394 protein-coding genes, 4 tRNA genes, 2 rRNA genes, 7 pseudogenes and 2 riboswitches (2 of these 409 cut by a window edge) are annotated in these 456,647 nt (G+C 63.2%); of the genes and pseudogenes, 202 read left to right on the top strand and 205 right to left on the bottom strand.

From position 1 onward, the window contains the following. The 6 genes from ACOKS3_RS03325 to aptA all read right to left on the bottom strand — a co-directional run. Positions 1-1,064, bottom strand: a 23S ribosomal RNA gene (locus tag ACOKS3_RS03325); it reaches 1,828 nt to the left of the window's first position. Positions 1,065-1,300: 236 nt separating this feature from the next. Then, a tRNA-Ala gene (locus ACOKS3_RS03320) sits at positions 1,301-1,376 on the bottom strand. A 6-nt stretch (positions 1,377-1,382) separates the two neighbouring features. Beyond that, a tRNA-Ile gene (locus ACOKS3_RS03315) sits at positions 1,383-1,459 on the bottom strand. A gap of 77 nt (positions 1,460-1,536) precedes the next feature. Next, positions 1,537-3,073, bottom strand: a 16S ribosomal RNA gene (locus ACOKS3_RS03310). The 16S and 23S rRNA genes sit together here with 2 tRNA genes alongside, the layout of an rRNA operon. Positions 3,074-3,631: 558 nt before the next feature. Continuing rightward, positions 3,632-5,125 carry a CoA-acylating methylmalonate-semialdehyde dehydrogenase gene (locus ACOKS3_RS03305; RefSeq protein ID WP_079229826.1) on the bottom strand — a complete coding sequence of 498 codons (1,494 nt, stop codon included), beginning with the start codon at positions 5,123-5,125 and terminating at the stop codon, positions 3,632-3,634. 73 nt (positions 5,126-5,198) lie between these two features. After that, a complete protein-coding gene (aptA, locus tag ACOKS3_RS03300) occupies positions 5,199-6,545 on the bottom strand; it encodes an omega-aminotransferase AptA (protein WP_103445791.1) in 1,347 nt (448 codons plus the stop codon). 118 nt (positions 6,546-6,663) lie between these two features. On the opposite strand from aptA, the gene ACOKS3_RS03295 reads away from it, so the two are divergent. From ACOKS3_RS03295 to ACOKS3_RS03275, 5 genes are all read left to right on the top strand, one after another. Continuing rightward, the gene (locus ACOKS3_RS03295) at positions 6,664-7,581 is read left to right on the top strand and encodes a LysR family transcriptional regulator (RefSeq protein ID WP_103445792.1); all 918 of its coding nucleotides are present in this window, start codon (positions 6,664-6,666) and stop codon (positions 7,579-7,581) included. A 90-nt stretch (positions 7,582-7,671) separates the two neighbouring features. Continuing rightward, complete coding sequence (locus ACOKS3_RS03290) at positions 7,672-8,334, top strand: TetR/AcrR family transcriptional regulator (protein WP_103445793.1); 663 nt, start codon at positions 7,672-7,674, stop codon at positions 8,332-8,334. 9 nt (positions 8,335-8,343) lie between these two features. Then, positions 8,344-8,928, top strand: a complete 585-nt coding sequence (locus ACOKS3_RS03285; protein WP_103445794.1) for an IMPACT family protein — start codon at positions 8,344-8,346, stop codon at positions 8,926-8,928. Between the two features lie 364 nt (positions 8,929-9,292). Then, positions 9,293-9,979 (top strand): SDR family oxidoreductase, encoded by a 687-nt coding sequence (locus ACOKS3_RS03280; protein ID WP_103445795.1) that lies wholly within the window; start codon positions 9,293-9,295, stop codon positions 9,977-9,979. Positions 9,980-10,063: 84 nt separating this feature from the next. Beyond that, complete coding sequence (locus ACOKS3_RS03275; RefSeq protein ID WP_103445796.1) at positions 10,064-11,011, top strand: adenosine deaminase; 948 nt, start codon at positions 10,064-10,066, stop codon at positions 11,009-11,011. A gap of 5 nt (positions 11,012-11,016) precedes the next feature. On the opposite strand, the gene ACOKS3_RS03270 is transcribed toward ACOKS3_RS03275, so the two are convergent. Further along, the gene (locus ACOKS3_RS03270) at positions 11,017-11,718 is read right to left on the bottom strand and encodes an ArsR/SmtB family transcription factor (protein ID WP_103445797.1); all 702 of its coding nucleotides are present in this window, start codon (positions 11,716-11,718) and stop codon (positions 11,017-11,019) included. 454 nt (positions 11,719-12,172) lie between these two features. On the opposite strand from ACOKS3_RS03270, the gene ACOKS3_RS03265 reads away from it, so the two are divergent. Then, entirely contained in the window at positions 12,173-12,370 is a 198-nt protein-coding gene (locus tag ACOKS3_RS03265; protein ID WP_082432304.1) for a hypothetical protein, read from the top strand. Here ACOKS3_RS03265 and ACOKS3_RS03260 read toward each other — a convergent pair. Both ACOKS3_RS03260 and ACOKS3_RS03255 read right to left on the bottom strand, forming a co-directional pair. Next, a complete protein-coding gene (locus tag ACOKS3_RS03260) occupies positions 12,321-13,502 on the bottom strand; it encodes a multidrug effflux MFS transporter (RefSeq protein WP_103445798.1) in 1,182 nt (393 codons plus the stop codon). The two genes, ACOKS3_RS03265 and ACOKS3_RS03260, sit on opposite strands and share 50 nt — an antisense overlap. Before the next feature lie 106 nt (positions 13,503-13,608). Continuing rightward, on the bottom strand, positions 13,609-13,806 hold the full coding sequence (locus tag ACOKS3_RS03255; protein WP_103445799.1) for a heavy-metal-associated domain-containing protein: 198 nt from the start codon (positions 13,804-13,806) through the stop codon (positions 13,609-13,611). Between the two features lie 146 nt (positions 13,807-13,952). Between ACOKS3_RS03255 and ACOKS3_RS03250 the strand changes: the two genes are divergently transcribed. The 5 genes and pseudogenes from ACOKS3_RS03250 to ACOKS3_RS03230 all read left to right on the top strand — a co-directional run bounded on the left by ACOKS3_RS03250 (position 13,953) and on the right by ACOKS3_RS03230 (position 19,330). Further along, on the top strand, positions 13,953-14,339 hold the full coding sequence (locus ACOKS3_RS03250) for a hypothetical protein (protein WP_103445800.1): 387 nt from the start codon (positions 13,953-13,955) through the stop codon (positions 14,337-14,339). 57 nt (positions 14,340-14,396) lie between these two features. Then, positions 14,397-16,796, top strand: a complete 2,400-nt coding sequence (locus ACOKS3_RS03245; protein ID WP_422764395.1) for a heavy metal translocating P-type ATPase — start codon at positions 14,397-14,399, stop codon at positions 16,794-16,796. Then, the gene (gene cueR, locus ACOKS3_RS03240; protein ID WP_103445802.1) at positions 16,793-17,197 is read left to right on the top strand and encodes a Cu(I)-responsive transcriptional regulator; all 405 of its coding nucleotides are present in this window, start codon (positions 16,793-16,795) and stop codon (positions 17,195-17,197) included. The genes ACOKS3_RS03245 and cueR overlap by 4 nt, the downstream gene beginning before the upstream one ends. A 189-nt stretch (positions 17,198-17,386) precedes the next feature. Continuing rightward, positions 17,387-18,472 (top strand): annotated as a pseudogene (locus ACOKS3_RS03235) (HAMP domain-containing protein); the annotation flags it as partial. 90 nt (positions 18,473-18,562) lie between these two features. Then, positions 18,563-19,330, top strand: coding sequence for a methyl-accepting chemotaxis protein (locus ACOKS3_RS03230; protein WP_371263267.1), 768 nt, complete (start codon positions 18,563-18,565; stop codon positions 19,328-19,330). 104 nt (positions 19,331-19,434) lie between these two features. Here the strand turns inward: ACOKS3_RS03230 and ACOKS3_RS03225 are convergent, their stop codons facing one another. Together ACOKS3_RS03225 and ACOKS3_RS03220 are read right to left on the bottom strand one after the other, a co-directional pair. Continuing rightward, entirely contained in the window at positions 19,435-20,214 is a 780-nt protein-coding gene (locus ACOKS3_RS03225) for an AraC family transcriptional regulator (RefSeq protein ID WP_103445804.1), read from the bottom strand. Positions 20,215-20,272: 58 nt separating this feature from the next. Further along, positions 20,273-21,550, bottom strand: coding sequence for an acetyl-CoA C-acetyltransferase (locus tag ACOKS3_RS03220; RefSeq protein ID WP_103445805.1), 1,278 nt, complete (start codon positions 21,548-21,550; stop codon positions 20,273-20,275). A 118-nt stretch (positions 21,551-21,668) separates the two neighbouring features. On the opposite strand from ACOKS3_RS03220, the gene ACOKS3_RS03215 reads away from it, so the two are divergent. The 8 genes from ACOKS3_RS03215 to ACOKS3_RS03180 all read left to right on the top strand — a co-directional run bounded on the left by ACOKS3_RS03215 (position 21,669) and on the right by ACOKS3_RS03180 (position 27,774). Then, positions 21,669-23,021, top strand: coding sequence for a 3-oxoacyl-ACP reductase (locus ACOKS3_RS03215; RefSeq protein ID WP_103445806.1), 1,353 nt, complete (start codon positions 21,669-21,671; stop codon positions 23,019-23,021). Positions 23,022-23,023: 2 nt separating this feature from the next. Continuing rightward, entirely contained in the window at positions 23,024-23,875 is an 852-nt protein-coding gene (locus tag ACOKS3_RS03210) for a MaoC family dehydratase (RefSeq protein WP_103445807.1), read from the top strand. Positions 23,876-23,939: 64 nt separating this feature from the next. Beyond that, on the top strand, positions 23,940-24,245 hold the full coding sequence (locus tag ACOKS3_RS03205) for a MazG-like family protein (protein WP_103445808.1): 306 nt from the start codon (positions 23,940-23,942) through the stop codon (positions 24,243-24,245). Further along, the gene (locus tag ACOKS3_RS03200) at positions 24,242-24,991 is read left to right on the top strand and encodes a methyltransferase (RefSeq protein WP_422764394.1); all 750 of its coding nucleotides are present in this window, start codon (positions 24,242-24,244) and stop codon (positions 24,989-24,991) included. The genes ACOKS3_RS03205 and ACOKS3_RS03200 overlap by 4 nt, the downstream gene beginning before the upstream one ends. Positions 24,992-25,014: 23 nt before the next feature. Continuing rightward, positions 25,015-25,650, top strand: coding sequence for a DUF4136 domain-containing protein (locus ACOKS3_RS03195; RefSeq protein ID WP_103445810.1), 636 nt, complete (start codon positions 25,015-25,017; stop codon positions 25,648-25,650). Positions 25,651-25,669: 19 nt separating this feature from the next. Beyond that, positions 25,670-26,239: a DUF4136 domain-containing protein gene (locus ACOKS3_RS03190; RefSeq protein WP_422764393.1), complete on the top strand. Its 570-nt coding sequence runs from the start codon at positions 25,670-25,672 to the stop codon at positions 26,237-26,239. Positions 26,240-26,404: 165 nt separating this feature from the next. After that, a complete protein-coding gene (locus ACOKS3_RS03185) occupies positions 26,405-26,875 on the top strand; it encodes an A24 family peptidase (RefSeq protein WP_103445812.1) in 471 nt (156 codons plus the stop codon). Positions 26,876-26,988: 113 nt separating this feature from the next. Beyond that, positions 26,989-27,774 carry a response regulator gene (locus tag ACOKS3_RS03180; RefSeq protein WP_422764392.1) on the top strand — a complete coding sequence of 262 codons (786 nt, stop codon included), beginning with the start codon at positions 26,989-26,991 and terminating at the stop codon, positions 27,772-27,774. A 40-nt stretch (positions 27,775-27,814) separates the two neighbouring features. Here the strand turns inward: ACOKS3_RS03180 and ACOKS3_RS03175 are convergent, their stop codons facing one another. Together ACOKS3_RS03175 and pbpC are read right to left on the bottom strand one after the other, a co-directional pair. Then, positions 27,815-29,476, bottom strand: a complete 1,662-nt coding sequence (locus ACOKS3_RS03175; protein WP_422764391.1) for a ShlB/FhaC/HecB family hemolysin secretion/activation protein — start codon at positions 29,474-29,476, stop codon at positions 27,815-27,817. A gap of 92 nt (positions 29,477-29,568) precedes the next feature. Further along, positions 29,569-31,923, bottom strand: a complete 2,355-nt coding sequence (gene pbpC, locus ACOKS3_RS03170) for a peptidoglycan glycosyltransferase PbpC (RefSeq protein WP_422764390.1) — start codon at positions 31,921-31,923, stop codon at positions 29,569-29,571. Between the two features lie 77 nt (positions 31,924-32,000). Between pbpC and ACOKS3_RS03165 the strand changes: the two genes are divergently transcribed. After that, positions 32,001-32,294: a hypothetical protein gene (locus ACOKS3_RS03165; RefSeq protein ID WP_422764389.1), complete on the top strand. Its 294-nt coding sequence runs from the start codon at positions 32,001-32,003 to the stop codon at positions 32,292-32,294. Between the two features lie 74 nt (positions 32,295-32,368). Here the strand turns inward: ACOKS3_RS03165 and ACOKS3_RS03160 are convergent, their stop codons facing one another. After that, entirely contained in the window at positions 32,369-37,270 is a 4,902-nt protein-coding gene (locus ACOKS3_RS03160) for an alpha-2-macroglobulin family protein (RefSeq protein WP_422764388.1), read from the bottom strand. Between the two features lie 180 nt (positions 37,271-37,450). Between ACOKS3_RS03160 and ACOKS3_RS03155 the strand changes: the two genes are divergently transcribed. Both ACOKS3_RS03155 and bla read left to right on the top strand, forming a co-directional pair. Then, positions 37,451-38,788 carry an MATE family efflux transporter gene (locus tag ACOKS3_RS03155; protein ID WP_103445817.1) on the top strand — a complete coding sequence of 446 codons (1,338 nt, stop codon included), beginning with the start codon at positions 37,451-37,453 and terminating at the stop codon, positions 38,786-38,788. Positions 38,789-38,936: 148 nt separating this feature from the next. Then, entirely contained in the window at positions 38,937-39,806 is an 870-nt protein-coding gene (bla, locus tag ACOKS3_RS03150) for a class A beta-lactamase (RefSeq protein ID WP_103445818.1), read from the top strand. 12 nt (positions 39,807-39,818) lie between these two features. Here the strand turns inward: bla and speA are convergent, their stop codons facing one another. The 4 genes from speA to ACOKS3_RS03130 form a co-directional block, all read right to left on the bottom strand. Further along, complete coding sequence (gene speA / locus ACOKS3_RS03145) at positions 39,819-41,732, bottom strand: arginine decarboxylase (RefSeq protein ID WP_422764387.1); 1,914 nt, start codon at positions 41,730-41,732, stop codon at positions 39,819-39,821. A gap of 152 nt (positions 41,733-41,884) precedes the next feature. Continuing rightward, positions 41,885-42,256 carry a translation initiation factor Sui1 gene (locus ACOKS3_RS03140; protein ID WP_103445820.1) on the bottom strand — a complete coding sequence of 124 codons (372 nt, stop codon included), beginning with the start codon at positions 42,254-42,256 and terminating at the stop codon, positions 41,885-41,887. Between the two features lie 217 nt (positions 42,257-42,473). Continuing rightward, positions 42,474-43,010 (bottom strand): NUDIX hydrolase, encoded by a 537-nt coding sequence (locus tag ACOKS3_RS03135; RefSeq protein WP_103445821.1) that lies wholly within the window; start codon positions 43,008-43,010, stop codon positions 42,474-42,476. A 2-nt stretch (positions 43,011-43,012) separates the two neighbouring features. Next, the gene (locus ACOKS3_RS03130) at positions 43,013-44,080 is read right to left on the bottom strand and encodes a DUF2333 family protein (RefSeq protein WP_103445822.1); all 1,068 of its coding nucleotides are present in this window, start codon (positions 44,078-44,080) and stop codon (positions 43,013-43,015) included. Positions 44,081-44,327: 247 nt separating this feature from the next. On the opposite strand from ACOKS3_RS03130, the gene ACOKS3_RS03125 reads away from it, so the two are divergent. The 6 genes from ACOKS3_RS03125 to accC all read left to right on the top strand — a co-directional run bounded on the left by ACOKS3_RS03125 (position 44,328) and on the right by accC (position 52,263). Further along, positions 44,328-45,707 (top strand): diguanylate cyclase, encoded by a 1,380-nt coding sequence (locus tag ACOKS3_RS03125; RefSeq protein WP_422764386.1) that lies wholly within the window; start codon positions 44,328-44,330, stop codon positions 45,705-45,707. A 105-nt stretch (positions 45,708-45,812) separates the two neighbouring features. Next, positions 45,813-47,774 carry a methyl-accepting chemotaxis protein gene (locus tag ACOKS3_RS03120; protein ID WP_103445824.1) on the top strand — a complete coding sequence of 654 codons (1,962 nt, stop codon included), beginning with the start codon at positions 45,813-45,815 and terminating at the stop codon, positions 47,772-47,774. Between the two features lie 143 nt (positions 47,775-47,917). Then, positions 47,918-49,696, top strand: coding sequence for a protein-disulfide reductase DsbD (locus tag ACOKS3_RS03115; protein WP_103445825.1), 1,779 nt, complete (start codon positions 47,918-47,920; stop codon positions 49,694-49,696). 179 nt (positions 49,697-49,875) lie between these two features. Further along, positions 49,876-50,328, top strand: a complete 453-nt coding sequence (gene aroQ, locus ACOKS3_RS03110) for a type II 3-dehydroquinate dehydratase (protein WP_008093086.1) — start codon at positions 49,876-49,878, stop codon at positions 50,326-50,328. A gap of 100 nt (positions 50,329-50,428) precedes the next feature. Next, positions 50,429-50,890: an acetyl-CoA carboxylase biotin carboxyl carrier protein gene (gene accB, locus ACOKS3_RS03105; RefSeq protein ID WP_103445826.1), complete on the top strand. Its 462-nt coding sequence runs from the start codon at positions 50,429-50,431 to the stop codon at positions 50,888-50,890. Positions 50,891-50,907: 17 nt separating this feature from the next. Next, the gene (gene accC, locus ACOKS3_RS03100) at positions 50,908-52,263 is read left to right on the top strand and encodes an acetyl-CoA carboxylase biotin carboxylase subunit (RefSeq protein ID WP_103445827.1); all 1,356 of its coding nucleotides are present in this window, start codon (positions 50,908-50,910) and stop codon (positions 52,261-52,263) included. Positions 52,264-52,598: 335 nt separating this feature from the next. Here accC and ACOKS3_RS03095 read toward each other — a convergent pair whose 3' ends face one another. After that, entirely contained in the window at positions 52,599-54,461 is a 1,863-nt protein-coding gene (locus ACOKS3_RS03095; protein WP_103445828.1) for a sigma-54-dependent Fis family transcriptional regulator, read from the bottom strand. Between the two features lie 279 nt (positions 54,462-54,740). Here ACOKS3_RS03095 and ACOKS3_RS03090 point away from each other — a divergent pair, with 279 nt between their 5' ends. The 12 genes from ACOKS3_RS03090 (at position 54,741) to ACOKS3_RS03035 (ending at position 69,647) form a co-directional block, all read left to right on the top strand. Continuing rightward, the gene (locus ACOKS3_RS03090; RefSeq protein WP_103445829.1) at positions 54,741-55,796 is read left to right on the top strand and encodes an NAD(+)/NADH kinase; all 1,056 of its coding nucleotides are present in this window, start codon (positions 54,741-54,743) and stop codon (positions 55,794-55,796) included. Between the two features lie 22 nt (positions 55,797-55,818). Further along, positions 55,819-56,796 (top strand): thiamine pyrophosphate-dependent dehydrogenase E1 component subunit alpha, encoded by a 978-nt coding sequence (locus tag ACOKS3_RS03085; protein WP_422764385.1) that lies wholly within the window; start codon positions 55,819-55,821, stop codon positions 56,794-56,796. Between the two features lie 32 nt (positions 56,797-56,828). Further along, a complete protein-coding gene (locus tag ACOKS3_RS03080) occupies positions 56,829-57,851 on the top strand; it encodes an alpha-ketoacid dehydrogenase subunit beta (protein WP_103445830.1) in 1,023 nt (340 codons plus the stop codon). Next, entirely contained in the window at positions 57,848-58,954 is a 1,107-nt protein-coding gene (locus tag ACOKS3_RS03075) for an acetoin dehydrogenase dihydrolipoyllysine-residue acetyltransferase subunit (RefSeq protein ID WP_103445831.1), read from the top strand. The genes ACOKS3_RS03080 and ACOKS3_RS03075 overlap by 4 nt, the downstream gene beginning before the upstream one ends. 218 nt (positions 58,955-59,172) lie before the next feature. Next, complete coding sequence (prmA, locus tag ACOKS3_RS03070; RefSeq protein ID WP_103445832.1) at positions 59,173-60,051, top strand: 50S ribosomal protein L11 methyltransferase; 879 nt, start codon at positions 59,173-59,175, stop codon at positions 60,049-60,051. Positions 60,052-60,093: 42 nt separating this feature from the next. After that, on the top strand, positions 60,094-61,410 hold the full coding sequence (locus ACOKS3_RS03065; RefSeq protein WP_422764384.1) for a DUF3426 domain-containing protein: 1,317 nt from the start codon (positions 60,094-60,096) through the stop codon (positions 61,408-61,410). Positions 61,411-61,586: 176 nt separating this feature from the next. Next, positions 61,587-62,600 (top strand): tRNA dihydrouridine synthase DusB, encoded by a 1,014-nt coding sequence (gene dusB / locus ACOKS3_RS03060; RefSeq protein ID WP_103445834.1) that lies wholly within the window; start codon positions 61,587-61,589, stop codon positions 62,598-62,600. Next, positions 62,597-62,917, top strand: a complete 321-nt coding sequence (fis, locus tag ACOKS3_RS03055) for a DNA-binding transcriptional regulator Fis (RefSeq protein ID WP_008093076.1) — start codon at positions 62,597-62,599, stop codon at positions 62,915-62,917. The genes dusB and fis overlap by 4 nt, the downstream gene beginning before the upstream one ends. Positions 62,918-62,997: 80 nt before the next feature. Next, entirely contained in the window at positions 62,998-64,605 is a 1,608-nt protein-coding gene (gene purH / locus ACOKS3_RS03050) for a bifunctional phosphoribosylaminoimidazolecarboxamide formyltransferase/IMP cyclohydrolase (protein WP_103445835.1), read from the top strand. A gap of 182 nt (positions 64,606-64,787) precedes the next feature. Further along, positions 64,788-66,083 carry a phosphoribosylamine--glycine ligase gene (gene purD / locus ACOKS3_RS03045; RefSeq protein ID WP_422764383.1) on the top strand — a complete coding sequence of 432 codons (1,296 nt, stop codon included), beginning with the start codon at positions 64,788-64,790 and terminating at the stop codon, positions 66,081-66,083. 144 nt (positions 66,084-66,227) lie between these two features. Continuing rightward, a complete protein-coding gene (locus ACOKS3_RS03040) occupies positions 66,228-68,999 on the top strand; it encodes a hybrid sensor histidine kinase/response regulator (protein WP_103445837.1) in 2,772 nt (923 codons plus the stop codon). A gap of 51 nt (positions 69,000-69,050) precedes the next feature. After that, on the top strand, positions 69,051-69,647 hold the full coding sequence (locus ACOKS3_RS03035; RefSeq protein WP_103445838.1) for a MarC family protein: 597 nt from the start codon (positions 69,051-69,053) through the stop codon (positions 69,645-69,647). Between the two features lie 9 nt (positions 69,648-69,656). Here the strand turns inward: ACOKS3_RS03035 and cobJ are convergent, their stop codons facing one another. From cobJ to cobG, 4 genes are read right to left on the bottom strand one after another with little or no spacing between them, the layout of a single operon-like run. Continuing rightward, positions 69,657-71,363: a precorrin-3B C(17)-methyltransferase gene (cobJ, locus tag ACOKS3_RS03030; protein ID WP_103445839.1), complete on the bottom strand. Its 1,707-nt coding sequence runs from the start codon at positions 71,361-71,363 to the stop codon at positions 69,657-69,659. After that, positions 71,351-72,079: a precorrin-2 C(20)-methyltransferase gene (locus tag ACOKS3_RS03025; RefSeq protein WP_103445840.1), complete on the bottom strand. Its 729-nt coding sequence runs from the start codon at positions 72,077-72,079 to the stop codon at positions 71,351-71,353. Before ACOKS3_RS03025 ends, cobJ begins: the two co-directional genes overlap by 13 nt. Then, positions 72,079-72,705 (bottom strand): precorrin-8X methylmutase, encoded by a 627-nt coding sequence (locus ACOKS3_RS03020; protein WP_103445841.1) that lies wholly within the window; start codon positions 72,703-72,705, stop codon positions 72,079-72,081. Before ACOKS3_RS03020 ends, ACOKS3_RS03025 begins: the two co-directional genes overlap by 1 nt. Continuing rightward, positions 72,698-74,029, bottom strand: coding sequence for a precorrin-3B synthase (gene cobG / locus ACOKS3_RS03015; RefSeq protein ID WP_422764382.1), 1,332 nt, complete (start codon positions 74,027-74,029; stop codon positions 72,698-72,700). Before cobG ends, ACOKS3_RS03020 begins: the two co-directional genes overlap by 8 nt. 144 nt (positions 74,030-74,173) lie before the next feature. On the opposite strand from cobG, the gene cbiE reads away from it, so the two are divergent. The 17 genes and pseudogenes from cbiE to ACOKS3_RS02930 all read left to right on the top strand — a co-directional run bounded on the left by cbiE (position 74,174) and on the right by ACOKS3_RS02930 (position 91,011). Continuing rightward, positions 74,174-75,385, top strand: coding sequence for a precorrin-6y C5,15-methyltransferase (decarboxylating) subunit CbiE (cbiE, locus tag ACOKS3_RS03010; protein ID WP_103445843.1), 1,212 nt, complete (start codon positions 74,174-74,176; stop codon positions 75,383-75,385). Next, positions 75,378-76,472 (top strand): cobalt-precorrin-5B (C(1))-methyltransferase, encoded by a 1,095-nt coding sequence (locus ACOKS3_RS03005; RefSeq protein ID WP_422764381.1) that lies wholly within the window; start codon positions 75,378-75,380, stop codon positions 76,470-76,472. The genes cbiE and ACOKS3_RS03005 overlap by 8 nt, the downstream gene beginning before the upstream one ends. Continuing rightward, positions 76,469-77,203 carry a cobalt-precorrin-6A reductase gene (locus ACOKS3_RS03000; RefSeq protein ID WP_422764380.1) on the top strand — a complete coding sequence of 245 codons (735 nt, stop codon included), beginning with the start codon at positions 76,469-76,471 and terminating at the stop codon, positions 77,201-77,203. Before ACOKS3_RS03005 ends, ACOKS3_RS03000 begins: the two co-directional genes overlap by 4 nt. Before the next feature lie 62 nt (positions 77,204-77,265). Then, a complete protein-coding gene (locus ACOKS3_RS02995; protein ID WP_422764379.1) occupies positions 77,266-77,703 on the top strand; it encodes an NfeD family protein in 438 nt (145 codons plus the stop codon). 27 nt (positions 77,704-77,730) lie between these two features. Next, a pseudogene (locus tag ACOKS3_RS02990) lies at positions 77,731-78,061 on the top strand (hypothetical protein). 121 nt (positions 78,062-78,182) lie between these two features. Beyond that, complete coding sequence (locus ACOKS3_RS02985) at positions 78,183-78,572, top strand: DUF2946 domain-containing protein (RefSeq protein ID WP_103445847.1); 390 nt, start codon at positions 78,183-78,185, stop codon at positions 78,570-78,572. A gap of 46 nt (positions 78,573-78,618) precedes the next feature. Next, complete coding sequence (locus ACOKS3_RS02980) at positions 78,619-79,104, top strand: copper chaperone PCu(A)C (RefSeq protein WP_103445848.1); 486 nt, start codon at positions 78,619-78,621, stop codon at positions 79,102-79,104. 25 nt (positions 79,105-79,129) lie between these two features. Continuing rightward, positions 79,130-79,579 carry a DUF2946 domain-containing protein gene (locus tag ACOKS3_RS02975; RefSeq protein ID WP_422764378.1) on the top strand — a complete coding sequence of 150 codons (450 nt, stop codon included), beginning with the start codon at positions 79,130-79,132 and terminating at the stop codon, positions 79,577-79,579. A 66-nt stretch (positions 79,580-79,645) separates the two neighbouring features. Continuing rightward, the gene (locus ACOKS3_RS02970; protein WP_422764377.1) at positions 79,646-81,703 is read left to right on the top strand and encodes a TonB-dependent copper receptor; all 2,058 of its coding nucleotides are present in this window, start codon (positions 79,646-79,648) and stop codon (positions 81,701-81,703) included. Positions 81,704-81,761: 58 nt separating this feature from the next. Continuing rightward, positions 81,762-83,129: a PepSY-associated TM helix domain-containing protein gene (locus tag ACOKS3_RS02965; RefSeq protein WP_103445851.1), complete on the top strand. Its 1,368-nt coding sequence runs from the start codon at positions 81,762-81,764 to the stop codon at positions 83,127-83,129. A 212-nt stretch (positions 83,130-83,341) separates the two neighbouring features. Further along, the gene (gene cycA, locus ACOKS3_RS02960; protein WP_103445852.1) at positions 83,342-84,748 is read left to right on the top strand and encodes a D-serine/D-alanine/glycine transporter; all 1,407 of its coding nucleotides are present in this window, start codon (positions 83,342-83,344) and stop codon (positions 84,746-84,748) included. 190 nt (positions 84,749-84,938) lie between these two features. Next, positions 84,939-86,204 carry an urea ABC transporter substrate-binding protein gene (gene urtA, locus ACOKS3_RS02955; RefSeq protein WP_346643802.1) on the top strand — a complete coding sequence of 422 codons (1,266 nt, stop codon included), beginning with the start codon at positions 84,939-84,941 and terminating at the stop codon, positions 86,202-86,204. 121 nt (positions 86,205-86,325) lie between these two features. Then, positions 86,326-87,813, top strand: a complete 1,488-nt coding sequence (gene urtB, locus ACOKS3_RS02950; protein WP_422764376.1) for an urea ABC transporter permease subunit UrtB — start codon at positions 86,326-86,328, stop codon at positions 87,811-87,813. Beyond that, the gene (gene urtC / locus ACOKS3_RS02945; protein WP_103445855.1) at positions 87,813-88,892 is read left to right on the top strand and encodes an urea ABC transporter permease subunit UrtC; all 1,080 of its coding nucleotides are present in this window, start codon (positions 87,813-87,815) and stop codon (positions 88,890-88,892) included. The genes urtB and urtC overlap by 1 nt, the downstream gene beginning before the upstream one ends. Continuing rightward, entirely contained in the window at positions 88,889-89,746 is an 858-nt protein-coding gene (gene urtD / locus ACOKS3_RS02940) for an urea ABC transporter ATP-binding protein UrtD (protein ID WP_422764375.1), read from the top strand. Before urtC ends, urtD begins: the two co-directional genes overlap by 4 nt. A gap of 19 nt (positions 89,747-89,765) precedes the next feature. Next, positions 89,766-90,464 carry an urea ABC transporter ATP-binding subunit UrtE gene (gene urtE / locus ACOKS3_RS02935; RefSeq protein WP_103445856.1) on the top strand — a complete coding sequence of 233 codons (699 nt, stop codon included), beginning with the start codon at positions 89,766-89,768 and terminating at the stop codon, positions 90,462-90,464. 31 nt (positions 90,465-90,495) lie between these two features. Further along, positions 90,496-91,011, top strand: coding sequence for a GNAT family N-acetyltransferase (locus tag ACOKS3_RS02930; RefSeq protein WP_422764374.1), 516 nt, complete (start codon positions 90,496-90,498; stop codon positions 91,009-91,011). 123 nt (positions 91,012-91,134) lie between these two features. On the opposite strand, the gene ACOKS3_RS02925 is transcribed toward ACOKS3_RS02930, so the two are convergent. Both ACOKS3_RS02925 and cbpA read right to left on the bottom strand, forming a co-directional pair. After that, a complete protein-coding gene (locus ACOKS3_RS02925) occupies positions 91,135-91,440 on the bottom strand; it encodes a chaperone modulator CbpM (RefSeq protein WP_103445858.1) in 306 nt (101 codons plus the stop codon). A gap of 2 nt (positions 91,441-91,442) precedes the next feature. Next, the gene (cbpA, locus tag ACOKS3_RS02920; RefSeq protein WP_103445859.1) at positions 91,443-92,411 is read right to left on the bottom strand and encodes a curved DNA-binding protein; all 969 of its coding nucleotides are present in this window, start codon (positions 92,409-92,411) and stop codon (positions 91,443-91,445) included. Between the two features lie 163 nt (positions 92,412-92,574). On the opposite strand from cbpA, the gene ACOKS3_RS02915 reads away from it, so the two are divergent. Then, complete coding sequence (locus ACOKS3_RS02915) at positions 92,575-93,846, top strand: Hsp70 family protein (RefSeq protein ID WP_103445860.1); 1,272 nt, start codon at positions 92,575-92,577, stop codon at positions 93,844-93,846. A gap of 127 nt (positions 93,847-93,973) precedes the next feature. On the opposite strand, the gene ACOKS3_RS02910 is transcribed toward ACOKS3_RS02915, so the two are convergent. The 3 genes from ACOKS3_RS02910 to ACOKS3_RS02900 form a co-directional block, all read right to left on the bottom strand. Continuing rightward, positions 93,974-94,981 carry an AI-2E family transporter gene (locus ACOKS3_RS02910; RefSeq protein WP_054887833.1) on the bottom strand — a complete coding sequence of 336 codons (1,008 nt, stop codon included), beginning with the start codon at positions 94,979-94,981 and terminating at the stop codon, positions 93,974-93,976. Positions 94,982-95,051: 70 nt separating this feature from the next. Further along, on the bottom strand, positions 95,052-95,339 hold the full coding sequence (locus tag ACOKS3_RS02905) for a PsiF family protein (protein ID WP_103445861.1): 288 nt from the start codon (positions 95,337-95,339) through the stop codon (positions 95,052-95,054). Between the two features lie 62 nt (positions 95,340-95,401). Continuing rightward, the gene (locus ACOKS3_RS02900) at positions 95,402-96,190 is read right to left on the bottom strand and encodes an AraC family transcriptional regulator (protein WP_103445862.1); all 789 of its coding nucleotides are present in this window, start codon (positions 96,188-96,190) and stop codon (positions 95,402-95,404) included. Positions 96,191-96,313: 123 nt separating this feature from the next. Between ACOKS3_RS02900 and ACOKS3_RS02895 the strand changes: the two genes are divergently transcribed. Further along, entirely contained in the window at positions 96,314-97,186 is an 873-nt protein-coding gene (locus ACOKS3_RS02895; protein WP_422764373.1) for a DMT family transporter, read from the top strand. On the opposite strand, the gene ACOKS3_RS02890 is transcribed toward ACOKS3_RS02895, so the two are convergent. Next, positions 97,183-98,073 carry an esterase/lipase family protein gene (locus ACOKS3_RS02890; RefSeq protein ID WP_103445864.1) on the bottom strand — a complete coding sequence of 297 codons (891 nt, stop codon included), beginning with the start codon at positions 98,071-98,073 and terminating at the stop codon, positions 97,183-97,185. The two genes, ACOKS3_RS02895 and ACOKS3_RS02890, sit on opposite strands and share 4 nt — an antisense overlap. Before the next feature lie 124 nt (positions 98,074-98,197). On the opposite strand from ACOKS3_RS02890, the gene osmE reads away from it, so the two are divergent. Next, the gene (gene osmE, locus ACOKS3_RS02885; protein WP_103445865.1) at positions 98,198-98,539 is read left to right on the top strand and encodes an osmotically-inducible lipoprotein OsmE; all 342 of its coding nucleotides are present in this window, start codon (positions 98,198-98,200) and stop codon (positions 98,537-98,539) included. A 47-nt stretch (positions 98,540-98,586) separates the two neighbouring features. Beyond that, on the top strand, positions 98,587-99,117 hold the full coding sequence (locus tag ACOKS3_RS02880) for a ferritin-like domain-containing protein (RefSeq protein WP_422764372.1): 531 nt from the start codon (positions 98,587-98,589) through the stop codon (positions 99,115-99,117). A gap of 112 nt (positions 99,118-99,229) precedes the next feature. Here ACOKS3_RS02880 and ACOKS3_RS02875 read toward each other — a convergent pair whose 3' ends face one another. Beyond that, positions 99,230-101,296 (bottom strand): AsmA family protein, encoded by a 2,067-nt coding sequence (locus ACOKS3_RS02875; RefSeq protein ID WP_422764371.1) that lies wholly within the window; start codon positions 101,294-101,296, stop codon positions 99,230-99,232. A 340-nt stretch (positions 101,297-101,636) separates the two neighbouring features. Here ACOKS3_RS02875 and ACOKS3_RS02870 point away from each other — a divergent pair, with 340 nt between their 5' ends. From ACOKS3_RS02870 to ACOKS3_RS02860, 3 genes are all read left to right on the top strand, one after another. Then, a complete protein-coding gene (locus tag ACOKS3_RS02870; RefSeq protein ID WP_463581466.1) occupies positions 101,637-102,134 on the top strand; it encodes a phage infection protein in 498 nt (165 codons plus the stop codon). Positions 102,135-102,256: 122 nt separating this feature from the next. Continuing rightward, the gene (locus ACOKS3_RS02865; RefSeq protein WP_103445869.1) at positions 102,257-102,892 is read left to right on the top strand and encodes a TetR family transcriptional regulator; all 636 of its coding nucleotides are present in this window, start codon (positions 102,257-102,259) and stop codon (positions 102,890-102,892) included. 43 nt (positions 102,893-102,935) lie between these two features. Continuing rightward, on the top strand, positions 102,936-104,033 hold the full coding sequence (locus ACOKS3_RS02860) for an AGE family epimerase/isomerase (protein ID WP_103445870.1): 1,098 nt from the start codon (positions 102,936-102,938) through the stop codon (positions 104,031-104,033). 34 nt (positions 104,034-104,067) lie between these two features. On the opposite strand, the gene ACOKS3_RS02855 is transcribed toward ACOKS3_RS02860, so the two are convergent. From ACOKS3_RS02855 to ACOKS3_RS02830, 6 genes are all read right to left on the bottom strand, one after another. Continuing rightward, positions 104,068-104,835, bottom strand: a complete 768-nt coding sequence (locus ACOKS3_RS02855) for an SDR family oxidoreductase (RefSeq protein ID WP_103445871.1) — start codon at positions 104,833-104,835, stop codon at positions 104,068-104,070. A gap of 596 nt (positions 104,836-105,431) precedes the next feature. Beyond that, positions 105,432-106,148, bottom strand: coding sequence for an ABC transporter ATP-binding protein (locus ACOKS3_RS02850; protein WP_103445872.1), 717 nt, complete (start codon positions 106,146-106,148; stop codon positions 105,432-105,434). Further along, positions 106,145-107,020 (bottom strand): ATP-binding cassette domain-containing protein, encoded by an 876-nt coding sequence (locus ACOKS3_RS02845; RefSeq protein WP_085676784.1) that lies wholly within the window; start codon positions 107,018-107,020, stop codon positions 106,145-106,147. The genes ACOKS3_RS02850 and ACOKS3_RS02845 overlap by 4 nt, the downstream gene beginning before the upstream one ends. After that, the gene (gene livM, locus ACOKS3_RS02840; protein ID WP_422763764.1) at positions 107,017-108,318 is read right to left on the bottom strand and encodes a high-affinity branched-chain amino acid ABC transporter permease LivM; all 1,302 of its coding nucleotides are present in this window, start codon (positions 108,316-108,318) and stop codon (positions 107,017-107,019) included. Before livM ends, ACOKS3_RS02845 begins: the two co-directional genes overlap by 4 nt. A gap of 2 nt (positions 108,319-108,320) precedes the next feature. Then, complete coding sequence (locus tag ACOKS3_RS02835) at positions 108,321-109,235, bottom strand: ABC transporter permease subunit (RefSeq protein WP_103445874.1); 915 nt, start codon at positions 109,233-109,235, stop codon at positions 108,321-108,323. 154 nt (positions 109,236-109,389) lie between these two features. After that, positions 109,390-110,526 carry an ABC transporter substrate-binding protein gene (locus tag ACOKS3_RS02830; RefSeq protein ID WP_103445875.1) on the bottom strand — a complete coding sequence of 379 codons (1,137 nt, stop codon included), beginning with the start codon at positions 110,524-110,526 and terminating at the stop codon, positions 109,390-109,392. A 469-nt stretch (positions 110,527-110,995) separates the two neighbouring features. Between ACOKS3_RS02830 and pncB the strand changes: the two genes are divergently transcribed. Both pncB and nadE read left to right on the top strand, forming a co-directional pair. Beyond that, positions 110,996-112,201 carry a nicotinate phosphoribosyltransferase gene (gene pncB / locus ACOKS3_RS02825; protein WP_103445877.1) on the top strand — a complete coding sequence of 402 codons (1,206 nt, stop codon included), beginning with the start codon at positions 110,996-110,998 and terminating at the stop codon, positions 112,199-112,201. Between the two features lie 3 nt (positions 112,202-112,204). Next, positions 112,205-113,032, top strand: coding sequence for an ammonia-dependent NAD(+) synthetase (nadE, locus tag ACOKS3_RS02820; protein WP_103445878.1), 828 nt, complete (start codon positions 112,205-112,207; stop codon positions 113,030-113,032). A gap of 99 nt (positions 113,033-113,131) precedes the next feature. Here the strand turns inward: nadE and azu are convergent, their stop codons facing one another. After that, complete coding sequence (azu, locus tag ACOKS3_RS02815) at positions 113,132-113,581, bottom strand: azurin (protein WP_103445879.1); 450 nt, start codon at positions 113,579-113,581, stop codon at positions 113,132-113,134. A gap of 348 nt (positions 113,582-113,929) precedes the next feature. Here azu and ACOKS3_RS02810 point away from each other — a divergent pair, with 348 nt between their 5' ends. Next, positions 113,930-114,517, top strand: coding sequence for an LOG family protein (locus ACOKS3_RS02810; RefSeq protein WP_422763765.1), 588 nt, complete (start codon positions 113,930-113,932; stop codon positions 114,515-114,517). 132 nt (positions 114,518-114,649) lie between these two features. Here the strand turns inward: ACOKS3_RS02810 and ACOKS3_RS02805 are convergent, their stop codons facing one another. From ACOKS3_RS02805 to rnr, 8 genes are all read right to left on the bottom strand, one after another. Beyond that, positions 114,650-116,953 (bottom strand): YgiQ family radical SAM protein, encoded by a 2,304-nt coding sequence (locus ACOKS3_RS02805; RefSeq protein ID WP_103445881.1) that lies wholly within the window; start codon positions 116,951-116,953, stop codon positions 114,650-114,652. 104 nt (positions 116,954-117,057) lie between these two features. Then, complete coding sequence (dnaB, locus tag ACOKS3_RS02800) at positions 117,058-118,455, bottom strand: replicative DNA helicase (RefSeq protein ID WP_103446235.1); 1,398 nt, start codon at positions 118,453-118,455, stop codon at positions 117,058-117,060. A 111-nt stretch (positions 118,456-118,566) separates the two neighbouring features. Next, positions 118,567-119,013: a 50S ribosomal protein L9 gene (gene rplI, locus ACOKS3_RS02795; RefSeq protein WP_008101037.1), complete on the bottom strand. Its 447-nt coding sequence runs from the start codon at positions 119,011-119,013 to the stop codon at positions 118,567-118,569. A gap of 20 nt (positions 119,014-119,033) precedes the next feature. Next, complete coding sequence (locus ACOKS3_RS02790) at positions 119,034-119,897, bottom strand: hypothetical protein (protein WP_103445882.1); 864 nt, start codon at positions 119,895-119,897, stop codon at positions 119,034-119,036. A gap of 33 nt (positions 119,898-119,930) precedes the next feature. Then, positions 119,931-120,161, bottom strand: coding sequence for a 30S ribosomal protein S18 (rpsR, locus tag ACOKS3_RS02785; protein WP_003249563.1), 231 nt, complete (start codon positions 120,159-120,161; stop codon positions 119,931-119,933). A gap of 28 nt (positions 120,162-120,189) precedes the next feature. Further along, entirely contained in the window at positions 120,190-120,615 is a 426-nt protein-coding gene (gene rpsF / locus ACOKS3_RS02780; protein ID WP_013974420.1) for a 30S ribosomal protein S6, read from the bottom strand. 282 nt (positions 120,616-120,897) lie between these two features. Beyond that, on the bottom strand, positions 120,898-121,644 hold the full coding sequence (gene rlmB, locus ACOKS3_RS02775) for a 23S rRNA (guanosine(2251)-2'-O)-methyltransferase RlmB (protein ID WP_027920757.1): 747 nt from the start codon (positions 121,642-121,644) through the stop codon (positions 120,898-120,900). Further along, positions 121,641-124,226 carry a ribonuclease R gene (gene rnr / locus ACOKS3_RS02770; RefSeq protein WP_422763766.1) on the bottom strand — a complete coding sequence of 862 codons (2,586 nt, stop codon included), beginning with the start codon at positions 124,224-124,226 and terminating at the stop codon, positions 121,641-121,643. Before rnr ends, rlmB begins: the two co-directional genes overlap by 4 nt. Positions 124,227-124,497: 271 nt before the next feature. On the opposite strand from rnr, the gene ACOKS3_RS02765 reads away from it, so the two are divergent. From ACOKS3_RS02765 to ACOKS3_RS02750, 4 genes are all read left to right on the top strand, one after another. Next, positions 124,498-124,584: transfer RNA gene (locus tag ACOKS3_RS02765), tRNA-Leu, on the top strand. 88 nt (positions 124,585-124,672) lie between these two features. Beyond that, positions 124,673-124,759, top strand: a tRNA-Leu gene (locus ACOKS3_RS02760). Positions 124,760-124,949: 190 nt separating this feature from the next. Further along, positions 124,950-125,963, top strand: a complete 1,014-nt coding sequence (locus tag ACOKS3_RS02755; RefSeq protein WP_103445884.1) for an extracellular solute-binding protein — start codon at positions 124,950-124,952, stop codon at positions 125,961-125,963. Beyond that, entirely contained in the window at positions 125,963-127,528 is a 1,566-nt protein-coding gene (locus ACOKS3_RS02750; RefSeq protein ID WP_422763767.1) for an ABC transporter permease, read from the top strand. The genes ACOKS3_RS02755 and ACOKS3_RS02750 overlap by 1 nt, the downstream gene beginning before the upstream one ends. A 52-nt stretch (positions 127,529-127,580) precedes the next feature. On the opposite strand, the gene ACOKS3_RS02745 is transcribed toward ACOKS3_RS02750, so the two are convergent. The 17 genes and pseudogenes from ACOKS3_RS02745 to ACOKS3_RS02665 all read right to left on the bottom strand — a co-directional run bounded on the left by ACOKS3_RS02745 (position 127,581) and on the right by ACOKS3_RS02665 (position 144,664). Further along, positions 127,581-127,955 (bottom strand): hypothetical protein, encoded by a 375-nt coding sequence (locus ACOKS3_RS02745; protein ID WP_103445886.1) that lies wholly within the window; start codon positions 127,953-127,955, stop codon positions 127,581-127,583. After that, positions 127,952-128,923: a hypothetical protein gene (locus tag ACOKS3_RS02740; RefSeq protein ID WP_103445887.1), complete on the bottom strand. Its 972-nt coding sequence runs from the start codon at positions 128,921-128,923 to the stop codon at positions 127,952-127,954. Before ACOKS3_RS02740 ends, ACOKS3_RS02745 begins: the two co-directional genes overlap by 4 nt. Before the next feature lie 9 nt (positions 128,924-128,932). After that, positions 128,933-129,421, bottom strand: a complete 489-nt coding sequence (locus tag ACOKS3_RS02735) for an Hcp family type VI secretion system effector (protein ID WP_159412320.1) — start codon at positions 129,419-129,421, stop codon at positions 128,933-128,935. A gap of 249 nt (positions 129,422-129,670) precedes the next feature. Further along, positions 129,671-130,123 (bottom strand): DUF2867 domain-containing protein, encoded by a 453-nt coding sequence (locus ACOKS3_RS02730; RefSeq protein WP_103445889.1) that lies wholly within the window; start codon positions 130,121-130,123, stop codon positions 129,671-129,673. A 143-nt stretch (positions 130,124-130,266) separates the two neighbouring features. Then, a pseudogene (locus ACOKS3_RS02725) lies at positions 130,267-130,782 on the bottom strand (methyl-accepting chemotaxis protein); the annotation flags it as partial. A 390-nt stretch (positions 130,783-131,172) separates the two neighbouring features. After that, positions 131,173-131,385: pseudogene (locus tag ACOKS3_RS02720) on the bottom strand (methyl-accepting chemotaxis protein); the annotation flags it as partial. A 1,004-nt stretch (positions 131,386-132,389) separates the two neighbouring features. Then, positions 132,390-133,682, bottom strand: a complete 1,293-nt coding sequence (locus tag ACOKS3_RS02715; RefSeq protein ID WP_003249542.1) for an adenylosuccinate synthase — start codon at positions 133,680-133,682, stop codon at positions 132,390-132,392. A gap of 56 nt (positions 133,683-133,738) precedes the next feature. Continuing rightward, positions 133,739-134,926 (bottom strand): ATP phosphoribosyltransferase regulatory subunit, encoded by a 1,188-nt coding sequence (locus tag ACOKS3_RS02710; RefSeq protein ID WP_103445891.1) that lies wholly within the window; start codon positions 134,924-134,926, stop codon positions 133,739-133,741. Between the two features lie 301 nt (positions 134,927-135,227). Beyond that, positions 135,228-136,097 (bottom strand): protease modulator HflC, encoded by an 870-nt coding sequence (gene hflC, locus ACOKS3_RS02705; protein ID WP_103445892.1) that lies wholly within the window; start codon positions 136,095-136,097, stop codon positions 135,228-135,230. Next, a complete protein-coding gene (hflK, locus tag ACOKS3_RS02700) occupies positions 136,097-137,275 on the bottom strand; it encodes an FtsH protease activity modulator HflK (protein WP_103445893.1) in 1,179 nt (392 codons plus the stop codon). The genes hflC and hflK overlap by 1 nt, the downstream gene beginning before the upstream one ends. A gap of 96 nt (positions 137,276-137,371) precedes the next feature. Beyond that, positions 137,372-138,673, bottom strand: coding sequence for a ribosome rescue GTPase HflX (gene hflX / locus ACOKS3_RS02695; protein ID WP_422763768.1), 1,302 nt, complete (start codon positions 138,671-138,673; stop codon positions 137,372-137,374). Positions 138,674-138,685: 12 nt separating this feature from the next. Next, positions 138,686-138,946, bottom strand: coding sequence for an RNA chaperone Hfq (gene hfq, locus ACOKS3_RS02690; protein WP_103445894.1), 261 nt, complete (start codon positions 138,944-138,946; stop codon positions 138,686-138,688). Positions 138,947-139,041: 95 nt separating this feature from the next. Continuing rightward, on the bottom strand, positions 139,042-140,013 hold the full coding sequence (gene miaA, locus ACOKS3_RS02685) for a tRNA (adenosine(37)-N6)-dimethylallyltransferase MiaA (RefSeq protein ID WP_422763769.1): 972 nt from the start codon (positions 140,011-140,013) through the stop codon (positions 139,042-139,044). 1 nt (position 140,014) lies between these two features. Further along, entirely contained in the window at positions 140,015-141,904 is a 1,890-nt protein-coding gene (mutL, locus tag ACOKS3_RS02680; RefSeq protein WP_103445896.1) for a DNA mismatch repair endonuclease MutL, read from the bottom strand. Next, positions 141,901-143,331, bottom strand: coding sequence for an N-acetylmuramoyl-L-alanine amidase (locus ACOKS3_RS02675; RefSeq protein ID WP_103445897.1), 1,431 nt, complete (start codon positions 143,329-143,331; stop codon positions 141,901-141,903). The genes mutL and ACOKS3_RS02675 overlap by 4 nt, the downstream gene beginning before the upstream one ends. Before the next feature lie 11 nt (positions 143,332-143,342). Continuing rightward, the gene (tsaE, locus tag ACOKS3_RS02670; protein WP_374755350.1) at positions 143,343-143,801 is read right to left on the bottom strand and encodes a tRNA (adenosine(37)-N6)-threonylcarbamoyltransferase complex ATPase subunit type 1 TsaE; all 459 of its coding nucleotides are present in this window, start codon (positions 143,799-143,801) and stop codon (positions 143,343-143,345) included. Between the two features lie 2 nt (positions 143,802-143,803). Further along, a complete protein-coding gene (locus tag ACOKS3_RS02665; protein WP_103445899.1) occupies positions 143,804-144,664 on the bottom strand; it encodes an NAD(P)H-hydrate dehydratase in 861 nt (286 codons plus the stop codon). Between the two features lie 64 nt (positions 144,665-144,728). On the opposite strand from ACOKS3_RS02665, the gene queG reads away from it, so the two are divergent. Further along, positions 144,729-145,793, top strand: coding sequence for a tRNA epoxyqueuosine(34) reductase QueG (queG, locus tag ACOKS3_RS02660; RefSeq protein WP_103445900.1), 1,065 nt, complete (start codon positions 144,729-144,731; stop codon positions 145,791-145,793). 39 nt (positions 145,794-145,832) lie between these two features. On the opposite strand, the gene ACOKS3_RS02655 is transcribed toward queG, so the two are convergent. Both ACOKS3_RS02655 and orn read right to left on the bottom strand, forming a co-directional pair. Next, positions 145,833-146,444, bottom strand: coding sequence for a trimeric intracellular cation channel family protein (locus ACOKS3_RS02655; protein WP_103445901.1), 612 nt, complete (start codon positions 146,442-146,444; stop codon positions 145,833-145,835). A gap of 91 nt (positions 146,445-146,535) precedes the next feature. Beyond that, positions 146,536-147,078, bottom strand: coding sequence for an oligoribonuclease (orn, locus tag ACOKS3_RS02650; protein ID WP_103445902.1), 543 nt, complete (start codon positions 147,076-147,078; stop codon positions 146,536-146,538). A gap of 141 nt (positions 147,079-147,219) precedes the next feature. Here orn and rsgA point away from each other — a divergent pair, with 141 nt between their 5' ends. Continuing rightward, positions 147,220-148,251, top strand: a complete 1,032-nt coding sequence (rsgA, locus tag ACOKS3_RS02645) for a small ribosomal subunit biogenesis GTPase RsgA (protein WP_103445903.1) — start codon at positions 147,220-147,222, stop codon at positions 148,249-148,251. A gap of 74 nt (positions 148,252-148,325) precedes the next feature. On the opposite strand, the gene motB is transcribed toward rsgA, so the two are convergent. Beyond that, entirely contained in the window at positions 148,326-149,360 is a 1,035-nt protein-coding gene (gene motB / locus ACOKS3_RS02640) for a flagellar motor protein MotB (protein WP_422763770.1), read from the bottom strand. A 3-nt stretch (positions 149,361-149,363) separates the two neighbouring features. Then, positions 149,364-150,215, bottom strand: coding sequence for a flagellar motor stator protein MotA (motA, locus tag ACOKS3_RS02635; RefSeq protein WP_103445905.1), 852 nt, complete (start codon positions 150,213-150,215; stop codon positions 149,364-149,366). Positions 150,216-150,345: 130 nt separating this feature from the next. Between motA and ACOKS3_RS02630 the strand changes: the two genes are divergently transcribed. The 3 genes from ACOKS3_RS02630 to asd are packed head-to-tail and all read left to right on the top strand — an operon-like array spanning position 150,346 to position 153,613. Continuing rightward, the gene (locus ACOKS3_RS02630) at positions 150,346-151,881 is read left to right on the top strand and encodes an HDOD domain-containing protein (RefSeq protein ID WP_422763771.1); all 1,536 of its coding nucleotides are present in this window, start codon (positions 150,346-150,348) and stop codon (positions 151,879-151,881) included. A gap of 44 nt (positions 151,882-151,925) precedes the next feature. Beyond that, complete coding sequence (locus ACOKS3_RS02625; RefSeq protein WP_103445907.1) at positions 151,926-152,753, top strand: rhodanese-like domain-containing protein; 828 nt, start codon at positions 151,926-151,928, stop codon at positions 152,751-152,753. Then, positions 152,750-153,613: an archaetidylserine decarboxylase gene (gene asd, locus ACOKS3_RS02620; RefSeq protein WP_103445908.1), complete on the top strand. Its 864-nt coding sequence runs from the start codon at positions 152,750-152,752 to the stop codon at positions 153,611-153,613. Before ACOKS3_RS02625 ends, asd begins: the two co-directional genes overlap by 4 nt. 56 nt (positions 153,614-153,669) lie before the next feature. Here asd and serB read toward each other — a convergent pair whose 3' ends face one another. Then, a complete protein-coding gene (gene serB, locus ACOKS3_RS02615) occupies positions 153,670-154,884 on the bottom strand; it encodes a phosphoserine phosphatase SerB (protein WP_181004441.1) in 1,215 nt (404 codons plus the stop codon). A gap of 135 nt (positions 154,885-155,019) precedes the next feature. On the opposite strand from serB, the gene ACOKS3_RS02610 reads away from it, so the two are divergent. Further along, positions 155,020-156,483 carry a histidine kinase gene (locus ACOKS3_RS02610; RefSeq protein ID WP_422763772.1) on the top strand — a complete coding sequence of 488 codons (1,464 nt, stop codon included), beginning with the start codon at positions 155,020-155,022 and terminating at the stop codon, positions 156,481-156,483. Between the two features lie 116 nt (positions 156,484-156,599). Here ACOKS3_RS02610 and ACOKS3_RS02605 read toward each other — a convergent pair whose 3' ends face one another. The 9 genes from ACOKS3_RS02605 to ACOKS3_RS02565 form a co-directional block, all read right to left on the bottom strand. After that, positions 156,600-157,310: a PqiC family protein gene (locus ACOKS3_RS02605; RefSeq protein ID WP_422763773.1), complete on the bottom strand. Its 711-nt coding sequence runs from the start codon at positions 157,308-157,310 to the stop codon at positions 156,600-156,602. A gap of 175 nt (positions 157,311-157,485) precedes the next feature. Then, positions 157,486-159,744, bottom strand: coding sequence for a DNA topoisomerase IV subunit A (gene parC / locus ACOKS3_RS02600; protein WP_103445912.1), 2,259 nt, complete (start codon positions 159,742-159,744; stop codon positions 157,486-157,488). Between the two features lie 10 nt (positions 159,745-159,754). After that, positions 159,755-160,273, bottom strand: a complete 519-nt coding sequence (locus ACOKS3_RS02595; RefSeq protein ID WP_422763774.1) for a retropepsin-like aspartic protease family protein — start codon at positions 160,271-160,273, stop codon at positions 159,755-159,757. Beyond that, entirely contained in the window at positions 160,270-161,256 is a 987-nt protein-coding gene (locus ACOKS3_RS02590) for an esterase-like activity of phytase family protein (protein WP_103445914.1), read from the bottom strand. Before ACOKS3_RS02590 ends, ACOKS3_RS02595 begins: the two co-directional genes overlap by 4 nt. Then, positions 161,253-163,157, bottom strand: coding sequence for a DNA topoisomerase IV subunit B (gene parE / locus ACOKS3_RS02585; protein ID WP_103445915.1), 1,905 nt, complete (start codon positions 163,155-163,157; stop codon positions 161,253-161,255). Before parE ends, ACOKS3_RS02590 begins: the two co-directional genes overlap by 4 nt. A gap of 35 nt (positions 163,158-163,192) precedes the next feature. After that, the gene (locus tag ACOKS3_RS02580; RefSeq protein ID WP_103445916.1) at positions 163,193-163,801 is read right to left on the bottom strand and encodes a YqiA/YcfP family alpha/beta fold hydrolase; all 609 of its coding nucleotides are present in this window, start codon (positions 163,799-163,801) and stop codon (positions 163,193-163,195) included. Between the two features lie 146 nt (positions 163,802-163,947). Further along, positions 163,948-164,751: a 3',5'-cyclic-AMP phosphodiesterase gene (gene cpdA / locus ACOKS3_RS02575; RefSeq protein ID WP_422763775.1), complete on the bottom strand. Its 804-nt coding sequence runs from the start codon at positions 164,749-164,751 to the stop codon at positions 163,948-163,950. 85 nt (positions 164,752-164,836) lie between these two features. Then, the gene (locus ACOKS3_RS02570; protein WP_103445918.1) at positions 164,837-165,289 is read right to left on the bottom strand and encodes a DUF1249 domain-containing protein; all 453 of its coding nucleotides are present in this window, start codon (positions 165,287-165,289) and stop codon (positions 164,837-164,839) included. Then, entirely contained in the window at positions 165,280-165,897 is a 618-nt protein-coding gene (locus ACOKS3_RS02565) for an NUDIX domain-containing protein (RefSeq protein WP_422763776.1), read from the bottom strand. Before ACOKS3_RS02565 ends, ACOKS3_RS02570 begins: the two co-directional genes overlap by 10 nt. Before the next feature lie 185 nt (positions 165,898-166,082). Between ACOKS3_RS02565 and ACOKS3_RS02560 the strand changes: the two genes are divergently transcribed. Continuing rightward, complete coding sequence (locus ACOKS3_RS02560; protein ID WP_103445920.1) at positions 166,083-166,829, top strand: RsiV family protein; 747 nt, start codon at positions 166,083-166,085, stop codon at positions 166,827-166,829. Here the strand turns inward: ACOKS3_RS02560 and cytX are convergent. Next, positions 166,798-168,081 (bottom strand): putative hydroxymethylpyrimidine transporter CytX, encoded by a 1,284-nt coding sequence (cytX, locus tag ACOKS3_RS02555; RefSeq protein WP_422763777.1) that lies wholly within the window; start codon positions 168,079-168,081, stop codon positions 166,798-166,800. The genes ACOKS3_RS02560 and cytX overlap by 32 nt on opposite strands. Before the next feature lie 91 nt (positions 168,082-168,172). Further along, entirely contained in the window at positions 168,173-170,053 is a 1,881-nt protein-coding gene (gene thiC / locus ACOKS3_RS02550; protein WP_103445922.1) for a phosphomethylpyrimidine synthase ThiC, read from the bottom strand. 154 nt (positions 170,054-170,207) lie between these two features. After that, positions 170,208-170,314: riboswitch (TPP riboswitch) on the bottom strand. Between the two features lie 161 nt (positions 170,315-170,475). Between thiC and ACOKS3_RS02545 the strand changes: the two genes are divergently transcribed. Then, the gene (locus tag ACOKS3_RS02545) at positions 170,476-171,912 is read left to right on the top strand and encodes a TolC family outer membrane protein (RefSeq protein WP_103445923.1); all 1,437 of its coding nucleotides are present in this window, start codon (positions 170,476-170,478) and stop codon (positions 171,910-171,912) included. A 50-nt stretch (positions 171,913-171,962) separates the two neighbouring features. On the opposite strand, the gene waaA is transcribed toward ACOKS3_RS02545, so the two are convergent. Together waaA and ACOKS3_RS02535 are read right to left on the bottom strand one after the other, a co-directional pair. After that, entirely contained in the window at positions 171,963-173,234 is a 1,272-nt protein-coding gene (waaA, locus tag ACOKS3_RS02540) for a lipid IV(A) 3-deoxy-D-manno-octulosonic acid transferase (protein ID WP_422763778.1), read from the bottom strand. An 11-nt stretch (positions 173,235-173,245) separates the two neighbouring features. Continuing rightward, positions 173,246-174,136 (bottom strand): LysR family transcriptional regulator, encoded by an 891-nt coding sequence (locus tag ACOKS3_RS02535; protein ID WP_103445925.1) that lies wholly within the window; start codon positions 174,134-174,136, stop codon positions 173,246-173,248. A gap of 87 nt (positions 174,137-174,223) precedes the next feature. On the opposite strand from ACOKS3_RS02535, the gene ACOKS3_RS02530 reads away from it, so the two are divergent. Genes ACOKS3_RS02530 through ACOKS3_RS02515 form a run of 4 tightly spaced genes read left to right on the top strand, consistent with a single transcriptional unit; the run spans position 174,224 to position 177,611 of the window. After that, entirely contained in the window at positions 174,224-174,556 is a 333-nt protein-coding gene (locus ACOKS3_RS02530; protein ID WP_054887895.1) for a DMT family transporter, read from the top strand. Between the two features lie 46 nt (positions 174,557-174,602). Continuing rightward, a complete protein-coding gene (locus ACOKS3_RS02525) occupies positions 174,603-175,778 on the top strand; it encodes an NAD(P)/FAD-dependent oxidoreductase (protein WP_103445926.1) in 1,176 nt (391 codons plus the stop codon). Then, positions 175,775-176,587, top strand: a complete 813-nt coding sequence (locus ACOKS3_RS02520; protein ID WP_103445927.1) for an aldo/keto reductase — start codon at positions 175,775-175,777, stop codon at positions 176,585-176,587. Before ACOKS3_RS02525 ends, ACOKS3_RS02520 begins: the two co-directional genes overlap by 4 nt. Before the next feature lie 55 nt (positions 176,588-176,642). Continuing rightward, positions 176,643-177,611: a metal ABC transporter ATPase gene (locus tag ACOKS3_RS02515; RefSeq protein WP_103445928.1), complete on the top strand. Its 969-nt coding sequence runs from the start codon at positions 176,643-176,645 to the stop codon at positions 177,609-177,611. Between the two features lie 34 nt (positions 177,612-177,645). Here the strand turns inward: ACOKS3_RS02515 and hldE are convergent, their stop codons facing one another. The 3 genes from hldE to ACOKS3_RS02500 form a co-directional block, all read right to left on the bottom strand. Then, positions 177,646-179,067 (bottom strand): bifunctional D-glycero-beta-D-manno-heptose-7-phosphate kinase/D-glycero-beta-D-manno-heptose 1-phosphate adenylyltransferase HldE, encoded by a 1,422-nt coding sequence (hldE, locus tag ACOKS3_RS02510; protein ID WP_103445929.1) that lies wholly within the window; start codon positions 179,065-179,067, stop codon positions 177,646-177,648. A 129-nt stretch (positions 179,068-179,196) separates the two neighbouring features. Next, entirely contained in the window at positions 179,197-181,005 is a 1,809-nt protein-coding gene (gene msbA / locus ACOKS3_RS02505) for a lipid A export permease/ATP-binding protein MsbA (protein ID WP_103446236.1), read from the bottom strand. A gap of 15 nt (positions 181,006-181,020) precedes the next feature. Then, the gene (locus ACOKS3_RS02500) at positions 181,021-182,196 is read right to left on the bottom strand and encodes an O-antigen ligase family protein (RefSeq protein ID WP_422763779.1); all 1,176 of its coding nucleotides are present in this window, start codon (positions 182,194-182,196) and stop codon (positions 181,021-181,023) included. Positions 182,197-182,297: 101 nt separating this feature from the next. On the opposite strand from ACOKS3_RS02500, the gene ACOKS3_RS02495 reads away from it, so the two are divergent. Then, positions 182,298-182,903 (top strand): BUD32 family EKC/KEOPS complex subunit, encoded by a 606-nt coding sequence (locus ACOKS3_RS02495; protein ID WP_103445931.1) that lies wholly within the window; start codon positions 182,298-182,300, stop codon positions 182,901-182,903. A 2-nt stretch (positions 182,904-182,905) separates the two neighbouring features. Here the strand turns inward: ACOKS3_RS02495 and ACOKS3_RS02490 are convergent, their stop codons facing one another. The 7 genes from ACOKS3_RS02490 to ACOKS3_RS02460 form a co-directional block, all read right to left on the bottom strand. Then, entirely contained in the window at positions 182,906-183,997 is a 1,092-nt protein-coding gene (locus ACOKS3_RS02490; RefSeq protein ID WP_422763780.1) for a glycosyltransferase, read from the bottom strand. Between the two features lie 168 nt (positions 183,998-184,165). Then, positions 184,166-185,122, bottom strand: coding sequence for a glycosyltransferase (locus ACOKS3_RS02485; RefSeq protein WP_103445933.1), 957 nt, complete (start codon positions 185,120-185,122; stop codon positions 184,166-184,168). Positions 185,123-185,159: 37 nt separating this feature from the next. Further along, positions 185,160-186,563, bottom strand: coding sequence for a PIG-L deacetylase family protein (locus tag ACOKS3_RS02480; RefSeq protein WP_422763808.1), 1,404 nt, complete (start codon positions 186,561-186,563; stop codon positions 185,160-185,162). Further along, positions 186,560-187,456, bottom strand: a complete 897-nt coding sequence (locus ACOKS3_RS02475) for an antimicrobial resistance protein Mig-14 (protein WP_103445935.1) — start codon at positions 187,454-187,456, stop codon at positions 186,560-186,562. The genes ACOKS3_RS02480 and ACOKS3_RS02475 overlap by 4 nt, the downstream gene beginning before the upstream one ends. Continuing rightward, positions 187,456-188,586, bottom strand: coding sequence for a glycosyltransferase (locus tag ACOKS3_RS02470; RefSeq protein ID WP_103445936.1), 1,131 nt, complete (start codon positions 188,584-188,586; stop codon positions 187,456-187,458). Before ACOKS3_RS02470 ends, ACOKS3_RS02475 begins: the two co-directional genes overlap by 1 nt. Next, entirely contained in the window at positions 188,570-190,327 is a 1,758-nt protein-coding gene (locus tag ACOKS3_RS02465) for a carbamoyltransferase family protein (protein ID WP_103445937.1), read from the bottom strand. Before ACOKS3_RS02465 ends, ACOKS3_RS02470 begins: the two co-directional genes overlap by 17 nt. A gap of 159 nt (positions 190,328-190,486) precedes the next feature. Further along, positions 190,487-191,323: a 23S rRNA (adenine(2030)-N(6))-methyltransferase RlmJ gene (locus tag ACOKS3_RS02460; protein ID WP_103445938.1), complete on the bottom strand. Its 837-nt coding sequence runs from the start codon at positions 191,321-191,323 to the stop codon at positions 190,487-190,489. Between the two features lie 182 nt (positions 191,324-191,505). On the opposite strand from ACOKS3_RS02460, the gene ACOKS3_RS02455 reads away from it, so the two are divergent. Next, the gene (locus ACOKS3_RS02455) at positions 191,506-191,763 is read left to right on the top strand and encodes a hypothetical protein (RefSeq protein WP_103445939.1); all 258 of its coding nucleotides are present in this window, start codon (positions 191,506-191,508) and stop codon (positions 191,761-191,763) included. 126 nt (positions 191,764-191,889) lie between these two features. Here the strand turns inward: ACOKS3_RS02455 and putP are convergent, their stop codons facing one another. After that, entirely contained in the window at positions 191,890-193,368 is a 1,479-nt protein-coding gene (putP, locus tag ACOKS3_RS02450) for a sodium/proline symporter PutP (protein ID WP_422763781.1), read from the bottom strand. Between the two features lie 357 nt (positions 193,369-193,725). Between putP and putA the strand changes: the two genes are divergently transcribed. Continuing rightward, on the top strand, positions 193,726-197,679 hold the full coding sequence (gene putA, locus ACOKS3_RS02445) for a trifunctional transcriptional regulator/proline dehydrogenase/L-glutamate gamma-semialdehyde dehydrogenase (RefSeq protein WP_463581465.1): 3,954 nt from the start codon (positions 193,726-193,728) through the stop codon (positions 197,677-197,679). Positions 197,680-198,356: 677 nt separating this feature from the next. Continuing rightward, positions 198,357-200,159 (top strand): acyl-CoA dehydrogenase, encoded by a 1,803-nt coding sequence (locus tag ACOKS3_RS02440; RefSeq protein ID WP_422763782.1) that lies wholly within the window; start codon positions 198,357-198,359, stop codon positions 200,157-200,159. Here ACOKS3_RS02440 and ACOKS3_RS02435 read toward each other — a convergent pair. The 3 genes from ACOKS3_RS02435 to ACOKS3_RS02425 are packed head-to-tail and all read right to left on the bottom strand — an operon-like array spanning position 200,156 to position 203,052. Further along, positions 200,156-201,088 carry a DMT family transporter gene (locus tag ACOKS3_RS02435; protein ID WP_103445943.1) on the bottom strand — a complete coding sequence of 311 codons (933 nt, stop codon included), beginning with the start codon at positions 201,086-201,088 and terminating at the stop codon, positions 200,156-200,158. The genes ACOKS3_RS02440 and ACOKS3_RS02435 overlap by 4 nt on opposite strands. A gap of 2 nt (positions 201,089-201,090) precedes the next feature. Beyond that, entirely contained in the window at positions 201,091-202,047 is a 957-nt protein-coding gene (locus ACOKS3_RS02430) for a 2OG-Fe(II) oxygenase family protein (protein WP_258035829.1), read from the bottom strand. A gap of 24 nt (positions 202,048-202,071) precedes the next feature. Further along, positions 202,072-203,052, bottom strand: a complete 981-nt coding sequence (locus ACOKS3_RS02425) for a hypothetical protein (RefSeq protein WP_103445945.1) — start codon at positions 203,050-203,052, stop codon at positions 202,072-202,074. A gap of 125 nt (positions 203,053-203,177) precedes the next feature. Between ACOKS3_RS02425 and ACOKS3_RS02420 the strand changes: the two genes are divergently transcribed. The 7 genes from ACOKS3_RS02420 to yccS all read left to right on the top strand — a co-directional run bounded on the left by ACOKS3_RS02420 (position 203,178) and on the right by yccS (position 213,526). After that, complete coding sequence (locus ACOKS3_RS02420; RefSeq protein ID WP_103445946.1) at positions 203,178-204,056, top strand: LysR family transcriptional regulator; 879 nt, start codon at positions 203,178-203,180, stop codon at positions 204,054-204,056. Between the two features lie 118 nt (positions 204,057-204,174). Continuing rightward, positions 204,175-205,617, top strand: coding sequence for a TldD/PmbA family protein (locus tag ACOKS3_RS02415; RefSeq protein ID WP_103445947.1), 1,443 nt, complete (start codon positions 204,175-204,177; stop codon positions 205,615-205,617). Then, positions 205,617-206,936, top strand: coding sequence for a TldD/PmbA family protein (locus tag ACOKS3_RS02410; RefSeq protein ID WP_422763783.1), 1,320 nt, complete (start codon positions 205,617-205,619; stop codon positions 206,934-206,936). The genes ACOKS3_RS02415 and ACOKS3_RS02410 overlap by 1 nt, the downstream gene beginning before the upstream one ends. Before the next feature lie 130 nt (positions 206,937-207,066). Next, positions 207,067-208,494, top strand: a complete 1,428-nt coding sequence (gene mdtD / locus ACOKS3_RS02405; protein WP_103445949.1) for a multidrug transporter subunit MdtD — start codon at positions 207,067-207,069, stop codon at positions 208,492-208,494. A gap of 112 nt (positions 208,495-208,606) precedes the next feature. Then, positions 208,607-209,941 (top strand): ATP-dependent RNA helicase DbpA, encoded by a 1,335-nt coding sequence (gene dbpA / locus ACOKS3_RS02400; protein ID WP_258035835.1) that lies wholly within the window; start codon positions 208,607-208,609, stop codon positions 209,939-209,941. A 136-nt stretch (positions 209,942-210,077) separates the two neighbouring features. Continuing rightward, the gene (locus ACOKS3_RS02395) at positions 210,078-211,259 is read left to right on the top strand and encodes a BaiN/RdsA family NAD(P)/FAD-dependent oxidoreductase (protein WP_422763784.1); all 1,182 of its coding nucleotides are present in this window, start codon (positions 210,078-210,080) and stop codon (positions 211,257-211,259) included. Positions 211,260-211,342: 83 nt separating this feature from the next. After that, on the top strand, positions 211,343-213,526 hold the full coding sequence (gene yccS, locus ACOKS3_RS02390; RefSeq protein ID WP_103445952.1) for a YccS family putative transporter: 2,184 nt from the start codon (positions 211,343-211,345) through the stop codon (positions 213,524-213,526). Positions 213,527-213,561: 35 nt separating this feature from the next. Here the strand turns inward: yccS and ACOKS3_RS02385 are convergent, their stop codons facing one another. Next, a complete protein-coding gene (locus ACOKS3_RS02385) occupies positions 213,562-214,299 on the bottom strand; it encodes a substrate-binding periplasmic protein (RefSeq protein WP_103445953.1) in 738 nt (245 codons plus the stop codon). A 166-nt stretch (positions 214,300-214,465) separates the two neighbouring features. Between ACOKS3_RS02385 and ACOKS3_RS02380 the strand changes: the two genes are divergently transcribed. Next, a complete protein-coding gene (locus ACOKS3_RS02380) occupies positions 214,466-214,939 on the top strand; it encodes a GNAT family N-acetyltransferase (protein ID WP_103445954.1) in 474 nt (157 codons plus the stop codon). On the opposite strand, the gene ACOKS3_RS02375 is transcribed toward ACOKS3_RS02380, so the two are convergent. The 9 genes from ACOKS3_RS02375 to tkt form a co-directional block, all read right to left on the bottom strand. Continuing rightward, positions 214,914-215,210, bottom strand: a complete 297-nt coding sequence (locus tag ACOKS3_RS02375; RefSeq protein WP_023378388.1) for a winged helix-turn-helix domain-containing protein — start codon at positions 215,208-215,210, stop codon at positions 214,914-214,916. The two genes, ACOKS3_RS02380 and ACOKS3_RS02375, sit on opposite strands and share 26 nt — an antisense overlap. Before the next feature lie 12 nt (positions 215,211-215,222). Then, positions 215,223-215,723, bottom strand: coding sequence for a M48 metallopeptidase family protein (locus ACOKS3_RS02370; RefSeq protein WP_103445955.1), 501 nt, complete (start codon positions 215,721-215,723; stop codon positions 215,223-215,225). A gap of 39 nt (positions 215,724-215,762) precedes the next feature. Next, positions 215,763-217,883: a putative bifunctional diguanylate cyclase/phosphodiesterase gene (locus tag ACOKS3_RS02365; RefSeq protein ID WP_422763785.1), complete on the bottom strand. Its 2,121-nt coding sequence runs from the start codon at positions 217,881-217,883 to the stop codon at positions 215,763-215,765. A gap of 198 nt (positions 217,884-218,081) precedes the next feature. Beyond that, entirely contained in the window at positions 218,082-219,146 is a 1,065-nt protein-coding gene (fba, locus tag ACOKS3_RS02360; protein ID WP_008093958.1) for a class II fructose-bisphosphate aldolase, read from the bottom strand. A gap of 100 nt (positions 219,147-219,246) precedes the next feature. Next, positions 219,247-219,576: an MliC family protein gene (locus tag ACOKS3_RS02355; RefSeq protein ID WP_422763786.1), complete on the bottom strand. Its 330-nt coding sequence runs from the start codon at positions 219,574-219,576 to the stop codon at positions 219,247-219,249. Positions 219,577-219,652: 76 nt separating this feature from the next. Further along, complete coding sequence (locus ACOKS3_RS02350) at positions 219,653-219,871, bottom strand: hypothetical protein (RefSeq protein ID WP_103446237.1); 219 nt, start codon at positions 219,869-219,871, stop codon at positions 219,653-219,655. Positions 219,872-219,903: 32 nt separating this feature from the next. Then, complete coding sequence (locus tag ACOKS3_RS02345; protein ID WP_422763787.1) at positions 219,904-221,067, bottom strand: phosphoglycerate kinase; 1,164 nt, start codon at positions 221,065-221,067, stop codon at positions 219,904-219,906. A gap of 12 nt (positions 221,068-221,079) precedes the next feature. After that, positions 221,080-222,141: an erythrose-4-phosphate dehydrogenase gene (gene epd / locus ACOKS3_RS02340; RefSeq protein ID WP_422763788.1), complete on the bottom strand. Its 1,062-nt coding sequence runs from the start codon at positions 222,139-222,141 to the stop codon at positions 221,080-221,082. A gap of 151 nt (positions 222,142-222,292) precedes the next feature. Beyond that, positions 222,293-224,290, bottom strand: a complete 1,998-nt coding sequence (gene tkt / locus ACOKS3_RS02335; RefSeq protein ID WP_103445960.1) for a transketolase — start codon at positions 224,288-224,290, stop codon at positions 222,293-222,295. A 226-nt stretch (positions 224,291-224,516) separates the two neighbouring features. Between tkt and ACOKS3_RS02330 the strand changes: the two genes are divergently transcribed. The 4 genes from ACOKS3_RS02330 (at position 224,517) to ACOKS3_RS02315 (ending at position 229,080) form a co-directional block, all read left to right on the top strand. Further along, positions 224,517-225,509 (top strand): ArsR/SmtB family transcription factor, encoded by a 993-nt coding sequence (locus tag ACOKS3_RS02330; RefSeq protein ID WP_103445961.1) that lies wholly within the window; start codon positions 224,517-224,519, stop codon positions 225,507-225,509. 19 nt (positions 225,510-225,528) lie between these two features. Beyond that, positions 225,529-226,719 (top strand): methionine adenosyltransferase, encoded by a 1,191-nt coding sequence (gene metK / locus ACOKS3_RS02325; RefSeq protein WP_103445962.1) that lies wholly within the window; start codon positions 225,529-225,531, stop codon positions 226,717-226,719. Positions 226,720-226,864: 145 nt separating this feature from the next. Beyond that, positions 226,865-228,556, top strand: a complete 1,692-nt coding sequence (gene ligB / locus ACOKS3_RS02320) for an NAD-dependent DNA ligase LigB (RefSeq protein WP_422763789.1) — start codon at positions 226,865-226,867, stop codon at positions 228,554-228,556. Between the two features lie 131 nt (positions 228,557-228,687). Continuing rightward, positions 228,688-229,080 (top strand): DUF1090 domain-containing protein, encoded by a 393-nt coding sequence (locus tag ACOKS3_RS02315; protein WP_103445964.1) that lies wholly within the window; start codon positions 228,688-228,690, stop codon positions 229,078-229,080. A gap of 30 nt (positions 229,081-229,110) precedes the next feature. Here ACOKS3_RS02315 and ACOKS3_RS02310 read toward each other — a convergent pair whose 3' ends face one another. Further along, the gene (locus ACOKS3_RS02310) at positions 229,111-229,557 is read right to left on the bottom strand and encodes a c-type cytochrome (RefSeq protein ID WP_103445965.1); all 447 of its coding nucleotides are present in this window, start codon (positions 229,555-229,557) and stop codon (positions 229,111-229,113) included. 119 nt (positions 229,558-229,676) lie between these two features. Here ACOKS3_RS02310 and mltA point away from each other — a divergent pair, with 119 nt between their 5' ends. Further along, entirely contained in the window at positions 229,677-230,828 is a 1,152-nt protein-coding gene (gene mltA / locus ACOKS3_RS02305; RefSeq protein ID WP_103445966.1) for a murein transglycosylase A, read from the top strand. Positions 230,829-230,943: 115 nt separating this feature from the next. Here the strand turns inward: mltA and ACOKS3_RS02300 are convergent, their stop codons facing one another. Together ACOKS3_RS02300 and ACOKS3_RS02295 are read right to left on the bottom strand one after the other, a co-directional pair. Then, positions 230,944-231,330, bottom strand: a complete 387-nt coding sequence (locus ACOKS3_RS02300) for an MAPEG family protein (RefSeq protein ID WP_422763790.1) — start codon at positions 231,328-231,330, stop codon at positions 230,944-230,946. 28 nt (positions 231,331-231,358) lie between these two features. Then, on the bottom strand, positions 231,359-232,192 hold the full coding sequence (locus tag ACOKS3_RS02295) for an EamA family transporter (RefSeq protein WP_422763791.1): 834 nt from the start codon (positions 232,190-232,192) through the stop codon (positions 231,359-231,361). 362 nt (positions 232,193-232,554) lie between these two features. On the opposite strand from ACOKS3_RS02295, the gene ACOKS3_RS02290 reads away from it, so the two are divergent. Together ACOKS3_RS02290 and ACOKS3_RS02285 are read left to right on the top strand one after the other, a co-directional pair. After that, on the top strand, positions 232,555-232,851 hold the full coding sequence (locus ACOKS3_RS02290) for a hypothetical protein (protein WP_422763792.1): 297 nt from the start codon (positions 232,555-232,557) through the stop codon (positions 232,849-232,851). A 384-nt stretch (positions 232,852-233,235) separates the two neighbouring features. Further along, positions 233,236-234,471, top strand: coding sequence for a cation:proton antiporter (locus ACOKS3_RS02285; RefSeq protein ID WP_103445969.1), 1,236 nt, complete (start codon positions 233,236-233,238; stop codon positions 234,469-234,471). A 32-nt stretch (positions 234,472-234,503) separates the two neighbouring features. On the opposite strand, the gene ACOKS3_RS02280 is transcribed toward ACOKS3_RS02285, so the two are convergent. After that, complete coding sequence (locus ACOKS3_RS02280) at positions 234,504-234,905, bottom strand: acyl-CoA thioesterase (protein ID WP_012274534.1); 402 nt, start codon at positions 234,903-234,905, stop codon at positions 234,504-234,506. 179 nt (positions 234,906-235,084) lie between these two features. After that, positions 235,085-235,181: riboswitch (S-adenosyl-L-homocysteine riboswitch) on the top strand. 20 nt (positions 235,182-235,201) lie between these two features. Between ACOKS3_RS02280 and ahcY the strand changes: the two genes are divergently transcribed. The 5 genes from ahcY to ACOKS3_RS02255 all read left to right on the top strand — a co-directional run bounded on the left by ahcY (position 235,202) and on the right by ACOKS3_RS02255 (position 241,726). Further along, the gene (ahcY, locus tag ACOKS3_RS02275; RefSeq protein ID WP_103445970.1) at positions 235,202-236,611 is read left to right on the top strand and encodes an adenosylhomocysteinase; all 1,410 of its coding nucleotides are present in this window, start codon (positions 235,202-235,204) and stop codon (positions 236,609-236,611) included. 126 nt (positions 236,612-236,737) lie between these two features. Beyond that, entirely contained in the window at positions 236,738-237,583 is an 846-nt protein-coding gene (gene metF, locus ACOKS3_RS02270) for a methylenetetrahydrofolate reductase [NAD(P)H] (RefSeq protein ID WP_103445971.1), read from the top strand. A gap of 94 nt (positions 237,584-237,677) precedes the next feature. After that, positions 237,678-238,754, top strand: coding sequence for a hypothetical protein (locus ACOKS3_RS02265; protein WP_422763794.1), 1,077 nt, complete (start codon positions 237,678-237,680; stop codon positions 238,752-238,754). 63 nt (positions 238,755-238,817) lie between these two features. Beyond that, positions 238,818-239,606 (top strand): substrate-binding periplasmic protein, encoded by a 789-nt coding sequence (locus ACOKS3_RS02260; protein ID WP_103445973.1) that lies wholly within the window; start codon positions 238,818-238,820, stop codon positions 239,604-239,606. A gap of 218 nt (positions 239,607-239,824) precedes the next feature. Continuing rightward, positions 239,825-241,726: a DEAD/DEAH box helicase gene (locus tag ACOKS3_RS02255; protein ID WP_103445974.1), complete on the top strand. Its 1,902-nt coding sequence runs from the start codon at positions 239,825-239,827 to the stop codon at positions 241,724-241,726. A gap of 61 nt (positions 241,727-241,787) precedes the next feature. Here the strand turns inward: ACOKS3_RS02255 and ACOKS3_RS02250 are convergent, their stop codons facing one another. The 3 genes from ACOKS3_RS02250 to ACOKS3_RS02240 all read right to left on the bottom strand — a co-directional run bounded on the left by ACOKS3_RS02250 (position 241,788) and on the right by ACOKS3_RS02240 (position 244,919). Beyond that, on the bottom strand, positions 241,788-242,366 hold the full coding sequence (locus ACOKS3_RS02250; protein WP_103445975.1) for a YceI family protein: 579 nt from the start codon (positions 242,364-242,366) through the stop codon (positions 241,788-241,790). Positions 242,367-242,400: 34 nt separating this feature from the next. Next, positions 242,401-242,952, bottom strand: a complete 552-nt coding sequence (locus ACOKS3_RS02245; protein ID WP_103445976.1) for a cytochrome b — start codon at positions 242,950-242,952, stop codon at positions 242,401-242,403. Between the two features lie 200 nt (positions 242,953-243,152). Continuing rightward, positions 243,153-244,919 (bottom strand): flavin monoamine oxidase family protein, encoded by a 1,767-nt coding sequence (locus tag ACOKS3_RS02240; RefSeq protein ID WP_422763795.1) that lies wholly within the window; start codon positions 244,917-244,919, stop codon positions 243,153-243,155. A 369-nt stretch (positions 244,920-245,288) separates the two neighbouring features. Between ACOKS3_RS02240 and ACOKS3_RS02235 the strand changes: the two genes are divergently transcribed. Together ACOKS3_RS02235 and ACOKS3_RS02230 are read left to right on the top strand one after the other, a co-directional pair. Then, positions 245,289-246,695: an adenosylmethionine--8-amino-7-oxononanoate transaminase gene (locus ACOKS3_RS02235; RefSeq protein WP_103445978.1), complete on the top strand. Its 1,407-nt coding sequence runs from the start codon at positions 245,289-245,291 to the stop codon at positions 246,693-246,695. 53 nt (positions 246,696-246,748) lie between these two features. Continuing rightward, complete coding sequence (locus tag ACOKS3_RS02230) at positions 246,749-247,471, top strand: 16S rRNA (uracil(1498)-N(3))-methyltransferase (protein ID WP_422763796.1); 723 nt, start codon at positions 246,749-246,751, stop codon at positions 247,469-247,471. A gap of 8 nt (positions 247,472-247,479) precedes the next feature. On the opposite strand, the gene trhA is transcribed toward ACOKS3_RS02230, so the two are convergent. From trhA to ACOKS3_RS02195, 7 genes are read right to left on the bottom strand one after another with little or no spacing between them, the layout of a single operon-like run. After that, complete coding sequence (gene trhA / locus ACOKS3_RS02225) at positions 247,480-248,097, bottom strand: PAQR family membrane homeostasis protein TrhA (protein ID WP_085676688.1); 618 nt, start codon at positions 248,095-248,097, stop codon at positions 247,480-247,482. Between the two features lie 59 nt (positions 248,098-248,156). Next, on the bottom strand, positions 248,157-248,630 hold the full coding sequence (locus tag ACOKS3_RS02220; RefSeq protein WP_103445980.1) for a chemotaxis protein CheW: 474 nt from the start codon (positions 248,628-248,630) through the stop codon (positions 248,157-248,159). Then, the gene (locus ACOKS3_RS02215) at positions 248,623-253,512 is read right to left on the bottom strand and encodes a hybrid sensor histidine kinase/response regulator (protein ID WP_422763797.1); all 4,890 of its coding nucleotides are present in this window, start codon (positions 253,510-253,512) and stop codon (positions 248,623-248,625) included. The genes ACOKS3_RS02220 and ACOKS3_RS02215 overlap by 8 nt, the downstream gene beginning before the upstream one ends. 9 nt (positions 253,513-253,521) lie before the next feature. Continuing rightward, on the bottom strand, positions 253,522-255,546 hold the full coding sequence (locus ACOKS3_RS02210; protein ID WP_258035836.1) for a methyl-accepting chemotaxis protein: 2,025 nt from the start codon (positions 255,544-255,546) through the stop codon (positions 253,522-253,524). Between the two features lie 47 nt (positions 255,547-255,593). Beyond that, the gene (locus ACOKS3_RS02205) at positions 255,594-256,148 is read right to left on the bottom strand and encodes a chemotaxis protein CheW (RefSeq protein ID WP_103445983.1); all 555 of its coding nucleotides are present in this window, start codon (positions 256,146-256,148) and stop codon (positions 255,594-255,596) included. Continuing rightward, positions 256,145-256,510, bottom strand: coding sequence for a twitching motility response regulator PilH (gene pilH, locus ACOKS3_RS02200; protein WP_103445984.1), 366 nt, complete (start codon positions 256,508-256,510; stop codon positions 256,145-256,147). The genes ACOKS3_RS02205 and pilH overlap by 4 nt, the downstream gene beginning before the upstream one ends. Before the next feature lie 46 nt (positions 256,511-256,556). Beyond that, complete coding sequence (locus ACOKS3_RS02195) at positions 256,557-256,958, bottom strand: response regulator (RefSeq protein WP_103445985.1); 402 nt, start codon at positions 256,956-256,958, stop codon at positions 256,557-256,559. 196 nt (positions 256,959-257,154) lie between these two features. Between ACOKS3_RS02195 and gshB the strand changes: the two genes are divergently transcribed. The 14 genes from gshB (at position 257,155) to ACOKS3_RS02125 (ending at position 271,118) form a co-directional block, all read left to right on the top strand. Then, on the top strand, positions 257,155-258,108 hold the full coding sequence (gene gshB / locus ACOKS3_RS02190; protein ID WP_422763798.1) for a glutathione synthase: 954 nt from the start codon (positions 257,155-257,157) through the stop codon (positions 258,106-258,108). A gap of 91 nt (positions 258,109-258,199) precedes the next feature. Beyond that, positions 258,200-259,099, top strand: coding sequence for an energy transducer TonB (locus tag ACOKS3_RS02185; RefSeq protein ID WP_103445987.1), 900 nt, complete (start codon positions 258,200-258,202; stop codon positions 259,097-259,099). Positions 259,100-259,231: 132 nt separating this feature from the next. Then, a complete protein-coding gene (locus tag ACOKS3_RS02180; RefSeq protein WP_103445988.1) occupies positions 259,232-259,801 on the top strand; it encodes a YqgE/AlgH family protein in 570 nt (189 codons plus the stop codon). Further along, a complete protein-coding gene (gene ruvX, locus ACOKS3_RS02175) occupies positions 259,801-260,226 on the top strand; it encodes a Holliday junction resolvase RuvX (protein WP_103445989.1) in 426 nt (141 codons plus the stop codon). The genes ACOKS3_RS02180 and ruvX overlap by 1 nt, the downstream gene beginning before the upstream one ends. 60 nt (positions 260,227-260,286) lie before the next feature. Then, on the top strand, positions 260,287-260,805 hold the full coding sequence (gene pyrR / locus ACOKS3_RS02170) for a bifunctional pyr operon transcriptional regulator/uracil phosphoribosyltransferase PyrR (protein WP_103445990.1): 519 nt from the start codon (positions 260,287-260,289) through the stop codon (positions 260,803-260,805). A gap of 13 nt (positions 260,806-260,818) precedes the next feature. After that, positions 260,819-261,823: an aspartate carbamoyltransferase catalytic subunit gene (locus ACOKS3_RS02165; protein ID WP_008099987.1), complete on the top strand. Its 1,005-nt coding sequence runs from the start codon at positions 260,819-260,821 to the stop codon at positions 261,821-261,823. Next, positions 261,820-263,091, top strand: a complete 1,272-nt coding sequence (locus ACOKS3_RS02160) for a dihydroorotase (protein WP_422763799.1) — start codon at positions 261,820-261,822, stop codon at positions 263,089-263,091. Before ACOKS3_RS02165 ends, ACOKS3_RS02160 begins: the two co-directional genes overlap by 4 nt. 212 nt (positions 263,092-263,303) lie before the next feature. Then, entirely contained in the window at positions 263,304-263,834 is a 531-nt protein-coding gene (gene hslV / locus ACOKS3_RS02155) for an ATP-dependent protease subunit HslV (protein ID WP_027920652.1), read from the top strand. Positions 263,835-263,910: 76 nt separating this feature from the next. Then, a complete protein-coding gene (gene hslU / locus ACOKS3_RS02150) occupies positions 263,911-265,254 on the top strand; it encodes an ATP-dependent protease ATPase subunit HslU (RefSeq protein ID WP_103445992.1) in 1,344 nt (447 codons plus the stop codon). Between the two features lie 159 nt (positions 265,255-265,413). Beyond that, the gene (locus ACOKS3_RS02145; protein ID WP_103445993.1) at positions 265,414-265,791 is read left to right on the top strand and encodes a gamma-butyrobetaine hydroxylase family protein; all 378 of its coding nucleotides are present in this window, start codon (positions 265,414-265,416) and stop codon (positions 265,789-265,791) included. 353 nt (positions 265,792-266,144) lie between these two features. Then, the gene (gene phaC / locus ACOKS3_RS02140; RefSeq protein WP_422763800.1) at positions 266,145-267,824 is read left to right on the top strand and encodes a class II poly(R)-hydroxyalkanoic acid synthase; all 1,680 of its coding nucleotides are present in this window, start codon (positions 266,145-266,147) and stop codon (positions 267,822-267,824) included. Between the two features lie 63 nt (positions 267,825-267,887). Further along, positions 267,888-268,739 carry a poly(3-hydroxyalkanoate) depolymerase gene (gene phaZ, locus ACOKS3_RS02135; RefSeq protein WP_103445995.1) on the top strand — a complete coding sequence of 284 codons (852 nt, stop codon included), beginning with the start codon at positions 267,888-267,890 and terminating at the stop codon, positions 268,737-268,739. A gap of 68 nt (positions 268,740-268,807) precedes the next feature. After that, positions 268,808-270,490: a class II poly(R)-hydroxyalkanoic acid synthase gene (gene phaC / locus ACOKS3_RS02130; RefSeq protein ID WP_422763801.1), complete on the top strand. Its 1,683-nt coding sequence runs from the start codon at positions 268,808-268,810 to the stop codon at positions 270,488-270,490. Between the two features lie 13 nt (positions 270,491-270,503). Beyond that, positions 270,504-271,118 (top strand): TetR/AcrR family transcriptional regulator, encoded by a 615-nt coding sequence (locus ACOKS3_RS02125; protein ID WP_103445997.1) that lies wholly within the window; start codon positions 270,504-270,506, stop codon positions 271,116-271,118. A gap of 67 nt (positions 271,119-271,185) precedes the next feature. On the opposite strand, the gene ACOKS3_RS02120 is transcribed toward ACOKS3_RS02125, so the two are convergent. Then, a complete protein-coding gene (locus tag ACOKS3_RS02120; protein WP_422763802.1) occupies positions 271,186-271,977 on the bottom strand; it encodes a phasin family protein in 792 nt (263 codons plus the stop codon). Between the two features lie 10 nt (positions 271,978-271,987). Continuing rightward, entirely contained in the window at positions 271,988-272,407 is a 420-nt protein-coding gene (locus ACOKS3_RS02115) for a phasin family protein (protein WP_103445999.1), read from the bottom strand. Between the two features lie 179 nt (positions 272,408-272,586). Here ACOKS3_RS02115 and ACOKS3_RS02110 point away from each other — a divergent pair, with 179 nt between their 5' ends. Both ACOKS3_RS02110 and ACOKS3_RS02105 read left to right on the top strand, forming a co-directional pair. Next, positions 272,587-276,552 carry a hypothetical protein gene (locus ACOKS3_RS02110; RefSeq protein ID WP_422763803.1) on the top strand — a complete coding sequence of 1,322 codons (3,966 nt, stop codon included), beginning with the start codon at positions 272,587-272,589 and terminating at the stop codon, positions 276,550-276,552. Next, positions 276,549-277,331, top strand: coding sequence for a hypothetical protein (locus ACOKS3_RS02105; RefSeq protein ID WP_422763804.1), 783 nt, complete (start codon positions 276,549-276,551; stop codon positions 277,329-277,331). The genes ACOKS3_RS02110 and ACOKS3_RS02105 overlap by 4 nt, the downstream gene beginning before the upstream one ends. A gap of 42 nt (positions 277,332-277,373) precedes the next feature. On the opposite strand, the gene ACOKS3_RS02100 is transcribed toward ACOKS3_RS02105, so the two are convergent. After that, on the bottom strand, positions 277,374-277,649 hold the full coding sequence (locus ACOKS3_RS02100) for a polyhydroxyalkanoic acid system family protein (protein ID WP_103446000.1): 276 nt from the start codon (positions 277,647-277,649) through the stop codon (positions 277,374-277,376). Between the two features lie 124 nt (positions 277,650-277,773). Here ACOKS3_RS02100 and ubiE point away from each other — a divergent pair, with 124 nt between their 5' ends. The 13 genes and pseudogenes from ubiE (at position 277,774) to ACOKS3_RS02035 (ending at position 287,852) form a co-directional block, all read left to right on the top strand. Continuing rightward, entirely contained in the window at positions 277,774-278,544 is a 771-nt protein-coding gene (ubiE, locus tag ACOKS3_RS02095) for a bifunctional demethylmenaquinone methyltransferase/2-methoxy-6-polyprenyl-1,4-benzoquinol methylase UbiE (RefSeq protein ID WP_103446001.1), read from the top strand. Continuing rightward, on the top strand, positions 278,544-279,167 hold the full coding sequence (locus ACOKS3_RS02090; RefSeq protein WP_422763805.1) for a ubiquinone biosynthesis accessory factor UbiJ: 624 nt from the start codon (positions 278,544-278,546) through the stop codon (positions 279,165-279,167). Before ubiE ends, ACOKS3_RS02090 begins: the two co-directional genes overlap by 1 nt. After that, positions 279,164-280,786, top strand: coding sequence for a ubiquinone biosynthesis regulatory protein kinase UbiB (gene ubiB / locus ACOKS3_RS02085; RefSeq protein WP_103446003.1), 1,623 nt, complete (start codon positions 279,164-279,166; stop codon positions 280,784-280,786). Before ACOKS3_RS02090 ends, ubiB begins: the two co-directional genes overlap by 4 nt. Before the next feature lie 72 nt (positions 280,787-280,858). Next, positions 280,859-281,251: a phosphoribosyl-AMP cyclohydrolase gene (gene hisI, locus ACOKS3_RS02080; RefSeq protein ID WP_027592414.1), complete on the top strand. Its 393-nt coding sequence runs from the start codon at positions 280,859-280,861 to the stop codon at positions 281,249-281,251. A 1-nt stretch (position 281,252) separates the two neighbouring features. Further along, the gene (locus ACOKS3_RS02075; protein WP_103446004.1) at positions 281,253-281,588 is read left to right on the top strand and encodes a phosphoribosyl-ATP diphosphatase; all 336 of its coding nucleotides are present in this window, start codon (positions 281,253-281,255) and stop codon (positions 281,586-281,588) included. 24 nt (positions 281,589-281,612) lie between these two features. Beyond that, entirely contained in the window at positions 281,613-281,885 is a 273-nt protein-coding gene (locus tag ACOKS3_RS02070) for a twin-arginine translocase TatA/TatE family subunit (protein ID WP_103446005.1), read from the top strand. 3 nt (positions 281,886-281,888) lie between these two features. Next, positions 281,889-282,266, top strand: coding sequence for a Sec-independent protein translocase protein TatB (gene tatB, locus ACOKS3_RS02065; protein ID WP_103446006.1), 378 nt, complete (start codon positions 281,889-281,891; stop codon positions 282,264-282,266). Further along, the gene (tatC, locus tag ACOKS3_RS02060) at positions 282,263-283,054 is read left to right on the top strand and encodes a twin-arginine translocase subunit TatC (protein WP_103446007.1); all 792 of its coding nucleotides are present in this window, start codon (positions 282,263-282,265) and stop codon (positions 283,052-283,054) included. Before tatB ends, tatC begins: the two co-directional genes overlap by 4 nt. Then, positions 283,051-283,758, top strand: a complete 708-nt coding sequence (locus ACOKS3_RS02055; protein ID WP_422763806.1) for a 16S rRNA (uracil(1498)-N(3))-methyltransferase — start codon at positions 283,051-283,053, stop codon at positions 283,756-283,758. The genes tatC and ACOKS3_RS02055 overlap by 4 nt, the downstream gene beginning before the upstream one ends. A 100-nt stretch (positions 283,759-283,858) precedes the next feature. Then, a pseudogene (locus ACOKS3_RS02050) lies at positions 283,859-284,920 on the top strand (methyl-accepting chemotaxis protein); the annotation flags it as partial. Next, complete coding sequence (locus tag ACOKS3_RS02045; protein WP_440776677.1) at positions 284,903-285,775, top strand: methyl-accepting chemotaxis protein; 873 nt, start codon at positions 284,903-284,905, stop codon at positions 285,773-285,775. The pseudogene ACOKS3_RS02050 and the gene ACOKS3_RS02045, both read left to right, overlap by 18 nt. Next, positions 285,657-286,997: pseudogene (locus ACOKS3_RS02040) on the top strand (methyl-accepting chemotaxis protein); the annotation flags it as partial. The gene ACOKS3_RS02045 and the pseudogene ACOKS3_RS02040, both read left to right, overlap by 119 nt. After that, on the top strand, positions 286,980-287,852 hold the full coding sequence (locus ACOKS3_RS02035; protein ID WP_463581489.1) for a methyl-accepting chemotaxis protein: 873 nt from the start codon (positions 286,980-286,982) through the stop codon (positions 287,850-287,852). The pseudogene ACOKS3_RS02040 and the gene ACOKS3_RS02035, both read left to right, overlap by 18 nt. Before the next feature lie 87 nt (positions 287,853-287,939). Here the strand turns inward: ACOKS3_RS02035 and ACOKS3_RS02030 are convergent. The 8 genes from ACOKS3_RS02030 to pip all read right to left on the bottom strand — a co-directional run bounded on the left by ACOKS3_RS02030 (position 287,940) and on the right by pip (position 298,157). Further along, positions 287,940-289,312, bottom strand: a protein-coding gene (locus ACOKS3_RS02030) for an IS3 family transposase (protein WP_422764683.1) whose coding sequence is annotated in 2 segments (ribosomal slippage) — positions 287,940-288,836 and positions 288,839-289,312 — 1,371 coding nt in all. Because the reading frame shifts where the segments join, the coding sequence is not laid out codon by codon here. A 105-nt stretch (positions 289,313-289,417) separates the two neighbouring features. After that, positions 289,418-290,152 carry an amino acid ABC transporter ATP-binding protein gene (locus ACOKS3_RS02025; protein WP_103446239.1) on the bottom strand — a complete coding sequence of 245 codons (735 nt, stop codon included), beginning with the start codon at positions 290,150-290,152 and terminating at the stop codon, positions 289,418-289,420. Then, positions 290,145-291,107: an amino acid ABC transporter permease gene (locus ACOKS3_RS02020; protein ID WP_422763426.1), complete on the bottom strand. Its 963-nt coding sequence runs from the start codon at positions 291,105-291,107 to the stop codon at positions 290,145-290,147. The genes ACOKS3_RS02025 and ACOKS3_RS02020 overlap by 8 nt, the downstream gene beginning before the upstream one ends. Before the next feature lie 79 nt (positions 291,108-291,186). Next, positions 291,187-291,984 carry a transporter substrate-binding domain-containing protein gene (locus ACOKS3_RS02015; protein WP_103446240.1) on the bottom strand — a complete coding sequence of 266 codons (798 nt, stop codon included), beginning with the start codon at positions 291,982-291,984 and terminating at the stop codon, positions 291,187-291,189. Positions 291,985-292,185: 201 nt separating this feature from the next. Beyond that, entirely contained in the window at positions 292,186-294,759 is a 2,574-nt protein-coding gene (gene mdoH, locus ACOKS3_RS02010; RefSeq protein ID WP_103446012.1) for a glucans biosynthesis glucosyltransferase MdoH, read from the bottom strand. After that, positions 294,752-296,488, bottom strand: a complete 1,737-nt coding sequence (locus ACOKS3_RS02005; RefSeq protein WP_422763425.1) for a glucan biosynthesis protein G — start codon at positions 296,486-296,488, stop codon at positions 294,752-294,754. The genes mdoH and ACOKS3_RS02005 overlap by 8 nt, the downstream gene beginning before the upstream one ends. Positions 296,489-296,751: 263 nt before the next feature. After that, positions 296,752-297,189, bottom strand: a complete 438-nt coding sequence (gene dtd / locus ACOKS3_RS02000; protein WP_422763424.1) for a D-aminoacyl-tRNA deacylase — start codon at positions 297,187-297,189, stop codon at positions 296,752-296,754. Continuing rightward, positions 297,186-298,157: a prolyl aminopeptidase gene (gene pip / locus ACOKS3_RS01995; protein WP_103446015.1), complete on the bottom strand. Its 972-nt coding sequence runs from the start codon at positions 298,155-298,157 to the stop codon at positions 297,186-297,188. Before pip ends, dtd begins: the two co-directional genes overlap by 4 nt. Before the next feature lie 258 nt (positions 298,158-298,415). On the opposite strand from pip, the gene ACOKS3_RS01990 reads away from it, so the two are divergent. After that, positions 298,416-303,833, top strand: coding sequence for a dermonecrotic toxin domain-containing protein (locus tag ACOKS3_RS01990; RefSeq protein ID WP_422763423.1), 5,418 nt, complete (start codon positions 298,416-298,418; stop codon positions 303,831-303,833). A gap of 15 nt (positions 303,834-303,848) precedes the next feature. Here the strand turns inward: ACOKS3_RS01990 and hutG are convergent, their stop codons facing one another. The 7 genes from hutG to hutC form a co-directional block, all read right to left on the bottom strand. Then, positions 303,849-304,652: an N-formylglutamate deformylase gene (gene hutG, locus ACOKS3_RS01985; protein ID WP_103446017.1), complete on the bottom strand. Its 804-nt coding sequence runs from the start codon at positions 304,650-304,652 to the stop codon at positions 303,849-303,851. 10 nt (positions 304,653-304,662) lie between these two features. Then, the gene (gene hutI, locus ACOKS3_RS01980) at positions 304,663-305,868 is read right to left on the bottom strand and encodes an imidazolonepropionase (RefSeq protein ID WP_103446018.1); all 1,206 of its coding nucleotides are present in this window, start codon (positions 305,866-305,868) and stop codon (positions 304,663-304,665) included. Positions 305,869-305,883: 15 nt separating this feature from the next. Beyond that, complete coding sequence (locus ACOKS3_RS01975) at positions 305,884-307,275, bottom strand: amino acid permease (RefSeq protein WP_422763422.1); 1,392 nt, start codon at positions 307,273-307,275, stop codon at positions 305,884-305,886. 153 nt (positions 307,276-307,428) lie between these two features. Then, the gene (hutH, locus tag ACOKS3_RS01970; protein WP_422763421.1) at positions 307,429-308,961 is read right to left on the bottom strand and encodes a histidine ammonia-lyase; all 1,533 of its coding nucleotides are present in this window, start codon (positions 308,959-308,961) and stop codon (positions 307,429-307,431) included. 70 nt (positions 308,962-309,031) lie between these two features. After that, entirely contained in the window at positions 309,032-310,705 is a 1,674-nt protein-coding gene (gene hutU / locus ACOKS3_RS01965; protein ID WP_103446021.1) for a urocanate hydratase, read from the bottom strand. A 393-nt stretch (positions 310,706-311,098) separates the two neighbouring features. Further along, a complete protein-coding gene (locus ACOKS3_RS01960; RefSeq protein ID WP_103446022.1) occupies positions 311,099-311,671 on the bottom strand; it encodes a HutD/Ves family protein in 573 nt (190 codons plus the stop codon). After that, positions 311,668-312,378, bottom strand: a complete 711-nt coding sequence (hutC, locus tag ACOKS3_RS01955) for a histidine utilization repressor (protein ID WP_178083372.1) — start codon at positions 312,376-312,378, stop codon at positions 311,668-311,670. Before hutC ends, ACOKS3_RS01960 begins: the two co-directional genes overlap by 4 nt. Positions 312,379-312,523: 145 nt before the next feature. Here hutC and ACOKS3_RS01950 point away from each other — a divergent pair, with 145 nt between their 5' ends. Beyond that, a complete protein-coding gene (locus ACOKS3_RS01950) occupies positions 312,524-313,888 on the top strand; it encodes a formimidoylglutamate deiminase (protein ID WP_422763420.1) in 1,365 nt (454 codons plus the stop codon). Positions 313,889-313,922: 34 nt separating this feature from the next. On the opposite strand, the gene ACOKS3_RS01945 is transcribed toward ACOKS3_RS01950, so the two are convergent. Further along, positions 313,923-314,495, bottom strand: coding sequence for a lipocalin family protein (locus tag ACOKS3_RS01945; protein WP_103446025.1), 573 nt, complete (start codon positions 314,493-314,495; stop codon positions 313,923-313,925). Beyond that, complete coding sequence (gene bamE, locus ACOKS3_RS01940; RefSeq protein ID WP_027921036.1) at positions 314,492-314,746, bottom strand: outer membrane protein assembly factor BamE domain-containing protein; 255 nt, start codon at positions 314,744-314,746, stop codon at positions 314,492-314,494. The genes ACOKS3_RS01945 and bamE overlap by 4 nt, the downstream gene beginning before the upstream one ends. A gap of 134 nt (positions 314,747-314,880) precedes the next feature. On the opposite strand from bamE, the pseudogene ACOKS3_RS01935 reads away from it, so the two are divergent. Continuing rightward, positions 314,881-316,008, top strand: a pseudogene (locus tag ACOKS3_RS01935) (HAMP domain-containing protein); the annotation flags it as partial. A gap of 24 nt (positions 316,009-316,032) precedes the next feature. Further along, positions 316,033-316,863, top strand: a complete 831-nt coding sequence (locus tag ACOKS3_RS01930) for a methyl-accepting chemotaxis protein (RefSeq protein WP_422763429.1) — start codon at positions 316,033-316,035, stop codon at positions 316,861-316,863. 116 nt (positions 316,864-316,979) lie between these two features. Here ACOKS3_RS01930 and ACOKS3_RS01925 read toward each other — a convergent pair whose 3' ends face one another. The 3 genes from ACOKS3_RS01925 to ACOKS3_RS01915 all read right to left on the bottom strand — a co-directional run bounded on the left by ACOKS3_RS01925 (position 316,980) and on the right by ACOKS3_RS01915 (position 321,189). Continuing rightward, complete coding sequence (locus tag ACOKS3_RS01925; RefSeq protein WP_103446027.1) at positions 316,980-317,576, bottom strand: DUF924 family protein; 597 nt, start codon at positions 317,574-317,576, stop codon at positions 316,980-316,982. Positions 317,577-317,579: 3 nt separating this feature from the next. After that, positions 317,580-318,590, bottom strand: a complete 1,011-nt coding sequence (locus ACOKS3_RS01920; protein WP_103446028.1) for a class 1 fructose-bisphosphatase — start codon at positions 318,588-318,590, stop codon at positions 317,580-317,582. Positions 318,591-318,738: 148 nt separating this feature from the next. After that, a complete protein-coding gene (locus ACOKS3_RS01915; protein WP_103446029.1) occupies positions 318,739-321,189 on the bottom strand; it encodes a glycogen/starch/alpha-glucan phosphorylase in 2,451 nt (816 codons plus the stop codon). Positions 321,190-321,374: 185 nt separating this feature from the next. Here ACOKS3_RS01915 and ACOKS3_RS01910 point away from each other — a divergent pair, with 185 nt between their 5' ends. The 3 genes from ACOKS3_RS01910 to ACOKS3_RS01900 all read left to right on the top strand — a co-directional run bounded on the left by ACOKS3_RS01910 (position 321,375) and on the right by ACOKS3_RS01900 (position 323,685). Continuing rightward, entirely contained in the window at positions 321,375-321,779 is a 405-nt protein-coding gene (locus ACOKS3_RS01910) for a YkgJ family cysteine cluster protein (protein WP_103446030.1), read from the top strand. Between the two features lie 1,294 nt (positions 321,780-323,073). Next, the gene (locus ACOKS3_RS01905) at positions 323,074-323,355 is read left to right on the top strand and encodes a hypothetical protein (protein ID WP_103446032.1); all 282 of its coding nucleotides are present in this window, start codon (positions 323,074-323,076) and stop codon (positions 323,353-323,355) included. A gap of 69 nt (positions 323,356-323,424) precedes the next feature. Beyond that, on the top strand, positions 323,425-323,685 hold the full coding sequence (locus tag ACOKS3_RS01900) for a DUF3077 domain-containing protein (protein ID WP_103446033.1): 261 nt from the start codon (positions 323,425-323,427) through the stop codon (positions 323,683-323,685). 9 nt (positions 323,686-323,694) lie between these two features. On the opposite strand, the gene ACOKS3_RS01895 is transcribed toward ACOKS3_RS01900, so the two are convergent. The 3 genes from ACOKS3_RS01895 to thiI all read right to left on the bottom strand — a co-directional run bounded on the left by ACOKS3_RS01895 (position 323,695) and on the right by thiI (position 328,706). Continuing rightward, entirely contained in the window at positions 323,695-325,119 is a 1,425-nt protein-coding gene (locus ACOKS3_RS01895) for a PhoPQ-activated pathogenicity-related family protein (RefSeq protein WP_422763419.1), read from the bottom strand. A gap of 183 nt (positions 325,120-325,302) precedes the next feature. Next, positions 325,303-327,123 (bottom strand): translational GTPase TypA, encoded by a 1,821-nt coding sequence (gene typA / locus ACOKS3_RS01890; RefSeq protein ID WP_027921032.1) that lies wholly within the window; start codon positions 327,121-327,123, stop codon positions 325,303-325,305. A 128-nt stretch (positions 327,124-327,251) separates the two neighbouring features. After that, a complete protein-coding gene (gene thiI, locus ACOKS3_RS01885; protein ID WP_422763418.1) occupies positions 327,252-328,706 on the bottom strand; it encodes a tRNA uracil 4-sulfurtransferase ThiI in 1,455 nt (484 codons plus the stop codon). A gap of 491 nt (positions 328,707-329,197) precedes the next feature. Between thiI and glnA the strand changes: the two genes are divergently transcribed. The 4 genes from glnA to ntrC all read left to right on the top strand — a co-directional run bounded on the left by glnA (position 329,198) and on the right by ntrC (position 334,077). Beyond that, positions 329,198-330,604, top strand: coding sequence for a type I glutamate--ammonia ligase (gene glnA / locus ACOKS3_RS01880; RefSeq protein ID WP_103446036.1), 1,407 nt, complete (start codon positions 329,198-329,200; stop codon positions 330,602-330,604). A 152-nt stretch (positions 330,605-330,756) separates the two neighbouring features. Then, complete coding sequence (locus tag ACOKS3_RS01875; protein WP_422763417.1) at positions 330,757-331,293, top strand: chorismate mutase; 537 nt, start codon at positions 330,757-330,759, stop codon at positions 331,291-331,293. Positions 331,294-331,558: 265 nt separating this feature from the next. Beyond that, the gene (glnL, locus tag ACOKS3_RS01870; RefSeq protein ID WP_103446038.1) at positions 331,559-332,644 is read left to right on the top strand and encodes a nitrogen regulation protein NR(II); all 1,086 of its coding nucleotides are present in this window, start codon (positions 331,559-331,561) and stop codon (positions 332,642-332,644) included. Continuing rightward, positions 332,641-334,077 carry a nitrogen regulation protein NR(I) gene (ntrC, locus tag ACOKS3_RS01865; RefSeq protein ID WP_060484298.1) on the top strand — a complete coding sequence of 479 codons (1,437 nt, stop codon included), beginning with the start codon at positions 332,641-332,643 and terminating at the stop codon, positions 334,075-334,077. Before glnL ends, ntrC begins: the two co-directional genes overlap by 4 nt. Positions 334,078-334,435: 358 nt before the next feature. Here ntrC and ACOKS3_RS01860 read toward each other — a convergent pair whose 3' ends face one another. Then, positions 334,436-334,873, bottom strand: a complete 438-nt coding sequence (locus ACOKS3_RS01860; protein ID WP_103446039.1) for a hypothetical protein — start codon at positions 334,871-334,873, stop codon at positions 334,436-334,438. Between ACOKS3_RS01860 and trmL the strand changes: the two genes are divergently transcribed. After that, complete coding sequence (trmL, locus tag ACOKS3_RS01855) at positions 334,872-335,333, top strand: tRNA (uridine(34)/cytosine(34)/5-carboxymethylaminomethyluridine(34)-2'-O)-methyltransferase TrmL (RefSeq protein ID WP_054884254.1); 462 nt, start codon at positions 334,872-334,874, stop codon at positions 335,331-335,333. The two genes, ACOKS3_RS01860 and trmL, sit on opposite strands and share 2 nt — an antisense overlap. A 74-nt stretch (positions 335,334-335,407) precedes the next feature. Here trmL and secB read toward each other — a convergent pair whose 3' ends face one another. The 3 genes from secB to ACOKS3_RS01840 are packed head-to-tail and all read right to left on the bottom strand — an operon-like array spanning position 335,408 to position 336,603. Beyond that, positions 335,408-335,893, bottom strand: a complete 486-nt coding sequence (gene secB, locus ACOKS3_RS01850) for a protein-export chaperone SecB (RefSeq protein ID WP_103446040.1) — start codon at positions 335,891-335,893, stop codon at positions 335,408-335,410. 40 nt (positions 335,894-335,933) lie between these two features. Continuing rightward, the gene (grxC, locus tag ACOKS3_RS01845; RefSeq protein WP_003249204.1) at positions 335,934-336,188 is read right to left on the bottom strand and encodes a glutaredoxin 3; all 255 of its coding nucleotides are present in this window, start codon (positions 336,186-336,188) and stop codon (positions 335,934-335,936) included. A 1-nt stretch (position 336,189) separates the two neighbouring features. Further along, entirely contained in the window at positions 336,190-336,603 is a 414-nt protein-coding gene (locus tag ACOKS3_RS01840) for a rhodanese-like domain-containing protein (protein ID WP_422763416.1), read from the bottom strand. A gap of 206 nt (positions 336,604-336,809) precedes the next feature. Between ACOKS3_RS01840 and gpmI the strand changes: the two genes are divergently transcribed. The 4 genes from gpmI to ACOKS3_RS01820 all read left to right on the top strand — a co-directional run bounded on the left by gpmI (position 336,810) and on the right by ACOKS3_RS01820 (position 341,975). Then, complete coding sequence (gene gpmI, locus ACOKS3_RS01835) at positions 336,810-338,345, top strand: 2,3-bisphosphoglycerate-independent phosphoglycerate mutase (RefSeq protein WP_103446042.1); 1,536 nt, start codon at positions 336,810-336,812, stop codon at positions 338,343-338,345. A gap of 141 nt (positions 338,346-338,486) precedes the next feature. After that, positions 338,487-339,782, top strand: coding sequence for a murein hydrolase activator EnvC family protein (locus ACOKS3_RS01830; RefSeq protein ID WP_103446043.1), 1,296 nt, complete (start codon positions 338,487-338,489; stop codon positions 339,780-339,782). Positions 339,783-339,861: 79 nt separating this feature from the next. Continuing rightward, positions 339,862-341,199 carry a S41 family peptidase gene (locus ACOKS3_RS01825; RefSeq protein ID WP_103446044.1) on the top strand — a complete coding sequence of 446 codons (1,338 nt, stop codon included), beginning with the start codon at positions 339,862-339,864 and terminating at the stop codon, positions 341,197-341,199. Between the two features lie 8 nt (positions 341,200-341,207). Further along, the gene (locus ACOKS3_RS01820; protein ID WP_103446045.1) at positions 341,208-341,975 is read left to right on the top strand and encodes a divergent polysaccharide deacetylase family protein; all 768 of its coding nucleotides are present in this window, start codon (positions 341,208-341,210) and stop codon (positions 341,973-341,975) included. Between the two features lie 94 nt (positions 341,976-342,069). On the opposite strand, the gene ACOKS3_RS01815 is transcribed toward ACOKS3_RS01820, so the two are convergent. Next, positions 342,070-344,016 (bottom strand): BCCT family transporter, encoded by a 1,947-nt coding sequence (locus tag ACOKS3_RS01815; protein ID WP_258035837.1) that lies wholly within the window; start codon positions 344,014-344,016, stop codon positions 342,070-342,072. A gap of 534 nt (positions 344,017-344,550) precedes the next feature. Between ACOKS3_RS01815 and betI the strand changes: the two genes are divergently transcribed. The 7 genes from betI to trxC all read left to right on the top strand — a co-directional run bounded on the left by betI (position 344,551) and on the right by trxC (position 355,739). Continuing rightward, the gene (betI, locus tag ACOKS3_RS01810; RefSeq protein ID WP_060509844.1) at positions 344,551-345,207 is read left to right on the top strand and encodes a transcriptional regulator BetI; all 657 of its coding nucleotides are present in this window, start codon (positions 344,551-344,553) and stop codon (positions 345,205-345,207) included. 37 nt (positions 345,208-345,244) lie between these two features. After that, positions 345,245-346,717: a betaine-aldehyde dehydrogenase gene (gene betB / locus ACOKS3_RS01805; RefSeq protein WP_103446047.1), complete on the top strand. Its 1,473-nt coding sequence runs from the start codon at positions 345,245-345,247 to the stop codon at positions 346,715-346,717. A 78-nt stretch (positions 346,718-346,795) separates the two neighbouring features. Then, positions 346,796-348,493, top strand: a complete 1,698-nt coding sequence (betA, locus tag ACOKS3_RS01800) for a choline dehydrogenase (RefSeq protein WP_103446048.1) — start codon at positions 346,796-346,798, stop codon at positions 348,491-348,493. Between the two features lie 202 nt (positions 348,494-348,695). After that, a complete protein-coding gene (locus ACOKS3_RS01795; protein ID WP_103446049.1) occupies positions 348,696-350,438 on the top strand; it encodes a potassium/proton antiporter in 1,743 nt (580 codons plus the stop codon). Positions 350,439-350,473: 35 nt separating this feature from the next. Further along, positions 350,474-353,782 carry a mechanosensitive channel MscK gene (gene mscK / locus ACOKS3_RS01790; protein WP_422763415.1) on the top strand — a complete coding sequence of 1,103 codons (3,309 nt, stop codon included), beginning with the start codon at positions 350,474-350,476 and terminating at the stop codon, positions 353,780-353,782. Positions 353,783-353,827: 45 nt separating this feature from the next. Beyond that, the gene (gene selO, locus ACOKS3_RS01785) at positions 353,828-355,288 is read left to right on the top strand and encodes a protein adenylyltransferase SelO (RefSeq protein ID WP_422763414.1); all 1,461 of its coding nucleotides are present in this window, start codon (positions 353,828-353,830) and stop codon (positions 355,286-355,288) included. 16 nt (positions 355,289-355,304) lie between these two features. After that, positions 355,305-355,739: a thioredoxin TrxC gene (trxC, locus tag ACOKS3_RS01780; RefSeq protein WP_103446052.1), complete on the top strand. Its 435-nt coding sequence runs from the start codon at positions 355,305-355,307 to the stop codon at positions 355,737-355,739. Here trxC and ACOKS3_RS01775 read toward each other — a convergent pair. Then, entirely contained in the window at positions 355,736-356,509 is a 774-nt protein-coding gene (locus tag ACOKS3_RS01775; RefSeq protein WP_103446053.1) for a ParA family protein, read from the bottom strand. The genes trxC and ACOKS3_RS01775 overlap by 4 nt on opposite strands. A 96-nt stretch (positions 356,510-356,605) precedes the next feature. Next, positions 356,606-357,505: a LysR family transcriptional regulator gene (locus ACOKS3_RS01770; protein ID WP_103446054.1), complete on the bottom strand. Its 900-nt coding sequence runs from the start codon at positions 357,503-357,505 to the stop codon at positions 356,606-356,608. A 164-nt stretch (positions 357,506-357,669) separates the two neighbouring features. Between ACOKS3_RS01770 and ACOKS3_RS01765 the strand changes: the two genes are divergently transcribed. Continuing rightward, complete coding sequence (locus ACOKS3_RS01765) at positions 357,670-358,857, top strand: MFS transporter (protein ID WP_258035838.1); 1,188 nt, start codon at positions 357,670-357,672, stop codon at positions 358,855-358,857. A gap of 12 nt (positions 358,858-358,869) precedes the next feature. Here ACOKS3_RS01765 and ACOKS3_RS01760 read toward each other — a convergent pair whose 3' ends face one another. The 13 genes from ACOKS3_RS01760 to pilM form a co-directional block, all read right to left on the bottom strand. Next, complete coding sequence (locus tag ACOKS3_RS01760) at positions 358,870-359,076, bottom strand: hypothetical protein (RefSeq protein WP_146049005.1); 207 nt, start codon at positions 359,074-359,076, stop codon at positions 358,870-358,872. Positions 359,077-359,172: 96 nt separating this feature from the next. Next, complete coding sequence (locus ACOKS3_RS01755) at positions 359,173-359,685, bottom strand: cytochrome b (protein WP_103446241.1); 513 nt, start codon at positions 359,683-359,685, stop codon at positions 359,173-359,175. Positions 359,686-359,742: 57 nt separating this feature from the next. Continuing rightward, positions 359,743-360,036 carry a hypothetical protein gene (locus tag ACOKS3_RS01750; RefSeq protein WP_422763413.1) on the bottom strand — a complete coding sequence of 98 codons (294 nt, stop codon included), beginning with the start codon at positions 360,034-360,036 and terminating at the stop codon, positions 359,743-359,745. Positions 360,037-360,247: 211 nt separating this feature from the next. Then, positions 360,248-361,312, bottom strand: a complete 1,065-nt coding sequence (gene hemE / locus ACOKS3_RS01745) for a uroporphyrinogen decarboxylase (RefSeq protein WP_103446058.1) — start codon at positions 361,310-361,312, stop codon at positions 360,248-360,250. Positions 361,313-361,462: 150 nt separating this feature from the next. Then, a complete protein-coding gene (locus ACOKS3_RS01740; RefSeq protein ID WP_103446059.1) occupies positions 361,463-362,881 on the bottom strand; it encodes an FAD-dependent oxidoreductase in 1,419 nt (472 codons plus the stop codon). Between the two features lie 123 nt (positions 362,882-363,004). Beyond that, complete coding sequence (gene gltB, locus ACOKS3_RS01735) at positions 363,005-367,450, bottom strand: glutamate synthase large subunit (protein WP_103446060.1); 4,446 nt, start codon at positions 367,448-367,450, stop codon at positions 363,005-363,007. A 375-nt stretch (positions 367,451-367,825) separates the two neighbouring features. Beyond that, a complete protein-coding gene (locus ACOKS3_RS01730) occupies positions 367,826-369,445 on the bottom strand; it encodes an AAA family ATPase (protein ID WP_103446061.1) in 1,620 nt (539 codons plus the stop codon). Between the two features lie 15 nt (positions 369,446-369,460). After that, positions 369,461-370,558: a 3-dehydroquinate synthase gene (gene aroB / locus ACOKS3_RS01725; protein ID WP_103446062.1), complete on the bottom strand. Its 1,098-nt coding sequence runs from the start codon at positions 370,556-370,558 to the stop codon at positions 369,461-369,463. 94 nt (positions 370,559-370,652) lie between these two features. Continuing rightward, positions 370,653-371,171 (bottom strand): shikimate kinase AroK, encoded by a 519-nt coding sequence (gene aroK / locus ACOKS3_RS01720; protein WP_060509908.1) that lies wholly within the window; start codon positions 371,169-371,171, stop codon positions 370,653-370,655. A 4-nt stretch (positions 371,172-371,175) separates the two neighbouring features. After that, on the bottom strand, positions 371,176-372,444 hold the full coding sequence (locus tag ACOKS3_RS01715; protein WP_103446063.1) for a type IV pilus secretin PilQ: 1,269 nt from the start codon (positions 372,442-372,444) through the stop codon (positions 371,176-371,178). Further along, positions 372,368-373,384 (bottom strand): pilus assembly protein PilP, encoded by a 1,017-nt coding sequence (locus tag ACOKS3_RS01710; protein WP_103446064.1) that lies wholly within the window; start codon positions 373,382-373,384, stop codon positions 372,368-372,370. The genes ACOKS3_RS01715 and ACOKS3_RS01710 overlap by 77 nt, the downstream gene beginning before the upstream one ends. Continuing rightward, complete coding sequence (locus tag ACOKS3_RS01705; RefSeq protein ID WP_103446065.1) at positions 373,381-373,917, bottom strand: PilN domain-containing protein; 537 nt, start codon at positions 373,915-373,917, stop codon at positions 373,381-373,383. The genes ACOKS3_RS01710 and ACOKS3_RS01705 overlap by 4 nt, the downstream gene beginning before the upstream one ends. Next, positions 373,917-374,768, bottom strand: coding sequence for a type IV pilus biogenesis protein PilM (pilM, locus tag ACOKS3_RS01700; protein ID WP_103446066.1), 852 nt, complete (start codon positions 374,766-374,768; stop codon positions 373,917-373,919). The genes ACOKS3_RS01705 and pilM overlap by 1 nt, the downstream gene beginning before the upstream one ends. A gap of 176 nt (positions 374,769-374,944) precedes the next feature. Between pilM and ACOKS3_RS01695 the strand changes: the two genes are divergently transcribed. Further along, a complete protein-coding gene (locus ACOKS3_RS01695; protein ID WP_422763412.1) occupies positions 374,945-377,398 on the top strand; it encodes a penicillin-binding protein 1A in 2,454 nt (817 codons plus the stop codon). Between the two features lie 106 nt (positions 377,399-377,504). On the opposite strand, the gene ACOKS3_RS01690 is transcribed toward ACOKS3_RS01695, so the two are convergent. The 3 genes from ACOKS3_RS01690 to rpmE form a co-directional block, all read right to left on the bottom strand. After that, positions 377,505-378,773, bottom strand: a complete 1,269-nt coding sequence (locus tag ACOKS3_RS01690; RefSeq protein WP_103446068.1) for a malic enzyme-like NAD(P)-binding protein — start codon at positions 378,771-378,773, stop codon at positions 377,505-377,507. A gap of 179 nt (positions 378,774-378,952) precedes the next feature. Beyond that, entirely contained in the window at positions 378,953-379,774 is an 822-nt protein-coding gene (locus ACOKS3_RS01685) for a thermonuclease family protein (RefSeq protein WP_422763411.1), read from the bottom strand. Between the two features lie 2 nt (positions 379,775-379,776). Further along, entirely contained in the window at positions 379,777-379,992 is a 216-nt protein-coding gene (rpmE, locus tag ACOKS3_RS01680) for a 50S ribosomal protein L31 (RefSeq protein ID WP_027920990.1), read from the bottom strand. Between the two features lie 167 nt (positions 379,993-380,159). Between rpmE and ACOKS3_RS01675 the strand changes: the two genes are divergently transcribed. The 3 genes from ACOKS3_RS01675 (at position 380,160) to ACOKS3_RS01665 (ending at position 384,927) form a co-directional block, all read left to right on the top strand. Next, on the top strand, positions 380,160-382,379 hold the full coding sequence (locus ACOKS3_RS01675) for a primosomal protein N' (RefSeq protein ID WP_103446072.1): 2,220 nt from the start codon (positions 380,160-380,162) through the stop codon (positions 382,377-382,379). A 108-nt stretch (positions 382,380-382,487) separates the two neighbouring features. Then, the gene (argS, locus tag ACOKS3_RS01670) at positions 382,488-384,224 is read left to right on the top strand and encodes an arginine--tRNA ligase (protein ID WP_103446074.1); all 1,737 of its coding nucleotides are present in this window, start codon (positions 382,488-382,490) and stop codon (positions 384,222-384,224) included. Position 384,225: 1 nt separating this feature from the next. Further along, positions 384,226-384,927, top strand: a complete 702-nt coding sequence (locus ACOKS3_RS01665) for an SPOR domain-containing protein (RefSeq protein WP_103446075.1) — start codon at positions 384,226-384,228, stop codon at positions 384,925-384,927. A gap of 56 nt (positions 384,928-384,983) precedes the next feature. Here ACOKS3_RS01665 and ACOKS3_RS01660 read toward each other — a convergent pair whose 3' ends face one another. Beyond that, complete coding sequence (locus ACOKS3_RS01660; RefSeq protein ID WP_103446076.1) at positions 384,984-385,403, bottom strand: NINE protein; 420 nt, start codon at positions 385,401-385,403, stop codon at positions 384,984-384,986. A gap of 168 nt (positions 385,404-385,571) precedes the next feature. On the opposite strand from ACOKS3_RS01660, the gene ACOKS3_RS01655 reads away from it, so the two are divergent. Beyond that, on the top strand, positions 385,572-386,201 hold the full coding sequence (locus ACOKS3_RS01655) for a C40 family peptidase (protein ID WP_103446078.1): 630 nt from the start codon (positions 385,572-385,574) through the stop codon (positions 386,199-386,201). 112 nt (positions 386,202-386,313) lie between these two features. Here the strand turns inward: ACOKS3_RS01655 and ACOKS3_RS01650 are convergent, their stop codons facing one another. Continuing rightward, positions 386,314-387,312, bottom strand: coding sequence for a type IV pilus twitching motility protein PilT (locus ACOKS3_RS01650; RefSeq protein ID WP_103446081.1), 999 nt, complete (start codon positions 387,310-387,312; stop codon positions 386,314-386,316). A gap of 66 nt (positions 387,313-387,378) precedes the next feature. Here ACOKS3_RS01650 and ACOKS3_RS01645 point away from each other — a divergent pair, with 66 nt between their 5' ends. The 9 genes from ACOKS3_RS01645 to ACOKS3_RS01605 all read left to right on the top strand — a co-directional run bounded on the left by ACOKS3_RS01645 (position 387,379) and on the right by ACOKS3_RS01605 (position 393,937). Next, a complete protein-coding gene (locus ACOKS3_RS01645; RefSeq protein ID WP_422763410.1) occupies positions 387,379-388,065 on the top strand; it encodes a YggS family pyridoxal phosphate-dependent enzyme in 687 nt (228 codons plus the stop codon). Between the two features lie 38 nt (positions 388,066-388,103). After that, positions 388,104-388,922, top strand: a complete 819-nt coding sequence (proC, locus tag ACOKS3_RS01640; RefSeq protein WP_103446085.1) for a pyrroline-5-carboxylate reductase — start codon at positions 388,104-388,106, stop codon at positions 388,920-388,922. Positions 388,923-388,932: 10 nt separating this feature from the next. After that, the gene (locus ACOKS3_RS01635; RefSeq protein ID WP_027920981.1) at positions 388,933-389,523 is read left to right on the top strand and encodes a YggT family protein; all 591 of its coding nucleotides are present in this window, start codon (positions 388,933-388,935) and stop codon (positions 389,521-389,523) included. Positions 389,524-389,611: 88 nt separating this feature from the next. After that, positions 389,612-390,751 carry a homoserine O-succinyltransferase MetX gene (metX, locus tag ACOKS3_RS01630; protein WP_103446087.1) on the top strand — a complete coding sequence of 380 codons (1,140 nt, stop codon included), beginning with the start codon at positions 389,612-389,614 and terminating at the stop codon, positions 390,749-390,751. Between the two features lie 7 nt (positions 390,752-390,758). After that, positions 390,759-391,379, top strand: coding sequence for a methionine biosynthesis protein MetW (gene metW / locus ACOKS3_RS01625; protein ID WP_015272149.1), 621 nt, complete (start codon positions 390,759-390,761; stop codon positions 391,377-391,379). 22 nt (positions 391,380-391,401) lie between these two features. Beyond that, positions 391,402-391,836, top strand: coding sequence for a DUF4426 domain-containing protein (locus ACOKS3_RS01620; RefSeq protein WP_103446091.1), 435 nt, complete (start codon positions 391,402-391,404; stop codon positions 391,834-391,836). Beyond that, positions 391,833-392,429, top strand: a complete 597-nt coding sequence (gene rdgB / locus ACOKS3_RS01615) for an RdgB/HAM1 family non-canonical purine NTP pyrophosphatase (RefSeq protein WP_103446092.1) — start codon at positions 391,833-391,835, stop codon at positions 392,427-392,429. The genes ACOKS3_RS01620 and rdgB overlap by 4 nt, the downstream gene beginning before the upstream one ends. After that, positions 392,426-393,601: a radical SAM family heme chaperone HemW gene (gene hemW / locus ACOKS3_RS01610; protein WP_103446093.1), complete on the top strand. Its 1,176-nt coding sequence runs from the start codon at positions 392,426-392,428 to the stop codon at positions 393,599-393,601. The genes rdgB and hemW overlap by 4 nt, the downstream gene beginning before the upstream one ends. Before the next feature lie 9 nt (positions 393,602-393,610). Further along, the gene (locus tag ACOKS3_RS01605; RefSeq protein WP_027920975.1) at positions 393,611-393,937 is read left to right on the top strand and encodes a DUF3392 family protein; all 327 of its coding nucleotides are present in this window, start codon (positions 393,611-393,613) and stop codon (positions 393,935-393,937) included. A 629-nt stretch (positions 393,938-394,566) separates the two neighbouring features. On the opposite strand, the gene trmB is transcribed toward ACOKS3_RS01605, so the two are convergent. The 4 genes from trmB to ACOKS3_RS01585 all read right to left on the bottom strand — a co-directional run bounded on the left by trmB (position 394,567) and on the right by ACOKS3_RS01585 (position 396,839). Beyond that, positions 394,567-395,289: a tRNA (guanosine(46)-N7)-methyltransferase TrmB gene (gene trmB / locus ACOKS3_RS01600; RefSeq protein ID WP_103446094.1), complete on the bottom strand. Its 723-nt coding sequence runs from the start codon at positions 395,287-395,289 to the stop codon at positions 394,567-394,569. Positions 395,290-395,298: 9 nt separating this feature from the next. Then, positions 395,299-396,111 (bottom strand): thiazole synthase, encoded by an 813-nt coding sequence (locus tag ACOKS3_RS01595; protein WP_027920973.1) that lies wholly within the window; start codon positions 396,109-396,111, stop codon positions 395,299-395,301. A 53-nt stretch (positions 396,112-396,164) separates the two neighbouring features. Then, a complete protein-coding gene (gene thiS / locus ACOKS3_RS01590; RefSeq protein ID WP_033696634.1) occupies positions 396,165-396,365 on the bottom strand; it encodes a sulfur carrier protein ThiS in 201 nt (66 codons plus the stop codon). 102 nt (positions 396,366-396,467) lie between these two features. Beyond that, positions 396,468-396,839 carry a DUF423 domain-containing protein gene (locus tag ACOKS3_RS01585; protein WP_060498067.1) on the bottom strand — a complete coding sequence of 124 codons (372 nt, stop codon included), beginning with the start codon at positions 396,837-396,839 and terminating at the stop codon, positions 396,468-396,470. A 64-nt stretch (positions 396,840-396,903) separates the two neighbouring features. Here ACOKS3_RS01585 and mtgA point away from each other — a divergent pair, with 64 nt between their 5' ends. Further along, positions 396,904-397,614 (top strand): monofunctional biosynthetic peptidoglycan transglycosylase, encoded by a 711-nt coding sequence (gene mtgA, locus ACOKS3_RS01580; RefSeq protein ID WP_103446242.1) that lies wholly within the window; start codon positions 396,904-396,906, stop codon positions 397,612-397,614. Positions 397,615-397,676: 62 nt separating this feature from the next. On the opposite strand, the gene rpoH is transcribed toward mtgA, so the two are convergent. From rpoH to ftsY, 4 genes are all read right to left on the bottom strand, one after another. Next, positions 397,677-398,531: an RNA polymerase sigma factor RpoH gene (rpoH, locus tag ACOKS3_RS01575; protein ID WP_079230062.1), complete on the bottom strand. Its 855-nt coding sequence runs from the start codon at positions 398,529-398,531 to the stop codon at positions 397,677-397,679. A gap of 111 nt (positions 398,532-398,642) precedes the next feature. Further along, positions 398,643-399,671, bottom strand: coding sequence for a permease-like cell division protein FtsX (gene ftsX / locus ACOKS3_RS01570; protein WP_079230063.1), 1,029 nt, complete (start codon positions 399,669-399,671; stop codon positions 398,643-398,645). Next, positions 399,668-400,339, bottom strand: coding sequence for a cell division ATP-binding protein FtsE (gene ftsE / locus ACOKS3_RS01565; protein WP_012274659.1), 672 nt, complete (start codon positions 400,337-400,339; stop codon positions 399,668-399,670). The genes ftsX and ftsE overlap by 4 nt, the downstream gene beginning before the upstream one ends. Positions 400,340-400,341: 2 nt before the next feature. After that, a complete protein-coding gene (gene ftsY, locus ACOKS3_RS01560; RefSeq protein WP_422763409.1) occupies positions 400,342-401,871 on the bottom strand; it encodes a signal recognition particle-docking protein FtsY in 1,530 nt (509 codons plus the stop codon). 232 nt (positions 401,872-402,103) lie between these two features. On the opposite strand from ftsY, the gene ACOKS3_RS01555 reads away from it, so the two are divergent. The 6 genes from ACOKS3_RS01555 (at position 402,104) to ACOKS3_RS01530 (ending at position 409,327) form a co-directional block, all read left to right on the top strand. Next, the gene (locus ACOKS3_RS01555) at positions 402,104-403,459 is read left to right on the top strand and encodes a M16 family metallopeptidase (RefSeq protein WP_103446097.1); all 1,356 of its coding nucleotides are present in this window, start codon (positions 402,104-402,106) and stop codon (positions 403,457-403,459) included. Then, positions 403,452-404,936: a M16 family metallopeptidase gene (locus ACOKS3_RS01550; protein WP_422763408.1), complete on the top strand. Its 1,485-nt coding sequence runs from the start codon at positions 403,452-403,454 to the stop codon at positions 404,934-404,936. Before ACOKS3_RS01555 ends, ACOKS3_RS01550 begins: the two co-directional genes overlap by 8 nt. After that, entirely contained in the window at positions 404,936-405,559 is a 624-nt protein-coding gene (gene rsmD, locus ACOKS3_RS01545) for a 16S rRNA (guanine(966)-N(2))-methyltransferase RsmD (RefSeq protein ID WP_422763407.1), read from the top strand. The genes ACOKS3_RS01550 and rsmD overlap by 1 nt, the downstream gene beginning before the upstream one ends. Before the next feature lie 65 nt (positions 405,560-405,624). Next, a complete protein-coding gene (locus ACOKS3_RS01540; RefSeq protein WP_103446100.1) occupies positions 405,625-406,926 on the top strand; it encodes a M16 family metallopeptidase in 1,302 nt (433 codons plus the stop codon). Continuing rightward, the gene (locus ACOKS3_RS01535) at positions 406,919-408,274 is read left to right on the top strand and encodes a M16 family metallopeptidase (protein WP_422763406.1); all 1,356 of its coding nucleotides are present in this window, start codon (positions 406,919-406,921) and stop codon (positions 408,272-408,274) included. The genes ACOKS3_RS01540 and ACOKS3_RS01535 overlap by 8 nt, the downstream gene beginning before the upstream one ends. A gap of 60 nt (positions 408,275-408,334) precedes the next feature. After that, positions 408,335-409,327: a hydrolase gene (locus ACOKS3_RS01530; RefSeq protein ID WP_103446103.1), complete on the top strand. Its 993-nt coding sequence runs from the start codon at positions 408,335-408,337 to the stop codon at positions 409,325-409,327. Here ACOKS3_RS01530 and ACOKS3_RS01525 read toward each other — a convergent pair whose 3' ends face one another. Both ACOKS3_RS01525 and ACOKS3_RS01520 read right to left on the bottom strand, forming a co-directional pair. Beyond that, positions 409,328-410,182, bottom strand: a complete 855-nt coding sequence (locus tag ACOKS3_RS01525) for a sulfurtransferase (protein WP_103446104.1) — start codon at positions 410,180-410,182, stop codon at positions 409,328-409,330. Between the two features lie 34 nt (positions 410,183-410,216). Next, on the bottom strand, positions 410,217-410,882 hold the full coding sequence (locus tag ACOKS3_RS01520) for a TetR/AcrR family transcriptional regulator (protein ID WP_103446106.1): 666 nt from the start codon (positions 410,880-410,882) through the stop codon (positions 410,217-410,219). Between the two features lie 151 nt (positions 410,883-411,033). Between ACOKS3_RS01520 and ACOKS3_RS01515 the strand changes: the two genes are divergently transcribed. The 5 genes from ACOKS3_RS01515 (at position 411,034) to ACOKS3_RS01495 (ending at position 415,516) form a co-directional block, all read left to right on the top strand. Next, positions 411,034-412,464 carry a coniferyl aldehyde dehydrogenase gene (locus tag ACOKS3_RS01515; protein WP_103446107.1) on the top strand — a complete coding sequence of 477 codons (1,431 nt, stop codon included), beginning with the start codon at positions 411,034-411,036 and terminating at the stop codon, positions 412,462-412,464. Beyond that, positions 412,464-412,949, top strand: a complete 486-nt coding sequence (locus ACOKS3_RS01510) for a twin-arginine translocation pathway signal protein (protein ID WP_103446108.1) — start codon at positions 412,464-412,466, stop codon at positions 412,947-412,949. The genes ACOKS3_RS01515 and ACOKS3_RS01510 overlap by 1 nt, the downstream gene beginning before the upstream one ends. Positions 412,950-412,966: 17 nt before the next feature. After that, positions 412,967-414,565, top strand: a complete 1,599-nt coding sequence (locus ACOKS3_RS01505) for a GMC family oxidoreductase (protein ID WP_103446109.1) — start codon at positions 412,967-412,969, stop codon at positions 414,563-414,565. Between the two features lie 111 nt (positions 414,566-414,676). Continuing rightward, positions 414,677-415,156 carry a pantetheine-phosphate adenylyltransferase gene (coaD, locus tag ACOKS3_RS01500; protein WP_103446111.1) on the top strand — a complete coding sequence of 160 codons (480 nt, stop codon included), beginning with the start codon at positions 414,677-414,679 and terminating at the stop codon, positions 415,154-415,156. 108 nt (positions 415,157-415,264) lie between these two features. Further along, positions 415,265-415,516, top strand: a complete 252-nt coding sequence (locus ACOKS3_RS01495) for a YfhL family 4Fe-4S dicluster ferredoxin (RefSeq protein ID WP_008095804.1) — start codon at positions 415,265-415,267, stop codon at positions 415,514-415,516. A 10-nt stretch (positions 415,517-415,526) separates the two neighbouring features. Here the strand turns inward: ACOKS3_RS01495 and mutM are convergent, their stop codons facing one another. Both mutM and ACOKS3_RS01485 read right to left on the bottom strand, forming a co-directional pair. Next, a complete protein-coding gene (gene mutM / locus ACOKS3_RS01490) occupies positions 415,527-416,339 on the bottom strand; it encodes a bifunctional DNA-formamidopyrimidine glycosylase/DNA-(apurinic or apyrimidinic site) lyase (protein WP_103446113.1) in 813 nt (270 codons plus the stop codon). A 3-nt stretch (positions 416,340-416,342) separates the two neighbouring features. Next, positions 416,343-417,161 carry an HDOD domain-containing protein gene (locus tag ACOKS3_RS01485; protein ID WP_181004453.1) on the bottom strand — a complete coding sequence of 273 codons (819 nt, stop codon included), beginning with the start codon at positions 417,159-417,161 and terminating at the stop codon, positions 416,343-416,345. A gap of 241 nt (positions 417,162-417,402) precedes the next feature. Here ACOKS3_RS01485 and ACOKS3_RS01480 point away from each other — a divergent pair, with 241 nt between their 5' ends. After that, positions 417,403-418,599, top strand: coding sequence for a class I SAM-dependent rRNA methyltransferase (locus tag ACOKS3_RS01480; protein WP_103446117.1), 1,197 nt, complete (start codon positions 417,403-417,405; stop codon positions 418,597-418,599). A 38-nt stretch (positions 418,600-418,637) separates the two neighbouring features. On the opposite strand, the gene ACOKS3_RS01475 is transcribed toward ACOKS3_RS01480, so the two are convergent. Next, positions 418,638-419,312 (bottom strand): magnesium transporter, encoded by a 675-nt coding sequence (locus ACOKS3_RS01475; RefSeq protein ID WP_422763405.1) that lies wholly within the window; start codon positions 419,310-419,312, stop codon positions 418,638-418,640. Between the two features lie 479 nt (positions 419,313-419,791). On the opposite strand from ACOKS3_RS01475, the gene ilvD reads away from it, so the two are divergent. Beyond that, positions 419,792-421,633, top strand: a complete 1,842-nt coding sequence (gene ilvD / locus ACOKS3_RS01470; RefSeq protein ID WP_103446120.1) for a dihydroxy-acid dehydratase — start codon at positions 419,792-419,794, stop codon at positions 421,631-421,633. A gap of 101 nt (positions 421,634-421,734) precedes the next feature. On the opposite strand, the gene ACOKS3_RS01465 is transcribed toward ilvD, so the two are convergent. After that, positions 421,735-422,790 (bottom strand): HAD family hydrolase, encoded by a 1,056-nt coding sequence (locus ACOKS3_RS01465; RefSeq protein WP_422763404.1) that lies wholly within the window; start codon positions 422,788-422,790, stop codon positions 421,735-421,737. Positions 422,791-423,032: 242 nt separating this feature from the next. Between ACOKS3_RS01465 and ACOKS3_RS01460 the strand changes: the two genes are divergently transcribed. Then, on the top strand, positions 423,033-424,424 hold the full coding sequence (locus tag ACOKS3_RS01460; RefSeq protein ID WP_103446122.1) for an L-cystine transporter: 1,392 nt from the start codon (positions 423,033-423,035) through the stop codon (positions 424,422-424,424). Between the two features lie 35 nt (positions 424,425-424,459). Here the strand turns inward: ACOKS3_RS01460 and ACOKS3_RS01455 are convergent, their stop codons facing one another. Next, positions 424,460-424,975, bottom strand: coding sequence for a dihydrofolate reductase (locus ACOKS3_RS01455; protein ID WP_103446123.1), 516 nt, complete (start codon positions 424,973-424,975; stop codon positions 424,460-424,462). 54 nt (positions 424,976-425,029) lie between these two features. Between ACOKS3_RS01455 and ACOKS3_RS01450 the strand changes: the two genes are divergently transcribed. Together ACOKS3_RS01450 and ACOKS3_RS01445 are read left to right on the top strand one after the other, a co-directional pair. Beyond that, the gene (locus ACOKS3_RS01450; RefSeq protein WP_422763403.1) at positions 425,030-426,421 is read left to right on the top strand and encodes a DUF2868 domain-containing protein; all 1,392 of its coding nucleotides are present in this window, start codon (positions 425,030-425,032) and stop codon (positions 426,419-426,421) included. After that, positions 426,414-427,778, top strand: coding sequence for a GTPase/DUF3482 domain-containing protein (locus tag ACOKS3_RS01445; RefSeq protein ID WP_103446125.1), 1,365 nt, complete (start codon positions 426,414-426,416; stop codon positions 427,776-427,778). The genes ACOKS3_RS01450 and ACOKS3_RS01445 overlap by 8 nt, the downstream gene beginning before the upstream one ends. Positions 427,779-427,835: 57 nt before the next feature. Here ACOKS3_RS01445 and ACOKS3_RS01440 read toward each other — a convergent pair whose 3' ends face one another. The 5 genes from ACOKS3_RS01440 to ACOKS3_RS01420 form a co-directional block, all read right to left on the bottom strand. Then, on the bottom strand, positions 427,836-428,861 hold the full coding sequence (locus ACOKS3_RS01440) for a putative 2-aminoethylphosphonate ABC transporter substrate-binding protein (protein ID WP_422763402.1): 1,026 nt from the start codon (positions 428,859-428,861) through the stop codon (positions 427,836-427,838). A gap of 30 nt (positions 428,862-428,891) precedes the next feature. Next, a complete protein-coding gene (locus ACOKS3_RS01435; RefSeq protein ID WP_422763401.1) occupies positions 428,892-430,616 on the bottom strand; it encodes a putative 2-aminoethylphosphonate ABC transporter permease subunit in 1,725 nt (574 codons plus the stop codon). A gap of 1 nt (position 430,617) precedes the next feature. Continuing rightward, the gene (locus ACOKS3_RS01430; RefSeq protein WP_103446128.1) at positions 430,618-431,676 is read right to left on the bottom strand and encodes a putative 2-aminoethylphosphonate ABC transporter ATP-binding protein; all 1,059 of its coding nucleotides are present in this window, start codon (positions 431,674-431,676) and stop codon (positions 430,618-430,620) included. Positions 431,677-431,788: 112 nt separating this feature from the next. After that, positions 431,789-432,658, bottom strand: a complete 870-nt coding sequence (locus tag ACOKS3_RS01425) for a LysR family transcriptional regulator (RefSeq protein ID WP_103446129.1) — start codon at positions 432,656-432,658, stop codon at positions 431,789-431,791. Positions 432,659-432,667: 9 nt separating this feature from the next. Further along, entirely contained in the window at positions 432,668-434,920 is a 2,253-nt protein-coding gene (locus ACOKS3_RS01420; RefSeq protein ID WP_422763400.1) for a heavy metal translocating P-type ATPase, read from the bottom strand. Between the two features lie 83 nt (positions 434,921-435,003). Here ACOKS3_RS01420 and cadR point away from each other — a divergent pair, with 83 nt between their 5' ends. Further along, positions 435,004-435,447: a cadmium resistance transcriptional regulator CadR gene (gene cadR / locus ACOKS3_RS01415; protein ID WP_103446131.1), complete on the top strand. Its 444-nt coding sequence runs from the start codon at positions 435,004-435,006 to the stop codon at positions 435,445-435,447. 40 nt (positions 435,448-435,487) lie between these two features. Here cadR and ACOKS3_RS01410 read toward each other — a convergent pair whose 3' ends face one another. From ACOKS3_RS01410 to ACOKS3_RS01400, 3 genes are read right to left on the bottom strand one after another with little or no spacing between them, the layout of a single operon-like run. Then, on the bottom strand, positions 435,488-436,459 hold the full coding sequence (locus tag ACOKS3_RS01410) for a thymidylate synthase (protein ID WP_422763399.1): 972 nt from the start codon (positions 436,457-436,459) through the stop codon (positions 435,488-435,490). Between the two features lie 51 nt (positions 436,460-436,510). Beyond that, on the bottom strand, positions 436,511-437,317 hold the full coding sequence (lgt, locus tag ACOKS3_RS01405) for a prolipoprotein diacylglyceryl transferase (RefSeq protein WP_422763398.1): 807 nt from the start codon (positions 437,315-437,317) through the stop codon (positions 436,511-436,513). A gap of 16 nt (positions 437,318-437,333) precedes the next feature. After that, entirely contained in the window at positions 437,334-438,116 is a 783-nt protein-coding gene (locus tag ACOKS3_RS01400; RefSeq protein ID WP_103446133.1) for a sulfite exporter TauE/SafE family protein, read from the bottom strand. Between the two features lie 129 nt (positions 438,117-438,245). Between ACOKS3_RS01400 and ACOKS3_RS01395 the strand changes: the two genes are divergently transcribed. After that, positions 438,246-438,992 carry an NRDE family protein gene (locus ACOKS3_RS01395; RefSeq protein ID WP_422763397.1) on the top strand — a complete coding sequence of 249 codons (747 nt, stop codon included), beginning with the start codon at positions 438,246-438,248 and terminating at the stop codon, positions 438,990-438,992. A 104-nt stretch (positions 438,993-439,096) separates the two neighbouring features. On the opposite strand, the gene ptsP is transcribed toward ACOKS3_RS01395, so the two are convergent. Together ptsP and ACOKS3_RS01385 are read right to left on the bottom strand one after the other, a co-directional pair. After that, positions 439,097-441,376 (bottom strand): phosphoenolpyruvate--protein phosphotransferase, encoded by a 2,280-nt coding sequence (gene ptsP, locus ACOKS3_RS01390; protein WP_103446135.1) that lies wholly within the window; start codon positions 441,374-441,376, stop codon positions 439,097-439,099. A gap of 22 nt (positions 441,377-441,398) precedes the next feature. Further along, positions 441,399-441,878 (bottom strand): RNA pyrophosphohydrolase, encoded by a 480-nt coding sequence (locus ACOKS3_RS01385; RefSeq protein ID WP_003249017.1) that lies wholly within the window; start codon positions 441,876-441,878, stop codon positions 441,399-441,401. A 141-nt stretch (positions 441,879-442,019) separates the two neighbouring features. On the opposite strand from ACOKS3_RS01385, the gene ACOKS3_RS01380 reads away from it, so the two are divergent. Further along, positions 442,020-442,676 (top strand): histidinol-phosphatase, encoded by a 657-nt coding sequence (locus ACOKS3_RS01380; RefSeq protein WP_103446136.1) that lies wholly within the window; start codon positions 442,020-442,022, stop codon positions 442,674-442,676. Positions 442,677-442,727: 51 nt separating this feature from the next. On the opposite strand, the gene ACOKS3_RS01375 is transcribed toward ACOKS3_RS01380, so the two are convergent. Together ACOKS3_RS01375 and ilvA are read right to left on the bottom strand one after the other, a co-directional pair. Continuing rightward, positions 442,728-443,153 carry a DUF2269 domain-containing protein gene (locus tag ACOKS3_RS01375; RefSeq protein WP_103446137.1) on the bottom strand — a complete coding sequence of 142 codons (426 nt, stop codon included), beginning with the start codon at positions 443,151-443,153 and terminating at the stop codon, positions 442,728-442,730. A 38-nt stretch (positions 443,154-443,191) separates the two neighbouring features. Beyond that, the gene (ilvA, locus tag ACOKS3_RS01370) at positions 443,192-444,706 is read right to left on the bottom strand and encodes a threonine ammonia-lyase, biosynthetic (RefSeq protein ID WP_103446138.1); all 1,515 of its coding nucleotides are present in this window, start codon (positions 444,704-444,706) and stop codon (positions 443,192-443,194) included. 134 nt (positions 444,707-444,840) lie between these two features. Here ilvA and rpiA point away from each other — a divergent pair, with 134 nt between their 5' ends. Next, complete coding sequence (rpiA, locus tag ACOKS3_RS01365; protein ID WP_103446139.1) at positions 444,841-445,515, top strand: ribose-5-phosphate isomerase RpiA; 675 nt, start codon at positions 444,841-444,843, stop codon at positions 445,513-445,515. Positions 445,516-445,538: 23 nt separating this feature from the next. Here rpiA and ACOKS3_RS01360 read toward each other — a convergent pair whose 3' ends face one another. The 4 genes from ACOKS3_RS01360 to ACOKS3_RS01345 form a co-directional block, all read right to left on the bottom strand. After that, the gene (locus ACOKS3_RS01360; RefSeq protein ID WP_422763396.1) at positions 445,539-446,447 is read right to left on the bottom strand and encodes an SdiA-regulated domain-containing protein; all 909 of its coding nucleotides are present in this window, start codon (positions 446,445-446,447) and stop codon (positions 445,539-445,541) included. An 81-nt stretch (positions 446,448-446,528) separates the two neighbouring features. Then, positions 446,529-447,452, bottom strand: a complete 924-nt coding sequence (locus ACOKS3_RS01355) for an SdiA-regulated domain-containing protein (RefSeq protein ID WP_422763395.1) — start codon at positions 447,450-447,452, stop codon at positions 446,529-446,531. A gap of 94 nt (positions 447,453-447,546) precedes the next feature. Continuing rightward, complete coding sequence (locus ACOKS3_RS01350) at positions 447,547-448,212, bottom strand: fumarylacetoacetate hydrolase family protein (protein WP_103446142.1); 666 nt, start codon at positions 448,210-448,212, stop codon at positions 447,547-447,549. A 15-nt stretch (positions 448,213-448,227) separates the two neighbouring features. Next, entirely contained in the window at positions 448,228-449,634 is a 1,407-nt protein-coding gene (locus tag ACOKS3_RS01345; protein WP_422763394.1) for an FAD-binding oxidoreductase, read from the bottom strand. Positions 449,635-449,805: 171 nt separating this feature from the next. Between ACOKS3_RS01345 and serA the strand changes: the two genes are divergently transcribed. Beyond that, positions 449,806-451,035, top strand: a complete 1,230-nt coding sequence (gene serA / locus ACOKS3_RS01340) for a phosphoglycerate dehydrogenase (protein WP_103446144.1) — start codon at positions 449,806-449,808, stop codon at positions 451,033-451,035. 46 nt (positions 451,036-451,081) lie between these two features. On the opposite strand, the gene ACOKS3_RS01335 is transcribed toward serA, so the two are convergent. After that, complete coding sequence (locus ACOKS3_RS01335) at positions 451,082-451,558, bottom strand: DUF4399 domain-containing protein (protein WP_103446145.1); 477 nt, start codon at positions 451,556-451,558, stop codon at positions 451,082-451,084. Positions 451,559-451,757: 199 nt separating this feature from the next. Here ACOKS3_RS01335 and ACOKS3_RS01330 point away from each other — a divergent pair, with 199 nt between their 5' ends. Continuing rightward, positions 451,758-452,273: a substrate-binding periplasmic protein gene (locus tag ACOKS3_RS01330; protein WP_103446146.1), complete on the top strand. Its 516-nt coding sequence runs from the start codon at positions 451,758-451,760 to the stop codon at positions 452,271-452,273. Here ACOKS3_RS01330 and ACOKS3_RS01325 read toward each other — a convergent pair. Next, positions 452,212-452,721, bottom strand: coding sequence for a 2-thiouracil desulfurase family protein (locus ACOKS3_RS01325; protein ID WP_103446147.1), 510 nt, complete (start codon positions 452,719-452,721; stop codon positions 452,212-452,214). The genes ACOKS3_RS01330 and ACOKS3_RS01325 overlap by 62 nt on opposite strands. Next, a complete protein-coding gene (locus tag ACOKS3_RS01320) occupies positions 452,708-453,340 on the bottom strand; it encodes a 2OG-Fe(II) oxygenase (protein WP_103446243.1) in 633 nt (210 codons plus the stop codon). The genes ACOKS3_RS01325 and ACOKS3_RS01320 overlap by 14 nt, the downstream gene beginning before the upstream one ends. Positions 453,341-453,453: 113 nt before the next feature. Here ACOKS3_RS01320 and ACOKS3_RS01315 point away from each other — a divergent pair, with 113 nt between their 5' ends. Next, a complete protein-coding gene (locus ACOKS3_RS01315; protein WP_422763393.1) occupies positions 453,454-454,206 on the top strand; it encodes a DUF2059 domain-containing protein in 753 nt (250 codons plus the stop codon). Here ACOKS3_RS01315 and bipL read toward each other — a convergent pair whose 3' ends face one another. After that, positions 454,207-455,133, bottom strand: a complete 927-nt coding sequence (bipL, locus tag ACOKS3_RS01310) for a phospholipase BipL (RefSeq protein WP_103446149.1) — start codon at positions 455,131-455,133, stop codon at positions 454,207-454,209. A gap of 117 nt (positions 455,134-455,250) precedes the next feature. On the opposite strand from bipL, the gene ACOKS3_RS01305 reads away from it, so the two are divergent. Next, positions 455,251-455,820, top strand: coding sequence for a DUF6436 domain-containing protein (locus tag ACOKS3_RS01305; protein WP_422763392.1), 570 nt, complete (start codon positions 455,251-455,253; stop codon positions 455,818-455,820). Here the strand turns inward: ACOKS3_RS01305 and ACOKS3_RS01300 are convergent. After that, complete coding sequence (locus tag ACOKS3_RS01300; protein ID WP_103446151.1) at positions 455,799-456,365, bottom strand: sugar O-acetyltransferase; 567 nt, start codon at positions 456,363-456,365, stop codon at positions 455,799-455,801. The genes ACOKS3_RS01305 and ACOKS3_RS01300 overlap by 22 nt on opposite strands. An 87-nt stretch (positions 456,366-456,452) precedes the next feature. Between ACOKS3_RS01300 and ACOKS3_RS01295 the strand changes: the two genes are divergently transcribed. Continuing rightward, positions 456,453-456,647, top strand: the beginning of a protein-coding gene (locus tag ACOKS3_RS01295; protein ID WP_422763391.1) for a penicillin acylase family protein. Its footprint extends 2,175 nt past the window's final position; only the first 195 of its 2,370 coding nucleotides appear in the window; its start codon is at positions 456,453-456,455; the stop codon falls past the right edge of the window.

The raw sequence follows: 456,647 nt of genomic DNA, 5'->3' as shown, positions 1-456,647 counted from the left end.
TGCTTCTAAGCCAACCTCCTAGCTGTCTAAGCCTTCCCACATCGTTTCCCACTTAACCATGACTTTGGGACCTTAGCTGACGGTCTGGGTTGTTTCCCTTTTCACGACGGACGTTAGCACCCGCCGTGTGTCTCCCATGCTCGGCACTTGTAGGTATTCGGAGTTTGCATCGGTTTGGTAAGTCGGGATGACCCCCTAGCCGAAACAGTGCTCTACCCCCTACAGTGATACATGAGGCGCTACCTAAATAGCTTTCGAGGAGAACCAGCTATCTCCGAGCTTGATTAGCCTTTCACTCCGATCCACAGGTCATCCGCTAACTTTTCAACGGTAGTCGGTTCGGTCCTCCAGTCAGTGTTACCTAACCTTCAACCTGCCCATGGATAGATCGCCCGGTTTCGGGTCTATACCCAGCGACTAAACGCCCTATTAAGACTCGCTTTCGCTACGCCTCCCCTATTCGGTTAAGCTCGCCACTGAATATAAGTCGCTGACCCATTATACAAAAGGTACGCAGTCACCTAACAAAGTAGGCTCCCACTGCTTGTACGCATACGGTTTCAGGTTCTATTTCACTCCCCTCTCCGGGGTTCTTTTCGCCTTTCCCTCACGGTACTGGTTCACTATCGGTCAGTCAGTAGTATTTAGCCTTGGAGGATGGTCCCCCCATGTTCAGACAAAGTTTCTCGTGCTCCGTCCTACTCGATTTCATTGATAAGAGATTTTCGTGTACGGGGCTATCACCCACTATGGCCGCACTTTCCAGAGCGTTCCACTAATCTCAAACCAACTTAAGGGCTGGTCCCCGTTCGCTCGCCACTACTAAGGGAATCTCGGTTGATTTCTTTTCCTCAGGGTACTTAGATGTTTCAGTTCCCCTGGTTCGCCTCTTGCACCTATGTATTCAGTACAAGATACTCAGCTTATGCTGAGTGGGTTCCCCCATTCAGAGATCTCTGGATCACAGTCTGTTTGCCGACTCCCCAAAGCTTATCGCAGGCTACCACGTCTTTCATCGCCTCTGACTGCCAAGGCATCCACCGTATGCGCTTCTTCACTTGACCATATAACCCCAAGCAATCTGGTTATACTGTGAAGACGACATTCGCCGAAAATTCGCATTTCGCTCAATTAAGAGCAGAACTCACAAATTTTACCTTAGCCTGATCCACCAGCAGTGAAACTGGTGTTCAGTCTATATCTATCACATATCCGAATTTTTAAAGAACGATCTGACAAAAGTCAGAAATCAACATTCAAACCGAATGCTCATTTCTAAGTTCTGAACAGTGATGCAAAGTGGTGGAGCCAAGCGGGATCGAACCGCTGACCTCCTGCGTGCAAGGCAGGCGCTCTCCCAGCTGAGCTATGGCCCCGCATATTGGTAGGTCTGGGCAGATTTGAACTGCCGACCTCACCCTTATCAGGGGTGCGCTCTAACCAACTGAGCTACAGACCTATATAGGGTCTTGATCGTCTTTTACAATGAATCAAGCAATTCGTGTGGGAGCTCATCAGCAGGCTGATGTCGTCGATTAAGGAGGTGATCCAGCCGCAGGTTCCCCTACGGCTACCTTGTTACGACTTCACCCCAGTCATGAATCACACCGTGGTAACCGTCCTCCCGAAGGTTAGACTAGCTACTTCTGGTGCAACCCACTCCCATGGTGTGACGGGCGGTGTGTACAAGGCCCGGGAACGTATTCACCGCGACATTCTGATTCGCGATTACTAGCGATTCCGACTTCACGCAGTCGAGTTGCAGACTGCGATCCGGACTACGATCGGTTTTGTGAGATTAGCTCCACCTCGCGGCTTGGCAACCCTCTGTACCGACCATTGTAGCACGTGTGTAGCCCAGGCCGTAAGGGCCATGATGACTTGACGTCATCCCCACCTTCCTCCGGTTTGTCACCGGCAGTCTCCTTAGAGTGCCCACCATAACGTGCTGGTAACTAAGGACAAGGGTTGCGCTCGTTACGGGACTTAACCCAACATCTCACGACACGAGCTGACGACAGCCATGCAGCACCTGTGTCAGAGTTCCCGAAGGCACCAATCCATCTCTGGAAAGTTCTCTGCATGTCAAGGCCTGGTAAGGTTCTTCGCGTTGCTTCGAATTAAACCACATGCTCCACCGCTTGTGCGGGCCCCCGTCAATTCATTTGAGTTTTAACCTTGCGGCCGTACTCCCCAGGCGGTCAACTTAATGCGTTAGCTGCGCCACTAAAATCTCAAGGATTCCAACGGCTAGTTGACATCGTTTACGGCGTGGACTACCAGGGTATCTAATCCTGTTTGCTCCCCACGCTTTCGCACCTCAGTGTCAGTATCAGTCCAGGTGGTCGCCTTCGCCACTGGTGTTCCTTCCTATATCTACGCATTTCACCGCTACACAGGAAATTCCACCACCCTCTACCGTACTCTAGCTTGCCAGTTTTGGATGCAGTTCCCAGGTTGAGCCCGGGGCTTTCACATCCAACTTAACAAACCACCTACGCGCGCTTTACGCCCAGTAATTCCGATTAACGCTTGCACCCTCTGTATTACCGCGGCTGCTGGCACAGAGTTAGCCGGTGCTTATTCTGTCGGTAACGTCAAAACAGCAAGGTATTAACTTACTGCCCTTCCTCCCAACTTAAAGTGCTTTACAATCCGAAGACCTTCTTCACACACGCGGCATGGCTGGATCAGGCTTTCGCCCATTGTCCAATATTCCCCACTGCTGCCTCCCGTAGGAGTCTGGACCGTGTCTCAGTTCCAGTGTGACTGATCATCCTCTCAGACCAGTTACGGATCGTCGCCTTGGTGAGCCATTACCCCACCAACTAGCTAATCCGACCTAGGCTCATCTGATAGCGCAAGGCCCGAAGGTCCCCTGCTTTCTCCCGTAGGACGTATGCGGTATTAGCGTTCCTTTCGAAACGTTGTCCCCCACTACCAGGCAGATTCCTAGGCATTACTCACCCGTCCGCCGCTGAATCAAGGAGCAAGCTCCCGTCATCCGCTCGACTTGCATGTGTTAGGCCTGCCGCCAGCGTTCAATCTGAGCCATGATCAAACTCTTCAGTTCAATACTGCTTGGGTTTTTAAGAAACCCTAAACTTGGCTCAGCAATCTCAAATGACTATGTGATTTCTCGCATGGCCACTTGTGATGCTGATAATCTTTGTGACTATCAGTCCGTACTCACAAGCACCCACACGAATTGCTTGATTCGATTTGTTAAAGAGCGTTTGGTTAAGAGCTTTTCGTCTCAACCGAGGCGCGCATTCTACGCTTTCCTCACTTACTGTCAAGCGTTTATTTTGAAGTTTTTTCCGAGAAACTCGTTTAGCTTCAAACACTTGACTCGCTGCGATCACTCGCTAGCGGGAGGCGAATAATACAGCGTTTAAAACCGCTGTCAACCTTCATCTCAACCGCTATCGATCTTTCGATCGAAGCCCCTCCAACATCACCTCAACTACTTAACTCATTGAATTCCAAGGAGTTTGTCGTTCCGATGTCGCTGGAAGTGGGGCGCATTATAAGGGGATTCGAAAGCGCGTCAACCTTTAATTTCAAGAAACTTCAATATCGCTGAAAAGAAGCGGGGAGGCCTGTCGGCCTCCCCGCTTCTTTTCATCCCTTACAAGCTAGGGAAGGCAAACTGCGACGCCTCATGGCTGGCGCGCTGCGGCCAACGCTGGGTGATTGCCTTGCGACGGGTATAGAAGCGCACACCGTCCGGGCCATAGGCATGCAGGTCGCCAAACAGCGAGCGCTTCCAGCCACCGAAGCTGTGGTAGGCCACCGGCACCGGCAGCGGTACGTTGACCCCGACCATGCCCACTTCGATCTCGTCGCAGAACAGGCGCGCCGCTTCACCGTCACGGGTGAAGATGCAGGTACCGTTGCCGTATTCGTGATCGTTGATCAGCTGCATGGCCTGCTCCAGGCTATTCACGCGCACCACGCACAGCACAGGGCCGAAGATCTCTTCCTTGTAGATGCGCATCTCCGGTGTGACGTTGTCGAACAGCGTGCCGCCAACGAAATAGCCATCTTCATTACCTGCCACGCGGAAACCTCGGCCATCCACCACCAGCTTGGCGCCAGCGGCAACGCCATCGTCGATGTAACCGACAACCTTGTCACGGGCTGCAGCAGTCACCAGCGGACCCATGTCCAGGCCACAGGACGTGCCGGCACCAATCTTCAGCGCCTTGATCTGAGGTTCCAGCTTGGCGATCAGTGCATCGGCAACCTGGTCGCCCACGCACACCGCCACCGAGATAGCCATGCAACGCTCGCCGCACGAGCCGTAGGCGGCGCCCATCAGCGCGCTGACCGCGTTATCCAGGTCGGCATCGGGCATCAGCACTGCGTGGTTCTTCGCACCACCCAGGGCCTGCACGCGCTTGCCGCGCTTGGTGCCTTCGGCATAGATGTATTCGGCAATCGGGGTCGAACCGACGAAGCTCAGTGCTTTCACTTCCGGCGCTTCGATCAGTGCATCGACCGCTTCCTTGTCACCGTGCACCACGTTGAGGATGCCCTTCGGCAGGCCAGCCTCCAGCAACAGCTGGGCGATGAACAGGGTCGAGCTCGGGTCACGCTCGGAGGGCTTGAGGATGAAGGCGTTACCGCAGGCGATGGCCAGCGGGTACATCCACAGCGGCACCATGGCCGGGAAGTTGAACGGGGTGATACCAGCGACCACACCCAGCGGTTGGAAGTCGGACCAGGCGTCGATGTTCGGGCCGACGTTGCGGCTGTACTCGCCTTTCAGCACTTCCGGCGCCGCGCAGGCGAACTCGACGTTCTCGATGCCACGCTTCAGTTCACCGGCAGCGTCTTCCAGGGTCTTGCCGTGCTCTTCGCTGATCATCTGCGAGATGCGGGCTTCGTTCTGCTCCAGCAGTTGCTTGAAGCGGAACATCACCTGGGCGCGCTTGGCTGGCGGGGTGTTGCGCCAAGCCGGGAAGGCAGCCTTGGCAGAATCGATAGCTTCCTGCACGGTCGCGCGGCTGGCCAGTTCAACCTTGCGTACCGCCTGGCCGGTGGAAGGGTTGAAGACATCGGCGGTGCGCTCGCCCTTTGTAACCAGTTCGCCGTGGATCAGGTGCTGAACAATGCTCATGCAAAACTCCAGATAAAGAAGGTTGAGGCAGGCGCGTGAGGGGTTCACGCGCCCTACGTCAAAAGCGGAAAAATCAGTCGATCTGGTTCAGGGCTTCGCCGACCGCGTCGAACAGGCGGTCCAGTTCCTGCGGCTGGGTATTGAAGGTTGGGCCGAACTGGAGGGTGTCGCCACCGAAACGCACATAGAAGCCGGCTTGCCACAGCTTCATGGCCGCCTCGTAAGGACGCACGATCGCATCACCGTCGCGGGCAGCGATCTGGATCGCGCCAGCCAGGCCGTAGTTACGGATATCGACAATGTTCTTGGTGCCCTTCACGCCATGCAGCAGCTTCTCGAAGTGTGGCGCCAGTTCGGCAGCCGACTGCACCAGGCTTTCCTTCTGCAGCAGGTCGAGCGCGGCGAGACCAGCGGCGCAGGCTACCGGGTGAGCCGAGTAGGTGTAGCCGTGGGGGAATTCCACCGCGTATTCCGGGGTCGGCTGATTCATGAAGGTCTGGTAGATCTCGCTGGTGGCGATGACCGCGCCCATCGGGATGGCACCGTTGGTGACCTGCTTGGCGATGCACATCAAGTCAGGGGTGACACCAAAGGCCTCGGAGCCCGTCATGGCGCCCATGCGGCCGAAGCCGGTGATCACTTCGTCGAAGATCAGCAGGATGTTGTGCTGGGTGCAGATTTCACGCAGACGCTTCAGGTAACCCTTTGGCGGCGGCAGCACACCGGCGGAACCCGCCAGCGGTTCGACGATCACCGCCGCGATGTTCGAAGCATCGTGCAGCTCGATCAGCTTGAGCATTTCATCTGCCAGGGCGATACCGCCTTCTTCCGGCATGCCCTTGGAGAAAGCGTTCGCCGGCAGCACGGTGTGAGGCAGGTGGTCGACGTCCAGCAGCTGGCCGAACATCTTGCGGTTGCCGTTGACGCCGCCCAGGCTGGTCCCGGCAATGTTCACCCCGTGGTAACCACGGGCACGGCCAATGATCTTGGTCTTGGTGGCCTGGCCTTTCAGGCGCCAATAGGCACGCACCATCTTCAGCGCGGTGTCGCAGCACTCCGAGCCGGAGTTGGTATAGAAGACGTGATTCAGGTCGCCCGGGGTCAGCTCGGCGATCTTCTCGGCCAGCTGGAACGACAGCGGGTGGCCGAACTGGAACGCCGGGGAGTAATCGAGGGTACCGACCTGGCGCGCGACCGCTTCAGTGATTTCCTTGCGGGTATGCCCAGCGCCACAGGTCCACAGGCCAGAGAGGGCGTCAAAGATCTTGCGCCCCTTGTCATCGACCAGGTAGTTGCCTTGGGCCGCCACGATCAGGCGTGGGTCGCGCTGGAAGTTACGGTTGGCGGTGTAGGGCATCCAGTGGGCGTCCAGCTTGAGCTGGCTGGCGATACCGGCGGTTGCGGTTTCGGGCATGTTCATCGGCGGTTCCTCGGAAGACGATTAGGCAACGATGGATGTTGTTGCAGCTAAATTCGCACGCGGATAAAGTCTGAAAAAGCCTACATTTCTAATCTTCAGGTAGCGCAATACTAAACTTATGAGCCGACGCCCCGACCCTCTCGCACAAGTCAGCGATTTTGACATCCGCCTGCTGAAAATCTACCGGAGCGTGGTTGAATGTGGCGGCTTCTCGGCTGCGGAAAACGTACTGGGGATCGGCCGCTCGGCCATCAGCCAGCAGATGAACGACCTCGAACAACGCCTGGGCTTGCGCCTGTGCCAGCGCGGCCGTGCCGGTTTCTCGCTGACCGAGGAAGGCCGCGAGGTCTATCACTCGGCACTGCAGTTGCTCAGTGCGCTGGAAACCTTCCGTACCGAGGTCAACGGTCTGCACCAGCACTTGCGCGGCGAGCTCAACATCGGCCTGACCGACAACCTGGTCACCCTGCCGCACATGCGCATCACCCATGCCCTGGCCGAGCTCAAGGACCGCGGTCCGGATGTACGCATCCAGATCCGCATGATCGCCCCAAGCCAGGTCGAGCAAGGGGTACTGGACGGCAGCCTGCACGTCGGCGTGGTACCGCAGACCAGCCCGCTGTCCGGCCTGGAGTACCAACCGCTGTACAGCGAACGGTCACAGCTCTATTGCGCGGTTGGCCACCCCTTGTTCTACGCCGACAACCAGCAGATCGACGATGACCGCCTCAACAGCCAGGAAGCCATTGCGCCAACCTTCCGCCTGCCTGCGGAAGTCCAGGCGCACTACCAGGCACTCAACTGCACCGCCAGTGCCTCGGACCGCGAAGGCATGGCGTTCCTGATCCTCACCGGCCGCTATATCGGCTACCTGCCCGACCACTACGCCACCTTCTGGGTCCAGCAGGGCCGCCTGCGTACACTCAAGCCTGCTCAGCGTTTCTATGACCTGAGCCTGAGCTGGGTCACGCGCAAGGGGCGGCGACCGAACCTGGTGCTGGAAAGCTTCCTGGAAAGCCTGGCTGCGACACGTTGATGCCCGCTTCTGACGCTAAGGCTTGTCACGCCAGCACAGGCAGGTAATCTTGTCCGACATTCGTTGCCACAGACCTGTCCGGAATCGTCCATGACCCTAGAAGTCCCTGCGCATCGCCTCGCCGCCTCGGGCAAGCCCGCCGGCCGCATCCGCCAGAAGAACGAACAGGCCATCATCCAGGCCGCCGAAGACGAATTCGCCCGCCATGGGTTCAAAGGCACCAGCATGAACACCATCGCGCTGAAGGCCGGCTTGCCCAAGGCCAACCTGCATTATTACTTCACCAACAAGCTCGGCCTGTACATCGCCGTGCTGAGCAACATCATCGAGCTGTGGGACAGTACCTTCAACGCCCTGAGTGTCGAGGACGACCCGGGCGAAGCGCTAAGCCACTACATCCGCACCAAGATGGAGTTCTCCAGGCGCAACCCGCAGGCTTCACGCATCTTCGCAATGGAAGTGATCAGCGGTGGCACCTGCCTGACCGAGTACTTCAGCGCCGACTACCGCGAGTGGTTCCGCGGCCGGGCCGCCGTGTTCCAGGCCTGGATGGAAGCCGGCAAGATGGACAAGGTCGACCCGGTGCACCTGATTTTCCTGCTCTGGGGCAGTACCCAGCACTATGCCGACTTTGCCACCCAGATCTGCCAGGTCACCGGCCGCAGCCGCCTGACCAAGCAAGACATGGAAGATGCCAGCAACAACCTTATCCACATCATTCTCAAGGGGTGCGGCATCAAGCCGGTTGCCTGACGTTCATCTATGCCTTCTACCCTGCTCGACCTCTGCGAATTTCGCGAGGAAATCCGCAAGAGCCGCTTCATTACCTTCGCCGGCCCGATCAACAGTGCCGCCGAGGCGATGAGCTTCATCGAACGCCACAGTGATCTGGCCGCAACCCACAATTGCTGGGCGTGGAAGATTGGCGGGCAATACCGCAGCAATGACGATGGCGAGCCAGGCGGTACCGCCGGGCGGCCAATCCTTGCGGCCATCGAAGCACAGGACTGCGACCAGGTGGTGGTGCTGGTGATTCGCTGGTACGGCGGCATCCAGCTGGGCACCGGCGGCTTGGCACGTGCCTACGGTGGCGGCGCCAACAAGTGCCTGCAGCAAGCGCCCAAGCGCCTGCTGGTCCAGCGCAGCCAGTTCTCCTGCAGTTGCACCTTCAGCGAATTGGCCTTGGTGAAACTGCGCCTGGCCGACGTGGATGGCCTGGTGCTGGACGAACACTTCACCGCCAATGGCGTCGACCTGCAGATTGCCGTGGGCGAAGCTCACCTACCCACATTGCAGCAGCAACTTGCAGACCTGAGCCGCGGCCGGATCATCCTCGAAGCACACTGAAGCTTGCCCACAACAACTGTGGGCTGGCCTGTGGATAAGCTTGGGGCACTCTGTTACAGCCCAGGCTTGGCAAGACCTTCAGAGCATTGAGCATATTTTGATCACTGTTTGATGACAGCCGTAAGCGACTGAACCCGGGTGACTTATCCCCAGTGTGTCAGGCGTATTACAACCTCTGGCGTTGCGCTTGCTCACATTTACTGTGGACCAAGCTGTGGATAACCCGTTAGCCAACAGGCCAAACCCCCGCTCGCCCACAGCCCCAAGCCACTGAACACTTTTTGTTCAACTTCAGTAAAGGCAGACGCGGGCCATCTGCATTATTCTCAACACCTTTCACTTCAACCGAACAAGGAGCGCTCACATGGCTAGCTCAAGAACCGCCCTCATCATCGGCGCCTCCCGCGGCCTTGGCCTGGGCCTGGTACAACGCCTGCACGAAGACGGCTGGAAAATCACCGCCACCGTGCGCAACCCACAACAGCCAGGCGCCCTTGCCGATGTACCCGGCGTACGCATCGAACAACTTGAGATGAACGACACTGCCCAGCTCGACGGCCTCACACAACGCCTGCAAGGCCAGGTGTTCGACCTGGTCTTCGTCAACGCCGGGGTCATGGGGCCCCTGCCGCAAGACCTGGAAACCGTACAGACCCAGGCCATCGGCGACCTGTTCATGACCAATGCCGTGGCCCCGATTCGCGTCGCCCGCCGCCTGGCCGGCCAAGTGCGGGAAGGCAGCGGCGTGCTGGCGTTCATGAGTTCGATCCTCGGCAGCGTGACCATCCCCGACGGTGGCGAGATCTGCCTGTACAAGGCCAGCAAGGCCGCGCTCAATTCGATGATCAACAGTTTCGTGGTCGAACTGCAGCGCCCCGACCTGTGCGTGCTGGCCATGCACCCGGGCTGGGTGAAGACCGACATGGGCGGCGAAAACGCCGAAATCGACGTGCTCACCAGCACCCGTGGCATGCTCGACCAGATCAAGACGCAAAGCGGCCACGGTGGCCTGCGCTTCATCAACTACAAAGGCGAACCACTCACTTGGTGAGGTGAATACCGCCGGCCGGGCGCAATGCCCGGCCAGGCCCTGTAGAATGGCGGCAACCGTACCTGATTCGAGACATTCCCCCTTATGTATGACTGGCTGAATGCCCTGCCCAAGGCAGAACTGCACCTGCACCTTGAAGGCTCGCTGGAACCCGAACTGCTGTTCGCCCTGGCCGAGCGCAACAAGATCGCCCTACCCTGGAACGACGTGGAAACCCTGCGCAGCGCCTACGCCTTCAACAACCTGCAGGAATTCCTCGACCTGTATTACCAGGGTGCAGACGTGCTGCGCACCGAACAGGACTTCTACGACCTGACCTGGGCCTACCTGCAACGCTGCAAGGCGCAGAACGTCATCCACACCGAACCGTTCTTCGACCCGCAGACCCACACCGACCGCGGCATCCCCTTTGAAGTCGTGCTTAATGGCATCAGCCAGGCACTAAAGGACGGCCGCGAGCAACTGGGCATCAGCAGTGGCCTGATCCTGAGCTTCCTGCGCCACCTCAGCGAAGACGAAGCGCAGAAGACCCTCGACCAAGCCCTGCCCTTCCGCGATGCGTTCATCGCCGTCGGCCTGGACAGCTCGGAAATGGGCCACCCGCCGAGCAAGTTCCAGCGCGTGTTCGACCGTGCCCGCAGCGAAGGCTTCGTGGCCGTGGCCCACGCCGGTGAGGAAGGCCCACCCGAGTACATCTGGGAAGCCCTCGACCTGCTGAAGATCAAGCGCATCGACCACGGTGTACGCGCCATCGAAGACGAACGCCTGATGCAGCGCATCATCGATGAACAGATCCCGCTCACCGTCTGCCCGTTGTCGAACACCAAACTCTGTGTGTTCGACCACATGAGCCAGCACAACATCCTCGACATGCTCGAGCGTGGCGTGAAGGTGACGGTTAACTCGGACGACCCGGCTTACTTCGGCGGTTACGTCACCGAGAACTTCCACGCCCTGCACACACACCTAGGCATGACCGAAGACCAGGCCCGCCGCCTGGCGCAAAACAGCCTGGACGCTCGACTGGTCTGAAGCCGTCAACCGACCTGCAAGGTCGTCGTGCGGGCTATACGGTTGATCTGCTGCACACCCTCTGCAGAAATCTGCAGTACCCGCGTGCCTTCAGGCTCGCGTATCCAGCCAGACTGCAAAAACAGTTTGAGCAATGCCTGACCAAGGCTGCCACCCAGGTGTGGCCCTTGGTCGCTCCACTCATCGCAATGGCAGATCACACAGTGCCGCCGCGATGCCAGCGCGTCGATGTAGACGCCGATGGCAGCCAGCTGGGTTCGCCCCTTTTCGCTGACCAACAGCTCCCGCCCGCTGACCTCCAGCCACCCTGCCACCACCAGTCGGTGATACAACTCACCCGCCAGCTCGCCGCCTAGGTGTTCACCACAACGGCGCGCCCTGCGCATCGACATCGGCAATTGCAGCACTTCTGTACGCAGCCCTCTTTCCGACACCAACTGGACGCTGGCCAGCGCTTCGACAGCTACTCCGACCTGCGGTGTAGCAAGCCTGAAGTAGCGTTTGCGGCCACGCGACTCAAGCCTGAGCAGGCCCGCCGAAGACAGCAACGACAGGTGGGCACAAGCCGATGACGAGGTCAGTCCGGTCATCATCGCCAGTTCATCGGTCGGCCGCGGAGTGCCATCGATTAGCGCCCACAACATCGCGCTACGCTTGGGGTCGGCCATCAGGCCGGCAATCTGACTGATACTGCTGACTGCATTCATGTCCCTGTATCTCCCCGCATGATCACGTCTGGTTTCCAGAGGCCAGCCTTGGCTGCGCTGGGCGCCTCTCAAGCAAACTGCCGAGGGCCAGTATAAGCCGCACCCGCGCCGCTCCCGGTAGCCCTGCACATGCTCAGACAGGCTCATTCGACGCTGGGTGGGGCAACCCTTACGCGTAGTCAACGTCGGCACAAGGTGGCGCAGAAAGGAAAATACAAGGCATGAGGAAGGATGGCCCTGCGTGGGCAGCGACTCTGCTGACAGCGCGCTTCCTTAAATAGCGCAAATCAAAGCGAAGCTTCCACATCAATTCAGGCATGTGCCTGGAATCGTCGGACAGGCCATTGGGAAAAGTGGCCAGACCGCCAGTCAGGACACCCACTCAGGTCATGGCGGCAGGTGCCTGCAGCGCTACACTTGACTCGCTCTCCCCCTGAATCGGAGGTATGCCACGATGAAGATTGTCGTCAGTGCGTCGAACCGCAACCCCAACTGCCCGTGGCAGGTGAGGCTCGACCAGCATGTGGTGAGTTTCCGCAGCGAGGCAGAGGCACGTGCCTTCGTCGCCACCCTGGAAACCCGCCTGCAGGCACCTCACCCACTCATGCTGGACGCGTGGCCTGCAAACGCCGGGTCAACAGCGCGACACTGACCACCAGCACCCCGCACAGGCTGATCACCAAGGCCATGGGCACTGCACTGCCGTCATGCAGCACGCCGACCAGCGACGCCGCACCGGCCGCGACGCTGAACTGTACGCAACCCATCAGTGCCGACGCGCTGCCTGCTCGCGCGCCCTGGCCACTCATGGCGCAGGCCGACGCGTTGGGGATGATGCAACCCAGGCTGGCAATGCAGACGAACAGCGGCACCAGCAATGGCCACAACTGTGTGGGACGCAGGACAGCCACACCCAGCAGTACCAGGCCGGCGGCCAGGTAGAGCCACACTGCCCTAACCAACAGGAATGCCGGGCCCCGCTTGGACAGCAGGCGCGCGTTGACCTGGGCAACCAGAATGAAGCCGGCCGCGTTGGTACCGAACAGCCAGCCATAGTGCTCCGCGGGTACGCCATAGAGCTTGATAAATACGAAAGGTGAACCAGCAATGTAGGCAAACATACCGGCAATAGCGATACCGCCGGTCAAGGCGTGGCCGATGAACACACGATCAGCCAACAACCGCAGGTACTGGCGCAATGCACCAGACAGCGGCTGGCGCGGCATGTTGGCCGGCAGGCTTTCCGGCAGGCCCAGGCTCACCGCCAGAAGGCTGGCAGCGCTGAACAGGCTCAGCGCCAGGAAGATCGACTGCCACCCCGCCACGTTCACCAGCACCCCGCCCAGCATCGGTGCAAGGATCGGCGCCAGGCCCATCACCAGCATCAACTGCGAGAACACCTTGGCCGATGCCACCGGGTCGCATTTGTCACTGACAATGGCCCGCGACAGCACCATGCCGGCGCAACCGCCCAGCGCCTGGACAAAGCGCGCCACGATCAAGGTGTCGAGGTTGGGGGCGTATGCACAGGCCAAGGAGGCCAGGGTGAACAGCGCCACACCGAACAGCAGCGGCTTGCGTCGGCCGAAGCGGTCAGCCACCGGCCCGTAGGCCAGTTGGCCGATCGACAGGCCAAGGAAATAGGCCGCCAGGGTGGCCTGTACATGTTTTTCATCGGTGGCGAACGCCTGCGCCATCGCCGGGAAGGCGGGCAGGTAGAAATCGATCGCCAAGGGCCCGAACGCACTCAATGCGCCCAGGATCAGCACCATTCGCAGGTTCATCAGGAATCCATAGCAGGCTAAGCAAGCCGCTAAGTCTACCTGCAGTGGCCACCCTCAGCATGAAAACATTTGCAACAAAACAGGGCCGCATTGCGGCCCCTGCGGTTCAGGCCACTTCAGCCTGGTAGCCTTCCTCACGAATAGCCGCCAACACCTGCTCAGCAGCCAGCGAGCTTTGCACGCGCACTTTCTGGCCAGGGAGATCGACTTCCACCGTGGCCTGCGCATCCTGCTCCTGTACCGCACGAGTCACTGCTTTCACACAATGGCCACAGGTCATGCCTTGAACATTGAACACTTGCATGGGTACTGCCTCCTTCAGGGTTTTACGCAGTTTCAAGCTTGCCATCGGGGCAAGGTCAAGTTCTGCATGAAACGGCCGGGCTGGAAATCCGCGCAGACCTCGGCCAAGCTGCGCCTTTGACGATTTGTGCAAGCAGGAGATTCTTCATGTTCAGGACAGCAGTGGGTGTTGTCGGGCTGTTGGCCGCGCTGGCCGCAGTGCCACCGGCCAGCGCCGAGGGCAACTCGGACTACAGCGTACTGATCATTTCCCGGGAACGCCTGGAAGTGGCCACCAGTTGCGAAATCGGCGTATACCTCAACGATCAGCTCTCCGGCCGCGTCTTCCAGGAACAGTCCACGTCCTTCAACCTGCCGCCCGGCCCGATCGACGTACGCCTGCGCCTGCTGCCCGGGCAGATGCCCGGCTGTGCCCCCGGCATCGAGGACCAGCGCAGCACGCGCCTCAACCTGCAAGCGGGCCAGATCACCAAGTACCGCATCGCCATGGGCCACAATGGCCTTGAATTGAAGCGAGCCGGCCTGGGCTATTGACCTTCCCTGCGTGGCAAGGTTGATGCTGATGCTCAAGCCCTGCCAAGGAGGAGCGTCATGCCCGCATCTACCACTTTCGATCTGCCGATTTCCGGCATGACCTGCGCCAGCTGTGCAGGCCGTGTCGAGCGCGCCCTGCGTAAAGTCAGCGGCGCTGATCAAGTCAGCGTCAACCTCGCCACCGAACAGGCCAGGGTCCAGGCCCCGGCCGACAGCCTGCCAGCCCTGGTTGAAGCCGTGCGCGGCGCCGGCTATGGCGTGCCGACCCGGACCGTGGAGCTGCAGATTGGCGGCATGACCTGCGCCAGCTGCGTCGGCCGCGTCGAGCGCGCTCTTGGCAAACTACCGGGGGTTGAGCAGGTCAGCGTCAACCTGGCCAGTGAACGTGCCCACCTTGAAGTGCTGCAGGCGCTCGATGACCAGCAACTGATTGCCACTGTCGAAAAAGCCGGCTACAGCGCCAGCCTGCCGCAAACGGCCAAGGATGATCAGCCGGATGCACAACGGCGCCTGCGCAATGAGCGCTTGGCCGTCGCTGCCGCGCTGCTGCTGGCCCTGCCCTTGGTGCTACCGATGCTGGTACAGCCGTTCGGCCTGCACTGGATGCTGCCCGCCTGGGCGCAGTTCGTGCTGGCTACCCCGGTGCAATTCATTCTGGCTGCGCGCTTCTATAAAGCCGCCTACAAAGCCGTGCGGGCCGGTGCCGGCAACATGGACCTGCTGGTCGCCCTGGGCACCAGCGCGGGTTATGGCCTGAGCCTGTACCAGTGGGCCAAGGCCCCAGCCGGAATGGCCCCCCACCTTTACTTCGAGGCTTCAGCAGTGGTCATCGCCCTGGTCTTGCTGGGCAAATACCTCGAAAGCCGGGCCAAGCGCCAGACCGCCAGCGCTATCCGCGCACTCGAAGCCCTGCGCCCGGAGCGTGCCGTGCGCGTCATCGGCGGCCGCGAAGAAGACGTGGCGATTGCCCAACTGCGCCTCGGCGACCTGGTACTGGTCAAGCCCGGCGAGCGCTTCCCGGTCGACGGCGCGGTAGAAGAAGGCAGCAGCCATGCTGACGAAGCACTGATCAGCGGCGAAAGCCTGCCGGTCCCCAAGCAACCCGGTGACAACGTCACCGGCGGTGCCATCAACGGCGAAGGCCGGCTGCTGGTGCGTACCCAGGCGCTGGGTACGGAGACCGTGCTGGCCCGTATCATCCGCCTGGTAGAGGATGCGCAAGCGGCCAAGGCACCGATCCAGAAACTGGTCGATCGCGTCAGCCAGGTATTCGTACCCACCGTGCTGGTGCTGGCACTGTTAACCTTGATTGGCTGGTGGCTGGCCGGTGCGCCGCTGGAGACTGCGCTGATCAACGCGGTCGCCGTGCTGGTCATCGCCTGCCCCTGCGCCCTGGGCCTGGCCACACCTGCAGCGATCATGGCCGGCACTGGCGTCGCCGCCCGCCACGGCATCCTGATCAAGGACGCCGAAGCGCTGGAGCGCGCCCATGCGGTCAACCGCGTGGTGTTCGATAAAACCGGCACCCTCACTTCCGGTAGCCCGCGCGTAGTCCACAGCCAGGCACTGGACGGCGACGGCGCCGACCTGCATCGTCTTGCCGGTGCCTTGCAGCGCGGCAGCGAACACCCACTGGCCAAGGCGGTGCTGGATGCCTGTGCCGAGCAAGGCCTGGAGATACCCGCCGTGACTGACAGCCAGTCACTCACTGGCCGCGGCATTGCAGGGCGCGTGGAAGGCCGCGAGCTGGCGTTGGGCAACCGCCGTCTGCTCGACGAAAGCAATCTGCAACCCGGCGAGCTGGCCGCCAAGGCTCAAGCCTGGGAGGCCGAAGGCCGCACCCTGTCGTGGCTGATCGAACGGGGTGCAACGCCTCGCGTGCTCGGCCTGTTCGCCTTCGGCGACAGCCTCAAGCCGGGCGCCGAGCAGGCCATCGCCGCCCTGCACGCCCGCCACATCAGCAGCCACCTGCTGACCGGTGACAACCGCGGCAGCGCCAAGGTGGTGGCCGATGCCCTCGGCATCGACGACGTGCACGCCGAAGTGCTGCCGGCCGACAAGGCCGCCACCGTGGCCGCCTTGAAAAAGGACGGTGTGGTGGCGATGGTCGGCGACGGCATCAACGACGCCCCGGCCCTGGCCGCTGCCGACATCGGCATCGCCATGGGCGGTGGCACCGATGTGGCCATGCAGGCTGCCGGCATCACCCTGATGCGCGGCGACCCACGCCTGGTACCCGCCGCGCTGGAAATCAGCCGCAAGACCTATGCAAAAATTCGTCAGAACCTGTTCTGGGCCTTCATCTATAACCTGATCGGCATTCCCCTGGCCGCACTGGGCTATCTCAACCCGGTATTGGCTGGCGCCGCCATGGCGCTATCCAGCGTCAGCGTGGTCAGCAATGCCCTATGGTTGAAGACCTGGAAACCCACCAGTACCTCGCAGGAGGCCCGATGAACATTGGCCAGGCCGCCCGCCGCAGCGGGCTCAGCACCAAGATGATCCGCTATTACGAATCCATCGGCCTGCTCAAGCCGGCCACCCGCAGCGACAGCGGCTACCGCTTGTACCAGGCCGAGGACTTGCACAGCCTGGCCTTTATCAAGCGCTCCCGTGACCTCGGGTTTTCCCTGGAAGAAGTGGGCAAGCTGCTGACGCTGTGGCAGGACCGCGGGCGTGCCAGCGCCGACGTCAAGGCCCTGGCCATGCAGCATATCGATGAGCTGAATCGGCGTATCGAGGAACTGGTGAGCCTGCGTGACACCCTGGGTGATCTGGTTGCCCACTGCCAAGGGGATGACCGCCCGGATTGCCCGATCCTGAAAGACCTGGCCAATGGCGCAGGGTGCTGCAATTGAGGGAGTGTGGCGTGCTGTCATCAGCACGCCACAGCACTTTGGTATGCCATATTAGCCAAAAGCCGACCGGATAGTCGCCAAATGCGACTTCACCCAATAAATACGGACACTTTCGCTAAAAAATCCCCGGACGCTGCCGATGTAGTTGATGCCTGCCTCGCGTGCAAAAAATAAATTCCGGGAGCGTCGATGAACATCAAACAGAAACTGACCTGGGCGTTCGCGATCATCGCGGGCTTGCCCATCGTCCTCGTGGCCACCTTGGTGGTGATCAACCTGCGCGGTGAAGCCCGCGACGGCTTCCTCGACAGCAGCAGCCGAGAGATCCGCCAGGTCAGCAACGCGATGAACATCTTCTTCCAGGGTATCGACCAGAACGTCGCCTACCTGGCGTCGCAACCGATGGTGGCGGCCACCGGCAACAACCTGAACAAGTTCATGAGCGCCACCCCATCCTACGAGCTGGGCGATCAGGACAAGCAACTGCTGGAATTCTTCACCCGCCTGGCAGACTCCCACCCAGGCTATGCCTACGTTGCCTACGGCGTGAATGATGGCGGCTACGTTGGCTGGCCGGCCGGGCAGAAGTTCGTCAACTATGACCCGCGCCCACGCCCTTGGTACCAGCTGGCCATGGCCAACCCTGGCAAGACCGTGCGCACCGGCGCCTATTACTGGGCCGCCGACGATGCCGTGCTGATCAGCACCGTGCGCGCCGTGGCCAACCAGCTCGGCAACCCCGGTGGCGTGGTCAACATCGACGTGTCGCTCAAGGGCCTGACCGAGATCGTCAAGCAGATCAAACTGGGCGAAAGCGGCTACCTGATGCTGGTGGAAAACAACGGCAACGTGATGGTCGACCCACGCGACGCCAGCCACAACTTCAAGCAGTTGGCCAGCTTCGGCGACGGTTACGCCGAACTGGCCAAGGCCGGCAAGGGCCTGGTCGAAGTCGAGATCAACGGCGAACGCTACATGGCCAACGTCTACCCCGACGAAAAACTCGGTTGGACCTTCATCGGCCTCATTCAGCAAGGCGAAGTGATGCAGACCACCACCCGCCTGACCTGGCTCATCGGCGCCATCGCGCTGGTGCTGGCCGCCCTGTTCGCCGTGGTCGGCACCGCATTCGCCAAACTCATTGTGCGCCCTATCAACAGCGTCACCAGCGGCCTGGAAGACATTGCCCAGGGCGAAGGCGACCTGACCCGCAACCTGGACGTGCGCGGGCGCGACGAAACCGCGCAACTGGCCAACTGGTTCAACCAGTTCCTGGGCGCCATCCGCAGCCTGATCCAGCATATAGGCTCGGCCGCCAGCAAGATCCTCAGCACCTCCAGCAGCTCCACCCGGGTCTCCAGCGACATGGCCGAGGCGGCCGGGCGCCAGCGTGAAGCGGTGGACATGGTCTCCACCGCGTTTCACGAAATGGTCGCCACCGCCAACGAAGTGGCCCGTTCCTGCAGCCAGGCCGCGCAATCGGCCGACAGCGGCCAGCAGCAGGCCCGCGAAGGCCAGCAGCAGATCGACGCAGCAGTCAGCAGCGTCGACCGCCTGAGCCAGGAGATCGAGCAGTCGGCCCAGTCGATCCAGCAACTGGAGCGCGACAGCAACGCCATCCAGTCGATCCTCGGCACCATCCGCTCGATTGCCGAGCAGACGAACCTGCTGGCACTCAACGCAGCGATCGAAGCGGCCCGGGCCGGGGAGCAGGGCCGTGGCTTTGCCGTGGTGGCCGACGAGGTACGGGCACTGGCCAAGCGCACGGCCGACTCCACGGCCGAAATCGATGGCTTGCTGGGCAACCTTGCCAGCCGCACCGCCGAAGTGGCCGAGCAGATGCATGCCAGCCTTGAAGTGTCGCAGCAGTCGGTCAGCCGCATTGGCCTGGCCCGCGACAGTTTCGGGCAGATTCGCGAGTCGGTGGACATCATCCGCGACATGAACACGCAGATCGCCACGGCGGCGGAAGAGCAGCACCAGGTGGCCGAGGACATCAACCGCCATATCAGCCAGATCCATGGCGATGCGCAGTTGGTGGCGGAACTGGCCCAGGCGGCGCGCCAGGACTCCGAGAGCCTGGCGGGGCTGTCCAATGAACTGGACTCGCTGGTGCGTCGCTTCCGCACTTGAGTCCTCCTGTAGAGGCCTCTTTGCGGGGCAAGCCAGCTCTTACAGGATTGACACCATCCCTGTAGGAGCGGGCTTGCCCCGCGAAGAGGCCGGAACAGGCAACATCAAAGTTTCAGTTCACCCGGAGTCGCCCCGAACAACTGCTTGAAGGCCGCGATGTAAGCCGAAGTCGAATCATACCCACAGCCCAGCGCCGCCTCGGTCACACTCTCCCCCGCCTCCAGCAACGTCAGCGACGACAGCAGCCGCATCCGCTGGCGCCAGTTACGAAAACTCAACCCGGTCTCGCGCTGGAACAGCCGCATCAAGGTCTTTTCCGAGCACCCCAACTGCACCGCCCACTGCTGCAACGTCTGCACCTGATCCGGCGCGGCGATCAGCCCATTGCACAGTGCCAACAACCCCGGATGGCGTGGTAGCGGCAGGGAAAACGCCACCTCGGGCAAGGTGCGCAACTGATCGAGCAGAACAGCCACCAGGCGGCCTTCGACACTGTCACCCTCGGCGTAATCAGCCGGGAACAGGCAGAACTGCTTGATCAGCTCCCGCGCCAGCGTTGTCACCTCCAGCACCCGGCATTGCGCCGACGCCCACGGGCAGGCATCACGGCGGATATACAGGCTGCGCATTTCGGCCTGCCCGGAGGTGACCACTTCATGTTCGGCACCGGCCGGTATCCACACGCCCCACTGCGGCGGGGCGAAGTAGCTGCCATCGTCGGTATACACCCCCAATACACCACTGATGGCGTAAGAGAACTGCACCCAATCGTGGCTATGGCGAGTGGTCCAGGAGCCGGCGCCGAGACTTTCGGCGCGGGCATACAAGGGCCTGGGCAACTGGTCCAGGGCAGGAATGGCACGGGGATGTCCGATTGTCTGCATAGCGAATTCTTGTAGTTCTGAGCAGACAAGCCTAACAGAGATCTCTACCGCCCTTGGTTCAGCGCTCGACGATCACCGTGACCCCTTGCCCACCCGCTGCGCAGATGGATATCAGGCCACGCCCTTTTCCGGCCTTGGCCAGCAATTTCGCCAAATTGGCCAGGATCCGCCCGCCGGTAGCCGCGAACGGGTGGCCCGCTGCCAGCGAACTGCCCTTGACGTTGAGCTTGCTGCGGTCGATGGCCCCAAGCGGTGCATCCAGCCCCAGCCGTTCACGGCAATACTCGGCATCCTCCCAGGCCTTGAGAGTGCACAACACCTGCGCGGCAAAGGCTTCGTGGATTTCGTAGTAATCAAAGTCCTGCAAGGTCAGGCCATTACGCGCCAACAGGCGCGGCACTGCGTACACCGGCGCCATCAGCAGCCCTTCGCGCCCGGTGACGAAATCCACGGCGGCGGTTTCGCCATCGACCAGGTAGGCCAGCACCGGCAGCCCCTGCTGCTGTGCCCATTGCTCGCTGCCAAGCAGTACCATGGAGGCGCCATCGGTGAGCGGCGTGGAATTGCCTGCCGTCAACGTGCCCAGGCCACTGCGATCGAATGACGGCTTGAGCCCGGCCAGTTGCTCCAGGGTCAGGTCCGTGCGCAGGTTGTTGTCACGGGTGAGGCCGAGGAAGGGCGTCAGCAGGTCATTCTGCCAGCCTTCGCTGTACGAGGCCGCCAGCTTCTGATGGCTGTGCAGCGTCAACGCGTCCTGCTCGGAGCGGCCAATCGCCCAGGTTTGCGCCATGCGTTCACAATGCTCACCCATCGACAGCCCGGTTCGGGGCTCGCCATTGCGCGGCAGTTCGGGTTTCAGGTGGCCTGGGCGCAGCTGCAGGAACGGCTTGAGCCGCTCAGCCAGTGTCTTCCCGCGATTGGCCTGCAAGAGGATACGCCGTAGCCCCTCGTTGACGCCGATGGGGGCATCGGACGTGGTGTCCACGCCACCGGCGATGCCACAGTCGATCTGCCCAAGGGCAATCTTGTTGGCCACCAGCAGCGCCGCTTCCAGGCCCGTTCCGCAAGCTTGTTGGATGTCGTAGGCCGGCGTCTGCGGTGACAGGCGCGAGCCAAGCACACATTCGCGTGTCAGGCTCATGTCCCGTGAGTGCTTGAGCACCGCCCCTGCCACCACTTCGCCCAGGCGCAGCCCGTGCAGGCGATAACGCTCGATCAAGCCTTCCAGGGCTGCGGTCAGCATCGCCTGGTTGCTGGCGCTGGCGTAGGCGCCGTTGGAGCGGGCGAAGGGAATACGGTTGCCGCCCAGGATCGCGACCCGGCATGTTGAACCCATGCGCTTGTTCCTCCTGAAACAATTTGATCCGTACAGCCTAGGTGTTTTTGCCGCATTCGAACGACCTTGCCACAAAGTTGGTCCACACTTGCAAGCTTGCCTTCAGGGAGACCCGCACATGAGCGATCGCTATCTCGGCTTTGCCAACTCCAACCTCGGGCGCCGCCTCGTCGATGCCCTTGGCCTGCCGCGCCCGGCACCGCTGGAGCGCTGGCAGGCGGGCCGCCTGCGTCCGGTGGAGGGCGCGCTGGTGCTGGGTGGCGGGCCACTGGCGAACCAGGTCGAGGCCATCGCCCCGCGCCTGACCGAAGCGCTGTTCAGTTTCAACGGCGACGGCCTGCAGGCGCCCGCCTGGGTCGCCGGCCTGGGGCCGAAGCTCAAGGCCGTGGTGTTCGACGCCAGCCATCTGTCCGACAGCGATCAGCTGAAGCAGCTGCGCGAATTCTTCCAGCCCTTGCTGCGCAGCCTCGCACCTTGTGCCCACGTAGTGATCCTGGGGCGTGCGCCGGAATCCCTCGACGACCCGCTGGCCAGCGTCGCCCAGCGCGCCCTGGAGGGCTTCAGCCGCTCGCTGGCCAAAGAGCTGCGCAACGGCGCAACCGCGCAGTTGTTGTATGTGGCACCGGGCGCAGACACGCAGCTCGAAGGCGCCTTGCGCTTCTTCCTGTCACCCAAAGGTGCCTTTGTTTCCGGCCAGGTCCTGCGCCTGCAGGCCTGTGCCACCCAGGTCGAAGACTGGACCCGCCCGCTCGGTGGCCGTCGCGCACTGGTCACAGGCGCCGCGCGCGGCATCGGCGCCGCCATAGCCGAAACACTGGCGCGTGATGGCGCCGAAGTGATGCTGCTCGACGTGCCACAGGCCCAGCAGGAACTCGATGCCCTTGCCGCTCGCCTCGGGGGCAAGGCCCTGGGCCTGGACATCTGCGCCAGCGATGCCGCCGCGAAACTGCTCGAAGCCCTGCCCGACGGCATCGACATCGTCGTGCACAACGCCGGCATCACCCGCGACAAAACCTTGGCCAACATGACCCCGGATTACTGGGATGCGGTACTGGCCGTCAACCTCAAGGCTCCGCAGGTGCTGACCCAAGCCCTGTACGAAGGGGGCGCGCTGGGCGACGACGCGCGTATTACCCTGCTGGCCTCGGTCAGCGGCATTGCCGGCAACCGCGGCCAGGCCAACTATGCCGCGAGCAAGGCCGGCCTGATTGGCTTCGCCGAAACCTGGGCGGCGAAGCTCGCAGAACGCGGCGGCAGCATCAATGCAGTGGCGCCCGGCTTCATCGAAACGCACATGACCGCCGCCATGCCCATCGGCCTGCGCGAGGCCGGTCGGCGCCTGAGCTCGCTGGGCCAGGGCGGGCGCCCGCAAGATGTCGCCGAGGCCATCGCCTGGCTCAGCCAGCCGGGCTCCGGGGCGGTCAATGGCCAGGTGCTGCGCGTCTGCGGCCAAGCCCTGATGGGGGCCTGACCATGAGCCGCCAATGGCAAGACCTGCACAGCCCGGACTCACGCGCCAGCCTGTACCTGCGCGCCGCCAGCAAACGCAAGATCAGCGGTGCCAGCCTGCCCGCAGCCGGTCTGCGCAGTTTCATCCGCGTGGAGCCCGGCAATCTCGCCGCCTACCGTCGGCTCTGCCACTTCACCGACGACGGCCGCTTGCCCGGCACCTACCCACATGTAATGGCCTTCACCCTGCAGTTGCAACTGCTGACCGCCCACGACTTCCCCTTCCCGTTGCTCGGACTGGTGCACTTGCACAACCGCATCGACGTGCTCCGCCCGCTGGGTGGCATCGACGGGCTGCGCTTTGCGGTCTACGCCGACAATCTGCAGGGGCACGCCAAGGGCGGCACCTTCGACCTGGTCACCGAAGCCGAGGATGGCCTTGGCCTGCTCTGGCGTGAAACCAGTCGCATGCTGGTGCGTGGCCTCAAGCTGGAGGGTCCGTCGGGCGATGGCGAGGAGACCGAGCCGGGCCCCCAGCCAGAGGTCACTCGCTGGTACGCCGACGGTGATATCGGCCGGCGCTACGCCAAGGTCTGTGGCGACTACAACCCGATTCACCTGAGTGCCGCCAGCGCACGCCTGTTCGGCTTCCCCAAGGCCATCGCCCACGGCATGTGGAGCAATGCCATGGCGTTGGCGGCCTTGCGTACGCACATGCCAAACAGTGGCTATCGCTTCGAGGTGGGGTTCCGCAAGCCGGTGCGCTTGCCGTCGGAGGTTGTCCTGAGTGCCAGCGAAGCAGGGCCGGCGGGTGAGCTCCGGCTGGACGGGCATGCTGGGCTGCTGCATATGGTCGGGCGCTGGGCCGTGCTCTAGCGCCCTGATTGCACTTGCTTTGCATCGGGCCTGCGCAGAAGCTATGCAGCATTAGGAGACCCCGATGAACCTGCAAGAACTCACCCAACGCCTGCACCAGATTCGCGACAACAACGATTGGCGCGGCTTCCACAGCCCGAAGAACCTGGCCATGGCCGCCAGCGTCGAGATGGCCGAGCTGGTGGAAATCTTCCAGTGGCTGAGCGAAGACCAATCGCGCCAGTTGCCCGCCGATCAGCTGGCCCATGCCGGCCAGGAAGTCGGCGACGTGGTCCTGTACCTGTTGCTGCTGTGCAGCGAGCTGGGCCTGGACATGGAGCAGGTTGTGCGCGCCAAGCTGGCCGACAGCGAGAGGCGTTTCGCACGATGAACGACCGTCACTTCGATGAACTGGCCACACGCTTCGCCGAGAAAATCTACGGCGGTGCCAAGGGCGCCATCCGCCTGGCTGTGCTCCAGGCCGACCTGGCCGATGCCCTGCCCGATCGACCGCTGCGGGTGCTCGACATCGGCGCCGGCCTGGGCCATATGGCCTTGTGGCTGGCCCAGCGCGGGCACCAGGTTACGCTGGCCGAACCCGCCGCACCGATGCTCGAGGGTGCCCGCGCGCGTTTCGCAGAAGCAGGTCAATCGGCAACCTTCATCCAGGCGCCCTGGCAAGAACTGCTTGGCCAGCTCACCGAGCCCTATGACCTGGTGCTGTGCCACGCCGTGCTGGAATGGCTGGCCGAACCGCAGAGCATCCTGCCGGTACTGCATCAGCTGGCTGCCCCTGGTGGCTGGCTGTCGCTGGCATTCTACAACCGCGACGCGCTGGTCTACCGCAACTTGCTCAAGGGCCATTTCCGCAAGCTGCGCAGCAACCGCCTAGAAGGCGAAAAGCAGAGCCTGACCCCGCAAAAACCGCTTGATCCCCGGGAGCTCAAGGCGCAACTTGAAGTGATGTGGCAAGTCGAAAGCGAGAGTGGCGTGCGCGTCTTCCATGACTACATGCCCAAGGAATTCCAGGACAAGGCCGAGCTGCTCGACCTGCTGGAAATGGAACTGGCCCACCGCCGTCACCCAAGCTTCGCCGGGCTCGGCCGCTACCTGCACTGGATGTGCCGCCCCCGCTGACTGCGCCCCTCCGGGAGGGATACATGCCGTACCGTCTGTTGTGCCTGGCCTTGCTGCCGCTGACCCTGGCCGCCTGCCAGGCCAGCAACCCGTATGTGGCCAGCAGCCGCCCGCTGCCGCCAGCCCCTCCGCAAGCGGCCAACACCTTCGACGCCAGTGCCTATCCGGCGGCGCCGCGTGACTACGGGCACTACCGGAGCTGGAGCTGGCGCGGCGGCCAGTTGCCAAGTGGCAATGCCGACGCCGACCCGGCACAGATTGCCGATGCCGTCAGCGGCGCCCTCGACCAGCATGGCCTGCGCCCTGCCCGGGGCACCACCGGCGACCTGCTGGTGAGCGCCGACATGCGCCTGGAGCGACGCCTGCGCCAGGTGCGTGACTATGACACTTACGACCCCTATTACGGCCCGTACCCCTACGGCGGCGTCGGCGTCGGCGGCTACCGCAACGGTTACGGCGCCTACGGCAGCGTGCCGATCGTACGCACCTACGAAGTGGAAGTGATGGTGGTGCGCATCGACCTGTTCGATGCCCGCAACGGCCAGCCGGTGTGGAGCGCCAGCGCTGAAAGCGGCAGCGACAAAAGCTCGCCGCGCGATCGCGAGACCGCCCTGCGCGAATCGGTTCATAAGGCGCTCAGCGGCTATCCTCCCAGTTAATGCCTAACGGAGAACCATCATGTTGCGCCGCCTCGTTCTACTGTCATTCGCGCTGCTGCTCGCGGCCTGTTCGAGCAACAACGTTCAGCAAGATTTCGACGCCAGCCGCGATTTTGCCGCCTATCGCAGCTGGGCATGGCAGGAACCGGGCCTGCAATACCGCCCGGATGATCCACGCATCAAGAGCGACCTGACCGAGCAGCGCATCCGCGCGGCGGTCGCCGACCAGCTCGACCAGCGCGGCCTGCGCCCCGTCCAGGGCAATGCCAGGCCTGACGTGACAATCCGCGCCTACCTGATCGTCGAACAACGCCAGCAACAGATCACCACCAACTATGGCGGCGCCTGGGGTGGGTACTGGAACGGTTACTGGGGCGGGCCGATGTACAACGAGACCCGCAGCGTCGACTACAAGGTGGCAACCATCCAGGTCGACATGTTCGATGGCCATGACGGCAAGCTGGTCTGGCGTGGCAGTGCCGAACAGATCATGAACAACTACCCACCTAGCCCCGATGAGCGTAACAGCGCGATCCAGAAGACCGTTGCCCAAGTGCTCGGCAACTACCCGCCTGGCCGGGTGAAATAAACCAATCGCCGTGGGCCGCTGTGCGGCCCATCGCGGGCAAGCGCGGCTCCCACGACGACCTTTTTGCCATCCTGCCATGGCCGTTCGTCAGATCGCGTCTACCCTGTTTAGGAAAGCTGACTGACCGGGTAGAAGTGTTCAACAAATGGGAAAGGCGGCCTGCCGATGCAAAGCATTGTTCTCCTGATGTGGCTTGCCTTGTGCACTGAACAAGATATTCGCGAGCGCCAGATCGCCAACATGCTGACCCTGGGTTTCGCCGCTGGCGCCCTGGTATGGCTGTTCGCCACTGGCCACACCTGGATTGGCGCCGATGCTAGTGACGCTGGCTGGGCCCTGGCCATCGTCATGCTGCTGACCCTGCCAGGCTACATGCTGGGCCGCTTCGGTGCCGACGACGTCAAGCTGATGGGCGCGCTGGCCCTGGCGACAAGCCCGCAATACGTGCTCGGCACCTTCATCGGAGCGGGCGTCAGCGTGGTGCTGTGGCTGCTGACCCGCAGGCGCCTGTGGACGCTGCTCAACCCCAAAGTGAAGAAGCGCCTGGCCACCCTGACCGAAGAAATGGGCGACAAGCAAGCCTTCGTGCCTTACGTATTGGCAGGCTTTCTTCTCACGGCTGTATGGATCCAATAGCCACCCCTGTTGTCCGAACACTTGTACAAACCTTGTACAGAACTGCGATGAGCGTCTACTTTTAAACTGCCAGAGCGTCTGGCCCGGGAGCAGGGCCGCTTACGAACAGGGAGTTGATCGTGAACAAGTCATTCAGTGACGTGAGGGTTCTGGTCGTAGATGACCAGCCGCTGATCGTCGAACAATTAAGTGAATACCTCGAAATCCAAGGCTACCGCTGTGTCGCGGCCCACTCCACCGACGAAGCCATCGAACGTTTCGTCGCAGATGAAGCCATCGGCCTGGTGCTGTGCGACTTGCACATGCCCGAACGCGATGGCATCGAGCTGCTCCGGGCACTGAAAGATATTGCCGGGCGCCAGCGCATGTTCCAGGCAATCATGCTCACCGGGCGTGCCGACAAGCAGGACGTGATCCGCGCCCTGCGTGAAGGTTTCGCCGATTACTACCAGAAGCCCATGGACTTCGATGAGCTGCTCGAAGGCGTGCGCCGCCAGGAACAAGTGCTGCTGGAGCGCAAGGCCAACCTTCGGGACCTGGGCAACCTCAATCAGCGCCTGCAGGACCTGGCCGGCTCCATCGATGAACTCTACCAGGACCTGGAGAAGGCCCGCGGCCAGGGCGTCCACCGCCGCGCCACCGATGTCGCCGAAGAGGTCGAAGGCGAGCTCCCGGCGGCGTTCGAGAAGCTGTCCCCACGGCAACTGGAAGTCGCCCGGCTGGTGAGCAAGGGCAAGACCAACTACCAGATTGCCTGTGAACTGGGGATCACCGAGAACACCGTGAAGCTGTATGTGTCGCAGGTGCTGCGCCTGACCCACATGCACAATCGAACACAGTTGGCGTTGGCGTTGACGCCGAGTTCGTCTCCTGTACACCAGCGGTTCACCACGCACTGAGTTCGTCTAAGGCGTTTCATGAGGCCGGTACAGCCGAGATTCACTCCAGCAGGTAGGTAAAGCTCACCCTCCAACGTGGGCTTCTGCTCATGCTATCCAACGCCACATCCGCCAATGGCTTGGCCACCTCCAGTGCCACATTGCCGTACCGCCCATCCCCAAACCGCACACCCAATGCCGCCGAACGCATCCTGGCATCTTCGAATGGCCCGCCGTTGTACCAGGCCTGCGCCGCATCCAGCAGCGCATACGGTTGCACCAGCCGCACCCAGCCAGCGCCAGGCTGGATGCTGTAGTTGAGCTCGTAGGCCACGCCCCAGCCTTTGTCCCCCGCCGCCTGGTCCTGGGGGTAGCCATGGCCGAAGTTCTGCCCGCCAAACACAGCACGCTCGCTGTCGGGCAGCCGGTCATCGGTCCAGTACAAGGCGCCTGACAGCACGCCCTGCCAGCGCTGAAACAACCTGTCGCTCTGCAACCCCGCCACGCGAAAGCGCAGGAAGTCCATGTCATAGTCCGTATCGCTGCGTGCGCCCAGGTAATCCAACCCCTGATACACACCGGCGCCGACCACGCGTAACCGCCCGGCCTCGACCTTGCGCCAATCGCCCTCGAACGACAGCGCACGCACATAGGTGTCGTTGCGCCCCAGGCCGCCGGTGAGATCTTTGTGATGGTCACTGACCGAGTAGACATGCCCGGTCACCGCCAGCCATTCATCCGCCGTGACGATCACCGGCTGGCCAAGCCCGATTGCATAACGCTCGCTTTCAATCCGCTGGAAAAAAATCGAACCATGCTCCAGCGGCACAGGTGTGCGCGGCTCGCTGCGGTAGCGAGCGGCCGAAAGCAGCAGCTGGCTGCCCTGTGCATCCAGGTGCTGGCTGTAATCAAGGCGCTGGTAATGGCTGTGGTCATCGCCCGGAGGCAGCAGGACGCTGGCCGTCAACTGCTCGGCAAAACGGGTCTGGGCATTGCTGGTTAGCTTGAATAGCCCCTGCGGGCCATCGCGGCTGCCATCACTGAACGCCATTGCCGCATCGAAGGGCTTGCGCAAGGCATGCACGGTAAGCTGCGCGGCACCCTCGCTGTGCTCAGCCTGGGTCAAGTCAGCCTGCAACGTCACCCCGGGGATGCGCTGGGCCAGGCCGATGAAGCGGTCGAGCGTCGCCTGGGTCAACGGGCGCTCCGCCCGCAAGCGTTCCAGCAGCTGGTCGAGGTAAGCGCCAGCGGGACCGATGTCTCCTTCACGCCGCACGTCGTGGACATACCCCTCGAGCAACACCACATGCACGCGGCCCTCGGCAAAATCCTGATCAGGCAGGTAGGCCAGCGACAGCAGGTAGCCGTCGCGCTGGTAGCGCCGGGTCAGGCGTTCGGTGAACTGCTGCAGCTCGGCGACGCTCACTTCATGACCAATCAAAGGCTGGTAATGCTCGCGCAAATCGCTCAACGGATAGACCGTACCGCCTTCGAAGCGCACCTTGTGCAACACGAAGCGAGTCGCCAGGGGAAGCGTGTCGGACACCGGGCTGGGCGGCGCCAGCTGCAGGCTCGGGGCAAGTGGGCGGTAGGCCTCGATCGGCAGGTTCGCGCTGGGCAGGCGGCGCTCGTATTCGTGGCCTTCGAGAAACACTGGCAAGGGCTCGGCGATCACCAGACTGGCCCAGGGCGACAGCAGCAGGGGCATCAGCAGAAGACGCATAGGACGCTCCACAATCCCTTGGGTACCGGGGCGTCGGCCGGCCTCACCCGTCACTTGCAAGCGTAGGTGCTGCCCCGCTAAACGTCGAACACCTACTCGTTGACTTGGAACGCTACCCGCGCTGTTTCTCCAGTTTCGTCCAGGGCACTGAGCTCGAACTGCCCGACCTGGTCAAAACGCACCAGCACGCTTTCCTGCCCTTCGCTTTCACCCAGCGGCTGACCATTGAGGAACCACCAGCGGCGCCCGCCACCACCCAAGGCAGAAACGCGCAACTGCAAGGGTTCGCTACTGGTGGCCGGGCGCCGCAGGTTGTCGTCGGGGCGCACCCCCACGATCGACAGCGGCGGCGCGCTGGCCGGGACCTGTGGCGGGCAGCTTGGGTCCACCGCCGGCAGCCGCGCCGCACGCCGCTCGACGCGTGGCAACCAAGGCTCCAGCGGTGCCGGCCACAAGGCGATGTCGAGTGCCTTGGCACCTGGGCAACTGCCGTCCACGCGCAGGCCTTGAGTATTGACCCAGATGCTCTCGCGCAGCCCCAGGCCGAGGGGCTGGTCAGCAGCCTGCAAAGTGGGAGGCGTCGTGCCATCGAGGGTCCAGGCAAAGCGCTGGCGCCGGCAATTCGGGTCCTGTCGGTTCATGGGCTGGCCCAGCGGCCAGCAGATGGCCGCCACGCCAACACTTTCCGGCACGCGCTCCACCGGCACCCGGATGCCCCGCTGGCTGTCACGGTTGCTCAGCAAGTCATGCACTTGCAGCATCAAGGGTGCCGCCGAAGCCAGGCCGAATTGCCCTGGCACCGGCGTGCCATCGGGGCGGCCGATCCACACCCCGATCAGGTAGCGCGGCCCTACGCCGATCGACCAGGCATCGCGAAAGCCATAGCTGGTACCGGTTTTCCAGGCCAATTTCGGGCGCTGTACCAGTTCGGCATGCGGGTCGCGGTCGGGCCGCGCCTGGCCACTGAGGATGCGCCGGATGATCCAGGCCGCGCCAGGCGACATTAGCCGCCGCTCCAGCAACGGATCCTGCGGTTGCAGGCGAACCTGCGCGCTGTTGCCGCCCCTGGCCAGTGCCGCATAGCCGCCAAGCAGGTCCTCCAGGCGGCTACCGGCGCCGCCAAGAATCAATGCCAGGTTGGGTTCGGCCAGAGGCGGGAGCGCCAGCGGCACGCCGGCCATGCGCAACTGCGCGGCGAAGCGCTTGGGCCCGTAGGCTTCGAGCAATTGCACCGCCGGCAGGTTGAGCGACAGCGCCAGTGCCGAGCTGGCCGACACCGGGCCGCTGAAGCCCATAGAGAAATTACCGGGGCGATAGTCGCCGTAGCGACGCGGTACATCCTGCAGCAGCGATTCGGAGTGGATCAGGCCATCATCCATGGCCAGGCCGTAGAGAAACGGCTTGAGCGTCGAGCCTGGCGAACGCAACGAGCGGACCATGTCGACATGGCCAAAACGGCGCTCGTCGCTCAAGTCGATCGAGCCCAGGTAAGCGCGTACTGCCATGGTCTGCGCCTCGACCACCAGGATCGCGGCCGAGGTACGCTCCGGCAGGCGTGCGCGCCAACCCAGCAGCAGGTCCTCCAGGCGCCGCTGCAGCGAGGCGTCGAGAGTGGTGCGAATCAACGTCGGGCTGTCAGGGGTATTCAGCCGCCGCGCCAGCAGGGGCGCCAGCGCGGGTTCCTGACGCGGGGCCAGCAACAAGGGCTCCTCGGCAGCCTCCTTGATCTGTCGGGCTGGCCACACCTGATACTCGTCCAGGCGCTGCAGCACCTTGTCACGGGCCCGTTGGGCACGGGCCGGGTGGCGGTCCGGGCGCAAGCGGCTCGGTGCCTGCGGCAGCACCGCCAGCAGTGCTGCCTCGGCGGGCGTGAGATGTTGCGGTGACTTGCCCAGATAAGCCCAACTGGCTGCAGCCACGCCCTGCAAGGTACCGCCGAACGGGGCACGGTTCAGGTAGATCTGCAGGATCTCGCGCTTGGACAGGTGCCACTCCAGCTGCGCGGTGCGCCACAGTTGCCGCAGTTTGCCGGCCAGGGTGCGATCATGCGGGTCGAGCAAGCGTGCAACCTGCATCGACAAGGTGCTGCCGCCAGACACCACCCGCCCACCCCGCAGGTTGAGCCAGGCCGCCCGCGCCAGAGCCAACGGGTTGACTCCCGGGTGGCGGTAGAACCAGCGGTCCTCGTAGGTCAGCAGGGCCTGCAGGTACAGCGGCGAAACCTCTTCCGGGCTGACCGGGTAGCGCCACACACCATCGGCATCGGCAAAGCGCCACAACGGTGTGCCGTCTTCGGCCAGCACCACCCGTGCCAGGTCATTGCCCGGCATTGGCAGCGGCCAGATGCGGTCGGCCAGCCACAACAGCCCGAGCAGCATCAACAGGCTGATCACGGCAGGACGCACAAGCCTTCCCGCTCGGGTACGTGGCCGCGCTAAGCTTGGCATCGGGAACCGGCCTGGCCAGCTAATGGCCTAAGGCTTGGGAGCGGCAACCGTGCCGATTCGTTCATCAGGAAGCAACTATGCATGTAGAAGTTTTTTTCGAGTGGCTTGGCCAGGCACTGGGTTCGTTGATCCGCTTTATCGTCGACATCATGAACGGCCTGTTCAACCTGCTGGCCAACGCCGGGGGCAATTTCATCGATGGCCTGGCACGCACGCTGGGCATGGACACCTCGCTGCTCAGCATACTCGCCCTGATAATCGGCCTGATGCTGCTGTATTCGGCAATCCGCGCCTTCATGCGCGCATCGATCATCCTCGGGATCATCTGGCTGGTGTTGGGGTTGTGGGTGATGAGCTGGGTCATTCACTGAAGAACAGCTGCAAGCCTTGAGCTACAAGCTGCAAGAAAGCCAATCTGCTTCACTTGCAGCTTGTAGCTTGCGCATCAGCGCGCCTTTACCGTCATCTCGCCTTGCCCATCCCCCACCGCCTGCAGGTTCGGTCGATACATCGACTCCACCTGCGGCGGCGGCACCCGGTAGGTGCCCGGGGTCACCGCTCGCGCCAGGTACAACAGGTGCGTGGTGCCATAGCCATCGAGCTTGAGGGCCGCCACGTAGCGGTCATCACGGTACTCCTGGTGCACCACGCTGGCGTTCTGCATCGACTCACGCCACTGCTTCACCGCACTGCTGGCGTTGTCCAGGCTGGCAGCGCTTTGGGCCAGGTTCTGGTTCTCCAGTTCCAGGCCTGCTGGCAGCAGATCGACCACCAGGGCATCCGGCACGCGATCGCTGGCCTTGAGCGCCAGGTGCACCAGCACCAGGTCGCCGCTGCGCAGGTTGTGCAGGTCCAGCGCCTGGCCGTTCATGCCCAGATACTCCCGGCGGATCTCCATGCCATTGCCACCCGCGACAGGCGCCTGACGTGGATAGCCCGACAGGGTCAGTTGCTGATAGAGCGTTTCGCTGCCCTCGTTCTGCACGCTAAGCGGCGAGGCCAGCAACGGCCCTTCGAGCTTCATGCCCGCTTCGACGTTGTTGAACTCACGCACTTCACCGGCACTGTCCAGACGTGCCTTCCACGGTGCCTCCGGCTTGCCCAGCAGGCCACGGCCGGCCAGATACAAGGCGTTGCGCTCCTGGGTCGACAACCAGCGATTGGCCGCCAGCTCGTCCGACAGGGCAAACAGACGCTGGTCGACCTGGTTGCTGGCCAGTTTGCTCTCCTGCAGCAGCGCCAGGATCAGTGCCTGGTCGCGCAAGCTGCTGCCATAGTCGGCCATCCAGCCCTTGCTACGGCTGATGCCCAGGCCCGCCTGCAGCGCTTGCTCGGCGCGCGGCTTGTCGCCCATGGCGTCCAGCGCGACCGCCAATTGCACCAGCGGCAGGCCGGAGCGGGCATCGGCACGGCGCTCGAACAGGCTGCGCAAGGCGCCCAGCGGTGCCTGCTGGCTGCGCGACAGCACCAGCGCGGCGTAGGCTTGCACGGCAAAGCGGGTGTGCTCGGCGTTTTCGCTGTAGTCGACTTCGATCAGGTTGCGTTCCTGCAAGTAGCGCAGCAGGCGCTCGTTGGCCTTCTTCAAGGCCTCGGCCGGCACGCCGTAGCCCTGATTGCGGGCACGCAGGAGGAAGTCGCTGACATAGGCCGTCAGCCAGTATTCCTCTTCACTGTCCGAACTCCACAGGCCGAAGCTGCCGTTGTAGCGCTGCATGCCGAGCAGGTGCTCGATGCCCATCTCGATCTTGCGCTTGCGCACCTCGGCCGGCTCACCCTTGATGCCCAGGCGCTTAAGGCTCTCGGCATCAGCGTACAGTGACGGATACAGGCCACTGGTGGTCTGCTCCAGGCAGCCGTAAGGGTAGGCTTCGAGGGCGCGGATCTGTTCGGCCAGGTTCAGTGGCGGGCGGCTCGACAGCGCCAGGCTGGCTTCCAACCCCGCTGGTTCAAAGGTGGCCAGGTCGCTTTCCGGCAAGGTCCATGGCTGGTCCTTGAGGGCCACGCGGTAATGTTTGAGCATCGCCGGATAGGCCGGGCGCACACCAAGGGTCCATTCGCGTTCGAAGGTGTTCGCCGGTTCGCCCGGCAGTTGCAAACCATTGACCCGCACCTGCACCTTGCCCTGCCCCAGACCGCCCAAGGCCTGCACCGGGATCAGCAGCGTGCTGCGCTGGCCTTCGGCCAGGGCGATAGTCTGCTGGGCGCTGGCCGTCAGGCTCAGCTGGCCTTCAGTGCGGATCTCGACACTCAACTGTTGCGCACGCCCCGACAGGTTGGCCAGGTCCAGCGCCAGGCTGGTGCGGTCACCGCCGGCCAGGAAGCGCGGCGCCGACAGTTCGGCGATCAGCGGCGCGGCTACCACCGTCTTGCCTTCGGCCATGCCGAAATGCTCGTCGGTCCAGACCTGGGCCATCAGCCGCAACTCGCCATTGAAGTCGGGAATATCGACGGTCGCCTCGCCCTCCCCCTGGTCGTTCAGGGTTACCGGCAGGCTTTGCTGGGCAACGATGGTCACCGTGGTGTTGGGCCGCTTGCCGCCCTTGGCCATCGCCGCGTCACCGCCGAAGGCCAGGCTGGCCAGGCGGCCTTGGCCGGCTTCGATCAGCTGGCCGTAGATGTCCAGCTGGTCGGCGCCATAGGCCTTGCGGCCGAACAGGCTGGCAAACGGGTCGGGGGTCTTGAAGTCGGTGATGTTGAGGATGCCGACATCGACTGCGGACAGCAGCACATGCACCTGCTTCGGCACGCTGCCGTCAGCATTGGCGGCCTTGATCTTCACCGTCAGCGGCTGCTTGGGCCGCATCTTCTCCGGTGCCTGCAGGCTGACCGCGAGCTTGCGCTCGGCACGTGCCAGCGGCAGGTGCAGCACGCCGACGGCGCGCTTGGGCGTGGCATTGGCCTTGCGCTCACCCGGACGGATCATCAGCGCGCTGATGTACAGGTCGTGGCGCGCCCACTGTTTGTCCAGCTGCACATCGAAGGTCTTGCCCTCAGCGGGCACCTCGATTTCCTGCCACCACAGCGGGCCATCACTGGATTCGACCATCAGGTAGCCGCTGCCAGCCGCAGGCGGGGTCACGGTGACCTTGGCGGTGGCGCCGTCGGCATAGGCCGGTTTGTCCAGCGCCAGCTTCACCTGGTCCGGCCGCACCGCGCCGCCTTCAGCGTTGTCCTGGGCACGGTAACCGGCCCAGAAGCGCTCGCTGGAAACCAGCCCGGTCTCAGGGTCTTCCACCTCGACGCGGTACGGGCCCCACTCCACCTGGAAGCTCAGCTTGGCGGTGGAGCCGGCCTTGACGCTGACCGTTTCCTCACTCTGGGTAAGGAATTTCTCGTTGTAGTTGTAGCTCCAGCCATCGCTCTGCGAGTAATTCCAGTAGTAGTCGCGACGCTCGCGGATCAGGCGCACCTTCAGGTCATTGGCGGCGAGCTTGTTACCTTCGCGGTCGGCCACGAGGAACTCGAATTCCACCGGGCCATCGCTGTCGGTTTCTTCACCGTCGAACAGGCCGCGCAGGCCTGGCAGGCGCTCGGCAGGCCAGATTGGCTGCTCCAGGCGGCGGGTGATCGGCCGGCCGCCAGACTCCTGCAGGCTGGCCTGCACGGTCAACTGCAGCGGCGAGCGTGCTTCGGCCCAGTGGCTCTCGATATCGACCACAGCCTTGCCAGCCTGGTCGAGGGTGACTTCGTCCAGCTCCAGATCCTGGGTCAGTTCGGTTTCAGTAACCGAGCCGAACTGGTAGCCCGGCAGTGCCGGCACGGCTTCGCGCAGTGGACGCACATAGGCTTGGCCGCTCAAGCGGTTGCCGGCAGCCGGCGCACCGTAGAGGTAGCGGCCATTGACCTGGATACGCGCATCTTCCTCGGGCGACAGCGGTGTATCGCTGCCCTTGAGTTCAAGTGCCAGGCGCTCGGGAAGGAAGTCTTCGACGAGGAACTCGTAGACCTGCTTGCGCCCGCCGCCCAGGTCAAGCAGCAATTGCCAGCGGCCGGTCGGGGCCTCGGTGGCCAGTTGCAGCTGGTACTGATACAGGCCATTGGCATCGGCCTCCCAGACGAACTTGCGGCTGACCTGCTCATCCGGCCGACGCACTTCCACGCTGACCGGCTGGGCCTTGACCGGCTTGCCATCCTGGTCGCGCAGCAAACCGTTGAGCAGCACCGTTTCACCCGGGCGATAAAGGTCGCGCGGGCCGAAGATGAAGAACTGCAGCGGGTTGGCCTGGGGGCCGGTGATGTCGAACTCGGCCAGGTCCAGGGCAGCGGTGTTCAGGCGAAGCAAGGTGGTGTGCACGCCCTGGGTGGCGATCAGGGTGTCGGCCTTGGCCGTGATCGGCAACTGGGCATGGCCGGCGCCGTCGGTCTTGGCCTGGGCCAGCAGCTTGCCCTTGTCGTCATGCAGCTCGAGGTTGACGTCCTTGAGTGCCTTGCCGCCTTCCAGGGCCTGGGCGAACACGTCCAGGCGGTCACGGTAGCGGTGGGCGGACACACCGATGTCGCTGAGGGTGAACAGCGTCGCCGGCTGCGAATAGTCATAGGTACCGGAGGCACGCATCACGGCCAGGTACACGCCTGGCTCCTGCAGCGGCTTGATCCCGGCAATCGGCAGCAGCACGGTTTCGCGGGTGTTGCGCGCCGGGTTCAGGTCGAAACGGCCGCTGTAGACCATCTCGGCCATGTCCAGGGTTTCCTTGGACTGGTAGTAGTACAGGCTGCTGTTGCGGCCCCAATTGGCCAGGAAGGTGGAGAGCATCTGCGGTTTGACCCGGAAGAACTCGACATCGACCTTGGGCACGTTCAGCGCGATCACCGGCAGGCCTTCGGCCAGGCGGGTGGGCAGCAACGAACCACGGCTGGCAAAGCCGACGGTGGGTTGCATGTCGCGGGTTTCCAGGCGGCTCACCGATTCGCTGTCGAGCTGCTTACCGTTGACCGCGAGCAAGCCCTTGTCGACGGTCAGCACCAGCTTGCGCTGCGGCTCGAGGTGGCGCAGGCGCAACTCCATCTGGTTGTCGGAAAGCTCCCAGGCACCGTCGACCTTGCCTTTGACCGTATCGACCAGGTGCACCTTGGCGGCGAAGTCCTGCTTGGCGTCCAGGGGTGCCGAGAAACTGATCGACAGGGTACTGGCGCCATCGAGTTGCACTTCCGACACATCCAGCACGCTGAGCTCGCGCCCTTCGTAGCGCTTGGCGAGGACAGCAGGGTCCTCGCGCTTGGGCGCCGGGGCCTCGACCGCAGCGCTCGCGGCCGGTTTTTCGGCGGCAGCGGGCTTGTCCGGCGTCGAGGAATCACAGGCACTGAGCAAGGCCAGCGCGCAGGCCAGCAACAATCCTTTGTTGAACATGGAGTGGGAACTCTTTGGCAGCGTGTACGTGAGGGCAGCAACTATAGCGCAACGGTGGACGTGAGACTTTCAACGATGCGGCAAGTGAGACCCTGTTCGGGCGAATTGGTTGCCTGGCCGGTACACTGTGTCCAGCCAAATACTGGGGACGCTTTGCGCCCCGCAGCTTCAGGAATAGCAATGTCGCAACTGTCCGCCGACTGGCAACACCGCCCCACCCACCTCAAGGTCTGGGCGCTGGCCGCGCCGATGATCCTCTCCAACATCTCGGTACCGCTGGTGGCGCTGGTCGACAGCACCGTGATCGGCCACCTGCCCCACGCCCACCAGCTCGGCGCCGTGGCCGTGGGGGCGACGCTGTTCACCTTCATGGTCGGCCTGATGGGTTTCCTGCGCATGGGCTCCACCGGTTTCGCCGCCCAGGCAGCCGGGCGTACAGACGGCGCTGCCCTGCGTCAGGTACTGGTCCAGGGCCTGCTGCTGGCCGTGGCCTTCGCCCTGCTCATTGGCCTGCTTGCCCTGCCCTTCAGCCAGTTGGCGCTGCACGCCATGCAACCAAGCGAGGCGTTGCAGCAATCCACCGAAGACTTCTTCCATACCCGGCTGCTCGGTCTGCCGGCCGCGCTGGCCAGCTATGCGCTGGTCGGCTGGTTCCTCGGCACACAGAACGCACGCGCGCCGTTGGCGATTCTGCTGACCACCAACCTGCTGAACATCGCCCTCAACCTGTGGTTCGTACTGGGTCTGAACTGGGGCGTGCTGGGTTCGGCACGGGCCTCGGTGATTGCCGAATGGAGCGCTGCTTTGCTCGGCCTGGCCCTGACCCGCCCGGCCCTGCGCGCCTACCCCGGGCAGATCGCCTGGGCTGCCCTCAAGCGTTGGCAGGCCTGGCGCCCGCTGCTGGCGGTGAACCGTGACATTTTCCTGCGCAGCCTGGCGCTGCAACTGGTGTTCCTGCTGATCACCGTGCAGGGTGCCCGCCTGGGCGAAGCCACGGTGGCGGCCAATGCCCTGCTGCTCAACGGGCTGCTGCTTACTGCCTACGCCCTCGATGGCCTGGCGCATGCCGTGGAGGCGCTGTGCGGGCATGCCATTGGTGCGCGGGATCGAGATACCTTGCGCCGGTCACTGGTGGTGGCCTGCGGTTGGTCGCTGATCACCAGCCTGGGGTTTGCCGGCTTGTTCCTGCTGGGCGGGCACCTGTTCATCGACCTGCAGACCAATATCGAGAGCGTGCGAGCGGCGGCTTATCCGTACTTGCCGTACCTGGCGCTGCTGCCGTTGATCGCGGTGTGGAGTTACCTGCTCGACGGGTTGTTCATCGGCGCAACCCGGGCGCGGGAAATGCGTAATGCGATGCTGTTGTCGGTCGTGATCGCACTACCGCTCGGCTGGCTGTCGACTGAACTTGGCAACCACGGACTGTGGCTGGCATTTCTCGGCTTCATGGTTCTACGGGCACTGACGCTGGGGGCGACAGGCCTGCATTTGTACCGGCAAGGCAAATGGGTCGAGTGATCCTCAGTCCCCCATGAGCAGTCATGATGGTGATTGCCCCTATGGTCAAAAGGGATCTTCCCTACACATCTAAACTCGGCATCCTACTTACAAAGAAGTACTGACCCATTAAGTTTCACAGCCTCTTCCATTAAGCAGGGAAAGGCCGATGCAACTCAGTGGAATCAGGCAGTGGATCAGCGGAGCTGCAGCAGTTGCCATCGTGGCGATGTCATCCAACGCATCTGCGGCGGACGACCCCATCCGGGAAACGGCACTTCGTTTGGAGAACGCGCTGGATGCGCGGATCGGCTATGCGATCCATGACACCGGCACAGGCCTGGGGTGGGAGCACCGGGCCGATGAGCGCTTCCCGATGGCGAGCACAGTGAAGCTGCTGGTGTGTTCGGCCTTGCTGCGGCAGGGCCAGGTGAGGATGAAAAAGGCATGGCAGATTCAACAGGAAAGCATCCTGCCTCACTCCCCCGTGACACAGAACCTGGTCGGTAAACAGGTAGCAGCCTCCGACCTGTGCGCTTTCACCCTGAAAACCAGTGACAATGCGGCCGCCAATGGTGTGCTGGAGGTATTGGGCGGCCCCGCAGCCGTAAACGCTTTCTTGCAGGAAATCGGTGATCAGACAACACGATCGGACCGCAATGAGCCAAGCTTGAACGAGGGACAACCTGGCGATCTGCGTGACACGACTACACCGAAGGCGATGGCAGGCACAATGAAGTCGCTGGTACTGGGCTCTGCACTGAAGGATGAGCCGAGAAGGCAGCTGACGGAGTGGCTGATGAGCAATCAGGTCGGCGGCCCACTGCTGCGGGCCGGCATCCCTGGTGACTGGCGGATCGCCGACAAGACCGGAAGTGGTGGCTTTGGCACACGGGGCGTCGTGGCGGTGATGTGGCCACCACAACGGGCTCCCATCGTCGCGGCCATCTACCTCACTGAAACCACTGCATCCATGGACGAGCGCAACGCTGCGATCGCTGAAATCGGCCGGGCCATGGTCAAGGCTGTCGCACCATAGCCCGGCTGCAGGTCACGAAGACAAGTAAGAGGAGCGGGTGAGGCCAAGGCGCAGCGCATCGAGGTACTGGGTCCGCTCACGCGCGCTGATCTTGGCGCTGGCCACCTTGTCACGGTAGTGAGTCATCAACTCCTCCGGCGACAGGTGCACGTAACGCAGCATGTCTTCGATGGTGTCGTGGGTCTCGATACCGGCGTGGTACACGCTGCCATCGGCATTCTGGTAGATGTTCACCGAGTCGGTGTCACCGAACAGGTTGTGCATGTCACCGAGGATTTCCTGGTAGGCGCCGACCAGGAACACGCCCAGCAGGTAGTCCTCGCCTTCGTTGACCGCATGCACAGGCATGCTGGTTTCGATGCTCTGCTCGTCGACGTACTGGTTGATCTTGCCGTCGGAGTCGCAGGTCAGGTCCTGCAGCACCGCACGCCGCATAGGTTCTTCGTCCAGGCGGTGCAGCGGGATGATCGGCAGTACCTGGCCGATGGCCCAGGTGTCCGGCAGGCTCTGGAACACCGAGAAGTTGCAGATGTACTTGTCGGCCAGCTTGTCGTTGAGCTCGTCCAGCACCTGGCGGTGCGAGCGCTGGCGGGCTTTCAGCGAGTTGTGCAGGCGGCGGCACACGGCGAAGTAGCACTGCTCGGCCAGGGCCTTCTCGGCCAGGCTGATCTTGCCATCGGCGTACTGCGCCGCCACGTCACCCATGTAGTGGGTGGCGCGCCAGTAGGTTTCGGTGACCATTTCGATGTCGGTCGGGCCCAGCAGGTCGACCAGCCATTGCACGGTTTCCGGCAGGGCCTCCTTGTTCTCGATGGTCGGCACGTCGTCGTTGTGCTTCTCGACGTCGGTCACCTGGATCACCAGCATCGCGTGGTGCGCGGTCAGCGAACGGCCGCTCTCGGAGAAGATATGCGGATGCGGCAAGCCCTGCGCGTCGCAGAACTCCTTGAGCATGCCCACCACCACGCCGGCGTAGTCGTCCATGTCGTAGTTGATCGAGCTGGCGTTACGCGAGTGGGTACCGTCGTAGTCCACACCCAGGCCACCACCGACGTCGATATGGTCGACTGGTAGCCCCAACGCACGCAGTTCGCCGTAGTAGCGAATGGCTTCCTTGAAACCGTGCTGGTAGTCGGCCAGGTTGGCGATCTGCGAGCCCATGTGGAAGTGCAGCAGGCGGATGCCTTGGTCCAGGCCGGCATCGCGGAAGCGCTGCACCACCGAGATCAGCTGGGCGGCGGACAAACCGAACTTGGACTTCTCGCCCCCGGTGTCGGCCCACTTGCTCGACGCCAGCGACGACAGGCGCACGCGCAGGCCGACCTGCGGCTTGACCTTGAGATCGGCAGCCTCGTCGATCACCAGGGCCACTTCCGACTCTTTCTCGATGACGATGAACACGTTGTGGCCGAGCTTCTGGCCCATCAGCGCCAGGCGGATGAACTCGCGGTCCTTGTAGCCGTTGCAGACGATGGTGCCGCCTTTCGGCGCCAGCGCCAGCACGGCCAGCAGCTCAGGCTTGGAGCCAGCTTCGAGGCCGATCGAGACGTTCTGCGTGGCGATGATGTTTTCCACCACCGCTTCCTGCTGGTTGACCTTGATCGGGTACAGCGCGGTGTACTGGCTCTGGTATTCCAGGCGCGCGATGTTGGCATCGAAAGCGCCGGTCAGCTGGCGTACGCGGTCCTGCAGGATGTCGGGGAAGCGCACCAGCAGCGGTAGTGACAAACCGCTCTGACGCAGCTCGTCGACCTGTTCGAACAGGTCGATCGGCGCGCTGCCGGGGCCGTTGGGGCGCACTTCGACGCGCCCGGCTTCATTGATGGCGAAATAACCAGCGCCCCAATGGCGGATGCCGTAAACACTGCGGCTGTCGGCCACGGTCCATTGGCTACCATCGTCTTTGCGTGTGCGTCGTACGGACATTCAAGTCCCCTATAGATAAGTCGAAGACACTGCCCCGCAAGGAGGCGGGCGCAGTGTAAAAGCCAAAAATGACGATTCGTCCGTGCCCTGGGGTAGACCCGGGTCACGGGAACGAGTTTAGAAAGCGTTGGGCAAAAAATCGCGGGGGCGCATCAGCCGCCGGACTTTTTCGCCTTGAAGCCCTGTTTGATCAGCTCGGCGATCAGCAGCTCGACGTGGTCGCCCTGGATCTCGATGACCCCATCCTTCAGCGCACCGCCGGTACCGCAACGGCGCTTGAGGGTGGTGGCCAGCTCCTTGAGCTGGTCGAGCGCCAGCGGCACGCCGGTGACGGTAGTCACGGTCTTGCCGCCACGGCCTTTGCTTTCACGACGCACACGGGCGATGCCATCACCTTCGGGGATGACTTGCTGCTTGCAGGTGCAGGCGTCCACCGGCTGGCCACAGTCGGGGCAATGCCGACCGGCATCGGTGGAGTAAACAAGACCGCCAAGGGCGGCGAAGGAAGAAGCTTTCTTGGCCACTTTTGTTCCTCTGTGCTGAGGACAAAAACTGGTCAGTCCCTGGGGCAGAGACCGACCGCGAAGCCCCACTCTGGCAGGGGCGGCGCTACTGCCGCAAGATCCTGCGGCAGCCCGAAAAGGGCGCGCAGTGTAACGATAAATCAGGCTGTTGCTAAGTACTGGAATGCGCCATTTTGCGAATGATTTGCGACCTTGGGGCTGCTCTGCAGCCCCAGCTCTATTTCAGGCTGGCCTTGTAGCGCTGCAACGCGGCCAGCGAGTCCGGGCAATACGGCTTTGTCAGGCTTTCCCGCTCGGCCTGCTCAAGGCTGATGAATGTCGCCTCGATCACCTCTTCCGGCTGCAACCGCAGTGGCGCATCCGACACCGCCGAATACACCGCGCACCACAGGTGGTTGTCCGGCATATCGAAATAGAACCGCTCATGGAAACGCAGCTCGACGCCTTCGATTCCTAGCTCCTCGGCCAGCTCGCGGGCAGCCGAGTCGTCATACGCTTCCCCTGCCGTCACCATGCCGCCGGCCGCCACGTCCCAATACCCCGGGTACAACGCCTTGCTCAGGGCCCGCCGATGCACACACAGCTCACCGGCACTGTTGAACAACAGGATGAACGTGCAGCGACCAATCAGGCCGCGCTCGCGCAGCTCGGCCCTGGGCAACGCCCCGAGCACCTGATCGGCGTCGTCCACCCAAGTAACCAGCTCACGGTCGGAAGCCGCCCGGTGGGCGGCCTCGTTGGCGCTGATGGCCATGCTCAACCCTGCGACAGCAACTGACGCAGGTCGATGACTGCGGCGTTGGCCCGGGAAATGTAGTTGGCCATGACCAGCGAGTGGTTGGCCCATATGCCGAAGCCGCTGCCGTTGAGCACCATCGGGCTCCACAGCGATTCCTGCGAGGCTTCCAGCTCACGAATGATCTGGCGCACGCTCACCGTGGCGTTCTTCTTCGCCAGCACATCGGCAAAGTCGACCTCGATGGCGCGCAACAGGTGCGACAGCGCCCACGCCTGGCCTCGGGCCTCGTAGAACACGTTGTCGATCTGCAGCCACGGGGTTTCCACCAGCTCTTCATCCACCTGCGGCGCCTGGCCGGCAACCACCGACTCGGTCTTCAGGGTAGTGTTGAGCTTGACCCGGCCAACACTGGCCGACAGGCGCTGCGACAGCGAACCCAGGCGGGTGGCGACGTCACCCAGCCAGTTGTTCAGGTTGTCGGCACGGGTATAGAAGGCGGCGCCCTTGTCGCCAGCGGCCAGGCGCGCCTGGTAGCGGCTCAGCGATTTGATGCCCTCTTCGAACTCCGATTCGCTCGACGGCAGGATCCAGCTCTTGTTGTCGAAGTTGAAGCGCGGCTCGGCCTTGGCCAGGTCGGCATCTTCGGTGGACTGCGATTGCGAACGGGCGAAGTCCTTGCGCAGGGCCCGGGACAGGTCACGCACCTGCACCAGCACGCCGTACTCCCAGCTCGGCATGTTGTCCATCCACAGGCCAGGCGGGAAGCGGTCGTTGGAAATGTAACCGCCCGGCTTGTTCAGCAGGGTGCCGGCCACGGTCTTGAGGGTTTCGATGGTGGTGTAGCCCACCACCATCTGCTGGCCGTTGCGCTCGGCGGCTGCCTGGGCATTCTGCTGCACCGGGAACAACGCCGGCTCCTCGCTCCAGTACCAGCCAAGGCCCAGACACACCAGCAGGTACAACCCGATCAGGGTCCCCAGGGCACGGCTCCAGAGCCCGCCAAAATAGCTACGGGCAGCGGCGCGGCGGCCATCGACACGCTCGCGGGGCTCGGCTTTGGCCTCGCGGTTTTTCCAGTCCAGCATGGCTTTGTCCTTAATCAGTCACGACGGTTCAAGGGCTTGGACCACAGGCCTGCGCCAGGGTGCCACGGCAAGCCCGCGTCGCAGCACTATAAAGCAGACACCGCCGTACGCATAAGCGACCAATGAGTCAGTAACTGAATATTCGTTCGCAAGCCTTTGTTGATGCGGCGCACATACGGGTGGAAAAAGTGGTGCTAGCATACAGCCATCATCGAACCTGCATAGCCCACTAACAAGTAGCCAGGACATGACCCAAGCCGCGGAGCCGAGCCAGGAGCGCCTTTCGCAGGAGCTCGAACAGCTGTTGCAGCGCCTGTCGCGTACGTGCCTGCGCCACGGCGACCTGCCCGACCAGCTGGAGCTGCCACCTGCGCGCAAAACGGTCTACCTGCTGCTGCACGACCATGAGCGCGCCGAGCGCCTCGCCCAGCAGCTGGAGTTCTTCGGCCTGAGCGCACAGCCGCAGCCGTGCGCCAGTGCGTTTCTGGCATCGCTGGCCGAGCAGCCTGCGGCCGCCATCGTCATGGATGTCGACTTCGCCGGCCCCGGTGCCGGCCTGCCGTTGGCGACGCTGGCACAGCGGGGCCAGGCGCAACCCATACCGCTGCTGTTCTTCAGCCTGCACGAGGCCGACACGCCGACACGCCTCGCTGCGGTACGCGCCGGGGGCCAGGCATTTCTGACCGGTACGCTGGAAGCCTCCAGCTTGCTGGAAAAGCTCGAAGCCATGACCAGCAACGCACAGCAAGACCCCTTGCGCGTGCTGATCATCGACGATTCACGTGCCCAGGCCTTGCATACCGAACGGGTACTGGCCAGTGCCGGGATGCTGACCCGCAGCCTGAACGACCCGATCCGCGCCATGGCAGAGCTGGCCGACTTCCAGCCCGACCTGATCATCCTCGACCTGTACATGCCGACGTGCTCGGGCCCGGAGCTGGCCAAGGTGATCCGTCACAACGACCGTTACGTCAGCGTGCCGATCATCTACCTGTCCGCCGAGGACGACCTGGACAAGCAGCTCGATGCCATGAGTGAAGGCGGCGATGATTTCCTGACCAAGCCGATCCGTTCGCGGCACCTGATCACCACCGTGCGCAACCGCGCCGCCCGCGCCCGCCACCTCAAGGCCCGCATGGTCCGCGACAGCCTGACCGGGCTGTACAACCACACCCACATCCTGCAACTGCTCGAAGACTGCAGCTACCGTGCCCGCCGCGAGCAGCAACCGCTGAGCTTCGCCATGCTCGACATCGACCATTTCAAGAAGATCAACGACCGCCACGGCCACCCCATGGGCGACCGGGTAATCAAGAGCCTGGCACTGTTCCTCAAGCAACGCCTGCGCAAGACCGACTTCATTGGCCGCTATGGTGGCGAGGAGTTTGCCATCGTCATGCCCAACACCCCGCTGAAAGCCGCGCACAAGGTACTGGACGAGATTCGTCGGCGCTTTGCCGAGATTCTCTACCCAGCGCAGCCGGAGGATCTGCAATGCACCTTCAGTGCCGGGGTGGTGCAACTGGACGATGAACTGGATGCGCTGAGCATGGCCAGTACGGCGGACGAGGCGTTGTACCGGGCCAAGCATGCCGGGCGTAACTGCGTGGTCAGGGTCGAGCCGTAACGGCCGAGCGCAATAGCTCAACGCCACCATCGTCATCACCTGGTAACAAATTCGCCATAAATTCAGGCGCTTATCTCTCGACTCCCCTGCAGGAAGTTCGCGGCTATGCGCCTGAAGTGGCTGACCAATTTCAACACCCTGTTGCTGGTGACTGTGTGTATCGCCCTGGGTGCGACCCTGTGGTGGTCGCAACGTGCCCTGGAGCGGCCCTATCAGTTGATGGAGCGCTACCTGGGCCTGTCGCAACAGTTCCAGAACCAGACGGCGCGCAACATCCAGGCCTACCTGGGCAGTGGCGATGCCTTGCGCCATGCTGCGGCCGTCGAGGCCAACAAGCAGCTCGAAGCCTCGCTGACCGACTGGCCGCCAGAACTCGCCGGCAAGCTGCGCCCGAGCCTGGACACCCTGCAGGCCTTCACCGCCAACGAACTGCTCGCCGCCGGCAAGCTGGCCGGCGACCCGCAAGCCTTGCTGCTGCAGGCCGAACGCGAGCTGGGGGCCAACTTCGAACAGTTGACCGCCTATGCCCGCGACAGCGGCAGCAGCGAAGCCAACCATTACCTGCTGCCATTGCTCGACGCCACCGTGCACCTGGGCCGGCTGTCGCTGGCCCGGGACAAACTGGTCAGCAGCGGCCGCGCTGAACTGGCCGACGAGGTCGAGCGCGAACTGCAGCTGATCCGCACCCAGGCCCAAGTCATCGACGGCCTGCCGCTGCTGGGCGTGACCCGGGCCGCCGAATCCAACGCCGACGACTTCGCCGCCATGATGGGCCTGGAGTCCCAGGCCAACGAACACCAGGAAGACGTGGCGGTCGGCCTCAAGCGCGAGCTGCAAAGCCTGCTCAACCGCTACCCCGCCGAGCTGCAACGCACCCGCGAGCAGATCGACCGCCGCACCGCCTTGGCCGCCAGCACCAACCAACGCCTGGAAGCTGTGCAACAGGCCATTGCCGGCCTGGAGCCGGAAGTGCGCGGCCAGCACGCGAAGATTGCTGGCGAAGTGCGCATCATCCAGGGGCTGATGATCGGCCTGATCCTGCTGATCGCCCTGCTCATCGACACCTTGCAGCGGCGCCTGGCCCGTACCCTGACCAGCCTGGCCCCGGCCCTGTCGCGCTGGGCCGAAGGCGACTTTGCCGCGCCTATCGCGCTGGGCAAGACCAACCGCGAACTGCACGATATCCAGGAGTCGCTCAACCGCTTGCGCCAGTATCTGGTGGAGCTGGTCGGCACCATTCGCCACAACGCCGAACAGGTCGCCGGCAGCAGCCACGCCCTGGCCGGCATGAGCGCGGCCTTGCACGACGGCGCAGAGCGCCAGGCCGGCGACACCGGGCAGATTCGCGATGCGCTGGGCGAGCTGGAAGCCACCATCCAGCAAGTGGCCGGCGACGCCAGCTCTGCCGCCGATGCCAGCCGCGATGCCGGCCGCGCGGTAGAACAGGGCCAGACGGTGATCGGCCAGAGCCTCTCAGGCCTTCGGGCGCTGGTCGACGAGGTGCAGGGCAACGCGCGCATGATCGAACAGCTGGCCGAGGAGTCGGCCACCATCGGCGGGGTGCTGACGGTGATTCGCTCCATCGCCGAACAGACCAACCTGCTGGCGTTGAATGCCGCCATCGAGGCCGCCCGTGCCGGTGAGATGGGCCGTGGCTTCGCGGTGGTGGCCGACGAGGTGCGCTCACTGGCGCAGCGTACTACCGGGGCTACCGGCGAAATCCAGGCGCTGATCGACCGCCTGCAGCAGGCGGCGCGAGAATCGGTGGCCGGGATGCGCACCCAGCTGGAACATGCCGAAGCCACCGCCAACCAGGCCCAGGCCGCCGATGGCGCGCTGGACGAGATTGTCAGCGCGATCCGCACGATTGCCGATACGGCGGTGCGCATTGCCGATGTCACCGCGCAGCAGAGTGGTGCAGTGAGTGAGATTCGCGATCACAGTGAGCGGATACATGAGCTGGGTGAAGACAACCTGCAGCGCATTGGCGAAGGGCGCGAACAAGGCGAACAGTTGCTGAGCCTGGGCGGGGAGCTAAGCAAGGCGGTGCGGGCCTTCAGGGTCTGAGCCCTTCTGTGCCGGCCTCTTCGCAGCTAAAGCCGCGAAGAGGCCGGCACAGGCAATACATAACTCGAGCCATGTGTCGCCGTCACTTTCAACCACCGCCAACTCCGTTATCATGCGGGCACGTTCCACCTCGCGAGTCCGCCATGCGCCGCCTGTTTTTCCTGCTGTTCCTGCTGCTGGCCAGCCCTGCTTTCGCCTCTGGCCTGCTCGACAACCGCCCCAGCGCCACCCTCGGCGCCGCTTCGCTGTCCAACAATGCCGACTTCCTGCCGGTGCACGAGGCCTTCAAGCTCAGCCTGGTTCAGGCCGACGCGCAGACCCTCAAGCTGCGCTTCGTCGCCACCGACGGCTACTACCTGTACCGCCACCGCTTCCACTTCCGCACGGAACCGGCCGACATCGCCCTGGGCCCGCCGAACATCCCAAAGGGCGAAGCCAAGCACGACGAGTTCTTCGGCGACGTGGAGGTGTACCACGGCGTGCTCGACATCGAGATCCCACGCACCGACGCCCGCGCCTTCACCCTGCTGGTGGGTTACCAGGGCTGCGCCGACAAGGGCCTGTGCTACCCGCCGGAAACCGAACGCCTGAGCATCGATGGCGAAGCGCCCGCTGCAGGTGCCGCCGTGCCTGCCAGCAACGAACAGGGCTGGAGCTGGAAGTCGCTGCTGCTGTTCTTCCTCGCCGGGGTCGGCCTGACCTTCACCCCTTGCGTGCTGCCGATGCTGCCAATCCTCTCCGGCGTGGTCCTGCGTGGCCAGGTCGGTGGCCTGCGCGGCCTGGCCCTGTCGCTGGCCTACGTGCTGCCGATGGCGGCCAGCTTCGCCGTGCTAGGCGCACTGATGGGCCTGTTCGGCGCCGGCCTGAACCTGCAGGCACGCCTGCAGTCGGCCTGGGTACTGGTGCCTTTCGCGCTGTTCTTCGTGGTGTTCGCCCTGGCCATGTTCGGCCTGTTCGAGCTCAAGTTGCCGCAAGCCCTGAGCAACCGCCTGAACAACGTCGCCAACCACACCCGCAGCGGCTCGCTGCTCGGTGCGGCAGTGCTCGGCGTGCTCTCCAGCCTGCTGGTCTCGCCCTGTGTGTCGGCGCCACTGGCCGGCGCCTTGCTGTACATCAGCGCCAGCGGCGATGCCGTGGGCGGTGCGCTCAAGCTGTTCGCCCTGGGCCTGGGCATGGGCGCACCTTTGCTGCTGATTGCCACGGGGGGCGCCGCCTGGTTGCCGAAGAGCGGCCCTTGGCTGAACACCGTGAAAAACGCCATCGGCGTATTGCTGCTGGGCCTGGCCATCGGCCTGCTCAGCCGCGTGCTGCCAGGGCCGGCGACCTTGCTGCTGGTCGGTTTCCTGGCGGCTGGCGTGGCGCTGTTCCTCGGCGCCCTGGAGTTCGTGGTCAAATCGCCACGCCAGCGCTTGGCACAATTGTTGGGCTTGGCGCTGCTGGTATATGCGCTGGCTTGCTGGTACGGCGCGCTCAGTGGCCAAGGTGACCCGCTGCGCCCACTGCCGCCCCCCGCCGCTGCAACCGTCAGCGGTGCAGTGGCCAAGGCAGATGCCTGGCAAACCGTCACCACCCCGGCCGCACTGGACGCCGCCCTGGCCCAAGCCAAGGCCGCCGGCCAACCGGTGCTGCTGGACTGGTACGCCGACTGGTGTATCAGTTGCAAGGTGATCGAACACGAAGTGCTCAATGCACCGCAGGTTCAAGGGCAGTTGAGGGCCTTCAAGCTGCTGCGATTCGACATCACCGAAAGCAGCGCCGAACAACGCACGCTGCTCGACCGCTACCAGCTGTTCGGGCCACCAGCGCTGTTGTTCTTTGCGGCGAACGGCAGCGAAATGACCACCGATCGGGTGATTGGCGAGATAAACGCCGGGGAATTTGCACAGATTCTGACGCGCGTGCGCGGCAAACTCGGTCTATAACTTCCCGCGTGCCGGGAAATTTCCCCCAATGAGTGACCAGATTTCATTATTTGGTCACATACTTCGCGCGAACCTCGGGCAACGTGCTGGCTATTGCCGGGAACTGGACACTTGCCGTCGCTTTGCGGCACACTCGCCGCGCTGTGTCGAATTGCCCTACAAATCCAAGGAATCCGCAGATGGCAACCCTACTGGTGCTTCACGGCCCCAACCTGAACCTGCTCGGGACTCGCGAACCGGGCCACTACGGCGCCGTGACCCTGGCCCAGATCAACCAGGACCTGGAGCAGCGCGCCCGCGCCGCCGGCCACCATCTGCAGTACCTGCAGAGCAATGCCGAGTACGAACTCATCGATCGTATTCATGCCGCACGCAACGAGGGTGTGGACTTCATCCTGATCAATCCGGCTGCTTTCACCCATACAAGCGTCGCATTACGTGACGCATTGCTCGCGGTGAGCATCCCATTCATCGAAGTGCACCTGTCCAACGTGCACAAACGCGAACCGTTCCGTCACCACTCCTACTTTTCCGATGTTGCCGTAGGAGTGATCTGCGGCCTGGGCGCCAGCGGTTATCGTCTGGCTCTGGAGTCTGCACTGGAACAACTGGCTGCCAACGCACAGCCCTGATAACGAAAACCCTGGCCTCAGTGGGCCGGGGTTAGAGAGAAACGTTCAGATACGTTTTTAAATTTCGCCCCCTGACCGAACCTTTGGGAGTTGATGATTAATGGATATCCGTAAAGTCAAGAAACTGATCGAGCTGCTGGAAGAGTCTGGCATCGACGAGCTGGAGATCAAGGAAGGCGAAGAGTCGGTCCGTATCAGCCGCCACAGCAAGACCCCGGCCGCCCAGCAGTTCTACGCACCGGCACCAATGGCTGCCGCGCCTGCCGCTGCTCCGGTTGCCGCTGCCGCTGCGCCAGCCGCCGAAGCCGCTGCTGCGCCAGCCCTGAAAGGCACCGTGATCCGTTCGCCAATGGTCGGTACCTTCTACCGCAAGCCTTCGCCGACCTCGCCGAACTTCGCTGAAGTTGGCCAGAGCGTGAAGAAAGGCGACACCCTGTGCATCGTCGAAGCCATGAAGATGATGAACCACATCGAAGCCGATGTTGGCGGTGTCATCGACGCCATCCTGGTGGAAGACGGCCAGCCGGTTGAGTTCGACCAGCCGCTGTTCACCATCGTTTGAATCGCGGAGAGCCAACGATGTCTGGGAAGCTCGAAAAAGTCCTGATCGCCAACCGTGGGGAAATTGCCCTGCGGATCCTGCGTGCCTGCAAAGAGCTGGGCATCAAGACCGTCGCCGTGCACTCCACTGCCGACCGTGAACTGATGCACCTGGGCCTGGCAGACGAGTCGGTCTGCATCGGCCCTGCATCGTCCAAGGATTCCTACCTGCACATCCCGGCGATCATCGCTGCCGCCGAAGTCACCGGCGCCACCGCGATCCACCCGGGTTACGGCTTCCTCGCGGAAAACGCCGATTTCGCCGAGCAGGTGGAAAAGTCCGGTTTCGCCTTCATCGGCCCGAAAGCCGACACCATTCGCCTGATGGGCGACAAGGTTTCGGCCAAGGACGCGATGATCAAGTCGGGCGTGCCAACCGTACCAGGCTCCGATGGCCCGCTGCCGGAAGACGAAGAGGTCGCCCTGGCGATCGCTCGTGACGTCGGCTACCCGGTGATCATCAAGGCCGCCGGTGGCGGTGGTGGTCGCGGCATGCGCGTGGTGCACAAGGAAGAGGACCTGATTTCCTCGGCCAAGCTCACCCGTACCGAAGCCGGTGCTGCCTTCGGCAACCCGATGGTCTACCTGGAGAAGTTCCTGACCAACCCACGTCACGTGGAAGTTCAGGTACTGTCCGACGGCCAGGGCAACGCCATCCACCTGGGCGACCGCGACTGCTCGCTGCAGCGCCGCCACCAGAAGGTGCTGGAAGAAGCCCCGGCCCCGGGCATCGACGAGAAGGCCCGCCAGGAAGTCTACAAGCGCTGCGTCGATGCGTGCATCGAGATCGGCTACCGTGGTGCAGGTACTTTCGAGTTCCTGTACGAGAACGGCCGCTTCTACTTCATCGAGATGAACACCCGCGTGCAGGTTGAGCACCCGGTGTCGGAGATGGTCACTGGCATCGACATCGTCAAGGAGATGCTGAGCATCGCCGCTGGCAACAAGCTGTCGTTCCGCCAGGAAGACGTGGTCATCCGTGGCCACTCGCTGGAGTGCCGGATCAACGCCGAAGACCCGAAGAAGTTCATTCCGAGCCCAGGCAAGGTGAAGCACTTCCACGCCCCGGGCGGCAACGGCGTACGCGTCGATTCGCACCTGTACAGCGGCTACTCGGTTCCGCCGAACTACGACTCGCTGATCGGCAAGCTGATCACCTACGGCAAGGACCGCGATGAAGCCATGGCGCGCATGCGCAATGCCCTGGACGAAATCGTCGTCGACGGCATCAAGACCAACATCCCGCTGCACCGCGACCTGGTGCGTGATGAAGGTTTCTGCAAAGGCGGCGTGAACATCCACTACCTCGAGCACAAACTGGCCAACCAGGAGTGATCGCGTTAGCGTGATGCACCAAAACCCCGGACTTGTTCCGGGGTTTTTTGTTGTCCGTCTTCAGGGATTTTGCGCCTGTGAGATCGAGCGCCGCCCGCGCGGCGCATCGCGAGCTGCTACGTCTGCTTTTGGCCAGTAACGCCTGTGGCAGATGCGCGCGACCGCCTCGTTGGTACGACGCGATAGTGTGCCGTGCACCAAGGCGTACGCGCGCAAATCCTCCAGGAATAATTGGCCCGAAACAAACGTAGGAGCGAGCGCAGCTCGCGATGCGCCGCGCGGGCGGCGCTCGGTCTCAAAGGCGCCGGAAATGTCGCGGCAAGCCCATGTCAGCCCTAACTCAATCCCCTCTTCATCCGCGGCATCTCGATCCGGTGCTCATGCACCCGCCGATACAAGGTCGCTCGCGATATCCCCAAAGCACGCGCCGCTTCCGCCGGTTTCCAGCGATGGCGGATCAGGGCATCGAGCAGCAACTGCCGAGCCGGGCTCGATACCCCGGCATCAGACACAGGTACGGCATCACCCCGCACCTCCTGCGGCAAGTTCTCCAGGCACACTTGCCCGCCCTCATTGACCGCACAGGCATACCGCAGCACCTGCCGCAGCTGGCGCAAATTCCCCGGCCAGCGGTACACCAGCAGTGCCTGTAACGCATCGTCGGCCAGCACCACCTCAACCCCGCAAGCCTCGGCCTCCTCAGCCAGCAACTGATGAATCAGACCTAATCGATCCTCCCGTTCCCTTAGCGGAGGCAACTCAAAGCGGGCATTGGCCAGACGGAAATACAGGTCCTCACGGAAACGCCCTTCCCTCACCATCCCCGCCAGGTCGCGGTGGGTCGCACAGATCACCTGGATATCCACCCGCTCCCGCCGCGCAGCGCCCAGCGGCGCCACTTCGCCTTCGGCCAGCACCCGCAGCAGGCGGGTCTGCAGGTGCAGCGGCATGTCACCGATTTCGTCGAGGAACAACGTGCCGCCATCAGCCTGCTGCAACAGCCCCTGCATGCCTTTGCTCGACGCACCGGTAAACGCCCCGGCGACATAGCCGAACAGCTCGCTCTCGATCAGGCTCTCGGGGATAGCTGCACAGTTCAGCGTGACGAACGGCCCTTCACGGCGCTGGCTCTGTTGGTGCAGCTGACGCGCGAAGACCTCCTTGCCGGCACCGGTCTCGCCCTGCACCAGCACTGCCAGGCTGCAATCCTTGACCCTTGTGGCCAACCGCAAGTGCTGTTCGATGCGCGCATCCTGCGCTTGCTGCAAAGGTTGCGTCCGGTTCCGCCACTGGGGCGCGCTGACTCGCCCATACAACCCGCCCCAACCCGGCAGGCGCTGGGCCGAGGCCTCGTTGGCGCGGCGCAGCTGGGCCATGTCGAACAGCTCACCGATGTGTTCGGGCAAACGTCCGTGCCTTGCCAGCAAGCGCTCGCGGGCCAGGCTGTTGATCGCCTTCAGGCGGCCATCGGCATCCCAGGCCAGCAGGTAGTCGGGCTGGCTCTCCACATAACCCGGCGTGCCATGGGCGCGCATCACCCAGTGGCCCTGGGCGCTATGCATGAAAAAGGCATTCTCGATCTCGCGCGCGGTCTGCTCCACCAGTTGCAGGATCAGGTGCTGGCTGCGGCGGTCGTCCGGTGATTGCAGGGCCGACACATCCAGCACGCCGAGCAGTTCGCCCTGTGGGTCGAATACCGGCGCCGCCGTGCAGGTCAGGCCGATGAAGGCGGCGCGAAAGTGATCGCGCTTGTGCACCGTGACCGGCGCCTTGCTGGTCAGTACCGCCGCCACGCCACAGGTGCCCTCTTCGCCCTCGGACCAGCAGGTACCCAGGTACAGGCCGGCCTTGCGGCAATCGTTGCGGATGGCCGATTCGACCCGGTAATCGATGGTGCGCCCCAAAGCATCGGTCAGCAGCACGCAATAGTCGGCGCCGCGCACCCGCGCATGCAGGCGAGCCACGGCATCGCTGGCAATGCGCAGGAACAGTTCGGCGCGTTCGCGGCATTCGTTGAGCAGGGTTTGGGACAGGATGCGCGGCCCCTGCTGGGACCCTGGGTCAAGACGGTACAGCTCCATGGAACGGCGCCATGAATCGAGGATCAGCGGCGGCACCGGCGCCTGGGGCAGGCGGTCGGCGTTCTTCAGCACCCGGCTGACGCAATCGACATGGGCTCGGGAGTTCGCGGCAAGCATGGGGCCTCCGGTTCCTGTTTGTTCTTGTCGTTGTGCGGCCATTAAGCGCTTGTCGGCATGCCCCGACAAGCGCTGTGTGATTACCGGTGAGCTTGAGACGCAACGTCTCAGCCTCCCGGCAAACGCCCGACGATGCTGGCACGCAGCGTCTCAGGCAATGGCCACCGCAGTCTTGCCGGATAGCCATTTAACCGCTCTGCAACGGCCCTTGCAGGGCACGCAAAGAAAACTGGCACCCACCTTGCTCAAGCCTAGGCAAACAAGAACACGAGGTGTGCCATGCCGCAGCCTGCCCCGACCATCGGGATCATTGCCAACCCTGCCTCCGGCCGCGACCTGCGTCGCCTGACCAGCAACGCCGGGCTCTACTCCAGCACCGACAAGGCCTCGGTCATCCAGCGCCTGCTCGCCGCGTTTGGCGCCACCGGCGTCGCCGAGGTGCTGCTGCCCACCGACATGACCGGTATTGCTGCCGCCGTGCTCAAGGCCAGCCTCGGCCCCGTGGCGCAGGACCAGCACTGGCCGCGCCTGGAGCTGCTCGACCTGCCATTGACCCAGACTGTCAGCGACACCCGCCTGGCCACCCGGCAGATGGTCGAACGCGGCGTGGCGATGATCGCCGTGCTGGGCGGCGACGGCACGCACAAGGCCGTGGCGGCCGAGGCTGGGGACACGCCCCTGCTCACCCTGTCCACCGGCACCAACAACGCCTTCCCCGAACTGCGCGAAGCCACCAGCGCAGGCCTCGCTGGCGGCTTGCTCGCTGGCGGCCGGGTACCAGCCAGTATCAGCCTGCGCCGCAACAAGCGGCTGCTGGTGAAGGTACCGCAGCAACAGCTGTGCGAATGGGCGCTGGTCGAAGTGGCGGTGTCGCCGCAACGCTTCATCGGCGCTCGCGCACTGAGCCGCAGCGAAGACCTCAGCGAAATCTTCGCCTGCTTCGCCGAGCCCCACGCCATTGGCCTGTCCGCCCTCTGCGGGCTGTGGCAACCGGTGGCCCGCCAAGAACCCCACGGCGCCTGGGTACGGCTCAACCCCGGTGCCGAACAGGCCCTGCTCGCCCCACTGGCCCCCGGCCTGCTGCAAGGCTGTGGCATCACCGCCAGTGGCACGCTCAGCCCGGGCGTGGCCCATCGCCTGAGCCTCACTGCCGGCACCCTGGCCCTGGATGGCGAGCGCGAGATCGAGTTCGCCGAACACGACACCCCGACCATCACCCTCGACCTGCAAGGCCCGTTAACCGTCGACGTCGAGGCCGTGCTGGCACATGCCGCCCGTCATCACCTGCTGGCCGTCCCGCGCGGCCATCGGCTGCACCCTGCAACCCCGTGTTGAGACAACCCTGGAGAACAACAAGATGTCCACTCACCTCAGTTCAGAGCAATTGCTGCATGCCTATGAAGTGATGCGCACCATCCGCGCCTTCGAAGAACGCCTGCACGTGGAGTTCGCCACCGGCGAAATACCCGGCTTCGTCCACCTGTATGCCGGTGAAGAAGCCTCAGCCGCCGGGGTCATGGCGCACCTGCGCGACAGCGATTGCATCGCCTCGACCCACCGCGGCCATGGCCACTGCATCGCCAAGGGCGTCGATGTGTACGGCATGATGGCCGAGATCTATGGCAAGAAGACCGGCGTGTGCGGCGGCAAGGGCGGTTCGATGCACATCGCCGACCTGGAAAAAGGCATGCTCGGTGCCAACGGCATCGTCGGTGCCGGCGCGCCACTGGTGGCCGGCGCCGCCCTGGCGGCCAAGATCAAGGGCAATGACAACGTGGCCGTGGCCTTCTTCGGTGACGGCGCTTCCAACGAAGGCGCGGTGTTCGAGGCGATGAACCTGGCCTCGATCATGAACCTGCCGTGCATCTTCGTCGCCGAGAACAACGGCTACGCCGAAGCCACCGCCTCGACCTGGTCGGTGGCCTGCGACCACATCGCCGACCGCGCCGCCGGTTTCGGCATGCCAGGCGTGACCATCGACGGCTTCGACTTCTTTGCCGTGCACGAGGCCGCTGGCGCCGCCATCGAGCGCGCCCGTTCCGGGCAAGGCCCGTCGCTGATCGAGGTCAAGCTGAGCCGCTACTACGGCCACTTCGAAGGCGACGCACAGACCTACCGCGCCCCTGACGAGGTGAAGAACCTGCGCGAATCCCGCGACTGCATGCTGCAGTTCCGCAACAAGACCACCCGTGCCGGCCTGTTGCAGGCGGCACAACTGGACGCCATCGACGCCCGTGTCGACGATCTGATCGAAGACGCCGTGCGCCGCGCCAAATCCGATCCCAAGCCGCAGCCCGCCGACCTGCTCACCGACGTCTACGTCAGCTACCCCTGAGCCCGGACAACAAGAACAACAGGAGAACCACCATGGCTAGAAAAATCAGCTACCAGCAGGCCATCAACGAGGCCTTGGCCCAGGAAATGCGCCGCGACACCAGCGTGTTCATCATTGGCGAAGACGTTGCCGGTGGCGCGGGTGCTCCGGGTGAGGATGACGCCTGGGGTGGCGTGCTCGGCGTCACCAAAGGCCTGTACCACCAGTTCCCGGGGCGCGTGCTCGATGCACCGCTGTCGGAAATCGGCTACGTCGGTGCCGCCGTCGGTGCCGCTACCCAAGGCCTGCGCCCGGTGTGCGAGCTGATGTTCGTCGACTTTGCCGGCTGCTGCCTGGACCAGATCCTCAACCAGGCCGCCAAGTTCCGCTACATGTTCGGTGGCAAGGCGGTCACCCCGCTGGTGATGCGCACCATGTACGGTGCCGGCCTGCGTGCTGCGGCCCAGCACTCGCAGATGCTTACCTCGCTATGGACCCACATCCCCGGCCTGAAGGTGGTCTGCCCGTCTTCGCCGTATGACGCCAAGGGCCTGCTGATCCAGGCAATCCGCGACAACGACCCGGTGATCTTCTGCGAGCACAAGCTGCTCTACAGCATGCAGGGCGAAGTGCCGGAAGAGGTGTACAGCGTGCCATTCGGCGAGGCCAACTTCCTGCGCGACGGCGACGACGTGACTCTGGTGACCTATGGGCGAATGGTCCACGTAGCCATGGAAGCGGCCAACAACCTCGCCCGCCAGGGCATCGACTGCGAAGTGCTGGACCTGCGCACCACCAGCCCACTGGACGAGGACAGCATTCTCGAAAGCGTGGAGAAGACCGGCCGCCTGGTGGTGATCGACGAAGCCAACCCGCGCTGCTCGATGGCCACCGATATCAGCGCACTGGTCGCGCAAAAGGCCTTCGCCGCGCTCAAGGGCCCGATCGAGATGGTCACTGCACCACACACCCCGGTGCCCTTCTCCGATGCCCTGGAAGACCTGTACATCCCTGACGCGGCGAAGGTCGAAGCGGCCGTGCGCAAGGTGATCGAAACTGCAAGGAGTGCCGCATGAGCCAGATCCATACCCTGACCATGCCCAAGTGGGGCCTGTCGATGACCGAGGGCCGGGTCGACGCCTGGCTCAAACAGGAGGGGGATGAAATCAGCAAGGGCGACGAGGTGCTGGACGTCGAGACCGACAAGATCAGCAGCAGCGTCGAGGCGCCGTTCAGCGGCGTGCTGCGCCGCCAAGTGGCCCGGCCCGACGAAACCTTGCCGGTAGGTGCACTGCTGGCCGTGGTGGTGGAAGGCGAAGCCGAGGAATCGGAAATCGATGCCGTGGTGCAACGCTTCCAGGCCGAGTTCGTCGCTGAAGGTGGTGCCGACCAGGCCCAGGGGCCGGCACCGCAAAAGGCCGAGGTGGCCGGGCGCCTGCTGCGCTGGTTCGAGCTGGGTGAAGGTGGCACGCCGCTGGTGTTGGTGCATGGTTTTGGCGGCGACCTCAACAACTGGCTGTTCAACCACCCGGCACTGGCGGTCGAGCGTCGGGTCATCGCCTTGGACCTGCCGGGGCATGGTGAGTCGGCCAAGGGCCTGGCTAAAGGTGATCTGGATGAGTTGAGCGAAACCGTGCTGGCCCTGCTCGATCATCTGGATATCGCCAAAGCCCACCTGGCCGGGCACTCCATGGGCGGCGCGGTCAGCCTGAATGTGGCGCGCCTGGCACCGCAGCGGGTGGCGAGCCTGAGCCTGGTGGCCAGTGCCGGGCTGGGCGAGGCGATCAATGGCCAGTACCTGCAAGGTTTCGTCGCCGCCGCCAACCGCAATGCGCTGAAGCCGCAGCTGGTGCAGCTGTTTGCCGACCCCGGTCTGGTGACCCGGCAGATGCTCGAGGACATGCTCAAGTTCAAGCGCCTGGAGGGCGTGGATCAAGCTTTGCGCCAGCTGGGGTCGGCGCTGGCTGACGGTGACCGCCAGCGGCATGACCTGCGTGGGGTACTGGGGCAGCACCCAGCGCTGGTGATCTGGGGGGCCGAGGACGCGATCATTCCGGCGGCGCATGCCGACGGGGTCGAGGCCGAGGTGCTGGTGGTGCCCGGGGTCGGGCACATGGTGCAGATGGAGGCGGCTGAGCAGGTGAACCAGCGGTTACTGGATTTCCTGCGCAAGCATTGACCCTTTTTGACTGTGTTCCGGCCTATTCGCGGGCAAGCCAGCTCCCACAGGGTCTCCACTGACCTTGAAAACCCTGGATAACCTGTGGGAGCGGGTTTACCCGCGAAGAAGGCGACGCGGTCTGCCAGCCCTGCTCTACAAACCCCCCGCACTCGCGTAAACTGCCAGGCTTCTCGCAGCCTCGGGCTGCCCCTGTCGATTTACCAAAGGTGCCCGCCATGCCTTGGCTGCAAGTACGCCTGGCCATCAGCCCGGAACAAGCCGAAACCTACGAAGACGCCCTGCTCGAAGTCGGCGCCGTATCGGTCACGTTCATGGACGCCGAAGACCAGCCGATCTTCGAACCCGACCTCAACACCACCCCGCTGTGGTCGCACACCCACCTGCTGGCCCTGTTCGAAGCCGACGCCGAGCCTGAAGCGGTATTCGCCCACCTGCAGCTGCTGACCGGCGCCGAACTGCCCGAGCACCAGGCCGAAGTGATCGAGGACCAGGACTGGGAACGCAGCTGGATGGACGGTTTCCAGCCGATGCGCTTTGGCCAGCGCCTGTGGATCGTGCCGAGCTGGCACGAGGCCCCGGAAAAGGACGCGGTCAACCTGCTGCTCGACCCGGGCCTGGCGTTCGGCACCGGCACCCACCCGACCACCGCACTGTGCCTGGAATGGCTCGACGGCCAGCAACTGCAAGGCACCCAGGTGCTGGACTTCGGCTGCGGCTCGGGCATCCTTGCCATCGCCGCCCTGCTGCTGGGCGCGCGTGAGGCCGTCGGTACCGACATCGACGTGCAGGCCATCGAAGCCTCCCGTGACAACGCCCAGCGCAACGGCATCGCCGACGAAAAGCTGGCGTTGTACCTGCCCGAGCACATGCCGGCCATGCAGGCCGACGTGCTGGTCGCCAACATTCTCGCCGGCCCGCTGGTGTCGCTGGCACCGCAGCTGTCCGGCCTGGTCCGCCCAGGTGGGCTGCTGGCCCTGTCGGGCATCCTCGCCGAACAGGGTGAGGAAGTGGCTGCCGCCTACGCTGCCGACTTCGATCTGGACCCGATCGTCGTACGCGACGGCTGGGTACGCATCAGTGGTCGGCGCCGCTAAGCGGGCCTAGAATAATTCTCTGCACAGCTCCCGGATCGCCGCATGACCGACAGTTTCGTCACCCAGTGCCCGCATTGCCAGACCAGCTTTCGCGTCACCCATCACCAGTTGAGCGTGGCTCGCGGCGTCGTGCGCTGCGGTCACTGCCTGCAGGTGTTCAATGCGGCCAAGCAGTTGCTGGAGCAGAACCGTGCCACGGCCGGTGTTGCCCCCGAGGTGCCACTACCCGCCGTGGTCGAACCGGTTGCCGCGCCTGAACCGGTCGCCAGCGAGCCGCCGCCGGTCGAGAAAGAGGACTGGGCCATTACCGCCCAGGCCCTGGATGAACTCGACCTGGACCAGGAGCTCGCCCGCCTCGAACGCCGTGGCGAACCTGCCGAACCCGGCCCGGATACCAAGGCCGGTGCCCTGCAGGCCCGTCGCGACGAACCGGCTACCGACGAGCACGATGATGAACTGTTCGGCACCGCGACCGACGACCGCCATGAACCGCTCGCTGCACATGACCCGGCGCCGATGCTGCTGGACGAGCAGCCCCTGGAGCGGGAGCCGGGCGATCGCACCGAGCCGACCCTCGGTGGCAACCTGGACCTGGACCTCGACGACGAACCGCCGGCGCAACGCGCTGACGAGCCAGAGCCCACGCAGCGGCTCGATGAGCACGATGACGACGTCATTCACGAAAAGGGCCTGAGCGCCCGTGACGACGACACCGACCTCCATTTGTCAGCCCGCGATGACGACCCGCTGGAGCCGCTGCCCGGCGAACGCCTGGAGCCCGGCTTCACCGCCAAGCCTGAGCGCCCGTCACGCAAGGAACCGCTGGTCGACGTGGTCGACGACCCGCTGCAGCTGGGCTGGGAGAAACCCCGGCCAAACTGGGGCAAGCGCCTGCTGTGGAGCTTCCTGACCCTGCTGGCCGCTGGCCTGCTGGCATTCCAGTACGTGTGGTTCCACTTCGACGAATTGGCCCGCCAGGACCAGTACCGGCCGACCTTCCAGCAACTGTGCCCGATGCTCGGCTGCCAGGTGCCGACCCGCGTCGATATCGGCCGGATCAAGAGCAGCAACCTGGTGGTACGCAGCCACCCGGACTTCAAGGGCGCGCTGATCGTCGATGCGATCATCTACAACCGCGCACCGTTCGCCCAGCCGTTCCCGCTGCTGGAGCTGCGTTTCGCCGACCTCAACGGCCAGCTGATCGCCAGCCGTCGGTTCAAGCCCAGCGAGTACCTGTCGGGTGAATTGGCCGGGCGCGGCGAAATGCCCAGCCAGACCCCGATCCACATCGCCCTGGATATTCTCGACCCAGGCCCCAAGGCCGTGAACTACAGCCTCAGCTTCCGCTCCCCGGAGTGACGAGCCAAGGCTGGCTGCCGGTTTGTCGGCGCCAGCACGCAGTCGCAAACCCTCGGGCATAAGGCCGCAGCTGTTCAGAATTTATCCAAATCCATCTTTATCCGGTCACCGAGAGCGGGTATCATGCCAACCCTTTTTCGGACTCCCATGATTCGGCCCCACAACAGGGAACACCTATGTCGGCGGTACGCATCGGCCCATACACACTACGCAACAACCTGATCCTCGCGCCCATGGCCGGGGTCACGGACCAGCCTTTCCGTACACTTTGCAAGCGCCTGGGCGCCGGCATGGTGGTGTCGGAGATGGTCAGCAGCGACATGAGCCTGTGGAACAGCCGCAAGTCCAGCCTGCGCCGCATCCATGAAGGTGATCCTGAGCCACGCTCGGTACAGATCGCCGGTGGCGATGCGCAGATGATGGCGGCGGCGGCCCGGGCCAATGTCGAGGCAGGCGCCCAGATCATCGATATCAACATGGGCTGCCCGGCAAAAAAAGTCTGCAACAAAGCTGCAGGCTCTGCTTTATTGAGAGATGAAGCTCTGGTCACCGAAATCCTCCACGCCGTGGTCGGCGCGGTGGACGTACCGGTGACGCTGAAAATCCGCACCGGATGGGACCGGGCGAACAAGAACGGCCTGAACGTGGCGAAGATCGCCGAACAGGCCGGTATCCAGGCGCTGGCGGTTCATGGCCGCACACGCGCCGACCTGTACACCGGCGAAGCCGAATACGACACCATCGCTGCCATCAAGCGGGCGGTGTCGATCCCGGTTTTCGCCAATGGCGATATCACTTCGCCAGAAAAGGCCCGGGCGGTGCTGGATGCCACCGGGGTCGACGGCTTGCTGATTGGCCGGGCTGCCCAAGGGCGGCCATGGATCTTTCGCGAGATCGAACATTTTTTGGGGACTGGCCAGCATTTGCCGGCCCCGCAGTTGGACGAAGTGGAACGCATCCTGCTGGAACACCTGGCCGCGCTGCATGCCTTCTATGGCGATGTGATGGGCGTACGTATCGCCCGCAAGCACGTGGGCTGGTACCTGGCAACACGACCCGGCGGCAAGGAGTTTCGCTCCCGGTTCAATGCTTTGGAAGACACACAAGCGCAGTGCGCCAACGTTCGCGCGTATTTCAGCGAACGTCGACAGAGCCTTGAGACAGAGGACGGACAAGGGGTGGCCGCATGACGATGATGACCGAGACATTAGTGAGTGGAACAACGCCCGTGAGCGACAACGCCAACCTCAAACAGCACCTCAACACGCCAAGCGAAGAGGGTCAGACCCTTCGTGACAGCGTCGAGAAGGCGCTGCACAACTACTTCGCACACCTGGAAGGCGCGACCGTCACCGACGTGTACAACCTGGTGCTCTCCGAAGTAGAGGCGCCCCTGCTCGAAAGCGTGATGAACTACGTGAAGGGCAACCAGACCAAGGCCAGCGAGATGCTCGGGCTCAACCGTGGCACCCTGCGCAAGAAGCTCAAGCAGTACGACTTGCTGTAAGCCAGAATCCCAATCAGAAAAGGCGGCCTCTGCGAAGAGACGCCTTTTTTGCTGACTCCACCGCGTTATTGGAACCCGAAATGACCGACCAGACTACCCGCCTGCCAGTCCGCCGCGCCCTGATCAGCGTCTCCGACAAGACCGGTATCCTCGAATTCGCCCGTGAGCTGCAACAGCTTGGTGTCGAGATCCTGTCCACCGGCGGCACCTACAAGCTGCTCAAGGACAACGGTGTGAACGCGGTGGAAGTGGCCGACTACACTGGCTTCGCCGAAATGATGGATGGCCGGGTCAAGACCCTGCACCCGAAGATCCACGGTGGCATCCTCGGCCGCCGCGGCACCGACGATGCCATCATGAACGAGCACGGCATCAAGCCGATCGACCTGGTTGCAGTCAACCTGTACCCGTTCGAAGCCACCATTTCCAAGCCTGGCTGTGACCTGCCGACCGCCATCGAGAACATCGACATCGGTGGCCCGACCATGGTCCGTTCGGCGGCCAAGAACCACAAGGATGTCGCCATCGTGGTCAACGCCAGCGACTACGCCGGCGTGCTGGAAGGCCTCAAGGCCGGCGGCCTGACCTACGCCCAGCGCTTCGACCTGATGCTCAAGGCGTTCGAGCACACTGCCGCCTACGACGGCATGATCGCCAACTACATGGGCACCATCGACCAGGCCAAAGAGACCCTGAGCACCGAAGCGCGCAGCGAGTTCCCGCGTACCTTCAACAGCCAGTTCGTCAAGGCCCAGGAAATGCGCTACGGCGAGAACCCGCACCAGAGCGCGGCGTTCTACGTTGAAGCCAAGAAAGGCGAAGCCAGCATCTCCACTGCCGTGCAGCTGCAGGGCAAGGAACTGTCGTTCAACAACGTGGCTGACACCGACGCCGCGCTGGAATGCGTAAAGAGCTTCGTCAAGCCGGCCTGCGTCATCGTCAAGCACGCCAACCCGTGCGGCGTGGCTGTTGTACCTGAAGACGAAGGCGGCATCCGCAAGGCCTACGACCTGGCCTACGCCACCGACACCGAGTCGGCGTTCGGCGGCATCATCGCCTTCAACCGCGAGCTGGACGGCGAAACCGCCCAGGCCATCGTCGACCGTCAGTTCGTCGAAGTGATCATCGCGCCGAAAATCTCCCAGGCTGCCCGCGACGTGGTAGCGGCCAAGCAGAACGTACGTCTGCTGGAATGCGGCGAGTGGCCAGCTGAGCGCGCTGCCGGTTGGGATTTCAAGCGCGTCAACGGTGGCCTGCTGGTGCAGAGCCGCGATATCGGCATGATCACCGCCGATGACCTGAAGATCGTCACCAAGCGTGCACCGACCGAGCAAGAGATCCACGACCTGGTCTTTGCCTGGAAAGTGGCCAAGTTCGTCAAGTCCAATGCCATCGTCTACGCCAAGCAACGCCAGACCATCGGTGTCGGCGCCGGCCAGATGAGCCGCGTCAACTCCGCGCGCATCGCCGCCATCAAGGCCGAGCATGCCGGCCTGCAGGTGCAGGGTGCGGTCATGGCATCGGACGCGTTCTTCCCGTTCCGTGATGGCATCGACAATGCGGCTAAAGTGGGTATCAGCGCCGTGATCCAGCCGGGTGGTTCGATGCGTGATGCTGAAGTCATCGCTGCTGCCGACGAGGCAGGCATCGCGATGGTCTTCACCGGTATGCGCCACTTCCGCCACTGATTTACGGCAATCGGCCGCACTGAAGCAGGCATCTGCTGCGTTGGGGCCGGTTCCGCTGATGCTCATTGCCAGAAGGCAACTCCGCTCATCGGAACCGGCCCCGCCTTGCATCTACCTGCTTCATTGCGACCTCGTACAGCGAGAGGCCATGCCTCTCGTTCGACAGATTTCGAGGTTTTGACATGAAAGTTTTGATCATCGGCAGCGGCGGCCGTGAGCACGCCCTGGCCTGGAAAGTCGCCCAGGACCCACGCGTCGAGAAGGTCTTCGTTGCCCCGGGCAACGCCGGCACCGCCATCGAGCCAAAATGCGAGAACGTCGCCATCGACGTGTGCGCGCTGCAGCAACTGGCTGACTTCGCCGAAAAGAACGTCGACCTGACCATCGTCGGCCCGGAAGCGCCGCTGGTGATCGGCGTGGTCGACCTGTTCCGCAGCCGTGGCCTGGACTGCTTTGGCCCGACCAAGGGCGCGGCCCAGCTGGAAGGCTCCAAGGCCTTCACCAAGGACTTCCTGGCGCGCCACAAGATCCCGACCGCCGACTACCAGAACTTCACCGAGATCGAGCCGGCCCTGGCCTACCTGCAGGAAAAAGGCGCACCGATCGTGATCAAGGCCGACGGCCTGGCCGCGGGCAAGGGCGTGATCGTCGCCATGACCCTGGAAGAAGCAGAAGCCGCCGTGCGTGACATGCTGGCCGGCAACGCCTTTGGCGAAGCGGGTTCGCGTGTGGTCATCGAAGAGTTCCTCGACGGCGAGGAAGCCAGCTTCATCGTCATGGTCGACGGCCACAACGTGCTGCCAATGGCCACCAGCCAGGACCACAAGCGCGTCGGCGACCAGGACACCGGCCCGAACACCGGCGGCATGGGCGCCTACTCCCCTGCCCCGGTGGTTACCCCGGACGTACACCAGCGCGTGATGGATCAGGTGATCTGGCCGACCGTGCGCGGCATGGCCGAGGAAGGTAACGTCTACACTGGCTTCCTGTATGCCGGCCTGATGATCGACAAGGCGGGCAACCCCAAGGTCATCGAGTTCAACTGCCGCTTCGGCGACCCTGAGACCCAGCCCGTCATGCTGCGCCTGGAGTCGAGCCTGGTGCTGCTGGTCGAAGCCGCCTTCGCCAAGGCGCTGGACAAGGTCGAAGCACAGTGGGACCCGCGCCCGAGCCTGGGTGTGGTGCTGGCTGCCGGCGGTTACCCGGGCGACTACGCCAAGGGCGACGTGATCAACGGCCTGGATGCCGCGGCCAAGATCGAAGGCAAGGTGTTCCATGCCGGTACTTCGCTGAAAGACGGCCAGGTCGTCACCAACGGCGGCCGTGTGCTCTGCGCCACCGCCATGGGTGCCAGCGTTGCCGATGCCCAGCAGCAGGCCTACCGCCTGGCCAAGGAAGTGAGCTGGAACGGCAGCTTCTACCGCACCGACATCGGCTACCGGGCCATCGCCCGCGAGCGCGGTGAACACCAGCAGTAAGTTGTACCGGGTTGCCGCAGCGCACCACAGCACCTTGCGCCTGCGGTATCCGGCTCGTCGACAGGGCCCCGAGGGGCCTTGCCTTCGACTTGGCGCGCCGCGCATAGTTAGTATCTGGCACATCGGCTAGGAAGGGATCTCGTAGTGCGTCGGCTTCGGATTGCCACAGCTCTGATCGTCAGCTTGCTGACCCTGTTCTGCCTGCTGCCGGCTTCGGCCGAACAGGGCGGAGGCTGGTCGGTTCTGCTCGATGAACAGGCCAACCTGCAATTGAGCGACGTGCGCTCCGATCGCTATCGCAGCCAGTTCAGCCCGACCACCCTTGGCGAGCTCGATGCGGCACCGGCCGAGCAGGCCCTGTGGTTGCACTATCGCCTGGAACCGGGTGACCAGGAGCAGCTGCTGCGCATTTTCGCCCCCGACCTGTCCCGCCTCGATCTGTACGCCCTTGATGGCGACAGGCTGCTGCGCCAGTTGCACCATGGCCGCCAGGCCGGCAATGGCAGCCCGACCCTGCGTGGCAGCGACCACGTATTATCCTTGCCCAACAGCCAGCACTCGCTGGACATCTACCTGCGCCTGGTCTCGGAGCACCAACTGCGCCCGGCGATAAGCCTGGAGCCTGCAGCGGTAGCTGCCTCCGACCATAGCCAACCGTTGCTGTTCGGCATGCTGTTCGGCGGCCTGGTGATGCTCATCCTGCACAACCTGATCCGCTTCCTCTACACCCGTTCAAGCACCACGCTGTATCTCGCCCTGTACCACGGGCTGATGATGCTCAGCGGCCTGATCCTGCTCAACCTCAGCGGCCCGTGGTGGCACCTGTGGCACAGCGCGCAAACCCCCGCCGCCTACCTGACCCTGGTGCTGGCCGGGCTGTCAGGGCTGTATTTCACCCAACATTTCTTCGCCCCCCGCAACTCACCGCGGCTTAATCGCCTGCTGCAGGGCGAAATGCTGGTCGCTGCGGTCAGCGGCCTGATCCTGCTGTTCATCGACACCTTGCCGCTCAACCTGATGACCTATGCCCTTTTGGCCATCGGCAGTGTGACCATGCTGCTGGCCAGCAGCTACCACTGGTACAGGGGCTATGCACCCGCACGCCTGTTCAGCATCGCCATGCTGGTGTTCAACCTTGGCGGCCTGGTACTGCTGCCGGCCCTGCTCGGACTGACCCGCACCTCGACACCCTGGCTGCTGTGCATCCTCCTGGGCATGACGGTGGTCAGCGGCCTGCTGCTGAACCTGGCCGTCAGCGAGCGCCTGCGGCGCATCAGCGAAGAACGCTTCAGTGCCAGCCGTGCACTGGCAGCCAGCGATGCCGAGATCAACGCGAAGGCAGAGTTCCTGGCCAAGATCAGCCACGAAATCCGTACCCCCATGAATGGTGTGCTGGGCATGACCGAGCTGTTGCTCGGCACGCCGCTGTCGGTCAAGCAGCGCGACTATGTGCAGACCATCCACAGCGCCGGCAACGAGCTGCTGACGCTGATCAACGAGATTCTCGACATTTCCAAGTTGGAGTCGCGGCAGATCGAACTGGATGACGTGCAGTTCGACCTGAACGCCCTGATCGAAGACTGCCTGAACATTTTCCGCGCCAAGGCCGAGCAGCAGAACATCGAGCTGATCAGCTTCACCCAGCCGCAGGTGCCGCGGGTCATCAGTGGTGATCCGACACGCCTGCGCCAGGCGCTGTCGAGCCTGCTGGAAAATGCCCTGAAGAACACTTCCCAGGGCGAGATCCTGCTGGTGGTGGCGCTGGACCAACGCGGCGAGATTCCGCGCCTGCGCATTGCCGTGCAGGACAGTGGCGAGCCGCTGCCTGCTGCCGAGCGCGAGGCCTTGCTGCAGGCCGAACTGCACAGCCACCACTTCCTCTCCAGCAACAAGCTCGGCGGCCACCTGGGGCTGGTCATTGCCAAGCAGCTGATCGGCCTGATGCAAGGCGAGTTCGGCATCAAGAGCAGCACCAGCATGGGCAACACCCTGTGGCTGACCTTGCCGCTCGACCCGTCACGCCTGGAGCAGCCACCGGCCGACCTGGACGGCCCGTTGCGCGACGCCCGGGTCCTGGTGGTGGATGACAACGACACCTGCCGCAAGGTACTGGTGCAGCAATGCAGCGCCTGGGGCATGAATGTCAGCGCGGTGCCGTCCGGCAAGGAAGCGCTGGCCCTGCTGCGAACCAAGGCGCACCTGCGCGACTACTTCGACGCCGTATTGCTGGACCAGAACATGCCAGGCATGACCGGCATGCAGCTGGCGGCCAAGATCAAGGAAGACCCGAGCCTGAACCACGACATCCTGGTGGTGATGCTCACTGGCATCAGCAACGCGCCCAGCAAGGTCATCGCGCGCAATGCCGGGGTCAAGCGCATCCTTGCCAAACCGGTTGCCGGCTATACGCTCAAGACCACCCTGGCCGAAGAACTGGCCCAGCGCGGCCACGAGCAGGCCGTGCCGGCTACGCTACCCGGCGCGCAAGGCACCCTTGAGCTGCCGAGCGACTTCCGTGTGCTGGTGGCCGAAGACAACAGCATCTCGACCAAAGTCATCCGCGGCATGCTCGGCAAGCTCAACCTGGAGCCCGACACCGCCAGCAACGGCGAGGAGGCCTTGCAGGCGATGAAGGCACAGCGTTACGACCTGGTGCTGATGGACTGCGAAATGCCGGTGTTGGATGGTTTTTCCGCGACCCAGCAGCTGCGCGCCTGGGAAACCACCAACCAGCGCCAGCGCACCCCGGTGGTGGCGCTGACCGCGCATATACTGGCAGAGCACAAGGAACGCGCACGGCTGGCCGGCATGGACGGGCACATGGCCAAGCCGGTCGAACTGTCGCAATTGCGCGAGTTGATCCAGTACTGGGCCAATCAGCGCGAAGCCAAAGCTGACCCAGTACAGACTTCTTGACCCAACCGAACGCACGCCTACACACCACGCTTCTCACTCAAGGACCATCCCATGCTCCACGAGTTGTTCAGTGTCTACCTGAAGATGCTGGTGCTCTATAGCCCGTTCTTCGTGCTGTCGTGCTTCATCAGTTTGACCCGTGGCCACTCCAGCAAAGAGCGCAAGCAACTGGCCTGGAAGGTCGCCTTTGCCGCGCTGGTGGCCAGCGTGCTGCTGTACCTGTTCGGCAGGGTGATCTTCGGTATTTTCGGCATCACCGCCGACGCCTTCCGCATCGGTGCCGGCAGCGTGCTGTTCATTTCGGCGTTGAGCATGGCCCAGGGTAAACCGGCTGTGCAGGCCGACAACGTGCAGCAGGACGTGACCATCGTGCCGCTGACCATCCCGCTCACTGTCGGCCCCGGCACCATCGGTGCACTGCTGGTGATGGGCGTGGGCCAACCGCACTGGGACGACAAGCTGCTGGCCATCGTCAGCATCGCCCTGGCCAGCTTCACCGTAGGCCTGGTGCTGTACCTGTCGCACGGCATCGAAAAACTGCTCGGGGACCAGGGCCTGCAGATCGTCAGCCGCTTGATGGGGCTGTTCGTCTGCGCCCTGGCGGCGCAGATCATCTTCACCGGGATCAAGGGCTACTTGCTCGGTTAGCCCTCGGACTCAGGGCGCGACCGGGTACCAGCGCGGGGTGTAGACCCACTGCCCACCCTCGACGCGAGCAAAGGTGCAGGTGGTCGACGAACCCACCAGCACCATCGTGCGCATGTCGACCATCTCGGGCGTCAGCTCGGCCAGCGTCACCACCCTCAGGGTCTGCCCTGGCCTGCCGATATCACGGCCCAGCACCACAGGCGTCTGCCCGTCGCGGTGCCGGCGCACAACCTCCAGCGCAACACCGAGTTGATGCGGTCTGGATTTGGAGATCGGGTTGTAGAAGGCCAGCACCAGATCCGCCTGGGAAGCCAGGTCCAGGCGTTTTTCGATGATCGACCAGGGCTTGAGGTTATCCGACAGCGACATCACGCAGAAGTCGTGCCCCAATGGCGCGCCGGCTTGTGCGGCGGTTGCCAGCGAAGCCGATACGCCTGGCAGGATCTCCAGGTCCACCCGATGCCAGGCGGGGTCCGTGGAGGCATGCAGGGCTTCCAGCACCGCGGCGGCCATGGCGAACACACCCGGGTCACCCGAGGACACCACCACCACCGAACGCCCCTGGGTCGCCAGCTCGAAGGCATGCCGGGCACGCTGCATCTCTTCACGGTTATCGGTGCAGTGCTGCACCTGATCGTCACGGAACGGCCCAGCCATGCGCACGTAGGTCTCGTAGCCGAGGATGTCCTCGGCACGCGCCAGTTCGGCTTTTACCGCCGGCACCATCAGCTCGGCCGCACCAGGGCCCAGGCCGATCACCGCCAGGCGACCACGCTTGCGACCCAGGCGCGCCGTGTCGACCGGCAGTGGGGCCGATGCGATCACCAGGCCCGACTGTTCGATAAGACGAGCCTCGGGCAACGCCTCGGCCGCCATGCTGGCCAACGTGCCGTTCATTGCCGCGAAGCGCAGCACGACACCCAGTTCTGCCGCGGCCTCGTGCAAGGATGGCTCGGCCATCGCCTGCTCGGCGACCAGCAGGCAAGCCAGGGAGGGCTCGGCAATGCCGGCCTCACGCAAGGCGCCGCGCACTTGCTCGGCCAGACCAGGCCCGCCTGCAGCGAGCGCCACCACCACGGAGCGTGGGTGGATCAGCAGTTCGTCACGGCTGGCCACGCGCGCATCACAACCAACATGGATGGTGCGCCGGGCCGTGTCACTGGCGGGCAACTGCGCCTGCGCAAGCCAGGGTGCGTCCCCCTCGACACGTACGCTTTCGCCGGCCAGCAGGTCGGAGACAAAGCGCTTACCCTGTTCGAGGTCTGCCAGGGCATAGCCCTCGGGCGGGTTGAGCAGGCAAGTGCCGAAGCGTAGTTCGCCACTGGTGGTGATTGCAGCCGCCACACCCAGAGCCTCGCCGAGCTCACGTGCCATGCCATTGACCCCGCTCAGGCCACCCAGCAATGGCACCACTGCACTACCGTCCTCGGCCACGGCTAACACTGGCGGTTCCGCACCTTTCTCATCGAGCAGGCTGGCCAGGCTGCGGATGACGATGCCGGCGGCGCACAGGGCGATGATCGGGACGGCCTGCTGGTACAGCACGCGCAAGGTATCGCCGAAGCCGTCGTAATACTGATCGGCACCCTCGACCCGGCCACGCAAACCGTGGATGGTCGCCTGTGGATAACGTTGCTGGATGCGCTGCGCCGTAGCCAGGCTGCCGCCGCCCAGAATGACGATGGCAGGCGCCTGTTGCCTGTTCAGCCCTGCCATTTTTCCCCCGGCACGATGATCAGCGAGAAGTACGGTGAGGACTGCGGGTCCACGTTATCCAGTGGCACGATCTTCTGGTTGGCCATGGTCGCCCGCTCGACATACAGCGCACGCCCGTCCAGGCCCAGTTCGCCCAGCACCTGGCGCACCTTGGGGAAGTTGCGGCCAAGCTTCATGATCACCGCCGCATCGGCATCTGCCAGCCGGCGCTTGAGCTCTTCGGCGGGCAGTACGCCCGACAGTACCGACAGGCTCTGGTTGCGATACACCAGTGGCGCGCCCAGTACCGACGCGCCACCGAGCATCGAACAGACGCCCGGGACCACTTCGGCCTCATGCTGCCGGGCCAGGCGGTCATGCAGGTACATGTAAGAGCCGTAGAAGAACGGGTCACCTTCGCAGATCACGGCCACATCGCGACCGGCATCCAGGTGCTCGGCCACCTGTACGGCCGCTTCATCGTAGAAATCGCTGATCACTTGTTCGTAGGACAGCGGCGCGGGCAGTGCCTCAGTAGTCACCGGGTATACCAAAGGCAGCAAGGTCTGCTCGGCTTGCAGGTGTGCCTCAATGATGCCGAAGGCGTTGCCGCGTTTGCCCTTGGCCACGAAATACGCCACCACTGGCGCCTCGCGCAGCAGCCGCAGTGCCTTGACGGTGATCAGTTCAGGGTCGCCGGGGCCTACGCCCAGGCCCAGCAGTCGTCCGCGCACCATCACTCCACCTCCGTGGCCAGGGCGTTGACCGCAGCAGCGGCCATCGCGCTACCGCCCAGGCGGCCCTGCATGATCACGAACGGCACGCCACGGCTGTCGGCGGCAAGCATTGCCTTGGACTCGGCAGCGCCGACGAAGCCAACCGGGAAGCCAAGGATCAAGGCGGGCTTTGGCGCCCCGGCATCGATCATCTCCAGCAGGTAGAACAGCGCAGTCGGGGCATTGCCGATCACCACCACGCTGCCTTCCAGGTGCGGACGCCACAGCTCCAGGGCCACGGCGGAACGGGTGTTGCCGGCATCCTTGGCCAGGCCTGGCACGCTCGGGTCGCGCAGGGTGCAGATCACCGGATTGTTGGCGGGCAGGCGCGCGCGGGTGATGCCTTCGGCAACCATGTGCGCGTCGCAGAGGATCGGCGCGCCGTTGGCCAGGGCTTCACGACCGGCGCGGCCGGCCCCTTCGGAGAACTGCAGGCCGTCGATGGCGTCGACCATACCGCAGGCATGGATCACGCGCACGGCGAGCTTTTCCAGGTCTGCGGGGATCCGCTCGAGCCGGGCTTCCTCACGGATGATCCGGAAGGAATTGCGATAGATCTCCTGACCATCGCGGATGTAATCAATCATCAAGGTGCTCCGTCGGCAGGGCGAGCATGGCGCCTGCTTCATTCAAGGTAAGGTCGGAGGCGCGCAGGGCACCCAGGCCCGGCAGGTGCGCGTCACGCAAATAGAGGTCATAGCGGCCCGGTGAACGGGCCAGCAAGGTGGCCGGGGCGACATGGGCCACGGCACAGGAACGGGGGCAGCCGGACAAATGCACGCTGCCGGGCACGCCACTGCCCAGCAGCGCCGCCAGCTCGACTGCATCGGCCTTGGTGTCGGCCTGGGCCTTGGCGCAGCCACTGCTGCCGGTGCAGGCAACCACGCGCGCCAGGGGCTCATCGGCCTGGCAGAGCAGGCCCAGTGCCGACAGCTCGACGCGGGCCTGACCGAGGTCGGATGCGGCGATGTTGGTCAGCATCAGGCTTTGCCACGGGGTCAGGCGCAGGCTGCCATCCCCCCATTGGCGGGCCACCCGGGCAGCGCCACGCAACATGGCCGGTGACAGGCGGCCCAGCGGCGGCGCGACGCCCAATGCCATGCCCTTGTGCTGCGCCACGGCACCCAGCCACGGGCGTTGCGCGCCTTCACGCCGCCACCCAAGCACGGCCGCATCGCGGCGGAGTTGCAAGCCGAGACCGTCGATGAAGACATCGACCTGGCAACCTTCCAGCAACTGGCGCATGCGCGACTGCTCCGGGCTGGCCAGATCGAGGAATCGATCGAGCATCGCGCGCACCAGCGCCAGCCCCTGCTCCAGCGGCACCGCGCCCAGGACCTGGCCATCGGCCGGGCAGCTGGCCAGGCCAAATGCCAGCCAGTCGCGCTGCTCCAGGCGCAGTGCCGAGAGCCACAGGTCGTGAGGGTGATCGAGCATCGCCACGCCTTCACCCCCATCGAGCTGCACGGCGAACTTGGCCGACAACTGATGGAAGCGCGGCGTACCTTGCAGCAGGTCGAGGATCTGCCCGGCCAGGGGGCGTACATCCAGCAGCATCGACGGGTCATGACCAGCCAGCGGACTGAGCATCAGGTTGCGCACGTCATCGCTGGCCGCGTCACGCGGACCGAGGCCGGCGGCCAGCAGGCTTTCGACCAACCCGGCATGATCGCTGCCGATACCGCGGATCTGCAGATTGCCGCGGTTGGTGGCCTCGATCACCCCGCCCGCAAAATGCTCGGCTGCCGCCGACACCGCCTCGGCCTGGTCGGCCAGCAGCAGGCCGCCGGGCAGCTTGATGCGGCAGATGCCACCGTCACGGGCGCTGACGATGCGCCACAACCCCGGGCAAGCCGAGGGACGGGGTGATACTACGAGGGTGTTGGATGGCGTCAAAGGGGCGTCCGGCAATCGCTGAAAATGCGCTTGAGTGTAGAAGGCGCGGTATTATGCCTGCTTTGTCCGACGGCATGAAAAGCCGGTGGTCGAGCGTCAACAGCGATTGAGCAAAAATTATGGGGGCGCTGGGCAGCCCCAGACCCCGAAGAGGTATCAATGACCCCCTGGCTGACAGTAGTAGGCATCGGCGAAGACGGCTTCAGCGGCCTGGGCAAGCAGGCCCGGCGCGCCCTGCTGGGCGCCACGCGGATCATCGGCAGCCCTCGCCAATTGGCCCTGCTGCCGCGTTGCATCAGCGCCGCGCGGCAAGACTGGCCAACGCCATTCTCCCTCGCCCCGGTACTGGCACTGCGCGGTGAGCCGACCTGCGTACTGGCCAGCGGCGACCCGATGTTCTTTGGCGTCGGCGCCAGCCTGGCGCGGCAGGTGGCGGCCAAAGAAATGCAGGTGCTGTCGATGCCCTCCTCTTGCGCCCTGGCCGCCGCCCGCCTGGGCTGGCCACTGCAGGACGTGCAGGTGGTATCGGTGGTCGCACGCCCCTTGGCGGCGCTCAATGCCCACCTGTACAGCGGCCAGCGCCTGCTGGTGCTGAGCAATGACGGCGATAGCCCTGCAGCCATCGCTGCACTGCTGCGCGAGCGCGGCTTTGGGCCCAGCCGCCTGCACGTGCTGGAGCACCTCGGGGGTGCGGCCGAGCAGCACCTCTGCGGCACAGCCAATGACTGGCCGCACAGCCAACGCGCCGCCCTCAACCTGGTCGCCATCGAATGCCTTGCCAGCCCGGATGCCGTGCGCCTGCCGCGAGTGCCCGGGCTGCCAGACAGCGCCTTCCGCCATGACGGCCAGCTGACCAAGCGCGACGTGCGCGCCATCACCCTGGCGCGCCTGGCGCCACAACCCGGTGAGTTGCTGTGGGATGTCGGCGCCGGTTGCGGCTCGATCGGCATCGAATGGATGCGCGCTCATCCGGCCTGCCGCACCCTGGCTATCGAAGCCGACGAGGGTCGGCAGGGCTTCATCGAATACAACCGCGATGCCCTCGGCGTACCGGGCCTTCTGCTGGTTCGCGGCAAGGCACCCGACGCCCTGGCCGAACTGGAACGCCCAGATGCCATTTTCATTGGTGGCGGTGTCACTCGCGAAGGTGTGTTGCCGCTGTGCTGGGAACGCTTGCGCCCCGGTGGGCGGCTGGTGGCCAATGCGGTGACCCTGCAAAGCGAACTGGCCTTGGCGCACTTCCGTGAACAGCACGGTGGCGAGCTGACCCGAATCCACGTAGCTCAGGCTCAGCCGTTGGGTGCCTTCGACACTTGGCGCCAGGCGTTGCCGATCACCTTGCTCGACGTGGTGAAACCCCTCGATGCGTGAAGAAACCCGCGAGCAACCCGCGCCCCTGCGCAGCGGCCTGACCACCGGTAGCTGCGCCACCGCCACCAGCCTTGCCGCTGCCAAGTTGCTGTTGACCGGCCAGTGCGACGACGCGGTGAACATCACCCTGCCCAAGGGCAAGGTGGTGCAGATGCGCCTGGAATTCTGCCGCCTGGTCGGCGAGCGCGCCGAAGCAGGCACGCTAAAAGATGCCGGCGACGATCCTGACGTCACCCACGGCGCTCTGCTCTACAGCCAGATCCGCCTGCAGGCCCAACCTGGCATACGCTTCGTCGCGGGCTCTGGCGTCGGTACCGTCACCCGCCCCGGCCTGGTGCTGGCAGTGGGTGAACCGGCGATCAATCCGGTGCCACGGCGGATGATCAGCGAGCACCTGCAGCAGTTGGCCGACGACTGCGGCTATCCGGGCGGCTTCGAGGTCACGGTCAATGTGCAAGGCGGTGAGGCGCTGGCACTGAAGACCATGAACCCGCGCCTGGGCATCCTCGGCGGGCTGTCGATCCTCGGCACCAGCGGCATCGTCCGGCCGTTTTCCTGCTCGGCGTACATCGCCTCGATCCACCAGGGCATCGACGTCGCCCACACCAACGGCTACACCCATATCGCTGCCTGCACCGGCAACGCCAGCGAAGACACCATGCGCCGGGTCTACAACCTGCCCGAGATCGCCCTGATCGAAATGGGCGACTTCGTCGGCGCAGTGCTCAAGCACGTGCGCAAAGTGCCGGTGCCACGCCTGACCCTGTGCGGCGGTTTCGGCAAGATCAGCAAGCTGGCTGCCGGCCACATGGACCTGCACAGCCGCCACTCGAGCATCGACCTGCCACAGTTGGCCGGCTGGGCAGCGGACATCGGCGCCGACGCCGAGCTGCAAACGGCCATCATTGCCGCCAACACCAGCCAGCAGGCCCTGGCCCTGGCGCACGCCGCAGGCATCGCCCTGGGCGATGCGGTATGCGCCCATGCCCTGGCCTTCGCCCGCAGCGTGGTACCGGCTCAGGTACAGGTCGAAGTGTTCGCCATCGACCGCCAGGGCGGCATCGTCGGCAAGGCAGGTGTGCAATGAGCCACCGTATCCTGCTGCTCGGCGGCGTCACCGAAGCCTTGGCCATCGCCCGCCAGCTCGGCCCCGAGCACGTCTACAGCCTGGCCGGTATCGGCCGCGTGCCGCAGGACCTCACGTGCCAGGTACGGGTCGGTGGCTATGGTGGCGCCGAGGGCCTGGCAGCCTACCTGCGTGAAGCTGGCATCAGCCTGCTGATCGACGCCACCCACCCCTATGCCGCGCAGATCAGCCGTAATGCTGCCAGCGCCGCACAGGCTGCCGGCATCCCCTGCTGGGCCCTGCGTCGCCCGGCCTGGCAGGCGCAGCCGGGGGACGACTGGCGCGAGGTGGACGACTGGGCTGGCCTGATCGAAGCACTCAAGCCGTTCAAGCGACCACTGTTCACGCTCGGCCGCGAGCCACTGCAGCATCTTGAGGAGATTCCGCCGGAGCAGTTCTGGACCTTGCGAGCGCTGGAAGCCTGCGCGGGCAATGAGCGCTGTGAGGTCATCGGCGCACGTGGGCCGTTTCAGATCGAAGACGAGCGAGCATTGTTCGAGCGGCGCCGCATCGACGTGCTGGTGAGCAAGAACAGCGGCAGTGTGGCGACCGAACCAAAACTCGACGTGGCACGGGAACGCGGGGTGCCAGTGCTGATACTGAAGCGCCCTGTGTTACCTGTGGTGGATCGGGAGTTCACATCCTCAGCTCAATTGACTACAGCACTTTCAGACTTTTCCGTCCGCCCATGAAGTGGCCCAGTCCCGCTCCACTGCCTTAAACTTCGGCCTCCCCTCCGGAAGGCGTTGTTCATATGGAAATGCAATGGTGGATCTGGCTGGTCTTCGGTATCGGCCTGATCCTGCTCGAACTGGTCCTGCCGACGTTCTTCATCATCTGGTTCGGCATCGGTGCCGTGCTGGTTTCGCTCATCGCCCTGGCCGCCCCCGCCGTGCAACTGGATATGCAGGTGCTGCTGTGGGTGCTGTTCTCCTCGGTGACCACGTTCCTCTGGTTCAAGCTGTTCAAGCGCAAGCAACCGGACGTGCGCTGGACCGCCGACAGCGTAATCGGTGAAGTCGGGCTGCTGACCAGCAGCGTCTCACTATTCCAGAAAGGCCGCGTGCGCTTCCACAAGCCGCTGCTGGGCAACGAGGAATGGACCTGCGTCGCCGACGGCGACATCCCGGCAGGCGAGCGTGTGCGCCTCGTCGCCATCGAAGGCAATACCGCCCGGGTCGTCCGGGCCTGAATTGGCATTTGAAACGAAGTTTGCATCATGACCAGTCTCGTCGTCGTCGGCGCCCTCGCTCTGTTCGTCCTGATCACCGTGTTCAAGGGGGGGCGCATCGTGCCCCAGGGCGAGGAATGGATCGTCGAGCGCCTGGGCCCACAACACCCTCAAGCCAGGCCTGAACATCGTCATCCCGTACATGGACGTGGTCGCCTATCGCCTGCCGAACGAAACCGTACCAGCCATGTACCTGCTGGGTGAGCGTTATGTGGGGGCCATGGAGAACCTCGCCAGCAGCAACAATGCCAAGGGTGTGGTGCTGCCAGCGGACCTGCAGGAGACCGTGCGTGGGCTGATAGGGCGCAACAAGGCCTGAGCTTGCCGGGGGCTGCTGTGCAGCCCCAATGCCTGGCGCCTGCGTCACTTCACCGCACCCCAGCATTTTTACCTATACTCCGCCTTACAATACCGCCCACGATTCCTGACCGGATCTCTCCATGCCCCCACGTCGGCACATTGCCTGGATAGCCTGCCTAGCAGTGCTGTTCAACCTGCTGGCCATGCCGCTGTCTTCAGCCGCGCCCAAAGGCCCGGCTGAGCAGCTGCTGTGGGGGGCTTTCTGTTCCAGCGTGGCTGGCAAGGCCAAGGTCGATGTCCAGGCCCTGGCCAAGATCGACCTCGGTACCCAAAGCGATCAGCATTCCAACATGCAGCACTGCTGGTGCTGTTCGGGCGCTGCACCACTGCTGGCCCTGCCGGGTTATCCGCCGCAATTGCACAACCCGCCGACGCTGTTGGCCGGGCGCGAGCCGCCACCCGCCAGTTACCAACCCACGCCGCGCCAGCTATGGCCCGCGCTCAATCCCCGTGCCTCTCCGCTGGCCTGAGTTCATCACGCTGTCTGCCTGAACCTGAACAGATCGGAGATTCACCATGCTCAAGCAAGCTCTTGTACTGGCCGCCCTGCTGCTGCCCGGCGCCTATGCCCACGCCCATGAATACACCGTGGGCGACCTGCACATCGCTCACCCGTGGTCGCTGCAACTACCGCCCAACGCCCCCAACGTCGCCGCCTATTTCGTCGTGCACAACAACGGCAAGGCCGATGACCGCCTGCTCAGCGTCGACAGCCCGATCAGCGATGACGCACAGCTGCATGAGCACGCCATGAGCGCCAGCGGCGCGATGAAGATGCAGCAGGTGCAAAGCGTGACGGTGCCCGCCGGCAAAGACCTGGTGTTCGCCCCCAGCGCTTACCACGTGATGCTGATGCAGCCCAAGGACCGCAGCCTGCTTACCGACGGCAAGCGCTTCCCGCTGACCCTGCACTTCGAAAAGGCCGGAGACATCACTGTCGACGTGGCCGTACAGAAGCAGGCACCGGAGGACCAGCCCCAGGCTCACGAACACGCACACTGACGCTAGCTGACAGGCGCTCGCCAACATGAGCCTGCCGCGCAACAGCCTCAGCCGTACCACCCGCCCTGAACGCAGGCGCGTCGGTGGCGGCTGGCTGAGCCTGTTCGCCATGTGGATGATCTTCATCGGCCCGCTGGTTTCCCAGTCGATGCCGATGGACCACCACGCTGGCATGAACATGCCGATGGACATGTCGATGTCCATGCCTGCGGGCAGCGATACCCATCAGGCCCATGGCAGTGATGCCCATCACGGTCACGGCAACGATGGCCAGTTGCATGTGATGTGGGAAAAGTGCGGCTACTGCAGCCTGCTGTTCAACTGCCCGGCCCTGCCACAAACCCTCAGCCCACTCAGCGTCGCCAGCACAGCTCCCCCCACCCTCATCCCGGCACCTACGCGCCAGGGTCACGCCCGGCAGGCCGTGTTCCCCGGTGCGCGCAGCCGCGCGCCGCCCCTTTCGATCAGCGTCTGACACCACCGCTATCGCACGGAGCCAGGAGGCTTCGCGCACACTCATGACTGATCGACTGGAATCACTATGTCCGGCTGCACCCCTGTTTTAGCTTCTTCCCTGCGAGGGACATTCGCCGCACTGTGCGGCTCGCTGCTCGCGCCCATGGCCCTGGCTGCCGAACCTGGCCATGAAGGCCCTGAGGCCGAGCTGAGCCCAACGGTGATCACCGCGCTTGCGCCGAGTTCGCCGCTGACCGTGGTCACCAACCCCAAGGACCCGCGCCAACCGGTGCCGGCCAGCGATGGGGCCGACTACCTGAAGACCATCCCTGGCTTTTCCGCCATCCGCGCCGGTGGCACCAATGGCGACCCGGTGCTGCGCGGCATGTTCGGCTCGCGCCTGAACATTCTCACCAACGGCGGCGTGATGCTCGGCGCCTGCCCCAACCGCATGGATGCCCCGACCTCCTACATCGCACCGGAAACCTACGACCGCCTGACCGTGATCAAAGGCCCGCAAAGCGTGATCTGGGGGCCAGGCGGCTCGGCGGGCACCATCCTCTTCGAACGGGAGCCGGAAAAGTTCGGCACCCTCGGCAGCCGGGTCAACGCGAGCCTGCTGGCCGGCTCCAACGGCCGCTTCGACAAGGTGCTCGATGCTGCGGCCGGCAACAGCCAGGGCTATGCGCGCTTCGTCGGCAACCAGTCGCACTCGGACGATTACGAGGATGGCAACGGCGACACCGTGCCTTCGCGCTGGGAAAAGTGGAATGGCGACGTGGCCCTGGGCTGGACCCCCGACCAGGACACGCTGCTCGAACTTACCGCAGGCAAGGGTGACGGCGAGGCACGCTACGCCGGCCGTGGCATGGACGGCTCGCAGTTCAAGCGCGAGAGCCTGGGCCTGCGCTTTGAAAAGTCCAGCCTCGGCGAGGTGCTCGACAAGGTCGAAGCGCAGGTCTACTACAACTACGCCGACCACGTGATGGACAACTACAGCCTGCGCACGCCATCAGGCTCCGGCATGATGGGCATGCCCATGGTCAGCAACGTCGACCGCCGCACGCTGGGCGCTCGCCTCAAGGCCACCTGGCGCTGGGCCGATGTGCAGCTGATTAGCGGCATCGACGCCCAGACCAACGAACACCGCCAGCGCGGTGGCATGGGCGTCGATGCACACAAGGGCCAGCCTTGGACCAAGGATGCCGACTTCCACAACTATGGTGCTTTCGGCGAGCTCACCTGGTACGCCACCGGCGAAGACCGGCTGATCACCGGTGCCCGCCTGGACCGCGCCTCGGCCCGGGACTTCCGCCAGGGCAGTGCCACTCAAGGCGACACCCGCGCCGACACGCTGCCCAGCGGCTTCGTGCGTTACGAGCATGACCTGGCGGCGATCCCCGCCACCACCTACCTCGGCCTCGGCCACGCCGAGCGCTTCCCGGACTACTGGGAGCTGTTCTCGCCCAAGCTGGCACCACCCGGCGCGGCCAACGCTTTCGACGGCATCAAGCCGGAGAAAACCACCCAACTCGACTTCGGCATCCAGTACCGCGACGAGCGCCTGGAGGCCTGGGCCTCGGGCTATATCGGGCAGATCCGTGACTACATCCTGTTCGACTACCGCACCTCAATGATGGGCATGAGCACCTCCCAGGCACAGAACATCGACGCCCGCATCATGGGCGGCGAACTGGGTGCGGCCTACAAGCTCACCGAGCGCTGGAAGGCCGATGCCACCCTGGCCTACGCCTGGGGCAAGAACAGCAGCGACGGCAAGGCACTGCCACAGATGCCGCCGCTGGAAAGCCGCCTGGGCCTGACCTACAGCCGCGACAGCTGGAGCGCCGGTGCCCTGTGGCGCCTGGTGGCGGAGCAGAACCGCATCGCCGAGAACCAGGGCAACGTGGTCGGCAAGGACTACGACAAGAGCGCCGGTTTCGGCGTGTTCTCGCTCAACGGCGCCTACAAGGTGAACCACAACCTCAAGCTCAGCGCAGGGGTCGACAACCTGTTCGACAAAGCCTACGCCGAGCACCTGAACCTGGCCGGGAATGCCGGGTTCGGCTACCCGGCCAATGACCCACAGCCGGTGAACGAGCCAGGCAGGACCTTCTGGACCAAGGTCGATTTCAGCTTCTGACAACAACAACGGGCGCGGCTTCGGGCGCGCCCATCAGCTGGTCAAACAGGAGGTTCCCATGAGAGGAACACGCATCAACTTCTACAACCTGGCCTGGCGTTGGCACTTCTATGCGGGGCTGTTCGTGGCCCCGTTCATGATCCTGCTGGCGATCACCGGGATCATCTACCTGTTCAAACCGCAGCTCGACCCGCTGCTGTACCGTGACCTGATGGTGGTCGAAGCCGGCCATCATCGACAGGGCGCCGACACACTGCTGGCCGAAGTACGCCAGGCCTACCCGAAAGGCCATGTCGGCCAGTACCTGCCGCCAACCAATGCCGAGCGCAGCGCGCAGTTCGTGGTGCATGACGGTGGCCGCGAGCTGAACGTGTTTGTCGACCCGTACAGCGGCAAGATCCTTGGCGAGCAGGACGGCAAGCAGAACCTGCAGGCCATCGCCCGCGCCCTGCACGGCGAACTGATGGTCGGTACGGTCGGTGACCGCCTGGTTGAGTTGGCCGCTGGTTGGGGCATCGTGCTGGTGGTGTCCGGCCTGTACCTCTGGTGGCCACGCGGGCGCAACGGTGCCGGTGTGCTGTGGCCACGGTTCGCGGCAAAAGGTCGATTGTTCTGGCGCGACCTGCACGCGGTGACCGGGTTCTGGGGTTCGGCCCTGCTGTTGCTGATGCTGGTCAGCGGCATGACCTGGACCGGCATGTGGGGCAAGCAGTACGCCGATCTGTGGAACCGCTTCCCGGCGGCCATGTGGAATGACGTGCCCAAGTCGGACCAGCAAGCTCGCGAACTGAACAGCGCGCACCGTCAGACCGTGCCGTGGGCGATGGAGAACACGCCGATGCCGCAATCCGGCGCGCATGCCGAACATGCCGGGCATCACATGATGGACAGTGCTCCGGCTGCGCCTCAGGTGAGCCTGCAGCAGGTGGAAGACATCGCCACTTCACGCCAGGTCGAACCGGGTTACAGCATCACCGCGCCGACCACTGCCGACGGCGTGTACACCATCGCCGTGTTCGCCGACGACCCGCGCAACGACGCGACCCTGCATGTCGATCAGTACACCGGCAAGGTGCTGGCGGATGTGCGCTGGCAGGACTACAGCCCGGTGGCTCGCGCGACCGAGCTGGGCGTGATGCTGCACGAGGGCAAGATGTTCGGGCCGCTGAACCAGATCATCATCCTGCTGGTGTGCCTGATGATTCTGCTGGGTTCGGTAAGCGGCCTGGTGATGTGGTGGAAACGCCGGCCCGAGGGTGGGCTGGGCGTGCCGCCGCTGCGTCATGACCTGCCGCGCTGGAAGACGGCTGTGGGGGTGATGCTGGTGCTGGGCGTGATGTTCCCGATGGTGGGAGTGTCGATGGTGGTGATGTGGGTGGTGGATAGCCTGGTGGTGAAGCGCCGCCGGGTGCTGGCCAGCGCGTGATACCTCACCGGCCTCTTCGCGGGGCAAGCCCGCCCCTACAAGCGATTGCGTTCTCTTGTAGGAGCGGGCCTGCCCCGCGAAGAGGCCGGCACAGGAGAACAGCTGCTACGCAAAAGTCGAGTCGATCTGTCGCGCCCCGATCTGGCACGAGCGTGTTAGCCTAACCGGCTACCTCCGACAAGAAGACCGACCTTCCAAGGGAATGCAGCTTGATGACGCAAACTTCTCCCAACACGCCAGATGAACAACATCTGCAGCGCAACCTGACCAACCGCCACATCCAGCTGATCGCCATCGGTGGTGCCATCGGCACCGGCCTGTTCATGGGCTCGGGCAAGACCATCAGCCTGGCGGGGCCGTCGATCATCTTCGTCTACATGATCATTGGCTTCATGCTGTTCTTCGTCATGCGCGCCATGGGCGAACTGCTGCTGTCGAACCTCAACTACAAGTCGTTCATCGACTTCTCCGCCGACCTGCTCGGCCCCTGGGCCGGCTACTTCACCGGCTGGACCTACTGGTTCTGCTGGGTGGTCACCGGCATCGCCGACGTAGTCGCCATCGCTGCCTACACACAGTTCTGGTTCCCCGACCTGCCGCAGTGGATACCGGCGCTGACCTGCGTGGCCTTGCTGCTGTCGCTGAACCTGGTGACGGTGAAGATGTTCGGCGAGCTGGAGTTCTGGTTTGCCCTGGTCAAGATCGTCGCCATTCTCGGCCTGGTCGCCACAGGCCTGTACATGGTCATCACCGGTTTCACCTCGCCCAGCGGGCGCACGGCGCAGCTGGCCAACCTGTGGAATGACGGCGGCATGTTCCCCAATGGCCTGATGGGCTTCTTCGCCGGCTTCCAGATTGCCGTGTTCGCGTTCGTCGGCATCGAACTGGTGGGCACCACCGCCGCTGAAGCGAAGAACCCTGAGCGCACCCTGCCGCGGGCGATCAACTCGATCCCGGTACGGATCATCGTGTTCTACGTGCTGGCACTGATCGCGATCATGGCGGTGACCCCATGGCGCGACGTGGTACCGGGCAAGAGCCCGTTCGTGGAGCTGTTCGTGCTGGCCGGCCTGCCGGCGGCGGCGAGCATCATTAACTTCGTGGTGCTGACTTCGGCGGCCTCGTCGGCCAACAGCGGCGTATTCTCCACCAGCCGCATGCTCTATGGCCTGTCCCAGGAAGGCGATGCGCCCAAAGCGTTCGAGAAACTGTCGAGCCGCTCGGTGCCGGCCAACGGCCTGTACTTTTCCTGCACCTGCCTGCTGCTGGGTGCGGTGCTGATCTACCTGGTGCCGAACGTGATCGAGGCGTTCACCCTGGTCACCACCGTCTCGGCGGTGCTGTTCATGTTCGTCTGGACGCTGATCCTGCTGTCGTACCTGAAGTACCGCAAAAACCGTGCGGCACTGCATCAGGCTTCGAAGTACAAGATGCCGGGCGGGCGTTTCATGTGCTACGTGTGCCTGGTGTTCTTTGCCTTCATCCTGGTGCTGCTGAGCCTGGAGGCCGACACCCGCTCGGCGCTGGTGGTGACGCCGATCTGGTTCCTGCTGCTGGCGGTGACCTACCAGTTCGTGCGTAGCCGCCGTCATCCGCGCTCGGCGGTGCGTAACAGCTGACTCAGCAAGGGGCCGCACAGCGGCCCCAATCCTGTGCACACGAATCCAACAAGCACCAAGCTGGACCTCGCAAACGCCCCAACACCTCGCACAACCCCTCTATTACGAACCTTCCGCCACTAGGCACACCCCTTGCAACGCCCCTCCCCGCTTGGCCAACACCATAAAAAACTCAGCGGAGAGAGAGCACATGAAGCGTCGCAGTCTGATCAAGGCCTTTACCCTCAGCGCATCGATTGCGGCAATGGGCCTTAGCTGGAGCATCCAGGCGGCCGAGACCATCAAGGTCGGCATCCTGCATTCGCTGTCGGGGACCATGGCCATTTCCGAGACCTCGCTCAAGGACATGGCGCTGATGACCATCGAGCAGATCAACGCCAAGGGCGGGGTAAACGGCAAGATGCTCGAACCGGTGGTGGTCGACCCGGCCTCCAACTGGCCGCTGTTCGCTGAAAAGAGCCGCCAGCTGCTGACCCAGGACAAGGTCGCCGTGGTGTTCGGCTGCTGGACCTCGGTGTCGCGCAAGTCGGTGCTGCCGGTGTTCGAAGAGCTCAACGGCCTGCTGTTCTACCCGGTGCAGTACGAGGGTGAAGAGATGTCGCCGAACGTGTTCTACACCGGTGCTGCGCCCAACCAGCAGGCCATCCCGGCCGTCGAGTACCTGATGAGCGAGGATGGCGGCAGCGCCAAGCGCTTCTTCCTGCTGGGTACCGACTACGTGTACCCGCGCACCACCAACAAGATCCTGCGCGCGTTCCTGCACAGCAAAGGCGTGGCCGACAAGGACATCGAAGAGGTGTACACGCCGTTCGGCCACGCCGATTACCAGACCATCGTCGCCAACATCAAGAAGTTCTCCGCCGGCGGCAAGACGGCAGTCATCTCCACCGTCAACGGCGACTCCAACGTGCCGTTCTACAAGGAACTGGCCAACCAGGGCCTGAAGGCCACTGACGTGCCGGTGGTGGCGTTCTCGGTGGGTGAAGAAGAGCTGCGCGGCATCGATACCAAGCCGCTGGTGGGCCACCTGGCCGCGTGGAACTACTTCGAGTCGGTGGATAACCCGGTCAACCAGAAGTTCGTCGCCGACTGGAAGGCCTATGCCAAGGCCAAAGGCCTGCCGGGTGCCGACAAGGCGGTGACCAACGACCCGATGGAAGCCACCTACGTGGGCATCCACATGTGGGCACAGGCCGCCGAGAAGGCCAAGTCCACCGACGTCGACAAGGTCCGCGAGGCGCTGGCCGGGCAGACCTTCAAGGCACCGTCGGGCTTCACCCTGACCATGGACAAGACCAACCACCACCTGCACAAGCCGGTGATGATCGGCGAGATCCAGGATGACGGGCAGTTCAGCGTGGTCTGGGAAACCGAGCAGCCGCTGCGGGCGCAGCCGTGGAGCCCGTTCATTCCGGGTAACGACAAGCGTCCGGACTATGCAGTGAAAGGTAACTGAGTGCATGGGGCTGCTTTGCAGCCCATTCGCGGGACAATCCCGCTCCTACAGGCCTGCGCGATGCCTGTGGGAGCGGGCTTGTCCCGCGAAGAATCCAACACCGATTTCCAGGATTGCCCGCATGCTCAGATTCCTGCTCACATTGCTCCTGCTAATCCCTCTGGCAACCCAGGCCAGCGAGGGCGAATTCTTCCTCACCGCCAAGCCCGCCGAGCAGGCCCGACTGCTCGAAAGCTGGGCGGCACAACCTGATGCCGCGCGCCTGCCGCTGCTGGACAACCTGCGCCAGGGCCGTATCGCCGCCGATGACACGCGCAAGGTACGCCTGAACAACCGCCTGCGCGGTCTGATCGACAACGCCCTGGCCAGCCACCAACTGCTCAGCGACGACAACGCCACGCGCCTGGCCGCCGCCCAACAACTGCAAAAGAGCGCGCAACCGGCACAGATGGCCTTTCTCGACCGGCGCTTCGCCAGCGAGCCAGACGCCGCCGTGCATGCCGCCCTCGGCCTGGCCCTGGCCAACCTGCAACTAGGCGCCGGCGAGCCGGCCGTGCGCCTGGCCGCCGTGCGCCTGCTCGGCGAAACCGGTGACCCGCTGGCCCGCACCCGCCTCGAAGCGCTGTTGCAGCCGGGCGCGGAAAGCGACCCGGGCGTGCGTACCGCCGCCGAAACCAGCCTGGCCCAGGTCAAGCGCAAGCTGCTGGTCGGCGAACTGCTCGGCCAGGCCTTCAGCGGCCTGTCGCTGGGTTCGATCCTGCTGCTGGCCGCGCTCGGCCTGGCGATCACCTTCGGCCTGCTCGGGGTGATCAACATGGCCCACGGCGAGATGCTCATGCTCGGCGCCTACAGCACCTACATGGTCCAGGTGCTGTTGCAACGCTACGCCCCTGGTGCCATCGAGTTCTACCCGCTGATCGCCCTGCCGGTAGCCTTCGCGGTCAGCGCCGGGGTCGGCATGGCCCTGGAACGCACAGTGATCCGCCACCTCTACGGCCGCCCGCTGGAAACTCTGCTGGCCACCTGGGGCATCAGCCTGATCCTGATCCAGGCCATTCGCCTGCTGTTCGGCGCGCAGAACGTAGAAGTCAGCAACCCGGCCTGGCTGTCGGGTGGCATCCAGCTGCTGCCTAACCTGGTGCTGCCGTACAACCGCCTGGTGATCATCGGCTTTGCGCTCGCCGTGGTGTTGCTCACCTGGCTGCTGCTCAACCGAACACGCCTGGGCCTGAACGTGCGCGCCGTCACCCAGAACCGCAACATGGCGGCCTGCTGCGGCGTTTCCACCGGGCGCGTCGACATGCTCGCCTTCGGCCTTGGCTCGGGCATCGCCGGCCTGGGCGGCGTGGCCCTGAGCCAGGTCGGCAATGTCGGCCCGGACCTGGGCCAGAGCTACATCATCGACTCGTTCCTGGTGGTGGTGCTCGGCGGCGTCGGGCAACTGGCCGGCAGCCTCTGGGCAGCGTTCGGCCTAGGGATAGCCAACAAGCTGCTGGAGCCGCAGATCGGTGCGGTGCTCGGCAAGATCCTCATCCTTGCGTTGATCATTCTGTTCATCCAGAAGCGCCCGCAAGGCCTGTTCGCCCTCAAGGGACGGGTAATCGACTGATGAACCAGCCACTGCTTGTCACCGCTACGCAAAAGGCCGGGCCACGGCTGTCGCTGGCCATCGGCGCGGTCGTCGTCCTGCTGCTGGTGGCCCTGCCGCTGCTGTCGCTGCTACCGGCCGATCACACCCTGCAGGTCTCGGCCTACACCCTCACCCTGGTCGGCAAGATCCTGTGCTACGCCATCGTCGCCCTGGCCCTTGACCTGGTCTGGGGCTATGCCGGGTTGCTGTCGCTGGGCCACGGCCTGTTCTTCGCCCTCGGCGGCTACGCCATGGGCATGTACCTGATGCGCCAGGCGGCCGGCGACGGCCTGCCCGGGTTCATGACCTTCCTGTCGTGGAGCGAACTGCCGTGGTACTGGGCCGGTACCCAGCACTTTGCCTGGGCCCTGTGCCTGGTGGTGCTGGCACCCGGGCTGCTGGCGCTGGTGTTCGGCTGGTTCGCCTTCCGCTCGCGGATCAAGGGCGTGTACTTCTCGATCATGACCCAGGCCCTGACCTTCGCCGGCATGTTGCTGTTCTTCCGTAACGAAACGGGCTTCGGCGGCAACAATGGCTTCACCAGCTTCCGCACCATCCTCGGCTTCGACATCGCCGCGCAGGGCACCCGCGCGGTGCTGTTCCTGCTCACCGTCGGCCTGCTGCTGGCCAGCCTGTACCTGTGCTGGCGCCTGACCCAGAGCAAATTCGGCCGCCTGCTCACCGCCGTGCGCGACGCCGAAAACCGGCTGATGTTCTGCGGCTACGACCCGCGCGGTTTCAAGTTGCTGGTGTGGGTGCTCAGCGCCGTGCTGTGCGGCTTGGCCGGTGCGCTGTACGTGCCGCAGGTGGGCATCATCAACCCCAGCGAAATGTCGCCGACCAATTCCATCGAAGCCGCCGTGTGGGTGGCCCTGGGCGGGCGTGGCACGCTGATCGGCCCGCTGCTCGGTGCCGGCCTGGTCAATGGCATGAAGAGCTGGTTCACCGTGGCCTTCCCGGAGTTCTGGCTGTTCTTCCTCGGTGCGCTGTTCATCCTCGTGACCCTGTACTTGCCCAAAGGTGTGGTCGGCCTGTTGAAGAAAAGGAGCCAGCCATGAGAGGCGTGCCCCCGGTCCACCCGGAATTCATGCTCGAACCCGTATTCGACACCCTCGGCAGCGGCCGCGAGGCGATCGGCCTGGGCCACAGCCGCAAGGCCGGCCTCGACACCCGCCACGGCACGGTGCTGAGCCTTGAGGACATCAGCGTCAGCTTCGACGGCTTCAAGGCGCTCAACGCACTGAACCTGTACATCGGCGTCGGCGAACTGCGCTGCATCATCGGCCCCAACGGCGCCGGCAAGACCACGATGATGGACGTGATCACCGGCAAGACCCGCCCCGACACGGGCAGCGCCTTCTTCGGCGACACCCTCGACCTGACCCGCATGAGCGAGTACCAGATTGCCCAGGCCGGCATCGGCCGCAAGTTCCAGAAGCCCACGGTGTTCGAGGCGCTGACCGTGTTCGAGAACCTGGAGCTGGCGTTGAAGACCGACAAGTCGGTGTGGGCCAGCCTGGCCGCGCGCCTGAGCGGCGAACAGCGCCAGCGCATCGAAGAAGTGCTGACTACCCTGCGCCTGCTGCCACTGGCCCAGTGCCAGGCCGGCCTGCTGTCGCATGGGCAGAAGCAGTTTCTCGAGATCGGCATGCTGCTGGTGCAGGAGCCACAACTGCTGTTGCTCGACGAGCCAGTGGCGGGCATGACCGATGCCGAGACCGAGTTCACAGCCGAGCTGTTCAAGGGCCTGGCCGGCAAGCACTCGCTGATGGTGGTGGAACATGACATGGGCTTCGTCGGCAGCATCGCCGACCATGTGACCGTGCTGCACCAGGGCAGCGTGCTGGCGCAAGGGTCGCTGGAACAAGTGCAGGCGGATGAGCGGGTGGTCGAGGTTTACCTGGGTCGCTGATCAATACCAAGGACAAGACATGCTGAAAATCGACACCCTGCACCAGTACTACGGCGGTAGCCATATCCTGCGCGGCCTGTCCTTCGAGGCCAAGGTCGGCGAAGTCACCTGCCTGTTGGGCCGCAACGGTGTGGGCAAGACCACCTTGCTGCGCTGCCTGATGGGCCTGGTGCCGGCCCGTGAAGGCAATATCGAGTGGGAAGGCAAGCCGATCACCACGCTCAAGCCCCAGCAGCGGGTGCATGCCGGGATCGCCTACGTGCCCCAGGGCCGGGAAATCTTCCCGCGCCTGACTGTCGAGGAAAACCTGCTGATGGGCCTGTCGCGCTTCCCGGCCCGCGAGGCACGTGAAGTACCCGCGTTCATCTACGAACTGTTCCCCGTGCTTGAGCAGATGAAGCAACGCCGTGGCGGCGACCTGTCCGGTGGCCAACAGCAACAGCTGGCCATCGGCCGAGCCCTGGCCAGCCGCCCGCGGTTGCTGATCCTCGACGAACCGACCGAAGGTATCCAGCCCTCGGTGATCAAGGAGATCGGCGCGGTGATCCGGCGCCTGGCCGAGCGGGGCGACATGGCGATCCTGCTGGTGGAGCAGTTCTACGACTTCGCCGAAGAACTGGCCGACCAGTACCTGGTCATGGCCCGTGGCGAAATCATCCAGCGCGGCCGGGGTGAAAACATGCAGGCTGAAGGTGTGCGCGGGCTGGTAACCATTTAATCTGCAATCAACGATCCTGCGAGACGCTGTCATGAGTTACGTAATCCGCGATGCCCTGGCCACCGACATACCGGGCATCCTCGACATCTACAACGACGCCGTGCGCAACACCACGGCAATCTGGAACGAAACCCCGGTGGACCTGGGCAACCGCCAGGCCTGGTTCGAAGCACGGGCGCAGCAGGGCTATCCGATCCTGGTGGCCGTGGATGAGACCGGTGTGCTGGGTTATGCCTCGTTCGGCGACTGGCGGCCGTTCGAAGGGTTTCGCCTGACCGTGGAACACTCGGTGTATGTGCGCGGCGACCAGCGTGGCAAGGGCCTGGGCCCGGTGCTGATGGCGGCGCTGATCGAGCGGGCGCGTGGGTGCGGCAAGCATGTGATGGTCGCGGCCATCGAAAGTGGCAATGCCGCCTCGGTGCGCCTGCATGAGCGGCTGGGCTTCGTGGTGACCGGGCAGATGCCGCAGGTGGGGGTGAAGTTCGGGCGCTGGCTGGATTTGACCTTCATGCAGCTGGTGCTGAACCCGGGTGCCGAACCAAGCTGAGTTCGGTGCTGAATTCTTCGCGGGACAAGTCGGATCGCCGCACCGCCGCTCCTACAGGATCACCGTTGCCGCCGGGTCCTGTAGGAGCGGGCTTGCCCCGCGAAAGGGCCGGGCCTGCAAACCTCACATCTGGGTGAACCTGCCTAGCCGCTGCTTCAACATGCTGTTCTCACTGCGCAGCTGCTGCACCTCTTGCAGCAGCTCCAGCGCCAGCGCCACCCCTTCCCACTCCAGTTCCAGCTCCTGATGCAGCTTCGCCGCGCGCTTGGCCAACAGCGGCGCCTGATCGTCGAACAACCAGTCCTCCGGCGTTCGCCCCGAAGGTTCGACAATGCCGTGCTCGACGATTTCGATCACGTAGTCAGCCGTGATATCGGCTTCCTGACACAGGGTACGCATGTCCAGTTGAACGATCAGGGTGGTGCTCATGATCACTTACTCCATTGTGTCCTCGGGTCGAACGCCGCTTTCTCGGAAAGCTGGGTCCACAGTTCACGGGTAGCAGCGTCGGAAGCTGGCGGCATCACCACTTTCAGCTGCGCGTAGAGGTTGCCGCGCTCGCCGTTCTTGTTCGCCAGGCCCATGCCCGGCACGCGCAGGCGCTGGCCGCTCTGGCTGTCGGGGCGGATGGTCAGGTTGATCTTGCCGGTCAGGGTCGGCACCGCCACCTTGGTGCCCAGGGCTGCCTCCCACGGCGCCAGCGGCACAGTGATGATCAGGTCATGACCTTCGACATCGAACAGCGGGTGAGGTGCCATGCGTAGGGTCAGGAACAGGTCGCCATTGGCACCACCGCCAACACCCGGGGCGCCCTGGCCCTTGAGGCGGATGCGCTCGCCGTCGGTGACCCCGGCAGGAATCTTCACGTTCAGGGTCTTGGTGGTGAACCCGGTGCGCTGGCCGGCCGCGTTGGTCTGCGGCACCTGGAAGCTGATCTGCTTGGATTCCTTGCTCAGGGTTTCTTCCAGGAAGATCGCCAGTTCCAGTTCCACGTCCTGCCCTCGCCTGCCGGCACTGCGTTGTTGTTGCCGGCCGCCACCACCGAACGGGTTACCGCCACGGGCACCGAAGATCGAGCTGAAGAAGTCGGAGAAGTCGCCGCCCTCGAAGCCATCGCCAGCGCCACCCGCGCCGCCCCGGCTCTGCCAGCCCGGTGGCGCCTGGAAGGGCCGGCCATGCTGGCCGCCGTACTTGCGGATTTCGTCGAACTCAGCGCGTTTCTGCGCGTCACCAAGTACCTCGTAGGCCTCGTTGGCCTCCTTGAACTTGTCCTCGGCGTCACGCTCCTTGCTCACGTCAGGGTGATACTTGCGCGCCAGCTTGCGGTACGCGGCCTTGATCGCCTTGTCGTCCGCTGTGGGCTCTACGCCGAGTATCTTGTAATAGTCTTTGAAGTCCATCTGCGGATCACCAATGTGAATTTTCGTGTTGCATCTGAAGATAGGGGTCAAGCATAGCCTTTCAAGGTTCGCTTGGGGTTGCCTCAAGGCAGACGATCGGTCTTGATTCTGTAGCCAACTGGCATAAACTGCGCGGCCGTTTTGCCTCCGGAAGCTTTTTCCCATGTCTGACGTATCGCCGGCCCGCGCCCTGGGCATCGACTTCGGCACCTCCAACTCCACGGTCGGCTGGCACCGTCCGGGCGTCGAATCGTTGATCGCCCTGGAAGACGGCAAGATCACCCTGCCGTCGGTGGTGTTCTTCAACATCGAAGAGCGTCGCCCGGTGTATGGCCGCCTGGCGCTGCACGAGTACCTGGAAGGCTACGAAGGCCGTCTGATGCGCTCGCTCAAGAGCCTGCTGGGCTCCAAGCTGATCAAGCACGACACCAGCGTGCTGGGCAGCGCCCTGCCGTTCAAGGACCTGCTGGGGATGTTCATCGGCGAGCTGAAAAAGCGCGCCGAGGCTGCCGCCGGTCGTGAATTCGAGCAAGTGGTGCTGGGCCGCCCGGTGTTCTTCGTCGACGAAGACCAGGCCGCCGACCAGGAGGCCGAGGACACCCTGGCCGAGGTAGCGCGCAAGATCGGCTTCAAGGACGTATCGTTCCAGTACGAGCCGATTGCCGCGGCGTTCGACTACGAGTCGGGCATCAGCCGTGAAGAGCTGGTGCTCATCGTCGATATCGGCGGTGGTACGTCTGACTTTACCCTGATCCGCCTGTCGCCCGAGCGCCACCTGGTGGCCGAGCGCCAGAGCGACATCCTCGCCACCGGCGGCGTGCACATCGGCGGTACCGACTTCGACAAGCAGCTGAGCCTGCAGGGCGTGATGCCACTGTTCGGCTACGGCAGTCGGATGAAGAGCGGCGCACTTATGCCGACCAGCTACCACCTGAACCTGGCCACCTGGCACACCATCAACGCCCTGTACTCGCAGAAGTCGCAGCTGGCGCTGGGCAGCATGCGCTACGACATCGAGGACACGCTGGGCATCGATCGCCTGTTCAAGCTGATCGAAGAGCGCGCCGGGCACTGGCTGGCGATGGAAGTGGAAGCCAGCAAGATCGAGTTGACCGAGCAGGTCAGCCGCCGCGTCGACCTCAGCCGTGTCGAGCGCGAGCTGGGTGTGGACCTGACCCGTGCGCTGTTCGAGGAGGCCATCGAAGGGCTGCTGGAGCGGGTGCGCGGCAGTGTGAGCGAGTTGCTGACCAAGGCTGGCGTGAGCGCGGGCCAGGTCGACACGGTGTTTTTCACCGGCGGTTCGAGCGGGATTCCGGCACTGCGCAACAGCGTGTCGGCGATGCTGCCGAATGCGCGGCATGTGGAAGGCAACATCTTTGGCAGCATCGGTAGCGGCCTGGCTATCGAGGCCCGCAAGCGCTACGGCGCGGCCTGACAACCCTTTATTGCCTGCACCGGCCTATTCGCGGGACAAGCCCGCTCCTACAAGATCACCATTGCCTCTGAGCAATAGGTAATCCTGTAGGAGCGGGCTTGTCCCGCGAATAGGCCGGTACAGGAGATCACACCAACTCGGCCCGCTTCAGCTCACTCTTCAGGTAGGCATAGTAGACCGGCCCCGCCACCACCCCCGGCAAGCCGAACGCCGCCTCGAACACCAGCATCGCCAACAACAGCTCCCAAGCCTTGGCACTGATCTGCCCACCGACGATCTTGGCGTTGAGGAAGTACTCGACCTTGTGGATCACGATCAGGTAACCCAGCGCCGCCGCCGCCACCCAGATCGACAGCGACATGCCGACGATGGTGATCAGGGTGTTGGACATCAGGTTGCCGATCACCGGCAGCAGCCCGAGCAAGAAGGTCAGCACGATCAGCGTCTTGGTCAGCGGCAGGTGCACGCCGAACAAAGGCATCACCACGGCGAGAAAAATGCCGGTGAACGCGGTGTTGAGCATCGAGATCTTGATCTGCGCGAAGACGATGTTGCGAAACGCCTGCACCAGCAGGTTCAGCCGCTCGAACAGCGCCGCAGCCAGGGGCTTGCGCCGGGAAATGTCGGGGATACGCTGCAGGGCGATGATGGCTCCGAGGATCATGCCGATCAGCAGGGTCACGAACATGTGCGCCATGCCCTTGCCCACCAGCTGCAGGTCGCTCAGGTGGCTCTTGATCCAGTCACCGATCGCCACCTTGAACTCCGCCGCGCTGGCCGGCAGGTAGGCTTCGATGAACGGCGGCAGCTGGCTGCGAGCGCGTTCGACCAAGGTCATGAACTTGTCCAGCGAGGCACCGGGGTTCTCGGCTTCGTGCAGCAGGAAGCTGAAGGCACCGGCTATCAGCAGGGTCAGCACGCTGACCACCAGCACACCCAGCAGCGCCACCGCCAACCAGCGCGCACGCTGCCCGGCGATCAGCGGTTGCAGGCGCGGGGTGAGCATGTTCACCAGTTCGAACACCAGCAGCCCGGCCAGCAGGCTGGGCAGCAATTTCAGGGGCAAAGCCAGCAGCAGCCCGGCCATGACGATGATCAGGCTGGCCAGGGTGATCTGGCGGGGGGTGAAAGTCATACAGCCTCGACGGCAGACGGCGGGAATGCCCGCAGTCTGCCAGCCTTCGGGGCACAGGCATAGGCGCAGGTCACTTCTTCTTCAGGCAGTCGCTCATGTACGCCTTGCGCTCGTCGCCCTTGAGCGCCTTGGTGGTGGCGTCGGCGTTGCAGGTCTTCATCTTGTCCTGCTGAGACTGCGGCACGTCCTTTTTCAGGCAAGTGCTCATGAACGCCTTGCGTTCATCGCCCTTGAGGGCCTTGGTCGTGGCATCGGCGTTACAGCTTTTCATCTTTTCCTGTTGTGCCGTGTTGGCGGCGAATCCTTGCGCGCTGAACAGCACAGCCAGCGCCAGCAATGGCACGTGCAACATCTTCATGGAGTGGTCTCCTTGTCTCCGCGCCCGATGCACGGGGTCAGGCTGAGTGTAGACAAGAATTCTTACACACCATGCCGGGCCTGCCGCCGGTACTGCTCCGGTGTACAGCGGGCCTGGCGCTGGAACATGGCGATGAATGCCGAGGCGCTGCTGTAGCCCAGGTCAAACGCAATCGCCTGGATCGGCAGCCCGGCCTCCAGGGCCTCGATGGCGCGCAGAAAGCGCAAGCGCAGGCGCCATTCGCCGAAGCTGATGCCCAGTTCGCGCAGGAACTGGCGGGCCAAGGTGCGCTCGCTGACATGCACCCGAGCAGCCCAGTCGGCCAACGGCCGGTTGTCGCCGGGCTCGGCGGTGAGGGCATCCAGCACCTTGCGCAGGCCCTCGTTGTGGGAAAAGGGCAAGTAGCAGGTCTGGGTCGGCGCCTGGTGCAGTTGGTCGAGCAATACCTGCACCAGGCGCTGGTCGCGTTCATCCTGCGCCACCCGCATGTCGCGGCGGGCGAAGTCACCGAGGATGGCCTTGAGGATGTCGCTGATGATCAGGCTGCACGGCTGCGACGGCAGTTCAGCGCACAGGCCGCGGTCGAGATAGACCGAACGATAGACGATGGCCTGGGGGTTGTAGCAGCCATGCTCGGTACCTGGCGGTACCCACACCGCATAGTGGGGTGGCGAGAGGAAGCGCTGGCCGGCGACATCCAGATGCATCACCCCGTGGGCGGTGTAGTTGAGCTGGCCCCAGGCATGACGATGGGGAACACTGTGGGTGTCGGCGCCGAACTCGTCATGGCGGAAGTACACCGGAGCCGGGAGTTGGGCGAACTGTGGGATGTCGAGGTATTTGCGCGGCATGCTGTCTGCTTCGTGGGGCAGGTTGTCTGGATGGAAGTATAGGCTTATGAACAGACAACCGATAATGAGCCTCCATGAGGGCCTGCCTTCCAGCCCCAGCCAAGCCATACGAGTAACTGCTCCATGAACTACCTCTTCCCTCTTGTCGCCATCTTCATCTGGGCCGGAAATACCGTGGTCACCAAGATGTCGGCCGGCGCCATCTACCCTGCCGAAATCGGCTTCTACCGCTGGCTGCTGGCCGGCGCACTGTTCACCCCGTTCCTGCTGCCCGCCGTGTGGCGCAACCGTGCGGCCATCCGCCCGCACCTGGGCAAGGTGGCCATCCTCGGCGTGCTGGGCATGGCCGTGTACCAGAGCCTGGCGTACTTCGCCGCTGGCATCACCAGCGCCACCAACATGGGCATCATCCTCTCGCTGATGCCGCTGATGTCACTGGCACTGTCCATCGCCTGGCTGGGCCAGCGCCTGAGCTACGGGGCCCTGGCAGGTGCAGTGGTGTCGTTCGTCGGTGTGCTCGAAGTAGTCTCCGCCGGCCAGCCCGGCATCTTGCTGGAACAAGGCTTGAACGACGGCGACCTGCTGATGCTGGTAGCGACCCTGGCCTACGCGCTGTACAGCTTCCTGCTGAAGAAATGGCAATTGCGCCTGCCACCGTTGCAGCTGCTGTACCTGCAAGTGCTGGTAGCCATCCTGGTGTTGCTGCCACTGTTCCTGCTTTCGGACAAGACCGGCCTGAATGGCCACAACATCGGCTTGGTGCTGTATGCCTGCGTGCTCGCCTCGATGATCGCGCCGCTGGTGTGGATGCAGGCCGTGCATCGCCTGGGGCCAAGCCGTACCACGCTGTTTTTCAACCTGCTGCCGGTGGTGACCGCGCTGATCGCCGCAGTAGTCCTCGACGAACGACTGGCCAGCTATCACCTGATCGGTGGTTTGCTGACCTTGGTCGGGGTCATTCTCGCCGAGCGCTGGGCCACTCCGATACGCCGCTAGAGCCCGGCGGCCTTGAGCCGTGCCGCATGTTCGGTGAACAGCCGCAGCGGCTCGGCGCCCTTGCCCACGGCGCCCAGCGACTGGTTGACGATATCCAGGTGATCGAGCGGGTAGTCATCGCCGATCACCTGCCCCAGGTGCGAGCTGAAACGCCCGACCATACCGTCACAATGGCCCTTTTCCCTGACGAAACTACGTGCGAACAGCCGGCAGAAGCGGTTGCTGCCGTCGAAGCGGTTGCGCCCCTGGTCGGTCAAGCCCGGCTGCAAGGTGCCGGACCAGGAGTAGTAACGCACGCCGTTCACCTCATACGCCCCCTCCCCGCCCCAGGTATCCGGCAGCCCTTGCGGATAAACCTGGTTGAACTGGGCCACGCCGGCGCTGGTCAGGGCCTGGTGCGAAGCATGCACATCGACCGGCAGCGGGTCGCGCCGCCAGCCGGTTTCCAGCCATACCAGCAACAGTGCCAGGCCATGCAGGATGGCCTTGAGCATGCGCCCCTGGGGCGATCCACCAGGCGCTGTTCGCTCAAGGTGATCGGCCAGTTCCGAGCCATGATTGGGCCCCGCCACCGAAGTGACCGAAGCCACCCGAGCCGGCCGCTTGGCCGCCGCATAACGCGCGTTCAGCGCCCCTTGGCTGTGGCCGATGAGGTTGACCTTTGCCGCGCCAGTGCGCTGGCAGATGTCTTCGATGATCGCCAGCAGCTGCTCACCACGCACCTCGTTGGAATGCAACGGCGAGACCTGCACCGGGAACACCTGCGCGCCACCCTTGCGCAACGCCGGCACGATGCCGAACCAGTACGGATAGAGCAGCACCCGGACAAAGCCGAGCATGCCCGGCACCAGCACCAATGGGTATCGCGTGGCCAACTCCTGCTGCATGGCTTGAGCCCCTTTCCGTGGACGATCGGCCAACACTAGCGCCGCTTCGATGACCATCGCAATCGAACTCCCGACGTGCCGCGTGGTTCCAACCCAGAACAGACCCTTTGCAAGGAGCGGGACCATGTACAAGCAGACCCTGGCAATCCTTCTGGCAAGCGCCACCCTGGCCGCCTGCGGCAGTCGCCCGGAAAACCCGGTGGACTACGTCACCTACCGCGACGAGCCGTTGGTCAAGCAGGTGGAAAACGGCATGACCATGCAGAAGGTCATCGCCATCGGCGGCAGCCCGTCGAACGTGATCGATTTGCCGCACGGGGGTACCTGCAACGACTACATCCTCAACCGCGACGGCCACCAGCAGCCGTACTACGTGCGCTTCGACGCCACCGGTCATGTCGATGCCAAGGGCTTCAAGACCTGCAAGCAACGAGAAGAGGACAGCAAAGCCGCGCACGGCGCTTGAGCCTCCTACCTACCGTGAACACCCGTCCTGACTGTTTGGAGACAATCATGAGCAACGTTGAACTGACCGATGTGCAAACCCTGCGCAAACGTGCCCGCGAGCATGTCGAGCAAGGCGCGGTGACCGAGGGTTACCACGCCGACCGCCAGGAAATCCTGCGCCTGCTCAACGAGTCACTGGCCACCGAACTGGTCTGCGTGCTGCGCTACAAGCGCCATTACTTCATGGCCAGCGGCATCAAGGCCAGTGTGGCGGCCAGCGAGTTCCTCGAACATGCGAACCAGGAAGCCGAGCATGCCGACAAACTGGCCGAGCGCATCGTGCAGTTGGGCGGCGAGCCGGATTTCAACCCGGACAACCTCAGCAAGAATTCCCATGCGCAGTATGTGGCCGGTAGCTCGCTGAAGGAGATGGTGCTGGAGGACCTGGTGGCGGAGCGGATTGCGATCGACAGCTATCGCGAGATCATTCAGTACATCGGCGATAAAGACCCGACTACGCGGCGGATCTTCGAGGACATCCTGGCTCAGGAAGAAGAGCACGCGGACGACATGTCCGATTTGCTTCAGGGGCTGTAATTGCCGGGAGCGCGTAGCGCCCCGTTCGCGGGACAAGCCCGCTCCTACAAGTGATCGCGTAATCACTGTATGAGCGGGCTTGTCACGCGAATGGGCCGCTACGCGGCCCCTGCTATTTCAGCTTTTTCACCGCAGCCGGCGCCTTGCCGGCTTTCATCTGCTGCAGCAAGGGCGTGCACTGATTGGGCGCATCACCGCTGCTTGGTGCCACCAGCGCCAGCAACCCGGCCGCCGGCCCCGCAACCACGCCCAACGCCACCATCCCCGCCCCACGCAGCGCCAGCGGCACCGCCTGCACCCCGGCACTCGGCTTGGCAAACGGCCCGCGCACATACAACGGCGAACGCAACGAGAACAGCCGTAGCCCCTTGGACTCCGGAGTGACCTTCAAGTCCAGCTGCTCACTGGCAAAGTTGGCCGTGCCGTTGATATAGATGATCGCGTTCTCGGTATCGAAGATGAACAAGCGCGTGGTCGCCAGCCCGTCCTTGATACCGATGTCCGCTGCCGCACAGTTGATCTTCACATCTTCATCGCCGAACAGCTTGCCAACCACGTAGTTACCGACATTGAGCCCGGCAATCTCCATCAGGCTGCGGCTGATGGCGCCATCATTGATCAGCATGCGCAGGTTGCCATTGGCCGTACCCAGCAACGCCGCCACCGAATTGCCACGGCCGCTGATGTCGGCATCGCCGTTGAGCTCGCCGAAGCTGGTCTGCATCGGCGCGAAGCCGGGGAACAGCTGCTTGAGCTTGAAACCACGCGCCGTCAGCTGGGCGCGGCCCTGCAGCGGCACGTTACGGCCGTCCAAGCGAATGTTTGAAGCCAGGCTGCCACCGGCCACGCCAAAGCGTAGCGGCTCCAGGCGCAGCAAGCCGTCGTCGAGGATCACGTGGGCGGACAGGTCGTTGAAGGGCAGTTTTTCACTGTGCACGATGCGCTTGCCGGCAAAGGTGACGTCGGCATCCATGGCCCGCCAGCGTTCGGTGCGGAACTCTTCCACCGGCAGCACCTTGTCGGCCGGCTGCTTGCTGGCGCCGCCGCGGGCTTTCTGCTCGGCATTGGAGTCGGCGCCGATCAGCGGGGCCAGGTCCTTGAACAGCAGCTGGTTGGATACCAGGTTGCCGGAGAGCTTGGGCCGTGGCTGGCTGGCGACGAAGGCCAGGTCGCCATGGATGTCGCTGTCGCCAATCTTGCCGTTGAAGCCCTGGTAATTGAAGGTCGCGCCTTCAGCGGCATGCAGGTTGGCGCGGAGCCGGCCGTCGGTGGAATAGGCCGGGGTGTCCGGCAGCGTCACACCGGTCAACGGGTAGAGGTTGCCCAGGCTGGCACCGGACAGGCGCAGGCGCAGGTCCAGCGCGCCGAGGTTACGTGGGTCGGTCAGGGTACCGGCGAGCACCACATGGGTATCGGCAATGTGCACATCGGCCTGCAGCGGAAACGGCTGGCTGGCGTCCTGCAGCGCCAGCAGGCCGCCGATCTTGCCGATACCGGACACCGGCTGGCCCTTGTAGCGGCCCTGGGCCTTGAGCCCGAACGCATAATCCTGGGCGCCTCCCACCTTTTCGGCGCCGGCCTTGCCGACGATTTCACTGAAGGGGATCGGCTTGCCGAGCGGGTCGATCTGCACCTTCATGCTGGTTTTCAAGGTCTGGTCATCGAAGCTGACATTGCCTTGGTCGAAGCCAATGGCACCGATGTCCAGCTGCCACTTGGACGGCTCCTCGTTCTCGTCCTTGGGCCCGAAGTCGAAGGTCCAGTTGGCGCGGCCATCGGCAAGGCGCGTGAGGCTGGCGGTGGGTTTGGTCAGGTCGATGCGCGGGATGCTGATCTGCTGGAACAGCAGCGGCAGCGGCGCCAGGCGGAACTCCACGCGCTCCAGGCCGACCATCTGCGGTTCCTTGAGCCAGTCAGGGTTGCCGAGGGTCAGGTCTTCGGCAATGAAGTGCGGCCACGGCACCCAGGCGCGCCAACCGCCCTCTTCCGGCTCGGTACGCCAGTGCACGGCGAGGTTGCCATTGATCGCGAACGGCCGATGCAGAGCCTCGGAAACCTTCTCGTTGAGCAGAGGCTTGACGCGGTTCCAATCGAAGGTGGCGATGATCACTACCAGGATCGCCAGCAGGGTCAGCAGGGTGGTTAAGGTCCAGACGAAGATTCTGGCGGGACGCGTCATTGCGTGATTCTCCTGACGGCATGGCACAAAGCAGGCGTAACGATGGCACTTAATATCTCGGACTGATGAAAACCCGCTGGGTTTTACCGGACACGGCCATGATAGCGAGTTTTTTCGGGTTTCTTGCTCAACTTGTGGTCTTGGAAAGGGCCTCCCATCGCCTTGAATCATTACTGGCAAATAGCCGCACAGCGCCCTGAAACGACTGGATTAGAGCCTTCAGCGGACGCTATCAATGCCGTCGATTGTTACCATTACCCGTATGAACTTCTCTCTCGCGTCACCGGGCGTAGCATTGGCTTCGTACCCACTTACCAGCCCCCGAGAGGAGCACCGAACCATGAAACGCACCCTGCTGACCCTGACCCTGTCGATCCTTGCTGCCAACGCCTTCGCCCTGCCAGCCGCTGACCAGCACTTGACCGCCGAAGCACGCTCCAGCGCTGCTGAAATCGCTCAACCGCTGAAAACTGTTGCCGAAGGTGGTTCGGACCGCCTGATCGAACGTTCTGGCCGTGTTGCCGAAGGTGGCTCGGACCGCCTGATCGAACGTTCCGGCCGTGTTGCCGAAGGTGGCTCGGACCGCCTGATCGAACGTTCTGGCCGTGTTGCCGAAGGTGGCTCGGACCGCCTGATCGAACGTTCTGGCCGTGTTGCCGAAGGTGGCTCGGACCGCCTGATCGAACGTTCTGGCCGTGTTGCCGAAGGTGGCTCGGACCGCCTGATCGAACGTTCTGGCCGTGTTGCCGAAGGTGGCTCGGACCGCCTGATCGAACGCAGTGGCCGCGTTGCTGAAGGTGGCTCGGATCGCCTGGTTGCAATCAGCCACGTGAGCTGATCGCCATGGCCGAAAAGAACAACCTCTGTCACACGGCTTGCTCCCCTCCCAGCCCGGTCCATTGACCGGGCTTCGTTTTTTTATCTAGAGTGCCCAGCCTCACCGTCACAGAAGCCCGCCCCATGCTGCCGCGCGCCGAACAGAAGCTACAGACCCGCCAGGCCCTGCTGGACGCCGCCTGCCAGCTCATGGAGAGCGGCCGTGGCTTTGGCAGCGTGAGCCTGCGCGAAGTGGCCAAGGCGGCAGGTATCGTGCCTACCGGCTTCTATCGGCACTTTTCCGACATGGATGCCCTGGGCCTGGCGCTAGTGGCCGAAGTCGACACCACGTTCCGCCAGACCATCCGCCTGGTGCGGCACAACGAATTCGAACTTGGCGGCATCACCGATGCTTCGGTGCGCATCTTCCTCGACGTGGTCGCCGCCCACCGCGCCCAGTTCCTGTTCCTCGCCCGCGAGCAGTATGGCGGCTCGCAAGCCGTGCGCCAGGCCATCGCCCGTCTGCGCCAGGACATCAGCGACGACCTGGCCACCGACCTTGCGCGGATGAAGCGTTGGCAGCACCTGGACAACGCCGCGCTGGCAGTGATGGCCGACCTGGTGGTGAAGACCGTGTTCGCCACCCTTCCGGAACTGATCGACAGCCCGGAGCCGGGTTATCCACAGGTGCTGAGCGCCCAGGAAAAGATCACCCAGCAACTGCGCTTCATCTTCGTCGGCGCGCGCCACTGGCAAGGCCTGGGCAACCCACAACCCTAGTTCTGCTACCATGGCGCCCTGCCCGAAAGCGACGAGCACCAACATGCCCAACCCCCGCCCCACCCTGCCCGAACTGGCCCGCTTCAACCAGCATTTCGCCGAACGCATCGTGCCGCTGTGGCAAGGGCCGGGCTGGAACGCCGACATGGCCCTGCCCTACGAGGCCCTGGACGCCCAGCACCGCCCGTTGCCGGTGCAGCGCTACCGGGCCATGGCCTGTGCGCGCCAGCTTTACCTGTTCAGCAGCCGCATCGAACAATCGGGTGCGGCCGAACGGGCGGCGGCGCTGTTCCGCTCGTTACAGAAGCACTTCCACGATCCCGAGCATGGCGGCTGGTTCTACAGCATCGACGCCGACGGCAAGCCGCTGGACCGGCGCAAGGACCTCTACACCCACGCCTTCATCGTGTTCGCTTGCGCGCACTACTGGGGCAAGGTCGGCGAAGGCCTGGTGGAAGCCACCCTCAATGCCGCCCTGGAAGTCGTCGACGAGCAGTTCGCCCGGGATGATGGCCTGTATGAAGCCAGCCTTGGCGAAGACTGGGCTGACCTCGGCAGCGGCCCGCTGCAGAACCCGCAGATGCACCTGGCCGAGGCCTTCCTGCAAGTGCTGGCGGTACGCAAGGACGAGCATGTGCAGCAGTCGCTGCTGCAACTGTGCACAGCCCTGCAGAAACATTTCATCGAGCCGCAACACGGGCTGATGCTGGAAAAGCCCCTCGGCGCTGTGGATAACTGGTTCGAGCCGGGGCATCAGTTCGAATGGTTCTACCTGCTGGAAACCTCGCCGCTGCTACGCGGGACGCCGCTGCATGCTTCCATCGAACGGGCCTTCGGCTATGCCGAGCTGTGTGGGGTCAACAATGCCGCAGTGCTGGCCATGCTCGATGTGGAAGGCAACGTGCTCGATGCGACCCAGCGGGTCTGGGCACAGGCGGAATACCTGCGGGCACTGGCGTTGCGCTCGGGGAATGAGGCCAAGCTGCTGGTCCAGTTGAAGGCGATGCAACAGCAGTTTCTGCATGCAGGTGGCTGGTATGAGTGCCGGGATGGTGAAGGGGCGGTGAGCCGGCATGACATGCCTTCAACTACGCCCTATCACCTGGCGACCTGCCTGGAAGGTCTGCAGCGCGAGGCCTGACGCATTCGCGCAATTACCTGCGAAAGGGCACTGATCAGCCCTTGGCCGAACGGTCGATCGAGAACCCTGCCCAGTCCTGGCTCACCGGCATCAGCTCAAGGCTGTTGATATTGATGTGCGCCGGCTGGTTGAGGATCCAGAAGATGGTCTCGGCGATGTCCTGCGGCTGAATCGGCTCGGCACCGGCGTAGGTGGCATCGTACTTGGCCTGGTCACCGCCGAAGCGCACCAGCGAGAACTCGCTCTCGCACAGGCCCGGCTCGATGTTGCTCACCCGCACGCCCGTTCCACGCAGGTCGCAGCGCAAGCTCAGCGAAAACTGGCCGACGAAGGCCTTGGTGCCGCCATACACGTTGCTGCCGGGATATGGGTAGTTGCCCGCCACCGAACCCACGTTGAGGATCGTCGCGCCACGGCCGTGGGCGATCAGGCGTGGCAGCAGCAAGCGGGTGGTGTACATCAGGCCTTTGATGTTGGTGTCGACCATGGTCTCCCAATCATCCAGGCTGCAGTTCTGCGCCGCATCCACACCCAGCGCCAGACCGGCATTGTTGACCAGGCCGCGAATTTTCTCGAAGCCGGCCGGCAGGCTGGCGATGGCCTGCTCCATGGCCTTGCGGTCACGCACGTCGATAACCAGGCCGTGCACTTCGGTCTTGGCCGACAGTTCGGCGCACAGGGCATCCAGGCGATCCTTGCGACGGCCGGTGAGTACCAGCTTCCAGCCGGCTTCGGCAAAGCGGCGGGCAGTGGCCTCGCCAAAACCGGACGTCGCGCCAGTGATGAATACGGTGGATGTCATGCTCTGTTCCTCACGGTGGGTTGTCATCGACAGCTTTGCAGCATGCCCGCGCCGGGCGTTGACAGCAAGCCGTCAGGGCCGCTGTTCATTTTTTGTTCATATGCGCCAAACCCTTGCGACAGAGGGCTCGCCGCCAGCTATGCGCATGTTATCCACAAGGCTTTCCCCACGGATTGGGGGCAACTTGTCCAATGCGCGGAACCCTTTCAGCGTCTCGTGGTCGGTGGATATCTTTTCGATGATGGCGCAACGCTTTCAAGCATGCCGCCTGCAGCGGTCTGTCCAAGGCTTTCCCACAGACTTATCCACAGGCATTGAAGCACCTTTCGCAGATCTCGGACCGTGCAAAAAAAGCGCGTGAAATCATACACAAAGGGCATCTGATCATTTTTTGACCAGAGCCTTGCAGGCCTTGCAGATAAAGGGATAGAGCGAGATGCCACCATGTTTTCCACAGGCGGTTCCACATTAATCGTGGAAAAGATTCAACCTGTGGAAACAAGGGCTTGCGAGGGGATTGTCGAGTGGGTCGAGAAAGATATGCGACAAGTTGTCCACATTTGAACCGGGGGTCGCCTGGCAACCCCCGATGCAACTCAATGCCCGCCAAGATAGGCGTTGCGCACCTCTTCGTTGACCAGCAGCTCCTGCCCCGTCCCGCTCATGCGTATCTGCCCGTTGACCATCACATAGGCCCGGTCCGACAACTTCAGCGCATGGTTGGCGTTCTGCTCTACCAGGAAGATGGTCATCCCACTCTTGGCCAGTTCGCGCAGGGTCGCGAAGATCTGCTTGACCACGATCGGTGCCAGCCCCAACGATGGCTCGTCCAGCAGCAACAGCTTCGGCCGGCTCATCAGCGCCCGGGCAATGGCCAGCATCTGCTGCTCGCCACCGGACATGGTCATGGCCCGCTGATTACGCCGCTCCTTCAGGCGCGGGAACAGCTCGAACATGCGCTGCATGTCTTCAGTCGCGTATTTGTCGCCGATAGGGATGGTCCCCATCATCAGGTTTTCCTCGACGGTCATGTCGGGGAACACCCGGCGCCCTTCCGGCGACTGGGCGATGCCGTTGGAGGCGATGTAGTGCGACGACTTGCGAGTGATGTCGGTGCCCCGGTAGACGATATGCCCAGACGCCGCCCGCGGCTGGCCGAAGATCGACATCAGCAGGGTCGACTTGCCGGCGCCGTTGGCACCGATCAGGCTCACCGTCTCGCCTTCGTTGATGTGCATCGACACCTTTTTCAACGCCTGGATCGGCCCGTAGAACACGTCCAGTTCCTTTAGTTCGAGAATGGGTGCACTCATACCAGTTCCTCTTCGTCGGCACCCAGGTAGGCGGCGATCACCGTCGGGTTGTGGCGGATTTCCTGCGGGGCGCCTTCGGCGATCACGTTGCCGTGGTCGAGCACGACGATATGGTCGGAAATGCTCATGACCATGCCCATGTCATGTTCGATCAGCACCACGGTGATGTCGTGCTCGTCACGCAGCACGCGGATCATGCGGCTCAGGGCCTCGGTCTCCTGCGGGTTGAGGCCGGCAGCCGGCTCGTCCAGGCAGATGATCTTCGGCCGCGTGCACATGGCCCGGGCGATCTCCAGGCGGCGCTGCTGGCCGTAGGACAGCTCACCTGCCAGGCGGTTGGCGCAGTCGACCAGGTCGACCACTTCCAGCCAGTAGAACGCGTGGTCGAGGGCGTCGCTCTCGGCCTTGCGGTAAGCCTTGGTGTTGAGCACCCCAGCCAGCAAGTTGCGGTTGACCCACATGTGCTGGGCCACCAGCAGGTTTTCCACCACCGACATTTCCTTGAACAGGCGAATGTTCTGGAAGGTCCGCGCCAGGCCTGCGCGGTTGACCAAGTGGGTACCGCCGAACATCTTGTAGTACAGACGGTTGGCAAAGCGCGCAGGCGACACGAAATCCGCCGCCTGGAAGCGCTCGCCAAGCAGCTGGATGACATTGGTGTGGCTGCCGCGCACGTTCAGCTCGATGCGCCCGCCACTGGCCTTGTAGAAGCCGGTCAGGCAGTTGAACACAGTGGTCTTGCCGGCGCCGTTGGGGCCGATCAGGGCGAAGATCTGGTTACGCTTGACCTTCAGGCTGACGTCGCTGAGCGCCTTGATACCGCCGAACTGCATCATCAGGTTGTCGACCGAGAGAATGATTTCGTCGCTCATGGCGCCACTCCTTTACGCGGGGTCACACCGGTACGGCTGATGCGGATCAACCCACGCGGTCGCCAGATCATCATCAGCACCATCAGCACGCCGAACAGCAGCACGCGGTATTCCGAGAAGCTGCGCAGCAGCTCCGGTGCCACGGTCAGCACGAACGCCGCGATCACCACGCCGACGGTCGAGCCCATGCCGCCAAGCACGACGATGGCGAGGATCAGCGCCGACTCGAAGAAGGTGAACGAGGACGGGTTGACGAACCCCTGGTAGGTGGCAAAGAACACCCCCGCCAGGCCTGCGGTGGAAGCACCGAGGGTGAAGGCCGAGAGCTTGACCAGTACGTGGTTCAGGCCCATCGAGCGGCAGGCAATCTCGTCTTCACGCAGGGCTTCCCAGGCGCGGCCGACCGGCATGCGGGTCAGCCGGTGCTTGATGTACAGCACCGCCAGCACGACCATGAACAGCACGGCGTAGATGAACACGAACTTGAGGTTGGCGTTGTAGTCGATGCCGAGGAACTCGTGGATCGGCACCCCGCCATCCTTGGCCCTGCGGCCGAATTCCAGGCCGAAGAAGGTCGGCGACGGCGCCGGCATGCCGTTCGGGCCGCCAGTGAACGACAGCCAGTTGTTCAGCACCAGGCGGATGATCTCGCCGAAGCCCAGGGTCACGATCGCCAGGTAGTCGCCGTGCATTCGCAAGACCGGGAAGCCGAGGATGCACCCCGCCAGCGCTGCGGCGATCGCCGCCAGCGGCAGCACGCTCCAGAAGCCCAGGCCGAGGTACTGGTAGCCCAGCGCCAGGCCGTAGGCACCGATGGCGTAGAACGCCACGTAGCCCAGGTCGAGCAAGCCGGCGAGACCGACCACGATGTTCAGGCCCAGGCCCAGCAGCACGTAGATCAGGCCGAGGATGACCACGGTCAGCAGGTACTTGTTGGCGAACACCGGGAAGATGATGGCGATCACCACCAGCGCCGGGATGATGTAGCGCAACCGCGACTTGTAGTCCGGCGCGTTGACGTGCACGCCCGACCCGCCGCTGTCGAAGCTTTCGAGCATGCGCCGCCCGGCGGCGGTCTGCACGTAGAGGCTGAGCAGGAAGCGCCCGAGCATCACGCCGCCGACCAACCACGCCACTCGGCGTGATTCGGCGTTGAAGGTGTAGCCGTCGAGGACCACACCGACGATCGGGCCAAACACGATGAGCGCCAGCAGGCCGGCGACGATGGTCTCGAGCAGGCTGCGCTTGATATCGAAACCTTTGGTTTCAGAGGCAGAGGCAATCTTGGCAATCGACATGTTCACACCTTAGCCACGAGCGGGCGACCCAGCAGGCCTTGTGGGCGGAAGATAAGGATCATCACCAGCAGCGAGAAGCTGAACACATCCTTGTAGTCGGAGTTGATCAGGCCAGAGAACAGCGACTCGGAAATCCCCAGGATGATCCCGCCAAGCATGGCGCCTGGCAGTGAACCGATGCCGCCCAGTACCGCGGCGGTGAACGCCTTGATGCCGATGATGAAGCCGGCGTAGAAGTCGAAGGTGCCGTAGTTGAGGGTGATCAGCACGCCGGCCAGCGCGGCCATCACTGCACCGATGACGAACACGTAGGAAATCACCCGGTCGGTGTTGATGCCGAGGATCGAGGCCATCTTGCGGTCTTGCTGGGTGGCGCGGCACATGCGGCCGAGCTTGGTGTACTTGATCACATAGGTAAGCAGGCCCATGCCCACGAACGCTGCCACCAGGATGAAGATCTTGGTGTAGGTCAGCTGCACGAAGCCAGTGCCGACTTCGATGCGCATGGCGCCTTCGAGCAGGGTCGGCACGCCTTGCTGGCGGGCGCCCTGGCTGATCTGTGCATAGTTCTGCAGGATCAGCGAGATGCCGATGGCACTGATCAGCGGTGCCAGGCGGGTGGAGTTACGCAGGGGTTTGTAGGCGATGCGCTCGATGGTGAAGCCATACACGCCCGTGACGACGATGGTGAACAACAGCGTGCCCAGCATCAACAGGGGGAACGACTCGACACCGAAATAGGCCAGCAATGCCAGGCTGATCGCCGCGAGGTACGCGGAGATCATGTACACCTCGCCGTGCGCGAAGTTGATCATGCCGATAATGCCATAGACCATTGTGTAGCCGATGGCGATCAGGCCATAGACCGACCCGAGGGTCAGGCCATTGACCAGTTGCTGCAGGAAAATACCATCCATAACGCAATCTCACCTGAGCGAGACTGCACCAGTGCTGACGACCACAGGCCACGGATAAAGCGGGCCTGGCAGCGCAGAACCGTGCACGTCTCCAAATAAGGACAGGTACCGCGGGGGCAATGGCCCGGACGGGCGTCCGGGCCAGCTGCCGTTATTATTTTTGTTTTTCCAGCTGGTGGTACTTGCCGTCCTTGTCCCACTGGTAGACCACGTAGTCGGAGACTTTCAGGTCGCCCTTGCTGTCCCACTCTTTCTTGCCCATGACGGTTTCGACCGGGTTGGCCTTGAGCCATTTGGCGGCGTCTTCGCCCTTGTTCGACTTGGCGCCGTTGAAGCCGGCAGCCAGGGCCTGGACCGAGGCGTAAGCATACAGGGTGTAGCCTTCAGGCTCGGTGCCGGCCTTGCGGAACTCCTCGACCACCGCCTTGCTTTCCGGCAGCAGGCGCGGGTCGGCGCCGAAGGTCATGTACACGCCATCGACGTACTGCGCGCCGCCGGCGGTGGCCACCAGTTCGTCGGTGACGATACCGTCATCGGACATGAACTTGACGTCCTTCAGGCCCTGCTCGCGCAGCTGGCGCACCAGCGGGCCGGCTTCCGGGTGCAGGCCACCGAAGTAGACCACGTCGGCACCGGCGGCGCGGATCTTGGTGACCACGGCGCTGAAGTCCTTCTCGCCACGGGTCAGGCCTTCGTACAGCACCGGCTTGACGCCGCGCTTCTCCAGCTGCGCCTTGGTCGCATCGGCCAGGCCCTGGCCGTAGGTGTCCTTGTCGTGCAGCACCGCGACCTTCTTGCCCTTGAGCACGTCGACGATGTAGTTGCCAGCGACAATGCCTTGCTGGTCGTCACGGCCGCACATGCGGAACATGGCGTTCAGGCCGCGCTCGGTGACCTGCGGGTTGGTGGAGCCTGGGGTGATGGCGATCACGCCGGCTTCGTCATACACCTCGGAGGCCGGGATGGTGTTGGAAGAGCAGAAGTGCCCGACCACGCCGATCACCTTGTCCTGGTCGACCAGCCGGTTGGCCACGGCCACGGCCTGCTTCGGCTCACAGGCGTCATCGCCTTTCACCAGGACGATCTTCTCGCCATTCACGCCGCCAGCGGCGTTGATCTTGTCGGCCGCTGCCTGCGCACCTTTCATGTACTGCTCGCCAAACGCTGCGTTGGCCCCGGTCATGGGGCCCGCGACGCCGATCTTGACGTCGGCCTGAACATACGAAGAAACACCCAGTGCCGTAGCTACGGCAAGAGCCAGGAAACCTTTCTTGTAAAACGTCTGCGACATGAGGTGGTGCTCCTAGAGTTTTTTTAGTGTGGCACTACAACTTCTCAGCCCTGTGCTCAGAGCAAGGGCCGTGCCATCGGTTTTGTCTTCCGGGAAAACACACTGTAAAGGTCGCGCCCTGGCGACCGACGGCCTTTTCTTTATTGAGCGTGCAACCGTCTGCCACGCGGCAGGCGCCACCACACGCACAGACAAGGAGCAACCGTCGAGTGCCATCATTGCAACCCTGGCAAGTGTTTACGTGCAACCGCCCTGTAACAGTGGACGTCACCGAAGTGCACACCGCTGGTGCGCGACTGCTACAGGCAGCACTGTTTCAAGGCTAGCTGGTGCACGGAAAAACACCTGATTTGGCCATTACGCGGCCTCTGTGGGAGCGGCCTTGCCCGCGAAGAGGCCGGCCCAGACACAACAAGACTCAAAAGACTGGCACAATGTCATCCATTCGCCGCTTCTGGAGCCCCTTTTGATGAGCGAGAGCGCATTCGCCGAGCGCATCGTGCACAACCTGCTCGACACCGACTTCTACAAGCTCACCATGATGCAGGGCGTGCTACACAACTACCCAGACGCCGACGTCGAATGGGAATTCCGCTGCCGCAATGGCGAGGACCTGCGCCCCTATCTTGGCGAGATTCGCCATCAGCTCGAACTGCTCGCCGACCTGACCCTGGATGATGGGCAGCCGGTCTTCCTCGAACGCATCAGCTTCCTCAAGCCCGACTTCCTGCGCTTTCTGCGCCTGTTCCGTTTCAACCTGCGCTATGTGCGCATCGGCATCGAGAGCGACCAGCTGTTCCTGCGCCTGAAAGGCCCCTGGCTGCACGTGATCCTGTTCGAAGTGCCGCTGCTGGCCATCATCAGCGAAGTGCGCAACCGCCACTTGCACCCGCGCATGCGCCTGGCCGATGCGCGTGATCAGCTGTACCGCAAGTTCGACTGGCTGCGCGCCCACGCGAGCGACGACGAACTGGCCGAGCTGCAGGTGGCCGATTTCGGTACCCGCCGGCGCTTTTCCAGCCGCGTGCAAGAAGACGTGGTGCGCGTACTGCGCGACGACTTCCCGGGCCGCTTCGTCGGCACCAGCAACGTCGACCTGGCATGGAAACTGGATATCAAGCCACTGGGCACCATGGCCCACGAGTGGATCATGGCCCACCAGCAGCTCGGCCCACGCCTGATCGACAGCCAGATCGCCGCGCTGGATTGCTGGGTCCGCGAGTACCGCGGCCTGCTCGGGATTGCCCTGACCGACTGCATCACCATGGATGCCTTCCTCAACGATTTCGACTTGTACTTCGCCAAGCTGTTCGACGGCCTGCGCCATGACTCGGGCGAGCCGGTAGCCTGGGCGGAAAAGGCCATCGCCCATTATCAGAGGCTGGGAATCGACCCGATGACCAAGACCCTGGTGTTCTCCGATGGCCTCAACCTGACCCGCTCGCTGGAGATCTTCCGTGCCCTGCGCGGTCGCATCAACGTCAGTTTCGGCATCGGCACCAATCTCACTTGTGACATCCCCGGGGTGGCGCCAATGAACATCGTGCTTAAAATGACCGACTGCAACGGCTCGCCGGTGGCGAAGATCTCGGACGAAGCCGCCAAGACCCAGTGCCGCGACGAGAATTTCGTCGCCTACATGCGTCACGTATTCAAAGTCCCCAGCAAGGAGTAACCCATGCAAGCGGTTCAGCAAGAGATTGCCCAGGCGCTGAAGGTTCAGCCGCCGTTCGCCGACGCCGCTGCGCTCGAGGCCGAAGTCGCCCGGCGCGTGGCGTTCATCAAGGACTGCCTGGCCAACGCCCGGCTCAAGACCCTGGTGCTGGGCATCAGTGGCGGCGTCGATTCGCTGACAGCTGCCCTGCTCGCCCAGCGCGCCGTCAACGAGCTGCGCGCCGAAACCGGCGACAAGGCCTACACCTTTATCGCCGTGCGCCTGCCGTACCAGGTGCAACATGACGAGCACGACGCCCAGGCCTGCCTGGAGGTGATCAAGGCCGATGAAGTGCACACCGTCGACATCGCCCCGGCCGTGCGCGCGCTGGCGGCGGAAGTGGTGGAGTTGAAGAATGGCTCGCCGACCTTGGTGGACTTCGTCGTCGGCAACGTCAAGGCACGCACGCGCATGGTTGCCCAGTACACCATCGCCGGTGCCCGCGCAGGCCTGGTGATCGGCACTGACCACGCTGCCGAGGCGGTGATGGGCTTCTTTACCAAGTTCGGTGATGGCGCTTGCGACCTGGCGCCGCTGAGCGGGCTGGTGAAGAACCAGGTGCGGGCGATTGCGCGCAGCTTCGGCGCGCCGGAGTCACTGGTGGAGAAGGTACCGACTGCGGACCTGGAAGACCTGGAGCCGGGCAAGCCGGACGAGGCGTCCCATGGCGTGACCTACCAGCAGATCGATGCCTTCCTGCATGGGCTGCCGGTGGATCAGGCAGCGTTCGACATCATCGTCGCCACCTACCGCAAGACCCAGCACAAGCGCGAACTGCCGTTCGCCCCATAAAAGCTTCGCGAGGCAAGCCCGCTCCAACAAGGGAACCAGTATCCCCTGCAGGAGCGGGCTTACCCCGCGAATAGGCCCGAGAGGCCTACACAGCTGTCATTACTTGACGACGACCTTGCCCTTCATCATCGAGATGTGGCCCGGGAAGGTGCAGAAGAAGCTGTAGTCACCACCGGCTTCCAACTTGGAAGTGTCGAACTTCACTTCGGTTTCTTTTTCCGGCGCGCCGATCATCTTGGTGTGGGCGATGATCCCGGCGTTGGCGCCGTTGATGTAGTCGTTCTCCAGGCCTTTGCTCATACCTTCGGTAGCAATGCCCTGCATGTCTGCAGTCTTGCTGATCACCAGGTTATGGCCCATGACGTTCTTCGGCAGGCTGCCAGAGTGGGTCAGTTTGACGGTGAATTCCTTGCAGCTCTTGTCGACGGTGAATTCCTTGCTGGTGTAGGACATCTGGTCGGTCGAGTCGACGGTCACCGAACATTCGGCTGCGAAGACAGAAGCGCTGGCGAGGGTCAGCAGGGATACCGCTACAGCTTTCGCAAACATCATGAATCTCCTTGGCAGGGTGTTATCAATCGCGAGACTGCCTGAAACCGTTCTGCCCCCTGCTGATATGGGTCAAGGGGGTGTCAAGTGGCCAGTCAGTTGAATTGTTCAATGGATTGTATACAACCAATCTAAGGGCACATCATGCCCTTTTAATAGACGATGGGACAACCTCTCATTTAGGAGCAACCGCAATGTCCCTCGCAAGTTTCATGAACAGCCTGCTCGCCGCCTACGCCCACGGGGCCACGGGTGCCAGCTGTGAATTCTCCCGCCCCGAGTAAAACCGGCATTGGAGACGTCAGACTATTCGCTTTACCCTGTCAGCGATATGACTGGAGAAGCACGATGTCTGTACGTTCCGTTTGTGTGTTCTGTGGCGCCAGTATCGGCGCCAACCCCGCCTACCGTGAAGCGGCCGTTGCGCTTGGCCAGGCCATTGCCCGCCGCGGCCTGACCCTGGTTTATGGCGGAGGTGTGGTCGGCCTGATGGGTACCGTCGCCGATGCGGCCATGGCCGCCGGCGGCGAAGTGATCGGGATCATTCCCGAAAGCCTGATGAATGCCGAGATCGGCCATAAAGGCCTGAGCCGGCTGGAAGTGGTCGACGGCATGCATGCGCGCAAGGCGCGCATGGCCGAGCTGAGCGATGCCTTCATTGCCCTGCCGGGTGGCCTGGGTACGCTGGAAGAGCTGTTCGAGGTGTGGACCTGGGGGCAACTGGGCTATCACGCCAAGCCACTGGGGCTGCTCGATGTGAATTGCTTCTACCAGAAGCTGGGCGGGTTCCTCGACCATATCGTCGAAGAAGGCTTCGTGCGGCCGCAGCATCGGGCCATGTTGCTGCTGGCGCAGCAGGCAGATGAACTGCTGGACGGGATGGAACGGTTCGAGTCGCCGGTACTGCCCAAGTGGGTCGACAAGAAGCCTGACTGATCCGAGATATTGGGCTGCTTTGCAGCCCTTTCGCGACACAAGGCCGCCCCCACACAGCACTGCGTACGCCGATCAATGCGGGAGCGGCCTTGTGTCGCGAAAGGACCGCAAAGCGGTCCCAAAAGGGGGCAGTTAGCGCGGGATCACTGGCTGGCGTGGCTTCTTGCCCTTGCCGCCGCCACCCTTGGCCGCTTCCTTGCGCTCCTTGGCCGCCTGCTGGTTGCGGGCAAACGCCTCGGCCTTGGCCTTCTCGCGCTTGTCCCACGGCTTGCTGCCATCGCTGCCACGCGGTGGCAGGCCGGTGTGCTGGGTGAGGATCTTCTGGTCCTTGCCCACCTTGTGGCTGCCGGCCGGGGTCGAGTTCTTGCGGCGCGCGCTCTGGTACGTGTCGGTCTGCGGCTGGTGCAGCGGGATCAGCTGATGCTTGCCCGGCCCGATCAGGTCGGCACGGCCCATGCGCTGCAGCGCTTCACGCAGCATCGGCCAGCCCTTCGGATCGTGATAGCGCAGGAACGCCTTGTGCAGGCGACGCTGCTCCTCGCTCTTGACGATCTCCACCCCTTCGCTCTTGTACGTGACCTTGCGCAACGGGTTCTTGCCCGAGTGGTACATGGCTGTGGCCGATGCCATTGGCGACGGGTAGAAGGCCTGCACCTGGTCGGCGCGGAAGCCGTTGCCCTTGAGCCACAGAGCCAGGTTCATCATGTCTTCGTCGGTTGTACCCGGGTGCGCGGCGATAAAGTACGGGATCAGGTACTGCTCCTTGCCCGCCTCTTTCGAGAACTTCTCGAACATGCGCTTGAAGCGGTCGTAGGTACCGATGCCCGGCTTCATCATCTTGTCCAGCGGGCCACGCTCGGTGTGCTCCGGGGCAATCTTCAGGTAGCCGCCAACATGGTGGGTGACCAGCTCCTTGACGTACTCCGGCGATTCCACCGCCAGGTCGTAGCGCAGGCCCGAGGCGATCAGGATCTTCTTCACGCCCGGCAAGGCGCGGGCCTTGCGATACAGCTCGATCAGCGAGCTGTGGTCGGTGTTGAGGTTCTCGCAGATGCCCGGGAACACGCACGACGGCTTGCGGCAGTGCTTCTCGATGTCGTGGCTCTTGCAGGCGATGCGGTACATGTTGGCGGTCGGGCCGCCAAGGTCGGAGACCACGCCGGTGAAGCCCGGCACCTTGTCGCGCATTTCCTCGATCTCGTGCAGGATCGACTCGTGGGAGCGGTTCTGGATGATGCGGCCTTCGTGCTCGGTGATCGAGCAGAAGGTGCAGCCACCGAAGCAGCCGCGCATGATGTTCACCGAGAAACGGATCATCTCGTAGGCCGGGATGCGCTCCTTGCCATAGGCCGGGTGTGGAACACGCGCGTAGGGCATGCCGAACACGTAGTCCATTTCCTCGGTGGTCATGGGAATGGGTGGCGGGTTGAACCACACATCCACTTCACCGTGCTTCTGCACCAGGGCGCGGGCGTTGCCCGGGTTGGTCTCCAGGTGCAGCACGCGGTTGGCGTGAGCATAGAGCACCGGGTCGTTACGCACTTTCTCGAACGACGGCAGGCGGATCACCGACTTTTCCCGGGTCACGCTCGGGCTGTCGAGAATCTGCACCACCTTGGCTTCGTTCGGATCTTCCTGGTCGCCCTTGGCTTGTTCGATGGCGCAGGCCTGGGTGTCCTGGGTGTTCACGTACGGGTTGATGATCTTGTCGACGCGGCCTGGGCGGTCGATACGGGTCGAGTCGATCTCGTACCAACCTTGCGGCGTGTCACGGCGTACGAACGCGGTACCGCGCACGTCGGTGATCTGCTCGATGCTTTCACCCTGCGACAGGCGCTGGGCCACTTCAACGATGGCCCGTTCGGCGTTGCCGTACAGCAAGATGTCGGCGCTGGCGTCGATCAGGATCGAATGGCGGACCTTGTCCTGCCAATAGTCATAGTGGGCGATACGACGCAGCGAGGCCTCGATGCCGCCCAGCACGATCGGTACATGCTTGTAGGCTTCCTTGCAGCGCTGGCTGTACACCAGGCTGGCACGGTCCGGGCGCTTGCCCGCCAGGCCACCCGGGGTATAGGCGTCGTCGGAACGGATCTTCTTGTCCGCGGTGTAGCGGTTGATCATCGAGTCCATGTTGCCGGCCGCGACGCCAAAGAACAGGTTCGGCTCGCCCAGTTTCATGAAGTCGTCTTTGGACTGCCAGTTCGGCTGAGCGATGATGCCCACGCGGAAGCCTTGGGCTTCCAGCAGGCGGCCGATGATGGCCATGCCGAACGACGCGTGGTCGACATAGGCATCCCCGGTCACGATGATGATGTCGCAGGAATCCCAGCCGAGCTGATCCATCTCCTCCCTGCTCATCGGCAGGAATGGTGCTGGCCCGAAGCATTCGGCCCAGTACTTGGGATAGTCGTAGAGTGGTTTGGCTGCTTGCATGTCAGTGACCGGTTCTGGTGTGCAGGGAAATCGCGGGCGCGGAATATAGCACAAATTTTGATCAAATCCGACGGTGGTTGTCGGATTCATGTGAGGCCAGTGGCTTATTCGTCGTCGTCGAAGTTGTACATGCCCGGCGCGAGATTCTCGAAGCGGGTGTACTTGCCGATGAACGCCAGGCGCACGAAACCGATGGGGCCGTTACGCTGTTTACCGATGATGATTTCGGCCACGCCCTTGTGCTCGGTCTCGGGGTGGTACACCTCGTCGCGGTACACGAACATGATCACGTCGGCGTCCTGCTCGATTGCACCGGATTCACGCAAGTCGGAGTTCACCGGGCGTTTGTTCGGCCGCTGTTCCAGGGAGCGGTTCAGCTGCGACAGGGCGATTACCGGGCAGTTGAATTCCTTGGCCAGGGCCTTGAGGGAACGGGAGATTTCGGAAATCTCGTTGGTCCGGTTGTCACCGGCCGAACCTGGAATCTGCATCAGCTGCAGGTAGTCGACCATGATCATGCCGATTTCTCCGTGCTCACGGGCCAGACGGCGGGTACGCGCACGCATTTCGGAAGGGCTGATGCCGGCGGTATCGTCGATGAACAGCTTGCGGTCGTTGAGCAGGTTGACTGCCGAAGTCAGGCGCGGCCAGTCGTCGTCATCCAGCTGACCTGAACGCACCTTGGTCTGGTCGATGCGCCCCAGCGACGAAAGCATACGCATGATCAGCGATTCACCTGGCATCTCGAGGGAGAACACCAGCACCGCCTTTTCGCTGCGCAGCACGGCATTTTCCACCAGGTTCATGGCGAAAGTGGTCTTACCCATCGACGGACGGCCGGCGACGATGATCAGGTCGGCCGCCTGCAGGCCGCTGGTCTTCTCGTCCAGGTCGGTGAAGCCAGTGGACACGCCCGTGATGTCACTGTCGGAGTTGAACAGCGTATCGATGCGGTCGATGGCCATGGTCAACAGTTCGTTGACGCCCACCGGGCCGCCAGTTTTCGGCCGCGCTTCGGCGATCTGGAAGATCTGCCGCTCGGCATCGTCGAGGATTTCTGCAGCGCCACGCCCTTGCGGATTGAAGGCGTTGTCGGCGATGTCGGTGCTGATGCTGATCAGTTGGCGCAGCGTGGCCCGTTCGCGAATGATCGCGGCGTAGGCCTTGATGTTGGCCACCGACGGGGTGTTCTTGGCCAATTCGGCCAGGTAAGCCAGGCCGCCGACCTGCGAGGAGACGCCTTCCTTGTCCAGCTGCTCGTGCAGGGTCACCACGTCGAATGGCTGGTTGGCGTCGGCCAACTTGTGCACGGCACGGAAGATCAGGCGGTGGTCATGCCGGTAGAAATCGCCATCCGACACCTGGTCCAGCACCCGCTCCCAGGCATTGTTGTCCAGCATCAGGCCACCGAGCACGGCCTGTTCGGCCTCAATGGAATGCGGCGGCACCTTCAGGGCAGCGGTTTGCAGGTCGAGCTGTTCGGAGTTGGTGATCTCGTTCATGGCCACGAAAGAATTCTTGAGGATGAAAAAGACAAAGGGCACGGCCTGAATGAACAGGACCGTGCCCGATGTTAACCGGCTATCCCGTGAGGGACCACCAGTCAGCGCAGCTTAAGCAGCTACGACGACCACACGTACGGTGGCTTCAACGTCGCTGTGCAGGTGCACGGCTACGTCGTATTCGCCAACCTGACGGATGGTGCCGTTCGGCAGACGAACTTCAGCTTTAGCCACTTCAACGCCGGAGGCGGTCAGGGCGTCAGCGATGTCGTGGGTGCCGATCGAACCGAACAGCTTGCCTTCGTCGCCAGCGGTGGCAGTGATGGTCACTTCCAGCTCGGCCAGTTGGGCAGCACGGCTTTCAGCCGAAGCTTTACGGTCAGCAGCTGCTTTTTCCAGCTCGGCGCGACGCTCTTCGAACGCAGCCAGGTTGGCGGCGTTGGCGACGGTGGCCTTGCCGAATGGCAGCAGGAAGTTACGGCCGTAACCAGCCTTAACTTTAACTTTGTCGCCCAGGTTGCCCAGGTTAGCGACTTTTTCCAGCAGGATCAGTTCCATTTGGTAAAACCTCTTAACTTTTAACCTTCACCGTTCGCGGAGTCTTTCCCCGGAGGGGACTTGCGACCGCGAAAATCAATCAGGCTGTCGACAATGGCCAGGACCATCAGCAACGGGTAGATCAGCTGCATGATCAGCGGCAACGTCACGTACATGCCCACTAGCCAGAAACCGGCCAGTCGCCCCTGTGCCACAAGGCCGTGCATCAAGGCGATGCCAGCCAGCACCAGTACCAGGCTCGACGCCGATGCCAGGATGATGAACTGCGACCCGATAAACGGAGCCACCACCATCACTGCCACCAAGACCGCCATGGTCTGTTTCGGCAACCTCAGTTCGCGAAACTCGCGACCGAAGCCTCCAGGGTTGTACAACGCTGCCTGCCAATAACGCGCCAGCACCAAGGCCAACACGCTGAACAATTGCACCGTCACTGCTGTGGAAGCGACCAGCACAGGGCGGATCAGCTCACCGGAGAGCACCGGCTCGCCTTCGATTTTCGGCATGGCTTCGGCAAACGCCTTGGCCAACACATCGAAGGTCTGCGCCAGGGCCATGTCGAGCACGAGGCTGAAAACCACGGCGAACACGGCACTGGCGACCAGCACACGGCTCCAGGGATGCTCGGCGCGCAACAGCGCGGCCAGGCCCAGGGCACCGGCAATCACCAGGAAGGTGATCGGATCGCCCATGAACCACACGGCCAGCCCGGCCAGCAGGCCGCCGGCGATGACCGTTGAAGCATCCTTGAACCCACGCCGCAGCAGCACAAGGCTGCCGGCAGCGGCACTCAACCAGAACAGCAGCGGCAGTACCGCGCTGATGACCACCACCAGGGTGGCCTGCACACGACCGCGCATGATGAAACTTGCTAACGCTCGCATGCTAATCCCTTACTGCTTGTCGACGACCCGGTCTCAGCGGCCGTGGCTGTCGGTGTAGGGCAGCAGGGCCAGGAAGCGGGCGCGCTTGATAGCGGTAGCCAGCTGACGCTGATAACGAGCTTTGGTACCGGTGATACGGCTTGGAACGATCTTGCCGGTTTCGGATACGTAAGCTTTCAGGGTGTTGAGATCTTTGAAGTCGATCTCTTTCACGTCTTCAGCAGTGAAGCGGCAGAATTTACGACGACGGAAGAAACGTGCCATTTAATAGGCTCCTCTAAAGGTCCGTGGATTACTCGTCAGCGTTATCGCTGGAGTCGCTGTCATTGCTGTCGTCGCCGTCGGCGGATTCAGCATGCTCAGGACGCTCACGACGCTCACGGCGCTCGCTGCGGTTTTCTTCAGCCTTCAGCATCTCGGACTGGCCGGTTACGGCTTCGTCGCGACGGATGACGAGGTTACGGATAACGGCATCGTTGTAGCGGAAGTTGTCTTCCAGCTCGGCCAGGGCCTTGCCGGTGCACTCAACGTTCAGCATCACGTAGTGAGCCTTGTGAACATTGTTGATTGCGTAGGCCAGTTGACGACGGCCCCAGTCTTCCAGGCGGTGGATCTTGCCGCCATCTTCTTCGATCAGCTTGGTGTAACGCTCAACCATGCCGCCGACTTGCTCGCTCTGGTCCGGGTGAACCAGGAAGATGATTTCGTAATGACGCATGAATGCTCCTTACGGGTTAGTAGTCTGCCAGCGTATCTGGTCAGACAAGGAGTGAATGACACTGTATGTCTTGCACGGAGGGGAGGCACATAGGCGCCTGCCAGCTCGGCAAGGGGCGCAATTGTAGAGAAGGCGGGACGTACAAGCAAGGTGATTGGTGATTATTTGAACAGCCGGAAACATATTCGCAGGCTACCGACCCTTTCGCGGGACAAGCCCGCTCCTACACGATCCCTGTAGGAGCGGGCTTGTCCCGCGAAAGGGCCGGTGAAGCTTACGCGATCAACGCTTGGCCTGACGCTGCCGCACGGCCTCGAACAGACACACGCCCGTCGCCACCGACACGTTCAGGCTGCTGACGCTACCGCTCATCGGCAACTTCACCAGGAAATCGCAATGCTCGCGGGTCAGTCGGCGCATGCCCTTGCCTTCCGCGCCCATGATCATCACCAGCGGGCCGGTCAGGTCCTGCTGGTAGATCTCCTGTTCAGCCTCGCCAGCGGTACCCACCACCCACAGGCCGCGCTGCTGCAGTTTCTCCAGCGTGCGCGCCAGGTTGGTCACGGCCACTAGCGGAATCACCTCCGCCGCACCGCAGGCCACCTTGCGCACTACCGGCGTCAGGGTAGCCGACTTGTCCTTGGGCACGATCACCGCCGTGGCGCCAGCCGCATCGGCGGTGCGCAGGCAAGCGCCAAGGTTGTGCGGGTCGGTCACGCCGTCCAGCACCAGGATCAGCGGCGGGGTTTCGCTGCGCTCGAGCAGCTCCTCGAGCATCAACTCGCCCCACACCTGGCTCGGGCTCACCTCGGCGACCACGCCCTGGTGCACGCCTTCGACCCAGGCATCCAGCTCACGGCGCTCGGCTTGGCCAACCGGCACGCGGTTTTCCGCGGCCAGTTCCAGCAACGCTTGGATGCGCGGCTCGCTGCGCCCTTCCGACAGCCAGATCTGCTTGACCCGCTTCGGATGGTGCTGCAGCAGTGCCTGCACGGCGTGCACGCCGTAGATCTTTTCCAGCTGACTCATGACTTGTTCTTGCTCTTGCGTGGCGCGCCGGACTTCGGCGGGCCTTTACGGTGCTTGGTCGGTTTGCCGGACGGCTTGCCGCCCTTGTCCGACTTGCTGCTGGGGTGGCCGCTGGTGCGCGCCTCGCTCATCAGCGCCTTTTTCATTTCACGGCTCTTGCGCACTTCGGCGTTGCGCTGCACGGCGTCTTTCGGGAAGTACGCTTCGGCAGTCTCGCTCTTGCGGCTGCGCGGCTTAGGCGTGGCCTTGGCTTCGACCGCTGGCTCGGACTTCTCGGACTTTTCGGCTGCTGGCGAGGCAACACCACGCCCTTTGCGGCCAATCGGCGCATTGAGCTGCTGCTCGGAGACTTCGAAGTCGATCTTGCGCTCGTCGAGGTCGACGCGCATGACCTTGACCTCGATGGTGTCGCCCAGGCGGAAGCTGCGCCCGGTACGCTCGCCCGAAAGGCGGTGGTGCACCGGGTCGAAGTGGTAGTAGTCGCCCGGCAGCGCACTGACGTGCACCAGGCCTTCCACATAGATGTCGGTCAGTTCGACGAACAGGCCGAAACCGGTGACCGCAGTGATCACACCCGGGAAGGTCTCGCCCACGCGATCCTTCATGAATTCGCACTTGAGCCAGTTGACCACGTCACGGGTCGCTTCGTCGGCACGGCGCTCGGTCATCGAGCACTGCTCGCCGAGCTGCTCGAGGGCGTTCACGTCATACGGGTAGATACGCGCCTTGGGGATACTCATGGCGCCCGCACGCTTGACGTGCGGGGTATCGACCTTGGAACGGATGATGCTGCGGATGGCGCGGTGTACCAGCAGATCCGGGTAACGGCGGATCGGCGAGGTGAAGTGGGTGTACGCCTCGTAGTTCAAGCCGAAGTGGCCGTTGTTGTCGGTGCTGTACACCGCCTGGCTCAGCGAGCGCAGCATCACGGTCTGGATCAGGTGGAAGTCCGGTCGCCCGGCGATGCTCGCCAGCAGGGCCTGGTAGTCCTTCGGCGACGGGTCCTTGCCCTTGTGCAGGGTCAGGCCCAGCTCGCCGAGGAAGGCGCGCAGTTTTTCCAGGCGCTCCGGCGGTGGACCGTCGTGCACGCGGTAAAGGGCTGGCACTTCGTGCTTCTGCAGGAACGCGGCGGTAGCGACGTTGGCTGCCAGCATGCATTCTTCGATCAGCTTGTGGGCATCGTTGCGCACGGTCGGGCGGATTTCCGCGATCTTGCGCTCGTCACCGAAGATGATGCGGGTTTCCTGGGTCTCGAAGTCGATGGCCCCCCGGGCGTGACGGGCATCCAGCAGCACCTTGTACAGGTTGTACAAGTTCTTCAGGTCCGGCAGGACCTCCTTGTACTCTTCGCGCAGCGCCTTGCCCTCACGGGTGCGGGCATGTTCGAGCATGCTGCTGACCTTGTTGTAGGTCAGGCGGGCGTGGGAGTGGATAACGCCTTCGTAGAACTGGTAGTCGACCATCTGGCCAGCTTTGTTCATGGTCATTTCACAGACCATGGCCAGGCGATCAACATGCGGGTTCAGCGAGCACAGGCCGTTGGACAGCTCTTCGGGGAGCATCGGCACCACGCGCTCGGGGAAGTACACCGAGTTACCGCGCTGCTGAGCCTCGTTGTCCAGGGCCGAGCCCAGGCGTACGTAACTGGAGACGTCGGCGATTGCCACATACAGGCGCCAGCCACCCGAGAACATGCGCAGCTTGCCCAGCGGTTCGCAGTAGACGGCGTCATCGAAGTCCCGGGCGTCCTCGCCGTCGATAGTGACGAACGGAAGGTGGCGCAGGTCGATGCGCTTCTCTTTGTCCTTCTCTTCGACTTCGGAGCGGAACTTGCGCGCTTCCTTGACTACATCGTTGGGCCAGACATGCGGAATGTCGTAGCTGCGCAGGGCAACGTCGATTTCCATGCCCGGCGCCATGTAGTTGCCGATCACCTCGACCACATCGCCCTGCGGCTGGAAGCGCGGGGTAGGCCAGTGGGTGATCTTGATCTCGACGAACTGGCCGATCTTGGCACCACCGTTACGCCCGGCGGTCACCAGCACTTCCTGCTGGATCTTCGGGTTGTCCGGGGTCACGTAGCCGATGCCGCCTTCTTCGAAGTAGCGGCCGACCACGCTTTCATGGGCGCGGGAGATGACTTCGACCAGCACGCCTTCGCGGCGGCCACGACGGTCAACGCCCGAGACGCGGGCCAGGCCACGGTCGCCGTCGAACACCAGGCGCATCTGCGACGGGCTGAGGAACAGGTCTTCGCTGCCGTCATCGGGGATAAGGAAGCCGAAACCGTCACGGTGGCCGGAGACACGACCACAGATCAGGTCCAGCTTGTCTACCGGGGCATAAGTGCCGCGCCGGGTATAGATAAGCTGGCCGTCACGTTCCATGGCGCGCAGGCGGCGGCGCAGGGCTTCGATCTGGTCTTCTTCATGAAGACCGAACTCTGCCGCCAGCTCCTCGCGCGCGGCCGGTTCGCCACGGTCGGCGAGGCGCTGCAGGATCAGCTCACGGCTGGGAATGGGGTTGTCGTATTTTTCCGCTTCGCGAGCGGCCTCGGGATCGAGGGATTGCCAATCGGCCATCAGAAGGGGTTCACCTTGGGATATATAGATAGGAGTTCTGGCATGTGCGTATTGAAACCGGAAATGTCAGCCTTGGACAGCCCCCGCTGCTGTGTATAGAGAGGGGCAATAGGCCTTCGGAATCAACAAGTTGAATTTTTTGAAATTTTTTTCGCTTGGGGGGTTTACAGCCCCCCGGACCGTCCGTATAGTGCGCACCACAACGACGGACAAGCCCGAAGTTGTAGTAGAGATGAGCGGCGCTGTAAAGCATCTTTTATCTCGAATGTGTGCCCAGGTGGCGGAATTGGTAGACGCGCTGGTTTCAGGTATCAGTGACCGCAAGGTCGTGGAAGTTCGAGTCTTCTCCTGGGCACCAAATATTTTCAAGTAACAGATGACCAAGGATCTGTTACTACTGTGTGAAAGCGAACGATAGTCGCCTTCTCCAGATGATGTAAAGCTTTGCCCAGGTGGCGGAATTGGTAGACGCGCTGGTTTCAGGTATCAGTGACTTAACGGTCGTGGAAGTTCGAGTCTTCTCCTGGGCACCATACAAAAACCCACTAGCTTGCTAGTGGGTTTTTTCTTGCCTGCAATTTTTGCACCCCCTCCCTCCTCCCCGCGCAGCCTCCGGCATTACACGTTTGTCTGCCGATGAATTTCTCGTCACCCGGCCACTTGAGAAACGATTTCGTTTACCATTGTTTCCGAATATGTAGCCGTAAGCGAGGAAGTACCCGCATGACGATTCGCCCGCAACCGCTGATGCGCACCCTGGCCGCCGCAGTTCTGAGCCTGGTGATCGGCGCTCCGGCCGCCTTGGCAGACGAACCGGTCACGCTGACCATGTACAACGGCCAGCACAAGGAAATCGGCGAAGCCATCGCCAAGGCCTACGAGGCCAAGACCGGTATCCACATCAATATCCGCAAGGGCAGCAGCAACCAGCTGGCCAGCCAGATCATCGAGGAGGGCGACCGCTCGCCGGCCGACATCATCTATACCGAAGAATCCCCGCCGCTGAACAACCTCGGCGAGCTGGGACTGCTGGCGAAGATCGATGACGCCACGCTGAACATGCTGCCCAAGGAATACGTGGGTGCCAACGGCACCTGGATGGGCGTGACCGCCCGCACCCGCGTGGTGGTGTACAACCCGAAGAAAGTCGACGAGAAAGACCTGCCGACCACCGTCATGGATTTCGCCAATCCAGAGTGGGAAGGCCGCGTCGGCTACGTACCTACCAGCGGCGCCTTCCAGGAACAGGCCGTGGCCATCCTGAAGATGCACGGGCGTGAAGCCACCGAAGAATGGCTGACCGGCCTGAAAGCCTTCGGCAAGACCTACACCAACAACATGGTCGCCCTCAAGGCCGTGGAAAAAGGTGAAGTCGCCGCCGTGCTGGTCAACAACTACTACTGGTATGCACTGGAGCGCGAGCGCGGCAAGCTCGACTCCAAGCTGTATTACATGGCCGACGGCGACGCCGGCAACCTGGTGACCATCTCCGGTGCCGCTGCGGTCAAGGCCAGCAAGCATCCAAAGGAGGCCCAGGCCCTGCTCAACTGGATGGCCAGCGAAGAAGGCCAGCGCGTGATCACCCAGACCACCGCCGAGTACCCGCTGCACAAGGGCATGGTCTCCGACCGTGGCCTGAAGCCGTTCGACGAACTGCGCCCGCCGAAGATATCGCCAGCCGACCTGGGCAATGCCGAGGAAGCCATCGAGCTTGAACGCGAGGTCGGCCTGCTCTGATGACCGCCGCCCTGTCCACGCCTGCGCAGGTACGTTTCGTACCGCGCCGCAAGCGCCCCTCGATCTGGGTGCTGCTGCCTGTGCTGTTCCTGGTGGCGATGAGCTTGCTGCCGTTGCTGTACGTCGCCATGAAAGCCTGGGAGGCTGGCTGGCGCGAAGCCCTGCACCTGCTCTGGCGCCCATTCGTCTGGGGGCTGATGCGCAACACCCTGATGCTGATGGCCGGGGTGACGCTGGCGTGTATGGTGGTCGGCCTGGCCCTGGCCTGGCTGCTCGAGCGCAGCAACCTGCCCGGCCGCCGGCTATGGGGGGTGGTGCTGTGCCTGCCGTTCGCCGTGCCGTCGTTTGTCAGCAGCTTCACCTGGGTATCGCTGAGCTCGGACTTCGAAGGCTTGGGCGGGGCGATCCTGGTCATGGCACTGTCCAAGTACCCGCTGGTGTTCCTGCCGGTGGCGGCGACCCTGCGCAACCTCGACACTTCGCTTGAAGAGTCGGCGCGCACCTTGGGCTACAGCCGCTGGGGCGTATTCCGCAAGATCACCCTGCCGCTGCTCTGGCCGTCGATGCTGGGCGGTGCTTTGCTGATCGCCCTGCACATGCTGGTCGAGTTCGGCGCGCTATCGATCCTCGGCCTGCAGACCTTCACCACGGCGATCTACCAGCAGTTCGAACTGGAATTCAGCAACGCCAACGCCGCCATGCTGTCGGCGGTACTGTTGGCGATGTGCCTGCTGATGCTGTGGCTGGAACTGCGCGTGCGCGGCAAGGCCCGCCACGTGCGCATCGGTCAGGGCGTGGCACGTCGCGGGCAGCCGGCACGGCTGCGTGGCTGGATGCCGTTGGCGCAATTGTTCTGCCTGGGCCTGGCGATTCTCGGCAGCGGCATCCCACTGGCCATGCTGGGTTACTGGCTGAGCGTGGGTTCGTCGGCCGCCTTCCCGGTGGCGGCGATCAGCAAGGCATTGCTGACTTCGCTGTCGGTGTCGCTGGGTGGCGCAGGCTTCTGTGTGCTGCTGGCGCTGCCGGTCAGCTTCCTGGTAGTGCGCTACAAAGGCCGCCTGGCGATCTGGGCCGAGCGCCTGCCGTACCTGCTGCACGCCCTGCCCGGCCTGGTAATTGCGCTGACCCTGGTGGTGTTCTCGCTGCACTACGTGCCGGCGCTGTACCAGACCACCGCGCTGTTGCTGCTGGCCTATGCGCTGCTGTTCCTGCCGCTGGCCCAGGCGCCGGTGCGTACCGCGTTGAACAAGGCTTCGCCGACACTCGAAGAAGCAGCCCGCACTTTGGGCGCCAGCAGCTTTGCAGCGTTTTGCCGGGTGACCTTGCCGATCATCTTCCCGGCGCTGGCGGCGGCGTTTGCGCTGGTGTTCCTTGATGCCATGAAGGAGCTTACCGCTACCCTGCTGCTCAGCCCGACTGGCATGACCACCCTGGCCACCGAGGTCTGGGCGCATACCGCCAACGTCGAGTTTGCGGCGGCAGCGCCTTATGCGGCGCTGTTGATTGTGGTGTCGGGGTTGCCGGTGTATTTGCTGACTACGCGGATGTATTTGAACAAGGCTTGAGACCGAATCCAGGCTGGCGAGCAGCCTGGATTTTCGAACGACACACACGAGCTCACCGCAAGTACTCTATCCAAACAAAAAACAGAACAATCAGTGCAATCAGAAAAATTTGTACAGCCCACAAGCGCACTAACAGCCTCTGCAAGTCGGCGGGAGCCTTTGCAATATCATTGCTATCCAATAGCCCCTTCCGAACGCTAAAATATTTCATAGATAGCATTGCGGAAATTGACCCTAGCCGCATGACTTTCCCTAGCAGCCCAGCATGAGAATATATTTCTCTGTTCACAGCCACCATTCGGCTATTAGACAGGATTGATTCGATACGATCCAGATATCGATGCGCAACGAATATCCACACACCAAACATCAGAAAAGGCGAAATAATTACAAACACACCAAGCACTGCGAGGTGCAAGTTACTCATCGCACTGCCTCATACAAAATCTCCCCCACTCTTTCTCCCAAAATCTCACCAAACCCACCGCCAGCAATACCTCCAGCCGCTCCCCCCAATACCGCACATGCGAAAGTTGCCGTTCCACCGGTGGGTATACCTACAGCAACACATGCGATTGGCCCCAAGACGCCCCCGACATATCCACCAACTCCTCCCAGCCCCAAGCCACCAACGAGCGAACTCCTCTCCACATACTTGGCCTCTCTACACTCCTCCTCCCGTCCAAGCACGCACGCGTTACGAATTGACAGTTCGGTTGACGCCACATCAAGTGCCATGCCTAAATACGTACCTTTTTTTACCCAATTAGCCGCCTTAGCCACGCCAGATATTTTTGCTGCATAGCCTTTAATCTCACCACCGTGAAGAAATCTTTTGGTAGATATATCCAGCGCATGCTTGATTTTGCCCCGATTGCGTAACCCTGACCCATACGCAGCCATACTATCTAGCTGGGCCTCCAACTTCAAAAACAGCGCTGTACGCTTCGAATAGAATTCATTACGAGCTTTCAACGTGCCTTGATGCAAGTAATTCCGGTGTAGCTGTTCTATTTCCTCTAACGTTTTCTTGATAGCTTCAAGATGCTTGCTCCAAGCGTCACTAGCTGTACCAGCGCCGATGGAAGCACGAGACAGCAAGCTCTGCAGCAACTCAAAATTCTCCAGAAGGAACCCGTCAAAGTCACCGCCGCTCAATTCGATGTCGAGGTGTATACCCAACGCCTTACCCATGAGAAATGCCTCATGAGCAGTACAGGACGGCGTGCTTGGGTCACCCATGATTATCAGCTCACCAGGGAAAACAACAGTGTTGACGACATGCGCATTCAACACATCAAACTTGGCCCGCTGATTCGCGTTCATGGGCGTATCGACCTTCAGCGACTCATACGACTGCGCTTGCGGATTAATGAAGCTGCGCGCCTCGGACATGGTCGCACCTCACGCATACTTCTTGTTGTTGATGCGGTCCCAACCGCCCGTGACGTTGCCGCCGGCACTGCCGTCAAGGCGTTTCTGCCGCGTGTAGGTCGTCTTGATGCGTCCGTAGTTAAGCTGCACGACTTCCACTGGCACCCCAGCGCTGGCGCTCTGGGCATAGTCGGCGATGATCACTTCCTCGAGGACGACTTCGTAGTACTTGAGCTTATCGCCACCAGCACGACAGAGCACGAGCTTCACCTCCTTCAGGTGCTGCCCGGCACAGCTAGCCTCCAGCAGCTTGCAGCTTGCACTGTCCAGGTATTTGGTGAAGGTAAAGTTGGTGAGTGTGGTGCGCCCTGATGATGCGCCGCCCGCTGAGCTTGCGGTGGCAGAGGTACTCTGGTTTGCACCGAACTTGTAGCCTATGATTTCAATCCAGTTGGCGTACTGCTCATCCAGTGCTTCGCCAGTGATTTCCGCGATTTGAATATAAGCATCGAAAGCCATGCTTACCTCTCCTTGGTAAAGATTGGGCTGATAACGACGGTGTTCCGACATCGCCGCTCTGAGGTCGTTCCTGAAGTAAGCGGCGAAGTTCGCCGAGTGCCTTCAGGTCCAATCGACACTAGCTCCCTGTGCCCAGCGCTGCAACGGCAAACACTCTAGCGCTAACCATTTGGGAAATTTCCTACGACTTTGACGAAGATACAGGCTTGATCACGTAAATAAGTGTTTCACCCCCTAACTCAGCGATGCCTACAAATTCGCCAACATCCGGCGCACGATCAGGCCATGTACCTTGCCAACCGGCAGCATGTATAGCCGGCCAAAGGCGTTGAAACACCGCACTGACGTGGTCACTTTCAAGCGCTGCCCGTCCACATCCATGCAGACCATCACCGCCAAGTGCGTATCACGCGACGTCAGCACCAGTTGCTGGTCGCTGATGGCCTCGACGGTGAAGAAGTCCAGATGCTCGCCGACGGCCGGCACATACCCTGGATCGCGGGGTGAGAAGCCATGGATATCGGCGACATTGAAACGACGCGAGATGAAGTCACGAATGCGGAAGGCCCAGGCCAGCCAGCCAGGGACGTCCGAGGTCATGGCACAGTATGCCTGCAGGGCGGTCAACGGGGCAGCGAGCTGTATGCTGTCACTGTGGAGAAAATCGAGGTCGGCCTGGGCGGCGACCAACTGGGCGGACATGAGCAACTCCCTTGTCATGTGTCGCTCACAGCATAACAACAGCGCAAGCTGGATGGCACGGGCTTCGCCCGTGTTCGCGGGCAAGCCCGCGCCCACAGGGTCCGCGCCATGGTTCAGCAATTGGGCAAGGCCATTGCCCCAACTTACGCCCGGAACTGGCCCAAGCTGGCGCGCAACTGCGCCGCCAGATCATCCAGCACCTTGCTGCTGGCCGTGGTTTGCATCACCACCTCGGCCGAGCGTTCGGCCTGGGCATGGATGTTCTCCACTCGCCCGCGCACTGCCTGCGCACCGTGGGCCTGCTGCTCAGCAGCACGGGTCGCCAGGCCGATGGCCGCGTGCACCTGCTCCACGGCGGCCTGCACCGACTGCTGGCGACGCTCGTTGTCACGCAGCACCAACAGCCCTTCACTGGCTTTGAGTCCGGCTTGCCCGATAGTCGCCACCGCCTCCTTGGCACCTTTCTGCAGGGCGGCGATGTGCGCCTGGATGTCGCCGGTGGAGCTTTGGGTCTTGCTCGCCAGCGCGCGCACCTCATCGGCCACTACGGCAAAGCCGCGCCCCGTCTCACCAGCGCGTGCGGCTTCGATTGCGGCGTTGAGAGCCAGCAGGTTGGTCTGCTCGGCAATGCCATGGATGACGGTCAGCACCACTTCGATTTGCTCGCTCTGCTTGGCCAGGCGCTCGATCACCTGCGAGCCGGTTTCAACCTGGCCGGCAAGGTTCTCGATCAGGCTCGCCAATTGCGTCGAGGAACGGCTGTTCTCGTCGGTTGCCTGGCGAATGTCCACTACCTGCTGCAACGCCGCCTGCATGGCATGGCTTTCGGCCTGAGCCTCGTCAGCCATGCTCGACAGGTCGCGCAGGCTGGCGGCTACTTCGTCACGCTGCAACGCCGCTACAGCATCGGCACCGGCGTTGCGCTTGGCCATGGTGCCGATCTCGACGCCGGTACGCTGGGCCACCTCGCCGGCCTCGCGGACGATGGGCTGCAGTTTGTCGACAAAGCGATTGACCGCTGACGCCATATCGCCGATCTCGTCGCGGCTGTCGAGGGTCACGCGCTTGGTCAGGTCGCCTTCGCCAGCGGCCAGATCATTGAGCGCGGCGATCAGCAGGCGCAGCTTGCTGAGCACCCGGCGGCCTAGCACCACGGCCACCACCAGCAGCACACCCAGACCAACCACCACTAGGCCCAGGCCAATCCGCCAGCGCAGCTCGGCAGCCGCATCGCGCACGGTCTGTGCGGTGTTGGCCTGCATCGCGGTAGCGCTGGCCTGTGCGGTTTCCAGGCGTTCGCGCAGGGCCTTGCCACTGTCGGCGGCCGCGGCGCCCAGGCTGTCGCCGACCAGTTGCTCACCGCTGGCGATCAGGGCATTGAAGCGCTGGTCGAGGGCCTTGAGTTCCTGGTCAACGCCGGCCGTGGAAACCCCCATCAGGACTTTGCCGATCTCGGCACCATTGGGGTTGATCGGCGCTTCGACGAAATACACCGAAGGATCGCGACGCGCGGCGTCGAGCACCTTGTCCAGCGCCCGCTCGCCCTGGCCCTTCTCGATCAAAGCCTGGTTGATCGGGTTCTGCCGGTTCAAGTAGCGGGTCAGATGCTGGCCCTGGGCATCGTCATAGATCACGAACAGCACGTTGGGGTTGCGCTGGGCCCGACGGGCGAAGTCGGAGAGCATCGGTACATCGTTATCCCAGATCGCCCGCGGGGCGACCGAGGCCAGCAGCTCGGCCATGTCGTTGGCCGAGTCCTTGAGATTTTTCTCCAGGGTGGCGCGCAGCTGCTGCTGTTCGTCCTGCAAGCGCGTGGAAAGGCCCGCGCTCAGGCGCTGGCGGGTGCTGCTGGAAAGGCTCTCAAGCCCCCCGCGCACGTCCTGCCCGGCCTGCTCCAGCTCGTCGGCGAGCTGACGGCTGTCTTTACCCAAACGCTCGCCCAGGTCGGCCTCCAAGGCCGTTACGGTGCTGCGGGTCAGCGCAACGGCAACCAGCACTTGCACCAAAAGGGCGATACCAAGGGCAACAAACACAGGCCGCAAGAGGCGGCTTCGTAACAGTGAAAGGATGGCAGACACGGTGTAACCCTCGTGTTTTCTGGCGCCACTATTTTGATGGCATCTACAGAAACTTCTTACAGCAAGGGTTGTGCCGTACACAGCAGGGATAAGCGCCAAGGTCTAGCAATGTCGCCAGGCCCGCGCCACAAATGAAAACGCCGCGATCCTTTGCAGGACCACGGCGTCAGATCAGCCTGGAGGGCAGATCAGGCGAACGGGTGACGCAGGACGATGGTCTCGTTGCGGTCCGGGCCGGTCGAAATGATATCGATCGGCGCGCCTACCAGCTCTTCGATACGCTTGATGTAGTCACGTGCAGCTTGCGGCAGCTCTTCCAGGGTTTTCACGCCCAGGGTCGATTCGCTCCAGCCTGGCATCTCTTCGTACACCGGCTCCAGGCCGATGTAGCTGTCGGCATCGGAAGGCGCGTCGATGACGGCACCGTTCTCGTTCTTGTAGCCAACGCAGATGTTGATGGTTTCCAGGCCGTCCAAAACGTCCAGCTTGGTCAGGCAGATGCCCGAGATGCTGTTGACGTCGATGGCGCGACGCAGGATGACGGCATCGAACCAGCCGCAACGGCGGGCACGGCCAGTGGTCGAACCGAACTCGTGGCCACGCTTGGCCAAGGTGGCACCGGTCTCGTCGAACAGTTCGGTCGGGAACGGACCGGAACCAACGCGAGTGGTGTAGGCCTTGGTGATGCCCAGGATGTAGTCCAGGTACATCGGGCCAACGCCGGAACCGGTGGAGATGCCGCCAGCGGTGGTGTTGGAGCTGGTGACGTACGGGTAGGTACCGTGGTCGATGTCCAGCAGCGAGCCCTGGGCGCCTTCGAACATGATGTCCTTGCCAGCGCGACGCAGGTTGTGCAGCTCGGCGGTCACGTCGAGCATCATCGGCTTGAGCTGTTCGGCGTAGGCCATGCACTCGTCCAAGGTCTGCTGGAAGTCGATGGCCGGCTCTTTGTAGTAGTTCACCAGCTGGAAGTTGTGATAGTCCAGCAGCTCACCCAGCTTGGCGGCGAAACGCTCGCGGTGGAACAGGTCGCCGACGCGCAGGCCGCGGCGTGCAACCTTGTCTTCGTACGCTGGGCCGATGCCACGGCCAGTGGTGCCGATCTTGGCTTCGCCACGGGCTTTTTCACGTGCCTGGTCCAGGGCCACGTGGTACGACAGGATCAGCGGCGCCGCCGGGGAGATACGCAGGCGCTCGCGCACCGGTACACCCTTCTCTTCCAGCTTGGTGATTTCACGCATCAGGGCGTCTGGGGCAACGACCACGCCGTTGCCGATCAGGCACTGCACGCCTTCACGCAGGATGCCCGAGGGAATCAGGTGCAGAACGGTTTTCTCACCGTTGATCACCAGGGTGTGGCCCGCGTTGTGGCCACCTTGGTAGCGCACTACGGCGGCAGCATGTTCGGTCAGCAGATCGACGATCTTGCCTTTGCCCTCATCACCCCACTGGGTGCCCAGGACGACGACATTCTTACCCATTACATTGGTCCTCATTCACGCAAACTTGGTTGCCGGCCTACTGCCGACGCAGAAACTCACTGGGCCAGCGGCAGAACCTGCCAGCGCCCGTCTTGCTGAATCAATTGCCGATCACAATCCGCCTCGAGAGCAGCACTCAACGGCTGGCCAGGCAGAGCCTGGACCACACGCTGGCCCTCGTTGCGCAACTGGCAGACCTGCTGCCAGAGGGCCGCGTCGCCACTGTCCGGCATCCAGATGCCGCCAGTTGGCAATACGACCTCCGCTCGCCCCAGTGTGACCAGGGTCTTCAAATCCGTGGAGAAACCTGTAGCCGGGCGTGCCCGGCCAAAGTCGGCGCCGATGTCGTCATAGCGGCCGCCCTGGGCGATCGATTGACCTTCGCCCGGAACGAACACGGCGAACACCACGCCGGTGTGATAGTTGTAGCCGCGCAGCTCGCCGAGGTCGAAGTACAGCGGCAGGTCCGGATAGCGCGACGCCAGGCGATCGGCGATCGCCAGCAGGTCATCGAGCGCCGCCAGTACGCTGGCCGGGGCACGGCCCAGGCGCACACGGGCCTCGGCCAGCACTTCACGGCCACCGCACAGCTCGACCAGGGCGCGCAGCATGTTGCCCAGGTCCTTCGGCAGGTCGGCAGTCAGTGCCTGCACCTCATCGACCGACTTGCGCTGCAGGGCGTCGAACAGCTGCTGTTCGACCGCGCCCGACAGGCCAGCGGCACGGGCCAGGCCGCGGTAGATACCGACGTGACCAAGATCCATGTGCACGTCGGCAACGTCGGTCAGCTGCAGCGTGGCGAGCATCAGACTGATGACTTCGACATCGCTGGTCGGGCTGGCGTCGCCGTACAGCTCGGCACCCAGCTGAATCGGGCTGCGCGAGGTGGACAGGGCTCGCGGCTGGGCGTGCAGCACGCTGCCGGCGTAGCACAGGCGGCTCGGGCCTTCACGGCGCAGGGTATGGGCGTCGATGCGCGCCACCTGTGGGGTGAAGTCGGCGCGGAAGCCCATCAGGCGGCCCGACTGCGGGTCGACCACCTTGAAGGTGCGCTGATCCAGGTCCTGGCCGGCGCCGGTGAGCAGCGACTCCAGGTACTCGATATGCGGGGTGACGACCAGCTCGTAGCCCCAACTCTGGAACAGGTCCAACACCTGGCGGCGCGCGATCTCGATGCGCGCAGCCTCAGGTGGCAGTACTTCCTCGATGCCATCTGGCAGCAGCCAGCGGTCTACCGTTGCCATTACGCCATTTCCCCTCTGGTCCGGGCGGCTTGCCAGCTGGCGAGCCGTCAGTAAAGCCGGTATCGCGCACAGCAGCGGGCAGCACTGATCCCAGCGCAGCCACCGTACCCGATACCCTCAAATTGCCTTGCGACCTGACCAAACCGTCAACTGGCGCTTTGCCAATCAACCTTGCAGACGCAAAAAAGCCGGGAAATTTCCCGGCTGCCTCATCATACACCCCTTTTCATTCAGGATGCACCCCGCCTGGTGTTTTAGCTGCCAGGCGGGGCGCCGCTGCATGAAAATCAGGGCCTGAGCATCACGGCTTGCTCTTGTCCAGGAAGCGGAAGAACTCGTTCTTCGCGTCCAGTACCAGCACGTCGCTCTTGCTCGAGAAGCTGTCGCGGTACGCCTGCAGGCTACGGTAGAACGCGTAGAAATCAGCGTCCTGGGTGTAGGCCTTGGCGTAGATGGCGGCCGACTGAGCGTCGCCGTCACCACGGGTCTCTTCCGCCTCGCGGTAGGCTTCGGCCAGCAGTACACGGCGCTGACGGTCGGCATCGGCGCGAATACCTTCGGCCAACTCGTTACCTTTGGCGCGGTGCTCGCGAGCTTCACGCTCACGCTCGGTACTCATGCGGTCGAACACGCTGCGGTTGACTTCCTTCGGCAGGTCGATGGCCTTCACGCGCACGTCGACGACCTCGATACCCAGCTCCTTGCTGGCCATGCGGTTCAGCGATGCGGTGATGTCAGCCATCAGCGCGTCACGCTCACCGGAAACCACCTCGTGCAGGGTGCGCTTGCCGAACTGGTCACGCAGGCCGCTTTCCAGACGACGCGACAGACGCTCGTCGGCGATCTGCTTCATGCCGGAAGTGGCGGTGTAGAAGCGCTCGGCATCCTTGACGCGCCACTTGGCGTAGGCGTCGACCATCACAGCCTTCTTCTCCAGGGTCAGGAACCGCTGGGTCGGGGCGTCGAGGGTCATCAGGCGTGCGTCGAACTTGCGTACCTGGTTCACGTACGGAATCTTCACGTGCAGGCCCGGCTGGACATCCGCCTGGACCACCTTACCGAAGCGCAGCAGTACCGCACGCTCGGTCTGGGACACGATGTAGAAGCTGTTCCAGGCCACAATGGCCAGAACCACGGCGGCGATCAGGGCGATCAGCGATCGGTTGCTCATCAGCGGCTCTCCCTAGTGCGCAGTGGCTGCTGTTGCTGTTGCAGGTCCTGCGCGGCACGCGCGCCAGCATCGTTGACCGACGGGCTGACGCTGGTGCTTGGCGCGGACGCGTTGCGGCTGCCTTCGACCATCTTGTCCAGCGGCAGGTAGAGCAGGTTGTTCTGCCCGTCCTTGGCCGTGACCAGGACCTTGCTGGTATTGCTGTAGACCTCTTGCATCGTCTCCAGGTACAGGCGCTGACGGGTCACGTCAGGGGCCTTGCGGTACTCGGCGACCAGCTTGGTGAAGCGATCAGCCTCACCCTTGGCTCGGGCAATGACTTCGTCGCGGTAACCGTTGGCGTCCTCGATGATGCGCTGGGCCTGACCGCGGGCTTCCGGCACCACGCCATTGGCGTAGGACTCGGCCTGGTTGCGGGCACGCTGCTCGTCTTCACGGGCGCGGATCACGTCGTCGAAGGCTTCCTGCACTTCACGCGGGGCTGCCGCGCTCTGTACGTTGACCTGGGTGACGGTGATACCGGTGCGGTAGTTGTCGAGGAAGCGCTGCAGGCGCTCGCGGATATCCACGGCCATCTGCTCACGGCCCTCGGTCAGCACCTGGTCCATCGAGGTGGAACCCACCACGTGGCGCAGGGCGCTGTCGGTCGCATGCTGCAGGCTGACCTCAGGCTGGTCGACGTTAAGCACGAAGTCCTGCAGGTTGCTGATCTTGTACTGGACGGTCAGCGGCACCTCGACGATGTTCTCGTCTTCGGTGAGCATCTGCCCCTGCTTGGTGTAGGCACGCTCGCGCGTGACGTTTTCCATGTACTTGCGATCGATTGGCGGGAAGTAGATGTTCAGGCCGGGACCGACCGTCTCATAGTACTTGCCGAAGCGCAGCACCACGGCCTGCTCCTGCTCGTCGACCACGTACACGGCGCTGTACAGCCAGATTGCAGCAAGCACTGCCAGGCCAATGCCCAGCAGACCATAGCCGCCACCCTTGCCGACATTGCGGTCACCGCCGCCACGTTTTTTGCCACTGCCGAACATGCCGTTCAGGCTGTCCTGCAGCTTGCGGAAGGCCTCGTCCAGATCCGGCGGACCCTTCTTGTCGCCACCACCGCCGCCACCGCGACGGCCGCCCCAGGGATCCTGATTGTTCGAGTTGCCACCCGGCTCGTTCCAAGCCATAGCGCTCTCCATCTGATAAAGCAAAGACGCGCCCACGGCGCGCCGTCCAATGCTACAGAATGCCTGCCACTGCTGCCCGACGACCTCACCGGGCATTTATTGCAAAGTGTGTTGCTCGACAAACACTTGCGGCTCCATGCCTTCACGACTGACCAGGCGATTCAACTCGCCCCTGGGCAGGCGAACACTCAGCAGGCTGCGCCCTTCTTCGTCATGCTCTTCACTTCGCACGGCACCCAGGGCAAAGAATTGCGCGCGCAAGCGGGCAAAACGCTGCTCCAGGCACAGGGTACCGACAAACAGATCATCCCCCAGCAACTCGGCAATCGCCTGGCCGACCAGCTCCAGGCCACGTCCATCTCGTGCCGACACCCAGACCCGCTGCGGCTTGCCATCGGCATCGCGCTGAATCTGCGGCTCGACATCTTCGAGCAGGTCGAGTTTGTTATAGACCTCGAGGATCGGCAAGCCTTCGGCACCGATCTCGCCCAACACGGCCAGCACTTGCTCGATCTGCTCCATGCGCTCTGGCTCATGGGCGTCGATCACATGCAGCAGCAGGTCCGAGTTGCTCGATTCTTCGAGCGTAGCCCGAAATGCCTCGACCAGCTTGTGCGGCAGGTGACGAATGAAGCCCACGGTGTCGGCCAGCACGATCGGGCCCAGGTCGGCCAGTTCGAGCCGGCGCAAGGTCGGATCGAGCGTGGCGAACAGCTGGTCGGCCGCATACACCTCGGATTCGGTCAGGGCATTGAACAGTGTGGACTTGCCGGCGTTGGTGTAGCCAACCAACGAAACCGAAGGGATATCCGCGCGCTTGCGGCCACGACGGGCCTGCTCGCGCTGGCTGCGCACCTTCTCCAGGCGCCCCTTGATCTGGCGGATGCGTACCCGCAACAGACGGCGGTCGGTTTCCAGCTGGGTTTCACCCGGGCCACGCAGGCCGATACCACCCTTCTGCCGCTCAAGGTGGGTCCAGCCGCGCACCAGCCGCGTGCTCATGTGGTCGAGCTGGGCCAGTTCGACCTGCAGCTTGCCTTCATGGGTACGCGCCCGCTGGGCGAAGATGTCGAGGATCAGCCCGGTACGGTCAAGCACGCGACACTCGAAGACGCGCTCGAGGTTGCGTTCCTGACTGGGCGTGAGGGTGTGATTGAAAATCACCAGGTCTACCTGTTCGGCTTTGACCAGGTCGCGCAATTCCTCGACCTTGCCGCTGCCAATCAGGTATTTGGCCGTAGGCTGATGCCTGGCCACCGTGGCCAACGAGACGATGTCGGCTCCGGCCGACAGTGCCAGTTCCTGAAACTCCTGCGGGTCTTCGCGCGCCTCAGGGTTCTGACCTTCCAAGTGAACGAGCAACGCCCGCTCACCACCACCGTGGCGCTCAAAGAACAATGCAGGCTCCTATCAGGCGTTGCCTGGCTCGCTGTCGCCGTGCTCGGCGTCGGTCGGGCTTGGCAGGCGGACCGGACGGGCCGGAACTACGGTCGAAATGGCGTGCTTGTAAACCATCTGGCTGACGGTGTTCTTCAGCAGTACCACGAACTGGTCGAAGGATTCGATCGAGCCCTGCAGCTTGATCCCGTTGACCAGATAGATCGATACCGGGACCTTTTCCTTTCTCAGTTGATTCAAGTAAGGGTCTTGTAGCGAATGCCCTTTTGACATATGCCGCACTCCTGTAAGGATAAATAAATAGAAAATCAGAAAAATTGATAAGTCAGGCCGCCCCTTCGCAAGAATAGACGGCTATCAGCAGGGACTCAGCTCAATATGGAGACGGCCCCAAGGTATTTCAAGATGCGGGACAGATTGTCGCAGGCCAGGCTGTCAAGCCAATGCACGTCAGCCCAGCCACGCAACCAGGTGAACTGCCGCTTGGCCAGCTGTCGAGTGGCAATGATACCGCGTTCGCGCATCTCATTCTCAGTCAGCTTGCCGTCGAGGTAGTCCCAGACCTGTCGATAACCCACTGCCCGTATAGACGGCAGTCCGGCGTGCAAGTCACTTCTGGCTCGCAGCGATCGGACCTCGTCGACAAAGCCCTGTTCCAGCATCTGTGAAAATCGTAACGCAATTCGCTTATGCAGAATGTGACGATCCGCAGGCGCAATCGCCAAACTCGCGACAGTATAGGGCAAATGCCCGCCAGCGCCTGCGTCTGCGCCGCTACTTTCCGCGAATTGACGCTGGCGATGAGCCGTCATGCTCTCGCCGCTCACCCGGTAAACTTCCAGCGCGCGGATCAGCCGCTGTGGGTCGTTGGGGTGAATACGCGCCGCCGACTCCGGGTCGACCTCTGCCAGTTGCCGGTGCAACTCTGCCAGGCCCAGTGCTTCGGCCTGCGCCTCGAGCTCTGCGCGCACGGCGGCATCGGCCGCCGGCATGTCTGCCAGGCCTTCGATCAGCGCCTTGTAATAAAGCATGGTACCGCCGACCAGCAGCGGAATTTTGCCGCGCGCGGTGATATCGGCCATCGCTTCCAGAGCGTCGGCACGAAATTGCGCGGCCGAGTAGCTTTCAGCCGGGTCGCGGATATCGATGAGCCGGTGCGGGTAGGCGGCCAGAATCTCTTTGGAAGGTTTGGCCGAACCAATGTCCAGGCCACGGTAGACCAGGGCCGAGTCGACACTGATCAGCTCGCAGGGCAGGACCTTGGTCAGTTCGATGGCGAGGTCGGTCTTGCCGGCCGCCGTCGGGCCCATGAGGAATATTGCTGGGGGTTTGCCGCTCATGTCATCGACCGCGCAGGAATAGTTTGTCCAGGTCGTCCAGGCCCATCTGGGTCCAGGTCGGACGGCCATGGTTGCACTGGCCGCTGCGTTCGGTGTTTTCCATGTCGCGCAGCAGGGCGTTCATCTCGGGAATGGCCAGGCGTCGGTTGGCGCGCACGGCGCCATGGCAGGCCATGGTGCCGAGCAGTTCATTGAGGTGCGCCTGGATGCGGTCGCTGGTGCCGTATTCCATCAGGTCGGCGAGCACGTCCTGGACCAGGCGATTGGCCTCAGCCTGCTTGAGCAGCGCCGGGATCTGGCGGACCGCCAGTGTCTCGGGGCCCAGGCGCTGCAGCTCGAAGCCCAGGCGCTGAAACCACTGGCCGTGTTCCTCGGCACAGTCGGCTTCGCGCTGGCTCAGCGCCAGGGTTTCCGGCACCAGCAGCGGCTGGCCGCTGAGGCCCTCGCTGGCCATGGCTACCTTGAGGCGCTCGTACATGATGCGCTCGTGGGCCGCGTGCATGTCCACCAGTACCAAGCCGACGGCATTCTCGGCGAGGATGTAGATGCCCTTCAGCTGGGCCAGGGCATAACCCAGCGGCGGGATGTCGCCCTGGCTTTCCGGCAGTGCCGAAGCCGTTGGCGCGCCCTCGTTCAGCGGTTTGTAGAACTCGCGGTAGACCGCCTGGGACTCGGCAGCCGGCAACGGCTGCGACGGGCGCGGGGTGTACTGGTACTGGTAGCCGGCGCCACTGCCGCCATTGGAAATGGAATGCTGTGGCTGCTCCAGCACTGGCGAGGCCAGGCGCATTTCTCCCTGCGGGCCGAACTCACCGACCTGCTGCCCAGTCGGGCGAACCGCTTCAGGCACGGCGGCAGGTGCAGCCAGTTGGTCCTCCGGACGCACGTCAGCCAGGGCACGGTGCAGCGTGCCATAGAGGAAGTCATGCACCGAGCGTCCTTCGCGGAAGCGCACTTCGTGCTTGGTCGGATGCACGTTGACATCGACGCCATTCGGCTCGAGTTCGAGGAACAGCACGAAGGTCGGGTGCCGGCCGTTGAACAGTACGTCGCGATAGGCCTGGCGCACGGCATGGGCGACCAGCTTGTCGCGCACCGCACGGCCGTTGACAAAGAAGTACTGCAGATCGGCCTGGCTGCGCGAGAACGTCGGCAGGCCAACCCAGCCCCACAACCTCAGGCCATTGCGTTCGACGTCGATCGGCAGCGCCTGCTCCATGAAGCCTGGGCCGCAGATGGCGCCGACCCGCCGCGCACGGGCAGTTTCGTCATGCGCCTCATGCAGGCTGAGGATGCTCTTGCCATTGTGGCGCAGGTGGAAGCCGACATCGAAGCGGGCCAGGGCCAGGCGACGGATGACTTCCTGCAGGTGATCGAATTCGGTCTTTTCGGCCTTGAGGAACTTGCGCCGGGCCGGGGTATTGAAGAACAGATCGCGCACTTCCACCGAAGTGCCGACCGGATGCGCGGCGGGTTGCACCCGCGGGGTCATGTCACGGCCTTCGGTCTCGACCTGCCAGGCTTCGCCAGCGCTGGCAGTACGCGAAGTCAAGGTCAAGCGTGCCACCGAGCTGATCGATGCCAGCGCCTCACCCCGGAAGCCCAGGCTCAGTACGCCTTCAAGGTCTTCCAGCTCGCGAATCTTGCTGGTGGCGTGACGGGCCAGGGCCAGCGGCAGGTCGTCGGCGGAAATGCCGCTGCCATCGTCACGCACCCGCAGCAGCTTCACACCACCCTGCTCGACTTCCACGTCAATGCGCCGGGCACCGGAGTCCAGGCTGTTTTCCAACAGTTCCTTGGCCACCGACGCCGGGCGCTCAACCACCTCGCCGGCGGCAATCTGGTTGGCCAGCCGCGGGCTGAGCAGCTGGATGCGCGAACCGCCACTCATTGCGAAGCCAGTGTGGTAGCGGGGATATCGAGGTGCTGGCCGACCTTCAGCTCATCGGTCTTGAGGCTGTTGGTGCTGCGCAAGCTGGTCACGCTGACCTGATAGCGTACAGCAAGCATCGCCAGGGTTTCGCCCGGGCGCACGGTGTGCTCACGCGGCCCCTGGGCAATCTTGCCGCTGTCACGCAGCCAGGCAATGTAAGTGCCAGGCGGCGGGTTCTGCTGGAAGTACTGACGCACGCCAGTATGAATCGAACGCGCCAACGCCTGCTGATGGCTGGCGGTGGCCAGCTTGGCCGCCTCGTTGTTGTTCGAGATGAACCCGGTTTCAACGAGGATCGACGGGATGTCCGGCGACTTCAGCACCATGAAGCCCGCTTGTTCTACCCGCTGCTTGTGCAGCGAAGTGACTCGCCCCATGTTGCCAAGCACTTTTTGCCCGACGTTCAGGCTGGAACTCAGCGTGGCAGTCATCGACAGGTCGAGCAGCACGCCCGCGAGCATGCGGTCCTTGTCGTCGAGGCTGACGTTGCCAGCACCACCGATCAGGTCGGAACGGTTTTCCGTGTCGGCCAGCCAGCGCGCAGTCTCGGACGTGGCGCCACGGTCGGACAGGGCGAACACCGAGGCGCCAAAGGCAGCACGCGATGGTGCGGCGTCGGCGTGGATCGAGATGAACAGGTCGGCACCCTTCTTGCGGGCGATCTCGGTGCGCTTGCGCAGCGGGATGAAGTAGTCACCGGTGCGGGTCAGCTCGGCGCGGTAACCCTTCTCGGTGTTGATCTGGCGCTGCAACTCCTTGGCGATCTGCAGCACGATGTCTTTCTCGTGCTGACCGCGCGAGCCGGATGCGCCTGGGTCTTCACCGCCATGACCGGCATCGATGGCGACCACGATGTCGCGCTTGCCACTCGGCACTGGCGGCAGCTTGATTGCGGGCTGTGCCGGGCTTACCGGTACCGCTGGCGTGGTTGCCGGAGTCTGCACCGGGGTTGGCGGCGGGGTCGGCGCCGTGGCAGCGATGGCATCGGCCTCCTGGTCATACAGGTCGACCACCAGGCGGTTACCGTACTGGGCATTGGGCGCCAGGGTGAAGCTCTTGGGCGTGACCGACTTCTTCAGGTCGACCACCACACGCAGGTCGGTAGGGGTACGCTGAGCCGAGCGTACACTGCTGATCGGCGTATTGGCGGTCGACACGTTCAGCGGCGCGGCCAGGGTCGCGCCATTGATGTCGATCACCAGGCGATCGGGTGCACTAAGGGTGAAGACGCTATGCTGCACGGGGCCAGACAGATCGAAGACCAACCGCGTGTTGTCCGGCGCGCGCCACAGGCGCACGCTCTTGACTTGAGTGACGGCCAGAGCGTCAACGGTCACCGCTGTCAGCAGCAATCCAACGACAGCGACCAGTGCGCGTATGCGCATACCTACCCCACTTACTGTTTATAGTGTTCGGCCAGTGCAGTGCACCAGGCCTCGCCGCGAGCCCCCTGCGGCGTAAGGTCAAGCGAGCGGCCGCTCGCTTGGGGGCTTATGGTAATGGTCAGGTCGGGCTTTGGCAAAACGCCCGCACCCTTTTGTGGCCATTCGAACAGGCACAGCGGATCGCCGTCGAAATAGTCACGAATGCCCATGAACTCCAGCTCTTCCGGGTCGACCAGACGATACAGGTCGAAATGGAAGGCGCGTACTTCACCGATTTCGTAGGGTTCTACCACGGTGAAAGTCGGACTTTTCACTGCACCAGTATGGCCCAGCCCACGGATCAGGCCACGCGAGAGCGTGGTCTTGCCCGCCCCCAGATCGCCTTCCAGGAAAATCACGCCACGACCGCCGGTCACCTCGGCCATTTTTGCGCCGAAATCGACCGTGGCCGCTTCATCGGCCAGAAACAGGGTTAAGCCAGACACGCAGAATGCTCCTCCAACAATTCACGAATGACCGGCGCCAGATCACTGGCTGCCAGGCCTCTACCTTTGACGCCCAGGCGCTCTCCTGCACAGGCGTGCAGCCATACCCCCAGGCCAGCCGCGCTCCAGGCATCAAGCCCCTGGGCCAGCAACGCCGCCAGCACGCCGGTCAGCACGTCCCCCAGCCCGGCACCGGCCATCGCCGGATGCCCTCGATTGCACAGCACCAGCTGGCCGGCGGAGTCTGCCACCAGGGTGCCAGCCCCCTTGAGCACGCAGACGCTGGCATAGCGACGTGCCAGCTTGCGCGCCGCCCCCGGGCGATCGGCCTGCACGGCCTCGGTGGAAATGCCCAACAGCCGCGCCGCCTCCCCCGGGTGCGGGGTGAGGATGCTGCCACTGGGTAGCGCCAGTGGCGTGCGGGCCAGCAGGTTCAGGGCGTCGGCATCCCACACCTGCGGCCGCTCGGCGTTGGCCACCGCAGACAGCAGGCTACGGCCCCAGGCAGCCTGACCCAGCCCGGGCCCCACCACCAGCACCGAGGCACGCTCCAGCACTCCGACCAACTGATTGGCCGAATCGACCCCCAGGCACATGGTTTCAGGCATGCGCGCCAGCCCGGCGATGACGTGCTCCGGGCGCGTCGCCACGCTGACCAGCCCGGCACCGCAGCGCAGCGCAGCCTCGGCACTGAGCAGCACGGCGCCGCCGGTGCCCAGGTCGCCACCGACGACCAGCACATGGCCGAAATCGCCTTTATGGGCATGCGCATGGCGCGCTGGCAGGCGTGCGACGGTCACGCTGCTGAGCAGTTGCGGGGCATTGCTGGGGTGTTTGGTCTGCGGCATGGGGTCAAAGGCTCCAATGTCTGGCAGAATTATACGCACCTGAGCCCGTATTGCCTGCCCATCCATGTCCGCCTGTACTCCTGACCTCGCCCAACTGGCCCAATCCATCAAGATCTGGGGCCAAGAACTCGGTTTTGCCCACGTCGGCATCGCCGGTGTCGACCTTGGCGAACACGAACAGCACCTGCAACGCTGGCTCGAGGCCGGCTACCAGGGCGAAATGGAGTACCTCGGCGCCCATGGCAGCAAACGCGCCCACCCCGACCAGCTGATTCCCGGCACGGTACGCGTGGTGTCGCTGCGCATGGACTACCTGCCCGGCGACACGCAGATGGCGCAACGCCTGGCCCAGCCGGAAAAAGCCTACGTGTCGCGCTACGCGCTGGGCCGCGACTACCACAAGCTGGTGCGCAAGCGCGTGCAGTTCCTGGCGGACCGCATCCAGGAAGCGATCGGCCCCTTCGGCTACCGCGCCTTCGTCGACAGCGCCCCGGTGCTGGAGAAGGCCCTGGCCGAGCAAGCCGGGCTGGGCTGGATCGGTAAGAATACCCTGCTGCTCAACCGCAAGGCCGGCAGCTACTTCTTCCTTGCTGAACTGTTCGTCGACCTGCCGCTGCCGGTGGACGAGGCGCATACCAGTGAACACTGCGGGCGCTGCCAGGCGTGCCTGGACATATGCCCGACCCAGGCGTTCGTCGGGCCCTACGTGCTGGATGCGCGGCGCTGCATCTCCTACCTGACCATCGAGTTGCGCGGCCCTATTCCGGTCGAACTGCGCTCAATGATGGGCAATCGTGTGTTCGGCTGCGATGACTGCCAGATCGTCTGCCCCTGGAACCGCTTTGCCAATCACAGCAAGGAACAGGACTTCCAGCCGCGACATGGGCTGGAAAATGCCGAGCTGGCTGAAATGTTCCTGTGGGACGAGCGCACCTTCCTGCGCAAGACCGAAGGCGGGCCGTTGCGGCGGGCGGGGTATGAGCGATTCTTGCGCAACCTGGCCGTGGGGCTGGGTAATGCGCCTTCGACAATTCCGGTGATCGAAGCGTTAAAGGCCCGGCGGGAAGATGAGTCAGAACTGGTACGCGAGCATGTGGAGTGGGCGCTGGCCCGGCACGGTAACCAGTAGCAACTCCTACAGGGGACGCGCCAGACCTGGATATAGGGATTATTGCTGATCGTTGTAGTGGAACTTGGGCATTTCCCAATGGAAACGGATCGCCAGCAAGCGCACCAGGAAGCCACCGAACAAGGTCAGCAGCATCGCCTGCTCCGCCGGTAGCTTGAAGTACACGCAGCCCAGATAGAACCAGGCCGCCGCGAACGACACGCTGGCATACAACTCGCGACGGAACACCAGCGGAATGTCGTTGCAGAAGATGTCCCGCAGGATCCCACCAAACACCCCGGTGATCACCCCGCTGATCGACGCCACCAGCATGCCCTGCCCCATCTCCAGCGCGGTCATGCAGCCAATCAGGGTAAAGGCCACCAGGCCCAAGGCATCCAGCACCAGGAACAGCGAACGCAAACGTCGCATCATCGGCGCGATGAAAATCGTCAGGAGCGCGGCGCAGCTGGTCAATACCAGGTATTCCGGGTGCTTTACCCAAGTCAGCGGGTAATGCCCAAGCAGCACGTCGCGCACCGAGCCGCCACCCAGAGCGGTCACGCAGGCGATCAGCACCACGCCAAACCAGTCCATGCCGCGGCGGCCGGCGGACAGGGCACCGGTCATGGCTTCGGCGGTAATGGCGATCAGGTAGAGCATCAACAACATGGCGCGGGTCCGTGCGGGAAAGGCGCGCAGTCTAACCAGTTGCCTGTGGCACCAAAAGAGGGCGCGAGCACAATATCTGCGCCCTTTCGACTCACACCTTGATGAAATGCTCGCGGTAGTGACGCAGTTCGGCGATCGACTCGCGGATATCGTCCAGCGCCAGGTGGGTGCTGCCCTTCTTGAAGCTGTCGCGCACATCCGGCGCCCAGCGTGCGGCCAGCTCTTTCAGGGTGGAGACATCGAGGTTGCGATAGTGGAAGTAGTTTTCCAGGCCGCGCATGTGCCGATAGAGGAAGCGGCGATCCTGGCAGATGCTGTTGCCGCAGATCGGCGACTTGCCTTTTGGCACCCACTGCTCGAGGAAGGCGATGGTCTGCGCTTCGGCTTCGGCCATGCTGATCTTGCTGTCACGCACGCGCTGGGTCAGGCCCGAAGCGCCATGGGTGCGGGTGTTCCAGGCGTCCATGCGCGCCAGCACTTCGTCACTGTGGTGGATGGCGATCACCGGGCCTTCGGCCAGGGTGTTGAGCTCGCTGTCGGTGACGATGGTGGCCATCTCGATGATGACGTCGTGATCCGGATCCAGGCCGGTCATTTCCAGATCGATCCAGATCAGGTTCTGTGGATTCTGCATGAAGGGGCTCCTCGTATAGGCCGTCATATTAGCCTAGCGAGGCCAGCCTGCGCATGCGCGGCGCAAAGGTAACCAGAATGGTCAGCGAGCGGGCGTGCTAAACTGCCTGCCGTTTTCAACTTGCCCCACCTTGGAAGGTCCATGGCCAAACGCCAGCTCAATCGTCGCCAGAACTGGCGTATCGAAAAAATCCAGAACGAACGCGCCGCTCGCGCCGCCAAACGCGAGCAGCACGCGCTGCAGGAACTGGAGGGCGGTGACCTGGGGCCGGAACAATTGGGCCTGGTGATCGCCCACTTCGGTGTGCAGGTCGAGGTGGAAGCCCAGGACGGCGAAGCTGCTGGCCAGGTATTCCGCTGCCACCTGCGGGCCAACCTGCCAGCGCTGGTCACGGGCGACCGCGTAGTCTGGCGTGCCGGCAACCAGGGCATCGGCGTGATCGTCGCGCAGATGCCGCGCAGCACCGAGCTGTGCCGGCCGAACAACCACGGTCAGCTCAAGCCGGTCGCGGCCAACGTCGACCTGATCGTGATCGTCTTCGCCCCGGCGCCAGAGCCGCACCCGAACCTGATCGACCGTTACCTGGTGGCCGCCGAGCACGCCGGCATCCGCCCGCTGCTGCTGCTGAACAAGGCCGACCTGATCGACGCAGAGAACGGCCCGGGCCTGCACGCACTGCTCGAAGTCTACCGCGACCTGGGCTACCCGCTGCTGGAAGTCTCCGCTCACCACGGCGACGGCATGCTGCGCCTGCAACAGATGCTCGACGGGCACATCAGCGTGTTCGTCGGCCAGTCGGGCGTCGGCAAGTCGTCGCTGGTCAACAGCCTGCTGCCAGAGGCCGGCACCCGCGTCGGCGACCTGTCCGAATGGTCTGGCCAGGGCCAGCACACCACCACCACAGCGCGTCTGTATCACTTCCCCAACGGCGGCGACCTGATCGACTCGCCGGGCATCCGCGAATTCGGCCTCGGCCATGTCAGCCGCGACGACGTGGAAGATGGCTTCATCGAATTCCGCGACTTGTTCGGCACCTGCCGCTTCCGCGACTGCAAGCATGATCGCGAACCAGGCTGCGCACTGCTCAAGGCCCTCGAAGATGGGCGTATCAAGGCGCAGCGGATGAACAGCTACCGCTCGATCATCGCCAGCCTGCCGGAAGACAGCTACTGATCGCCAGGCAGTTTACCGCGGCCCGTGCCGGCCAGGATGGTTGAGGAACCCTGGGGCGCTCTGCGCCCCCAGGCCTACTGATCCTTTTGCTCGTCCATCTTCAAAGTCCCATCCTCGAAGATGTTGAGCTTTTGCCGCAGCTCACGCGGCTGCATCGGCGCGTGGGCCGCAGCATCCCCTGCCGCCGGCGCTGCCGGGGCCGCAGCCCCAGGCGCTGCACCGACTGGCGGAGTCGGCTGGGCTGGCGCCTCGGGTGTACCCTGCTCACCCTCGATGTTGCGCTGCGCCTTCTTGGTCAGGACGATGATGTCGATACGCCGGTTGACCGGGTTGAACGGGTCCTTGCGATCGAACAACGACGACGAGGCATACCCCACCACCCGGGCCACCTGGCCATCCGGGTAGCCACCGGCAACCAAGGCTCGACGGGCAGCATTGGCACGGTTGGCCGAGAGCTCCCAGTTACCAAAGTCGCCAGTACCGGAGTACGGTTTGGCATCGGTGTGCCCACTGATACTGATCTTGTTCGGTACCGCTTTGATGGTGTCGGCCATGGCCAGCAGGATGTCTTCGAAATACGGCTGCAGGCGCGCACTGCCGATGTCGAACATCGGCCGGTTCTCGGCATCCATGATCTGGATGCGCAGGCCGTCCTGGGTAATTTCGAACAGGATCTGGTCCTTGAACTTCTGCAGTTGCGGGTTTTCCTCGACCTTGTTCTGCAGCTCCTGCAGCAGCAACTCGAGGCGCTCGCGCTCGACCTGCTCGGCCATGGTCTCGACCTGGTCCTTGTCCAGCTGGATGCTGGTGTCAGGCGTGGGCTCGGTCTTCTGCTCCGGGTTGATGGTCTTTTCCGGTGCGAGCTGCGGCGAGCCACCCAGGTCGATGATGTAAGGCGTGCCACTCTCGGAAAAACCGATCGGGTCCTTGAAGTAGCCGGCAATGGCGATCTTCTGTTCAGGCGTGGCTGTGGATAACAGCCACAGCACCAGGAAGAACGCCATCATCGCCGTGGCGAAGTCGGCAAAGGCGATCTTCCAGGCGCCGCCATGGTGCCCGCCACCGAAGCGCTTGACGCGCTTGATGATTATCGGCTGATTGTTCTCCATGACTCAGCGACCGCGAACCGCTTGTTCCAGCTCGGCAAAGCTTGGGCGATGCTTCGGGTACAGCACCTTGCGCCCGAACTCGACAGCCAGCGAAGGCGGCATGCCAGACGCCGAGGCCACCAGCGAGGCCTTGATAGATTCGTAGAGGTTGAGCTCTTCCTTGGCATCGTGCTCAAGGCACTTGGCCAGCGGGCCGAAGAAGCCATAGGCCGCGAGAATACCGAAGAAGGTACCGACCAGCGCCGCACCAACGTGCATACCGATGGCCTTCTGGTCGCCATCGCCGAGCGATGCCATGGTCACCACGATACCCAATACCGCCGCGACGATACCAAAGCCAGGCATGCCGTCGGCGATGCCGGTGACCGCATGCGACGGGTGCTCGAGCTCTTCCTTCATGCTCAGCAGTTCCATGTCGAACAGGCCTTCGAGCTCATGGGGCGCCATGTTGCCGGTCGACATGATGCGCAGGTAGTCGCAGATGAACGCGGTCATGCGCTCGTCGCCCAGCACCGCCGGGTACTTGGCGAAGATCGGGCTGGCGGCGGCGTCTTCGATATCGCTCTCGATCGCCATCATGCCTTCGCGACGGCTCTTGTTGAGGATCTCATACACCAGGCCCAGTACTTCCAGGTAGAACGTATGGGAAAAGCGTGAGCCAAACATCTTCATCGACTTCTTGATCACATGCATGGTCATGTAACCAGGGTTGGCCTGCATGAAGGCGCCAAAGGCCGCACCGCCGATGATCAGCACTTCGAACGGCTGGATCAGCGCCGCGATCTTGCCGTGGGAGAGTACATATCCGCCGAGCACGCTCGCGAATACGACGATGATGCCGATAATTTTAGCCATAGGATCAAAGCACTTGCTGTCGTGGTCAGGGAGAGGGACGGGAGCTTTAAAACTCTTCTTCTACTTATCGGCAGAACTGCGCCAGACTATAGCCACTAAAAGCGAAAAGCCAGTTCGGACTGATGTCAAAATGCCAATGGAATCCAAGGTGCCCACTCAGAATCCGCGTACTGTAGAAGCCTGGGTCAAGCTGCTCGACGGTGTTCGTGTACCGGTCCCGAAGCAGAGCTACGACCGGGTCCTGAGCGCGATAAACGACAATCGCCGCTCGTTGCGCGACATCGCTGAACTGATGCAAGACAGCCCCGCCCTGGTGTTGTCGGTGATGCGCGAGGCCAACCACCCCGCCAACGCCAGCCAGGCCGAGCCCGCCGAAAGCCTGGAAGTCGCCCTGAATCGCCTGGGCCTTGGGCGCAGCAAGGAACTGCTGATGCGCCTGCCGGCCCTGCCGGAAGACGACATTCCGCCGGTGCTGCGCCAGTTCCTGCTGATCAGCCAGCACGCCGCGCAACAGGCCAACGGTCTTTTTGCCAGCCGCCTGGCGCGACTGTGGCAGGAGATCCACTGGGGCAGCCTGCTATTCCTCGCCCCTCTGTGGCCGCTGGCCCTGGCGTACCCCAAGCTGCTGGACGCCTGGGAGCTGCGGGTCATCCACAAGGGCGAACCCGCGGCAGACGTGGAGCAGGAACTGTTCGGCGTGCGCATCTTCGCCCTGTGCCAGGCCATGGCCGAACACTGGCGCCTGCCCAAATGGGTGACCCAAGGCTATCGCCTGCTGCTCGAAGAGCGCGACCAACTGGCCTTGGTACTGAGCATCGCGCGCGAAGAAGACCCGCTCAGCCAGCAGCATCACCTGGACGAAGCACCCGGTTTGCGCCGCTGGTTCAACGAACCGGCCAATACTGTGCTGCTGGCCAACAACCTGGCGCTGGCGGCGCAGGTGGGCTGGGACAACCCGCATCTGCTGCGCTGGCAACTGCTGACCGCGCTGTACCTGCAGACCTCGCTGGAAGACGTGCAACAGCAGGTTCACCAACAAGCAGCGGCCAGTGCCCGGCGCCACGCCCGCCATGCCCTGTTCCACCCTGCCGAGGCGCTGATCTGGCCCTGGGACCAGCGTCGCCCGCACCCGGACATGCTCACCCCGCCACCGCCTTCCAGTGAAGCGCTTGGCCGCTGGCGCAAGCTGTGCCAGGAACTGCTGGCACAACCGAGCCCGTTCACCAATGCCGTCCACCTCGCCACCCACGCGTGCGAAGCGCTGAAAGCCTGCGGGATGCAGCGCATCATGCTGCTGAGCCTGGGCAAGACCGACGATTACCTGCGCGTGCAGCAGATCGCCGGCCTGCCCAAGGAAGCCGGGGGCATCGCTCTGGATATCGAGCAGAACAAGCTGCTGCAAAAGCTCATGAGCAAAGTCGGCCAGCTGCGCCTGACGCCCGAGAACCACGCCCAGTTCTCGGCTCTGCTGCCGGCACCGCTGCGTGCGCTGTTCCACAGCGAACACCTGTTGCTGCGCTCGCTGGCCGTCGGTGACCAGGTATTGATGCTGGCGGTGGCCGACCAGGGTGGCAAACCACTGGCCGATGTCAGCGTGCAGGCCTTCGGCAAGACTTCGCAATGTATCGAGCGTGCGCTGGCGGTGTTTGCCAACCGCGGCGCCTGAGCCTTGCGCTACAATCGCCTCTCTTTCCACACTGGAGAACGTGGATGACTGACTTTTCCGGCCTGCCTTTGGTGATCGAAGCCGCAGACCTGCTGCCGCGCCTGGATTCACCCCAGCTGATCCTGGTCGACCTGAGCAGCGCCAACCGCTATGTCAGCGGGCACATCCCCGGCGCCCGCTTCGTCGAGGGCAAGCGCACCCAACTCGGCCAGCCTCCAGCGCCCGGCCTGCTCCCGGCCCTGGCCGATCTGGAAAAGCTGTTCAGCGAACTGGGCCACCGTGACGATGCCGTCTACGTGGTGTATGACGACGAAGGTGGCGGCTGGGCCGGGCGCTTCATCTGGCTGCTCGATGTCATCGGCCATTCGCGCTACCACTACCTCAATGGCGGCATCCATGCCTGGCCAGCGGACAAGCTCTCCACTGACGTGCCAATGCCGGGCAACGGCCCTGTGCACCTGCAACTGCACAGCGAGCCGACTGCCACACGCGAATATCTGCAAAGCCGTCTGGGCGCCAATGACCTGGTGGTCTGGGATGCCCGCGGCCCGCAGGAATTCAACGGCGAAAAAGTCCTGGCCGCCAAAGCCGGGCACATTCCCGGCGCCGTCAATTTCGAGTGGACGGCCGGTATGGACCTCAACGACCATCTGCGCATCCGCAAGGACATCGCTGAAGTCCTGCAACAATTGGGCATCACACCTGACAAGGAAGTGATCACCCACTGCCAGACCCACCGCCGCTCCGGTTTCACCTACCTGGTGGCCAAGTCCCTCGGCTACCCACGCATCAAGGCCTATGCCGGTTCGTGGAGCGAATGGGGCAACCACCCGGACACGCCTGTCGAAGTTCAAGGACAATCAACTCAATGAAATCCCGTCTGTTCATCCTCAGCCAGTACCTGCTGCCGCACCACTTGCTGTCGCGCCTGGCTGGCTGCGTCGCCGAGTGCCGTGCGCGCTGGTTCAAGAACGCCTTCACCGCCTGGTTCGCCAAACGCTACCAGGTGAACATGAGCGAAGCGCTGGTCGAAGACCTCACCGCCTACGAGCACTTCAACGCCTTCTTCACCCGCGCCCTGAAACCAGGTGCACGCCCGCTGGACGAAACCCCAGGCGCAATTCTCTGCCCGGCCGACGGTGCCGTCAGCCAGTTGGGCCCGATCGAACACGGTCGTATCTTCCAGGCCAAGGGCCACAGTTTCAGCGCGCTTGAGTTGCTCGGCGGTGATCCGGCACTGGCCGCGCCGTTCATGGGCGGTGAGTTCGCCACCATCTACCTGTCGCCGAAGGATTACCACCGCGTGCACATGCCGCTGGCCGGCACCCTGCGTGAGATGGTCTACGTGCCGGGCCGCCTGTTCTCGGTCAACCAGACCACTGCCGAGAACGTTCCGGAGCTGTTCGCCCGCAACGAGCGCGTGGTGTGCCTGTTCGATACCGAGCGCGGGCCAATGGCCGTGGTCCTGGTCGGCGCCATGATCGTCGCTTCGATCGAGACCGTGTGGGCAGGCCTGGTCACTCCGCCAAAGCGTGAGCTGAAGACCTTCCGTTACGACGAAGAAAGCCGTGCGCCGATTCACCTGGAAAAAGGCGCCGAACTGGGCCGCTTCAAGCTGGGTTCGACCGCAATCGTGCTGTTCGGGCCGGAGCAAGTGAAATGGGCCCAGACCCTGGGTGCAGCTTCGGCTGTGCGCATGGGTGAACTGCTGGCAACCCCTGCACAGGCTTGATCCTGGCAATAAAAAAGGCCCTGCATGCGCATGCAGGGCCTTTTTTTAACGGCGGATCAGCCGCGGGCGTCGCGGTCGCGCAGGCCCAGCAGGTACAGCACGCCATCCAGCCCCAGGGTGGAAATCGCCTGCTTGGCCGACTGGCGCACCAGCGGCTTGGCGCGGAAGGCCACGCCCAGGCCGGCCAGCGACAGCATTGGCAGGTCGTTGGCGCCATCGCCCACGGCGATGGTCTGTTCCAGCTGCAGGCCTTCTTCACTGGCCAGCTGTTGCAGCAGGTCGGCCTTGCGCTGGGCATCGACGATCGGCTCCACGGCCACGCCGGTCACCTTGCCATCAACCACTTCAAGTTCGTTGGCGAACACGTAATCGATGCCCAGGCGCGCCTGCACCTGCTTGGCGAAGTACGAGAAACCACCGGACAGGATGGCCGTCTTGTAGCCCAGGCGCTTGAGCTCGGCGAACAGGTTCTCGGCACCTTCGGTCAGGCGCAGGGAAGCACCGATCTCGTCGAGTACGCCGACATCCAGGCCCTTGAGCAGCGCCATGCGCTCCTTGAAGCTGGCGCGGAAGTCCAGCTCGCCACGCATGGCCCGCTCGGTGATTGCGGCAACCTGCTCACCCACGCCGGCGGCCTTTGCCAGTTCATCGATGACTTCAGCCTCGATCAGCGTCGAGTCCATGTCGAACACCGCCAGGCGGCGGTTGCGACGGAACAAGTCGTCCTTCTGGAACGCGATGTCGATGTTCAACTCTTCGGACAACGCGAAGAACTCAGCACGCAGTGCCTGGGCGTCACTCGGCACGCCACGCACGGAAATTTCCAGCGCCGCCTTGCCCTTCTCACTCGGAGCGCCCAGGGTAACCCGCGCCGACAGGCGCTCGATACGTTCGATGGTCAGGCCATACTGGCTGATGACGGCGCTGACCCGTTGCAGTTGCTCGGGGGTGATCTTGCGGCTGAGCAGGGTCGCGATATGTCGCGCCTCGCCCTGGGCATCGGCCCAATGCTGGTAGTCGGCTTCGGAGATCGGCGTGTAACGCGCTTGCAGGTTCAGCTCGTGGGCCTTGGACTGCACGCTTTGCAGCAGGCCGGTAGCCACTTCGTTATCCGGGATATCGACCAGGATGCCGAACGACAGGGTGCCGTGCATGACCGCCAGGCCGATGTCGAGGATGTTCACACCGCCCTGGAGCAGGACGCCGGTAATGGCGGCGGTGAGACCCGGACGGTCCTCACCGGTGATGTTGATCAGAACGATTTCGCGCACAACCTGGCTCCGACTTCGATGAAAAATGCGCATTCTACCGATTTTCCATGACCATCGGGCACCAACTCTACTTTGCCGACAAAACACTGCTCGCTATACTGCCCAACACTTTTATGCCATTAAGAGCCGCGCTCTGTGAACCGGCCCACGCCCGTCAAAACCGACAACTTCTTCATCATGATCTTCCGAGCCCTGCGCCAACGTCGTGTGCCCCTGGCACTACGCATCGCCACCACCAACATTTTCCTGGTGGCGCTGGCGCTGGTGATCTACGCCTGCGTGATGGGCCTGCAGTTCAAGCAGGCCATGCACGAGCAGGCCGACGCCCTCGGCCAGAGCCTGACCACCCAGACCGCCACCTCGGCGACCGAGCTGCTGGTGTCCAATGACATCCTCAGCCTCAACGTGTTGCTGGGCAACCTGGTGAAGAACCCGCTGGTGGCCCATGCGGCCATCTACAGCGTGGATAACCGAATCCTCGCCGAGGCCGGCCAGCGCCCGCGCAACAGCCTGCTGGGCGAAGCCGAAGGCCTGTACCAGACCAAGATCACGTTCCAGGACGTGACCGCCGGTCAGCTGCGCATCAGCTTGGACATGAGCCAGTTCCAGCAGCCGATGCTGATCAGCCTGCAGAGCATGGGCATCCTCGCCGCCATCCTGCTGGCCCTGGCGCTGAGCCTGAGCCTGCGCCAAGGTCGCCATATCACCCTGCCGCTGCTGCAGCTGCGGGTATGGCTGCGTGACCCGCACCCCTACACCCCGGCCATCGACCGCCAGGACGAGATCGGCGACATCGCTCGCCAGCTACATGCGCGCCTGGCGCCGCCACCTCCGCCCGAGCCGGAACCGGAGGAAGAAGAGGACGAAGACGAGTTCGAAGACCTGCACGACGAAGCCCCGGCCAAGCCCGCACAGCGCGCCAAGGCCGTGGTCCAGGCGGACGAGGACGACGACGAGGCCTTCGCCGGACTGCTGGACGACGAGGAGCAACCAGCGTCCAAGCCTGCCGTGATCGAGTCCGACGAGCCACAGAACACTGCTGTGCTGGCCGTTCAACTGGGCTCCCAGGAGCAACTGCGTCGCCTGCCCCGCACGCGCCTGACCGAGCTGCTGGAACGCTATCGTGGCTGCCTGGAGCAGGCTGCCTCGCTGTATGAAGGCGACATCCACACGCTCAACGATGGCAGCACGCTGGTGCTGTTCCACAGCCGCGACTGCGGTGAGGATTACCTGACCAACGCCATCTGCTGTGGTGAGCTGCTGCGTGCGCTGGGCCATGCCCTGCAGATCGAAGTGGCCGACAGTGGCATCACCCTGCAACTGCAGCTGGGCCTGGCCCTGGGTGATGACCTGCAGGGGCTGGAACAGGTCGACCTGCTGATGGCCGAAAAGGCCCAGGACGCGCTGGCTCTGTCGCAACACAGCCGCAACCTGCTGTTGGTGGAGCGACAGATCAGTGATGACGAACTGATCCGCAAGCGCGCCCGCATCCGCCCGATTGCCAGCCCTGAAGGGGCTTGCTGTGTGGAGCGGCTGATGGAGCCTTACCCTTCGATGCTGGAGCGTCAGTTGGCGCGGATGCACGAGCGCCGGGCCTGATATCTGGACTGCCTCTTCGCGGGTTCACCCGCGAAGAGGCCGGCACAGACAATACAAAGTCTTCACCCACAAAAAAGCCCGCGAGCATGCGGGCTTTTTTGTGGCTGGCGGTTCGATCAGAACCGATAGACTTCCATATCGGTGCGAATCGGCGAAGCCATCGGGATCTTCGACTTCTCCGGTCCTTTCTTGACCTGTACCGGCGCTGCCTGCTTCTTCGGTGCTTCTTCGGCAACCGCAGACTGATTGGCCAGCGGCTTGACCGCCGTGCTCAACTGTTCGGCAAGCTTCTGCAGCAACTGCCCCTGGGCCTGAACCTGGGACGACTCGCTGCCCTCGTGCGGCTGCTCAAGGTGAACGATACGGTTGTCATGCACATGGCCACGACGGTCGAGCAGGCGCCATTGCGCATCGAGAATCGCTGGCTGGTTCTTGCCCGAGTCCAGGCGAGTGATCGACAGCAGCACCTGCACGTCCGGGGTGAAGCCAGTGCTGGCCGGGGCCAGCACCACGCGCTGGCTATCCAGGCGCCAGGCGAGTTGGCGCACCAGCAATTGATCGATGTCTGCTGACAGGCTGCCGGCCCAACGACCGTCGGTCGCCGAACTCAGGCTGCCATCGGCCTGACGCTGCAAGAAGGTTTCACGCTGCAGGTAATCGGCTACCGACACTGGGCCGAGCACCACGGCCATGCCCGCACTCTGCGAAGGCTGGCCAGGATCACCGCTGTCGAGTTGGTACAGGGCAACCGGCTGATGCATGCTGCATCCGCTCAGTCCCAGCAAACCCGTCATCAACAGCGCAAATGGAAGGCGCAGGAATTTCATTCAACCCATCCAGGCGGTCGCTACCAGGCAAACCGCAGTGATACTGATAGATATTCAATCGGGCACACGGCCACGCCGGCACCACAGGGGCACTATCATCCGCGAAATATCGGCCCGACTCCAGCATTTCTGCCTGGAACGGCGCTGAAATTGCCGTTCCAGACATTTCGTCGGATTATGCCGGCAGTTCCACCTGCAACCCGTCGACACGCTGGAAGCCGCGTGGCAGCTTGCTGCCGCGTCGGCCACGTTCGCCCTTGTAGTGCTCCAAGTCGTCTGGCTTCAGAGACAGGGTACGCTTGCCGGCTTGCAATACAAGGGTTGCACCCTCGGCAACCACCGCCAGATCGGTGACAAATTCTTCACGACTGGCGACCCGATCACCGGGCACACCGATGATCTTGTTGCCCTTGCCTTTACCCAACTGTGGCAGGTCGGAAACCTTGAACACCAGCAAGCGGCCTTCGGTGGTCACCGCCGCCAGCCAGTCCTGCTCGCGATTGGCCACCGGGCGCGGGGTCATGACCTTGGCACCGTTAGGCAAGCTGAGCAGGCCTTTGCCGGCCTTGTTCTTGGCCTGCAGGTCCTCGCCCTTGACCACGAAGCCGTAACCGGCGTCCGAGGCCACCACGTACAGTGCATCATCGTCTGGCAGCAGCACGCATTCGAAGGTCGCTCCAGGCGGTGGCGTCAGGCGCCCGGTCAGCGGCTCGCCCTGGCCGCGCGCCGATGGCAGGGTATGTGCGGCCACCGAATAACTACGCCCGGTGGAGTCGATCAACACGGCAAACTGATTGGAACGGCCTGCAGCAGCGGCCTTGAAGCCGTCGCCGGCCTTGTAGGACAGGCCGGTCGCGTCGATGTCGTGGCCCTTGGCACAACGCACCCAGCCTTTTTCCGACAGCACCACGGTGACCGGCTCGGTCGGCATCAGCTCGTTTTCCGACAGGGCCTTGGCTTCGGCGCGCTCGACGATTGGCGAGCGGCGGTCGTCGCCATAGGTTTCGGCGTCCTTGATCAGCTCGCTACGCACCAGCTTGCGCAGCTTGGCATCGCTGCCCAGCAGGGCCTGCAGCTTGGCCTGCTCCTTGAGCAGTTCGTCCTGCTCGCCTCGGATCTTCATCTCTTCCAGGCGCGCCAGCTGACGCAGGCGGGTCTCGAGGATGTAGTCGGCCTGAATCTCGGTGAGCTGGAAGCGCTCGATCAGGGCCTGCTTGGGGTGCTCTTCGGTACGGATGATGTGGATCACTTCATCCAGGTTGAGGAACGCGGTCAGCAAGCCGTCCAACAGGTGCAGGCGCTTTTCCACCTTGTCCAGGCGGTGCTGCAAGCGGCGGCGAACGGTGTTGGTGCGGAACTCCAGCCACTCCAGCAGCAGCGCGCGCAGGTTCTTCAGCTGCGGACGGCCGTCGAGGCCGATGATGTTGACGTTGACCCGGTAGCTGCTCTCAAGGTCGGTGGTGGCGAACAGGTGCTGCATCAGTTCGTCGGCATCGACGCGGTTGGAGCGCGGGATGATGACGATACGGCACGGGTTCTCGTGGTCCGATTCGTCACGCAGGTCGGCGACCATCGGCAGCTTCTTGGCCTGCATCTGCGCGGCGATCTGCTCCAGCACCTTGGCCCCGGAGACCTGGTGCGGCAGCGCGGTGACCACGATGTCACCATCTTCGACGCGGTACACAGCGCGCATGCGGATCGAACCGCGGCCGCTTTCGTAGATCTTCTGGATTTCCGCGCGCGGGGTGACGATTTCAGCTTCGGTCGGGTAGTCCGGGCCCTGGATGTGCTCGCACAGTTGCTCGATGGTGGCCTTGGGCTCGTCGAGCAGGCGCACGCAGGCGCTGGCCACTTCACGCAGGTTGTGTGGCGGAACGTCGGTGGCCATGCCCACGGCGATACCGGTGGTACCGTTGAGCAGGATGTTCGGCAGGCGCGCCGGCAGTACTGCAGGCTCCTCCAGCGTGCCGTCGAAGTTCGGCACCCAGTCGACGGTGCCCTGGCCCACTTCGCTGAGCAACACTTGCGAATAACGCGACAGGCGTGCCTCGGTGTAACGCATGGCGGCGAACGACTTCGGATCGTCCGGCGCACCCCAGTTGCCCTGGCCGTCGACCAAGGTATAGCGATAGCTGAACGGCTGCGCCATCAGCACCATGGCTTCATAACAGGCCGAGTCGCCGTGGGGGTGGAACTTGCCGAGCACGTCGCCGACGGTACGGGCGGACTTCTTGTGCTTGGCGTCGGCATCGAGCCCCAACTCGCTCATGGCATAGACGATGCGTCGCTGCACCGGCTTGAGGCCGTCGCCGATGTGCGGCAAGGCCCGGTCCATGATCACGTACATGGAATAGTTGAGGTAGGCCTGTTCGGTGAAGTCAGCCAGCGAGCGGCGTTCGACGCCGTCCAGGCTGAGTTCCAGTGAGTCGCTCATGCGGGCCTCGTCATTTCAGGTTCTGGCGCAGCAGCATGGTGCCGCCGCGCTGGGTAAATTCAAGTTGTTTCAGGGCGCTCATGCCCAGCAGCACGGTCTGCCCGTCCAGGCCCGGCACCACCAGGGCGCGCACATTCTGCAGGTGGATATCACCCAACTGCAGGCCATCCAGCCGGGTGCGGTAGCCTTCGGTACGGCCGTTGGCGGTGCTCAGCATCACCGGGCTGCCACGCTGCAGGTTCAGGTCCTTGGCCAGTGACTCCGGGATCGCCACATCGGTGGCTCCGGTATCGAGCATGAAATGCACCACTTGGCCGTTGATCGCGCCGTCCAGCACGAAGTGCCCCTGGCCATTGCTCAGCAGGCGCACTTCGATGAAACCGTCGCCATGGGACGATTGCACCTGGGTGTTCGGGTTGCGCTCGTGGTCTTCCCATTGCCCGAAGAAGCGCGTGGCAAGAAACAGCCCCGCCGCCCAGGCGAGGATCATCAGGACCTTGCCGGCGCGCTTGCCCGGTGGCTGGCTCATGGGGTGGCGCTCCAGCCGCCCTGCGGTGCCTCGAAGCGCCAGACGATCGGCCGGCTTTCGCCGTCGGCGCGATCACCGTTGTTGTTGTCCAGGCCGATCCAGGCGCCCTTGGCATCGATCACCAGCGCTTCGGCCAGGCCATACGGCTGGTCGTAGCGGCGTTCCGGCACCAATGCCTCGGCGGCGAACGACCAGCACTGCTCGACCTTGCCATCGGTGGCATCGCGCCGGCACACGCGGTAGGCATTGCGTTCGAGGGTGAACAGCTTGCCCTCGAACCAGGCGAGGTCGGCAAAGTCACGCGACAGTGCCCGGGGGTTGGGCATCTGCGGTGGCTGCATCTCGACCCCGGCTTCGCTCAGCAACACGCAGCTGCGCCCGCAGGTCCACACCGACTGCTGGCGCTCGATGGCCACCAGGCCGCGCCGCTCGCGCTCGGCCGCCAGCCACAGGCGATCACCTTCCGGGTTGATGGCCAGGCCTTCGAACAAGGCATTGAAGTTGAGCAGCATGCCGCTGGCACGGGCCTGGCGCACCATCGCCGGGTCGATCTTCAGCCACTCCGGCTCCCCCCCGGCAGGCAGTTGCAACACCGCCGCATGGGCCTCGCTGACCAGGTAGAGATTGCCTGCCTGATCGCAGGTGATGCCTTCGTAATCCAGCTCGCCACCGCGCACGTAGGAGGCCGCCCAGTTACGCGACTTCAACCCCCACGGCAGGCCGCTCTCGGGCACGGGGGGTGGCGTGAAGGTCAGCGGCTGCGCGCGCCAGACGGCGTCCTGCTGGTCGAAGCGGTAAATGCGGTCGTCATCACGATCGGAAACACCCCAGAGCCCGCCCCGGCACTCGACCAGGCCGGACAGGTTGCCGCCACGCATTCCCTCGATCGGGTGCTCGGAGGCCAGCTTCAGCTCCGGCCAGTTGCCCGCCAGGCTCGGCAAGGCAACCAGCGCCAGGCAGGCCGCGACCAACAGACGAATCAAACCAGTACCTCAGCCAGGTTGCCTTTGGTTTCCAGCCAGTTCTTGCGGTCGCCGGCGCGCTTCTTGGCCAGCAGCATGTCCATGATCTCGGTGGTGCCTTGCACGTCGTCCAGGGTCAGCTGGACCAGGCGCCGGGTGTTCGGGTCCATGGTGGTTTCGCGCAGCTGCGGCGGGTTCATCTCACCCAGGCCCTTGAATCGGGTGACCTGCGGCTTGCCGCGCTTCTTCTCGGCCACCAGGCGGTCGAGGATGCCGTCACGCTCGGCTTCGTCGAGGGCGTAGTAGATGTCCTTGCCCAGGTCGATGCGGTACAGCGGCGGCATGGCAACGTAGACATGGCCGGCCTCGACCAGCGGGCGGAAGTGCTGGACGAACAATGCGCAGAGCAAAGTGGCAATGTGCAGGCCGTCGGAGTCGGCGTCGGCGAGGATGCAGATCTTGCCATAGCGCAGTTGCGACAGGTCGGCCGCGCCCGGGTCGACACCGATGGCCACGGCGATGTTGTGCACTTCCTGGCTGGCCAGGACTTCGCCGCCGTCCACTTCCCAGGTGTTGAGGATCTTGCCACGCAGCGGCAGGATGGCCTGGAATTCCTTGTCGCGGGCCTGCTTTGCCGAACCACCGGCGGAGTCACCCTCGACCAGGAACAGTTCGGCGCGCATCGGGTCCTGCCCGGCGCAATCGGCCAGTTTGCCTGGCAACGCCGGGCCCTGGGTAATGCGCTTGCGCTCGACCTTCTTGCTGGCCTTGAGGCGACGGCCTGCGTTGCTGATGGCCAGTTCCGCCAGCTGCATGCCCAGCTCAGGGTGGGCGTTGAGCCACAGACTGAAGGCGTCCTTGACCACACCGGAGACGAACGCGGCGGCCTCACGGGACGACAGGCGTTCCTTGGTCTGGCCGGAGAACTGGGGTTCCTGCATCTTCATCGAAAGGACGAAGGTGATGCGCTCCCAGACGTCTTCCGGCGCCAGCTTGACGCCGCGCGGCAACAGGTTGCGGAATTCGCAGAACTCGCGCATGGCATCGAGCAGGCCCTGGCGCAGGCCGTTGACGTGGGTACCGCCCTGGGCGGTGGGGATCAGGTTGACGTAGCTTTCCTGAACGCTGTCACCGCCTTCGGGCAGCCACAGCAAGGCCCAGTCGACGGCCTCCTTGTTACCCGCCAGGCTGCCGCAGAACGGCTCGTCGGGCAGGCGCTGGAACTCGCTGACCGAGTCGACCAGGTAGGAACGCAGGCCGTCTTCGTAGTGCCACTCGACCTTCTCGCCGCTGGCCTTGTCCTCGAAGCTGACCAGCAGGCCCGGGCACAGCACGGCCTTGGCCTTGAGCACGTGTTTGAGACGGCTGATGGAAAACTTCGACGAATCGAAATACTTCGGGTCGGGGCTGAAGTACACGCTGGTACCGGTGTTGCGCTTGCCGACCGTGCCGACCACCTCCAGCTCGCTGGCCTTGAAGCCATCGGCGAAGGTCATCTGGTACTCGTTGCCGTCGCGCTTGACGCGTACGCGCACCTGAGTCGACAGGGCGTTGACCACCGAAATACCCACGCCGTGCAGGCCACCGGAGAACTGGTAGTTCTTGTTGGAGAACTTGCCGCCGGCATGCAGCTTGGTGAGGATCAGCTCAACGCCCGACACCCCCTCTTCAGGGTGGATATCCACCGGCATGCCACGGCCATCGTCGCTGACTTCCAGCGAGTGGTCGGCATGGAGAATGACCTGCACCGACCGGGCGTGGCCGGCCAGGGCTTCGTCGACACTGTTGTCGATGACTTCCTGGGCCAGGTGGTTAGGCCGGCTGGTATCGGTGTACATGCCCGGGCGTTTACGCACCGGGTCGAGGCCGGAGAGGACTTCGATGGCGTCTGCGTTATAGGCGCTAGCGCTGGGATTGGCCATGGATTCTCGTCGTCAGTCTGGTGAATGCAAAAAGATCAAAATACAGAAAAATCGAGCGCCGCATACTGCTGCCGGGCAATGCCGGCGAAGGCCAGCAGGCCTGGCATCTGCTCGGCAAAGCCCTGGAAACTGTGGTCGCCACCAGCCTGGATGCGCAGCGCGCAAGCCCGGTAATACTGCTCGGCGTGGCGATAGTCCAAAGTTTCATCGGCGGTCTGCAGCCACACTTGATAGCGGCCTGGGTCGGTCGGCGCCGGCACTTCCAGTTCGGCCAGGGCCTGCACATGGTCCAGGGTCAGCTCCCAAGTCTCGCCAGTGTAGTGGTTGCGCTGGGCACCCAGATAACCGTCGAAGCGCTTGTGCGGGGTGACTGCCGGGTTTACCAGCAAGGCTTTCAGGCCATGGCGCTCGGCCAGATGGGTGGCATAGTAGCCGCCGAGCGAACTGCCGACCAGCAGGGGCGCCCCGAGCTCGGCGATGGCAGCTTCGAGCTGGACCATGGCCTGGCGTGGGTGGTGGTGCAATTCCGGAACGCGCAGCTGCTGCGAAAGGCCCAGCTGCTGCATCACCGCCACGAGCTGGCGCGCCTTGGTGGACACTGGCGAGCTGTTGAAGCCATGGATATAGAGGATGGAACCCGACATGCTGCCCCCGGAATCTGTGGCTTCGCGCCCGATCGTGCGGGCGCAGGGACGCGCAGTGTAGCGCGTTCGCCGGGTTTTGGCGCCGGATGGCCAATTTCGCAACAATTTCTTCAAAAGGCTGAGACTGCAGCGCAGCCCGGGGCTCTTCAATATCCCGCGCTATTGAAGTCAAGTTTCACTTCAAAATCAGTGGCCCGCTCCACCCCAGTCTCCACTCGCCCATCGGCATGCAGGCGCAGCCAGCGATAACCCGGCTGTTCTTCGCTGACCTTGAAGTCCTCGCTACCCGCCGCGAACTGGATGCAGGTCGACGGCGTGGCCAGTAGCCTCAAGCCATCGCGCCATTGATCCCACTCCTGATGAATGTGCCCCCAAAGCAACGCCTTCACCTGTGGATAACCGCGCAACCGCTGCAACAATTCATCGGCATTGCGCAAACCGATCGGGGCGATCCAGGCGCAACCGATATCCACCGGCTGATGGTGACAGCACACCAGGCAATAGCGCTCGCCGGCCGAGGCCAGAGCATCATCGAGGGTCGACAACTGGTTCTGTTCAAGCAATCCATGGGTAGCGCCCTGCACCGCCGTGTTGAGCATGACCACGCGCCAGTTGCCGATGTCGGTCACCGACTGCACCAGCTCTGGCGCGACCTCGCTCATGGCCTTGGCTTCATCATGGTTGCCCGGCAACCAGCGAGTCGGTACGGCAAATTCGCCGGTCAGCTCTCGGAACGCTTCATACGACGCAACACTGCCATCCTGGGACAGGTCACCGGTGCACAACAGCAAGTCGACACGCGGCTGCTCGCGACGAACCTGGGCCACCACATGGCGCAGGCTGTCGCGGGTATTGAGGCCCAGCAAGGTGCCCGCCGGGTTGGCGAACAGGTGGGCATCGGTCAGTTGCACCACATGCACGGGCGCAGGGGAAGAGTCTGGGTGCGGCAACGGCCGTCTCCTCGAACGGGTACTGCGCGAATTATGGCGCTGGAACGGCTGCGAGCAAACACTCACACCCGAACCAGGTCACATTTCAGCGCACACTTGCCAATTCGTGACCACAGGCCAGGCAATGGCTGAGCCATTCGCCGAGGAACAGATTGAGCTGCGCCTTCTCGTCCGGCTGGTGCATGGCCTCGTTGGGGTACGGGTAGATGCTGCGCAGGCGGCGGGCATGCTCGGCGCTGACCACTTCGGCCATACGCGCATCGTGATACACCTGCACCTCCAGGTGCGGCACCGGCAGCCAGGGCAGGCTGTGCTCCTGGCGCACGCGTAAAGTAGTGGTGTACGGACAGGCCAGCAGCACATCGAGCACCAGCACGCCGAGCATCTGGTCGCCCTGGGTCATGCCGATGCGCCGCGAACTCTGGGTTGTACGCATATCAGGCAGCAGGCGCATGAGCCGGGCATAGTTGGCCTCGCAGGCTGCTTGCAGCCCGGCCAGATCAACCCGATAACGCTCACGCAAGAGGTTCACTTCCACATACCTCGAACTTCATCTTTGTTCAGCGCCAGCCACTGCAGGCTGATGATGGTCGCCGCGTTGCAGATTTGACCATCGCGCACGGCCTGCATTGCATCGTCGAACGACCACACGCGTACACGTATGTCCTCGCTTTCTTCTTCCAGGCCATGCAGGCCACCCGCGCCTTCACTGGTGCAGCGGCCAAGGTACAGGTGCACGTACTCATCACTGCCGCCGGGTGAAGGGAAGTAACGGGTGATCGGCCACAGGGCGCCTATCGCCAGCCCGGCTTCTTCTTCGGCTTCGCGATGCGCGACGTCTTCCAGCTCTTCTTCCCTGTCGATCAGCCCGGCAACCATCTCGATCAGCCAAGGGTTGTCGACCTTGCCCAAGGCGCCGACACGGAACTGCTCGATCAGCACCACCTCATCGCGCAGCGGGTCGTAAGGCAACACGCAGACCGCATCGTGACGCACGAACAGCTCACGGCTGATCTCACGGCTCATGCCACCCGCGAACAGCTCATGGCGCAGCTGCACCTTGTCGAGCTTGTAGAAGCCCTTGAAGCAGTTGGCCCGCTTGACGATCTCGACCGCCTTGGGCACCGAATTCAACCTGTCTGACATGGAAATCCTCATTACCTCAATTACCGCATCGCGCCATCCTACTCTGCACGGTTGCCCGTTTCACCCCTTTCCGGCAACCATTCGTGCACTCGGGACAGCACGCCTTCACTCTGTTAGCTTAGTGGCGAACTGAAGGCCGCGCAGACGGTCAAAGGCCGACTTTTCCCTGTTCTGCAAGGATCATCATGACACTTGTCAAACTGACTTCCGTGGCCGTGCTGGCACTCGCTCTGGGCGCCTGCCAGAGTCTGTTCGCACCCAATTACCGGACCCCGCTCGAGGTCAAGCGTGATGCCTGGGAGCACGTCAAACCCGGCTGCAGCGCCAGTGACTGCCCGCTGGTGAACATTGACACCGTGCACTTCCCGGCCCAGCCCAAGCTCGACGCCATCGTCGAAAAGCGCCTGCTGCAACTGACCGAAGACAATCAGCATGGCACCGCGCCAAGCACCCTCCAGGCCTACGAGCAGCAATACCTGGCCAGTGCCGACAAACGCAACAGCAGCTACCTGCAAGCCAAGGTACGCGAGCAGCATGACGGGCTGGTGATCATCGAGCTGTCCAGCTACCTCGACAGCGGCGGTGCCCACGGCATGCCGGGGCGCGGCTTCATCAACTATTCGCGCAAGCTGGACAAGGTGCTGACCCTGCAGGACATGCTGGTGCCAGGCCAGGAAGAAACCTTCTGGAAGACCGTGGAAGAGTCGCACCGTGCCTGGCTGATCAGCGTGGGCATGGACAAGGACGCCGAGTTCGTCAAGACCTGGCCCTTCAAGCGCTCGCCGCACATCGCCCTGACGTACGGCGCTGTGGTGGTGAAGTACGAGGTCTACGCCATCGCGCCCTACTCCATGGGCCACGTGGAGCTGAAGATCCCTTACCCACGCCTGAACGGCGTGCTCAAGCCTGAGCTGTTTCCCGGCCGCGGCTGAAACTCAGCAGGCCATGCAACCCACCTGCCAGCAGCAGTGCTGGCAGGGTAGCGCCCAGCTCCGGTGCCTTGGCGGCGATCACATGATAGGCCACCACACCCACCACCCAGGCCAGCAGCGCCTGCCAGTGCAAGCCACCGACCTGGGTCGGCAGACGACGGCGACGGATCACGTAGTGGTCCATCAGCACCACGCCGAACAGTGGCGCGAACACCGAACCGATCAGCAACAGGAAGTTCTCGTACTGGGCCAATGGCGCCAGCAAGGCGATCAGGGTGCATAGCACACCAATGGCCAAGGCAAGGTGCTCGACCTTCAGTGGCAACAGCACGCCAGTGGAAACGGCAGCCGAGTGAATATCGGCAAAGGCCTTTTCCGACTCGTCCAGCAGGATCAACAGCAGTGGGATACCCATGCCGGCACCCGCGAGGGCCAGCAGCAGCGCATTGACCTCGCCGCTGGCGGCAAAGGCCAGGGTGTACGCCACGCCCAGGCTCATCAGCCAGGTGTTGCCGATGAAGTAGCCCAGGACGGTTCCGCCGAATACATGTTTGCCGTTACGGGCGAAACGCGAGTAGTCGGCGATCAACGGCAACCATGACAACGGCATCGCAATGGCGATGTCGAAGCCAACGGCCAGCGACATCGAACCATCCCCGGCGCGGCTCCACAGCTCAGCCAGGTCGGCCTTGGCGAACAGGTTCCAGGTCAGCCACAGGCACGCCCCCAGCAGCAGCCAGATACCCCAGGCACGCAGCACCTTGCGCACGAACGCCAACGGGCCGCTGACCGCCAGCAGAGTGGCCAAACCACCGAAGCACAGCGTCCAGAGCATCGGGCTGTTCCAGGCACTGTCTTCGCCGAACGCCCGCGCGCCCAGCAGGCTGGCAGCATCGCGCATGACGATGATCTCGAAGGCGCCCCAGCCCACCAGTTGCAACAGGTTGAGCAGTGCCGGCAAGCGCGCGCCATGGCTACCCAGGCTCAGCTTCAAGGTGCCCATGGCCGACAGGCCGGTATCACTGCCAATGACCCCGGCAGCGCCTAGCAGCAGCACACCGACACCGGTGCCTAGGGCGATAGCCAGGACCGCGCCGGCCAGGCCAAGGCCAGGGGCCAGCATGGCACCGACCTGCAGGACCATCAGGCCGATGCCCAGAGAGAACCACAGCGAGAACAGGTCACGGGCGCCAAAGATGCGCTGGTGGGTGGGGACCGGGTAGTCGGGGGAGAATTGGCTGGGTGATGTCATTGTTATATTCGCAGGAAGAATTGATGAGACATTGGCCACCCCTTTGTGGGAGCGGCGAACCGCCGCTCCCACAAAGGGAATGGTGGCGTTCTTACACTTTGTGGTAGAGCTGGCTGCCTTCCTGGCGGAACCGTTCGGCCTGCTCGCGCATGCCTTGCTCGACCGTCACGTCCACGGCCTCGATCTTGGCCGCGTATTCGCGCACTTCCTGGGTGATCTTCATCGAGCAGAATTTCGGCCCGCACATCGAGCAAAAGTGCGCAACCTTGGCCGATTCCTTCGGCAGGGTCTCGTCGTGGAAGGCGCGTGCGGTGTCCGGGTCCAGGCCGAGGTTGAACTGGTCTTCCCAGCGGAATTCGAAGCGTGCCTTGGACAAGGCATTGTCACGAATCTGTGCGCCCGGATGGCCCTTGGCAAGGTCGGCGGCATGGGCGGCGATCTTGTAGGTAATGATGCCGGTCTTGACGTCATCCTTGTTCGGCAGGCCCAGGTGCTCCTTGGGCGTGACGTAGCAGAGCATGGCGCAACCGAACCAGCCGATCATTGCCGCACCAATCCCGGAGGTGATGTGGTCGTAACCCGGAGCGATGTCGGTGGTCAGCGGGCCGAGGGTGTAGAACGGCGCCTCGTCGCAGCACTCCAGCTGCTTGTCCATGTTCTCCTTGATCAGCTGCATCGGCACGTGGCCGGGGCCTTCGATCATGCACTGCACATCATGCTTCCAGGCGATCTTGGTCAGCTCGCCGAGGGTTTCCAGCTCACCGAACTGGGCGGCGTCGTTGGCGTCAGCGATCGAGCCTGGGCGCAGGCCATCACCCAGCGAGAAGCTGACGTCATAGGCCTTCATGATTTCGCAGATCTCGTCGAAGTGCGTGTACAGGAAGTTCTCTTTGTGGTGCGCCAGGCACCACTTGGCCATGATCGAACCACCACGACTGACGATACCGGTGACCCGCTTGGCGGTCAGCGGCACGTAGCGCAGCAGCACACCGGCGTGGATGGTGAAGTAGTCGACGCCCTGCTCGGCCTGTTCGATCAAGGTGTCGCGGAACAGCTCCCAGGTCAGGTCCTCGGCCACACCATTGACCTTTTCCAGCGCCTGGTAGATTGGCACTGTACCGATCGGCACGGGCGAGTTGCGGATGATCCACTCGCGGGTTTCGTGGATGTGCTTGCCGGTGGACAGGTCCATGACGGTGTCCGAGCCCCAGCGGATGCCCCAGGTCAGCTTGGCCACTTCTTCCTCGATCGAGGAGCCCAGGGCACTGTTGCCGATGTTACCGTTGATCTTCACCAGGAAGTTGCGGCCGATGATCATCGGCTCCACTTCCGGGTGGTTGATGTTGGCCGGAATGATCGCTCGGCCACGGGCGATTTCCTGGCGAACGAATTCCGGGGTGATTTCTTTCGGGATGTTGGCACCGAAGCTGTGGCCGGCATGCTGATCGTCGAGCAGGCCCGCAGCGCGTGCTTCCTGCAGCTTCATGTTCTCGCGGATGGCCACGTATTCCATCTCGGCGGTGATGATGCCCTGGCGGGCGTAATGCATCTGCGAGACGTTGGCGCCAGCCTTGGCCCGGCGCGGGTTGCGCACGTGGGCGAAGCGCAGCTTGGCCAGCTCGGCATCGTTCAGACGCTGCTGGCCGAAGTCGGAGCTCAGGCCGCCCAGGCGCTCGGTATCACCGCGCGCGTCGATCCAGGCCGAACGCACATCGGCCAGGCCCTTGCGTACATCGATGATGACGTTGGGGTCGGTGTACGGGCCGGAGGTGTCGTAGACCAGTACCGGGGCATTGCTTTCGCCGCCGAAGTCGGTCGGGGTGTCGTCCAGGCTGATTTCGCGCATGGGCACACGGATGTCCGGGCGCGAGCCTTCGACGTAGACCTTGCGCGAACGCGGGAACGGTTGCACGGACTGCTGATCGACTTGCGCCGATTCGCTGAGGTTGATCGTTTTTTCTTGTTTGGTCATTACAGGCTCTCCAGACGGCTTCCTAGCAGTGGAATGTCGGGGTGAACCTGAAAGACGTGGACGCACCCTTGATGGGTGCAGTGCCGGATATGGGGGTGCCTGAAGCTGCATGCAGCTGCGACATTCCCGGACCTGGCACAAGAGGCTCCCCGGGAAGGCGAGCAATCTTGTTCCCTACGCAGGCGCTAACCTGATCAGGTTCAACGGGATCCGCACCTCTGCGATCTCAGCCTTTGCTTCAAGGCACCCCGACAAGAACATCCGCAGTCTAGACTGGAGTGGTCGGCAAAGCCAAGCGGGTAAAACGCAGGGGAGATGAAAGGCACAGCCTATGATTGTTGACGGGTGCGCATGGCACTACACTGGCCCGTCGCTCGATACTCAACAGTTCAGTAATTAAATTTCGTACAAGGATTGCCTCTATGCTGCGCAAACTTTCACTGGCGATAGCCGTGTCTTGTGCGTCCAACGGAGTGGTCTGGGCAGCGGACATGCCCACGACGGTAAAGACCGATCTGGTCAGTGTTTACCAGGAAGCGGTCGACAACAACGCCGATCTTGCTGCCGCCCGTGCCGATTATGGCGCCCAGAAAGAAGTCGTGCCGCAGGCCCGCGCCGGCCTGTTGCCAAACCTCTCGGCCGGTGCCGAGATGCAGAATACCCGCACCAAGCTCGACCAGCCTTCGACGACCATCAACCGCAGCGGCAACAGCTGGAGCGCGACCCTTTCGCAACCGATCTTCCGCGCCGATCGCTGGTTCCAGTTGCAGGCTGCCGAAGCGGTCAACGAGCAGGCGGCACTGCAACTGTCGGCGACCGAGCAAAACTTGATCCTGCAGACTGCGCAGAATTACTTCACCGTGCTGCGTGCCCAGGACAACCTGGCGGCGACCAAAGCCGAGGAAGCGGCGTTCAAGCGTCAGCTGGACCAGTCCAACGAACGTTTCGACGTCGGCCTCTCCGACAAGACCGACGTGCTGCAGTCGCAGGCCAGCTACGACACCGCCCGGGCCAACCGGATCGTCGCAGAGCGCCAGGTACAGGATGCCTTCGAGGCCCTGGTCACCCTGACCAACCGCGAATACAGCTCGATCCAGGGTGTGGTCCACACACTTCCGGTGAAGGTGCCGACTCCCAACGACGCCAAGGCCTGGGTAGAAACCGCTGGTCGCCAGAACCTCAACCTGCTTGCCACCAACCATGCCGTTGCCGCCGCCGAAGAAACCCTGCGCCAGCGCAAGGCCGGCCACGCTCCGACCCTCGATGCGGTGGCTCAGTACCAAAAAGGCGACAACGACAACCTGGGTTTCAGCAACTCGGCTGCGCTGCCCAATGTGCATTACAGCGGTGACGTGGAGCAGACCACCGTCGGCCTGCAGCTGAACATCCCGATCTACAGCGGTGGCCTGACCAGCTCGCAGGTGCGCGAGGCCTACCAGCGCTTGAGCCAGAGCGAGCAGCAACGCGAAAGCCTGCGCCGCCAGGTGGTGGAGAACACCCGCAACCTGCACCGCGCGGTGAACACCGATGTGGAGCAGGTGCAGGCGCGCAAGCAGTCGATCATTTCCAACCAGAGCGCCCTGGAAGCCACCGAGATCGGCTACCAGGTCGGTACCCGCAACATCGTCGACGTGCTCGACGCCCAGCGCCAGCTGTACACCTCGGTGCGCGACTACAACAACAGCCGTTATGACTACATTCTCGACAACCTGAGCCTGAAGCAGGCGGCCGGGACCTTGAGCCCGCAGGACCTGCAGGACCTCAAGCAGTACCTCAAGCCGGACTACAACCCGGACAAGGACTTCCTGCCACCGGACCTGGCTGCAGCGGCTGCCAAGAACTTTGAGCGCAGGCCTTGAGGCAGGTGTTGGCGCTTCGCGGGCACGCCCGCGACGCGCCAACACCAGAGTCAGCCAAGAAACTTGCCCAGCCCATCCAGCAAGCGCTGCAAGGCGCCCTGGTTGGCCCGCATCACCGCCCTGCCCGCCTCGCCCATGCGCTGCGCATCCTGGGGCAGCTCGATCAAGCGACGCACCGCCTCGGCCAGCCCGTCGGCATCATCGACCTGTTGCAACGCCCCCGCCTCGCGCAGCATCGCGCTGATCTCAAGGAAGTTGAACACATGCGGCCCCATGAGCACCGGCAATGCCAATGCCGCGGGCTCCAGTGGGTTATGGCCGCCCGTGGCCACCAGGCTGCCACCGACAAAGGCGATGTCGGCCAAGGCGTAGAGAAACAGCAACTCACCCATGGTGTCACCCAGCAGCACTTGCGTCCGGGCATCCACCGACGTGCCGGCGGAGCGGCGCACCGTGGCGAACTGCTCGGTGCACAAGGCATGCACGGCATCGAACCGCTCAGGATGACGCGGCACCAGAATCAGCAGCGCATCACCATGCACCTGCAGCAACTGCCGGTGCGCCTGCAGGATCAAGGCATCCTCACCCTCGTGAGTGCTGGCAGCGATCCACACCGGACGCTGGTCGGCGCCCCACTGTTCGCGCAATGCCCTGGCACGAGGCGGCAAGTGCTCATCGATCTTCAGGTCGAACTTGATCGAGCCGGTCACCTGCACGCACTCGGGGCGCGCGCCCAGGTCACGGAAGCGCCGAGCCTCGGTTTCGGTCTGCACGGCGATCAGGCTCATTTCGCCCAGCATCGGCCGGGTCAGCTTGGCAAAGCGCCCGTAGCCACGGGCCGAGCGCTCGGACAGTCGGGCATTGGCCAGGGCCACCGGAATGCCGCGCCTGGCGCATTGGTGGATATGGTTGGGCCACAGCTCGGTTTCCATGATGATGCCCAGGCGCGGGCGCACATGGTCGAGAAAGCGTCCGGCCGCCCATGGCAGGTCGTAGGGCAGGTAGCAATGCTGGATGCGCGGCTCATCGGCGAACATCGCGCGAATGCGCTCGGAACCGGTCGGGGTCATGCAGGTGAGCGTGATCGGCAGGTCCGGGTAGGCCTTGAGCAGCGAACGCACCATCGGTGCGGCGGCAATGCTTTCACCAACCGATACCGCATGCACCCAGATCCCACCCTGGCGCATGGCCGGCAGGTTGCGGGCAAAGCGCTCGCCGATGCGCTGGCCGTAGGCCGGTGCCTTGCGCGCGCGCAGGTACAGGCGCAGCGCAACCAGCGGCAGGCCCAGGTGAAACAGCAAGGTATAGAGTGTTCTGTTCATGGCCGCGGAGTTTACCCGATCGCACGCAGGTGCACCGCAAAGCGCTCGGCCAGCCACTGCGCAGCTGGGCCCAGTGGTTCATCACGGCGCCAGGCCAGTTCGGCCACCAGCGCGGGCGGGCGCCATTCGCTGTCGAGCTCGACCATGTGCGCCTGGTAGGTCGGGTATTGCACCACATGCCGCGGCAGCCAGGCCCAGCCCAGGCCGCGCATCAGCAGTTCGGCCATGGCGTAGAAGCTGTCGGCACGCCAGACTTGCGGGCTGATTGCCTCGCCGCCAGGGTAGCCGCTTTGTTGCGGGGTGATCAGCAATTGCCGATGGCGGGCCAGCTGCTGGCGGGTCACCCGGCCTTCATGCGCAAGCGGATGCTCAATCGCGCAGACCGTTACCATTTCCACACTGCCCAACGCACGGCGCTCCAGTGATGCCGGGATGCTTTCGTGGTGGAAAAACAGCCCCAGGTCGGCGCGTCGTTCGGCCAGCTTGCGCGCTACATCCCCCTGGGCACCACTGGCCAGTTGCACCTCCAGATAAGGGTAACGGCTAGCCAGTTCGTCGAGGCTGTCGATCACAGGCTGGTAAGGCATCGCTTCGTCCTGAGCCACCCTCAGCAAGGCTTCCTGGCCGCGCATCAAGGCCCGGGCACGACCATCCAGGCGTTCGCACTGGCGCAAGAGCTCGCGGGCATCTTCGAGCAACGCCGTACCGTTTTCAGTCAGTTTGGGTTGGCGCCCGCTGCTGCGCTCGAACAACGTGACACCGAGGTCGGTTTCAAGCAGGGCGATGGCATTGCTTATGGCCGACTGTGCCTTGCGCTGTTCGCGGGCCACGGCGGAAAACGAGCGCAATTCGGCGACCCGCAGGAAAGTGCGCAGTTGTTCAAGGTTCCATTGATCGGCCATCAACCCATCTCCCGTTCGGATAGGTAATGACTTTACCGCATCCGGGCAATCGCTAGAATGCCGAGCCAGTTACCGGAGGATCCCGTCATGAATGCCTATACCTATCTCGCCATCGCCATCTGCGCCGAAGTCATCGCCACTGCCTCCATGAAGGCGGTAAAGGGGCTGAGCACGCCGTTGCCGTTGCTGCTGATGGTGGTCGGCTACGGGATCGCGTTCTGGATGCTGACCCTGGTGGTGCGCAGCATTCCGGTAGGCATCGCCTATGCGATCTGGTCGGGCCTTGGCATCGTGCTGATCAGCGTGGCGGCGCTGGTGGTCTATGGGCAGAAGCTGGATGTACCGGCGATGCTGGGCATGGCCATGATCGTGGGCGGCGTGGTTGTGATTCAGCTGTTTTCCAAAACTGCCGGGCACTGAGGCAGCCTGTATACTTGCCAGCTGTCCCAGTCTTCGAGGTACCGCCATGCCAACCGCCATTACCACTGACGTACTGATCGTCGGCGCCGGGGTCGCAGGCCTCTGGCTCAATGCTCGCCTGCGTCGCCTGGGTTACTCGACAGTGCTGGTCGAGCGCGCCACCCTCGGTGGCGAGCAGACCATCAAGTCCCAAGGCATCATCCATGGCGGTACCAAGTACGCCCTGCACGGCGCCCTGACCGGCGCCTCGGAAGCCATCGCCGACATGCCGCGACGCTGGCGCGAAGCGATCGATGGCAGCGGCGAACTGGACCTGACCCGCACCCGCCTGCTTTCCGATGCCCATTACCTGTGGTCGCCAGGCACCCTGGCCGGCAACTTGACCAGCTTCTTCGCCAGCAAGGCAGTGCGTGGCCGGGTCGATCAGGTAAAGGGCGAGCAATTGCCACCGGCCCTGCAAGACCGCGGCTTCAAGGGCAAAGTCTATCGCCTGGCGGAGCTGGTGATCGATGTGCCCAGCCTGCTGGCCAACCTGGCCGAACTGGCCGGTGACAGCCTGCTCGCTGGCGAACAGATCGAACCGCTGCGCGAGGGCGACGAACTGGTCGGCCTGCGCGTCGACGGCCGTGAAATCCGCGCCCAGCGCATCGTGCTCAGCGCCGGCGCTGGCACCGAAGACCTGCTGCATGCCTTGGGCCTCAAGCAACCTGCCATGCAGACCCGCCCGTTGCACATGGTCCTGGCCAAAGGGCCAAACCTCAAGCCGCTTTATGCGCACTGCCTGGGCGGTGGGCCGAAGCCGCGTGTAACCGTCACCACCCACCCGGCCGCAGACGGCCAGTGGGTCTGGTACCTCGGCGGCGATATCGCCGAAGCCGACGGTGTAGCCCGCGAACCTGCCGCGCAGATTGCCGCAGCGCAGAAGGAAATCGCCAGCCTGCTGCCTTGGGTCGACCAAGGCCAGGTGCGCTGGGCGACCCTGCGCGTCGATCGCGCCGAGCCCGCGCAGTCCGGACTGGTACGCCCCGACAATGCCTTCCTCGCCGAACAACAACGACTGCTGGTAGGCTGGCCGACCAAACTGGCGCTGGCACCGGACTTCAGTGACCGCGTACTGGCCAGCCTCGAGCGCGATAGCGTTCGCCCTTCCGCGCAGAGCGACCTTTCCGGCCTGCCGCGCCCGGCCCTGGGTGTACCGGCCTGGGAGCAACTGCTGCCATGACCTTGCCCACCTTGCATGGCTTGCACCGCCCGTTGGGCAGCACCGGTTTCAAGGTCTCGCCGCTGGGCCTGGGCACGGTCAAGCTTGGCCGCGATCAAGGCGTCAAATACCCCAATGGCTTCACCATCCCCGGCGATGACGAAGCTCGCCTGCTGCTGGCCCAAGCCCGCGAACTGGGTATCAACCTGATCGACACCGCCCCGGCCTATGGCCGCAGCGAAGAACGCCTGGGTCCGCTGCTGCGCGGCCAGCGTGATGAGTGGGTGATTGTCAGCAAGGTGGGTGAAGAATTCGAAGACGGCCAGTCCAGTTTCGACTTCAGCGCTGCCCACACCCGCCGCTCGGTGGAGCGCAGCCTGCGCCGCCTGGAAACTGACCGCATCGAGCTGGTGCTGGTGCACTCCGATGGCAATGACCTGGCAATCCTCGAACAGCAAGAGGTCTACCAGACCCTGGCCGCACTCAAGCAGGAAGGCAAGATTCTCGGCTATGGCCTTTCCGGCAAGACCGTTGCCGGCGGCCTGAAAGCGCTGGAGCAAGGCGATTGCGCCATGGTCACCTACAACCTCAACGAGCAGGCAGAACGCGCAGTGCTGGACTACGCTGCCGAACACGGCAAGGCCATTCTGGTGAAGAAGGCGTTGGCCAGCGGGCATATCTGTCTTGCCCCTGGGGTCGATCCGGTGCAAGCCAGCTTCGAGTTGCTGTTCGCCCACCCCGGGGTGAGCAGTGCTATTGTCGGCACCATCAATCCATTGCACCTGGCCCACAACGTGGCCACCGTCGCCCGCATCCTGGGCCAGCATTGAGTTGTCACCCAACCAAGATGGGCCTGGAGACTGACCCGACGCAAGGAGGAGCCTCGTGGCGCGTACGCTGATCCGCAAGAACCCGAGCAACTTCAAGACACTGCCGCTGCATGTCGAAGCCACCGCTGAAGGCCTGGTCTACCAGAGCATCGGCATGCCCCTGAACTTCGCTCAGACCCAGCAGCGCCGGCGCGCGATCCAGCTGGCTGACAAGCAGCGCTTCGTGGTCGAACTGGCCAACCTGGGTGTTTCCGTACGCCTGACCCTGCACTGGCAGCACCGTGATTACTGGGTGCTGGTGAGGCAGCGCCGCCAGGACCGCGGCGACGTGGTCCTGAAACTGATTTCCGGCTATGTCCCCGCCCAGGAACTCAACCTGCCGCTGCACACCGCCGTTCAGGAAGTAGCTGAAGAATGCCTGCTGGAGACCCCGGAAGGCTGGTTAAGCGGGCGTTTCAATGACACCTGGCTGCCAGCCCCCTATGCCGCCGCATTGCATTACCGCGAAGCCTTGCCCTTCGTACTTACGCCGCAGTCGGGTGCTGCCCGCCCGGTGCACTGCGGCAACCTGATGCTGCTGGAGCGGCCACGGGCTTATGTCCACTTGCCAACGGCTTCGCTGCAGCTGATCTACGACATGCGCCTGCAGGTGCCGAGGGAAGCCAAGAAGCTCAGCTTGTTCCATGTCGATGAGCGGCTGGAAGGTGACCAACTGGTGGCGCGGCTCAACCGCAAGCGACCTGACCTGTACCTGATGCCGGTACAGGATGGGCAGCCGTTGGCCGAGCTGTACACGTTGAAGAAAGATGAGCTGGTGCCGGCCAGTACCCGTGGCCTGTACCTGGCCGAGAGCTTTGCCCGGCAGGAAGGCTGGGTGGTGGCCGATGAGCGGATTCGCTGGAAGGACTGGGTGAAGCAGCAGGGGCTGGTGGAGCGCAACGTGGCGCCGGCTTCGCACCTGCAGCGCTTTGGTGACAAGGCGCGGGCGCTGCTGGAACGGGCCCGGACTTCACTTCACAAGTAACAAGCTGGGGCCGCTTTGCGGCCCCGGCAATCGATCAGTTCTTGCGGATCTTCTCGACGATGGCTGTGGTCGAGCTGTTTTCGACCAGCCCCAGCACCTTCACGGTGCCGCCATAGCCCTTGACGATATCGGCACCTACCACCTGGTCGATACCATAGTCCCCGCCTTTGACCAGCACGTCCGGCTTGACCTGGCTCAGCAGGTTTTCCGGCGTTCCTTCAGGGAAGCTGATCACCCAGTCCACCGCGCCCAGGCCGGCCAGCACGGCCATGCGCCGGTCAACGCTGTTGATCGGACGGCCCGGCCCCTTGAGGCGGCTGACCGACGCGTCGTCATTGACCGCGACGATCAGGCGATCGCCCTGTGCCCGCGCCTGCTCCAGGTAGGTGACATGCCCGGCATGCAGGATATCGAAGCAGCCGTTGGTGAAGACGATCTTTTCTTTGTGTGCCCGTGCATCGTCGATGGCCAGCAGCAGTTGCTCCAAGCCCAGCACGCCACGCTCGGAGCCTTCCTCACGCTGGATCGCCCGGCGCAGTTCCGGGGCACTGATGGCCGCGGTACCCAGCTTGCCGACCACGATGCCCGCAGCCAGGTTGGCCAGGGCCACGGCGTGCGGCAGGTCTTCGCCTGCGGCAATGGCAGCCGCCAGGGTCGAAATCACGGTATCGCCTGCACCGGTCACATCGAACACTTCGCGCGCCCGGGCTGGCAGGTGCAGCGCCGGCTGGCCGGTGCGCAGCAGGGTCATGCCGTGCTCGCCGCGAGTCACCAGCAGCGCACCGAGATCCAGGTCCTGCAGCAGTTGCAGCCCCTTGGCGACCAGTTCGGCCTCATCGGCGCAACGGCCGACAATGGTCTCGAACTCGCTGAGGTTCGGGGTAATCAGGCTGGCGCCACGGTAGATGGAAAAGTCCTTGCCCTTGGGATCGGCCAGCACTGGAATGCCCTTGGCACGTGCGGCCTGGATCAGGCTCTGGTGGTTCTTCAGCGCGCCCTTGCCGTAGTCGGACAGGACCAGGACCTTTACGCCTTCGAGCAACGTGTCGACTTCCGCCCCCAGCGACAGCGGGTCGGTGGCGAACGGCTCTTCGAAATCGATGCGCAGCAATTGCTGGTGACGGCTCATGACCCGCAGCTTGACGATGGTCGGCTGGTGCGCGATGCGCTGGAACACCGAACGCACGCCAGCGGCCTGCAGGCTGTTGGCCAGGCTGTCGGCGGCCTCGTCCTGGCCGGTGACACCGATCAGCGAGGCTGGCGCGCCAAGGGCGGCGATGTTCAAGGCAACGTTGGCCGCGCCGCCGGGGCGATCCTCGATCTGATCGACCTTGACCACCGGCACTGGCGCTTCAGGCGAGATACGCGAAGTACCGCCATGCCAGTAGCGGTCGAGCATGACATCGCCGACCACCAGTACCGGGGCTTGATCGAAACGCGGCATGGACAACTTCATGGGCAACCCATATGGAAATAATGAACAGGGGCAGGATATTAGCACAGGGTAGGCGACGGCTTTACGGCCAGATACACCCTGGAAAATTCCCGTGACAATCGGGGCCGATGCGGCCCCGATCAAGGCGGGTCAGGTGATATCGGCCTTGGCCGGCTCATCCAGGCCCATGGCATGCAGGCGGGCATAATGGCCATTAGCCGCAAGCAGTTCGGCGTGCGTACCGCGCTCGACCAGGCGGCCCTGGTCCATCACCAGGATCAGATCGGCCTTTTCGATGGTCGACAGGCGGTGGGCGATCACCAGCGTGGTACGGCCCTCCATGACATGGTCCAAGGCCGCCTGGATATGCCGCTCGGACTCGGTATCCAGCGCCGAAGTGGCTTCATCGAGGATCAGCAGCGGCGCATTCTTCAGCAGTGCCCGGGCAATCGCCAGGCGCTGGCGCTGGCCACCGGAGAGCAGCACGCCGTTCTCACCGACTTCGGTATCGAAGCCTTTTGGCAGGCGGTCGACAAACTCCTTGGCATAGGCATCTGCGGCTGCCGCTTCGATATCGGCACGCGGCGCGCCCGCCAGATCGCCATAGGCGATGTTGTTGGCCACGGTGTCGTTGAACAGTGTGACATGCTGGGTCACCTGCGAAACATGGCGACGCAGGTTGCGCAGGCGATAGTTCTCGATCTCCACGCCATCGAGCAGGATCTGCCCCTGGTCGTGGTGGTAGAAGCGCGGGATCAACGCCGCCAGGGTCGACTTGCCGCTGCCCGACCGCCCGACCAGGGCGATCATCTGCCCAGGCTCGGCGACGAAGCTGATGTCGCTCAACACCTCGCGCTCAGTGCCCGGGTAGGTGAAGCTCAGGTTGCGCACTTCAAGGCGGCCTTCCACGCGCTCCTTCTCGACAGTGCCGGTATCGATCTCCGGCTGCTCGTCCAGCTGCTCGAAGATGCTCTCGGCACCGGCCAGGCCCTTCTGGATGGTCGAGCTGACTTCCGACAGCTGGCGGATCGGCTTGGGCAGCAGGCCTGCCGCCGTGATGTAGGCCACCAGGTCACCGGCGGTCGATTCCCCGCGCAGGAACAGCACTAGGAACATCAACGCCGCCATGGCGGTGTAGATAACCAACTGCAGCAGCGGCGTGTACAGCGAACCAGTCTTGGTCATATGCAGCTGCTTGTCGGTGTTGCTTTGGCTGGCATTGCCGAAGCGCTGCTGCTCGTAGGCTTCACCGCCGAAGCTGCGGACCACACGGTAACCCTGGATCGTCTCGGACGCGACATGCGTCACGTCGCCCATGGCGGACTGGATCTTCTTGCTCTGCTTGCGGAATTTCTTGCTGGCAACGCTGACCATCACCGCAATCACCGGCAGGATGGCGACCATCACCAGGGTCAGGTGCCAGTTCATCCACAGCAGGTAGCCGAACAGGAACACCACCGTCAGGCCTTCACGGATGACGACCTTGATCGCATCGGTGGCAGCGCCGGTGACCATGGTCACGTTGAAGGTGATCCGCGAGATCAGATGGCCAGAGTTGTGGTTGTCGAAGTAGCGGTTGGGCAGCACCAGCAACTTGTTGAACAACTCAACGCGCAGGTCATGCACCAGGCACAGGGAAACCTTGGCCAGGAAATAGTTGCCCAGGAACGAGCCCAGGCCTTGCCACGCCGCGATCAGGATGATCAGCAGTGGCACCGCCTGCAGCAATTGCAGGTCGCGCAGGTAGGGGACATTGGGGAACAGTACCGCTTCCGGGTTGCTCAACCCGTCGACGAAATACTTGAGAATCCCGGCCAGCATGGGCTGGGTCGAAGCAAAGATCACAAAACCGACAATGCTCAGCAGGAAAATGCCGACATAAGGTTTCACGTAGCCCAGCAGCCGGAAGTAGATCTTCAGGCTGGAGCTGTGTTCCGCCGGTAGCGGTGTTTCGGCCATCATCGAGCTCGCTGTTCAGGTTGAACCGGAAATTTTACCACAGGCGTCATTTTCGGCACGTACCCATGGCAACAACATGACCAGAGCAACCGGCAGCCAACTGACGAACCACTCGGCGCGCGGCGTAGCCGTCAGGCTTGCAGCATCGAACTGCATCGCCATGGTCGAAAAGACCCACAGGCCAAACAGGATCTTGCCCATCGGGGTGTGCCGGGCACGTGCGATCTCACCCAGGGCAAACAGCCAGACTGCGGCCCACAGCACCATACCGGGCAAGCCCAGTTCCAAGGCAACGTGGGTGAACATATTGTGGGAGTGATCGAACTCAAGGCCTGCAGCGCTTACCGTGTAACCGGAGCCAAGGCCCAGCCCGCCCCACGGATGAGCAGTGATCATGTGCAGCACCGTTTCGAAGATTTGTGGGCGATACGACGCACCACGTTCAGCCAGCAGGTCATACATGAAATAGATGGCCAGGCCGAACGTAACCATCGCCATGATCGCAATCACGCGGCTGAGCCGGTCGCGACACCAAAGCGGCGCGAGTAACAGGGTAAACAGCAAGGACAGCACTGCACCACGACTCTGACTGAGCACGACGAAGGCCCCCAGGCAGGCGAGCGCTAGCAACCAACCCAGTTGGGCAAGCCGTTGCCGAGGCATCTGGTACAACAGCAACAGCGCTCCGGCGGCCACCACATAGGCGCCGAGAATCGGGTGCGAAATACCGCCGATACCGGCCAGCCGCCCGGTCAAAGGCATGGCCTGCAGGCCATAAAAATGCACGATCGACAGCAATGCGGCGAAAGCCAGTGCAGCGGCTCCTAGCTGCAACAAGTGCCGAACACGGGCGCTGCCGGCTTGTGCCAGCACAGGGAACGCGAGCAAGAAAACGAAAATGTACAGTAAGCGCTTGGCCTCGCGGCTGGCATCTTCGGCAGCAGTCCAGGCCAGGCTGATCAGCCCCCACACCATCAGCAACATAATGCTGCCCCATAGCGCCGGTTGGCGTCGCCAGGCTTCAACCAGCACCCGCCGAGCAGGCCATGCCAGCAGCAGCATGGGCACCCACAGAAACACAACCAGACCTTGCTGATAAACCTTGTTACTAGGCGCCAGGGCGATCGCCCCTAAGAACCACACCAAACCAACACCCAACCAGGCCTGAACCCAGTTTTTCTCGTAGACCATAGGTCCCCTCGGTCAATCAACGACACCATGCATTGGTGCTACGGCATTATTTTCGGCATTATTGCCGGTCAATTTGCTCGCCAGATGACAAGGCTCAACTCATGCAATGCTCCCGGCTCTCCCAGCTCGACTTCGATCAGCTGATACTTGGTGCCCAGATACTGGAGGCTGACAGTCATGGCGCCAAAGTCTACCTGCTTGGCGATGGTAATTTCCTCAAGGTCTTTCGCCGCAAGCGCCTGATTTCATCTGCGCTGCTGCGCCCCTACTCGCAACGCTTCGTCGACAACGCCGCACGCCTTGCACAACTGGGCATCCCTACCCTTGAGGTGATCAGCCAGCACAAACTCGACGTACCGGGCAGAACAGCGGTGCTTTATCGCCCGTTGCCAGGACGCACCTTGTTGCAAATGTCTCGCGACGCCGACTTCAGCTGGGATCACTACCTGCCCCGCCTGATCGAGCTCATTCGCCACCTTCATCGCAGTGGCATCTATTTCCGCTCCCTGCATCTGGGCAATGTGGTCGTCACTCCTGACCAGCGCCTCGGCCTGATCGACGTAGCGGATATGCGCTTCCTGCGCCCGCCATTGTCCGCCCGCATGATCCGCCGCAACGTGCAGCACATGGTGCGTTACATCGAACGGGAGAATCTGGGTGACCGATTCCCCCTCGCCGACTTCGAAGCAGCCTTACTGGCGCGCTGAACTCAACCGCGCAGCAGGCTGTGCGATCCATCGCAGAACGCCTGCCATGCCGCCTCCGGCGCCAGCGTCTGCCGCTGCCGGGCGGCCATCGCCAGCGCTCGGGGCACATCACAGCGCGCGATCTCCCGAGCCCAGGCTTCCACATCGCCAACCGGAAGGTAGCAGCCCGACGCCTGCAATTGCTCCCTGAACACCGGCAAGTCGCTGCAGACTACCGGCACATCCGCCATGACGGCTTCTTGCACCACCAGCCCCAGGCCTTCGGCACGCGAAGGCACCAAGAGCCAGTCAAACGCTCGGTACAGTTGCTGCAAGTCATCATGATGCCCACACAGATGTACGCTACCAGCCAGGCCCAGCCGATCGATCCGCGCCTGCAGGCTCGCGCGTAGCGGGCCATCACCGACAATCGCCAGCCGCATACCTGGCTGGCGCTCAGTCGCCTTGGCAAATGACTCGATAAGCATCTCGAAACCTTTGCTTTCGACCAGCCGGCCCACCGCGCCGAGCACGGGGCCACCGGTATCCGGCAGTGCCAGCGCCTTGCGCGCCTGCTCACGACTGAGCAGCGGCCTGGTGAAGGCTTGCGGGTCCAACGCCATGCGCAGTGTCTGCACGGGCCGGCCAATGTCTTGCTCCAGGGATTGCGCGAGGGTGCGAGAGACCGCCGCGATGCTCAAACGCTCCGCGGGAAGCTGGTTCAACAACTGGACATCACTGGCGGTCAGGCGGGTCATGCCATGGAACAGCACCTTGGCCCGCACCTCGGGGATGTGTTGCAGGACTGGCAACACCAGCCGTGCGACACCAACGCCGTCGAGCAGGATCACCTCGGCCCCCGCCGCCTGCAGCGCCCTGCGCAGGCGCAGGCGCAGCCAGGGACGCAAAAGGCGCCACAGATGCTTGCCCTTCAGCGCTCGCTGCGGCATGTGCCATACACGCGTGGCTCCTTGCCCATGGCACAGCTCACCGCCCAGCAGCAGCCAGTTACTGATGCGGGCGTCGGCTCCCGCTTGCGACAGCACCTGTTGATGAACTTTATGGATGGACATGTACGGAGAACCGCCTGCCCACATCATGTTGACAATATTCATGGCGATAGCGCCGCTCTCCCGTGCAAGCCAAGTGGGACTGCAACGTCATTGACAGAAAAAGTTGATCCCATGCCGACAGGGGTGCCCAAGCACCGCGTCAATGCCGGTCTTGTCCCGGCGTACCGCCGGGAAAGCACCCTTTTTCCAGCATAGGCTGGAATATTCAGATCAGAAGCCCAGTTTCAGGCGCAAGCGTTGCCACGCGGACAACGGCGGACGGGGCCTCAGCGCCGGGCGCATATGCTCCACGATGCTTTTCCCAACGGCAGCAAAACTGAAGCGCGACACTGCCAGTTCGCGCCCATTTCTGGCGATTTGCTGTGCGAGAGCTGGATCGTCGCGCAAGATACGCAACTTTGCCTGCAACGTCGGAATGTCGCCATAGAACACGACGTTGTGCATATCCTGCAGCCCCAGCGCGCGATTCTCTGCTTCGCCCTGGTCATAGGCGAGCAACACGCAGCCGCAGGCCATGGCTTCGAAGTTCTTGATCATGTACTCGCCCATGCCTACGTCGGCACTGACGAAGTACTGGATACGGTTGAGCGTGTTGCAGTAGTCCTCGCCCGACTTGGTGCGGGTGACAACCAGCTTCTCGACCTGCCCCAGTTCGTCCAGCAGCGCCTTGCGCCCGCTGTAGGCAACACTGTTGGTGCTGCCGACGAATGCCAGTTCGATATCGCGCTCACGGCCCTGGTCGGTCAGCAGTTGCTCATCGTAGCCCTTGGGCACGAATACCGCATCGAAGCCCTCCTGGCGAAGGCGCTCACTGACCATGAAGCCCGAACTGATCACTCGCGCCCACGGCAGCTTGCGATAATGCGCGCTGAACTTGCCGGTGTACTTGCAAGGGATGTAGTTCTGGTAGGCGTCGTGCTCGAGAATGACCAGGTTCGGTACCGTGCGGATGAAGGCGGCCTGGCGGATCTCTTGCTTGAAGCGCAGGAAGAAGACGATACGGTCATAACGCTCAACCTGCACTTCACGCTTGAAGTAACGGCGCAGGTTGCGCTGGTCTTCGCTGGTCAGCCAGCGCAGGTCGCATTCGCAGTTGGCCGCGACGCCGTCGTACAGGCGATCGAGGATCGCGCGCTGTTCCTTCTGTACCAGAAATAGGACTTTCATTGCTTTCCTTGGGCGCTCTGCGCCATCGCGGTCGGGTTTACAGCTCACGCCGCCAGAACAACTCATGCCGGCGCACGGCCTTGCGGAAGAACTCGTTCTCCCCGTAAGGCGACGGCCGGCGACCCGCCAGCCAGCGCTGCAGCAAGCGACGCAGGCGGCGCTTGAACGGAGCAGGGGGCTGCAGGTCGTGCATCATGCCCAAGGCCATGGCCTTGTCCCGCTGGGTTTCCACATCCAGCAGCAAACTGCACGGCGCCCAGGCCTGCTCGGCACTCAATTGCGGCGGCAAAGCCACGCCATCGCCACTGTCGCCCATTGGCCAGCGGTCGTTGTCATGCAGGTGGTTTGCGTAGCACAGCAGCGTCTGCGGTTGCCAGGCCAGACCCTGCAGGGCCTCCATGACAGCCGCCTGGGCGCAGATATGGTCGGGGTGCGGGTCAAGTTGCGGATGCGGCATGACCAGCACTTCAGGCCTGGCCATTTCCAGCAGTGCCTGCAAGTCGGCCAGCAGGTTGTGCCAGGTTGGCGCACCATCGCGATCGCCCGGCAGTGGGAACGGGTTGAACTGGCGGAACGGGCGAATATCGGCCATGTCCGCTTCGCGGGACGCGGCAGGCTGATCAGGGGCGGCCTGCATGGCAGGTAGTTGCAGGCAGAAATACCCCAACTGCACGCAGCGCGACTCGGGCACGCCGGCCCAGCGTGGTACGGCGATGCTGTCCCAGGCGCGCAGGCGACCCTTCAAGCGGGCAGCCTCCGACTTGCCCATGCCCATCTGCTGATAGTGCTCGGCCTCGATCTCACCCGCAGTCAGGGTTACCACCCAAGTCTCGTCGGCCTGACTGTACAAGCCGTAAGCCGCCAGCTCGGCATCATCGGCATGCGGTGCGATGACCATCACGCGGCGGCGCTGAAGCTCGACGCTGGGGGTTATCCACAGGCGTGGCTCACCCTGCAGCCGGCAATGGCGCCCACGCAGACGCAGCGTGCCAGCCTGCAAAGACCCAGCCATACCGGTGAGGTTGAGGAAGCGAAGGCCATCGACACCGCGCTCGAAGGTTTGCCGATCCGCGCATTCGCTGCCGTGCAACTCGACCCGTGGATCGAGGAAGCGCCCCAGCCAACCACTTTTGACCCGAACTTCAAGCACCAGGGTTTCATCACCTTGCAACGCCGCGTCCACCTTGAGCTGCCCGTCGCTCAACATGGCCGGCGCTTCGTGGCTCAGTTCACCGAAGCGGTATGCGTAATCCTCGCCAGGCGCATAGAACAGGTGATCGGCGAACCAGGCTTCGTGCGCGGCCCAGAGCAGCGGCAGCAGCAACAGCGGCAGCCACCACCAGGTAAAGACACCCAGCGCCACCAGCACCATCAGGCTGGCGAGCAAGCCCAGGCGCTTGTTACGCCGATGGCGCTTGAGCAACTGCTGCTTGCGGCTCACGCCTGGAATACCGGCACAGGGTTGCACCAGCGGTCCTTGTACTCACGGTCGGCACGGCCGAACGAAAAGCGCAGGGGTTTGTTGCGCGCCCGGGCATCTTCCCAGGCCGCCTGGGTATTGAGGAAGCTCAGCACGCTACCCGGGCTGAAGGCCTTGGTTTCCGGGTCGACACCGCCGTTGATGTATTCAACGCTGATCCACTCGGGCGCTTCGACGCGATACACCAGCTGGATGGCGATGGGCTTGTCGTCGAGCATCAGCACCGAGCCAATCAGCAGCTCGCGCAGGCGCTCCAGCACATCGGCCATGCGCTCGGCACCGGTGGCCGGGAAGCCCCAGCGGCGCTGGAACAGGTCGCAATACATGGCGGCAATCTGTTGCGCGCTGAAGTCGTCGATCGGGCGCACCACGCCGCCCGCCTCTTCCAGCAGGCGCAATTCGCGGCGCTGGTTGTAGCGAAATTTCTTCGACAGGTCTTCATGGGCGCGGGCCATGGCCAACTGCTCCTTCTGCACCTTGAGGCCGCTGAAGCGGCCCTGGTTCAGCTCGGACAGATAGCGTGCGGCATGGCGCAACGGCGCGTGGGCATCAGCCGCTGCTGGCAGAATGAGCTCGGCATTGCCAAGGTCGAACAGCGCCTTCTTGCCGGCTTGCTTGAGCACGTCCTTGGACAACGCCAGATGACGCCCCCAGGTCGGGATGGCGGCTTTCAGTTCACCCGCCTGGTACCAGCCCAGATAACGCACCGGAATCTGTGCCAGGTCAGCCAGTTGCTCGACCACCAACGGATGCGTCGCGACGCTGCCACCGAAACGCGCCCACGCCTCGGCGTAGGCTGGCGCATCGATGGCCTGCCAACCGCGCTCGCGGAAGGCCTGGATACGATTGAGCATCAAGCCTTCTCCACCAGCGCACGAACCTGTGGCAACTGCCAGAACGCCTCGCGCACGGCCTGGTCGGAGAAACGCTCGTGCAGGCGCCGCAGCATGTGCGCGGCGCAGGCTTCACGTTGCTGTTCATCCAGCGTAGCCATGTGCTTGAGGCCCTGCGCCAGCTGCCCTGCATCGGCCAGCGGGAACAGCACGCCAACACCCTCGACCACCTCACGCGCACCGCCACAGGCCGTGGCCAGCACGGGCACGCCAGCGACCATGGCTTCGAGCAGGACCATACCGAACGGCTCATGGTCGGAGCTCAAGGCAAATACATCGAAGGCCTGGAAATAGCGACGGGCATCCGGCACCTGGCCGAGGAAGTCCACCTGCGCGGCAATGCCCAACTCGGCAGCCTGAGCCCTGAGCTTGGCTTCCAGGCGGCCCTTGCCCAGGATTGCCAGGCGTGCGCCGGCTGGCAAGCCCGGCAGCGCCTCGGCAAAGCCACGCAGCAAGGTTGCCTGGTCCTTGTCAGGGTGCAGGCGCCCAACGTTGCCGACCACCCATGCCTGGGCATCCAGGCCCAACGCCGCACGGGCCTCGGCACGGGGCACCAGGGCAGCTTGCAGGGCGTCGATATCGATACGGTTGTACAGCGTCTGGATACGCTCGGCCGGCCACTGCGGCAGGCAGCGACGCATGTCGTCACGCACCGCATCCGACACGCCCAGAAGGCTCAGGCGCTTGCTGAACAGGTTGGCGAACAGGCGCCGGCCCTTGCGCTCATAGTCGCCGAACGCATGGTGCACGCCGATCACCGGCAAGCCGGTGCCCAACAGCGCGACATAGATCGGCTTGAAACGGTGAGCGATGCAGAAGCTGAAATTGCGTTCGGCCGCGATGCGCCGCAGGGCACGAATCGCGCCGAGCTTCAGGCCACGCACGGCCTTGGAGCTGAATTCGAGAAACAGCACCTCGTCCGACGCACAACCTGCCGCAACCTGCGGGTCGGCGGCGCCAGTGAGGAACACGGTGGTGACCTTGTAGCCGCTGCCCTGGAACAGGCTGGCGTACTGACGGGCACAATCGAGGAACGGCCCGTCATAGCCATGGCAGAACTGCAGGATCCGCGTTTCAGAGCGGCTGGTCATAGGCGGCGGCGCCGTCCTTCACGACCAGGATGTCTTCCATGATCAGGTACTGCAGGTCCGAACCGAAGAACATGTTCAGCGCATCGGTCGGCGAGCAGATCATCGGCTCGCCGCGGCGGTTCAGCGAGGTATTCAGCGACACGCCGTTGCCGGTCAGGTCTTCCAGCGCCTTCATCATGTCGTAGTAGCGCGGGTTGTACTCGCGCTTGAGCACCTGGGCACGCGAGGTACCGTCTTCGTGGACCACTTCCGGCACACGAGTCTTCCACTCTTCAGCCACTTCGAAGGTGAAGGTCATGAACGGCGCCGGGTGGTCGACCTTGATCATCTGCGGAGCGACAGTGTCGAGCATCGACGGGCAGAAAGGTCTCCAGCGTTCGCGGAACTTGATCTGCTCGTTGATACGGTTGGCCACGCCCGGCACGCTCGGGCAGCCGATGATCGAACGACCACCCAGGGCACGCGGGCCGAACTCCATGCGACCTTGGAACCAGGCCACCGGGTTGCCCTCGACCATGATCCTGGCGATGCGCTGCGGCATGTCGTCAAGCTTGCGCCATTTCGGCGCGTTCGGGTGACGGGCGCAGGCGGCGATCACGTCTTCGTTGGAGTACGACGGGCCAAGGTAGACGTGTTCCATCTTCTCGACCGGCACGCCACGGGCGTGGGAAACGTAGGCTGCGGCACCGACGGCGGTACCGGCGTCGCCGGAAGCCGGCTGGACGAACAGTTCCTTGACGTCAGGACGGGCGATGATCTTCTGGTTGAGCTTGACGTTCAGCGCACAGCCGCCGGCGAAGGCCAGCTTGCCGGTTTCACGCAGGGTGTCGCCCAGATAATGGTCAATCATCTGCAGGGCGATCTTCTCGAACAACGCCTGCATGCTGGCCGCGTAGTGGATGTACGGCTCGTCGGCGATGTCGCCTTCGCGCTTGGGGCCCAGCCATTCGATCAGCTTCGGCGAGAAGTAGAAGCCCTTGCCCTTCTCTTTATGGCGGCGCAGGCCGATGACGTTGGCGTACTCGGTGTTGATCACCAGTTCGCCGTTCTCGAAGCTGGCCAGGCGGGAGAAGTCGTACTTGCTGGCGTCGCCGTACGGCGCCATGCCCATGACCTTGAACTCGCCGTCGAGCATCTCGAAACCGAGGAATTCGGTGATTGCGCCGTACAGGCCACCCAGCGAGTCCGGGTCGAAGAATTCCTTGATCTTGTGGATCTTGCCGTTTTCGCCGTAGCCGAAGAAAGTGGTGGCGTACTCACCCTTGCCGTCGATGCCGAGGATCGCGGTCTTTTCCTTGAAGCCCGAGCAGTGGTAGGCGCTGGAAGCGTGGGCCAGGTGATGCTCGACCGGTTCGATCTTGATCTTCTTCGGGTCGAAGCCCAGCTGCTCCAGGCACCAGACGATCTTCTTGCGGTAGCGCTTGTAGCGACGGTTGCCCATCAGGATCGCGTCGAGGGCGCGGTCCGGGGCGTACCAGTAACGCTTGGCGTAGTGCCAGCGGGCCTTGCCGAACAGGCTGATCGGGGCGAACGGAATGGCCACCACGTCAACGTCGGACGGCTTGATGCCGGCTTGCTCCAGGCAGAATTTCGCCGACTCGTAGGGCATGCGGTTCTTCGCATGCTTGTCACGCACGAAGCGCTCTTCTTCGGCGGCGGCAATCAGTTTGCCGTCAATGTACAGGGCCGCGGAAGGGTCATGGCTAAGGGCGCCGGACAGGCCAAGAATCGTCAATGCCAAGGGATTAGCCTCTTCATTCGGTAGAGATGCGCCAGCGGCCTCATGGGCGGGTGGCGGCTAAAGGGCGAGATTATAACGCAAACATCACCGACTGCGCGGTCGTTGTAGGAGCGGCCGTGCGTCGCGAAAGGCCGCTCCCATAGGGGATCGCGACGCAGCTTATTCGGCGATCAGCCAGTCCATGCGGAAGCTGCCAGCAGTCTGCGCCAGCTCCTTGGCCAGCCAAGGCAGCAGCTCGCGCAGCTCCTCCTCCAGCCCCCACGGCGGGTTGGCAATTGCCAAGCCCGAGCCGTTGAGGCCCTGCGGACTGTCCTGATGGTGCACATACAGCTCGACCCGCAGCAGCTTCGGCGCACCGGTGCTGGTCAGGTCCTGGTAGAAGCGGGTCAGTGAGCGCTGGTCCTTGATCGGGTACCAGATGGCCGCGACGGTCTGGCGCATGCGGCTGATCGCCTCTTTCATCGAGGTGGTGCAGCGCTTGAGCTCGTCAGCCTGCTCGAACGGCGGGTCGATCAGCATGATCGCGCGCTTTTCCTGCACAGGCAGCAGTGCCCGCGGCACATGCCAACCTTCGCCCAGATGCACCACCACACGCGGGTCTTTCTTCATGTTCTCTTTGAGCAGCGGCCCGTCTTCCGGGTGCTTTTCGTTGAGCAGTGCACGGTCCTGCTCGCGCATAAGGCGACGCGCCAGCTCGGGCGAACCTGGGTAGTAGCGCAGTTCACCATCGGCGTTCAGGCGCTTGATGATACGCAGGTAGTCCGCAGCCATGGCCGGCAGGTCATCGCGGTTCCACAGGCGGGCGACGCCTTCCAGGTACTCGCCGGTGCGAGTCGCCTGATCGCCTTGCAGGTCATACAGGCCGAGGCCGGCATGGGTATCGATGTAGGCGAACGGCTGCTCCTTGCGCGACATCAGGGCGATGAGGCGGGTCAGCACGATATGTTTGAGGACGTCGGCGTGGTTGCCGGCGTGGAAGGCGTGACGATAGTTCATGGCAACTCCTGCGGGGGTGGCAAGTTTACCCTGTCAGGCTGACGACGTCAGGTGGGCAGTCGATCGGCATCCTTCATGGCGCCTCTGACCGCTACGACATGCAGCGCGCGGGAATACTTTCCAGATTTTTCCCGGTCCGCCACTGACCAACAATCGCGGCTCCACCAACCGGAGTAAACCGCATGAAAGCTTCCATTGAACTCGACAAGTCTGCGACACCCACACTAAAAGGCAAGCTCGGCATCATGAATGCGCCATACACCGCCACTCTCGAACTGACCAGGCCCGACGGCAGCGTCGACACCCTGGTCGTGCCCAGCTCCAACACTGATGCCTGGGCTGTCAGCCTGGACGGATACGCTGCCGGAAAATACGGCGCCGTGATCCGCCCAAGGAATGGCATGGCGTTCGAAGGCACTCGCCTGGCGTTCTCGCTGTAATCTGCCCTGGCTGAAAACGCGAACGGCCCGAACAACAAGGTTGTCCGGGCCGTTCGCGTTTGGCCGGCCAAGTGCCGATAACTCGCTACCGACTATCAGCTCCCGCCAAGCCGGCGGACATCCGCCTTACTTGTCAGCGTGATACGCCGCGTCAGCGCTTTCAAAGCGCTGCACCATCGCCTGCGACGGGCTGCCCAGCTTGCTCACCAGTACGATGGCAATGCTGGCGAACAGGAAGCCAGGGATGATTTCGTACAGGCCGAGCGTGTCGAAATTCTTCCACAGGATCACGGTCAGGGCACCCACCACGATACCGGCCAGCGCGCCGTTACGGGTCATGCCTTTCCACAGCACCGAAATCAGCACCACCGGACCGAAGGCCGCACCGAAGCCGGCCCAGGCGTAGGCCACCAGGCCCAGCACGCGGTTTTCCGGGTTGGCTGCCATGGCAATGGCGATCAGGGCAACGGCCAGCACCATGAGGCGGCCGACCCACACCAGCTCACCCTGCGAAGCGTTCTTGCGCAGGAAGGCCTTGTAGAAGTCTTCGGTCAGGGCGCTGGAGCAAACCAGCAACTGGCAGCTCAGGGTGCTCATCACCGCTGCCAGAATAGCCGACAGCAGCACACCGGCGACCCACGGATTGAACAGGATCTTGGCCAGCTCGATGAACACGCGCTCATGGTTCTCGGTGACCGGGCCAGCCAAGTCAGGGTGCGCCGAGAAGTAGGCGATCCCGAAGAAGCCCACGGCGCAGGTACCGGCCAGGCACAGGATCATCCAGGTCATGGAAATGCGACGCGCCTTGGCGATCGACTTGACCGAATCGGCGGCCATGAAGCGCGCCAGAATGTGCGGCTGGCCGAAGTAACCCAGGCCCCAGCCCATCAGCGAAATTATGCCGATGAAGGTTGCACCTTTGAACATGTCGAAGTGTGCAGGGTTCTGCGCCTCGATGGCCAGGAAGGTGGTGTCGAAGCCACCTGTCGAAATCAGTACGATGATCGGGGTGAGGATCAGTGCGAAGATCATCAGCGAGGCTTGCACGGTGTCAGTCCAGCTGACCGCCAGGAAGCCACCGATGAAGGTGTAGGCGATGGTAGCCGCAGCACCGGCCCACAGGGCGGTTTCATACGACATGCCGAAGGTGCTTTCGAACAGGCGCGCACCCGCGACGATGCCAGAGGCACAATAGATGGTGAAGAACACCAGGATGACGATCGCCGAGATGATCCGCAGCAAACCGCTGTGGTCTTCGAAGCGGCTGGAGAAGTAGTCCGGCAGGGTCAGCGCATCGCCGTTGTGCTCGGTCTGCACGCGCAGACGGCCAGCGACGAACAGCCAGTTCAGGTAAGCGCCTATTGTCAGGCCGATGGCGATCCAGGCTTCGGAAAGGCCGGAGAAGTAGATGGCACCCGGCAGGCCCATCAGCAGCCAGCCGCTCATGTCGGAAGCACCGGCAGAGAGTGCGGTGACCACGCTACCCAGGCTGCGACCGCCGAGGATGTAGTCGGAAAGGTTGTTGGTGGAGCGATAGGCCGCGAAACCGATCAGCACCATTGCCGCGATGTAGATCACGAAGGTGATCGTTAGTGGATTGCCCATGCGTGTGCCCTGGCGTTTGTTTTTATCTCATGCGCAACCTTCTTGACGATGGTTGCACCCAGGCGGCGAATGCTATGCAACAACGCAAAGTCGGTGCAACCATTTTTCATTTGCAAGTTGCACCCACCCGTGCGCTTTGCGAAAAATCCTATTTTTTGCTCCCTTTAGGAGCAAAAACACAGTTTTTCATAAGAAAACGCACGGTTATGAACGCTTTTTAATCTGTAGGAAGCTTCCTCAGACGAGTTGCACCTTTTCCTCAAAAAAATCGGGTTGCACCTGGTTGCACCCAAAAACGCCTACAGCTAATCTTGGCGCAGCTTAAGCCACAACCGTGGCAATAATGAGGATAAGAAATTGGCGACGACCACCCTTGGGGTCAAACTTGACGACCCGACCCGTGAGCGACTCAAAGCAGCTGCGCAGTCCATCGACCGCACGCCGCACTGGTTGATCAAGCAAGCGATCTTCAATTACCTGGAGAAGCTCGAGGGTGGCGCCACCCTGACCGAACTCAACGGTCACGCCAACAACCTGGCCGATGACGCTGGCGAAGTCCAGCCAGACCACGCCCACCAGTGCTTCCTCGAATTTGCCGAGAGCATCCTGCCGCAGTCGGTACTGCGCTCGGCGATCACCGCCGCCTACCGCCGCCCCGAGCAGGAAGTCGTGCCGATGCTGCTGGAGCAGGCGCGCCTGAGCGCGCCACTGGCCGAAGCTACCAACAAGCTGGCTGCCGGCATCGCGGAAAAACTGCGTAACCAGAAAAGTGCTGGCGGCCGTGCCGGCATCGTCCAAGGGCTGCTGCAGGAGTTCTCCCTGTCGTCCCAGGAAGGCGTGGCACTGATGTGCCTGGCCGAAGCCCTGTTGCGCATCCCCGACAAAGGTACCCGCGACGCCCTGATCCGCGACAAGATCAGCAACGGCAACTGGCAGCCGCACCTGGGCAACAGCCCGTCGCTGTTCGTCAACGCCGCCACCTGGGGCCTGCTGCTGACCGGCAAGCTGGTCTCCACCCATAACGAAGCCGGCCTCACCTCCTCGCTCACCCGCATCATCGGCAAGAGTGGCGAACCGATGATCCGCAAGGGCGTCGATATGGCCATGCGCCTGATGGGCGAGCAGTTCGTCACCGGCGAAACCATCGCCGAAGCCCTGGCCAACGCCAGCCGCTTCGAAGCCAAAGGCTTCCGTTACTCCTACGACATGCTCGGCGAAGCCGCACTGACCGAACATGACGCGCAGAAGTACCTGGCCTCCTACGAGCAAGCGATCCACTCGATCGGCAAGGCTTCCCACGGCCGCGGCATCTATGAAGGCCCTGGCATCTCGATCAAGCTGTCGGCACTGCACCCACGCTACAGCCGCGCCCAGTACGAGCGCGTCATGGAAGAGCTGTACCCGCGCCTGCTGTCGCTGACCCTGCTGGCCAAGCAATATGACATCGGCCTGAACATCGACGCCGAAGAAGCCGACCGCCTGGAGCTGTCCCTCGACCTGCTCGAGCGCCTGTGCTTCGAGCCGGCCCTGGCGGGCTGGAACGGTATCGGTTTCGTCATCCAGGCTTACCAGAAGCGCTGCCCGTATGTGATCGACTACGTCATCGACCTGGCCAAGCGCAGCCGCCACCGCCTGATGATCCGCCTGGTGAAAGGCGCCTATTGGGACAGCGAAATCAAGCGCGCCCAGGTCGAAGGCCTGGAAGGCTACCCGGTGTATACCCGCAAGGTGTACACCGACGTGTCCTACGTTGCCTGTGCCCGCAAGCTGCTGGCCGTACCGGAAGCCATCTACCCGCAGTTCGCTACCCACAACGCCCACACCTTGTCGGCCATCTACCACATCGCCGGCCAGAACTACTACCCAGGCCAGTACGAGTTCCAGTGCCTGCACGGCATGGGCGAGCCGCTATACGAGCAAGTCGTGGGCAAGGTTTCCGAAGGCAAGCTGAACCGTCCGTGCCGCGTGTACGCACCGGTCGGCACCCACGAAACCCTGCTGGCCTACCTGGTCCGCCGCCTGCTGGAAAATGGCGCCAACACCTCGTTCGTCAACCGCATCGCCGACCACTCGATCTCCATCCAGGAACTGGTCGCCGACCCGGTTTCCAGCATCGAGCGCATGGGCACCCAGGAAGGCAGCATCGGCCTGCCACACCCGCGCATTCCGCTGCCGCGCGACCTGTATGGCAGCGAGCGGGCCAACTCGGCCGGTATCGACATGGCCAACGAACACCGCCTGGCGTCGCTGTCCTGCGCCATGCTGGCCACGGCCAACAATGACTGGAAAGCCACCCCGATGCTGGCCTGCGCCGCCAGCGAAGCGGTAGCCGTGCCAGTACTGAACCCGGCGGACCACCGCGACGTGGTCGGCCACGTGCAGGAAGCCACTGTCGCCGACGTCGACAATGCCATCCAGTGCGCACTGAACGCTGCGCCAATCTGGCAGGCCACCCCGCCAGCCGAGCGTGCCGCGATCCTCGAGCGCACCGCCGACCTGATGGAAGCCGAAATCCAGCCGCTGATGGGCTTGCTCATCCGCGAAGCCGGCAAGACCTTCGCCAACGCCATCGCTGAAGTGCGTGAAGCCGTGGACTTCCTGCGCTACTACGCGGTGCAGGCACGCAACGACTTCAGCAATGACGCCCACCGCCCACTGGGCCCGGTGGTGTGCATCAGCCCGTGGAACTTCCCGCTGGCAATCTTCAGCGGCCAGGTGGCCGCCGCCCTGGCGGGCGGCAACCCGGTACTGGCCAAGCCCGCCGAGCAGACGCCACTGATCGCAGCCCAGGCCGTACGCCTGCTGCTGGAAGCCGGTATTCCTGAAGGGGTGCTGCAACTGCTGCCGGGTCGCGGCGAAACCGTCGGCGCCGGCCTGGTCGGTGACGAGCGCGTCAAAGGCGTGATGTTCACCGGTTCCACCGAAGTTGCCCGCCTGCTGCAGCGCAATGTCGCTGGCCGCCTGGACAACCAGGGCCGGCCGATCCCGCTGATCGCCGAAACTGGCGGCCAGAACGCCATGATCGTCGACTCCTCGGCACTCACCGAGCAGGTGGTGATCGACGTGGTGTCCTCGGCCTTCGACAGCGCCGGCCAGCGTTGCTCGGCCCTGCGCGTGCTGTGCCTGCAGGAAGACTCCGCCGACCGCGTGATCGAAATGCTCAAGGGCGCCATGGCCGAAAGCCGCCTGGGCTGCCCGGACCGCCTGGCCGTGGACATCGGCCCGGTGATCGACGCCGAAGCCAAGGCCGGTATCGAGAAGCACATCCAGGGCATGCGCGAGAAAGGCCGCACGGTCTATCAAGTCGCTATCGCCGATGCGGCAGAGATCAAGCGCGGCACCTTCGTGATGCCAACCCTGATCGAGCTGGACAGCTTCGACGAACTGAAGCGTGAAATCTTCGGCCCGGTGCTGCACGTGGTGCGCTACAACCGCCGCAACCTGGACCAGCTGATCGAGCAGATCAACGCTTCCGGCTACGGCCTGACCCTCGGCGTGCACACCCGCATCGACGAAACCATCGCCAAGGTGGTGGAAACCGCCAATGCCGGCAACATGTACGTCAACCGCAACATCGTTGGCGCCGTGGTGGGCGTGCAGCCGTTCGGGGGTGAAGGCCTGTCCGGCACCGGCCCGAAAGCCGGCGGCCCGCTGTACCTGTACCGCCTGCTGTCGACCCGCCCGGCAGACGCGATCGGCCGCCACTTCCAGCAGCAGGATGGCGATGGCCAGCCGGACCGTGCCCTGCACGACCAGCTGATCAAGCCGCTGCACGCCCTCAAGGCCTGGGCCGAAAGCAACCAGCAAGCCGACCTGGCCGCCCTGTGCAGCCAGTTCGCCAGCCAGTCGCAGAGCGGCATCGCCCGCCTGCTGCCCGGCCCGACCGGCGAGCGCAACACCTACACCATCCTGCCGCGCGAGCACGTGCTGTGCCTGGCAGACAACGAAGCCGACCTGCTGGCGCAGTTCGCTGCCGTGCTGGCGGTGGGTAGCTCGGCGGTGTGGGCTGATGCAGAACCTGGCAAGGCCCTACGCGGCCGCCTGCCGCGTGAGCTGCAGGCCAAGGTCAAGCTGGTGGCGGACTGGAACAAGGACGAAGTGGCGTTCGACGCCGTGATCCACCATGGCGACTCCGACCAACTGCGCGGCGTGTGCCAGCAGGTGGCCAAGCGTTCTGGCGCGATCGTCGGGGTGCACGGGCTGTCCAGCGGTGACCACCAGATTGCCCTGGAGCGCCTGGTAATCGAGCGGGCGGTGAGTGTGAACACTGCGGCGGCGGGCGGTAACGCCAGCTTGATGACCATTGGCTAAGGCGCGGGGTTATTGATGAAAAAGGAGAGCTTCGGCTCTCCTTTTTTATGGACGCATATCTTGAGAGGTTGGGAGAGTCAGATCGACATCGTTGTGGCGACTACCTAGCCACTCAAACGCTGCCTAGATCGACGCCCATAAGCAAAGCCAATAGAGTCAGGAAAACCATACTAGGCCAAACCAACAGGCCTAATGACATCCACAGCCAGTTCGCAACTGTGAAAGTCGAATTGACTTTCCCGCTGACGTCAGCAGCGCATAAATAAAAAATACAGCGAAGAATGCACGCACCAGGGGTAACACTCGCTCTCCAGAATACTTTCTGTGCGATACCCAGCTCCGATAGAAGCAATAAAGCCAATACCAACCAAATGTAAAAAAGCTAACGACAGCAATCTTCTTTAACGACACTGTAAAAAATTGCTGCCCCTCAGCAACCGGGAACTTTTCTTGCTCTAGCATCATCAGCAACTCTTGGCGCGAATAGAGCTTGCTATTGGATATTTATTCCTCCTGAAAACATGCCATACACTTCCGAGGAATAAGTCAGATTCTTCCGATAGCTGCACAACACCTAAACATGCTGGCTGTGACCAGCCATCATCTGGATCAATCATGGTAGCTACCCCAATGAGCCACACCTAGACTCGGCTGACGCCCGCCCAAGGACCGCCACCATGCCCGAGACCCTGCTCAGCCCCCGCAACCTCGCCTTCGAACTGTACGAAGTCCTCGACGCCGAAGCCCTGACCCAGCGCCCGCGCTTCGCCGAGCACAGCCGCGAGACCTTCGACGCAGCCCTGACCACCGCGCGCAACATCGCCGAAAAGTTCTTCGCCCCGCACAACCGCAAAGCCGACGAAAACGAGCCGCGCTATGTGGACGGCCGCGCCGAGCTGATCCCCGAGGTGAAGCCCGCCGTCGATGCCTTCCTCGAAGCCGGCTTCCTCAACGCCAATCGCGACTTCGAAGTCGGCGGCATGCAACTGCCCAGCCTGGTCTCGCAAGCCTGTTTCGCCCATTTCCAGGCAGCCAACGCCGGCACCACGGCCTACCCGTTCCTGACCATGGGCGCGGCCAACCTGATCGAAAGCTTCGGCACCGAGGAGCAGAAGCGCCTGTACCTGCAGCCAATGATCGAAGGCCGCTACTTCGGCACCATGGCGCTGACCGAGCCCCATGCGGGATCGTCGCTTGCCGATATCCGCACCCGCGCCGAACCGGCTGGCGATGGCACTTACCTGCTCAAGGGCAACAAGATCTTCATCTCTGGCGGCGACCACGAGCTGTCGGAAAACATCGTGCACATGGTGCTGGCCAAGCTGCCGGACGCACCGCCTGGCGTTAAGGGCATTTCGCTGTTCATCGTGCCGAAGTACCTGGTCAACCAGGACGGCAGCCGTGGCCCGCGCAATGACGTGCTGCTGGCCGGGCTGTTTCACAAGATGGGCTGGCGCGGCACCACGTCCACCGCGCTGAATTTCGGCGACAACAGCCAGTGCGTCGGCTATCTGGTCGGACAACCGCATCAGGGCCTGGCGTGCATGTTTCAGATGATGAATGAAGCGCGCATCGGTGTCGGCATGGGCGCGGTGATGCTTGGCTACGCTGGCTACCTGTACTCGCTGGAATACGCCCGCCAGCGGCCGCAGGGCCGCCTGGTGGACAACAAGGATCCGCAGAGCCCGGCCGTGCCGATCATCGAGCACACCGATGTGAAGCGCATGCTGCTGGCGCAGAAGGCCTATGTGGAAGGCGCCTTCGACCTGGGCCTGTACGCTGCGCGCCTGTTCGACGACACCCACACCGCCAGCGACGAAAGCGCCCGCAAGCAAGCTCAGGAACTGCTCGACCTGCTGACTCCGATCGTCAAATCCTGGCCTTCGAGCTTCTGCCTCAAGGCCAACGAACTGGCAATCCAGATCCTCGGAGGCCACGGCTACACCCGCGAGTACCCGGTGGAACAGTACTACCGCGACAACCGCCTGAACCCGATCCACGAAGGCACCGAGGGCATCCAGTCGATTGACCTGCTGGGCCGCAAGCTGGCGCAGAACAACGGTGCCGGCCTCAAGCAGCTGATCCGCCTGATCGCTGCCACTGCCGAACGCGCCAGCCATCACCCCAACCTTGACCCGCTACGCCAGCCGCTGGAGCAACTGGTCAGCCGCCTGCAAGTCGTAACCCTGGCCCTGCTCGGCGACATGGCCCAAGGCAAAATCGCTGACGCCTTGGCCAACTCGGCTGTGTATCTCAAGGCCTTCGGCCACAGCGTGATCGGCTGGCGTTGGCTGGAACAGGCAGTTCACGCCGAGCTTGGCCTACTCAAGGGAACTGCTGGTGATCGCGGTTTTTACCTGGGCAAGCTGCAGGCCGCACGTTATTTCCTGACCTGGGAAGTGCCAGGCTGCCATAACGAACTGGTATTGCTCGAGGCGCGCGACGACACTTGCCTCGCCATGCAGGACGGGTGGTTCTAAGGCGGACTACCGTGTTCCACACTCGCCGCCCGCCTTGGCCTGTGCGGGTTGCGAGTGATGGCCATGCCTGCCGCAACTACCGCGATACCCACATAAGTTGTCCAATGAACTGCGTCCCCGAACATCAACGCGGCCCATAACAACGTGACCGGCGGCTCCAGGTAGACCAGTGCCGATACGCGGGTAGCCGATAGCCTGGTCAACAATATCCACAGGCTCAAGTAGGCAATGAAGGTCGAAAACAATGTCAGCCATGCAACGGCCGCCCACACCTGCGTACTAGCAGGGACTTCGATCAAGCCAAACGGCAAGCCTGTAGCGGTGAGCAGTAAAAGCGTTGCAGTCGATTGCAGGAACAACGGCATCAGCAACCCGTCCTTGCTGTGGCCCGTTGCCATGACCGATTGCCGCCGCTGATAGAGCGTGGCGATGGAGAGCGTGATCGCGGCGATCAGCGGCAGGGCGTACAGCCAAGGGTCAAGGCGGGTCGTAGACAGGCTGTACTCGCCGAGGATAACCATGCTGACACCGGCAAACCCGATCCCAAGCCCTAACCACTCCTGCAGGCCACTGCGCTCTTGCTGGTCCTTGTTGCTCATCGATGCCGTGATCAGTGGTTGCAGCGCGCAAATGATGGCAGCAATCCCTGCCGGCAGCCCACCGCGAATGGCGATGTAAACGCTGACCAGATACGCAAACTGGGCCAGAAAACCAATCACCGCGTTGTAGCGGATCTGCGCCCATGTCAGCACACGCAACCGGTGCCAGACAAAGGGCAGCAGGCAGGCGCAGACCAGCAGGAATCGCCAGAACAACAGGTTTATCGCACCTGCGTCCTCCGTCCCCATGCGGGCACCAATAAAGCCCGAACTCCAGGACAGGACAAAGATGGCTTGAAGCAGGATCAGGTAAAGCGCACTGCTTAGCATGATCAAGGCTCCGTGTGACGCAATTCCTCGAACGTAATCGGCGCGATGCCTATTCGAGCAAATTGCCGGGTAGCCGAGCGCTGCAAAGCCCACCGCAACTTCAACCAGTTGGGGATAGTAGCGGGTATTCCGTCGTCGGAGGCCAGGTGCCAGAACCGGTTGGAGTCATCGGTGAAATAAGGACAATGGAATGACAACACAAGTGACATGCGCCGCCCGCTGAGCACCGGGCGAACACCGTGGAACAATCGGCTGCCGTAGATGAACAGGGCATCGCCAGGATCGGCGAGCTGCGCGGTCTCGAAGGTCCGGTAATCCAGGGCATCAAAGCTGTCGACAGTACCGTTGTGGAACAGGAACTCGCCGCCGCTATAGTCGGAGGCGCCCGAGAGCACGATGTTCAGCACATAGTTGGTGCCATCCGTGTGCCACATGCCCAATTGCTGCTGTTGCTCTGCAGGCTTGGGGTAGAAGTAGTTGATCTGCGAGCGAGCATTGAGCATCGGGTAAGGCACAAGCGGTACGCCAGCAACACGCGAGACAGCGAGAAGAAATGAGCGACTGCACATCATGTCGTTGATGAACGACGACAGCGCCGTCACACCCCGCGTGCGCCGGGAAATGATCCAGTCACTGTCACCCGCGCGCTCTTCCAGACGTGAGCAGATACCTTGCAAAACCGCGACACCTTCCGGCGTTAGCAGCCGATGGACAACCGCTGCGCCGGTGATGCTGTCTACTGCAATATTTGCGTGCGGGCTCTGGCCATACCCAAGCTCTCCCAGTGTCCGGGTGTCGCTGACGGTGGGTCCATGTTGGCAGAGGAAATCATCCCGCCAAACGCTCTGCTCGGTCAGGCACATTGGTGCAGGCCGCAGTGTGCGTTTCAAGGTTGACTTGAGCGCCAGCTTCACGCGCCCGATGCCGCGCTCGAACAAGGGTAAGGTGTCTAGGTTCATGATGTGTCTGTCCCTGTGTGGCCCCTACTGAAGGTACTTGGCGATCTGATAGCGCACCGTGCCGTCGCCGCTGGCGAATTCATCGACCACACTGCAGTTGCAGTGGCGGGCTCGAATGCGACGAAACTGTTCGGGTGTGTATTTGAGGCAGATGTTGGTCAACAGGTATCCATGCTCGTGAAAGCGCTGCACGGGCTGGAGGGTCACGGCTACATGGATCGATTCATCCAGAGTACGTAAAGGCACAAGGATGGCTTCGTGCTCACCCGAAGGTATGAAACCTTGTTGCAGTGCAACCATGCGCGAGAACTGAAGCATGTTGCTGTTGGCATAAAACGCAAGAATCGCGCCTTCCAGCCCTTGTTCATACACTTGCATTTCAGAAAGTATGTAAGTGGACTCTCCTGCCAGGTTGCGTATCAGCCTGCCCGTACTTACCGGCAGCTCATTGCCTTCCTGAAATCCGAGTAAAGTGATCAGGGTGAGCTCCTGGTCGTGACGCAAGGAATCATGTGTCACGGTGCGGTAGTCGGCAGCGATGTAGTTGAAGCTGCCATCAGCCTGCACGATGGGGCGCAATGCATCGCTCATCGCGGGTTCAGATGTCTGGTTGATATCGATGGCGGTGTAACGGATGGAGCTGGACGTCTCGGCCATTCGTTTGAGCAAGCAGGTACTTTTGACCGGCTCGGGGCCCAGCTCGACGTAGTGCACACTGCGCCCGCTGCCCAGCATCGCCAAACGCTCGGCAACCTTGCAAATGACGCTCTTGAGCGCACCCTGCCCTTGCGTGTCGGCACACAACCCATCTTCATCCAGGCCTTGCTCATTCAAGGCGCGCATAAGCAGAAATATTTCGTGATTGAATCGATGCTCGGCTTCAGCCCCTGAATCAGGCTGAAGCAGCGTCGAGTACTTCTCATGATTCTCGACAGTCCAAAGCCGTGCATTCTGGTAGGTCGGGGTGTGTACGAGGGCATCTACAACGAAGTCGTTCAGGCTCATCAGTATCATTCCATTGCATTTTCGAGGGGCGACCGTGCTGCAACCACAAGGTAAGAAGGGCTATAAAGCCTGTACAGTTGATTAAATCGAAGCGCTGGTTCGATCCAACCAAATGAGGTGGTTACATGGGCAAAGGCCTCGACATAAACGTACTGCGAACCTTCCAGGCAGTAGCCCGGCTTGGCCGCTTCAAAGATGCAGCCGACTACGTTCACCGCAGCCCTTCGGCAGTTACCACTCAGATCCAGAAGCTGGAGGAAAAGGTCGGCCAACAATTGTTCGCCCGCAGCAACCAGTCGGTGGAACTGACCACGGCAGGCCGGCATTTGCTGGGTGAAGCCACACGCTTCTTGATGGCCCATGACCGGCTGCTGGCGACGCTGTCGACGCAGCAGATCACCGGCAAGGTGCGCCTGGGCGTACCCGATGGCTACGCCGCCAAGCTGATGAGCGACTTTTTGCCGGTGTTTGTAGCCAGCAATCCGAAACTGGAGCTGGAAGCCGTGGCATGCTCCAGCGCAGAACTCATCGACCTGTTTGCGCGCCAGCGGCTGGACCTGGCAGTGGCCGTCAGCAGTGACCGCTGGCAGCAAGGTGAGTGGCTGCGCTCGACCCAGCCACGCTGGGCCGCCGCGCCTGGCTTTGCATACGATGCCAGCCGCCCATTGCCGCTGGCACTGCAAATGAAGGGCTGCCCGTATCGGGAAGCGGCCTTGCAGGCATTGAAGGCTCACGGCATTGCCTACCGTATCCTGCTGGAAAGCGCCAACTGGCATGCAGTGCTGGCGTGCATGCGCAGCGGCTTGGCGGTGGGTATCGTCGAAGGGCTTGAGAGCGGCGATACATCGCTAGCATTCGTGCAAGGGTCGGGTTTGCCCGACTTCGCCGAGCATCACCTTTACCTGCTGACAGATACCTCTCACCATATCGCTTTGCAACTGAACGGGATGTTGAAAGCCGCCATCCAGAAAGATGACCTGTCGGCGCCGCGCGTTATTTCCTGACCTGGTAAATCCCCGCCTGCCATAATGGCCTGGCATTGCTCGAGGCACGCGACGACACCTGCCTCGCCATGCAAGACAGGTGGTTCTAGGGAGCCACCGTGCAAACGGAGGCTTCCAGATGTTCGATTCCAGCGCCCTGCTGCGCCAGCGCTTTGCTGGGCTGCGCAGTACGGCCGAGTTGTTTTCCCTGCGCCATGTGAAACAGTCGCACCAGGCGCTTTCGGTTCGCCGCAATGTGGCTGAGCCGCCTGTCTTCAGCCACGACGAGGGCGCCATGCTCACGGTGCGGGTCAATGGCGTGGAAGCCTATGCGGCCACCGCCGACCTGTCACAGACTGGCCTGCAACGGGCACTGGAACAGGCCGAGGCACTGGCGCGACAGATCGCCCCGTACAGCCTGCTCGACTTGCGCGAGCAGCCGGCGACCAGCGCTCGCCACGACCACATCTCACCCAACTTCGACCAGCCGGTGCCGAGCCTGGCCGATTGCCTTGGCCTGCTCGCCGCCGAATCGGCCAGCGTGCCCAAGGACAGCCGCCTGGTGGACTGGCAGGCCAGCCTGGGTCTGAGCCTGGTCGAGCAGACCTACCTGAACTCGGCTGGCGCCGAACTACGCCATGCCCAGCGCTTCCTGTTCCCGGGCCTGAGTGTTACCGCCAGCGACGGCCAGGACAGCCAGAGCCGCAGCCTGGGCCGCGACAACTTCGGCCAGCAAGGCGGCTTCGAAATCGTCGAGCGCTGTGGCTTGGTTGGCGCTGCTCGCCTAGTCGCCGACCAGGCACTGCAACTGCTGCTGGCGCCGAACACCCCTAGCGGCGCACGCGACCTGCTGCTGATGCCCGACCAGATGATGCTGCAGATTCACGAATCCATCGGCCACCCGCTGGAGATGGACCGCATTCTGGGTGACGAGCGCAACTACGCCGGCACCAGCTTCGTCAAAGCCAGCGACTTCGGCCACCTGCAATACGGTTCCGAATTGCTCAATGTGACCTTCGACCCAACCATTGGCGAAGAACTGGCCAGCTACAGCTTTGATGATGACGGCACCCCAGCCAGCAAGCAGTTCCTGATCCACAATGGCCTGTTGCTACGCCCGCTGGGCGGCGCACTGTCGCAGTTCCGCTCGGGCCTGGATGGCGTTGCCAACAGCCGTGCCTGCGGCTGGAACCGCGCACCGATCGACCGCATGGCCAACCTCAATATCGAACCGGGCGACCAGTCCCTCGATCAGCTGCTCCAAGGCATCGAGCACGGCATCCTGATGCGCACCAACCGCTCCTGGTCCATCGACGATGCGCGCAACAAGTTCCAGTTCGGCTGCGAATGGGGCCAGCTGATCGAAAACGGCGAGCTCAAGGGCATCGTCAAGAACCCCAACTACCGCGGCATCTCCGCGCAGTTCTGGCGCAACCTCGCGGCGGTCGGCGACCGCAGCACCTTCCAGGTTCTGGGTACACCCAACTGCGGCAAGGGCGAGCCCAACCAGGTGGTGCGGGTCGGGCACGCTTCGCCCGCCTGCGTGTTCCGCCAGATCGACGTGTTCGGAGGAGACGCCTGATGAAAGACGTTTTCGAAGCCCTGATCGCGGATGTGCGCCTGTACCTGCAGGCCGACGAGCAATTCACCCTCGGTTACAGTGCCGAGCAGTCGCAATTCGTGCGTTTCAACCACGCCAAGGTGCGCCAGGCTGGCGAGGTTAGCCAGGCCAGCGCGCAACTGCGGTTGATCCACGATGGCCGCCAGGCGGAACAGCAGGTGACCCTGAGTGGCGACGCGCAACTTGACCGGCAACGCCTGATCGCTGCCCTGGAGCAGTTGCGCCAGACCCTGCCATTGCTGGCCATCGACCCGTACTTGCGCCTGGACGAAAGCGCATGGCACAGCCACAGCCAGCAGGAGCAGCCGTTGCCCGCGCTGAGCGAAGTGCTGGCCCTGCTCGAACGCGAGGCCGGCGACCTGGACCTGGTCGGCATCTATGCTGCGGGCCCGATCTGCCGGGGCTTCGCCAGTTCGTTCGGGGCCATTGGCTGGCACCAGGCCAACAGCTTCAACGTCGACTGGAGCCTGTTCCACGAAAACGGCGAGGCGGTGAAGGCCAACTATGCCGGCCAGCGCTGGAGCGCCGATGACTTCACTGTCCGCCTGCGTCTGGCACGGGAGCAGCTCAGCTTCCTCGGCCGCCCGGCAGTGACCCTCAAGCCCGGCAGCTACCGCGCCTACCTGGCACCAGCGGCCATGGACGAAATCGCTGGCATGCTCTGCTGGGGTGGCTTCTCCGCACAGGCCCTGGCCACCGGCAACAGTGCCCTGCAGCGCCTGTACAACGGCGATGCGCAACTGCACCCGATGGTCAGTTTCAGCGAGCAGGTCAGCGGCTCGCTGAGCCCGGCATTCTCCGACGAGGGCTCACCGCGCCTGGATGTGCCGTTGATCCAGCAAGGCAACGCAATGCAGCGGCTGGTCAATGCCCGCAGCGCAGCAGAATTCGAGTTGCGGGCCAATGGCGCCGACAGCTACGAGTCGCCGTGCGCGCTGAGCCTGGCGCCGGGCAACTTGCCCAGTGAGCAGATCCTAAAGCGGCTCGGCACCGGGCTGTACATCAGCAACCTGTGGTACCTGAACTACTCTGACCTGCCAGCGGCGCGCATGACCGGGCTGACCCGTTTCGCCACTTTCTGGGTGGAGAACGGCGAGATTCAGGGGCCGGTGAGCACCATGCGCTTCGATGACAGCCTGTACAGTTTGCTCGGCAGCCAACTGGAGGACCTGACTCGCGAGCGCGAGATGATACTGTCGACCAGCACCTATGGGCAGCGCAGTACCGGGTCGAGTCATCTGCCGGGGGCGCTGGTCAAAGGGCTGACCCTGACATTGTGATTGGCAGGACCGGCCCTTTCGCGGGGCAAGCCCGCTCCTACAGGGATGTCACCACACTCAAAGGCGGTGGAGATCCTTCAGGAGCGGGCTTGCCCCGCGAAAGGGCCGGCACAGGCAAAACGAGGAAGCCATGCCCGAACGCACTCCGTTAGATCCCACCACTGCCCGCTGGATCCCTTGGGTGGTGGCCATTGCCTTCTTCATGCAGTCCCTGGACGGCACCATTCTCAACACCGCCCTGCCGGCCATGGCCCGCTCGCTGGCCGAAGACCCACTGCGCATGCAAGGCGTGATCATCGCCTACATGCTCACCGTGGCCTTGCTGATCCCCGCCTCCGGCTGGATCGCCGACCGCTTCGGCACCAAGCGCATCTTCTTCAGCGCCATCCTGCTGTTCAGCTTCGGCTCACTGTTGTGTGCCACGGCCAACAGCCTCGGTTTCCTGATCTTCGCCCGCGTCGTGCAGGGCCTGGGCGGCGCACTGATGCTACCGGTCGGGCGCCTGGTGGTGCTGCGCGCCTACCCACGCACTGAGCTGGTGCGGATCATGAGCTTCATCACCATCCCCGGCCTGCTCGGCCCGCTGCTGGGCCCGACCCTGGGCGGCTGGCTGGTGGAAATCCTCAGCTGGCACTGGATCTTCCTGCTCAACCTGCCCGTCGGCCTGGTCGGCTGCTACGCAGTCTGGAAGTTCATCCCCGACTTGCGCGGCGCTGAACGTACCCGCTTCGACACGCCGGGCTTTATCCTGTTCGGCGCGGCGATGGTGCTGATCACCATTGCCATGGAAGGTCTGGGCGAGCTGCACCTGCCGCACCTGCGGGTGATGTTGCTGTTGTTCGCCGGCATGGCCTGCCTGGCGGCCTACTGGCTGCGCGCCGGGCGCGACCCAGAGCCGCTGTTCTCGCCGAGCCTGTTCCGCGTGCGTACCTTCGCCATCGGCATCCTCGGCAACCTTTTCTCGCGGCTGGGCAGCGGTGCCCTGCCGTTTCTGGTGCCATTGTTGTTGCAGGTGGCGCTGGGCTATTCGCCGGCACAAGCAGGCATGAGCATGATTCCGCTGGCCGCCTCGGCGATGCTCGCCAAGTCCGTTGCCCGGTCCCTGATCGAGCGGCTGGGCTACCGTATCGTGCTGACCGGCAACACTTTGCTGCTGGGCATCCTGCTGGCCAGCCTGGGCCTGGTCGACGAGCAGACGCCGTATGCACTGCTGCTGGTGCAACTGGCCCTGCTAGGCGCAGTCAACTCGATGCAGTTCACGGCGATGAACACGGTGACCCTGATCGACCTTGACGACGCCAGCGCCAGCAGCGGCAACAGCCTGCTGTCGGTGGTCGCGCAGCTGTCGCTGAGCCTCGGCGTGGCCTGCGCCGGTGCCTTGCTCGGCGGTTTCACCGCGGCGGGCAGCGCCGAGGGCGTGGAGACCACCCTGGGCGCGTTTCAGCTGACCTTTGTCACCATCGGCGTGATGGCCATGTTGGCGGCGGCGATCTTCCTGCAACTGTCGCCGATGGACGGAAGGCGTGCCCGTCGTCCGGAACAGCACATGGAGTCGTAGGGCGAATGGCCATGAGGCTGGTAGACTGTGCGGCATTTTTCGCTTTGCATCGCAGGCCCGCCTCGTGACCACCGAATCCACCGCCTTTGCCACCTTGCCGCTGTCCACCGCCATGCTGGCCAACCTGGACGCTCTCGGCTATGCCTCGATGACGCCGATCCAGGCCCAGAGCCTACCCGTCATCCTGCGCGGCCAGGACCTGATCGCCCAGGCCAAGACCGGCAGTGGCAAGACCGCCGCCTTTGGCATCGGCCTGCTCAACCCGATCAACCCGCGCTACTTCGGCTGCCAGGCGCTGGTGCTGTGCCCGACCCGCGAGCTGGCCGATCAGGTGGCCAAGGAGCTGCGCCGCCTGGCCCGGGCCGAGGACAACATCAAGATCCTAACCCTCTGCGGCGGCGTGTCGCTGGGCCCGCAGATCGCCTCGCTGGAGCACGGTGCTCACATCATCGTCGGCACTCCCGGGCGCATCCAACAGCATCTGGACAAGGGCACCCTGGTGCTCGACGGCCTGAACACATTGGTGCTGGACGAAGCCGACCGCATGCTCGACATGGGTTTCTTCGATGCCATCGCCAGCATCATCGGCAAGACCCCGTCGCGTCGTCAGACCCTGCTGTTCTCGGCCACCTACCCGGTCGGCATCGAGCAACTGGCCGCCGATTTCATGCGCAAGCCGCAGCAGGTCAAGGTCGAAAGCCTGCACGCCGACAACCAGATCGAGCAGCGTTTCATCGAGATCGACCCGCAGCAACGCCTGGAAGCCGTCACCCGTGTACTTGGCCACTATCGCCCGCAATCGTGCGTGGCATTCTGCTTCACCAAGCAGCAGTGCGAGGACGTGGTTGCCCACCTGACCGCCAAGGGTATCGTCGCCCAGGCCCTCCATGGCGACCTGGAGCAGCGTGACCGTGACCAGGTGCTGACCATGTTCGCCAACCGCAGCAGCTCGGTATTGGTGGCCACTGACGTGGCGGCCCGTGGCCTGGATATCGATGGCCTGGACATGGTCATCAACGTCGAGCTGGCGCGTGATGCCGAAATTCACGTACACCGCGTGGGCCGTACCGGCCGCGCCGGTGAGAAAGGTGTCGCGGTCAGCCTGGTGGCGCCAGCCGAAGGCCATCGTGCCCAGGCCATCGAAGACCTGCAGAAAAGCCCGCTGCGCTGGGACCAGCTGGACAGCCTGAAGAACAAAGGCGAGCCGCTGCTGCCTCTGATGAGCACGCTGTGCATCGCCGCTGGACGCAAGGACAAACTGCGCCCGGGCGACATCCTGGGTGCGCTGACCGGCGATGCCGGGATCCCGGGCAAGCAGGTGGGCAAGATCGCCATCTTCGACTTCCAGGCCTTTGTGGCTGTGGAGCGTGCATTGGCCAAGCAGGCCATGCAGCGCCTGAACAGCGGCAAGATCAAGGGGCGATCCCTGAAAGTCCGCATCGTCTGATCATTCTTTGGGGCCGCCGGGCGGCCCATTCGCGGGACAAGCTCGCTCCTACAGGGGATCGTATGCTCCTGTAGGAGCGGGCTTGTCCCGCGAATGGGCTGCACAGCAGCCCCGGCAATTGCAAAGAGGTAACACCGTGCACTCCACCGACGTGATCATCCTCGGCGCCGGCGCCGCCGGCCTGATGTGCGCCCAGCTCAGCGCCCGCCGTGGCCGCCGGGTGCTGCTGCTCGACCACGCCAACAAGCCAGGGAAAAAGATCCTCATGTCCGGCGGCGGGCGCTGCAACTTCACCAACATGTACACCGAGCCGGCCAACTTCCTCTCGCAAAACGCGCACTTCTGCAAGTCGGCCCTGGCCCGCTACACCCAGTGGGACTTCATCGAACTGGTGAGCAAGCACGGCGTTGCGTACCACGAGAAGAAGCTCGGCCAGCTGTTCTGCGACAACAAGGCCAGCGACATCCTCGACATGCTGCTGGCCGAATGTGACGACGCGGGTGCCGAAATCCGCATGCACACCAGCATCGAACACATCGAGAAGACCGAAGGTGGCTACCTGCTGCAGACCAGCGGCGGCCAGTTCGCCTGCCAGTCGCTGGTGATCGCCACCGGCGGTCTGTCGATTCCGACCCTGGGCGCCACCGGCTTCGGTTATCAGGTTGCCCGCCAGTTCGGCCACACTCTGCTGCCGACCCGCGCCGGGCTGGTGCCGTTCACCATCACCGAGCCCCAACTCAAGGCACTGTGCACCGAACTGTCGGGTACCTCGCTGGACTGCACGGCCAGCTGCAACGGCACCAGTTTCCGTGAGAACCTGCTGTTCACCCACCGCGGCCTGAGTGGCCCGGCGATCCTGCAGATTTCGTCGTTCTGGGAAGCCGGCGACACGGTGGAGATCAACCTGCTGCCCGACCGCGACGCGCTGAGCTGGCTGCAACAGATGCAAGCGGAGCGTGCTAACGCCGAACTGAAGACCGTGCTGGGCGAGGTGTTCACCCGCAAGCTGGCCAACCTGCTGGCCGAGCAGTGGTTCGAGTCCAAGCCGATGAAACAGTACACCCCGGCGGAATTGGCACATATCGCCGAAAAACTGGCGAACTGGCAGGTTGTGCCGGCCGGTACCGAAGGCTACCGCACCGCAGAAGTGACCCTCGGTGGCGTGGACACCCGCGAAGTGTCGTCCAAGACCATGGAGTCGCTGAAAAGCCCCGGCCTGTACTTCATCGGCGAAGTGCTCGACGTCACCGGCCATCTGGGCGGATTCAATTTCCAATGGGCCTGGGCATCCGCCAACGCCGCTGCGCAGTTCGTGTAGAGTAGAATCCATTCAGCAGCACGGAACGCTTCTTGCTGGCCGTGCTGCAATGCATTCATTCGATCACTGCCTAGCAGGCCATCATGTCATCGAGTTCGTTCCGTCAGTCACTGCGTCGCCTGTGGGGCCAAGACAAGTTCAGCTACAGCATCCGGGTTACCATCGCCCTCACCGGCAGCCTGGCCCTGTGCTGGTACCAGAACGAGATGGCCCTGCTGATTCCGCTGTTCCTCGGCATCATCGCCAGTGCCCTGGCCGAGACCGATGACAGCTGGCAGGGCCGCCTCAGCGCCCTCGCCGTTACTCTCACCTGCTTTGCCATCGCCGCTCTGGCGGTCGAGCTGCTGTTTCCCTATCCGTGGATCTTCGTCATCGCCCTGGCCCTGGCAGCGTTCGGCCTGACCATGCTCGGCGCCCTGGGTGAGCGCTATGGGGCGATTGCTTCGGCGACCTTGATCACCTCGGTGTACACCATGATCGGCGTGGACCAGCGTGGCGGTCAGGTCACCGATTTCTGGCACGAACCGATGCTGCTGGTGGCAGGCGCAGCCTGGTACGGGTTGCTTTCGGTGCTGTGGCAGGCGCTGTTTTCCAACCAGCCGGTGCAACAGAGCCTGGCCAAACTGTTCTACGAACTCGGCAGCTACCTCAAGCTCAAGGCCAGCCTGTTCGAGCCGATCCGCAACCTCGATGTCGAGGCCCAGCGCCTGGAGCTGGCCCGGCAGAATGGCAAGGTGGTGGCGGCGCTCAACGCGGCCAAGGAAATCATCCTGCACCGGGTCGGCAACAGCCAGCCAAACTCCAAGGTCAGCCGCTACCTCAAGCTGTATTTCCTGGCCCAGGACATCCACGAACGGGTCAGCGCCTCACACTACCCCTATAACGCCCTCAACGAAGCGTTCTTCCACAGCGATGTGATGTTCCGCTGCCAACGCCTGCTGCGCAAACAAGGCGCCTCCTGCCAGGAGCTGGCCCGTTCGATCCGCCTGCGCCAGCCATTCGTGCTGGCCAGCGGTTTCGCCGAAGCACTGGAAGACCTCAACGCCTCGCTTGAACACCTGCGCATCCAGAGCAACCCGGCCTGGCGCGGCCTGCTGCGCTCGCTGCGCGCCCTGGCCGCCAACCTGGCGACCCTCGACCGCCTGCTCAGCGCCGCCAGCAACCCCGACAGCCTGGCCGATGCCAGCGACAGCAGCCTGCTCGACCGCTCGCCGCGCACGCTGAAAGACGTGTGGACGCGCCTGCGCACCCAGTTGACGCCGACCTCGCTGCTGTTCCGCCATGCCCTGCGCCTTCCACTGGCGCTATCGATCGGTTACGGCATGGTGCACCTGATCCACCCGACCCAGGGCTACTGGATCATCCTCACCACACTGTTCGTCTGCCAGCCCAACTACGGCGCCACCCGGCGCAAGCTGGTGCAGCGGATCTTCGGCACCGCGATCGGCCTGACCGTCGGCTGGGCGCTGTTCGACCTGTTCCCCAACCCGGTCATCCAGTCGCTGTTCGCCGTGGCTGCGGGCGTGGTGTTCTTCGTCAACCGCACCACCCGCTACACCCTGGCCACGGCGGCCATCACGCTGATGGTGCTGTTCTGCTTCAACCAGATCGGTGATGGCTACGGCCTGTTCCTGCCGCGCCTGTTCGATACCCTGGTCGGCAGCCTGATCGCCATTCTCGCGGTGTTCCTGTTCCTCCCCGACTGGCAAGGCCGGCGCTTGAACAAGGCACTGGCCAATACCCTGGCCTGTGCCAGCGTGTACTTGCGCCAGATCATGCAGCAATACGCCCACGGCAAGCGCGACGACCTCGCCTACCGCCTGGCCCGGCGCAACGCCCACAACGCCGATGCGGCGCTGTCGACCACACTGGCCAACATGCTCATGGAGCCGGGGCATTTCCGTAAGGAAGCCGATGTCGGTTTCCGCTTCCTGGTTTTGTCGCACACCTTGCTCAGTTACCTGTCAGGGTTGGGCGCGCACCGCGACACAGCCCTGCCGGCAGAGGTGCAGGAGCAGTTGATCGATGGCGCCGGGCAGAGCCTGGCCAATAGCCTGGACGAGATTGCCAATGGCCTGGCGGCGCGGCTGCCAGTGGCAATTCACAGTGATGCCGAAGAGGCGCTGGCCAATGCCCTGGAGCAGATGCCGGAAGAGCTGGATGAGCACCAGCGGTTGGTGCAGACACAGTTGGCGCTGATCTGCCGGCAGCTGGGGCCATTGCGAACCTTGGCAGCTCACCTGATCAAAGAGGCTCCAGCGGCCTGAGTTGGCCTGTGCTTGTCCCGCGAAAGGGCCAGAGATCAAAAGCCATGCTGCCGCATCAGCCGTGCATAGCTGCCATCGGCCTTCATCGCGGCGATGGCTTGTTCGAAGCGCTCGACGATCTGCTGGTGGTCGGGGTGCTTCAGGCTCACCAGAATATGCAGGGTGTTCTCTGCCAGCAGCGGCTCCTCCAACGTCACGCTATCGCGCACATCCTGTGGCTCGCGCTGCAGGTTGTAGCGCGCCACGTATTCATCTTCCACGGCCAGGTTCACTCTGCCGGCTGCCAGCATGCGCACGGCAGTCGAGAAGTTGCGCACCTGCACCTTGTGCAAGCGGGTATCGCCATCGAACGCCGGTGAATAGGCGTAGTCGCGCACCACCGCGATGCTGTAGGGATAAAGGTCGCCCTGATTTTTGTAGCGGAACGTGTCGCCCTTGCGCTTGAGCAGGCGAATGCGGTTACTCAGGTAGCCTTTTGAAAACTGCCCGATCTCTTTGCGCGCGTCGTTGTACCAGGCGCTGATCAGCACGTCGTAGCGCCCTTCGCCGATGCCCATCAACGCCCGCGCCCAAGGCACTTCCTCGTAGCCGCTGGCATAGCCGGCGCGGGCCAGCGCCGTGGTGACCAGGCTGGTGGCCAAGCCGCCACCTGGCATGGTGCTGTCGGTGAACGGCGGCCAGTTGTCGGCCACCAGGCGCAGCCTGTCCTGGCCAAGTGCAGGAGCTGCCAGGAACACACCCAGCAAGCCTAACGCGCAAAGCAGTGGCCGCATGCAGAAGTCCTTTTGCAGTGGGAGGCACACGCTGTGAAAGGTGATTGGCAAATGAGATTACACAAAGCCGTTGCCTAGGGCAGCGGCGGATAATGTCATTTAGCCTCTATTTTGGCCGTGCTGCGAAAATTTGCGATGATCAGCCATCATTTTCAGGAGTTATCACATGTCCATCCACTGGCTTTGCAAGCATCACTCCGACCTCGACAAGCTTGAGCTGTACGCCATCCTGCAACTGCGTACCGCCGTGTTCGTGGTCGAGCAACGCTGTGCCTACCAGGAAGTCGATGGCCAGGACCTGACGGGCGACACCCTGCATCTCATGGGCTGGCAGGATGACAAGCTGGTGGCCTACCTGCGCCTGCTCGATCCGCAGTCGCAGGGCGGCGAGGTGGTCATCGGGCGGGTGGTGACTTCACCCGAGGTGCGCGACCTGAAGCTGGGTCATCCGCTGCTGATGAAAGGGCTGGAAGCAGCCGGGCACTGCTGGCACGGGACGCCGGTCTATCTGTCGGCGCAGGCGCACCTGCAAGGGTTCTATGCCCGGCACGGCTTTGCAGTGGTGGGTGAGGAATACCTTGAGGATGACATCCCGCATATCGGCATGCGCAAGGTCATGGATACCCCAGTACTTCCCTGATCTGCCGCAGGTGCTGGATGATCCACTGCTTGTCGATCGCCCCCCAGTCATGGATGCGGTAATGCCCGGCATGGTTACGCGCACCTTCCTGCTGCTCGAACTCGCAGACGATGTCCAGGTCGGCGAGTGCGGCGATGGTGTCCTGTGCCGTACGCCGAGGCATGCCGGTGGCCTCCATCAGCGCCGGCACGCTGGTGGCGGTCTGGCTGTCGATCAGCCAGGCCACGTACAGGCGGCGGTAGAAACTGCTCTTGGTCTTGCTCACATCCATGCTGCGTGATCCTTACAGGTTGCCTGGCAACTCCCGGTAGGTCAGGTAGACGCGCAGGTCGAATTCCAGTTGGTGGTAAGCCGGCTCCATGTGCTGGCAGAGCTGGTAGAACGCCTTGTTGTGATCGCGCTCGCGCAAGTGCGCCAGCTCGTGCACCACGATCATGCGCAGGAACTCGGGCGCCGCCTCCTTGAACAACGAGGCAATGCGGATTTCCTTCTTCGCCTTTAGCTTGCCGCCTTGCACCCGCGAAACCGCGGTATTTAGCCCCAGGGCCCGGTGAGTCAGGTCCAGGCGGTTGTCGAACAGCACCTTGTCCAGGTTGGGTGCACTGCGCAGGTATTGCTGGCGCAGGTCCTGGGCAAAGCCGTACAGCGCCTTGTCGCTCTGCACGTCATGGCGCCCGGGGTAGCGGCGCTGCAGGTACTCGCCCAAGCGGTCGCTGACGATCATCTGCCGCACCTGCTCCTGCAGGTGCGGTGGGTAGGCTTGCAAATAGCGTAATACGGTCATGGCATGGCATTCGGCGTAACGAATGCCGATTCTAGCCAATCACGGCCGCAGCCAGGGAAAAATCGCCGGAAAGCCACTGGCATCAGCCGCCGTCATCGGGTGCGCGACCAGGAAGCCCTGGACGTAAGCGCAACCGTTTGCCTTCAGCCACGCAGCTTGGGCCTCTGTTTCAACCCCCTCAGCGACCACGGTGATGCGGTAATCCGCGCACAACCCGAGGACACTGCGCACCAGCGCACCATCCGCCGCCGAGTCCGGCAGGCGTGCCACCAGATGGCGGTCCAGCTTCAACGTGTCGATGGGCAAGTCACGCAACATGCGCAGCGAACAGTCGCCCGCACCGAAATCGTCCAGCGCCACGCGCACGCCCAGTTCACGCAGGCGGTGAATCTGCTTGATCGCCGTGTCGATGTTGTACATGAGCGAGGTCTCGGCAACCTCGACCTCCAGTTGCGCCGGGTCGAGCTGGTAATCCTGAATCACCCGCTGCAGCTCCTCGACCAGGTTGGGCATGGTGAACTGCGCGCGGCTCAGGCTGATACCCAACACCAGTTCCGGGTCGAAACGCTGGCACCAGGCCTGGCGTTGGGCGGCACCCTGGCGGTAGATGCAGCTGGCCAGGCGGTTGATCAGCCGTGCCTCTTCCAGCAATGGGATAAACAGCCCGGGCGGCACGTCGCCAACGCTGGGGTGCTGCCAGCGCAACAAGGCTTCGAAGCCCCGTAGCTGGCCATCGGCGAAAGCCACCTGGGGTTGGTACACAAGGCTGAAATCCTGGGCCTCGACGGCATTGCGCACGCTGTCTTCAAGCATCAGCCGTGAGCGCGCACGGCCATTGAGTTCCTGATCATAGAAGCGATACTGCTGGCGACCGGCCTGCTTGGCCGCATACATCGCCGTATCGGCGGCGCGCAGCAGGCCTTCGACATTGCCGCCACAGTCGGGGTAGGTGGCAATACCGATGCTGACACCCAGGCACACATCCATGCCTTCCACCTGCTGCTGGATCGACACCCGCTCAAGCAGTTTCTCGGCATGGCGCCCGGCCTGTTCCGGATAGGGCAGGCCGTCGAACAATGCGGTGAATTCATCGCCCCCCATGCGCGCCAGCAGCGCCTCGCTACCCAGGCAGTCCTTCATCTGTTCGGCCACCCAGTTCAGCACCCGGTCACCGGCTTCGTGGCCCAGCGAGTCGTTGATCCGCTTGAAACCGTCCAGGTCCATGTACATCAGGGCCTGGACCTTGTTCGAGCGCTCGCCGCGCAACAATACGCCTTCCGCAGCCTGGTAGAAGCCGCGGCGGTTGAGCAGCCCGGTCAATGGGTCGGTCACTGCCTGGTACTCGAGCTGCTGGTGAAGGTTGCGCTCCACCGACATGTCCAGCACCGTCACCACCATGGCCTGCTGCTCCGCTGGTAACGGTGCACAGGACAGCGCCACGGGCACCAGCTCACTACTCGGGATACGTAGATGGGCATCATGAACGCGCACGATCTGCCGGGTGAGATAGGCGTTGTGGAACTCGGATTCGCTCCACAGGGTGGCATTGGCCAACTGCAGCAAATCGAGCAGATGCCCCCCCTGCAGTTGCTCGACGGGGCTGTGCATCAAACGCGAGATCGCCGGATTGGCGAAACTGATGACGCCCTCGGCATCGACCACCAGGATGCCTTCGGCGGCATTTTCCAGGATTGAGGCATTGAACGCCCGGGCGGTCTCCAGTTCACGGGTCAAGCGCTGCAGCATGCGCCGGTTGCGCTGCTGGTCCAGCTGCGCCTGTACCTTGGGCTTGAGAATCTGTGGATCGAACGGTTTGAACAGGTAGTCCACCGCACCGCTGGCGTAGCCCTTGAGCACGGCGGCATCGGACTGCTCATTGGCGGTGAGGAAGATGATCGGAGTCAGCCGGGTTCGTTGACTGCCGCGCATCAGGCGGGCGACCTCGAAGCCGTCCATTTCGGGCATCTGCACATCGAGCAGGACCAGATCGACCTCGTGTTCGAGTAACGTACCCAGGGCTTCCATCCCCGAGCTCGCTGTCAGCACGAGCCAATCATTACGCGCCAGCAAGGCCCGCATGCTAATGAGATTTTCCGGGTAATCGTCTACTACCAGTAGAACCGATTTGCCATCCAGTGGTTGAGGGTAAGCGCCATCCATGCTGCTTCTCTTATTTGACCGACTTCGACTAGCTATTGGATCCGATTGATACTCTAGACCTGCGATTGCGACAAGCAATGCAATCAGATCGCTATCAGTGAATAAGTTTCACGTTAGCCGACTAACGGTTGCCTTGCAGCATTTTCGACACATAAAAAACCCGCATCGCTGCGGGTTTCTCATGGCTGCACCTGTGGATCAGTTGACCTTGGCGGCCAGCTCACCCTTCAGATAGCGCTGGAACATGCCTTCCAGGGAGATCGGCTTGATCTTGGAGGCATTGCCGGCGGTACCGAACGCTTCGTAACGGGCGATGCACACGTCACGCATGGCTTTGACGGTCTCACCGAAGAACTTGCGCGGGTCGAACTCGCTCGGATTCTGTGCCATCAGGCGGCGCATGGCACCGGTGGACGCCAGGCGCAGGTCGGTGTCGATGTTGACCTTGCGCACGCCGTGCTTGATGCCTTCGACGATCTCTTCGACCGGTACGCCGTAGGTCTCTTTGATGTCGCCACCGTACTGGTTGATGATCGCCAGCCACTCTTGCGGCACCGAAGAAGAACCATGCATCACCAGGTGGGTGTTAGGGATGCGCTTGTGGATTTCCTTGATGCGGTCGATGGCCAGCACGTCACCGGTAGGCGGCTTGGTGAACTTGTAGGCACCGTGGCTGGTGCCGATGGCGATGGCCAGGGCGTCGACCTGGGTCTTCTTGACGAAGTCGGCGGCTTCTTCCGGGTCGGTCAGCATCTGGCTGTGGTCCAGCACGCCTTCGGCACCGATGCCGTCTTCTTCACCGGCCATGCCGGTTTCCAGCGAACCCAGGCAGCCCAGCTCGCCTTCTACCGAAACGCCACAGGCGTGGGCCATGGCCACGGTCTGTTGGGTAACGCGGACGTTGTACTCGTAGTCGGTCGGGGTCTTGCCGTCTTCGCCCAGCGAGCCGTCCATCATCACCGAGCTGAAGCCCAGCTGGATCGAGCGCTGGCAGACGTCAGGGCTGGTGCCGTGGTCCTGGTGCATGCACACCGGGATGTGCGGGAATTCTTCGATGGCGGCCAGAATCAAGTGGCGCAGGAATGGGGCACCGGCGTATTTGCGGGCACCTGCCGAAGCCTGGACGATCACTGGGGAGTCGGTCTTGTCGGCCGCTTCCATGATGGCGCGCATCTGCTCGAGGTTGTTGACGTTGAAAGCCGGAACGCCGTAACCGAACTCGGCGGCGTGGTCCAGCATCTGGCGCATGCTAATGAGTGCCATTGTGTATCTCTCTCCCGACAAGCGTCGTTTGTTTCGTGCAAGCCTGCCGCAGGGGCGGTTGCTGTTCAAGTAGTGTGGGCCGCCTGTGCGGCCCGGCCAGTCACGGTGCCTTGCAGCCCCGCCCAATCAGATCGTTGGTTGCCACCCAGTACACCAGGCCTTCTTCGCCCTTGGTGTGGAAGGCCAGCACGCCATTGCTGTACAACGCGCCAGAGGCGCCCGGCTCGGCCTTGAGCCGATAGACCTGGTCACCGCCGCCGAGGCGCACGTCAACCTGGTCCCGTTGTGCATCAGCGAATCGCCACAGCACTTCGGCCTGGGTGTCACAGACCCAGCGGGTCCAGTTGTCCGCCGGGGCGGAAGGTGCAGGCTGCATCAGCGAGCATCCTGCCAGTATCGCCAGGGCCATCGAGGCCAGCAGCGCTTTCATTACATATCCTCTAGATGACCACACAGCGGGCGCTTGGTTGCCTGCCCCGACGAAACGCTTGATTCCGTCGTTCTCTTCAAGGGCAACCCGGCGCTTGGTGCTGGTGTTCTTCGTCGTACTTCTCCAGGCCCTGCGGGCCGACGCGCTTGCTGATGACCGGCACGGTCTCGGCCTGCCACTCGGACTGGTAGCAACCGCCCTTGGGCGGCTGCGCCGGGTCGGCATCCGAAGACGGACCGCTGGAGCAAGCGCCCAGCAGGCCGGCCAGGATCATCACAGGCAATTGCTTGACCATCAGGTCGCTCCCTTTGCCAGGCGCCGCCATTGTCAGGCTTTTGCCCGCTCTTCCAGGATCGCCACGGCTGGCAGCACTTTGCCTTCGACGAACTCGAGGAAAGCACCGCCACCGGTAGAAATGTAGGAGATTTCCTTGCTGACGCCATATTTGTCGATGGCAGCCAGGGTATCGCCACCACCGGCGATGGAGAACGCAGCGCTCTCAGCGATGGCCTTGGCCAGCACCTTTGTGCCGTTGCCGAACTGATCGAACTCGAACACGCCAACCGGGCCGTTCCACAGGATGGTCTTCGACGACTTCAGCAGCTCGGCGAAATTGGCTGCGGTCTCCGGACCAATGTCCAGGATCATGTCATCGGCGGCTACGTCGGCGATGGCCTTGACGGTGGCTTCGGCGTCTTCGGCAAAGGCCTTGGCAACCACCACGTCGACGGGCAGTGGCACGCTGACCTTGGCGGCGATGGCCTTGGCGGTGTCGACCAGGTCAGGCTCGTACAGCGACTTGCCGACCGGGTGGCCGGCAGCGGCGAGGAAGGTGTTGGCGATGCCGCCACCGACGATCAGCTGGTCGCAGACGCTGCTCAGGCTGTTCAGTACGTCCAGCTTGGTCGACACCTTGGAGCCGGCGACGATGGCCGCCATCGGCTTGGCCGGGGCTTTCAGGGCCTTGCCGAGGGCGTCCAGTTCTGCTGCCAGCAGCGGGCCAGCGGCAGCGACCTTGGCGAACTTGGCGACGCCATGGGTCGAGCCCTCAGCGCGGTGAGCGGAGCCGAAAGCGTCCATGACGAACACGTCGCACAGAGCGGCGTACTTCTGTGCCAGCTCGTCGGCGTTCTTCTTCTCGCCCTTGTTGAAGCGCACGTTCTCGAACAGCACCAGATCACCCGTGTTGACCTGAACACCGTCCAGATAGTCGGCAACCAGCGGCACTTCGCGGCCCAGGGCCTTGCTCAGGTAGTCGGCGACAGGTTTGAGGCTGTTCTCGGCAGAGAATTCGCCTTCGGTCGGGCGACCCAGGTGCGAGCAGACCATTACCGCCGCACCCTTTTCCAGGGCCAGCTTGATGGTCGGCAGCGCTGCCAGGATACGCGCATCGCTGGTTACCACACCGTCCTTCACAGGTACGTTGAGGTCTTCGCGGATCAGTACGCGCTTACCTTGCAGGTCGAGGTCGGTCATCTTCAACACGGTCATGAATGCAGTCCTTCAGGGCTGTTTGCTGCGGGTTGGGTGGACGACGTGCAGATAGTGTTCGGCAACGTCGAGCATACGGTTGGCGAACCCCCATTCGTTGTCGAACCAAGCCAGCAGGTTCACCAGGCGTGGGCCTGAGACGCGGGTCTGGCTGGCATCGACGATGGCCGAATGCGGGTCGTGGTTGAAATCACAGCTGGCGTGAGGCAGCTCGGTGTAGGCCAGCAGGCCTTTGAGCGGGCCGCTCTGCGCTGCCTCGCGAAGCACCCGATTGACCTCGGCCGCGCTGGTGTCGCGGGTGGTCTGCAGGGTGATGTCCAAGCACGAGACGTTGACGGTCGGCACGCGTACCGCTTTGGCCTGAATTCGCCCGGCAAGTTCCGGAAGCAGGCGTTCGATACCGCGCGCCAGGCCAGTAGACACCGGGATCACCGATTGGAAGGCCGAGCGCGTGCGACGCAGGTCTTCATGGTGGTAGGCATCGATCACCGGCTGGTCGTTCATCGCTGAGTGGATGGTGGTGATCTGCACGTACTCGATGCCAAATGCCTGGTCCAGCACGCGCAGCAGCGGTACGCCGCAGTTTGTGGTGCAGGAGGCGTTGGACACCAGACGTTCGTTACCTGTCAGGCAATCCTGGTTGATGCCGTAGACTACGGTGGCGTCGACATCGGCCTCGCTAGCCATGGGCTGCGAGAACAAGACGCGCGGCGCACCGGCATCGAGGAAGCGCTGGCCATCGGCGCGGGTGTGGTAGACACCGGAGCACTCCAGCACCAGGTCGACATTCAGGGCGGACCAGTCGACGCCTTCAGGCGTGGCGCTGCGCATGACTCTCACGCAGTCGCCATTGATGTGCAGACAGTCGCCGTCGACCTTCACCTCGCCGGGGAAACGCCCGTGGGTGGAATCGAAGCGTGTCAGGTATTCGATGCTGGCCTGATCGGCCAGGTCGTTCAGCGCAACGATCTCGAAACCGGCCTTTGCCCCCCGCTCGAACAGTGCGCGCAGGACACAGCGGCCGATGCGGCCGTAACCGTTGAGTGCAACTTTGTAGGGACGCAGGTGAGGCATAGGTAGCTCGTGAACTCCGGCGGTTGAACGGGGCCGCCATGCGGCCCATTCGCGGCACAAGGCCGCTCCCACAAGGACCGCAGTGCAAGCGGACCCTGTGGGAGCGGCCTTGCGCCGCGAGCGAGGGCCCAAGGCCCTCGCCTTGCCTGTATCAGTCTTCCAGCAGCTCTTCGGCGGTGCCCAGGATATTCTCCAGGGTGAAGCCGAATTCCTCGAACAGTGCAGCGGCCGGAGCCGACTCGCCGTAGGTGGTCATGCCAATGATACGACCTTCAAGGCCGACGTACTTGTACCAGAAGTCCGCGTGAGCGGCTTCGATAGCGATGCGCGCAGCGACTTCGACCGGTAGTACCGACTGCTTGTAGGCAGCATCCTGGGCATCGAACACGCTGGTGCAAGGCATGGAAACCACGCGTACCTTGCGGCCCTGCTCGGTCAGCTTGGCGTGCGCCTGAACGGCCAGGCCCACTTCCGAACCGGTGGCGATCAGGATCAGCTCAGGCTCGCCAGCGCAATCCTTGAGCACGTAGCCGCCGCGGCTGATGTCAGCGATCTGCTGGGCGTCGCGCTCCTGGTGCTGCAGGTTCTGACGCGAGAAGATCAGCGCCGATGGGCCGTCCTTGCGCTCCAGGGCGTTTTTCCAGGACACGGCCGATTCGACCGCGTCGGCTGGGCGCCAGGTGTCCAGGTTCGGCGTGCTGCGCAGGCTGGTCAGCTGCTCGATCGGCTGGTGAGTCGGGCCGTCTTCGCCCAGGCCGATGGAGTCGTGGGTGTAGACGTGGATCACGCGCTGCTTCATCAGCGCCGACATGCGCACGGCATTACGGGCGTATTCCATGAACATCAGGAAGGTCGCGCCGTAAGGTACCAGGCCACCGTGCAGGGCAACGCCGTTCATGATCGCGGTCATGCCGAACTCACGCACGCCGTAGAACACGTAGTTGCCGCTGGCATCGTTGGCCTCGACGCCCTTGCAGCCTTTCCACAGGGTCAGGTTGGAGCCGGCCAGGTCAGCCGAACCGCCGAGGAACTCAGGCAGCATCGGGCCGAAGGCATTCAGCGCGTTCTGGCTGGCCTTGCGGCTGGCGATGGTTTCACCTTTGGCGGCCACTTCATTGATGTAGGCCTGGGCCTTCTCGCTGAAGTCAGCCGGCAGCTCGCCGCTGTCACGGCGCTTGAACTCAGCAGCCAGCTCCGGGTAGGCCTTGGCGTAGGCGTCGAAACGCTGGTTCCAGTCGGCTTCGGCCTTGGCGCCGGCAGCCTTGGCATCCCACTCGGCGTAGATGTCGGCCGGGATTTCGAACGGACCGTGGTTCCAGTTCAGTTCCTTGCGGGCCAGGGCGATTTCGTCGTTGCCCAGCGGTGCGCCGTGGCAGTCTTCCTTACCCTGCTTGTTCGGCGAGCCGAAACCGATGATGGTCTTGCAGCAGATCAGGGTCGGACGGTCGCTCTTGCGCGCGGTCTCGATGGCCATCTTGATTTCATCGGCATCATGGCCGTTGACGTTACGGATGACCTGCCAGTTATAGGCTTCAAAACGCGCCGGGGTGTTGTCGGTGAACCAGCCGTGGACTTCGCCGTCGATGGAGATGCCGTTGTCGTCGTAGAAAGCGATCAGCTTGTTCAGGCCCAGGGTGCCGGCCAGCGAGGCGACTTCGTGGGAGATACCTTCCATCATGCAGCCGTCGCCGAGGAACACGTAGGTGTTGTGGTCGACGATGGTGTGGCCGTCACGGTTGAACTGGGCCGCCAGGACTTTTTCCGCCAGGGCGAAGCCCACGGCGTTGGCGATACCCTGACCGAGCGGGCCGGTGGTGGTTTCGACGCCTGGGGTGTAGCCGTACTCCGGGTGGCCCGGGGTGCGGCTGTGCAGCTGGCGGAAGCCTTTGATGTCATCGATGGTGACATCGTAGCCGGTCAGGTGCAGCAGCGAATAGATGAGCATCGAGCCGTGGCCGTTGGACAGCACGAAGCGGTCACGGTCAGCGAACTTCGGGTTGCTCGGGTTGTGCTTCATGTAGTCGCGCCAAAGCACTTCGGCGATATCCGCCATGCCCATGGGGGCACCTGGGTGGCCGCTGTTGGCCTTTTGCACGGCATCCATGCTGAGGGCACGAATGGCGTTGGCACGTTCACGACGGCTGGGCATCGCTTATCTCCTGGGGCTTGAATAGGTGGTGTCACGAAAAAGGCGGCCATTTTCGCCCACTGCGGGGGCCGGGGGCAATCACGGATGGTCGCAGTTGGGGGATTTTCCTGTGATTGGCCTCCATAACGGCGAAAAATCCGCCAGCGTCACCCGCCCATCAGGCAATATCAAAACTTTTTGATATTGACCTTGCGGGGGCAGCCCTGCCTGTCTAGACTGCCGCCCCATGAACCTCCGTGCGCAACCGATCCCTCAGCAAAGCGATACACTGGCCGCCCTGTGCAAGGCCAGTGGCGACGAGCTGCGCCTGAACGTGTTGCGTGCCCTGGCCAGTGATTCGTTCGGCGTGCTGGAGCTGGCGCAGATCTTCGACGTCGGCCAGTCGGGCATGAGCCACCACCTCAAGGTGCTGGCCCAGGCCGAGTTGGTTGCCACGCGGCGTGAAGGCAATGCGATCTTCTACCGTCGCGCGCTGCCCGATGGCCAGCGCTTCGGTGGGCGCCTGCACATGGCCCTGCTCGATGAGGTCGACGACCTGACCTTGCCGGAGGATGTTCAGGCCCGCATCGCCCAGGTGCAGCAACGCCGCGCCGCCACCAGCCAGGACTTCTTCTTGCGTGTGGAAGAAAAGTTCCGCGCCCAGCAAGACCTCATCGCCGGCTTGCCGCAGTACCGCGAAAGCCTGCTGGCACTGCTCGACAAGCTGAACTTCGCCTCGACCGCCAGCGCGCTGGAAGTCGGCCCAGGCGATGGCGGCTTCCTGCCAGACCTGGCACGGCGCTTCGCCCAAGTCACGGCCCTGGACAACAGCCCGACCATGCTCGAGCTGGCGCGCCAGGTCTGCGAACGCGAACGCCTGGGTAACGTATACCTGCAGTTGGCCGATGCACTGGGTGCAACGGATGTGGAAGCCGACTGCGTTGTGCTGAACATGGTCCTGCACCATTTCAGCGACCCGGCCCTGGCCCTGCGCCAGCTGGCCAAACGGGTGAAGGCAGGCGGCAGCCTGCTGGTCACCGAACTGTGCAGCCATGACCAGGGTTGGGCGCGGGAAGCCTGCGGCGACCTCTGGCTGGGCTTCGAACAGGACGACCTGGCCCGTTGGGCCACAGCAGCCGGGCTGGCCCCCGGGGATAGCCTCTATGTGGGCTTGCGTAACGGTTTCCAGATACAGGTCCGCCACTTTCAGCGGACGACTGGCGACACTCACCATCGGTAAATTTTAGGAACCCGTCGAGATGAGCGAATACTCCCTTTTCACCTCCGAGTCCGTGTCCGAAGGGCATCCGGACAAGATCGCCGACCAGATTTCGGACGCGGTCCTTGATGCCATCATCACCCAGGACAAGTACGCCCGCGTAGCGTGCGAAACCCTGGTCAAGACCGGTGTCGCCATCATCGCCGGCGAAGTCACCACCTCCGCCTGGGTCGACCTGGAAGAGCTGGTGCGCAAGGTCATCATCGACATCGGCTACAACAGCTCCGACGTCGGCTTCGACGGCGCCACCTGCGCCGTGATGAACATCATCGGCAAGCAGTCGGTGGACATCGCCCAGGGCGTCGACCGCTCCAAGCCGGAAGACCAGGGTGCGGGTGACCAAGGCCTGATGTTCGGCTACGCCAGCAACGAAACCGACGTACTGATGCCAGCGCCGATCTGCTTCTCGCACCGCCTGGTCGAGCGCCAGGCCGAAGCGCGCAAGTCCGGCCTGCTGCCGTGGCTGCGCCCTGACGCCAAGTCGCAGGTCACCTGCCGTTACGAGAACGGCAAGGTCGTCGGTATCGACGCGGTTGTCCTGTCGACCCAGCACAACCCTGAGGTCTCGCTGAAAGACCTGCAGGAAGCCGTAATGGAGCTGATCGTCAAGCACACCCTGCCGGCCGAACTGCTGCACAAAGGCACCCAGTTCCACATCAACCCGACCGGCAACTTCATCATCGGTGGCCCGGTGGGCGACTGCGGCCTGACCGGCCGCAAGATCATCGTCGACTCCTACGGCGGCATGGCCCGGCACGGTGGCGGCGCGTTCTCCGGCAAGGACCCGTCCAAGGTCGACCGTTCCGCCGCCTACGCCGGCCGCTACGTGGCCAAGAACATCGTTGCCGCCGGCCTGGCCGAGCGCTGCGAGATCCAGGTGTCCTACGCCATCGGCGTGGCCCAGCCGACCTCCATCTCGATCAACACCTTCGGCACCGGCAAGGTTTCCGACGACAAGATCATCCAGATCGTGCGCGAGTGCTTCGACCTGCGCCCGTACGCCATCACCAAGATGCTCGACCTGCTGCACCCGATGTACCAGGAAACCGCTGCCTACGGCCACTTCGGCCGCGAGCCGCAGCAGAAGACCGTCGGCGACGACACCTTCACCACCTTCACCTGGGAACGCACCGACCGCGCCCAGGCGCTGCGTGACGCTGCCGGCCTGTAATTTTCCTACAGCGGTAAATGAAAGCCCCTGCCGGGTGATCGGCAGGGGCTTTTTTTGTGACATATCGGCTGACAACTGCGCGGCACAACGCTCGCTTGCGTTGCCTAGGCTGAGGCTTCCCCTCTGCCAAGCAAGGATGCTGGCCATGCCATTAGTGCTCATGTTCCTGCTCGCTCTATCGTTCAACGCGCAAGCCGCTGACTGCCCAACCTGGTCAGTCGAGCGGGCTCGCACAGAAGTCACCCGCCTGCGCGCGACAGTTAGCCAATGGGATGACCACTACCATCGCCTGGGCAAGTCCCTGGTGCCCGATGCGGTCTATGACCAGAGCCGGCAACGCTTGCTGCACCTGCAAGGGTGTTTCTCACTGCAGAGCGAGCTGGATTCACTGGCCAGCGCACGCGGGCCGATTGCCCACCCGATCCCACACACCGGCGTCGACAAGCTGCCGGATGAACAGGCCGTGAGCCAGTGGATGGCCGGCAAGACAGGTGTCTGGCTACAACCGAAGGTCGATGGCGTCGCGGTGACCCTGGTTTATCAGCAAGGCAGCCTGACCCAACTGCTCAGCAGGGGTGACGGCACCCACGGGCATGACTGGAGCCGGCATATCAAGGTTCTGGAAGGCATCAACCGGCAATTGCCAAGCTCACTGGACCTGATCCTGCAAGGCGAGCTGTACCTGCGCCTGGATGACCATGTGCAGGCACGCAACGGTAGCGCCAACGCCCGCGCCACCGTAGCGGGGTTGTTGGCGCGCAAGCAGCTGGCCCGTGAACAAGGCGCAGATATTGCGCTGTTTGTCTGGGACTGGCCGCAAGGGCCGAACGATCAGGGCGAGCGTGTGGCCCGGCTCGCTGCACTGGGTTTCCCCGACAGCCAGCGCTACAGCGTGGCCATCGGCAGTGCTGGCGAAGCTGCACACTGGCGCCAGCACTGGTATCGCTCTGCCCTGCCCTTCGCCACGGACGGAGTGATCCTGCGCCAGAACACGCGGCCATCCGCTGCGCGCTGGCAGACCAATGCACCTTACTGGATCGCAGCCTGGAAGCATCCCTTTGCCCAGGTATTGAGCGAAGTGCGTGACGTGCACTTTCGCATCGGTCGCACAGGCCGAATCACACCGGTCCTGAAGCTGCAGCCGGTACAACTCGACGACCGCCGTGTTACCCAGGTGAGCCTGGGCTCCCTGGCTCGCTGGCAGGCACTCGATATTCGCCCGGGGGACCAGGTAGCCATCAGCCTGGCGGGGTTGACCATCCCGCGCTTCGAGCAGGTTGTGCACCGCGCCATCGAGCGCCAAGACTTGACGGTTCCTGCGTTGGATCAATACGGCGCCTTGACCTGCTGGCAAGCTGTTGAAAACTGCGAAGAGCAATTCATTGCTCGCCTCACCTGGCTCAGTGGCAAACATGGCCTGGCCATGCCGGGCACCGGGCGCGGAACTTGGCGACGGCTGGTACAGGCCGGGCTGGTAACGTCGCTGACCGACTGGCTTGAGCTGGACGCCAAGCTACTGGCCCAGTTGCCTGGCATCAGCGATACCAGCGCCAGGCGCTTGCAACGAAGCTTCGAGGCTGGCCGCGCCAGACCTTTCGACCAGTGGATCACCGGTCTTGGCGTGCCGATACCACGCAATCTGCCAATCGAGGACGACTGGGCGACCCTCGCCCGGCGCTCAGCCGCTGAATGGCAAGCCCTGCCCGGCATTGGCGCAATCCGTGCCAGCCAACTACAAGCATTTTTTGCGGCTGAGCACGTGCAGGCCCTGGCTCAAAAGCTGAGCGAAAGCGGCATCCAGGGGTTTCCTGCCGCTGCCACCCGCGTGAGGCAATGAGTTATAACAAAAACTGTTGTAGGAAAATGCCTGGATTGTTCCAGAAATATCCAACAAGGGTTCCTAAATCGTCAAAAGCAAGGCAGGATTTGCCCCATCTTTTGCTGCCCCGCCCCCTCAAGGAGGCTTTGATGAAATTGATTTCCACCTTGGCGCTGCTGACCACGCTTGGTCTCTCTGCCGGCGTCACCCAAGCCGCCCAACCCGAAGAAGGCCTGACCGGTTGCGCCGCCAAGCGCAGTGCCATCGAGAACCAGCTGAAAATCGCCCGCGACCACGGCAACAGTGATCAGGTGGCAGGGCTTGAGGAAGCACTGCGTGGCGTTGACAATTGCACCGACGCCAGCCTGCGCAAAGAGCGCGAGCAGAAAGTGCTCGATGCCCGCCATGAAGTGGCACAGCGCGAGAAAGACCTGAAGAAGGCCGAGAAAAAAGGCGACGCGGAAAAGATCAACAAGCGCAAGGACAAGCTTGCCGAGTCCCGTAAAGAGCTGCAGGAAGCCGTGGACGACCTGGACCGTTGATCCTTGCTGATCGCCTGTTGACGCAGGCGATCAATGATTGCGGAATTCGTTATGGCACGCCTTGCACGCCGCCTCGACCTTGTCCATCGGTGCCTTCAATTGCGCCGCGTCCAATGGCTGGGTCCGCGTCACGTCGACCAATTCGCCGGTCACACCTTCCAGTTGCCGGGCAAGGTCATGGAAATGCGCCTGCCGCTCCCACACCTCCGGCCGTGCGCTACTGTCGCCCTCATCCCGCACCTGCGGAAAATGCTGCCACGGCGCATGGGCAAGGCCATCAAGCTTCAACGCACCATCGGCGAACTTCACCCCGTCGAAGGGCAAGCGCCCGCGCAACATGCCACCCAGGTCTTCGCTGGTCTTGAGCATGTCCTTGAAGATTGCCTTGCGCTTGCCCAGCGGCGAGTTGGGGTCGACCCGGTCACAGGCAGTCAGGGCAAGGGCAGCCAGCAGTACTACGGTCAATCGCTTGAACATCACGGTCACTTCAGCCTACGCAAAGGGGCGGCCAGTATCGCCGCCCGCCAGGCAAAGACCAATAGCCACATAAAATACAAGGGCGAATATTCATGTTCGCCAGCCACAGGTACCCACTGATGAAATCTGCCCTGCGCCATCTGGCCTGGACACTCCCGGCACTCGCCCTGCTGGCCGGCTGCAACGGCGGCGAAAACGCCAAGCCCGAGCCTCATGCCATCGCCACCTATGCCCCGGCCACCTGGAAAGACCTGCCTGCGGTCAGCGATGAAGACTTGCTGGCCGGCTTCTACGCCTGGCGCAACGGCTGCGAAAAACTCAAACGCGACCCGGTGTGGGCCGCCACCTGCGAAGCGGCCGGCAGCGACACAGCGAGCGCCACCCAGGTGCGCACGTTCCTTGAGCAGAACCTGCAGGTGTATGGCCTGCGTTCCGCCGACAACAACGCCAACGGCCTGATCACCGGCTATTACGAACCGGTCTACCCCGGCAGCTTGAAGCGTACTGAAGCGGCGCACGTGGCGGTTTATGGCGTACCCGATGACATGATCGTGGTCGACCTGGCCAGCGTGTACCCCGAACTTAAAGGCAAGCGCCTGCGTGGCCGCCTGGACGGTCGCGTGCTCAAACCTTACGACACTGCCGAGGTGATCAGCCGCGATGGGGTCAAGGCACCCGTGCTGGCCTGGCTGACCGATCCGATGGACCTGCAGTTCCTGCAGATTCAGGGCTCAGGCAGAATCCAGCTGGAAGATGGCCGCCAGCTTCGGCTGGGCTATGCCGACCAGAACGGCCACCCCTACCGGCCAATCGGCCGCTGGCTGGTGGAACAAGGCCAGTTGAAAAAAGAAGACGTGACCATGGGCAGCATTCACGCCTGGGCCATGGCCAACCCGCAGCGCGTGCCGGAACTGCTGGCCAGCAACCCTAGCTATGTGTTCTTCAGTGCCCGCCCGGACAGCAACGAAGGGCCGCGTGGCTCATTGAACGTGCCGCTGACAGCGGGCTACAGCGTGGCCATCGACCGCAAAGTGATCCCGCTGGGCAGCTTGTTGTGGCTGTCGACCACGCGCCCCGACGGCACGCCGGTGGTACGTCCGGTGGGGGCTCAGGATACGGGCGGAGCAATTGCCGGCGAAGTGCGTGCCGACCTGTTCTGGGGCACTGGGCCGGCGGCTGGCGAACTGGCCGGGAACATGAAGCAGCAGGGGCAGATCTGGATGCTCTGGCCCAAGGGCAAACCGTTGCCTGAGGTGCCCAAGGTTCTTTGAAGACCGAGCCGCCTGCTTCGCGGGACAAGCCCGCTCCTACAGGTATCGCGCAAGCCGTCGATCCTGCGCTTTACCCGTAGGAGCGGGCTTGTCCCGCGAAGCAGGCGACTCGATATCAGATGGAAACCACAAAGAACGCCACGATAATCGCCAACCCGGCAAACCATACCAGCGAGCGCAACGCCGCCCAGTCCGCCAAATAGCAGATGATGTAGAGCAGGCGGCTGGTGATATACATCACACCCAGCACATCCTGGGTCACCTGTTCGGCATTACCGACGATATCTGCCACCAGCACCGCCGCTGCAAATGCCGGAAAAGCCTCGTAGCTATTCTGCTGGGCGACATGCGCACGGCGCGGCAAGCCCGACAGCGTGTCGAGGAAGGCGCGCGGGTCATAGTTGTCCTTGAGCCCGAAGCGGCCGCTCGACACTTTAGCGATCAATGCGCACAGCGGCGCCAGAAACAACGCGATGAGAATGCACCACAGGGCAACGGTCATGGACAGGACTCCTTGTTCGATCGTGAGGTCAGAGCTTCATCACCAGCATGCCTGCCAGGACCAGCCCGCAAGCTAGGAGTCTCGGCCCGCCAAAAGGTTCTTTGAGGTAGCGCATACCGAGCAGTACCACCAGGATCACACTCAATTCGCGCAGAGCTGCCGCTTCTGCCACCGACCCCAGGTGCATGGCCCACAACACCAGTGCGTAACTGAACAGCACGCAAAAGCCCACAGCCAGGCCCAAGCGCCATTGGGTACGCCAGAACAGCACGAACGGCGCCCTGCGCGCCACGCTGGCCAGCAACGGGAATGGCCAGGCGCTGAGCAGCGTCAACCACACCAGGTAATCCCAAGGCTTACTCCACAACCGCACCGCCTGGCCGTCGAACCAGGTATAGCAACCGATACACAGCCCGATCAGCGCAACCACCGGCAGCATCGACCACGGCAACCGGTCACCACCGCCACCCTGCCACAACAGGCACGCCATGCCACACGGGATCAGCAGGATGCCGATTATCTGCTGCGAGCTGAGCGACTCACCGGCAAACGCCAGGGTCAGCCCCAGCACCACCAACGGCGACAGGCCGCGCATCAGAGGATAGACCAGCCCCAGATCCCCGACCCGATAGGCCTGGATCAGCAGAAACCGGTACAACTGCTCGGCCAGCGCCGAAGCCAGCAACCAAGGCCAGATCTCGGCGGGCGGGAACTCGGTGAAGGCCACCGCGCACACGGCGAACAGCAACGCCACGACGTCCATGCTGGCGATCACCAACAGGCGCTCGGCACTGAATTTGATCAGGGTGTTCCAGGTCGCATGCAGCAGGGCGGCGACCAATACCAGGGAAGTTGCCAGCACGCGAGAGAGTCCTTGCCTTGGGTTCAAATGGGGCCGCAGCACTATACCTCGGGGCAGCGTCAGGCTACTGAAAAAGACTACAAGTTCAGTAGAAGTTTCAGCCACCTCAGAAAGCCGTTTCTCGCCTCATCATTCAATACACTCATAACGGACCGCATCGCATGTAGTTGGGCGCTCGTGCTGCACCTGAACGCAGCCACCACTACGAATACACACTCACTTACGAAACACGATTGACGCTTCGACACGCGCAGGTTTAGGATCGCCATAAGGCATGGGGTAACCCGTGCCTACCTTCCGAGGCCCGCGATGCGCAAGCAAGCGGGCTTTCGTGTTTCTGGGGGCAAGGAACCCCGGAACTCATGACTCACTTTGTGGCCTACCTCGACGAATTCGGCCATGTCGGGCAATACATCTCGCGTACACACAGCCAATTCAAGACCAGCCCCGTGTTTGGCCTGGGTAGGATTCTTATCCCAGCTGAAGAAGTGCGAGAGTTCGCCATCTTCTTCTATCAACTGAAATGCCAGCTACTTGTCTGGGACATAGCCCATGAAAACCCCAGGAGCCTCCCCGCCTATCAGTGGGAAAAGAAAGGTTCCAAACTCTTCACGACACGTAACGTCACGATGCCACTGAAAAATGCCGAAGCTTGGTAGAGCCTCCCCTGCAGGGCGAAAGCCACCTTTTCCAGACACTTCAATGCGCAGACTGGATCTGCGGCTTGGTGGGGCGTTTGATGGCGATGTCTGTTTCGCCTGAGGAGTACCCTGACTGGGAGCCTTTCGACAGATATTTCGCAGCCCGAATCGCTGAAGTCGCCCTGCCGGGTTCAGGCTTACAGCGTCATCCCGTCATGCTGCCAATCGGCAAGCGCCCAACGGCCAAAACAGAAGCCTGAAACCGCATGCAGGAAACCTCACAACGGATACGCGGTCTATCTGCACAGTCAGAAAGTGTGTCCCGAGCCCCTCGCCAGATCATCAAAGAACTGCCCGAGCCATTCGGGTAACGACTTGGAAGCCATTGTCACAGGATTCGGGATGCTTGAACTAGTTGCCGCGTTTATCTGCCTCACCACCCTCCTCACCTATGTAAATTACCGCTTCATCGGCCTGCCACCCGCCATCGGCGTGATGGTCACGGCGTTGCTGTTCTCCCTGATGCTGCAGGGTCTGAGCCTGATCGGCTTCCCCGGCCTGGAAGAACGCGTCGAAGGTTTGATGAACCAGATCGATTTCAACGACCTGCTGATGCATTGGATGCTGGCCTTCCTGCTGTTCGCCGGCGCATTGCACGTCAACCTCAGCGACCTGCGCAGTTATCGCTGGCCGATCGGCCTGCTGGCCACACTGGGTGTGCTGATTGCCACCGTGGTGATCGGCTACCTGTCGCACTGGGTGTTCGCGATGTTCGGCTGGCAGGTGCCGCTGATCTACTGCCTGCTGTTCGGCGCGCTGATCTCCCCGACCGACCCGATCGCCGTGCTGGGCGCGCTGCGAACCGCCAACGCCTCAAAGCCGCTTAAGACCACCATCGTCGGCGAGTCGTTGTTCAACGACGGTACTGCGGTGGTGGTGTTTACCGTGTTGCTGGGCATCATCCAACTCGGCGAAACGCCGAGCGTCTCCGACACCGCCATCCTGTTCGCCCGCGAAGCAATCGGCGGCGTGCTGTTCGGCGGCGTGATCGGCTATGCCACCTACCGCATGATCAAGAGCGTCGAGCAGTACCAGGTCGAGGTAATGTTGACCCTGGCGCTGGTGATCGGTGGTTCGGCGATGTGCTACGAGCTGCATGTTTCGGCACCGATCGCCATGGTGGTCGCGGGCCTGATCATCGGTAACCTGGGGCGCAACCTGGCAATGAACGACATGACCCGCCGCTACATGGACGGCTTCTGGGAGCTGATCGATGACATGCTCAACGCCCTGCTGTTCGCCCTGATCGGCCTGGAACTGTTGCTGTTGCCGTTCAACTGGCTGCACCTGGCGGCGGGTGGCGTGCTGGCGTTGGCGGTGCTGCTGTCGCGGCTGCTGACCGTGGCCCCGGCAATCGTGCTGTTGCGCCGCTGGCGGCCAGTGCCGAAAGGCACTGTGCGAGTTCTGACCTGGGGTGGTCTGCGTGGCGGGGTTTCGGTGGCCCTGGCGCTGTCGCTGCCACTGGGCGCGGAACGTGACCTGCTGCTGTCGATCACTTACATCGTGGTGTTGTCGTCGATCCTGGTGCAGGGTTTGAGCATTGGCCGGGTGGTTCGCAAGGTCAGTGCACAGCCTTGAAAGGCAGGGGCCGCGTCGCGGCCCCCGAATTGTCACTCGACTGCGGAGTCCGGGAACTGGTCCTGGACGTACTTGATCTCGGTCCGCCCATGGGCCGCCGGCAAGCCGTCTTCGCCCAGGTTGACGAAGACCATCTTGTCGACCGTCAGAATGCTCTTGCGGGTAATCTTGTTGCGTACTTCGCACTTGAGGGTGATCGAGGTACGGCCAAACTCGGTGGCCGTGATGCCCAGCTCGATGATGTCGCCCTGGCGCGAGGCACTGACGAAGTTGATCTCCGACATGTACTTGGTCACCACGCGCTGATTGCCCAGCTGGACGATGGCATAGATTGCCGCTTCTTCGTCGATCCAGCGCAGCAAGCTGCCGCCGAACAGCGTGCCGTTGGGGTTGAGGTCTTCGGGTTTTACCCATTTGCGGGTGTGAAAGTTCATCTTTACTCCTGACCTGCTTGGCTAACGTGAAGTAATGATGGCAGAGCGGCCGCCGCCGCTCCATTGAACATCGACTATCGTCGCGATAAATCGACAGAAAGCCTTGGGTGTGTCACACAGCCACGGCTATAATCGCTGCCGATTCTCATGGCTGCCCGCAGTGGCGGCCATCCCGCCACCCATCCGAGGGGCGCTGCAGCAGGCTCGGCCTGTCAGGCTCGGTTGGGGCGTTGTCCGCTGAAGCGGACGCTCAACGCACAACGGCGCCCATTCGCACACTACGAATGGAGGCTCTCATGAGCGCTGTAAACACGCCTGCTGGTTTTTCCGACTTCAAGGTCGCCGACATTTCCCTGGCCGACTGGGGCCGCAAGGAAGTCATCATCGCCGAATCGGAAATGCCGGCACTGATGGGCCTGCGCCGCAAGTATCAAGCCGAACAACCGCTCAAGGGCGCGAAGATCATCGGCTGCATCCACATGACCATCCAGACCGCCGTGCTGATCGAGACCCTGGTCGCCCTGGGTGCAGAAGTCCGCTGGTCGTCGTGCAACATCTTCTCCACCCAGGACCAGGCCGCTGCCGCCATCGCCGCCGCCGGCATTCCTGTGTTCGCCTGGAAAGGTGAAACCGAGCAGGAGTACGAGTGGTGCATCGAGCAGACCATCCTCAAGGATGGCCAGCCTTGGGACGCCAACATGGTGCTGGACGACGGTGGTGACCTGACCGAAATCCTGCACAAGAAATACCCGGCCATGCTGGAAAAGATCCACGGCGTGACCGAAGAAACCACCACTGGCGTGCACCGCCTGCTGGACATGCTGGCCAAGGGCGAGCTGAAAGTCCCGGCGATCAACGTCAACGACTCGGTCACCAAGAGCAAGAACGACAACAAGTACGGCTGCCGTCACAGCCTGAACGATGCCATCAAGCGCGGCACCGACCACCTGCTGTCGGGCAAGCAGGCCCTGGTAATCGGCTATGGTGACGTGGGCAAGGGCTCGGCCCAGTCGCTGCGTCAGGAAGGCATGATCGTCAAGGTCACCGAAGTCGACCCAATCTGCGCCATGCAGGCCTGCATGGACGGCTTCGAAGTCGTTTCGCCGTTCAAAGACGGTATCAACACCGGTACTGAAGCCGGCATCAATGCCGACCTGCTGGGCCGCATCGACCTGATCGTCACCACCACCGGTAACGTCAACGTCTGCGATGCCAACATGCTCAAGGCCCTGAAGAAGCGTGCCGTGGTCTGCAACATCGGCCACTTCGACAACGAAATCGACACCGCCTTCATGCGCAAGAACTGGGCATGGGAAGAGGTCAAGCCGCAGGTTCACAAGATCCACCGCACTGGCGCTGGTACCTTCGACCCGCAGAACGACGACTACCTGATCCTGCTGGCCGAAGGCCGCCTGGTGAACCTGGGCAACGCCACTGGCCACCCAAGCCGCATCATGGACGGTTCGTTCGCCAACCAGGTGCTGGCGCAGATTTTCCTGTTCGAGCAGAAGTTCGCTGAACTGCCAGCTGTCAAAAAGGCCGAGCGCCTGACCGTGGAAGTGCTGCCGAAGAAACTCGACGAAGAAGTGGCCCTGGAAATGGTCCGCGGCTTCGGTGGCGTGGTCACCCAGCTGACCCCGCAACAGGCCGAGTACATCGGCGTGACCGTCGAAGGCCCGTTCAAGCCGGACGCCTACCGCTACTAAGCGGCAGGCTTGGAGCGACACGCTTCAACGCCGAAACCTGAACGATGCCCAAGCCAGATCGGCCATCACCGATCTGGCTTTTACTTGCAGCTTGCTGCCAGAGGCCTGCTGCTCGAGGAACGCCTGATGTCCCAAGATCGCCGTTACAGTTTCGAGTTCTTCCCAACCAAGACCGACGCCGGTCACGAGAAGCTGATGGGCGTTGCTCGCCAGCTGGCCGCGTACAACCCGGACTTCTTCTCCTGCACCTACGGTGCCGGCGGCTCTACCCGCGACCGCACGTTGAACACCGTGCTGCAGCTGGAAAGCGAAGTGAAAATTCCTGCCGCGCCGCACCTGTCGTGCGTTGGCGACACCAAGGACGAACTGCGCGCCCTGCTGGCCGAATACAAGGCTGCCGGTATCAAGCGCATCGTCGCCCTGCGTGGCGACCTGCCGTCGGGCATGGGCATGGCCAGTGGTGAGCTGCGTTATGCCAGCGACCTGGTCGAGTTCATTCGCCAGGAAACCGGCAACCACTTCCACCTGGAAGTAGCCGCCTATCCGGAAATGCACCCGCAAGCGCGCAACTTCGAAGCCGACCTGGGCAACTTCGTGCACAAGGTCAAGGCCGGTGCCGACAGCGCCATCACCCAGTACTTCTTCAACGCCGACAGCTACTTCTACTTCGTCGAGCGTGCACAGAAAATGGGCGTGGATATCCCGGTGGTGCCCGGCATCATGCCGATCACCAACTACAGCAAACTGGCGCGTTTCTCCGATGCCTGCGGCGCCGAGATCCCGCGCTGGATCCGCAAGCAGCTGGAAGCCTACGCCGACGATACCGCGAGCATCCAGGCCTTTGGCGAAGAAGTCATCACCCGCATGTGCGAGCAACTGCTGCAAGGCGGCGCGCCGGGCCTGCACTTCTACACCCTCAACCAGGCCGAGGCGAGCCTGGCGATCTGGAACAATCTGAAACTGCCACGCTGAAACTTTTTGGCATCATCGGATTCTGAAAGAATTAAGGCTTTAGTCGTAGACTAGGGCCTTATTTTCTTTCTGGCCCTGATAGGTGTCGTTCGCAATGCAACATTTCCTGCCATCTCGCCCTCAGCTCGTGTACCTGGCGTTCGGCCCTGCCACCTATCATCAGGAAGCCTGTTTCAGCATCGTCAGCGCCCTCGCGCACCTGAAGGGCAGTGCCCCTCAGGCCATCGACATTCAGGTCTATACCGACAATGCCGAGCCCTACGGCAAACTGCCGGTGACCGTCCATCTGCTCGACGAGGCCACCCGCAAGGCCTGGAACCAGCCCCACGGCTATCACTTCCGCAGCAAGCACGTGCTGTTGCGCCAGGTGCTGCAGCAGCATCCTCAGGCTGTACTGATCGACACCGATACCTTCTTCCGCAAGTCGCCGCTGCAACTGTTCCAGCGGGTCAAACCCGGCACGCTGCTGTGCAACGCCATTGGCGCACGCTACGGCGCGAATCAGCAGTGCCTGCTGTACACGAACCTGCTCGGCATTCTCGAATCACGCGGCCTGGCCGACTGCCAGATGCCGCTGGTCAACTCGGGCGTAATCGGCCTGTGTGCCGAAGATACCGACGTGCTGGACCGTTCCATTGCCATGATGGACGAATTCTACCCGTTGGCCCGCACCGCCTATACCCTGGAAGAGTTCTGCCTGGCGGTGGCCGCTTACCGCAAGATGGAACTGGCCGAATGCACCGACGTGATCCATCACTACTGGAGCCGCAAAGCCCAGTTCCGCGCCAAGATTCAGGCCTGGTTGCGCAAGCACGGTGATAACCCGCTGGGGCCGGCAGCGCTCGCCGATGTGGCATTGGTCAACGACCAACTGCCACGCCCACCGACCTTGCAGCGCTTGGGCTACAAGGCCTTGAGCCTGACCATGCCCAGCCGCGAGCGCCAGTTCGTGCGCGAGCTGCTGTATGGCTGCTACCCCTACCCCAACGAGTTCGATCGCGCCTGTGCATCGGCCTGGTGGGACAAGGCCCTGGAGAACCTCAACGAACGCCACGGGCGCATCGAGCCTGAGCAATTGCGCCAGTGCCTTCGCCACCCGAGCCTGCGCCTGTCACTGGGCGGTCGGCGCAAGGATATCGAGGCACACCTGCTGCGTTCTTCCCATCGCTGAGGCCGAAACCAGGGGCTTTGATCTTCACCGGCCTTGCCTCTGGTGAGCGCGTAATCTCGCGCCATGCCCCACATCGCCCAATTGCTGTGCATCCTGCTGCTCGCCTGCCTGAGCCCGATGGCGCTGGGCGAGCGGCTGCGCCTGGTCAGCGACGACTGGGCGCCCTATGTGTATCGCGATGGCGGCCGGGCCAAAGGGATCGACTACGAAGTCACTACTGAGGTTTTTCGTCGCCTGGGTGTCGAGGTGGACTGGCAGTTCCTGCCGTGGAAGCGCTGCCTTGCCCTGGTGGAACAGGGCCAGGCTGACGGCGTGATGGACATTTTCCAGGTTGAATCGCGCAAGGCGTATTTGGTCTACCCGGCAGAACCCATGTCCGATGTCGAGTTCGTGCTGTATCAGGCCAGCGACCGGCGCCATGCCATCCGCCAGCTGGATGACCTCAGCGGCCTGACCGTAGGCACGTCGCCGGGTTACGCCTACGACAAGGCATTTAATGAGTCCCAGGCATTCCGCCGCGAAACCGCGCCGAGCCACGAAGCCAATTTCGGCAAACTCATTCGTGGGCGCATCGATTTGCTGGTCACCGACCGTCTGGTCGGGCGTTACCTGCGAAAACAGCTTGGCCTCGAACAGCAGGTCGAAGAGCTGCCCCTGATGATCAGCCGTCAGGCGCAATACCTGGGCCTGGCGCGCAAACCCGGGCGCGAACAACTCGCCCAGGCGTATGCCGAAGAACTGCGTCGTTTCAAGCAGGAACCGGCGTTCGAGGCGATTATCGAACACTACATCGGCGACGCAGGCGATCTTGCTGGCGCCGTTGAGCAGCAGGAAAGCAGCACGCTGCGTTAGCTCTGTTATACTCGGGCCTTCCCGCCCGGCTCACGCCCGGACGCTCGGCCTCGCAACAGGCATCCCGATCGGCATCGACGCAACTTAGCGTCCACCTTCCGTTTCCCGGATGTGCAGTGAAAGCCCAGCTGGACCGGACGCGATCGCATCCCTTCGATGCCCGTCGCGCCAGGCAGAATATCCCAACGGGCCCAGCCCACACGAGAACAGGATTGCCCATGTCCTTTGCTTCCCTCGGACTCTCCGAGGCTCTTGTCCGCGCTATCGAGGCAGCGGGCTACACCCAGCCGACCCCGGTGCAACAGCGGGCCATTCCCGCCGTGTTGCAAGGCCGCGACCTGATGGTCGCCGCACAGACAGGTACTGGTAAAACCGGCGGCTTCGCCTTGCCGATCCTCGAGCGCCTGTTCCCGGCCGGCCACCCCGACAAGTCTCAGCGTCACGGCCCGCGCCAGCCGCGCGTTCTGGTCCTGACCCCGACCCGTGAACTCGCCGCCCAGGTACACGACAGCTTCAAGGTATACGCCCGCGACTTGCCACTGGTAAGCGCCTGCATCTTCGGTGGCGTCGGCATGAACCCGCAGATCCAGGCCATTGCCAAGGGTGTCGACGTGCTCGTCGCCTGCCCGGGGCGCCTGCTCGACCTGGCCGGCCAAGGCAAGGTCGACCTGGCCCACGTGGAAATCCTGGTCCTGGACGAAGCCGACCGCATGCTCGACATGGGCTTCATCCATGACGTGAAGAAGGTCCTCGCCCGCCTGCCGGCCAAGCGCCAGAACCTGCTGTTCTCGGCGACCTTCTCCAAGGACATCACCGACCTGGCCGACAAGCTCCTGCACAACCCGGAGCGCATCGAGGTCACCCCGCCGAACACCACCGTCGAGCGTATCGAGCAGCGCGTCTACCGCCTGCCCGCCAGCCACAAGCGCGCCCTGCTGGCGCACTTGATCACGCTGGGTGCCTGGGAACAGGTACTGGTGTTCACCCGCACCAAGCACGGCGCCAACCGCCTGGCCGAATACCTGGAAAAGCACGGCCTGACCGCTGCCGCGATCCACGGTAACAAGAGCCAGAACGCCCGCACCAAGGCCCTGGCTGACTTCAAGGCCAACAGCGTGCGCGTGCTGGTAGCCACCGACATCGCCGCCCGAGGCCTGGACATCGACCAGCTGCCCCACGTGGTCAACTTCGAGCTGCCGAACGTCGAGGAAGACTACGTGCACCGCATTGGCCGTACCGGCCGTGCCGGGCGCTCGGGCGAGGCCATTTCCATGGTCGCGCCGGATGAAGAAAAGCTGCTCAAGAGCATCGAGCGCGTCACCAAGCAGAAGATCCCTGACGGCGACCTGATGGGCTTCGATGCCAGCCAGGTAGAAGCTGAAAAGCCTGAGGTGCGTGAGCGCCAGCAGAACAACGGCCGCGGCGGCCGCAACCAGCAGCAAGCCCGCGGCGAAGGCAGCAAAGACGCCAACGGCGGCCGTAAGGACAAAGGCAAGGACAAAGGCAAGGCCAAGCAGCAGGCTGCTGACAAGCCAGCCGACAAGGAAAAGTCCGGCGATAAGCAACAGCAGCAACGCAAGCCGCGTGACAAGAAACCGCGTCAGCAACAGCAGGCCAGTAACAGCTCTGCACCGAAAGTCGCTGCCGACCGTGATCCGGAAGAGTTTCTGGACGACGATGTCGACAACTTCGGTAACCGCGCCGACTACGTCAGCCCTTACCAGAACGGTAAAGGCCAAGGACGCAACCGCCGTCCGGGTGGTGCAGGCCAGGGCCAAAGCCAGGGCAGCGGCCAGCGCAGCAATAATAGCGGTGGTGGCCAAGGCCAGGGCCGCAATGCTGGCGGCCAGCAGCGCAGCGCCAGCGGCGACAAGCGCCCACGCAACAACAACGGTGGCGGCGCGCGTCGTGACAACAATGGCGGTGGCCGCAACCGTTCGGCCGGGCGTGACGATGCCGCGCGTCAGGAGCCGGCAGTACGCAGCACCCGCGAACAGCACCAGCCAGTGATCATCCGCAAGGAATCCAAGCTCGACCGTTACCCAACGCCAGAGCAGCTGGACGATCTGCCGAGCCGCCCGCGCGGTGAGCGCCCTGCACTGCTCACCCGCAAGGGCTGAGTCGCGCAGCAGGCATAAAAAAACGCCGCCCAATGGGCGGCGTTTTTTTGCCTGAAGCGGCTTACTTCTGCTTCACGCCTTCGAGACTGATATCCAGATCGACGGTCTGCGAAGTCGGGCCTGGGCCTTTGATGCCAAAGTCGTTCAGGTTCAGAGTGGTGGTAGCGTTGAAGCCAGCGCGCTCGCCGCCCCACGGGTCCTTGCCCTCACCATTGAAGGTGGCCTTGAAGGTGACTGGCTTGGTCACACCGTGCATGGTCAGGTCACCAGTCACGTCGGCAGTCTTTTCACCGGTCGACTTGACGGCGGTGGAGACGAATTTGGCGTCGGCGAACTTGCTTACCTCCAGGAAGTCCTTGCTCGCAATGTGCTTGTCACGCTCCGCATGGTTTGACCACAGGCTGGCGGTTTTGACATCGACTTCGATCTTGCTGGCCTCAGGCTTGGCGCTATCCCAAGTGAATTTACCATCGAAGTCCTTGAAGGTGCCGTGGATGAAGCTGTAGCCCAGGTGGCTGATCTTCCAGTCGACGAACGCGTGCTGGCCTTCCTTGTCGATCTTGTACTCGGCAGCCATGGCCTGGCCGGCGGAGAACAGAGCGGTACCGAGCGCCAGAGCGGCAAAAGTCTTTTTCAACATCCTTACTTCCTTCCTATGCAATTGAGGTTGAGAGTCAAGCTTTGCGGCCCAGCATGCGAGTCAGGGTCGCGTCACGGTCGATGAAATGGTGTTTCAGGGCGGCCAGGGCATGCAGCACGGCGAAGATCACCAGGCCCCATGCCAGCCACAGATGAATCACGCCGGCCACGTCCGCCTGGTCAGGCAGGTCGCTGATCAGCGCCGGCACGTCGAACAGGCCGAACACTGGAATACCGACGCCGTCGGCAGTGGAAATCAGGTAACCGGCGATCATGACGGCAAACAGCCCCAGGTACAGCGCCAGATGCCCCAGCTTGGCCGCCATGCGGGTGAATGCCCCATGGTTGGCCGGTGCCGGCGGTGGCGGGGTGATGAAACGCCAGACCACACGCAGCAGCATCACCGCCAGCAACACCAGGCCGATACTTTTGTGCAGGTCAGGGCCGGCCTTGCGCCAAGGGTCGTAGTAGTCGAGACCGACCATCCACAGGCCCAGGCCGAACAGGCCGAAGACTGCCAGTGCAACGCCCCAGTGCAGGACGATGCTGACCACGCCATAGCGAGAAGGTGAATTGCGCAGTTGCATGATGACGTGATTCCCCGTGAAAGCTGTGCACAGACTAACGCGTAACGTATCGAATAAAAGCTTAAAAAACTGCTTTGGATTATCGAAAAATACGATGATTAGTGTGTGAGTTTCCTATTAAGGAAACATTAACAATAGTCGGAGAGTTAAGGGTTTCCAGCCTCTTCAGGGGTAAGACCGCGAAGAGGCCAGCACAGGGATCAGTTTGCCTTGGCCTGGGTATTGTCCACCGGCTTCTTCACTGGCTCGGATTTGACTGTGGCCTTCTTCGGCTCGACCGCCTTTTTCGCCTGTTTCGCCGCAGGTTTGTGCGCCGGCGCATGCTTGGCCGGAGCTGCCTTGGTCGCAGCGGGCTTGGCCGGTTCTTCCTTGGCGACTTCTGCAGCTGCAGGGGCAGCAGGGGCCGCGGCTGGAGCAGGTGCAGGCGCCGGTGCAATTTCCTCGGCCTTGGCAACCGGCGCAGCCTTCACCTCAGGCTTGTCCGAACCACCGAACAGCCGCGAGAAGAAGCCGCCGCTGTCCTTTTTCGCCACTGCGGCACCCGCTGTTGCCGCTGCCGCGACGGTCGCAGCCTTGGCCGGGTCGAACGACTTGCCGGCCAGCAAGTCCTGCACCTGGCTGGCAGCACGCTGGCCGCTGCGCAGGGCGCCTTCGAGGGTGCCTGGGTAAAGCGCATCGGTGTGCTCGCCAGCGAAGGTGATGCGCTGCACCGGGCGCTCCCACAGGCGCCAGTACTTGCTGATCTGCCCCGGGCCGTAAGCCAGGTACGCACCACCGGTACCGGCGTCGACACTGTAACGCTTGACCTCATAACCGGTGAACGCGCCACGGGCTTGTGGATAGAACGCATGCAGGCGGATCAGCACCTGGTCGACCATCTGCTTGTCGCCAAAGGCCTGCAGCAGTCGCGCATTGTCGCCCGAGAGGTTGATCACCACGTTGGCACCGCCCTTGAGCGCCGGCTCGATCCACAGCATGCCGAGGCCGGCATTGCTGAAGATTTCACCCGACATGCGCGAGCGGCTTTCCCAGACCGGCTGCTTGAACTTGAGCATCAGCTGGTCGCGCCAGCCGTAGTTGGTGCCTCGGAGCGCTGCCACATGTTGAGTGTCCAGACCTGGGGTGATCTGGATCTTGGCCAGCGCTCGCAGCGGCACCGCCAACACCAGGTAATCGGCCTTGTAGTCCGTGCTGCCGACCTTGACCTTAACGCCATCCTTGTCCTGTACGATCGCCGTGACCGGCGAGCTGGTCTTGATGGTCTTCAGCTGCTTGACGAATGCCTGGGCCAGCACCGGGCTGCCGCCAGGCAGGCGCGCGGCACGCAGGTCGCGATCACTGACGCCGCGGTAGACGCGGTTCTGCTGGGCGAAGTAGAGCAGCGACAGGCGCGATGGCTCGTCATAGCGGGTGCGGATCTGCTGGTTGATCAGCTGACGCGCAGTGGTCGGCAACTGCAGTTTGTCGAGCCAGGTGGACACGTTCATCTGGTCGAGGGCGAACAGGGTGCTGTTCGCCTGCGGGTTGAGCGGGTCGTCGATCGAACGGGCCAGGTCGTCGAGGGTCTTCTCGTAGCGCTTGAGCGCCTCGGCGGTGGCCGGTTGCTTGGTGGCCAGGTCGGTGCCGCTGAAGTACTCACCGTCGATCAGGTAACCCGGGGTACGCACGAACTCCGGCGCGGGCAGTGTTTCAAGCTTGAAACGGTCAAGGTACTGGTTCAGTACCGGCTGGGACTTGGCGTTACCGATCCACTCGCTGGTGGCCAGGCCCGAACGGCCGCCCATGCCTGATTTGGCCTCCAGCAGGGTGACCTGCCAACCCTTGTTCTGCAGCTCATAGGCCGCGGTCAGGCCTGCCAGGCCGCCACCCACCACGATTGCCGAGGGTGTCTTGTCCTTTGCCAGCGCGGCGCCGCTGGACACACCGATCAATACCAACGCGCACAGGCGCACCCAAGCAGCAGCCATGTCGGCGAACTCCGAGTTGAAAAAGCAGGGATGGGAAGAGGCGGGAATGCCCCGAGAGTCGATGCGCTAAGAATACGTCAGGTATCTGGACCCTGCCAGCACAGCGATATCAAGTGCCTTTGGCAACTGGCATTTTTGTCAGCAGTCAGGCCTCTGGCCACTAGATGAAGCTGGCGAAGGTGGCTAAAAAAAACCGACAAAAGGAGCTGCACCATGACCTATGAGGAGCATTTCACACAGGTAGAAAGCACATTCGCCGCCTGGAATGGACCCGCACCAGGCGCCATTGACTACTAGCGGTTGTCCTGCCCCCTCGCTTTGCTTAGGCTTACGCGGTCAAAGCAGGCAGTAAAGCCAGGAGAAGTGCCCATGGGCCTCAACGATCAGTGGATGCAGCGCGACCTCAAGGTCCTATGGCACCCCTGCACCCAGATGAAAGACCACGAGCAACTGCCACTGATCCCGATCCGGCGCGGCGAAGGCGTGTGGCTGGAGGACTTCGACGGCAAACGCTACCTGGATGCCGTGAGCAGCTGGTGGGTCAACGTGTTCGGCCACGCCAACCCGCGTATCAACCAGCGCATCAAGGATCAGGTCGATCAGCTGGAACACGTGATCCTCGCCGGCTTCAGCCACCAGCCGGTGATCGAGCTGTCCGAGCGCCTGGTGGCCATGACCCCCGCCGGGCTCGACCGAGTGTTCTATGCCGACAATGGTTCGTCGTGTATCGAAGTAGCGCTGAAGATGAGCTTCCACTATTGGCAGAACATCGGCAAACCGGCAAAAAAGCGCTTCGTGACCCTGACCAACAGCTACCACGGCGAGACCATCGCCGCGATGTCGGTCGGCGACGTGCCATTGTTCACGGAAACCTACAAGGCACTGCTGCTCGACACCCTCAAGGTGCCAAGCCCCGACTGCTACCTGCGCCCCGAGGGCATGGGCTGGGAAGAACACTCGCGGAACATGTTCGCCGCCATGGAGCAGACCCTGGCCGAACACCACGAGACAATCTCGGCGGTGATCATCGAGCCGCTGATCCAGGGCGCCGGTGGTATGCGCATGTACCACCCGGTGTACCTCAAGCTGCTGCGCGAAGCCTGCGACCGTTATGACGTGCACCTGATCCACGACGAGATCGCCGTCGGTTTCGGCCGCACCGGCACCATGTTCGCCTGCGAGCAAGCCGGCATCCGCCCGGACTTCCTGTGCCTGTCCAAGGCGCTGACCGGTGGCTACCTGCCGCTGGCCGCCTGCCTGACCACCGACAAGGTGTACCAGGCCTTCTACGACGATTACCCGACACTGCGCGCGTTCCTTCACTCGCATAGCTACACCGGCAACCCGCTGGCCTGCGCCGCGGCTCTGGCGACGCTGGACATCTTCGAGCAGGACAATGTGATCGAGGCCAACAAGGCCCTGGCCACGCGCATGGCCAGCGCCACCGCGCACCTGGCCGATCACGCCCACGTCGCCGAGATCCGCCAGACCGGCATGGCCCTGGCCATCGAGATGGTCCAGGACAAGGCGACCAAGGCTGCCTATCCGTGGCAGGAGCGTCGTGGCCTGAAAGTGTTCAAGCACGCCCTGACCCGCGGCGCCCTGCTGCGCCCCTTGGGCAGCGTGGTGTACTTCCTGCCGCCGTACGTGATTACCCCGGAGCAGATCGACTTCCTCGCCGAAGTGGCCAGCGAAGGCATCGACATTGCCACTCGCGACAGCGTCAGCGTCGCCGTGCCGGCCAACTTCCACCCCGACTTCCGCGACCCGGGCTAGTAAACCTGCAAGCCCACCGCCGCCATGTGATCCTACTCCGTCCGAGCTGAACCATGAGACTGTCCCGCTTCTTCATCGACGCCCCCCTGAGCCTTGGCGAGCACGACCTGCCCGAAGCCCAGGCCCATTACATCGGCCGCGTTCTGCGCATGGCCCCTGGCGACGCCGTGCAACTGTTCGATGGCAGTGGCCAGGAATACCTCGGCCAACTGCTCGAAGTCGGCAAGAAGGTGGTACGCGTCAGCCTCGACCAGGCCCTCGCCGGTCAGCCCGACTCACCGCTTCACGTCCACCTCGGCCAGGGCCTGTCCCGCGGCGAACGCATGGATTGGGCGATCCAGAAGGCCACCGAGCTTGGCGCCAACGCAATCACCCCGGTCGTCAGTGAACGCTGTGAAGTGCGCCTGAAGGACGAGCGTGCCGACAAGCGCCTGGCCCACTGGCGCCAGGTGGCGATCAGCGCCTGTGAACAATGCGGCCGCTCGACCCTGCCGGTCATTCATCCACCGGTGACCCTGGCCGAATGGCTCAAGAGCACCGAAGCCGACCTCAAACTGGTCCTGCATCCGGTCGCCGAGCCACTGACCAGCCATGGCAAGCCGGCAACGCTGGCCTTCCTGATCGGCCCGGAAGGTGGCCTGAGCGAGGCAGAAGTCGAACAGGCCAAGGCTGCGGGCTTCCATGCCGCACGCCTCGGGCCGCGGGTATTGCGTACCGAGACAGCGCCGGTGGTGGCGCTGTCGGTAGCGCAGCAGTTGTGGGGTGATTTTTCGTAAACAAAAAGCTAACGCACGTACAGCGACACCGCCACGAAGTGCATCAGGCTGCCGGCAATCACGAACAGGTGCCAGATGCCGTGCCAGTGGCGGAAACGGCTGTCGAAGGCGAAGAAGATGATGCCCACGGTGTAGAACACGCCGCCGGCCGCCAACCAGGTGAAACCGGCGGTGCCAAGGCTGTTCAACAGTGGCTTGACCGCCACCAGTACGATCCAGCCCATCACCGCATAGATGATGATCGACAGGATACGCGCTTCCGAGCGCGGCTTGATCTCCTGCAGCATGCCGATCACCGCCAGCCCCCAGACCACGCCGAACAGGCTCCAGCCCCAGGGCCCGCGCAGGCTGACCAGGCAGAATGGGGTGTAGCTGCCGGCGATCAACAGGTAGATCGACAGGTGATCGAGCTTGCGCATGATCACCTTCGCCCGCCCGCGGGTGCTGTGGTAAAGGGTGGAAATGCTGTAGAGCAACAGCAAGGTGCTGCCGTAGATGGAGAAACTGACGATCTTCCAGGGGTCGCCCTGCAGGCCCGCGACGACGATCAGCCAGATGGCACCAATACAGGCCAGGACGGCACCGACCAGGTGGGTCCAGGCATTGAAGCGTTCACCGTAGTACATGCAAACACAGACCTCCCGAAGCGGACTGGGTTCATTACAGCTTCCATTCCTGCCTCATCCTAGCCAAGGGCAGGTTGCAGTTCAGCGTCACGCACCAATCTTTCCAGGCCGGCCAGGTCCGGCACCCGCGCCACCTGTTCGCCCACCTGTACGGCGGCCAGCTCCAGGCTGCCCAGCGGCACATCCACATAATTGAGCTGGCTGTCCAGCTTGCACGAGCGTGGAATGTCCTGCAGCAGCACTGCCAGGTAACGCAAACCGGTATCCCCCAGCGCATTCAGCACCACGATCCGCGCCCGCTCGCCACACGGTGTCTCACCACCACAGGCTGCCTCGAAACCGATCAACGGCAGATGCTGCTGCCGCCAGTCGATCCACCCCAGGTGCCAGGGCGGATCGCCGGGTTCACACACCAGGTTGCGCTGGCCGATCAGTTCGACCACGGCGACGTTGGGCAACACCAGGGTGCGGTCACCCAGCGGCAGCAACAGGCCGGTCAGGCTGCTGCGCTGCCCTGCAATCAGTTCAAGCATGGGTCTGGCTCCAATGGGCGATGCTCTGCAGCAGTACCGACTCCTGATAAGGTTTGCCCAGGTAATCGTTGACGCCAATGGCCATGGCACGGTCGCGGTGCTTCTGCCCGGTGCGCGATGTGATCATGATGATTGGCAGGTCTTTCAGACGCTCGTCGCGGCGAATGCGGGTGGCCACTTCGAAGCCATCCATGCGCGGCATCTCGATGTCCAGCAACAGCACGTCAGGGCGGTGCTCTTCCAGCAGGGCCATGGCATCGACCCCGTCCTTGGCCGTCATCACACTCATGCCATGGCGTTCCAGCAGGCGGCTGGTGACCTTGCGCACGGTGACCGAGTCGTCCACTACCATTACCAGCGTGGCCCGCCGCGGTGCCGGGCCGAACAGGGTCCGCTGCACCCCGCTGCCACCGGGCAGACGCGCCAACCGCCGCTGCTGGCCGCGCAGCTGGCCCAGCAGGTCGAGGATCAGCACCACCCGGCCATCACCGAGCAAGGTCGCACCCGACAAGCCCGCCACGGCGGCGAACTGCGGGCCAAGGCTCTTCACCACGATCTCGCGGCTCGGCGACAGGCTGTCCACCTGGATGGCGAACGACTGCTCCTGGGAGTGCAGCAGCAACACCGGCAATGGCACGCTTTGCCCCAACAGCACCGGGCGCGGCAGCCCCTGCAGCAGTTCCCCCAAGTAACGCAAGGCGTACTCGTGGCCGCCATACACATAACGCGGGGCATCCAGCTGGTAACAGGCGGCCAGCTCGGCAGGTGGCACGCGCACGATGCCCTCGATGGTGTTGAGCGGAATGGCGTACTGCTCCTCGCCCAGGTGCACCATCAAGGCCCGATTGATCGACACGGTGAACGGCAGGCGGATCAGGAAGCGCGCGCCCTTGCCCAAGGCCGACTCGATGGTCATCGAACCGCCCAGCTGCTTGACCTCTTCGTGCACCACGTCCATGCCCAGGCCGCGCCCGGAAATCTGGGTGATCTTCTCTGCCGTGGAAAAGCCTGGGCGCAGGATGAACTGCAGGATCTCGTGGTCGCTCAGTTGTGCCTGCGGGTCCAGCAGGCCGCGCTTGATCGCCTTGCGCCGTACCGCTTCCAGCGGCACACCGGCGCCGTCATCGGTCATCTCGATGACGATGTCGGCGCCCTCATGCAGCAAGTTCAGGTGAATGGTGCCCTGCTCCGGCTTGCCTGCGGCCAGGCGTACCTCACGTGCTTCCAGGCCATGGTCGACGGCATTGCGCAGCATGTGCTCCAAAGGCGCGACCATGCGTTCGAGCACGCTGCGGTCCAGTTCGCCCTCGGCGTTGCCGACCACCAGCTCGACCTGCTTGCCCAGCTCGCTGGCCACCTGACGCACCACCCGCTGCAAGCGCGGTACCAGGCGCTCGAACGGCACCATCAGGGTCGCAGTCAGGCCCTCCTGCAGTTGGCTGTTCACCCGCGCCTGTTGCTGCAGCAGGCTGTAGGCTTCCTGGGCGCGCTGGGTGAGGGTTTCCTTGAGGTCGAGCAGGTCGGAGGCCGACTCGAACAGTGCCCGCGACAGCTGCTGGAGCTGCGAATGACGGTCCATCTCCAGCGGATCGAAGTCTTCGTAGGCATCCCCCTCGAACGCCTGCCGGCTGCTGATCCGCCCCTGGGTCTCGATGTCCAGGCGCAGCAGCTGGTCGCGCATGCGCTCCAGGGTGGTTTCCATCTCGTTGAGGGCGAACTGGGCGTCGTTGACCTGCTGTTCGATACGGCCACGAATGATCGAATGCTCACCGGCCAGGTTACCCAGGTCGTCGAGTAGCTCGGCATCGACCTTGACCATGTCGCCAGCCGCCCGCTCCGGTGCCGTAGCCGGTACTTCGGAGGGCGCGGCGTCGGCCTGGGCTTGGCCGGCTGCGCTGTCGGTCAGCGCGGCGCTGCTGAAGTTGCGGATGTAGTCGATCAGCGCAGTGGCGGCATGCAACGGCTGGCCCAGGCGCACGGCGTCGAGCATGTGCGCCAGGCGGTCATGGCAGTTCTGCAGCAGCGCGAACAGCGGCCCGCTCGGCGGCAGGCGGCCCGCGGCGAGCAGTTCGTAGAGGAATTCCAGTTCATGGGCCAGGTCGCCGATGGCGCTGATCTCGACCATGCGCGCACCGCCCTTGAGGGTATGCAGGTCACGCAACAGGTTCTCCACCTCGACGCTGCTGCGCGGATCGGCCTGCCAGCGCGCCAGGGCGGCGGCGGCGCTTTCGACGATGTCCGAGCTTTCTTCGAGGAAGACTTCCAGCAATTCCTTGTCGCCTGGGCTGTCGGGCTCGTCATCGTGCTCCAACGCACCAGGTAGCGGCATTATCGCATCAGGGCTTACCAGGCCGGTGGCCTCCGGAGCCAGCGCGCCATCCAACAGTTCGCGCAGGGCGTCGACGCTGTCAGGCCGGGGGCTGATTTCCTGCCCGGCAGCCACTTCGTCGAGCATGTCCAACAGGGCTTCATGGGCTTGCTGGGCAACGCTGAAGAAGCGCGGGCTGGCGCCCAGGCTGCCCTCTTCCACGGCGCCGTAGAGGTCGAGCAGCGCTTCGCAGACGGCATCCATCTGCCACAGGTCGGCCAGGTGCGCAGCGTGGCCAAGGCTGGTCAGCTCGTCGAGCAAGGTATCCAGAGGCTCGCGCTGACCGGGCTGCTGTTGCCAACGTGACAGCAGCGACTCGGCATCCAGCAGGATATCCATGGCCTGGGCCAGGAAACTGGCGATCAGCTGCGGGTCACGCTTGCCATGGCGGGTGTGCTGAGGCTCGGCATGCAGGCTGGCCAGGCGCAGATCAACCGCCTCGCCAACCTGCTCGATCAGCTGGGCCGCGCCCGGGATGGCGGCCAACGGTGTACTGCCCAACTGCGCCAAGCCCTGCAGGAACAGGCCATGGGCGGTTTGCAGCCATTGCATCTCCGCCGCCTGCAACGTCAGCTGGTGCCCCCGGTACTCGCGCACCAGGCGGTCGAAGGCAGTGGCCAGCTCGGCAATCGGCATGACCCCGGCCATGGCTGCGCTGCCCTTGAGGGTGTGCAAGGCGCGCTGCAGGCTGTCGCTGACTTCGCTGCCCTGGCCGTCGGCGCCATGCAGAAAGCCTTCCAGGCTGGCCAGGTGGCCTTGTGCTTCGTTGCGGAAGATATCCAGCAACTGCGGGTCCAGGCCATCGATATCGGCGCTGACCGGAGTGTCGTTCTCGGCCAGGGCGTGCAGGTGGCTCGCCAGTTGTTCGATCTCGGTCAATTGCGGCAACTGGCCAGCGGCAAAGTCAGCCAGCAGATCCGGCAGATGGACGAATACCTGCTGCAACGCCACCGCGCCCTCCGGGGTCAGGGCGATACGCCCCTCCAGCACCCGGTTGAGCAGGTGCTCAGCGCCCCAGGCCAGCTCGGCCACCGCCTCGGCATGCACCATGCGCCCGCTACCCTTGAGCGTATGCAGGTCGCGGCGCACTTCGATCAGGGCGTCGCGCAGGCTGTTGTCGGCGCGCCAGCGCAGCCAGTGGCGCTCGATTTCCGGCAGCAACTCGCCGGCCTCTTCGAGGAACACCTCACGCAATTCATCATCGATGCCATCGCTGCCATCCTGCGCCTGGGACGGGTCCGCATGGGTACACTGCACACCGAGCTTCGTCAGGCTGGCACGGGCCATGTCGAGAAACGGTTGAGCATCGGCCAACGGGTCGGCGACGCGCCATTGCAAGTAGCACTCGACGGCACAGAGGGAGTCGGCCAGATGGCTCAGTTCGTCCGCTGGCGGCTCCACTTCCAGGTGCTGCAACCAGCCCTGTACATAGCCTGCGCAGCCGGCAAACACTTCGGCAGCGGCTGGCAGCATCAGCATCGCCAACGCGCCGCGCACTTGCTGCAGCAGTCCCGGCAGTGGCTGCAGGCGCTGGCGCGGCCAGCCGGACTCCAGGCAATCTCCAATCAGGTCCTTGGCCTGCTGCAGCACAGACAATGATTCCTGCAGCACCAACTGGCGAATCTCGGCCAGGTCAGAACCGGGCAGGCCGCCCTGCCCGCCCTCCTCCAGTGGCAGGACCATGCCGTTGAGCGTGGCCTCCACATACAGCAGGGCGCCGGCCACATCCATCAAGACCGCGTCGTCCGCCGTGCGCTCACCCTGGGCCAATGCCTGCAGCGCCAGCACTTGGTCGATGATCACCCGGCGAGGTTGCTGGAAGCCCAGCACTGCAAGGGTGTCGGCAACATGGCGCAATGGCGCGAGCAGCGCCTCCAGCTCCTCACTGTGCTGGCGGTCGCCGCGCACGAACTGGTCCAGACGCTCCTTGATCCGCATCAGGTCGTCGCACAGGGCGCTGACCACAGAACGCAGGGCATCACGCCCCGGCCCGGCCTGCATCTGTTCCCGCCAGTTGCCCAGCGACAAGTCGAGGTTGGCCAGGTCATCGGAACCGGCAAAGCGCTGCGCGGCGCCGCTGATCAGGCTGGCCTGGGCCAGGGGCTCGACGCCACGGCAGGCACGCAGCTGGTTGAGCAGCGGCAGCATCACCAGTGGCAGGTCATGGCGTGCACCACGCAACCTTTCCAGATACGACGGCAGTTGCTCCAAGCCACGGAACAACGGCCCCAGGCAGTCACCGCGGGGGCTCACCTGGCCCTCGGCCAGGGCCTTGGCCAGCAGCTCAAGTTCTTCGGCCAGGCGTGTGGCGCCGCGCAGTTCGAGCATGCGCAGGCAGCCATGCACCTGATGCAGGTTATCCACAACGAACGCCAGCATCGACAAGTCGTCGGTCTCGCCGGCAAAGCGCTCCAGGGCCTGACGGGCCTGGCTCAGGCAATCGAGGATGGCGGCCCGGGTCCAGGCCAGGGCCACGGTATCGTGGCGCTCGGGGCTTACGACGGCAGAAGCCATGAATTTTCCTCAGCTTCGCTCGGCGGGAGCCGGCAGAGTGAAACCGGAGACCGAGCGGCGCATCTCGCTGGCCATCCGCGCCAGGTGGCGGATGCTGTCGGCGGTGGCGCCGGAACCGGCGGAGGTCTGCGCGGTGATCTGCTGGATCACCGCCATGGTGTGGGAAATCTGCCCCGCCGAAGAAGTCTGCAACTGGGCTGCATCGGAGATGCTGTGGATAAGTTCGGCGAGGTTCTGCGATACGCCCTCGATCTCGGCCAGCGCCACGCCGGCATCCTGGGCCAGGCGCGCACCGCGCACCACCTCGGCGGTGGTCTGCTCCATGGAGATCACCGCCTCGTTGGTGTCCGCCTGGATGGTCCGCACCAGCGCTTCGATCTGCCGGGTCGCCGAGGACGAGCGCTCGGCCAGGCGCTGCACCTCGTCGGCGACCACAGCGAAACCGCGGCCGGCCTCACCCGCCAGCGAGGCCTGAATTGCCGCATTGAGGGCCAGGATGTTGGTCTGGTCGGCAATGTCGTCGATCAGGCTGACGATGTCGCCGATTTCCTGGGAAGACTCGCCCAGGCGCTTGATCCGCTTGGCGGTGTCCTGGATCTGCTCGCGGATGTTGTCCATGCCGTTGATGGTGTTGTGCACCACCTCGTTGCCCTTGTTGGCGATCGCCACCGAGCGCTCGGCGACCTTGGCTGACTCATAGGCGTGGGCGGAAACCCGGTCGATTGATTCGACCATGTCGCCGACTGCTTCGGACGCCTCGCTGATCTGTTCGGCCTGGTGCTCCGAGGCCTTGGCCAGCTGGCGCGCGGTGTTCTGCGTGTCTTGCACGGCAGCGGCGACCTGCTCGGCGCTGTGGTTGATGGTGGCCACCAGGTCGCGCAGCTGGTCGACCGAGTAGTTGATCGAGTCGGCGATGGCGCCGGTGAAGTCTTCGGTCACCGACACAGTGACGGTCAGGTCGCCGTCGGCCAGCTCTTCGATTTCATCGAGCAGGCGCATGATCGCCTGCTGGTTGCGTTCGTTCTTTTCGGCGGTTTCATGCAACTGGCGGTGAGTGGTGCGGACCATCACCAGGCCGATCAGGATGATCGAAGCCAGCGCCAGCAGGCCCAGCGCATAACCGCCGACGGTATCCAGGGTGCGGCCGCTGGCCAGGTTCTCGAACCCGTTGGCCAGGTGCGAGGCCTCATCCAGCAGCGTCTGCGACAGGCTGAAGATGTTGCCGGCCGCTTCGCGCACGCGGAACAGCTCGGGCGATGTTTCGAGGATTTCATCGACCGAACCGGCCACGAACTGGAACAACTCGGCGATTTCCGCCAGGCGCGCGCGGGCATCAGCGTCCTCGACGCGGGTCACCTGGATGGCCGGGTTGCCGCCCAGCATGCCCTCGAGCACCTGGCCGAAGCGGCTGGCATCGCGGCCAAAGGTATCGGCGGCCTGCGCCGCCGCGTCGTCGCCGGCCAGAACGGTGTTGACCGAACCGAGAATGCGCTCGGCCAGCAGCAGCTGGCGCTGGGCGACGACCACCTGGTTGGCCGGTGCACCGCTTTGCAACAGGATCTCGACCACCTTCTCGTATTCGACCTGCAGCTGCGGCACGGTTTCGGCGAGGGTCGCCGCCACTTGATGCAACGACAGCACGGTCTGTTCGCTGGCCAGGATGGTGTCGGTGTTCTTGCGCAGGTTTTCCCAGTCCTGGCGCACCGCCTCCATTTCATCGCGGACTGCGGCCGGCGCCGCAGGCAGGCCGGTGGACTTGTCGCCTTCGCGCAGGTAGCCCCAGCGCCGCTCGAAATCGTTGCGCGCATCCGACAGCAGCTTGAACGCCAGGGCCTTGCCTGCCGCGGCCTCGGTGGCGTTCTTGGCGATGCGCTGGGACAACACCCGCAGCTCACCGGCGTGGCCGATGTACTGCTTGTCGTGATTGGCCTGAGTATTGAGGTAAGCGAAGTTGGCGAACAACAGGATGATCGACAGGATCAGGATCACGAACAGCACGGTGATCTGCACGATGCTGCGCGTGCGTGGGGTCATGCTGGCGGGGGCGACGGGTGTGGCCGGCTTGTTCACGTTTGAAAATCCTATAGCGCCACGTCAAGAAAACCCGGCGCCTGGGCCAGGGCGAAGGGGCTGAAGATCGCCCAGTTGCGTTCACGCGGGAAGTGCCCCTGCACGAAGCGGGTAGCAGCTCGCAGCAGCGGTTGCGGTGGCGACAGCTCCAGGCTGCTCAGGGCGAAATGCTGCAAGCCCAGCACCTCGTCGACCAACAGGCCGACGAACAAGTCTTCGTGGTCCAGCACCAGCACCCGCCGCTGCTTGCCTGGCGCAGCAGGGCCAAGGCCGAAGAAACTGCTCAGGTCCATCACCGGCAGCAACCGGCCGCGCAGGTTGGCCACGCCGCACACCCACGGCTGCACGCCAGGCACGCGGCTGCTGCGCGGCTCGCGCAGCACCTCGGCGACCTCGCCCATGGGCGCGACGAACCACTGCCCGGCAATGCGAAAGCCGATGCCGCTCCATTGCTGCAGGCGGGTGTCCTGCAGCGGCTGGTCGGCCACCAGCAGGCGGCAGCGCCGGTCGATGTCCAGCAACAGCTCGAAGGCGGTCAGCGACGCGCCTTGCGGGCGGGTGGTCAAGCGCCCAACACTTCTTTGAGCTTGGCGATCAGCGCTTCCTCTTCCACCGGTTTAGTCAGGAAGTCACGGGCACCCTGGCGCGTCGCCCAGATGCGGTCGGTTTCCTGGTCCTTGGTGGTCACTACCACCACCGGGATGGCGCTGGTTTCCGGGTCCTTGCTCAGCTGGCGGGTGGCCTGGAAGCCGTTCATGCCGGGCATGACGATGTCCATCAGCACCGCGTCAGGCTTTTCCTGGCGGGCCAGGGCCACGCCGTCGGCACCGTTGTTGGCCTTGAGCACCTGGTGACCGTGTTTTTCCAGCCATTCGGTCAATCTGTACATCTCTGTCGGCGAGTCGTCGACAATCAGAACGCGGGCCATGCTGTTTCCCCATCAGGAAATTGAAGGCCGCGCCAGCGCGGCGCGGTCAGGGTGAGGATTGTTCGGGCGCGGCGAAACCAGGCACATGGGCCCTGATCGCGTCGAGCAGTTCTTCCTTGCTGAATGGTTTGGTCAGGAACTGGTCGGAGCCGACCACCCGGCCGCGGGCCTTGTCGAACAGGCCGTCGCGAGACGACAGGAGAATCACCGGGATGTCCTTGAAGGCACTGTTGTGCTTGATCACCGCGCAAGTCTGATAACCGTCCAGACGGGGCATCAGCACGTCGACGAAGATGATCTGTGGCTGGTGGTCGATGATCTTGGCCAGGGCATCGAAGCCGTCACTGGCGGTGATCACCTCGCAGCCCGCTTCGCCGAGCAACATCTGCGCGGTGCGGCGGATCGTGCGGGAATCGTCGATCACCATCACCTTCAGGGGCTGTTCCATAAGTCGCGCTACCATCGCTGCACTGTGTGGGCGGCAAGCCACGGATGGCTTGACGCTTGAAGCTGAGGGCATTTTTAGCACACTCCGCAGGCCCGTTCCATCTGCCACCCCCTTGACCCGCGGCGTTCACGGCGCCACCCTGAGCCACTTTTCTTTCGATTCACCGCGGCCACGGGCCGCCAAGAGGAACCACCCCATGAGCGTTCGCCTCGGCATTGTCATGGACCCGATCGCGTCCATCTCCTACAAGAAGGACAGCTCGCTGGCCATGCTGCTGGCCGCCCAGGCCCGTGGCTGGGAGCTGTTCTACATGGAGCAGCGCGACCTGTACCAGGGCGAAGGCAAGGCCCGCGCACGCATGCGCCCGCTGAAAGTGTTCGCCGACCCGGCACACTGGTTCGAGCTGGGCGAAGAGCAGGACAGCCCGCTGGCCGAGCTGAACGTGATCCTGATGCGCAAGGACCCACCGTTCGACATGGAGTTCGTCTACAGCACTTACCTGCTGGAGCAGGCCGAGAGCGAAGGCGTGTTGGTGGTGAACCGCCCGCAGAGCCTGCGTGACTGCAACGAAAAACTGTTCGCCACGCTGTTCCCTCAGTGCACCCCGCCTACTCTGGTCAGCCGTCGCCCGGACATCATCCGCGAATTTGCGGCTCAGCACGGTGACGTGATTCTCAAGCCGCTGGATGGCATGGGCGGCACGTCGATCTTCCGTCACCGGGTGGGCGACCCCAATCTGTCGGTGATCCTCGAGACCCTGACCGCCCTGGGTGCCCAGCAGATCATGGCGCAGGCCTACCTGCCGGCCATCAAGGACGGCGACAAACGCATCCTGATGATCGACGGCGAGCCAGTCGATTACTGCCTGGCCCGTATTCCGGCCAGTGGCGAGACCCGTGGCAACCTGGCTGCTGGTGGCCGCGGCGAAGCCCGCCCACTGACCGAGCGTGACCGCTGGATCGCCGCCCAGGTCGGCCCGTCCCTGCGTGAAAAGGGCCTGCTGTTCGTCGGCCTCGACGTGATCGGCGACTACCTCACCGAAATCAACGTCACCAGCCCAACCTGCATCCGCGAGATCGACGCGGCCTACAACACCGATATCGGTGGCAAGCTGATGGATGCCATTGATCGCCAGCTCAAGGCGCGCTGACCGCCGACGCGGAGCAAATGCGCGGAGTGGGGTATGATGCCGGTCCTTTTCGACTGAGCTGCTGCCCCGCCCTGCGGTTGCTGGATACCTGATGACGCTGCCTGCCGACATCCCTTCCGACCTGCTGCCACCGCGCGTTCGCCCGGTGGACCGGCTTGGCTTTACCCTGTTCCTGGCTGCCTTGGTGCACCTGGCGCTGATCCTTGGCGTCGGCTTTACCGTGGTCAAACCGGCGGAAATCCGCCAGACCATGGACATCACCCTGGCCACCTTCAAAAGCGAGAAAGCGCCGAAGAAGGCTGATTACCAGGCTCAGGCCAACCAGCAAGGCAGCGGTACCCTGGAAAAGAAAGCCGTGCCGACCACCACCGAGGTGGCGCCGTTCCAGGACACCAAGATCAACAAGGTCACCCCGCCGCCTGCGGCCAAGCCGGAGGTAGCACCACCGCCAGTGCCGGAGAAGTCCGCAGTGGCGACCAAGGCGCCGAAAGCGCAGAAGGTCGAGCCCAAGCCCAAGGAAAGCAAGCCAAAGCCGGCGGCGGCCACGCCGGACTTCGACAGTTCGCAACTGTCGAGCCAGATCGCCAGCCTTGAGGCAGAGCTTTCCAACGAACAGCAGATGTACGCCAAACGCCCGAAGATTCACCGCCTCAATGCGGCTTCGACCATGCGCGACAAGGGCGCCTGGTACAAGGAAGAGTGGCGCAAGAAGGTCGAGCGAGTAGGTAACCTGAACTACCCCGACGAGGCACGCCGGCAGCAGATTTACGGCAACTTGCGGATGATGGTGTCGATCAACCGCGATGGCTCGCTGTACGAGGTGCTGGTGCTGGAATCGTCCGGGCAGCCGGTGCTGGACCAGGCGGCCCAGCGCATCGTACGTCTGGCAGCACCGTTTGCGCCGTTTACCGGGGACCTGGCCGAGTTCGACCGGCTGGAGATCATCCGCACCTGGCGCTTTGCCCGTGGTGACCGTCTGTCCAGTAATTGAGTATTGACGCCGGGCTTGCCGGATGTGGTTGCGCTCGATCTCACAGGCGCCAAAACCCTCACGACAGGCCCCAACCAGACGACACAATTGCGCACCTTGTCAGCCTCGCCACCTAGCGCCACACTATCTCCCATGAAAATCCTCACCCCGAGCTACCTCAAGCATCAGTTCCTGATCGCCATGCCGCACATGGCCGATCCGAACTTCGCCCAGACCCTCACGTACATCGTCGAGCACAACGCCAATGGCGCCATGGGCCTGGTGGTCAACCGACCGCAGGAGCTGAACCTGGCCGACATTCTCGAGCAGTTGCGGCCAGACGAACTGCCGCCGGCCAGCACCTTGCAGGTGCCGATCTACCAGGGTGGCCCAGTGCAGACCGACCGTGGTTTCGTGCTGCACAGCAGCGAATGCAGCTTCCAGGCCACCGTGGCCCTGGAAGGGCTGTCGCTGACCACCTCGCAGGACGTGCTGCTGGCCATCGCCGCCGGAGTCGGGCCGAAACAAAGCCTCATCACGCTCGGCTATGCCGGCTGGGAAGCGGGCCAACTGGAAGCCGAACTGGCCGACAACGCCTGGCTCAACTGCCCGTTCGACCCAGAGATCATTTTCGGCCTGGCCAGCGACCTGCGCCTGGACGCCGCCGCCGCCAGCCTGGGGATCAACCTCAGCCTGCTGACCAGCCAGGCGGGGCACGCCTGATGAGCGAACTGCGTTTACTGCTGGGCTTCGACTACGGTACCAAACAGATCGGCGTGGCCGTGGGCCAAGTGGTGACCGGCCAAGCCCGCGAACTGTGCACCCTGAAGGCGCAAAACGGCGTGCCGGACTGGGCCCAGGTGGAAAAGCTCATCGCTGAATGGAAGCCCGACGCCATCGTCGTCGGCCTGCCGCTGAACATGGATGGCACACCGAGCGAAATGAGCGAGCGCGCGGAAAAGTTCGCCCGCCGCCTCAATGGCCGCTTCAACCTGCCGGTGCACACCCACGACGAACGCCTGACCACCTTCGAGGCCAAAGGTGAGCGCCTGGCGCGTGGCGGCCAGCGCGGCAGCTACCGTGACAACCCGGTCGACGCCATCGCCGCCGCCCTGCTGCTGCAAGGCTGGCTGGAGGCCAATACCTGATTTTTCCCGCGTTTACGTCGGGGCTATCACAACGCCTCCGGCGCCCCCAGGAGATACGCAATGAGCCTACCCAATCCCGCCGACCTGATCCGGCAGATGGCCGTCGACCTTCGCGCCCATCTGACCCGCCGCAACATCTCCGAGCCGCGCTTCATCGGCATCCGCACCGGCGGCGTCTGGGTTGCCCAGGCCCTGCAGGAGGAAATGGCCGACCAGAGCCCGCTCGGTACCCTGGACGTGTCGTTCTATCGTGATGATTTCAGCCAGAACGGCCTGCACCCGCAGGTACGCCCATCGGAGCTGCCGTTCGAGGTCGAAGGCCAGCACCTGGTGCTGATCGACGACGTGCTGATGAGCGGCCGCACCATTCGCGCCGCACTCAACGAACTGTTCGATTACGGCCGCCCGGCCAGTGTCACCCTGGTCTGCCTGCTCGACCTGGATGCCGGCGAACTGCCCATCCGCCCCAATGTACTCGGCGCCACCCTGTCACTGGCGGCCCATGAACGGGTAAAATTGACCGGACCCGCACCGCTCGCCCTCGAGCGCCAGGACCTCGCCACCGCTTCCGCCCTTTAAGAGTCCCCTCGCGATGACGCCAATCGACGCCAAGCGCCCGCTGCAGCTCAATGACCAGGGCCAGCTGCGCCACTTCCTCTCGCTCGACGGTTTGCCCCGCGAACTGCTCACCGAGATCCTCGACACCGCCGACTCGTTCCTCGAAGTCGGCGCACGGGCCGTGAAGAAAGTCCCGTTGCTGCGCGGCAAGACCGTGTGCAACGTGTTCTTCGAGAACTCGACCCGTACCCGCACAACCTTCGAGCTGGCCGCGCAGCGCCTGTCGGCCGACGTGATCAGCCTGAACGTGTCGACCTCCTCGACCAGCAAAGGCGAGACTCTGTTCGATACCCTGCGCAACCTCGAAGCCATGGCCGCCGACATGTTCGTCGTGCGCCACTCCGACTCCGGCGCCGCGCACTTCATCGCCGAGCATGTGTGCCCGGACGTCGCCGTGATCAACGGCGGTGACGGCCGCCACGCGCATCCGACCCAGGGCATGCTCGACATGCTGACCATCCGCCGCCACAAAGGCAGCTTCGAGAACCTCTCGGTGGCGATCGTCGGCGACATCCTGCACTCGCGCGTGGCCCGCTCCGACATGCTCGCGCTGAAGGCGCTGGGCTGTCCGGACATCCGCGTGATCGGCCCGAAAACCCTGATCCCGATCGGTATCGAGCAGTACGGCGTGAAGGTCTACACCGACCTCGCCGAAGGCCTCAAGGACGTCGACGTAGTGATCATGCTGCGCCTGCAGCGTGAGCGCATGGCCGGCGGCCTGCTGCCTAGCGAAGGCGAGTTCTACCGCCTGTTCGGCCTGACCACCGCACGCCTGGCCGGGGCCAAGCCCGACGCCATCGTCATGCACCCGGGGCCAATCAACCGCGGCGTGGAAATCGAATCGGCGGTGGCCGACGGCAAACACTCGGTGATTCTCAACCAGGTTACCTACGGCATCGCCGTACGCATGGCCGTGCTGTCCATGGCCATGAGCGGGCAGAACGCGCAACGTCAATTCGACCAGGAGAACGCCCAGTGACCATCAGTATTCTTGGCGCCCGAGTCATTGACCCTGCCAGCGGCCTGGACCAGGTCACCGACCTGCACCTGGACGGTGGGCGCATCGCCGCCATCGGCGCCGCCCCGGCCGGTTTCAGCGCCAGCCGCACGATCGAAGCTGACGGCCTGATCGCCGCACCCGGCCTGGTCGATCTCGGTGTCTCGCTGCGCGAGCCGGGCTACAGCCGCAAGGGCTCCATCGCCAGTGAAACCCGCGCCGCCGTGGCCGGTGGCGTAACCAGCCTGTGCTGCCCACCGCAGACCAAGCCTGTGCTGGATACTTCGGCAGTGGCCGAGCTGATCCTCGACCGCGCCCGCGAAGCGTCCAACAGCAAGGTCTACCCGATCGGCGCCCTGACCAAGGGCCTGGAAGGCGAGCAGCTGGCCGAACTGGTTGCCCTGCGCGACACCGGTTGCGTGGCCTTCGGCAACGGCCTGAAGGAAATCCCCAACAACCGTACCCTGGCCCGTGCCCTGGAGTACGCTGCTACCTTCGACCTGACCGTGGTGTTCCACTCTCAGGACCGTGACCTGGCGCAGGGCGGCCTGGCCCACGAGGGCGCCATGGCCAGCTTCCTCGGCCTGCCCGGCATCCCCGAGACCGCCGAAACCGTGGCCCTGGCGCGCAACCTGCTGCTGGTGGAACAGACAGGCGTGCGTGCGCACTTCACCCAGATCACCAGCGCCCGTGGCGCACGGCTGATCGAACAGGCCCAGCAGCTGGGCCTGCCGGTGACGGCCGACGTGGCACTGTATCAGCTGATCCTCACCGACGAGTCGCTGCGTGAGTTCTCCAGCCTGTACCACGTACAGCCGCCACTGCGCACCGCCGCCGACCGTGACGGCCTGCGCGCGGCAGTGAAGTCGGGCGTGATCCAGGCGATCTCCAGCCACCACCAACCCCACGAGCGCGATGCCAAGCTGGCCCCGTTCGGCGCCACCGAACCGGGTATCAGCAGCGTCGAACTGCTGCTGCCGCTGGCCATGACCCTGGTCGAGGACGGCCTGCTCGACCTGCCGACCCTGCTCGCCCGCCTGAGCAGCGGCCCGGCCAAGGCCATGCGCCTGCCGGCCGGTGAGCTGAAAGTCGGCGGCGCGGCCGACATGGTGCTGTTCGACGCCAAGGCCTCGACGATTGCCGGTGAGCAATGGCTGTCGCGCGGCGAAAACTGCCCGTTCATCGGCCACTGCCTGCCGGCGGCCGTGCGTTATACCTTGGTCGATGGGCACGTCTGCCACGAGGCCTGAGTAAAACCCTTCGCGGGCAAGCCCGCCCCCACAGGATCAGCGCAGGCCGTCGCCTTGCAAGCGTCCTGTGGGAGCGGGCTTGCCCGCGAAGGTGCCAGCACCAGTGTCCTTGCCAGGCGCGACCATTCATCCCCCGCGGTTGAAATCCTTCCCCCCACCCCCATATGAGTCTGCATCAGGCAATTTTGCCCCGCTGCGTGGAGACTCTCCCCTTGACCACCATCGTTTCTGTCCGCCGTAACGGCAAAGTCGTCATGGGCGGCGACGGCCAGGTATCCCTCGGCAACACCGTGATGAAAGGCAACGCCAAGAAGGTCCGTCGCCTGTACAACGGCGAAGTGATCGCCGGTTTCGCCGGTGCCACCGCCGACGCCTTCACCCTGTTCGAGCGCTTCGAAGCCCAGCTGCAGAAACACTCCGGCCACCTGGTGCGTGCCGCCGTCGAGCTGGCCAAGGAATGGCGTACCGACCGCTCCCTGAGCCGCCTGGAAGCCATGCTGGCGGTGGCCAACAAGGACGCATCGCTGATCATCACCGGCAACGGTGACGTGGTCGAACCGGAAGACGGCCTGATCGCCATGGGTTCCGGTGGCGGCTACGCCCAGGCCGCAGCCCGCGCCCTGCTGAACAAGACCGACCTGTCGGCCCGGGAAATCACCGAGGCCGCCCTGAACATCGCCGGCGACATCTGCGTGTTCACCAACCACAACCTGACCATCGAGGAGCAGGACCTGGCCGAGTGATCAGCTGTTCTGGCGCCCCATCCCGGCGGTGGGGCTTTTCCACGCTGACACATTCTGCTTCAGGACCGTATTGATCATGTCCATGACCCCCCGCGAGATCGTCCACGAACTCAACCGCCACATCATCGGCCAGGACGACGCCAAGCGTGCCGTCGCCATTGCCCTGCGCAACCGCTGGCGGCGGATGCAGCTCCCTGCCGAGCTGCGCGCCGAGGTGACCCCGAAGAACATCCTGATGATCGGCCCTACCGGCGTCGGCAAGACCGAAATCGCCCGCCGCTTGGCCAAGCTGGCCAACGCGCCGTTCCTCAAGGTCGAAGCCACCAAGTTCACCGAAGTGGGCTATGTCGGCCGTGACGTCGAGTCGATCATCCGTGACCTGGCCGATGCCGCGCTGAAGATGCTGCGCGAGCAGGAAATCGTCCGTGTGCGCCACCGCGCCGAAGACGCCGCCGAAGACCGCATCCTCGATGCCCTGCTGCCGCAGGCGCGGGTCAGCAGCTTCAGCGAGGAAGCCGCACAGACCAGCAGCGACTCCAATACCCGCCAGCTGTTCCGCAAGCGCCTGCGCGAAGGCCAGCTGGACGACAAGGAAATCGAAATCGAAGTGGCCGAGAACATGGGCGTCGAAATCGCCGCGCCACCCGGCATGGAAGAGATGACCAACCAGCTGCAGAGCCTGTTTGCCAACATGGGCAAAGGCAAGCGCAAGGCTCGCAAGCTGAAGGTCAAGGACGCGCTGAAGATGGTGCGCGACGAAGAAGCCGGCCGCCTGGTCAACGAGGAAGAACTCAAGGCCAAGGCACTGGAAGCGGTCGAGCAGCACGGTATCGTGTTCATCGACGAAATCGACAAGGTGGCCAAGCGTGGCAATGTCGGCGGTGCCGATGTATCCCGTGAAGGCGTGCAGCGCGACCTGCTGCCGCTGATCGAAGGCTGTACCGTCAACACCAAGCTGGGCATGGTCAAGACCGACCACATCCTGTTCATCGCTTCCGGTGCGTTCCACCTGAGCAAGCCGAGCGACCTGGTGCCAGAACTGCAGGGCCGTCTGCCGATCCGAGTCGAACTGAAAGCGCTGACCCCGGAAGATTTCGAGCGAATCCTCAAAGAGCCGCACGCTTCGCTGACCGAGCAATACAGTGCGCTGCTCAAGACCGAAGGCCTGAACATCGAGTTCGCCGCCGACGGCATCAAGCGCTTGGCCGAGATTGCCTATCAGGTAAACGAGAAGACCGAGAACATCGGTGCCCGCCGCCTGCACACCCTGCTCGAGCGCCTGCTCGAAGAGGTGTCGTTCAGTGCCGGTGACCTGGCCAGCACCCACGACGAAACACCGATCCACATCGATGCGGCGTATGTGAACGGCCACCTCGGTGAGCTGGCGCAGAACGAAGACCTGTCGCGCTACATCCTGTAAGACCGCGTCAACCTCTTCGCGGGACAAGCCCGCTCCTACTGCACAGTGCTTGAAGACTGCGCGATAACTGTAGGAGCGGGCTTGTCCCGCGAAAGGGCCCTTGAATCCCACCACCGGAAGCTGGAAGCTTGCACCATCAGATCCCGAGAGATTCCAGCCATGGCCCGCCTGCCCACCGCCATCAATCTGCACAAAGCCTCCAAGACCCTCAGCCTCACCTACGCCCCCGGCGAGGTGTACCAGCTGCCCGCCGAGTTCCTGCGGGTGCACTCCCCTTCCGCCGAGGTTCAAGGCCACGGCAACCCCATCCTGCAATTCGGCAAGATCAATGTCGGCCTCATCGGCCTGGAGCCTGCCGGCCAATATGCACTGAAACTGACCTTCGACGACGGCCATGACAGCGGCCTGTTCACCTGGGAATACCTCGAGCAGCTGTGCCTGCGCCAGGAGCAGCTGTGGGCCGAGTACCTCGACGAGTTGCACAAGGCCGGCAAGTCCCGTGACCCGGCGGAATCGGTGGTCAAACTCATGCTCTAGCTCAAGCCTTCCAGGCTTTAGAGCGCATTTTCTAATCTCATCTGTTTGAATGCCTTACAGACAACTCTTAAACGGGTTGTCTTGCGCATTACATGAAAGTCGGGTAACCAATGGAGCTGGCAAGTTCCCTGCATCGCCTTGAAGGCAATCAGGCACTGGCCGGTATGTAGAGGTCGCGAGCGAAAGCAGGCTGTCTTCACACGCAGAATCCCCCGCAGCTCATCGCCGAATGCATCCGGCCTGCAGCACCGCTGTTCCTTATCACTGGTCACCCGAGTAACAGTACCGGGCTGTCCGCTGTGCAATGCGCCACAGCAATCCGGTACTCGTCTCAGGACAACGGAGCGTCGTAGATGAGTAACAAGAACAACGATGAGTTGCAGCGGCAGGCCTCGGAAAACACCCTGGGGCTGAACCCGGTCATCGGCATCCGCCGCAAGGACCTGCTGAGCTCTGCGCGTACCGTGCTGCGTCAGGCCGTGCGCCAGCCGCTGCACAGTGCCAAACATGTGGCGCACTTCGGCCTGGAGCTGAAGAACGTCCTGCTGGGCAAATCCAGCCTCGCCCCGGCAGGTGACGACCGTCGCTTCCAGGACCCGGCCTGGAGCAAGAACCCGCTGTACCGCCGCTACCTGCAAACCTACCTGGCCTGGCGCAAGGAACTGCAGGAGTGGATCGGCAACAGTGACCTGTCGCCCCAGGACATCGCCCGCGGCCAGTTCGTCATCAACCTGATGACCGAGGCCATGGCGCCGAGCAACACCCTGTCCAACCCGGCGGCGGTCAAACGCTTCTTCGAAACCGGCGGCAAGAGCCTGCTGGACGGCCTGTCCAACCTGGCCAAGGACGTGGTCAACAATGGCGGCATGCCCAGCCAGGTCAACATGGAAGCGTTCGAGGTCGGCAAGAACCTCGGTACTAGCGAAGGCGCCGTGGTCTACCGCAACGATGTGCTGGAGCTGATCCAGTACAGCCCCATCACCGAGCAAGTGCATGCCCGCCCGCTGCTGGTGGTCCCGCCGCAGATCAACAAGTTCTACGTCTTCGACCTGAGCCCGGAGAAGAGCCTGGCGCGCTTCTGCCTGCGCTCGCAGCAGCAGACCTTCATCATCAGCTGGCGCAACCCGACCAAGGCCCAGCGCGAGTGGGGCCTGTCGACCTACATCGATGCCTTGAAGGAAGCGGTCGATGCGGTCCTGGCAATCACCGGCAGCAAAGACCTGAACATGCTCGGTGCCTGCTCCGGTGGCATCACCTGCACCGCCCTGGTCGGCCACTACGCCGCGCTGGGTGAGCAGAAGGTCAATGCCCTGACCCTGCTGGTCAGCGTGCTGGACACCACCCTGGACACCGAGGTGGCACTGTTCGTCGACGAACAGACGCTGGAGGCCGCCAAGCGTCACTCCTACCAGTCCGGGGTGCTCGAAGGCAGCGACATGACCAAGGTGTTCGCCTGGATGCGCCCCAACGACCTGATCTGGAACTACTGGGTCAACAACTACCTGCTCGGCAACGAGCCACCGGTATTCGACATCCTGTTCTGGAACAATGACACCACGCGCTTGCCAGCCGCCTTCCACGGCGACCTGATCGAACTGTTCAAGAACAACCCGCTGACCCGCGCGGATGCCCTGGAAGTGTGCGGCACTGCCATCGACCTGAAGAAAGTCCAGTGCGACATCTTCAGTGTCGCCGGCACTTCCGACCACATCACCCCGTGGCAATCGTGCTACCGCTCGGCGCACCTGTTCGGCGGCAAGATCGAGTTCGTGCTGTCCAACAGCGGCCACATCCAGAGCATCCTCAATCCGCCAGGCAACCCCAAGGCCCGCTTCATGACCGGCGCCGACCGCCCGGGCGACCCGGTGGCCTGGCAGGATAACGCCGAAAAGCATGCCGACTCCTGGTGGCTACACTGGCAGACCTGGCTGGGCGAACGCGCCGGCGAGCTGAAAAAGGCACCGACGCGCCTGGGCAACCGCGCCTATACCGCTGGCGAGGCTGCACCGGGGACTTACGTCCACGAGCGCTGAGTCACAATGCCGTGGCCGCTTGGAGCGTGCCACGGTACATTTTCAAGCCACAGAGCCACGCGCATGCCGCTACCCTACATCTTCCGGACCGTCGAGCTGGACGACCAATCCATCCGTACCGCGGTGCGCCCGGGCAAGCCGCATCTGACGCCGTTGCTGATCTTCAACGGCATCGGCGCCAACCTGGAGCTGGTGTTCCCGTTCATCGAGGCACTGGACCCGGACCTGGAAGTCATCGCCTTCGACGTCCCGGGCGTGGGCGGCTCGTCCACGCCACGCCACCCTTACCGCTTTCCAGGCCTGGCCAAGCTGACGGCGCGCATGCTCGACTATCTGGACTACGGCCAGGTCAATGTCATCGGCGTTTCCTGGGGCGGCGCCCTGGCCCAGCAGTTCGCCCATGACTACCCCGAGCGCTGCAAGAAGCTGGTGCTGGCAGCCACGGCGGCGGGGGCGGTGATGGTGCCCGGCAAGCCCAAGGTGCTGTGGATGATGGCCAGCCCCAGGCGCTACGTGCAGCCATCGCACGTGATCCGCATCGCGCCGCTGATCTATGGCGGCGGTTTTCGCCGCGACCCGGAGCTGGCCATGCACCACGCCGCCAAGGTGCGCTCCGGCGGCAAGATGGGCTACTACTGGCAACTGTTCGCCGGGCTGGGCTGGACCAGCATCCATTGGCTGCACAAGATCCAGCAACCGACCCTGGTGCTGGCCGGCGACGACGACCCGCTGATCCCGCTGATCAACATGCGCCTGCTGGCCTGGCGAATTCCCAATGCCCAGCTACACATTATCGACGACGGTCATCTGTTCCTGATCACCCGGGCCGAGGCCGTCGCCCCCATCATCATGAAGTTTCTCCAGCAAGAACGTCAGCGCGCGGTCATGCACCCCAGTCCGGCCTCTGGTGGCTGAATTGTTGCTTGCTGTTGCACGAGCACGACTGATGAGTACCACCGTGGCCTGACAAGGGAGTTGTTGCCATGAAAGAAAAACCGGCCAAAGGAACGTCAACGCTCCCTGCCACCAGCATGAACGTGCAGAACGCCATCCTCGGTGTGCGCGGCCGCGACCTGATCTCCACCTTGCGCAGTGTTGGCCGCCATAGCCTGCTCAATCCACTGCACACCGCCCGTCACCTGTTGACATTTGGCGGCCAGCTCGGCCGGGTGATGCTCGGCGACACGCCTTATCAGCCGAGCGCGCGTGATGCCCGTTTCAACGATCCTACGTGGAGCCAGAACCCGTTCTACCGGCGCAGCCTGCAGGCCTATCTGGCCTGGCAGAAACAGACCCGCCTGTGGATCGAGGAAAGCCACCTGAACGACGATGACCGGGCCCGTGCACACTTTCTGTTCACCCTGATCAACGACGCCCTGGCACCGAGCAACTCGCTGCTCAACCCACTGGCGGTCAAGGAACTGTTCAACACTGGCGGGCAGAGCCTGGTGCGTGGCGTCGCCCACCTGCTCGACGATTTGCGCCACAACGACGGCCTGCCGCGCCAGGTCGACGAGCGCGCCTTCGAAGTGGGCGGCAACCTGGCCGCCACGCCCGGCGCCGTGGTGTTGCGCAACGATCTGCTAGAGCTGATCCAGTACAAGCCGATGAGCGAAAAACAGTACGCCCGGCCCGTGCTGGTGGTGCCGCCGCAAATCAACAAGTACTACATTTTCGACCTGCAGCCGAGCAACAGCTACGTCCAGTACATGCTCAAGAATGGCCTGCAGGTGTTCATGGTCAGCTGGCGCAACCCCGACCCACGCCACCGCGAGTGGGGCCTGTCGAGCTATGTGCAGGCCCTGGAAGAAGCACTCAACGCCTGCCGCAGCATCAGCGGCAGCCGCGACCCGAACCTGATGGGCGCCTGCGCCGGCGGCCTGACCATGGCCGCACTGCAAGGCCACCTGCAGGCCAAGCACCAGCTGCGCCGGGTACGCAGCGCCACTTACCTGGTCAGCCTGCTCGACAGCAAGTTCGACGGCCCGGCCAGCCTGTTCGCCGACGAACAGACCATCGAGGCCGCCAAGCGTCGCTCGTACCAGCGTGGTGTGCTGGACGGTGGCGAGGTGGCGCGGATCTTCGCCTGGATGCGGCCCAACGACTTGATCTGGAACTACTGGGTCAACAACTACCTGCTCGGCAAGACCCCGCCGGCCTTCGACATTCTCTACTGGAACGCCGACAGCACTCGCCTTCCGGCCGCGCTGCACGGCGACTTGCTGGACTTCTTCAAGGTCAACCCACTGACCCGCGCCGCGGGCCTGGAAGTGTGCGGCACCCCCATCGATCTCAAACAGGTGGACCTCGACAGCTTCACCGTGGCCGGCAGCAACGATCACATCACGCCGTGGGACGCGGTGTACCGCTCGGCCTTGCTGCTCGGTGGCGACCGACAGTTCGTGCTGGCCAACAGCGGGCACATCCAGAGCATCATCAACCCACCCGGTAACCCCAAGGCGTACTACCTGGAAAACCCCAAGCTCTCGAGCGACCCACGCGCCTGGTTCCATGACGCACAGCGCCGCGAAGGCAGCTGGTGGCCGTTGTGGCTGGAGTGGATCACGCCGCGCTCCGGCCCGCTCAAGGCGCCACGCACGGAACTGGGCAACACCACCTATCCACCGCTGGGCCCTGCGCCAGGCACCTATGTCCTGACCCGATGAGCGCCACGACTGGATGAAGACCCGCGACCGTATCCTCGAATGCGCCCTGCAGCTGTTCAACTTGCAGGGCGAGCCGAATGTCTCGACCCTGGAGATTGCCAACGAACTGGGTATCAGCCCAGGCAACCTGTACTACCACTTCCACGGCAAGGAGCCCTTGATCCACGGGCTGTTCGACCGCTTCGAGGAAGCGCTGATGCCGCTGCTCGACCCTCCGCTGGAGGTGCGCCTGGAGGCCGAGGACTACTGGCTGTTCCTGCACTTGATCGTCGAGCGCATGGCGCAGTACCGCTTTCTGTTCCAGGACCTGTCCAACCTGACCGGGCGCCTGCCGAAGCTGGCACGGGGCATGCGCAGCCTGATCAACGCGCTCAAGCGCACGCTGGCGGCATTGCTGGCCAGCCTCAAGGGCCAAGGGCAGGTGGTCAGTGAGACGCGGGCATTGGGGCAACTGGTGGAGCAGATCACCCTGACCTTGATGTTCTCGCTGGACTACCAACGGGTGCTGGGGCGCGAGGGCGATGTGGGGATCGTGGTGTATCAGGTGATGATGCTGGTGGCGCCGCATCTTCAGGTGCAGGCACGGGCGGCGGCCGAGGAGTTGGCGGTGAGGTATCTGGAGGGATAGATCTGACAGCTCGATGGCGCGCCCTTCGCGGGACAAGCCCGCTCCCGCGAAGGGCATTACACCGCTATCAGAGCAGAGAGCCGGTGCTGGCCGGAGCCGAAGGCGGGTTGCTCGCTGGGGCCGCAGTAGGCGCCGGAGCGGCGGTAGCGGCCGGCGCGGCGCTGGCCGCTGGTGCTGCCGGCTTGGCGGCTGCCGGTTTGGCCGGGGCCTTCTTCACTGCCGGCTTCTTCGCTGCGGCAGGCTTGGCAGCCGGTTTCGCCGCGGGCTTGGCCGCTGCAGTCTTGGCAGCCGGTTTCGCCGCTGCTGGTTTGGCCGCTGCTGGTTTGGCTGCTGCCGGTTTGGCTGCTGCCGGTTTGGCTGCTGCGGTTTTTGCCGCTGGCTTGGCCAATGGTTTGGCCGCTGCCTTGCTCGCTGCCGGCTTGGCCGCTGCGGAGCGCGAGGAGATCGGGGTAACCGATGCGCCGGTCAGTTTCTCGATCTGCTTGGTCAGGCTGTCGACCTGCTGATGCAGGGCCTTGATCTCGTTGCGGCTCGGTACACCCAGGCGCGAAATGGCACTGTTCAGGCGCTTGTCGAAGGCCTCTTCGAGTTCGCTCCACTTGCCCAAAGCACGGTCCTTCACGCCCGATACGCGCGAAGTGGTCGAGGACTTGGCGGTTTCAGCCACGTCTTCAGCTGTCTTCTTCGCTTGCTTCTCAGCCTTCTCGCCATCTTTCACCAGCGAGTCGAACAGCTTCGGGCCGTCCTGGTCGACTTTCGAATAGATACCCAGCCCCGCCAGCCAGATCTTGCGGGAATACTTCTCGATCCCGCCGATCCAGGAGCTGCCTTCTTTGTCGGAATTCTTCTTGCCAGCCATCCTGCTCTCCTTATGGTTTGTGCGCGACGCGCTCGAGCAGCTCATGCAGCTGTTCAAGCTTGATGGATAACGCCTCAACGTCATGTTTAGACGGAATGCCAAGGCGATTCAAGGCGCGACCTACCCGTGCGTCGAAAGCTCTTTCGATCTTGTCGAGTTGAATTTCGACCTTGCCGCGTACGCGGCTGACTTCTTCACCCGCTTCGTCGAGCTGGTGGTTGGCGGCATCGAGCTCTTTGTCGATGCGCTGCTTGCCGCGTTTCTCGACGCCTTCGCCGGCCTTGACCAGCTCCTTGAAGTAGTCGGAGCCTTCCTGGCCAACACGGGCGTAGGCGCCGATACCGGCCAGCCAGATCTTGCGTGCATAGCCACGCACCTCGCCAAGCGTGCCCAGGGCTTCGTCTTTTTTCTTCACAATCACTTTGGCCATGCTGTATACCTCATGTTCATGAGTGGAGGAAAAACCGCCCATGGAGGTTGGGCTTGTGCACACGGTAGGCAAATAAATTAGAAACCTCACCCTAAGCTCACGGCGGCCACATTCATGTACCGCCGTCCATCCGCGCAGGTGCCCTAGCGTGCAGGCTTTCACCTGATCGGAGCCTCACCATGAGCGACATGCTGCAAAGCCCAACCTTCAGACAATCCATCGCAAATTGCTTTGCCAAGCGGCCGCGCTTGCGAGAAGTGTTGTCTCGCGAGGGTTACGACCTCCTCGTCGATCACTACCCGTGGATCCGTCACAACCACCCACAACTGTCTTCCCTGGACCTGTTTGTCGTCCTCTCCCCTGCCGAAGATGGCAACTCGCCAGGACAACGCCAACTGATTGATGTGTTGCTGGCGCATTTCCTGGCGCGCACCCCAATGCAGCTGAAGGAAACAGACCAGCTGAGCATTGCCCCGCCACAGGTTTTTCGTGCACAGGAAAGCGCCGATGACAGCGCTTCGAAGCCGGAAATCAACCTGGACATGGCAAGACTCAACAGCGTTTTCGACGACCTCCTCAGCACCCTTGTCGAAGCCTTCCAGCAAGCCCAGGTCAGCTTCTGGAGCGGCTACGACGACGACAGCCAGGTACCCCGGCTGCGCTGGGTCGAGCAGACCATCAAAGCCGCTTTGTCAGTCAACGTGCAGCGCCAAGGGCTGCGCGACGACGAAAAATCGGTGCTTTACGAAATGCTCGCGGGCACTACTGATGGGTTGTCGATCAATACCCTGCAGATCACGCTGGAAAACGACGGAAACACTTTTCATCCGCCACTGCCCACCCTGCTGCTGACAGCCACGCGGGGCATAGCCAATCGGGTGCTGGCCTGCAAGTCGTCCGGCGTCATTTGCAGTTACAAGGACTTGCCTGCGTTCAGTGCCGCGCTGCAGGCCGAACTGGCCGACCGATACCGCTTCCGCACGCTCCATTGGGCCCGCTCGCCTGCAGGCGAAAGCCCCTTTGCCCTGCAGGCCACTGAAATTCTCAACGTCATCCTTGACGACATCAGGCGCCTGCGGGTGACCGGCCTGCCCTCTGTCACCGAGCTAGAGGCGAATTTCGCTCGCGTCAGCGACCCATCACCCCACTTTCTCGACCAAGCTTGCCAGGTCGATGGCCTACCATCCATCAAGCTGCCTGGCTGGCTGGTGAATGCAAAGCCCGGGGAGCGCTTCGACTATCATGCGGCGTTGCTCGACCTGGCCGCCAGCCAGGGGCAATTCAAGGGAACCACCTCGCTGGGCGATATCGACTCGATAAGCCGCTACGCCAGCCGACGCTTGCGTGAGCAGTTGCAGATGGCACATCAAGGCAAGGCAACGTGCAATCCGGATGCGCTGCTCATCAGCATTTCCGAAAGGCTCGAAGGGTCTAGCCCGACAGCACCACAGAGCCTGTTCCTAAGGGACGAAACCCTGACCGAGCTGGCCATTTCCCGGCTGGGCTCCAATGAAGTGGCAACCCGCATCAGCAACGCCGACGGCACACCCTACCAAGCTGGGCTCACGCTTGAGGACATCGAGTCGCTGATCCTCAAGGCTGACATCGGCGGCAGCTACCCGAAGTACGTGAACGACATGGTCAACGCCCAGCCACGCAGGGCTGCACGTATCAGCCAGTTTGCCCGTGAATGGCGCAGCCAGCTGCGGTTCAGCACGCTCAAGGCCGGCTGCGAGGGGCAACTGGACGAAGCCACCCGCAAGGCGCTTCTCGATGCCTGTAGCAATGCCGACGACAACGCCCCAGGGCCACGCTTCGCCCCGCTGGCCTTTCTCTGCGCACCGGGGGCCACAACCGCCGATCGTGCGCACGGCATGTACCTCATCGACCTGCCAGAGCGCACTGGCTGGCTGTTGTACCGCCCGTTCTATGAGAACAACACCCTGCTGCAATTCGCCACCCTGGAGACGCTGATGGCGGCCCTGCGCAGCAAAGGTGAACTGCAGCAGAGCGTGCTCGACTGGCTGGGTAATGACGTCCGGGCTGTTTACGAAAACGACGGTTTCATCCGCCCGCATCTGCATCCCGGGCTGTCGAACATCGCCCACTTGCTGGGCGTCGATTCCGCGCTGGTCGACACCGTGCTGGACAAGCTCAAGCAGCCGGTAACGATCACATTCGCGGCTTGGGACGACGACCTCGACCGGCACCTGTTCGATGCCAGGGTCCAAGCCATGTTACAGGCGGCGTCCACAAACAGCGTCTCCAATGCCCAGGAAAAATGGGCACTGGTGAAGCAGGCGGCCTGGGCGCTGTTCAATACGCTGACGCTGTTCTGGCATGGCCCCCTCGCCAGTCTTGTGTGGCTGGTGCTGGCGGTCTCGGCAGCCAAGGATGATGTGTCGGCATTGCTCAAGGGCACGGACGAAGACCGCATTCTGGCGGTCACCGACCTGCTCACCAACCTGGCCATGCTCCTGGCGCACGGCGCAACGCACGCTCCTGCGCCCACTGTCGAGCCGCTGGCACCGCCGCGTTTCGCGCAACCGCCCGAGCGGCTATTCAACGAGGCGCCGTCCAGCGCACCACCCACAGAGCGTGACTGGGCAGCCCCTGATGCCAGCACTCGGCCTGGGTATGCCTATGCCAGCAGCTGGCGCAACAACCAAAGGCTGGGCAACCTGTCGACGGAGCGACGCCAGGCACTGGTCAGGCTGCAGGCCCGGCAGTCGCTCGCAGGCCTGACGCCCTTGAGCGAGGGGCGCCTGCGAGGGCTGTACGAGGTTGCGCAGCGTTACTACGTGAAGTTGGACGAGGCGGTTTTCGAGGTGCAGGAAACCTGGGGCGGTGTGCAGGTAATTGGCCCGGACCAGAGCCAGGATGAATGGGTATCGCAATGGCAAGGGAGCGCGGACGGCTACCACATCGTCGGGCGTGAGCGCAGTAAAGGCCCCTGGCTGACCCGCTGGAACGGCGAGTGGTCGCTGGACCTGAGCCTGGCTGGCGGCATGCCAAGAAACCGCCAGGCCATCACCGCCGAGAACCGGCAGGCGTTCGATCAGATGCGTACCAGTACCCTGGCCAATCAGCAGGAACTGGCCAAGCTCGAGCCGCTGCTGGAAAAGGCCCAGAAGCGGCTGAAGCCCTATGACGAACTGGCCAAGGCTTTCACCGACGCCTTCAAGGCACTCCCGGCTGACGCGCGCTCGTCATTGCCCGCAACACTCCAGCAACAACGCCAGCAACTGTTGGACCTGCGCAAGACGCAACTGCCACATCTCAGGCTGGCAAGCCTGTATCTGGAAAAACAAGGTGTTTTCCTGCACGCCAACGCGGCCTTGTTCAAGCAGATGCTCGAACCACGCTTTCTCAAGTTCGACCGTGGCAATGTCATTCAACGCAGGCTCAACGACTGGACCGAAACCTGCATCGACAACGACATGTTGCTGATGCGGCGCCTGCTGGAGCTTCCCGACCACGAACGCTTGAAGGAACTGGCCCAAGGGTTGCGCAAGCAGCCGGTAGATGAGGTACAGATACGCAACTACATCGTGTTCCGTGAAGCCACCCGCGACGCACTGGCCGTCAGCCGACGCCTGCTCAAGACCAGTGAACGGCTGGACAAGACACTGGCAGCAGCGCTCGATAACAGCCAGGTCGACTTCCAGAAAAAAAAAGCCAAGATCGACAAAGCCATCAAGACGCGCCCTTATTCGACATTGATCATCCGTGCGCAAATGCTGAGCGACCTGGCGTACCTCACGCTGGACAAGACCTTGCTCAGCGCCGAATCGGCGGCCGAGCTGCTGCCGTTGCAGGGCGCCCTTAGCGACAACGCGCTGTCTACCACCTTCTGGACCCATGATGGTCTGGCCGCCGCCAACCTGCCGGTCGAGCAACAGGCCGAGGTGCTGAACAACGCCCTGCGCGACTACCGGCGCACGCTTGGCAAAGCTCACTACCTGCAGTCGTTCGACGAAGTGGCCATCGATAGCCCCGTCCTGGCTGAGTTCACGCAGGCGATGGATACCTTGATCGACCTGACCGAAACCGAACTGGACGGGGTCGTCAAAAGCATCGAAAGCGGCGTTGCCTCGCCCCCCGCCCCGTCACTCATCGCGTCAAGGCCGGCAAACGCACCTTGATTCGCACCTCGAAGGGGCACTCGGTGCTGGTGGAGCGTGAGCAGGAGGACAATCTGGCGGTTCAACTCAATCCGATCACCGAGCAACCGGCTGGCCGCTATGAGCTACGCGAGGGTGTCTGGTACGAAATCCCCGCCCAGAATGCCCAACCGGGGGTTCCGGACCGAGCCGAGCAGCGCTATCGCGCGAAGCGTCTGCTGGAGCGAAAGGACGAACGGATCAGGCTCGCCAAACTGTATACCAACGAGCCCAATAGCCTCAGGGACTTGTTGGACTGGCAGACCCAGGACATGCGCGAGGTGTCTGAGCAACTGGCAACTAGCGATACGCCGAAGGACATCAATTTGGCCAGCCAACTGGACCTGGCCATCCTGACGATTACGGCAGAAAAGCAGCGCCTGCTCACCGAGGCCTACCTGAAGACCCGCCACCCGGACGGCGAAGCTCTACGTTACCTGAATGAACAGAAGCGCCTGCAGATCAGCCGTACCACCACGCGCAAGGCCCTGAGCAAACCCGGCGACTACCTCGACGTGTACCAGATCAGGGACACCGAGGCGGCGCAAACGGTGCTCTGGGAAGCCCACTTCCACTACCGCAGCGCAGAGGCACCGGCCCGGGACTTCGCCAAGGGTCACCTGAAATTCTGGGAGCCGCGTGGCAAGGACCGTGAGGCGCGGATGGAAGAAGCCAGCAGCGCTGCAGAGCGCTTGCAGGTCTACCGTGGCGACCTGCGCCTGGAGCAGGTGGACGGGGTGATTCCGTTCCCTGACCAGTAAACTACGCCCTTGCCAGCGACAGCCCGGGCGTCAGCCCGGGCGTCAGGCCAGGGCCTTGTCCAGCGCCCGCTCGATCTCGCCCTTGATGGTAGCGCTCATCATCGACAGCATCATGCCCAGTTTCAGTTCCACGCGGATGCTGTCGTCACCGATGTGCACGCTGCCATTGGCGCCGCTGCGGGCCACATCGACGCGGTCACCGTTCCAGGTGGCCTTGAGGTCGTACTCGCGGCTGAGCTTGTCGACCAGAGCTTCGGCCTTGGCGCGCGCGGCATCGCGGCCGAGGGAGTGTTTGCGTTCGACGCTGATCTGGGTCATGCGGGTGTTCCTGGGTATGTAGACATAATCTGCATTATGCCCGCCCCTGCACCAAGGCACACCCCGCCAAGACAAATCCGCCCATTCGCCCTAGAATGGCGGTAATTTTTTCCGGTGAAGCGATATGAACGACCAGCGCAAAGGCGACCACGCCGAACCCACCACCCATTTCGGCTATCAGGACGTCCCTGAAAGCCAGAAGGCGAAGAAAGTCGCCGAAGTGTTCCACTCGGTCGCCGCCAAGTACGACCTGATGAACGACGTGCTCTCCGGTGGCATGCACCGCCTGTGGAAGCGGTTTACCATCGAACTGTCGGGCGTGCGCGCCGGCAGCCGCGTGCTGGACATCGCCGGCGGTACCGGCGACCTGGCCGCCAAGTTCTCGCGTCTTGTAGGACCGACCGGGCAGGTGGTGCTGGCCGACATCAACGATTCGATGCTCAAGGTCGGCCGTGACCGCCTGCTCGACCGTGGCGTGGCCGGCAATATCGAGTTCGTCCAGGCTGACGCCGAGAAGCTGCCATTCCCGGACAACCACTTCGACTGCGTGACCATCGCCTTCGGCCTGCGCAACGTCACCCACAAGGACGAAGCCATCCGTTCGATGCTGCGTGTACTCAAGCCGGGCGGCCGCCTGTTGATCCTGGAGTTCTCCAAGCCGACCAACAAGCTGATGTCCAAGGCCTACGACGCCTACTCGTTCGCCTTCATGCCGCTGGCCGGCAAGCTGATCACCAATGACTCCGAGAGCTACCGCTACCTCGCCGAGTCGATCCGCATGCACCCCGACCAGGAAACCCTCAAGAGCATGATGGTCGAGGCCGGTTTCGACCGCGTCACCTACCACAACATGACCAGCGGCATCGTTGCCGTGCACCGGGGAATCAAGCCCTGATGCTGCTGGCCGGGCTGCTCGCCAGTGTCGAACATGGCCTGAACCGCGTCCTGCGCATGGACAGCACGGCCTTGCCGCGGCTGGCCGCGCTGGAAGGCAAGGTCATCGAGATCGACTGCCGCCAACCGGCCCTGCAGGTGTTCATCCTGCCCGATGAAGAAGGCCTGATGCTCGCCGGCCACTGGGAAGGCGAGGTCGACTGCAGCCTGCGCGCCCCGGCTGGCAGCCTGATACAACTGGCCATGGCCCGTGACAAGACTGCCGTGCTGCACAGCCCGCAAGTCGAACTGCACGGCGACAGTGCCGTGCTGCTCGACCTGTTCGGCGTGCTGCAGGACCTGGAACTGGACTGGGAACACGAGCTGCAGCGCTGGCTCGGCCCAGTCGCCACGGCAATGCTAGCTGGCCACCTTCGCCTGCGCGCACGCTGGACCCGCCAGGGCCTGGCACGCTTCAGCCAGAACCTCTCCGAATACCTGGCCGAAGAGTCCCGCACCTTGGTCGGCAAGCGCGAAGCCGAAGCCGCTTTCAGCGAACTCGATGCCCTGAAACTCGACACAGAACGCCTCGAGGCCCGCCTCAAGCGCCTCTCCCGATCCCTTGATACCAGCGATAACGCATGAAGCTGCTCGCCGTCCGCCGTCTTTTTCGCATCCAGCGTGTGGTGATCCGCTACCGTCTCGATGACCTGTTGTTCGAACAACCCCTGCTGCCTTGGTGGCTGGCCAGCCTGCGCCTGCTGATGCCTTGGCGCTGGCTGCCGCGCAAGCCCTCCGAGCTCAGCCGCGGGGCGCGCCTGCGCCTGGCGCTGCAGGACCTGGGGCCGATCTTCATCAAGTTCGGCCAGTTGCTGTCCACCCGCCGCGACCTGCTGCCCACCGACATCGCCGACGAGCTGATGTTGCTACAGGACCGCGTGCCGCCATTCGACCCACAAAAAGCCGTGGCGATGATCGAAGATCAGCTCGGTGCGAAGGTCGGCGAAGTGTTCAGCCGCTTCGACGTCGAGCCACTGGCCTCGGCCTCGGTCGCGCAGGTGCACGCCGCCCGCCTCAAGAGTGGCGAAGAGGTGGTGGTCAAGGTGGTTCGCCCTGGCCTGAAGCCGATCATCGCCCAGGACCTGGCCTGGCTGTTCCTGATCGCCAAGGCCGCAGAACGCGCCTCGGCCGACGCCCGTCGCCTGCACCCGGTGGAAATCGTCGGCGACTACGAAAAGACCATCTACGACGAGCTCGACCTGCTGCGCGAGGCGGCCAACGCCAGCCAGCTGCGGCGCAACTTCGAAGGTTCCGAGCTGATGTACGTGCCCCAAGTGTACTGGGACCTGTGCCGCCCCAAGGTGCTGGTGATGGAGCGTATCTACGGCGTGCCAGTCACCGACATGGCTACCCTGTCCGACCAGCGCACCGACATGAAAATGCTGGCCGAGCGTGGCGTCGAGGTGTTCTTCACCCAGGTGTTCCGTGACAGTTTCTTCCACGCCGACATGCACCCGGGCAACATCTTCGTCAGCACGGTCAAACCGTGGAGCCCGCAATACATCGCCATCGACTGCGGCATCGTCGGCAGCCTCACAGCCGAGGACCAGGACTACCTGGCGCGCAACCTGATCGCCTTCTTCAAGCGCGACTACCGCCGCGTTGCCCAGCTGCACATCGACTCGGGCTGGGTACCGGCGCATACCAAGGTCAATGAATTCGAAGCGGCGATCCGCACGGTGTGCGAGCCGATCTTCGAAAAACCGTTAAAGGATATTTCTTTCGGCCAGGTGCTGATGCGCCTGTTCCAGACCGCACGGCGCTTCAACATGGAGGTCCAGCCGCAACTGGTGCTGCTGCAGAAGACCCTGCTCAACATCGAAGGCCTGGGCCGCCAGCTGTACCCCGACCTGGACCTGTGGAGCACCGCCAAGCCGTTCCTGGAACGCTGGATGCGCGACCGCATGAGCCCCAAGGCGGTCATCGGCAACCTGTATAGCCAGGCTGAACAGTTACCCCACCTGGCCGGCATGACCCGAGACCTGCTTGAGCGCCTGTCGCAGCCGCACCTGGAAGACCCGCAACTGCCGGAACGTCGTCGCCAGGGCGACCGTTGGGCACTGCGCCTGCTCGGTGCCGGCTTGCTCGGTGGCGGCGCAGTACTGGCCGCCGGTGCCGCCGAAGCCGCCAGCCTTGCCGCCCCGGCCGCCTGGCCGGCTTGGCTGATGCTGGCCGCCGGCCTTTACCTGATCGTGCGCCAATAGCCAGCCGCGCTGCTGGCTGGCACACTAGCGCAAAGGGCCCGGCACAGGAGCGGGCCCGCTTTGGAGTCGACGATGAAAGACTGGCTGGACGAGATCAAGTGGAACAGCGATGGCCTGGTACCGGCGATCGCCCAGGACCACAAGACCGGACGCGTGCTGATGATGGCCTGGATGAACCGCGAATCGCTGGCGCTGACCGCCGCCGAGCAACGCGCCATCTACTGGTCGCGTTCCCGTGGCAAGCTGTGGCGCAAGGGCGAAGAGTCCGGCCATGTGCAGAAGCTGCATGAAATGCGCCTGGACTGCGATGCCGACGTGATCATCCTGATGGTCGAGCAACTGGGCCATATCGCCTGCCACACCGGCCGCGAAAGCTGCTTCTATCGCGTCTTTGAAGACGGCCAGTGGAAAACCGTCGACCCGGTCCTGAAAGACCCGGATGCCATCTACAGCGCAGGACACTGACATGAGCGACACCTTCAACCGCCTGGCCGAAGTGCTCGAAGAGCGCAAGCAAGCGGCTCCCGACAGCTCCTACGTGGCCAGCCTGTACCACAAGGGGCTGAACAAGATCCTCGAAAAGCTCGGCGAAGAGTCCGTCGAGACCATCATCGCGGCCAAAGACGCCGCCGTGAGCAAGGATTACAGTGATGTCATCTATGAAACCGCAGACTTGTGGTTCCATAGCCTGGTCATGCTCAGCGCGCTGGGCCAGCATCCACAAGCCGTGCTTGATGAACTGGAGCGCCGTTTCGGGCTTTCCGGGCACGATGAAAAGGCCGCGCGTCAGCCATCGGCCTGAGCAAACCGCATTTAGGAGAGCACCATGGGTATTTTTGACTGGAAACACTGGATCGTCCTGCTGGTCGTCGTGGTCCTGGTGTTCGGCACCAAGAAGCTGAAGAACTTCGGCAGCGACCTGGGCGAGTCGATCAAAGGCTTCCGCAAAGCCATGAGCGAAGAAGAGAACAAGCCGGCCGAGCAGACCCCGCCGCCCGCCCAGCCTGTGCCGCCGGTACAGAATACTGCCCAGCCGCAGCAAGGCCACACCATCGAGGGCCAGGCCCAGCCGGTCCAAGAGCCACAGCGGAAAGACTGACCCATGTTCGGCATCAGCTTCAGCGAGCTGCTGCTCGTCGGCCTGGTCGCCCTGCTGGTGCTCGGCCCCGAGCGCCTGCCTGGCGCCGCGCGTACTGCGGGGCTGTGGATCGGGCGGCTGAAACGCAGCTTCAATGCGATCAAGATGGAGGTCGAGCGCGAAATCGGCGCCGACGACATCCGCCGCCAGCTGCATAACGAGCACATCCTGCAGATGGAAGAAGAAGCCAAGCGCATCCTCAACCCACTGACACCACCCGCGCAGCCGCCGGTGACCACGGCCAGTGTGCAGCCACCTGCCGGGCTCGAAGCCAGGCCGGCCGAGCCACCTGCCGCCCCGGCCGCACCTTCTGAACCGCCTCAACCGCCGCGAGCCCCATGAGCGAAAATCCGGACCACGACCAGCCTATGCCGCTGGTTTCGCACCTGACCGAACTGCGCACCCGCCTGCTGCGCTGCGTTGCCGTCATTTTCCTGATCTTTGCCGGGCTGTTCTCCTTCGCCCAGCAGATCTACACCATTGTTTCCGCGCCATTGCGTGATCACTTGCCAGCCAATGCGACGATGATCGCCACCGACGTGGCCTCGCCGTTCCTGACGCCGTTCAAGCTGACCATGATCGTCTCGCTGTTCCTGGCTATACCGTTCATCCTCCAGCAGATCTGGGGCTTCATCGCGCCAGGCCTGTACCGCCATGAAAAGCGCATCGCCATTCCGCTGCTGGTGTCGAGCATCCTGCTGTTCTACGCCGGCATGGCCTTCGCCTACTTCCTGGTGTTCCCGCTGATGTTCAAGTTCTTCGCCGCTGCCACACCGGCAGGCGTGGCGATGATGACCGACATCGCCAATTACCTCGATTTCGTCATGACGCTGTTCTTCGCCTTCGGCGTTGCCTTCGAGATCCCGGTGGCCGTGGTGCTGCTGGTGTGGATCGGCGTGGTCGACGTGAAGTACCTGAAGAAGGTCCGCCCGTACGTGATCATCGGCTGCTTCGTGGTCGGCATGATCCTCACCCCGCCGGATATCTTCTCGCAAACGCTGCTCGCCGTGCCCATGTGGCTGCTGTTCGAAATCGGCGTGCTGTGTGGCAGCCTGATCCGCAAGCGCAGCCATGCTGACGACGAAGCCACCAACGACCATAACGACCAGCCGCCAGCGACCCAGCCGTGAACCTGTTACTCCTTGAAGAGGCCGACTTCGTCTCGGCCGACCGCGTCGTTCTCGCTGATCGGCGCTTCACCCACATGCAGGACATCCACCGCGTCGCCGTGGGCGACACCCTGCGCGTGGGCCGCATCAACGGCATGATGGGCAAGGCCACGGTGCTTCGCCTGGAACAGCACGAAGCCGAGCTGGAGGTCGCCTTCGACCAGCAGCCACCGGCCAAGCTGCCGCTGACCTTGGTGTTGGCCGTGCCGCGCCCGAAGATGCTGCGCCGGCTGTTCCAGACCGTGGCGACCCTCGGTGTGCCGCGGCTGATCCTGGTCAACAGCTACAAGGTCGAGAAAAGTTTCTGGCAAACGCCCTTTCTCCACCCTGAAACCATCCGCGAGAACCTGATTCTCGGCCTGGAGCAAGCCCGTGACACGGTACTGCCCGAGGTGATCATCGAAAAACGCTTCAAACCGTTCGTCGAAGACCGCCTGCCTGCCATCGCCGACGGCACCCTCGGCCTGGTCGGCCACCCCGGCCCCTACCCAGCCTGCCCACGCGCGGTTGAAGGCCCCGTAACCCTGGCCATCGGCCCCGAAGGCGGCTGGATCCCTTACGAAGTCGACCTGTTTGGCAAGGCTGGCCTGGCACCTGTTCAGTTGGGCCATCGCATTTTGCGGGTGGAAACAGCCGTTACTGCCCTGCTCTCAAGGATTTTCTGACAGGCGGGTCAGTTTTTTCCTATCAAGTTTCCCCCGCGCAAGCCGATGGTGTTGGCAACACAACAAAAATCCGTGCTGCCACGTTGCCGGGGGGTCGAACATGCACCAATGGTTTTCCCAATCGCTGGGGAATGTAAGCGTCAATCGCAAGTTGGGGCTGGGCTTCGGCCTGGTGCTGTTGCTGACTCTGGCCATCACCTTTACCGGTTGGCAGGGCCTGAACAGCGTTACCGAGCGCGGTGACAAGCTGGGCAACATTTCAGTGATCCACCAGTACACCCAGGAACTGCGCATCGCCCGCCAACACTACCAGCGCGACCGCAACGACGCGGCCATCGGCGAGCTGGAAAAAGCCCTGGGCAATCTTGAGCGCCAGATCGGCCTCATGCTCGGGCAGATCGAGCAGCCTACCGACCGCCAGCGCCTGCAACAGCAACAGGACGCAGTCAGCCAGTACCAGGAAGCCTTCAACGAGCTCAAGCAAGCCGGTCAACGCCGCGATGCTGCTCGTGGTGTGCTGGGTGACAGCGCCGACAAGGCCGCCGAGCTGATCAGCCGTGTGCAGCAGCGCCTGCTGCAGAGTGGCGACATCAGCCAGTACCAGCATGCCGTGGACGTCAGCACGCTGGTGCAGCAGGCACGCTTTCAGGTACGCGGCTACACCTACAGCGGCAACGCTGACTACCAGCAGACCGCGCTGCAGGCCATCGACCAGGCGCTGGCCGAGCTCAAGGCATTGCCCGCCAGGCTACCGGCCGAATATGCCGCCAGCCTCGACGACTCGGCCACCGCACTGGCCGCTTACCGCGATGCGGTAACTCAGTTCGGCACTGCCCAAAGCGCCAGCGAGCAGGCGCTGCAGCGCATGGCTGACCAAGGCACGGTGCTGTTGCAGACCAGTGAAGCGATGACCCTTTCGCAGACCGCAGTGCGCGATGCCGGCACTGCTCAGGCCAAAGTCATGCTCGGCAGTGCCACGGCCCTGGCCCTGGTACTGGGCCTGCTCGCGGCCTGGGCCATCACCCGGCAGATCATCATCCCGCTGCGCCAGACCCTCGCCGCCGCCGAGCGGGTGGCCAATGGCGACCTGCGCCAGGACCTGCACTCGACCCGCCGCGACGAACTTGGCCAGCTGCAGGCCAGCATGCAGCGCATGACCCAAGGCCTGCGCGAGCTGATCGGCGGCATCGGCGATGGCGTGACGCAGATCGCCAGCGCCGCCGAAGAATTGTCGGCAGTCACCGAGCAGACCAGCTCCGGGGTCAACAATCAAAAGGTCGAGACCGACCAGGTGGCGACCGCAATGAACGAAATGGCCGCCACCGTGCACGAGGTGGCGCGCAATGCCGAACAGGCCTCGGAAGCTGCCGCCATGGCCGACCAGCAGGCGCGCGAGGGCGATCGGGTGGTCAGCGAGGCGGTCGCACAGATCGAGCGCCTGGCCAGTGAGGTGGTCAACTCCAGCGAAGCGATGAACCAGCTCAAGGCCGAAAGCGACAAGATCGGCAGCGTGCTCGACGTGATCAAGTCGGTGGCCCAACAGACCAACCTGCTGGCGCTCAATGCCGCCATTGAAGCGGCTCGTGCGGGTGAGGCCGGACGTGGCTTTGCCGTGGTTGCTGACGAGGTGCGCAGCCTGGCCCAGCGCACCCAACAATCCACCGAAGAAATCGAAGAGCTGATCGCCGGCCTGCAAAGCGGCACCCAGCGCGTGGCCAGTGTGATGGACGCAAGCCGTCAGCTGACCGACAGCAGCGTCGAACTGACCCGCCGCGCTGGCAGTTCGCTGGAGACCATCACCCACACGGTGTCGTCGATCCAGGCGATGAACCAGCAGATCGCCACCGCCGCCGAGCAGCAGAGCGCCACTGCCGAGGAGATCAACCGCAGCGTGATGAATGTGCGCGATATCTCCGACCAAACGTCGGCGGCAAGTGAGGAGACCGCCAGTTCCAGCGTTGAGCTGGCCCGCCTGGGCACCCACCTGCAGGGGTTGGTCGGACGGTTCAGGCTCTGATGCTTCACGACTTACGCTGAATTTTCCTACAGAACTTTCAGGTCAAGTCCTACAAACCCTCCGCCGATGGGCAAGGATGGGATGCCAGCACTACGCCAGCACCCCATCCTTATCAACTGGACGGAGACCTGCCATGTTCGGCTACCTCAATTACAGGCTCGGCAACATCAGTGTCGGCGCCAAGCTCGCCCTGGGCTTCGCCGTAGTCCTCGCGCTCACACTGGCCACCACGGTCAGCGGCTGGCGCGCCCTCGACGGCGCCATCACCCGCTCGGAACAACTCAGCGAAATCGGCCGGATCAATGATCTGGTCAAAGACCTGCGCGCCGAGCGCATCACCTACCGGGTGCTGGCGGACGACGCCAGCAAGGCGCAGATCGTGCAGATCCTCGGGCAGCTGGAAAGCATGCTGACGACACTTCAGCAACGCAGTAGCGTCGATGAGTCGCGGCAGATGCTGGCGCAGAAGCTGCAACTGCTGCAGCGAATGCGTGATGTTTTCACCGCCCTGCAGAACGCCGTGAGCAGTCGCACACAGCTGCGCACGGCCATGCAGGCGCAGGAAGCGAAACTGAATACCGTCGTCGATGACCTGCAGACTCAGGCGCTGCTGAAGATGCCAGGCGATAACCAGCAAGGCGCCGTGCTGGGTCTGATGGACACCCTCAGCCGGCATGTTGACGGCGCCAACCAGCAGAGCCTGGTACCGGCCTATACGTTTTTCCCGCTGGAAGACTTCGCCAAGGTTGGCGATGCCGCGCTGGAGGCCGCCGACGTTAGCCTCGAGCAGTTGCTCAGAGCCCTCAGGCCGCTGGGCCTGCCTCGTGCCCTCACCGAGCAGCCCGGCATCGAACTGGCCAAGTATCGGACCAGCCTCGATCAATACCGCCGCACCGCGCTGCAGGTCGAGCAGCTACAGACCGAAATGGAGCAAATGGGCATCGAGCTCAGGGCTGTCAGCGTCGAACTGGGTGAACGGAAAGTGGAACAGCGCGACAACGAGGCCGTGGCTGCCCGTTCCCTGCTAACCAGCGTGGCCCTGCTGGCCCTGATCGTCGGCATCGTTGCCGGCTGGCTGATTACCCAACAGATCACTCACCCCCTGCGCCAGACACTGACATTGGCGGCGCGTATCGCCAAAGGCGACCTGAGCCAGCTCGAACCCGTGCAGCGCCGCGACGAGATGGGGCAGTTGCAGGCCAGCATGCGCGAGATGACCATGAGCCTGCGCGAGCTGATTGGCGGTATCGATCAGGGCGTCGGCCAGCTGTCCCAGGCTGCTTCGCAGCTGGCAGCCAGCAGCGAGGACACCAAGCTGCGCATCAACCAGCAGCGCGAGGAAACCGACCAGGTCGCCACCGCCATGAACCAGATGAGCGCCACCGTGCAGGAAGTGGCGCAGAACGCCGAGCAAGCTTCACTGGCGGCCACCAATGCCGATCAGCAAGCACAACTGGGTGACCAGGTAGTAGGTGAAGCTATCGGCCGCATCGAACAGCTGGCCGGTCAGATGGACCATTGCCTGGCCGCCATGCAGCACCTGGCCGGCGAAAGCCAGCGCATCGGCAGCATTCTCGATGTGATCAAGTCCGTGTCGGAACAGACCAACCTGCTGGCGCTGAATGCAGCGATCGAAGCGGCCAGGGCTGGTGAAGCGGGCCGCGGTTTTGCCGTAGTGGCCGATGAGGTGCGCGGGCTGGCACAGCGTACCCAGCAGTCCACCGAGGAAATCGAGCAACTGATCGACAGCCTGCACAGCGGCACCGATGAGGTCAACAGCCTCCTCGACGACAGCAAACGCCTGACCGAGCAGAGCGTGGAGCTGAGCCGCAGGGCCGGACATGCCTTGGGGCAAATCACTGACACGGTATCGAGCATTCAGGGCATGAACCAGCAGATTGCCACGGCCAGCGAAGAACAGAGCGTGGTGGCCGAGCAGATCAACCGTAGCGTGATCAATGTGAGGGATGTGTCGGACCAGACCAGTGCGGCCAGTGAACAGACGGCGGCTTCGAGTGGGGAGCTGGAGCAGCTGGGGCGACAGTTGCGGGGGATGGTGGGGCGGTTCAACCTTTGAGATTGCCGGGGCTGCTTTGCAGCCCTTTCGCGGGACAAGCCCGCTCCTACAAGGTGAACTGCGCCCCATTTGTTGGACAGTCTGTGATTAGGCTGCTGCAGCCTGACTCCTGTATGCCACGGGAGTCAGGCCGCCCAGCCCCATCTTGATTCGATCATGGTTGTAGTAGTTGATGTATTCATCGATTGCCGCCCTCAGCTCTGCGATGCTGGCGAAGCGCTGACCATGGTACATCTCTATCTTCAGTGTGCCGAAAAAACTCTCCATTCGTGCATTGTCCAGGCAGTTGCCTTTGCGCGACATGCTCTGCTCCAGCCCCTTTTCTTCGAGTCGATTCCGGTAGGCGTAGTATTGATACTGCCAGCCCTGGTCGGAATGCAGCATCGGCTTGGCTCCTTCCGGTAGCTTCGCAAGCGCCTGCTCCAGCATCTGGCCGACCAGAGGATAGTGCGGCGAAGTATCGATCTGATGCGCCACGATCTCCCCGCTAAACAGGTCCAATATCGGCGATAGGTACAGTTTCTCACCCGCCACCTTGAACTCGGTCACGTCTGTTACCCATTTCTCGTTGGGCTCTGCTGCCGTGAAATCGCGCTCCATTGTGTTGGGCGCAATGCGTCCGGGCTGACCGCGATAGGACTTGTACTTTTTCACGCGCACCGTGCATTTGAGGTCGAGTTCACCCATCAGCCGGCGCACAACTTTACTGTTTACTATTTGGCCAATGTTGCGCAGCGCTGCAGTCATGCGTCGATAGCCATAGCGCCCCTTATGCCGCCCCTGGGTCTCACAGATATGAGCCTTTAACGGGGCCAGCTTGTCACCTGCAGCCATCACCTTGAGTTGGTAGTAGTACGTACTGCGCGCCAGCCCAGCCAACTTGAGCAGGTTGTTGAGGGGGAATCGGTTACGCAAGGCCGAGATGATCAGGACTTTTTCTTCTCGGCCTTCTTCTGCCTCGCCTTCTCCTCGCGCAGCTCTTTTAACTTTTTTAGATAGGCGATCTCCATCTCGGCATGGCGCAGCTTGGCCAGCAACTCGGCGTGCGAGAGATCTTCATCGGCTACAGGTGGGGTGTTGGCGGGTGGAACAGGTGGTTTAGGCATGAGACTGCGCGGACCTTTGCTCTTTGCTGTCAGGGCTTTGATGCCGCCACTGTAGTACTGCGATTCCCATATGCCTATCTGGCTGGAGTGGCTCATATTGAAAACGGCTGCCGTCTGGCGCAGCGATAGCTTGTCGCGCCACATCCGCTCAAGCACCGAAAGCTTGAACTCAGGGCTGAAAGTCCGTGTTTGTCCGCAGAGGCTAGCCTCGCCATGGATGCGATAGCTCGCGACCCAGCGCCGAAGCAAGGAGGGATCCATCTGCAACTCAGATGCGATGGTGCGATAGCCAATGCCTCGCTGCAGAAAGGCATGGATGGCTGAAAGTTTGAACTGCTTGGTGTGCTTGCTCACGTAAAACGCCCCTGAGGTTGGATTTTTTGTCCAACATCAGGGGCGCAGTTCAAGGGATCGCGTTTCCTGTAGGAGCGGGCTTGTCCCGCGAAGGGGCCGTTGCGGTTACAGCACTTGGCGCAGGAACGCCTGCGCACGCGGGTCTTTAGGCGCAGCAAAGAACTCAGCCGGCGCCGAATCTTCCAGCAGCTTGCCGTGATCGAAGAACAGCACCCGGTCTGCCACTTCACGGGCAAAGCCCATTTCGTGAGTGACACAGACCATGGTCATGCCTTCCTGGGCCAGAGTCTTCATCACATCCAGCACCTCACCGACCATTTCCGGGTCGAGCGCCGAGGTCGGCTCGTCGAACAGCATCACCTTCGGCTCCATCGCCAGGGCACGGGCGATCGCCACCCGCTGCTGCTGGCCGCCCGAAAGGCGCGACGGGTACTCGTTGGCCTTCTGCGAGATACCCACCTTCTCCAGCAAAGCACGGGCCTTGGCTTCACGCTCGGCCTTGTTGCGCTTGCGCACCACCTTCTGCGCCAGGCACAGGTTTTCCAGCACGGTCATGTGCGGGAACAGGTTGAAGTGCTGGAACACCATGCCGACCTCACGGCGGTAGGCGTTGATGTCGGTCTTAGGGTCGGCCAGTTGCAGGCCGTCGATGGCCACATGACCTTGGTCGAAGTGCTCCAGGCCATTGAGGCAGCGCAGGAAGGTCGACTTGCCCGAACCCGACGGGCCGAGCACCACCACCACTTCGCCCTTGGCGACTTTGGTGGTGACGTTATCCACAGCCCGCACCACATGGCCACGGGTGTCGAAGACTTTCAGCAGGTCACGGACTTCAATCACTTTGCGCAAGCCTCCGCTCGAGCCGGCTGGCGATGTGCGACAGCGGCAGGTTGATCAGCAGGTACAGGCCTGCCACGCAGAACCAGATCTCGAAGGTCGAGAACGACGTAGTGATGGCCTCACGGCCGCTCTTGGTCAGTTCGGTAATGGCGATCACCGACACCAGCGAGGTGTCCTTGACCAGGCTGATGAACTGCCCGGCCAGCGGTGGCAGCACGCGCTTGAACGCTTGCGGCAGGATCACGTGGCGCATCGACTGGCCCGCGTTCAGCCCCAGCGAGCGTGCAGCCTCGTTCTGGCCCTTGGCAATGGACTGCACGCCGGCGCGGACGATTTCCGCGACATAGGCGCCGGTGAACAGCGCCAGCGCGGCCACCCCGGCGAACTCCCGGGACAAGTTGAGCACAGTGCCGATGAAGAAGTAGAAAATGAATATCTGCACCAGCAGCGGCGTGCCGCGCACCAGTTCGACGTAAACGGTCGACAGGTCGCGCAGGGTCGGGTTGTTCGACAACCGGCACAGGCCGGCGAACAGGCCGATCACCAGGCCCAGCGCACCGGACACCACCGAGATCCATAACGTGGTCCACAGGCCCCAGGCCAGCGGGCCAGCCGCCCAGTGGCGGGTCACGCCGACCTGGTCGCCCTCGGCGATGTCATCACCGCGGCTCAGTTGCAGGCTGTCCTGGGCCACGTCGAGCACTTGCTCTTCGCCATTTTCATCCTTGAGCGTGACACGCGCGGTGTCACCGGAAACGACGATCTCCTGCACGCTACCGTTACCCGCGGCGCGCTGTACGTCCTCGGCCTTGTAGGCGAAGTACTGCGGTACGCGGTTCCAGCGCCACTCGTAGGAAATCATCGAGGTGGCCATGTACAGGCTGAACGCCAGGCCCACCAGGACCAGGGCGGTCAACCCATGCCAGGGCCACTGGGCTTTCTTGTGTTTGATCACGTGGGGTACTTCCGTAAATGCGAACGCGCAGGGTTTGCCTGCGCGTCGGGGTCATAAAGCCGGGCTTGTGGCCTGGGCCTTATTCCATGTCTTTCAGCCAGTCCTTGTTCTTGAACCACTTGTCGTGAATACGATCGTAGGTCCCGTCATGCTTGATCTGGTGCAGGAAGTTGTTGATGAAGTTGATGCTGTCGTAGTCGCCTTTCTTCAGGCCGAAGGCCAGCGGCTCGTAGGTGAAGGGTTCTTCGAGGAACAGCAGCTTGCCAGCACCGGCCTTCTCGACCGCCACCACGTTGTATGGCGCGTCGTAGACAAAGGCGTCAGCCTTGCCGTTGACCACGTCCATCACCGCTTCTTGCTCGTTGTCGTAGCCGTGGTACTTGGCTTTGCCGATCAGCTTCTTGGACACCATCTCGCCGGTGGTACCGAGCTTGGAGGTCAGGCGGTACTTCTCGTTGTTCAGGTCCTTGTACGACTTGATCTCGCCGGCCAGCTCCTTGCGGATCAGCAGGGTCTGGCCAACCACGATGAAGGGTTCGCTGAAGTTCAGGCGCAGGTTGCGTTCCTGGGTCAGGGTCATGCCACTGCCGATCATGTCGAACTTGTCAGTCAGCAGGGCCGGGATGATGCCGTCATATGCGGTGGAAACAGCCTCGAACTTCACGCCCATGGATTTGGCCATGGCTTTGAGGATATCGACTTCGAAGCCGATGATCTCGCCGCGCTTGTTGGTCATCTGGAACGGCATGTAGGTTGGGTCCATGCCCACCCGCAGGGTACCGCGCTTGACCGCCTCATCAATGGCGCCGGCCTGGGCCGCAGTTACGGCGACCAGGGCGGTAACACCGACCAGCAGCCGCGAAAGATATTTCTTGATCATCACCAAGTCCCCTAGCAAGTAAAGAAGCGAATCTTATTGTCGTGGCACAGCCATACCGGCCGATGCGGATTATCGGAGAGGGATGCTAACGCATGGCGGCGCTCGGACCTAGAGCCGGGGGGGACTTTGTTGGCCAAAAAAAAAATCGCGGATAAATCCGCTCCTGCTTGGAGTGGGTTTATCCGCGATTGCGAGCTATCAGGCGCCGACGAGTGCCGGTTGGCCTTCATTCTCCGGATGCAGTGGCAGCAGCGGCGAATGCGGGTCGTTCTTGATGGAGGCACGCCACACATCGATCCACGCCGCATTGTGCTCGGCCCAGACCTGCTCGTGCAGGCGGCTCAAGGCGACCGGGTCGCTGAGCAAGGCCAGGCGGGTATTGAGGTCCAGCCCTTTCGGCCCGACCTCCAGCGCCTTGGCCACGCGCTCGGCACGCAGCGCCTCGATCGGCGCGGCCTGACCGTGACGGGCAGTGGCCATGGCACAGGCCAGGGCATTCTGCCGTGGGTCGACCACTGCACGCACGAAACCGTCATGCAGGGCATGCCAGCGGTTCTCGTGGGTGTACTGGTCGGTGGCCAGCAGCTCCTGCGGCGTGGCGTATTCCTCGGGGATGAGAAACAGCTTCTCGTCCTTGGCCGCCAGGCCCAGGCGCGTGCGGCTGGAGATGACCGATACCGGGATCGACAGCACCAGCGAGCCCACGATCGGCGCCAGCCACCACAGGAAGCTCGGGTTCAGCCAGGCCACCAGCCCAGCCCAGGCGAAGCCCAGCAAGGTCTGCGGACCATGGCGGCGCAGCGCCTCGCTCCACGGGGTGGAGTCGTCGTCACGCTGCGGCGAGTTCCAGGTCGCCGCCCAGCCGAGGAACGCGGCCAGCACGAAGCGGGTGTGGAAGATCATCCGTACCGGCGCCAGCAGCATGGAGAACAGCATCTCCATCAGCATCGACAGGGTGACCTTGATGCGCCCACCGAACTCGACGGCGCCCTTGGCCCAGATCAGGATGACGCTCAGCAGCTTGGGCAGGAACAGCAGCACGATGGTGGTGGAGAACAGCGCCACGGCTTTTTCCGGGTGCCACTGCGGCCACAGCGGGTAGAGCTGGTATGGCTCGATGAAGTACTGCGGTTCCATCAGGGTGTTGGTCGCCAGCAATGCCGTCGACAGCACCAGGAACAGGAACCACAGCGGCGCCGACAGGTACGACATCACGCCGGTGAGGAACACCGCACGGTGCACCGGGTGCATGCCCTTGACCAGGAACAGGCGGAAGTTCATCAGGTTGCCGTGGCACCAGCGGCGGTCGCGCTTGAGCTCGTCGAGCAGGTTCGGCGGCAATTCTTCGTAGCTGCCTGGCAGGTCATAGGCAATCCACACGCCCCAGCCGGCGCGGCGCATCAGCGCGGCTTCGACGAAGTCGTGGGAGAGAATGGCCCCGGCGAACGCACCCTTGCCCGGCAACGGCGCCAGGGCGCAGTGCTCGATGAACGGCTTCATGCGGATGATCGCATTGTGGCCCCAGTAGTGCGACTCGCCCAGCTGCCAGAAGTGCAGGCCGGCGGTGAACAACGGGCCATAGACGCGGGTGGCGAACTGCTGCATGCGCGCATACAGGGTGTCCATGCCCGAGGCTTTCGGCCCGGTCTGGATGATGCCGGCGTCCGGGTTGGCTTCCATCAGGCGCACCAGGCTGCTCAGGCATTCGCCGCTCATGACGCTGTCGGCGTCGAGCACGACCATGTACTTGTACTCGCCACCCCAGCGACGGCAGAAGTCGTCGAGGTTGCCGCTCTTGCGCTTCACGCGGCGACGGCGACGGCGGTAGAAGATGCGGCCGAAGCCCTTGGTTTCGCGGCACACGTCCAGCCAGGCCTGCTGCTCGGCCACGGCGATGTCGGTGTCGTTGGTGTCGCTGAGCACGAAGAAGTCGAAACGGTCGAGGTTGCCGCTGGCTGCCACCGACTCGAAGGTCGCCCGCAGGCCTGCGAACACGCGCGGCACGTCTTCGTTGCAGATCGGCATCACCAGCGCGGTACGCGCTTCGGGGGCAATCGGCTCGTTGCCGGCACTGCTACCCGAAATCTTGTATTTGTCACGCCCGGTGAGCAACTCGAGGAAGCCCATCAGCGCGGTCCAGAAGCCTGCCGAAACCCAGCAGAAGAGGATACCGAACAGCACCAGGATGGACGTCTGCAAGGCATACGGCCAGACCTGCACCACGGTGTCCCACAGCGGCTGGTTGACGATTTCGTCCAGGTCGACGAACGACCAGCCCTGGTACGGCAGGATGCCTTTCATGTACCAGCCGGCGACGATGGTCTGGCCGATCATGAGGGCGAGCAGGATGTAGCGGCGGATCGAACCGACCGTGCGCCAGCGCGCCGCTGGCAGCTCGCGCTTGGGCGGCTGCGGGGCGTTGGTACGGCCGGTCATGCGCCGCCACAGGCGGATCAGCACGTTGGTGCGCCATGGCTCGGGCACGACCTTGGTGCGCTTGATCGGCGGCGCGATCTTCAGGCACAGCCGGCCACTGCCGTCGACACCGAGCATTTCGGCGTCTTCCAGCTCGGCAGCGCTGCCCACGGTCAGGCGCGGGCCGACCGAGGCCTGCACGGCCTCGGTGATGCTGGCGGCAGGGTTGGCCGCCAGGCGTTGGTGCAGCTCACTGAACGAGGTGCAGCTGGCGAGTTCCGCGCGCTGCTCATCGCTCAGTGGGAGGTGGGCCAGGTATTCGCCAAGCGATTCCGGCCTTGCGCTTGAGTTACTCATCGGCAGGCAACTGATAGCTCCAGGTCTCGGTCAGCACTTTTTCAGTGGTGGCCGGGGTCCCGTTGGTGGGTGCCGCATCGGCGGCAGGTTGTTCGGCCTTGGCTGGTTCCGCCTTGGCGGCCTTCTCGTGCTTGGCGTGCTTGGCCGCTGCCTTCTCCTGCTTGATTTCAGCAGCAGGCTTGGCCGGCTCGACCGGCACGTCACGTACCAGCGCAGCGCGCATTTCGGTGGACTTGTTGGCTTCCTTGACCTTCAAGCGCAAGGTCAGGCGCCAGCCCTTGGTTTCCGGGTTATAGCGCAGATTGTTCTCGACCACCTCGGCATTGTCGCCAACGCTGATCTGGCTGCGCACCGGGGTGTCTTCCGGCAGGGCGGCAAGGGCCGGGCCAGCGAAGTCGACCAGGAAGGCGACGCTGCCGTCTGGCTGGCGGATCAGGTTGGATTGCTTGACATCACCGGTGGAGCGCAGGGTCTGCTTGACCCAGCCCAGGTCAGGGGCCTGGAACTGCTGCTCGTCGATGGTCCAGTGCAGGCGGTAGGCGTACTCGAACGGCTTGCCTGGCTCAGGTAGCTTTTCCGGGCTCCAGAAGGCAACGATGTTGTCGTTGGTCTCGTCGGCAGTCGGGATCTCGACCAGGTCGACGGTACCCTTGCCCCAGTCACCCTTCGGCTCGATCCAGGCGCTCGGGCGCTTCTGGTAGTTGTCGTCGAGGTCTTCGAAATCGCTGAAGGCGCGCTGACGCTGCATCAGGCCGAAACCACGCGGGTTCTCGACGCTGAAGTTGCTCACGGCCAGGTGTTTCGGGTTGTTCAGCGGGCGCCACAGCCACTCGCCGTTACCGGCGTGAATCGACAGGCCTTCGGAGTCATGCAGGGCCGGGCGATAGTTCAGCACCTTGGACGGCTGGTTGGGGCCAAACAGGAACATGCTGGTCAGCGGGGCGATACCCAGGCGGCTGACCTGGTCACGCAGGAATACCCGCGATTGCACGTCGACCACGGTGTCGGTGCCCGGGCGCAGGATCAGCTTGTAGGCGCCGGTGGAGCGTGGCGAATCCAGCAGGGCGTAGATCACCAGATGCTTGTCGGCCGGCTTGGGCTTCTCGACCCAGAACTCGGTGAAGCGCGGGAACTCTTCGCCCGACGGCAGCGCGGTGTCGATCGCCAGGCCACGGGCCGACAGGCCGTACACATGGCCCTTGCCGACCACGCGGAAATAGCTGGCCCCCAGCAGGGTCATGATCTCGTCCTGCTTGTCGGCCTTGTTGATCGGGTAGAGCACGCGGAAACCGGCGTAACCGAGGCTCTTGACGGTTTCCGGGTCGTGCGGCACGTCACCGAACTCGAAGCGGCTCGGGTCGTACTTGATTTCCTCGACCTTGGTGGCAGTGATCTCGTTGATCTTCACTGGGGTGTCGAAGTGCATGCCCTGATGGTAGAAGGACAGTTTGAACGGGGTCTTGTCCTTGGCCCACTCGGCCTTTTCCTGCAGGAAATGAATTTTCTGGTAGTCCGCGAACTTCATGTCGCGGAAGGCTGCCGGCAGGTTACTTTTCGGTGCTTCGTATTTCTGGCCGGCCAGATCCTTTGCCTTGGCTGCAACATCGTCAAGATTGAATGCCCACAGCTGGCCCGCGCTCATCAGGCCGACCAGTGCCACACTGGCCATCAGGGCCTTGCGCAGCCCGGTGCCGGGGATTCTTGATGCTTTTTGGGGACTAACAATCACGAGCAACCCTCGCCGAAAACAGATCATGAAACCAACGGCCAGCGAAAAATGCCGGGTTGGCGAGCACTGTTCGGACCCCATGAGGGCGTAATGATTCCCCAAACAGGTCCAGACAATGCTCGAGTCAGAGTGAAACGAACCTGCGAACGCAGGCTCACGCAGCGCGCGATTATCCAGCAGGATGCGTTACAACGCATCAGTGTGGACTAACTATTTATCGTACAAAACCCCTTGTTTTCCTATAAACAAAGGGTTTTTCGACCTCATATTTGTAACAAGAATGTCACTGGGCCATCATTGACCAGGTGCACCTGCATGTCCGCGCCGAAACGCCCGCTCGCCACATCGGCATGCTGGCCGCGCGCCTTGCTCAAAAGATAGTCGAACAATTCGGCCCCGAGCGCCGGAGGCGCGGCGGTCGAGAAGCTCGGGCGCATGCCGCTGCGGGTGTCAGCCGCCAGGGTGAACTGGGAGACCAGCAGCAGGCCGCCACCGACATCCTTGAGCGACAGGTTCATCTTGCCCTGATCGTCGCTGAACACCCGATAGTTCAGCAGCTTGTGCAACAGTTTATCGGCATGCTCACGGGTATCTTCAGGCTCGACGGCCACCAGCACCAGCAAACCCTGGTCAATGGCACCGACGATTTCCCCGCCGACCTCCACGCGTGCGCCATGCACGCGTTGCAGCAAACCCCTCATGCTTCTTCCAGCGGCAGGTCGAGCAGACGGCGGGCCATCTGATCGGCTGCACGCACCAGGGCATCGGTGATGCCTGGCTCGGAGGCGGCATGCCCAGCGTCGCGGATGACCTTCAGCTCACTGTTCGGCCAGGCCTGGTGCAGCGCCCAGGCGTTGTCCAATGGGCAGATCACGTCGTAGCGGCCATGCACGATCACCGCCGGCAGGTGAGCGATCTTCGGCATGTCGCGAATCAGCTGGTCGGGCTCCAGGAACGCATTGTTCATGAAGTAGTGGCATTCGATGCGGGCGATCGACAGCGCGCGCTGCGGCTCGGAGAAGCGGTCGACCACCAGCGGATTCGGGCGCAGCGTGGCGGTGCGGCCTTCCCAGGTGGACCAGGCCTTGGCCGCATGCATCTGGGCGATCTGGTCGTTGCCGGTCAGGCGCTTGTGGAAGGCCTTGACCAGGTCACCACGCTCTTCCGGCGGGATCGGCGCGATGTAGTCCTGCCAGTAGTCCGGGAACATGCGGCTGGCGCCTTCTTGGTAGAACCACTCGATTTCCTGCGGCCGGCACAGGAAGATGCCCCGCAGGATCAGGCCATGCACGCGCTCGGGGTAGGTCTGGGCGTAGGCCAGGGCCAGGGTCGAGCCCCAGGAACCGCCGAACAGCACCCATTTGTCGATGCCAAGGTGCTTGCGGATGCGCTCAAGGTCTTCGACCAGGTGCCAGGTAGTGTTGTTCTCCAGGCTCGCGTGCGGCGTGGAGCGGCCACAGCCGCGCTGGTCGAAGGTGATGATGCGGTACAGGTTGGGGTCGAAGTAGCAACGACTCTGGGCATCACAGCCCGCCCCCGGGCCACCGTGGATGAAGACCACAGGCAGACCTTCCGGCGAGCCGCTTTCATCCACATACAGCACATGCGGCGCTTCCACGGCGAGATCGTGCCGGGCGTAGGGTTTGATCTGCGGGTACAGGGTCTGCATTGCGCACTCCGTGTGAGGTTTGGTTCGGCCGTGGGCCATCATAAACCTGAATTGCGCCAAGAGCATGTGTCTGTGGCGAGATCATGTTATGCACGGCCGACAAGCCGGTCTGAATAGCATCCGGGCTTTCCCACCCGTGAGGCTCACATGATCGATTCGGCCAGACACCCCCTCCCCGACCCTTCTCACCCACAGACCCTTGTCGCCAGCAAGCTGCCCGCCTGGATTGCCAGTACTCAACCTGCCGAGCACAGGCACATGCGCCGCTCGGCAGGCCGGCGCAACCAGGCATTCGAACAGGCCTGTCAGCAGAGCCCCGAAGTCGCCCGTCAGCTGGTGAATGAATACGGCATACAGCGCGAGACCGAAGGCAAGCTGCAAGCCCTGCTGACTACCTTGCCGGCGCTGGAGCCGTTTGCCTCCAGGTTGCTGACCGAAGCCATTCACAAGCGGTTCGGCCAGAATCTGGATGTCACGGCAACCTATTTGATGAACGTCAGCAAAGCGGCCGCCTACAAGGAAGCGCTCGATGGCGATCCGTTCGTCACCAGCGACCGCGCCGTGAAGTTGGCTACCCAGTCATTACTGCATTGCGCCCTGCAAAACTTCGAAGCATTCGAGGCAGAGCCTGCCGGCCTGGAGATTGACGGCAACAAATCGCTGATCATCGACAGCAACCAGATCGGCATCATTTCATCCGGGGTCAAACAGCTGCCGATCGTTGCCGAAGACTTTGCGGCGATGGTCCGTGAACTGGATATCGGTGGTCAGTACCAGGCACTGATCGATGCGCTTCAGGCGCCTGCGGGCGGTCCTGACACCGCGTCGGCCTCCGAGATTTTCAGGAACGCCGAACAGGCCACCTTCCGCCTGCATGTCCATCAGGCTTACCTGCACGGTGCAATCGACAAGGCAAGCCACAGGACACTGCTCGAACTGGCCACCCACGGCGCGGCGGAGTATCAGGGGCAACCGGTACTCTGCTCGCGCATGAGGCTGCTGCAGGCCACGCTGACGGGCGCAGTGGTTTTGGGGATAGCCGCTCCCGGCGCCAGCGGTGCAGGGAAATTTCCGCCTCCCACTTTCCCATATGGGGGATGGCTGCTGATCTACCTGCCTGGCCTGCCAGAACCACTGACGATGCACACCTCCAGGGCCCAGGCCGAAGCGTTTCTGCTCAAGCAGCTACCAGCACTTCGCCGCTCGAAGCATCTGGTACCCGAACGCGACAGGGCTGGCTTTTTCGAAAGGCTGCGTGACACGCTGGAGCCCTATACCTGGAACGCGGCAAAAGGTTTCAAGGAACGCATGCCCGCCCCGGATGCCCGCGTTACCCTCCACGTGCAACCTTTTACCCAGCCTTTTATTGATGAACTGGTCGTCCAACGGCAGCAGCGCCTGCGCGACGATGGATTGTTCCATGCCGTGCCGACTGCGCTGGAGGACCAGAAGAGCAGCGCAAAACGCCTGGCATATTTCCAGTCGCTGGCCGTCGGCACCTTGAACATCGGCGCTTTCTTCATCCCTGGGTTGGCTCCCGTGATGCTCGGTCTGACCGTATTGCAACTCGGCCACGAGGTTTACGAAGGGCTGGCAAGCTGGGCGGACGGTGATCGTGAGCAGGCATTCGGCTATCTCATGGACGTGGTGGAAAATGCAGCGTTCGTCGCCGCGCTGGGAGCCGCTGGCGCGGCGAATGGCCGCCCGGCAGTCGAGCGGATTGGCGTGGAAACACCGTCGTTCATCGAAGCACTTGATAGCGTCGAACTGGCCGACGGCAGCCAGCGCCTCTGGCGACCCGACTTGCAAGCCTTTGCCCATGACATCGTGCTACCGGCCGACAGCAAGCCGGATAAATTCGGCTTGCACCATTACCAAGGTAAAACCTGGTTACCCATCGAAGACCACATCTATTCGGTTCGCCAGCCACCCGGTTCCGCTGACTATCATCTTCAGCCCGCCCAGCCCTCCCAGCGCTACCTCCCGGCGCTGCAGCACAACGGTGCCGGAGCCTGGCTGCTGCCACAGGACAACCCGGCCCGATGGCCAGAAATGCAGTTGTTCCGCCGCTCGGGCCACCTTGGTACGCGCTTTGATCAGCAGACAGCCGAGCATATCCTGCGCGTCAGCGGCACTGAGCCAGACGTGCTGCGGCGGGCTATCTGCAATAACCTGCGGCTGCCAGCATTGCTGGAAGACACCATGACGCGCTTCGACCTTGACCGTTCGCTCGAGCAATGGCCCGGCGACCGAGGCGCCGAATTCGAGAGGCGTTATCGCCAGTTACCTGCCAGTGAATGGCACTCGGGGCAAATCCTGGCGCAACGCTACCCGAACCTCCCAAAGCCGGCCATCGATGAGTTGCTGCACAACGCCACTCCCAAGGAATGGCTGGCGTTGTCCAAGGCCACGGTACCGGCTCGCATCGCCGAGGAAATACGAGCCTATCAGCAGCAGGTTCGCTTAAGCCGCGCCTATGAAGGGTTTTACCTGAATGGGCCGCGTAACTGGGACACTGATCGACTGGCGATGCATAGCCTCGAGCGCCTGCCGGGCTGGATTGCGGACAGCGCCATTGGCCTGGAGCAACATCAGAGCCCGTTCCAACTCGACAGCATCGGCGACCCACTCGCCACCACGCGCAAAACAATCTCGAGCGGGTATTCGGGTTACCTGGTCACGGACGCGGGCCAACAGCCCAGCGCGGCATTGCCTTCCATCTTTGCCGCACTGTACGAAGCCTTGAGCCCGGCTCAGCGCGCTGCATTGGGTATCGTCGATGCAGGCGAGTTGCGCAGGGCCATCCAGAAGGCGCCGTTCATTCCCCGAGAGACCGCGAAAAAAATACTCGGGATGCAGCCAACAAGGCCCGGCTATCGTCCCCCCATGCGCCTTGCCGATGGGCGCCTTGGCTACCCGCTGGGCGGCAGTCGCGCGCGAGCTGGTAGTGTTTCGCGGCATAACCTGCTTGCCCGAATCCGCCAGCTTGGCCAGGCGGTGCCACAACCCAGGCCCGCCGAACAGATACTGGCCACCCTGGAGAACCGATATCCGAGCCGAGCGCAGACTGACGAGCTGCTGCAGGAACTGAGCGAGCAGCACAGGCAGCTGCAAAGGCACCTCACCGACTGGCGTGACCTGGCCCTGTTGCTTCAGCGACCAGAGCCCGACGAATTCCAGCGCTTGTCGAATGCCATTTCCCAGTACTGGTATGACCGGGCATTCCTCAATGCCAACGAAAGCCCGGCCCCGCTTCGGCTGGAGCGGTTGTCGATGGCGGACTTCCCCCTGAACCTGCCTGAAAGCTTCACCAGCAGTGTCACCGAACTGGAACTTGTCGACACGTTCCCAGAGGATTTCGCAAGCTACAGTCAACATGCGCCACAACTGAACGGCCTGCTGCACCCGTTCGGCAACCTGCGCTCGCTGCAGGTCAGGCGTAGTTACCGGGCAGAGGCGCCACCGTCCCCGTTCCAGTTCAGCCTGCCACTGATCGCACAGCATCTGCCGCAGCTGGAAACGCTCGGCCTGATCAACCAGAACCTGTCCATTTCATCCACCGACATTGCCAGCCTGGCGGGGCTTAGCCATCTGCGCAGGCTGGATCTGAGCGGCAATCGCTTGTCCGAGCAGTACCCGCCCAGCTTCGACGAGTTGCGGCTGGACTCCCTGGGGCTCGACCGGATGACTCTGGATCATTGGCCTGAGGGGGTGGGCTATAACAGCGTGACGCAGATCCAGAACCTGTCGCTGCGCGACAACCGTATTACCCTGTTGCCTGATTTACTGCTCAGTGGCCGCGTCAACGTGGCTGAGCATGGGCATATCGATTTGCAGGGCAACAATATTCTCGACCAGCACCTGCTGCGTATCCTGCTGAGCGAGCAAGCACGCGCCACGCGCTTCCTGGTGGATCAGCCCAGCGAAGTCCAGCGTTACCTGGCCGAGCAACTGCAGTTACGTCAACAGTTGCAGGATTTCGTCGATAACTACGTCAATGCCTCAAGCTCCTCATCGATGTCGACCCAGGCCGTGCTGACATCTCGCACACGTATAGCCACGGCATTGAGCGAGTTCTGGCAGCATCAGGAAACAGGCACCACGCATTCCCCCTTACGCTTGACCAACGTGGTGCTCGAGCAAATGCCCGCCCGCTTGCCGGCGTTCTTCACCGAGCGGGTGCGCAATCTCGCACTGGAGAATGTGAGCGGCTCCACGGCACATCTGGATACCCTTCTCGCCCAATTTCCCCATGTGACACGCCTCACCATCGATGGCTATGTGAGTGCCCAGCAGAGCCTCCCTCGCGCCTTGCATCGCCTGCCACGCTTGACCGATCTGGCATTGCTCAATATCGGCCTCGACATTGACGACAACCTGCTCGATGGCTTGGCCAGCGTGGACGGCCTGCAGTCGCTGGACCTGGGCAGCAACCGAATGGGCATGGTGACCCATGCACCGGGAGCACTCAGGTCGCTGCGTCGGCTGGACCTGAACGACACGCAGCTGAGCCAGTGGCCGACTTGGGTCAATGACCTGCTGCCCCTGGAAATGCTGGACTTGAGCGATAACCAGCTGACCGCATTACCCGACTTCGTGCTTGCCAACCTCGACAGCGGGTTCCCGATCACTTCGATCCAGCTGTTCAACAACCCCATCAGCGATCAGACCTATCTGCGCGCCCGAGCGTCGTCAGACAGCCAGCACAGCTATACATTCGCGATGGACGTGCCGGACCACCTGACCGACTCATCGGACGACGCCATGGCATTGGGTCACTTTCACATCCCTCTGCTTGACACCGCAGGCGATCGGCCCGACCTCAATGACTGGCTGCTTGGCTCTACAAGCGAAAACGAGGCCATGAGGGACTGCTGGGAGCAACTTGAGGACGCAGGGGATTCGGCAAACCTGTTGGCCCTGGTGGGCCGCCTCCGGCAAGCGGCGCCCTATCAGAACGACGCGACACGCGTGGCTTTCAGCCAACGGGTGCGCCGGGTACTGGTCAAGGCGGTGGTGGACAGCGCTGACCGCGCGCTGCTCAACCATCAGGCCGGCGAGGCATTGCTCCAGCCTTCGGGTGACCAGACCTGCCACGACGGTGCGCTGCTGGTGTTTCAGGACATCGAACTGTTTATTGCCAACGAACGCTTACAGGTAGCCTCGGCAGACACGGAGGGTAACCTGTACCTGGAACTGCGGCGGTTGTACCGGCTGCATGCACTGGACGAAGTGGCAAAAAGCGAAGCAGGCATGCGCGACGTGGCGGAAGTACGGCTGACCTACCGACGAGAGTTGAATGACTCACTGCAACTCGGGCTCCCGAACGACCACCTGCTCTACGCGGTCAACGCCAGCCAGGACGAACTGATCTATGCCGAGCAGCAAGTGCAACGGGGCGAGCTCAGCGACGCTTTCCTCGATTTCGCAGCGGGCAATGAGCGCTGGGTACAACACCTGCGCCTCACCCACGCCACGCGCTTCGCACAGATCGAGCAAGACTACCAAGCACAAGTGCTGGCGATGCCGGAACAACACCCAGACACCCCCCTCGATCAACTCGGGACAGCGTTTGCTGCATTTGAAAGGAGCAGGCAAGCTCGCGAACGGCGCCTGATTCGCGAACTCACCTCATTCGCCGCCCCAGAACGCAAGCCGCGCTCCGCCAGCGAGTAACCCCTTGCCTGGCCGCTAGCGCCCGTAGCGCTCGCGGCCCCAGGCGAGCAGGCTTACGAGCAGCCCTCTCAGGACGCCCTGGGTCGGCAGCGCCAAGTCTTCTCGGTAGGCGAAAGGTTCGATCTCATTCATGTAGGTGCTTTGTGCCAACTCCAGTTGCACGGCATGGATATGGTTTGCCGGATCACCATAATGACGCGTGATATGCCCCCCCTTGAAGCGGCCATTGAGCACATGGCTGTACCCCTCGGCCTGGCCGCAGACCGCCTCCAGGCGCTCGGCCAGCTGCGGATCACAGCTGGCACCGTTGAAGGTCCCCAGGTTGAAGTCCGGCAGCTTGCCCTCGAACAAGTGCGGGATCTGCGAGCGGATCGAGTGCGCATCCCACAGCAGTGCATAACCATGGGCTTCACGCAGGCGCGCCAGCTCGCTCTGGATCGTGTTGTGATAAGGGCGCCAGATCGACTCCAGGTAGGCCTTGCGCTCCTCGGCGGTCGGCTCAAGCCCTTTCTTGAACAGCGGCTCGCCATCGAACAGCGTGGCCGGGTACAAGCCGGTAGTAGCACCGGCGTACAACGGTTTGTCGTCGTCCGGGCGGTTCAGGTCGATGACGAAGCGCGAATACTCCGCAGCCACCACGCTGGCGCCCATCTCGCGGGCAAAGTCGTACAACCGTGGAATGTGCCAATCAGTGTCAGGCAGGCTGCGCGCCTGGTCGACCAGGCCTTCACGCACGGTGTCGCTCAGCCGCAGCCCTGCATGGGGCATGCTGATCAGCAGCGGCAGGCGGCCTTGGTGGAAACTCAGTACCTTGTCCATCGTGCCTCGCTCAGTTGGAAATTTCGTGGCCCTTGCGCACCACGCGCTTGGGCAGGTCGCCGCCGAGCCAGTAGGCCAGGTCGGCAGGACGGGAGATCTGCCAGGCAACGAAGTCGGCGACCTTGCCGACCTCCAGCGAACCGTGGCTGTCACCCAGGCCGAGTGCCGTGGCGGCATGCAGGGTGACGCCGGCCAAGGCCTCTTCCGGGGTCATGCGGAACAGCGTGCAACCCATGTTCAGCATCAGGCGCAGCGACAAGCCAGGCGAGGTGCCAGGGTTGAGGTCACTGGCCAGAGCAATCTTCACGCCGTGGCGACGCAGGGCGTCCATCGGCGGCAGCTGGGTTTCGCGCAGGAAATAGAAAGCACCCGGCAGCAGCACGGCAACGGTGCCGGCCTTGGCCATGGCGATCGCGTCCTCCTCGGTCATGAACTCCAGGTGGTCGGCCGACAACGCCTGATAACGCGCTGCCAGGCTGGAGCCGTGCAGCGAAGACAGCTGCTCGGCATGCAGCTTCACCGGCAGGCCCAGTGCATGTGCCTTGATGAACACCTTTTCGACCTGTGCCGGCGAAAACGCCAGGTGTTCGCAGAAGGCGTCCACCGCATCCACCAGGCCTTCGGCCGCCAGGGCAGGCAGCATTTCGTCGCAGATGTGGGCGATGTAGTCGTCAGAACGGCCGGCGTACTCCGGCGGCAAGGCATGGGCGGCCAGGCAGGTGGCGCGCACGGCCAATGGCAGCTCGTCGGCCAGGCGCCGAGCCACGCGCAGCATCTTGCGCTCGTTGGCCAGGTCCAGGCCGTAGCCCGACTTGACCTCGATAGTGGTGACGCCATCGCGCATCAACGCCTGAACCCTCTGACGCGCACTGGCGAACAGTTCGTCCTCGCTGGCCGCGCGGGTGGCCCGCACGGTGCTGGCGATACCACCGCCCTGGGCGGCGATGTCGGCATAGCTCACGCCCTGCAGGCGCTGTTCGAACTCGCCACTACGGTTGCCACCGAACACCGCATGGGTATGGCAATCGATCAGCCCCGGGGTGACCCAGGCGCCGCTCAGGTCCACCGTGCGGTCAACCTCGAAGGGCTGCAGCTCGGCGCGAGGGCCGATCCATTCGATCAGCCCGGCGCAGGTGACGATGGCCGCGTCCTCGATGATCGAGTAACGGCCCTCGGCCAGGGTTGCCGCGTGGCAGTGCTGCCAGAGGGTTCTCATGTGCAATCTCCTTGACTAGCGGTGCAGCTCGACCGGCACGTGCTTGCCTGCACGTGGCTTGCACCACAGCAGGTAGGACGCCACCAGGAACACCACCCAGACCACGCCGACCAGCAAGGCCGCCTGGGTATCCGGGAAGTAACCGAGCACACCGAAAATGAACACCATGAAGGCAATGGCCATGGCCGGGCCGTATGGCCAGAACGGTACCGGGAATTTCAGCTGGGCTGCCTCTTCAGCACTCATGCTGCGGCGCATGGCAACCTGGGTGACCAGGATCATCAGCCATACCCACACGGTCGCGAAGGTGGCGATGGAGGCGATCAGCAGGAACACGTTTTCCGGGATCAGGTAGTTGAGCAGCACGCCAACCAGCAGCGCCGCGCCCATCACCACCACGGTCATCCATGGCACGCCGTGCTTCGACAACTTGCCGAAGCTGCGTGGCGCGTGGCCTTGCTGGGCCAGGCCGTACATCATGCGGCCGGCGCCGAAGATGTCGCTGTTGATTGCCGAGATCGCAGCCGAGATCACCACGATGTTCAGCACCGCGGCGGCGGAGCCAATGCCGAGATGGCTGAAGATCTGCACGAACGGGCTGCCTTCGCTGCCGATCTGCGGCCACGGATACAGGCACATCAGCACGAACAGGGTCAGCACATAGAACAGCAGGATGCGCAGCGGCACGGCGTTGATCGCCTTGGGGATGACGCGCTGTGGGTCCTTGGCTTCACCGGCGGTGACGCCGATGATCTCGATGCCACCGAAGGCGAACATCACCACGGCGAACGAGGCGATCAGGCCGCCGATGCCGTTTGGCATGAAGCCGCCATGCTCGATCAGGTTGCTGATGCCCACGGCATGCTCGCCACTCACCTGGCTGAAGCCGAAGGCCATGATGCCGAGGCCGGCCAGGATCATCGCCACGATGGCGCCGACCTTGAGCAGCGACAGCCAGAACTCCATTTCGCCGAACACCTTGACGTTGCACAGGTTGAGGCCGCCGATCACGAAGACGATGCCCAGTACCCAGATCCAGCGGGCCACTTCCGGGAACCAGAAGCCCATGTAGATACCGAAGGCGGTGATGTCGGCGATGGCCACGATGACCATCTCGAAGGCGTAGGTCCAGCCGAGGATGAAGCCGGCCATGGGGCCGAGGTAGGTGGTGGCGTAGTGCCCGAAGGAGCCGGCCACCGGGTTGTGCACGGCCATCTCGCCGAGGGCGCGCATGACCATGAACACCGCAGCGCCGCCGATCAGGTACGCCAGCAGCACGGCCGGGCCGGCCATCTGGATGGCCGAGGCGGAGCCGTAGAACAGGCCGGTGCCGATGGCGGAGCCAAGGGCCATGAAACGGATGTGGCGGGCCGTTAGCCCGCGCTTGAGACCTTGAGCTTGTTGCATGTCACGTCCTTAAATTGTTTTTGTGGTCGTGAGGTCGATGGGGGCTGCCGTGCAGCCCAATCGCCGGCAAGCCGGCTCCCACAGAGAGCGGGTTATAGCTGTCTATGTGGGAGCCGGCTCGCCGGCGACGGGCCGCAAAGCGGCCCCGGGGCATCACAGGCTAGGCAGGACACCAGCAGGCAGCAGCCCGGTCAGGCTGCCCCTGGCCAGCAGCTCGACGGCTGCCTCGATGTCCGGCGCGAAGAAGCGGTCACGGTCGTAGTGCGGCACTTCACGACGCAGCGCCTGACGCGCCTGCTCCAGCTTCGTCGAAGTCTTCAGGCCTTTGCGCAGGTCCAGCCCCTGACACGCACCCAGCCATTCGATGGCCAGCACGCCACGGGTGTTCTCGGCCATTTCCCACAGGCGCTTGCCAGCAGCCGGGGCCATCGACACGTGGTCTTCCTGGTTGGCCGAGGTCGGCAGGCTATCGACACTATGTGGGTGCGACAAGGCCTTGTTCTCGCTGGCCAGGGCAGCTGCGGTGACCTGGGCAATCATGAAGCCGGAGTTGACGCCGCCGTTTTCCACCAGGAATGGCGGCAGCTGGGACATGTGCTTGTCCATCATCAGCGAGATGCGGCGCTCGCTCAGCGAACCGATCTCGGCGATCGCCAGGGCGAGGTTGTCGGCGGCCATGGCCACCGGCTCGGCGTGGAAGTTGCCGCCGGAAATCACGTCGCCTTCGGCGGCGAACACCAACGGGTTGTCCGACACGGCGTTGGCTTCGATGCCCAGCACTTCGGCAGCCTGGCGGATCTGGGTCAGGCAGGCGCCCATGACCTGTGGCTGGCAGCGCAGCGAGTATGGGTCCTGGACCTTGTCGCAGTTCTTGTGCGACAGCGACACTTCGCTGGAGTCGCCCAGCAGGTCGCGGAAGCAGGCAGCGGTGTCGATCTGGCCACGCTGACCACGCACTTCGTGAACACGCGCATCGAACGGCGAACGCGAACCCAGCGCCGCCTCAACGCTCAGGCCACCGCAGGCGATGGCGGCGGCATACAGGTCTTCTGCCTGGAACAGGCCACGCAGGGCGTAGGCGGTGGAAGCCTGGGTGCCGTTGAGCAGGGCCAGGCCCTCCTTGGCAGCCAGGGTCAGCGGCTCGAGGCCGGCGACCGCCAGGGCTTCGGTAGCCGACAGCCACTGGCCCTGATGACGGGCCTTGCCTTCGCCCAGCAGTACCAGCGACATGTGCGCCAGCGGTGCCAGGTCGCCGGAAGCGCCGACCGAGCCCTTGAGCGGGATGTGCGGGTATACCTCGGCGTTGACCAGGGCGATCAGCGCATCGATGACTTTGCGGCGGATACCGGAGAAACCGCGGCTGAGGCTGTTGATCTTGAGGACCATGATCAGCCGCACCAGAGCGTCGTCCAGCGGCGCACCGATACCGGCGGCGTGGGACAGCACCAGCGAGCGCTGCAGGTTCTCGAGGTCGTGGCTGGCGATGCGGGTCGAGGCCAGCAGGCCGAAACCGGTGTTGATGCCGTAGGCGGTACGGTCTTCGGCAATGATCTGCTCAACGCAGGCGACGCTGGCGTCGATGGCCGGGCCAGCACTGGCGTCCAGTTGCAGGCGCAGCGGTGCGGCGTGGATGGCGCGCAGTTGGGCCAGGGTCAGGGTGCCGGGCTTGAGGGTCAGTACGGTCACTTCGCTACTCCAATTCTGTCAGGGGCCCGCAGGCCCCTCTTATTGTTCAGTATCACTCAAAGCGCAGCGATCAGCCCGTGATCATTGGCAGGTCGAGGCCCTGCTCCTTGGCGCAGTCGATAGCGATGTCGTAACCGGCATCGGCGTGGCGCATCACGCCAGTCCCCGGGTCGTTGGTCAGCACGCGAGCGATACGCTCGGCGGCTTCATCGGTACCGTCGCAGACGATGACCATGCCCGAGTGCTGGGAGAAGCCCATGCCCACGCCACCGCCGTGGTGCAGCGAAACCCAGGTGGCGCCGCCTGCGGTGTTGAGCAGGGCGTTGAGCAGCGGCCAGTCGGACACGGCGTCGGAGCCGTCGCGCATGGCTTCGGTTTCGCGGTTGGGGCTGGACACGGAACCTGAGTCCAGGTGGTCACGGCCGATCACCACCGGCGCCGACAGCTCGCCGCTGCGGACCATTTCGTTGAAGGCCAGGCCGAGCTTGGCGCGCAGGCCCAGGCCAACCCAGCAGATACGGGCCGGCAGGCCCTGGAAGCTGATGCGCTCGCGGGCCATGTCCAGCCAGCGGTGCAGGTGGGCGTCGTCGGGGATCAGTTCCTTGACCTTGGCGTCGGTCTTGTAGATGTCTTCGGCATCACCGGACAGCGCCGCCCAGCGGAACGGGCCGATGCCGCGGCAGAACAGCGGGCGGATGTAGGCCGGGACGAAGCCTGGGAAATCGAAGGCGTTGGCCACGCCCTCTTCCTTGGCCATCTGGCGGATGTTGTTGCCGTAGTCGAAGGTCGGGATGCCCTGCTTCTGGAAGTCGAGCATGGCCTGTACGTGCACGGCCATCGACTGCTTGGCGGCCTTGACCACTGCAGCCGGTTCGGTCTGCGCGCGGTCGCGGTACTGCTCCCAGGTCCAGCCGGCTGGCAGGTAGCCGTTCAGTGGGTCGTGGGCGCTGGTCTGGTCGGTGACCATGTCCGGGCGCACGCCACGCTTGACCAGCTCTGGCAGGATTTCGGCGGCGTTGCCGTGCAGGGCAATGGAGATTGCCTTGCCTTCGGCGGTGTACTTGGCAATACGCGACAGAGCGTCGTCGAGGTCAGTGGCCTGTTCGTCGACGTAGCGGGTTTCCAGGCGGAAGTCGATGCGGCTCTGCTGGCATTCGATGTTCAGCGAGCAGGCACCGGCCAGGGTGGCGGCCAGTGGCTGGGCGCCGCCCATGCCGCCGAGGCCGGCGGTCAGTACCCACTTGCCTTTGAGGCTTCCACCGTAGTGCTGGCGGCCGGCTTCGACGAAGGTTTCGTAGGTGCCCTGGACGATGCCCTGGCTGCCGATGTAGATCCAGCTGCCGGCGGTCATCTGGCCGTACATGGCCAGGCCCTTGGCGTCCAGTTCGTTGAAGTGTTCCCAGTTGGCCCAGTGCGGCACCAGGTTGGAGTTGGCGATCAGTACACGCGGGGCGTTGCTGTGGGTCTTGAACACGCCGACCGGCTTGCCCGACTGCACCAGCAGGGTTTCGTCGTCTTCCAGGCGGGTCAGGGTTTCGACGATCTTGTCGTAGCAGGCCCAGTTGCGCGCGGCGCGGCCGATGCCGCCATACACCACCAGCTCTTTGGGGTTTTCCGCGACCTGCGGGTCGAGGTTGTTCATCAGCATGCGCAGTGGCGCTTCGGTCAGCCAGCTCTTGGCGGTCAGCTTGTTGCCACGTGGGGCACGGATTTCAACGTCACGGTATTTGTTGTTGTCGGTCACGGGAAGGTCCTCGGCGGTTGTCCGCGGGCAGTTGTGTCGTGGTCAATATACAAACACATCTTTACTTGTATGTACAAGCATGGACAACCAAAATAGTTGGACCCTGCCGTTCTTGGCTTGAGATTTATGTTGGCGCGCAGATCGAGCGCCGCCCGCGCGGCGCATCGCGAGCTGCGCTCGCTCCTACGTTTGTTTCGGGCCAATGTTTTCTGGGGGATTTGCGCGCGGACGCCTTGGCGCATGGAACGATATCGCGTCGTACCAAGAAGGCGGCCGCGCGCGCCTGTCACAGGCGTTACTGGCCCGAAACAAACGTAGGAGCGAGCAAAGCTCGCGATGCGCCGCGCGGGCGGCGCTCGATTTCACAGGCGCTAAAAACCTAAAGGCGAACCCTCAGCGCCCTACCAGCTCGATCAGACAGAATCGCCCCTGCACATCCAGCCCCAGCAACCCATCATTGCCCTCCAGCCGCAGGCAGTCATGCAGGCCCAATCGCTGTGTTTCATGCCCAGCCATCGCCACTTCAACCTGATTGCTCGCGGCAAACAGCAACACCGTCGACGCCGAGCTGTACAGCCGGCTGGTGCCGTCGAACCACTGCAAGCGCGCCCGATAGCGCTGCGGCGCATAGATCAGGTTGAAGTCGCGGATCGCCCCACCGAGCAATTTGCAGCTGACCTGGCTCTCGCCACTGAAGGCGAATGCATCGAACGGCAGCAGCGGCCGGCTGGCCTGGTCGTCGACCAGCAAGCGCATGCCTTCGCCCTGCAGCACGGTAATGATCCGCTGGTAGCCGGCAAACACGGAAAACCCGCCCGATTCCTCGATATCGGCGATCGACAGGCGCCAGCCGAAGCCATCGAGCCCCTCGCCGTTGTCGCGGGTGATCTCTTCGGTGAAACCGCCACCGTTCTTCCAGGGCATGCGCGGGTAATCCTGCGCACGCAGCAACTGCAACTGGGTCATTTACTGAAACGTCCTTCAAGGCGGTGACGGGAACCGGGGTGAATCAGCCGGGCGGCAGTTACTGGCTGGCGGCCGGACCAGGTACGACGGCGGATCAGCAGGCAGGGCTCGCCGCGCTCGATCTGCAGCAGGCGGCACTCTTCGGGCTCGGCGAGAATCGCCTCGACCACGTGCTCGCCTTCGGTCAGCGGCGCGACCTGGGACAAATAGGCATAAGGCGTCTGCCGGGTGAAGTCCTGCTTGAGGTACTCGGGGGCAATCGCCGCGTTGACGTAGCGATCTTCGATCTGCACTGGCACGCCGTTCTCGTAATGCACGATCAACGAGTGGAACACCCGCTGCCCTTCGCGCATGTCCAGGGCCAGGGCGCGCTCGGAACCGGCGGCCTCCTCGGCCAGCTTGATCACCTGGCAGCTATGCTGGTGGCCACGACCGGCGATCTCGTCGGCGATGTTGTTGACCTCGAACAACGCCGAACGGGACTTGGGCTCGGCGACGAAGGTACCCACGCCCTGCATCCGCACCAGCAGGCCTTCAGCAGTGAGTTCACGCAAGGCGCGGTTGATGGTCATGCGACTGAAGCCCAGCTCGCTGACCAGTTCGCTCTCCGAAGGCACCCGGTGATGCGGTGGCCAGCTGCCGTTTTCGATCTGCTGGATGATCATCTGCTTGACCCGGGCATACAGCGGCGCCGGGCCCTCGCCCATCTGGGCAACCAGCGCGGAGACAGGAGGTGTCGGCACGGCGTTGAGTCCTTAGGCAATGGAATGAGCGGTAGCTTGCCGCAGTTTACCCGGCAGGCAAACGCCTGTATATGTATATACAAGTTAAACAATAACAGGATTTTTGCCGATGTCCGCCTATTTTGCCGAACGCGCCCTGCTGCCCACGGGCTGGGCCAGTAACGTCCGCTTCGAAGTCTCCAGTGATGGCCTGCTGAGCCGGATCGAAGCCGACGCCTCGGCCGAAGGCGCCGAGCGCCTGGCCGGGCCGCTGCTGCCGGGCATGCCCAACCTGCACTCGCATGCGTTCCAGCGGGCCATGGCGGGGCTGGCGGAAGTCGCGGGCAACCCCAACGACAGCTTCTGGACCTGGCGCGAACTGATGTATCGGCTGGTCGGCAAGATCACCCCGGAGCAGCTGCAGGTCATTGCCCGCCAGCTGTACATCGAGATGCTCAAGGCTGGTTACACCTCGGTGGCAGAATTCCACTACGTGCACCATGACCAAGCGGGCAAGGCCTACGCCGACCCGGCCGAGCTGTCCCGTCGCATCAGTGCGGCTGCGGCCAGCAGCGGCATCGGCCTGACTTTGCTGCCGGTGCTGTACAGCCATGCCGGTTTCGGCGGCCAGGCACCGAATGAAGGGCAGCGACGCTTCATCAATACCACTGAACAGTACCTGCAACTGCAGGCGCAGCTGGCGCCAGCGTTGGCAGCACAACCCACGCAACAGCTGGGCTTGTGCTTCCACTCACTGCGCGCGGTCACGCCCGGTCAGATCGCCGAGGTGCTGGCAGCCGGCAATCAGCAATGTCCGATTCATATCCACATCGCCGAACAGCAGAAGGAAGTCGACGATTGCCTGGCCTGGAGCGGGCTGCGGCCGCTGCAGTGGCTGTATGAACATGTCGACGTGGACCACCGCTGGTGCCTGGTGCACGCCACCCACGCCAAAGTCGACGAAGTCACGGCCATGGCGCGCAGTGGCGCAGTGGCCGGCTTGTGCCTGACCACCGAAGCCAACCTGGGCGACGGTATCTTCCCGGCGGTGGACTTCCTGGCCCAGGGCGGGCGCATGGGCATTGGTTCGGACAGCCATGTGTCGCTGAGCGTGGTCGAGGAGCTGCGTTGGCTGGAATACGGTCAGCGCCTGCGGGATCAGCGGCGTAACCGGCTGTACCGCGGCGACCAGCCGATGGTCGGGCGCACGCTGTATGACGCGGCGCTGATTGGTGGGGCTCAGGCACTGGGGCAGCAGGTTGGTGAATTGGCGGTAGGCAAGCGGGCCGACTGGCTGGTGCTGGATGGGCAGGACCCGTATATTGCCATGGCCGAGGGAGACGGCATTCTCAACCGCTGGCTGTTCGCGGGCGGCGACCGTCAGGTGCGGGATGTGATGGTCAATGGCAAATGGGTGGTGCGCCAAGGGCAGCATGCCCACGAAGAGGAAAGCCGACAGGCGTTTGCCGGTGTGTTGCGAGCGCTACTGAGCTGAATGCAGAGGGGCCGCTAAAGCGGCCCCCGTCTTATCAATGCATCTGCACAATCTGCTTGTCCGGCGTACGCCAGATCAAGCGGCTGGTGTCATAGCCCTGCTGGCGGGCCTTGGACATCAGGCTCTCGCGCTCCCACACCGGCAGCGTCGGCGTGCGCGAAAGGATCCACAGGTACTTGCGGTCCGGGCTGCCGACGATCGCGGTGCGGTAGTGGTCGTCCACGTACAGTATCCAGTACTCGCCTTTGGCCACGCCCGGTACCAGGCGGGTAAACCAGTTGTCGAACTCCACCCACAGCCTGTCGGTGTGCCCCGGCTCCTGGATGTTGGCGTGCCCCTCGGCGCGCAGCCATTCATCCCCCATCGTGCGGCAGCGGTTGAGCACACCGTACGAGCCATCGGGCTTGAGGTTGTAATGCGCTTCGGACTGCGCGCACTCGGCCTGGTACTTCATCGGCAGGCGCGCCAGTTCGTACCACTTGCCCTGATAGCGCTTGAGGTCGACATTACCGGCGGTCTTCGGCGCCAGCGGGTCGGTGGCGGAGGTGGCACAGCCCCCCAGCAACATGACCAGGCACAGCCCCAGCAGTACGTGCAGACGCCTCATTTGAGGCCCTGCCCGGAGTAGATCAGCACCTTGTCGGCCGCGTATTGCACGCTGATGAAGCTCTTTTCGTCCCCCCAGGTACAGCTGCTCATGCCCAGCGCGCCGGAGCACTCGGTGGGCGTGCCGAGCAGTTGCTCGACCTCGGCCTTGTTCATGCCGGCCTTGAGCTTGGAATAGTTTTCCTGATTGATCTTGCTGCACGCAGTCAGGACGACGCACAAGGACAACAGGGCGAGGGAACGCAACGACATGAAGGGACACTCCTGGAAAATAGACACAGGCGAGTGGCCTGCAGTGTCCTTCGACGGGAAAAACCCTCCCTGGTTCCCTGGCGACACCGCTTTAGTCGTAAGCCGTTGGTCGGCTGGACCTGCGCAAACGATTAATGTTTTGCCGCGCCGCGACGACACAGCGAGCACGCTGTGGCGCATGGCCACAGCGCCCTCCTATGCCTTGCCTTGTGCAGACCAGAAAAATGACCAAGAACCTCAAGTTCAGCCACAAGATCCTGCTGGCCGCCGCCCTTGTGGTGGCCGTTGCCTTTACCTGTTTCGTGCTGTTCAACGACTACCGACAACGCCAGTCCCTGCGCAGCGACACGCAGACCAACCTGCAGGACCTGGGCAACCTCACCGCCGGCAACATCCGCAACTGGCTCGACAGCCGCATCCAGTTGCTCGACTCACTGGCCCAGCAAGTCGCTGTCGATGGGCCAGGCAAAGCCAGCCTGGACCGCAGCCTGGCTTTGCCGGTGTATGGCAAGAACTTCCAGCTCACCTACTTCGGCGGCCAGGACGGCAGCATGCAGTCGGTACCGGTGGGTAACCGCGCCGCCGACTACGACCCGCGGGTGCGGGGCTGGTACAAGGCGGCCAGTGCCAGCGGCCAGACCATCGTTACCGAACCGTATATCTCGGCCTCTGCCGGCAAGCTGGTGATCACCCTGGCTACCCCGGTGCAGCAAGCGGGCCGGCTGATCGGCGTCAGCGGCGTCGACACCGACCTGCAGACCATCAGCAACCTGATCAACGCCCTGAACTTCGACGGCCAGGGCCATGCGTTCATCGTCAACGGCGAAGGCAAGATCCTCATCCACCCCAAAGCCGACCTGGCCCTGAAAACCCTGGCCGACATCTACCCGCAGGACACCCCGCAAATCGGCAGCGGCCTGAAGGAAGTCGAAATCGATGGCCATAAGCAGTTCATCAGCTTCACCCACGTCGACGGTGTGCCGTCGGCGGACTGGTACGTGGCCCTGGTACTCGACCAGGATGCAGCGTTCGCCATGCTGGGTGAGCTGCGCACCTCCGCCATCATCGCCACCTTGATCGCGGTGGTGGCCATTATCGCCCTGCTCGGCCTGCTGATCCGCGTGCTGATGGAGCCACTGCACCTGATGGGCCGAGCCATGCATGACATCGCCGAGGGCGAAGGCGACCTTACCCGACGCCTGACCATCCACGCCCAGGATGAATTCGGCAGTCTTGGCCAATCGTTCAACCGCTTTGTCGAGCGTATTCACGAGTCGATCCGCGAAGTGGCCTCGGCCACCGGCCAGGTCAACGCCGTGGCCGCCCAGGTGGTGACCGCTTCGAATGCCTCGATCACCAATGCCGACCAGCAGTCCAGCCGTACCAGCAGCGTGGCGGCAGCCATCAACGAACTGGGCGCCGCCGCCCAGGAAATCGCCCAGAATGCCGCGCTGGCCTCGCAACATTCCAGCGAAGCGCGTGGCCTGGCCGAGGACGGCCAGCAAGTGGTCGGACGCACCATCGACGTAATGAACCAGCTGTCGGCACGCATCAGCGACTCGTGCGGCAACATCGAGACGCTCAATGCCCACACCGCCAACATCGGCCAGATCCTCGATGTGATCAGCGGTATTTCCCAGCAGACCAACCTGCTGGCGCTCAACGCCGCGATCGAAGCGGCCCGTGCCGGCGAGGCAGGGCGTGGCTTTGCCGTGGTGGCCGACGAGGTCCGCAACCTGGCCCACCGCACCCAGGAGTCGGCACAGCAGGTGCAGCGCCTGATCGAGGAGTTGCAGGCCGGCGCGCAAGTGGCGGTCAGCACCATGAACCAGAGCCGTCAGCACAGCGACCACAGCGTGGGCATCGCCAACCAGGCCGGCGAGCGCCTGGGCAGCGTGACCCAGCGCATTGGCGAGATCGATGGCATGAACCAGTCGGTGGCCACTGCCACCGAGGAGCAGACGGCCGTGGTCGAGTCGATCAATGTCGACATCACCGAGATCAATACGTTGAATCAGGAAGGGGTGCAGAACCTGCAGAGCACCTTGCGTGCCTGCACCGACCTTGAGCATCAGGTCGAGCGGTTGAAGCATCTGGTGGGCAGCTTCAGGATCTGAAACCGCAGGGGCCGCTACGTGGCCCATCGCGACCTGTGGTCGCTCCTACGCGAAACCGCGATCCCTTGTAGGAGCGACCGCAGGTCGCGATGGGCTGCAAAGCAGCCCCATTGGCACTAGAACCTGGACCCAGGCTCCAGCAGGAAGTCCATCTCTTCGCTGGTACTCGGTCGCCCCAGCACCAGGTTGCGGTGCGGGAAGCGGCCGAAGCGGGCAATCACCCGCTGGTGCTGCTCGGCATAATCGAGGAAGCCTTCGAACAAGCGCCGGTGATCTTCCGGCTGCTCTTCCAGCAGCACCTGGTAACGCTCGACGCACAGGTTCTGCCAGTCCAGCACCTCGGCATGCTCCAGCACCAGCAGCACGAACACCCGCTGGATCGGCAGCAGCTGGTAATCCCAGTTTTTCTGCAGGCCCTGCATGGCCACCACCTGCGCCCTCCGGTCACCTTCGAAGGCGCGCGGCGTGTCGCGGTAGAGCATGCGCGGCAGCTGGTCCAGCAGGATCAGCAAACCAAGCCAACCCTGCGGGCTCTGCTGCCACTCGTCGAGCCCACCCGCCAGGGCGTGCTCGACCAGGTCGCCAAACAGCGCCTGGGCTTCGGCATCGTGATGCTTGCCGAACCACAGTGTGCTCTTCTCGTCAGCCACGGCCTGGGGACTGGTGCCCCAACCGAACCACCACTCCAGCAACGGCTGCCAAGGTGCGAGCATGACTTACTCCTTGTGGTAGGCGGTTACGCGCTCGACCTCTTCCTTCGAGCCGAGGATCACCGACACGCGCTGGTGCAGGCCCTCCGGCTTGATGTCGAGGATGCGCTGGTAACCATCGGTGGATACGCCGCCGGCCTGTTCGATGATGAACGACATCGGGTTGGCTTCGTACATCAGGCGCAGCTTGCCCGGCTTGCTTGGGTCGCGGGCATCGCGCGGGTACATGAACAGACCGCCACGGGTCAGGATACGGTGCACGTCGGCCACCATCGAGGCGATCCAGCGCATGTTGTAGTTCTTCTTCAGCGGGCCGGTCTCGCCAGCCAGCAGTTCGCCCACGTAGCGCTGCACCGGGGCTTCCCAGTGACGCTGGTTGGACATGTTGATGGCGAACTCGGCGGTGCTTTCCGGCACGCGGATGTTCTCGTGGGTCAGAACGAAGCTGCCCAGTTCGCGGTCCAGGGTGAAGCCCTTGACGCCGTTGCCCAGGGTCAGGATCAGCATGGTCTGCGGGCCGTAGATGGCGTAACCAGCAGCGACCTGCTGGGTGCCTGGCTGCAGGAAGGCGTTTTCGTTCAGGGTTTCGTTCTGGCTCAGGTACTCGTTAGGGCAACGCAGTACCGAGAAGATGGTGCCGACCGAGACGTTGACGTCGATGTTGGACGAGCCGTCCAGCGGGTCGAAGACCAGCAGGTAGGCGCCTTTCGGGTACTTGCCCGGGATCTGGTAGGCGTTGTCCATTTCCTCGGACGCCATGCCGGCCAGGTGGCCGCCCCACTCGTTGGCTTCGAGCAGGATATCGTTGGAGATCACGTCCAGTTTCTTCTGGACTTCGCCCTGCACGTTTTCAGTGCCCATGCTGCCCAGCACGCCGCCGAGGGCGCCTTTGGACACGTGATGGCTGATTTCCTTGCACGCACGCGCCACCACTTCGATCAGGAAGCGCAGATCGGCAGGGGTATTGTTGCTGCGGGTCTGCTCAATCAGATAGCGACTCAGGGTAACGCGGGACATGTATGGCTCCGAAAGGATAGGGGGTGAAAAACCCCCGCAGTTTACAGGGAGAGTTGCAGCCTAGCGAGCAAAGAGACTCGACTTCCGCCGTTGAGTTCAGCAAGTGCCCGGCCAATGGTCGGCTGGGGCCGCTGTGCGGCCCCTTGGCTCAGTCCAGTGCCTTCCAGATCTCGGTGGCGTATTCACGAATGGTCCGGTCCGAGGAGAACCAGCCCATCCGCGCCGTGTTCAGCACTGCCATGCGCCACCATTGCTGCGGTGTGTGCCACAGCTCCTCGACCCGCCGCTGGGCATCCCAGTAGGCATCGAAGTCGGCGCACACCAGGAAGCGGTCGTAGCTCACCAGCCCGTCGATCAGCCCCGCATAACGCGATGGATCATCCGGCGAGAACACCCCGCTGCGAATCGCCTGCAACACATCGCTCAGGCGGCTGGATGCGGCAATCGCCGCATTCGCACCAAAGTCCCCCGCCTTGCGCCGCGCCTCCACCTGCTGCGCGGTCAGGCCGAAGATGAACATGTTGTCCGCCCCCACCTGCTCGCACATCTCGACATTGGCGCCGTCGAGCGTGCCAATGGTCAGTGCGCCGTTGAGGCCGAACTTCATGTTGCTGGTGCCGGACGCTTCGTAACCGGCGGTGGAGATCTGCTCCGAAAGGTCCGCCGCCGGGATGATGCTTTCGGCCAGGCTGACGTTGTAGTTGGGCAGGAACACCACCTTGAGCAGGCCGCGCACGGTCGGGTCGTTGTTGACCACCCGGGCGATGTCGTTGGCCAGCTTGATGATCAGCTTGGCCTGGTGATAACTGGCCGCGGCCTTACCGGCGAAGATCTTCACCCGCGGCACCCAATTGGTAGCGGGCTCGTTGCGCATGGCCTGGTACAGCGCCACGGTGTGCAACAGGTTGAGCAACTGGCGCTTGTACTCGTGGATGCGCTTGACCTGCACGTCGAACAGCGCTTCGGGGTTGACTGTAACGCCAATCCGGTCCTGGATGATGCTGGCCAGGGCACGCTTGCTGTGCAAACGCTGGGCGGCGAACTGCTTGCGGAAGCTGGCTTTGTCGGCGAACGGCACCAGCCCGGCCAGGCGCCCCTCGGGGTCGTCCTTGAGCTCCGGCCCGAGTGCCTCGACCAGCATCTCGGTCAACTGCGGGTTGGACTGGTACAGCCAGCGGCGGAAGGTGATGCCGTTGGTCTTGTTGTTGATCCGCTCCGGGTAGAGCTTGTGCAGCTCGGCGAACACCGTGCTCTTCATCAGCTTGCTGTGCAGCGCCGACACGCCATTGACGCTGTGCGAACCCAGGAATGCCAGGTTGCCCATGCGCACCCGGCGGCCGTTGTCCTCTTCGATCAGCGAGACCGCGCGCAGCACATCGAAGTCGTGCAGGCCTTTGGCCCGCAGGCTGTCGATATGGTAGGCGTTGATGAGGTAGATGATCTGCATGTGCCGCGGCAGCATGCGTTCCATCAGCGCCACCGGCCAGGTTTCCAGAGCCTCGGGCAGCAGGGTGTGGTTGGTGTAGGCCAGCGTGCCGACCGTCAGCTCCCAGGCCTTGTCCCAGGGAATTTCGTGCTGGTCGACCAATAGCCGCATCAGCTCAGCCACGGCGATCGACGGGTGCGTGTCATTCAGCTGGATTGCGGCCGCGTCCGGCAGGTTGAGCAGGTTCTGGTGCATGTTCAGATGGCGGCGCAGCAGGTCCTGCAGCGACGCCGAAACAAAGAAGTACTCCTGGCGCAGGCGCAGCTCCTGGCCGGCCTCGGTGCTATCCGCCGGATACAGCACCCGCGAGATGCTCTCGGCCCGCGCCACTTCGGCGACGGCACCCAGGTGGTCACCAGCATTGAAGCGCTCCAGGTGCAGCTCTTCCAGTGCCCGCGCCCGCCACAGGCGCAAGGTGTTGACGCTGGCACCGCGCCAGCCGACCACCGGCGTGTCGTAGGCTACAGCGCGCACCGTCTCGCCCGGCGACCACACCTGGCGTTGCTGACCGTGGATGTCGTGCACGGTTTCGACGCTACCACCGAAACTGATCGGGTAGATGACCTCGGCCCGCTCGAACTCCCAGGGGTTACCGAAGTCCAGCCAGTTCTCGGTCTGCTCTTGTTGCCAGCCATCGACCAGCGCTTGGCGGAACAGGCCGTGTTCGTAACGGATGCCGTAGCCATGGGCGGCGATGCCCAAGGTCGACATGCTCTCCATGAAGCAGGCCGCCAGGCGGCCAAGGCCACCATTGCCCAAGGCGGCATCCGGCTCCAGCAGGCGAATGCGCTCCAGATCGACGTTCAGGCCTTCGAGGGCGTCCCGGGCGATATCCAGCAAGCCCAGGTTGCTCAGGCTGTCGTAGAGCAGGCGGCCAATGAGAAATTCCAGGGAAAGGTAGTAGACCCGCTTCTGGCTGCGTCGATAGGCGCGGCGGGTGTGGTCCATCCAATGGTCGACCATGTGATCACGCGCGGCCAGGGCGATGGCTTCGAACCAGTCGTGGTCGAATGCATGCTCCGGGTCCTTGCCGACCGCGTAGGTCAGCTTATCCAGTACAGCAGCGCGAAAATCCGCGACTTCGGCGTCACGTGCTTTAGGTTCCTGGGACATGCGGCATCCTCGGGCAAGTTGACGAAAGCGGAGGGAGACTGTTGAGCCTAGACGCTTCGACCGAGAGCGACAGCCAGTGTTCGCGGTTTTCATGAACGTTTGCGCATTCGGTCAAAAGGTTGTTCATAAATTGAACAATTCCGGTATGATCGCGCGCCCCAAGACCGTGATTCACCCCCATAACGATGAAAACGACCCTGATCGCCGCAGCCGAAGTCGACCGCCTGGAGACCTGGCAGCGCTACACCAGCAACATGTGCCATGGCTGCCATTCGACCTGCTGCACCCTGCCAGTGGAGGTGAAGATCAAGGATCTGATCCGCATCGGCGTGGTCGACGAGTTCGAGAAAGATGAACCGCCGAAGAATGTGGCCAAGCGCCTGCAGAAGGAAGGCATCGTCGAGCGCTTCAACCAGAAGTCGGGGATCTTCACCCTGACCCGGATGAGCAACGATGACTGTATGTACCTGGATCGCAAGAGCCGGCTGTGCACCATCTATGACAAACGGCCGGATACCTGCCGCAACCACCCCAAGGTCGGGCCGCGGCCGGGGTATTGTGCTTACAAGCCGAAGGTGGTTGGGCGTTGACGGTCCCGCTAGGACTCAATAGACTTTAACTCGTCTCGATGTACACGGAGCTTCCGTCAGGAAGTGTCTAGACGCCGCCACCTGGTTCCGGCCGTGCCGGTTGATGGGATTAGTCCCTAAGGGCATCCGCGATACGACCCCCTTCATTGGGGGTTTCGTATTTTTACAGGCTGCTATTGCCTTACAGGCCGTCGAATCGGCTCATTTCTCAGTTTCTTCAGCATCAGCAACCAGCCTTTAATCTTCTCGTGCCGCTTCAGCGCCGTAGGCCGATTCGAAGGATGGCCAGGGTCACGCACATAAGCGCTTTCGACATAGAGCCTCAGACTACTGGGCGAGTCTCGACGCAAGTTGAAATACACCTCATATCGACTGCCCTCCGGATACCCGAACTGATTACCCTCGATGGTCAACCAGTTGCTATGCCCAGTAAAAAGGCACTGTCGCTCAGGCAACGAAGCAATAATCGAAGGCAACTGAACTGACAGCTTGTGACGACCAGGGGCAGAAGGCACGGCGAATTCCCCGATGATCGATCAAGAGGTGATCGTGCCCCATATGTTCGAAGTCCAGTTCAGTACCTTGCTTGGGACCATAGCTGACGCAGTGACTTGAGTACTCGACCGCCAGTGCTACTTCCCCCATTCCCCGATCAGCCAGGCCCGGGATCTTCAACCGATGTGAGATTGGACGCAAATGAAGCAGACTCCACGAACTGCCTGCGACCTCGATCTGGCCACGAGCCAGGTGTTCCTTCCACCCCTTGCCCTTCATTTTCAGCCTCAATCAATTGCCAATAGGCAGCGTACTGAGGCCATCGGCTATTGCCAAAGACAGCTTGGTAAGTAATTGAGTAGAAAGAAACATGCTGCAACCGACACTGGAAATATCGGCTTCCAGTTTGCCCAAAATCAAGTCTTCACATCTCCGACCCAAGGCAACTCAAAACTGTTCATCTATTCCAATAAGAAAATTTCCCACTATTGATACAGATAGTTCCTACAGGTTTGGGCTGGCGACATCAGTCCTCGCGAAATACCCTACAAACCCTGTCGACTCGCGTCTGATTGTTACTGGAAACCTGTCCCCCTAGGCTTTCCAGGTCGCTGAATGGTTCAGCGATCGGGTGTGGAAACCCGGAAATTCATGAGAACTGCGACTGTCGATATGGCGGTTGTACGCGGAAGGCCGTTAGGCCTGCCGGGGTTCTCATGCCTGGTTTTCCACTCCGTGTACAACCGCCACCCTTTCGTGTGGAAACGAACGGGTGGGGTAAATGACATGAGAGCCAGCCATGAAAAAAATCGTCCCCGACCCACCCCACCACTTCGACCTCCCAGACGGCACGACCCTCACCCACGCCATCTGCGAAAACCTCGTCCCCCTCGACCACGTCGTGGTCAACATCACCCACTACCTGATGATCGCCTACAACCACAGCCACCGCGCCCTCGACGGCATCGAGGATGACCGCACGCGGGAGACGCTGGTGAATGGCTTGCGGGCCCTGCAGTTGGCCTGGGGGCAGGCGGATGCCTTGTCGCTCGCCTTGGAACGTGCCGGCAGCACGCATTGATGCTCGCCTTTTCGCGGGCATGCCCGCGAAGCCGGTGCCATCCACAACAACACTCCGGGTGAAAAACCAATGACCGAAAACAACCACACCACTCCCGGCAAAACCTGCTTCTACCAGGGCGAAGAGCACAAACAACCCCTGTTCCAGGTCTGCGCAGGCATCCCCTGCCAGGACGCCCGCGATCAAGCTTCCGAACTGCTGGGTTGCGTGCGCGACCTGACCCTGACCGCCGTCATGGACAATGACCCGCAACTGATCTGGGCCGCGCACTACCTCAGTGCATTGGCCAAGGCCCTGCTGGACGACGCCGAACTGGGCATGCCGCACTGAGCCTGCTGCTCACGCACCGCCCGCCAGGAAGCTGCGGCAAGCACCGCCGTGATCCGTCGGCTGATGCGCGGGATATGTCTGCGGCAGCACGCTGACCGGGCTGGTGGCGATGAAGCCATCAGCGAACTTCGCCTCGACGAACTGCGCCTGCCACCCCGTCGCTGGCGCCGTGCGTTGCAGGGTGAAGTGCTGCTGAGGCACCAGTGTCTCGGACTGGTAGCGCACCCCGCAGGCATAGCGGAAGTCCCGATCCTGGCTGTTGCTTGCCGTCCATACCCTCACTGCCACGGGCGGCTCGGAGAAGTCGACAGCCATCTGCCCGGGCTGCCCGCCCTCTGACACCTGCACGCTCGGCAGGGGTTTACCATCGCGCAGGCGCGTTACCGCCGGCACCAGGGTGCTGACCACCTGCTGACGCACCCCGCCGTGGTCCGAGTTCGGCAACACTCTAAGGCTGGTCTGGCCTGGCAGGCGTTGCTGATAATCGGTGACGGGGTCGGGCACGAAGAAATCATCGCCGCTGGCAGACACCAGGTACTTGGGAATCGCCAGGCGCTGCCCCTCCTCGTTCAGGTACTGCATCGGGTCCACCAGCGCCATCAGCCGCTCGAATGCCGGGGTGCCCAGTTGTTGCAGCACACCGGCCTGCTGGTAGGAGCCCAGTGCCAAGGGCCAGTGACCGCCATAGCGCTTGCGCAATCCAGCCAGCATGTCCGAGGTGTCCGCCACGTCGATTACGGCAGGCACGATGGCCATCACCCGCTCATCGGCCAGCGCCGTGAGCCACGCGCTCCAGCCACGCTTGGAGGCACCCGTGATGATGAAACTGTCCACCGTGAGCCCTTGCTTACCCAGTTCCAGCACGGCCAGGTCCATCGCCCGGCTCGCCGCCGCAGCCATCGGCACATGCAGTGGTAGTTCCGGCGCGGCACCGCGCAGCGAATGTGCCCAGGTATGCGCCACGGCGTCATCCTCGCGCAGGGGCTTCTCGACATCACCGAAGGTCACGTACTGGTTGGGCGCATCGCTGATCATGACCACGGCCATATGCGACTTTAGAGCCACTTCGCGCAATGCTTCGCGGGTATAGTCCGGGCTCTGCGCCGGCCCGTGCCTTATGCCGTTGTTCACCACCAGCAAGGCTTTGCCGGGCACTGCATTGCGCGGCACGTGCAATTCGACATCGTGCTCCCAACGACGTGGTTCAACCACCGGGACCGGGTCCCACACCTGCGAAACCATCTGCAGGCGACGGAAATCGTAGCCAGGTTCAGAGGCCTGTTCGAGCAGTACGGCCTCCAGAGGCTTCTGGCGCACATTGCCGATGTGGCAGTGAACGACTTCCTGCGGGCGCAGGCCGCTACAGTCCTGCAGAGCTCTGGCATGGAAACTGGCCATCAGGCAGGGGATGGCAAGCGCAAATCGGTACTTCATGGGCGTGCTTCCTTCTGGAGAAAGCACGTCACGCTAGGCGGCCCTACAACCGCACACAAGGCGTGAACGCGTCTGAAAGAAGCTCCCTACACCTGCTAGAGACATAGACTACAAATTGCGTCTCACAAACAAAAACGCCCCCGGCCTTTCGACCGGGGGCGTTTTCATTCAGCCTGAGCTAACTCAGTTCTTAGCTTTCTTGGCAGCGCGGGTACGCTCGCCTTCGTCCAGGATCTTCTTGCGCAGACGGATCGACTTAGGCGTGACTTCGCACAGCTCGTCGTCCTGGATGAATTCCAGAGCCTGTTCCAGAGTGTGGCGAACTGGCGGAACCAGGGCGATGACTTCATCTTTGCCCGAAGCACGCATGTTGTCGAGCTTCTTGCCTTTGGTCGGGTTCACGCCCAGGTCGTTGTCACGGCTGTTCAGGCCGATGATCTGACCGTTGTAGATCTCCTGGCCGTGCTCAACGAACAGCTTGCCGCGAGCCTGCAGGGTTTCCAGCGAGTAGGTCAGTGCCTTGCCGGTTTCAACCGAAACCAGAACACCGTTCAGACGGCCGGACATCTGGCCCGACTTCATGGTGTCGTAGCGGTCGAAGATCGAGGTCAGGATGCCTGCACCGTTGGTCAGGGTCAGGAACTGGTTACGGAAACCGATCAGACCACGGGCTGGAATGTTGTACTCCAGGCGCACACGGCCCTTGCCATCCGGCACCATGTTGGTCAGGTCGCCTTTACGCAGACCCATCTCTTCCATGACCTTGCCCTGGGATTCTTCAGGGATGTCGATGGTGACGTTCTCGAACGGTTCCTGCTTCACGCCGTCGACTTCGCGGATGATCACTTCAGGACGGCCTACGGCCATCTCGAAGCCTTCACGGCGCATGGTTTCGATCAGTACGGACAGGTGCAGCTCACCACGGCCCGATACCTTGAACTTGTCAGGGGAATCGGTTTCCTGAACGCGCAGAGCAACGTTGTACAGCAGCTCCTTATCCAGACGGTCCTTGATGTTACGGCTGGTGACGAACTTGCCTTCTTTACCGCAGAACGGCGAGTCGTTGACCTGGAAGGTCATCGAAACGGTTGGCTCGTCAACGGTCAGCGGCTTCATCGCCTCTACGGCGTCCGGAGCGCACAGGGTGTCGGAGATGAACAGCTCGTCGAAACCGCTGATGCAGACGATGTCGCCAGCCTGGGCTTCTTCGACGTCGACGCGGTGCAGGCCGTGGTGACCCATCAGCTTCAGGATACGACCGTTACGCTTCTTGCCGTTGGTGTCGATGGCGACAACCGGGGTGTTCGGCTTGACGCGGCCACGGGCGATACGGCCAACGCCGATAACGCCGAGGAAGCTGTTGTAGTCCAGTGCGGAGATCTGCATCTGGAACGAACCGTCACGGTCAACGTCCGGCGCCGGTACGTTGTCGACGATCGACTGGTACAGGGCGGTCATGTCTTCGCCCATGGCGGTGTGGTCCAGACCGGCAATGCCGTTCAGGGCCGAGGCGTAGACGACTTTGAAGTCCAGCTGTTCGTCGGTGGCACCGAGGTTGTCGAACAGGTCGAAGATCTGGTCCAGAACCCAGTCAGGACGCGCGCCCGGACGGTCGACTTTGTTGATCACGACGATCGGCTTCAGGCCGGCTTCGAAAGCCTTCTTGGTCACGAAGCGGGTTTGCGGCATCGGGCCGTCCTGGGCGTCGACCAGCAGCAGCACGGAGTCGACCATCGACATTACACGCTCAACCTCGCCACCGAAGTCGGCGTGGCCGGGGGTGTCGACGATGTTGATGTGGTAGCCGTTCCAGTTAATGGCGGTGTTTTTCGCCAGAATGGTAATACCGCGCTCTTTTTCCTGGTCGTTGGAGTCCATGACGCGCTCGTCGTTGAGCTCGTTACGCTCCAGAGTGCCGGACTGACGCAGGAGTTTGTCGACCAGGGTGGTTTTACCATGGTCAACGTGGGCGATGATGGCGATGTTACGCAGATTTTCGATCACAACTGTATCTCGATCAGAGGATTCGGTTGCCACCTAGTGTAGGTGGCGAATATGTACGCTTTTAGGCTCAGCGGGCCCGATGGTCGGGAGGGCGATGGCGGATGCTGCCGCCATACAGCCCTGGCGTCTTATGCCGGACGATAAACACGCACATTGGCATGTCCCTCACTGAGCAGGTGGTGTGCGTGCAAACGGCTCATCACACCTTTGTCGCAATACAGCAAGTACTGGCGCGTAGGGTCCAGGTGCTTGAACTTGCTGTTGATCGCATAGAACGGCATGGCCTGGACTTCGATACCTTCCAGGGCCAGTGGTTCGTCTTCCTGGGCATCGGGGTGACGAATGTCGATGACGATCTGGCCTGGCAGCGCCTCGGCTACTTCCTCGACTTCGATGTCCTTGCCCAGCTCGTCGATCACGTGGTCGATGGAGATGAACTTGGCGCGCTCCAGGGCGCGCTCCAGCACGGCCATGTCGAACTGCTTTTCTTCGTGCTCCATGCGGTGACGCTTGGCATGGGTGGTCGGGTTCACCGAGATCACTCCGCAGTATTCCGGCATGTGCTTGGCGAAGTCGGCGGTGCCGATTTCGGTGGCCTGGTCGATGATGTCCTGCTTGTGGCTGGCCAGCAACGGGCGCAGTACCAGCTTGTCGGTGGCCGAGTCGATGATCGACAGGTTAGGCAGGGTCTGGCTGGAGACCTGGGAGATCGCCTCGCCGGTAACCAACGCGTCGATCTGCAGGCGGTCGGCCATGTGCGCGGCACCGCGCAGCATCATGCGCTTGAGGGTCACGCCCATGTAGCTGTTGTCGACTTTGTTGAGGATCTCGCCAACCACTTCTTCGAACGGCACACTGATGAACAGTACGCGCTGGCTGCTGCCGTACTTTTTCCACAGGTAGTGGGCCACTTCCATCACGCCCAGCTCGTGGGCACGGCCGCCGAGGTTGAAGAAGCAGAAGTGGGTCATCAGGCCGCGGCGCATCATCTGGTAAGCCGCCACGGTGGAGTCGAAACCACCGGACATCAGCACCAGGGTCTGCTCCAGGGCACCCAGCGGGTAGCCGCCAATGCCGTTGTGCTGGTTGTGGATCACGTACAGGCGCTGATCACGGATCTCCATGCGCACCACGACTTCAGGCGTCTTCAGGTCGATGCCGGCGGCGCCGCACTGCTGGCGCAGCTGGCTGCCGACGTAGCGGTCGACGTCCATCGAGGTGAAGTCGTGATGGCCGCCGCGCTTGCAGCGCACCGAGAAGCGCTTGCCGGCCAGCAGGTGACCGAAGTGGTGCTTGCACTTGGCGACGATGTCGTCGAAGTCACCCAGTGGGTACTCATCGACCTGCAGGAAGTGGGTGATGCCCGGGGTGCAGGTGAGGCGCTCGATCATTTCGCGCTGGAGCTTCTCGTCCTCGACGCGGGTGACCACCTCGAGATTGTCCCAGACACCATCGACCGCGAGCTCAGGATCGAGATCCTTGAGCACGTTGCGGATGTTCTTGCCGAGCTGACGGATGAAGCGCTTGCGCACCGGCCGGCTCTTGATGGTGATTTCTGGGAAGACTTTGACGATAAGTTTCATTGGGTTAACAGCGCGCGCAGGGCCTGCCGAAAATGAGGGGCGCGAATTATAGCGGAAATTGCTCAGGATTTGACCAACTTTTGATCAGAAGCTTTGAGATAAATGCAGAAGCCGGTTTTTGTGCCGCCTGCTCCGACCCTTTCCCGGGTGAACCCGCTCCCACAGGGCCCGCGCAAGCCTCAAGCCTGGCGTGGCCCTTGTGGGAGCATGTTTAGCCGCGAAGAGGCCCTCGAAGAAAGCACAGTCTTGATGACTTGCACCAACTTGGTGCCCAGCACTTGAATGATGCCTCCTAAGGGTGCGCTTTTTCCCGCTACCACCCCAGCAAATGCCCACAAACGCCTCTTTTTATCTCGCCCTCGCCATTTTCGGGCACTGGCATGCAATTTGCTCCCTTGTGAGGCAGGTACGCTTGGCCGACTATCCGCGCCCGGCAACACCCTTTTTCCAGAGCAGCGGCCCACCGCGCTCTAGACCCTCCGGAGGACAACATGTCGAAGTCGGTTCAACTCATCAAAGATCATGACGTCAAGTGGATTGATCTGCGTTTCACGGACACCAAGGGCGTGCAGCATCACGTGACCATGCCGGCGCGTGATGGCCTGGACGAAGACTTCTTCGAAGTCGGCAAGATGTTCGACGGCTCCTCCATCGCTGGCTGGAAAGGCATCGAAGCTTCCGACATGATCCTGATGCCGGTTGACGAGACCGCCGTTCTGGACCCGTTCACCGAAGAACCGACCCTGATCATCACCTGCGACATCGTCGACCCGTCGAGCATGCAAGGCTACGATCGCGACCCACGTGCGATCGCCAAGCGCGCCGAAGAGTACCTGAAGAGCACCGGCATCGGTGACACCGTCTTCGCTGGCCCAGAGCCAGAGTTCTTCATCTTCGACGAAGTGAAGTTCAAGTCGGACATCTCCGGCTCGATGTTCAAGATCTTCTCCGAGCAAGGCTCGTGGATGTCCGACGCGGACGTGGAAGGCGGCAACAAAGGCCACCGTCCAGGCGTGAAAGGCGGCTACTTCCCGGTTCCGCCGTTCGACCACGACCACGAAATCCGTACCGCCATGTGCAACGCTCTGGAAGAAATGGGCCAGACCGTTGAAGTTCACCACCACGAAGTGGCGACTGCCGGCCAGAACGAAATCGGCGTCAAGTTCAACACCCTGGTGAAGAAAGCTGACGAAGTACAGGCCCTGAAATACGTCGTGCACAACGTTGCCGACGCTTACGGCCGTACCGCCACCTTCATGCCGAAGCCACTGTACGGCGACAACGGCTCGGGCATGCACGTGCACATGTCGATCTGGAAAGACGGCAAGAACACCTTCTCGGGCGAAGGCTATGCCGGCCTGTCCGACACCGCCCTGTACTTCATCGGCGGCATCATCAAGCACGGTAAGGCCCTGAACGGCTTCACCAACCCGTCGACCAACTCGTACAAGCGTCTGGTCCCAGGCTTCGAAGCACCGGTAATGCTGGCCTACTCGGCTCGCAACCGTTCCGCCTCGATCCGTATTCCTTACGTCGGCAGCCCGAAAGCACGCCGTATCGAAGCACGCTTCCCGGACCCATCGGCCAACCCGTACCTGGCCTTCGCGGCCCTGCTGATGGCTGGCCTGGACGGCATCCAGAACAAGATCCACCCAGGCGATGCTGCCGACAAGAACCTGTACGACCTGCCGCCAGAAGAAGCCAAGGACATCCCGCAAGTCTGCGGCAGCCTGAAAGAGGCTCTGGAAGAGCTGGATAAAGGCCGTGCGTTCCTGACCAAGGGCGGCGTGTTCTCCGACGACTTCATCGATGCCTTCATCGAGCTGAAGAGCGAAGAAGAAATCAAGGTCCGCACCTTCGTGCATCCGCTGGAATACGAGCTGTACTACAGCTGCTGATCTGATTGGCGCCTGGCGCCAATCTGAATCATCGAAAACGGCCTTCTTCTGAAGGCCGTTTTTTGTTTTACGCCCATCGCTTTCAGATACTTCCTACAAGCAAGGCTTACCTGACTGCGCACAATCAAATCTCCGACAATAAGGAGATTGCCATGCGCCCCCTGCCGTTCGTGCTTTGCTTCGTCATTACGCTTTTCGGTTGCAGTTCCCCTTCACAACCTGAACTCAAGCCGTTGCTCGCAGCAATCGGACAGCGGCTGGACCTTGCCTACGCCGTGGCCGTGCATAAATGGGACAATAGCGTGCCAGTCGAGGCACCCATGCGAGAGCAAGAGGTTCTGCAGCAGGTTCAAGCTGCAGCGCATGACTACGGCCTGCCTCCCGAACGGGCAGCGGCCTTTTTTGCCGACCAGATCGAAGCCAACAAGATGGTCCAGTACGGACTGATCGACCGCTGGACGGCACTGGGGAAGCGGCCCCCTCAGCAAGCTCGGGACCTCGCCGACGAACTACGTCCGCGCCTGGACATGCTCCAGGCAACATTGCTGTTCGAACTGGGCAACCTGGACCGCAAGCCGTTTCACGACTGCCCTCGCCAATTGACCGACGCCCTGGCCGGGCATGCCAGCGACCCGCTCCGGCACATGGCCCTGGTCCGCGCAACCGCACACCTGTGCGTAGAACGCTGACCTCAGCAATGCTCTATATTGGTGCATGGACGTAGCAAGCGCTTCGATCTGCAACCCAAAACGGGTCACTTGAAACGATAAATCAGGGCAATCTGGTCCGAATAAGCGCAACTCCAGGTCTTTATCCGGCTATTCCGCTTCTTTTCGGAGCCTTGGTTTGTTTCTTGCATTTTCCTGTGCAGAGACTGGCATCTGCGGATCCGCCGCCTGCCCGGCCATGGCCGTGCCCTGCCTGACAAGCGCCAAAAGAGGTCAACGACGCCTTATGACCATCAGCGATGCACAGCACCGTCTGCTTCTGGACAACCTGACCACCGCGACGCTCCTGCTCAATGCCGAGCTGCGCCTGGAATACATGAACCCGGCCGCGGAAATGCTCCTGGCCGTCAGCGGCCAGCGCAGTCATGGGCAGTTCATCAGCGAGCTGTTCACCGAATCGACCGAGGCGCTCAACTCGCTGCGCCAGGCCGTGGAACAGGCGCACCCGTTCACCAAGCGGGAAGCGCAACTGACCTCGCTGACCGGGCAGGCCATCACCGTCGACTATGCCGTGACACCCATCCTGCATCAGGGCAACACCTTGCTACTGCTGGAAGTGCACCCGCGTGATCGCCTGCTGCGCATCACCAAGGAAGAGGCCCAGCTGAGCAAGCAGGAAACCACCAAGATGCTGGTGCGCGGCCTGGCCCACGAGATCAAGAACCCGCTCGGCGGCATCCGTGGCGCCGCACAGCTGCTGGCCCGCGAACTGCCAGAGGAGGGGCTGCGTGACTACACCAACGTGATCATCGAAGAGGCCGACCGCCTGCGCAATCTGGTTGATCGTATGCTCGGCTCGAACAAGCTGCCGTCGCTGGCCATGACCAATATCCATGAAGTACTGGAGCGGGTCTGCAGCCTGGTTGAGGCCGAAAGCCAGGGCTGCATCACTTTGGTGCGCGACTACGACCCGAGCTTGCCGGACGTGTTGATCGATCGCGAGCAGATGATCCAGGCCGTGCTGAACATCGTGCGCAACGCGATGCAGGCGATCAGTTCGCAGAACGAGCTGCGCCTGGGCCGCATTACCCTGCGCAGCCGCGCCGTGCGCCAGTTCACTATCGGCCACGTGCGCCATCGCCTGGCGGCGCGTATCGAAATCATCGACAACGGCCCAGGTATCCCTGCGGAACTGCAGGACACGCTTTTCTATCCCATGGTCAGTGGGCGCCCGGACGGTACCGGGCTCGGCCTGGCCATTACCCAGAACATCATCAGCCAGCACCAGGGCCTGATCGAGTGTGAAAGCCACGCAGGGCACACCGCCTTCTCGATCTTCCTGCCCCTGGAACAAGGAGCTACCGCCTCATGAGCCGAAGTGAAACCGTATGGATCGTCGATGATGATCGCTCCATCCGCTGGGTCCTGGAAAAAGCCCTGCAACAGGAAGGCATGACCACCCAGAGCTTCGACAGCGCCGATGGCGTCATGGGCCGCCTGGCCCGCCAGCAGCCGGATGTGATCATTTCCGACATTCGCATGCCCGGTGCCAGCGGGCTGGACCTGCTGGCGCAGATCCGCGAGCAGCATCCGCGCCTGCCGGTCATCATCATGACCGCCCATTCCGACCTGGACAGCGCCGTGGCGTCCTACCAGGGTGGCGCCTTCGAGTACCTGCCCAAGCCGTTCGACGTCGATGAAGCGGTGTCGCTGGTCAAGCGCGCCAATCAGCACGCCCAGGAACAGCAAGGCCTCGATGTGCCGCAGGCCTTGGCCCGCACTCCGGAAATCATCGGCGAAGCGCCAGCGATGCAGGAGGTGTTCCGCGCCATCGGCCGCCTGAGCCATTCCAACATCACCGTCCTGATCAACGGTGAGTCCGGTACCGGTAAAGAGCTGGTGGCGCACGCACTGCACCGCCACAGCCCGCGTGCCGCCTCGCCGTTCATTGCCCTGAACATGGCCGCCATCCCCAAGGACCTGATGGAGTCCGAGCTGTTCGGCCACGAAAAAGGCGCCTTCACCGGCGCGGCCAACCTGCGCCGCGGCCGCTTCGAGCAGGCCGACGGCGGTACCTTGTTCCTCGACGAGATCGGCGACATGCCTGCCGATACCCAGACCCGACTGCTGCGGGTGCTGGCCGATGGCGAGTTCTATCGCGTTGGCGGCCACGTGCCGGTGAAGGTCGATGTGCGCATCATCGCGGCGACCCACCAGAACCTGGAGTCGCTGGTGACGGCCGGCAAGTTCCGTGAAGACTTGTTCCACCGCCTCAACGTAATCCGCATTCATATTCCACGCCTGGCTGATCGCCGCGAGGACATCCCGGCGCTGGCCCGGCACTTCCTCGGCCGTGCCGCCCAGGAGCTGGCCGTCGAGCCGAAGCTGCTCAAGCCGGAAACCGAAGAGTTCATCCGCAACCTGCCGTGGCCAGGCAACGTGCGCCAGCTGGAGAACACCTGCCGCTGGATCACGGTGATGGCCTCCAGCCGCGAGGTGCTGATCGGCGACCTGCCGCCGGAGCTGCTGAACCTGCCGCAGGACGCTGCACCGGTGACCAACTGGGAGCAGGCGCTGCGCCAGTGGGCAGACCAGGCTCTGGCACGTGGGCAATCGAATCTGCTCGACAGTGCGGTACCCAGCTTCGAGCGGATCATGATCGAGACGGCGCTCAAGCACACTGCCGGGCGCCGGCGTGATGCCGCGGTGTTGCTGGGCTGGGGGCGCAATACCCTGACTCGCAAGATCAAGGAGCTGGGTATGAATGTGGATGGCGGGGATGAGGATGAGGGCGAGGACCACTGATCCCTGTCAACCCGTGAAACCTCTGGGGCCGCTTTTGCGGCCCCAGTCATTTCTGCCCTCCGATGCACCGATGCTGTGCCCGATGCACCTCACGAAGGCACAAACCCCCTCGAAACTCGGCCAAATCGCCCTGAAACCCCGTATTTCCGGGCTTTGCAAAACTGGCACGCCCCCTGCAACAGCTAATACATGTCCAGTTTCGGGGGCCCTGGTACAGGCAGGCCGGGTGACCCCTTTTTTATTCGCAGTAACGCCGCTTTCGGGGACCTCGGTACAGGCAGGCCGGGCCATCCCCTCTTTAATTCGCTGTAAGCCCTTTTGGGGACCTTGGTACAGGCAGGCCGAGATATCCCCTCTTTTATTCGTGCAGTTTCACCTGCACCCGCCATCGTCCAGCGTCCTCTGCACCGGCCCATTCGCCGTGCAGGGGACGCGCGGCAATCACCGTCAGCAACAGTCCCTTGTCGCTCTTCTGCAAACGCCAACCGACCGGCTTGCCTTGCAGGTCTAGCTGACCACGCTGCGCCTTGCCCTCGGCCTCGAACAACAGCGCCACGGTACCTTCGACATTTTCGCCATGCAGCTTGGGCTCTTCGTTGAACCACAGGTCCAGGCCATCCTGCACCACCTCGACCTGCTCCAGCACATGCTCATCCGGGGCCGTCAGGCGGCCTATCATAAGGCCCACCAACACACCGAACAGCGCGAGGGAAAGCAGCATGCGCGGCCAGGCCTTCGAACGCAGGTCGGGTTCGGGGGTAGAATGCTCGTCATCTTCACGTTTGGAGCCGTGCATGTTTCACGTCATCCTTTTTCAACCAGAAATTCCGCCGAATACCGGCAACATCATCCGCCTTTGTGCTAACAGCGGTTGCGCCCTGCACCTGATCGAGCCGATCAGCTTCGAACTGGACGACAAGCGCCTGCGCCGTGCGGGGCTGGATTACCACGAGTATGCCACGCTCAAGCGCCATGAAAGCCTGGCCGGATGCCTGGAAAGCCTAGGCAATCCACGGCTGTTCGCCTTCACCACCAAGGGCTCGCACCCGTTCCATGAAGTGGCTTATCAGCCCGGCGATGCGTTCCTGTTCGGGCCAGAGAGCCGCGGCCTGCCGGCCGAAGTGCTGGACAGCCTGCCGGCCGAGCAACGCCTGCGCCTGCCGATGCGGCCAGGGTGTCGCAGCCTGAACCTGTCCAATACCGTGGCGGTAACGGTGTATGAAGCCTGGCGGCAGAACGGGTTTGCCGGGAGCTGATCTGTAGCCCGCGAAGAGGCCGATTCAGGCAACAAAAAAGCGCCCCGAGAGGCGCTTTTTTGCTACCGGCAGAATTACTGCACGGTTGGCGTTTCGCCAGCTTCCTGCATGCGCTGCAGCTCTTGCGCGTACAGGGCATCGAAGTTGACCGGCGACAGCATCAGGGCCGGGAACGAACCACGGGTCACCAGGCTGTCCAGGGTTTCACGGGCGTACGGGAACAGGATGTTCGGGCAGAACGCGCCGAGGGTGTGGCTCATCGAAGAAGCGTCGAGGTTCTTGATCAGGAAGATGCCAGCCTGCTGAACTTCAGCGATGAAGGCCACTTCGTCGCCGTTCTTGACGGTCACCGACAGGGTCAGTACCACTTCGTGGAAGTCACCTTCCAGGGCCTTCTGCTTGGTGTTCAGGTCCAGGGCAACGCTCGGCTCCCAGGTCTGACGGAAAATCTGCGGGCTTTTCGGGGCTTCGAACGACAGGTCACGCACGTAGATGCGCTGCATGGAGAACTGAGGGCTGTTGTCTTCTGCAGCAGCGCCGTTGGTCTGTTGGTCAGTCATGGCAGATCCTTAATCCTAATGTTTTTGAATGCAGTGCAAATCAGGCCGCCAGCAGCGCGTCGAGCTTGCCGGCGCGCTCCAGGGCATAGAGGTCATCGCATCCACCGACGTGGGTGCTGCCGATCCAGATCTGCGGCACCGAAGTACGGCCGGCCTTCTGGCTCATCTCGGCGCGAACCTGCGGCTTACCATCGACCTTGATCTCCTCGAAGGCCACGCCCTTGCTCTCGAGCAGGTACTTGGCGCGCATGCAGTAGGGGCAGTAGTCGCTGGAATAGACGATGACGGGCTTCATATCACTTCACCAGGGGCAGGTTATCGGCTTTCCAGCTGGAAACGCCACCGCTCAGTTTGGCGGCGGTGAAACCGGCTTTGATCAGCTCACCGCAGACCGCGCCGGACTGCTGGCCCATCGCGTCGACGACGATCAGGGTCTTTTCTTTGTGCTTCTCGAGCTCGGCCATGCGGTTGGCGATCTTGTCCTGCGGGATATTCAGCGCACCGACGATGTGGCCGGCGGAGTATTCCTTGGAAGGACGAATGTCGATGACCAGTGCCTTGTCGGCATTGACCAGCGCGGTCAGTTGGCCGTTGCTCAGGCTCTGGCCGCCACGGCGCAGTTCATTGACGAGCAGTGCAACCAGCAGAACCACGAAGATCGCCACCAGGATGTAGTGATCTGTCGCGAATTGAATCAGGTGAGCAACCATCAGCGGTGTTCCAGGCGATTGAAAATGCCGGCCAGTATACACAGCCCCCCAGTACCACCAAAGCCCGAAGGGTCGGCGGTAAAGGTACCTTCATGTTACCGGGTTGCCCGCGCCGGTCGGGCGACAGGACGATTATTCGCCGTTGCTGGCGCATTTGCCCTAAAATGCGTGTCTTTATCATCTTTGAACAACCGTGAGTTTGATTGATGACGAGTACGCCCAAACCCCTGGTCCTGATCATCCTGGATGGATTCGGCCACAGCGAAAGCCCCGAATACAACGCCATCTATGCCGCCAACACACCGGTCTATGACCGCCTGCGCGCTACCCAGCCGCATGGTCTGATTTCCGGATCAGGGATGGATGTCGGCCTGCCGGACGGGCAGATGGGCAACTCCGAAGTCGGTCACATGAACCTCGGCGCCGGGCGCGTCGTCTACCAGGACTTCACCCGGGTGACCAAGGCCATCCGCGATGGCGAGTTCTTTCAGAACCCGGTGCTTACCGGCGCGGTGGACAAGGCCGCAGGCGCCGGCAAAGCCGTGCACATCCTCGGCCTGCTGTCCGACGGTGGCGTGCACAGCCACCAGGACCATCTGGTAGCCATGGCCGAACTGGCCGCGCAGCGCGGGGCCGAGAAAATCTACCTGCACGCTTTCCTCGATGGCCGTGACACCCCGCCACGCAGCGCCCAATCGTCGATCGAGCTGCTCGACGCGACCTTCGCCAAGCTCGGCAAGGGCCGTATCGCCAGCCTGATCGGCCGCTACTTCGCGATGGACCGCGACAACCGCTGGGACCGCGTCAGCGCTGCCTACAACCTGATCGTCGACAGCGTTGCCGACTACACCGCCGACACTGCGCTGGCAGGCCTGGAAGCAGCCTACGCCCGCGAGGAGAACGACGAATTCGTCAAGGCCACGCGCATTGGCGAGGCGGTCAAGGTCGAAGACGGCGACGCCGTGATCTTCATGAACTTCCGCGCCGACCGCGCCCGCGAGCTGTCGCGCGCCTTCGTCGAACCGGACTTCAATGAATTCCCGCGTGCTCGCCTGCCTAAGATGGCGGCCTACATCGGCCTGACCCAGTACTCGGCAAAAATCGCCGCGCCGGCAGCCTACGCTCCGTCCAGCCTGAACAACGTACTGGGCGAGTACCTGGCAAAGAACGGCAAGACCCAGCTGCGCATCGCCGAAACCGAAAAGTATGCGCACGTCACATTCTTCTTCTCCGGCGGCCGCGAAGAGCCGTTTGAAGGCGAAGAGCGCATCCTGATCCCGTCACCAAAGGTCGCCACCTACGACTTGCAGCCCGAGATGAACGCCCCTGAAGTGACCGACCGCATCGTCGAGGCCATCGAGCAGCAGCGTTTTGACGTGATCGTGGTCAACTACGCCAACGGCGACATGGTCGGCCACACCGGCGTGTTCGAGGCTGCGGTAAAAGCAGTCGAAGCACTGGATACCTGTGTCGGACGCATCGTCGAGGCGCTGGAGAAGGTCGACGGCGAAGCACTGATCACCGCCGACCACGGCAACGTCGAGCAGATGGAAGACGCGTGCACCGGCCAGGCGCACACTGCGCACACCAGCGAGCCGGTACCGTTCATCTATGTCGGCAAGCGCAAGGTACAAGTCCGCGAAGGCGGTGTACTGGCGGACGTGGCACCGACCATGCTGAAACTGCTGGGCCTGGAAAAGCCGGCAGAAATGACCGGTACTTCGATCCTGGTCGACGCCTGATTCGGTGTGCCGGGGCCGCCTTGCAGCCCCTTTGCACATGAATTCCGGACAAACGCCCCGCTGCCCCCGCAGCGAGGCGTTTTTTTTGCCTGCCCGCACGGGCATACTAGGCCAGTCTCCATCCTTGGTACGCCAAACCCCATGCTACGCGCCCTGATCCCTTTAGCCCTGTCCTGCCTGCTCAGCCCGGCCTTTGCCGATGAGCGCGCACAGACCCAGCAGCAACTGGACGCCACCCGCCAGGACATTGCCGAGCTCAAGAAGACGCTGGGCAAGCTCCAGGAAGAAAAGGCCGGCGTGCAAAAAGACCTCAAGGCCACTGAAACCGACATCGGTAATCTGGAGAAGCAGGTGGAGGCCCTGCAACAAGAACTAAAAAAGACCGAGGGCGAGCTGGAGCGCCTTGATACCGAGAAAAAAAAACTCCAGAGCGCCCGCGTTGAACAACAACGACTGATCGCCATCCAGGCCCGTTCGGCCTACCAGAACAACGGCCGCGAGGAATACCTCAAGCTGCTGCTCAACCAGCAGAACCCAGAGAAATTCGCTCGCACCCTGTCCTATTACGACTACCTGAGCAAAGCGCGCCTCGAGCAGCTCAAGGCATTCAACGAGACCCTGCGCCAGCTGGCCGGTGTCGAACAGAACATTTCCCGCGAGCAGGAACAACTGCTGGCCCAGCGCGCTGACCTCGACACCCGCCGCCAGGCGCTGGACGCCGAGCGCGGCAAGCGCCAGCAGGTACTGGCCAAGCTCAACAGCGACGTGAAAGACGGCGACCAGAAGCTGCAGGCCCGCCAACAGGACCAGGCCGACCTGGCCAAAGTGCTCAAGACCATCGAGGAAACCCTGGCCCGCCAGGCCCGCGAAGCCGAAGAAGCGCGCAAGAAAGCCCTGCTCGCCCAGCAGGAAGCCGAGAAACGCCGCCAGCAGGAGGCACTGGCCGCCCGCGCGGACAAGGAAGATGCCGAGCCGCCGAAAAAGGCCCGCACCACCCTCGGCCCGCTGGTTTCCAGTGATGGCGCCAGCTACGGCGGTGCATTTTCTGCGGCACGGGGAAAACTTCCTTGGCCGGTCAATGGTCGATTGCTGGCACGCTTCGGTGATGCCCGCGGCAGCGATGCCCGGGCCAAGTGGGACGGGGTGATGATCAGCGCCAGCCCCGGCACCCAGGTACGTGCGGTGCACGGCGGGCGCGTAGTGTTTGCCGACTGGTTGCGTGGCGCTGGACTTCTGGTCATTCTCGACCATGGTAATGGTTACCTGAGCCTGTACGGCCACAACCAGAGCCTGCTCAAGAGCGCCGGCGACATCGTCAAGGCCGGCGAAGCCATCTCCACCGTTGGCGACAGCGGTGGCCAGGACAGCGCAGGTTTGTACTTCGCCATCCGCCAGCAGGGCCGGCCGACCGACCCTTCGCAGTGGTGCCGCGGCTGACACATTACATACGGCATGGCGCCAGGCGCTGCGCCGATGCTCCGCAGGGAGCGCTTACAGGATCAGGAGTTCGTTCGACATGCTGCACTCGCCTCGCCTCACCCAGCTGGCCCTGACCATCGCCTTGGCGATCGGTGCGCCCCTGGCCAGCGCCGCGGAGCCGGCGAAGGCCTCGCCAGCCAAGACTGCTGCAGTGCCAGCCACCGAGGTGACCGCCAAGGCGCCACTGCCGCTGGAAGAGCTGCGCACCTTTGCCGAGGTCATGGACCGCATCAAGGCTGCCTACGTCGAACCCGTGGACGACAAGACCCTGCTGGAAAACGCCATCAAGGGCATGCTCAGCAACCTTGACCCACACTCGGCCTACCTCGGCCCTGAGGATTTCCAGGAGCTGCAGGAAAGCACCAGCGGTGAATTCGGCGGCCTCGGCATCGAAGTGGGCCAGGAGGACGGCAATATCAAGGTAGTGTCGCCGATCGACGACACCCCGGCCTCGCGTGCCGGCGTGCAGGCCGGTGACCTGATCGTCAAGATCAACGGCGCACCCACCCGTGGCCAGACCATGACCGAAGCGGTCGACAAGATGCGCGGCAAGATTGGCGAGAAGATTACCCTGACCCTGGTACGCGACGGCGGCAATCCGTTCGACGTGACCCTTGCCCGTGCGGTGATCCAGGTCAAGAGTGTGAAGAGCCAACTGCTGGAGAGCGGCTATGGCTACATTCGCATCACCCAGTTCCAGGTCAAGACCGGTGACGAAGTGGGCAAGGCCCTGGCCAAGCTGCGCAAGGACAACGGCAAGAAGCTGCGCGGGGTGATCCTCGACCTGCGCAACAACCCCGGTGGCGTTCTGCAGTCGGCAGTGGAAGTCGCCGACCACTTCCTGACCAAGGGCCTGATCGTCTACACCAAGGGCCGCATCGCCAACTCCGAGCTGCGCTTCTATGCCGACCCGGCCGACGCCAGCGAAGGCGTGCCGCTGGTGGTGTTGATCAACGGTGGCAGTGCCTCGGCCTCGGAGATCGTCGCTGGCGCCCTGCAGGACCAGAAACGTGGCGTGCTGATGGGCACCGACAGCTTCGGCAAGGGCTCGGTACAGACCGTGCTGCCACTGGCCAACGACCGTGCGCTGAAGCTCACCACCGCGCTGTACTACACCCCCAACGGCCGCTCGATCCAGGCCCAGGGCATAGTCCCCGACATCGAAGTGCGCCCGGCCAAGCTGACCGCCGATGCCAGCGACAACGACACCTTCAAGGAAGCCGACCTGCAGGGCCACCTGGGCAACGGCAACGGCGGCGCTGACCGACCGACCGGCAGCAGCAGCAAGCGCCAGGAGCGCCCGCAGGACGGTGACTACCAGCTGAGCCAGGCCCTGAGCCTGCTCAAGGGCCTGAACATCACCAAGGGCGACTGATCCACCCCATGCGTTTTCTGCTGTCTCTGTTGCTCTGCCTGATGGCCGGCGTCGCGCAAGCGGCGCCGGCCGGCAAGGCCTACCTGAGCATCATCATCGATGACCTGGGCCAAAGCGCCGATCGCGACAGCCGAACACTGGTCCTGCCCGGGCCGGTCACCATGGCGATCATGCCCGATACCCCGCATGCCACCGACTTCGCCCGCCAGGCCCACAAGGCCGGCAAGACGGTGATTCTGCACATGCCCATGGACCCGGCAACCGGGCCCTATGCCTGGCACCCCGGCATCCCGATCGAAGAGCTGGCGCGACGCCTGGACGCTGCCTTGGCCAAGGTGCCGTATGCCGCTGGCATCAACAACCACATGGGTAGCCGCATGACCGCCCAGCGTGAGCCGATGGCCTGGTTGATGGGTGAGCTGCAACGCCGGCACCTGTTCTTCGTCGACAGCCGCACCAGCGCGGCCACGGTCGCTGCGGCCGAGGCCCAAGCCCAGGGGCTGGCGCATGTGTCGCGGGATGTGTTCCTCGATGACGTGCGCACCACCGAAGCAATCACCGGACAGTTGCAGCAGGGCATCGCCCTGGCGCGCAAGCAGGGCTCGGCGGTGCTGATCGGTCACCCTTATCCACAGACACTGGAAGTGCTGGAGCGCGAGCTGCCACGGCTCAAGAGCCAGGGCATCGAGCTGATCCCGCTCAGGCAGATGATTGCCGTGCGCAGCAACCTGGCGATGCCGGGGCATGGCAAGAACGGGCGCTACACCAATCGATAAAGCGCAACATAGCCCTCAACACCTGTGATGTCCTTCTGGGACGACAAAAAAAACCCGCTCATGTGAGCGGGTTTTTTGTTTGCCTCAAGGCCGATCAGCTATACACACGGCCCAGCAACTGCCGGTGGCTTTCGAACTGATCCAGCACATCACGCACGATCTGCTCCGGCGCAAAGCCCATCAGGTCGTACTCCTGGCTGCCATCGTGCAGGTACACCTCGGCACGGTAGAAGCGCTGGCGTACTTCCGGCTCACCTTCCACCGGCGCTTCACTCGGCGCAGCCATGTAGCCGTCCAGGCTCACTTCGTAAACGAACGGGTTCCCCTCGTCCATCATCACCCGCAGGCCCATCATGTTGCGCGACTGACCAACGCGGGTTTCCACCTCGAAGCCCAGGGTCTGCAGCTGCGCGGCGGCTTCCTTGAGCGCCGGGCTGACTTGCTTGTCCATGAAGCGCTGCACCACGGCCTGGGTCGGCTGCAGGTCCAGCTGGCTCAGGCGCTCGGTGAAGCCGCGGCGGCCACGGGCAGCCAGCTCGGCACGCTCCTGCTCGACTGCCACGTCCTGCTTCATGGCCTTGTACAGGCCGAACATGAACAGCACCAGCACCACCGAGAACGGCAGGCCCGCCAGCACCACCATGGTCTGCATGGCCTCGAAGTTACCGGCGAACAGCAGGCCGATGGTAACCAGGGTAATGACCACCGACCAGAACACCACCATCCAGTGCGGGGCGTCTTCGTCGACCTTGCCGCCTTTGCACGACAGGTTGGCCATCATCACCGCGCCGGAGTCGGCCGGGGTAAGGAACAGCACGAAGCCGACGAACACCGCCACACCAATCACGATCTTGGCCGCCGGGAAGTACTCCAGCAGCTGGTAGATCGACATCGACGGCTGTTCAAGGGCCGTCTTGCCCAGCTCCACGGCGCCCTGGTTGATCACCAGGTCCAGTGCGGTGTTGCCGAAGATCGACAGCCAGGCCAGAGTGAAGCCCAGTGGGATCAGCAGCACGCCGCTGACCAGCTGGCGCACGGTACGGCCCTTGGAGATACGGGCAATGAACATGCCGACGAATGGGCCCCAGGAGATCCACCAGGCCCAGTAGAACACGGTCCACAGGCCCAACCAGCGCTCGGACTTGCCGGCTTCGCCTTCGTATACATAGAGGTCGAAGGTCTTCAGCACGATGCCGTTGAGGTAGTCACCGATGTTCTGCACGAAGCCGTTGAGCAGGTGCAGGGTTTCGCCGCCCAACAGGACGAAGATCAGCAAGCCACTGAACAGCATGATATTCAGGTTGGACAGGCGACGAATGCCGTTCTCTACACCCGATACCGCCGCTACGGTGGCCACACCGGCCATCACCAGAATTACCACCAGCAGGTTGGTCTTGCTGTGGTCCATGCCGAACAGGTATTCCAGGCCGGAGGACACCTGCATCGAACCAATGCCCAGGTTGGTCACCAGGCCCAGCAGGGTGACGAACATGCCGAAGATGTCCACGGCATTGCCCGCAGCGCCTTTGACCCAGCGCTCACCCACCAGCGGGTACAGCGCCGAACGCAGTGCCAGCGGCTGGTTGTGGCGGTAGGCGAAGTAACCCACGGCCAGGCCGACCAGGGCGTAGATCGCCCAGCCATGCAGGCCCCAGTGCAGGAAGGTCAGTTGCAGGCCCTGGCGCGCAGCGTCGAGGCTGGCAGAGGTGCCTTCCGGTGGGTTGAAGTAGTGGTCCAGCGGCTCGGACGCGCCGAAGTACAGCAGCGAAATGCCGATACCGGAGGAGAACAGCATGCCGGCCCAGGCGCCGTAGCTGAAGTCAGGCTGGTCGTCCTTGCCGCCAAGCTTGAGCTTGCCGTAGTCGGAAAACGCCAGGTAGATGACGAACAGCAGGTAGCCGCCGATCACCAGCATGTAGTACCAGCCGAAGGTGCGCGTCAGCCATTTCTGGGCCACGCCCAGCACCTGGCCGGCGGTTTCGGGTACAGCGATCAACAAGGCAGTCAGAACGAGGATCATCAGCGCGGAGGTGAAGAACACCACGCGGTTGACCCGTACCCTCTCGGCGGGGGGCTTGGTAAGTGAGGCAGAACTCATTGCACGAATGCTCCGGGCAGTACGGCTTTGGAGGCTAATCAGTCTTTCCCGAGCAATTGGTGGAATTCCGCCACTGCATCAGGTGTTATAAAAGCACCCTGGAAACCGTGATCCCGAATCGATACGTTGCAAAAAAACAGACAGGTGGCCTGCTGAAAAATGCCACGCCTCAACGGAGGTGCGCGCATTCGTCACAGATCACCCCGCCCGCTCCAAGGGCCTGTCGCAGGGCCAGTGACCGTACGGCAGAATCTGCATCTCGCATCGCTCATGCCCGTCAACGCCTTGTATTCCGGGGGTTACGCGATTTCCTGGGGTGTCAATCGGTGCCTTCTCGACGGCCTGCAAAGCTGTCAATGGCACAAATTGTCGCAGAGCTTATTCTTTATTGATTGAACGTTCAATCAAAACAAAATAGACTGGCCTTCGCCGAGTCAGCCGCCTGTCGTCTGCTCGCAGGCCTGAGGAGATAGCAAGATGCCCAAGGTCGGTATGCAACCCATCCGCCGCCAGCAGTTGATCGAAGCCACGTTACAGGCGGTCGATCAGGTCGGACTGGGTGACGCCAGCATTGCGCTGATTGCCCGTTTGGCCGGTGTGTCGAACGGCATCATCAGTCACTACTTTCGGGACAAGAACGGCCTGATCGCAGCGACGATGGGTTACATCATGAACATGCTCAACGAAGGCGTTAGAGCACGTCGCCAGGCCCTGACGGACGACAGCCCGCGCGCCCACCTGAAAGTGATCATCGAGGGCAACTTCGATGCCAGCCAGGTGAACGGCCCGGCAATGAAAACCTGGTTGGCCTTCTGGGCTTCCAGCATGCACCAGCCTGATTTGCACAGGTTGCAGCGGATCAACGATCACCGCCTGTATTCCAACCTGTGCTGCCAGTTCCGCCGCGCCCTGCCGCTCTACCATGCGCGCAAGGCCGCCCGCGGCCTGGCGGCCCTGATCGACGGCCTGTGGCTGCGTGGTGCCCTGTCGGGAGATGCATTCGACACCGACCAGGCGATACGGATTGCATACGAATACATGGATCTACAACTGGCTAAACAGCACACCCTGGACACCAACGACCAGGCCGCTGATCAAGCACGCACGGCCCTTGCCCACCCGGCAGGAGCGTGACGCGCAGCCAACCACACACTGCACTTGCGAGGACACTATGGCCCGTTTCGGAACGCAAAAACTCTACATTGATGGTGCTTACGTCGACGCTGGCAGCGATGCCACCTTCGAAGCCATCAACCCGGCTACCGGCGAAGTCCTCGCCCACGTGCAACGTGCCACCGAGGCCGACGTCGAGAAAGCCGTGGAAAGCGCCGAGCGCGGCCAGAAAATCTGGGCCGCGATGACCGCCATGCAGCGTTCGCGCATCCTGCGTCGCGCCGTCGACATCCTGCGCGAGCGCAACGATGAACTGGCCATGCTGGAAACCCTGGACACCGGCAAGTCGTACTCGGAAACCCGCTACGTCGACATCGTCACCGGCGCCGACGTGCTGGAGTACTACGCCGGCCTGGTACCGGCCATCGAAGGCGAGCAGATCCCGCTGCGCGAATCGTCCTTCGTCTACACCCGCCGCGAGCCGCTGGGCGTGACCGTCGGTATCGGCGCGTGGAACTACCCGATCCAGATCGCCCTGTGGAAATCCGCCCCAGCCCTGGCCGCTGGCAACGCGATGATCTTCAAGCCGTCGGAAGTCACTTCGCTGACCACCCTGAAACTGGCCGAGATCTACACCGAAGCCGGCCTGCCGAATGGCGTGTTCAACGTCCTGACCGGCAGCGGCCGCGAAGTCGGCACTTGGCTGACCGAGCACCCACGCATCGAGAAAGTCTCCTTCACCGGCGGCACCACCACCGGCAAGAAGGTCATGGCCAGCGCCTCGAGTTCGTCGCTCAAGGAAGTCACCATGGAGCTGGGCGGCAAGTCGCCACTGATCATCTGCGCCGACGCCGACCTGGACAAGGCCGCCGACATTGCCATGATGGCCAACTTCTACAGCTCCGGCCAGGTCTGCACCAACGGCACCCGCGTGTTCATCCCGGCTGAAATGAAGGCAGCCTTCGAAGCCAAGATCGCCGAGCGCGTTGCCCGCATCCGCGTTGGCAACCCGGAAGACGAGAACACCAACTTCGGCCCGCTGGTCAGCTTCCAGCACATGGAAAGCGTGCTCGGCTACATCGCCAAAGGCAAGGAAGAAGGTGCCCGCGTACTGTGCGGCGGCGAGCGCCTGACTGCCGGTGATTTCGCCAACGGTGCCTTCGTGGCCCCGACCGTGTTCACCGACTGCAGCGACGACATGACCATCGTCAAGGAAGAGATCTTCGGCCCGGTGATGAGCATCCTCACCTACGAAACCGAAGAAGAAGTCATCCGCCGTGCCAACGACACCGACTACGGCCTGGCCGCCGGTGTCTGCACCAACGACATCTCCCGCGCCCACCGTATCATCCACCAGCTGGAAGCTGGTATCTGCTGGATCAACGCCTGGGGCGAATCGCCAGCCGAAATGCCGGTTGGCGGCTACAAGCAGTCGGGTGTCGGCCGTGAGAACGGCGTCAGCTCGCTGGCTCAATACACTCGCATCAAGTCGGTCCAGGTCGAGCTGGGCGGCTACAACTCGGTCTTCTAAGGCCCAGTCCAGCCACGCCCGTGCCACTGCGCACGGGCGTTCCCGCTCCCTGATCACCGCCAACACGAGGGTACTTTCATGTCCCAAGAATTCGATTACATCATCGTCGGAGCAGGCTCCGCCGGTAACACCCTGGCTACCCGCCTGACCGAAGACGCCGGCGTCAGCGTACTGCTGCTGGAAGCCGGTGGTCCCGACTACCGCTTCGACTTCCGCACCCAGATGCCGGCCGCCCTGGCCTTCCCGCTGCAGGGCCGTCGCTACAACTGGGCCTACGAGACCGACCCAGAGCCGCACATGGACGGCCGCCGCATGGAGTGTGGCCGCGGCAAGGGCCTGGGTGGCTCGTCACTGATCAACGGCATGTGCTACATCCGCGGCAACGCCATGGACTTCGACGGCTGGGCGAAACTGCCAGGCCTGGAAGACTGGACCTACCTGGACTGCCTGCCGTACTTCCGCAAGGCCGAAACCCGCGACATCGGCCCCAATGACTACCACGGCGGCGAAGGCCCGGTCAGCGTGGCTACGCCCAAGGCCGGTAACAACCCGCTGTTCCATGCCATGGTCGAAGCCGGCGTGCAGGCTGGCTACCCACGTACCGAAGACCTCAACGGCTACCAGCAGGAAGGCTTCGGTCCGATGGACCGCACCGTGACCAAGCAAGGCCGCCGCTCCAGCACCGCCCGCGGCTACCTGGACCAGGCCAAGAAACGCCCGAACCTGACTATCGTCACCCATGCCCTGACCGACCGCGTGCTGTTCGACGGCAAGCGCGCCATTGGCGTGACCTACCTGGTCGGCGACAGCGAAGAGCGCGTCGAAGCCCGTGCCCGCAAGGAAGTGATCGTCAGCTCCGGCGCCATTGCATCGCCGCAGCTGCTGCAGCGTTCCGGCGTTGGCCCGCGCGCCCTGCTGGAAAGCCTCGACATCCCGGTCGTGCACGACCTGCCGGGCGTCGGCGAAAACCTGCAGGACCACCTTGAGCTGTACCTGCAGTACGCCTGCACCCAGCCAGTGTCGCTGTACCCATCGCTGCTGTGGTGGAACCAGCCGGCCATCGGCGCCGAGTGGATGTTCAACGGTACCGGTATCGGCGCCAGCAACCAGTTCGAGGCCGGTGGCTTCATCCGCACCCGCCCTGAGTTCGAGTGGCCGAACATCCAGTACCACTTCCTGCCGGTCGCCATTAACTACAACGGCTCCAACGGCGTGAAGGAACACGGTTTCCAGGCGCACATGGGCTCGATGCGTTCGCCAAGCCGTGGCCGCATCCAGGCCAAGTCGAAGGACCCGCGCCAGCACCCGAGCATCCTGTTCAACTACATGGCCACCGAGCAGGACTGGCAAGAGTTCCGCGACGGCATCCGCCTGACCCGCGAAATCATGGCCCAGCCGGCGCTGGACCCGTACCGCGGTCGCGAAATCAGCCCGGGCGAGCACGTGCAGACCGACGAGGAACTGGACAAGTTCATCCGCGAGCACGCCGAAACCGCCTTCCACCCGTCCTGCTCGTGCAAGATGGGCACCGACGACATGGCAGTGGTCGACGGTGAAGGCCGCGTACACGGCATGCAGGGCCTGCGTGTGGTCGATGCGTCGATCATGCCGATCATCATCACCGGCAACCTCAACGCCACCACGATCATGATCGCCGAGAAGATCTCGGACAAGATCCGCAACCGCAAGCCGCTGCCGCGCAGCACCGCCAAGTATTACGTGGCCAACGGTGCACCGGTGAAGGGCAAGCCAATGCGTGAGGTGAAGCAGGCGTAAGCCTGCCCTGGCCTCTTCGCGGGCAAGCCCGCGAAGAGGCCCACCCAGGTAACACTTCAAAAGGCACCCTCCGCGGTGCCTTTTGCACATCTGCAGAAACGCTTTACAGCCCGCCAATTCATCAGGTTAGAATCAGTTGGCACGCGACTTGCCAAGTCAAGGAGCCAAGCCCCCTTCCCGCGATATCCCGGAGTACCTGCCTTTGGATGCAAGCACCATCAACAGCCTGTTTTTGATCGGCGCATTGCTGGTGGGCGCAAGTATCCTGGTCAGCTCGCTGTCGTCGCGCCTGGGCATCCCTATTCTGGTCATCATCCTCGCCGTCGGCATGGTCGCCGGTGTCGATGGTGGCGGCATCATCTTCAACAACTACCCGACCGCCTACCTGGTGGGCAACCTGGCATTGGCAGTGATCCTTCTCGACGGTGGCCTGCGCACGCGGGTTGCGAGCTTCCGCGTGGCACTGTGGCCGGCACTGTCGCTGGCCACCGTCGGCGTGATGATCACCACCGCGCTCACCGGCATGGTAGCCGCCTGGCTGTTCAATCTGAGCCTGATCCAGGGCCTGCTGATCGGCGCCATCGTCGGCTCCACCGACGCCGCGGCGGTGTTTTCGCTGCTCGGTGGCAAAGGCCTGAACGAGCGGGTGACCGCCACCCTGGAAATCGAATCGGGCAGCAACGACCCGATGGCCGTGTTCCTCACCGTTACCCTGATCGACATGATCGCCAGCGGCCAGACCGGCCTGCACTGGAGCCTGCTGGGCCACTTGCTGCGCGAGTTTGGTATCGGCGGCCTGCTGGGCCTGGGCGGCGGCTGGCTGCTGCTGCAACTGGTCAACCGCATCAACCTGGCCGGTGGCCTGTACCCGATCCTGGTGGTGGCTGGCGGCCTGGTGGTGTTCTCGCTGACCAACGCCTTGCATGGCAGCGGCTTCCTCGCCGTGTACCTGTGCGGCCTGGTGCTGGGCAACAAGCCGATCCGCAGCCGTCACGGCATCCTGCACATGCTCGACGGCATGGCCTGGCTGGCCCAGATCGGCATGTTCCTGGTGCTGGGGCTGCTGGTCACGCCCCACGACCTGCTGCCGATCGCCCTGCCCGCGCTGGGCCTTGCGCTGTGGATGATCCTGGTGGCGCGGCCGCTGTCGGTGGTTGCCGCACTGCTGCCGTTCAAGGCCTTCCACGGCCGCGAAAAGGGCTTCATCTCCTGGGTCGGCCTGCGCGGCGCGGTACCGATCATTCTGGCGGTGTTCCCGCTGATGGCCGGCCTGCCGGACGCCCAGCTGTTCTTCAACCTGGCGTTCTTCATCGTGCTGGTGTCGCTGCTGGTGCAAGGCACCAGCCTGCCGTGGATGGCCAAGCTGCTGAAAGTCACCGTACCGCCAGACCCGGCGCCGATTTCCCGCTCGGCGCTGGAAGTGCACGTCACCAGCGAGTGGGAGCTGTTCGTCTACCGCCTGGGTGCGGAGAAATGGTGCATCGGCGCCGCCCTGCGTGAGCTGAAAATGCCCGAAGGCACGCGTATCGCCGCGCTGTTCCGTGGCGAGCAACTGCTGCACCCGTCCGGCAGTACCGTACTGGAAGTCGGCGATATGCTTTGCGTGATCGGCCACGAACATAACCTGCCGGCACTGGGCAAACTGTTCAGCCAGGCACCGCAGCGCGGCCTGGACCTGCGCTTCTTCGGCGACTTCGTGCTCGAAGGCGATGCCGAGCTGGGTGCGGTGGCCGCACTTTATGGCCTCAAACTGGACGGCCTGGACGCGAAAATGCCACTGGCGCAGTTCATCCGACAGAAGGTCGGAGGCGCTCCAGTAGTAGGCGACCAGGTCGAATGGCACGGCACAATCTGGACCGTGGCGACCATGGACGGGAACAAGATCCAGAAAGTCGGCGTCAGATTCCCCGAAGGAACGCGACCCGGACCAGGATTGTTCCTCTAAACTCCGTTTCTGCCTGATCCACAAGTAGTCTGCCTATGTCCCTGCGCGTGTACCTTCGCACAGCCCTGCTCGGGCTGTGCCTGTCCCTTTCTTTCGCGGTCAACGCGGCAGAAGCCCCGACCACCGCCAGCATCCAGCACAGCCTCGACAAGATCGCCGAGCGCAAGCTGCCCGAGGCCGACCAGAAGGCCCTGCAGCAGGTGCTCGAACAGACCTTGAGCCTGCTCAATAGCAAGGAAGACAGCGAGAAGAAGCTGACCGCCCTCAAGCAGCAGCTGGCCGGCGCCCCCAAGGAAACCAACGACAGCCAGAAAGAACTGGCCAAGCTCAAGGACAGCAAGCCGCAGCCCGTAGCCCAGCGCTATGCCAGCCTGACCGTGCCGCAACTGGAGCAGATGCTCAGCGAGCGCAATACCCAGCAAGGCGAGCTACAGAAGGCGCTGTCGGACGCCAACAGCCTGATCATCAATTCACAGACCCGCCCGGAGCGTGCCCAAGCCGAGATCAGCAGCAACCAGACCCGCACCCAGCAGATCAACAACATTCTCAAGAGTGGCAAGGACGGCGGCAAGTCGATCAATGCCGACCAGCGCAACCAGCTCGCGGCGGAGCTGGCGTCGCTCAACGCCGTGACCCTGCTACGCCGCCAGGAACTGGCTGGCAACGGCCTGCTGCAAGACCTGGGCAACGCCCAACATGACCTGCTGATCGAGCGCGCCGCACGCCTGGAGCAGGAAATCCAGGACCTGCAGACGCTGATCAATGAAAAGCGCCTGGCGCAATCCCAGCAGACCGTTACCCAGCAATCGATCGAAGCGCAGAAGGCCGGCGGTAGCAGCCTGCTGGCCAGCGAAAGCGCGGCCAACCTCAAGCTTTCCGACTATTTGCTGAAAAGCACCGACCGCCTCAACGAACTGACCCAGCAGAACCTGCGCACCAAACAGCAGCTCGACAGCCTGACCCAGGCCGACCAGGCGCTGGACGAGCAGATCAGCGTGCTCAAAGGCAGCCTGCTGTTGTCGAAGATTCTCTACAAACAGAAGCAGGCGCTGCCGCACCTGAAGCTCGACCGGGACCTGGCCGACCAGATCGCCGATATTCGCCTGTACCAGTTCGAAATCAACCAGCAACGCGAACAGATGAGCAGCCCGGTGACCTATGTCGACAAACTGCTGGCCAACCAGCCGCAGGAAGACGTCACTCCGGCCCTGCGCAAAGCCTTGCTGGAGGTGGCGATCACCCGCAGCGACCTGCTCGAACGCCTGAACCGCGAACTGTCTGCGCTGCTCAACGAATCGATCACCTTGCAACTCAATCAGAAGCAGCTGCTCGGTACCGCACAAGGTCTGCGCACCACCCTGGATGAGCAGATGTTCTGGATCCCCAGCAACAAGCCGCTGGACTGGGACTGGTTGAAATTTGTACCGGAGCGCTTTGCCAAGCAGGTTGCCGACCTGCCGTGGGGCTCGGGCCTGAAGGAGCTGGGCGACGGCCTGAGCCAACGCCCCTTGCTGTTCCTGCCGTTGCTGCTGGTGATCGGTGCGCTGCTGTGGCGGCGCAAGTACCTTTATCAGCGGCTGAGCAAGGTGCATCAGGATATCGGCCATTTCCGCCGCGACAGCCAGTGGCACACGCCCCAGGCCATCCTGATCAACATCCTCCTGGCGATGCCGGTGAGCCTGGGCCTGGCGCTGTGCAGCTATGCCCTGCAGATCGACGCCCGCGGGCAGAACGCCAACCTCGGCGCGGCGCTGTGGCAGCTGGCCCAGGCCTGGCTGGTGTTCTACACCGCCTACCGCATCCTCTCCCCCGGCGGCGTGGCGGAAATCCACTTTCGCTGGCACAAGCCGCAGGTCGAGTTCCTGCGCGGCTGGGTTCGCCGGCTGGGTACCGTGGTGCTGGCGCTGGTCGGCGTGGTGGCGGTCGCCGAGCATCAGCCTTCGGCCCTGGCCGACGACGTGCTCGGCATCGGCGTGGTGCTGACCTGTTATGCATTGATGGCCTGGCTGCTCAGCCGCCTGCTGCTTAGCAGCCCGGCGCATCGCGATACGTCGCTGTTCCGCAGGGCCGTGGGGGTCGCCTTCACCGCCCTGCCGATCGCACTGTTCGTGGCCGTGTGCTTCGGTTACTACTACACCGCACTGAAACTGACCGACCGGCTGATCTACACCCTGTACCTGCTGCTGTTCTGGCTGGTGATCGAAGCCGCCTTCGTCAGAGGCCTGTCGGTGGCTGCACGGCGCCTGGCCTATCAGCGCGCGCTGAGCAAGCGCCAGGCGGCCAAGGAAGGGCTGGATGGCGAAGTCATCACCGAAGAGCCGACCCTGGACATCGAACAGGTCAACCAGCAGTCGCTGCGCCTGATCCGCCTGGCCCTGCTCGGCGGCTTCATCGCTGGCCTGTACTGGGTCTGGTCGGACCTGATTTCGGTATTCGCCTACCTCAACAACTTCACCCTGTACGAGTACACCAGTGGCACCGGCACCGCCGCCAGCATGGTGCCGATCAGCCTCGGCGACCTGCTCGGTGCCCTGGTGATCGTCGGCATCACTTTCGCCCTGGCGGGCAACTTGCCCGGCCTGCTGGAAGTGCTGGTACTGTCGCGCCTGAACCTCGCCCAGGGCAGCGCCTACGCCACCACCACGCTGCTGTCGTACACCATCGTCGGTATCGGCATCGTCAGTACCCTGTCGACCCTAGGGGTGAGCTGGGACAAGCTGCAGTGGCTGGTAGCAGCGCTGTCGGTGGGCCTGGGCTTCGGCATGCAGGAGATCTTCGCCAACTTCATCTCCGGCATCATGATCCTGTTCGAGCGCCCGGTGCGGATCGGCGACACCATCACCATCGGCAACCTGTCCGGCACGGTGAGCAAGATCCGCATCCGCGCCACCACCATCACCGATTTCGACCGCAAGGACATCATCGTCCCCAACAAGACCTTCATCACCGGCCAGCTGATCAACTGGTCGCTGACCGACACGGTCACCCGAGTGACGCTGAAGCTGGGCATCGACTACGGCTCCGACCTCGACCTGGTGCGCGAGCTGCTGCTCAAGGGCGCCCACGACAACCCACGGGTGCTCAAGGACCCGGAGCCGATCGTGTATTTCCTCAACTTCGGCGAGAGCTCGCTGGACCACGAGCTGCGCATGCATGTGCGTGACCTCGGTGACCGCAACCCAACGCTTGACGAGATCAACCGCTACATCAACCGCGAGTTCAAGGCCCACAACATCAAGATCTCGGTACGCCAGGTCGAGGTGTTCCTGATGGATGCCAAGGGTGGCAAGCAGCAGCTGATCCCGACAGAGCAGCCTAAACCGGATGGCACTGCACCGGCCTGAGTGGGCTCGAATGCTTTATTCTGTGCTGAATCTCAGGAGCAGCCCGTGAAAGCCCTCGACCAACTCACCTTCGACAACCGCTTCGCCCGCCTGGGCGATGCGTTCTCCACCCAGGTCCTGCCCGAGCCGATCGCCGAGCCGCGCCTGGTGGTGGCGAGCGAGTCGGCCATGGCCCTGCTCGACCTCGACCCGACCCAGGCCAACGAGCCGGTGTTCGCCGAGCTGTTCAGCGGCCACAAGCTGTGGGAACAGGCCGACCCGCGTGCGATGGTCTACTCGGGCCACCAGTTCGGCTCCTACAACCCGCGCCTGGGTGATGGCCGCGGCCTGCTGCTGGCCGAGGTGCTGAATGACCAGGGCGAGCACTGGGACCTGCACCTGAAGGGCGCCGGCCAGACGCCCTATTCGCGCATGGGCGACGGCCGCGCCGTGCTGCGCTCGTCGATCCGCGAGTTCCTCGCTTCAGAGGCCCTGCACGCGCTGGGCATCCCCACCAGTCGGGCGCTGTGCGTGATCGGCTCGAGCACCCCGGTGTTGCGCGAAACCCGCGAGAGCGCGGCAATGCTCACCCGCTTGGCACAGAGCCATGTGCGTTTCGGACATTTCGAATACTTCTACTACACCAAGCAGCCGGAACAGCAGCGTGTGCTGATCGACCACGTGCTGGAGCAGCACTACCCAGAGTGCCGCGATGCCGAGCAGCCTTACCTGGCCATGTTCCGCACCATCGTCGAGCGCAACGCCGAGCTGATCGCCCGCTGGCAGGCCTATGGCTTCTGCCACGGGGTGATGAACACCGACAACATGTCGATCCTCGGCATCACCTTCGATTTCGGCCCGTACGCCTTCCTCGACGATTTCGACGCCAACTTCATCTGCAACCACTCAGACGACCGCGGCCGCTACAGCTACGCCAACCAGGTGCCGATTGCCCACTGGAACCTCAGTGCCCTGGCCCAGGCCCTGACCACAGTGATCGAGGTGGAACCGCTGAAGGAAGCGCTGGGCCTGTTCCTGCCGCTGTACCAGGCGCACTACCTCGACCTCATGCGTCGGCGTCTGGGTCTGACGACCGCCGAAGACGACGACATGGCGTTGGTCGAGCGCCTGCTGCAGCGCATGCAGAGCGGTGGCGTGGACTACAACCTGTTCTTCCGCAAGCTGGGCGACCAGCCCGTCGCCGAGGCGCTGAAAGCGGTGCGCGACGACTTCATCGACCTCGCCGGGTTCGATGCCTGGGGCGCGGATTATCTGGCCCGCTGCGAGCGCGAGGCGGGCAATACCGAAGGCCGTCGTGAGCGCATGCATGCGGTGAACCCGCTGTACGTGCTGCGTAACTACCTGGCGCAGAAAGCCATCGAAGCGGCCGAAGCGGGGGATTACAGTGAAGTGCGCCAGCTGCATCAGGTGCTGAGCAAGCCGTTCGAGGAGCAAGCCGGCATGCAGGCCTATGCCGAGCGCCCGCCTGAGTGGGGCAAGCATCTGGAAATCAGCTGTTCTTCATAATGTTCAAGGAACCCACATGTCCGATCCACTGGTAATTCCCTGCCCCCACTGCAACGGCCTCAACCGCCTGCCGGCGGTACGCCTGGGCGACGCCCCGAAATGCGGCCGCTGCAAACAGGACGTGCTGCTGAGCCAGCCCTTCGAACTCAGCGAGGCCAACTACGCCAGCCAGATCAAGGGCGACCTGCCACTGCTGATCGACGTCTGGGCCGACTGGTGCGGCCCATGCAAATCCTTCGCGCCGACTTTCGAACAGGCCGCCCGCCAGCTCAGCGGCCGCTGCCGCCTGGCCAAGCTCGACAGCGAAGCCAACCGCAACCTCGCCGGGCAACTGGGCATCCGCTCGATTCCCAGCTTGATCCTGTTCAAGAATGGCCGCGAAATCAGTCGCCAGGCTGGTGCGTTTCCACTGCAGTCGTTGCTGGAGTGGTTGCGTAACCAGGGGGTTTAAGCGTTCTCTTCGAGCAGCGAGTGCAGCTCGACAAACTGCTGTGTCAGCTTGTGCCGCGGCTCCAGGTGAATCAGCGGCAGGCTGGCATGGTGCGACTCGCGCATCTTCACCGAGCTGCCCAGATACACCGGTAGCACCGGCAGCCCTTCGGCCAGCAGCTCGTCGAGCATCTGCTGCGGCAGGCTGGCGCGGGACTGGAACTGGTTGACCACGATGCCTTCGACCACCAGGTCTTCATTGTGGTCGTCCTTGAGCTCTTCGATTTCGGCCAGCAGGCCGTACAGCGCCTGACGCGAAAAACTGTCGCAGTCGAAGGGAATCAGCACACGATCAGCGGCGATCAAAGCGGAAACCGCATAGAAATTCAGCGCCGGCGGCGTGTCGATGTAGATCCGCTCGTAGTCCTCGTCCAGCTCATCGAGCAACTTACGCAGCTTGTTGATCTTGTGCTTGGCTTCCAGCTTGGGCTGCAGGTCGGCCAGCTCCGCCGTGGCGGTAACCACATGCAGGTTGTCAAACGGGGTTTCGTAGATATCGACCTTGTTCTTCTTGCTGAACGGTCCGCTGGACAGGCTCTGCTTGAAGAAGTCGGCAATGCCCATGGGGATGTCGTCGCCGGTCAGGCCGGTCAGGTACTGGGTCGAGTTGGCCTGCGCATCCAGGTCGATCAGCAAGGTCCGATAACCTTCGCTAGCGCTCACTGCCGCCAGGTTGCAAGCGATGCTCGACTTGCCCACGCCACCTTTCTGATTGAACACCACGCGCCGCATGATTGACCTCCGTGTATCAACGAATGCCCGAGTATGTGGCGGCGCAGCGGCAATGGCCAGTGCCATTTGCCCATTCGCTGGCACAGCGCGAGAACATCACTGCTGGCCCGCCATCAGCCCCTTCAGCAACTCGGCAAACGCCCGTGCCATCGCCGAACTCCCGCGCTCGCGCTGCACCAGCCACACTGCCGACATCGCCCCTTCATCCAGCAGCGTGCGGTACACCACGCCTTCGATGCGCATGCGCTGGAACGACGCCGGAAGCACCGAGACACCAAGCCCCGCCGACACCAGGCCGATGATGGTCATCGCCTCTCCCGCTTCCTGGGAGAAATGCGGGCTGAACCCGGCCTGGCGCGCCAGGCTCAACAATTGCGCATGCAACCCGCTGCCGTAGCTGCGCGGGAAGAACACGAACGGTTCATGGGCCAGGGCAGCCATGTGCACGCCCTGTTCCGTGCCCTCGGCCAACGGGTGCGAGGCATTGATCACAGCGACCAGCGGCTCGCGGAACAGCTCGGTGGCCACCAGGCCATCCGGCAGCGGCATCGGCCGCATCAGCCCGACCTCGATGGATTCGTCGAACACCCCTTCGGCGACATCGCGGCTGCTCATTTCCTTGAGGTTAAGGTGCACTGCGGGGAAGCGCTGGCGAAAGGCATGAATGGCCTTGGGAATTTTCGACGTGAACGGCGCCGAGGAGGTGAAGCCAATTTTCATCTCACCCAGTTCACCCAGTTGCGCACGCCGCGCCACATCGGCCGCCTTCTCCACCTGAGCCAGCACCTGGCGCGCCTCTTCGAGGAACAGCCGGCCAGCCTCGCTCAGCTCGACCCGACGATTGGTCCGCTCGAACAGGCGGGCACCCAGTTCCTGTTCCAGTGCCTGGATCTGCTGGCTCAACGGCGGCTGGGAGATGCCCAGTTGCTGGGCCGCGCGGCCGAAGTGCAGCTCTTCGGCAACGGCGATGAAGTAACGCAAATGGCGCAGTTCCATGATCGGCTCCAATCAGGTCGCTAAACGTCTCAAATAGGTCGAACAATATATTGGATCTAATCATTAGCCAGCTATATGCTTTTTTCATTGCGCCAGAGGTACCGCCCGTGAAAACTGCTGTAGCCCCCCTTCCAGCCGGCCCAGAACCTGCCTCCCTGAACGACATGTGGATCGAAAAAGGCACCCCCGCCTTCATGAAAACCGTGCTGGCCCTGTTCAGCGGCGGTTTCGCCACGTTCGCCCTGCTGTACTGCGTGCAGCCGATGATGCCGCTGCTGTCGAAGGAGTTTTCCATCAACGCGGCGCAGAGCAGCCTGGTGCTTTCGGTATCGACTGCGATGCTCGCCTTCGGCCTTCTGATCACCGGCCCGATCTCCGACCGCATCGGCCGCAAACCGGTGATGGTCTTTGCCCTGGTCTGCGCCGCCCTGTCGACTCTGGCCAGCGCAGTGATGCCGAGCTGGGAGCTGGTACTGGCCACCCGCGCCTTGGTGGGCCTGTCGCTGAGCGGCCTGGCGGCGGTGGCGATGACCTACCTGAGCGAAGAAATCCACCCACAGCACATCGGCCTGGCCATGGGCCTGTATATCGGCGGCAATGCCATCGGCGGCATGAGCGGGCGGTTGATTACCGGGGTACTGATCGATTTCGTCAGTTGGCACACGGCGATGCTGACCATCGGCGGGCTGGCCTTGGTGGCGGCGCTGGTGTTCTGGAAAGTGCTGCCCGAGTCGCGCAACTTCCGCCCGCAGTTGATGAGCCCGCGTAGCCTGCTGGACGGTTTCGTCATGCACTTCAAGGACGCCGGGCTGCCTTGGCTGTTCCTCGAAGCCTTCTTGCTGATGGGGGCCTTCGTCACCCTGTTCAACTACATCGGCTACCGCTTGTTGGCCGAGCCTTACCACATGAACCAAGCGCTGGTCGGCTTGCTGTCGGTGGTGTACCTGTCAGGTATCTACAGCTCGGCGCAAGTTGGCGCACTGGCTGACAGGCTGGGCCGGCGCAAGGTGTTCTGGGCCAGTATCGTGGTAATGGCCGGCGGCCTGCTGATGACCCTGGCCACCCCGCTGGCGCTGGTGATCGTTGGCATGCTGGTGTTCACCTTCGGCTTCTTCGGTGCGCATTCGGTGGCCAGTAGCTGGATCGGCCGCCGGGCGCTGAAGGCCAAGGGCCAGGCCTCGTCGCTGTACCTGTTCAGCTATTACGCAGGGTCCAGCGTGGCCGGTACGGCCGGTGGGGTGTTCTGGCACCAATGGGGGTGGAACGGGATTGGCTTGTTCATTGGCGGACTGCTGACGGTGGCTTTGCTGGTGGCCCTGCATTTGAGCAAATTGCAACCCAAAGCAGCCTGAAAGGCCGAGGCATCATGCCTCGGCCAACATCATCACGAAGCGCGCCTGAAGCAGCTCGCCTTCGGCTTGCAGCTGCAGGCTGAGCGGCTTGCCACCCTCCTGCTCCAGTAGATGCAACCAGGCCAGCACAGCCGCAGCAGCCCCCTCCAGGCTGGTGATACGCAGGCCCGCAGCCAATTGCCAGGTAGACACGTCAGCCATGGCCAGTGGGCAGGTCAAGGTCAGCGGTCGCCCACTCTGTAGAAGCGCTCACCCTCGCGGCTTTCCACCAATGGGATTACCATCCAGGACCAGGCAGAAGAACGCTTCATTGGCTCAGGGCAGCATTCGACGTAGCACGCTCCGCCCCGCAAACTCATGCATGGCGACTGCAGCTACGTGCAACGCCACAGCCAAAGCCAGGGCGACGTTTGCTGCTACATGCACCGTGAGCCAGGCGCTTAGCCAAAATGGATCAGTCAGCAAGGGAGCGATTGCAAACCAGCCAAATACATCAATCGCACGATCCATCATCAGCACGCCTGAAGTCAGTACCAATGCGATGAGCCAATAGATGCCTTCGTGGAAAACATGCGCGATACGCCGCACCAAGGCATTTTCGCTCAGTGCGCTCGGCCTGGCCTTCAGGTAGCGCATGAACCAGCGCAGTAGGAAGACCGGAATAAACAGCGTGGTCAGGCCGACATTCACGAAGCCGACCCATTGTGCGGTGGCGGGTTCGACAACGAAGCCGGTCACGTAAAAACCACTCACCAACGCCCATACGATGACCAAGGCAGAGACCCAATGCAACAGGATCTGCTGCCAGCAATAAGTGTGTCGTTGCATCAGAAATACCGTGGCACGGCATGGCATGCCCTATTGGGCTGTCAGGCCGTACTCCTTTTAGCGTTTGATCCAGGCGTCTTGCCAGTTGCTGCCTACACCAGGCTCATATTGGTTGGCACCGCCCGAATAGCTCTTGCACCAACCCTCGAACGGGAATGGTTTGCACTCGAATACCTCGCCGGTCTTGGGCTGCAAGACACCCTGTTTGTAACTTCTGCACGCATACGCGCGCGAAGGTGGCTCACTGGCATAACCATGCGCATTCGCAAGCTGGACATGCATACCAGCAACGGCAACCGGCCGCCAGAGACTGCTGGCAGCAAACTTGCGCAAGTTCTTTGTTGTACTCATGACGCACTCCGGACTACTTGAGCTTGCGTCGGGGAGGCCCGACAGGAGTGCGCGAGTCTAGGAATCGTGAAGGCGCCGATATGTAGGAAAAGGCCTGGGTATCTTCAGCCTTCTCTTTCTCGGCTTGATGGCGTCGGTTTCAACGGTGAGGTTAGCGTGTGAAGCGCAACAAAAAGCCCGGCACTTGGCCGGGCTGTTCGTTTCAACGCACTTACTCGTGGTACTGCGCCGACAGCTCATGCACGGCGTTGATGAACACGCCCGCGTGCTCCGGGTCGACTTCCGGCGTGATGCCATGACCCAGGTTGAACACGTGGCCGGTACCCTTGCCATAACTGGCCAGGATGCGCGCGACTTCGTTGCGGATGGCTTCCGGCTTGGCATACAGCACGGTCGGGTCCATGTTGCCCTGCAGGGCTACCTTGTCACCGACACGGCGGCGTGCGTCGCCGATTTCGCAGGTCCAGTCCAGGCCTAGCGCGTCAGCGCCGGCTTCGGCGATGCTTTCCAGCCACAGGCCGCCGTTCTTGGTGAACAGGATCACCGGCACCTTGCGCCCTTCGTGCTCACGGATCAGGCCACTTACGATCTTGCGCATGTAGGCCAGGGAGAACTCCTGGTAAGCCGCCGCCGACAGGTTACCGCCCCAGGTATCGAAGATCTGCACCGCCTGGGCGCCAGCAAGGATCTGGCCGTTGAGGTAGCTGGTGACCGACTGGGCCAGCTTGTCCAACAGCAGGTGCAGGGCTTGCGGGTTGTCGTAGGCCATGGCCTTGGTCTTGCGGAAGTCCTTGGACGAGCCGCCTTCTACCATATAGGTGGCCAAGGTCCACGGGCTGCCGGAGAAACCGATCAGTGGCACACGACCATTGAGCTCACGGCGGATGGTGCTGACCGCGTCCATCACGTAACCGAGGTCTTTCTGCGGGTCAGGGATCGGCAACGCTTCAATGTCGGCCGGGGTGCTGATGACCTTCTTGAAACGCGGGCCTTCGCCGGTTTCGAAGTACAAGCCCAGGCCCATGGCATCTGGGATGGTCAGGATGTCCGAGAACAGGATCGCCGCATCCAGCGGGTAACGGTCCAGCGGCTGCAGGGTCACCTCGCAGGCGAACTGCGGGTTCATGCACAGGCTCATGAAATCACCGGCCTTGGCGCGGCTGGCGCGGTACTCCGGCAGGTAGCGGCCGGCCTGGCGCATCATCCAGACAGGGGTGACGTCAACGGGTTGCTTGAGCAGCGCACGCAGGAAACGATCGTTCTTCAGGGCAGTCATGTCGGCATCCGGAAAAATAGTGCGAGCATTTTCTCAGACGCCAGCGCAAAAGGCACGGTCAAGGCCATGCGTTTTGTCTATTAGGTGCCACAGATCAAGCATTTTTGTATACAAAAATGCTTGAGGCCGCAAAGCGGCCCCAGCAATCGATCAGACTTCGAGGTAGTCCAAGATACCTTCGGCAGCGTTGCGGCCTTCGAAGATGGCGGTCACTACCAGGTCCGAACCGCGCACCATGTCGCCACCGGCGAACACTTTCGGGTTGCTGGTCTGATGCTTGAACTTGGCTTTCTCCGGCGCCACCACACGGCCTTGGCTGTCCAGCTGGATGCCATGCTGCTCGAACCACGGTGCCGGGCTCGGGCGGAAGCCGAAGGCGATCACCACGGCGTCAGCCGGCAGGATCTCTTCGGAGCCCGGGATCGGCTCAGGGCTACGACGGCCACGGGCATCTGGCTCGCCGAGACGGGTCTCGACCACCTTCACGCCTTCGACCTTGTCCTCGCCGACGATGGCGATGGGCTGGCGGTTGTAGAGGAACTTCACGCCCTCTTCCTTGGCGTTCTTCACCTCTTTGCGCGAGCCCGGCATGTTGGCTTCGTCACGGCGATAGGCACAGGTCACCGACTTGGCGCCCTGGCGAATCGAGGTGCGGTTGCAGTCCATCGCGGTGTCGCCACCGCCCAGCACCACGACCTTCTTGCCCTGCATGTCGACGAAGTCTTCCGGCGACTTTTCGAAGCCCAGGTTGCGGTTGACGTTGGCGATCAGGAAATCCAGCGCGTCATGCACACCTGGCAGGTCTTCACCCGGGAAACCACCCTTCATGTAGGTGTAGGTACCCATGCCCATGAACACTGCGTCGTACTCGGCGAGCAGCTGTTCCATGGTGATGTCCTTGCCCACCTCGGTGTTCAGGCGGAACTCGATGCCCATGCCGGTGAAGACTTCGCGACGATTGCTCAGCACGGTCTTTTCCAGCTTGAACTCGGGGATACCGAAGGTCAGCAGGCCACCGATTTCCGGGTTCTTGTCGAACACCACCGGGGTCACGCCACCGCGTACCAGCACGTCGGCGCAGCCCAGGCCAGCCGGGCCGGCACCAATGATGGCGACGCGCTTGCCGGTTGGCTTGACCCTGGACATGTCAGGGCGCCAGCCCATGGCAAAGGCGGTGTCGGTGATGTACTTCTCCACCGAGCCGATGGTCACCGCGCCGAAACCGTCGTTCAGGGTACAGGCACCCTCGCACAGACGGTCCTGCGGACACACACGGCCGCATACTTCCGGCAGGGTGTTGGTCTGGTGCGACAGTTCGGCCGCGGCCAGGATGTTGCCTTCGGAGACCAGCTTCAGCCAGTTGGGGATGAAGTTGTGTACCGGGCACTTCCATTCGCAATACGGGTTACCGCAGCCCAGGCAGCGATGTGCCTGCTCCACGGACTGCTGCGGCTTGAACGGTTCGTAGATCTCCACGAACTCCTTCTTGCGCTGGCGCAGCAGCTTTTTCTTCGGGTCCTTGCGGCCCACTTCGATGAACTGGAAGTCGTTGTTCAGACGTTCAGCCATTTTTCAAAACCTCTTTACAGCAGCTGCGAGCTACAAGCTGCAAGCCGCAAGACGATCACTTAAGCCGGGCAAACCTCGTGCTGCTTTTACTTGCAGCTTGAGGCTTGCCACTTGCAGCTGTTGTTACTGCGGGTTGGCACGGGTGCTGGACAGCAGTTGCTTGAGGTTGGCCGCCTTCGGCTTGACCAGCCAGAAGCGCCGCACGTAGTCGTCCAGATTCTCGAAGAGCTCGCGCCCCCACTCGCTGCCGGTCTCTTCCACGTATTCGCCAAGGACCCGCGCCAAGTGGCTGCGGTAGGCTTCCATCGCCTCACCACTGATGCGCTGGATTTCCACCAGCTCGTGGTTGAGCTTGTCGACGAAGCTGTTGTCCATGTCGAGCACGTAGGCGAAGCCGCCAGTCATGCCAGAACCGAAGTTGTAACCGGTCTTGCCCAGAACGCAGACAAAGCCGCCGGTCATGTATTCACAGCAGTGATCGCCAGTACCCTCGACAACAGCGTGGGCGCCGGAGTTACGCACAGCGAAACGCTCGCCCGCAGTACCCGCGGCGAACAGCTTGCCGCCGGTGGCGCCGTACAGGCAGGTGTTGCCGACGATGGCGCTGTGTTGGGTGGCGAACGGGCTGCCGGCTGGCGGCACGATGGTGACCTTGCCACCGGTCATGCCCTTGCCGACGTAGTCGTTGGCGTCACCTTCCAGGTGCAGGTTCAGGCCACCGGCATTCCACACGCCGAAGCTTTGCCCGGCAGTACCCTTGAAGCGGAAAGTGAGCGGCTTGTCAGCCATGCCCTGATTGCCGTACAGCTTGGCGATCTCGCCAGAGATACGGGCACCGATGGAACGGTCGCAGTTGCAGATGTCGAGGCTGAACTCGCCGCCGGCCTGGTCGCGGATCGCCGGCAGAGCCATCTCGACCATCTTCTCGGCCAGCTCGCCCTTGTCGAACGGCGGGTTCTTGTCGACTTCGCAGAACTGCGGCTTGTCGGCCGGGATGTGCGAGCTGCCCAGCAGCGGGGTCAAGTCCAGGTACTGCTGGCGCTCGGTGTCGCCTGGCAGTACGTCGAGCAGGTCGGTACGGCCGATCAGCTCGCCGAGGCTGCGCACGCCCAGCTTGGCCAGCCACTCACGCGTTTCTTCGGCGACGAAGGTGAAGAAGTTGATCACCATGTCGACGGTGCCGATGTAGTGATCCTTGCGCAGCTTATCGTTTTGCGTGGCTACGCCGGTGGCGCAGTTGTTCAGGTGGCAGATGCGCAGGTACTTGCAACCCAGGGCGATCATCGGCGCGGTGCCGAAGCCGAAGCTCTCGGCGCCGAGGATGGCTGCCTTGATCACGTCCAGGCCGGTCTTCAGGCCGCCATCGGTCTGTACCCGTACCTTGCCGCGCAGGTCGTTGCCGCGCAGGGTCTGGTGGGTTTCAGCCAGGCCCAGTTCCCATGGTGCGCCAGCGTACTTGATCGAGGTCAGCGGCGAAGCACCGGTACCACCGTCGTAACCGGAGATGGTGATCAGGTCGGCATAGGCCTTGGCCACGCCGGCAGCGATGGTGCCAACGCCGGCCTCAGCCACCAGCTTGACCGATACCAGGGCCTGCGGGTTGACCTGCTTGAGGTCATAGATCAGCTGAGCCAGGTCTTCGATCGAGTAGATGTCGTGGTGCGGCGGTGGCGAGATCAGGGTCACGCCCGGTACCGCATAGCGCAGTTTGGCGATCAGGCCGTTGACCTTGCCGCCTGGCAGCTGGCCGCCTTCACCGGGCTTGGCGCCCTGGGCAACCTTGATCTGCAGCACTTCGGCGTTGACCAGGTATTCCGGGGTCACGCCAAAGCGACCGGTGGCCACCTGCTTGATCTTCGAGCTGCGGATGGTGCCGTAGCGCGACGGGTCTTCACCGCCCTCACCGGAGTTGGAGCGTGCACCCAGGCGGTTCATCGCCTCGGCCAGGGCTTCGTGAGCTTCCGGCGACAGTGCACCCAGCGAAATACCGGCGGAGTCGAAGCGCTTGAGGATGGCCTCCAGCGGCTCGACCTGATCCAGCGGCAGGGCCTCGTCGGCCACTTTCACTTTCAGCAGGTCGCGGATCATCGACACCGGGCGCTGGTCGACCAGCGTGGTGTATTCCTTGAACTTGGCGTAATCGCCCTGCTGCACGGCGGCTTGCAGGGTGTTGACCACGTCCGGGTTGTAAGCGTGATATTCGCCACCGTGGACGAACTTCAGCAGGCCACCTTGCTGGATCGGCTTGCGCGCGCTCCAGGCTTCGGCTGCCAGCAGCTTCTGGTCACCTTCGAGGTCGACGAAGCGCGCACCCTTGATGCGGCTGGACACGCCCTTGAAGCTCAGGCCGACCACTTCTTCGGCCAGGCCCACGGCTTCGAACAGCTGGGCGCCACGGTACGAGGCGATGGTGGAGATGCCCATCTTCGACAGGATCTTCAGCAGGCCCTTTGAGATGCCCTTGCGGTAGTACTTGAAGACTTCGTCCAGATCGCCCAGCACTTCGCCGGTACGGATCAGGTCGGCCAGCACTTCGTAGGCCAGGTACGGGTAAACGGCCGAGGCACCGAAGCCCAGCAGCACGGCGAAGTGGTGCGGGTCGCGGGCAGTGGCGGTTTCGACCAGGATGTTGCTGTCGCAACGCAGGCCCTGTTCGGTCAGGCGGTGATGCACGGCACCCACGGCCATCGAGGCGTGCACCGGCAGCTTGCCCGGGGCGATGTAGCGGTCGCTCAGCACCAGCTGGGTCTTGCCGCTGCGCACGGCTTCTTCAGCCTGGTCGGCAATGTTACGGATGGCTGCTTCCAGGCCGACGCTCTCTTCATAGTTGAGATCGATCAGCTGACGGTCGAAACCCTCGCGCTCCAGGTTCATCAGCGAACGCCACTTGGCAGGCGAGATGACCGGCGAACTGAGGATCACCCGCGAAGCATGCTCCGGGGATTCCTGGAAGATGTTGCGCTCGGCGCCCAGGCAGATTTCCAGGGACATGACGATCGCTTCGCGCAGCGGGTCGATCGGCGGGTTGGTCACCTGGGCGAACTGCTGGCGGAAGAAGTCGTACGGCGAACGCACACGCTGCGACAGCACGGCCATCGGCGTGTCGTCACCCATCGAGCCGACCGCTTCCTGGCCCTGCTCGCCGAGTGGGCGCAGCACCTGGTCACGCTCCTCGAAAGTGACCTGGAACATCTTCATGTACTGCTTGAGCTGGTCAGCGTCGTAGCTGGCCACGCCCTGGTCGTCGGTCAGGGTCGCCTGGATGCGCAGGGCGTGCTGACGCAGCCAGCGCTTGTACGGGTGGCGCGACTTCAGACGGTTGTCGATGGCGTCGGTGTCGAGGATCTGGCCGGTCTCGGTGTCCACGGCAAGGATCTGGCCTGGGCCGACACGGCCCTTGGCCAGGACTTCCTCAGGCTGGTAGCCCCACACGCCGATTTCCGAGGCGATGGTGATGTAGCCGTTGGTGGTCGTCACCCAGCGCGCCGGGCGCAGGCCGTTACGGTCGAGCAGGCACACCGCGTGGCGGCCTTCGGTCATGACGATACCGGCCGGGCCATCCCACGGCTCCATGTGCATGGAGTTGTATTCGTAGAAGGCGCGCAGGTCGGCGTCCATGGTCTCGACGTTTTGCCAGGCTGGCGGTACCAGCATGCGTACGCCGCGGAACAGGTCGATGCCACCGGTTACCATCAGCTCCAGCATGTTGTCCATGCTCGAGGAGTCGGAACCAACGCGGTTGACCAGTGGGCCGAGTTCTTCGAGGTCGGGGATCAAGTCGTTGGCGAACTTGGTGCGACGGGCCATGGCCCAGTTGCGGTTGCCGGTGATGGTGTTGATCTCGCCGTTGTGGGCGAGGAAGCGGAACGGCTGCGCCAGCGGCCATTTCGGCAGGGTGTTGGTGGAGAAGCGCTGGTGGAACACACAGATCGCGGTCTGCAGACGCTCGTCACCCAGATCAGGATAGAACGCCGCGAGATCGCGCGGCATCATCAGGCCTTTGTAGATGATGGTCTTGTGCGAGAAGCTGCAGATGTAGTGGTCGGCGTCGTGGGCGTTGGCCACGGACGAACGGCGACGGGCACTGAACAGCTTGATGGCGAATTCCTGATCGCTCAGGCCTTCACCGCCGATGAACACCTGTTCGATCTGCGGCAGGCGCTCCAGGGCCAGGCGGCCGAGCACGCTAGTGTCGATCGGGACCTTGCGCCAGCCGACCAGCTTCAGGCCGGCAGCGACGATTTCGCGGTCCATGTTGGCGCGGGCAGCTTCGGCTTTGACCGGGTCCTGGTTGAAGAACACCATGCCGACGGCGTACTGCTTGGGCAGCTCGACGGCGAAGTGCTCCTGGGCCACGGCCCGCAGGAACTGATCGGGCTTCTGCATGAGCAGACCGCAACCGTCACCGGTCTTGCCGTCGGCGTTGATACCGCCGCGGTGGGTCATGCAGGTCAGTGCCTGCATGGCGGTTTGCAGAAGGTGGTGGCTCGGCTCGCCCGTCATATGGGCGATCAGGCCAAAACCACAGTTGTCCTTGAATTCTTCGGGATGGTACAGACCTGTTTTCATAGACACTTTCTCACCAGGTTCACCTCTCAACCGGAGGTAAATCTCTTTTATGTACAACCACTTACCATCCACGCCGATCAAACGCCAGCTTTTTTGCGGTGGCCATGGAAAACCATTGTTGCACAGCGACAGTCATACCCACAAATTTTCATGTCTCACCATTGAAAATTTATGTCGCAATTTTGAATGTTTTTGCGCCATGCGCCGTGATAGCGGCTTGGCTCGAGTCTGAAGCGTTTCAGCCATGACTGCAACAGAGGCTTGTGGCCGGCAGTCTGGGACAGAAAAGCCTGCCGCGCTCAGGCGCAGCAGGCTATTCGAATGTCGTTAATCGCTCAGCAACTGGGCGGCGGGGGTGATGCCGCCCGGCAGGTATCAGCGGGCCGAGGCCAGCTCTTGTTGGACGCTGGCAACGGTACGTGGCCAAGGTTTACCAGCCTGGACCTTCGCTGGCAAGTTCTTGATTGCCGCAACGGCTGCGTCGCGGTTGGCGAAGTTGCCGTAAGTGACCACGTACAGGGGTTTGCCCTGCAGGTTTTTCTTGAAGTAGCGATAGTCGCCACCCTGCTCCTTGACGAAGGCCTGGGCCGACGCCTCGGAGCTGGTGCCGAGGATCTGCACCACATAGTTGCCTGGCTTCTGGCCCGCGTACCAGCCACCGCTGCCACTGGCGCTGGCGACCGGTTTTTCTACCGGTTTGGCGGCAGGCTTGGCGACAGCGACCTGAGTCGGTGCCGGCACCGGCTTGGCAGGCGCAACCGGCTTGACTGGCTGAGTAGCGACAGGCTTGGGCGCTGGCGCAACCGGCTGTGCCGGTGCGGTAGCCTGGGCCATGCTCGGCGCGGGGCCAGCAGGCACACCCTGTGGCGGCGCGATCGTGGTCACGGTCGGCGGATTGCCAGGTTGCAAGGCGGTGTTGCCGGCCGGGCCACCTTCTTCGCCATCACCCATACCGGCAGCTTGCGCCAGCGGCTCGCGCATGACTGGCTGGGACTGACCCACCAGCGGCAGCGGCATCGGCTGCGACTGGCCGGAGAATTCGATGGCCGGGTTGCCGTTGTTCGACTGGGCGCCACCTGGCTGGCCCTGGCCCAACGGCAACTGGGCCTGGGCCACAGGCGCCTCGGCAGCGGGCTTGTCGCCTTTCTTGGGCATCAGAACCGCAGCACCTACGGCGACCACGACGACAGCGGACAGCGCGAGTACGTGTTTCTTAGGCATTTTGAACCCCATGGATGGTCGCTTGACCGTGGTACGGCTGGCGATCATGGCTTCGATCAAAGTATCGCGGGCGACCTGGTTGATGTTGCCAGGCCATCCGTCGGAGTTTTCATGGATATCGACTAGCTGTTCACGGGTGAACACCTCGATGCCCCGGCCAGCGCCTTCCAGGCGTTGCTCCAGGTACTCGCGGGTTTCTTCCTCGCTGTAGGGGGCAAGTTCAATGACGTGGAAGCGCTCTTCCTCGACCTGGATCTCGTCCAACCCGGCAATCAGCGAAGGCTCGCCGAACAGGAACACGTGCGGGCGCCCTTCCGGCAGCCCGGCAGCCAGTTCCAGCAACGCTTGGAGTGCCGACTCGTCGAGTTGTTCCGCATCGTCCACCAGCAAGTAGACTTCCTGCCCGGTCAGTGCCAGTTGCACCACCTTGTTCAGGATCGCCTGCACTTCAGGCTGGGCCACTTCCAGCGTTTGCGCTACCTGGCCGAGCACACTGGCGGCGTCACTGGCGCCGCGGGCAGACACCACCACGCTGAGCACCGACTGCTTGTTGGTGCTCGCCACCAAGGCCTGGCGCAGCAGGGTCTTTCCGCTGCCTACGGGGCCGGTGACCACCAGCATCAGCTGGCTGTAGCGGGCCAGGTGATGCAGCTGGCCCAGCACCGGCTTGCGCTGGGCAGGGAAGAACTTGAAGCCGGGCACACGCGGTGCGAACGGATCGTGGCTCAACTGGTAATGTTCGAGGAACGCCTCATCGGCATGCAAACTGGTCATTACGCTGTCACAACCTCAAAGCTGGGCCACGATCGCGCGGTAATCCGCCGACAGCGTGGCCTGAAGAATCTCTTTCGGATAGTCGTCGGTGATCACGGCTTCGCCCAACTGGCGCAGCAGCACCAGCCGCAGGCGGCCATCGAGCACCTTCTTGTCGACCGCCATATGCTCCATGAAATGCGCCGGGGTCATTTCCTGTGGTGGCACCACCGGCAAACCTGCGTCCTGCAGCAGGCGGATACCGCGATCACGCTCGGCCTGGTCGATCCAGCCCAGGCGCATGGACATTTCCAGGGCCATCACCGTGCCTGCGGCCACGGCTTCACCGTGCAGCCACACGCCGTAGCCCATGTGTGTTTCGATGGCGTGGCCGAAGGTATGGCCCAGGTTCAGCGTGGCACGCACGCCGGACTCACGTTCGTCGGCGCCAACCACGGCAGCCTTGGCAGCGCATGAGCGGCTGATCGCTTCGGTCAGGGCTGCGGGCTCGAGGGCGCGCAGGGCCTGCATATTGTCTTCGAGCCAGCTCAGGAAGGGTTTGTCGCAGATCAGGCCGTACTTGATCACTTCGGCCAGGCCCGCCGACAGCTCGCGCTCGGGCAAGGTCTTGAGGCTGGTGGTATCGATCAGCACCGCGTTGGGCTGATAGAAGGCACCGACCATGTTCTTGCCCAATGGGTGATTGATGCCGGTCTTGCCGCCCACCGAGGAGTCGACCTGGGACAGCAGGGTGGTAGGCACCTGGATGAAGTCGACGCCGCGCTGGTAGCAGGCCGCGGCAAAGCCGGCCATGTCGCCGATCACGCCGCCGCCGAGGGCCACCACGGTGGTACGACGGTCATGCCGCGCTGTTAGCAGACCATCGAAGATCAGTTGCAGGGTTTCCCAGTTCTTGTGGGCTTCGCCGTCCGGCAGGATCACCGGCAGCACCGCATAGGCACCGAGGGTCTTGCTCAGGCGTTCGAGATACAGAGGCGCGACGGTTTCGTTGGAAACGATGGCAACCTGCCGCCCGCGAATATGCGGTGCCAACAGTTCGGCCTGGTCCAGCAGGCCTTCGCCAATGTAGATCGGGTAGCTACGCTCGCCGAGGTCGACCTTAAGTGTCTGCATGTATCCCCACAATGTACTTGGGCGCGGCGCCGGCTGTTCGACCCGCGCGGTAACGTTGAACCTCGCCTCGGCGCTGGCCGAGAATAGTCCCGGCTTAGCGGGGCGGCAACTGCTGCAGGCGCTCGAGAATATCGAGCACCACCATGCGCGGTGGCCGTTCGTCGGTTTCCACCACCAGGTCGGCGATTTCACGATAGAGCGGGTCGCGCGCCTCCAGCAAGGCACGCAGGGTCGCCTCCGGGTTGGCGGTGCGCAGCAACGGGCGGTTGCGATCGCGCGCCGTACGCCCGACCTGTTGCTCCACCGAGGCGTGCAGGTAGATCACCCGGCCGCCCTCGTGCAGCGCTTGGCGGTTTTCCGCGCGCATGACTGCGCCGCCACCGGTTGCCACGACCACGCCATCGAGCGCGCAGAGCTCGGCGATCATCGCCTGCTCACGGTCACGGAAGCCCGGTTCGCCTTCCTTATCGAAGATCCACGGGATGTTGGCGCCGGTTCGCAGCTCGATTTCCTTGTCGGAATCTTTGAACAGCAGGCGCAACTCTTTGGCCAACAGGCGCCCGATGGTGCTTTTGCCAGCACCCATGGGCCCTACAAGTATCAAATTTCGCACAGAATCAACGACTCACAGCAATCGCCTGGTCACTCATGATACGCGGAGTCAGGAAGACCAGCAGCTCGGATTTTTTCTCTTGTAATGCATCGCGTCGAAACAGCCGCCCAACATACGGTAGATCGCCGAAAAATGGCACCTTGTCGACCACATTGTTTTGCGTGGTCGAGTAGACTCCACCGATGACGATGGTTTCACCGTCCGCCACACGGACTTTGGCATTGACCTCGTTCTTGCGAATCGGCGGCACGTCGTTCAGGGCATTGACGAAGTCAGGCTCGTCCTTGGTCACCTTGACCGTCATGATCACCTTCCCGTCCGGAGTAATCTGTGGCGTGACCTCCAGCGACAGCGAGGCCTCGCGAAAGGCCACCGAGGTGGCGCCACTCTTGCTGGTTTCCTGATAAGGCACTTCGGTACCCTTGAGAATCCTGGCGGTTTCCTTGTCAGCCGTGACCACCTTGGGCTGGGAGATGATTTCGCCGTTGCCGCTCTTTTCCATGGCGCTAAGCTCCAGGTCAAGCAGCACACCGCCACGCAACAGGCCAACACCAATGCCGGCGCCGCCCCGCTCCATGCCCAGGTCGACAAACAGATCCTTGCCCAACTTCGGCGCTTCCCCATACAGCTGTCGCCCCCAGCGCACGCCCAGGCCTTTCTCATAGTCGACATTGGCTTCGACGATGCGCGCCTCGATCTCTACCTGCTGTACCGGCACATCAAGCTGAGCGACCAACTGCCGCAACTCGGCAAGGCGGTCAGCAGGCTGGTGCGCGACCAAAGTGTTGGTGCGAGCGTCGACACTCAGGCTGCCACGACCGGTCAGAATGCCGTCATCCGCCAGGGTTTCCAGCAGCAACTCTGCAAGGTCGGAAGCCTTGGCGTGATGGATCGGCAGCAACTCACGCCGCAAGGGTTGCAACTGCGCATCCAGCACCTGCCCGATACGGGTGCCGCGGGATTGCTCGGCCAACTCGACAGCTGGCGCCACCAGCAGCACATTCCCTTCCTCGCGCCGAGCCAGCCCTTTGCTACGAAGAACCAGCTCCAGCGCCTGATCCCAGGGGACCTCCTGCAACCGCAGGGTGACATTACCTTGCACAGTGTCACTGGCCACCAGGTTGATCCCGGCGTAGTCAGCCAGAACCTGCAGCACCGAGCGCACCTCGACATCCTGAAAGTTCAGCGAGATAGGCTCACCCCGATAGGGCGCCGCGATGCACCATTGACCGGGTATCACCGCCACCACCACCCACTTCAACAGCCATTTCATCACCTTCCGTGGCCTCCGTTGTCACGCTCTTCCTGAGCGTCAGCATTACCGTGCGTTCACGCCACACGCCCCCTACGAACAGTCGCTCACGTACATCCAACTGCCGTTCGCCGACTTCCACCACAACACCTCCATCACGCCCCAGCCGATCACCGGGGCGCACGCGATACAAGCGACCTGCTGCCAACAGCAACGCTTCACGCTGCTGTCCCCGCTGCAGGCTGCCGACCATCTGCAGCTGAGCCAGCGGGACACTGGCAAGCCCTGCCTGCGCAATGCGCTTCGCCCAGGCGGAAAACGGATCGAGAACCACCGGCAGCACCTCACCTCGAGCGGGTGAATCAGCCAGTGAAAACGGCTCGGGCACTGCCCCGTCAGCCTGATAGGCATGCACGCGAATGCCAAGGCGCAACAGACCAGGCCGGTCATCGGCAGGTGCCAACTGCAACCCCTCGGCGCGCAACAGACGATCTTGACCAAGCCAGTCGTCCAGCCACATCCGCAGCCCCGAATAGCGTCCAACTACCTGCACGTCCAACGGTGTCTGCAGGTAACCAGGCTGCTTAATTTCATCAAGTACATCGAGTCGCTCGAAGTGCAGGCCATGCGCATGCCCCGAGGCCGCCAGCTGGTCGAGCAAATCGCTCATGTCGGCCCCGCCGGCAAGACGCCAGCGAGCATCCTGCAAAAGTTGCCATTCATCATCGAGGGCCTTGCGCATTTGCGTCAGCGCCAGCACCTCGGCAGCCTTGGTTTCATGCGCCTCAAGCAGGCGAACTTGCCTGGCGAATTCTTCCTCCTGAAGCTGCAGCCATTGCGGCAAGCGAAACAGACAGCCGAGCCCAAACAGGATGAGGCCCGTGGCGAATGGCAGCGCGCAGCGAAAAAAACGCGAGCGCTCGACGAGGGCCAGCCATGCGCCTGGCTGCAGCAGATTCACGACCAGAACGCCGACAAGCGGGCCAACAACAGAAACTCGTCGCCACCCGGCTGACTCTTCAGGCTTTTCAGCTCCAGTTCACGCATCACGGCAGAGCGCTCCAGCTCACGCATCAGCTGCGCCACGACTGCCCCTGAAGCGGCCACACCGACCATGCTCACCCGTGAGTCGTGCAGTTCGAGCCTGAGCAGTTGAACGCCCTTCGGCAGCGCCCGCTCCAGATCCGCAAACACAGCGGTCACCAGCCCCTGCTCAACACGCAAATCAGCCAACGCCGCAGCCTGCGCACGCAGCGCATCATAGGATTGCCTAATACGATCATGCTCAGTCATCTGCACCTCGAGCACATCGATTGCGGCTTGCTGGCCATTGTTGGCATCAGCTTGCTGTCGAGCTCGCTGCCGAGCCAGTTGATCGATCAGCAGCACCGCAGACAACGCCACCACGGCTGCCCCCACCAACATCAGACGCAAACGGCGGAGCGCTGCCAGGCGCTGCCGCTCTCGCCACGGCATCAGATTCAGGCGCAACATCAGCGCACACTCCCCATTGCCAATGCAAAAGCCAAGGCCATGCTGCCCTCACTGCAATCCACGCCGGCCACAGGCGGCAATGGCCGGCACGGCAAGCCGAGACGCTCACTCAGTTGACTATGCAAGCCTCGCCCGATCGCAGGAGCGCCGACGACAAGCACTTCTTCCGGCCCCGCTCCTTCAGCGAATACATCACCGGGCAGATCAGGCAGCGCACCCGGGAGCAATTCCCGCCGTGAAGGCAGCGTTTCGCCAAGCCAACCATGCAGCGTCGAGCTGCCCGGCTCGATACGCAGCAGTGCTGCCGGGCCTTTGGCTTGCTTTGGCATCAGCCGGCGCAAGGCAATGCTGTCCACCTCCGCAACCTCCAGCTCCAGCCCGGCCGCTTCGAATGCTGCTTGCAAAGGCTGCAATGCACTCTGTCGACTGGCCGCGACCAGGACATCCAGGCTACCGGGTTGTATCAAAGAAGCGCCCAGCACCTGAAAGTCCAGCACCAGGTCTTCAAGGGGAAAGGGAAACAGCCGATCCGCTTCCGCCAGCAGCTGTGCCTCCATTTGGCTCGGAGCCTGACCGACTGGCAGCTGGCACAGCTTGCAGATCACTTGCGAGGCAGGCAGGGCCACGGCAGCCCGGCGCTGGCGACTGCCAGATTGCCGATAAGCGCTGCGCAGGGCCGCGACGATTCGATCTGGGTCCTGCCAGCCGCCGCCAGGCGCATACGGCTCGACCACCCAGACCAGCTGCTGGTAGCGCCCCCTGTGGCGCCGCAGCTGTGCAATACGTATGGAGTCGGAAGCAATTTCCACCCCCAACAGTGAACTGGCATCCTTGCCAAAACGTCCAAGCATAGCGACTTCCTTGTTACAACCATGAACCGCCGCGTTGCCGGGCCTGACCAGCCAGACGGTGCAGCGGGCCGCCTGGCCGGTCACCCGGCGAGACGAAAAATGCTTATAATGCCCAGCGTTTTTTCGTCCGCCGGCCCCGTGCGCAATTCACCCCTCAATCTGGACACCGAAAAGCCTTGATACGCCTGCTGAAGTTCTTCTGGTGGTCTTTTGTCGCAGTCATCTGCGCGCTCGTACTCGGTGTGAGCGGTGCGTTTCTGTATCTTAGTCCCAACCTGCCGTCGGTCGATTCGCTCAGAAGCGTTCAGTTGCAAATCCCCCTGAGGGTATACAGCAGCGACGGCAAACTGATCGCCGAATTCGGCGAAATGCGCCGCTCGCCGATCCGTTTCGCGGAAATTCCACCACAGTTCATTCAGGCGCTTCTGTCAGCCGAGGACGACAATTTCCTCAATCACTACGGGGTCGACCCGAGCAGCCTGATGCGCGCCGCGACCCAGCTGGTGAAAACCGGTCATATCCAGACTGGCGGCAGCACCATCACCATGCAGGTGGCGAAGAACTTCTTCCTCAGCAGCGAGCGCAGCTTCTCGCGCAAGACCAACGAGATTCTCCTGGCCTTGCAGATCGAACGTGAGCTGACCAAGGACGAGATCCTCGAGCTGTACGTCAACAAGATTTACCTGGGCAACCGTGCCTACGGTATCGATGCGGCCGCGCAGGTGTATTACGGCAAGTCGATCCGTGACGTGAGCCTGGCGCAGATGGCGATGATCGCTGGCCTGCCCAAGGCGCCGTCGCGCTTCAACCCGCTGGCCAACCCGGTACGCGCCAAAGAGCGTCGTGACTGGATTCTCGGTCGCATGTACAAGCTCGGCAAGATCGACGAGGCGAGCTATCAGGCCGCCCTGGCCGAGCCGCTGAATGCCAGCTACCACGTGCCGACCCCTGAAGTGAATGCGCCCTACGTTGCCGAAATGGCCCGCGCCGAAATGGTTGGCCGCTATGGCAGCGACGCCTACACCGAAGGTTTCCGTGTCACCACCACCGTGCCGAGCGACATGCAGGAAATGGCCAACAAGGCCATTCTCAACGGCCTTACCGAATACGACGAGCGTCACGGCTATCGCGGCCCGGAAGCGCGCTTCCCGGGCAAGACGCACGCCGCGTGGCTGCAGGAGCTGAGCAAGCAGCGCAATCTCGGTGCGCTGGAGCCGGCCATCGTCACTCAGGTCGAGAAAAACGGCCTCAAGGTGCTGACCCGTGACGGCAAGGAAGAAATCGTTGCCTGGGAAACCATGAAGTGGGCACGCCCGTTCATCAACACCAACTCTCAGGGCCGTGCGCCGCAGTCGCCTGCCGACGTTGCCCAGGTCGGTGACCTGGTCCGCCTGCAGCGCCTTGACGAAGGCAAGCTCAAGTTCAGCCAGGTACCCGGCGCGCAGAGCGCGCTGGTCACCCTCGACCCGTACAACGGCGCCATTCGCGCCCTGGTCGGCGGCTTCTCGTTCGAGCAGAGCAACTACAACCGTGCCATGCAGGCCAAGCGCCAGCCAGGCTCCAGCTTCAAGCCGTTCATCTATAGTGCGGCACTGGACAGCGGCTACACCGCCTCCAGCCTGGTCAACGATGCGCCTATCGTGTTCTTCGACCAGTACCAGAACAATGAGTGGCGACCCAAAAACGACACCAACACCTTCCTCGGCCCGATCCGACTGCGCGAAGCGCTGTACAAGTCGCGCAACCTGGTGTCGATCCGCCTGCTGCAGGCCATGGGCGTGGACCGTACCATCGACTACATCGCCAAGTTCGGTTTCAACAAGCAGGACCTGCCGCGCAACCTTTCGCTGGCGCTGGGCACTGCAACCCTGACGCCGATGGAGATCGCCACGGGCTGGAGCACCTTTGCCAACGGCGGCTACAAGATCAACCCGTACCTGATCGATCGCATCGAGAGCCGCAGCGGCGAGACCCTGTTCACCGCCAACCCGGCACGTGTGCCGCAAGGCGCCGAAGACCATGCCGGCCTCGCGGCACCAGAGCAGCCGATCAGCACCGCGGCCTTGCCTGGCGAGGCGCCGTCCGCTCTGGGCCAGATCGCCCCGCCACCGCAGACGCCCGCTATCGCCGAGCAGATCATCGATGGTCGCACCACCTATATTCTCACCAGCATGCTGCAGGATGTGATCAAGCGCGGTACTGGCCGCCGGGCATTGGCCCTGGGCCGTACTGACCTGGCCGGCAAGACAGGTACCACCAACGAATCCAAGGACGCCTGGTTCTCCGGCTACAACGCCGATTACGTGACCACCGTATGGGTCGGCTTCGACCAGCCGGAGACTCTCGGTCGCCGTGAGTACGGCGGCACTGCGGCGCTGCCGATCTGGATGAGCTTCATGGGTGCGGCACTGAAGGACAAGCCAAGCCATGCACCGGCGGAACCGGAAGGCATCCTCAGCCTGCGGGTCGACCCGGTCAGCGGCCGTGCCGCTTCGCCAAGCACGCCAGATGCCTACTTCGAGCTGTTCAAGGCCGAGGACTCACCACCGTCGGTAGATGAGCTGGGCAATGGCACTGCGCCAGGCAGCCCTCTGCCAGCGGACGAAGCAGCGCCGATGGATCTGTTCTGATCTGATCTGATCGAATGCTGGGGGCGCTTTGCGCCCCTTTCCGACCGGCAAACAAAAAGCCCCGACTCTTGCGAGCCGGGGCTTTTTTATGTCGCTACAGCTGCAATCAGCCGTTGAACACTTCATCCACGCTGTTCAGCGGGTAGTGTTTCGGATACGGCAGGGTAGCCACGCCGGATTCGATGGCAGCCTTGGCCACAGCGTCGGAAACGACGGTGATCAGGCGAGCGTCCAGTGGCTTCGGAATGATGTACTCGCGACCGAACTCCAGACCGTCAACACCGTAGGCCTCGCAGACTTCCTTCGGCACTGGCAGTTTGGCCAGGTCTTTCAGGGCGATGGCGGCGGCGATCTTCATTTCTTCGTTGATGCGCTTGGCGCGAACGTCCAGGGCACCACGGAAGATGAACGGGAAGCCCAGTACGTTGTTGACCTGGTTCGGGTAGTCGGAACGACCGGTAGCCATGATCACGTCGTTGCGAGTGGCGTGCGCCAGCTCTGGGGAGATTTCCGGGTCCGGGTTCGAGCAGGCGAACACGATCGGGTTGGCCGCCATCGACTTCAGGCCTTCCGGGCTTAGCAGGTTCGGGCCGGACAGGCCTACGAACACGTCAGCACCGTCCAGGGCATCAGCCAGGGTGCGCTTGTCGGTAGCGTGGGCGAACTGGGCCTTGTACTGATTCAGGTCGTCGCGGCCAGCGTGGATGACGCCACTGCGGTCGATCATGAAAATGTTTTCGACCTTGGCGCCCATGCTGACCAGCAACTTCATGCAGGAGATGGCGGCAGCGCCGGCACCCAGGCAGACGATCTTGGCGTCTTCCAGCTTCTTGCCGGCGATTTCCAGGGCGTTGATCATGCCGGCCGCGGTGACGATCGCGGTACCGTGCTGGTCATCGTGGAATACCGGAATGTCGCACTGCTCGATCAGGGTGCGTTCGATTTCGAAGCACTCTGGCGCCTTGATGTCTTCGAGGTTGATGCCACCGAAGGTGATCGAGATGCGCTTGACGGTGTCGATGAAAGCCTGCGGGCTTTCCGAATCGACTTCGATGTCGAACACGTCGATACCAGCGAAACGCTTGAACAGAACGCCCTTGCCTTCCATCACTGGCTTGGAGGCCAGTGGGCCGAGGTCACCCAGACCGAGGATGGCGGTGCCATCGGAAATAACCGCGACCAGGTTGCCCTTGCCGGTGTATTTGTAGGCCAGCTCAGGATCACGACCGATTTCGCGCACGGGTTCTGCAACGCCTGGGCTGTAGGCCAGGGCGAGATCACGGGCGGTGGCGGTGGGCTTGGAGAGCTCGACGCTCAGTTTCCCCGGACGAGGATGAGCGTGGTATTCGAGAGCGGCGGTTTTCAGGTCTGACATGGTGGGCATTCCGCTATTTACTGTTCTGACGGACCGCCGAGGATACGCAAAGAGCCGGGGAGCCACAAGACTGGTCAGTCACTTGTGTCAAGGCCTTTGGCCTACGACTTTAAGCTATCACGCACGGGGGCATTCGACTCACAGTGTGTACAATCTGATAGCGAACTGTCTACATCTTTTCAGCCTGAAGTACGCTCCAACATCCCGGGATCGGTCAGCGGCAACACCCAGCGTCGCTGCCCTGGCTTGAGCCCACCCTTGCGGGAACGATCCAGCACCCAGCCGCGTGCCTCGACCTGGCGTCCCTTGAGGTTAGCGAAGAAGCTGGCGGTGAAGGTGCGTTGCAGACGAGCGGGAATCTGCAACACCACGGCCTCATCCAGTTCGAGCCAGATACCGCCACGATTGCGCTCGATGCCACGTATGGTGCCAGCGACAATGGCGAACCCGGATTTACGGACATCCGCAGCCCTGCGCACTGGCGAGTTGCGCCACAGCCCGGCTCGCGCCTCGCGCGCCACCCGCTCGGCTGCTAGCTGGCAACCCGCCAGGCGCACATTGGGTGCCACCGCTACTCGATAGCCAAGCCCTTCGCTGAGCAGCCGTGCTTCAAGATTGTCGCCATTACGCCCATAGATGTTCGCCAGGGTGCGGCCGTACTTGTCCTTGCCCTCGACACCCAGCACCAGCCCGACGCGCCCGTCACTGGCCTTGACCAATGCCTGCAGGCGCTGCCTGGCAGCCTCGGCATAAGGTTCACTGGTACGCCCCTTGCGCCCGATCTCCGGGGCATTGATGCCGATCATGCGCACACTGCGACCGTCGGTCAGGCGCAGCGTGTCGCCATCCACCACTTGGCGGACTGCCACCTGCTGTGGCTTGTCGGGCACTGGGCAGAACGCCAGGGCCGGGAGTTGCCATATTGCGCCCACAAAAAAGGCGCCCACAAGGGGCGCCTTTTTCAGCAACAACGCGAAACCCGAAGGATTCGCCATGTGCATGATTACTTCTTGGTACCGAACATACCGAAGCGATCGGCGAACTTCTGTACGCGACCACCGGTGTCCAGGACTTTCTGCTTACCGGTGTAGAACGGGTGGCACAGGTTGCAAACGTCGATCGCCAGGGTGTTGCCCAGGGTCGAACGAGTTTCGAACTTGTTACCGCAGCTGCAGGTGACTGCAACTACTTCGTAGTTCGGGTGGATACCTTCTTTCATGGTCACTTCCTCGAGCTGCGTGCCGCCACCCAACACCTATTGTTGAATACCGCACGTAATTAGGCGGCGAATAATACCAGAGCACCACGCCAACGCAAGTTGTCGCTTGCACCGACCGTCGTCTGCTAGGCTCGCCAGTCTTTGAAACACCCTCTGAGACCTGCCGCGTGTCCGACGTCATCCTGCGCCTTGCCCTGCCCTCCCCATTGCGCCGCCTGTTCGACTACAAGGCGCCAGCAAGCATGGCACGCCAGGTGTTGACCCCAGGCATGCGCATCCGCGTCCCGTTCGGCCGCCGCGAAATGATCGGTGTGCTGGTGGAGGTGTGCGAGCAGAGCGAAGTGCCGGCCGACAAGCTCAAGCCCGCCAGTGCCTTGCTCGACCCTGTTTCGCCGATCCCGGCAGCGCTGTTCAAGCTGTGCTTATGGACTGCCCAGTACTACCAGCACAGCCTTGGCGACACCCTGAGCTGGGCGTTGCCCACGCTGCTGCGCCAGGGCGAACCTGCCGAAATGCGCCAGGAGCGCTTCTGGCACGTGGCACCCGGCGCACGCCTGGAAGACCCGCGCATCGCCCGCGCCCCGCGCCAGCGCGACGCTCTCAAGACCCTGGCCCAGCACCCGCACGGCGTGGCGCACAGCCTGCTGAGCAAGCTCAACCTGAACAAGGACAGCCTCGACCTGCTGCTGGCCAAGGAGCTGGTTCAGCTGGAAGTACGCCGCCACCTGCCGACGCACCGCCATGAACACTGGCTGGCACAGCCGGAACTGCCGCTCAATGAAGAACAGCGCGAGGCTTTCGACGCCGTGCGCGAGGGCTTTGACGGTTTCGGCGCCTTCCTGCTGGCCGGCGTCACCGGCAGCGGCAAGACCGAGGTTTACCTGCAACTGATTCGAGAAACCCTGGAGGCCGGCAAGCAAGCATTGGTGCTGATCCCCGAGATAAACCTCGGCCCGCAGACCCTGGCGCGCTTCGAGCAGCGCTTCAATGCCCGCATTGCCCTGCTGCATTCGGCCGTGAACGACCGCGAGCGCCTCGATGCCTGGCTGGCCGCCCGCGACGGCGAGGCCGATATCATCATCGGCACGCGTTCAGCGCTGTTCACGCCGATGAAAAACCCCGGCCTGATCATCATCGACGAAGAGCACGACGGCTCCTACAAACAGCAGGAAGGCCTGCGTTACCACGCCCGCGACCTCGCGCTGGTGCGCGCCCACCAGGAAAACATCCCGATCCTGCTCGGTTCCGCCACCCCCTCACTGGAAACCCTGCACAACGCACTCACCGGCCGCTATCGCCTGCTGCGCATGAACCAGCGCGCAGGTGGCGCCCGCCCACCGCGCATGCTGCGCCTGGATGTGAAGAGCCTGCCGCTGGACAGCGGTATCAGTGGCCCGCTGCAGCAGGCCATCCGTCAAACCCTGGAGGCCGGCCAGCAAGTCCTGGTGTTCCTCAACCGCCGTGGCTTTGCCCCGACCTTGCTGTGCCATGATTGCGGCTGGCTGTCCGAATGCCCCCGCTGCGATGCCCGCATGACCGTGCACCAGCGCTCTGGCGTGCTGCGTTGCCACCACTGTGGCTACGACGAGCGCCTGCCGCACCAGTGCCCGCAGTGCAACCACGTCGACCTGCGCCCCGTGGGCGCCGGTACCGAACGCGCCGAAGAACGCCTGAAAGTGATCTTCCCGGATTACCCGATCCTGCGCGTGGATCGCGACAGCACGGCGCGCAAGGACGCCATGCACACCTTGTTCACCACCATCCAGCGCGGCCAGCCAAGCATTCTGGTGGGCACCCAGATGCTGGCCAAAGGTCACCACTTCCCGCGGGTAACCCTGGTCGCCATTCTCGATGCCGACGGCGGGCTCTTCTCCGGCGACTTCCGCGCCAGCGAGCGCATGGCCCAGCTGATCGTCCAGGTGGCCGGCCGGGCCGGGCGTGCCGAAGAGCCCGGCAAGGTAATCATCCAGACGCATTTGGCCGATCACCCGCTGCTGGTGCAACTGACCGAACAAGGTTACTTCGCCTTTGCCGAACAAGCCCTGGACGAACGCCGCAATGCCGGGCTGCCACCGTTCTCTCACCTTGCCCTGCTGCGCGCCGAAGCACACAAGCCCGGCCAGGCTGAAAGCTTCCTCGACGAAGCCTGCGCCGCCGCCGAACGCCTGGTCGCCGAACAGCGCCTGCCCGGCATCGAACTGCTGGGGCCGGTGCCTGCGCCAATGGAGCGCCGCGCCGGACGTTTCAGGGCGCAACTATTGATTCAGGCCAATACCCGGGCCCCCTTGCATCGACTGATCAGCGCCTGGTTGCTAGTGTTGGAGCAACTGCCGAGCGGGCGCCAGGTACGCTGGTCGCTGGATGTCGACCCGGTCGACCTTTATTAAGCTTCTGCCCCAAAGGTTGGCAACCCGCCCCCAGCAACGGATAATGCCCAGTTTTTCCACCTGCGCATCCAGGCGCTCCACCGCGCTTGCGGTCGAAAAGAGATCCCCATGAAAGACACCATTCGCCAGCTGATCCAGCAAGCCCTCACCCAACTCGTCACCGACGGTGTGCTGCCTGAAGGGCTCTCGCCGGCGATCCAGGTGGAAAACGCCCGGGACAAGACCCACGGCGACTTCGCCAGCAACATCGCCATGATGCTGGCCAAGCCGGCCGGCATGAAGCCGCGCGACCTGGCCGAAAAACTGATCAACGCTCTGCCGGCGACCGCCGACATCAGCAAGGTCGAGATCGCTGGCCCAGGCTTCCTGAACTTCTTCCAGAACACCGACGCCCTGGCCAACCGCCTGGACGCCGCCCTGGCCGACGCCCACCTGGGCGCACGCAAAGCCGGCCCTGCGCAGAAGGTGGTGATCGACATGTCGGCACCGAACCTGGCCAAGGAGATGCACGTCGGCCACCTGCGTTCGACCATCATCGGTGACAGCGTCGCCCGTGTTCTGGAGTTCCTCGGCGACGACGTGATTCGCCAGAACCACGTGGGCGACTGGGGCACCCAGTTCGGCATGCTGCTGGCCTACCTGGAAGAAAACCCGATCACCAGCGACGAGCTGTCGGACCTGGAAAACTTCTACCGCGCCGCCAAGAAGCGCTTTGACGAGTCCGAAGCGTTCGCCACCCGCGCCCGCGGCCTTGTAGTCAAGCTGCAGGCCGGCGACCCAGACTGCATGGCCCTCTGGACGCGCTTCAAGGACATCTCGCTGTCGCACTGTCAGAAGACCTACGAGCTGCTCAACGTCAAACTGACCATGGCCGACGTGATGGGCGAAAGCGCCTACAACGACGACCTGGCCAACGTAGTGGCCGACCTCAAGGCCAAGGGCTTGCTGGTCGAAAGCCAGGGCGCACAATGCGTGTTCCTCGACGAATTCAAGAACAGCGACGGCGACCCGCTGCCAGTGATTGTGCAGAAGGCCGACGGCGGCTACCTGTACGCCACCACCGACCTGGCCGCCGTGCGCTACCGCAGCAACGTGCTCAAGGCCGACCGCGCCCTGTACTTCGTCGACCAGCGCCAGGCCCTGCACTTCAACCAGGTGTTCGAAGTGGCTCGCCGTGCCGGCTTCGTCGGCCACCCGATGCAGATGGAGCACATGGGCTTCGGCACCATGAACGGCGCCGACGGCCGCCCTTTCAAGACCCGCGACGGCGGCACCGTGAAGCTGATCGATCTGCTCACCGAGGCCAAGGAGCGCGCCTACGCGCTGGTCAAGGAAAAGAACCCGAGCCTGGCCGAAGACGAACTGCGCCACATCGCTGAAGTGGTGGGTATTGGTGCGGTGAAATACGCCGACCTGTCCAAGCACCGCACCAGCGACTACAGCTTCAACTTCGAACTGATGCTCAACTTCGAAGGCAACACCGCGCCTTATCTGCTGTATGCCTACACCCGCGTAGCCGGTGTGTTCCGCAAGCTGGGCAAGGGCTTCGACGAAGTCGACGGCAGCATCGTGCTGCAGGCCGCTCACGAACAGGACCTGGCCGCACGCCTGGCCCAGTTTGGCGAGATCCTCAACAGCGTCGCCGACAAGGGTACCCCGCACGTACTGTGCAGCTACCTGTATGACCTCGCCGGCCTGTTCTCGAGCTTCTACGAGAACTGCCCCATCCTCGCCGCCGAAACGCCGGAACAGCAGCAGAGCCGCCTGCGCCTGGCTGCCCTGACCGGCCGCACCCTCAAGCAAGGTCTGGAGCTGCTCGGCCTGGAAACCCTGGAGCGCATGTAAGTTGGCTGCCAAGAAAAAACCAGCGCCCAAACGCGGCGCCAGCCGTCAGACGGCCCCAGCCAAGCAGCCGATTCCCGGCTGGGTATGGCTGGCGGTCGGCCTGACGGTCGGCGCGTTCATCGTTTTCCTGATGAAGCTCGAACCCGGAGGCGGTGACATCAAGCGCACCAAACCCGAGCAGCAGAAGCCGGAGAAGGTGGCCGAGGCCAGCAAGTCGACCACCCCAGCAACACCTCAGCCGCCGGTGAAGCCGAAGTACGACTTCTACACCCTGCTGCCGGAATCCGAGGTGATCGTGCCGCCTGAGGCCGTGCCGGAGAAGACCCCGCCAGTACCTGCACAGCCGGTGACCCCGGTAACGCCAGCTGAAGCAGCGAAAATCGACACCGCTCGCGCCCAGGCCGCTCTGCTGGGGCAGACACCGCCCCCCGCGCCACCGGTGATCAAGCCAGCGGCGACCACGCAATACTTCCTGCAGGCCGGTTCGTTCCGCAAGCAGGCCGACGCCGACAAGGTTCGCGCGCAGATCATCCTGCTCGGCCAGGCAGTCAAGGTCGAGTCGGGTACCGTCAAGGAAGAAACCTGGTACCGCGTGCTGGTCGGGCCGTTCAGCAACCGTGAACAGCTGACCGTGGCGCAGAAACAGCTGGCGGGGGCCGGGTTCAGCAACTTGCTGCTGCAGCAGCGACAGACCCGCCAGTAACGAAAAAGGCCTTGCCGCACAGCGCGACAAGGCCTTTTTTGTGGGCGCCTCCCGCCCTATCGGCTGCGGGAGTTGGCTTCGGAAATCTGGCTGTTCAAGGTCCAGAAGTCATACAGCACACCAACCAGGAACAGGCCGCCGGTGAAGAAGTAGATGATCGCCGAGATCCACTTGCCCTGGTACAGGCGATGCACACCAAAGATGCCCAGGAAGGTCAGCAGGATCCAGGCGATGTTGTAGTCGATACGGCCGGACTGGAAACGCATGTCAGCCTCACGGTCCATCGACGGAATCAGGAACAGGTCGATCAGCCAGCCGATGCCGAGCAGGCCCAGGGTGAAGAACCAGATGGTGCCGGTGATCGGCTTGCCGTAGTAGAAACGGTGCGAGCCGGTAAAGCCGAATATCCACAGCAGGTAGCCGATGACCTTGCTGTGTGTGTCGTGATACGGCGCCCCTTGCTGATAACTGTTCATTCATAGCCCTCGTGGGTTATCCGAAAATTTTCTAAAGAAAAATGTGACTTTTTCATCGCAGCCCGACGTACGGCAGCATGACAATCGACCAACGGGCCTGAAATGGAGCAAAAAGCTGTTATAAAGTTGCGCGCCAACACACACATAACACTCATAAGAGCTTCATCTATGCCGCCTTTATTCAAGACATGGCTGACCCTCTGCCTATTATTGCCCCTGGCCGCCCACGCCACCAATCGTGAGCAACGTCTTCCCAATGGTTTCACCGGTTACACCAGCAATGCCTCGGTGAAACACGCGCCCGTCAAGCAGACCACGCTGCAGGCACGCTCGAACCATACTGGCAAGGGCCACAACCTGCCTGGCGTTGCGGCGATGTCGCCGAAGCAGAGCAGCGATGTGCTCAGCCGTGCGGTCAACGTGCTCGGTACCCCTTATGTTTGGGGCGGCAGCAACCCGAAAAAAGGGTTCGACTGCAGCGGGCTGGTCAAGTATGCGTTCAACGACGTGGCAGACGTCGACTTGCCGCGTACGTCCAATGCCATGGCCCAAGGCCACGGCGTGAAAGTGGCCAAGAGCGACCTCAAGCCAGGCGACCTGATCTTCTTCAATATCAAGAGCCGTCGGGTCAATCACGTTGCCATCTACCTGGGTAACGACCGCTTCATCCATGCCCCGCGTACCGGCAAGCGGGTGAGTATCGACAGCCTGAGCAAGCCTTACTGGCAGCAGCATTATGTGGTTGCCAAGCGGGTGCTGCCGAAAGAGCAGCAACAGCTGAGCCTGGCCAAGCGCTGATTCGATCGGCATTTTCCTGCACCGGCCCTTTCGCGGGGCAAGCCCGCTCCTACAGACCTGCGCAATATACCTGTAGGAGCGGGCTTGCCCCGCGAAGAGGCCTGCACAGGCACTACAAATCGCTGATCAACCCTTTCTCCCGCAGCGCTCGCATCGCCCCTTCCATCGTCCGCATTCCCTCCGCCGCCCCGGCCTGCATCACCGAACATAACTGCGCCATCCGCCCCTCGCGCACCATATTGCGTACCGCAGGCGTTGCCACTAACACTTCCCTCGCAGCCACCCGGCCGCCGCCCACACGCTTGACCAGCACCTGCGCCACCACCAGGCGCAACGACTCCGCCAGCATCGCCCGCACCAGCGGTTTCTCCTCTGCCGCAAATACCTCAACCAGCCGGTCAATGCTGCTGGCCGCCGACCGTGTATGCACCGTGGCCAGCACCAGATGCCCGGTCTCCGCGGCACGTAACGCCAGACGGATGGTTTGCAGATCGCGCAACTCGCCGATCATGATCACATCCGGGTCCTGGCGCAGGGCGCTGCGCAGCCCTTGGGCGAAGTCACGACAATGTCGGCCAATCTCACGCTGGTTGACCAGGCTGCGTTGGCTGCTGTGGATAACTTCAACCGGGTCTTCGAGGGTGATGACATGCAGCGCCCGCTCACGATTGAGCCGGTCGATCAGTGCCGCCAGGGTGCTCGACTTGCCGCTACCGGTCGGGCCGCCCACCAGCACCAGTCCATCCGTATGCTGCGCAACGGCTTGAAACACTTCTTCGAGGTCGAGCTCATCGACACTGGCAATACGTTTTGGAATCAGGCGAAGCGTGGCTGCCAGGCCGTTCAGTTGCCGAAACAGATTGAGACGAAAACGCCCCAGCGATGCCAGTTCCAGTGCCAGATCCAGCTCATCGCCCTGTATCCATTGCCGACACTGGCTTTCGTCGAGCAGCGGCGCCATTGCGTCGCTCAATGCGGCTGGCGTCACGCTCGGCAGCGCCATGCGCCGCAGCTCGCCGTCCACCCGTAGCATCGGTATCTCGCCCGCTGCCAGGTGCAGGTCGCTCGCCCCTGCATCCATGGCCCGGGCCAACAGGTCGGTCACGTCCATGAGACTCCCCAATAGCCATCAAGCAGGTAGAATGCCGAAGACCTCCAGAGCCGACGGCATTGATCCATGTCCACCATAGCAGACAACCTCTCCGCCCTCGCCGCCCGCATCCACAGCGCCGCCCAGGCTGCCGGACGCGACCCGGCCAGCGTCCAGCTGCTGGCGGTTAGCAAGACCAAACCGGCTAGCGCCATTCGCGAAATCCACGCCGCTGGCGTGCTTGATGTCGGTGAAAACTACCTGCAGGAAGCCCTGGCCAAGCAAGAAGAACTGCGCGACCTGCCCTTGATCTGGCACTTCATCGGCCCCATTCAGTCGAACAAGACCAAAGCCATTGCCGAACATTTCGACTGGGTGCACTCCGTGGACCGCCTGAAGATTGCCCAACGCCTGTCCGAACAGCGCCCTGCGGGCTTGGCGCCGCTGAACATCTGCCTGCAGGTGAACGTCAGCGGCGAAGACAGCAAGTCCGGTTGTGCCCCGGCCGACCTGCCAGCGCTGGCCAAGGCCGTGGCGGCAATGCCCAACCTGCGCCTGCGCGGGCTGATGGCGATCCCCGAGCCGACCGAAGACCGCGCCGCCCAGGAGGCCGCTTTCGCCCGCCTGCGCCAGCTTCAGGAAAGCCTGGGCCTTGGCCTGGACACCCTGTCGATGGGCATGAGCCACGATCTGGAAGCGGCCATCGCTCAAGGCGCGACCTGGGTACGTATCGGCACCGCCCTGTTCGGCGCTCGCCATTACGGCCCCGTCTGATTCCATGCTTTACTCACTCTTTCCCTCAAGGACCTGACATGAGCAAGACACGTATTGCCTTTATCGGCGCCGGCAACATGGCCGCCAGCCTGATCGGCGGCCTGCGTGACCAAGGCCTGGACGCGGCGCAGATCCGTGCCAGCGACCCCGGCGCCGAGACCCGCAACCGCATCCAGGCCGAACACGGCATCGAGGCTTTCGAAGACAACGCCCAGGCCATTGCCGGTGCCGATGTGATCGTGCTGGCGGTGAAGCCGCAGGTCATGAAGGCCGTGTGCGAGGCACTGAAGCCGAACCTCGAAGCTGGCCAACTGATCGTCTCGATCGCCGCCGGCATCACCTGCGCCAGCCTGCAGACCTGGCTCGGCGCCCGCCCGGTGGTACGCTGCATGCCCAACACGCCAGCACTGCTGCGCCAGGGCGTCAGCGGCCTGTACGCCACCACTGAAGTGTCCGACGAGCAACGCCAGCAGGCCAAGGAGCTGCTGTCGGCAGTCGGCACGGCCTTGTGGCTGGAGCACGAGCAACAACTGGACGCCGTAACCGCGGTCTCAGGCAGTGGCCCGGCCTACTTCTTCCTGCTGATTGAAGCGATGACCGCTGCTGGCGAAAAACTGGGCCTGACACGCGAAACCGCCTCGCAACTGACCCTGCAAACCGCCCTGGGCGCCGCACGCATGGCCGTGGCCAGCGATGTCGACGCCGCTGAGCTGCGCCGCCGTGTCACCTCGCCAGCCGGCACCACCGAGGCTGCGATCAAGTCGTTCCAGGGCAATGGCTTCGAAGCCATCGTCGAGCAGGCGCTGGCAGCGGCGTCGAAGCGTTCCGCCGAGCTGGCCGAACAACTGGGCAAATAAGGAGCTGTTGATGAATGCACTGTCCGGCGCCGCGATCTTCGTGGTGCAAACTTTGGTCAGCCTGTACCTGGTGATCGTCCTGCTGCGCTTCGTGCTGCAGCTGGTCAAGGCCAACTTCTACAACCCGCTGAGCCAGTTCGCCGTGCGCGCGACCCAGCCACTGCTCAAACCGATCCGCCGGGTGATCCCCAGCATCGGTGGCCTGGACACCTCGTCGCTGCTGCTGGCGATCGTCATCCAGGCCCTGCTGATGGGCTTCGTGCTGATGGTCACCTACGGCACCTTCGGCGACGTCCTCCACTTGCTGATGTGGGCCATCATCGGCATCACCTCGCTGTTCCTGAAGATTTTCTGGGTGGCGATGATCGTCATGGTGATCGTTTCCTGGGTCGCACCGAACAGCCACAACCCGGCTGCCGAGCTGGCCTGGCAGATCAGCGAGCCGGTGCTGGCACCGTTCCGCCGCATCGTGCCCAACCTGGGCGGCATGGACATCTCGCCGATCTTCGCCTTCCTGGCGATCCAGGTGATCCAGTCGTTCGTCATGCCGCCGCTGGCCGCCTATGCCGGCATGCCACAGGAACTGTGGCGGATGATCTGACCCCATGCGCACCTGGCGGCAAGCCTTTGCTTGCCGCTGGGGGTAGCGCTCTTTAGACTTACGCCTCCGTCAAGCGTGAGCAGGGTCGATGTCCACTGTCCTTCCCGAAGATTCCGTCGGTCTGGTTACACCGCAAATTGCCCGGTTCGATCAACCGCTGGCCCTGGCCTGCGGCCGTTCGCTGAACAGCTACGAGCTGGTCTACGAGACCTATGGCACCCTGAACGCCAGCGCAAGCAATGCCGTGCTGATCTGCCATGCCCTGTCCGGCCATCACCATGCCGCTGGCTACCATGCCGCCACCGACCGCAAGCCGGGCTGGTGGGACAGTTGCATCGGCCCCGGCAAACCGATCGATACCAACCGCTTCTTCGTGGTCAGCCTGAACAACCTTGGCGGCTGCAATGGCAGCACTGGCCCGAGCAGCATCAACCCGGCCACCGGCAAGCCCTATGGCGCCGAGTTCCCGGTACTGACCGTGGAAGACTGGGTGCACAGCCAGGCGCGCCTGGCAGACCGCCTGGGCATCCAGCAGTGGGCGGCCATCGTCGGTGGCAGCCTGGGCGGCATGCAGGCCCTGCAGTGGACCATGACCTACCCCGATCGCGTGCGCCACTGCGTGGATATCGCCTCGGCACCCAAGCTGTCGGCGCAGAACATCGCCTTCAACGAAGTGGCGCGACAGGCCATCCTCACCGACCCAGAGTTCCACGGCGGCTCGTTCCAGGACCAGGGCGTGATCCCCAAGCGCGGCCTGATGCTGGCGCGCATGGTCGGCCACATCACTTACCTGTCCGACGACTCGATGGGTGAAAAATTCGGCCGCGAGCTGAAGAGCGACAAGCTCAACTACGACTTCCACAGCGTCGAATTCCAGGTCGAAAGCTACCTGCGCTACCAGGGCGAGGAGTTCTCCGGCCGTTTCGACGCCAACACCTACCTGCTGATGACCAAGGCCCTGGACTACTTCGACCCGGCCGCAGCCAATGGCGGCGACTTGGCTGCGACCCTGGCCCACGTCAAAGCGGATTACTGCATCATGTCGTTCACCACCGACTGGCGCTTCTCGCCGGCCCGCTCGCGGGAGATCGTCAACGCCCTGATGGCGGCCCGCAAGAACGTCTGTTATCTGGAGATCGACTCGCCTTACGGCCACGATGCCTTCCTGATCCCCACGCCTCGCTACATGCAGGGTTTCGCGAACTACATGAACCGCATCGCCATCTGAGGACAGCATGAGAGCCGATCTGGAAATCATCCACGACTGGATTCCCGCCGGCAGCCGGGTACTCGACCTGGGCTGCGGCAGTGGCGAGCTGCTGGCTTCGCTGCGTGACCGCAAGCAGGTCACCGGCTATGGCCTGGAGATCGACGCCGACAACATCGCCGCCTGCGTGGCCAAGGGCGTCAACGTCATCGAGCAGGACCTCGACAAGGGCCTGGGCAACTTTGCCAGCAACAGCTTCGACGTGGTGATCATGACCCAGGCCCTGCAGGCCGTGGAGTACCCTGACCGCATCCTCGACGAAATGCTGCGGGTGGGCCGCCAGTGCATCATCACCTTCCCCAACTTCGGCCACTGGCGCTGCCGCTGGTACCTGGCCACCAAGGGCCGCATGCCGGTTTCGGACTTCATGCCGTACACCTGGTACAACACGCCGAACATCCACTTCTGCACCTTCGCCGACTTCGAAGAGCTGTGCCATGAGCGCCGCGCCAAGGTCCTTGACCGCCTGGCCGTCGACCACTTGCACCGTAACGGGTGGGGTGGGCGGCTTTGGCCTAATCTTCTAGGTGAAATCGGCATCTATCGCGTCAGCAGCCCGGGCCTGCAGGAGCATCAACTGGCAGTCTGACGCCCACCGGAGGATTCGCACCATGCGTCGCCTAGCCCTGTTCCTGATCAGCCTGTGCCTGGCCCTGCCAGTGATGGCGGCCGATGCCGCCCGACCCGAGCGCAAGGAAGTCTTCGGCGACGTGACGGTGCACTACAGCGCCTTCACCTCGAGCATGCTGCAACCGGACATCGCCGCTGCCACCGGGCTCAACCGCAGCAAGAATCAAGGCGTGCTCAATATCGCCGTGCTCAAGGCCGACAAGCCCGCCATGGCGGTGGTCAGCGGCACGGTGAAGGACCTGACCGGGCGTACCAACCCGCTGTCGTTCAAGCAGATAACCGACCAGGGTGCGGTGTACTACATCGCCCAGTTCAAGATCGAGCAGGCCGAGACCCTGACCTTCGACCTGAATGTCGAAACCGGCGGGGTCAGCCATCAACTCAGTTTCAACCAGGAAGTGTTCCCAGGCGAATGATGAATTTCCAGCAACTCGTATTGGCCAGCCACAACGCTGGCAAACTCAAGGAACTCCAGGCCATGCTCGGCCAATCCGTGCAGCTGCGCTCGATTGGTGAGTTCAGCGAGGTTGAGCCCGAAGAGACCGGCCTATCGTTCGTCGAAAACGCCATCCTCAAGGCCCGTAATGCTGCGCGCATCTCCGGCCTGCCGGCCTTGGCCGACGATTCCGGCCTGGCCGTGGACTTCCTCGGTGGCGCGCCGGGCATCTACTCGGCGCGCTATGCCGATGGCAAGGGTGACGCGGCGAACAACGCCAAACTGCTCGAAGCCCTGAAGGACGTGCCGTCTGAACAGCGCGGCGCCCAGTTCGTCTGCGTGCTGGCCCTGGTGCGCCACGCCGATGACCCGCTGCCGATCCTTTGCGAAGGACTGTGGCACGGCAGTATCCTGTTCGAGGCCAGCGGCGAGCATGGCTTCGGCTATGACCCGCTGTTCTGGGTGCCGGAGCGCAAGTGCTCCAGCGCCGACCTCGCCCCTGTGGATAAGAACCAGCTCAGCCACCGCGCCCGCGCCATGGCCCTGCTGCGTCAACGTCTGGGCCTGGCATGATCGCAACGCTGTCCCAAGCTGGCGCGGTGGCGCTCACCAGCCTGCCGCCGCTGGCGCTGTACATCCACATCCCGTGGTGTGTACGCAAATGCCCTTACTGCGACTTCAACTCCCACGCCGCCGGGCCTGAGCTGCCGGAAGAGGCCTACGTCGACGCCCTGTTGACCGATCTCGACCTGGAACTGGCCGCCGTGCAGGGCCGGACCTTGTCGTCGATCTTCTTCGGCGGCGGTACGCCAAGCCTGTTCAGTGCCAATGCCCTGGGGCGCCTGCTGCGTGGCGTGGAGCAACGCATCCCGTTCGCTGCGGACATCGAGATCACGCTCGAGGCCAACCCAGGTACCTTCGAGCAAGAGAAGTTCAAGGCCTACCGGCAGACCGGCATCAATCGCCTGTCGATCGGCGTGCAGAGCTTCCAGCCGGCCAAACTGGAAGCGCTAGGGCGTATCCACAATGGCGACGAGGCGATCCGCGCTGCTGGCATGGCGCGTGCCGCCGGCTTCGACAACTTCAACATGGACCTGATGCACGGCCTGCCCGACCAGTCGCTGGACGACGCCCTCGGCGACCTGCGCCAGGCCATCGACCTGGGGCCGACCCACCTGTCGTGGTACCAGCTGACCGTCGAACCGAACACGGTGTTCTGGAACCAGCCGCCGGAGCTGCCTGAAGACGATATCCTCTGGGACATCCAGGAGGCCGGCCAGGCACTGATGGCGGCCAACGGCTTCAAGCAGTATGAGGTTTCGGCCTATGCCCAGGCTGGCCGTGCTGCCCGGCACAACCTCAACTACTGGCGTTTTGGCGATTTCATCGGCATCGGTGCCGGGGCGCACGGCAAGCTGACCTTCGCCGATGGCCGCATCCTGCGCACCTGGAAGACCCGCCTGCCCAAGGACTACCTGAACCTGGCCAAGCCGTTCAAGGCCGGCGAGAAGCTGCTGCCGGTGGACGAGCTGCCGTTCGAGTTCCTGATGAACGCCCTGCGCCTCACCGATGGCGTAGAAGCCGAGCTGTTCACCCAGCGCACCGGGCTGCCTCTGGCACAGCTGGCCGAGGCCCGTCGCGCCGCCGAACAAAAGGGCCTTTTGCAGGTCGAACCGGATCGACTGGTGGCCACGCCGCGCGGCCAACTGTTCCTCAATGACCTGCTGCAGTATTTCTTGACCTAAGGATGACCCATGGATCTGGTACTTGATCTGCTCGCCACGGTTTCCCGCTGGAGCCGCAGCAACCTGTCAGAGATTTCCCTGGCACTGGTAGGCTGCCTGCTGGTGCTGTTCGGCACCGATATCAAAGGCTGGGTGGACCAGCGCCTTGGTGCCCTGGCGGGCGCGCTGCGGGTGCCGGTGATGGCTGCCCTGGTGATGATCGGCAGTGGGGCGGCACTGATCTATGCCACGCCGTGGGTGGTGAAGGGGTTGGGGCAGTTCAACAACTATGCACTCGCGCCGGTGTTGTTGGTCGTGCTGGTGTTGATTGGCGTGGTGGCTGACCGCCGCGGGTGAACCTGCTAAAAGCTGCCCCGGGGAACCAGGGCAGCCCTACCACCTGACTAGCCCTTACTGGGCATCGTCAAAGTGATCGCGCATGAAGTCTCGAACGGTCTTGAGCACAGTCAAGATCCGGATGAGCTTCCAGACGCGGCTCAGCGCATCAAGCAAACGCTTCATATGCCTTGGCCTCCGTGTTGGCGGGCCAATCTTCCAGCATCTAACCGGCGCTTCGATGCCTTCGAAAAACCATGTGGCAGCTTTCGGTGAAGTGGCCAGGTCAATGGCCCTTCGAACAATTCACCGGCACGGTTCTCAGGCCGTGTCGAAGGGGCCGGAAAGCAGAATTCTTCGTCTACCCGGCCCATCACCGAAATTATCCACACTGGAGCAACGCGATGATACTTGGGATATGCGGTCGAAGCTGTTAACCACTCCGACACACTTGATGCTGAATATGTCTGATCATTGACCCATCGTCTCAGGCTGCCTATGATCCTCTGACCGTGTGGTGGCTTTCGGTGAAGCCCCGAAGCGAAGGATACTCAGTCCTGTCGCTCCTAAAAAAACCGCTCTTCTCAGAGCGGTTTTTTTTCGCCTGCATTTCTACAAGCCTCAGCATATCGAAAGGCTCAATCCGCCAATCAATCCACCTTCTCGAACTTCAAATCCCACACCCCATGCCCCAGCCGTTCGCCGCGGCGTTCGAACTTGGTGATCGGGCGCTCTTCCGGGCGCGGCACATAGGTGCCGTCTTCCGCACGGTTGCGATAGCCAGGGGCGGCGCTCATCACTTCCAGCATGTACTCGGCATACGGCTCCCAGTCGGTCGCCATGTGGAACACGCCACCGGGCTTGAGCTTGCGGCGCACCAGCTCGGCGAACTCCAGCTGGACGATGCGGCGCTTGTGGTGACGCGCCTTGTGCCATGGGTCAGGGAAGAACAGCATCAGGCGGTCAAGGCTGTTGTCGGCCACGCAGCGGTTGAGCACCTCGATGGCGTCGCAGTCGTACACCCGCAGGTTCTTCAGGCCTTGGGTCAGCACGCCATTGAGCAGCGCGCCAACACCTGGACGGTGCACTTCGACACCGATGAAGTCCTGTTCAGGCGCGGCAGCGGCCATTTCCAGCAGGGAATGGCCCATGCCGAAGCCGATCTCCAGGGTACGCGGCGCCGAACGGCCAAACACCTGGTCATAGTCCACCGGGCTGTCGGCCAGCGGCAGGATGAACTGCGGGCCGCCCTGGTCGAGGCCGCGTTGCTGGCCTTCGGTCATGCGCCCGGCGCGCATCACGAAGCTCTTGATGCGGCGGTGTGGGCGCTGGTCGCCGTCGGCGGAGATCGGCGTATCTTGCGAGTCAGTCATCAGGGGCTCTTACTTGATCAGACCATCCAGCGGCGAAGAGGCGCTGGCATAAAGTTTTTTCGGCATGCGGCCGGCCAGGTAAGCCATGCGGCCAGCGAGGATGGCGTGCTTCATGGCCTCGGCCATCAGCACCGGCTGCTGGGCGTGGGCAATGGCCGAGTTCATCAGTACGGCTTCACAGCCCATTTCCATGGCGATGGTGGCATCGGAGGCGGTACCGACACCCGCGTCAACCAGCACCGGCACCTTGGACTCTTCGAGGATGATCTGCAGGTTGTACGGGTTGCAGATGCCCAGGCCAGTGCCGATCAGGCCGGCCAGCGGCATCACCGCAATGCAGCCGGCTTCGGCCAGCTGCCGGGCGATGATCGGGTCGTCGCTGGTGTAGACCATCACGTCGAACCCGTCCTTGACCAGCACTTCGGCGGCCTTGAGGGTTTCGATCACGTTGGGGAACAGGGTTTTCTGGTCGGCCAGCACTTCCAGCTTCACCAGAGTGCGCGACTCGTGGGACTTGTGGCCATCGAGCAGCTCACGGGCCAGGCGGCAGGTACGCACCGCCTCGACAGCGTCAAAGCAACCTGCGGTGTTTGGCAGGATGGTGTACTTGTCGGGCGACAGCACGTCGAGCAGGTTCGGCTCACCCGCATTCTGGCCAAGGTTGGTCCGGCGCACGGCCACGGTGACGATCTCGGCACCCGAGGCCTCGGTGGCCAGGCGGGTTTCTTCCATGTCACGGTACTTGCCGGTGCCGACCAGCAGGCGCGACTGGAAAGTGCGCCCGGCCAGGATGAAGGGCTTGTCGCTACGAACGTTGCTCATCGTTGTTCCTCGGGAAAGATTGCTGGGCTTGCAGGTGAATCGCCGGGCCGGGCTCAGCCGCCGCCGATGGCGTGGACCACTTCGACCTGGTCGCCTTCGTTCAGCTGCGTGCTGTCGTGCTGGCTACGCGGCACGATATCCAGGTTGAGTTCCACCGCTACCCGGCGCCCGGTCAGTTCCAGGCGGGTCAGCAGGGCTGCGACGCTTTCGCCAGCAGGCAATTCGTAAGGTTCACCGTTCAGTTGAATGCGCATGCGCACGGCCACCATTGTTCTTTGGGGCCCGCATTCTAGCGCCGATCCACGCATGAACCCAAGGGCACCGCACGCCATTAGTCGCGATAGTGGACCGTTTGGTCAGCCCAGGCGCCAGGCAGCCAGGCCCAGGCACAGCCAACCGGCGAGGAAGCACAGGCCGCCGATCGGGGTGATGATGCCCAGTTTGCCCAGGCCGCTGAGGGTCAGCAGGTACAGGCTACCGGAGAACAGCACGATCCCCAGGGCGAACAGACCGCCGGCCCAGCCGACCAGGCGCCCCGGCAGGTGCGCTGACAGCACGGCGACACCGAAGATCGCCAGGGCATGCACTAGCTGATAGGTCACTCCCGTGTGGAATATGGCCAGGTAATCGGCCGTCAGACGGTTCTTCAGCCCATGCGCGGCGAATGCGCCCAGGGCGACGCCGGTAAAGCCGAAGAAGGCGGCGAGCATGAGGAAGCTACGAAGCATGGGACGACTCCTGGTATCGGGTCTGTATAATGGCCCGTTCCACCGGTCCGGCCAAGCCATTGCCATGCTGTCATCCATTCTCCGCCGCCTCGCCCGCGCTCTGCTCTGGTTCGCTGCCGGCAGCATCGTGCTGGTGCTGGTGTTTCGCTGGGTACCACCGCCTGGCACGGCCTTGATGCTCGAGCGCAAGGTGCAATCATGGGTGAGTGGCGAACCGATCGACCTGCAGCGCGACTGGGAACCGTGGGAGAACATCTCCGACGAGCTCAAGGTGGCGGTCATCGCCGGAGAAGACCAGAAGTTCGCCAACCATTGGGGCTTCGACATTCCGGCCATCCAGGCGGCGCTGGCGTACAACGAGCGTGGCGGCAGCATTCGTGGCGCGAGCACCCTGACTCAGCAGGTGGCCAAGAACCTGTTCCTGTGGTCGGGTCGCAGCTATTTCCGCAAGGGCCTGGAGGCCTGGTTCACCGCCCTGATCGAACTGTTCTGGTCGAAGGAGCGGATTCTCGAGGTCTACCTGAACAGCGCCGAGTGGGGCAAAGGCGTGTTCGGTGCCCAGGCTGCGGCGCGTTATCACTTTGGCGTGGATGCCAGCCGACTGACCCGCCAGCAGGCCGCTCAGCTGGCCGCGGTGCTGCCGAGCCCGATCAAATGGAGTGCCAGCCGGCCCAGCGCCTATGTGGCCAGCCGGGCAGGCTGGATTCGCCGGCAGATGAGCCAGCTGGGCGGGCCCAGCTACCTGATGCAACTGGACAGCTCGCGCAGGCCATGAGGCTCAACAAAAAAGCCGCTCACCCTCTCGGGTCAGCGGCTTTTCAATGCAGCCAGGCTTGATCAGATGGTGATCAGCGCCTTGACCTTGTTCATCGCATTCTTCTCCAGCTGGCGAATACGCTCAGCCGAAACGCTGTACTTGTCAGCCAGCTCATGCAAAGTAGCCTTTTCTTCCGCCAACCAGCGCTGGTAGAGAATATCGCGGCTACGATCATCCAGGCCTTGCAGTGCTTCGTGCAGGTTGCTGGTGGAGTTGTCGCTCCAGTCGGCATCCTCCAGCTGCACAGCCGGGTCGTAACGGTGGTCTTCCAGATAATGCGCTGGCGACTGGAAGGCGCTGTCGTCATCCGCTTCGGCTGCCGGGTCGAAGGCCATGTCCTGGCCACTCAGGCGGCTTTCCATCTCGCGCACTTCGCGAGGCTCGACGCCGAGGCTTTCCGCCACGCGATGCACTTCGTCGTTGTTCAGCCAGGCCAGACGCTTCTTCTGGCTACGCAGGTTGAAGAACAGCTTGCGTTGGGCCTTGGTGGTGGCCACCTTGACGATGCGCCAGTTGCGCAAGATGAATTCGTGGATCTCTGCCTTGATCCAGTGCACGGCGAAGGACACCAGGCGCACGCCCATCTCCGGGTTGAAGCGCTTGACCGCCTTCATCAGGCCGACGTTGCCTTCCTGGATCAGGTCGGCCTGGGCCAGCCCGTAGCCTGCATAGCTACGCGCGATATGTACAACGAAACGCAGGTGGGCCATCACCATTTGCCGAGCGGCCTCGAGATCCTGCTCGTAGTAGAGACGCTCGGCCAGATCACGCTCCTGCTCGACAGACAGCAGCGGGATGCTGTTGACCGTGTGCACGTAGGCTTCCAGGTTTGCACCGGGTACCAGGGCATAGGCAGGTTGCAACGATGTGGTCATTCAAGAACCTCCGACTTACAAAACTCGCGCCTTGTGAGCGCTGACAACATTGACCCGGAACGACCGTACAAGTTCCATCGTGAAGAAAATGTCAATGCTGGCACGTAAAAACTATCGCGGTGCCAGCTCGTTCAAGTGACGGGCGACTGCGATCCATGCACCGATATACCCCAACAGCACCGCTCCGATCAAGAGCGAAAGACCGTCGGACGCCGGCACCCCGCCCAGTGCGAAGTCACTGCCATACAGCCCGGACAGCCCTACCACGGCCTCGTTCAGCCAATTCAGGCCAAAAGCTAGGATAGCCCAGGCCAACACGCCCGCACCCAGGCCGTACAAGGCGCCCATGTACAGGAAAGGCCGGCGTACGTAGCTGTCGGTGCCGCCTACCAGCTTGATCACTTCGATCTCGATACGGCGGTTTTCGATATGTAGCCGAATTGTGTTACCGATTACTAACAGCAGCGCAGAAATCAGCATCACTGCCAAACCGAAGACAAAGCGGTCACCCAGCTTGAGGATTGCAGCCAGGCGCTCCACCCATACCAGGTCCAGCTGCGCATTCTCCACCCTTGGCAGCTCCGACAGGCGCTGACGCAGAGCTTCCAGGGCCGGCTTGTCGACTTCGGTCGGGGTCACCACCACCACACCCGGCAAAGGGTTATCAGGCAGCTCGCGCAGGGCTTCGCCCAGCCCGGACTGCTGCTGGAACTCTTCCAGGGCCTGCCCGGGGCTTACGTACTGGGCGTCGGCGACACCCGGCATGCGCCTGATGTCGTCACGCAGGGCTTCACCCTGCTGGCTGCCCGCATCGAGCTTGAGGTACAGCGAAATCTGCGCAGCGCGCTGCCAGGAGCCACCCAGCACCTCGATGTTCTTCAACAGCAGCGACAGGCCCATGGGCATGCTCAGGGCCACGGCCATCACCAGGCAGGTAAAGAAGCTGCCAATCGGCTGCTTGCCCAGACGTCGCAGGCTATCGGCCAGGCTGGCGCGATGGCTTTCCAGCCAGGCGTGCAGCAGGGTGCGGAAGTCCGGGCCGTCGTCGTCGTGATCGCCGCCCTTCTTCTTGGCCGGCTGCGGGTCGGCAGCCTTGGGCGCAACGCGCTCGGAAACCTTTGGTGTACGTGTAGTGCTCATTGCCCGGCCTCCCCATCGCCGATCAGACGACCGCGCTGCAGGGTCAGCATGCGGTGGCGCATGCGCGCAATCAGTGCCAGGTCGTGACTGGCGATCAGAACCGTAGTGCCCAGGCGGTTGATGTCCTCGAATACGCCCATGATCTCCGCAGCCAGGCGCGGGTCGAGGTTACCGGTGGGTTCGTCCGCCAGCAGCAGGGCTGGCTGGTGAACGATGGCGCGAGCGATACCAACCCGCTGCTGCTGGCCAGTGGACAGGTCGGCCGGGAACAGCTCGCCCTTGTCGGACAGCGAAACGCGCTCCAGCGCCGAGTCCACGCGCTTGGCGATCTCGGCCTTGGACAAGCCGAGAATCTGCAACGGCAGGGCGATGTTGTTGAACACCGTACGGTCGAACAGCAGCTGGTGGTTCTGGAACACCACACCGATCTGCCGGCGCAGGAACGGGATCTGTGCATTGCTGATCTGGCCCAGGTCCTGCCCGGCCAGCATCAGCTTGCCGCTGGTCGGGCGTTCCATGGCCAGCAGCAGGCGCAGCAAGGTGCTCTTGCCCGCGCCCGAGTGCCCGGTGACGAACAGGAATTCGCCCCGGCGCGCCCGGAAACTCAGCTCATGCAAGCCGACATGGCCGTTAGGGTAGCGCTTGGCAACCTGTTCGAATCGGATCATGGTCAGTCTCGCTCGGCGAACAGAGCCTTGACGAACGGCTCGGCTTCGAAAGTACGCAGGTCGTCGATCCCTTCACCGACGCCGATGAAGCGGATCGGGATGTTGAACTGCTTGGCCAGGGCAAAGATCACCCCGCCTTTGGCAGTGCCGTCCAGCTTGGTCAGGGCCAGGCCGGTCAGCTCGACGCTCTGGTTGAAGTACTTGGCCTGGCTGATGGCGTTCTGCCCGGTACCGGCGTCAAGCACCAGCAACACCTCATGCGGTGCCTCGGCGTCGAGTTTGCCGATGACCCGACGGACCTTCTTCAGCTCTTCCATCAGGTTGTCTTTGGTGTGCAGGCGGCCGGCAGTGTCGGCGATCAACACATCGACACCACGCGCCTTGGCAGCCTGCACAGCGTCGAAGATCACCGAGGCAGAATCGGCGCCGGTATGCTGGGCGATCACCGGGATCTGGTTACGCTCACCCCAGACCTGCAGCTGCTCCACGGCAGCGGCACGGAAGGTATCACCGGCAGCCAGCATGACCTTCTTGCCTTCCTGCTGCAGCTTCTTGGCCAGCTTGCCGATGGTGGTGGTCTTGCCGGCACCATTTACGCCGACCACGAGGATTACGTAGGGCTTGTTCTGCGCCTGGACCTTCAGCGGCTGCTCGACCGGGCGTAGCAATGCGGCCAGCTCTTCCTGCAACGACTTGTACAGCGCGTCGGCGTCAGCCAGCTGCTTGCGGGCAACCTTCTGGGTCAGGTTCTGGACGATGGCCGAGGTCGCCTCGACGCCGACGTCGGCGGTCAACAGGCGGGTTTCGATCTCGTCGAGCAGGTCGTCATCGATGACCTTCTTGCCCAGGAACAGGCTGGCCATGCCTTCGCCGATGCTGGCGCTGGTTTTCGACAGGCCCTGCTTGAGGCGGGCGAAGAAACCGGGCTTGGACTGCTCGGTGGCAACCGGGGCAGCCACCACGGGGACTGGTTCCGGTTCGGCGGGCGCAGGGACCGCGACAGGGGCCACGACAGGGGCCACGACCACCGGCTCCGGTGCCGGACGCTCCGGTATCACCGGTGGCGCCTTCGGCTCAAGGTCTGGCACCAGCGCCACAGGCTCTTCGGCTACCGGAAGCACCAGGTTGCTGACAGGCGCGGCATGCTCGACTACCGGGGCAACCTCGACCGGCGCCGCTAGCGCAGGCATCGAGGCGACAGGTTCAGGTGCCGGTGCAACCAGCGGCGCAGAGGCAATCGGCTCAGGCTCGGGCACCTGCACTGGCTGGGAAGCGACCGGCTCTGGCACAGGCACATCGACCACCGGGGGCAGAGGCTCGACCGGTGCAGGCTGCTGCGCCTCGATAAGCGGCTGCTCGGCTGCAGGCTGCGGCGCTACCAGCTCAGCCGGTTGCACCTCGGGCGCTTGTGGCTCGGGCGTTTGAGGCTGTTCGGCGACAGGTTGCTGCGGCTTCTTGCGAAACCAGCTGAACAGGCCTTTTTTCTCGCCAGCGTCGGCCGGCGCTTTTTTGTCGTCGTTGGAACCAAACATGGAAGACGGCTATCTCAGGGTAGCGATGGGCCAGCAGTTGGCGCATCGGGAATTCTCTAAACGCAGAACAGACTATTTTGAATCCGACTGGTTCATGCGCAATGTTTTGCCTTAATGGGCCTGCGGGCCAGAACGGCGACAGGCATGGTCGCCAGGCAACCGGATCAGTATCCTAGCACCTCCTTGCCCGCCGACGCTAAACCAGCGGGCCGCCGAACAGGTTAATCACCGTATGAATGCTCTAGCCCGCCGCGCCGCTGGCCTGTTGCTCAGCACTCTCTGCCTGCCGCTTGCGGCCTTTGCCGCCGACGTGCAACCGACCCACGAATTCATCCTCGACAACGGCCTCAAGGTGGTCGTGCGCGAAGACCACCGTGCCCCGGTGGTCGTCTCGCAGATCTGGTACAAGGTCGGCTCCAGCTACGAGACTCCGGGCCAGACCGGCTTGTCCCATGCCCTGGAGCACATGATGTTCAAGGGCAGCGCCAAGATCGGCCCCGGCGAGGCCTCGCGCATCCTGCGTGACCTCGGTGCGGAAGAAAACGCCTTCACCAGCGACGACTACACCGCCTATTACCAGGTGCTGGCCCGCGACCGCCTGCCGGTGGCCCTGGAGCTGGAGGCCGACCGCCTGGCCAGCCTGCGCCTGCCTGCCGACGAGTTCGCCCGCGAAATCGAGGTGATCAAGGAAGAGCGCCGCCTGCGTACCGATGACCAGCCAAGCTCCAAGGCCTTCGAGCTGTTCCGCGCCATGGCCTTCCCGGCCAGCGGCTACCACACCCCGACCATCGGCTGGATGGCCGACCTCGAGCGCATGAAGGTCGAGGAACTGCGCCACTGGTATGAATCCTGGTACGCACCGAACAACGCTACCTTGGTTGTGGTCGGCGATGTCACCGCCGATGAAGTGAAGGGTCTGGCGCAGAAATACTTCGGCAGCATTCCCAAGCGCGCCGTACCACCCGCCAAACTGCCGCTGGAACTGGCCGAACCGGGCCAGCGCCTGCTGACGCTGCACGTGCGCACCCAGTTGCCGAGTTTGATCTACGGCTTCAACGTCCCAAGCCTGGCCACCGCCAAAGACCCACGCACCGTGCATGCCCTGAGACTGATCTCGGCCCTGCTCGATGGCGGCTACAGCGCGCGCATGCCGGCACGCCTGGAACGTGGCCAGGAGCTGGTGGCCGGCGCCTCGTCCAGCTACAACGCCTTCACCCGAGGCGACAGCCTGTTCCTGATCTCGGCCACGCCGAACGTGCAGAAGCAGAAGACCTTGGCTGACGTCGAAAATGGCGTCTGGCAATTGCTTGATGAGCTCAAGACCACTCCGCCGAGCGCCGAAGAGCTGGAGCGCGTGCGTGCCCAGGTCATCGCTGGCCTGGTCTACGACCGCGACTCCATCAGCAACCAGGCCACCACCATCGGCCAGCTGGAAACCGTCGGTCTGTCCTGGAAGCTGATCGACAGCGAGCTGGACGAACTCAAGCGCGTCACCCCGGAAGACGTGCAAAACGCCGCACGCACCTATTTCACCCGCGAACGCTTGAGCGTTGCCCATGTACTGCCCGAGGAGTCCGCTCATGAGTGATCGCAGCGCACCACGCTACACCCTGATCGGCACGGGCATCATCGCGCTGGTGGTGGCCGTGGCCGCCGTGCTCGCCCGGCCGGCGCATTCCGAAGCCGAAAGCAGCGCCGCGCGCCCGGCCAATACCCTGCAATCGCTGGCCGAGCTTGACGGCAAGGCCCCCAGCCGGCGCCAGCTGAACATCCAGAACTGGACCACCGCAGAAGGCGCCCGGGTATTGTTCGTCGAGGCCCGAGAGCTGCCGATGTTCGACCTGCGCGTGACCTTCGCCGCTGGCAGCAGCCAGGACGGCAACACCCCGGGCCTGGCTACCCTGACCAACGCCATGCTCAACGAGGGTGTGGCCGGCAAGGATGTGACCGCCATCGCCGAAGGCTTCGAAGGCCTGGGTGCCGACTTTGGCAACGGTTCCTACCGCGACATGGCCGTGGCCTCGCTGCGCAGCCTGAGCGTCAAGGACAAGCGCGAGCCAGCCCTCAAGCTGTTCGCCGAAGTGACCGGCAAGCCGACCTTCCCGGAAGATGCACTAAAACGCATCAAGAACCAGCTGCTGGCCGGTTTCGAGTATGAGAAGCAGAACCCCGGCAAGATCGCCGGTAAAGCCCTGTTCAGCAAGCTCTACGGCGACCACCCTTACGCTCAGCCAAGCGATGGCAGCGCCGAGAGCGTGCCAGATATCACCCTTGAGCAGCTGCGCGCCTTCCACGCCAAGGCCTATGCCGCTGGCAACGCGGTGATCGCCCTGGTCGGCGACCTCAGCCGCGAGGAAGCCGAGGCCGTCGCCGCCCAGGTATCCGCCGCCCTGCCCAAAGGCCCGGCACTGGCCAAACCGGCCCAGCCGGTTGAACCCAAGGCAGGCGTTACCCATATCGATTTCCCGAGCAAACAGACTCACCTGATCCTCGCCGAGCTCGGTATCGACCGCCAGGACCCGGACTGGCCAGCCCTGTCGCTGGGCAACCAGATCCTTGGCGGCGGCGCCTTCGGCACCCGCCTGATGAGCGAAGTCCGCGAAAAACGCGGCCTGACCTACGGCGTCTACTCGGTGTTCAGCCCGATGCAGGTGCGTGGCCCGTTCATGATCAACCTGCAGACCCGTGCCGAACTTAGTGAGGGTACGCTCAAGCTGGTTCAGGACATCCTCGCCGACTACCTCAAAGGCGGCCCTACCCAGCAGGAGCTGGACGATGCCAAACGCGAACTGGCCGGCAGCTTCCCGCTGTCCAACGCCAACAATGCCAGCATCGTCGGCCAACTGGGCGCAATCGGTTTCTACAACCTGCCACTGACCTGGCTGGAAGACTTCATGCAGCAGTCCCAGGCGCTGACCGTCGAACAGGTTAAAACGGCGATGAACAAGCACCTGGCAGCCGATAAACTGGTGATCGTCACCGTTGGCCCGAAAGTGCCACAGCAGCCACTGCCTGCCCCCACTGACAAACCGTCCGAGCAGCCGCTCGGCGTACCGGAGCACTAATGCCTAGATCCACCCCTCCCGCCCGCCCGCAGCAGGGCCAAAGCAAGGGCCAGGGTCACCTGCGCATCATCGCCGGCGAGTGGCGCAGCCGCCGCCTGGCGGTACCGGAAGGCGAAGGCCTGCGCCCCACGCCTGACCGCGTGCGCGAAACCGTGTTCAACTGGCTGGCGCCCTATATCGAAGGCGCCCAGGTGCTGGATGCCTTCACCGGCAGTGGTGCCCTGGTGCTCGAGGCGCTGTCCCGTGGCGCCGAGGATGCCGTGGCACTGGACAGTAACCCGGCGGCCATCAGCAACCTGAAGAACAACCTCGAGATCCTGCGCTGCCCGCGCGGGCAGATCCTGCAGACCGACGCCCTGCGCTACCTGCAGAACCCGGCCAAGCAGCAGTTCGACGTGGTGTTCCTCGACCCGCCGTTCCACCAGGACCTGCTGGCCAATACCTGCAATATGCTGGAACAGAACCAGTGGTTGCGCGAACAGGCGTGGATCTACACCGAAAGCGAGGCGGCCTCGTCGACACTGCCGATGCCCGGCAACTGGCGCCTGCACCGCGAAAAGAAGACTGGCCAGGTGCATTACGCGCTGTGGCAACGGGCTGATCCCGCCGTAAATCGTATTTAGTTACCACAACCACGCCGTCGGCATGGTTGAAGCTGCTCCCTCGTTTTCGCAGGAGCACTTCAACCATGATCGAGCGCCCTTCTCCGCCCACCCAGGGCAGCACTGTACAAACTTTCACCCTTGCCAACGGCCTGCGTATCTACCTGCGCGAAGACCATCGTGCACCGCTGGTCAGTGCGCAGCTTTGGTATCACGTCGGTTCGAGCTACGAGCCAGCAGGCCATACCGGTCTCTCCCATGCACTGGAACATCTGCTGTTCGAAAGCAGCAGCAAACTGAAAAGTGGCCAGTATTCCGCCATCGTGACCCGCCTCGGCGGCGAACCGAATGCCTCCACCACCACCGACGCCACGGTCTTCCCGCTGACACTGCCAGGCAGTCGGCTCGAAATTGCTCTGGAGGCCATGGCCGACGTCATGGCCAGCGCCACGATCAGTGATGCACCTTTCGCTCGCGAACTGGACGTGGTCATGGCCGAACGCCGAGAGCAAGTCGACAACGACCCTTTGTCACTGGCACTGGAGCATCACGATTCACTGGCCTACGGCAATGGCGGCTATGGCACGCCAATCGTTGGTCACAAGGCTGACCTTGAACACCTGACCCCGGCGGCTGCCCGAACCTGGTACCGGAGCTGGTACCACCCAAACAATGCCACGCTGGCAGTCGTCGGCGACATCACCCAGCTACAGCTGCAAACCTTGGTAACCCGGCACTTTGCAACGATTCCCGCCAATCGCCTGTCGGCACGCCAGACCGCTACCGCCCCGCCAGCGCAAGCTCGACGCCATCAGACACTGCGTCTGCCAGGCCTTTACACCGGCACCATTCTCAGCTTCAACCTCCCCAGCCAGTGTACCGCCCAGGCTGCCGAGCAAGCCTACGCATTGCGGCTACTGCCCGATCTGCTGGCTGATGGGTACAGCAGTATCCTGCAGCGGCGACTGGTTCTGGATGACCCGATTCTGCGGGGCCTGCGCTCATCCTACGAACCCTGGCAGCGCGGCGACAGCCTGCTGGTTCTCTACGCATATTGCAGCCAGCAGATAACACCGGAGATCGCAGCCGAAAGGCTGATGCTGGAAATCGAAGCGTTTCGCCAGTCGGCACCATCCAAGGAAGACCTTCAACGTGCCAAGGCTCGCCTGTTGGCCAGGCAAATGTTCGAAAGGGACGACATCGACAAGCAAGCCCAGGCCATCGGCAAACAGGCCGCCTGCGGCCTTGACCCGGTAGCCCTGGACAATGAGCGACAAGCCATCGAAGCCGTAACAGCCGAACAGGTCGGCCTGGCAGCTCTTGAGTTTCTGACCGATTCCCGCGCTGCCATTACGTTCATGCACAACAAGGAGAGCGCTCATGCATGACTCGACTGCAACCCAAAACAGCATTTACGGCGGCCTGGTCTCTGCACAGGGACTCGACCTGAATCAGTTCGAGCCAATCCGCACTCATGTGCAAGCCTGGACGACGGAAGCAGGCACAACCGTGAAATTCGTCGAAGCCCGCGGGTTACCTATCGTCGATGTAGTACTGAGGTTCAGGGCCGGCACTGTCCAGGACACTGTGCACCCCGGCCTGGCAGCCCTGACGCTGTACATGCTCAATGAAGGTAGCCAGCAGTACACGGCCACCCAGCAGGCCGAGCATCTCGAACGCCTGGGTGCAATCTTCGAAAAGCAGATACGTCTGGAGCATGCGACGCTGAGCCTGCGTAGCCTGAGTAGCCCGGCCGTGCTGGAGCCGTCCCTGGCGCTGTTCACCAACCTCGTGGCACAGCCGGCCTTTCTTCCCTCTGCTCTGAATAAGGTCAAACAGAAGTTGCTGCAGAGCAGCGCTTCAAGCGATCGACATCCCGTATTGAGGGCGCGCAGCGAAGCCTTCCGCCACTTATTCAATAGCCATCCTTATGGCTGCCCACTGGGCAGCACCGTGCAGGGTGTAACGGCGGTTACTACAGACGATTTGCGCACATTCCACCAACGCGCCTATTCCGCCAGCAATCTGGAGATGGTCGTGGTCGGCGACCTTTCTCTCTCTGAAGCTCAAGCACTCACACGTCAGATCAGCCAGGCTCTGCCACAGGGCTGGTCAGCAGCAGATCTGCCAACGGTCCCGGCCGCCACCGACGCAACCCTGAAAGTCGAACAGCCTGGCGCCAGCAGTGCTGCCCTGCTGGTACTTCCCATGAACGTGCCCGCCAATGATCCGGAGTTCCCCGCCTTGGTGCTGGCCTGCGATGTACTGGGAGAAGGGCTCGAATCGCGCTTGATGGTGGAACTGCGCCAACGCCGCGGCCTCACTTACGGCGTACATACCCACCTATCGCCGTTACGGGCAGGCGGGTTGTTCAGCGTCGAATGGGAAGTCGCACCAACGTACGTGGAAGGTTCTCAGGCACTGGTGGTGACCCTGCTGCGCGACTTCATCGAGCAAGGGCCAACCCAGGCCGAGCTGCAAGTGGCACGCAAACAACTGGAAGGAAAGTTGCTGCGTGATGTCGCCCAGAACAAGCGCCTGGCGGAATTGCTCTCGGAGCTGACCCATCAAGGTCAACCTGACGATTATCTCAACACCTACTTCGAGCGCACCAACAGATTGACCCCGGCAGATGTCCGCGCCGCCATGCAGCGCCATCTCGACCTAAACTACAGCGTACAGGTCAGTGTCGGCCCAAGCGTGGAGCAGCAACCTCTGCCAGCCCCCGACCAATAGCGCAGGTACAGTGGCGGCGTTTCATGGCACTGTACGCAGGCACATCACGAGTCGCTCAGCATGCCCAGTCTCACCGCCACATTCCGCCCGGCCATCGGCCTGTCCAACCCCCACCTGCAAACCCTGTGGGGGCCACTGTGGCGCAAGTTGCCGGAACTGGAACGAAGCCGCGAACGCCTGTGGCTGGCCGATGGCGATTTTCTCGACCTCGACTGGCATGGGCCACATAGCCCGGATGCGCCGCTGGTGCTGGTGCTGCATGGTTTGACCGGATCGTCCCGCTCTCCCTACGTCAAAGGCTTGCAGCAATCGCTGCAGGCCCGCGGCTGGGCAAGCGTGGCGGTCAACTGGCGGGGCTGTTCGGGTGAGCCCAACCTGTTACCGCGCAGCTACCATTCCGGCGCCAGCGAAGACCTCGCCGAGGTGGTCGCCCACCTGCGTGCCCAGCGTCCCTTGGCACCGCTGTATGCCGTCGGCTACTCGCTGGGCGGCAATGTGCTGCTCAAGTACCTGGGGGAAAGTGGCACGGCCAGCCAGCTGGAGTCGGCCGTGGCCGTGTCGGTGCCGTTTCGCCTGGATCAGTGTGCCGACCGCATTGGCCAAGGCTTTTCCAAGGTGTATCAGGCGCATTTCATGCGCGAGATGATGGCCTATGTGCAGTTGAAGCAACGGCACTTCCGCGACCGCGGGCATCACGAGGGGCTGGCCGCGCTCGACCGGCTTGGGCACTTGGGCAGGTTGAAAACCTTCTGGGACTTCGACGGTAAGGTCACCGCGCCGCTCAACGGTTTCAGCGATGCCCACGATTACTATCGCCGTTCATCGAGCCGATTCTATCTAGGGGAAAACCGCACGCCGACGCTGATCATCCATGCCACCGATGACCCGTTCGTGTTCGGCCACAGCCTGCCCACGGCCAGTGAACTGGCACCGCAGACACAGTTCGAGCTGCATGAGCGGGGTGGGCATGTGGGGTTTGTCGACGGCAGCCTGCGCAACCCGGGCTATTACCTGGAGCGGCGGATTCCGCAGTGGCTGGTCGATGGTCAGTGATTATTCGCCAGTCGCCACACCGTGCTTGGGATCATTGATCCACTCACTCCACGACCCTGCATACAGCCTGCCCAACGGATACCCCGCCAGCGCCAGGGCAAACAGGTTATGGCAAGCCGTCACCCCTGACCCGCAATAGGCCACCAGTTGCTCTGGCGAGCGCCCTGCCAGCTTTTCGGCGAAACGTTGCTTGAGTTGTTCAGGTGCCAGGAATTGCCCATCGGCACCGAGGTTCTCGTTGAAGGCTGCGCACTGGGCGCCGGGAATATGCCCTCCCACAGGGTCGATCGGCTCGACTTCGCCTCGAAAGCGCGGCAACGCACGGGCATCGATCAGGGTCAGGTCAGGGCTGCCCAGCCGCTTGGCCAGGTGCTCGGCATCAATCACCAGCTTTGCGTCCGCCTCACCATTGAACGTCCCCTTGCGTTTGGCCGGCGCATCCAGGCTCAGCGGCAGGTGCGCCGCATGCCAGGCCTTGAGGCCACCGTCGAGGATAGCCACGCCACTGCGCTTGCCCAGCCAGACCAGCAACCACCAGGCGCGGGCGGCAAAGGCGCCAGGGCCATCGTCGTACAGCACCACTTCGCTGTCGTCGTCCAGGCCCCACTCGCGCAGGCGCTCGACCAGCCGGTGCGGGTCCGGCAACGGGTGGCGGCCGGTGCGGCCCTTGCTGACCGGCCCGCTCAGGTCACGCTCCAGGTCGGCAAAATACGCCCCGGCGATATGCCCCTCGGCATAACTGCGTTGACCGTAATCCACATCCTCCAGGGCAAAACGACAATCAAGGATCACCAGCTTGGGCGAGTCCAGACGCTCGGCCAGCTGTTGCGGGGTGATCAATTGCGCAAGGGGCATGACAATCTCCTGATCGATGGCTCGAAGACCTTGGTTACTGTTCCAGGGCCTGATTGAACGGAACGTGGAATTCCTGGCACAGGGCGTCCACGGCACTGCGGGCGTTATTGGTGACGAAACCCAGCTCCAGCACCAGCACCTGATAGACGCCGCGCTTGAAGGCTTCTTCACCCAGATGCGCGGAATGTTCGCGCGTGGTGCTGAGAAAGCGTACCCACGAGGTCAGCACGATCCAGGCATTGATGGTCAGCGACTCGATCTGGGCAGGCTCCATGCTCAGAATCCCGGCATCGACGAAGCCACGATAGATCGCTTGCCCCTGGCGCAGGCAACGCTCGGAAAAGCGCCGGTAGCGGGCAGCCAGTTCCGGGTCGCTTTCCAGCAGGTGCTCCAGGTCACGGTGCAGGAAACGGTAGTTCCACATCGCCGCGAGCAGCGCCTTGAGGTAGAAGCGCTTGTCCTCGACTGTGGCCACGCGACCCTGCGGCGGGCGCAGGAAGCTGTCCACCAGCTCTTCGTACTGGCTGAACAGCAGGGCGATGATCGCCTGCTTGTTAGGGAAGTGGTAGTACAGGTTGCCGGGCGAGATTTCCATGTGCGCGGCAATGTGGTTGGTACTGACGCTGCGTTCGCCCTGCTGGTTGAACAGCTCCAGGCTGTTCTGCACGATGCGCTCTCGGGTTTTCATGCGCGGGGCCATGCTCAGCTCCCAGTCTGCGGGCTTTCGATAATGGGTCATCTTACGGTGAATCACATCGCTGGTGCACCGTTTGCGCCAGCGAAAAAAGTCGCACCGCGGTACGAATTAGAGTATAGGCTCTAGGGACTTCAAGCCCAGACGAGAGACCGCCGTGACCTCGCCCATCGCTTTGCCTCCTGTGCATTCCGACACCGACCTTGAAGCGACGTTCGCCGCTCAGCGCCAAGCCTTTGCCGGCAACCCCATGCCGCCAGCGGCACAGCGGCGGCAGTGGCTGAAAAGCCTGCGCGAGGCATTACTGGCGGACCAGCAAGCACTGATCGACGCAATCGATGCCGATTTCAGCGGCCGCAGTGCCGACGAAACGCTTTTGGCCGAGCTGCTACCGTCGGTGCAGGGCATTCGCCACGCCGAACGCCATCTACAGCGCTGGATGCGCCCGGCGCGCCGCGCCGTGGGTCTGGCCTTCCAGCCAGCCAGCGCTCGCGTGCTTTACCAGCCGCTGGGCGTGGTGGGCATCATCGTGCCATGGAACTACCCGCTGCTCCTCGCCATTGGCCCGCTGACCGGTGCCCTGGCGGCCGGCAACCGGGTCATGCTCAAGCTCAGCGAGTCCACCCCAGCCAGCGCGAAGGCACTGAAAACCCTGCTGCAACGGGTGTTTCCAGAGGACCTGGTCAGCGTGGTGCTGGGCGAAGTCGAAGTCGGCCAGGCGTTCGCTCGCCTGCCCTTCGACCACCTGTTGTTCACCGGCGCCACCAGCATCGGCCGCCAGGTCATGCTGGCAGCCGCGCAAAACCTGACTCCGGTGACCTTGGAGTTGGGCGGAAAATCGCCCGCCATCGTCTCGGCCAGCGTGCCACTGGACACGGCCGCCGAACGCATCGCCTTTGGCAAGACCCTCAACGCCGGCCAGACCTGCGTCGCACCCGACTATGTGCTGGTACCGCGCGAGCGCCTGAACGACTTCGCCGATGCCTATCGCAAGGTCGTACAGCGCATGTACCCACGCATCGCCGACAACCCCGACTACAGTGCCATCATCAACCCACGGCAGTTGCAGCGTCTGCAGCACCTGCTGGACGACGCCCGCGGCAAAGGCGCCCAGGTGCTCGACCTGTATCCCGACGAGACGCGCCAGGGCCGGCGCCTGCCGCCGCACCTGCTGACCAGGGTCAACGACAGCATGCAGGTCATGCAGGACGAGATCTTCGGTCCGTTGCTGCCGCTGGTGCCTTACGACCACCTCGACGAGGCCCTGGCCTACATCAGTCAACGCCCTCGCCCCTTGGCGCTGTACTACTTCGGCTACGACCGCAGCGAGCAGCAGCACGTGCTGCAACACAGCCATTCCGGCGGCGTGTGCCTGAACGACACCCTGCTGCACGTGGCCCAGGACGACTTGCCATTCGGCGGTATCGGCCCTTCTGGCATGGGCCATTACCATGGCCATGAAGGTTTCCTGACCTTCAGCAAGGCCAAGGCGGTGCTGGCCAAGCAGCGCCTGAATGCCGCGCGGCTGATCTATCCGCCCTATGGCAAGGCCTTGCAGCGCCTGGTCTACAAGCTGTTCATCCGCTGATGCAGCGCCGTGACCTGCTGCGCTTCAGCCTCGGCGCCAGCCTTTTCCTGAGTACCGCCAGCCTGGTCGGTTGCAGCGCGCAAACGCCCGCAGCCGGCTACCACGTGCTGCGGGACGATGACCTGCCAGCCCTGCTTGCGCTGATTCCGGTGGTGCTCGCCGGCACCTCGGCGAACGACGAATTGGTGCTGCACAGCCTCGACCACAAACTGGCAGCGCTGTCGCCGGAAATGCTCAAGCTCACCCGGCAATTGTTCGATGTGCTCAGCCTGCCGCTGACCCGCGGCCCTTTGACCGGGGTCTGGGGGGCCTGGGAGCAGGCCAGCAGCGCGCAGGTAACGGCCTTTCTGCAGCGCTGGCAGGACAGCTCGCTGAACCTGCTGCGCATGGGCCATGCCTCGCTGCTGCAACTGCTGCAAATGGCCTGGTACGAGCGCCCGGAAGCCTGGGCCGCATGCGGCTACCCCGGCCCACCCAAAATCTGACAACAAGAGCATCCTCAATGCCAGTAACCGACCCGTTTCGCCAAGGCCTCGAACGCGGCTGGATCACCCATGACGGCTCACGCCTGGAGCAAGACCTGACACTGGAGGCCGATATTGCCGTGATCGGCAGCGGAGCCGGCGGTGCCACCAGCGCGCAGATGCTCAGCGCAGCAGGCCACAAGGTGCTGCTGATCGAAGAAGGCCCGCTAAAGACCAGCAGCGACTTCCGCCTGCTGGAAAACGAGGCCTATGCCAGCCTCTACCAGGAAGGCCTTGGGCGGATGAGCAAGGATGGCGCCATAACCATCCTGCAAGGCCGCGCCGTCGGCGGGACCACGCTGATCAACTGGACCTCGAGCTTTCGCACGCCACCGCAGACACTGGCGCACTGGGCCGCAACGCATGACGTCACGGGCCTGGGGGAGCAAGACATGCAGCCCTGGTTCGAGCGCATCGAGCTCGATCTGGGCATCACGCCCTGGGCGATGCCGGCGAACGCCAACAACGAGATACTGCGGCGCGGCTGTGAACAACTTGGCTATCGCTGGGCAGTTATCCCGCGCAACGTGCGTGGTTGCTGGAACCTCGGCTATTGCGGCATGGGCTGCCCAGTGAATGCCAAGCAATCGATGCTGGTCACGCGCATCCCGTCGACCCTCGAAAATGGCGGCGAACTGCTCTACCTCGCCCGCGCCGAGCGCTTCGAACACAATGGCGAGCGTATCGCCGGGCTGCAGTGCCAGGCGTTGGATGCCCAAGGCGTGCACCCCACCGGCCGGCAGATCAACGTGCGCGCCCGCCACTACATCGTGGCCGGTGGTGGTATCAACAGCCCGGCCCTGCTACTGCGCTCCAAGGCTCCCGACCCACATGGCCGCCTGGGCAAACGAACCTTCCTGCACCTGGTCAACTTCAGCGCGGCACGCTTCAATGACCGTATCGACCCGTTTTACGGCGCTCCTCAGTCGATCTACAGCGACCACTTCCAGTGGCAAGACGGCGTCGACGGGGCGGTGGGCTACAAGCTGGAAGTGCCACCCTTGCACCCGGCGCTGGCCAGCACCCTGCTCGGCGGATATGGCAGCGACAATGCCCGGCGCATGGCCGAATTGCCGCACACTCACGTGATGCTGGCCCTGTTGCGGGACGGTTTTCACCCCGAAAGTACAGGCGGTGCAGTGGAATTGCGCGGTGACGGCTCACCAGTGCTGGATTACTCGGTCACCGACTACCTGCGCGACGGCCTGCGTCGCGCCTATCACAGCATGGCGCAAATCCAGTTCGCTGCAGGCGCCACGCACGTCACACCGGTCCACAGCGACGCCGGCACCGCCTCCAACCTGGAAGAAGTTCAGCGCATGATCGACGCCTTGCGCCTGGAACCGTTCCGCACCCGGCTGGGCAGCGCCCATGTCATGGGAGGCTGCGCAATGGGCGAAGACCCGCGCAAGGCGGTCTGCGACAGCCTGGGCCGCCATCACCAGCTGGAAAACCTGTCGATCCATGACGGCTCGCTGTTCCCGACCAGCATCGGCGCCAACCCGCAGTTGTCGGTGTACGCCATCAGTGCCCGGCTGACCGAAGCCTTGGTCACCCGCCTGGCACAGAGTACATGACAACAAATACACGCCCTGTCTATAGTGCCATCAGCCGGCCGCATGACTTGGCCGGGCGCAATCGCTGCGCTACCATCCGACTCCCCAACGCACTCCAGCCAGGATGACGCGATGAACCGAGTGTTGTACCCGGGTACTTTCGACCCCATTACCAAAGGCCATGGCGACTTGGTCGAGCGCGCTTCGCGCCTGTTCGACCACGTGATCATCGCGGTGGCGGCCAGCCCGAAGAAAAACCCCCTGTTCCCGCTGGAACAACGGGTCGAGCTTGCCCGTGAGGTCACCAAGCACCTGCCCAATGTCGAAGTCATCGGCTTCTCGTCGCTGTTGGCGCACTTCGCCAAGGAACAGAACGCGAACGTGTTCCTGCGCGGCCTGCGCGCGGTTTCGGACTTCGAATACGAATTCCAGCTGGCTAACATGAACCGGCAACTGGCGCCCGACGTCGAAAGCCTGTTCCTCACGCCTTCGGAGCGCTATTCGTTCATTTCTTCGACGCTGGTGCGAGAAATAGCCGCGTTGGGCGGAGATATCAGCAAGTTCGTCCACCCTGTGGTGGCCGAGGCGCTAACCGAACGCTTCAAGAAGTAACCTTGCGCGCCTGAGCATCGCGCCCGCGTGCACTGCGGGCGCGAATGCGGCACAATTGTGCCCAAAGCGTTGAACATGCCCGGGCGAAGCGCCCCGGCCGGAGTCCCCATGTCCCTGATCATCACCGACGATTGCATCAACTGCGACGTCTGCGAACCCGAGTGCCCGAACGAGGCCATCTCCCAAGGCGAAGAGATCTACGTGATCGACCCGAACCTGTGCACCCAGTGCGTGGGTCACTACGACGAGCCGCAGTGCCAGCAGGTCTGCCCGGTCGACTGCATCCCGCTGGATGAAGCGCACCCGGAAACCGAAGACGAGCTGATGGCCAAGTACCGCCGGATCACCGGCAAGGCCTGAGCGCAAACGGTTAGCGCTGGCAGCGCGGGCAGAACACGCTCGCCCGCTGCCCCAGCTTCACCTCGCGCAAGGCCGTGCCGCACAGCTTGCACGGCATCCCGCCCCGCCCGTAGACGAACAATTCCTGCTGGAAGTACCCCGGCTGCCCGTCGCCACCGATGAAGTCGCGCAAGGTCGTGCCACCCTGCTCGATGGCAGCCACCAGCACCCGCTTGATCTCGATTGCCAGCTTCATGTAGCGCGCCCGGGAAATCCCGCCCGCCTCACGGCGCGGGTCGATTCCAGCAGCGAACAGCGCCTCGGTCGCGTAGATGTTGCCCACGCCGACCACCACCGCGTTGTCCATGATGAAGGGCTTGACCGCCATCGAGCGCCCACGCGACAGCTGGAACAGCCGTTCACCGTCGAACAGGTCGGTCAGCGGCTCCGGCCCCAGGCGCAGCAACAGTTCGTGGCTGAGCGGGTCGAGGCTCCAGAGCATGGCGCCGAACCGTCGCGGGTCGGTATAACGCAGCATCAGCCCCGACTCCAGCTCGATATCGACATGTTCATGCTTCACCGCTGGCAAGCCCAGCTCCACCAAGCGCAAGTTGCCCGACATACCCAGATGGCTGATCAAGGTGCCGACCTCAGCGTTGATCAGCAGGTACTTCGCCCGACGCTCGACGCTGACGATGCGCTGCCCGGACAGCCGTACGTCGAGGTCCTCGGGGATCGGCCAGCGCAGCCGCCGGTCTCGCACCACCACGCGGCTGACGCGCTGGCCTACCAGGTGGGGTGCAATCCCGCGCCGGGTGGTTTCGACTTCAGGTAGTTCCGGCATAGATCAGTGCCCGCCCAGCTCGCGAATATTCTGTTTCAGGGTCTCGAAGTCGTACTCCGACAAGCCGATATAGTCCAGCACCAGCGGGCCGACTGCATTCCACTCATGGTCGACACTCTGGTTGCCCAGCACGCGGTACGAGGCGCAGATGTGCTCGGCCATCTTCAACACGGCCAGCAGGTTCTTCAACTGGCTCTGGGTATTGCGCGAGGAGTCTTCGCGGAAGATCGCCAGGGCATTATGGTGGTTGGCGATGGCCGCGCTGATGTGCTCCGGCAGGCGCCAGGACTTGGCCGTGAAGTAGCCGACCACGGAATGGTTGGTGTTGAAGGCACGGTTCTCGGTGTCAACTACGCGCGTTTTCTCACCAGCACTGGCGTAGGCGTCTTCGAGCACCTGCATGTACTCGGGGAAGCGCTTGAGCATCAGCGGTACGCCGCAATCGTGGAACAGACCGAGGGTATAAGCCTCGTCGACCGCCTGGATGCCGGTACGCTTGGCCAGGGTCAGGCAGGTCATGGCCACGTCCTGGGCGGTATCCCAGAAGCGGTTGAGGGTGACGATGGTCTCGTCACTCATCTCGCCCTTGATCGACTGCGCATTGATCAGATTGATGATCGAACGGCTGCCCAGCAGGTTCACTGCACGCTGGATCGAGCCGATCTTGTTCGACAGGCCGAAATGCGGCGAGTTGACCAGCTTGAGCAAGGCACCCGCGAGGCCAGGGTCCTGGGAAATCAGCTTGGCGATGGTTTCCAGATCCGGATCAGGCATGTACTGCTCGAACTGCAGGTCAACCATGATCTGCGGCTGCGGCGGTATGGTGATGCCTTGCAAGGCTTGCTGGATCTGTTCGGCGCTGAGTTCTTGGGACATGCGTACACACTCGTGAAGGACGAAAGATTCTAACCCCGTAGTCCGGCACCACACCAATCGCCAAAGGTGGGCCACGCGGTAAAAATTCAGACAATTGGTGTCTGTTCCGCGCTCTTCGCGGCCCTGCACTTCAGCAGGGGAAGGGCCAACAGGCTATAATCCCGCTCTTTTTTCCCGGAGCGACGTCATGTCCCTGCCCAGCCTTCGCCTCAAAGCCAATGCCGACCGCCGCCTGCGCGCCGGCCACCTGTGGGTCTACAGCAACGAAGTCGACGTTTCCGCGACCCCGCTGCAAGGCTTCCAGGCCGGCCAGCAGGCAGTGCTCGAAGCTGCCAACGGCAAGCCGCTGGGCATCGTCGCGCTGAGCCCGAACAACCTGATCTGCGCCCGCCTGCTGTCGCGTGACATCAAGCTGCCGCTGGACAAATCGCTGCTGGTGCACCGTTTGAACGTCGCCCTGTCCCTGCGCGAGCGCCTGTTCGACCAGCCGTGCTACCGCCTGGTGTACGGCGATTCCGACCTTCTGCCGGGCCTGGTGGTCGACCGTTTCTACGACATCCTCGTGGTGCAGCTGGCCTCTGCCACCATGGAAGCGCACAAGGATGACGTGATCGCCGCCCTGATCCAGGTGCTCAAGCCCAGCGGGATCCTGTTCAAGAACGACTCGGCCGCCCGCGACGCCGAAGGCCTGCAGCGCTACGTCGAAACCGTCTACGGCGAAGTGCCGGACTGGGTTGCGCTGGAAGAGAACGGCGTCAAGTTCGAAGCCCCGGTACGCGAAGGCCAGAAAACTGGCTGGTTCTACGACCACCGCATGAACCGCGCGCGCCTGGCCCCCTATGTCAAAGGCAAGCGCGTACTCGACCTGTTCAGCTACATCGGTGGCTGGGGCGTACAGGCCGGTGCGTTCGGCGCCAGCGAAGTGTTCTGCGTGGATGCCTCGGGCTTTGCCCTGGATGGTGTCGAGCGTAACGCTGCGCTGAACGGCATCAGCGAGAAGCTGACCTGCATCGAAGGCGACGTGTTCGAGGCCCTGCGCGAGCTGAAGGCCGCCGAAGAGCGCTTCGATGTGATCATTGCCGACCCACCCGCCTTCATCAAGCGCAAGAAAGACCTGAAAAACGGCGAAGCGGCCTACCGCCGCCTCAACGAGCAGGCCATGCGCATGCTGAGCAAGGACGGCATCCTGGTCAGCGCCTCGTGCTCGATGCACCTGCCAGAGGACGACCTGCACAACATCCTGCTGACCAGCGCTCGCCACCTGGACCGCAACCTGCAACTGCTCGAGCGCGGCGGCCAGGGCCCGGACCACCCCGTGCACCCGGCCATTGCCGAAACCCGCTACATCAAGAGCATCACCTGCCGGTTGCTGCCAAACAGCTGATCCGCGCGGCCTGGGGCGCAATGCGCCCCAGGCCGGTATCAGATTTCCAGCACCTGCGACGCGATCCCGAAGTACACCAGCACCCCCGCCGCATCGGCGATCGAGGTCACCAGCGGACCACTGGCGGTAGCCGGGTCGAGCTTCAGGCGTGTGAACAGGAACGGGAGGCTCATGCCGATCAGGCTGCCGGCCAACACGATCACCAGCATGCTGCTGGCTACGATCAAGGCAACGTCCGCGCCACCTCGCAATGCTCCCAGCGATGCCACCGCCAGGGCCATGGTGCCGCCGAGCGCCAACGCCACCCCGCATTCGCGGCCCAGCATGCGCATCCAGTCACGCATGACCACCTCTCCCGTCGCCAGCGCCCGCACCATCAAGGTGGCCGACTGCGCACCGGCGTTCCCCCCGCTGTCCACCAACAGAGGCAGGAAGAACACCAGCACGATATGCGCGGCGATGGTTTCTTCAAAGGCGGCAATGCCGGCGCCGGAAAACAGGTTGCCGAACACCAGCAGCACCAGCCACAGCACTCGCTTGCGGTAAAGCAGACCAACAGTGGCATTGCGCAGGTTGCCGACGTGATTGGTGATCGATGCGCCTTTGTGGAAGTCTTCGGTCGCCTCCTGGCGAAGCTTGACCAGCGCTTCACTGGCCTGGTCACGCGAGAGTGGTTCTTTACAGCGAATGCAGTTTGCGCAGACAGAGTACATACGAGTCTCCAGGCGCCGACGCAGGCACCCGCAAACCTCGAACTCAGGGGTTCAAGCCTTCGCAAGCCCTGGCGACAACGCGCTCAGTGCCAATTTACAAGTTCGGGGTGAACTGAAACTGGGAAGGTCCATTGAAGTGATTTCTCGTGAAGCCGCACATGCGGCGCGGAGAATGATAACCAGCGCGGTTGGCAGGGTCTGCCACGCAGGCAGCATTTCAGAGGCGTCCTACACGCAGCCAGGAATAACTCTTAAACCACCGTCCAGGCACATCTTCATTCCCTCGCCGCGCCAGCGGTGTAGAATCGGCCTATTCATCGCCAGTCATCCCCGGCGGGTTTATGAGCTCTGGCCAAGCACGCGGCGATCCCGCGCGGTCTTCGGCCCCATCCGTGCCAGTGGCAACCGGCCTGCGGTACAAAGGACAAGAGAAGCTCACTCCCCTTTTTGTGACCTGATTAAGCCGCCAGGAGTGTTTCATGCCTGATTATCGTTCCAAGACTTCCACCCAAGGCCGCAACATGGCCGGCGCCCGCGCCCTGTGGCGCGCCACCGGGATGAAGGACGAAGACTTCAAGAAACCGATCATCGCCATCGCCAACTCGTTCACCCAATTCGTCCCGGGCCACGTGCACCTGAAGGACCTGGGCCAGCTGGTTGCCCGCGAGATCGAACGCGCCGGTGGCGTGGCCAAGGAATTCAACACCATCGCGGTCGATGACGGCATCGCCATGGGCCACGACGGCATGCTGTACTCGCTGCCAAGCCGCGAGATCATCGCCGACGCCGTCGAGTACATGGTCAACGCCCATTGCGCCGACGCCATCGTCTGCATCTCCAACTGCGACAAGATCACCCCCGGCATGCTGATGGCCGCCCTGCGCCTGAACATCCCGGTAATCTTCGTCTCCGGCGGCCCGATGGAAGCCGGCAAGACCAAGCTGGCCAGCCACGGCCTGGACCTGGTCGACGCGATGGTCATCGCCGCCGACTCCACCGCCAGTGACGAGAAGGTCGCCGAGTACGAGCGCAGCGCCTGCCCGACCTGCGGTTCGTGCTCCGGCATGTTCACCGCCAACTCGATGAACTGCCTGACCGAAGCCCTGGGCCTGGCCCTGCCGGGCAACGGTTCGACCCTGGCCACCCACGCCGACCGCGAGCAGCTGTTCCTCACCGCCGGCCGCACCATCGTCGAGCTGTGCAAGCGCTACTACCAGGAAAACGACGAGTCTGTGCTGCCGCGCAGCATCGCCAACTTCAAGGCGTTCGAGAACGCCATGATGCTCGACATCGCCATGGGCGGTTCGACCAACACCATCCTGCACCTGCTGGCTGCAGCCCAGGAAGGTGAAGTCGAGTTCGACCTGCGCGACATTGATCGCCTGTCGCGCAAGGTGCCGCAGTTGTGCAAGGTGGCGCCGAACATCCAGAAGTACCACATGGAAGACGTACACCGCGCTGGCGGCATCTTCAGCATCCTCGGTTCGCTGGCCCGTGGCGGCCTGCTGCACACCGACCTGCCGACTGTGCACAGCCGCAGCATGGAAGAAGCCATCGCCAAGTGGGACATCACCCAGACCGATGACGAAGCCGTGCACACCTTCTTCAAGGCAGGCCCTGCCGGCATCCCGACCCAGACTGCATTCAGCCAGTCGACCCGTTGGGAAACCCTCGACGACGACCGTGAAAACGGCTGTATCCGCAGCTTCGAGCACGCCTACTCGCAAGAAGGCGGCCTGGCTGTGCTGTACGGCAACATCGCCCTGGACGGCTGCGTGGTGAAAACCGCCGGCGTCGACGAGTCGATCCACGTGTTCGAAGGCACCGCGAAGATCTTCGAAAGCCAGGACAGCGCCGTGCGCGGCATCCTCGCCGACGAAGTGAAGGCCGGCGACATCGTGATCATCCGTTACGAAGGCCCGAAAGGCGGCCCGGGTATGCAAGAAATGCTCTACCCGACCTCGTACCTGAAGTCCAAGGGCCTGGGCAAGGCCTGCGCCCTGCTCACCGACGGCCGCTTCTCGGGCGGTACCTCGGGCCTGTCGATCGGCCATGCCTCGCCGGAAGCTGCTGCTGGCGGCGCCATCGGCCTGGTGCGCGACGGCGACAAGGTGCTGATCGACATCCCCAACCGTTCGATCAACCTGCTGGTCAGCGACGAAGAGCTTGCTCAGCGCCGCATCGAGCAGGACAAGAAAGGCTGGAAACCGGCTGAAGTGCGCCCACGCAAGGTGACCACCGCGCTGAAGGCCTACGCCCTGCTGGCGACCAGTGCTGACAAAGGTGCTGTGCGTAACAAGGCGATGCTGGAAGGGCTCTGAGGCTCTGACCGCGTGAAAGAGAAACCGGCGCCCTGAGCGCCGGTTTTTTTATGCCTGTCCCGACCTCTTCGCGAGTAAACCCGCGAAGAGGCCAGCAAGTCCTACTGAATCTGCTCCGGCGTCACAATCACCCAGTTCTTGTCCGCCGTCACCGGCAACCCTTCCTTCGCCTGTGCCGCCGCGTTCTTCGCGATCATCCCGTTCAGCTGGTCCATGTACTTGGCCTTGCGGTTTATCCACAGGTGAATGCCGCCCTTGTTCACATCCACACCATGGAACTGCATGTAGCCATCACTGGTTGGCGTATCACCCCCCACCAACACTGGCTTCTTCCATTCATCGATGTAGGTCAGGATCGCCGCCTGCTTGCCTGCCATCCAGGTGGCCGGGGTCCACAGGTATGGCGTAAGCTCCAGCCCTTCATTGGCCTTGGCGTCATACTGCCCGGCGCTGATCTGCTTGCGCGCCGTGGTCAGCTGGCCATTGGCGCGATCCTTGAGCAACAGGCTGACACCAATCACGTTCTGCGGTTTGACGTTGTAGCCGTACTTGGGATCGGAAGCGACCATGCGTACCAGCTCTTCGGACGCCGCCGAAATCACATAAACCTCGATGCCATTCTCCATCAATTTGTTGTACAGCTCGGCCTGGCCAGTGAAGACCTTCGGCGGCTGTACCTCGATGGCCTTGACCTGGTCACCTTCAAAATAGGTGCTGGGGATTGGCTTGCCCGAGGCCATCAGCTCATCGACCTGAGCCTTGAGCTCTTTGAGAGTGAAGCCGGCAAACACCTGCGCCACCCACGGGTAGCAGACCATGTCGTCGATCTCGCACAGGCGGTAGTAGTAGCTGAACAGGCTTTCCTTGTGCTCGGCCGTGTCCTTGAACGGGATCAGCTTGAGCGACGGGTCGAGCTTGTCGCGGGTCAGCAGGCCCTTGTTTTCCATGAATGGCAGCAACGCTTCTTCGAGGTCGTAGCGGTAGCTAGTGTTGTCCATGTCGAAGACTGCGTAATTACCTTTATGAGCATTGGCGGCAATCATGGCGTCGAGCTGTTTGGCTGCATCGGTGGGCCAGTGCTTGAGCTCGGTGGCGAAGCTTTCCACACTGAACAGCAGGGACAAACCCAAGGCAAGGGCTTTCGGAGCGAACTTCATGTGCGAATCTCCTGAGATGACCCGGAAAAATTAGTGCAAGATTCGACGATTTCGACCCCTCACAACGACCTTCACAAAACTGTAAACGTCGTGTGCATTGCTATCCGCGACAGCCTGTTATTCCATAAACGACTAAGCAAATTACTTTTGGGTATAAATTCGTTTCTTTTCAGGCTGTTAGCATTTCCGTTCGCAATCGCTCATCAGAGGCGATGCCTCTTCTGCTTTTTCCTGGAGCTTCAATGAACCTGCCGTTGTCCCTCAACCTGCTGGCGTTCCTGGCCCTGCTGCTAGGCCTGGCACAAACCGGCCGCACCGATTGGAGCCTGGCCAAGAAGGTCCTGCTGGGCCTGGCGCTGGGCGTCGCGTTCGGCCTGACTCTACACACCATTTATGGCGCCGGCCACCCGGTACTCAAGGCCACCATCAGCTGGCTGGACCTGGTCGGCAACAGCTACGTCGGCCTGCTACAGATGATCGTCATGCCGCTGATCTTCGCATCGATCCTCAGCGCCGTGGCTCGCCTGCACAACGCCTCTTCGCTGGGCCGCATCAGCGTGTTGAGCATCGGCACCCTGCTGCTGACCACCGCCATTGCCGCACTGATCGGCATTGTCCTGACCAACCTGTTCGGCCTGACCGCCGAAGGCCTGGTGGCTGGCGCCCAGGAAAGCGCGCGCATGCAGGTTATCCACAGCGACTACTTAGGCAAGGTTGCCGACCTGAACATCCCGCAGCTGCTGCTGTCGTTCATCCCGAGTAACCCGGTTGGCGACCTTGCCCGGGCCAAGCCGACCTCGATCATCAGCGTGGTGATCTTCGCCGTGTTCGTCGGCCTGGCCGCGCTGCAGTTGATCAAGGACGACGCCGAGAAGGGCGCGCGCGCCCTGTCGGCCATCGATACACTGCAAGCTTGGGTGATGCGCCTGGTTCGCGTGGTGATGAAGCTCACCCCTTACGGCGTACTCGCGCTGATGACCAAGGTGGTGGCCAGCTCGAACCTGGAAGATATCCTCAAGCTGGGCAGTTTCGTGGTGGTGTCGTACCTGGGCCTGGCGCTGATGTTCGTGGTCCACGGCATCATCCTCGCCGCCACTGGCGTGAGCCCGCTGCGCTTCTTCCGCAAGGTCTGGCCAGTGCTGACCTTTGCCTTCACCAGCCGCTCCAGCGCCGCCAGCATCCCGCTGAACATCGAGGCGCAAACCCGCCGCCTGGGTGTGCCGCAATCGATTGCCAGCTTCAGTGCATCGTTCGGCACCACCATTGGCCAGAACGGCTGCGCGGGCCTCTATCCGGCCATGCTGGCCGTGATGGTGGCGCCTGCGGTGGGCATCGATACCTTCGACCCGCTGTGGATCGCGACCCTGGTGGCGATCGTGACGCTGAGTTCGGCGGGTGTGGCAGGCGTCGGTGGCGGTGCGACCTTCGCTGCGCTGATCGTGCTGCCGGCCATGGGCTTGCCGGTCGAGCTGGTCGCACTGCTGATTTCGGTGGAGCCGCTGATCGACATGGGCCGCACGGCGTTGAACGTGAATGGCTCGATGACCGCGGGCGTGGTGACCAGCCAGCTGCTGAAAGAGACCGACAAGGACGTGCTGGCCGGCGATGAGCATGCCGAGCTGAGTCATAGCTGACATATTGCGGGGGCTGCTTTGCAGCCCCCGCAATTTCAGATCTTGTCCCAAACCTCGAAGTGGTAAGCCGGCTTGCCTTCTTCAGCCTGTGCCTCGCTCGACATCAGCTTCCACTGGCCCTCATCAAACTCAGGGAACCACGCATCCCCCTCCGGCGCCAGTTCCACCCGCGTCAGGTACATCCGGCTCACCAGCCCCTTCTCCAACGCCTGCCCATACAGCTGCGCCCCGCCAATCAGCATGACCTCGCCAACGCCCTGCTCACGCGCCCACTGCCCGGCCCGCGCCACTGCGGCCTCCAGCGAGGCGAACACCTCGGCCCCGGCCAGTTCCAGGCCCGCCTGCCGGCTGACCACAATGTTCAAACGCCCCGGCAACGGCCGACCCAGCGAATCCCAGGTCTTGCGCCCCATGATGATCGGCTTGCCCAGGGTAGTGGCCTTGAAGTACTTGAAGTCCCCCGGCAGGTGCCAGGGCATGGTGTTGTCGATGCCGATCACGCGGTTCTCGGCGTGAGCCGCGATCAGGCTGAGGGGGAGTGATGTATTCATGCCAGCGAGGATAGCACCGGGCGTGTGGGTTATGCTTCTGCCCTGAACCACGCAATGGAAGACCTTGTGACTGCACCGACTCCACTGGACAAGCGCTGGCTCACCGAAGCGGTACGCCTGCGCGAGGAACACGCCGGCCTCCTGGACGATCAGGAGGCCAACCGCCATGCCCGCCAGCAAGGCGGCGACCTGGCAGCGCGCATCGAAACCCGTGCGCTGTTCCTCGCCGAACGCGACGGCATGACCTCGGCGTTGCGCCACTGGAAACAGGGCGCACGCCTGGCGTTGCTGGCCTTGATGCTACTGGCCGTTTTCAGCGGCGCAGGCCTGGCCTTCGCCGCCCTGGGCGACGGGCAGCGCCCGGTCAACGTGTTCTGGGCGCTGGGCAGCCTGCTCGGGCTGAACCTGCTGTTGTTGCTGGGCTGGGCCGTGGGTTTCGCCTTGAGCGGCGAGCACGGCGCCAGCCTCGGTCGCCTGTGGTTGTGGCTAAGTGAGCGCTTCGCCCGCGACGCCAAGGCCGCACACCTGGCGCCGGCACTGCTGGTGCTGCTGCAACGCCAACGCCTGAATCGCTGGCTGCTCGGCGTGCTGGTGCACGGCCTGTGGCTGCTGGCGATGGTCGCCGCCCTGAGCATGCTGCTGGCCTTGCTGGCAACCCGCCGTTACGGCTTCGTCTGGGAAACCACCCTGCTGGCCGCCGACCCGTTCATCCACCTGACCCAGGCCCTCGGCGCCCTGCCTTCGCTGCTCGGTTTCGCCGTGCCGGACGAAGCAATGATCCGCGCCAGTGGCGACACCTTCCCCGCCCTGGATAGCGCCCGCCACGCCTGGGCCAGCTGGCTGCTCGGCGTGGTGCTGGTGTACGGCCTGCTGCCGCGCCTGCTGCTGGCCGGGCTGTGCCTGTGCCGCTGGCGTCAAGGCCGTGCGCAGCTGGCGCTGGACCTCAGCCTGCCCGGCTACGCGCAACTGCGCGATGCACTGATGCCGCGCAGCGAACGCATCGGCGTGCAGGACGCCGCACCCGATGCCCTCCCGCAGTTTCAGGCCGGCCAGCTGGAAAGCGGCAGCAGCGGCGCCTTGCTGGTAGGCCTCGAACTTGACGACCAACGTCCCTGGCCGCCTGCCCTGCCCAAGGCAGTAACCGACGCGGGTGTGCTCGACAGCCGCGAGTCGCGCAACAGGCTGCTCGAACAACTCAGCCGTTTCCCTCCGGCGCGCCTGGCCATCGCCTGCGACCCACGCCGCTCACCCGATCGTGGCAGCCTGGCGCTGCTCGCGGAGCTGGCGCGCAATGCAGGCGCCACTCGCATCTGGCTGCTTCAGGCTGCCCCCGGCCAGGCCCTGGACGCCGAACGCCTGGGCGACTGGCACGACGCCCTAGACCGCCTCGGCCTGAGCCATGCCGACACTTCGCCCCTGACCTGGCTGGAGCATGGTCATGACTGAGCCGCTGAAACTGGCCGTGGTCGGCCACACCAACGTCGGCAAGACTTCGCTGCTGCGCACGCTCACCCGCGATGTCGGCTTCGGCGAGGTCTCGCACCGCCCCAGCACCACCCGCCATGTCGAGGGTGCGCGGCTGTCGGTGGACGGTGAACCGCTGCTGGAGCTCTACGACACCCCCGGCCTGGAGGACGCCATCGCCCTGCTCGATTACCTCGAGCGCCTGGAGCGCCCGGGCGAACGCCTGGACGGCCCAGCCCGCCTCGAACGCTTCCTGCAAGGCAGCGAGGCCCGCCAGCGCTTCGAACAGGAAGCCAAGGTGCTGCGCCAGTTGCTGGCGAGCAATGCCGGCCTGTATGTGATCGACGCCCGGGAGCCCGTGCTGGCCAAGTACCGCGACGAACTGGAAGTACTGGCCAGTTGCGGCAAGCCGCTGCTGCCGGTGCTCAACTTCGTCGCCAGTAGCCAGCACCGCGAGACGGAGTGGCGTGAAGCCCTTGCCCGGCTTGGGCTTCACGCATTGGTGCGGTTCGATAGCGTAGCGCCGCCAGAGGATGGTGAACGTCGTCTGTACGAAAGCCTGGCACTGCTGCTGGAGGATGCCCGACCCGCCCTGCAGCGGCTGATCGACGACCAGCAGGCCCAGCGCCTGGCGCGTCAGCACAGCGGCAAGCGGCTGATCGCCGAACTGCTGCTCGACTGCGCCGCCTGCCGACGTAGCGTCGAGGCCGAGCCGGCAGCTGAAGCCCGGGCTGTCGAAGCCTTGCGCCAGGATGTGCGCCAACGTGAACAACGCTGTGTCGAAGCGCTACTCAAGCTCTACGCGTTCCGTCGCGAGGATGCCAATGCCGGGGACCTGCCGCTGCTGGATGGTCGCTGGGGCGATGACCTGTTCAATCCCGAGACCCTTAAACTGCTTGGGGTTCGCCTGGGCAGCGGTGTGGCGGCTGGCGCTGCAGCCGGTGCCGGCGTTGACCTGCTGGTTGGCGGCCTGACTTTAGGCGCTGCAGCGTTGGCGGGCGCGATCGCCGGTGGCGCACTGCAGACCGCACGTAACTATGGATCGCGGTTGATGGGCAAGTTGAAGGGGCAGCGCGAGCTGACAGTCGACGACACCGTGCTGCGGCTGCTCGCGTTGCGTCAACAGCAGTTGATGATGGCGCTGGAGGGGCGTGGGCATGCGGCGCAGGACAGCATTCGGCTGGGCGAGCTGGATGAAAAGGCCTGGCGCGAGGGCAAGCTGCCCGAAGCCTTGAGCAAGGCGCGGGCGCATCCGCAGTGGTCGACGCTCAATCCCGGGGCGAAGCTGAATCAAGCTGAGCGGCAGGAGCAGCTGGAAGCGCTTGTTTCACAGATCTGATTGTGCAAGCCAGGCCTCTTCGCGGACATGCCCACCAAGAGGCTTCACCGCTGGGGCTTATTGTTGCGCCACTTTCTCCGACTTGCCGTCATAGCGCTTGCGCCATTCAGTGAGGATCTCGTCGCGGTTCTTCGAGGCCCAGGCAAAGTCGTTCTTGATCAGGCGCTGTTCATAGTCGGCTGGCAGCTCGGTCTGCGGCTTGGCAATGCCTGGCGCGGCCAGCACGGCAAAGTTGTCCTTGTACAGCTCCATGGCGGCAGGGCTTGCCGAGAAATCAGCCAGGCGCTTGGCCGCGTCAGCCTTCGGCGAGCCCTTGATCACGGCGGTCGCCTCGATCTCCCAGCCCAGGCCCTCCTTCGGCAGCACGATGTCCAGCGGCGCGCCCTGGCGCTTGAGCTGCACGGCCGGGTACTCGAACGAGATACCGATCGGGAACTCGCCCGCCGCCGCCAGCTTGCACGGCTTGGAGCCGGAGTGTACGTACTGGCCGATGTTCTGGTGCAGAGCATCCATGTAGGCCCAGCCCTGTGGCTCGCCGAAGGTCTGCAGCCAGGCGCTGACGTCGAGGAAGCCGGTGCCGGAGGAAGCCGGGTTAGGCATGACGATCTTGCCTTTGTATTCAGGCTTGGTCAGGTCCTGCCAGCTCACCGGTTTGCTCAGGCCCTGCTTCTCGGCTTCGATGGTATTGAAGCAGATGGTCGCGGCCCACACGTCCATGCCGACCCAGGCTGGCGGGTTGGCCGCATCGCGGTAGTTCGCGGAGATCTTCCCCAGGTCTTTCGGCGCGTAGGCTTCGAGCATGCCGTTCTGGTCGAGGATGGCCAGGCTGGAGGCGGCCAGGCCCCATACTGCGTCGGCTTGCGGGCGGTCTTTCTCGGCCAGCAGCTTGGCGGTGATGATACCGGTGGAGTCACGCACCCATTTGATTTCGATGTCCGGGTTGGCCTTTTCGAAGGCCTGCTTGTAGCTCTTGAGCTGCTCGGCTTCCAGGGCGGTGTAGACGGTCAGCTGGGTGGCTGCGGCCGAAGCCTGCAGGCTGAAGACGGCGGATACGGCAGCGACAAGTGCAAGGGGCTTGAACATGATGCGTTTCCTATCAGAGTGGGCAGTCGGTCAATGGCCAGGAGCGCGCTGGCGCCAGGCCTGAGAGCGGCGCAGCAGGCCGCGCGAAGCAGCGGCCAGCAACAGGGATGCGGCGGCGCTGGTCAGCAGGATCAGGGTCGACATGGCAGCGGCGCCGCCGACGTTGCCGGCATCGTCCATGTTCAATACGGCGACGGCGGCGAGGATGGTGTCGGGGCTGTAGAGGAAGATCGCCGCCGACACGGTGGTCATCGCCGAGACGAACAGGTAACGGATGATGTCCAGCAGCGCCGGCAGGCAGATCGGCACGGTGACCCGCACGAAGTGCTTGTACAGCGGCGCCTTGAGCGACAGCGCGGCGGCCTCGAACTCGCCGTCGAGCTGGCGCAGTGCGGTGGCGGCGGTCATCTGCGCGGTGGTCAGGTAATGGGCGATGGTGCACAGCACCAGCAGCGCCATGCCGCCATAGAACACGTGCAGCGGGTTGCCGTTCAGGTTGAAGAAGAATACGTAGCCCAGGCCCAGTACCAACCCAGGCACCGCCATGGGGATGAAGCTGAGCAGGCGCAGGGCCTGGTTGAGCAGGCGCTGGCCTTGGGTTTTCTCCATCAGGTAGGCGCCAATGAAGATCACCAGGCTGCCGATCAGCGCGGTGCACAGGGCCATGGTCACGCTGTTGCGGTAGGCCAGCCAGCCGCCACCGGCGGTGTCGTCGAACATGTAGTGCTTGAACGACAGGGTCAGGTTGTACGGCCAGAACGTCACCAGCGACGAGTACACCGCCATGCCAATCACCACCAGCAGCGCCGCGCAGACCAGCAGCACGATGGCCAGGAAGCAGGCATCACGGCAGCGCGACGGCTTGGGCTCGAACACCTGGGCACGACCGCTCATTGCCTCACCCTGGCGCCGACGCAGCCAGGCATCGACGCCGAAGCTGAGCAGTGCTGGCAGCAGCAGCACCATGCCGATCAACGCGCCACGGCCAAATTGCTGCTGGCCGACCACTGCCTTGTAGGCTTCAAGCGCCAGCACCTGATAGTCGCCACCGACCACCACCGGTACACCGAAGTCGGTAATGGTCAGGGTGAACACCAGGCAGAACGCGGCGAATACCGCCTGCCGCGTGGCTGGCCAGGTGATGCTGCAAAACGCCCGCCACGGCCCGGCGCCCATGCTCGACGCCGCGTCGAACAGCCGAGCGTCGGCCAGTGACAGGGCCGAGAGCAGGATCATCAGCGCATGGGGGAATGTGTAGATGGCCTCGCCGAGGACAATGCCCCAGAAGCCGTAGATGTTGTCGCTGATCAGGCTGCGCAGCAGGCCCTGGTTGCCGAACAGATAGACCAGGGCAATCGCCGGCAGCATCGACGGCGCCAGCAGTGGCAGCAGCGAAATACCGCGCCACAGGCCCTTGGCCGGGATCAGCGTGCGCTGCAGGGCATAGGCGAACAGGTAGGCCAGCGGCACCACGATCGCCGCCACGGTGAAGGCTATCGACAGGCTGTTGCCGAGCAACCAGTGGAAGTTATCGCTGGCGAACAGTTCGCGGGCAGCCAGCAGACCACCGCCCTGGCCGGCTTCACCGCTGAAGCCTTTCCAGAAAATGGCCAGCAGTGGCATCACCACGGCCAGCAGCAGAAGGACCAGCAGCAGGCTCTTGCCACCGATGACGAACAGGCGGTCACCCAGGGCGACCTCACCGCGTCGCGCATCCTTGGCTTGGGTCAGCGGCAGGGACATTGGCGCGGCCATCTCAGGCAAACACCTGCAGGCTCTGCGGTGGCAAGGCCACCCAGATATCCTGCGAGCCCAGGCGCGGCATGGCTTCCGGCGCCAGCTCGGCGAGCAGCGCATGGCCCGGCAGGGCCTTGAGTTCGAAGCTCATGCGGCAGCGGTTGCCGAGGAAGGTGATTTCGCGGACCTTGGCCGGGAACAGGTTTTCCTCATGCACCACCGGGTTCACAGTGATCGCCTCCGGGCGGCAGAACAGCCGGCCACTGCGGGCGGTACCTGCGTTGGTCGCCAGGCGCATGCTCATGGCGCCGACCTGGGCGTGGCTGTCGCTACTGCGCTGGAACGGCAGCCAGTTGCCCTGGCCAACGAACTCGGCGACAAACGGCGTGGCTGGCTGGTCGTAGATTTCCTGCGGGGTAGCGTATTGCTCGACCTGGCCGTTGTTCATCACCGCAATGCGGTCGGCCATGAGCATGGCTTCATCCTGGTTGTGGGTAACCATCAACGTGGTGATGCCCAGCTGGCGCTGCAATTGGCGCAGTTCGGTGCACAGATGCTCACGCACCCGGGCATCCAGCGCCGACATCGGTTCGTCGAGCAGCAGCAGCGAGGGTGATGGCGCCAGCGCACGGGCCAGGGCTACACGTTGCTGCTGGCCGCCGGAAAGCTGGCCCGGGTACTTTTTCTCGCTGCCGCTCAGGCCGACCAGCTCGAGCATCTCTGCCACACGCTGGCGGCTCTCGTCGCGGCTGGTGCCGGTCAGGCCGTAGGCGATATTGGCCTCGACGGTCAGGTTGGGGAACAGCGCGTAGGACTGGAACAGAATGCCGTAGTCCCGGACCTGGGGCGGCAGTTCGGAGATGTCGCGCTCACCGATGTACAACGCACCGCGGTCCTGGCGTTCAAGGCCGGCGATGCAACGCAGCAGGGTGGTCTTGCCGCAACCGGACGGGCCGAGCAGGCAGACCAGCTCACCAGCGGCGATGTCCAGGGACACATTGTTCAACGCCGTGAAGGCACCGAAACGCTTGTGGATACCGCGCACTTTCATCTGTGCGCCCGGGGTGGCGTGGTTCATGGCAAGGCCTCATCGAACAAGTGAGGCCATGCTAGGAAGACTGTGCGAAGGTTCTGTGGCTTTTAGGCAAAAGCCGGTGATAGTGGTATAGGCAGATTTTGTAGTAGGCCGCTTACAGGTGCGAACCCACCACTTCCTGCGCCACGCCAAGGAAGGCCGCCGGCAACCGCGCCTGGCGCCGCTCCTTCAGGCAATACAGGTATTCATGCATCACCGGCGCATTCTCCAGCGCCAGCACCCGCAGTTCCGGGTTGTGCGGCACCTCATGCCGGGCAATCACGCTGATGCCGATATTGCGCAGCACCGCCTCGCGGATCGACTCGCGGCTGCCGATCTCCAGCAACGCCCCGGCCTTGACCCCGGCGTCCAGCATCATCTGCTCGGTCAACTTGCGCGTGGTCGAGCCCTTCTCGCGCATCAGCAGGCAATGCCCCGCCAACCCATCGATGGCTACCGCCTGCCGATGGGCCAACGGATGATTGCGGTGCACCGCCACCACCAGCGGATCGGTGCCCAGCACCCGTCGCACCAGCCGCGCATCCTCCACCAGCTGCGACGACGCCGCGATATCCACCCGGTAATCCTCGAGCATCTCCAGCACCTGTTGCGAGTTGCCGATCTCCACCGTCACTTCGACCTGGGGTAGGCGTTCGCGGAAGATCTTCACCAGGTCGAGGATGTAGTAAGGCGCGGTGGCAGCAATGCGCAAACTGCCCTGGGCCTGGCCGCTGTTGCGCAGCTCGAACTCGATGTCGGCCTCCTGCTGCAGCAGCGCCTTGACCATCGGCAGCATGCGCACGCCCTCCTCGCTCAGCACCAGGCGCCGGCCTCCGCGGTAGAACAACTCCACCGCGTATTGGCTTTCCAGATTGCGGATCTGCGTGGTCACCGTCGGCTGGCTGAGCCCGAGCTTCTTCGCCGCCAAGGTGATGCTGCCCAGGCGGGCCACCATGTAGAAGGCTTTGAGTTCGGCACTCAGCATTGCAGGACCTCATTTGCGCAGCAGGCGCAGACCGTTGAACACCACCAGCAGGCTCACGCCCATGTCGGCGAACACCGCCATCCACATGGTGGCCATGCCGGCAAAGGTGATCGCCAGGAATATCGCCTTGATGCCCAGCGCCAGAACGATGTTCTGCGTCAGAATCGCCGCACTTTGGCGCGACAGCCTGACGAACGCCGGGATTTTGCGCAAGTCGTCATCCATCAGTGCCACGTCGGCGGTCTCGATCGCCGTGTCGGTACCCGCCGCCGCCATGGCGAAACCGATTTCGGCACGGGCCAGCGCTGGTGCATCGTTGATGCCATCGCCGACCATGCCCACCCGGTGCCCTTCGGCGTACAGCTGCTCGATGCTCTGCAGCTTGTCGGCCGGCAGCAGGTTGCCCTCGGCGCGGTCGATGCCGACCTGGGCGGCGATGGCCTGAGCGGTGTGCGGATTGTCGCCGGTCAACATGACGGTCTTGATGCCCAGTGCGTGCAGTTCGGCAATCGCCTGCCGGCTACTGTCCTTGACCGTGTCGGCCACGGCGAACAGAGCCAACGGCCCGGAACGGTCGAGCAGCAGAACGACGGTCTTGCCCTGGCGCTCCAGCGTATCCAGTTGGGTTTCCAACTCCGGCGAGCACAGGCCCAGCTCCTCCACCAACCGGTGGTTGCCCAGGTGGTAGGTTTCGCCGTCGATATCACCCCGCACGCCGCGGCCGGCCAGGGCCGCGAATTCGCTGACCTCGCTCAGCGGCAAGTTCTGCGCCTTGGCAAACTGGGCGATGGCGCCCGACACCGGGTGATCGGAACGGTCGGCCAGGCTCGCCGCCAACGCCTGGGCACGGCCCTCGAACAAGGGTTCAAGCACCTTGGCATCGGTTTGTACAGGTTTGCCGTGGGTGATGGTGCCAGTCTTGTCCAGGGCCAGGAAGTCCAGCTTGCGCCCGCCTTCCAGGTAGACCCCGCCCTTGATCAGGATGCCCTTGCGCGCCGCAGCGGCCAGGCCACTGACGATGGTCACCGGGGTGGAGATGACCAGCGCACAGGGGCAAGCCACCACCAGCAGTACCAGTGCACGGTACACCCAGTCGAACCAGACACCGGCCATGAACAGCGGCGGGATCAATGCCACTGCCAGGGCCACGGCGAACACCACCGGGGTGTAGATGCGCGAGAACTGGTCGACGAAACGCTGGGTAGGCGCACGCGCCCCCTGTGCTTCCTCGACGGCCTTGATGATGCGCGCCAAGGTCGACTGCCCTGCGGCTGCCGTTACCCGGTACTCCAAGGCGCCGGCCTGGTTAATGGTGCCGGCGAACAGCTTGTCGCCCGCGGCCTTTTCCACAGGCAGGCTTTCGCCGGTGATCGGCGCCTGATCGACGCTGGATTGCCCGCTGACCACCTCACCATCCAGGCCGATGCGTTCGCCCGGTCGCACCCGCACCAAGGCGCCGATAGCCACCTCACGCACCTCCACCTCGCGCCACTGGCCATCGGCCTGCTGCACCGTGGCCATGTCCGGGGCCAGCTGCATCAGCCCGCCAATGGCATTGCGCGCCCGATCCAGCGAGCGCGCCTCGATCAGTTCGGCGACAGTGAACAGCACCATGACCATGGCCGCTTCCGGCCACTGGCCAATCAGCACGGCGCCGGTCACGGCGATGCTCATCAACGCATTGATGTTGAGGTTACGGTTCTTCAGGGCGATCCAGCCCTTCTTGTAGGTGCCCAGGCCACAGCCGAGGATTGCCGCCAGCGCGAGCGCGGCAACCAGCCATTCTGGCGCGAGGCGAGCGAAGTGCACGATTTCGGCGGCGATCGCGGCAACACCCGACAGGGCCAGCGGCCACCAGCGGGTCCTGTGCGGCTGCGCTGCAGCGGTGCTACCGTCGTCTTCAGCGGCCAGCGGCTCGGCCTTCATACCGAGGCTGTCGATGGCGCGTTCGATCTCGCCGGTGCCGCTCAAGGTATGGCGCACACCGAGCACGCGGTTGATCAGGTTGAATTCGAGCTGCTCGATGCCCGCCAGTTTGCCCAGCTTGTCCTGGATCAGGGTCTGCTCGGTGGGGCAGTCCATGGCGTCGATGCGAAAACGGCTGAGCTGCGCATGGCTGCTGGCCTTCCCGCGCAGTTGCAGCAAAGCGGGCGCGGCGCTGGAGCCACAGCAGCTTTGAGCGTGAGCGGCATGGCCGTGGTCTTTATCGCCATGGGCATGGTCGTGCGAATGCTTGTGTTCGTGGCTGACAGGCTGGTTCATGGGGTCATCCTTAAATAGAGCCTGTTGCCAAGTGAACACCCTGTAGCCACTATAGGGTCAAGCCACTTGCTGGAGATTTCGCCATGAAGATCGGAGAACTGGCCAAGGCCACCGACTGCGCCGTGGAAACCATCCGCTATTACGAGCGCGAACAATTGCTGCCGGAGCCGGCGCGCACCGAGGGCAATTACCGGCAGTACACCCAGGCCCATGTGGAGCGGCTTACCTTCATCCGCAACTGCCGAACGCTGGACATGACCCTGGACGAGATCCGCAGCCTGCTACGCCTGCGCGACAGCCCAGACGACGCGTGCGGCAGCGTCAATGCGCTGATCGACGAGCATATCGAGCATGTGCAGGCGAGGATCGATGGCTTGGTGGCGTTGCAGGAGCAGCTGGTGGAGCTGCGGCGGCGCTGCAGTGCGCAGGGGGCGGAATGCGCGATCTTGCAGCAACTGGAAACGAACGGGGCGGTATCAGTACCGGATATTGAACATTCCCATGTGGGGCGTAGCCACGGGCATTGAGATTGCCGGGGGCGCCTCGTGCCCCCGGCAATCCAGAGAATCACACCGCCATCGGCGCCGTCATCGGCGCATGGTGCTCATACCCTTCCAGGCTGAAATCGCTCGGCTCGATCTTCTCCAGCCACTCCGGCTCGTACTTGCCGGTCTTGGCAAATTCCGGCACACGGTCGCTGATCACCAGCTTCGGCGCTTCCAGCGGCTCGCGCTTGAGCTGCTCGTTAAGCATGTCCAGATGGTTCTCATACACATGGGCATCGCCGATGAAGTAGGTGAACCAGCGCGGGGTGTAGCCGGTCAGGCGGCCGAACAGCGACAGCAACGCCGCGCCTTCGGTGAGGTTGAATGGCGTGCCCAGCCCCAGGTCGTTGGAGCGGATGTAAAGGGTCAGGGAAATTTCCTTGGTCTCGACATTCGGGTGGAACTGGTACAGCAGGTGGCACGGCGGCAGGGCCATTTCGTCGAGCTGGGCGCAATTCCAGCCGTGGAATAGGATGCGCCGGCTACCCGGGTCGGTGGCGATGGTGTCCAGGCACTGGCGCACCTGGTCGATGGCCTTGTACAGGATGACGAACGCCACCCCGTCCTCTTCGTCCTGGGCGATGCGACGGAAACCCGCCTGCTCGGCCATTTCGATGGCTGCCGGGTTGCTCAGCGGGATGCGCTTGTAGCCTGGCCACTGGCGCCATTGCACGCCGTAGATCTCGCCCAGGTCGTCATGCCCCTGGCGGAACGGGTTGGCCAGCCACTGGGCGTTCTCGTTGGCGTTCTGGTCCCAGACCTTGCAGCCCAGCTCGCGGAACTCACCGGCGTTCTTCACGCCACGCAGGAAGCCGACCATCTCGCCGATTGCCGACTTGAACGCCAGCTTGCGCGTGGTGATGGCCGGGAAGCCTTTTTGCAGGTCGAAACGCAGCATGGCGCCCGGCAGGCTGATGGTGCGGATGCCGGTGCGGTTGCCTTGCAGCGTGCCGTTCTCGATGACGTCGCGGACCAGGTCCAGATACTGTTTCATGGCTTACCTGTAACAAGAACGGCAGGGGGATCACCCCTGCCGTGGAAATAATCAGGCGGGTTTCGCCGTGGATTTGCGATTATAAGCCCACCAGATCAGGCCAAGGCCAGCCAGGATCATCGGCACGCAGAGAATCTGACCCATGGTCAGCCAGCCCCAAGCGATGTAACCGAGCTGCGCGTCCGGCACTCGGACGAACTCCACGATGAAGCGGAAGATGCCGTAGAACAGCGCAAACATGCCGGAAACAGCCATGGTTGGCCGCGGCTTGCGCGAGAACAGCCAGAGGATGACGAACAGCGCCACGCCTTCCAGGGCGAACTGGTACAGCTGCGACGGGTGGCGCGGCAGCTGGGCCGGGTCGCTGAACGGCGGGAAGATCATCGCCCATGGCACGTCGGTAGGTTTGCCCCACAGCTCGGCGTTGATGAAATTGCCGATACGCCCGGCGCCAAGGCCGATCGGCACCAGCGGTGCGACGAAGTCCATCAGCTCGAAGAACGACTTGTTGTTGCGCTTGCCGAACCAAAGCGCGGCCAGCATCACGCCGATGAAGCCGCCGTGGAACGACATGCCGCCCTTCCACACCTCGAAGATCAGCGTCGGGTTGGCCAGGTAGGCGTGCAGGTCGTAGAACAGCACATAGCCCAGGCGCCCGCCGACGATCACACCCATTGATAACCAGAACACCAGGTCGGAGAGTTTCTCACGGGTCCAGGTCGGGTCGAAGCGGTTGAGCCGGCGCGAGGCCAGCAGCCAGGCACCGCCGATGCCGACCAGGTACATCAGGCCGTACCAGTGGATTTTCAGTGGCCCGAGGGCTACGGCCACGGGGTCTATCTGCGGGTAAGGCAGCATGGAACTTCCTCTCGATTCAAATCAGAAAGCTGAGGCCGACGCAGAACAGCAAGGCTGCGAACAGGCGTTTCAACAGGCGTGGCGACAGCTTGTGCGCCAGGCGCGCGCCAAAGCGCGCAAAAAACATGCTGGTCACGGCAATGCCGACCAGCGCCGGCAGGTAGACGAAACCAATGCTGTGGGGCGGCAGGTGTTCCTCTTGCCAGCCCAGCAACATGAAACTCAGGGCGCTGGCCAGGGCAATCGGCAGACCGCAGGCCGAGGACGTCGCTACGGCCTTTTGCATCGGCAGGCCACGCCAGGTCAGGAACGGCACGGTCAGCGAGCCGCCGCCGATGCCGAAGATCGCCGAAGCCCAGCCAATCACCCCGCCAGCGCCGATCAAGGCCGGTTTGCCAGGGATGTCATGGCTGGCCTTTGGCTTGAGGTCCAGGGCCATCTGCGCGGCGATGATCAGGGCGAACACTCCGATGATCTTCTGCAACTGCGGGCCCTGGATCAGCGACGCGGTCTTGGCGCCGATACCGGCGCCGATGAGGATACCGAGGGTCATCCAGGCGAAGATAGGCCATTGCACCGCACCCTTGCGATGATGCTCGAGCACGGCGTTGATCGAGGTGAAGACGATAGTCGCCAGCGAGGTACCCACTGCCAGGTGGGTCAGCACCGATGCGTCGAAGCCCTGCAAGGTAAAGCTGAACACCAGCACCGGCACGATGATGATGCCGCCACCCACCCCGAACAGCCCGGCCAGCACGCCGGCGCAGGCGCCCAACAGCAGATAGAGCACGAATTCCATTCGTATTCCCCGAGAAAACAATCCGGCATGGTAACGGAAGCCGGGCTCGGGGCTCTAGTGAACTCTGTGACAGGATGGATCGACACCCGTGCAGTGGGTACAGTGGGCAAAAACACAGAGGCCCAACCTATGTGCCTGATCGTATTTGCCTGGCGGCCGGGTCATGCCCTGCCGCTGATCGTCGCGGCCAACCGTGACGAGTTCTACGCCCGCCCGACCCAGGCCCTGGCCGCCTGGGAAGATGCGCCCGGGGTGCATGCCGGGCGCGATCTTGAAGCCGGCGGCACCTGGCTGGGCGTCGGCCCGCAGGGGCGCTTCGCGGCGCTGACCAATATTCGCGACCCAGGACAGGTGCTGGGGCCACGCTCGCGGGGCGAGCTGGTGGCGGCGTATCTGCAGGGTGACCTGGGGGTGGAGGCCTACCTCGACCAGGTCGCCAGCCGCAGCGAGCAGTATTCAGGGTTCAACCTGCTGGTGGGTGATGGTCACCAGCTGGGCTACCTGCATGCCCGGGATGTGGCGCCACGCTTGCTGGAGGCCGGGGTGTACGGGCTGTCCAATGCCGGGCTGGATACGCCGTGGCCGAAGCTTGTGAAAGCGCGCAATGGGTTGCAAGGGATGCTGGACACGGCCGATCCACAGCGGTTGCTGGCGTTGCTGGCAGACAACGAGCCGGCAGCCGACGCTGAGTTACCAGAAACAGGCGTGGGGGTGGCGACCGAGAAGTTGCTGTCGAGTGTGTTTATTGCCAGCCAGAACTATGGCACTCGGGCTAGTACCGTGCTGATTGTTGATGATAGGGGCGGAAGGCGGCTGGTTGAGCGCAGCTTCGGGCCCTTTGGTGGGCATCTTGGGGAAGTCAGCCTGGAAGTATGAGGCAGTCTTCACTGGCCTCTGCGCGGGACAAGCCCGCTCCTACAGGTTTTTGCCTGTAGGAGCGGGCTTGTCCCGCGCAGAGGCCGGCACCGGCAACCTCAAATTCAGAGGGTCTTGTTGGCCCCAGGCCCGATCATCCGCGCCAAGCCGAGGTTCTTCAGGGCCAGCTGCAGCGAGCTGTGGATAACTTGCGGGTTGTCATGGCTCAAAGCTTCAACCAGCAACTCTTTGGCCTTGCTCATGTTCACCTGGCGCAGCATCCACTTCACTTTCGGCAAGTTGGTGGCGTTCATCGACAGGCTATCGAAGCCCATGGCCATCAACAGGATCGCCGCTGCCGGATCGCCCGCCATCTCGCCGCAGATGCTCACCGGCTTGCCTTCGCCATGGGCATCACGCACCACAGTGTTGAGCGCCTGCAACACCGCCGGGTGCAGGTAGTCGTAAAGGTCGGCGACCCGCGGGTTGTTGCGGTCCACCGCCAACAGGTACTGGGTCAGGTCGTTGGAACCGACGGAGAGGAAGTCCACCTGCCGCGCCAGCTCCTTGGTCTGGTACACCGCCGCAGGGATTTCCACCATCACACCCACCGGCGGCATCGGCACGTCGGTGCCTTCGTCGCGCACTTCGCCCCAGGCACGGTGGATCAGGTGCAGCGCCTCTTCCAACTCGTGAATGCCGGAAATCATCGGCAGCAGGATGCGCAGGTTGTTCAGGCCCTCGCTGGCTTTGAGCATGGCGCGGGTCTGCACCAGGAAGATTTCCGGGTGATCGAGGGTGACGCGAATGCCGCGCCAGCCGAGGAACGGGTTCTCTTCCTTGATCGGGAAGTACGACAGCGCCTTGTCACCACCGATGTCGAGGGTACGCATGGTCACCGGCAGCGGGTGGAAGGCCGCCAGCTGTTCGCGGTAGATCGCCAGCTGCTCTTTCTCGCTGGGGAAGCGCTGGTTGATCATGAACGGCACTTCGGTGCGGTAGAGGCCCACGCCTTCGGCGCCACGCTGCTGGGCACGGGCCACATCGGCGAGCAGGCCGGTGTTGACCCACAGCGGCATGCGGTGGCCGTCGGGGGTAACGCACGGCAGTTCGCGCAGGGCGTCGAGGCCCTGGGCCAGCTGGCGTTCCTCTTCGACCACGTCGCTGTACTGCTTGCGCAGCACCTCGCTGGGGTTGGTGAACACCTCGCCCTTGTAGCCGTCGACAATCATTTCGATGCCATCGACCTTGGAATACGGCAGGTCGACCAGGCCCATCACCGTCGGGATGCCCATGGCCCGGGCGAGGATGGCGACGTGGGAGTTGCCCGACCCCAGCACCGAGACCAGGCCAACCAGCTTGCCTTCCGGCACTTCGCCGAGCATCGCCGGGGTCAGCTCTTCACTGACCAGGATGGTGTTGTCGGCATACACCAGCGACTGCGAGCGGGCTTCCTGCAGGTAAGCCAGCAGGCGCCGGCCAAGGTCCTTCACATCCGAGGCGCGCTCGCGCAGGTAGTCGTCATCCATCAGCTCGAAGCGGTTGACGTGCTCGCCAACCACCTGGCGCAGGGCGCCCTGGGCCCATTGGCCAGTCTTGATGACCTCGACCACCTCACCACCGAGGGCTGCGTCTTCGAGCATCATCAGGTACACGTCGAACAGTGCGCGCTCTTCCGGACGCAGCTGGGTCGCCAGCTTGGCTGACAGCTTGCGCATGTCGGCGCGCACGCCTTCGAGCGCATTGTTGAACAGTTTCAGTTCGGCGTCGATGTCATCGACGGCCTTGTCCGGCACCACTTCCAGGTCAGCCGGTGGCAGCATGACCACGGCACGCCCGACAGCGGCGCCCGGCGAGCCCGGCACGCCGACGAAGCGTGCCTCCTGGATGCCTTTGCCCTGGCGGCCCAGGCCCCGGATCGAACCGGTGGCTTCGGCGTGGGCGATTACCCCGGCGAGCTGAGCGCTCATGGTCACGAGGAAGGCTTCTTCACCTTCATCGAACTGGCGGCGCTCCTTCTGCTGGATGACCAGGACACCGACCACACGGCGGTGGTGGATGATCGGCGCACCGAGGAAGGAGGCGAATTTCTCTTCGCCGGTTTCGGCGAAGTAGCGATAACGCGGGTGATCGGCGGCGTTTTCCAGGTTCAGCGGTTCTTCCCGGGTACCGACCAGGCCGACCAGGCCCTCGTTGGGCGCCATGCTGACCTTGCCGATGGAACGCTTGTTCAGGCCTTCGGTAGCCATCAGCACGAAGCGGTTGGTTTCCGGGTCGAGCAGGTACACCGAGCAGACCTGGCTGCCCATGGCCTCCTTGACGCGCAAGACAATGATCCCCAACGCCGTCTTGAGATCTTTGGCGGAGTTCACTTCCTGGACGATCTTGCGCAGCGTATTGAGCATGGCTCGGGGTCGAACTCCGTCGTCAGTCGCGCGTCAGCAGACGCGGTGCAAGCTCTTTCAGGGCGCGGCGGTAGACTTCACGCTTGAATGTCACCACCTGGCCCAGCGGGTACCAATAGCTGACCCAGCGCCAGCCGTCGAACTCCGGCTTGCCGGTCAGGTCCATCCGCACCCGTTGTTCATTGCTCACCAGGCGCAGCAAAAACCACTTTTGCTTCTGGCCGATGCACAGCGGTTGGCTGTGGGTGCGGACCAGCCGCTGGGGTAAACGATAACGCAACCAGCCGCGGGTGCAGGCAAGAATTTCCACATCGTCGCGTTCAAGGCCAACTTCTTCGTTCAACTCGCGGTACAGGGCATCTTCTGGCGTCTCGTCAGGGTTGATACCACCCTGGGGGAATTGCCAGGCATCCTGGTTGATCCGCCGAGCCCATAGCACCTGCCCGGCATCATTCGTCAGAATGATCCCGACATTGGGGCGAAAACCATCCGGGTCGATCACGGCAGCAACCTCGCAAACGCATGTCACCGCATTGTTCCACAAAGCTTGCGAGCGCAGCAACGCGCCCGCCAAGCTTATGTGCAGGGCAGTGAAAACTCCGTATTCTGCGGGCCTACCCTGTGGCTGACACGAGTGACCGCGATGCGCCTGGCTTTATTCGACCTGGACAATACCCTCCTCGGTGGCGACAGTGACCACGCCTGGGGTGACTACCTGTGCGAGCGGGGCATTCTCGACCCGGTCGCGTACAAGAATCGCAACGACGCTTTCTACCAGGACTACCTGAACGGCACCCTGGACCTGCAGGCCTACCTGGCCTTCTCCATGGAAATCCTCGCAGCCACCGAACCGGCCCAGCTCGACCAATGGCACCGCGAGTTCATGCGCGACTGCATCGAGCCGATCATCCTGCCCAAGGCCCTGGCCTTGCTGCAGCAACACCGCGAGGCCGGCGACCAGCTGGTGATCATCACGGCCACCAATCGCTTCGTCACTGCACCGATTGCCCGCCGCCTGGGTGTGCGCGTGCTGCTGGCAACCGAATGCGAGACGCACGACGGCCGCTATACCGGGCGTAGTACCGATATAGCGTGTTTTCGTGAAGGCAAGGTGACGCGGCTGGAGCGCTGGATGCTGGAGAACGGGTTCGACCTGGAGGACAGCTATTTCTACAGCGACTCGATGAATGACCTGCCGTTACTGGAGCGGGTGACCCATGCGGTGGCGGTGGATCCGGACCCGAACTTGCGGGCCGAGGCCGAAAAACGCGGCTGGCCTGTGGTTTCCCTCAGGGATTGAGGTTTTCCTGTCTTGCCCCGCGAAGAGGCCGGTATTGGTAGCACAAGGCTGTCATACTGGCTTGGCGCCCATCAGCCCGGCGATGGACAGGAAGCACACCCCGCTGAACACCGCCAGCGCCAGGGTAAACCGCAACCCCACCACTTCAGCCTTGCGCAGCCGGTTCAGCCGCACCAGCAGCCACCACCCGGCAAACGCACCCAGCGTATAGATGACACTGGATGCCACGACCCAGGTCTGTCCCAACGGCCAACCCACCAGATGCACCAGCCACCAGCCGGTGAATGGCATGCTCACCAGGCACACCCCCATCACCAGCCAGACGAACACCAGCGGCCGGCGCAGCAGCTTGGCATAGGCCTGGGCATCGCCCTGGCGGCGGGCCCGCACGGTCCAGGCCGTCAGGCCCAGGGCGCCCAGCAGCAACAGCGCGGTGGCGATGATGTGCAGGGCCTTGAGGGTGGTCAGGTGTTCCATGTCTTCACATCCTTGAGCGATAAGCCAAGCTTAGCCGCTCAACCCAGGAACAGCTTGTACGCCGGGTTATCGGTTTCGTCCCAGTACGGGTAACCGATCTTGGCCAGCGCCGCCGGCACCAGGTGGCGCTCGTCTTCAGGCACCTGCAAGCCTGCCACCACGCGCCCGTCAGCCGCGCCGTGGTTGCGGTAGTGGAACATCGAGATATTCCAGCGCCCGCCCAGCTTGGTAAGGAAGTTGAACAGCGCCCCCGGCCGCTCGGGGAACTCGAAGCGCAGCACAATCTCGTCGCTGGCACCGGCCGAATGGCCACCGACCATGTGACGGATGTGCAGCTTGGCCAGTTCGTTGTCGGTCAGGTCGGTCACCGGGAAGCCCTGATCGATCAGGTTCTGTACTAGCGCGGCCCGTGGGTCGTTTTCCGGGTGGGTCTGCACGCCGACGAAGATGTGCGCCTCGTCGGAGGTGTGCTTGCGATAGTTGAATTCGGTGATCTGGCGCTTGCCGATGGCCTCGCAGAAGGCCTTGAAGCTGCCCGGGCGCTCGGGGATGGTCACGGCGATGATGGCTTCGCGCTTCTCGCCCAGCTCGGCACGCTCGGCGACGTGGCGCAGGCGGTCGAAGTTGACGTTGGCGCCCGAGTCGATGGCCACCAGGGTCTGCCCGGTCACACCTTTGAGCTCGACGTACTTCTTGATGCCCGCCACGCCCAAGGCGCCAGCAGGTTCGGTGATCGAGCGGGTATCGTCGTAGATATCCTTGATTGCAGCACAGATTTCATCGGTGCTGACCGTCACCACCTCATCCACATGGTGGCGGCAGATATCGAAGGTGTGCTGGCCGATCTGCGCCACCGCCACACCGTCGGCGAACAGCCCGACCTGCGGCAGCACCACGCGCTCGCCTGCCGCCATCGCTGCCTGCAGGCAGTTGGAGTCGTCCGGCTCGACGCCGATCACCTTGATTTCCGGGCGCAGGTATTTCACATAGGCCGCGATGCCGGCAATCAGGCCACCGCCGCCCACCGGGACGAAGATCGCGTCCAGTTGCCCCGGGTGCTGACGGAGGATTTCCATCGCCACGGTGCCCTGGCCGGCAATGGTGTGCGGGTCGTCATAGGGGTGGATGTAGACGAAGCCTTTCTCGTCGACCAGCTTCAGCGAGTAGGCCAGCGCCTCAGGGAACGAGTCGCCATGCAGCACCACCTTGCCGCCGCGCGAACGCACGCCTTCGACCTTGATCTCCGGGGTGGTCTTGGGCATCACGATGGTGGCCTTGATGCCCAGCTCACGGGCCGCCAGGGCCACGCCCTGGGCATGGTTGCCGGCCGAGGCGGTCACCACGCCGCGGGCCAGTTCTTCCGGGGTCAGCTGCGCCAGCTTGTTGTACGCCCCGCGGATCTTGAACGAGAACACCGGCTGCAAGTCTTCGCGCTTTAGCAGAATCTGGTTGCCCAGACGCTTGCTCAGCTGCCCGGCGCTCTGCAACGGGGTTTCGACAGCGACGTCGTAGACGCGCGAGGTGAGGATCTTCTTGACGTACTGTTCGAGCATCGGGAAAGCATCACTGGCCGCGGGACAAGGGCTGCGAGTCTACCCCAGCGCTACGTCGGGCGACCACAGCAAAGCCGCCCGAGCCGTTATACTAGGCTCCTTTCATTACCGCCCTGCCCCTTTCCGGAGCCCGCATGACCCAGGACCAACTCAAACAGGCCGTCGCCCAGGCCGCTGTCGACTTCATTCTGCCGAAGCTGGATGAAAAGAGCGTCGTCGGCGTCGGCACCGGTTCGACTGCCAACTTCTTCATTGACGCCCTGGCCCAGCACAAGACCGCATTCGATGGCGCGGTCGCCAGCTCCGAGGCCACCGCCCAGCGTCTGAAGGGCCATGGCATCCCGGTCTACGAGCTGAACAGCGTCAGCGAGCTGGAGTTCTATGTCGACGGCGCCGACGAAAGCGATGCGCACCTGAACCTGATCAAGGGCGGCGGCGCAGCCCTGACCCGCGAGAAGATCGTCGCGGCCGTAGCCAAGACCTTCATCTGCATCGCCGACGGCAGCAAGCTGGTGCCGGTGCTGGGCGCCTTCCCGCTGCCGGTCGAGGTCATCCCGATGGCCCGCAGCCACGTGGCGCGTCAGCTGGTCAAGCTGGGCGGCGACCCGGTGTACCGTGAAGGCGTGGTGACCGACAACGGCAACGTGATCCTCGATGTGTACAACCTGCAGATCACCAACCCGGTGGAGCTGGAAACACAGATCAACGCCATCGTCGGCGTGGTGACCAACGGACTGTTCGCAGCCCGCCCGGCGGACCTGCTGTTGCTGGGTACCGCCGAAGGCGTGAAGAGCCTCAAGGCCGAGTAAGCCACTCGCGATCGAACCCGCCCCTAAGACTCTGTGGGAGCGGGTTCGAACACATAGAACAGGTTCGGCTCACTGACCAGATAGATGGTCCCAGTCTCATCCATCGCAATCCCCTCCGCCTGCGGCACCGTCGCCTTCAACCCCTGATACCCCTTGCGCAACGACAAGGTACTCAGTGGCCGCCCCTCTACATCCAGCTCCAGCACCAGCCGCGATTCATCAGAAAGCGCCAACAGATGCCCACTGCGCTCATCGAACTGCAAGCTCGACAGGTCCCGCACGAACAACCGTGAATCACGCTTGCGGTCCTGCACCACATGCACCGCGTAAGGCTGCTCCGGATTCTGATTGGGGAAGCCACGAACTTCGTAGATCAACATCGGGTCGCGTTCCTTGGCCACGAACAGACGCTGGCCCGCCGAATCGTAGGCCAGGCCCTCGAACCCCTTGTTGCCGTTGAGGCCGATGCCCAGGCTCAACTGCTCGGCATCTGCGGCGTCGAGGAACAACGTGTCATCGTCCAGGCGAACGCGAATCAGCCGCTGCTGGCGTTCATCGGTGATCACATAGCTGTTGGGCCCAACGTATTCCACCGCCTCGGGGTCGCCGAAGCCGGTCAGCGGCACACGGCGCAAGATGCGCCCGTCCAACGATAGTTCGATCAGTTCCGAACGGGCATTGGTGACGGAGAACAGGGTTTTGCGGTCAGGGTCGTAGGTCAGCGCAGAAAGGTCATCGTCCAACCCTTCGACCGGCTGCGCCTCGACCACCACACGGTAGCGATCGAGGCCGATGCCCTGTTCGGCTGGCTGCCACCAGGTCTTCAGGTTGAACCAGCCCCGCTCGAACAGGCGAAACTCCTGGCCGGCCAGCCCCAGGAGCAGCAGCCCGGCAAACGCAAGGAGCACACACAGACGAACAAAGCGACGCATAACGACAGACCCGACATGATGGAAGCGAAGCTAACCATGGTCGACTGAAGTGAAGCTTAATGTACGAAACGGCTGATAGTGCTACTGGCTTTTCTTGAAGCGATAGAACAGGTTCGGCTCGCTGACCATATACAGGTTGCCCTGATCGTCCATGGCAACGCCTTCGGCACGCGGTATGGTGTGCTCCAGCCCGTTGAAGCCCCCCAGCAGGGTCATGAAGCTGACCTGCTGACCTTGCTCGTCAAGCTCCAGCAGCATGTTGGAATCGGCCGACAACACCAGCAGGTGCCCGGTGCGCGGGTCGACCCCCAGGGCCGAAAGGTTGCGCAAGTCGAGTTCGTCGTTGGTCAGGACCTGTTTGTCACCCTTGAGAGGGCTGCGCCCGTCGGTGTTCCAGGTGTACAGCTTCGGCGGCCGCTCCTCGCCAATCACCAGGCGCTGGCGCATCGGGTCCCAGGCCACGCCTTCGAAGCCCTTGTTGCGCTTCACTGACTCGCCCAGGTCGTAACTCTGGAAGTCCGCGTGGTTCAGCGAAGCGGTCTGCGCATCCACCTTGACCACGGTCAGGTCGTGCAGGCGTTCATCGGTAATCGCCACATGGCCATCTTCCATCACGGCGACCCCTTCCGGGTTGCTCCAGCCTACCAGCGGGATCTTGCGCAGCACGTCGCCGTCGAGGCTGAGCTCGACCAGAAACGGGTTTTTGCCCATCACCGCGAACAGCGTGCGAGTGTGAGGGTTGTATGCGACGTCCGAAGCTTCGTCATCTTCCATGCCCGGCAGCACCTTGGCGTCGATGTCGACCTGATAGTCTGGCAACCACACGCTTTCGCTACGCTCGGCGCTGGTTTCGAAGCCTTCCTTGACCCACAGCATGCCGCGGTCATCCCAGTGCAAGGCCATCGCCACGCCGTAACCGATCACCGCCGCAACGGCCAGGCCAAAGGGCCAACGCAGGTAGAAGCGGCGCTTGGGGGATGCGGATGCGCTGGAGGATGCTGGCATGCGAAATTCCTGGGGATATGGGCGAAGATCTGCGCATTATCCGGATGAGGTGTGAAAAAACGGTAAATCGCGTCGCGTGCTTCGCGGTATCGGCTCAGAGCACCCGGCTTTCGAAACGGCAGACGCCCGGCAGCTCCAGCACCAACTCGTCACCGACATTGAACGGCCCGACACCGGCTGGGGTGCCGGTCAGGATCACATCCCCCGCCTGCAGCGAGAAATGCGCCGCCATGTACTGGATGATCGGCACGATCGGGTTGAGCATCATCGCGCTGTTGCCGTCCTGGCGCACTTCACCATTGATGGTCAGGCGCACCGGAATATCGGTCACATCTTCAAAAGACGCCGCAGAAACGAACGGCGGCAGCACGCAAGCACCGTCAAAGCTCTTGCTCAGTTCCCACGGCAGGCCCTTTTCCTTGAGCTTGGCCTGCACGTCGCGCAGGGTCAGGTCCAGCGCCGGGGCGTAACCGGAGATGGCGTCCAGCACTTCTTCCTCGGACGCAGTGGACGACAGCGGCTTGCCCAGCAGCACGGCGATTTCGGCCTCGTAGTGCACCGAGCCGCGGTCGGTCGGGATCTTGAACCCGCCTTCCAGTGGCACTACGCAGCTGCCCGGCTTGATGAACAGCAGCGGCTCGGAAGGAATGGGGTTGTCCAGTTCCTTTGCGTGTTCGGCGTAGTTGCGGCCGATGCACACCACCTTGCCCAGCGGGAAATGAATGCGCGTGCCGTCTACGTACTGGTGCTGGTAACTCATGGCCGACTCCTTTGATTACTGCTTTTGTTCAGGAGCGAAGATCTTACCCGGATTCATGATGCCGTTAGGGTCGAAGACGGCCTTTATTGCCTTCATACAGGCAATTTCCTCAGGCGAACGGCTGTAGCCCAGGTAGTCGCGCTTGGTCATGCCCACGCCGTGCTCGGCCGAGATCGAACCGTTGTAACGCTGGACGATCTCGAACACCCATTTGTTGACCTTGGTGCACGAGGCGAAGAAGTCATCCTTGCTCATGTGCTCGGGCTTGAGGATATTCAGGTGCAGGTTGCCATCGCCAATGTGGCCGTACCAGACCACTTCATAGTCCGGGTAATGCTCGCTGACGATGGCATCGATATCGCGCAGGAACGCCGGCACCTTGGAAACGGTGACGGAAATGTCGTTCTTGTAGGGCGTCCAGTGGGAGATGGTTTCGGACAGGTACTCGCGCAGCTTCCACAGGTTCTTCAGCTGGGTTTCGCTCTGGCTCATCACCCCATCCAGGACCCAGCCCTGCTCGACGCAGTGCTCGAAGGTGGCCAGCGCTTCGTTGGCCACCTCCGCGGTGCTGGCTTCGAACTCCAGCAAGGCATAGAACGGGCAGTCGGTGTCGAACGGGGCTGGCACATCGCCACGGGCCATGATCTTGGCCAGGCCCTTGTCGGAGAAGAACTCGAAAGCGGTAAGGTCGAGCTTGCCCTGGAAGGCATGCAACACCGGCATGATCGAGTCGAAGTCCGGCGTGCCCAGCACCATGGCGGTGAGGTTGCGCGGGGCGCGGTCCAGGCGCATGGTCGCTTCGACCACGAAACCCAGGGTGCCTTCGGCGCCGATGAACAGCTGGCGCAGGTCGTAGCCGGTGGCGTTCTTGATCAGGTCCTTGTTCAACTCCAGCAGCTCGCCCTTGCCAGTGACCACCTTCAGGCCGGCCACCCAGTTGCGGGTCATGCCGTAGCGGATGACCTTGATACCGCCAGCATTGGTGCCGATGTTGCCACCAATCTGGCTGGAGCCGCTGGAGGCGAAGTCCACCGGGTAATAAAGGCCATGCTCTTCGGCAAAAGTTTGCAGCTGGCGGGTGATCACCCCCGGCTGGCACACCACGGTGCGGTCGAAGGCGTTGAAATCAACAATCTGGTTCATGTAGTCGAAGGCGACCACGACTTCGCCATTGGCCGCCACGGCCCCGGCGGAAAGCCCGGTGCGCCCGCCAGACGGCACCAGCGCGACCTGGTGCTGGTTGGCCCAGCGCACGATGGCCTGCACCTGCTCGACTGTCTTGGGGAACACGATGGCCGTAGGCGCAGGCGGGTAATGCTTGGTCCAGTCCTTGCCGTAGGCCTCCAGGGAAGCGGGGTCGGTCAGGACCTTGCCAGGGTCGACAAGGGTCATCAGTTCTTCAATTACAGCGGGGTGGGTCATCGCTGAAACTCTCGACTTATTCATAGTCACCCTGAGCACTCTTCACCTGTCGGGATAAGCTCAGATTGTGTCGCGTATGCTAGCATAGCCCTCCCGCTGTTCATGCTAAGGCTGCCCTAGCGCCTGGCATCAGTCCTCGCCATTTTTTCTCCGGGATACAGGTTTACGCAGATGAGCAAGACTTCTCTCGACAAGAGCAAGATCCGGTTCCTTCTTCTTGAAGGTGTGCACCAGAACGCAGTCGATACCCTCAAGGCTGCCGGCTACACCAACATCGAATACCTCACCGGTTCATTGCCGGATGCCGAGCTGAAAGAAAAGATCGCCGACGCCCACTTCATCGGCATCCGCTCGCGCACCCAACTGACCGAAGAAATCTTCGACTGCGCCAAGAAACTGGTTGCCGTCGGCTGCTTCTGCATCGGCACCAACCAGGTTGACCTGGCAGCCGCCCGCGAACGCGGTATCGCCGTGTTCAACGCACCGTACTCCAACACCCGTTCGGTGGCCGAGCTGGTGCTGGCCGAGGCCATCCTGCTGCTGCGCGGCATCCCTGAGAAGAACGCTTCCTGCCACCGTGGCGGCTGGATCAAGAGCGCGGCCAACTCGTTCGAAATCCGCGGCAAGAAGCTGGGCATCGTCGGCTACGGCTCGATCGGTACCCAACTGTCGGTCCTGGCAGAAAACCTGGGGATGCAGGTGTACTTCTACGACCCGCTGACCAAGCTGCCGCTGGGCAACGCCGTACAAGTCACCAGCCTCAACGAACTGCTGGGCCTGGCCGACATCGTTTCGCTGCACGTGCCTGAGCTGCCATCCACCCAGTGGATGATCGGCGAGAAGGAAATCCGTGCGATGAAGAAGGGCTCGATCCTGATCAACGCCGCCCGTGGCACCGTGGTCGAACTGGACCACCTGGCCGCCGCGATCAAGGACAAGCACCTGATCGGCGCCGCCATCGACGTGTTCCCGGTCGAGCCGCGCTCCAACGACGAAGAGTTCGAAAGCCCGCTGCGTGGCCTGGACAACGTGATCCTGACCCCGCACATCGGTGGTTCCACCGCCGAAGCCCAGGCCAACATCGGCCTGGAAGTGGCCGAGAAACTGGTCAAGTACAGCGACAACGGTACTTCCGTTTCGTCGGTCAACTTCCCGGAAGTTGCCCTGCCGGCGCACCCAGGCAAGCACCGCCTGCTGCACATCCACGAAAACATCCCGGGCGTGCTCAGCGAGATCAACAAGGTCTTCGCCGAGAACGCCATCAACATCTCCGGCCAGTTCCTGCAGACCAACGAGAAAGTCGGTTACGTGGTAATCGACGTTGACGCCGAGTACTCCGACCTGGCTCAGGAAAAACTGCAACAGGTCAAAGGCACCATCCGTTCGCGCGTCCTGTTCTAAGATCGCTGGCGGTATGAAAAAGGGAGGCCCTGGTGGCCTCCCTTTTTTATTTCACTTCTACAGTGATCTTCTTCGACTCGACACTCGGTTTGAACGGCACGTGATACTGGTCACCCAGCACCAGTTGCAGGGTGTGCTTGCCCGGCGTCAGGGTGATGGTCGTTTCGGTCTGCGCCTTGCCGAAGTGCAGCACTTGCGGGCCGGCGGGCAACGCGGTACCGGCTGCCGGCATCAGGCTGGTCGGCAGCGGCATGTCGGCCGCAGGCTCCTTGTCCACATCCACCAGCAGGTGGTGGTGGCCTGTATGCGGGGTCTGGTCTCCCGCAGGCTTGAGCTCCATGCCCTCGATGCCGAACTTGACGGTGAAGGTCGCGTCGACCTGCTCGCCATCTTTGGGGGAAAGGATGGAAACCTTGGCACCCGCGGGCGGCTCCTGGCTCTTCAGGGCATCTGCGGCGCTGGCGAGCACCGAGACGCCCATCAGCAGACCGGCAAAGGCAGCACGCGAAAATAGGCTGTTCATTCACTTCTCCTGTGATTCACTTATTGACCGCTGCCAGTAAAACGAACGGCGGCGATAGTTCACGATAGCCCACAAAGAGAAATATTTCAGTTAGGGTTAAACCTCGCCAAGGCTTCAAGGTCATAGGCTGCGCTCGACCGCGACGGGGAAGAAAGTCGCGGCGAAAGTTATTCATCTGCTTAAGAAAAAGGGGCACTACATGCGTTCGACCATAGGCGTACTGCTGGCAGTACTGATCACTCCATTGGCTCAGGCCGAGCTGATAGACGAAATTGCCGACCGGGGCGAATTGCGCATTGCCGTACAGGCCGATAACGCGCCTTACTCGTTCAAGGAAAACGACCGTCTGACCGGCTTTGAAATCGAGTTCGGCCAGGACCTGGCCCGTGAACTGGACCTGCGCGCCGAGTTTGTCGAGGCGACGTCAGCGGAAGTGCTGCCGGGCGTGGAAAGTGGCAAGTATGACGTTTCGCTGATCCCGTCGAACGAGTCGCCCAAGGCCGATGGGCCGTTTGACGTGAGCCAGGCATTTGGCGAAAAGAAACTGGTGATTCCGTTCCAGAAGGACAACCCGGCGTTCGAAAGCGCGGTGAACAATGCACTTGATCGCCTGAAGAACAGTGGCCGCACGGCGGAGCTGGAACAGAAGTGGTTCAGCAACCTGCAGGCAGATCAGCCAACGCCTGCTGCGCTTGCTCCAGCTCCAACTCACTGAACACCTGTACCCCTGCACGGCGCAGCAAGGCTGCGGCAACCCCTTCTCCTGGCACTTTCTTCCCACTGAAGGTGCCATCGTAGACCAACCGGTTGCCGCACGAAGGGCTACCCGCCTTCAGCACCGCCACCCGAATGCCATGGCGCCGCACCAGCGCCAGCGCCTGCTGCGCCCCGGCCAGAAACTCGGCACTGACGTCCTCACCGGTCACCGTCAACACCTGCGCCCCACCATCGAGCACCTGCGCGCCCTGGCCACCGGAGATCTCCGCCGGCGGGCGCGGTGTCGGCAAGCCGCCCGCCACCTCGGGGCACAGTGGCACCACACGCCCTTCGGCCTGCCACTGCTGCAACAAATCGGGATGCCCGCTGGCCCGGCCGTCATAGCGCACCGGCTGCCCCAGCAGGCAGGCGCTCACCAAGACCTTGGGCAGATCAGAACGGGTCATTGCCGCGGCGCCGGAACCAACCGGTCAACGATAGGCGCTCGCGCCCGGCCGGTAGCACCTCGTGCGGCACCTCACCGGACAGGAAGATCGCCAGGCAGCCCGCCACCGGTTGCACATCGTGCTCGACATCATCCGCCAGGAACATGCGCAGCTGCCCGCCGTCTTCCGGCTGCCAGTCTTCGTTGAGGTAAAGCACCGCCGACACCATGCGCCGGTCATCGTCGCGGAAGCGGTCCAGGTGCCGGCGATAGAACGCCCCCGGTGGATACAGGGCGAAGTGGCATTCGAAATCTTCAAGGCCCAGGAACAGGCCCTGGTTGATAGCCTGACGCAACTGGTCCATGGCCGCCAGGTACTGGTCGCATGCCTCAGCCTGGCCGGGGTCGATCCACTGGATCTGGTCACCGCGAATGCTCTCGCGCACCTCCTGGGCGTCGCCGCGCCCAACCCCGGCCGGGTTGAGTTCGCCTTCGGCATCACGCCGCCGGCATTCGGCCGCCAGCGCGCGCACCAGGTCGGCAGGCAGAAAGAGCGCCTGCTGCGACCAGCCATGGGTGGCCAGATCGTCGACGACGGCCGCAAGCATCGGGTTTTCAGGGGAGATGTGCATGGCGCGCATCATATCCATTCGCCCTGTCGGCGCACAGCGCCACTTGGCTGAGAAGCGTTCGGATTGCTCGACAAAACGGCGCCGGGCCTAGGACAATAGCCACCTGCCGACAGGAGTCCTGAATGCACCGTCTGTTTTCCCTGCTTCTGCTGATGATCTGCACCATGCCTGTCTGGGCAGACAGCCTCGATCAACTGTACAAGGCCGCCGGCTGGCCCGACCAGCGCGCCCATTTTTCCGATGCCGTGAGCGCCGCCCAACAGCGCTACCGCAATAGCCTGCCGCCTGCGGTTTACCAGGCGCTGGTCAACAACAGCAACCAGCGCTTCCAGGCCCAGGCAATGGATAACCGTGCCTTGGCCAAACTGCGCAGCACGCTGGCGAACCCGGCGCCGGCACTGGCCTTCTTCCAGTCGCCGCTGGGGCGCAAGATTGTCGCCGCCGAACTGCTGGCCACGCGCAAGGACCAGCTTGCCAAGAACGCCAAGGGCCTGCCGAAGATGCAGGCCAGCGACAACCGCATGCTGGTCATCGGCCACCTGGCCCAGGCCCTGCCAGCCCGCGAAGCCGGCGCCGAAGTCAGCCTGGCGATCGCCGGGGTGGCCGCCGACAGCCTGAGTTCGATGATCCCCGGCCTGTTCGGCGCCAGCCAGGCCCAGGGCCTGCTCGACGGCCAGCGCCAGCGTCTTATGGGGCAGATCGGCGAAGACTTGAACAACACCCTGCTGTACGTCTACCGCGACCTGTCCGACGACGAACTGGAAGAGTTCGCCACCTTCGCCGAGTCGCCAGACGGCAAGGCCTATTACCAGGCCGCCGTGGCTGCGGTGCGTGCCGGCCTGGCGGTGGGCCAGAACAGCGCCGACCTCAAGTGATCAGCCCAGGCGCTGCCTGATGAAGTCGAAGTAGCGCCGGCGAATATCCGGCAGCTCGTTGGCCAGGTGATGGCGAGCTTCGGGCAACATCAGGATCTGCGGCTCGCTGAACTTCGCCTTGAGCACTTCGAGGTTGTGGGGCCAATCCACCGTACCATCCGCTTCCCCCTGCACGATCAAGGGCCGCCGCGCGCAGTGCGGCGCCGCCTCGATGCGCTTGACCCAAGCGATCAACGCGCCGACCCAGGCCGTGGGCAGCCGCCGCGGTTGCAGCGGGTCGGCTTCGAGGAAGGGCAGGAACGTCGGGTCGTTGGTGTTCTCGCTGAAGCGCCGCTCGATGCCGTTGACGAAGTGGCGCAGTACCCGATAGCTGAACTTCGACCAGCGCCACGAGCGCGGCCGCACCAGCGGCGCCAGCAGTATCACCTCGCCATCGATCGGGCTGCGGTCACCCTGGTGCAGCAAGTGGTCCACGGCGATGGCGCCACCGGTGCTCTGTCCGCAGAGGTGCCAGGGGCGTGGCAGTTCAAGGCCGCGCGCCTGTTCGAACAAGGCTTCCAGCACTTGCTGGTACACGGCGAAATCACTGATGCTGGCGCGCTCGCCACTGGACAGGCCGTGGCCTGGCAAGTCACAGCTGATCACTGCATAACCAAGCTTCAATGCCCACTCGATCACATGCCGATAAAGGCCCATGTGGTCGTAGTAGCCGTGCAGCAGAAACAGCGTCGCAACGGGCTTTTCCGGTAGCCAGACCTGCCCGACCAGCTCGAACCCCGCCGCCTGGAAGCCGCCCAGCCAGCTGTGCGCCGACAGGTTCAGGCCATAGAAGCGCTGATAGTCCTGCGCCTGCGTTGACAACGGCTGGCGTTTGGCCAATGGGGCGAGGCTGGGACGCAAGGTATCGGGGTGAAAGGCGGCGGGCATCGGGTACATCCAAGGCGAAGCGAGTATTGATCTGGGATATTCAGCTCTGGCCGGCGCCGTGGCAAGCTTGCTCACCTCGAACAGGCAGCATGGATCAGTGGTGGGCGCGGACAATTCATGAAGATTCGAAACATCAAACAGCTTTTGGCGGGCCTCGCACTGATAATCTGCACCCTGGTGCTCTGGCAGGCCTACACCACCTTCCAGTCTCGCTACCTGCGCCCGTTCGACAACCAGACCACACTGTTCGACGGCAGCCAGCTGCAACTGCCCCCCGAACTGGCCGGCCCCGGTCCGATCCGCGTGGTGCACTTCTGGGACCAGGCTTGCCCGTGCAACGTCGGCAACCAGCAGCACCTTGGCGACCTGATGACCCAGTTCGCAGGCCAGGGGGTGACCTTCCACGTCGTGCAGAGGCCAGGCAGCCACGGCCAGCTACCCGCCAACCTGAGCAGCCTGCAAGCCATCGCCCACTTGCCAGGCAGCGAACACCTGCCCGCCTCCCCCGCCGTGGCCATCTGGGACCGCCAGGGCAACCTCGCCTACTTCGGCCCTTACAGCGAAGGCGCGGTGTGCAACGCCAGCAACAGTTTCATCGAGCCGATCCTCAAGGCGCTGCTGGCTGGCCGCAGTGTCTCCGCCTCCAATACGCTGGCCGTGGGCTGCTATTGCCCCTGGGCCGGCTGACGCACACGCGCCGGATTGCCCATTACGGTCGCCCCCGCCGGCACATCACGGGTCACCACACTACCTGCACCCACGATGGCATCGTCACCAATGCTCACCCCCGGCAGGATGATCGCCGCCCCGCCGATCCACACGTTATTGCCAATGGTCACCGGCCGCCCGCTCTCCAGGCCGCTACGGCGCACCTCGGGGTCGAGCGGGTGGTCGGCCGTATAGATCTGCACGTTGGGGCCGATCTGGCAGTCGTCGCCGATACGTACCGGCACCACGTCGAGGATCACGCAGTTGAAGTTCATGAACGTATTGCGCCCGACGCTGATGTTGTAGCCGTAGTCGCAGTAGAACGGTGGGCGGATTACCGTGCCTTCGCCGACATGGCCGAAGTGCTCGGCCAGCAGGCCGTTGCGTGCGTCGTTGAGCAGCTCGACGCTGTTGTTGTAACGGTACATCCAGTGCTTGTTGGCGATCTGCTCGGCCTGCAGCTCGGGGCAGCCGGCGTGGTAGAGCTGGCCTGTGAGCATTTTCTGTTTTTCGCTGAGGGACATGGAAACTCCTGCCTGGGGACTATGCTCTGTTCGCGAATCCGTCGATGATCGGACCACAGTTTCCGCTCGAATGCACAAGGAGTCTCGATGAAGCGCAGCCTGACCCTGTTGGCCGTAGTCGTCGCCGTGGCCGCTGGTGCCGGTTACTGGTACGTACACGGCAAGTTGCCACAGCGCGAAGGCGACGTGGCCATGGCCGGCTTGCAGGCGCCGGTCAGCGTGCGCTACGACGCCCGTGGCGTGCCCCACCTGCAAGCGCAGAGCGAAACGGACCTGTACCGC

Source organism: Pseudomonas sp. HS6-2, from assembly GCF_049325675.2.
In the GTDB taxonomy this organism is placed as follows: domain Bacteria; phylum Pseudomonadota; class Gammaproteobacteria; order Pseudomonadales; family Pseudomonadaceae; genus Aquipseudomonas; species Aquipseudomonas putida_N.
This window is presented reverse-complemented; position numbering and strand designations above follow the sequence as displayed.

Excerpts from the sequence above, each read along its gene's own strand:
- ACOKS3_RS02145 (WP_103445993.1), top strand. The coding sequence starts at position 265,414 with ATGGCCCGCCTGCCCACCGCCATCAATCTGCACAAAGCCTCCAAGACC.
- cbpA (WP_103445859.1), bottom strand. The coding sequence starts at position 92,411 with ATGGACTTCAAAGACTATTACAAGATACTCGGCGTAGAGCCCACAGCG.
- gshB (WP_422763798.1), top strand. The coding sequence starts at position 257,155 with ATGAGCGTTCGCCTCGGCATTGTCATGGACCCGATCGCGTCCATCTCC.
- ACOKS3_RS03210 (WP_103445807.1), top strand. The coding sequence starts at position 23,024 with ATGAGCCGCCAATGGCAAGACCTGCACAGCCCGGACTCACGCGCCAGC.
- hldE (WP_103445929.1), bottom strand. The coding sequence starts at position 179,067 with ATGAAGTTGTCCATGCCGCGTTTCGATCAAGCCCCGGTACTGGTGGTC.
- ACOKS3_RS02830 (WP_103445875.1), bottom strand. The coding sequence starts at position 110,526 with ATGTCGCAGACGTTTTACAAGAAAGGTTTCCTGGCTCTTGCCGTAGCT.
- coaD (WP_103446111.1), top strand. The coding sequence starts at position 414,677 with ATGAACCGAGTGTTGTACCCGGGTACTTTCGACCCCATTACCAAAGGC.
- ACOKS3_RS02455 (WP_103445939.1), top strand. The coding sequence starts at position 191,506 with ATGAAAGCTTCCATTGAACTCGACAAGTCTGCGACACCCACACTAAAA.
- urtD (WP_422764375.1), top strand. The coding sequence starts at position 88,889 with ATGAGAGGCGTGCCCCCGGTCCACCCGGAATTCATGCTCGAACCCGTA.
- ACOKS3_RS01325 (WP_103446147.1), bottom strand. The coding sequence starts at position 452,721 with ATGACCCGTTCTGATCTGCCCAAGGTCTTGGTGAGCGCCTGCCTGCTG.
- ACOKS3_RS02875 (WP_422764371.1), bottom strand. The coding sequence starts at position 101,296 with ATGACGCGTCCCGCCAGAATCTTCGTCTGGACCTTAACCACCCTGCTG.
- ACOKS3_RS02035 (WP_463581489.1), top strand. The coding sequence starts at position 286,980 with ATGCGCGAGATGACCATGAGCCTGCGCGAGCTGATTGGCGGTATCGAT.
- parE (WP_103445915.1), bottom strand. The coding sequence starts at position 163,157 with ATGGCCAATCCCAGCGCTAGCGCCTATAACGCAGACGCCATCGAAGTC.
- ACOKS3_RS02300 (WP_422763790.1), bottom strand. The coding sequence starts at position 231,330 with ATGACCGTTGCCCTGTGGTGCATTCTCATCGCGTTGTTTCTGGCGCCG.
- ACOKS3_RS02730 (WP_103445889.1), bottom strand. The coding sequence starts at position 130,123 with ATGTCCGCCCAGTTGGTCGCCGCCCAGGCCGACCTCGATTTTCTCCAC.
- ACOKS3_RS02120 (WP_422763802.1), bottom strand. The coding sequence starts at position 271,977 with ATGGCTGGCAAGAAGAATTCCGACAAAGAAGGCAGCTCCTGGATCGGC.
- rpsF (WP_013974420.1), bottom strand. The coding sequence starts at position 120,615 with ATGCGTCATTACGAAATCATCTTCCTGGTTCACCCGGACCAGAGCGAG.
- ACOKS3_RS01355 (WP_422763395.1), bottom strand. The coding sequence starts at position 447,452 with ATGCCAGCATCCTCCAGCGCATCCGCATCCCCCAAGCGCCGCTTCTAC.
- ACOKS3_RS01750 (WP_422763413.1), bottom strand. The coding sequence starts at position 360,036 with ATGAGTACAACAAAGAACTTGCGCAAGTTTGCTGCCAGCAGTCTCTGG.
- ACOKS3_RS02420 (WP_103445946.1), top strand. The coding sequence starts at position 203,178 with ATGGGCAAAGGCCTCGACATAAACGTACTGCGAACCTTCCAGGCAGTA.
- ACOKS3_RS01480 (WP_103446117.1), top strand. The coding sequence starts at position 417,403 with ATGTCCCTGCCCAGCCTTCGCCTCAAAGCCAATGCCGACCGCCGCCTG.
- ACOKS3_RS03280 (WP_103445795.1), top strand. The coding sequence starts at position 9,293 with ATGGCTAGCTCAAGAACCGCCCTCATCATCGGCGCCTCCCGCGGCCTT.
- aroB (WP_103446062.1), bottom strand. The coding sequence starts at position 370,558 with ATGCAGACACTTAAGGTCGACCTCGGCGAGCGTAGCTACCCGATCTAC.
- ACOKS3_RS02285 (WP_103445969.1), top strand. The coding sequence starts at position 233,236 with ATGCTTGAACTAGTTGCCGCGTTTATCTGCCTCACCACCCTCCTCACC.
- ACOKS3_RS01660 (WP_103446076.1), bottom strand. The coding sequence starts at position 385,403 with ATGAACAGTTATCAGCAAGGGGCGCCGTATCACGACACACACAGCAAG.
- ACOKS3_RS02375 (WP_023378388.1), bottom strand. The coding sequence starts at position 215,210 with ATGGATGTGAGCAAGACCAAGAGCAGTTTCTACCGCCGCCTGTACGTG.
- cycA (WP_103445852.1), top strand. The coding sequence starts at position 83,342 with ATGACGCAAACTTCTCCCAACACGCCAGATGAACAACATCTGCAGCGC.
- ACOKS3_RS01495 (WP_008095804.1), top strand. The coding sequence starts at position 415,265 with ATGTCCCTGATCATCACCGACGATTGCATCAACTGCGACGTCTGCGAA.
- ACOKS3_RS02230 (WP_422763796.1), top strand. The coding sequence starts at position 246,749 with ATGAGACTGTCCCGCTTCTTCATCGACGCCCCCCTGAGCCTTGGCGAG.
- ACOKS3_RS03230 (WP_371263267.1), top strand. The coding sequence starts at position 18,563 with ATGGCCGAGGCGGCCGGGCGCCAGCGTGAAGCGGTGGACATGGTCTCC.
- ftsE (WP_012274659.1), bottom strand. The coding sequence starts at position 400,339 with ATGATCCGATTCGAACAGGTTGCCAAGCGCTACCCTAACGGCCATGTC.
- mtgA (WP_103446242.1), top strand. The coding sequence starts at position 396,904 with ATGCTGTCATCCATTCTCCGCCGCCTCGCCCGCGCTCTGCTCTGGTTC.
- ACOKS3_RS02545 (WP_103445923.1), top strand. The coding sequence starts at position 170,476 with ATGCTGCGCAAACTTTCACTGGCGATAGCCGTGTCTTGTGCGTCCAAC.
- ACOKS3_RS02125 (WP_103445997.1), top strand. The coding sequence starts at position 270,504 with ATGAAGACCCGCGACCGTATCCTCGAATGCGCCCTGCAGCTGTTCAAC.
- mutM (WP_103446113.1), bottom strand. The coding sequence starts at position 416,339 with ATGCCGGAACTACCTGAAGTCGAAACCACCCGGCGCGGGATTGCACCC.
- ACOKS3_RS01775 (WP_103446053.1), bottom strand. The coding sequence starts at position 356,509 with ATGCGGCGCGTGGTGTTCAATCAGAAAGGTGGCGTGGGCAAGTCGAGC.
- ACOKS3_RS01655 (WP_103446078.1), top strand. The coding sequence starts at position 385,572 with ATGCCGCCTTTATTCAAGACATGGCTGACCCTCTGCCTATTATTGCCC.
- ACOKS3_RS01755 (WP_103446241.1), bottom strand. The coding sequence starts at position 359,685 with ATGCAACGACACACTTATTGCTGGCAGCAGATCCTGTTGCATTGGGTC.
- ACOKS3_RS01440 (WP_422763402.1), bottom strand. The coding sequence starts at position 428,861 with ATGTTCAAGCCCCTTGCACTTGTCGCTGCCGTATCCGCCGTCTTCAGC.
- ACOKS3_RS03065 (WP_422764384.1), top strand. The coding sequence starts at position 60,094 with ATGACCGACAGTTTCGTCACCCAGTGCCCGCATTGCCAGACCAGCTTT.
- mutL (WP_103445896.1), bottom strand. The coding sequence starts at position 141,904 with ATGAGTGGCGGTTCGCGCATCCAGCTGCTCAGCCCGCGGCTGGCCAAC.
- ACOKS3_RS01535 (WP_422763406.1), top strand. The coding sequence starts at position 406,919 with ATGCATGACTCGACTGCAACCCAAAACAGCATTTACGGCGGCCTGGTC.
- ACOKS3_RS02315 (WP_103445964.1), top strand. The coding sequence starts at position 228,688 with ATGAAATTGATTTCCACCTTGGCGCTGCTGACCACGCTTGGTCTCTCT.
- ACOKS3_RS01770 (WP_103446054.1), bottom strand. The coding sequence starts at position 357,505 with ATGGAACTGCGCCATTTGCGTTACTTCATCGCCGTTGCCGAAGAGCTG.
- ACOKS3_RS02750 (WP_422763767.1), top strand. The coding sequence starts at position 125,963 with ATGACCGCCGCCCTGTCCACGCCTGCGCAGGTACGTTTCGTACCGCGC.
- ACOKS3_RS01335 (WP_103446145.1), bottom strand. The coding sequence starts at position 451,558 with ATGAACAGCCTATTTTCGCGTGCTGCCTTTGCCGGTCTGCTGATGGGC.
- thiS (WP_033696634.1), bottom strand. The coding sequence starts at position 396,365 with ATGCGCATTCAACTGAACGGTGAACCTTACGAATTGCCTGCTGGCGAA.
- ACOKS3_RS03120 (WP_103445824.1), top strand. The coding sequence starts at position 45,813 with ATGCGCCTGAAGTGGCTGACCAATTTCAACACCCTGTTGCTGGTGACT.
- ACOKS3_RS02410 (WP_422763783.1), top strand. The coding sequence starts at position 205,617 with ATGAAAGACGTTTTCGAAGCCCTGATCGCGGATGTGCGCCTGTACCTG.
- lgt (WP_422763398.1), bottom strand. The coding sequence starts at position 437,317 with ATGCTGCCTTACCCGCAGATAGACCCCGTGGCCGTAGCCCTCGGGCCA.
- urtC (WP_103445855.1), top strand. The coding sequence starts at position 87,813 with ATGAACCAGCCACTGCTTGTCACCGCTACGCAAAAGGCCGGGCCACGG.
- ACOKS3_RS02415 (WP_103445947.1), top strand. The coding sequence starts at position 204,175 with ATGTTCGATTCCAGCGCCCTGCTGCGCCAGCGCTTTGCTGGGCTGCGC.
- ACOKS3_RS02435 (WP_103445943.1), bottom strand. The coding sequence starts at position 201,088 with ATGCTAAGCAGTGCGCTTTACCTGATCCTGCTTCAAGCCATCTTTGTC.
- trmL (WP_054884254.1), top strand. The coding sequence starts at position 334,872 with ATGTTTCACGTCATCCTTTTTCAACCAGAAATTCCGCCGAATACCGGC.
- betB (WP_103446047.1), top strand. The coding sequence starts at position 345,245 with ATGGCCCGTTTCGGAACGCAAAAACTCTACATTGATGGTGCTTACGTC.
- ACOKS3_RS03265 (WP_082432304.1), top strand. The coding sequence starts at position 12,173 with ATGAAGATTGTCGTCAGTGCGTCGAACCGCAACCCCAACTGCCCGTGG.
- ACOKS3_RS02675 (WP_103445897.1), bottom strand. The coding sequence starts at position 143,331 with ATGCGCATACGCGCACTGGTCGCTGTCGTTGGATTGCTGCTGACAGCG.
- metX (WP_103446087.1), top strand. The coding sequence starts at position 389,612 with ATGTCCACTGTCCTTCCCGAAGATTCCGTCGGTCTGGTTACACCGCAA.
- glnA (WP_103446036.1), top strand. The coding sequence starts at position 329,198 with ATGTCGAAGTCGGTTCAACTCATCAAAGATCATGACGTCAAGTGGATT.
- ACOKS3_RS01420 (WP_422763400.1), bottom strand. The coding sequence starts at position 434,920 with ATGAACCAGCCTGTCAGCCACGAACACAAGCATTCGCACGACCATGCC.
- ACOKS3_RS02715 (WP_003249542.1), bottom strand. The coding sequence starts at position 133,682 with ATGGGTAAGAATGTCGTCGTCCTGGGCACCCAGTGGGGTGATGAGGGC.
- bla (WP_103445818.1), top strand. The coding sequence starts at position 38,937 with ATGCAACTCAGTGGAATCAGGCAGTGGATCAGCGGAGCTGCAGCAGTT.
- ACOKS3_RS01445 (WP_103446125.1), top strand. The coding sequence starts at position 426,414 with ATGACTGAGCCGCTGAAACTGGCCGTGGTCGGCCACACCAACGTCGGC.
- ACOKS3_RS01550 (WP_422763408.1), top strand. The coding sequence starts at position 403,452 with ATGAGTGATCGCAGCGCACCACGCTACACCCTGATCGGCACGGGCATC.
- ruvX (WP_103445989.1), top strand. The coding sequence starts at position 259,801 with ATGAGCGAACTGCGTTTACTGCTGGGCTTCGACTACGGTACCAAACAG.
- putP (WP_422763781.1), bottom strand. The coding sequence starts at position 193,368 with ATGGGCAATCCACTAACGATCACCTTCGTGATCTACATCGCGGCAATG.
- rnr (WP_422763766.1), bottom strand. The coding sequence starts at position 124,226 with ATGGCCGATTGGCAATCCCTCGATCCCGAGGCCGCTCGCGAAGCGGAA.
- ACOKS3_RS02430 (WP_258035829.1), bottom strand. The coding sequence starts at position 202,047 with ATGAACCTAGACACCTTACCCTTGTTCGAGCGCGGCATCGGGCGCGTG.
- ACOKS3_RS01685 (WP_422763411.1), bottom strand. The coding sequence starts at position 379,774 with ATGCACATGGCGAATCCTTCGGGTTTCGCGTTGTTGCTGAAAAAGGCG.
- thiI (WP_422763418.1), bottom strand. The coding sequence starts at position 328,706 with ATGAAACTTATCGTCAAAGTCTTCCCAGAAATCACCATCAAGAGCCGG.
- ACOKS3_RS03250 (WP_103445800.1), top strand. The coding sequence starts at position 13,953 with ATGTTCAGGACAGCAGTGGGTGTTGTCGGGCTGTTGGCCGCGCTGGCC.
- ACOKS3_RS01875 (WP_422763417.1), top strand. The coding sequence starts at position 330,757 with ATGCGCCCCCTGCCGTTCGTGCTTTGCTTCGTCATTACGCTTTTCGGT.
- ACOKS3_RS01400 (WP_103446133.1), bottom strand. The coding sequence starts at position 438,116 with ATGGAATTCGTGCTCTATCTGCTGTTGGGCGCCTGCGCCGGCGTGCTG.
- miaA (WP_422763769.1), bottom strand. The coding sequence starts at position 140,013 with ATGAGCGGCAAACCCCCAGCAATATTCCTCATGGGCCCGACGGCGGCC.
- ACOKS3_RS02560 (WP_103445920.1), top strand. The coding sequence starts at position 166,083 with ATGACACTTGTCAAACTGACTTCCGTGGCCGTGCTGGCACTCGCTCTG.
- purD (WP_422764383.1), top strand. The coding sequence starts at position 64,788 with ATGAAAGTTTTGATCATCGGCAGCGGCGGCCGTGAGCACGCCCTGGCC.
- ACOKS3_RS03190 (WP_422764393.1), top strand. The coding sequence starts at position 25,670 with ATGTTGCGCCGCCTCGTTCTACTGTCATTCGCGCTGCTGCTCGCGGCC.
- ACOKS3_RS03020 (WP_103445841.1), bottom strand. The coding sequence starts at position 72,705 with ATGATTGATTACATCCGCGATGGTCAGGAGATCTATCGCAATTCCTTC.
- ACOKS3_RS02735 (WP_159412320.1), bottom strand. The coding sequence starts at position 129,421 with ATGGCTTTCGATGCTTATATTCAAATCGCGGAAATCACTGGCGAAGCA.
- ftsX (WP_079230063.1), bottom strand. The coding sequence starts at position 399,671 with ATGAGCACTACACGTACACCAAAGGTTTCCGAGCGCGTTGCGCCCAAG.
- ACOKS3_RS02745 (WP_103445886.1), bottom strand. The coding sequence starts at position 127,955 with ATGAGTAACTTGCACCTCGCAGTGCTTGGTGTGTTTGTAATTATTTCG.
- tkt (WP_103445960.1), bottom strand. The coding sequence starts at position 224,290 with ATGCCCAGCCGTCGTGAACGTGCCAACGCCATTCGTGCCCTCAGCATG.
- ACOKS3_RS02790 (WP_103445882.1), bottom strand. The coding sequence starts at position 119,897 with ATGCGAGCGTTAGCAAGTTTCATCATGCGCGGTCGTGTGCAGGCCACC.
- ACOKS3_RS03185 (WP_103445812.1), top strand. The coding sequence starts at position 26,405 with ATGCAAAGCATTGTTCTCCTGATGTGGCTTGCCTTGTGCACTGAACAA.
- ACOKS3_RS02345 (WP_422763787.1), bottom strand. The coding sequence starts at position 221,067 with ATGACCGTGTTGAAGATGACCGACCTCGACCTGCAAGGTAAGCGCGTA.
- ACOKS3_RS02115 (WP_103445999.1), bottom strand. The coding sequence starts at position 272,407 with ATGGCCAAAGTGATTGTGAAGAAAAAAGACGAAGCCCTGGGCACGCTT.
- ACOKS3_RS03275 (WP_103445796.1), top strand. The coding sequence starts at position 10,064 with ATGTATGACTGGCTGAATGCCCTGCCCAAGGCAGAACTGCACCTGCAC.
- ACOKS3_RS02605 (WP_422763773.1), bottom strand. The coding sequence starts at position 157,310 with ATGAAATTCCTGCGCCTTCCATTTGCGCTGTTGATGACGGGTTTGCTG.
- ligB (WP_422763789.1), top strand. The coding sequence starts at position 226,865 with ATGCCATTAGTGCTCATGTTCCTGCTCGCTCTATCGTTCAACGCGCAA.
- ACOKS3_RS02535 (WP_103445925.1), bottom strand. The coding sequence starts at position 174,136 with ATGGCCGATCAATGGAACCTTGAACAACTGCGCACTTTCCTGCGGGTC.
- rlmB (WP_027920757.1), bottom strand. The coding sequence starts at position 121,644 with ATGAGTCAGCTGGAAAAGATCTACGGCGTGCACGCCGTGCAGGCACTG.
- urtA (WP_346643802.1), top strand. The coding sequence starts at position 84,939 with ATGAAGCGTCGCAGTCTGATCAAGGCCTTTACCCTCAGCGCATCGATT.
- tatB (WP_103446006.1), top strand. The coding sequence starts at position 281,889 with ATGTTCGGCATCAGCTTCAGCGAGCTGCTGCTCGTCGGCCTGGTCGCC.
- ACOKS3_RS01960 (WP_103446022.1), bottom strand. The coding sequence starts at position 311,671 with ATGACCCAGTTGCAGTTGCTGCGTGCGCAGGATTACCCGCGCATGCCC.
- ACOKS3_RS02425 (WP_103445945.1), bottom strand. The coding sequence starts at position 203,052 with ATGAGCCTGAACGACTTCGTTGTAGATGCCCTCGTACACACCCCGACC.
- ACOKS3_RS03290 (WP_103445793.1), top strand. The coding sequence starts at position 7,672 with ATGACCCTAGAAGTCCCTGCGCATCGCCTCGCCGCCTCGGGCAAGCCC.
- dtd (WP_422763424.1), bottom strand. The coding sequence starts at position 297,189 with ATGAGGGGTTTGCTGCAACGCGTGCATGGCGCACGCGTGGAGGTCGGC.
- ACOKS3_RS01905 (WP_103446032.1), top strand. The coding sequence starts at position 323,074 with ATGAAAAAAATCGTCCCCGACCCACCCCACCACTTCGACCTCCCAGAC.
- ubiB (WP_103446003.1), top strand. The coding sequence starts at position 279,164 with ATGAAGCTGCTCGCCGTCCGCCGTCTTTTTCGCATCCAGCGTGTGGTG.
- mdtD (WP_103445949.1), top strand. The coding sequence starts at position 207,067 with ATGCCCGAACGCACTCCGTTAGATCCCACCACTGCCCGCTGGATCCCT.
- hemE (WP_103446058.1), bottom strand. The coding sequence starts at position 361,312 with ATGACTGCCCTGAAGAACGATCGTTTCCTGCGTGCGCTGCTCAAGCAA.
- ACOKS3_RS02350 (WP_103446237.1), bottom strand. The coding sequence starts at position 219,871 with ATGGTCAAGCAATTGCCTGTGATGATCCTGGCCGGCCTGCTGGGCGCT.
- ACOKS3_RS02310 (WP_103445965.1), bottom strand. The coding sequence starts at position 229,557 with ATGTTCAAGCGATTGACCGTAGTACTGCTGGCTGCCCTTGCCCTGACT.
- hisI (WP_027592414.1), top strand. The coding sequence starts at position 280,859 with ATGAAAGACTGGCTGGACGAGATCAAGTGGAACAGCGATGGCCTGGTA.
- ACOKS3_RS02370 (WP_103445955.1), bottom strand. The coding sequence starts at position 215,723 with ATGACCGTATTACGCTATTTGCAAGCCTACCCACCGCACCTGCAGGAG.
- pbpC (WP_422764390.1), bottom strand. The coding sequence starts at position 31,923 with ATGCCAAGCTTAGCGCGGCCACGTACCCGAGCGGGAAGGCTTGTGCGT.
- urtE (WP_103445856.1), top strand. The coding sequence starts at position 89,766 with ATGCTGAAAATCGACACCCTGCACCAGTACTACGGCGGTAGCCATATC.
- ACOKS3_RS02495 (WP_103445931.1), top strand. The coding sequence starts at position 182,298 with ATGCAATGCTCCCGGCTCTCCCAGCTCGACTTCGATCAGCTGATACTT.
- accB (WP_103445826.1), top strand. The coding sequence starts at position 50,429 with ATGGATATCCGTAAAGTCAAGAAACTGATCGAGCTGCTGGAAGAGTCT.
- mltA (WP_103445966.1), top strand. The coding sequence starts at position 229,677 with ATGAAATCTGCCCTGCGCCATCTGGCCTGGACACTCCCGGCACTCGCC.
- ACOKS3_RS03090 (WP_103445829.1), top strand. The coding sequence starts at position 54,741 with ATGCCGCAGCCTGCCCCGACCATCGGGATCATTGCCAACCCTGCCTCC.
- ACOKS3_RS02385 (WP_103445953.1), bottom strand. The coding sequence starts at position 214,299 with ATGCGGCCACTGCTTTGCGCGTTAGGCTTGCTGGGTGTGTTCCTGGCA.
- hflK (WP_103445893.1), bottom strand. The coding sequence starts at position 137,275 with ATGGCTTGGAACGAGCCGGGTGGCAACTCGAACAATCAGGATCCCTGG.
- ACOKS3_RS02255 (WP_103445974.1), top strand. The coding sequence starts at position 239,825 with ATGTCCTTTGCTTCCCTCGGACTCTCCGAGGCTCTTGTCCGCGCTATC.
- ACOKS3_RS02110 (WP_422763803.1), top strand. The coding sequence starts at position 272,587 with ATGAGCGACATGCTGCAAAGCCCAACCTTCAGACAATCCATCGCAAAT.
- hemW (WP_103446093.1), top strand. The coding sequence starts at position 392,426 with ATGATCGCAACGCTGTCCCAAGCTGGCGCGGTGGCGCTCACCAGCCTG.
- ACOKS3_RS02490 (WP_422763780.1), bottom strand. The coding sequence starts at position 183,997 with ATGAATATTGTCAACATGATGTGGGCAGGCGGTTCTCCGTACATGTCC.
- queG (WP_103445900.1), top strand. The coding sequence starts at position 144,729 with ATGTCCGCCTGTACTCCTGACCTCGCCCAACTGGCCCAATCCATCAAG.
- ACOKS3_RS03270 (WP_103445797.1), bottom strand. The coding sequence starts at position 11,718 with ATGAATGCAGTCAGCAGTATCAGTCAGATTGCCGGCCTGATGGCCGAC.
- ACOKS3_RS01620 (WP_103446091.1), top strand. The coding sequence starts at position 391,402 with ATGCGTCGCCTAGCCCTGTTCCTGATCAGCCTGTGCCTGGCCCTGCCA.
- rpoH (WP_079230062.1), bottom strand. The coding sequence starts at position 398,531 with ATGACCACATCGTTGCAACCTGCCTATGCCCTGGTACCCGGTGCAAAC.
- ACOKS3_RS02805 (WP_103445881.1), bottom strand. The coding sequence starts at position 116,953 with ATGCAAGCAGCCAAACCACTCTACGACTATCCCAAGTACTGGGCCGAA.
- ACOKS3_RS02280 (WP_012274534.1), bottom strand. The coding sequence starts at position 234,905 with ATGAACTTTCACACCCGCAAATGGGTAAAACCCGAAGACCTCAACCCC.
- ACOKS3_RS02525 (WP_103445926.1), top strand. The coding sequence starts at position 174,603 with ATGCCAACCGCCATTACCACTGACGTACTGATCGTCGGCGCCGGGGTC.
- ACOKS3_RS03175 (WP_422764391.1), bottom strand. The coding sequence starts at position 29,476 with ATGCGTCTTCTGCTGATGCCCCTGCTGCTGTCGCCCTGGGCCAGTCTG.
- ACOKS3_RS03295 (WP_103445792.1), top strand. The coding sequence starts at position 6,664 with ATGAGCCGACGCCCCGACCCTCTCGCACAAGTCAGCGATTTTGACATC.
- tatC (WP_103446007.1), top strand. The coding sequence starts at position 282,263 with ATGAGCGAAAATCCGGACCACGACCAGCCTATGCCGCTGGTTTCGCAC.
- ACOKS3_RS01435 (WP_422763401.1), bottom strand. The coding sequence starts at position 430,616 with ATGGCCGCGCCAATGTCCCTGCCGCTGACCCAAGCCAAGGATGCGCGA.
- ilvA (WP_103446138.1), bottom strand. The coding sequence starts at position 444,706 with ATGCTCGAACAGTACGTCAAGAAGATCCTCACCTCGCGCGTCTACGAC.
- cytX (WP_422763777.1), bottom strand. The coding sequence starts at position 168,081 with ATGACATCACCCAGCCAATTCTCCCCCGACTACCCGGTCCCCACCCAC.
- ACOKS3_RS02440 (WP_422763782.1), top strand. The coding sequence starts at position 198,357 with ATGCCCGAGACCCTGCTCAGCCCCCGCAACCTCGCCTTCGAACTGTAC.
- serA (WP_103446144.1), top strand. The coding sequence starts at position 449,806 with ATGAGCAAGACTTCTCTCGACAAGAGCAAGATCCGGTTCCTTCTTCTT.
- ACOKS3_RS03200 (WP_422764394.1), top strand. The coding sequence starts at position 24,242 with ATGAACGACCGTCACTTCGATGAACTGGCCACACGCTTCGCCGAGAAA.
- metK (WP_103445962.1), top strand. The coding sequence starts at position 225,529 with ATGAGCGAATACTCCCTTTTCACCTCCGAGTCCGTGTCCGAAGGGCAT.
- ACOKS3_RS03075 (WP_103445831.1), top strand. The coding sequence starts at position 57,848 with ATGAGCCAGATCCATACCCTGACCATGCCCAAGTGGGGCCTGTCGATG.
- ACOKS3_RS03225 (WP_103445804.1), bottom strand. The coding sequence starts at position 20,214 with ATGCAGACAATCGGACATCCCCGTGCCATTCCTGCCCTGGACCAGTTG.
- livM (WP_422763764.1), bottom strand. The coding sequence starts at position 108,318 with ATGTCGATTGCCAAGATTGCCTCTGCCTCTGAAACCAAAGGTTTCGAT.
- ACOKS3_RS02810 (WP_422763765.1), top strand. The coding sequence starts at position 113,930 with ATGTCTGTACGTTCCGTTTGTGTGTTCTGTGGCGCCAGTATCGGCGCC.
- ACOKS3_RS01430 (WP_103446128.1), bottom strand. The coding sequence starts at position 431,676 with ATGAACCACGCCACCCCGGGCGCACAGATGAAAGTGCGCGGTATCCAC.
- pilM (WP_103446066.1), bottom strand. The coding sequence starts at position 374,768 with ATGCTTGGACGTTTTGGCAAGGATGCCAGTTCACTGTTGGGGGTGGAA.
- trxC (WP_103446052.1), top strand. The coding sequence starts at position 355,305 with ATGTCCGATCCACTGGTAATTCCCTGCCCCCACTGCAACGGCCTCAAC.
- ACOKS3_RS01650 (WP_103446081.1), bottom strand. The coding sequence starts at position 387,312 with ATGGACGTGACCGACCTGTTGGCCCGGGCCATGGATGCAGGGGCGAGC.
- ACOKS3_RS01455 (WP_103446123.1), bottom strand. The coding sequence starts at position 424,975 with ATGAATACATCACTCCCCCTCAGCCTGATCGCGGCTCACGCCGAGAAC.
- glnL (WP_103446038.1), top strand. The coding sequence starts at position 331,559 with ATGACCATCAGCGATGCACAGCACCGTCTGCTTCTGGACAACCTGACC.
- ACOKS3_RS03305 (WP_079229826.1), bottom strand. The coding sequence starts at position 5,125 with ATGAGCATTGTTCAGCACCTGATCCACGGCGAACTGGTTACAAAGGGC.
- ACOKS3_RS01505 (WP_103446109.1), top strand. The coding sequence starts at position 412,967 with ATGCCAGTAACCGACCCGTTTCGCCAAGGCCTCGAACGCGGCTGGATC.
- phaC (WP_422763801.1), top strand. The coding sequence starts at position 268,808 with ATGAAAGAAAAACCGGCCAAAGGAACGTCAACGCTCCCTGCCACCAGC.
- ACOKS3_RS02075 (WP_103446004.1), top strand. The coding sequence starts at position 281,253 with ATGAGCGACACCTTCAACCGCCTGGCCGAAGTGCTCGAAGAGCGCAAG.
- rpmE (WP_027920990.1), bottom strand. The coding sequence starts at position 379,992 with ATGAAAGAAGGTATCCACCCGAACTACGAAGTAGTTGCAGTCACCTGC.
- ACOKS3_RS03095 (WP_103445828.1), bottom strand. The coding sequence starts at position 54,461 with ATGCTTGCCGCGAACTCCCGAGCCCATGTCGATTGCGTCAGCCGGGTG.
- ACOKS3_RS01555 (WP_103446097.1), top strand. The coding sequence starts at position 402,104 with ATGAATGCTCTAGCCCGCCGCGCCGCTGGCCTGTTGCTCAGCACTCTC.
- ACOKS3_RS02100 (WP_103446000.1), bottom strand. The coding sequence starts at position 277,649 with ATGACCCAGATCAGCGTCGAACGCAAACACTCCCTCGGCCGCGATGCC.
- gltB (WP_103446060.1), bottom strand. The coding sequence starts at position 367,450 with ATGAAAACAGGTCTGTACCATCCCGAAGAATTCAAGGACAACTGTGGT.
- ACOKS3_RS03195 (WP_103445810.1), top strand. The coding sequence starts at position 25,015 with ATGCCGTACCGTCTGTTGTGCCTGGCCTTGCTGCCGCTGACCCTGGCC.
- yccS (WP_103445952.1), top strand. The coding sequence starts at position 211,343 with ATGTCATCGAGTTCGTTCCGTCAGTCACTGCGTCGCCTGTGGGGCCAA.
- ACOKS3_RS02245 (WP_103445976.1), bottom strand. The coding sequence starts at position 242,952 with ATGCAACTGCGCAATTCACCTTCTCGCTATGGCGTGGTCAGCATCGTC.
- cueR (WP_103445802.1), top strand. The coding sequence starts at position 16,793 with ATGAACATTGGCCAGGCCGCCCGCCGCAGCGGGCTCAGCACCAAGATG.
- ACOKS3_RS01860 (WP_103446039.1), bottom strand. The coding sequence starts at position 334,873 with ATGCACGGCTCCAAACGTGAAGATGACGAGCATTCTACCCCCGAACCC.
- ACOKS3_RS02090 (WP_422763805.1), top strand. The coding sequence starts at position 278,544 with ATGCTGCTGGCCGGGCTGCTCGCCAGTGTCGAACATGGCCTGAACCGC.
- ACOKS3_RS02755 (WP_103445884.1), top strand. The coding sequence starts at position 124,950 with ATGACGATTCGCCCGCAACCGCTGATGCGCACCCTGGCCGCCGCAGTT.
- ACOKS3_RS01530 (WP_103446103.1), top strand. The coding sequence starts at position 408,335 with ATGCCCAGTCTCACCGCCACATTCCGCCCGGCCATCGGCCTGTCCAAC.
- dnaB (WP_103446235.1), bottom strand. The coding sequence starts at position 118,455 with ATGAACGAGATCACCAACTCCGAACAGCTCGACCTGCAAACCGCTGCC.
- ACOKS3_RS02850 (WP_103445872.1), bottom strand. The coding sequence starts at position 106,148 with ATGAGTGCACCCATTCTCGAACTAAAGGAACTGGACGTGTTCTACGGG.
- ACOKS3_RS01395 (WP_422763397.1), top strand. The coding sequence starts at position 438,246 with ATGTGCCTGATCGTATTTGCCTGGCGGCCGGGTCATGCCCTGCCGCTG.
- ACOKS3_RS02045 (WP_440776677.1), top strand. The coding sequence starts at position 284,903 with ATGCAGCGCATGACCCAAGGCCTGCGCGAGCTGATCGGCGGCATCGGC.
- secB (WP_103446040.1), bottom strand. The coding sequence starts at position 335,893 with ATGACTGACCAACAGACCAACGGCGCTGCTGCAGAAGACAACAGCCCT.
- ACOKS3_RS02475 (WP_103445935.1), bottom strand. The coding sequence starts at position 187,456 with ATGCTCAATCGTATCCAGGCCTTCCGCGAGCGCGGTTGGCAGGCCATC.
- hutI (WP_103446018.1), bottom strand. The coding sequence starts at position 305,868 with ATGAGAACCCTCTGGCAGCACTGCCACGCGGCAACCCTGGCCGAGGGC.
- grxC (WP_003249204.1), bottom strand. The coding sequence starts at position 336,188 with ATGAAGCCCGTCATCGTCTATTCCAGCGACTACTGCCCCTACTGCATG.
- rsgA (WP_103445903.1), top strand. The coding sequence starts at position 147,220 with ATGGCCAAACGCCAGCTCAATCGTCGCCAGAACTGGCGTATCGAAAAA.
- ACOKS3_RS02630 (WP_422763771.1), top strand. The coding sequence starts at position 150,346 with ATGCCAATGGAATCCAAGGTGCCCACTCAGAATCCGCGTACTGTAGAA.
- ACOKS3_RS02880 (WP_422764372.1), top strand. The coding sequence starts at position 98,587 with ATGAGCAACGTTGAACTGACCGATGTGCAAACCCTGCGCAAACGTGCC.
- hflC (WP_103445892.1), bottom strand. The coding sequence starts at position 136,097 with ATGAGCAACCGATCGCTGATCGCCCTGATCGCCGCCGTGGTTCTGGCC.
- pncB (WP_103445877.1), top strand. The coding sequence starts at position 110,996 with ATGAGCGAGAGCGCATTCGCCGAGCGCATCGTGCACAACCTGCTCGAC.
- ACOKS3_RS01375 (WP_103446137.1), bottom strand. The coding sequence starts at position 443,153 with ATGGAACACCTGACCACCCTCAAGGCCCTGCACATCATCGCCACCGCG.
- ACOKS3_RS01910 (WP_103446030.1), top strand. The coding sequence starts at position 321,375 with ATGAAAACGACCCTGATCGCCGCAGCCGAAGTCGACCGCCTGGAGACC.
- cbiE (WP_103445843.1), top strand. The coding sequence starts at position 74,174 with ATGACCCCCTGGCTGACAGTAGTAGGCATCGGCGAAGACGGCTTCAGC.
- ahcY (WP_103445970.1), top strand. The coding sequence starts at position 235,202 with ATGAGCGCTGTAAACACGCCTGCTGGTTTTTCCGACTTCAAGGTCGCC.
- ACOKS3_RS02740 (WP_103445887.1), bottom strand. The coding sequence starts at position 128,923 with ATGTCCGAGGCGCGCAGCTTCATTAATCCGCAAGCGCAGTCGTATGAG.
- motB (WP_422763770.1), bottom strand. The coding sequence starts at position 149,360 with ATGGAGAACAATCAGCCGATAATCATCAAGCGCGTCAAGCGCTTCGGT.
- phaZ (WP_103445995.1), top strand. The coding sequence starts at position 267,888 with ATGCCGCTACCCTACATCTTCCGGACCGTCGAGCTGGACGACCAATCC.
- ACOKS3_RS02655 (WP_103445901.1), bottom strand. The coding sequence starts at position 146,444 with ATGTTGTTGATGCTCTACCTGATCGCCATTACCGCCGAAGCCATGACC.
- ACOKS3_RS03125 (WP_422764386.1), top strand. The coding sequence starts at position 44,328 with ATGACCCAAGCCGCGGAGCCGAGCCAGGAGCGCCTTTCGCAGGAGCTC.
- nadE (WP_103445878.1), top strand. The coding sequence starts at position 112,205 with ATGCAAGCGGTTCAGCAAGAGATTGCCCAGGCGCTGAAGGTTCAGCCG.
- ACOKS3_RS02485 (WP_103445933.1), bottom strand. The coding sequence starts at position 185,122 with ATGAAAGTCCTATTTCTGGTACAGAAGGAACAGCGCGCGATCCTCGAT.
- mdoH (WP_103446012.1), bottom strand. The coding sequence starts at position 294,759 with ATGAGTAACTCAAGCGCAAGGCCGGAATCGCTTGGCGAATACCTGGCC.
- dbpA (WP_258035835.1), top strand. The coding sequence starts at position 208,607 with ATGCTGGCCAACCTGGACGCTCTCGGCTATGCCTCGATGACGCCGATC.
- fis (WP_008093076.1), top strand. The coding sequence starts at position 62,597 with ATGACGATGATGACCGAGACATTAGTGAGTGGAACAACGCCCGTGAGC.
- ACOKS3_RS01990 (WP_422763423.1), top strand. The coding sequence starts at position 298,416 with ATGCGCCGCTCGGCAGGCCGGCGCAACCAGGCATTCGAACAGGCCTGT.
- ACOKS3_RS01635 (WP_027920981.1), top strand. The coding sequence starts at position 388,933 with ATGAATGCACTGTCCGGCGCCGCGATCTTCGTGGTGCAAACTTTGGTC.
- fba (WP_008093958.1), bottom strand. The coding sequence starts at position 219,146 with ATGGCACTCATTAGCATGCGCCAGATGCTGGACCACGCCGCCGAGTTC.
- ACOKS3_RS03025 (WP_103445840.1), bottom strand. The coding sequence starts at position 72,079 with ATGGTGCGCGGACGACTGCTGGGCCTGGGCGTAGGCCCCGGCGACCCT.
- ACOKS3_RS02330 (WP_103445961.1), top strand. The coding sequence starts at position 224,517 with ATGAACCTCCGTGCGCAACCGATCCCTCAGCAAAGCGATACACTGGCC.
- rpsR (WP_003249563.1), bottom strand. The coding sequence starts at position 120,161 with ATGGCACGTTTCTTCCGTCGTCGTAAATTCTGCCGCTTCACTGCTGAA.
- ACOKS3_RS02965 (WP_103445851.1), top strand. The coding sequence starts at position 81,762 with ATGAGAGGAACACGCATCAACTTCTACAACCTGGCCTGGCGTTGGCAC.
- ACOKS3_RS01830 (WP_103446043.1), top strand. The coding sequence starts at position 338,487 with ATGCTACGCGCCCTGATCCCTTTAGCCCTGTCCTGCCTGCTCAGCCCG.
- ACOKS3_RS01330 (WP_103446146.1), top strand. The coding sequence starts at position 451,758 with ATGCGTTCGACCATAGGCGTACTGCTGGCAGTACTGATCACTCCATTG.
- ACOKS3_RS02665 (WP_103445899.1), bottom strand. The coding sequence starts at position 144,664 with ATGCCGCAGACCAAACACCCCAGCAATGCCCCGCAACTGCTCAGCAGC.
- ACOKS3_RS01895 (WP_422763419.1), bottom strand. The coding sequence starts at position 325,119 with ATGAAGTACCGATTTGCGCTTGCCATCCCCTGCCTGATGGCCAGTTTC.
- ACOKS3_RS02835 (WP_103445874.1), bottom strand. The coding sequence starts at position 109,235 with ATGGATGGTATTTTCCTGCAGCAACTGGTCAATGGCCTGACCCTCGGG.
- ACOKS3_RS02895 (WP_422764373.1), top strand. The coding sequence starts at position 96,314 with ATGAACTACCTCTTCCCTCTTGTCGCCATCTTCATCTGGGCCGGAAAT.
- ACOKS3_RS02870 (WP_463581466.1), top strand. The coding sequence starts at position 101,637 with ATGAAACGCACCCTGCTGACCCTGACCCTGTCGATCCTTGCTGCCAAC.
- orn (WP_103445902.1), bottom strand. The coding sequence starts at position 147,078 with ATGCAGAATCCACAGAACCTGATCTGGATCGATCTGGAAATGACCGGC.
- ACOKS3_RS02460 (WP_103445938.1), bottom strand. The coding sequence starts at position 191,323 with ATGAACTATCGTCACGCCTTCCACGCCGGCAACCACGCCGACGTCCTC.
- metW (WP_015272149.1), top strand. The coding sequence starts at position 390,759 with ATGAGAGCCGATCTGGAAATCATCCACGACTGGATTCCCGCCGGCAGC.
- motA (WP_103445905.1), bottom strand. The coding sequence starts at position 150,215 with ATGGCTAAAATTATCGGCATCATCGTCGTATTCGCGAGCGTGCTCGGC.
- ACOKS3_RS02845 (WP_085676784.1), bottom strand. The coding sequence starts at position 107,020 with ATGAGCGACGAAATCATTCTCTCGGTCGACAACCTGATGATGCAGTTC.
- ACOKS3_RS02985 (WP_103445847.1), top strand. The coding sequence starts at position 78,183 with ATGCCCCCACGTCGGCACATTGCCTGGATAGCCTGCCTAGCAGTGCTG.
- trmB (WP_103446094.1), bottom strand. The coding sequence starts at position 395,289 with ATGACTGACTCGCAAGATACGCCGATCTCCGCCGACGGCGACCAGCGC.
- rplI (WP_008101037.1), bottom strand. The coding sequence starts at position 119,013 with ATGGAACTGATCCTGCTGGAAAAAGTCGCTAACCTGGGCAACCTGGGC.
- rdgB (WP_103446092.1), top strand. The coding sequence starts at position 391,833 with ATGATGAATTTCCAGCAACTCGTATTGGCCAGCCACAACGCTGGCAAA.
- asd (WP_103445908.1), top strand. The coding sequence starts at position 152,750 with ATGAAATCCCGTCTGTTCATCCTCAGCCAGTACCTGCTGCCGCACCAC.
- ACOKS3_RS01350 (WP_103446142.1), bottom strand. The coding sequence starts at position 448,212 with ATGAGTTACCAGCACCAGTACGTAGACGGCACGCGCATTCATTTCCCG.
- ACOKS3_RS03285 (WP_103445794.1), top strand. The coding sequence starts at position 8,344 with ATGCCTTCTACCCTGCTCGACCTCTGCGAATTTCGCGAGGAAATCCGC.
- ACOKS3_RS01360 (WP_422763396.1), bottom strand. The coding sequence starts at position 446,447 with ATGCGTCGCTTTGTTCGTCTGTGTGTGCTCCTTGCGTTTGCCGGGCTG.
- cobJ (WP_103445839.1), bottom strand. The coding sequence starts at position 71,363 with ATGGCAGGGCTGAACAGGCAACAGGCGCCTGCCATCGTCATTCTGGGC.
- ACOKS3_RS02625 (WP_103445907.1), top strand. The coding sequence starts at position 151,926 with ATGACTGACTTTTCCGGCCTGCCTTTGGTGATCGAAGCCGCAGACCTG.
- ACOKS3_RS02265 (WP_422763794.1), top strand. The coding sequence starts at position 237,678 with ATGCAACATTTCCTGCCATCTCGCCCTCAGCTCGTGTACCTGGCGTTC.
- phaC (WP_422763800.1), top strand. The coding sequence starts at position 266,145 with ATGAGTAACAAGAACAACGATGAGTTGCAGCGGCAGGCCTCGGAAAAC.
- speA (WP_422764387.1), bottom strand. The coding sequence starts at position 41,732 with ATGTCCGTACGACGCACACGCAAAGACGATGGTAGCCAATGGACCGTG.
- ACOKS3_RS03155 (WP_103445817.1), top strand. The coding sequence starts at position 37,451 with ATGTCGCAACTGTCCGCCGACTGGCAACACCGCCCCACCCACCTCAAG.
- ACOKS3_RS02220 (WP_103445980.1), bottom strand. The coding sequence starts at position 248,630 with ATGCTTGAACTGATTGCAGGGCAGCGCAGCAGCCTGACCGGCCTGTTG.
- ACOKS3_RS01605 (WP_027920975.1), top strand. The coding sequence starts at position 393,611 with ATGGATCTGGTACTTGATCTGCTCGCCACGGTTTCCCGCTGGAGCCGC.
- ACOKS3_RS03205 (WP_103445808.1), top strand. The coding sequence starts at position 23,940 with ATGAACCTGCAAGAACTCACCCAACGCCTGCACCAGATTCGCGACAAC.
- ubiE (WP_103446001.1), top strand. The coding sequence starts at position 277,774 with ATGAACGACCAGCGCAAAGGCGACCACGCCGAACCCACCACCCATTTC.
- urtB (WP_422764376.1), top strand. The coding sequence starts at position 86,326 with ATGCTCAGATTCCTGCTCACATTGCTCCTGCTAATCCCTCTGGCAACC.
- ACOKS3_RS02860 (WP_103445870.1), top strand. The coding sequence starts at position 102,936 with ATGCCCAACCCCCGCCCCACCCTGCCCGAACTGGCCCGCTTCAACCAG.
- ACOKS3_RS01920 (WP_103446028.1), bottom strand. The coding sequence starts at position 318,590 with ATGTCCCGCGTTACCCTGAGTCGCTATCTGATTGAGCAGACCCGCAGC.
- hfq (WP_103445894.1), bottom strand. The coding sequence starts at position 138,946 with ATGTCAAAAGGGCATTCGCTACAAGACCCTTACTTGAATCAACTGAGA.
- thiC (WP_103445922.1), bottom strand. The coding sequence starts at position 170,053 with ATGACCAAACAAGAAAAAACGATCAACCTCAGCGAATCGGCGCAAGTC.
- ACOKS3_RS02710 (WP_103445891.1), bottom strand. The coding sequence starts at position 134,926 with ATGGCAACGGTAGACCGCTGGCTGCTGCCAGATGGCATCGAGGAAGTA.
- ACOKS3_RS01840 (WP_422763416.1), bottom strand. The coding sequence starts at position 336,603 with ATGGTTGCTCACCTGATTCAATTCGCGACAGATCACTACATCCTGGTG.
- ACOKS3_RS01975 (WP_422763422.1), bottom strand. The coding sequence starts at position 307,275 with ATGCAACAAGCTCAAGGTCTCAAGCGCGGGCTAACGGCCCGCCACATC.
- ACOKS3_RS03000 (WP_422764380.1), top strand. The coding sequence starts at position 76,469 with ATGAGCCACCGTATCCTGCTGCTCGGCGGCGTCACCGAAGCCTTGGCC.
- rpiA (WP_103446139.1), top strand. The coding sequence starts at position 444,841 with ATGACCCAGGACCAACTCAAACAGGCCGTCGCCCAGGCCGCTGTCGAC.
- ACOKS3_RS02185 (WP_103445987.1), top strand. The coding sequence starts at position 258,200 with ATGACGCTGCCTGCCGACATCCCTTCCGACCTGCTGCCACCGCGCGTT.
- ACOKS3_RS03080 (WP_103445830.1), top strand. The coding sequence starts at position 56,829 with ATGGCTAGAAAAATCAGCTACCAGCAGGCCATCAACGAGGCCTTGGCC.
- ACOKS3_RS02970 (WP_422764377.1), top strand. The coding sequence starts at position 79,646 with ATGTCCGGCTGCACCCCTGTTTTAGCTTCTTCCCTGCGAGGGACATTC.
- epd (WP_422763788.1), bottom strand. The coding sequence starts at position 222,141 with ATGCCTCACCTGCGTCCCTACAAAGTTGCACTCAACGGTTACGGCCGC.
- trhA (WP_085676688.1), bottom strand. The coding sequence starts at position 248,097 with ATGTACTACGGTGAACGCTTCAATGCCTGGACCCACCTGGTCGGTGCC.
- ACOKS3_RS02250 (WP_103445975.1), bottom strand. The coding sequence starts at position 242,366 with ATGTTGAAAAAGACTTTTGCCGCTCTGGCGCTCGGTACCGCTCTGTTC.
- waaA (WP_422763778.1), bottom strand. The coding sequence starts at position 173,234 with ATGAACAGAACACTCTATACCTTGCTGTTTCACCTGGGCCTGCCGCTG.
- hutC (WP_178083372.1), bottom strand. The coding sequence starts at position 312,378 with ATGGGCGAGGGCCCGGCGCCGCTGTATGCCCGGGTCAAGCAGATGATC.
- ACOKS3_RS01465 (WP_422763404.1), bottom strand. The coding sequence starts at position 422,790 with ATGAAGTTCGCTCCGAAAGCCCTTGCCTTGGGTTTGTCCCTGCTGTTC.
- ACOKS3_RS02355 (WP_422763786.1), bottom strand. The coding sequence starts at position 219,576 with ATGAAAGCGCTGCTGGCCTCGATGGCCCTGGCGATACTGGCAGGATGC.
- pyrR (WP_103445990.1), top strand. The coding sequence starts at position 260,287 with ATGAGCCTACCCAATCCCGCCGACCTGATCCGGCAGATGGCCGTCGAC.
- ACOKS3_RS02165 (WP_008099987.1), top strand. The coding sequence starts at position 260,819 with ATGACGCCAATCGACGCCAAGCGCCCGCTGCAGCTCAATGACCAGGGC.
- ACOKS3_RS03135 (WP_103445821.1), bottom strand. The coding sequence starts at position 43,010 with ATGGCCATCAGCGCCAACGAGGCCGCCCACCGGGCGGCTTCCGACCGT.
- ACOKS3_RS01705 (WP_103446065.1), bottom strand. The coding sequence starts at position 373,917 with ATGTTGCGCCTGAATCTGATGCCGTGGCGAGAGCGGCAGCGCCTGGCA.
- ACOKS3_RS02930 (WP_422764374.1), top strand. The coding sequence starts at position 90,496 with ATGAGTTACGTAATCCGCGATGCCCTGGCCACCGACATACCGGGCATC.
- mscK (WP_422763415.1), top strand. The coding sequence starts at position 350,474 with ATGTCCCTGCGCGTGTACCTTCGCACAGCCCTGCTCGGGCTGTGCCTG.
- ACOKS3_RS01740 (WP_103446059.1), bottom strand. The coding sequence starts at position 362,881 with ATGGCTGAACGTCTGAACAACGACTTCCAGTTCATCGAAGTGGGCCGC.
- bipL (WP_103446149.1), bottom strand. The coding sequence starts at position 455,133 with ATGCCCGCCGCCTTTCACCCCGATACCTTGCGTCCCAGCCTCGCCCCA.
- ACOKS3_RS02070 (WP_103446005.1), top strand. The coding sequence starts at position 281,613 with ATGGGTATTTTTGACTGGAAACACTGGATCGTCCTGCTGGTCGTCGTG.
- gpmI (WP_103446042.1), top strand. The coding sequence starts at position 336,810 with ATGACGAGTACGCCCAAACCCCTGGTCCTGATCATCCTGGATGGATTC.
- ACOKS3_RS02530 (WP_054887895.1), top strand. The coding sequence starts at position 174,224 with ATGAATGCCTATACCTATCTCGCCATCGCCATCTGCGCCGAAGTCATC.
- betA (WP_103446048.1), top strand. The coding sequence starts at position 346,796 with ATGTCCCAAGAATTCGATTACATCATCGTCGGAGCAGGCTCCGCCGGT.
- ACOKS3_RS02900 (WP_103445862.1), bottom strand. The coding sequence starts at position 96,190 with ATGCCGCGCAAATACCTCGACATCCCACAGTTCGCCCAACTCCCGGCT.
- ACOKS3_RS01450 (WP_422763403.1), top strand. The coding sequence starts at position 425,030 with ATGGAAGACCTTGTGACTGCACCGACTCCACTGGACAAGCGCTGGCTC.
- ACOKS3_RS01475 (WP_422763405.1), bottom strand. The coding sequence starts at position 419,312 with ATGTACTCTGTCTGCGCAAACTGCATTCGCTGTAAAGAACCACTCTCG.
- ACOKS3_RS03115 (WP_103445825.1), top strand. The coding sequence starts at position 47,918 with ATGCGCCGCCTGTTTTTCCTGCTGTTCCTGCTGCTGGCCAGCCCTGCT.
- ilvD (WP_103446120.1), top strand. The coding sequence starts at position 419,792 with ATGCCTGATTATCGTTCCAAGACTTCCACCCAAGGCCGCAACATGGCC.
- ACOKS3_RS03245 (WP_422764395.1), top strand. The coding sequence starts at position 14,397 with ATGCCCGCATCTACCACTTTCGATCTGCCGATTTCCGGCATGACCTGC.
- ACOKS3_RS02890 (WP_103445864.1), bottom strand. The coding sequence starts at position 98,073 with ATGCAGCAGGAGTTGGCCACGCGATACCCATTGGTGCTGGTGCCGGGC.
- ACOKS3_RS02975 (WP_422764378.1), top strand. The coding sequence starts at position 79,130 with ATGAGCCTGCCGCGCAACAGCCTCAGCCGTACCACCCGCCCTGAACGC.
- osmE (WP_103445865.1), top strand. The coding sequence starts at position 98,198 with ATGTACAAGCAGACCCTGGCAATCCTTCTGGCAAGCGCCACCCTGGCC.
- ACOKS3_RS02470 (WP_103445936.1), bottom strand. The coding sequence starts at position 188,586 with ATGACCAGCCGCTCTGAAACGCGGATCCTGCAGTTCTGCCATGGCTAT.
- ACOKS3_RS01825 (WP_103446044.1), top strand. The coding sequence starts at position 339,862 with ATGCTGCACTCGCCTCGCCTCACCCAGCTGGCCCTGACCATCGCCTTG.
- metF (WP_103445971.1), top strand. The coding sequence starts at position 236,738 with ATGTCCCAAGATCGCCGTTACAGTTTCGAGTTCTTCCCAACCAAGACC.
- cadR (WP_103446131.1), top strand. The coding sequence starts at position 435,004 with ATGAAGATCGGAGAACTGGCCAAGGCCACCGACTGCGCCGTGGAAACC.
- ACOKS3_RS03215 (WP_103445806.1), top strand. The coding sequence starts at position 21,669 with ATGAGCGATCGCTATCTCGGCTTTGCCAACTCCAACCTCGGGCGCCGC.
- ACOKS3_RS01460 (WP_103446122.1), top strand. The coding sequence starts at position 423,033 with ATGAACCTGCCGTTGTCCCTCAACCTGCTGGCGTTCCTGGCCCTGCTG.
- ACOKS3_RS02500 (WP_422763779.1), bottom strand. The coding sequence starts at position 182,196 with ATGGTCTACGAGAAAAACTGGGTTCAGGCCTGGTTGGGTGTTGGTTTG.
- argS (WP_103446074.1), top strand. The coding sequence starts at position 382,488 with ATGAAAGACACCATTCGCCAGCTGATCCAGCAAGCCCTCACCCAACTC.
- ACOKS3_RS02915 (WP_103445860.1), top strand. The coding sequence starts at position 92,575 with ATGTCTGACGTATCGCCGGCCCGCGCCCTGGGCATCGACTTCGGCACC.
- ACOKS3_RS03255 (WP_103445799.1), bottom strand. The coding sequence starts at position 13,806 with ATGCAAGTGTTCAATGTTCAAGGCATGACCTGTGGCCATTGTGTGAAA.
- ACOKS3_RS01645 (WP_422763410.1), top strand. The coding sequence starts at position 387,379 with ATGTCCACCATAGCAGACAACCTCTCCGCCCTCGCCGCCCGCATCCAC.
- ACOKS3_RS02565 (WP_422763776.1), bottom strand. The coding sequence starts at position 165,897 with ATGTCAGACAGGTTGAATTCGGTGCCCAAGGCGGTCGAGATCGTCAAG.
- ACOKS3_RS01730 (WP_103446061.1), bottom strand. The coding sequence starts at position 369,445 with ATGACCAGTTTGCATGCCGATGAGGCGTTCCTCGAACATTACCAGTTG.
- ACOKS3_RS02995 (WP_422764379.1), top strand. The coding sequence starts at position 77,266 with ATGGAAATGCAATGGTGGATCTGGCTGGTCTTCGGTATCGGCCTGATC.
- ACOKS3_RS02365 (WP_422763785.1), bottom strand. The coding sequence starts at position 217,883 with ATGGATGGCGCTTACCCTCAACCACTGGATGGCAAATCGGTTCTACTG.
- ACOKS3_RS02980 (WP_103445848.1), top strand. The coding sequence starts at position 78,619 with ATGCTCAAGCAAGCTCTTGTACTGGCCGCCCTGCTGCTGCCCGGCGCC.
- rsmD (WP_422763407.1), top strand. The coding sequence starts at position 404,936 with ATGCCTAGATCCACCCCTCCCGCCCGCCCGCAGCAGGGCCAAAGCAAG.
- ACOKS3_RS01585 (WP_060498067.1), bottom strand. The coding sequence starts at position 396,839 with ATGCTTCGTAGCTTCCTCATGCTCGCCGCCTTCTTCGGCTTTACCGGC.
- ACOKS3_RS02905 (WP_103445861.1), bottom strand. The coding sequence starts at position 95,339 with ATGAAGATGTTGCACGTGCCATTGCTGGCGCTGGCTGTGCTGTTCAGC.
- ACOKS3_RS02290 (WP_422763792.1), top strand. The coding sequence starts at position 232,555 with ATGACTCACTTTGTGGCCTACCTCGACGAATTCGGCCATGTCGGGCAA.
- aroQ (WP_008093086.1), top strand. The coding sequence starts at position 49,876 with ATGGCAACCCTACTGGTGCTTCACGGCCCCAACCTGAACCTGCTCGGG.
- proC (WP_103446085.1), top strand. The coding sequence starts at position 388,104 with ATGAGCAAGACACGTATTGCCTTTATCGGCGCCGGCAACATGGCCGCC.
- ACOKS3_RS01410 (WP_422763399.1), bottom strand. The coding sequence starts at position 436,459 with ATGAAACAGTATCTGGACCTGGTCCGCGACGTCATCGAGAACGGCACG.
- purH (WP_103445835.1), top strand. The coding sequence starts at position 62,998 with ATGACCGACCAGACTACCCGCCTGCCAGTCCGCCGCGCCCTGATCAGC.
- ACOKS3_RS01820 (WP_103446045.1), top strand. The coding sequence starts at position 341,208 with ATGCGTTTTCTGCTGTCTCTGTTGCTCTGCCTGATGGCCGGCGTCGCG.
- ACOKS3_RS02180 (WP_103445988.1), top strand. The coding sequence starts at position 259,232 with ATGAAAATCCTCACCCCGAGCTACCTCAAGCATCAGTTCCTGATCGCC.
- ACOKS3_RS01425 (WP_103446129.1), bottom strand. The coding sequence starts at position 432,658 with ATGCTGAGTGCCGAACTCAAAGCCTTCTACATGGTGGCCCGCCTGGGC.
- ACOKS3_RS02240 (WP_422763795.1), bottom strand. The coding sequence starts at position 244,919 with ATGGCTGCTGCTTGGGTGCGCCTGTGCGCGTTGGTATTGATCGGTGTG.
- ACOKS3_RS01540 (WP_103446100.1), top strand. The coding sequence starts at position 405,625 with ATGATCGAGCGCCCTTCTCCGCCCACCCAGGGCAGCACTGTACAAACT.
- msbA (WP_103446236.1), bottom strand. The coding sequence starts at position 181,005 with ATGGCCGAAACACCGCTACCGGCGGAACACAGCTCCAGCCTGAAGATC.
- ACOKS3_RS01525 (WP_103446104.1), bottom strand. The coding sequence starts at position 410,182 with ATGCCCCTTGCGCAATTGATCACCCCGCAACAGCTGGCCGAGCGTCTG.
- ACOKS3_RS01520 (WP_103446106.1), bottom strand. The coding sequence starts at position 410,882 with ATGGCCCCGCGCATGAAAACCCGAGAGCGCATCGTGCAGAACAGCCTG.
- pilH (WP_103445984.1), bottom strand. The coding sequence starts at position 256,510 with ATGGCCCGCGTTCTGATTGTCGACGACTCGCCGACAGAGATGTACAGA.
- ftsY (WP_422763409.1), bottom strand. The coding sequence starts at position 401,871 with ATGTTTGGTTCCAACGACGACAAAAAAGCGCCGGCCGACGCTGGCGAG.
- ACOKS3_RS03005 (WP_422764381.1), top strand. The coding sequence starts at position 75,378 with ATGCGTGAAGAAACCCGCGAGCAACCCGCGCCCCTGCGCAGCGGCCTG.
- ACOKS3_RS01305 (WP_422763392.1), top strand. The coding sequence starts at position 455,251 with ATGAAGATTCGAAACATCAAACAGCTTTTGGCGGGCCTCGCACTGATA.
- azu (WP_103445879.1), bottom strand. The coding sequence starts at position 113,581 with ATGTTTGCGAAAGCTGTAGCGGTATCCCTGCTGACCCTCGCCAGCGCT.
- pip (WP_103446015.1), bottom strand. The coding sequence starts at position 298,157 with ATGCAGACCCTGTACCCGCAGATCAAACCCTACGCCCGGCACGATCTC.
- hslU (WP_103445992.1), top strand. The coding sequence starts at position 263,911 with ATGTCCATGACCCCCCGCGAGATCGTCCACGAACTCAACCGCCACATC.
- ACOKS3_RS01510 (WP_103446108.1), top strand. The coding sequence starts at position 412,464 with ATGCAGCGCCGTGACCTGCTGCGCTTCAGCCTCGGCGCCAGCCTTTTC.
- ACOKS3_RS02580 (WP_103445916.1), bottom strand. The coding sequence starts at position 163,801 with ATGTCGGGTTCCATCCTCTATATCCATGGCTTCAACAGCTCGCCAGTG.
- ACOKS3_RS02855 (WP_103445871.1), bottom strand. The coding sequence starts at position 104,835 with ATGACATCCACCGTATTCATCACTGGCGCGACGTCCGGTTTTGGCGAG.
- ntrC (WP_060484298.1), top strand. The coding sequence starts at position 332,641 with ATGAGCCGAAGTGAAACCGTATGGATCGTCGATGATGATCGCTCCATC.
- ACOKS3_RS01900 (WP_103446033.1), top strand. The coding sequence starts at position 323,425 with ATGACCGAAAACAACCACACCACTCCCGGCAAAACCTGCTTCTACCAG.
- ACOKS3_RS01315 (WP_422763393.1), top strand. The coding sequence starts at position 453,454 with ATGCACCGTCTGTTTTCCCTGCTTCTGCTGATGATCTGCACCATGCCT.
- ACOKS3_RS03160 (WP_422764388.1), bottom strand. The coding sequence starts at position 37,270 with ATGTTCAACAAAGGATTGTTGCTGGCCTGCGCGCTGGCCTTGCTCAGT.
- ACOKS3_RS02215 (WP_422763797.1), bottom strand. The coding sequence starts at position 253,512 with ATGGCTTCTGCCGTCGTAAGCCCCGAGCGCCACGATACCGTGGCCCTG.
- accC (WP_103445827.1), top strand. The coding sequence starts at position 50,908 with ATGTCTGGGAAGCTCGAAAAAGTCCTGATCGCCAACCGTGGGGAAATT.
- ACOKS3_RS02260 (WP_103445973.1), top strand. The coding sequence starts at position 238,818 with ATGCCCCACATCGCCCAATTGCTGTGCATCCTGCTGCTCGCCTGCCTG.
- ACOKS3_RS02235 (WP_103445978.1), top strand. The coding sequence starts at position 245,289 with ATGGGCCTCAACGATCAGTGGATGCAGCGCGACCTCAAGGTCCTATGG.
- betI (WP_060509844.1), top strand. The coding sequence starts at position 344,551 with ATGCCCAAGGTCGGTATGCAACCCATCCGCCGCCAGCAGTTGATCGAA.
- dusB (WP_103445834.1), top strand. The coding sequence starts at position 61,587 with ATGTCGGCGGTACGCATCGGCCCATACACACTACGCAACAACCTGATC.
- ACOKS3_RS01945 (WP_103446025.1), bottom strand. The coding sequence starts at position 314,495 with ATGAGGCGTCTGCACGTACTGCTGGGGCTGTGCCTGGTCATGTTGCTG.
- ACOKS3_RS02865 (WP_103445869.1), top strand. The coding sequence starts at position 102,257 with ATGCTGCCGCGCGCCGAACAGAAGCTACAGACCCGCCAGGCCCTGCTG.
- ACOKS3_RS01345 (WP_422763394.1), bottom strand. The coding sequence starts at position 449,634 with ATGACCCACCCCGCTGTAATTGAAGAACTGATGACCCTTGTCGACCCT.
- ACOKS3_RS01380 (WP_103446136.1), top strand. The coding sequence starts at position 442,020 with ATGCGCCTGGCTTTATTCGACCTGGACAATACCCTCCTCGGTGGCGAC.
- hutG (WP_103446017.1), bottom strand. The coding sequence starts at position 304,652 with ATGGACAAGGTACTGAGTTTCCACCAAGGCCGCCTGCCGCTGCTGATC.
- ptsP (WP_103446135.1), bottom strand. The coding sequence starts at position 441,376 with ATGCTCAATACGCTGCGCAAGATCGTCCAGGAAGTGAACTCCGCCAAA.
- ACOKS3_RS03165 (WP_422764389.1), top strand. The coding sequence starts at position 32,001 with ATGCATGTAGAAGTTTTTTTCGAGTGGCTTGGCCAGGCACTGGGTTCG.
- ACOKS3_RS02910 (WP_054887833.1), bottom strand. The coding sequence starts at position 94,981 with ATGACTTTCACCCCCCGCCAGATCACCCTGGCCAGCCTGATCATCGTC.
- ACOKS3_RS02520 (WP_103445927.1), top strand. The coding sequence starts at position 175,775 with ATGACCTTGCCCACCTTGCATGGCTTGCACCGCCCGTTGGGCAGCACC.
- ACOKS3_RS01715 (WP_103446063.1), bottom strand. The coding sequence starts at position 372,444 with ATGAAATGGCTGTTGAAGTGGGTGGTGGTGGCGGTGATACCCGGTCAA.
- ACOKS3_RS01320 (WP_103446243.1), bottom strand. The coding sequence starts at position 453,340 with ATGCGCGCCATGCACATCTCCCCTGAAAACCCGATGCTTGCGGCCGTC.
- ACOKS3_RS02210 (WP_258035836.1), bottom strand. The coding sequence starts at position 255,546 with ATGACCCCACGCACGCGCAGCATCGTGCAGATCACCGTGCTGTTCGTG.
- ACOKS3_RS01950 (WP_422763420.1), top strand. The coding sequence starts at position 312,524 with ATGTCCGCCTATTTTGCCGAACGCGCCCTGCTGCCCACGGGCTGGGCC.
- ACOKS3_RS02595 (WP_422763774.1), bottom strand. The coding sequence starts at position 160,273 with ATGAGCCAGCCACCGGGCAAGCGCGCCGGCAAGGTCCTGATGATCCTC.
- ACOKS3_RS01925 (WP_103446027.1), bottom strand. The coding sequence starts at position 317,576 with ATGCTCGCACCTTGGCAGCCGTTGCTGGAGTGGTGGTTCGGTTGGGGC.
- ACOKS3_RS01765 (WP_258035838.1), top strand. The coding sequence starts at position 357,670 with ATGTGGATCGAAAAAGGCACCCCCGCCTTCATGAAAACCGTGCTGGCC.
- ACOKS3_RS03035 (WP_103445838.1), top strand. The coding sequence starts at position 69,051 with ATGCTCCACGAGTTGTTCAGTGTCTACCTGAAGATGCTGGTGCTCTAT.
- aptA (WP_103445791.1), bottom strand. The coding sequence starts at position 6,545 with ATGAACATGCCCGAAACCGCAACCGCCGGTATCGCCAGCCAGCTCAAG.
- ACOKS3_RS02380 (WP_103445954.1), top strand. The coding sequence starts at position 214,466 with ATGTCCATCCACTGGCTTTGCAAGCATCACTCCGACCTCGACAAGCTT.
- ACOKS3_RS03130 (WP_103445822.1), bottom strand. The coding sequence starts at position 44,080 with ATGCTGGACTGGAAAAACCGCGAGGCCAAAGCCGAGCCCCGCGAGCGT.
- ACOKS3_RS02195 (WP_103445985.1), bottom strand. The coding sequence starts at position 256,958 with ATGGAACAGCCCCTGAAGGTGATGGTGATCGACGATTCCCGCACGATC.
- ACOKS3_RS01915 (WP_103446029.1), bottom strand. The coding sequence starts at position 321,189 with ATGTCCCAGGAACCTAAAGCACGTGACGCCGAAGTCGCGGATTTTCGC.
- bamE (WP_027921036.1), bottom strand. The coding sequence starts at position 314,746 with ATGTCGTTGCGTTCCCTCGCCCTGTTGTCCTTGTGCGTCGTCCTGACT.
- ACOKS3_RS03220 (WP_103445805.1), bottom strand. The coding sequence starts at position 21,550 with ATGGGTTCAACATGCCGGGTCGCGATCCTGGGCGGCAACCGTATTCCC.
- ACOKS3_RS03260 (WP_103445798.1), bottom strand. The coding sequence starts at position 13,502 with ATGAACCTGCGAATGGTGCTGATCCTGGGCGCATTGAGTGCGTTCGGG.
- ACOKS3_RS01300 (WP_103446151.1), bottom strand. The coding sequence starts at position 456,365 with ATGTCCCTCAGCGAAAAACAGAAAATGCTCACAGGCCAGCTCTACCAC.
- parC (WP_103445912.1), bottom strand. The coding sequence starts at position 159,744 with ATGAGCGACTCACTGGAACTCAGCCTGGACGGCGTCGAACGCCGCTCG.
- ACOKS3_RS02925 (WP_103445858.1), bottom strand. The coding sequence starts at position 91,440 with ATGAGCACCACCCTGATCGTTCAACTGGACATGCGTACCCTGTGTCAG.
- ACOKS3_RS03085 (WP_422764385.1), top strand. The coding sequence starts at position 55,819 with ATGTCCACTCACCTCAGTTCAGAGCAATTGCTGCATGCCTATGAAGTG.
- prmA (WP_103445832.1), top strand. The coding sequence starts at position 59,173 with ATGCCTTGGCTGCAAGTACGCCTGGCCATCAGCCCGGAACAAGCCGAA.
- ACOKS3_RS01690 (WP_103446068.1), bottom strand. The coding sequence starts at position 378,773 with ATGTCAGACCTGAAAACCGCCGCTCTCGAATACCACGCTCATCCTCGT.
- ACOKS3_RS01595 (WP_027920973.1), bottom strand. The coding sequence starts at position 396,111 with ATGAGCAACGTTCGTAGCGACAAGCCCTTCATCCTGGCCGGGCGCACT.